Origin of the sequence: Roseateles sp. L2-2 (assembly GCF_050613215.1) — a bacterium.
In the GTDB taxonomy this organism is placed as follows: domain Bacteria; phylum Pseudomonadota; class Gammaproteobacteria; order Burkholderiales; family Burkholderiaceae_C; genus Roseateles; species Roseateles noduli.
The window spans coordinates 5,863,785-6,320,082 of sequence record NZ_CP192509.1 but is presented as its reverse complement, the minus strand read 5'-3'; the positions used below and the strand labels follow the sequence as shown (position 1 = coordinate 6,320,082).

The window sequence follows — 456,298 nt, the reverse complement described above, 5'->3', positions numbered from 1 at the left end:
CAGGTGCCCGGTGCGTTGCCCGATGCACGCACGCCGGCTGACGCGGCTGCGCCGACTCCGTCGATCCCGTCCGAAGCCGCCGCGTCAGCCGTCGTGACCCGGCCCTTGAATCCGACGGCCACCCCGACGCCGCTGCCCTCGACGATCCCGACCACGCCCGCTGTGCCCCTCGCGCCGGGGCATGTCGTCGCGCTGCCGGTCCAGATCCACGACACGGATGCCCCGGGCCCGCTCTGGTTCGCGCTCGACTTCCGGCTGGACCGGGCCGCCGAGGCGCCGTACTGGCTGGTGATCCAGCACCGGCCCGCCGCGACGGTCTATCTGGACGGCCAGTTGATCGCCACCTCCAGTCCCGGCAGCGGCTATGCCGCCGAGGATGAGGACGACCTCGCGCAGCGCGGCCTGCTGCTCGCGGGACGGCGCCTGCAGGTGAGCATCCCGCCGGCCATGCTGCCGGCCGGCGAACATCGGCTCAGCCTGCGTCTGGCGCGTCCGGGGTTCGAAGGCGCCGGCCTGTCCGCACCGCTGCTGGGTCCGTCCGCGCAGATCCGCGCGTTGCAGGAAGGACGTCGCTTCTGGCAGGTGATCCGCGTGACGACGGCGCTCGCCGGCATCGTGATCGGTGCCTTCATGCTGATGGTCTGGCTCGCCCTGCGCCAGGAATGGCTGTACGGCGTCACCGGATTGTTCTGTCTGTGCACAGCGCTGCTGCTGTCGCCCTACCTGCTCAACGGCGCGCTCTTTCCGGCGCCCTGGTGGCGCGTCGCGCTCGATCTGGCCGACGTGCTGTCGAAGGCGGGCCTGCTGTTCCTGGTGGCGCGGCTCTCCGGCATCGGCGCGCGCTGGCCGGAAAAGATGGCCGTCGCCTATCTGGTGCTCGGCACCGTGATCGATGGCGCCGCCGCCTTCCTCGGCTGGAGCTGGACCGACTTCCACCATCCCTGGCCGTGGTGGGCGCTCGGCAGCCGCGCCGTGGTGCTGGGCGCCGCCGCGCTGCTGGCGGCCCGTGCCGCGCTGGCGACGCAGCGGCGTACCCATCTCGTCGCGGCCTGCGCGGTGGCCTTGTCGGCCTGGGTCTGGCTCTACGTGAGCTGGTTCGCACTGGTCCTGACGCGGCAGATGAGCGTGGTCGACATCAACGTCGTCGGTCACGCCGTGCTGATCGCCATCGCGGGCGTAGCCCTGCAGCGGCGCTTCGTCGGTTCGCTGCGCGACGAGGCGATGGCGCGCATCCGGCTCGAACAGGCGCTCGACGCGCGCACCCGCGAGCTGCAGGACCGGTGGGAAGACCTTCAGGACAGCGAGCGCCAGCGCACCGCCGCGCAGGAACGCGAGCGCCTGCTGCAGGAGATGCACGACGGCCTGGGCTCGCAGCTGGTGACCGCGCGGCTGTGCGCGGAACGCGGCGTGTCGCCGCAATCGCTGGTCGGCCAGCTCGACGAATGCATCCGCGAGATGCGGCTGACGGTCGACGCGCTCGCCGTCACGGACGGCGATCTCACGCTGCTGCTGGCCAACCTGCGGCACCGGATGGCGCCGCGGCTGCAGGACGCCGGACTCGAACTCGACTGGCAGCTGACCGACGTGCCGCTGCTGCCGACGCTGCGCGGCACCGGCGGTCGAGAGCTGATCCGCATCGTGCAGGAGGCGCTCAGCAACGTCATCCACCACGCGGGCGCGACGCGGGTCCGCTTCTCGACGCGCGTGGACGAGGCGCGGGGACAGGTCTTGCTGTCCATCGTCGACAACGGCCGCGGGATGGCGGCCGACCTGCGCCAGGGCAACGGCTTGCGCGGCATGCGCCGCCGGGCCGAGCGGATCTGCGCCGACATCGACTGGCGCGCGCCGGAGGAGGCGCCCATCGAGGGCGGCACCGAACTGCTCCTGCGTCTGCCGCTGCGCGTCGGCAATTGAGCCGCTCCGGACACGTTCTGGAGTCATCTCTCCACTTTGTGCGGTCTATCGAATCCCCTGATGGGGCGACTATGGCGATCGGCGAGAATCCGCGCCGTACCTTGGAGACAGAACAATGGAGAAGAACTGGCTGAAGCACTATCCGGCGGGGGTGCCTGCCGAGATCGATGCGGACGTCTATCCCTCGCTCGTCGAGCTGATGGAAGCGGCGTTCAAGCAGTTCCCGGAGCGCCCGGCGTACAAGATGCTGGGCAAGTCGATCAGCTTCGCGCAGATCGACGAGGCCTCGCGCGCGCTGGCCGCGTACCTGCAGGGCCTGGGCCTGGAGAAGGGCGATCGCGTCGCGATCATGATGCCCAACATGCCGCAGTACCCGGTCGCCGTCGCGGCCGTGCTGCGTGCCGGCTATGTCGTGGTGAACGTCAACCCGCTGTACACGCCGCGCGAGCTGGAGCACCAGCTCAAGGACGCCGGCGCGAAGGCGATCGTCATCGTCGAGAACTTCGCCGCCACGCTGCAGCAGGTGCTCGCGAACGTGCCGACCAAGCACATCGTGCTGGCCGCGATGGGCGACATGCTGGGCTTCGCCAAGGGCATGGTCGTCAACTACGTGGTGCGCAAGATCAAGAAGCTGGTGCCCGCCTTCGATCTGCCGTCGGCGGTGCGCTTCAACGACGCGGTCTCCAAGGGCCGCGGCCAGAGCTACAAGCGTCCGACGGTCGGCCCCAACGACATCGCGGTGCTGCAATACACCGGCGGCACGACCGGCGTCTCCAAGGGCGCGGTGCTGCTGCATCGCAACCTGGTGGCCAACACGCTGCAGTGCGAGGCCTGGTACCAGCCCGCGCTGAAGAAGAAGCCCGCCGATGAACAGCTGGTGAGCGTCTGCGCGCTGCCGCTGTATCACATCTTCGGATTCACGACCAACCTGATGCTGTCGATGCGCGTCGGCGGCTGCAACGTGCTGATCCCCAATCCGCGCGATCTGCCGGCGGTGTTCAAGGAACTCAGCCACCACAAGATCCACAGCCTGCCGGCGGTCAACACGCTGTTCATGGCGATGGCCAACCATCCGCAGTTCAACACGGTGGACTGGAGCGGCCTGGTGATCTCGGTGGGCGGCGGCATGGCGGTGCAGCAGGCGACGGCCAAGCTGTGGCTGGAGAAGACCGGCTGCCCGATCGTCGAAGGCTACGGCCTGTCGGAGACGTCGCCGGTCGCGTGCTGCAACCCGACGGACAGCACCGCGTACACCGGCTCGATCGGCCTGCCGCTGTCCGGCACCGAGGTGACGCTGCTGGACGACGACGGCAACGAAGTCCCGTCCGGGTCGAGCGGGGAGATCGCGATCCGCGGTCCGCAGGTGATGGCGGGCTACTGGCAACGGCCGGACGAGACCGCCAAGGTGATGACGGCCGATGGTTACTTCCGCACCGGCGACATCGGCACGGTGGACGAGCGCGGCTTCTTCCGCATCGTCGACCGCAAGAAGGACATGATCCTGGTCAGCGGCTTCAACGTCTATCCGAACGAGATCGAGGACGTGCTGACGCAGATGCCGGGCGTGGCCGAGTGCGCCGCGGTCGGCGTGCCCGACGAGAAGGCCGGCGAGGCGGTGAAGGTCGTGATCGTGCGCCGCAATCCGGCGCTGACCGAAGCCGACGTGAAGGCCTTCTGCGAAGCCAACCTGACCGGCTACAAGCGTCCGCGCATCATCGAGTTCCGGACCGAACTGCCAAAAACGCCGGTTGGCAAGGTGCTGCGTCGTGAATTGCGCGACAAGAAGTAGCAGTCGGTAGCAGTTTTAGGGATTGCACTTGGGCGAAACCCGCCCTTGACGGCCTAAAGTTCGCCCTCCTGAGGAGGAGGCAAGGCCGTGCTCGAAGAACGCTACGAAAAGACAGAGGCCGGGAGGGCGGAGATCAAGTCGCGCGCGCTGGTGCAGGCGCGTGTCGCGCGCAACCTGCTGCTGGTGATCGACGCCAGCAAGTCCGGCGGCGACTGGGTGGGGGTGGTGCAGGGCGCCGCGCCCACGGATCTCGAACTGCTGGTGCAGCATCAACTCGTGAAGGTGACCGCCGGGGCGCCGCTGTCGCGGCCCATGGGCCCGTCGTCGATCGCCACGCCGATGGGATCGGGATCGCCGTCGTCGCGCATGAGCGGGGCGTCGTCCTCGAGGTCCGCGGCATCGCGGCTCGCGGGCGCGCCGACCTCGTCGCTGCCGTTCCAGGAGCTGTACACCGCGCTCAGCACCTTCGCCAAGCAGCAGGGGCTGCTGAAGGGTTACAAGATCGCGCTGGAGGTCGAGCAGTGCGCCGACATGAACCAGCTGCAGACGCTGGCGCTGGACATCATCGACCGCGTGCGCGCCGCCAAGGGCGACGCCGCGGCGCACGAGCTGCGTGCGACACTGGGGTTCAACTGAACCGGACCGCCTGACTTCCTGGAGGCGGTCCTTCCATTGTTGGGAGCCCCTCCATGTCCACGTCCTACCGCGTCGCGGTGCTGGTCGGCAGCCTGCGCAAGGCGTCGTTCAACCGCAAGCTGGCCCTCGCGCTGGCCCACATCGCCCCGGCTGAGCTGAAGCTCGAGATCGTCGAGATCGGCGCGCTGCCTTTCTACAACGAAGACGACGCGGCCGATCCGCCGGCGGCGTGGGTCGACTTCCGCAAGGCGGTGAAGTCCGCCGACGCGGTGCTGTTCGTGAGCCCCGAATACAACCGCTCGATCCCCGGCGCGCTGAAGAACGCGCTGGACGTGGGATCGCGGCCGTACGGCCAGAGCGCCTTCGACGGCAAGCCGGCGGCGGTGATCACGCTGTCGCCGGGCGCGCTGGGCGGCTTCGGCGCGCACCACCACCTGCGCCAGGTGCTGGCCTGCCTGAACACGCCGCTGCTGCCGTCGCCGGAGGTCTACCTCGGCGGCGCAGCCGACATGTTCAAGGACGACGGCAGCTTCGCGAAGCCGGAGACGGAAGCCTTCCTGCGCAAGGTGCTGGCGGCGTTCGCCGCCTGGGTGGGCAAGCACAAGGGGTGAACGTTGGCGGCGAGGTTGTTTGTCGAGCAGCCGCTGGAAGCGGCGGGGCTCGAAGCTGAACTGGCGCTGCCCTCCGGGGCGGCGCGCCATGTGCAGGTGCTGCGGCTGCAGCCGGGGGACGAGGTCACCTTGTTCGACGGCAGCGGGGACGAGTGGACCGCGGCGGTCACGGCGATGGGGCGCAGCGAAGTCCGCGTCGCGCTGAAGGCGCGTCAGGCGGTGGATCGCGAGCTCAAGCGCGCGGTGACGCTGGCCGTCGTGATGCCGGCCAACGACCGGATGGACGGCATCGTCGAGAAGGCCTGCGAGCTCGGCGCGGTGGCGATCCAGCCGCTGATGAGCGAGCGTTCCGTGCTGCGCCTCAACGGCGACCGCGCGGACAAGAAGCGCGCGCACTGGCAAGGCGTCGCGATCGCGGCGGCCGAGCAGTGTGGTCGTTCGAAGCCTCTACAGGTCGCGCCGGTGAAGACGCTGGCGTCCTGGCTCGCCGAGCTGCCCGCCGATGCCGACGAGCAGCGATGGCTGCTGAGCCCGGTGGCTGCGCAGCCGCTGTCGGCGCTGACGCCGTCATCGAGCGATACGCAACGCATCACCGTCCTCAGCGGCCCCGAAGGCGGCCTCAGCGAGGCCGAAGAGCAGTCCGCACGCTCACGCGGATTCAGCGCTGCGAAGCTCGGTCCCAGGATCCTGCGGGCCGACACTGCGCCGCTCGCCGTACTCGGCTGGCTGGCTCTCAGCGAGGTCTGAGGCTTGCTCCTCTGCTTGAATCTTCGCAAGCAGAGGCCCAAACGCTTCCTCAATGGTGAGGTATTGGTCCTTCGGAGTCGCGAGACGTCGCGCGAGTTCTTCATCGAACGCTCTGATCTGGTCTTCGCGCCACGCCTTCAATTCTTCGCTCTTGCGAAGCACCTCCATTCTCGAAGCGTACTTGCCACGCGCCAAGACTGCCGCGACGAGTTCCGCGATGGCGGGCTCCAGGCGCAGCCAGTAGCTTTCTTCCGCGTACTCAAAATCTTCGATTGATTCGCTTGAGGATTCTTTGTCTGTCATGGGATCTCCAGTAGATTGACGTCCATGGCGGAGTGAAGGATTCGGACAACGTCGATACGTCCGAGGTCGTGCTTCAGCCGAAAGAGGATCCGATAGTTGCCATGGAGCCGGCGACGCAGATCGCTATGTCCGAGGAACGGATAGGCATCTGGCATATGCGCCAACGCCTCTGCCTTCGTCAGCAGTTCCTGGACGAAGCTCTCCGCCCTGGGCAGATTGCGCCGCGCGATGTACTCGAAGATGCTCTCTAGATCGTCTTCAGCCTCCGGGAGGAGGTGAACGTACATCAGGGCTCTTGCTTGCGCTTGGGGCGCTTCCCGAGAAGTTCGTCGACGACGTCCCGCATCGGACGACCTCGGTTGTTGTCCGAGTCGTCGATGCCTCGGTCGAGCATCGCGCGAAATGCTGCTTGACGCTCTCGTTGCTGAAGCAGGCGAACGCCTTCCTTCAACACTTCCTGCCGGGATGAATACCGACCGCTATCGATCAACTGCTGCACGTAGGCCTCCAATTCAGGTCCAAGTTCAGCGTGAATCATCTCGGTCATTCCCTCGAAAAGAAATCGCATCGACGGGGGAGGCGTCTCCCCACCAAGGGGGCCCACCTTAGTCGGAGTTACTCGTCGGAGTCAGAGTCCCCTGCGTTCTGCTTGCGAGCCGAGCCGGCGACGAGGTCGAACTTGAAGAGCCGGCATTCGATCGGTCCGTTCCACATCGGGATGCGGCGCGACTCCTTGAGTCGCATCTTGCTGGGCAGCTTCATTTCCGGGCAGAGCAGCCACGCGGTCCATCCCGCCGGATGCTGCGTGTACGCGCGCTTCCAATGCGCGGAGAGACGCGGGAAGAAGTCGTCGCCCGCATCGCGCTCTTCGGACAGCGCACCGCCGTCCATGCGCTGCGTGCCGGCCTTGCCGCGGACCTCGATCCGCTCGCCGTAAGGCGGGTTCAGCATCAGCGTGCCGGCCATGTCGTCCGGCAGCGCAGGGGCTGGACGCTCCAGCGCGTCACCGCCGTTGAACTGGATGTACTGCGCCACGCCGGCGCGCTCCGCATTGCGTCGCGCGAAGTCGACCATCCGGAACGACACGTCGCTCGCGAAGATCGGCACGGCCGACGGACGCTCCGCCGCGCGTGCCTCTTCCTTGATCGCGCGCCAGGCCGGCAGCAGCGACTGGAACGGCTTGAGCTTCTCGAAAGCGAACCGGCGCTGGATGCCCGGCGCGATGTTGCAGGCGATGGTGGCCGCTTCGACCGGAATCGTGCCCGAGCCGCAGCACGGATCGTGCAGCGCGCCGCCGGCCTCGGGCGTACCCTTCCAGCCTGCCGCGGCCAGCATCGCCGCCGCGAGTGTTTCCTTCAGCGGCGCATCGCCCTTGTCCTCGCGCCAGCCGCGCTTGAACAGCGATTCGCCCGAGCTGTCGACGTAGACCGTCGCCAAGTCCTCGGTCAGATGCAGCTGCAGCGGCAGATCGGGCCAGCGCGTGTCGACGCTCGGCCGCTCGCCGTGCGCGTCGCGCAGGATGTCGCAGACGGCGTCCTTCACCCGCAGCGTCGCGAAGTTCAGGCTGTGCAGCGGCGATCGCTGCGCCGTCGTATCGACGCGCAGCGTCTGCTGCGGCGTGATCCAGCGCGTCCAGTCGACGGTGCGGGCGATCGCGTAGATGTCGTCCTCGTGGCGGTACTCCTCGCGGGCGACCTCGATCAGCACGCGCTGCGTGAGCCGGCTGTGCAGGTTCAGGCGCATCACCGCCGCGAGCGTGCCGTACAGGCCGACGCCGCCGCGGAAGGCCTTCGGACCCTGCAGGCAATCCTCCGGGCCGAGGATGTCGCGCACCTCCGCCTCCAGCCAGTCTTCGACGCCGGCGGCGCAGGGCAGGAACAGGTGATAGGCGGAATCGGACATCGTGGGTGCGGCGTGAATCGGGCGCCGCAGCGCCCGGGAGGATCAAGTGGTTGATTGTCCCACCGCCGGCCGCCGGGACTTGGCTGATCGACGGCCGCTGGCCCTCACCCCCGCCCTCTCCCGCAAGCGGGAGAGGGAGTGAGAATGCACCGAGCCATTCGTAGCAGGACCACTGGGGTGGCCCCCTCTCCCGCACTGCGGGAGAGGGCGGGGGTGAGGGCCAGCGGCGGTGGCAGTACGACGGACGTCAGCGCGACTTGCGCAGATTCGCCGGCGCGAGCTTGAGCGCCTCGCGGTACTTCGCGACGGTGCGTCGCGCCACGGTGATGCCCTGCTCGCCGAGCATCGTCGAGAGCTGGCTGTCGGACAGCGGACTCGCGGTGTCTTCGGCGGCGATGAACTGCTTGATCAGCGCACGCACCGCGGTGCTCGACGCATTCCCGCCGGCTTCCGTCGACAAGCTCGACCCGAAGAAGTACTTCAGCTCGAAGGTCCCCCACGGCGTGGCCATGTACTTGGCCGTCGTGACGCGCGAGATCGTCGACTCATGCAACCCCAGCTCATCGGCGATCTCGCGCAGCACGAGCGGCTTCATCGCCAGCTCGCCGTGCGTGAAGAACCCGCGCTGCCGCTCGACGATCGCTTCGCTGACGCGCTGGATCGTGTCGAAGCGCTGCTGGATGTTCTTGATGAACCAGCGCGCCTCCTGCAGCTGTCCGCCCAGCGGCGAGTTGCTGACGCCGCCGCGCGTCGCGCGCAGCGCCTGCGCATACAGATCGTTGATCCGCAGCTTCGGCAGCACATCCGGATTGATGGAGACGCGGAAATTGCGCCCCGCCTTCTGCACGATCACATCGGGGATGACTGGCCGGTTCTCGCTGCGTGCATAGCGGCGCCCGGGCTTGGGCTCCAGCCCGGCGATCAACGACTGCGCGTCGCGCAGCAGCTCCTCGTCCGCGCCGGTCAGCGACATCAGCCGTCGCCAGTCGCGCTTGGCGAGCAGATCCAGATGCCGACGGCAGACGACCACCGCCAGCGCCTGCTCGGGCGAGCGCGGCAGCAGCCGCAGCTGCAGCTCCAGGCACTCGCCGAGATCGCGCGCGCCGACGCCGGCGGGCTCCATCGACTGCAGCCACTTGAGCGCGACCTTGAACCGGTCGACCAGCTCCTCGCGCTGCTCCAGATCGGCCTCTTCGCCGAGGATCGCCGCGACGATGTCTTCCAGCGGATCCTCGAGATACCCGTCCTCGTTGAGCGACTCGATCAGCGCCAGCAGCGCCGCGCGATCGACTGCGCTCAGGTTCATGCCGGGAATCTGTCCGCGCAGCACGTCCTGCAACGACTCATCGGGCGCTTCGGTCTCCGGCCGCTCGTCGTCGTCGCCGGAGGACGACGACGCGCTGCCCGGCGTCTCGCGGATGCCGTCGAAGTCGTCGCGCTCGGTGCCGTTCTCCCAATCGTCGCGCTCGGTGGTGCCGAATTCCTCGGCGCGCATCTCCTCACCGGCCGGCGAGTCCCCGGCGGGCGCGTCCGACTCCGTCTGCGCGACGCGCTCCTCGCGCTCCTCGCGCTCGGTCATGCGTTCCTGCGTCGCCGTGGGCAACGGCGCGTCGAACTCCTCGTCGGTCTCCAGCAGCGGGTTGCTCGCGAGCATCTGCTCCACCTCCTGGTGGAGCTCCAGCGTCGACAACTGCAACAGACGGATGGACTGCTGCAGCTGAGGCGTCAGCGCAAGATGCTGGGACAGGCGAACCTGTAGCGTCGGCCTCATGTCGGCTCCCGGCCCTTACATCTTGAAGTGTTCGCCGAGGTAGACCCTGCGCACGTCCTGATGCTCGACGATGTGCTGGGGCGTGCCTTCGGCGAGCACCGCCCCTTCGCTGATGATGTAGGCGCGGTCGCAGATGCCCAGCGTTTCGCGCACGTTGTGGTCGGTGATGAGCACGCCGATGCCGCGCTGCTTCAGGAAGCGGATGATCCGCTGGATCTCCAGCACCGCGATCGGGTCGACGCCGGCGAAGGGCTCGTCCAGCAGGATGAAGCGTGGCTGCGTGGCCAGCGCACGGGCGATCTCGACGCGGCGGCGCTCGCCGCCGGACAGCGCCGGGGCGGGCGTGTCGCGCAGCTTCTCGATCGACAGTTCGTTGAGCAGCTTGTCCAGCTCCGCGTCGATGCGCGACGAGGGCCAGGACTTGCCCTTGTCGTCCAGCTGCAGCTCCAGCACGGCGCGGATGTTCTCCTCGACGTTGAGCTTGCGGAAAATGGAAGCCTCCTGCGGCAGATAGCTCAGCCCCATGCGCGCGCGCTGGTGGATGGGCATGGTCTGCACGGGCTGGCCGTCGATCTGGATCTCGCCGGCATCGGCGCGCACCAGACCCACGATCATGTAGAAACTGGTCGTCTTGCCGGCGCCGTTCGGGCCGAGCAGACCGATCACCTCGCCGCTGTGCAGGTCGAGGTGGACGTCCTTGACCACCTTCCTGACGCCGTAAGACTTCTGCAGCCCCCAGGCCTGGAGGCGGCTCCGGGAGGGATTCGTGCGGGCTTCCGTCATTGCTGGGGGGACTGGCGAGGCGTCAGGTTGATGCTGGGGCGCAAGGGCAGCGGGGCGCTGCTGGCCGGCGGGGGTTCGCTCGCGGCGTTGCGCGGCATCAGCACGACACGGCCGCGGCCGCTCGGATGCGGAGAACCGGCGCCGGTCTCGACGACCAGGCGCTCGGTGCGGTTGTCGTAGTTCAACGTGGCGCCGGACAAGGCCTGCTTCAGCTGGTCGCCCTGCATCACCCGCGCCTCGGCATTGCCGACCAGGCGGATGGTCTCGGTGCGGGTGTCATATTCGATCTGGTCGGCCCGACCCTCGATGCGCTCGCCCGGATTGTCACGGTCCTGGCGGAAGTGGACCTGCTTGGCCGACGTACCGTTGGCGTACGCCTGGTAGTAGCCGTCGCTGGTCTCCTGCACATCCATCCGATCAGCCCGCAGCTCCATCGAGCCCTTGGTCATGATGACGTTGCCGTTGAACTCGGAACGCTGCTTGACCTTGTCGATCGCACCTTCCCGGTCGAAGACCAGGTTCAGGGGCTTCGCATGGTCATCCTTGGCGGCCTGCGCCCATGGCGCGGCCAGGGCCAGCGCGAGGGCGGTCGACAACAGCAAAGGGCGGCGAAGCGACATGGGAGATCCTGACGGCACAAAACTTGCTGGCCATTCTAGCCATCGCTTGGGGCGGGAGCAGGACCTCGTCCCGCGTGAGCGAGGGGCCTAGTCTTCGCGCTTGTGGAAAGTTCGGTTTTGGTGCACCCGGGGAGGGCGGGGGACCGAGCAAGAGCCACCCGACCGGGGGCCCTTTTCTCCATCTCCCTCCTTTGCTTGCCTCCCGGCAAGCAAATTCCCTCCTTAAGTTCCGAAAAGGGCCCCCAGTCGGGCGGCTCAGGCCACGCTCGCTGCGGGCTCCTGTCCCTGGTACCCGCGCGGGACTGCACCCAGCAGACGCTTCGTGTACTCCTGCTTCGGAGCCGCGAGCAGTGCGCGCGCATCCGCCTGCTCGACGACATCACCGTGCTGCATGACCAGCACCTCGTCAGAGATGAACTTCACCACCGCCAGGTCATGGCTGATGAAGATGTAGCTCAGTCCGAATTCGTCCTGCAGGTCCTTCAACAGGTTGAGCACCTGGGCCTGGACCGAGACGTCCAGCGCCGAAACAGCCTCGTCCAGCACCAGCACCTCCGGCTGCAAGGTCAGGCAACGCGCGATCGCGATGCGCTGACGCTGACCGCCGGAAAACTCGTGCGGATACTTGTGCAACGCCGATTCGTCCAGACCGACCTTCTTCAGCAGCGCGCTGGCCGTGGCGACACGCTCGTCATGGTTCTTGCCGATGCCGTGGATCTCCATGGGCTCCAGCAGCGTCTGCGCGATCGTGAAGCGCGGGTTCAGCGACGCATACGGATTCTGGAAGACGACCTGGATGCGGCGACGCATCTTCTGCCAGTCAGGGCCGTTCATCTTCAGCAGGTCCTGGCCCTCGAAGAGCACCTGGCCGCCGGTGGGTTCGTGCAGCCGCAGCAGCGTGAGACCCATCGTTGTCTTGCCGGAACCAGACTCGCCCACCACGCCCAGCGTGTGGCCCTTGCGCAGCTGGAAGTCGACGCCCTTGACGGCCTTGAACTCGGTCTTGCTGAAGAGACCCGACTTGAAGAAGAAGCTCTTCTTCAGGCCCTTGACCGCGAGGATCACCGGCGCGGCCGGATCCTTGGCCTTGCCCGTGCGGTCGGAGACCGAGCGGCCGGCGATGTGGTCGTCGATGACCATCAGGCGCGCGGGGTTCTCGGTCAGCGAGGGCCGGCAGGCCAGCAGCGCCTTGGTGTAGGCGTCCTGCGGGCGGTGGAAGATGTCGGCCACCGGCGCCTTCTCGCGGATCTCGCCGTGGCGCATGACCACGACCTGGTCGGCGATCTCGCCCACCACGCCGAGGTCGTGCGAGATGAACAGCATGCTCATCTTGTGCGATTCCTTGAGGCGCGCGAGCAGCTCCATGACCTGGCGCTGGATGGTGACGTCCAGCGCGGTGGTCGGCTCGTCGGCGATCAGCAGCTTGGGGCTGCAGGCCAGCGCGACCGCGATCATCACGCGCTGCTGCTGGCCGCCGGACATCTCGTGCGGATAGCTCTTGAGGCGGCGCTTGGGATCGGGGATGCCGACCTCGTTGAGCAGCTCCTCGGCGCGGACCAGCGCCTGGCGCTTGCTCATGCCCAGGTGCTTGATCAGCGGCTCCATGATCTGGTCCGCGACCGGGAACACCGGGTTGAGCGAGCTCATCGGATCCTGGAACACGCAGGCGATCTCGCGCCCGCGCACGGACTGCAGCTCACGCAGCGAGGTCTTCAGCAGGTCGCGGCCCTGGAACAGGATCGCGCCGGTGCGCTCGGCGTTGTCGGGCAGCAGGTTGAGGATGGACATGGCCGTCACGCTCTTGCCCGAGCCGGACTCGCCCACCAGGGCGACCGTGCCGTTCTCCGGGATGTCGAAGCTGACGCCCTTGACGGCCAGCTGGCGCTGCATGACGCCGTCGACCTTGCCCATGCGGAAGGCGACCTTCAGGTCTTGAATGCTCAACAGCATGGCGTTACTCCAGACCGCGCAGTTTGGGATCGAGCGCGTCGCGCAACGCATCCGTGAAGAGGGCGAAGGCCGTGACGAAGACCGCCATGAAGCCGGTCACCGCGGCCAGCTGCCACCAGTAGCCCAGGATGAGCTCGCTCTGCGCCTCGGCCAGCATCGTGCCCCAGGAGACCTGGTCCACGCTGACGCCCAGGCCGAGGTAGGACAGGATGACCTCGCTCTTGATGAAGCCCACCACGTGCAGCGAGAGCTGCACCAGCGCGACGTGCGAGACGTTGGGCAGGATGTGCTTGAACATGCGCGAGCTCTTGCTCGCGCCGATGGCTTCGGCGCTGCGGACGTATTCGCGCACCGAGTGCTTCATGAACTCGGCGCGGACCAGGCGGTAGATGCCGGTCCAGCCCGCCAGGCCCAGGATCATGACCACCGGCAGCACGCCGCGGCCGAAGACGACGGCGAAGGCGAAGATCAGCAGGATGTTGGGCATCGCCGTGAAGACGTTGTAGACCCACTCCAGGAAGTCGCCGACCTTGCCGCCGTAGAAGCCCGAGAGCGCACCCAGCACGGTGCCGATGAGCGTGGCCACCAGCGCGGCCAGCACGCCGACCATGATGGAGATCTCGGCGCCCTTGATGGCCTTGGCCAGCACGTCGCGGCCCAGGCGGTCGCCGCCGAAGGGCAGCGTCTCGGCGCGCGGCGCCTCGTCGGTCTTGTACTGCTTGGCCTTCTCGGTCCACTCGGCGTACTTGGGCGCGAGCGGATCGATGTCGCTCAGGTCGACGTTCGGTCCCTTGGGCTGCACGATGGCGCCGGCGCTCTCCGCCGGCGCGGGACCCATGAAGCTCGGCGGCGCGTTGGGCACGCCGGTCTCCTTCTGCCAGTCGCGGGCCACCAGGCCCAGGCCGGCGGCCAGCACCAGCAGCAGCGACAACGCGACGACGACCATCGCGAACATGCCGAGCTTGTCGGCCTTCAGGCGCCGCCAGGAGGCGTACCAGACGCCGCGCGAGCGCTGCGGCTTCGCGGCCGCGACTTGGTTGGACATCACTGCGCTCATTTGAGGACCACCCGGGGGTCAACCAGCTTGTAGAGGAGGTCGGTGATCAGGTTGACCACCATGGTCAGCGCCGCGATGTAGATCGCGAAGGCCTGGATGACCGGATAGTCGTTGCGGTTGACCGCCAGCAGGATCTCGCGACCCAGGCCCGGGATGGAGAAGAAGACCTCCAGCAGGAAGGAGCCGACGAACACGCCGGGCAGCGCCACGGAGATGTTGGTCATGATGGGGATCATCGCGTTGCGCAGCACGTGCTTGAGCAGGATGGTCTTCTCGGTCAGGCCCTTGGCGCGCGCGGTGCGGACGTACTCATGGCCGATCTCGTCGAGGAAGAAGGTGCGGTACAGCCGCGTGTAGGGCGAGAGCGCGACGGCCACCGCGACCAGCACCGGCAGCGGCGCGTAGGTCGTGAGGTTGGTCCACAGCGAGTCGCTCCAGCCCTGCACCGGGAACCAGCCCAGCCGGAAGGCGAAGAAGTACTGCGCCACGATCACGTAGACCAGCAGCGAGATCGACACCGCGACGGTGGTGAGGATCATGACCGCGCGGTCGGTGAGGCTGCCGCGCATGTAGGCCACCGCCAGCGCGAAGGGGATCGCGAGGATGACTTCGAGCACCAGGATGGGCAGCATCACCGTGAGGGTGGCCGGCATGCGGGTGGCGAAGAGGTTGGCCACGGACTCGTTGGTCGCCCAGCTCTTGCCCCAGTCGAAGGTGACGATCTGCTGCAGGAAGATCAGCAGCTGTTCCCACACCGGCTTGTTCAGCCCGAGCTGGTCGCGGATGGCCTCGATCTGGTCCTGGCTGGCGTTCAGGCCGCCCAGCACTTCGGCGGGATCGCCGCCGAACCATTTGAAGAGGAAGAACACCAGCAGCACGACGCCCAGCAGGGTGGGGATCATTTGCCACAGGCGCCTGATGAGATAGGCCGCCATACGCGCGGGACTCCAAGCAAGCGCCGCCTTGCCCGATGTCGGACCCGGCGACCGATAAAGACAAACCCCGGACGCTTGTGACGGCCGGGGCCTGAGGGTCGAAAACCACGCGCGAGTCTACGTGAGCGTCCGCAGGCCCCGACCCGGCATTTGCCCTGAATCCATCGGAGAAAACTGATGAAGCACCCTCGTGGAAGCAGGTGTGTTCATCCGCAATGCGCCCCTGTCGCCCGCGCGTTCGCGGTCTCGGGGTTGTTGGCATGGCGGGCGCGGACATCGCCCACTAGACTGGCGCGCTTTCGAATTCATGGACGGCTTCCAGATGCGACGCGGCATGGCCGGGACACGATCCCAGGCGCTCTTACTTTCGGCATCCTTCGCGTCATCCCTGGCGATCCTGGCGACGTTCACGGCGATCCCGTCGAGCGCTCAGGCCGCCGGCGATGCGCCCTCCGCCTCGGCACCGGCTCCCTCGGCCGCCGCGCCCAAGGTGCTGCGCTACGCGATCCGCGTCGCGGAGACCGGCTTCGATCCGGTGCAGGTCACCGACCTGTACTCGCGCAACATCACGTCGGCGATCTTCGACGCGCCGCTGCGCTACAGCTACCTGGGCCGTCCCTACCGCCTCGAGCCCAATATCACCGACGGCATGCCCGAGGTCTCCGACGACTTCAAGCGCTTCGTCTTCAAGATCAAGCCCGGCATCTACTTCAACGACGATCCGGCGTTCAAGGGCCAGAAGCGCGAGCTGGTCGCGGACGACCTGGTCTACACGGTCAAGCGGCACTACGACCCGCGCAACAAGAGCGGGCACTTGTATCGCCTCGAAGGCGCGAAGATCCTAGGCCTGTCCGAAGTGCGCGCCGAGTCGCTGAAGAACAAGACGCCGTTCGACTACGCGCGGCCGGTCGACGGCGTGCGCGCGCTGGACCGCTACACGGTCGAGATCCGCGTCGCCAACAGCGATCCGCGCTTCCTGATGCACTTCGCCGATCCCATGGTGGGTCTGATGGCGCGCGAGGTCGTCGAGTTCTACGGCGACCGCATCATGGAGCACCCCGTGGGCACCGGGGCGTGGCGCCTGGCCGAATGGCGCCGCTCTTCGCGCATCGTGCTGGAGAAGAACCCCACCTTCCGCGAGGTGCGCTATCACGAGGAAGTCGGCGCGGATCGTCCGCCCGCCTTGGTGGAAGCGGTCAAGCGCCTGCAGGGCCGCAGGCTGCCGATGGTGGACCGCGTGGAGATCTCCGTGATCGAGGAAAGCCAGCCGCGCTGGCTCGCGTTCCTGCGCAAGGAATTCGACTTCATGGACGAGCTGCCGGAGGACTTCGCGCCGGTGGCGATCCCGCAGAACAAGCTCGCGCCCAACCTGGCCAAGGACGGCATGCGCGCGGTCCGCTACGAGCGCGCCGACATCTCGGCCTCCTACTTCAACATGGAGGACCCGGTCGTCGGTGGCTACACGCCCGAGAAGGTCGCGCTGCGTCGCGCGATCTCGCTGGGTGTGGACGTCGAGCGCCAGGTGCGCCTGCCCCGCAAGGGCCAGGCGATCCCGGCGCAGGGCATCGTCTCGCCCGGCGTGACCGGCTACGACAAGGCCTTCAAGACGGAGATGAGCCAGTACGACCCGGCGCGCGCCAAGGCCCTGCTCGACATGTACGGCTATGTCGACAAGGACGGCGACGGCTGGCGCGACATGCCCGACGGCAGCCCGCTGGTGCTGGAGTACGCGACGCAGCCCGACGGTCGCAACCGCCAGCTGGTCGAGCTCTGGCAGAAGGACATGGACGCGCTCAAGGTCCGCATCAAGTTCCGGATCGCCAAATGGCCCGAGAACCTGAAGGCGGCCAACGCGGGCAAGCTGATGATGTGGGGCATGGGATGGAGCGCCGACATCCCCGACGGCGAGAACTTCCTCGGCCTGGCGTACGGCGGCAGCAAGGGCCAGTCGAACAAGGCCCGCTTCGACCTGCCCGAGTTCAACGCGTTGTACCGCAAGCAGCATTCGATGGCGGACGGCCCCGAACGCAACGCAGTCATCCAGGACGCGCAGCGGCTGCTGACGGCCTACATGCCCTACAAGGTCGAGGTGCACCGGATCTACACCGACATCACCCAGCCCTGGGTGATCGGCTACGACAAGAACCTCTACCAGCGCGATTTCTACACCTTCGTGGACATCGACACCGACGCCTTGGCCAAGGCGCATGTGAAGAAGAACTGACGCCACTCCGCCGCCCCATGACGATGCTCCGCGCCCGACGTTTCCCTTCGATCCTGCGCGGGGCACTCCTCGCGTCCGCGCTGGCGCTGGCCGGCCTGAACGCCGGACATGCGGCGGACGGTGCGAGCGCGCCGGCGTCCGCGTCCGCGTTGGCTTCCGCGCCGGCCTCCGCGTCGACGCCCAAGGTCCTGCGCTACGCGTTCCGTGTCGCGGAGACCGGTTTCGATCCCGCGAAGATCACCGACCTCTACTCGCGGATGATCACGCCGCACATGTTCGAGGGGCTCTACACCTACGACCAGCTCGCGCGTCCGGCGAAGATGAAACCGCTGACGGCCGCGGCGCCGCCGGAGTCCTCGGCTGACTTCAAGACGTGGACGGTGAGGCTGCGTCCGGGCATCCGCTTCGCCGACGATCCGGCGTTCAAGGGCAAGGCGCGCGAGCTGACCGCCGAGGACTACGTCTACTCCTTCAAGCGCTTCGCCGATCCGGCGGTGTCGTCGCCGGCGTGGAGCGAGGTCGAGGAACTCGAGCTGGTCGGTCTCAACGAGTACCACCAGCAGGTCCGCAAGTCCGGCAAGCCTTTCGACTACGACAAGCCCATCGAGGGCCTGCGCGCACTGGACCGCTATACGCTGCAGCTCACGTCGAAGGAGACGCGGCCGCGCCTGATGGAGGTCTTTGCGCAAGGGGACCTGTACGGCGCCGTCGCGCGCGAGGTGATCGAGGCGTATCCGGGCGATTCGATGGCGCATCCGGTGGGCACGGGACCGTTCGTGCTGAAGAACTGGCGCCGCAGCTCGCTGATCGTGCTGGAGCGCAACCCCGTCTACCGCGAGCGCTTCTACGATCAGGAAGTGGACCCCGCGGCGGACGACGCCGAAGGCCAGGCGCTGAAGGCGCGCTTCAAGGGACGTCGCCTGCCGATGATCGACCGCGTCGAGATCGGCATCATCGAGGAGAACCAGCCGCGTTGGCTGTCCTTCCTGAACGGCGAGTACGACTTCATCGAACGCACGCCCGAGGACTTCATCAATCAGGCCATGCCCAACGGGACGATCGCGCCCAACCTGGCCAAGCAGGGCAAGCACGCGTACCGGACGGTCGCGTCGGACGTGCTGTTCACGGTCTTCAACATGGAGGACCCGGTCGTCGGCGGTTACACGCCGGACAGGATCGCGCTGCGCCGCGCGATCGGGCTGGCGATCGATGTCTCGCGCGAGCTGCGATTGGTGCGCCGCGGTCAGGCCATGCTGGCGCAGTCGCTCTACATGCCGGGGACGACGGGCTACGACCCGGACTTCAGGAGCGACATGAGCAGCTTCGACCCGGCGCGCGCGAAGGCGCTCCTCGACCTCTACGGCTACGTCGACAAGGACGGCGACGGCTGGCGCGACAAGCCCGACGGCAGCCCGCTGGTGCTGGAGAGCCTGACCACGCCCGAACAGTTCCAGCGCCAGATCGACGAGATCGTGCAGAAGAACCTGAATGCGATCGGCCTGCGCATCGCCTTCAAGCCGGCGAAGTGGCCCGAGAACCTGAAGTCGCTGCGGGCCGGCAAGTACCAGATCTGGTCCCTGGCGACGTCCGCGTCCAAGCCCGACGGCCAGGACTCGCTGGCGCGGATGTACAGCGGCCAGATCGGCGCGCAGAACTATGCGCGCTTCAGGCTGCCGGCCGTCGACAAGCTCTACGACGAGGCGTCCCACCTGCCCGATGGGCCGGAACGCCTGAAGATCTTCGATGAGACCAAGCGCTACGCGGCGGCCTACATGCCCTACAAGTACCGCGGCCACCGCTTCATCACCGACATCGCCCAGCCGCAGCTGATCGGTTACCGCCGTCCGCAGTTCTGGCAGAACTGGTGGGAGTACGTGGACATCGATCCCGACGCCGCCGCGAAGTTCAAGCACTAGGTCCGACACCGATGCGCGCACGACTCCTCGCTTCCCTTGCCGCGCTCGTCCTGGGCGCGACCACCGTCGCGGCGGTCGCCGCGCCGCCGCCGCAGCCGCAGCCCGCAAAGGTACCGGAGCCTGCCGCGGCGCAGCCTGAGAAGGTGCTGCGCTACGCCTTCCTCGTCGCCGAGACGGGCTTCGATCCGGCGCAGCTGAGCGATCTGTATTCGCGCATCGTCACCGCCCACATCTTCGAGTCGCTCTACAACTACGACTACCTCGCGCGGCCGTTCAAGCTCAAACCCAACACGGCGGCGGAGATGCCGCAGGTCTCGGAGGATTTCCGCACCTGGACCATCAAGATCCGCCCCGGCATCTACTTCGCCGACGATCCGGCGTTCAAGGGCAAGCGGCGCGAGCTGACGGCGCAGGACTATGTCTACAGCCTCAAGCGCTTCTACGACCCGGCGACGAAGGGACCGCTGTATTCGAGCTTCAAGCAGGAGGGCATCCTCGGCCTGGAGGAGCTGCGTGTCGCGTCGCTGGAGACGAAGAAGCCCTTCGACTACGACAAGCCCGTCGAAGGCTTGCGCGCGCTCGACCGCTACACACTGCAGTTCAAGCTGGCGGAGCCGCGGCCGCGCTTCATCTACAACCTCGCCGGCGGCGACACCTACGGCGCGGTGGCGCGCGAGGTCATCGAGGCCTACGCCGGCAAGACGATGGAGCACCCGGTCGGCACGGGGCCGTTCATGCTGGAGCGCTGGCGGCGCGGATCGCTGATCCGGCTGGTGAAGAACCCCGGCTTCCGCGACGTCTTCTACGACGCCCAGCCGGCGCCGGGCGACACGGAAGGCGAGGCGCTGGCGGCCCGCTTCAAGGGCCGCAAGCTGCCGATGGTGGACGCGGTGGAGATCAGCATCATCGAAGCGGGTCAGCCGCGCTGGCTGTCCTACCTGAACCGCGAGTTCGACCTGCTGTACCAGCTGCCGGAGGAGTACGCGGACGTCGCGATCCCGCACGGCAAGCTGGCGCCCAACCTCGACAAGCAGGGGATGAAGCTGTACCGCGTGCTGGCCAGCGACCGCACGATGTACTACTTCAACATGGAAGACCCGACGGTCGGCGGTTACACGCCGGACAAGGTTGCGCTGCGACGCGCGATCGGGCTGGCCACCGATGTGCCGACGGAGATCGTCACCACGCGGCACTATCAGGCGGTGCCGGCGCAGTCCGTCATCGCGCCGGGGACCTGGGGCTACGAGGACGACTACAAGAGCGAGAACAGCGATTACGACCTGGCCCGCGCCAAGGCGCTGCTCGACACCTACGGGTATGTCGACCGGGACGGCGACGGCTGGCGCGACAAGCCCGACGGCAGCCCGCTTGTGCTGGAGGTGGCGTCGACGCCGGACTCGCGTTCCAAGCCCTATGACGAGCTGTGGCAGCGGGACATGAACAAGCTGGGCGTCCGGATGCGCATCCGCATGGCGCAGTGGCCGGAGAACCTGAAGTCGGCGCGCGCTGGGCAACTGATGATCTGGCAGCTGGGCTTCAACAGCTCGACGCCCGATGCGCAGCTGGGGCTGGAGCTGCTGTACGGGCCGGCGGCGGGCGGGCAGAACCTGGGTCGCTTCAAGCTGGAGCGCTACGACGACCTCTACCGCCGCATGATGGTGCTGCCCGACGGCCCGGAGCGCGCGGCCTTGCTGCGCGAGGCGCAGAAGCTGCTGACCGCCTACATGCCGCAGAAGTTCCGCGTGCACCGCATCGTCACCGACATCGCGCAGCCGTGGGTGGTGGGATACCGACGCCCATTCTTCAACCAGATCTTCTGGCCCTACGTCGACATCGAGACGGACAAGCTGCCGAAGCGCTGAGGTCTGCCGCACTGCCACCGCCGCTGGCCCTCACCCCCGCCCTCTCCCGCAAGCGGGAGAGGGAGTGAGAATGCACCGAGACATTCGGAGCCAGAGGAGAAACGCGCCATTCGTAGCAGGAGCACTGGGGTGGCTCCCTCTCCCGCACCGCGGGAGAGGGCGGGGGGTGAGGGCCAGCGGCCGCCGCAGTACGGTATGCCGAGCCCTCCCGATCGAGTCGGTCACGCGCGTGACGGCAAGCCCGTGGGAACTCGGCTACCGTCAGGACTCGACAAGGAGTCCCGCATGCTCCCGACGCCGCAGATCGATCACTACCGCCGTTTCCTGCACGAGCAGCGGGGCCTCGTCTTCGACGACTACGCGTCGCTGTGGGGCTGGTCGGTGACGGAGCTGGACGCGTTCTGGCGCAGCATCTGGGACCACTTCGACCTGCGCTCGGCGACGCCCTTCGACGCCGCGCTCTGCGAGGAACGCATGCCCGGTGCGGTGTGGTTCCGCGGCGCGACCTTGAACATCGCGGCGCAGGCACTGCGGCACGTCGACGCTGCGGAATCCGCCGGCCACCCGGCCATCGTCCATGCGAACGAAGCGATGCTCGCGCGCGGCGAACTCGGCGAGATGCGCTGGCCCGAGCTGCGTCGCCAGGTCGGTGCGCTCGCGGCCTCGATGCACGAGCTCGGCGTGCGGCGCGGCGACCGTGTCGCCGCCTACCTGCCCAACGTACCGGCGACGGCGGTGGCCTTCCTCGCCGTCGCGAGCCTGGGCGCGGTGTGGTCGGTGTGCTCGCCGGACATGGGGCCGGTGGCGGTGCTGGACCGCTTCCGCCAGATCGAGCCCAAGCTGCTGATCGCCGCCGACGGTGTGCGCTACGCCGGACAGGACATCGACCGCATGGCGATGCTCGGGCAATTGCTCGACGAGCTGCCGACCGTGACCGACGTGGTGCTGCTGGGCAACCTGGATCCTCAGGCCGACCCCTCGCCGTTGGCGGCACCTGCTGCGACGACGAAGCGCGGCGCTCACCGCTGGGACACGCTGATCGCCAACACGCGCTCCCACGCGCCCGAGCCGGTGCCGTTCGACCATCCGCTGTGGATCGTCTATTCCAGCGGCACGACGGGTCTGCCCAAGCCCATCGTGCACGGGCACGGCGGCGTGTTGCTGGAGATGCTCAAGGGGTCCATCCACAACAACGTCGGCGCGACCGCGGAGACGGGCGACCGCTTCCACTGGTACAGCTCGACGGGCTGGATCATGTGGAACTGCCAGGTCGGCGCGCTCATGGGCGGCACGACGATCTGCCTGTTCGACGGCAGCCCGGCCGGGCCGAAGGACGCGCCTGACTGGAGCACGCTGTGGCGCTTCGTCGCACTGTCGGGCGCGACCTTCTTCGGTGCTGGCGCGGCGTTCTACGCGAGCTGCCTGAAGGCCGGTGTCGAACCCCTCAAGCACGGCGACCTGAGCCGGCTTCGCGCGATCGGCAGCACGGGCAGTCCGCTGGCGGACGAGAGCTACGACTGGATCTGGGCGAACTGCCCGAAGCCCGACGGCCGTCCGATCTGGATCTGCATCATCAGTGGCGGCACGGACTTCGCCGGGGCCTTCCTCACGGGATTGATCACGGAGCCGCTGGTTCGCGGCCAGATGCAGGTGCGCAGCTTGGGTGCGGCCGTGCACGCGTTCTCGGAGGTGGATGCGGACGGCCAGGGGCGGGCGCTGATCGACGAGGTCGGGGAGCTCGTCTGCACACGGCCGATGCCGTCGATGCCGCTGTATTTCTGGGGCGACCGGGACCACGAGCGCTACCTGTCGAGCTACTTCGACATGTACCGCGGCCCCAACGGCGAAGGCATCTGGCGCCACGGCGACTGGCTGCGCGTCACGCCGTCGGGCGGCGGGATCATCTACGGGCGCTCGGACGCGACGATCAACCGCCATGGAATCCGGATGGGCACGTCGGAGCTGTACCGCGCGGTGGAGACGCATCCCGAGGTGCTGGACAGCCTGGTCGTCGACCTGGAGTACCTCGGGCGCCCGAGTTGCCTGCTGCTGTTCGTGCAGCTGCGGGACGGCCTGCCGCTGGACGAGGCGCTGCAACTGCGCTTGAAGAGCTCGATCAAGAAGGCGCTGTCGGCGCGGCATGTGCCGGACGAGATCCACCAGGTCGAGGCGATCCCGCGCACGCTGTCGGGCAAGAAGATGGAGCTGCCGATCAAGAAGCTGCTGCTCGGCGCCGCGGCGGAGCAGGTGATGAAGCGCGACGCGATGGCGAATGCGGAGGCGGTGGCGTGGTATCAGCGCTTTGCGAGGAATCGGATCTGAAGTGGGGGTGCTCTGCGCGAAGGTCTTTGGGAATCACGGCTTACTCCAAACCGATGCGCTGCTGATCCGTTCTCCTCGTTCATGACGATCGCATCGCTCGATCACGGCGGCAGCCAGTTGCAATTGCTCTGTCAACATGCGGCTCGGCAGATGGTGCTTCACCTTGTAGTCCGCCCATGAGCGATGCTCGCGTTGAATCTCCAACTGAGCTCCGATGCGACGGGAGCACTCTGCCGCTGCCTTGTCACATCGCTCATGTGGATTTTTGAGACGTGCGATCAGGGTTTCGTGGCTGCCGTGAAGACCTTGATCTTCCCCGGCCAGGGGAAGCTTCTTCTCCCAGTCAAAGCAACGGTGGTAGGCGGCGTAATAGGCGCGGCTGATGGCAGCCCTTCGCTTGACTTCGGTCGGACTTGCGGCGAGCTCTTGGGCTAGCTGCAGTAGCTCTTTGCTGTTGATCGGCATGGTTGGCCTGTCGCAGTGGGCAAATATTCCGTCAACGTGTCGGTCCACGCTCCCTGAGGTTCACATAGAACGGAAGGTCGGGCATGTCCTGACTGAGCAGCTTCTCGTGGAAGCGGTCATTCCACGTGTTCGCGTCGGCCTGGTCCAGGTCGAGATGGATCACGTACGAAATCGATGCGACGTTCCGGAAGCGCATGACATGCAGCCAGGGGTTTCCACACAAACGCAGGTCATGCAGTTGGACGAAGTGCGCGGCGGCCTGGAGCTTCGCGGACAACGCCTGCGGGGATACGCCGTGGAAGTCGAGGATGCTTCGGATGTCCTGCAGGGCCTGCGACCAGTCGCGCTCCTCATGGTCCGCCTCCAAGCCGGGTGGAGCCGAGGCGCCGAAGATCGACGGGGGATATCGCAACGCATGCACATACTGCTGCACCGCGCACAAGGGGAAGACCTCGGCACCCTGTTCGATTGCTTGCAGGGTTACTTCCATTGCCATCATCGTTCTCCAACGTTGGGATCTTTCGATCCGGTGCCTGCAGTGTCGGCAGGCGATCCGCTCGTGTCTTTCCTCCAAAGTGCGGACTCGATGGGGGAACTGATTCAGGGAGGTCAGTCCCCCTGTTCATACTGATCACGGCTATTGGCAGAACGCGTTTCGCGAGGACCTGGATCCGACCCGCGGGTAAGCGCCGCTACAGTCGATCTCCTCCCACCTCGACACAGACACCCCGTGACCCTGAAACGCACCTTGATCGTCCTGGCCGTGCTGTCGCTGCTCAGCGGCTGCGTGTCGGGGTACAGCGGGCTCCACCACAAGCGACTGGGCATGATCGAGATCCCGTTGACCTTCGCGTTCATGGCGGTGGTTTACGCCTGGTACCGGCGCGACTCCATCCAGCGGCGCTTCTTCGGCGGCACGATGATGGGCGGCGGCATTCTGGCCGCGACCTTGCTGGTGGTGCCGATCTACCTGTACAGCAGCCGACCGGAGGGCGAACGAGCACGTCCGATCCTGGCCTTCCTGGGCCTGATGCTGCTGTCCATGGTGCTCTCGACCATCGGTGCACTCCCCTTCATGCAATGACGCCGGGTAGGTGATCCTGGGACGTGTCGAAACGGGCGGGCTTCGATCGTCGTGAGGGAGGAGGGATGTTTGCCCTTCGCCTTCCACCTTCCAACTTCCACCGGGAGAGATGCATGACGACACGAGCCAATGACACGGCCGTCGGCCAGCAGGTGCTGGCGTTGCTGGGCGCGTACCAGGCCGCCGCCGCGGCCAAGGATGTGGACGCGCTGCTGGCGCTGTACGCGCCGGACGCGCAGATCTACGACTGCTGGGACCAGTGGTCCTACGACGGCGAGACGCAATGGCGCGGCGCGGTCGAGCGCTGGTTCAAGATGGCGGGCGAGGGTGCCAACCGCGTGGTGTTCGACGATCCCCATATGCACGCCAGTGGCGACATGGCCGCCCTGCACGCGTTCGTTCGCTATGAACTCGTGGTCCACGGCGAAACGAAGTTCACGATGGACAACCGCATCAGCTGGACGCTGCTGCGCCGAGACGGCGTCTGGAAGATCGTCCATGAGCACACGTCCACGCCCTTGGCCGGCGAGGACATGAAGGGTGTGATCAACCGGTCCGCGTAGGCTTCCTCCCGCGTCTGAACGCTGCGCTTCAGCGTTACATGACGCCTTCGCGTCGCTCCCGCGACGCGCCCCCGCTTCCAGGGACGAAGGCCCCGAGGGCAAGTTCCAGGCCCGTCGATGACACCGACCGTTCACCGGTCTGTCACCCCGGCCTCTGAACATCCGCCGCGTCCTCCCGCATCCGCGCACTCAAGACCTGACCCTCCGTCGGATCGACGCGCGGCCGCGGCGCTTCCCGTCCGCCCGACCTCCCTGGAGTCCCCATGCGCAAGCCCTTCGCCCGCACACTGTCCGCCCTCGTCACCCGCGCCTGCCTGCCGCTGGTGCTGGCCGTCGCCGCACCGTTCGCGTCCGCCACCGTCGTCACCTTCGACGACCTGACCGACGACGGCCTGGTCCCCGCCAACTACGCCGGCCTCGACTGGTCCGCCAGCTCCTGGTTCCAGTACGCCGGCGAGCAGGCCCCGTACACGCCGCATTCCGGCGACCGCCGCGCCACGCTCGGCTTCGACGGCGACAGCTCGACCAGCGCCATCGGCTTCCTCACGCCCAGCACCTTCCAGGGCGCCTGGTTCTCCGGCTTCGACGGCGTCAACGTCGCCGTCGACCTGTACTTCGGCGGCGCGCTCGTCGCGTCGGCCTCGCTGCTCAACCTCAGCGACAGCCCCGCATTCCTGGGCAGCGGCTACGCCGGCCTCGTCGACCGCCTCGTGTTCCGCAGCAACGACCCGGCCTTCTTCGTCATGGACGACCTGACCTTCGCCGCCGCCGTGCCGGAACCCGCCTCCGGCGCGCTCGCGCTGGGCGGCCTGGCCGTCGCCGCGCTGGTGATCCGCCGCCGCAAGACGCCGCCGCACGCGAGCGCCGCCACGAACGCCACCGCCACCACCGCCGCCTGAGGAGACCCGCCATGACGCAGCAGCAACCGCCCCGCCGCCAGTTCCTCCGTGCCGTCGCCGGCGCCGCCGGCGCCACCGCCGCGATGACCAGCTTCCCGCCGGCCATCGCCCGCGCGCTGTCCATCAAGGCGGCCGTGCGCACCGGCACGATCCGGGACGTCGAGCACATCGTCGTGCTGACGCAGGAGAACCGTTCCTTCGACCACTACTTCGGCACGATGAACGGCGTGCGCGGCTTCGGCGATCCGTTCCCGGCGCCGGTGGCCGACTCCGCCAACGTGAAGGGCCGCTCGGTCTGGGTCCAGCCCACCGTCAACAACGCCGCGCCCGGCGCGATCGCGCCCTTCCACCTGAACACGGCGCAGAACTTCGCCTTCATGCGCGTCAGCGGCACGCCGCATTCGTGGACCGACGCGCAGGCGGCCTGGGACCACGGCCGCATGAACAACTGGCCCAAGGCCAAGCAGAACCATTCGATGGGCCACTTCAAGGAGCAGGAGCTGCCCCTCCAGTTCGCCCTGGCCAACGCGTTCACGCTGTGCGACGCCTACCACTGCGCGACGCAGACCGGCACCAACACCAACCGCCTGTTCATCTGGACCGGCACCAACGATCCGCTGCGCCTGGGCAACGGCCCGTCCACCGACAACAGCCACGACTGGTTCAACCCGAACCCGCTCGACGACTACACCTGGACCACCTATCCCGAGCGCCTGCAGTCGGCCGGCATCAGCTGGCAGGTCTACCAGAACATGGACGACAACTTCACCGACAACTCGCTGGCCGGGTTCAAGGTGTTCCGCGACGGCTGGTACAACCGCCCGGGCTTCTCGCAGGTGCTGAAGGACCGCGGCATCTCCACGCGCGACCTGGACCTGCTGCGCGACGACGTGCTCAACAACCGCCTGCCGCAGGTGTCGTGGATCGTCGCGACGGCGGAGGGCTCCGAGCATCCGGGGCCGTCCAGCCCCGCGCAGGGCGCCGACTACACGGCCAAGGTGCTGGACGCGCTGACCTCGAATCCCGAGGTGTGGGCCAAGACCGTCCTGTTCATCAACTTCGACGAGAACGACGGCTTCTTCGACCACGTGCCGCCGCCGGCCGCGCCGTCGTATGTGACGTGGAACGCGAACCCGGCGCAGGCGGTGCTCGCCGGCGCGTCGACGGTCGACACGACCGGCGAGTACTGCGAGATCCTCAACGGCGCGTCCGCCACTTATCTGCATCGTCCGTACGGCATGGGCCCGCGTGTGCCGCTGTACATCGTGTCGCCGTGGAGCAAGGGCGGCTGGGTCAACTCGCAGGTGTCGGACCACACGTCGGTGCTGCGCTTCATCGAAGCGCGCTTCGGGGTGAAGGAGACCAACATCGGTCCGTGGCGCCGCGCGGTCGCGGGTGACCTGACCTCGTGCTTCAACTTCGCCGATCCGGAGGACAGCGAGTTCTTCTCGAAGCTGCCCGACACGGTCGCCCTGGCCAACAAGGCGCGGGCACTGCCCTCGACCACGACGCCGCCCGTCCCGGGCTCGCTGCAGCTGCCGTCGCAGGGCGCGGGCGTGCGTCCGGCGCGGGCGCTTCCGTATGACCTGCAGGCCACGTGCGCGGTGACCCCGGGCGCAGGGCCGAATGCGTCGACGATCGCCGTCACGTTCCAGAACACGGGCAGCGCGGCGGCGGTGTTCCATGTCTACGATCGCACCCGCCTGAGCGAGATCCCGCGCCGCTACACGGTGGAGGCGGGCAAGCAGCTCACCGGCAGCTTCGCGCCGCAGAGCGCGGGCGCGTACGACCTGTGGGTGCTGGGTCCCAACGGCTTCCACCGTCACCTCGCCGGCAATGCGCGGCGTGCGGCGGCGGCGGGGCAGCCCAATCCGGACGTCATCGCGAAGTCCGCGCCGGCCACCGGCGAGCTGGTGCTGACGCTGGTCAACACCGGACCGGTCGCGGCGAGCTTCAGCATCGCGCACAACCGGTACCAGGGCACGACGCCGCGCACGGTGAACGTGCCGGCGCGCAGCAGCAGCGAAGTTCGAGTCGGTGTTGCCGTCGCGGCGCATTGGTACGACGTGTCGGTGCGCGTGAGCGGCCAGACCGACTTCCTGCGCCGCTTCGCCGGACACATCGAGACCGGCGCGCCGTCGGTCAGCGATCCGGCGATGGAGGGCGTGGCGAAGGCGGATCAGTACCGCGTGCAGGGCGCGTGAAGGCGCGCTGAGCGCTTCCGTACTGCTACCGTCGCTGGCCCTCACCCCCACCCTCTCCCGCAGTGCGGGAGAGGGGGCCACCCCAGTGCTCCTGAGTCGAATGGCTCGGTGCATTCTCACTCCCTCTCCCGCTTGCGGGAGAGGGCGGGGGTGAGGGCCAGCAGCCGTCGCAGTACACCCGGCGGGAGCGATGCTTGCCCAACCCGGACCTCCCCATGAAATCACGGAGGTCCTCATGTCCGTCATGCGTCTTCGTCTACAACGACAACCGCGTTCCGTTCTCCGTTCCACCCTGGCCGCCGTCGCGGCCGCAGCCGCGTTCTGCGGTGCAGCAGGCAGCGCGCACGCGCAGGCCGGCACCGTGCCGCAGGATGCCGTCGGCTTCACCGAGTACGTCGCCGCGCAGCTCCGCCAGCAACTGGGCGATGCCACCGTCGTCGTCCGCGAGCCCTTGACGCTCGGCGTCGCGGACCAGCGCACGAAGCTCGACAAGCTCTACACGGGCTGCCAGTCCAACCGCGGCAACTGCGCCGACGACGTGAACGTGTTCGTGAAGACGACGACGCAGCAGTTCCGGACCTCGACGATCCCCGCCACGCGCGAGTCGCTGCGGCTGGCCGTGCGCACCGCCGCCTCCGTGCAGCAGGCGCAGCGCGAGGTCGGCGGCGACGCCACCACCTTCCGCCCGCGGCCCTTCATCGGTCCGCTGGTGACGGTGCCGGTGTTCGACACGATGCGCGCATCGCGACTCATCAGCGAGAAGGACTACAAGACGCTGAACCTGTCGGTGGACCAGGTTCGCGAGACCGCGCGCAAGAACACCTACGACGCGATGCCGCAGGTGCTGCAGCACGCCAAGCCGGTGCCGGCGGGCGAGGTCGGCAAGCTCGACGGCCCCGTGCCGCAGCCGAGCCGGCTGGTTTTCATCGACGACTGGAAGCCGCTGGCCGACGCGCAGAAGGGCAAGCTGATCGTCGCCGCGCCGGCCAACGACACGGTGCTCTACGTCAGCGACGACGACGTCTCGACCCTCGACGCGCTGCGCGCGCAGGTGCGCGACCTGATGGGCAAGTCGCCCAACCCGCTGACGGACGTGCTGCTGCGCTGGTCGCCGTCGGGCTGGGTGCCGGTGCAGTGACCGACCGTCAGTGAGAGGCCGTCGATGACAGGCCGTCAGCGTCCGCCGTCCGCGGCGGACGTCGCCTGCCCGTCCCGGAACAGCCGCCGCGCCAGGTGCCAGCCCGCGCGCTGGGCCGCGAGCCACAGACCCAGCGTCAGATAGAACGTGCCGACCATGATCGCGGCGCGCGGCAGGAGACCGATGTCCCCCACCGCGCTCCCCGCGGTGAGGGCAAGCGTGACGGCGCCCAGCGTCAGCCGCATGCCGCAGAGGCTGGACAGCCAGGCCATCAGCGTCGGCAGCCCGACGGTCAGCAACAGCGCAATGGCTTTCCATCCGCCCGCCGGGCGCATGGGCTGCACGCGGAAGGTCGGGTTGGGCACGTACAGACGCAGGCGGTAGACCGAGACGCCGGCAGAGATCCACGCGGCCAGCAGTCCCGCGACGACGGGCATCTTCGTCGTCGTCGCCGACACGATGAACCACCACAGCGCCGCTGCGGTCGAGATCATCGCCGTCGTCCCCTTCAGGCCGAGCAGGAGGCCGACCGCCAGGCACACCAGGGCCAGCACGACCATGGCACCGCCAGACTCCGTCGGGAGTTGCAGGATGAGGCCGGTCACGCCGAAGCTCGCGGCGCCCAGCCAGGGCGACGCCCGGTTCCAGCGTTCCGACCTGAGCTTCCCGGCCAGCAAGTCGGGTCCTTCGCGCAGGAAGTCGAGTGCACGGCCGAGGCCACCCATGAACAGGCAGAAGAGGACCACCCAGAACGGGGCGGAGACGCCGTGGTCGACGCCCTCGATGACACTGCCCGCCAGGACGCCGCCGAGCACGCCGGCCAGCAGCCCGATCAGCACAAGCGCCGCACCGCGCGTCGTCTTGTCCAGTGCCTCGACAGCGACGAGCTCCGTCGCCTGAAGTCCCAGGCGGCGTAGCAACGGCCAGCTCGCCCACTGCAGATGCAGCGGCAGCGTGTGCCCCATCAACAGGGCGCCGATGAAGGCCTTGACCCGGTCTGCCGCACGCGCTGAACCGGATAACTGGGCGATGCGGACCGTCGGCGCGAACTCCTCGAGCGTTCCCGGATCGGTGATCGGCGGCGGATGGCGCTCCAGCACCGCCGCGAGCGCGGCCATGCGCTCGTCGCCCAGCATCCGCTCGATGCGGAAATCCCGCGACCAGTCGAAGTGCTCACGCAGCAGATCGATCAGGTGCGTGGGCAGATGCGCTTCGAGCTGCACCACGAGGTCGGCGAATCGCGCCGAAGCCTCGAGCTGCTGATCCAGCGGCAGATCGCCGAGCCGGCGGCGAAGCGCCGGCAGCGCGGCCTCCAGCTTCGCCGGACCGGACTTGAGCAGGTCGACGAGTTCGTGGCAGAGCGCTTCCGGCGAAGGTCCCGGGGATGGATCCTGGAAGACGGGTCCGGTGGCCGGCGGGTGGGGGACGGGTGCCGGGGCGGGCGAGGCTTCCGGCGCCGACGCAGGCGGGAACGGCGCCGTCGCGGGCCACTCGGCGTCGATCAGGGCGTCGATCCGTTCGGCCAAGGGCGACGGCGCGGTGACCGGGTCGACGACGTTCTGCCGGTCGGACGTCGTTTGAACGGACGTCGTTTGAGCGGGCGCCGGCGTGCCGGGCACCGGCTCGTCGACGACGGCGGACGCTTCGGCCGCGACCTGCGCCGCGATCAGCTCCCGCCGGCGGGCGTGCGCCACGAGCCGGTCATAGGCCTCGCGCAGCGCCTGGTAGGCCTGCGCGTCGTCGTCGGGCCGGGTCTTGCGCAGCGTCTTCGCATAGGCGCGCTTGATCTCGCCCAGGTCGCTGCTGGGCGCGCCCAGCCCCACCGTGACGCAATCGCGGTGCCAGTCCTCGTGCCAAGCCTCCATCGCCGCGTTCCCGGATCAGAAGCGGAAGCCGCCGTCCACGCTGTCCAGCGCCTCGCGCATCTGCTGGCGGGCCTGGCGGATGACGCGCGGGTCCTGGGTGTCGAGCGCCTGTTCGAACTGGCCCAGCCACACCTGGATCGCCACGCGCTGTTCGCCGAGGCGGTCCTCATAGAGCCGCTTGGCGCGCTCGACCAGATAGCGGTTCTCTTCCTCGTCGCGCGGATGGCGCTTGAGCGCGCGCAACTGCTTGAGCGCCTCGGCGACCTGTGTCTCGCTCATCTCGGTGGCCGTGTTGCGGATCAGCAGGCTGGCGGCATGGCCGCCCAGCACGTCGCGCACGTCCGCTTCCAGCAGGCCGTTGGCGTCGTAGGTGAAGCGCACCTCGATCGAGGCCTCGCCGGCCGGCGCCGGCGTCAGCGCGAGCTCCAGCTTGCCCAGATGCAGGTTGTCGCTGCCCACCGGCGATTCGCCCTGGCGGATGTCCAGCTCCACCATCTTCTGCTGGTCGAAGACGCTGTAGTAGCGCTGCACGCGCGACACCGGCACCGGCGTGTTGCGCTCGATGATCGGGCTGAACCGGTCGCCGACGCGCTGCTGACCGACCTGCTGCGAGGTGATCACCCCCAGCGAGAACGGCATCACGTCCGTCAGCACGACCTCGTCGAGCGCCGCGTCGCGCGCCTTCAGCCCGGCCTGCACGGCCGCGCCCTGCGCGATCGCCTGGTCGGGATCGATGGTGCGCAGCGGCAGCCGCTGGAACAGCCGCGTGATCATCTGGCGGATCATCGGCATGCGCGTCGCGCCGCCCACCAGCACGACCTCGTTCAAGGCGGCGGGCGAGAGCTGCGCGTCCTGCAGCGCGCGTTCGATCGGGCGGCGCAGGCGCTGCAGCAGCTCGGCGGTGGCCGATTCGAAATCGGCGCGCGTGATCTCCAGCTCCGCGCGGCGACCGTCCAGCATCAGGCCCATGACGGCGCTCTCGCGCTCGCTGAGGTCGCGCTTGGCCTGCTCGGCGGCGCGCCACCACAGCGCGGGATCCTTCTGCAGCCGCTCGCGCTCGGCCAGCGACAGTGCCCCGCAGCGCTCGATGAACAGCTTGCCCACGGCGTGCGCGAAGTCCTCGCCGCCCAGACGCGTGTCGCCGGCGCTGGCGCGCACCTCGACGACGCCGTCGAAGTACTCCAGCACCGACACGTCGAAGGTGCCGCCGCCCAGGTCGAACACGAGGAAGGTGCTGTTGTCGGGCCGGTCCTGCAGGCCGTAGGCCAGACCGGCGGCGGTGGGCTCGTTGAGCAGCCGCTCGACCTTGAGCCCGGCGAGCTCGCCTGCGGCGCGCGTCGCGCGGCGCTGGGCCTCGTTGAAGTAGGCGGGGACGGTGATGACGGCCTCGGTGACCGGCTCGCCCAGGAAGGCTTCGGCGTCCGCCTTCAGCGACTGCAGCACCAGCGCCGACAGCTCCTCGGCGCGCAGCTGGCGGTCGCCGAGGCGCACGGTGCGGTCAGTGCCCATCATCCGCTTGAAGGCCTGCGCGGTGCGGGCCGGATCGGTGGCGGCGCGTTCGCGCGCGGCCAGGCCGGTGATCAGCTTGCCGGCGTCGTCGATGGCCACCGCGGACGGGGTCGCGAAGTCGCCCAACGCGTTGGGGATCAGCTGCGGGAGGCCGTCGCGGAAGACGGCGATGAGGCTGTTGGTCGTGCCGAGGTCGATGCCGACGATCATGGGATACGGAGGGGTCGGGTGTTGCGCCGCGGCGAGGATATCGCGCCCGTCCCACGATCGCCGGCACGGGATCACACGGGCGTGGCGCCCGCGTTGCGCACCGTCAACAGATCGCCGAGCTGCACGCGACGCAGGAACTCCGAACGGATCCGGTCGGCCACCGCGCTGACGACGTTGCTGCCGTCCTCCGACGGATCGATGTGGACGCGGAACGGGCGCTTGCCGAAGGGCGCGCCGACGACGTCCACGACAGCGCGGGCCACCTCGGTCGGATCCGCGTCGGCGGGTTCGGCGGCGGCCAGGTTGGTCATGATCTCCTGGGCCAGGCCTTGCGTCGGACCGCTGTCATAGGCCGCGACGCGTTCGACGTCGCCCGGCGAGCCCGAGTGCACGAAGTGGTTGGTGCCCTTGGTGAAGGCGCCCGGGACGACGATCGCCGTCTCGATGCCCCAGCGCGCCAGCTCGCCCGCGTAGCTGACGGCGACCGCGTCCATCGCCGCCTTCGCCGCGAAGTAGGGCGCCAGGTAGGGCGGCGTGCCGCCGCGCGTGCTGCTGCTGCCGATCCACAGCAGCAGCCCGCGACCCTGACGGCGCAGCTGCGGCAGCGCCGCGCGGTTGACCCGCTGCGCGCCGATCACGTTGACGTCGTAGAGCTGCGCGTACTGCTCGGGCAGGAAGGCTTCCGCCGGGCCGAAGGCCATGTGGCCGGCGTTGTGCATGACGACGTCGAGCCGGCCCTGCTCGGCCACGATGCGGGCGACGGCGGCGTCGGACGAGTCCTGCGACTGGACGTCGAGTTCCAGCGCGTGCAGCTTCACGCCGTGCTCGCGGGCGTAGGCGTCGACGGCGGCGACCTGCGGCGCGTTGCGGCCCTGCGTGGCGCGCATGCTGGCGTAGACGATGTGGCCGGCGTCGGCCAGCGCGCGGGCGCTCATGGCGCCGAAGCCGCTCGACGCGCCGGTGACGAGGATGACCTGGGACGACGCGGCGGCCGCGGGGGAAGTCTTCGAATCAGTCATGACAGTGCTCCAGGGAAATGGGGATGCGAGGGCTCACGGGACCGGGCCGCGGGGCGGCCGGTCGGGCGCAGCGTTCAGCGCTCAGGGCTCAGGCGAAGCCGCCGTTGGAGCGCAGGACCTGGCTGTTGATCCAGCCGCCGCCGGGGCCGACGAGGAAGGACACGGCGTGGGCGATGTCTTCGGGCGTGCCCAGGCGTTCCAGCGGGGCGATCCTGGCGACGCTGTCGATCTGCTCCTGCGACTTGCCCTTGAAGAAGAGCTCGGTGCCGACGGGTCCCGGGGCGACCGCGTTGACGGTGATCGAGCGGCCGCGCAGCTCGTTGGCCAGCACATGCACCAGGCCTTCGACGCCGGCCTTGGACGCGATGTACGGGCCGTAGTTGGGGAAGGACTTGGCGATCACGCTCGTCGACAACGCCACGATGCGGCCGCCGGCGGCGACCTTCTCGGCGGCGTGCGCCAGCACCAGGAAGGCGCCGCGCAGGTTGGTATCGATGACCTGGTCGAAGGTCTCCAGGCTGGACGGCTTGATCGCGCCCATGGGCATCACGCCGGCGCTGTGCACGACGGCGTCGAGGCGGCCGTGGCGGCGCAGCGTTTCCTCGAACAGCGCGGCGACCTGGCCGGCGTCGGACACGTCGGCCTGCACGGCGGTGGCGCGGCCGCCGGCGGCTTCGATGGCGGCGACGGTCTCCTGGGCCGCGGCGGCGTTGCCGGCGTAGTTGACGACGACGGTGAAGCCGTCGGCGGCGAGTTGCTTGGCGATGGCCTGGCCGATGCCGCGCGAGCCGCCGGTGACGAGGGCGGTTCGGAAACCGCGGTCGGTGGAGGTCGAGATCGGGGTCGAAGAGGAAGAGGAGGAAGGGGTGGTCATGGTTCGCTCCAAGGGGTTGTCGGAAGTCGGGGGGAAGGGGATGAAGGACTTCCGGGTTGCGATGGAACGAATTCTGGTTGTTGATCTGATCCGGAAAAAGGCGTGAGAATTGGCTTGTCAGTTCAACCTGACTCAACAAAAGCCTGCGAGGATGCTGGAATGGACCGATTCGAGACCCTTCAGCTGTTCACCCGGATCGTGGAGCTGCGCAGCTTCACGCAGGCGGCCGCGCACCTGGACATCCCTCGGGCGACGGCCACGCACGCCATCAAGGCGCTGGAGGCGCGGCTGGGCACGCGGCTGCTGGATCGGACCACGCGCGACGTGCGGCCGACGCTGGACGGCCAGGCGTACTACGAGCGCTGCGTGCTGGTGCTCAACGAGCTGGACGATGCCGAGGCCTCGTTGAAGCAGGTGGCGTCGAACCCGCGCGGCGTGCTGCGGGTGGACATGCACGGGGTCCATGCGTCGCAGATCGTTCTGCCGCGCATCGACGAGTTCCGCGAGCGTTTCCCGCAGATCGAGCTGGTGGTCAGCGGCGGCGACCGTCTGGTGGACCTGGTGCGCGAGGGCGTGGACTGCGTGCTGCGCGCGGGCACGCCGCGCGATTCGACGTTGGTGGCCCGCAAGCTGGCGTCGATGCCGCAGGCCATCTGCGCCAGTCCCGAATACCTCGCGCGCGCCGGCACGCCGCGTCATCCGGACGATCTGCCGTGGCACCAGACGGTGCGCTTCTTCGCCAGCGGCGGCGGCGTGGACTACCCGATCGAGCTCACCGTGGACGGGCAGTTGCGGCGCTACGCGCTGCCGGGCTGGATCTCGGTGAACGATGCCCAGAACTACTACGCCTGCGCGCTGCGCGGCTGCGGGCTGATCCAGGTGCCGCGCTACCACCTGGAGCCGGACCTGCAGGCGGGGCGGCTCGTCGAGGTGCTGCCGGAATGGCAGAGCCCGGCGATGACGCTGTCCGTGCTGTATCCGCAGCACCGGCAGCTCTCGCCGCGCGTGCGGGTGTTCGTGGACTGGCTGGCGCAGCTCTACGCGGAGAAGTTCCCGGAGCCGACGGCCGGATCCTGACGTACGCGCGACGACAGTCGGCCCTTGTCAGGGCGGGATACTTGGGGTCATGTCCGGCGATCACCCTGCAGAGAATTCCCCGCCAATGCCCCGCGGCGACGGCGATGCCAACGACCCGCCGGCGCCCGCACACGCCGACCCGGATTTCCTGTCGGCGGTGCGCGACGATCTCGCCGACTGGCGTCAATGGCTGGCCCGCGCCGTGGTCCTCGGCTTCGCCGTGGCGGCGGGACTGGCCGTCGTGGTGTTCACCTGGGTCAGCGAACAGGCGATGGCGGGCTTCACGGCACTGCGCGCGTGGTCCCCGTGGGCGCCGCTGCTCTGGACGCCGGTGTGCACCGCGGGCCTGGTCTGGCTGACCCGACGTTTCGCACCGGGAGCGGCCGGCTCCGGCATCCCGCAGGTCATGGCGGCCCTGTCGCCCAAGGTCGATGCGGCGCGGCAAGGGCTCTTCGTGTCGCTGAAGCTCAGCGCCGCGAAGCTGTTCCTGGTGTCCGGCGGCCTGCTGGGCGGTCTGGCCATCGGACGCGAGGGACCTTCGGTGCAGATCGCCGCGGGCGTCATGCAACATGCGCAGCGCTGGCTGCCCCGGCGTTCGCCGCTCAATCACGACGGACTGCTGGTGGCCGGGGGCGCGGCCGGCATCGCTGCGGCCTTCAACGCGCCGCTGGCCGGGGTGATGTTCGCCATCGAGGAACTCACCCGCAAGATCGAGCAGCGCAGCAGCGGGCTCATCATCGCGGCCATCGTGCTCGCCGGCCTGATCGCGGTGTCGGCCTTCGGCAATGCCAGCTATTTCGGCCGACTGCGGGTGGACCACCTCACCTGGTCGCACCTGCTGCCCGGACTGCTGACAGCGGTCGGGTGCGGGCTGGCGGGCGGCGTCTTCTCGCGGCTGCTGCAACGCAGCCTGCTCGGCGGGACCGACCGCTTCAGCCGGTGGCGAGCGCGGTTCCCGGTGCGCTTCGCCTTCGCCTGCGGCCTGGCGATCGCGGTTCTCGGGCTGGTCAGCCACGGCGCCACCGACGGCAGCGGCTACGACTACACCCGGGGCCTGGTGGAAGGCCACCTCGACCTGCCGGTGCTCTACGTCACCTTGCGCATCGTGGCGACCTGGCTCGCGGTCTGGTCCGGCGCGCCCGGCGGAATCTTCGCGCCCTCGCTGGCGATCGGCGCCGGCATCGGCAGCGACATCGCCCAACTGACCCACACCACCGAGGGCGCCGCGGTGATGATCGCCATCGGCATGACGGCCTTCCTCGCGGCGGTGACGCAGGCGCCGGTGACGTCCTTCATCATCGTCATGGAGATGGTGGACGGCCACTCGATGGTGCTGAGCCTGATGGCGGCCGCGCTGCTCGCCAGTCTGGTGTCGCGCTGGATCAGCGTGCCGATCTACCACCGGCTGGCGCAGGCGCAGCTCGGCAGGCTGCCCGCGGCGGAACACCCCGGAACGCCGGCGCGGCCGGACAACGACGGATCCCGCACTTGACGTCCCGTCGCTTTGTGTATTACTGTACTGATACACGCTGACGATGCCGTCGGCGCCGACAGCCGCCGATGGACGCCGACCTCCTCTTCAGCATCAACCCGGGCTCCGCCGAGCCGATCTACCGCCAGCTGGTGGAGCAGCTGCGCCGCCGCGTGGCCAGCGGGCAGCTGGTGGCGGGGCAGGAGATCCCTTCCGTGCGCGAGCTGGCGCAGGCGCTGGCCGTGAATCCGATGACCGTCTCCAAGGCCTTCGGGCTGATGGAGGCGGAAGGGTTGGTGGAGCGCCGACGCGGCCTGCCGATGGTGGTGGCGGCGCAGCATCAGAAGGCGATGAAGACGCGCGGCCGCGTGGAGCTGCTGCGCCCCGCGCTGGAAAAGGCCGCCGCCGAGGCGCGCCAGCTGGAGCTGCCGCCGGATCAGGTGCTGGCGCTGTTCAAGGCGCTGCTCGAAGACCAGGGAGAGACGCGATGACGCACACGCTGAAGCAGACACTGCACGAGACCCTCGACCACTCGCTGACGATCAGCCCGGCGCAGAGCCGGGCGCTCGCCGATGACGCGCTCGCCGCGCCGCCGGTGCGCGCGAGCGGCCTGCGGGTCGACTTCAAGGGCCAGCCCGGCGTGTTGTCGAACCTGGACTGGATGCTGGCGCCGGGGCAGGTCGTCGGTCTGCTGGGTCGCAACGGCGCCGGCAAGACCACGCTCCTGGAAACGCTGCTGGGTCTGCGCGAGCCGCAGGCCGGCGAGGTGCGGCTCTTCGGTCAGCCCGCGTTGACGCCGGACGACGCGCTGCGTGCACGGCTGGGCTACGTGCCGCAGCAGTCGGCGCTGTTCGAGGACTTCCAGGCCGGCGACCTGCTGCGCTACTTCCGCAGCTTCTATCCGCGCTGGAACGACGCCAAGGTCGACGGCCTGATGTCGCGCTGGGAGATCCCGCGCGACCGCCGCGTCAGCCAGCTCTCGCAGGGGCAGCAGCAGCGCCTGTCGATCATCCGCGCGCTGGCGCACGAGCCCGATCTGCTCGTACTCGACGAGCCCGTCGCCAGCCTGGACGCCGCCGGACGGCGCGACTTCCTGCGTGAGCTCGTCGACCAGGTGCTGGACCGGGGCACGACGGTGCTGTTCTCGACACACATCCTGTCGGATCTGGAACGCGTGGCCTTCAACGTCGCCTTCCTGAGCCGCGGCCGCATCGCGCTGCACGCGCCGCAGGACGCGCTCGCGGAACAGATCCGTCTGCTGTCCGGTCCGGTGGGCCGATTGCAGGCGGCGGTCGACGCGCATGGCGGCCAGGTGCTGGGCCGGCGCGACCTCGGCGAGCAGCCGCGCTGGCTGGTGCGATTCCCCGAAGGACGGCTGCCGCAAGGCGACGCGACGATGCGCTGCGAGGCGCTCAGCCTGGAAGACCTCTTCCTGGAGCTGACGCAATGAACGCCGGCTTGGCGCTGCCGCAGCCGGGCCTGAGCGGACACCTGGCGGTGCTCCGCGCGACAGCCCGTCCCTTGCGCCGCCTCTGGTGGCTGCTGCTGCCGCTCGCGGTGATCACGGCGCTGGGCGCCATGAAGTCCGCTTCGGCGGCTGCCACGGCCTTCTGCATCACGGCCGCGATCGGCCTGCAGTTCGTGTGGTGGCTGTGCGCGGGCTCGCTGAGCAACCAGAACCATCCGGTCAGCGCGCGCCTGGTGCCCGGCCATCTGCGCCAACTGCGGGAAGTCGCCGTCGCCCTGTTCCTGCTGATCGCCCTGGCCACCGGCGGACTCCTCCATGCGGTGTTCGGCCACTTCCCGGGCTTCGTGATGCTCGCGGGCGCGGTGCTCGTCAGCTTCTCGATGGCGCTGCGCTGGCCCATCACCTGGTTCGTGTTCTGGGTCTTTCCATGGATCCCGAGCGCGCTGCTCAAGGACACCGTCGTCTGGCGCGAGACAGCAGCGGTGCTGCGCGACTGGCACCAGCAGCAGCCCGTGACGCAGGCGGCGCTGGCGATGCTCGCGCTGGGCGCGGTCCTCTGGCACCTGTTCCAGGACGGCGGCGCCGGGCACCTGCGCAACTGGCAATCGGCGAAGCAGCTCAGCGACCTGATGTCGATGAAGGGGATCCGAACGGCGCGGACCGGGCGGCCACCGGGGCATCCGGTCCTCTGCTTCCTGTCCAAGCCGTTCACCTGGGGGTTGCCCGTCTGGACCCGGCACCTGATCCGCACCGCGACGCCGACCGCCGACAGCGTCGCGGCGCGGGCGGAGATCGCGGCGATGCGCAACCTGCACTGGGCGGCCACCGTGAGCGTGACCGGGGTCATCTTCCTCGCGCTCCTGGTGGCGGAGCTCGCGGTGCTGTTCTGGCTGCCAGCGGATCGCGCGGCGACGGTGCTGCAGCATGCGCTGCCGGGCACGTCCTTCGGCGTGATGTGCGCGCTGTTCGGGCCGCTGCTCAGCTTCTCTTCGATGCTGCAGCGGACGCGGGCGGAGCAGGCCCTGCTGACGCTCGTGCCGGGCATGCCGCGCGGCGAGGCGATGAACCGCGTGCTCGCGCGGAGGATGCTCACGCAGTTCCTGCTGGTGCTGGGCTTCGGCGCGGCGGTGCTGGCGCTGATGGTGGCGCTCGTGCCCGGCGATTGGCCGGCCGACCAGCCGCTGATGGGCCTTCACTTCGCCGCCATCGCGCTGCCTGCGGGTCTGCTGCTGTGGCGGGACTGGTCGCGCGGACGTCAGCCGGGCGCGATGCAGACGGTGGCGATGATGCTCGGATGGATGCTGGTGGCCGGCGTGAGCATAGTCGCGAACCGGTTCTTCCAGATCATGCCGTGGCACGTCGTCGCCGTGACGGCTCCGCTCACCGCGTTGCTCGCCGTCTGGCGCTGGCGCGCGGTGCGGCGCATGGCGCCGTTCTGGCCGGTCGGCCGGCACGCGGAGGATTGAATCTTCCGACATTGCCGAAGCGGCGTCTTTTGCCACTGTTGCGCAAAGATCTCGCCGAATAAATTCCGTTCCAGAAAGCGGAAGGCCTCCTTTCGGAGGCCTTCACACTCTTTACACTGGGGCTCCCTCACGGGTTGGCTTACCAGCGCGTCGAGAAGAAGTGTACTCCAGTAATGTTCCGGGACAGGGGCGGGATGCATCCTCCAGCCAGCGTATTCGAACAGATCGTTTCCAAGCCACGATTGGACAGCTATCGCAACTACTGGAAAGTGGGCGCGGACGAAGCGGTCGGCCTGTACATGTGGAACGGAGAAGTCTGTGGCGAGCTCGCAAAGCTTCTGTCCTACTTCGAGGTCGCCCTCAGGAACAACATCCATCGCGAGCTCAGTCTCAACACGACTGGAGGTGTTTCAGCGAGCAGCCACTGGTGGGACATGCTTTCGAGCCAGCTGAAATCCGGAACGATGGACAAGGTCACCGAGGTCCGCCAGAAAGCACGTCCGATTTCTCCAAATGCCGATGAGATCGTTTCACGTCTGTCCTTCGGTTTCTGGCCGAACGTGTTGACTTGGGTGGCGCGGCATCGGACCACGCTGATGCCACGAATCCTGCCAGCGCATCCGCTGAGTCAGCCTGGCGCTTCGCTCAACTGGACAAATGCGATCGCCCGTCGGAATGCGCTGACCGAGTTCTTCGAGATCAAGGATCTTCGGAATCGCATTGCGCACCACGAGCCCTTGTGGAAGTTCGCGGCCGTTATGGACACATCGACATCGCCCGCGACCGTCCTCGCACCGGCCTCGGTCGATGAGGCTTCGAGTCTTTCTCGTTTTTCACGTCTGCTCCAGCGCTACGACCTTGCAGTCAATGCGCTGTCCCCCGATCTCTTCGCGCACATCCGTCGTTCGTCCTGGCGAGTCAGGGTGGACTACCTGCTGTCCAAGCGTGGACTGAGTCGCTACAAGAATGGCGCACATGTCGCGGAGCCGAGTGCCATCAGCACACTGGCGCTTCGGCAACAGTTCGCCGCAGTGATCAGGCGAAACCGACCGGTCCGCCTCCTCGACCATGCCGGCGAAGGTCTGTTCATTCCGGTCTAGAGTTTTCTCGACTCAGATCGGCAGCTCGGTGTAATACCGCCCGCCATGAAAGATCAGCGGCTGGGCCTGTTCGGCGCGAGTGCAGGCCTCGACCTCGCCGACGAAGATGACGTGGTCGCCTTCCTCGTACTGGCTGCGGTTCGCGCATTCGAAGACGGCCGCGCAGCCTTCCAGCACCGGCGCGCCGCCGCAACCTTCGCGGAAGCGCACGCCTGCGAAGCGGTCGATGTCGCGCGTGGCGAAGCGCTGCGCCAGGTCCTTCTGGTCGGCCGCCAGGATGTTGATCGCGTAATGCGAGCCGCGGCTGAACACCGGCATCGAGCCGGCCCGGCGCGCCAGGCTCCACAGCACCAGCGGCGGCGACAGCGACACTGAGTTGAACGAGTTGGCCGTCAGGCCGACCAGGGTGCCGTCTTCCGCCCGCGCGGTCACGATGGTGACGCCGGTGGCGAACATGCCGAGCGCCGCGCGGAACTCCTGCGGGGCGAGGGGCGAGGTGGCGCAGGTCGGAGACGGCGTGATCAGTGGCGACTGGGACATGATGACCGGGATTGTCGCCTGCCTAGAATCTCGCCATGGTTGATGCTGATTTCTCCTCCGACGCCGATGTCCACCTGCCTTCGGCGCCCGCCTACGGTTTCGGCCGATGCGACTGCCGTCGTTGCGGCAAGGATGGCGCGCCGCGCCAGCCCGCACGGCGCCTGTTCACCGGCCTGATGGCCGCCGGCGGCGCGCTCGCGCTGACCCCCGCCTGGGCGCAGGACGGGGTCGACGTCGGCAAGCAGAGCGGCTTCACCAAGCTGATCTCGGCCGAGCAGGTCGAGGCCGCCGCCCAGAAGCAGTACGCGCAGATGATGCAGCAGGCCCAGGCGCAGAAGGCGCTGGCGCCGGCCAACCATCCGCAGGTCGTCCGCCTGCGCGCGATCGCGCAGCGCATCATCCCGTTCGCCGGCGCGTGGAACACCCGCGCGCAGCAATGGCGCTGGGAGGTGAACCTGATCGGCAGCAGGGAGCTCAACGCCTTCTGCATGCCGGGCGGCAAGATCGCGTTCTATTACGGGATCCTCCAGCAGCTGCAGCTCAGCGACGACGAGGTCGCGATGATCATGGGCCACGAGATGGCTCACGCGCTGCGCGAACACGCCCGGGAGCGCATGGGCAAGAACATGGCGACCAACGGCGCGATCCAGCTGGGCGCGGCGATCTTCGGCCTGGGCGACCTCGGCCGCGGCGTGGCCAACATCGGCGGGCAGCTGCTGTCGCTGACCTTCAGCCGCGAGGACGAGAGCGAAGCCGACCTGGTCGGCATGGAGCTGGCGGCCCGCGCCGGTTACGACCCTCACGCCGGCGTCACGCTGTGGGAGAAGATGGGGAAGGCGAGCAAGGGCGCGCCGCCGCAGTTCCTGTCCACCCATCCGTCCGGCCCGACGCGGATCCGCGACATCGAGCGCACGCTGCCCCGCGTGCAGAACCTGTACGCCCGCGCGCCCAAGCCTGCGCAGCGCTTCGAGCCGCCGGCGCCGTCCAAGACCTGAGGGACGCCGGCAGGGACTGCGGGCAAGCCCGGGGAGACACGGCGGCGCTTTCGGGGCCTGATGGCTCGAAAGGCCGATGCCGTGGGGCTTCCCTACGGTTAGGTGTTGGCACAGCGATTGCCGACGCCGCCCACGAGGATCACACTGAAACCTCGTCACCTGAGGGTCCACATGCCGGGTCGGGAGCCACCGCACGGCTCGGGTGCATCCCCTGCACCCGAGGAAGGCGTCGCGCACGTCGGGGCGGCGCTCAACTACGTCACCGACGCCGTCATCCTGCTCGAACACGACTGGACCATCCAGTTCGTCAACGTCGCCTTCGAGCGCGCCAGCGGTCGCCAGCGCGAGGCGCTGATCGGCAGGAATTACTGGACCACCCTCTCCGGTGCGATGGGCGAGCGCTTCGACGTCGAGGCGCGATCCGCGATGCAATCGCGCGCCGCGCACATCTACGAGGAATTCAACGCCCGCCTGAGCAAGTGGTTCGAGTGCCGTGCGTTCCCGTGCGAGCACGGCCTGGTGGTGCTGTTCATCGACGTCACGATGCGCAAGGCCGACGAGCTGACGCGGGTCGACTTCGAGGAGAAGCTGGTGCGCATCCAGCGCATGGAGTCGCTGGGCACGCTGGCGGGCGGCGTGGCGCACGATTTCAACAACATCCTGGCGGCGATCCTCGGCCACGCGGGGATGATGCTCGACGAGCTGCCGGCGACCTCGCCGCTGCGCGGGCACATGCAGCAGATCAAGCGGGCGGGGGACCGCGCGCGCGACATCGTGCAGCGCATCCTGGCGTACGCGCGCGGCAGCAGTCATGAGCTGTCCAAGCACAAGCTGCGCCCGCTGGTGGAGGACAGCATCCAGCTGCTGCGCTCCACGCTGCCGGCCTCGGTGCTGCTGACGGTGGACCTGCATGGCGACGATTGCGTCGCCACGGTCGATCCGGCGGAGGTCCAGCAGGTGGTGCTCAACCTCTGCACGAATGCGTGGCAGGCGATGCCGGGCGGGCACGGCCAGCTGCACGTCGCGCTGCGGGCGGTGCACTTCGACGTGCCGCATGCGTTCGCGATCGGGCGCGTGGCGCCGACGCATTACGCGGAGCTCAGCGTCCGCGACGACGGGCACGGCATGGAGGAGGACGTCGCGAAGCGGCTGTTCGAACCCTTCTTCACCACCAAGCCGCGCGGCCAGGGCACGGGCCTGGGGCTGCACATCGTGCACGGCATCGTGCATGCGCACGGCGGCGCGATCGACGTGCAGTCGCGGCCGGGGATGGGCACGGTGTTCTCGGTCTACCTGCCGGTGGTGGGCAGCGACACGGCGACGCTCGACACCGCGGCGCTGACGAAGGTGGCCGACCCCGGACTGGGCGAGCATCTCCTCTACGTCGACGACGATCCGATCGTGCTGATGATGGTGGAGGCCCTGCTGAAGAAGGCCGGCTACGACGTGCGCACCTACGAGGATCCCACCGAGTGCCTCGCCGACATCGAGAACGGCCGGGTGCCGGTGCAGCTGCTGATCACCGACTTCAACATGCCGGGCATGAACGGGCTGGAGCTGGCGGTGGCGGTGCGCGAGACCCTGCCGACGGTGCCGGTGATCGTCACCACGGGCTACATCGGCGACGAGCTGACCGACGCGGCCGACCGCATGGGCGGCGTGGCGGTGCTGCAGAAGGAGCGCAGCTTCGAGGAGCTCGTCGAGCTGGCTGCGCTCGCGCTGCGCGGTTTCCCGGAATCACGCTTCCTGGACACCGGCCTGTCGCCGCTCTGAAGCCGTCGCGCCGTCTTGCTCCCTCTCCCGCTTGCGGGAGAGCCACCGTGTCAAACGCAAGCAGCGGTCGCCCTGACTCCCTCTCCCGCGCTGCGGGAGAGGGCAGGGGTGAGGGCCAGCGGCCGGCGCAGTACGTCAGCCCCAGCGCCCGCCGACGAAGGGATTCGTGCGGCGCTCCTGGCCGAAGCTGCTCTCGGGCCCGTGGCCCGGGACGAACACGGTGTCGTCGCCCATGGGCCAGAGGCGCTCGTTGATGGAGCGGATCAGCGTGGCGTGGTCGCCGCCGGGGAAGTCGGTGCGGCCGATGCTGCCGGCGAAGAGCACGTCGCCGACGAAGCAGCGCTTGGCGCTCTCGGAATGGAAGACCACGTGGCCCGGCGTGTGGCCTGGGCAGTGGCGCACGGTGAGCGTCTCATGGCCGATCTGGACGGTGTCGCCGTCCTCGAGCCAGCGCGTGGGCGTGAACATCTCCGCCGGCGGGAAGCCGAACATCGCGGACTGCTGCGGCAGGCCGGCGATCCAGAACTGGTCGCCCTCATGCGGGCCGATGATGGGCAGGTCGCGCAACCGCGCGAGCTCGCCGGTGCCGCCTGCGTGGTCGATGTGGGCGTGTGTCAGCCAGATCGCCTTGAGCGTGAGACCGAGGCGCTCGACCTCGGCGAGCAGGCGCGGGATCTCGCCGCCCGGGTCGACGATCGCGGCTTCATGCGTGACATCGCACCAGACGATGGAACAGTTCTGGCGGAAGGGTGTGACGGGAACGGTCTGGTCGCGGAGGGGCATGGGATGGGTTGGACGTCGACATCGACGGGTCGACTTCGTTGGAACTACAGCGATCGAGCATGTCCTGGCAGTTCGACGCGCACGCGGGTTCCTTCCCCGGTCCTGGAGTGCACGCTCACGGTGCCCTCATGCGCTTCGACGATGTGCTTGACGATGTACAGGCCCAGACCCACGCTGCGGTGCGTGTTGCTCAGGTCGGCGGACGCCCGGCGCATGGGTTCGAACAGGTGGGGCAGGACCTCGTCGTCGATGGGCGCGCCCTCGTTGTGGATCACGAGCACGGCGCTGCCGTGCGGACCGGCCCCGGTGGTGATGTGGATCTCCGATTCTGCCGGGCTGTAGCTGACCGCGTTGGACAGGAGGTTGCCCACCACCTGCGCCAGACGATCCTGGTCCCATTCGCCCGAGGCGTCGCCGGCGTGAACGACGGAGAAACGTCGCTCCGGATTCGCCACCTCCATCTCCTCGACGACCCGACGCACGATCTCATGCAGGTCCGCAGGGCGACGCCCCAGGTGGATGCCGCCGCCCAGCCGGGTCTGGGTGAAGTCCAGCAGATCGCGAATCATGTCGGCGGCGCGTTGGCCCGAGCTGTGGATGCGCGACACCAGCTTGTTGATGGTGCGTTGATCCAGCTGCTCCCAACGCATCAGCGCCGACGACGCCATGGTGATGACCGAGACGGGGTTGCGCAGGTCGTGGCTGACGATGCCGATCAGCCGCTCGCGGAACTCGGCGGTCTCGTCCAGGCGCGACTTCTCCAGCGCGACCGCCGCCTGGTCCGCCAAGGCCGACAGCAGCCATTCGTCGTCGTCGGGCTGTGATTCGTCGCCCGGCCTGGCCACGGCGAGCAGCCCGGTGACCTCGCCGCCCACCACCAGGGGCACGCCCAGGAAATGCGCCGTTTCCGACGTGCCCAGCATCACCTTGAGCCGCGTGATCAGCGTTTCGTGGAGCGGTTCCTTGAACCCGTCGAGCTGGGCCGTCTCCAGTCCGAACGAGGCTTTCACCACCAGCAGGCCGTCCTCGTCGCGCGTGCCCAGCTTGTTGCGCGCCAGCTCGATCATGCTGTCGGCAACGGCGAATTCCGGATAGGTCGAGATCTGGTCCTCGCTGTACTCGCCCACGAGGAAGGCGGTGGTCTCGTACGCGGTCAGCAGGCCGGCCACCTCGTACAGCATCTTGCGCATCTCCGGCACCGAGGTGGAGAGGTCGTGGATGGCCTTGAACGAGTCGATGACGATGATCTTGGGCCGTTGCTCCGTGATCGCTTCCTTCAGGATCCCCACCAGCGCGCCCACTCCCTGTTCAGCCAGCTCCTGACCGATGGAGTTGTAGTGGATGACGGTGCCGAGCTTGGTCTCGTCGTAGAAGTCGAATTGCTGCAGGTAGCGGACGACCTTGTCCGCGGGCTCCGACAGGGTGGTGAAGAAGAGGATGGAGCGGCCATCGTCCTCGGCGTTGGCGAACATCAGACGTTCGGCGAGGATCGTCTTGCCGCTGCCGGGTTCGCCCATCAGGATGTTGATCGAGTGGGCGGGGAAGCCGCCGAACATGATCGAGTCCAGGTCCGGGTTGCCCGTGGAGAGGCGCGCCAATGGCTGGCTGGCCGAGGAGGAGTCGTCGGCCTCAAGGATGGAACCCATGCTGCGCTAGCCTTTCGACGTCTGTCTTTTCTGGATGAGCGACTTCACGGTGCTGAGCAACCGCTGTTCGGCCAAGGGTTTCATGAGGAAGGCGTCCGCGCCGGCCTCCGCGGCGCGGCTGTTGGCGGCGAGGATGCTGAAGACCAGGACGGTGATGCCCTTGGTGAGCTCGTCGCTCTTGAGTTGGCGGCACAGCGCCAAGCCGTCGAGCTTGGGCACCAGCACTTCGGTGATGACGATGTCGGGCAGTCTTTCGCGCGCCTGCGCCAGCGCCTCCCGGCCATCGACGGCGAAGGCGACCTCGAAGCCCGCCTGCTGGAGGAAGTGGGCTTCCAACTCGCGGATGTGAGGATCCCGCTCCACGACCAGCACCAGCAGGCGCGTGCTCGCGACAGCGTCGCTGCCGTCAGGGCCGGCGGCATGGCCGAGTTCGCGTGGAACCTCGGGGGGCTGCGAAGCGTCGGATCGGTGTTCCGGTTGGGGCATGGAGGATGCAGGTTGGCCAGTTCATGGTACCCCAGCGGTGTTTCAAGCCTTGAACCCGACTCCTGCGATCCCGCCTGCGGCCGGGATCGAACGTCCTCTGCCCCGGATATCGGCGAAGGACCGATGCGTGGTGGACGGTTACGTCAGTTGCAGGGGGGCGTGTGGAATCGGAAGGGGGACCGCCGCATCATCGGGTCCGCCGAAGTTCCACCTCCGCCGAGACCCTTCCCGTGCCCCACACCTTCCGCCCTCTCCGCGCCTGCGTCGTCGTCACCTTGCTGTTCGGCGCTGCCAGCTCCGCCGTGCTCGCCGCCGGCGCCACCACCACCTTCCGCAGTCTCGAAGCCGAGTCCGGCACGCTGGTCAACGGCGCGCGCGTCGTGTCGCTGACGACCGCGCCGACCACCCGCTTCGCCAGCCCCGAGCTCGAAGCCTCAGGCCATGCCTACGTTGCGCTCACCGCCACCGGCCAGGAGGTGTGGTGGACCAACACCACCGGCAAGCCGATCAGCTTCATCAACGTGCGCGCCAGCATCCCGGACGCACCGGCCGGCGGGGGCATCACCGCCACGCTCAACCTCTACGTCAACGGCGTGTTCCGCCAGCGCCTGAACCTGAACTCGCGCCAGAGCTGGATCTACGAGGGCGCCGAATACCAGGCCAGCGACCAGAACCCCGCGAGGGGACGTCCGCGCGCCTTCTACGACGAGGCCTCCGCCTTCGTCGTCGGCGAGCCGATCGGTCCGGGCAGCACCTTCTCGCTCAAGCGCGACGCCGACAACACCGCGGCCTTCTACAACATCGACGTTGTCGACGTGGAGAACCCGCCGCCGCCGCTTCCGCAGCCGGCGAACTCGATCTCCATCACCAGCTGCGGTGCCGTGGCCGACACGGTGCCCACGAACGGCGCCGGCAATCCGCAGGCGCGCGACAGCACCGCCGCCATCCAGAACTGCATCAACCAGGCGCAGGCCCAGCGCAAGACGCTGTGGGTGCCGCCCGGCATCTTCTATCTGAAGGGCAGCGACGGCCTGGTCGGCAACGGCGTGACCATCGAAGGCGCGGGCATGTGGTACAGCACGATCTATCGGGACGTGCCGCTGCCCTACACGCGCGGCGGACTGGGCGCGCTGTTCCAGCTCACCTCCGCGACGGTGCGCAACCTGCACCTCGATTCCAATGCGCGCAGCCGCGAACCCATCGACGGCGCCGGCGGCGCGATGGACATCACCGGCACCAACTGGCTGGCCGAGAAGCTGTGGACGCAGCACGTGCTCTCGGGCTTCTGGGCCTCCGGCACCGGCGGCGTGGTGCGCGACAACCGGCTCACCTCGATCTGGGCGGACGGCTGCAACCTCAACAACGTATCGATGGGCGCCACCATCGGCAACAACCTGACGGCCACCAACAACTTCGTGCGCGGCACCGGCGACGACGCGATGGCGATCAACTCGGTGAACTACAACGACACCGGCAGCGGCCGCGTGTTCTACACGGCGATGTCCAACGCCACGCTGAGCAACAACACGCTGATCGGCGCCTGGAACGGCAAGGGACTGGGCATCTACGGCGGCAGCGGCCACCGCGTGGTCGACAACCACGTTGCGGATACGGCGCGCTACATCGGCCTCGGCCTGGGCCGCTTCGGCGTCAACGGCAGCGACCTGCACAGCACGCGGGTCACCGGCAATCGGGTCGAGCGCGCCGGCGGCAACGGCTTCGACCAGGGGCAACCTGCGCTGCAGATCGGCAACGGCGGCGACGGGCAGAACGTGGGCGTGGTCGACGACATCTACGTGGCCGGCAACACCGTCGTCGGCGCGCTGTACGACGGCATCGGCTTCTCCGCCGCGAGCAACGTGGTGCTCGAGCAGAACACGGTGGTCGCTCCGTGGCGCAACGGCATCGTCGTCCAATCGCCGTTCTACCCGGCACCGAGCGGCAGCGCGCGCATCACCGCGAATGCGGTGCAGGCGCTCGCCAACGGCGCCCAGCCTTTCATCAACAACTCCGGCGGCTTCCGCGCGACGTTGAGCCAGAACAGCTGGCAGCTTGGCCGCAGCGCCAGCGCCTTCCGCGGCCAGGCGGTCTCCCTGCCCGGAACGCTGCAGGCGGCGAACTACGACAACGGCGGCGCGACGCTGGGCTACAGCGTGCTGACGATCAACGGCACGGGCAACAGCTACCGGCCCGATGGCGTGGACCTGGAGCAGACCGCGGATGAAGGCGGCGGCTACAACCTCGGATGGACCGGCAGCGGCCAGTGGTTCCGCTACTCGGTGAATGTGCCGAGCGCGGGCAACTACACGGCCAGCTTCCGCGTGGCCTCGCCGTCGGGCGCGCCGCGCGCGCTCCATCTCGCCGATGCGTCAGGCCGCAGCCTCGCCGGCGACATCGACGTGCCCGCGACCGGCGGCTGGCAGAACTGGACCACCGTCACCGCGACCGTGCGGCTGGCTGCGGGCCCTCAGGTGCTGACGGTGTTCCAGGACGCGCCGGGTTGGAATCTGCATCGGATCACGTTCGCGCCGAGGTGAGCCGCGCGGGGGGCGGGTGTTGCGCTCCGTGGTAAAAATCGATGCTTCTACTCCGGGGTAGTTCAGCGGCAAGAACGCTCGGCTCTGGACCGAGAAGGCGCTGGTTCGAACCCAGCCCCCGGACCCACCCATGGCATCGACTCCTCCTTCCGACCTTCCGCCGCCGGTCATCGGTACCGGCTACGCGGCGAATCAGCTGCAACGCGCACTCGATGCGGTCGCGCGCGGTGAGCCGGCGGCTGAGCGCGTGCGGCGTTGGCGGGATGTCATCGCCGGCATGCTCTCGGGGGACACGGAGGCCGGCTCGCGTCAGCCGGTCGCGCGTTACCCGGACTGGGTCACGCTTGAAGTGGTCACCGGCGGGTTTGCAACGGGAAAGGCGGTCGCCGCCAGTCCGCTGCGACCGCACGAGATCACGCTGCTCCAGGAGCTCGGCCTGTCCGATGCGGAGTCGCCGAGACTTGCCCTCAACCGGTACTTCCTGTCCGACGCGGGTCTGGCTCGGCTCAATGAAGCCCTGTCGTCGCGCCGGTTCGCCATCGAGGTGGCGGAAGAATCGGCGCTCCTCGTCGTCGCCTGGCTTGGCGCGCAAGGGCATGGTCAGATCGCCGCGCGGCTCGTGGCCGACCTGGCGCCCTTCGCGCGGGAGCTGCGCTTCTATCCGAGACTGGATCTGAGCGTCGCGGCGAGCGACGACCGCGTCCATCTCGACACGATCGGCGAGGTGGCGCGAGCCTTGGGTCGGATCGGTCCCAACGCGCAGATCGATGCGCAGCGCGAGGCGATCGAGGTCTGGACGCCGCTGTATGACGCCGTCGTCGGCCTTTTCCTGGAGACGGTCGAAGGCCCGACGCCAATCGCCGCCAAGGATGCGGATGGCCAGTGGCAACGCGGCGAGCGCGGCCAGTTCATCGTGCAAGGCGGATGGCCACTCAAGCAACGGCCCGAGGGCTGGACAACGCGGGCTCGTGAAGTGCTTTCGTCCATCCGCGAATCCCGCAAGTCGCACGGTCGATGCGGTAAGCTGGACCGCGTCAACGAGACGTTCTCGCTGCTCGTGAAGGCGTTGGAGCAGGCCGTCGACGATCCTGATCGGCTGACCGGACGCGAGGTGGGACGGATCCGGCTGGCACTGGCGCGTTACGTGGCCAAGCGCGGTCATCCGGCCTCGGCGACAGCCTCAGAGGCGCGTGATCGGCAGCGGCGCCAGATCGCCGGGAAGACGAACCATGAACTGGCGGTCGAGGTCTCTCGCCGCATGTCGGAGCTTCCGGCGGACGACGGACTCGATGACATCGACGTCGTGCTGCGTCCCTCCGGCTCGGAGCGAGCGCCGCGGGCCGAGGCGTGCATGGAGCGACGCCTGAATCGCTGCCTCAACGACACGCCGAGAGGCCTGATCCGGCGCGGCATCGTGTCTTCCAGCGAGGTGCTGGCGCGGCTGCTTCCGCAGCGCACCAGCCAGCTGCGAGCGGCGAGCTTTGCCGACGGCGCGCTGCGGACCTTGTATGCGTCGACCTATCGAGCGTTCCGCCGCCGTCGCTCCCTGCTGCTGCTCAATCTGCAGAAGCAGGTGCAGATCGAGGACCTGCCCTGGGTGGCCGCCATCGAGCCGATGCGCGCCGTCGACGAGGCGGCCGCGCAGGCGGCGCGTGCCGCGCTCGACGAATTCGCAACCATCGCGATCGAAAGCTTCCCGCAGACGATGCTGCCCAACAAGCTGCTGCAGGAGTTCATGGCGCTGGCCCGCGAAGCCGACCTCAAGTTGCCGTTCACCGAAGAGTTGGCGGCCGACATCTTCATGGGGGCCTTCTCTCCGAAGTTCCTGGATGCCGTGCACATCGCGGGGCATCTCCTGAGCGGATCCTTGTATGCGCGCTACTACCGCGTGGACTATGGCGACGTCCTCCGGCGCGTGCCCCAAGCGTCTGCCCGGCGCGAGTCGCGCGCGCAAGACGCGCTTGCCGTCGTCTGCGCCGAACGGGCCGCGGAGTCGCTGGGCGCATGGCGGCCCGCGAGCAACGGCCGCATCATCGAGGAGCAGCTGATCCTCACGAGCCACAACCTCGCGCTGCTCTTCGAACGGGGCGAGGTGCGCGAACGCTTCAATGGCCGGACCCTGGAACTCGCGCAGTCGTGCTACGACTGGGTGCTCGACCACCTGCAACTGCCGACGGCCGATTGGCGCACGGAGTTGCAGCGCATCAAGAACGCCGCCTATGCGTGGCGGCAGATGGTGTTCTTCCTGTCGATGGATGCGAGCCAGTTGTCGGCGTTCCTGATCGGCGCGAATGAACTGCTTGCTCAACAGCCGCAGGCGTTCGCCGCGAGATTCCGCCCTGCGCTGCGAGGTCTGCAGATGGCCGGCGAGTCTCCCGAGCAATGGCTCGCCAACAAGGGCGAATTGCCATTCCTGGGCTGGCGGGACACGCAGCGTTGGCGGCGGCCCTCCGGCGCAGTCCAGGCCTGAAGACGCTGGCGATCGAATCGCCGTTCAGCAAGCCTACGCAGGGCGCGTGTTCACCGCCAGTTGGTCCGCGAATGCGCGCCGATATGCCGGCCGCGCCTCCCCGCGCGCGACATAGGCCGCCAGCCGCGGAAACTCGTCGAGCAGTCCTGTCGATCGCAACCGCAGCAGCACGTGGACCATCATCAGGTCCCCCGCGCTGAACCCGCCGTCGAGCCACTCCGCGTCGCCGAGCCGATCCGACAACTGCTGCAACCGCGTGCGCACCCGCCCTTCGAGCATCGGCAGCCGGGCCGCATACCAAGGCTGTTCGCGCTCGAACAGCCTTGCCATCGTCAGCTCCAGGATGGGCGGCTCCAAGGTGTTCACCGCGGCGAAGACCCAGCTGACGGCGCGCGCTCGCGCGTCGGCATCGTCGGGCAGCAGGCCCGGATGGCGGCCGCCGATGTGCAGCACGATCGCGCCGGTCTCGAAGAGCGCGAGCCCGTCTTCTTCATAGGTGGGAATCTGCCCGAAAGGATGCAGCGCCAGATGCGCCGGTTCCTTCATGGCCTGGAAGGTGAGGAGCCGGACGTCGTACGCGAGTCCGGCCTCCTCCAGCGCCCAGCGCACGCGCGTGTCGCGCGCCAGGCCCTTGCCGCCGTCGGGGGAACGGTCGAAGGCGGTGATGGTGATCGTCATGATGTCGCTCCTCGCTGGATCAGCGTACACAGGAACGACGAACGACCGCCATCGGATTCGACACGCCCCGACAGGCGTGCCGACGGCTCAAGCGATCAGACCGCTTGCGCCGACTTGCGGCGACGGCTGACGCCGACCGCGACCATCAGGCCCGGTTCGGCCAGCGCGGCCGCTCACCGGACCGGCAACCCTTCCGCCTTCAACGCGGCGCGCACCGCCGGCCGCTGGATCATCCGTTCCATGAATCTCTGGATGGCCGCGTACGGCGACATGTCGATGTTCACGCGCACCGGCCAGCGCAGCACGTTGTACAGGTAGCCGTCGACGACCGAGAACGCCTCGCCGAGCACGTAGTCGTTGCTCGACAGGTGCTGGTCGATGTATGCGAACCGGCTGGCCAGGTTGCCCTCGGCGAAGCGGGTCTTGGACTCGGTATCGACGAAGGGCGAGAACATCACCGCCATGCCCTTGTGCAGATCGGTCGCCACGTAATTCAGCCACTGCATGGCCCGGTAGCGCTCACGCGTCCCGAAGGCGGGCAGGAGATTGAACTCCGGATGCTGGTCTGCAATCCACTGCAGGAGCACCGCGCCCTCCGTGATGACGTCGCCGTCGTCCAACTTCAACGCGGGAATCATCCCCTTCGCGCTGACCTCGAAGTAGTCGCCTTCGACCGTCGTCTTCGTGGCGAAGTCGACCTTCACCAGTTCGAATTCCTGACCAGCCTCTCGCAGCGCGATCTGTGAGGCGAGGGCGCAGGACCCGGGGGAGAAATAGAGCTTCATGGCAATGGACTCGTCAGGGTGAATGAAGGGGAATCACGTGACGGTCAGTCTATGGAGGCGCCTCGACTCGACCAATGGGCGCGAGACGAATTGATCGTTCAGCCGACTGAACAATCGCGCGCGCTGCAACGATGACTTGCAGGCCGCGCCGTATCGGCGATCCAGCGGTTTTCCTACGATTCCGATCGTCAGTTGCCAACCATTCGACTGTCGATTCCGGTCCATCGATCAAGCAATCGATCGATCGATCCATCCATCTTTCAATCAAAGGAAATCCAATGAAAGTCGCCATCTTCATCTTCTCGGACGCCAACGGTGGCGAAGAAGCCCTGGGCCGCCTGTTCAACGGTCTGGCCACGGCCTACGACTTCAAGCAGCGCAACACTGACGTCTCGATCTACTTCCAGGGCACGGGCACCCGTTGGGCCGGCGTCGTGAAGCAGCCGGACCATCCGGTGCACGCCCTGTTCGCCGCCGTCGAGGACAAGGTCGCCGGCGTGTCCTGCGGCTGCGCCGACGTGTTCGGCGCGCGCGACGCGGCGATCAAGAACGGCTTCGACCTGATCTCCGTCAACAAGGTCCCGGGCACCTCCGGCCTGCCGAGCATCGGCGAGCTGATCGCCGACGGCTACACGGTCCTGACCTTCTGATCGGTCCGTGACATGCCGGCGACGTCATCCGCTCACGAGGCCAGCCGCTCCGCGCGCAAGCGCGCCGTCAGCAGGTCGATGAAGTTGCGGAGCTTGGATGACCCGAACCGGCTTTCGCGATGGAGCAGATGGATGGGCACGGTGTCGCCGGCGAAAGCCGTCAACACCGACATGAGCGCGCCGCTCGCCATCTTCTCCCTCACCTGATAGGTCGGCAGATGGACGATGCCCAGACCGAGCTCGGCTGCCGCGATCGCTGCGTCGCTGCCGGTGAAGCCGCACGAGGGCTTCAGCTTGACGGACATCGCCGACTGCCGGACTCCGAATTTCCAGACCATCTGCTGCGACGAAACGTCGATCGCGAGGGTCCGGTGCTTGTGGAGATCCGTGGGATGTTGAGGCACACCGTGACGCGAGAGGTACTCCGGGGAAGCGCAGGCCGTCCTGCCGACCTCGCCCACCTTGATCGCCTTCATGCCGGAATCGGGCAGCTGGCCGATGCGGATCGCGATGTCGAAGCCCTCGTCGATCAGATTGACGGTGCGGTCGACGAAGGTCGCGGACACGGTCATCTCCGGATATCGCCGCAGGTACTCCGCGATGCCGGGCACGATGAACAGTCGTCCGAACACCACCGGCGCCGTCACCCGCAAGGTGCCGCGCGGGACCACGTTCGCGTCGGAGGCGCCGGCTTCGGCCTCGGCGACCAGGCGGAGGATCTCGCGGGCGTCTTCGAGGTAGCGACGGCCGGCCTCGCTCAAGGTGACGCGCCGCGTGTGCCGCACCAGCAGCGCGACGCCGCGGCGGCTCTCCAGCGTCTGGATCGCCCGCGTCACGGCGGTGGCCGACAGGTCCAGCGCCCGGGCCGCACCCGCAAAGCTGAGCCCGTCGCCGACGGCGACGAACACCGTCATCAGGTAGAGGTCGTCCACGGCGGGCTCTCCAGATCTCGTGCGCCCCGCATGACGGCGCCCTTCGTTTCGTTTCCATCCAGGAGCACACCATGAACGCCGCCGGATCCTCCAGCCGTTTCCATGAGGGCGAACTGATCGCCCAGCGCAACGCCAATGAGTCGGACATGGCCGCCCGGAACGGGGCGAACGTGTCGTCGCACATCGTGCGCGGCGCGCTGCCCTTCGTGCGCCAGCAGAAGACCGTGTACATCGGCAGCGTCGACATCGACGGCCGGGTGTGGGCGTCGATCCTGATCGGGGAGCCGGGTTTCCTGAACCCCAGCGACGATGCGACCACCCTGACCATCGATCTCTCGAAAGTCGCGCGTCAACCGCATGACCCGCTGTGGGAGAACCTCCGGCTCGACACCCGGATGGGGTTCCTGCTGCTGGACCTGCAGACCCGCAAGCGCCTGAAGGTCAACGGCGACGCCCACCTCGACGGCGATCGCCTGGTCGTCGACGTCACCGAGTCGGTGCCGATCTGCCCGCGCTACATCCAGCGTCGCACGATCGCGCTGAGCGACCCCGGCAGTCAGGCGATGCCCACGGGCCTGCGGCAGGGCAGCGACATCGGCGACGCGCAGCGCGAGCTGATCGCGCGGGCGGACACCTTCTTCCTCGCCTCGGTCCACGAGACCCACGGCGCGGACGCCTCGCACCGCGGCGGCCCGCCGGGATTCGTGCAGCTCCTGCCCGGCAACGTGCTGCGCATCCCCGACTACAACGGGAACAGCATGTTCAACAGCTTCGGCAACTTCCTGCTGAATCCGCAGGCGGGTCTGGTGTTCCCCGACTACGAGCATCGACGTCTGCTGCAGATGAACGGCACGGTGGCGATGTTCTGGGACCAGCCGGATCCCGACGATCTCACCGGCGGCACGGGACGGTTCTGGGAGTTCACGATCGAACGCTGGATCGAGACCGGGCTGCCCGAAGGGCTCGACACCAGTTTCATCGACGCATCGCCGTTTCTGCCTTGAGGAGTCTGATCCATGTTGTTGCGCGTCACTGAAATCGAAGCGCTGACTTCGTCCATCCGCCGCATTCGATTGGGAAGCGCGGACGGCGCCCCGCTGACCAGCTTCCAGCCCGGCGCCCATGTCGAGATCGGCCTGCCGGTGGGCGATGTCGTCGCCTTCCGCAAGTATTCGTTGATCTCCGACGGCGAGGACGGCTCGCACTACGACATCGCCGTCAAGCGCGCCGAGCACGGACGTGGGGGCTCCGTCTTCATCCATGACGAACTGAACGTCGGCGACGAGCTCGACGTGTCCGCGCCGGTCAACGAATTCAGCATCGCGGCGCAGGGCGCGCACCATGTGCTCATCGCCGGCGGCATCGGCATCACGCCGATGCTGGGGATCGCGTCGCGGTTGAAGCAGTCCGGCGGCTCCTACGAGCTGCATTACTCGGGCCGGACCGCCGACGAGATGGCCTTCCACGACCGCGTGAGGCACGACCACGGCGACCAGGCGCAGCTCTACGTCACGCGCGGCGAAGGCGCCACGCGCCTGGACATCGCCGCGCTGCTGGATCGTCATCAGGCCGATGCCGACACGCACCTGTACGTCTGCGGACCCGCACAGTTGATCGACGCCGTGCGTCTCGCCGCGGAGGCTCGCGGCGTGAACCGTCGTCGGATCCACTTCGAGAGCTTCGGCCCGAGCTGGGACGCGACGGATGGCACCGTCCGCATCGCGATGTCGGAATCCGCGATGGAACTGGAGGTCGCTCCCGGCACGACACTGCTCGATGCGATGGAGGCTGCCGGCGCGTGGATCCCGTCCGACTGCAAGCGCGGCGAATGCGGCGCCTGCATCGCCAGCTACAGCGGCGGTCGGCCCATCCACCGCGACAACTGCCTCACCGAGGAACAGCGCCAGCATTCGATGTGTCCGTGCGTGTCCTGGGCGGCGTCGGACGAGGTGCTGACGCTGCAGCTCTGAGACCGGGTTCAAGCGGCCCCCGACCGCGTCAGGGGCTGCGCAGGATCTTGCGAGAGGTGCCGCACGAGCAGGTCGACGAACGCTCGAACCTTGGCGGACGCGCCGCCGACGCCGCTATGGACCACGTGGATGGGCCACGGCGCTTCTTCATGCTCGGCAAGCACGATCTCCAGCCGGCGCTCCGCCAGCTCCGAGGCGACCTGATAGTGGAACAACCGCGTGATCCCGGCGCCCAACGTAGCGGCGGCGACCGCGGCATCGTTGCTTGTCACGGTCAGCGCGGGGGATACGCGAACGTTCAGAGGTCCTTCCTCGGTGAGGAAGGACCAGTCCGGATCGGGCGACACGTTCTGCGCCGCGATGATCGTGTGACCGGCCAGCTCGGCGGGATGAGCCGGGCGGCCGCGCGCCGCGAGGTAGTCCGGGGAGGCGCAGAGCACCCGGCGCATCGACCCGACAGCCACGGCCGGCGTAACGACGTCGCGCATTTCGCGCACGTCGCGCACGTCGCGCACGCCGTGTGTGCCGCCGATGCGCACGGCGACATCCACACCCTCGTCGACCAGATCCACGACCCGGTCGAGGAAGTAGCCGGACACGGTCATCAGCGGGTACTGGGCGAGGAAATCGGCGATGCACGGCATCACGTGGGAGACGCCGAACATCGCCGGCGCCGTGACGCTCAGGTGGCCGCGCAACACGCTCTGCGTGCCGGCGGCCGACTCGTGCGCCTCGTTGACCTTGGCGAGGATGAGCCGGACATCGTCGAGGTAGCGTTGCCCGACGTCGGTCAGCCTCACGCTGCGTGTCGTCCGCAGCACGAGCTTCACGCCGAGGCGCTCCTCCAGCCCCGCGATGGCCCGCGATATCGTGGCCGGCGAGGTGCCCATGCGCCGCGCCGCGGCGGCGAAGTTCTGCTCTTCGGCGACCGCCACGAAGGCGCTCATGGCATGCATGCGATCCATGGTGGAGGCGTCAGCGGATGGGCGCCTGGCGAGACTGGCCCGACACGCTCCGTGGGAGGAAGTTCTCGAGCGCCAGGTTGAAGCGCTCGGGCGATTCGAGATAGGGCAGGTGGCCGCAGTCTTCGAGCACGACGGACGCGCAGTCGGGGATCAGCGACTGCAGCTCGTCGTGGCAGTACGCCGGCACGAGGCCGTCCTTCCCGCCGCGCAGCAGCAGCGTGGGGCTCCGGACGCCCGTGACTTCGGGGCGCTGGTCGGCGTCCATGATCTGCTGGAACAGCGCGCGGATGAACGCACCGTCGAGGGTCTCCAAGGAACGCATGAATCCGCGATGGATACGGCTGTCCTCGGGGACCGCCATCTGCGTGAGCAGGCGAGTCGCCCAGATGGCTTTTCCCTCGTCGCCGCGCAGCAACAGGTCGTACAGCGCGAAGCGGGCAGCCTCGTCCGCAGGAGACAGATGCAGGAACGCGTTGACCGCGATGGCGGCGCTCACGCGGTCGGGTGATCGGGCGGCGAGCTGGAGTCCGACACGCGCGCCCTTCGAGAGTCCGCACACGGCCAGTCGATCGATGCCGAGGTGATCGATCAGACCTTCGACCACGTCTCCGAAGTCGAGGAAGGGGATGCTCTTGCCTTCCGACTTGCCGTGCCCTGGCAGATCCAGGCAGATCACGCGTCGACGCGATGCGAAGTGCTGGCGCTGATAGGTCCAGTTGAGCGCGTTGCCGCCCAGGCCGTGGAGGAACAGCAGTGCGTCGCCCTCGCCCTCGCCCTCGCCCGCACCGCCGCCTGGGCCGTCATCGGTGAAGTGGATGCGGTGTCCATCGTGTTGGAAAAACATGGCGTCTCCGATGTCAGTGCATCAGCGGGTGTTGGCCCAGGAGCGCGGCGATCCATTCGACGAAGACGCGCACCTTGGCGGACAGGTGGCGGTTCTGCGGATACACCACGTGGACGGGCAGCGGATCGCTCGCCCATTCTTCGAGGATGGGGACGAAGCGCCCCTGCGCGATCATCGGCGCCATCAGGAAATCGGCCATCTGCACGATACCCAGTCCGGCGAGTCCCGCCGCCGTGTAGGCGCCGCTGTCGTTCAGCGCGATGACGCCGGGCAGGGAGATCTGGATGCGCTCGTCGCCCCGCGTGAAATCCCAATCGAACAGCCGGCCGGTGCGCGCGCCGAAGTAGTTCACGCAGCGGTGATGGATCAGCTCATCGGGATGCCCGGGACGTCCGTGGCGTTCGAGGTACTCGGGCGACGCGCAGGTCATGTAGCGCATCAGGCCGATGCGGCGCGCGATCAGGCTGGAGTCGTCGAGGTCCCCGGCGCGCACGGCGCAGTCCACGCCCTCCTCGATGAGGTCCACGGAGCGGTCGCTGCAGCCGAGTTCCAGCCGGATGTCCGGATAGCGCGCGTGGAACGCCGGCAGCGCGGGGATGATCACCTCGCTGGCCAGGCCGGTGGGCGCGTCGATGCGCAGCCGTCCCGACGGACTGCGGCGCGTGCGCGTGAGGGCCTCCTCAGCGTCGCGAACGTCGGCGAGGATGCGCTGGCAGTGCTCGTAGTAGACGGCGCCTTCCGCGGTCACGCTGACCTGCCGGGTCGTCCGGTGCAGCAGCTTGATCGACAGCGCGGACTCCAGCGCCTGGATCAGCGTGGACACGGTGGCCTTGGGCAGCTTCATGTGATCGGCGGCGCGCGTGAAACCGCCGGCATCGACCACCTGGACGAACACCTCCATCGCTTGGAACTTGTTCATGCCGCATCGTCGCGTGCGCCGCCGCGCGAGGGAATGCGCCGGTCGCGAAAGACTCAATTTCCAAATCCGGAAAGATGTGTGGCGGATGCTCCGACGCCGAAAGAGCCCCTCTCCCGCACTGCGGGAGAGGGAGTGATCGAGGGACCGCGCGCGACAGCGCGGCGTTACCGACAAGCGCTATCCGGCGTTGGTCAGACCAGCACGCAGTGCGCCACCGCGCCGAAGTGGCATCCGCTGCCCACCACGACGAACAGGTGCCAGATCCCGTGGGCATGGCGGCTGCAGCGCGGATTGGCGAAGAAGTAGGTCCCGGCGGTGTACGCGCCGGCCCCGGCGACGAACAGCGTGACGCAGGCCGCGGGCAGTTCCTGCAGCGCGGGGATGCAGACCATGGTCGCGAGCCAGCCGAGCGCGAGGTACACCTTGAGCATCGGTCGTTCGATGTCGCCCCACACGGTGCGCCGGATGCCCCACAGCGCAACGAGCCAGACGGTGGCCAAGGCGACCCAGCGCAGCCAGCCGTCGCCGGTGAGGACCGCGAAGGGCGTCATCGTTCCGGCGATCAGCAGGAAGATCGCGCCATGGTCCAGCCGGACCCACAGTCGCTGCTGCCGACCGCGGGTGCTGTGGCAGAGCGTGGAGGCCGCGAACAGTGCAATGAGCGCCGCGCCGAAGACGCAGACGACGGCGACGCGCCGCCCGCTGCCCGTGTCCAACGCCTGAAGCGCCAGCCACGCGACGGCGGGGAGCGCGGCCAGCAGTCCCAGGAAATGGGTGCCGGCGTTCAAGCGTTCGCCTGGGTACATGACCGCTTTCAGCGTCAGGAGGTCACCCAGCGTAGCCAGTTCATGTGACGCCACGTCGGGCGTCACGCCAACTCAATCCCGCAGCGTCTGCGACAGCATCTTTCGTACGCGCTCGAAGCGATCCGGATCGCTGTCCCGCAAGGTCTTCAGATCCTGCGCGACCCGTTCCAACCGATCTTCCGCCCCATTGGCCTTGAGCATCTCGATGTCCTCGCGCAGCTGCGCAAAGCGGGCGAGTGGCCCGTTCGGACCATCGGGGGCGCCTTCCGGATACAACACGTCCATCAGCGCCTGCACCGCGTCGGACAGCCGGCCGAGCTGCCTGCCGTAGCTGTGTTGCGAGACGATGCGCGCCTCGGTCTGCGGAGCGCTCGAATTGAACGCGTTGATGTTGTAGGTGATGGGCTGCGTGAGCTGGCTCGGCGCCAGCGTCAAAGCCCGGAAAGGCCAGCCGATCAGCTGCGAGACATCGAAGGATGGCAACGACGTGGTCATGCGGAACTCCCTGGGTGCGTGGTCACGACGGAGCCTACGGAGATCGTCGCGCGCGCGAATCCCTCATCGAGGGGACGCAGGGCTAAAGTGCCGACGCACACGCCGTCGCCCGATGACGTCGTCCGCCATTGAATACACGGACACCCGCCCATGATCACCTGCCACCTCCGCTACGTCATCGATCCGCTCAAGCTCAAGGAGTTCGAGCATTACGGGAAGCTCTGGATCCCGCTCGTCAGGAAGTTCGGCGGCGTGCACCACGGTTACCTGTTGCCCTCGGAAGGCGCCAACGACATCGCGCTGGCCTCGTTCTCGTTCCCGTCGCTGGCGGCCTACGAGGAGTACCGGATCAAGTCCTTCGACGATCCGGAATGCCAGGCCGCGTTCCGGTACGCCGAAGAGACGCGGTGCATCCTCCGATATGAGCGCACCTTCTTCCGGCCCGTGTTCGAGTAAGTCGGCGGGGCGGGTCCGCCGTCAGGTCGGAATCACGAACGCCCTCAACTCGACCATCAACCCGTCACGGAAGCGCCAGACGTCGGCGTAGGCGTTCTGGACCGGCTGGCCGTCCTCGTCCTTGCTTTCGATCGTCCCGAGCGCAATGACGATGTCCCGCTCCGCCACCAGTTCGGTTACGGTGAAGGTGGGCGCCTCGGCGTAGCCGGTCGACATCCATTGCCGGACGGCGGCCTTGCCGTTCAGCGTGTCTTCACCGACCGTCGTCCAGACGATGTCCTCGGCGCAGTACGCCAGGAATCCCTCGGTATCGCCTCGGGTGATGGCGGCGTTGGCGGCCGTCAAAGCGGCCTTGTTGCGATCGGACATGCAGGCTCCTTGGAGAAGAGGAGCCTCCTCAGGGCAAGCTGCGCGCCGCAGACTCGCAATGCAGGCCCGTCACGCCCAACGCCCGCGCGGCCGCGCAGGCGTTGATCGCGCCGGACACGGTCATCGAGCCCAGCAGCGCCCGTTTCAGTCGCTCGGCATCCGCGCCGGGCACCGCCGCGCGCAGCAGCGCGACCACACCCGTCGCATGCGCCGCCGCGAGCGAGCTGCCGGTGTCGATGTCGTAGCCGCCGCCGGGGACCGTCGTCAGCACCGATCGTCCCGGCGCGGCGAGCCAGCCTTCGGCGCCGGAGAGCTCTCCCGTGCTGGCCACGACCAGCGCGCCGGGCACCTCGCTCGGAAAGCCCTTGCCGAGCCGCCCCGGCGGCGCCGCCGCGACGAGCACCGCGCCGCGCGACTGCGCATGCTGGGCGAGCTTCGACAGCAGCGGGTCGCTCGGACCGCCGAGGCTCAGGTTGATCACGTCCGCGCCGTCGGCGATCGCCGCGCCCAGCGCCTGCGCCAGGGTGAACGAGTTGCAGCGCGCCGGCGCCGGCCCGGCGTCCGCGCCCGCACGCGCGACGTCCGTCCAGCAGGCGCGATAGCTCGTCATCACCGCGCCCGGCGCGACGCCGACGATGCCCTGCCGGTTGTTCACCTTCGCCGCGATGAGGCCCATCACCTCGGTGCCGTGGCGCTCCGGCACCGCGTCGACCTGCGCGCCGCCGCCGGCGACGTAGTCCCGCTGGCCCGAGACCTGTCCGAGCAGATCGGGGTGCCGCGCGTCGACGCCGGTGTCGATCACCGCAACCTTCACGCGTGCCCCGACGCTGACCTGCTGCAGGGCCGCCGTGGACATCTGCTGGAAGCCCTTCTGCAGACCGAAGTAGGGATCGTTGTAGAGGGCTGTCGGGGAAGACGTCCCCGGCGGTGGAGCGAGCGGCGGCGCAGGCGACGGAACGATCGCCGGTGTCGTTGTCGGCGCGGTTCCCGGCGCGGTCGGCGCGGGCGTCGGCGCCTCCAGCGCGGGGCCGCCCAGCGTCTCGAATTCGTTGAGCGGCTGCGCGAGCTTGACGCGTGCATCCTGGCGCAGGCGGGCCAGCACGACGTCGGCGTCATCGCCCTCGCTCAACGCGTAGAGCATGCAGCGCAGGTTCAGCGGCGCGATGGTCCACGCGGCCCGCTCACGGAGCTTGTACTCGCGGGCGAGCGCCTCGGACATCGCCATGGCCCGCGCGCTCCCCGCGTAACCCGCCATCCGGCGGTAGTCGCCGCGCGCCGATCCGCCGGCGCCCGGCAACGGTTCGCCGCGGTCTTCGACGGCCAGGATGATGAGGCGGCCTTCCGGCGTCGCCGACGTTGCCGACGTTGCCGGCGATGCGGCGGGTGCCGTCGGCGTGGTCGACGCGATCGACGACGTCGCGGGCGCGGCCGTTCCCGTGTCTGCCGCGACGGTCTCGGCGCGTGCCGCGAGGCTCAACGCGAGCGCCGCCGTCAAGGCGGCCAAGGTCGAAGCGACAAGACCGAGACCGCGAGCGATCGAAGCAGGCATCGCTCAGCGCCCCGGTGCCGCGGCGCCGACCGGCTCCGCGAGCAGCACGCCCGGTTCCGCGCGCAGCCGCTCCACCATCGCGGGGACGGCCTCCACCGGCGCCGGCTGGAGCGGCGCCAGCAGCAGGCTGCTGGCGTCCTCGTCCGCGCCGACGATCCTCAGGCCGTGGTGCGTCAGCACCTGGCGCAGCCGGCCCATGTCGACGCGCTCCTCAGGCACCAGCCGGACGACCGCGCCGGCGGGCAGCACGGCCGGCTGGCTCAGCGTCACGTAGTCGGCAGGCGGATGGCCGTCGGTCCACAGGCGCAGACCGAGCACGCACATCGCGACCGCCTGCACCGCCACCGCCGCCGTCAGCCAGCGCGTGAGGCGCGAGCCGCCATCGTTGGCCGACGAACCGCGAGCGCCTTCCACCGGCGTCACCGGACCCGCGTCGCGATCGCGCGCCCACAGGCGGTCCAGACCGGCCTGGATGGCGGCCTCGTCGGCGTCTGCAGCGCCCGCCGCGTGCGGCGCATCCTGCATGCCGCGATGGATGTTGCGCTGGAGCTCCAGCTCCTCGCGGCAATGCGCGCAGTGCGGCAGATGCGCCTGCACCAGGCGGCGCTGCTCGGGCGTGGCCGTGCCGGCCACGACCCAGGCGATCGCGTCCCACACCTGGCGGTGCTCGTTGGGTTGGCCCAGGGCCGGATCGCCTGCAGGACTGTCGGGACCCGCGAAGCGGTCGGAGGGAGCATCGTGGGAAGTCATCGGATCGGTCCTTCAGTGCCGCTGGCCGGGGAGATCTCGCCGCCCAGCTCGGGCAGCACGTTGCGCAGCCGCACGCGCGCATGGAACATGCGGGCCTTCACGGTGCCGGTGGCGCAATTCATGATGCGGGCGATGTCCTCGCAGGTCTCGCCCAGGTAGTACGCCAGCTCCAGCGTCACCCGCTGTTCCACCGGCAGCGCGGCCAGGCCCCGCGACACCCAGTCGCGCAGCTCGCGGTCGACGGCCTCGTTGACGCGGGGCTCGGCCATCGCCAGCTCGGTCTCGTTCACCGAGGACGCGTTGATCTCCTGCGCCGTCACGCCGTCGCGCAGCGCCTTCAGCATGCAGCGGTAGGCGATGCCGTGGATCCAGGTCGAGACCCGCGACTCGCCGCGGAAGTTGCCGGCGGTGCGCCACACGATCCACAGGGTGTCGTTGACGACCTCCTCGGCCAGGTCGGGCCGGCCGCAGCTGCGCAGCACGAAGCGCGACAGCCGCGGCTGGCAGTGCCGGTACAGCTGCTCGAAAGCCGACCGGTCGCCGGCCGCGGCGGCCTGCAGCCAGACACGCAGACGCGACTCGGCGGCCGTGTCCGCTTCATTCGGAACAGGTTGAAACATGGGCGACTGATTTCTGCAGAAGTGTCCCTCATGGGTGCCAGAATCGCCGCCGATGGTTGCCGTGCCCCCAAAAAAACTCGACCGGGCCTTCGCCCGAACCCTCGCCCTCCTGGCGTCGGGCCTCGTCGCGTCGGGGGCCGCCAGCGCCCAGAACTGGGGCGGCACGGTGTCGGTCGTGTCGGAGCGCGTGTCGCGCGGTATCAGCCTCAGCGGCGATGAACCGGGCGCCACCGCCGACCTGTACTACCGCGACGACCGCAACTGGAGCCTGGGCCTCGGGCTGGGCTCCATGCACATGCGCAACGGGGCGAAGGCGGAGGCGATCCTCTCCGCGACGCGGTGGTGGCAGATCGACGACAGGCGCGTGGTGACGCTGTCCGGGGCGCATTACGCCTACGCCGGCGGCGGCAACGCGGACCGGCTGCGCTACAGCGAGCTGTCGCTGGGCGGGCTGTGGGACGCGGCGGAATGGGGGCAGTGGGGCGCGACGGTGTCGGTGTCGCCGGACCTGGCGGCGTACTCGTCGTGGGGCTACCTCGGCCATCGCGGCGCGACCATCGCGGAACTGACCTGGCACCGGCGCCTCGTCGACGCGCTGGCGGCCGACGTGGGCTGGGGCATGGTCTCGAACTGGGGCCACGGCAGCGGCTCCTACCGCTTCGCCAACGCTGGGTTGGCGTACACCGTCGGGGACTGGCGCTTCAGCGTGTCGCGGCTCTACAGCTCGCTGCCGCAACGCGGCGACCCGTCGCTGCAGCGCTGGGTCGCCGGGGTGGCCTGGTCGTTCTGAGACCTCGATCGCTGACATCCTCTGACTGCCGAGTCTGCTGGCCCTCACCCCCGCCCTCTCCCGCAAGCGGGAGAGGGAGTGAGAATGCACCGAGCCATCCGCAGCAGGAGCTGGAGCAGGGGCGAGCCATCCCGAGCAGGAGCACTGGGGTGGCCCCCTCTCCCGCACCGCGGGAGAGGGTGGGGGTGAGGGCCAGCGGCCTCACGCAGTCAGCCGGACTGCTGCTCGAGGAACCGCTGCGCATCGAGCGCCGCCATGCAGCCCGTGCCGGCGCTGGTGATCGCCTGCCGATAGACGTGGTCCTGCACGTCACCGGCCGCGAACACGCCCGGCACGCTGGTCATCGTGGCAAACCCCTCCGACCCGCTGCGCGTCAGCACATAGCCGTCGCGCAGCTCGATCTGGCCGCGGAAGATCTCCGTGTTGGGCTTGTGACCGATCGCGATGAAGCAGCCCTGCAGCTTCACATCCGTCGTCGCGCCGTCCTGCGTGCTCCTGATGCGGACGCCGTTCACGCCGCCTGCATCACCGAGTACCTCTTCCAAGGTATGGAACACATGCAGCTCGATCTTGCCCGCCTTGACCTTGTCCATCAGCTTGTCGACCAGGATGGGCTCCGCGCGGAACTTGTCGCGACGATGGATCAGATGCACCTTGCTGGCGATGTTGGACAGGTACAGCGCTTCCTCGACGGCCGTGTTGCCGCCGCCGACCACGCAGACGTCCTGCTCGCGATAGAAGAAGCCGTCGCAGGTGGCGCAGGCGCTGACGCCGCGGCCCATGAAGGCTTCCTCGGACGGCAGTCCCAGGTATTGCGCCGAAGCGCCGGTGGCGAGGACCACCGCGTCCGCCGTGTAGACCGCGCTGTCGCCGGTCAGCGTGAACGGCCGCCTGGAGAAGTCGACGCTGTTGATGTGATCGAACACGATCTCGGTCTGGAAGCGTTCCGCATGCTCCTGGAAGCGCTTCATCAGCTCCGGACCCTGCACGCCCATCACGTCGGCCGGCCAGTTGTCGACCTCGGTGGTGGTCATCAACTGACCCCCTTGCGCGATGCCGGTGACGAGCAGCGGTTTCAGGTTGGCGCGGGCGGCGTAGAGCGCGGCGGTGTAGCCGGCGGGGCCCGAGCCGAGGATCAGCAGGGCGGTGTGGCGTTGGGGGAGGCTCATGTCGGTTCTGCTCGGCGTGTCTTGACGTGGCGGATCACAGCTTGGCGCGGTCCAGGCGCTGGGCGAATTCATCGGCCGGCAGGAAGCCGATCGTGCGCGCGGCGGCGAGTTCCTTCCCCTGCGGATCGAAGAACAGGATCCCCGGCGGGCCGAACAGCTGGAAGCGCTTGAGCAGCGCCTTCGCCTCGGCGCTGTTGGCCGTCACGTCGGCCTGCAGCAGGCGCGCGTTGCGCAGCCGCGTGGCGATGGCGGGGTCGGAGAAGGTGAGGTGCTCCATCTCCTTGCAGGCGACGCACCAGTCGGCGTAGAAGTCCAGCATCACCGGACGGTCCGAGGAGGCGAGCGCCGCGTCCAGCTGCGCCACCGTGGTGATGCGCTCGAACGCGGGCGCCTGGCCGGGACGCGAGGCGGCTTCGGCGCTCGCCATCGGCAGACCGCCGACGGAGGTCCGCGCCAGATGACGCAGCGGCATCAGCACGCTGTCGCCGCCGGAGAGCGCGCCGCCGATCATCGCGGCGGACCACAGCGCAACCAACGCACCGCCTGCCTTGAGGGCGCGGGGCCGTCCGGATTCGAAGGCGCCCAGGCAGATCGCCGCGATCAGCGCGACGGCGCCGATCAGGAACATCAGCGCGCCGGTCGGCAGCACCGGCGAGACCAGCCACAGCGCGACCGCGATCAGCAGCAGGCCGAAGAAGGTCTTCACATGCTCCATCCAGCGGCCCGCGCGCGGCAGCAGCGTGCCGGCGGACAGCCCGAGCAGCAACAGCGGCACGCTCATGCCGCAGGCCAGCGCGAACAGCGCGGAGCCGCCCAGCACCACGTCGCGGGTCTGGCTGATGTAGACGAGCGCGCCGGCCAGCGGCGCCGCGACGCAGGGTCCGACCAGCAGCGCCGACAGCCCGCCCATCAGGAACACGCCGACATGCTTGCCGCCCTTGATCTGGTTGGAGGCGTTGTTGACGCGGTCCTGGATGAAGCCGGGCATCTGGAATTCCCAGACCCCGAACATCGACAGCGCCAGCACCGACAGCAGCAGCGCGAAGCTGCCGAGCACCCAGGGGTTCTGCAGCGCGGCGGCGAAGCCGGAGCCGAGCAGGCCGGCGACGATGCCGGCGGTGGTGTAGACCATCGCCATGCCCAGCGAGTACGCGACGGCGAGCGAGAAGCCGCGCGCCCGCGAGACCGGCGCGCCCTGGCCGACGATGATCGACGACAGGATCGGGAGCATCGGCAGCACGCACGGCGTGAAGGAGAGCAGTAATCCGCCGAGCAGGAACATGCCGACGACGCGCAGCAGGCTGCCGGACTGGAGCGCGGCGGCGCTGCCGTCGACGGGGGCCTGATCGGCGGCGGTCGATGTGGCCGAGGTCGACGGGCCTGTCGCCGACGTCGCGGCGGAGGCTCCCGGAGACGTCGACGCCGTCGGCGCGGCGGGGCTGCCGGAACCCGTCGGCGCGGCGTCCTCGATCGGCGCCGAGAGCGCGTCCGGCTGGGCCTCCCAGCGAGCCTTGAGCAGGCCGTCGCCGCCGCGCTCCAGGTGCACCAGCGCCTGCTGCGGCGGATAGCAGAGCCCGCGATCCGCGCAGCCCTGATAGCGCACGGTCAGCGTCTCGGGCACGGCGCCCTGCGGCAGCGGCTGCACGACGCGGATGGCGTCGGCCCACAGCGTCATGTTCTTGTTGAAATTCGGATCGAAGACCGTCTTGCCGGCCGGCAGTCCCGGCGCGGGCAGCGCGGCGCCGTCGGCTTCGATCGCGAAGCGCTCGCGGTACAGGTGGTAGCCGGCCGCGATGTCGAATTCGACGACCACGTTGCCGGCGACCCCGCCGTCGGCGGGCGCCTGGATGCGGGCCCGGCCCGGGAAGGCCTGGGTGGGCTCCAGGAACGCCGGTTGATCGACCGCCGCGAGGGCGGGCCCGGGGGCGGTGACGGCCAGCGCGAACGCGGCCGCCGCACCGGCGAGGAAGGTGGTGAGCAGTCTCATGGCGAGGTCGGAAGTGGGATCAGTTGTTCGGGGTCGTGCGTGCGGACCTGGCCATCGGCGTCGACGAGCAGGAAACCGACGCCGGGCGTGCTGAGTCGGGAAGGGGCGGGGGCGCCGATCAGCATGGCCATCGTGGCCAGCGCGCCGGCGGCGACGCACAGCGGCGCAACGACGCTGACGGCCTGCCAGTGGCGGACCGGCTGGCCGCTGCGCGGATCGAGGATGTGGCAGCAGCGGCGGCCGTCGCGGGTGATGAAGAAGCGCTCGTAGTCGCCGCTGGTGGCGAGCGCGCCGTAGCGGACGGGGATGCGGGCGCAGACCTCGTCCTCGCGGCGCGGATGCCGGATCGCGAAGACCCAGGGCTGGCCGTCGGGACGCGGGCCGACGACGCGGATGTCGCCGCCGAGGTTGACGAAGCCGTGGCGGATGCCGAGGCCGCGCAGCACGGCGACGGCGCGATCGGCGGCGTACTCCTTGCCGATGCCGCCGAAGTCGATCTCCATGCCGGCCTGCGGCAGCGCGATGGTGCGGCCGTCCCACTGCGCGCGGTGCCAGCCGACGCGCTGGAGCTGCACGGCCAGCGCGTCCCGCGTGGGTTCGCGGCCGGCCTTGAAGTCCCAGATGCGGCGCAGGCAGCCGCTGGTGATGTCGAAGAGGCCGTCGCTCTGCCGGTGCAGCTCGGCGGCGAAGTTCAGCAGCTGCGCCGTCTCGTCGTCGACCGCGACGGCGTTGCGGCCGGCGCGGGCGTTGATCGCGGAGATCACGCTGTCCTCGCGATAGCGCGAGTACTTGCGCTCGATGCGGCGCACCTCGGCCTCGGCCGCCTCACAGGCGTCGGCGGCCGCATCCGGCGCCGCGCCGCCGAGCACGATCTCGTTGGGGGACGCCATCGCGGTGAAGGCATGGCGGTGCACGGACCACATGGGGCGCTCGTCGTCTCGTTGATGGATGGCGTTCGTCGGTCCGGGGCGTCGCCCTGTTCGTCAGAACCTGTGGGAGAGCCCGACCTGCAGCCAGTCGGCCTGGAAGCGGTCCAGCCCCGGCGAGCCGCTGCCGCCCAGTCGCCACGAGGCGCGCTGTTCGTAGTGCTCCAGGCTCAGGTCGGCGGTCCAGTTCGGCGCGATGTCGTAGGCGACCTTCATCCCGACGGTGACGGCGCCGAAGGCGGAGAGACGCTGGTCGGGGGACAGGTATTGCGGCGAGGTCGCCGTGTAGCCGGGCGGCAGCGGTGCGCCGAGGGCGGCGTCGTAGACCGGGTCGTAATAGAACTTCGCCGCGCGCTGCGTCGTGTAGCGCAGCGACGGGGTCAGCGTCCAGCCGCCGGACAGGGGCTGCACCCACGCCGATTCCAGCGTGTTGGCGCGCACGCCGAAGCTGTCGGCGTAGTAGCGCCAGCTGCTGCGCAGCGTGGCCTTCCAGTCGGTGAAATGGTGGTTCCAGCGCGTCATCAGCGTGTACTGCTCGCGCCGGTCGGGACGACGGTCGGGGAACTTGTACGGGTCCGAGTACATGCCGTGACCCCAGTTCGCACCGAGACTGAGCTGGACCAGGTCCACCGCCGTCCAGGCCTGCGTCACGCCGACGGTCAGCTGCGTGGTGTTCCGGCCGCGGCTGAGTGTGGGATCGTCGGAGGAACCGATCCAGTCGTCGCTGAAGGCCGCGCCGATGTTCCAGGTGGTGTTGTTGTCCTCGCTGGAGCGGCGGTAGCCGGCGGAGACGGTGCGCGAGCGGTAGTCGTGTTCGGTCGAGTACGCGGCGCCCAGCGACCAGGCGTCGCGGTCGTTGTAGCGGGTGACCTGGACGTCGCCGGCCTTGCGGGTCTCGTCGAGCCGCGAGGCGCCGGAGACGGCGCTGTGATAGCGCGGCGACGCGCCGGAGACGCTGTCGTTGACGAGCGAGCCTTCGACCGACCAGCGGCCGGCGACCGGCACCATCAGGTAGACCGACGGGGCGGTGACCTTGATCCGGTCGAAGCCGGGCTGGCGGTCGCGGTAGTGCAGCAGCTTGACGGACATCTCCGCCTGTTCGGGCGGTGTCTCGGCGAGGGCCGGGGCCTGCAGGCCGGGCAGCAGCATCGCCGCGGCCAGCACGCCGCCCCAGGTGCTCCGGCTGCCGCCGGCGTTCGCGTTGGTGTCCACGGTCATGTCGGGGGTCAGGTCGTCCTCAGTTGCAGCCACAACCACCTCCTCCGACGCCGTTGCCGCCGGACGCGTTTTCCTTGCTCGTGTAGATGTGCTGCGCGAAGCGGTCGCCGAGGACGTCGCCGCCCATCGTCATCTCGGGACGGGCGAGGGCGCCCTTCTCCCAGGGTTGGGGCGGCTGCATGGCGCAGCCGGAACTCGCGAGCGCGATCAGCGCGCCCACGGCGGCCATCGCGCCGCGCGCACGGCGGCGCGGGAGGGAAACTGCTCTCATCGGGATCTCCTTCAAGACTTCTTCAGCGCAGCGGCGATGCGCGCTTCGAGGTCGGCTTCGTCCTCTTCACGGAAGCCGCTGTGCTGCAGCAGCACGCGACCGTCAGGACCGAGCAGCACCGAACTCGGCATCGCCCGCACACCGACCCGTTTGGCCGAATCGCCCTTCGGATCGAAACCCAGCGAGACGCTGGCCGGCACCTCCTTGAGGAAGGCCATCGCATCCGCGCGGCTCGCGTCCAGATTCACCGCGACGATGCGCAGACCCTGCGGGCCGTACTTCGCCTGCATGCGGTTCATCCACGGGAAAGACTGGCGGCACGGGCCGCACCACGAAGCCCAGAAGTCGACGTAGGTCACCTTGGCCTTGCCGTCGTGCAGCGTCAGCGGCGCGCCGTCTGCGCTCGGGACAGTTGTGACGGGGAGAGGCTGGCCGACCTCGGCCGCTTGCGCATCCGTCGGGGCCGAAGACAGGACCGCCGCAGTCGCGATGGCAGTCAGCGCCAGCGGGGTCGCCTTGACGAAGGCCGAACGGACTGCACGACGCCAAGCGCGGGCACTCCACGACGCAGGGGGCATCCCTCCGGGAACCCCCAGCATCATTCCGGCCCCAGCAGCACCCGCTGCCTGCTCGTTCTTCGATGCGCTCGCGGTCTGCTCGAATGCCTTGGCCACATCGCTCGACAGATGCACGGCACCCTCTTGGCCCCCTCTCCCGCACCGCGGGAGAGGGCGGGGGGTGAGGGCTGGGCTCGTCGCAGTGCGGCGACGCCACAGGATCAACGCAGAGAGCGCTGCCATCACCAGCAGCAACGGATCGGCCGCACCGGTGCCGGAACCGATCGTGCAACCACCGCCGCCGCTGTTCGACGATTCGGTGCTGCGCGGCGCGCCGCGCAGCGCGATGGTCGCCGTGGCCGGCGTCATGTCGCCTTGCACGGTGAGCGTGCCGGTGTCAGTGCCGGTCGGCGCCGAAGCCGCGGTGCCCGCACCCAGCCAGCGCAGCGTGACCTGGCAGTTCGCACCGGGCTGCACGGTGAACGGCGCCGCGCCGCAGGCGTTGGTGCCGCCGGCATCGATCGTGAAGCGGGCACTGTCGACGCTCAGGGCGCTGATGTGCAGGACGCCGGCGCCGCTGTTGGTCAGCGTCAGCGGCCGACCGTTCGTGTCCGTCGGTCCGAAGTCGAGCGAGGTGGCGGACAACTGCAGGGCCGGTTGCGGCGGAGCCGCACCGACGCCGGTCAGCGTCAGCGGGGCGGGCAGCGAGGCGTTGTCGGCGACGACCGCAGCCGTGGCCGCACGCGTGCCGACGCCGCGCGGGCTGAAGCCGATGGCGAGGTCGCAGCTGCCGCCGACCGCGAGCGCGGCACCGGCCGTGCAGGTGGACGTCGTGTCGACGCGGTAGTCGGCGGCGGCATCGCCGGCGAAGGCGAAGCTGCCCAGCGTGGCGGCGACGTCGCCGGTGTTGCTCAGCGTGAAGTGCTTGAGACCGCCGTCGGCGCCCATGGTGACGGTGCCGAAGTCGGCGCTGGTCGCCGCGGTCCAGACCAGGATCGGGGTGTTGGCGAGGACACCGCTGCCGCTCAGCGCGACCGCCTGCGGGGACGCCGCGGCGTTGCTCGTCAGCGCGAGCGTACCGGTCGCTGCGCCCGCGCCGGTGGGCACGAAGCTGACGTTGACGGCACAGGTGCCGCCGGCAGGCACGCCGCCGCTGCAGGTGTCGGTGGTCGAGAACGGGCCGGTGGCGGCGATGCCGCTGAAGGTGAGCGCGGCGTTGCCGGTGTTGGAGACGGTGACGGTCTGCGCGGTGCTGGTCTTGCCGACGGACAGGGCGCCGAAGGTGAGCGCCGTGGTCGACAGCGAGGAGACCGGGGTGGGTTGCGCCTGGCCGGTGCCGGTCATGGCGATGTTGACGTTGGCGGTGGCGTTGTTGGCCGTGGGCGCGATCGCCGCGACGGCCAGCGTGGCGGCGCGGGCACCGGTCGCGGTCGGGGCGAAGGTGGCGGTGACGGTGCAGTTGGCGCCGACAGCCAGTGGCGTGCCGACGGCGCAGCTGCCGCCGCGGGTGAAGTCGCCGGCGTTGGCGCCGGTGATGCCGATGCTGCTGAAGTCCAGGGACGCGGTGCCGGTATTGCTCAGCGTGACGGTGCGCGCGGCGGAGGCGCTGGCCAGGGGCTGGTTGCCGAAGGCGAGGGTGGTGGCGTCGGCGGAGAGCACCGCCGTCAAGGTGACGTTGGCGGTGCCGCTGAGCGCGATGGGAATAGGCGTGGAGATGCCGTTGTGGCTGAGGGTGAGCGCGCCGCTGCGCGCGCCGGCGGCGGTGGGCCGGAAGACGACGCCGACGGTGCAGCTGGTGCCGGCAGGCACGGAGGTGCCGCAGGAGCCACCCTGGACCGCGAAGTCGCCGCTGGCGACCGCGGAGAGGTTGCCGAGCGCGGCGAGGCGGCTGGCGCTGACGGTGAGGGTGGAGACGGCGCTGGTCGCGCCGACGGCGGTCTGCGCGAAGCTGATCGAGGAGGGCGAGTTGCCGAGGTAGGCGGCGATGTTGGCGATGTCGGTGGCGGAGACGGCGCCGCCGACGCCGGCCATCTGCGGGATGGTGTTGATCGCGTTCTGGATCATCGCGGGGTTGTTGCGGCCGCGGTCGACGACGGCCGTGGAGGCCACCGTGTGGCAGGCGGCGCAGACCTGCGAGAAGCGGGCCTGGCCGGCGACGGGGTCGGCGGCGAAGGCGGGACCCGCGAGGACCGCGGCCGTGATCGCAAGGGTCGCGACGATCGCGCCGGGAAGGGCGCTGCGCAAGGGAAGGGTCATGGCGGAAGCCTCGTCAGGATGAAGAGAGAGGGGGTGTGAGCAGCGGAAGCAGCGTCGGCGCCGCGAGCAGCCAGCAGGCGTTGAAGCCGGCGTGCCAGGCGATGCAGCGGGGGAGCGAGCGATGTCGTCGATAGCTGAGACCGATCCACCACGCCGGCCCGGCGGTGGCGAGCGCGAGCAGCATCGAGGGAAGCGCCGGCGCGGGCGTGACGACGGCGAGCACGATGGCGTGCGCGGCGCCGAAGGCGAGCGCGGTGAGCACGACGGCATGGCGCCGCGCGGCGGCGGCGCGCGCGGTCGACAGCCGCTCCTGGAGGCCGAGCCGGAAGAGGATCTCTTCGAAGCAGGGCACGAGCAGGAGCTGCCGGAGAACGACGTCCCAGGGGATCGGGACGGGGAAGAGGAACGGCATGGGCGCGGCGGAATATCACGCAGGGGTTCTGCGTAGGTGCCGGCGCGCGTGAGAAAGGTTGCGAAGGGGCGGGGGCGTTACGAGTTGGTCACAAACGGGAGACGTGGCCGACTCAGAGCAAGGCGGCCAGCAGTCGGCGGTTGTCCGCGCAGGTCGCGCGGAACGCCGCGCTGATGCGCGGATCGGCGGCCGCGGCTTGCCAGAACGCCAGTGCGGCGCCGGCCGCGGCCTCCCAGGCCGTGGCATCGGCCGAGGTCGGACGCGCAGGCACGTAGCGCCTCGTCGGCAGGGTGCCGTCGCGGGCCGGCGCATAGACCATGGGCAGCATGTCGTAGGCCGGTGCGAGTCCGAAGCACGCCGCGCCGTCGCGCTGAACGGGGCGGAACGAGAGGTTGCCGTCGTGCATGTCGTCGTTGGCGATCAGCCGGCCGAAATGCCAGAGGCGTTCGATGAGGGTCAGGTCATGCATGCTGAGCCAGCCACCCTGCACCAGAGGCTTCGCAGCCTCGTGCCAGGGAAGGCCGGCGCTGCCGACGAAGGCCGCGTTCAGCGAGAACCAGGACACCAGCGCCGAGCGCCCCAGTTCGCCGTGGCGGTCGAAGCGCTCCACTTCCAGGAAGGTGCGCCCGCCGTGGAGATGGACGGAGGACGCCGCCGCCGGCACGCGGAGATGCGAGGACAGCGTGCGGCCGGCGAGGTATTCGCAGACCAGCAGGTCGGACCAGCGCTGCGTGGCGGCGGAGCCGTCGGTGCCGGAGAACTTGACGAGCACATGCTGGGACGAGCCGTCGGCCCGCAGGCGGACGGCCGTGAACTTGGGGAACTCGCCGCCCGCCGACGAGCCGGGGATGCCGTCGGAGAGGATGAGGCGTGCCAGCGACGGGTAGGCGTTGGGGACGTCGGCATCGGTGATCCCGGGCGGAATGCGACCGTCGGCCACTCGGCGGAGGTGCTCCTGCCACTGCGCGTGCGCCTGCTCGCCGATCAGCAGATTGCCGGGTGCGTCGCTGCCCAGCAGCGAGATCGCGTGCAGCGCGTCGTCGTCCGACCACGCATTCGGGTCCTCGCCGATCTGCAGCAGCGGGGCGTAGTAATGCGCGAAGTAGCGTCCGAGGAATCCCTGCGGCCGCATGTCCTGCAGCGGATAGGGCAGGCCGTCGAAACGGCCCTCGCGCATGTCGGCGTCGAGCGGCCAGTCGAAGGGCGCCAGGAACTCCACGACGGCGCCCTCGGGATGCAGCAGGTGCATGTCCGCGATCCGGTGCGCCTGACCGTCGAGATCGACGCGGGGAGTCGGCGAACGGCTTGATCGACGGCGTCATGGGGGCCCTCACGGAAGTGGAAGGCAACCATCTTGAAGAGACGTCGACGCCGATGCGATGACTCAAACTCGTCGTCTTTCGAGCAACTCCCACTTGTTTGAGGAGTCGCCATCGCGAGGACGAGTGGGCGGCGGTGTCAGGTGTTGCCGCGCTCGCCGGTCATCCCTGCGGCTTCGTGGAGATCCACGGTCCGCGAGCCGTGGAGGGCATTCACTCCAGGTAGTGCCCCATCCGCTTGCGCTTGGTCTCGAGGTAGCGCTCGTTGTGCGGATTCGCCGCGATGCGCAGCGGCACCAGCGCCTCGACCTCGACGCCGCCCGCCACCAGCGCGTCGCGCTTCTGCGGGTTGTTGGTGATCAGCCGCACGCTCTTCACGCCCAGCAGGCACAGGATGTCGATGGCGTCGGCGTAGTCGCGTTCGTCCTCGGCGTGGCCCAGGCGCAGGTTGGCATCGATGGTGTCGACGCCGGCTTCCTGCAGCGCGTAGGCGCGCAGCTTCTCGACCAGGCCGATGCCGCGCCCCTCATGGCCGCGCATGTAGATGACGATGCCGCCCTCGTCCTTGAGCAGGTCCAGCGCGCCCTGCAGCTGCGGACCGCAGTCGCAGCGCAGCGACTGGAAGACGTCGCCCGTCAGGCATTCGCTGTGAACACGCAGCAGGCCGCCGCGCTCCTGCAGCGGGCCCACCGACAGCACCAGGTGCTCCGAGCCCGTCGCCGGGCTGCGGAAGGCCCGCGCCTGGAAGTCGCCCAGCGTGGACGGCAGGTGCACCACTTCCCACTCGGTCGCCCCTTGCGTCCCCAACGGGATCTTCTCGCAGTGATTCACAGCCATCTCTCCAGCTTCGCCTCGGCGTCCTCGCGGACCGCCGGGTCGTGTCGTTCTTACGGTCGTCCGTCCATGTCGTGCGATGCGCGCCCGTCGAGGCGACGGCGCGCACGTGCAAGTCCAGCAATTTAACCCGTCTCAGGGAAAACGCGCTGTCCCGGGGTGGAGAGCCCTCTCGGTCGCCGGGGCCTGGGCATGCAAAATCGGCCGCACCGACACCGCCCCTGGGACGCCCATGACCGCTCTCCCGCCCGCCGCCGCGCCGGCGCCGGATCCATCGCATCCACCGATGGCGACGCTGCCCACCCCGCGCTTCGACGAATTCCCGCGCTACGAGGCGCTGACGCAACTGCTGTTCAGCTATGCGCAGGCCTGTCCCAACCTGGTGTCGGTGCGCTCGCTCGGCAAGAGCTTCGAGGGCCGCGAGATCTGGGTCCTGATCCTGACCAACACCGCGACCGGCGTCGACGTCGAGAAGCCCGCGTTCTGGGTCGACGGCAACATCCACGCCGCCGAGCTGACCGCCTGCACCACCTGCCTGTACTACCTGCACGAGCTGCTGAGCAAGTACGGCACCGACCCGCAGGTCACGCACCTGCTGGACACGCGCACGATCTACATGGTGCCGCGCCTGAACCCGGACGGCGGCGAGCTGGCGCTGGCGGACCGGCCGCGGCACATCCGCTCGTCGACGCGGCCTTATCCGTTCGACGAGGAGCCGGTGGAAGGCCTCAGCGTCGAGGACATCGACGGCGACGGCCGCATCCTGACGATGCGGGTGGCCGATCCGCACGGCGGCTACAAGAAGCATCCGGACGATCCGCGGCTGATGGTGCCGCGCCAGCCGGGCGAGTTCGGCGGCGAGTACTACCGCCTGATGCCCGAAGGCCTGGTCATCAACCACGACGGCTTCAGCATCAAGGTCAACCGCGACAGCGAAGGCCTGGACCTGAACCGCAACTTCCCCGCCGGCTGGCGGCAGGAGTTCGAGCAGGTGGGCGCCGGTCCGTACCCGACCAGCGAGCCCGAGGTGCGCGCGATGGTGGACTTCATGGTCGGCCACCCCAACATCGGCGCGGCGATCAGCTTCCACACGCACAGCGGCGTGATCCTGCGGCCCTGCGGGACGCGCAGCGACGACGAGATGCCGCCGGAGGACCTCTGGGCCTTCCAACGCTTCTCCAAGCTCGGCGAGCAGCACACCGGCTACCCGGCGGTGAGCATCTGGCACGAGTTCAAGTACCACCCCAAGGAAGTGATCACCGGGACGCAGGACTGGGTGTACGAGCACCTCGGCGCCCTGTTCTGGGTGGTGGAGCTCTGGTCGCCCAACAAGGAGGCGGGCATCACCGGCTACAAGTGGATCGACTGGTTCCGCGACCATCCGGTGGAGGACGACCTCAAGCTGCTGAAGTGGAGCGACGAGCACTGTGGCGGCAAGGCGCACGTCGAGTGGACGTCGTTCATGCACCCGCAGCTGGGGCCGGTGGAGATCGGCGGCTGGGACAAGATGAACTTCTGGCGCAATCCGCCGCCGCATCTGCGCGAGCGTGAGGCGGCCAGGTTCCCGGCATGGATGAACCAGATCGCGCTGAGCCTGCCGAAGCTGGAGCTGCTGCGCACGGAGGTGAGGGCGCTGGGGCCCGATACCTGGCGCGTGCGGATGGCGGTGGGCAACAGCGGCTGGCTGCCGGCGTATGTCACCAAGCAGGCGCTGGCGCGCAAGCAGACTCGCGGCGTGATGTTCGAGATCTTCCTGCCGGTCGATCCGGAGGTCGGGCTGGTCAGCGGCAAGCCGCGCATGGAAGGCCCGCAGCTGGAAGGGCATGCGCCCAAGCAGACGCAGCTGGCGTTCCTGCCGGAACGGGACATCACCGGCGATCGCGCCTACGGCGAGTGGACGGTGAGAGCGCCGAAGGGAACGCGGATCAGCCTGGTCGCGTGGGCGGACCGGGCGGGCACGGTGAGGACCGAAGTCACGCTCGATTGACGCTGGTCGTCCTGCATCGACCGCAGCCCTCACCCCTGCCCTCTCCCGCAAGCGGGAGAGGGGGCAAGAAGAGCGCCGGTCGGACTCCCTCTCCCGCTTGCGGGAGAGGGCGGGGGTGAGGGCCAGCGGCCGTCGCAGTACGTCAGTGCTTCTGCTCGTTCTTGTCCTGCTCGGCGGCGGCGAGGACCGCCTCGCGCCAGAGACGAGCGGGAATGAAGGTCCGCAGCTGTTCCATGGCGCGCTCGATGAGCGCCGGATGCAGCTCATGGCCGACGTTCGGGAGCACGTCCGCCGTGATGTCCGCGCCCAGCGACATCAGCTCGCGCGCCGCGTTCAGCAGCGCGGGGTAGGGCAGCTCGCTGTCATCCTTGCCGTGCAGCAGATGGATGGAGACATCCTTGGGCGCCTGCTGCGGCCAGTAGGCATACGCCCCACCGAACGCAAGCACGCGACCGGCCAGCGCCTCTTCCTGCTGAAGCGCTTCCAGCGCCAGGATCGCGCCCTGCGAGAACCCGCCCAGCGCCACCCGACCCCATTCCAGGTCGAGCTTCTCCGCCCAGCCGCGCACCAGCGCGATCAGCGTCGGCACCGCCTCGGTCAGACGCGCGGCCTTGGCCGCATCGTCGCCCTGTTCCGAGTACCACTGGTAGCCCGAGCCTCCGCCCGGAATCGCATCGAAGGGCTCGAAGCCGTCGAGCAGCACCAGCGCGGCGCGCGGGTACTGGCGATGCAGCGCCTCGGCGAGCGGGCGCATCTGCTCGGCGTCGGCGCCGGCACCGTGCAGCAGCACGAACAGCAGATCGGGAGCTCCGTCCTTGGGGAGCAGCACATGGGCTTGGGTCATGGGGCCCGATTGTCCGTCACGTGTTGTCGATGCGCTCCAGCGCCGCCCGGATATCCGCAGCGTTCGTGGGCCTGACCAGGCGCTCGACCTCCTGCCCGTCGCGCATGAAGATCAAGGTCGGCCAGAGCTTGACCTTGAACGAACGCCCGAGCGGCCGGCCCTTGCCGTCCTCGACCTTGATGTGCTGGACCATCGCGTGCCGGCCGTCGAAGGCCTGCTCCAGCAGCGGCTGCGCGGCCTCGCAGATGGGGCACCACGGCGCGCCGAACTCGAGCAGCAGCGGATGTCCCTTCGACAGCGAATCGACGGCGTCGCGGATGGGCTCGGTCAACGCGTATTGCGGGGTCATCGGCATGGGAACTCTCCTTGATCGATCAGGCACAGCCGCCTGGACGGAACGGCGGGTGCGGAGCGGGTCGGACGAAGCCCGTCACGCCGCCGCGCGGCGCAGGCTCATCTCGAACACCACCCCGTCCGGCACATTGAATGCCCGGATGCTGCCATCCATCTTCGCCAGGTAGGTCTTGGCCACGAAGAGCCCCTGGCCGCGGCGTTCCCCGTTCACCTGCGGGGCGGTATCGGAGACGCCGTACTCGAAGATCTGTTCCAGCATCGCCGCATCGATGTGCGGCCCCTGGTTGCGGATCCGCAGCAGCACGAAACCAGGCTCGCCGGCCTCCAGGGTGATGGCAATGGGCGTGCCTCCGGGCCGGTAGCGGTCGGCGTTGCGCAGCACGTGGGTGACGGCGTCCTCCAGCGCGTAGGCCTCGGCGTACACCGGCTGCGGCTCGGGTAGCGCGGTCTCGAAACTGACGTGGTCGATGCCGGCGTAATGCGCGTTTGCCGCCACCTCGCGGCAGAAGGCCGTCAGGTCCAGCGCCTCCGTGTGCAGGTCCGCCGACGCCAGCGCCTCGCTCGGCGGCGCGCTGCCGTACAGCACCTTCACCGCCTGCTGCATCCGCTGCACGTAGCGGTGGCTGGGGTCGTCGCCCGCGCCGTGCAGCACCATCAGCGACTGCAGCGGCGACATGATCTCGTGCCCGACGGCATGCCACATCTCGCGCTCGCGTTCGGCCCGCAGCTGCTCGCGGCGCAGGCCGTCCTTCACACGGGTGAGCGCGTCGGCCAGGCTGCCGGCGAGGATGCCCAGTTCGTCGCGGCCGCGCAGGTCGGCCACGTCGAGCTCGCCGATGCGCTGCTCCGCCCGGGCGTCCTGCATGTTGTACGAGACCGCGGCCGCGCGTTTGGTCAGCACCGCGATGCCGCGGATCAGGCCGAGCTCCACCATCAGCCACGCGAGCGCGACCGCGGCCAGCATCGCCGCCGCCAGCCACGCCAGCGGACGCGCCTCCAGCGCGAGCTGGCGGTCGAGGCTGCGCAGGTCGCCGCGCAGGTCGAGCCGGTAGCGGCCGCTCGGCGTCGCGACTTCGTCGGACGCCGTCAGCCAGCGGATCTCGGCCGCGTCGGTGTCGGCGCCCACGCCCAGGATCTCGCCTTGCACCGGCAGCAAGCGCATCACGTGGATCAGCCAGGGGAGCGCGCGCTCCGACAGCTCCGGACCGCGACGTTCGGCGATCGTCGTCGACTGCTTGCCCAGACGCTCGATGCGCAGCGTCTCGCCCGGCTGCAGCGACGCGCCGATCCGGTCCAGCGACAGCGCCAGCGATGCGCCCGGTCTGGCGCTGTCGAACAGCGCTGGAGACGTTGCGGGCGCCACGGGAGTTTCTGTCGCTTCGGCGCTCGTCTCCTCGGGTGCGAGCAGCTCCACCCGCACCCGCATCTGGTCGAGGTCGGCCGGCGGCCACACCGGCCGCGCGCGACGGCCGGCATCGTCGAAGAGCGCGTCCTGGAAGGCCTCGACCGGCAGCCGGATCGAATAGAAGGTGCGCCGCGCACAGTCCGGTCCGCTGCTGCCTTCGGCGCAAGGACCTTCGCGCCAGAGCCAGCCGCGGAATTCGCGCATCGGGCGTGACTTGCCGGGCAGCTGAGGACCCGCACCGAGGAAGCCAGTCAGACGACCGCGCTGCGTGCCGTCAGCGGAGGCGGCGCCCTCGAACGGCGCGATCCACGTCTGCGTGCCGCCGCGCAGCTTCAGCGTCACGCGCGCACGGTGCACGCCGCTCAGGTCCAGCGCGCCATGCTCGCGGCCGGCGAGCGGCCCGCTCTCCAGGCTGCCGACCAGGTACAGGAATCCGCCCGCGTAGGCGTTCGCGCCGACGGCGGCGCACAGGCTCGCGCCGTCGGGCCAGCGCAGGCCGCAGCCGGCCATCTCGACGGCGCGCTGCGCCTTGTTCTGGTCGTCGAAGTCGATGGCCGAGAACGGCAGCAGCACCGGCGCCTGACCGTCGCGGTCGCCCGCGCCCATCGTCGGATTGAGCAGCGCCAGCTGCCCGCTCGGATGCCGCAGCTGCAGCACGATCTCCGCCAGCGACTGGCGGAAGCCCTGCGCATAGCGCTGGTACGCGCGCTGCTTCTGGTCGATCAGCACGGTCAGCACCAGGCCGACCGTCGCCAGCGCCAGCAGCAGGAAGGCCAGGTGAACGACCGCGCGCCGGCGGAACGCCGCCAGGCCCAGTCGCGGCACGACCAGCGCGGGCAGCTCGACCGGTCCGAGCTTCATGCGGCGTCCATGTCGTCGGCCCTGTCGATGTTCAACGCGGCCCCGACCACCGGAACCCGCGCATCGGCACGTTCTCGATCGCGTCGAAGGTCGGATCGACTTCCTTCAACGCCTCGCGCAGCGTGGACACGTGCTTGCGGACGTTGTCCCGCGTGCGGCCGCTCTTGACGACGTCGTAGAGCTCCTCGTACGACACCACCTGCGGCGCGCGCTGGTACAGCGTGGCGAGGATGCGCTGCGCCGTCAGCGGCAGGTTGATGCGCTGGCCCTTCCACAGCGGGCTGCGCTGCCAGAGCGGGTCCAGCTGCAGCGACTCCGGCGCGACCGGCACCGGCTCGGCGGCCTCGCGGGCGCGGGCCGCGCGCAGGATGTCGAGGAAGGTGTCGATGAACTCGGCCTCGTCGAAGCTGGTCTTCTGCAGGTAGTCCCAGGCGTCCAGCGCCTTCATGATCCCGCGGTAGATGGCCGCCGGCATCGCCGACACCACCAGCACCGGCGTGCCGGCGTTGAGCTTGTTGATCTCGTTGATCAGCGCGATGCCGGCGTTGCGCTCGCGGCCGAGCTCGATGTCGAGCACCACCATGTCGTAGCGCTCGCGCGCCAGCGCGGCCTCGGCGGCGTCGCGGTCGAACCACTGGTCGACCTGCAGCTCGGGTCGCGCGGCGCGGATCCAGCCGGTGAGCTGCTCGCTGGTGGGGCGGTCGTCCTCGATGACGGCGATCTTGTTGCTGGGGAGGGCCATGGCGCCGGATTATCGGCACCCTCGCGCCCGCCGGCGCGACCGCCCTGTGAGGGTTTCTTCCGGACCGTGAAGGGACCCGCCGAGGACCGCATTGAGGCCTCCGGGCCGTTTCCGGACCATGAGCGTCATCCCAACACCCGAATCACGGGAACCCCGGAGGACCTCATGAACGACCGCCTGCAATCGATCCGCAACGCCGCCGCGCGGCTCAAGGCTCGGCTGCCCGGTTTCTCGCGCCGCAGCCAGGGCGCCGACTTTGGCGGCGAAGGCGCCGGTGCCGGCGGCCTCGGCGTGCCGCTGAAGCGCGCCGGCGCCGGCCTGGTCCGCTGCCTGCCGTGGCTGGCCGGCCTGACGGCCGTGGCCGGCGCGGTGGCGCTGCTGGTGACGCATCCGCCGGTGCACGAAGTGCCGCGCGGCGCCGTCAGCCTGCGTACCAACGTGCTGACCGGCGGCGTGACCGAGGCCCGCTCCGGTTCGATGCTCCAGATCCCCGGCCTGCACGACGTCCGCGACCTGCCGGTGCGCGACCGCAGCTATCACCCGGAGCGCTTCGCCCGCGCCGACGGCGAAGCGCCGCTGCAGTCGCTCGAAGGGCTCTCGCTGGGCCTGGACCTGACGGTGCGCTGGACTGTCGACCCGACGCGCCTAGCGCAGCTCGCCGCCTCGCTGCCCGACGACATCGAGGGCGACGTGATCGCTCCCGCGCTGCAAGGCATCGTCTACCGTCAGATCGCGACGCACACGGTGCGCGAGATCTTCTCGACCCAACGCGGCCCCATCCAGGCCGCGCTGGAGTCGGAGCTGCGTCGCAAGCTGGCGCTGGACGGCATCGTGCTGCGCGGCCTGGAGATCGGCAACGTCGACCTGCCGCAGGAGTACCGCGCCGGTCTGGAGAACCTGCTGTCCGAAGGCCTGGCCAGCGAGAAGATGCGCTACACGCTGGAGCTCAAGGAGAAGCAGGTCAAGCAGACCGAGCTGGAGGCCGCCGCCGAGAAGGTCCGTCGCGAGACCTCCGCGGAAGCCGCGGCGCGCGAGCAGGTCATCGCCGCCAAGGGCCAGGAAGAGGCGATGAAGCACGTGCTGCCGTTCAAGCAGCGCCAGGTCGAGCAGCGTCAGCTGGAAGCCGAGGCCGAGCGCGTCGCTCGCGTCCGCATGGCCGAAGGCAACGCGCAGGCGCGCGGCATCGAAGCGGAAGGCGAGGCCAAGGCGCGCGAGAAGCTGGCCGACGCGGAGGCTTATCGCCAGACGCGCATCGGCAAGGTCGCGGTCGACCAGATGGCCGCCGAAGGCGCGCTGCTGAGCCGCCATCCGCTGCTGATCCAGAAGGCGATGGCCGACAAGCTCTCCGACAAGGTGCAGGTGATCATCGCGCCGCCCCCGTCGGACGGCGGATTCATCGGCAAGACGCTGCTGGGGACGAAGCAGGAAGCGCGTCCGGAAGGTCGTCCGGAAGGCGAAGGCGAGGGAACCTCGCAATGACACGCCACCGCTCCTCCACGTTCCTGATCCCGTCCCTGATGCTGAATCGAAAGGGTTCCGACATGTGCCGCCTGAAGCTTGTGATCGCCGCTGCGATCGCCGCCGTCGTCGTTCAACTGCTGTGTGTCCGCTCGGCCGATGCCGCCTCCCTGGCCGCGACCGACGACGCGGCGCCCAAGCCGCCGATCAAGCGCGTCTCGCCGGACGACGCAGCGCCGCGCACCGCGCTGGTGGTGCAGGACAACGTCGCGATGCGCGCGGCGGCGAAGGACTCGTCGCCGGCGCAGGCGCAGCTCTGGCGCGGCGAGGCGCTGGAGATCCGCGGCGAGCGTCCCGACCACTTCCAGGTCTACGACTACCGCCGCGAACGCGGCGGCTTCGTCCGCAAGACTGCGCTGCTGCCGCTCAACGGCCCGGCCGCGCAGCCCGATGCGCTGCTGGCCGCCCTGCGCGTGGTGCGCCAGCAGCCGGGCTCGGAGTCGCTGGGCCTGGGCCTGGCCGCCGCCTACGTGCAGTCGGCGAGCGCGGCGCAGATGAACGGCGCGGACGGCGCCGAGGCGCTCGACGCGATGGGCACGCTGGCCGAGCGTCTGGCCGATCGCGCATCGCGCGCGCAGTCCCGCCCGGACGGCGCGACCGTCGCGCCGACGGCCGCCGAGACGCAGGTCGCCGCGCAGCTCGATGTCGCCGCGCGCTACGGTCTGCGCTTCCGCACGCTGGAGCGCGAGGCCGGCGCGATGCAGCTCTGCTACGAAGGCGACGCGTTCCGCCGCGTGCTGGCGATGCCGGCCTCGACGCCGGAACAGAAGGCGCGCGCCGCGCTGGCGCTGACGCGCGTCGACTGTCTGGACCCGGTCGCGACGCCGCCGCAGCGCGAGCAGATGGACCAGTGGCGCGCGGACGTGCTCGACAAGGTCGACCTGCGCGATCCGGCGCTGGCGACACATTGGCGCAACCGCGTGCTGATGCGCGAGGCGGGCGTGTGGAGCAGCCTGGCGTTCATCCGCGCGCGCCGCGCAAATGCCGCCGGGGCTGCCAGCGCCACCGGTGCCGCCGCCTCGACCACGGCCCTGCAAGTGGACGCGTCGTCGTCCGCCTCGCGCCGCTCGCTCGAAGCCTTCGCGCGTGTGGTGCCTGCGGAGCTGTCCGACGACGACCAGCCCGCCTACAACGACGCTGCCATGCGCGGCAATGCGATGCGCTGGGCCGCGCTGCCGACGGGCGCGCCGGAACAGATCCTCGGCGCGGTGAAGCTGAACGTCGCCGCCGGCCAACCGGGCGAGACCTGCCTCACGCTCACGATGAACGGCGCGCGGGAAGGGAATCCGCCGCTGCTGCGCCATTGCGCGTGGGGGCTGGTGATGACGGCGTCGGCGCGGATCAACCGCGAGGGCACGGCGATCTCGATCGCGTCGGTGCCGGCGGACGGGTGGCGCGAACTCTGGCTGCTGCGCCGCACGTCGCAGGGCTGGAAGGTGTCGGTGCTGCCGCCGGTGGCCGCGCAGCCAGGCCTCGGCTACGCGGAATTCGCCGGCTGGGTGCCCGGCGGCAAGGAACTGCTGGTCGCGCGCGAGTCCCGCGCCGAAGGCCGCTACAAGCGCAGCTACGAACTGGTCGACCTCGACACGCTGGAGACTAGGCGCCAGGCCGGCGATGTCACGATGCTCGGTGCGTTCCAGCGCTGGCAGGCGGCGGATTGGAAGGGCACCAGCCTGAGCGCAAGGTGAGGGCTGCGCCATTTCGCATGGCGCCGCTGCGAGCTCAGAAGAGGTGCCTTTTTCCCTCGAAAGTGGGCCCTCTTCATACCCCCCGCCGCCCACAACTTTGAGTCATGGCAGAAAGGGATTCGATTTCGAGAATGCGTACATCGCATCGACATGAGGTCGGTGGCAGAAAGGCAGAAACGATGTTGCAGCGAATCGAATTCGAAGACGAGCCCGAGGAGGCCGCGCTGGCGCCAGTGCCGGCGTTCCCTGAGCGCGGACGTCCGGTGTGGGTGTACAGCAAGAGCCAGAAGCCCTACCTCTATCGGCCGTGGGCGAACCCTTGCTCTCCCGGCGAGTGGCCGTACGACCTCCAGGCGCTCCGCGGCACGGAGGACTACGGAGACATCATCGAGTGGTATGCGCAGAGGCATCCGCATCTGCTGCGAGAGGACTTCCAAGTGATTGATCGGGAACTGGCTCGTTGCGCCGGCGACCGTCAGATCAGTGTCCAAGTGAACCGGGATCCCGAGGAGCACAACATGGACTTGCAGTTCACGCTGTTCGGCTATGCGCCGGACGCTGAGTATCCCTATCCCGAGATCGAAGACTTCTATGCACTGTACAAGTCCGTCCCGGCGATCAAACGCCTTTGGCTGGTTGTCTTTGCGCAAGCATGGCCCGGTCGCTTTGAAGACCGGCATCTGGTCAGGTGAGGGCTGAACGATGACGGTATTTGACCCCGATGAAGTCCTCGCCGTCGCGAGGCACCTCTGGACCCGAAATGATGAGGCGAGCAACCGCAGCGCGGTATCACGTGCCTATTACGGAGTGTTCCTGCGAGCTCGCGACCTGGCAGGCATTTCCCAGCGACATCCCAAAGCTCACCAGTGGACTCGGGAGCACTACGAACGTGAAGGCGAATTGGAATTCGCCAAGAGGCTGGGTACCCTGCGCCGCAGCAGGAACCATGCTGACTACTCGACCGAACGGCACATCACGCGGAAGGAGGCGGAGGCTGCCATGAATCTGTCGCAGCAAGTTCGCGCGGAGCTCCGAGTGCTGGCAGGTCGCCGGCAGTACAGGGACAGCAGCAAGGTCTCGGTAGAGAAATCTGACCCGGTCAATCCGCCGTGAGCTTCACCAGCACCTGCCGCAGCCGCTGCGCGTCGATCGGCTTGGTGAGGAACTCGTTCATCCCGGCGGCGAGCGCTTCGTCACGTTCCTGGACCAGCGCCGCTGCCGTCAACGCGATGATCGGCAGCTCCGTCGCGTCGTAGCGCTGGCGCAGTTGCCGTGTGGCCTCGTGGCCGCTCATGACCGGCATCTGCACGTCCATCAGCACCGCGTCGAAAGGCTTGCCCATGCTGGCTGCGGCCGTCACCGCCTCCACCGCCTGGCTGCCGTCGCTGGCCTGCGAGACCTCCGCGCCCCACTGCTCGAGCATGGCCACGGCGATCATCATGTTCACCGGGTTGTCCTCGACCATCAGGATGCGGCGTCCCGCCAGTTCCACGTTGTCCGCAGGCGCGCGGCGCTGCGCGCTCACCGGCGCCGGCGCCGCCGGCAGCGGCAGCTCGGCCCAGAAGGTCGCGCCCGCGCCGGGCTGGCTGTCTACACCCACATCGCCTCCCATCAAGGTCGCCAGCTCGCGGCAGATCGACAGTCCCAGACCCGTGCCGCCGTAGCGGCGCGTGGTCGATTCGTCGGCCTGCGTGAACGGTTGGAAGAGCCGCTCGTGCATCGCCTCCGCGATGCCGGGGCCGGTGTCGCTGACCTCGACGCGCAGGCGCCGCTCGTCCAGCCGGCGCACCCGTACCGCGACGCGGCCCTGCTCGGTGAACTTCAGCGCGTTGCTCAGGTAGTTGCTCAGGATCTGCCGCGTGCGCACCGGATCGCCGATCACCCAGGCCGGCACTGCGTCGTCGACGTCGATGCTGAAACCCAGCCCGCGCGCCTGCGCCAGCGTCAGGTAGCCCATGCGCATCGTCGCCAGCATGTCGCGCAGCGCGAAAGGCACGGTCTCCAGCGTCAGCCGGCCGGCCTCGATCTTGGACAGGTCCAGGATGTCCGACATCAGGCCCGACAGACTCTCCGCGCTGTCCACCATCTGGTCCAGGTAGTGGCTGCGCGTGTCGCCGTTCAGATCCGGCTGCTGCAGCAGCCGCGCCAGGCCGACCAGGCCGTTCAGCGGCGTGCGGATCTCGTGGCTGATGTTGGCCAGGAAGGCGCTCTTGGCGCGGTTGGCGGCCTGCGCCTCGTCCTTGGCCTGCGCGAGCGCGGCCTCGACGCGCCGACGCTCCGTCACGTCTTCCATGATCCAGATCGTGCCGCCGCGGCTGGGGTGGTTCGGGTCCACCGCGCGCGCCAGGATCCGGCACAGGAAGCGGCTGCCGTCGCGGCGTCGCATCAGGCGCTCGACCTCGACCTGCTCGCCGGCCGCCAGGCGCGGACCGAGCTCGTGGCCCACGTCGTCGTAGTCCTCCGCGCTGGGCCACACCACGCTGCCGGCCTGGCCGATCAGCCCGCCCGCAGGCCAGCCGAACATCTCCTCCACCAGCCGGTTCGCCTGCACGAAATGCTGGTCGCGCGTCAGCGCGATGCCGATCGACGCGTTCTCCAGGATCGCCGCATGGACCAGCCGCGTGCGCTCGGTGTCGCTGACGTCGCGGGAGTTGACGACCAGGTAGGACATCCCGTCCATCACGAAGGGCGCGGCCGACAGCAGCATCGGGATCGGCTGCCCGTGCCGGTTGGCGAAGGCCGCCGGCATGTCGCTGACGCGGCCGTGCAGGCGCAGCGCCTCGACCAGCCGCTCGCGGTCGGCGATGTCCTGCCAGATGCCCAGCTCCTCCGAACTGCGCCCCAGCACCTCGTCGGCGGTGTAGCCGCTGACCAGCTCGAAGGTCTTGTTGACCATCACGTAGCGGCCGCTGACGGTCTCGGTCAGCGTGACCACGTCAGGGCTGGTGGCGAACAGGTGCGACAGCAGCGCCTCGGAGCGCCGCAGCGCATCCTGCGCGCGCGAGGTCTCGGTCTGGTCGATGAAGAAGGACAGCGTCGCCGGCCCGGTGGCCGCGTCCACCCGCACGCTGGTGGCCTGCACCAGGCGGCGGCGGCGCGAGAGCGTGCGCAGCCGGAATTCCGTCATCGGCAGCATCGCGCCGACGGGCAGCGCCTCGATCTTGGCCGCGCGTTGGCGGGCGCGTTCCTCGTCGCCGGGTTCGTAATGCGAGAACAGGTCCTGCCCGATCATCGACGAGCGCTGCGTGTAGCCGAACATCGCCATCGCCGCCGGGTTGGCGTCCATCACGCGGCCCCAGCGGTGCAGCACCAGCGGCGACGGCGAGCGGCGGAACAGCTCGCGGTAGCGCGTCTCGGTGGCCACCATGGCCTGCTCGGTCTGGACCTCGTCGGTGACGTCGCGGCCCACGCCCCAGTAGCCGCGGAAATTGCCCTTGGCGTCGAAGCGCGGCTCGCCGCTGATGGACACGTAGTGCAGCGCGCCGTCCTCGGACGTGCGGCGCATCACCAGGCCGCGGAACGGGCGATGGGATTCGAGGTCGGCGCGGTGCGCGTCGAGTTCTTCGTCGGAGAGGCCCAGGTGTTCGATCTCCCACGGCGCGCGGCCCAGGCGTTCGGCCATCGACAGGCCCGAGGAGCCCGGGGTGTGCTCGGTCAGATGCGTGAAGCGGAACTGGCGGTCCATCTCCCAGTACCAGTCCGCCGCCATGTTGAGCAGGTGGCGGAAGCGCGCATGGCGGTCGTTGACTTCCTGCATCGCGCGCCGGATCAGCTTGGCAGTGCCCAGACCGACGACCAGCCCCGAGGTCAGCAGCAGCAGTTGCGTCAGCAGCCGGGCGGTGAGCCCGACCGGCGCGGCGCCGACCTGGATCCAGCCGCTCAGTTCCGCCGAGGCCAGTCCGCCCAGCGCGGCCAGTCCCAGCCCGAACAGCGACAGCCCGGCGCCCAGGCCGATCATGCCGGTGCCCAGCGCGACCATCAGCCCCATGATCCCGAGGCTCGCGGCGTTGAGGCCGAGCTGGCGCGACACCGCCAGCGACAGCGCCGTGGCCATGGCCAGGCACATCAGCGCGACCGCCGCGGCGGGACCGTGGTGGGAGGGAAGACGCCACAGCATCGCCAGGCCGGCGAAGGTGGTCACGAGGGCGAGGACGGGCGGCAGCAGGCCGCCCAGGGGTTCCGTGGCGCCGGCGCTGGCCAGCAGCAGCAGGCCGGCCATGCCGGACAGCAGCACGCACGCGCCCATGAACAGCCGCGCGGCGCGCCATTGCAGCTTCGCGGGCAGGCTGTCGCCGCGCGACAGTTCGTGCCCCACCAGACTGCTCAGATCGTCCTGGGAATCCTTGCTCACTCGACCCCGCCCCAACTCGTTATGGATGGACATGCCCTTTCTCTCCTTGGAAAGGTCTCGGGGCGAGCGGCGTGCCAGATCGGCAGGCGGCGGCCCGAATTGCAACGTCCGGTAACGGAGTCTCGGTGAGCGGAGGGGGTTCTGGTGAGGAGAGGAATCCCCAAACGCGTCCAGTTCGGTGCGCGTCCGGGGTTTCTGCCAATTAGTTGGCGGGCGTCAGCGGCCGGGGATCAGGCGCTCGCCGGGGGACGCAGGGCGTCGCGTGTCGCCAGCGCCACACGGCGCGCGGCGGCGGCGAAGTCCTCGCCGGCGGACGCGTACAACACGGCGCGGGAGGAATTCACGATCACCGTGCCGCCGCCCTGGCGCCAGCCGGCGGAGACCGTGGCCGCCGCGTCGCCGCCCTGGGCGCCGACCCCCGGGATCAGCAGCGGCAGCGTGGGGGCGAGTTCGCGCACGCGCTCGATCTCCTTCGGGTAGGTCGCGCCGACCACCAGGCCCAGCTGGCCGTTGACGTTCCAGTCGCCCTCGGCCAAGGCGGCCAGGTGCTCGAACAGGCGCGGCTGGCCCGGCACGTCGGCCAGGCGCTGCATCTGCCAGTCGTCGCCGCCCGGGTTGGAGGTGCGGCACAGCAGGAAGGCGCCCTTGTCGGCGTAGCGCAGGTAGGGCTCGACGCTGTCGCGGCCCATGAAGGGCGACAGCGTGACGGCGTCGGCCTGGTAGCGCTCGAAGGCCTCGCGGGCGTACTGCTCGGCGGTGGCGCCGATGTCGCCGCGCTTGGCGTCCAGGATCACGGGGACGTGCGGCGCGTTGCGCTTGATGTGGGCCATCAGCTGCTCGAGCTGGTCCTCGGCGCGGTGCGCGGCGAAGTAGGCGATCTGCGGCTTGTACGAACTCACCACGTCCTTGGTGGCGTCGACGATGGCGGCGCAGAAGTCGTAGATCCGGCCGGCGTCGCCCTTCCAGTGGGTCGGGAACTTCGCGGGATCGGGATCCAGCCCGACGCACAGCAGGGAGTCGTTCAGGCGCTCGGCCGCCTGGAGCTTCGACATGAATTTCATGTGCGGTATTGTCCCGCTTTTGCTTGAGATCACATCCGGGGGCGACGTCCCCGGGCGCTGGGAGGCGGGGATGGACGTGTTGAGAACGGCGCGCTTGCGCCTGCGGTGGTTCCGGCAATCGGATGCGGCCTTCGTGCGCGGGCTGCTCAACGAGCCGGCTTGGATCGAGCACATCTACGACGCGCAGGTCCGCACCGACGAGCAGGCCGCGGCCTGGATCCGCGAGCGGCTGGAGGCGCGCTACTGGCTGCTGGGCTACGGGTTCTGGGCCGTCGAGCGGCTGGAGGACGGCGAACTGCTCGGCCTGGCCGGCGTGATCCAGCGCGAGGGGTTGCCGCATCCGGACATCGGCTACGGCTTCCCGGCACGGTTCTGGGGCCACGGCTACGCGCGGGAAGCCGCCGCGGCGACCTTCGACTATTGCCGGGAGGTGCTCGGGCTGCGGCACCTGCTGGGCACCACGGCGCCGGAGAACCATCCGTCGGGACGGGTGCTGCTCGCGATCGGCATGACCGACGAGGGCTTGCAGCAGACCGAGGCGCATGAGGGCGAGTCGCGGGTGTATTCCTGGCATGACCCGGCACCGCCCGGCGACGCCGAAGAGATCGCCGCGCTGCGCCGCCGATGGCACGCCGCGCTGCGCGGACCGGCCCGGGCGGCGCTGATGGCCTGCGTGACGCCGGAGACCGTCGACCGCGTGATGGCCAGCCGCACCGACCTGTCCCCGCAGGCGATGGACCACCTGGCGCAGCGCTGGGCGCCGTTGGCGGACGATCCCACGCTGCGGGCGGTGAGGACGCCCGCGGGCTGGCGGCTGGAAGTGCCGGCGGACCGCTGATCCCCGCACAAGGCCCACGCGCAGGCCGCGCGCGTGCGCAGGCGCGCTTAAGCGTGGCTGAAGTCGGCGGGGCGGGGCCTCGCCTATGCTCGACGCCATGGACATTTCTGCTCAGCCCGCCGCGCGCATCCTGCTCATCGAGGACGACGAACGCCTGGCGCAACTGGTCGCCGACGCGCTCGTCAAGGCGAACTACGCGGTGACCGTCTGCGGCGACGGCCTGGCCGGCGAGGCGCTGATGCGGCAGGAGCCCTTCGAGCTGGTGCTGCTGGACGGCCACCTGCCGGGCAAGGATGGCTTCGACGTGCTGCGCGACACGCGCCGGGATTTCGCCGGCCGCATCGTCATGCTGACCGCGCGCGACGACGACATCGACCAGGTGCTGGGTCTGGAGGGCGGCGCGGACGACTACATCGCCAAGCCGGTGGCGCCGCGGGTGCTGCTGGCACGGCTGAAGGCGCTGCTGCGCCGCGATGCGCTGCCGGCGGCGCACCCGATCGGCGAGGCGCTGCATTTCGGTCCGCTGACGCTGCTGCCGCAGTCGCGCGAGCTGCGCCTGAACGGCGAGCCGGTGGTGCTCACCACCGCCGAGTACGAGCTGTTGAACTTCCTGGCGCATCGCGCGGGGCAGGTCGTCAGCCGCGACGACATCATGCAGGGGCTGCGCGGGCTGGAGTTCGACGGCCTGGACCGCGCGATCGACGCGCGCATCTCGCGGCTGCGCAAGAAGATCGGCGACGACGCGCAGGCGCCGGTGCGGATCAAGACGGTGCGCGGGCAGGGCTACCTCTTCGCGATCGACTGATGGCCGCGATCACGCTGCGCGCCTCGCTGCTGCGGATGGCGCTGGGACTCGGGCTGGCGGTGCTGGCGCTGATCCTGCTCGTCGAGGGACTGGTGCTGATCGGCGCGTCCGAGGTCACCAACGACTACGTCCGCAACTTCATGCGCGGCACGGTGGACCTGCTGGTGCGGGACCTCTCGCCGCTCGATCCGCCGGCGCGGCGCGAGCGCGTGCGCGAGCTCGACGCGCAGTTCGACTATCCGGTGCGGCTGATCCGCACGGACCTCGCACAGCTGAGCGCGGATCAGCGTCGCCGGCTGGAGCGCGGCGAGGTGCTGGTCACCGGCTTCAACCGCCGCATCTACGCGGCGCTGCCGGGCGAGCCGGATCAGTTGCTGCTGCTCGGGCCGCTCGATTCCAAGCGGGCCGGGGAACTGCCGAAGGAACTTGCCGCGCAGTTGGGCGTGGCGGTCGTCATCGCTTTGGCGGTCGCGCTGATCGCGTGGTGGCAGTTGCGACCGTTGTGGCGCGACCTGCGCGGCTTGCAGCGCGCGGCCGAGCGCTTGAGCGCGGGGCGGCTGGACACCGAATTGCCGCCGTTGAAGAGCCGGCTCTTCGCGCCGGTCGCCGCGGCGACGCGCGCGATGCTGGAGCGGCTGGCCGCCGCGATGGCGACGCAGCGTGAGCTGACGGGGGCGGTCTCGCATGAACTGCGCACGCCGCTGGCGCGGCTGCGGTTCGCGGTGGATGCGCTCGTCGACGAGGACGACCGCGATCGTCGCGAGCAGGCGGTGATGGCGTGCGAGCGCGACATCGCGGAGCTCGACGAGCTCATCGACGCGAGCCTGACGCTGGCGCGGCTCGACATGGGCGCGCTGCAGCCGCACGTGATGCAGGGCAACCTCGGCGACATGCTGGCGAAGGAGGCGGCTTCGCTGGCGCCGCTGCTCGACGGCAAGGCGCTCGACACCGACCTGCGGCTGCCCGATGCCTTGCCCTTCGACGAACGGCTGCTGCCTTACGCGATCCGCAACGGACTGCGCAACGCGGCGCGGTATGCGAAGGGCCGCATCCTGCTGTCCGCCTGGGTCGAGGCGGGGCAGCTCTGGCTCGCGATCGACGACGACGGGGAAGGCGTGCCGCCGTCGCTGCGCGAAGCGGCCTTCGAGCCCTTCAAGCGCCTCGAACGCAAGGGACGCGGCACGCGCGGCTTCGGCCTCGGGCTGGCCATCGTGCGACACGTCGCGCATGCGCACGGCGGGCACGCGCGACTGGGCGAAGCGCCGCGCCTCGGCGGCGCGCGACTGCTCCTCTACTGGCCGGCCGAAGCGGCCTGAAGATCCGAGTACTGCCACCGCCGCTGGCCCTCACCCCCGCCCTCTCCCGCAAGCGGGAGAGGGAGTCCTACCGGCTCCACGCGCAACATCGCCTCCTCTTTCCCCCTCTCCCGCTTGCGGGAGAGGGTTGGGGTGAGGGCCAGCGGCCGTTGCAGTGCGCAGTGCGCCCCGCGTGAAGCTTCGTCAAGCACTGCGTGCTTCGCTGTCATCGACCGTCACACAAGCGCTCAACTCGCGCCACAGACGCGGCGGGGTCGAATTCCCAGAATGAGCTCCATGTCGAACGAGCCTGATCACTGACCCAGGCGACCCGGAACGACAGATCGATCAACAGCTCTGAAGGAGTTCCAGATGAACAGCAACAACAACACCCGCACCTCGATCAACGGCAAGAAGGCCGGTCTGCTGGCCGCCGCGGCCGTCGCGCTGACCCTGGGCGTGGGCGTGGCGCACGCCGATCCGGTGACCCCGTATTACATCGGCGGCGACGTCGGCAAGGCGTCGCAGCGTGTGGACGGCAATTCGCAGAAGCGCTCGTCGGACAGCTACAGCATCTTCGGCGGCTACAAGTTCAACGAGAACTTCGCGGCTGAAGTGGGCTACACCGACCTGGGCAAGGTCGACTTCGGCGGCGTGACCGCGAAGAACAAGGTGTACTCGCTGGACGGCATCGCCCGCGCCCCGCTGGGCAAGGGCTTCGGCGTCTACGGCAAGGTCGGCGTGGCCTACGCCCAGCGCGACTTCAGCAACGGCCTGGGCGACAAGGACAAGACCGGCCTGAAGCTGGGTGTCGGCGTCGACTACGCGCTGACCAAGAACGTCTCGCTGCGTGCCGAAGCGACCCGCTTCAACAACATGCCGGATGCCAACGGCTTCAACAAGAAGGACGATCGTCTGAGCATGGGCCTGGCCTACCAGTTCTGATCGACCGACGACGGTTGACCGGTGCCGACTCCCCCCGGCACCGGGCCTGACGGGGGCTGCTCCGAGCGACACCCGAAACCCCGATTCCCCGCCAGGTCCAAGGGCAGTGCAGAGATGCGCTGCCCTTTTTTCATTGGCGCGCAACGAGAAAGGCCCGGCAGAGCCGGGCCTTCGATCGGTGTGACGCCGTCGCGCCGTCGCGGCGGCCATTGCGGCCACGGCGGCCGCTCCGCGACCGTCAGATGCGCTTCGCCAGCGACTCGGCCGTGCCGGTGTAGTTGCCCGGCGTCATCGCCAGCAGGCGCTGCTTCTCGGCGTCGGGCAGCTCCAGGCCCTGGATGAAGGCCTGGATCGACTCGCGCGTGATCGCCTTGCCGCGGGTCAGTTCCTTCAGGCGCTCGTACGGGTTGGGCAGCGCGTAGCGGCGCATCACCGTCTGGATCGGCTCGGCCAGCACTTCCCAGGACGCATCCAGGTCGGCGTCCAGCGCGGCCTGGTTGAGTTCCAGCTTGTCGAGGCCCTTGGTCAGCGAGTCGTAGCCCAGCAGCGCGTAACCCAGCGCGACGCCCATGTTGCGCAGCACCGTCGAGTCCGTCAGGTCACGCTGCCAACGCGAGATCGGCAGCTTCTGGCTCAGGTGCGTCAGCACCGCGCTGGCCAGACCGAAGTTGCCTTCGGCGTTCTCGAAGTCGATCGGGTTGACCTTGTGCGGCATCGTCGACGAGCCGATCTCGCCGGCCTTGGTCTTCTGCTTGAAGTAGCCCAGCGACACATAGCCCCACACGTCGCGCGACCAGTCGACCAGGATGGTGTTGGCGCGCGTCACGGCGTCGAACAGCTCGGCCATGTAGTCGTGCGGCTCGATCTGGATCGTGTACGGGTTGAAGGTCAGGCCCAGCTGTTGCTCGATCACCGACCGGCTGAACGCCTCCCAGTCCTTCTCCGGATAGGCGGACAGGTGCGCGTTGTAGTTGCCCACGGCGCCGTTCATCTTGGCCAGCAGCTTCACCTCGGCGATCACGGTGCGGGCGCGGCGCAGGCGCGCCACGACGTTGGCGATCTCCTTGCCGACCGTCGTCGGGCTGGCGGTCTGGCCGTGCGTGCGGCTCAGCATCGGCGCGGCGGCGTGGGTCTGGGCCATCGCGGTCATCTTCTCGATGACGCGGTCCAGCGCCGGCAGGATCACCTGGTCGCGCGCGGCCTTCAGCATCAGGCCGTGGCTGGTGTTGTTGATGTCCTCGCTGGTGCAGGCGAAGTGCACGAACTCGCCCGCGCCTTCCAGCTCCGCCTTGCCGGCGAACTGCTGCTTGATCCAGTACTCGACCGCCTTGACGTCGTGGTTGGTCGTCTTCTCGATGTCCTTGATCGCCTGGGCGTCGGACTCGGAGAAGTTCGCCACCAGCGCCCGCAGGAACTCGCGCGAGGCCGTCGACAGCGGCTTCAGCTCCGCCAGGTCCGCGTCGGACAGCGCGATGAACCACTCGATCTCCACCTGCACGCGGCGGTGCATCAGGCCGAATTCGGACAGCAGCGGACGCAGCGCGGCCATGCGCGACGCATAACGGCCATCCAGGGGCGACAGGGCGGTGAGGGCGGAGAGATTCATGGCGCGCGGGGCCGGAACCGGCCATTCAGGGGGTGGGACAAACCCGGGGATTCTACAGAGCGGGTCACAATGGCCCCCGCTCCGGCCCGCCACCCCCGAGGGGAGTCGCTCGTCGGGCAAGGAGCAAGGACTTTGAGGGAAGGTTCGAGGGAAGGCATGCAAGAGAGAAGTCAACGCAAGGGCGCCACCTGGATGGCCGCTCAAACGCTCACCAGAACGCTCGCCATGGCCGCGGCCTCCGCCGTCACGATGACCGTGCTGAGCGGCTGCAAGCCGTCCGGCGACGCGCCCCGGCCGCTGGCCCCGGTGGAGGCGGCCTCCGCCAATCCGGCTGTCAGCGCCACGCTGCTCAAGCAGAGCGACGAGGTGCTCGCGCGCTACCGCCAGATGATCGTGCTGATGGACGGCGAAGCCTCGCTCAAGCCCGCCGAGCGCGACGCGGTGCGGTCCGTCGGCATGCTGCTCTTCCACGACATGCAGGAGAGCATCCGGGCGCTGGGCGAGACCGCCGGCAGGAGCACCGACCCCGCCGGCCTCGCCGCGCTGTCGGAGTTGCTGGACCGCGTCGAGCAGGAACCCTCGTGGTTCGACGCCGACCGCCTCGCGTTCAAGGAGTTCCTGTCGCAGCTGTCGCAGCAGTTCTCGACCTCGCAGAGCATCGCCGGCCTGAAGCTGGCCAAGCGCGCCGGCGAGGACCTGAGCGTGCTGGCAGAGATCGAGAACGCCTACGAGCAGGAGCTGCGCGACACCTTCGGCCGCTTCGCGCAACGCGGCATCGTGCCCAAGCGCGAGAAGTGGACCGATTACGTCGCCAAGCTCAAGGGCCTGTACGCGCGCGACCGCATCCTGAAGGACTACGCGACCATCCTGCCGGACCTGCAGGCGCGACCGAGCGTCACGGACGGCCCGGACGACGGAGCGACCGGCGCGCCGGGCACGCCGCCCGCGCAGACATCGCAGACGGCAACGGCCCCGGCCGCGACGCGCGGACCGACCAAGGCGGAGCGCGAATTCTTCGGCCGCCAACTGCCGCCCAAGACGGTGCTGCTGACCTTCGACGACGGCCCGCACCCGCGCTACACCGACGAGATCCTGGAGATCCTCAAGCGCTACCAGGCGCCGGCCGTGTTCTTCGAACTGGGGCGCAACCTCGGCAGCGTCGACGCCAGCGGCAAGGTCAAGCCCGGCCCGGGCAGCGAGGTCGCCAAGCGCGTGCTCGCCGCCGGCCATCCGATCGCCAACCACAGCTTCAGCCACGGCGTGATGTCGAAGTTCGAGCTCGACAAGGTGCGCCAGGAGGCCAGCTCGACCGAAGCGCTGCTCGACGCCGCCGGCCGCGACGGCCAGGCGCTGTTCCGCTTTCCCTACGGCGCGCGCAACGACGCGGCGCTGGGCGCGATCGAGGCGCTCAAGCTGCGCTCGATGATGTGGAACGTCGACTCGCTGGACTGGTCCGATCCGATCCCGAAGTCGATCGCCGCACGCGTGCTGGGCGAGCTCGGCAAGCAGCAGCGCGGCATCGTGCTGTTCCATGACATCCACGCGCGCACCGTCGAGGCGCTGCCGCTGGTGCTCGACCAGCTGAAGGCCGAGGGCTACAGGTTCGCGGCCTGGAAGGACGGCAAGATCGTCGCGGCCGACACGCCGGCCGCCGACGCCGCGCCGCCGGATCTCGCCGGCGCCAACCTCTATCGCGACAGCGTGGCGCTGGTGATCGGCATCGACCAGTACAAGGCCTGGCCGCGGCTGCAGCATGCGGTGCGCGATGCCAAGGCGATCCAGGAGACGCTGCAGACGCAATTCGGCTTCCGGCCGGAGAACGTCACCACGCTGACCGACGGCGACGCGACGCGCGCCAACATCCTGCGCGCGCTCAACGGCATGGCGCGCAAGGGCGGCGACGGCAAGCTCAAGCGCGACGACCGCGTGTTCGTGTTCTTCGCCGGTCACGGCAGCACGCGCAAGCTGCCGAGCGGGCGCGACGTGGGCTACATCATCCCGGTCGACGCCGGCACCGACGACCTGCAGACCGACGCGATCGCGATGCCGCAGCTGCAGGAGCTCAGCGAGGCGCTGCCGGCCAAGCATGCGTTCTTCGTCATCGATGCCTGCTACTCCGGGCTGGGGCTGACGCGCGGCGGCGCGCCGGGCGGCAGCTCGAACTTCGTGCGCGACAACGCGCGCCGGCTGGGCCGTCAGATGATGACGGCCGGCGGCGCCGACCAGCAGGTCGCCGACGACGGTCCGGGCGGGCACTCGGTGTTCACGTGGACGCTGCTGCAGGCGCTGTCCGGCAAGGCAGACCTCAACGGCGACGGGCTCATCACCGCGACCGAGCTGGCGGCCTACGTGGCGCCGGCGGTGTCGGCGATCGCTCACCAGACGCCGGCCTTCGGCAGCCTGCCGGGCAGCGAGGGCGGCGAGTTCATCTTCGAACTTGCCTCCGCGCAGGAGCAGGCGCTCAGCGGCGACAGCAACCAGCTCGACGCGAAGGCCAGCGCGTTGGCGAAGCAGGCGGACGACGCCCGCAACGCGCAACTGCAGCCGGTGGCGCAGGCCTCCGCGCCGACCGGCGCCGCACCCGGTTCGCCCGCGGCCAGCGCGACGTCGGTGCAGGTCACGCTGAAGGGCCTGGACGGCACCGACACGGCGATCGCGACCAGCGCCGCGCCGGCGCCGACCAGCGCGCGCATCGCGGCGCAGCGCGCCAACGACCGCGGTCTGCAGCTCTACAAGGAGCGTCGCTACGACGAGGCCGAGGCCGCGTTCACCGAAGCGCTGAAGCTGCAGCCCAAGTTCGCGCTCGCGGCCAACAACCTGGGCTTCATCTACTACAAGCGCGACAAGCCGGCCGAGGCCGCGCGCTGGTACCGCAAGGCCATCGAGATGGACGGCAGCCGCGCGCTGGCGCACCTGAACCTCGGCGACGCGCTGCTGCGCGCGGGTGACGACACGGGCGCGCAGGCGGCGTACCGGGCCTTCATCGAGCTCTCGCCCAAGCATGCGCGGGCTGCGGAACTCAAGGCCTGGATCGAGCATCCGGACAGCGCGAAGAAGCCGGAACCGCCGCGGTGATCGGGCCTCCCGGCCGCCGCGTCGGCGGCCGGGAGGGCCTGCGGAGTCGTCATCGCGCGAGCGTTGGAAAGCGCCGACGGCGGGCGGGTTGTCCCTGATGTGAGGGGCGTTCCGCCTGCTGCTTAATCCGTCCTTTCCCGATCGGTGGACCCGATCGAATGACCGCTTGGTCGACGACTGATTACCGTTTCGTTCGATGTTTTCCCTGGCTTCCGATGGCGCCGCACCGCGCCTGATCCGTGTGCATCAGATGGATCCCCTCGCCTGGGCGCCGCTGCTCGCGGCCAGCGAGAGCGAGGGGCGGCAGATGCTGCGCCGGCTGATGGACGAATGGCGCAGCGGCGCCAACCGCTACGAGCAGCCCGGCGAATCGCTGTGGGCCTGGCTCGATGCGCATGGACAGGTCATCGCGGTGGGCGGGCTCAACGTCGAGCCGCCGCCCGGACGTCCCGGCACCGGCCGCATGCGCCGCTTCTACGTGCATCCCGACTGGCGCGGCCACGGAATGGCCAAGCGCCTCGTGAACGCCGTCCTCGCCAGCGCGCAGGGGCACTTCAGCCGCCTGCACGTGAACTGCGAAGAAGCGGACTCGGCGACCTTCTGGACCCGCTGCGGCTTCACGCCGGTCGCCGCCAACCTCGATGCCATCGAGCGTCCCGCGCGATACACGCACGTGCGGCTGCTGCCGCAGTTCCAGGCGGCCTGACGCTCACAGGACGACCTGACCGTCGATCACGACGGTGAACTGCACGGCGGGATTGATCTCCTGCAGGCGCGCCCTCAAGCCCTCCTCGCGGCGGATTTCGTCGTCACCGATGAAGACGACGTCCTCGTCATCCAGCCGGATCGTGAGCGTCTTCGCATCGAGAGCTGCTACGGTCTCGCGCGACAGGACCACGAGGTTCTTGTTGCCGTTGTCCAGCCAGAACTGTTCGATGCCCTTGATGCCGCCGGAGAACTGTTTCAGGTCGAGGCCGGTGTCACCGGACACATACAGCGTGTCTTCGCCCGCCAGGCCGTCGATGCGCTTCAGATCCTTCTCGCCGGAGTAGGTGAGCACATCGTCCTTCGCCGTGCCGATCAGGTTCTGCACGGTCGGCGTGCTGTTGTCCTTGGCGAGGTAGACGAGGAATTCGTTGACCATCGCCTGCTGGAAGTCCCCATCGTCTTGTGAGTCTCCGCGGTGAGAGGCGAGCGTCCACGGCGTCGTCGTGAGGAACTGCTTGGGCAGGGTCCCGTCAAAGGCGAATGCGATGCCGTTTCGGAAGACAACCTGCATGGCGTCGGTGCGGTTGAGCGTCTCGGTTCCCTCGTCACTGTTGTCGCTGTGTGCTTCGAAGACCACGTTGTCGGCAACCCCGACAAGAGGTTTGTCGCGATCAGGTCGCGTCACCAAGCGGGCGTCGCCACTGGCGCCATAGACATCGAAAATGACCGAACCGTCTTCATTCGGGTAATGGCTGCTCAATCGACCGTTCCCGCTGTTACCCAGGTTGAACAGAGATCCCCGCTTCCAACCCTCCGACTGCACGTTGGCATAAATCACTGCGCTTTTCCAGGAGTCGCTACTCACGCCAACCGAAGCCATCGAGTCATCGGCCGTGCCATTGCGCCCGGCATTGAAACTGATCGCCGGCGAGCCGTCTGATCTCGTGACGATCTTTCCGCCATGGACGATCACCCCCTGACGCAGCGGGTCGACCGCCTCCATGTGTCGCGAATGTCCCGACTGGTTGTACCAATGCGTCACGTAACCCTTGTCCGACGCTCCTCGTCCGACGAAGTTCAGCAGCGCCTCGCGATCGAGTTGATCGTTGGCATCGAAGCCGATGTCCATCTCCGTGTCATCGGACGAGCGTCGCACGCGAATCGCAGAACCTCCCAGTTCGGCGTTGAGGTCCCGCATGCCGTAGGCCGCTTGCAGGCGCGTGACGTCGACCTCATGGATCGTGCCTATCCCTTCCGCGCGATCCAACTTTCCCCCGATCGGATCGGAGAGCTTGACCAACACCTGCTCGTCGGTTTCCCGCAGGTAATCGCCGTTGACCAGAAGACGGACAAGTTGCTGGGCTTCGCCCGCCTTGAACGACACGGTCCCTGTCTGCACGCCGATCAGATCGTCCGCGGCGACCGTGCTCTTGTCCGCCTGGACAGAGAAACGCACCGAACCCGTCTGGTTCAAGTCTCCCGAGCGTTGAACGAGGAAGACCAGCTCGCGCGCACCGGTCGTGTCCTCGATGACGTGCGCGTTCGACAGGGAGAATCTGGCAGGCTCGGGCCGGACGGGCGTCTCCGGTGTGAGGGGCTCGGTGGGCTTGACCGGAGTCACCGGTGCGATGGGATCGACAGGCTTGACTGGAGTCACCGGTGCGACGGGCTCGACAGGCTTGACCGGAGTCACCGGGGTGGTGGGCTCGGCAGGCTTGACCGGCGTGACTGGTGTGACGGGATCAACGGGCTTGCCGGGAGCTATCGGCGTGATGGGCTCGACAGGTTTGGCGGGAGACAGGGGCTTCGGCGATGGCATCGTCTGTGCCTTGGTGCCCGCGCCGACGGCCACGGTCCCGATCAGACCGACGATCCCCAGCCCGACACCCGCTGCCGACAGCGAAGGCGCCTCGGGCAAGGCAGCCTCGTCCGCCGGCGGCGCGGCGTCGTTGTTCCCTGCGGTGTCGTCGTCCGGCGCCGGATCCTTCGCCCGGGGCTTCACAACCTCGTCGCCGTCGCCGTCTCGGCGGCGGCGTCGTACCGGTGGCGATGCGGAAGCAGACTTCGATTCCAAGGAGCGCATGAACGTGATTCGCAGGAAGTGGATGAACACCCGCCACTGTGCTGGGACATCCGTCCTCGCGAAATTGCCTCGATGCGTCGCCCGGTCTGCATCAGACCTCAATCGTCGTGGTGCGGCAGGTCCTTTGGGTCAGGGGTGTCCTGGTCCTGAACGCCGGGCTCAAGCCGTCTTCGGCGGCCAGTGTTTCGCGCAGACGTCGGCGACCTGCGGCGTCGCCTCGATGCGTTGGAGCAGCGCGAAGAACTCGGGGCGGCTCGCCTCCAGGTGCTTCCGCGAGCCCGACCACTTCGAGACGATCACGGCCATCGCGTCGAGCGCCCCCGGCTTCGCGCCGCTCAGCCACGGCCGACCGGGGAACATGTCCGCGAAGGCCTTCCAGTGCTTGTGCAGCCGCGCCTTGGTGCCGGTGACGATGGCCTCGCGGTCGTCCTGGTCGGTGCGGGTGGAGTAGCGCTCCGGGTAGTCGATGATGCTGATGCAGCTGTAGCAGTTGGCCGCGATGTAGACGAGGCCGCGCAGGATCTGGTCGCGCTGCTGCGCGTCGTCGCCGAGCAGTCCGGCCTCGGCGAAGCGCAGGCCGAGGTGCATCAGGATGGCGCCGCTTTCGGTGAGGACCTCGCCCTCGGGGGTGCGCAGCGTCGGGATCTGCATCAACGGATTGAGCGCGCGCAGCGCGTCCTGCTCCGACGCGTTCTCCCACGAGGACGCATGCACGTTGCGGTACTCCTGACCGCACCAGCGCAGGCCGATCTCGACGATCGCCGAGCCGGAGCCCTGGGTGCCGTAGAGGACGTAGCCGGAAGTGGAGGGGGAGGCGGTCATCACGATCTCCGCGAAGGTGGAGCGGAGAGTGTAGGAGCGCCCGCCGACGGGCATCAACGCTCCTCAGCGTTCGAAGAACCGCATCCGCTCCTCGTCCGCCGGATGCGAGTTGAAGGCGATGCGCAGCAGCGCGTCGGCGCCCGCCTTGGCCTTCTCACCGACATCGCGGCCGAGGCTCTTCGGCTCAGAAGCGCGCTCGGTACGCGTCTGCGCGGAGCGCTTCGATCGCCAGTCGCCGATGCGCTCGAACAGCACCAGCATCGCCCGCGGCGAGCGGCCGCTGTCGATGAGCAGCCGCTTGGCCTGCGCGTCGGCCGCGCGTTCGAAGTCGCGCGAGTAGCTCGCCTGCATCAGCACCGCCGGCGCGCCCGCGAGCAGGCTCGAGAAGTCGCCGATCGCGAAGCCGAGCAGGCCGCCCATCAGGCTGGCCCGCATCGTGAGCCGCAGGCCGTGCTGCTCGCGCACATGGCCCAGCTCATGCGCCAGCACGCCGAGTACCGCGTCGGGTTCGTCGCCCAGCAGCTTGAGCAGCTCGTCGGTGACGACGATGTGCCCGCCCGGCAGCGCGAACGCGTTCGGGCCGAGGCGCTGGCTCGCGTCGCGGAAGTGCAGTTCGTACGTCGTCGCTTCGCCCGGCTGGCTCGCGACCATCGCGGCGAAGCGCTCGCGCCATTGCGCTTGTTCGTGCGCCGGAACCTGGCTCGGCTTGAGCAGCAGGCTGTCGATCTGTTCCATCGCGCCGTCGCCGATCGACTGCTCGATCGATGCGGGCAGGTGCCGCGCGATCACGTCCGCCGCCGCAGGCACGCCCCAGTGCCAGGTCGCGCCGCCGACGGCCACGACCACCGCCAGCGCGACGACCGAATGCTTCCAGCTGGAGAACCAACGCACCGCGAGCCCGCCGCCGAGCCCGCGCCCTTGCGTCGAGGCGTCCGCCCACTCATCCCAATCCGCGGCGTCGCGGGACATCAGCACGCCGCCGTCGGGCAGCTGCGCCTGGCGTTGGCCGTGGCGCGTGCGCTCCGGCCATTGCACCTGACGGATCGGATAGCGGCGCTCGACGCCCGCGAGGTCCTGGTCGTGGACGACCAGCTGCTCGCGCTCCAGCCAGAGCCGGACCGGCCGCGCGCGGGCGCTGCGGCCGTCGAACCAGTCCGCCTGCAGCGTCGCCGGTCCGTCCGCCATCACAGGCCCATGTCGATGCCGAAGAAGTCGCCGGCGAGGTCGCCCGCGGCGTCCTGCGACGCGCTCTCCTGACCGGCCACCCAGGTCTCCGGATCGCCGTCCATCGTCAGGCTCACGGCCTCCAGGCGCAGTCGCGCGGTGTTCACCGCGGCGAACGGCCGGTACAGGCCGAGCGTCACCGCCGTCAGCAGCCAGTTCTTCAGCGTGAGCTTGGCCAGCGCGGCGAAGCGCAGCTGGCTGGTGAACGACAGGTCGTCGGTCGTGGTTCGGTTCCAGAGCAGGTTCTGGAATCGCGCAGTGAAGAACGAGCCCACCACGGTGAAGATCAGCAGGTAGATCAGGCCCATCGACACGAACATCGAGACCATCAGGGCCACCTGGGACTTGCCCAGGAAGACGCTGATGCCCGACATCAGCATCGTCACGATCGTGCCGCCCAGGACCACGAGCAGGCCGATGCCCGCGCCCTTGAGGCACAGCCAGTACACGCTGCCCGCGGTGAGGTTCAGCTCACCCTGCTGGGCCGCGATGCGGTAGCCGTTGTGCTGGTAGCGCTTGATCCCGGTCATGACCCACGGCGCGGCCAGCGCCATCAGCAGCGTCGCGGCGATGACCAGCCACTCGACGGCGCCGAACTGGGGTTTGCCGTTGGCGGACAGGTCGGCGCGACCCGCGATCGCCTGGGCGGCGAGGACGATGCCCGACATCACCCAGATCGGCAGCACCGGCAGGTAGGCGCCCTTGAGCGTGCCGACGAATCCGAATCTCAGCCCGCGCCAGCCGGTGTTGCCCAGCCGGAACTGCATGCCCGCGCGCCACAGCGCCGGCCAGATCGCGGCCATCACGCCGAAGGCCACCAGCCCCGCCAGCGGCGAGAAATGGCCCGCCGCCGAGTACGTGCCCATCAGCACCACCAGCAGCAGGTGGCCGCGGAACATCTTCCACGGATCGCCGTGGAAGGACAGCGCGTGGCCGTCGATCAGCGTGTTGGCGTAGAAGTAGCGGATGCGCCGCGCCTTCGCGAACGGCCAGTACAGGCTGGCCGTGACGATCGTCAACAGCAGGTTGACGATCCAGATCCGGAAGTATTCGCTGCCCGATCCGGTGAACTGGATCTCGAGCTTGCGCTTGCGGTACTCCGACAACGGCCATCCGGTCAAACCGACGGTCGTCGCCCCCTCCTCGTGCTGCGGCATGGATTCCCTCTCTCTGATGCTGTCTTGTCGTTCTTGTGGCCGGTCTCCTGGGGAGCCGGTCCGTCTCATGGGCGCACCGCTTGCCTGATGCGCCTTCGTCGGCCCCTCGACCGCGACCCCGCATTCAGGCGGGGCGGGCGGGAGTGTGCGTCACCGGCCCAAGGGACGGCAATACACCCAAATGAGGGCCGCGCCACTGTCGCGTCCGGGAGTCAGTCTCCAAAGTCGACTCGCTAGAATCCTCCGACACCATGAAGCTCATCGGATCCCTCCCCAGCCCCTACGTCCGCAAGGTCCGCATCGTCATGGCGGAAAAGAAGCTCGACTACCAGTTCGAGCTGGAAGACGTCTGGGGCAGCGACAACATCCTCAAGATCAACCCGCTCGGCAAGGTGCCGTGCCTGGTGATGGAGGGGCAGGATTCGATCACCGGCGCGGTGTTCGATTCGCGCGTCATCGTCGAGTACGTGGACACGCTGTCGCCGGTGGGCCGCCTGATCCCCGAGCGCGGTCGCGAACGCTGCGAGGTGCGCACCTGGGAAGCGCTGGCCGACGGGCTGATCGACGCCTGCGTCGCCGCACGCCTGGAGCACACCTGGTCCGGCCGCGCCCCGGCCGAGCGCAGCGAGGCCTGGGTGGAACGGCAGATGAACAAGGTCCTGGCCTCGCTGCAGGCGATGGCCAACGGGCTGGGCGAGAAGAACTGGTGCTCCGGCAACCACTTCACGCTGGCCGACATCGCGCTGGGCTGCGCGCTGGGCTACCTGGACTTCCGTTTCGCCGAGATCGACTGGCGCGCCGCGCATCCCAACCTCGCGAAGCACTTCGACAAGCTCATGACGCGTCAGAGCTTCCAGGACACGGTGCCGCCCGCGAGCGCCTGATCCGGCGCGGTCCGCGCCATTGGCGCGCGTCAGACACCTTCTCCCCCTGAAGAGCGATTTCCCGGCGGCTGTCCGGCTGACTTCCCGCCGACATTTCCAACTGGGCTCACAATCGTCCGGTCCGGCGGGGATCGGTCCCGATCGCCGCCGTCCTGATATTCCATTGACGGATCCCGGGAGGATTGGATGGGTGTGAAGCGGGTGTTGGCGCCGGTCGGGCGCTTCTTCGGTGGCGTGTGGTGGTTCCTGAACGGCACGCGGCGCGTGGTGTTCACGCTCCTGTTCTGGGTGATCCTGATCGCCCTGATCTGGGCGGCGGTGCACGGCGGCAAGCCCTTGCAGGACAAGACGACGCTGGTGCTGGACATCCGCGGGGATGTCGTCGAGCAGTTCTCCGGCTCGCCGCGCGATCAGGCGATCGCGCAGATCAAGGGCGAGGCGCGGGCCCAGACGCGGCTGCGCGACATCCTGCGCGCGCTGGACGCGGCGGCCAAGGACGACCACATCGTGCAGGTCGTGCTCAACCTGGACCAGTTCGGCGGCGCCACGCCGGCCGCGCTCCATGAGATCGAAGCCGCGCTGACCCGCTTCAAGGCCAGCAAGAAGCCGGTGGTCGCCGCCGGACTGGCCTTCGACCAGCGCTCGTACTACCTCGCGGCGCAGGCCACCGAGGTCTACGTCCACCCGATGGGCGGCGTGATGATCGAAGGCTACGGCCGCTACCGCAACTACTACAAGGACGCGCTGGACCGCGTGGGCATCTCGCCCAACGTGCTGCGCGTGGGGACCTACAAGAACGCCGTCGAGCCCTACTTCGCCAACGGCCCGTCGCCTGCGACGATGGAAGCCGACGCCTATCTGTACGACGAGCTGTGGGCCCGTTACCAGACCGGCGTCGAGACCGCGCGCAAGCTGCCCAAGGGATCCATCCAGCGCGCGATCGACGAGCTGCCGCAGCGCCTGAAGGCCGTGGGCGGCGATCCCGGCAAGTTCGTGCTGGCCGAGAAGCTGGTCGACGGCCTGAAGACCGAGGACGAGGTCGAGGCGCTGCTCGAGAAGCGCGGCGCCAAGGACGAGAAGCGCCTGCGCCAGATCAACCTGGGCGCCTATGTCGCGCAATTGCCGCCCAAGCTGCCCAAGCCCGAAGGGCAGGTCGGTGTGATCGTGGCCGAAGGCGAGATCGTCGACGGCAGCGCCGGGCCGGGCAAGATCGGCGGTGAGTCGATGTCCAAGCTGATCCGTCAGGCGCGCGAGGACGACAAGATCAAGGCCGTCGTGCTGCGCGTGAATTCGCCGGGAGGCAGCGCCTTTGCCTCCGAGCTGGTCAGACGCGAGCTGGAACTGACGCGCGCGGTCGGCAAGCCCGTCGTCGTGTCCATGGGCGGCGTGGCGGCGTCGGGCGGGTACTGGATCTCGATGTCGTCCGACGAGGTGATCGCCGACGCGTCGACGATCACCGGCTCGATCGGCGTGTTCGGCATGCTGCCCACCGGCGAGAAGCTGCTGGACAAGCTGTCCATCCACACCGGCGGCTACGCGACGACCTGGCTGGCCAACGGCTATGACCCGCGGCGTCCGCTGGATCCGCGCATGGCGCAGGTGGTGCAGTCGTCCATCGAGCACATCTACGCCGACTTCACCGGCAAGGCGGCGCAGGCGCGCAAGAAGTCCCCGCAGCAGATCGACGCCGTCGGCCAGGGCCGCGTGTGGACCGGCTCGCAGGCGCTGGAACGCGGGCTGGTCGACCGCAACGGCCTGCTGGCCGACGCGATCGCCAGTGCCGCCAAGCGCGCCAAGCTCGGCGACGATCCGACGGTGCGTTACGTCGAACCCGACCGCAGCACGGTCGATCGTCTGCTGACCAGCATGGGCGACGCGGCGGCGCCGTCGCTGCGCGGCATGGTGATGCACGCGCTGGGCGGCATTCCGGCGGTGCCGGCGCCCTTGCGCGAAGCGCAGGTCGACATCACCTGGCTGGCCGAACAGGCCGAGGCGGGGCCGGCGGGCGCCAAGCCGCCGGTGCGGGCGATCGTCCACTGCCTCTGCACCGCGCCGTAGCTATACTTCCCCCCGATGGCGCCGATTTGTCCGGCTTGCGGGCGCCCAAGAAATGCAGCTAAAGAGGGACACCCGATCCACGGATCGAGACCCGGTGTTCCGCTTCAAGCAGCGGCGCCGGGTTTTGTTTTTTGGGGTGTTCCATGGGATCTGTCGGTGACGTCACACCGCAGCGCTTGTTGTTCGACGAGCCGCTGAACCTGCGCAGCGGCGCCCGGATCGGCGGGTACGAGTTGATGGTCGAGACCTACGGCCGGCTCAACGAGGACAAGTCCAACGCGGTCCTCGTCTGCCACGCGCTGAACGCGAGCCACCATGTGGCCGGCACGCATGCCGGCATCGACAAGAGCGAAGGCTGGTGGGACAACCTGATCGGTCCCGGCAAGCCGCTGGACACGGACCGCTTCTTCGTCATCGGCATCAACAACCTGGGCTCGTGCTTCGGCTCGACGGGGCCGATGCATCTGAACCCGGAGACCGGCCGTGTGTACGGGAAAGACTTCCCCGTCGTCACGGTGCAGGACTGGGTCGACGCGCAGGCGCGCGTGCTGGACCGCTTCGGCATCCAGAAGCTGGCGGCGGTGCTGGGCGGCTCGCTGGGCGGCATGCAGGCGCTGGACTGGTCACTGCGGTATCCGGAGCGCATGCGCCACTGCATCGCGGTGGCGACCGCGCCCAACCTGTCGGCGCAGAACATCGCGTTCAACGAGGTCGCCCGGCGGGCGATCATCACCGACCCGGAATTCCACGACGGCTTCTTCTACGAGCACGGCGTGGTGCCGCGCCGCGGCCTGCGGGTGGCGCGCATGATCGGCCACATCACCTACCTGAGCGACGACGTGATGGAGGAGAAGTTCGGCCGCCAGATGCGCTCGGCGGAGCTGGGGTATTCGACCTCGGACATCGAGTTCCAGATCGAGAGCTACCTGCGCTACCAGGGCGACAAGTTCAGCGAGTACTTCGACGCCAACACCTACCTGCTGATCACGCGGGCGCTGGACTACTTCGACCCGGCGCGCGAGCACGGCGGCGACCTGAGCCGCACCTTCGCCAGCGCGCTGTGCAAGTTCCTGGTGGTGAGCTTCACGACCGATTGGCGCTTCTCGCCGGCGCGCTCGCGCGAGATCGTGAAGGCGCTGCTCGACAACAAGCGCGACGTGTCCTACGCCGAGATCGATGCGCCGCACGGCCACGACGCCTTCCTGCTCGAGGACCCGCGGTATCACGGCGTGCTGCGCGCCTACTTCGACCGCATCGCGAAGGAGCACGAGAAGCCGATGCCGGGTGGTGCGTCCGCGCCGGTCTCCCATCGTCTGCAGGGAGTGTCGGTATGAGCGATCGGGCCGTGATGGACATGATTGCCGAGCTGGTCCCGACCGGCTCGCGCGTGCTCGACCTGGGCTGCGGCACCGGCGAGCTGCTGGCGCACCTGCAGGCGACGAAGGGCTGCACCGGTTACGGCGTCGAGCTGGACGATGCGAACGTGCTCGCCTGCGCGCAGCGCGGTGTGAACGTGATCCAGCTCAACCTCGAAGAGGGTCTGGCGATCTTCGAGGACCAGAGCTTCGACGTCGTGCTGCAGCTGGAGACGCTGCAGAACCTGCGCAACACCGAGGCGATGCTGCGCGAGACCGCGCGCGTCGGCCGCATGGGCGTCGTGAGCTTCCCCAACTTCGCGCATTGGCCCAACCGCCTGCAGGTCCTGTCGGGCCGCATGCCGGTGACGCGCGTGCTGCCGTACCAGTGGTACGACACGCCCAACATCCGCGTCGGCACCTACGCCGACTTCCAGATCCTGGCGCGCAAGTGCGGGCTGCGGGTGCTGGACAGCTTCGGCGTGCAGGGAGGCCGTCAGGTCCGCGTGATGCCGAACCTGATGGCGAGCATGGCGGTGTTCAAGTTCGATCGGGATTGAGCGTCGGCGACCCGCGGCGCGGGCTGCGCGTGGCGTTCAATCCTCGTAGCGTCCCAGCCTCACCATCGTCTGTCCGCTCAGACCGGCGCGGCGCGACGGCATGATCAACACGCACTCGTCGTGCGGCGTGACCCATCGTCGATCGCCGTCCTGGGCCAGCGGCGTGCCGGCGTGCGGGATCACCTTCAGGTGGTGCGTGGGCACGAGGAAGCGGAACTCCGGCGTCACCGCCGTCACGCCCTCGCCGACGCGCACGAGCCGCTGCCGTTCAGGTGCCGGCACGCGCAGCTGGGCATCCGCCCACGCCGCGTCGACCATCTCCAGGTGGCGCAGGAATCGCAACGTCACGTCCAGCGCCATGTCCGCGCTCGCGGGCTCCCAGTGCGAGCCGCATTCGACCAGCACCGCCTGCCGCTCGCTGCGCGGATCGGCGAAACCGCCGCGATCGATGAGCCGCAGGCCTGCTGCATGGCCGGTGTCGACCAGCAGGGTCTCGGGCTGCCCCAGGGCCTTGGCGAGCGGCACGCTCTTGTCCGTCATGCCGCAGATCGTCAGCGCCGGCGCGCCCGCTTCCTGCATCGAGTGCAGGTCCAGCAGCACGTCCGCCGCGTCGACGAAGGGCGCCAGCTCGCGCGCCCGCCGCAGTTCCACCGAGTCGCGCGTGCCGCGCAGCACCGCGTCGTCCCAGATCCGGTTCATGTCCTCGTCGACGCAACGGGACGCAAAGGGTTCAAGCGCATTGAAGCGCCCGAAGGCCTCGACGTTGGCGAAGGCCAGGATCAACCGACCGCGCAGGGGCTTCACGTCCTCGCGCAGGAGCGTGTCCAGCGCGATCGCGCCGCACAGCTCGTTGCCGTGCGTCAGCGCGACCACCATCGCCGTAGGACCCGGCCGGCCGGACTCCAGCACATGCACGAACTCGACATCGGTCCCCGTGCCCCGCCGCCAGCGCTCGATCGCCGGCGGCTGGAGCCGGACTTCCGGGTTGAAGGGCGGGAAGGACTCGAGCAGGGCGGGCGTCATCGTCTTCGCAACGTAGGGTCGAAACGTGGGGGGCGTCCACAACAGGTGGAGGTCGCGGTCGATCCTACACTCCGACCCCATGAAGACTCTCACCGGCCATGACGGCCTCCCGCTGCACTGGCGGGAATGGGGCGCCGACCTGTCGCTCCCCACCCGCGGCACCGTGCTGATCGTCCACGGCCTGGGCGAACACATCGGCCGCTATGAAGCCGTCGCCGGGCGTCTGAACGACTGGGGCTGGCATGTCGCCGGCTTCGACCAGCGCGGGCACGGCGCCTCCGGCGGCCCGCGCGGCGACATCCCGAAACACGACAGCCTGCTGCTGGACCTCGCCGCCACCATCGACTGCCTGCGCGCCGACGACCGCAAGGGGCGGGGACCGCTGATTCTGCTCGGGCACTCGATGGGCGGCGCCGTCGTCGCCCGCTTCGTCGCCGGCGCGCTGGAGAACGCCCCCTGGTCGCGGCCGGTCGACGGCCTGGTGCTGAGCTCCCCGGCGCTCGATCCGGGGCTGTCCGCCCTCCAGCGCGGGCTGCTCGGCGCGACGCTGCCGCTGGTGCCGCACCTGGCCGTGGGCAACGGGCTCGACCCGTCCTGGATCTCGCGCAGCCCGGACGTGGTCCAGGCCTACAAGGACGATCCGCTGGTCCACAACCGCATCACCCCGACACTCGCGAAGATGATCGCCCGCTTCGGCGCCGAGACGCTGCCGCTGGTGCCGCGCTGGACCACGCCGACGCTGCTGATGTGGGCCGGCGCCGACCGCTGCGTCGCGCCCGCCGGCAGCGCGGCCTTCGCCGCCGCCGCAGGCTCCGCGGCAGGCGGGGCGGTGCAGGCCGTGCCCTTCCCGGGCCTGTCGCACGAGATCTTCAACGAACCTGAGCGCGAACAGGTCTTCGCCCGCCTGCGCGCCTGGCTGGGCACACGCTCCTAGAATCAGCCGATCAACTCTCTTTCCCCACGTTCCGCCCGGACCGGCCGCCCCACGCGACCCCGGACCCAGCCAAGGCGGCCCACCGGCCGCGCAGGAGATCCACATGAACGCACGTGATCCGTCGTTGCCGCTGCAGACCGATGAAATCAGCGCCCTGGGCGCCTTCGCCGAGAAGGTCTGGGACCAGGAGATCGTCCCCGCGCTGACCGACTACATCGCCATTCCCGCCAAGAGCCCGATGTTCGACGCCGACTGGCAGGCCAACGGCTACATCGAGCGCGTCGTGCGCGACGCCGCCCAGTGGGTGGAGAGCAAGAAGATCCCCGGCCTGAAGCTGGAGGTCATCCGCCAGGACGGCCGCACGCCGGTCATCTTCTTCGAGCTGCCGTCGACCAAGCCGGAGAGCACCGACACGGTCGTCCTCTACGGCCATCTGGACAAGCAGCCCGAGTTCAACGGCTGGCGCGCCGACCTCGGCCCGTGGACGCCGAAGTACGAGGACGGCAAGCTCTACGGCCGCGGCGGCGCCGACGACGGCTACGCGATCTACGCCTCCATCACCGCGCTGCTGGCGCTGGACCAGCAGGGCATCCCCCGCCCGCGCTGCGTCGGCCTGATCGAGGCCTGCGAGGAGTCGGGCTCCTACGACCTGCCGGCCTACATCGACCTGCTCCGCCCGCGCCTGGGCAACGTGTCGCTGGTGGTCTGCCTGGACTCCGGCGCCGGCGACTACGACCGCCTCTGGATGACCACCTCGCTGCGCGGCATGGTCTCGGGCGTGCTGAAGGTCGAGGTGCTGACCGAAGGCATCCACTCCGGCGACGCGTCGGGCGTGGTGCCCTCGTCCTTCCGCATCCTGCGCCAGGTGCTGGACCGGCTCGAAGATTCCAAGACCGGCCGCCTGCTGCCCGAGTCCTTCCATTGCGACATCCCCGGCGTGCGCTTCGAGCAGGCGCAGGCGACCGCCGCGATCCTGAAGGAAGAGGTCTACAAGCGCCTGCCCTGGGCCTGCGGCGCGGACGGCGCGCCGGTGCTGCCGGTGACCTCCGACCCGGTCGAGGTGCTGCTCAACCGCACCTGGCGGCCGACGCTGTCGGTCACCGGCGTGGACGGCTTCCCCGAACTGAAGAGCGCCGGCAACGTGCTGCGCCCGTACACCGCGTTCAAGCTGTCGCTGCGCCTGCCGCCGCTGATCGACGGCAACGAGGCCGCGCTCAAGCTCAAGGCGCTGCTGGAAGACAACGCGCCGTACAACGCCAAGGTCAGCTTCGTGCCGGACGGTCGCGCCGGCGCCTACGGCGCCACCGGCTGGAACACGCCGGAGCTGTCGCCGTGGCTGAGCCAGGTGCTGGACGACGCCAGCCAGGCCCACTTCGGCCAGCCGGTCGGCTACATCGGCCAGGGCGGCACCATCCCGCTGATGAGCATGCTGCAGAAGGGCTTCCCCGCCGCGCAGATGATGGTCTGCGGCGTGCTAGGCCCCAAGAGCAACGCCCACGGCCCCAACGAGTTCCTGCATGTGCCCTACGGCAAGCGCCTGACCGCCGCGGTGGCGCAGGTGATCGCCGCGCACCCCTGACCGCCGCGGACCCGGTCGGCGGCCATCGGGTCGCCATGGTCCGCTGATCGACGCACAGAGAGGCGGCCCGCGGCGACGCGGCGTCCGCCCGGAGGAGACGGGATGGATCAGGTCAAGGCGATGCGGGTCTTCACCCGCGTGATCGACGAGGGCAGCCTCGCCGCTGCCGCGCGGGCCATGGACCTGGCACCCGCCGTGGTCACGCGGCTGGTCGCGGATCTGGAGGAGCACCTCGGCGCGCGGCTGCTCAACCGCACGACGCGTCGGCTGTCGCTGACCGACGTCGGCGAGGGCTACCTCGAACGCTGCCGCCGCATCCTCAGCGACATCGAGGAGGCGGAGGCGCTGGCCTCCGCCGCGACCAACGAGCCGCGCGGCACGCTGCGCGTGCTGATCCCCCCGGCCATCGCGATCCATCAGCTGGCGCGGCACATGGCGCGCTTCCACGCCATGTACCCGCTGGTCAGCGTCGAGCTGGTCGCGCCCGGCCCCGTGGACACGCTCGACGAGAGCTTCGACATCACCGTCATCTCCACCCGCAGCCCGCTGCAGGGCGACTTCATCGCCCGCAAGCTGGCGCGCACCGAGGTGATCCTGTGCGCCTCGCCCGAGTACCTCGGACGGCGCGGCAAGCCGCAGCATCCCTCCGACCTCAAGCAGCACGACGTCATGCTGCCGCCCATCCACGAGCTGACCCGCGGCGTGACCTTCGAGCGCTGCGGCGCCGACGGCCTCACCACCGAGAGTTTCTTCGCGATCCCCAGCCGGCCGGTGATGACGACCTCCTCGGTCGACACCAAGTACGCCTGCGCGCTGCACGGACTGGGCGTGGCCGGGCTGCCGTCCTTCGTCGTCGGCGACGCGCTGATGGAAGGCGCGCTCGAACGCGTGCTGCCGCAGTGGCGCATCTACAGCTACGCGCTGTGGGCGGCGATGCCCACCCGCAAGTTCGTCCCGGCGCGCACCCGCGCGTTCATGGACTTCCTCGTCGAGATCTTCGGCGGGAAGGACGAGGATCCGTGGCTCACCGCCGCCGGATGCCCGTCGTACCGCGCAGCGCAGGAGTTCCTGGCCGCGCAGGCGGCGCAAGCGGCGAAGGCCGCCGCCACGCCGGCCGAGGGAGACTGATCCGGCGCGACGCGCGGTCGCGCCCGCATCGTCGCTTCAGCGCAGGCTGAACCCGACCTGCGTGTACTGCGGCTGCAGATCTTCGATCAGGCGCAGCAGCGGCGACAGCTCGATGTAGCGCGTCGCCGTCTTCACGACGTAGGCGTAGAAGCGAGGCAGGTCTTCCGCGTAGTGCGGCTTGCCGTCGCGGTGCTTGAGCCGGCAGAAGATGCCCATGATCTTCAGCTGCCGCTGCAGCACGGTCCATTCGAGGCGGCGCCAGAACAGGCCGAAGTCCAGCGCCATCTCGTGCGGGTCCTCGCCGTTCGGGTCCAGGCCGAACAGGCCGGCGCGCCTGGCGCCTTCCCAGTAACGCACCGCCCAGTCGAGCTCCTCGGCTTCTTCCCAGGAGATGAACGCGTCGCGCATCAGCGAGGCGATGTCGTAGGTGATGGGGCCCATCACCGCGTCCTGGAAATCGAGGATGCCGGGCGTGGCGAAGGGGGCGGTGCTGCCGGCCGCCGTCGGGCAGACCATCAGGTTGCGCGGCATGTAGTCGCGGTGCATCGGCACGCGCGGCTGCGCCAGGACGTTGGCCGACAGCAGCGCGACCGTCCGGTCCCAGTAGTCGCGCTGCTTGTCGTTCCAGGTCTTGCCATGGTGGGCCTGGACGCACCAGTCGACGAAGATCTGCAGCTCGCGGTGGACGAAGGCCTCGTCGAACAGCGGGAGCGCACCGTCGGCGCGGGCCGCCTCGCTGGTCTGCCAGCGCAGCAGCGAGGCGGTGGCGTCGCGCATCATCACGCGGGGCACCTCCGTGTCGCCCGCGCGCTGCGCGGCGAGCAGCGCGTCGAGGTAAGGCGCGCTGCCGAGGTCCTCCATCAGCGCGAAGCCCAGCGCCGCGTCGTGCGCGAACATTTTCGGCACATGCAGGCCCCGGTCCGCCATCAGCGCGCCGACCTTGACGAAGCTCGCCACCTGATTGGGCGACGCAGGGTCGTCCATGACGATCAGCGTGCCGCCGTCCGCGGTGGCGATGCGCAGGTAGCGGCGGAAGCCCGCGTCGCTGCTGGCCGCGGCGAGGGTCTCCTCCCGCAGGCCGTGCGTCGCCACCAGCGGCGCCAGCCAGCGATGGAATCGGGCGGCGCGGTCGGCATCGGGCCAGGGCGGGGGCGAGGCGTGCGGAGCGTGCGGGGAGGAGGCGGTCATCGGCGGAGGAAGCAGAAGGGCCGCTGCGCGAGCGGCCCCGGGGTCGGTGACAAGGCGCTCCGGCGGTCCTGCCGGCCGGCGAGCCTCGTGGATAATGATTCTACAAACCCCGGGCAGCGCGGCGCGATCGACGCGCGGCCGCCTGACCTCTGCAAGACGCTGCCCCGCCTGATGCGCCCACCGGTTTCCCGTCCCCGTCCGATCTCGCTGGCCGCCGCGCTGGCGGTCGCGTTGCCTGGTTTCTCAGCTTTCTCCGCGTCGTCCGCCCACGCGCAGGAGTCCGCCGGCCAGCCGCTGATCCTCAAGTCGGTCAAGCAGTTGCACCAGACCAAGCGCAAGGACGCCCGTCCCGCGCTGGCGCTGAGCGCCGACCGCATCACCAGCGACATGGACCAGACCTCCACCGCCGAGGGCGACGTCCAGCTGCGCTACGGCGGCATGCTGCTGAAGTCGAAGTCGCTGCGCTACGACTATCCGCAGGACCTGGCCACCGCCGAAGGCGAGGTCGAGCTCAGCCAGAACGGCGCCGTGCTGCGCGGGCCGAAGCTGGAGCTCTTCGTCGACAAGTTCGAAGGCCAGCTCCAGAGCCCCACCTATTTCTTCGCCGCGACCGGCGGCAGCGGCAGCGCCAAGGCGATCCACTTCCTCGGCGACCAGCGCATGCGCGCCGACGAGGCGACCTACTCGACCTGCCCGGTGTCGGAGAAGGGCGAGCAGGACGCCGCCGACGCCGCTAGCGGCAAGGGCAAGCGCGACTGGGAACTGGTCACCAGCAGCCTGAACCTGGACTTCGACGCCGGCGAGGGCGTGGCCAAGAACGCGGTGGTGCGTTTCCTCGGCGTGCCCATCCTGGCGGCGCCGTCGCTGAGCTTCCCGCTCGGCGACCAGCCCAAGTCCGGCCTGCTGCCGCCCAACGTCAACATCGACAACCGCAGCGGCGTCGAGTACAGCCAGCCCTTCTACTGGAGCATCGCGCCCAACCGCGACGCGACGATCACGCCCTTCGTGATGACGCGCCGGGGCCCCGGCGTCGACACGCAGTTCCGCTACCTGGAGCCGGGCCACCGCGGCCAGATCGACTACGCGCTGCTGCCGCACGACCGGGTCACCGGGATCTCGCGCTGGGACCTGCGGCTGAACGCCGACGGCGACGTGATGCCGAACTGGACCTACAACGTCCACACCGAGCGCGTCTCCGACGACGACTACTGGAAGGACCTGCGCAGCCGCATGCTGTCGCAGACGCCGCGTCTGCTCTCGACGGACCTGCGCACGCAGCGCGACTTCAGCTTCAACTGGGGCGAGATGCAGACCTACGCGCGGGTCCAGAAATGGCAGCCGCTGCAGGTCGCGGAGACCCAGGACCGGTTCGCCTCGCCGTACCAGCGCTCGCCGCAGATCGGCGTGCGGCTGCAGACCGGCGCCGACGAGTCGGTGCTGGCCGGCTACCTGCCGACCGGCCGCCGCGCGCGGCTGGAAGGCGGCCTGGAGGTCGAATACAACCGCTTCGACCTGCCGGGCGGCGCGCTGGACTCGCAGACGCAGACCGGCGAGCGCCTCCACATGCTCGGCCACGTCAGCCTGCCCTTCAGCGGCGCGGCCTGGTGGCTGATCCCCAAGATGTCGATCAACGCGGCGAGCTACAACCTCGACCAGCCGATCGACGTGACGGGCCGCCGCTCGATCGGCCGCACCATCCCGACCTTCAGCGTCGACCACGGCTGGATCCTGGAGCGCAACACCTCGCTCTTCGGCAATGCGATGCGCCAGACGCTGGAGCCGCGCCTGCTGTACGTCAACACGCCGTACCGCGACCAGAGCGCGATGCCCAACTTCGACGCGGCGCCGCGGGACTACAACTTCGATTCGGTCTTCGCGGAGAACCAGTTCTCCGGCGTCGACCGCGTCAACGACGCCAACATGCTGGCCTTCGGCGCGACCACGCGCTGGATCGAGGACGAGCGCGGCGAGGAGCAACTGCGCCTGGGCATGGTCCAGCGCTACCTGTTCCGCAACCAGCAGATCACGCCCGACGGCACGCCGCAGACGCACCGGCTGTCCGACGTGGTGCTGCTGGCCTCGGCGCACTTGAACCAGGCCTGGTGGACGGACAGCACGCTGCAGTTGAACTCCGCCGACGGCAAGGTCGAACGGACCGTGCTGCGGCTGCGGTATTCGCCAGGGCCGTTCCGGACCGTCAGCGCGTCCTACCGCCTCGCCCGCGGGCAGAGCGAGCAGGTCGAGCTGGCCTGGCAATGGCCGCTGTTCGGGCCGGACCGCAAGTCGATCTCCGGCGGTGCAGGCTGCGCCGGCGCCTGGTACGGCGCGGGCCGCCTGCAGTACTCGATGCGCGACAAGCGCTTCACCGATTCCGTGATCGGCGCCGAGTACGACTCGGGCTGCTGGATCCTGCGCGTCGGCGCGGAACGCCAGGCCACCGGCCGCGCGGAAACCAACACCCGACTGATCCTCCAGTTGGAGCTGGTCGGCCTGTCGCCGCTGGGCTCCAATGCGCTGAAGGTGTTGAGAGACAATATCCCCGGTTACCGTTCGCTGAGCTCCGAGCGCTCGGCTTTTGGCACTTATGACTGAACTGCGTTCGATGCGACATCTCAAGCCGGTGGCGGCCACCTTCCTGTCCCTGACCGCCGTCCTGGCCGGCTCGGTTGCCATGGCGCAGACGACGCCCGCTGCCACGCCGGCGGCCGCAGCCTCCGCGCCCGCCGCGGCGGCATCGACGCCGGCGGCCAATCGTCCGGTCGTCGAACAACGGCAGCTCAAGCCGGGCGACTACATCGCGGTCATCGTCAACACCGACATCGTGGCGGCGTCCGAGGTGATCCAGCGCACCGAGCGCGCCCGTGAGGAAGCCCGCCAGCGCGGCCAGACGGTCACCAACGAGCTGCTGCACAAGCAGGCGGTGGACAGCCTGGTCGACGAACGCGTCGTCGTCACCTACGCCCGGGAGAACGGCCCGCGCGTGGACGAGCCGGAGCTGGATCGTGTCGTCGCGAACGTCGCCACCCAGAACAAGCTGACCATGCCCGAGCTGCGCCAGCGCCTGGCCGCCGAGGGCATCGACTTCAAGCGTTTCCGCGAGAACCTGCGCGACCAGATGCTGAGCGAGCGCGTCCGCGAGCGCGAGGTGCAAGGCCGCATCCGCATCACCGACGGCGACATCGACAAGTACCTGGAAGAGCGCCAGGCGGCGCTGCAGGGCCGCGCGCAGCTGAACATCGCGCAGATCCTGGTGCCGGTGCCGGAAGGCGCCGGCCCGACGGTGGTCGCCGAGCGCAAGGCGCGTGCGGACGCCGCGCTGGCCCGCATCAAGGCCGGCGAGGACTTCGCCAAGGTCGCGCGCGAGGTGTCGGAAGACGCGAACAAGAACCGCGGCGGCGAGATCGGCCTGCGCGCCGCGGACAAGCTGCCCGACGTCTTCGTCGACGCGGTCAAGGACCTGAAGAACGGCGAGGTGCGTCCCGAGCCGCTGCGCTCCGAAGCCGGCTTCCACGTGCTGAAGCTGGTCGAGCGCCAGACCGGCAAGGCGTCGATCAACGTGGTCGTGCAGACCCACGCGCGCCACATCCTGCTGCGTCCTTCCGAGCAGCTGAGCCCCGAGCAGGCGACCCGCCGGCTGGTGGAGTTCAAGCGCGCGATCGAGTCCAAGCGCGCCACCTTCGAGCAACTGGCCCGCGCCAACTCGGAAGACGGCAGCGCGCAGGAAGGCGGCGACCTCGGCTGGGTGTCGCCGGGCGGCTTCGTCCCCGAGTTCGAACAGGCCATGGACACGCTGCCGATCAACGGCATCTCGGATCCCGTGCCCTCGCGTTTCGGCATCCACCTGATCCAGGTGATGGAGCGCCGCGACGTGGTGCTCGACACCAAGCAGCTGCGCGAGCAGGCCCGCAATGCGCTGCGCGAGCGCAAGTACGACGACGCCTACAACGACTGGATGAAGGAAATGCGCGCCCGCGCCTTCATCGAGACGCGAGAGTGGCTGGACTGACCGGCCGGGACTGAGTTCATGGGACATGTCGCGCGCAAGCGCTTCGGCCAGCACTTCCTGACCGACAAGGCCATCATCGACGGCATCGTCGACGCGATCGCGCCGGCCGAAGATCAGGCGATGGTCGAGATCGGCCCGGGCCTGGGCGCGATGACGCTGCCGCTGCTGCAGCGCCTGCCGGCGTCGAGCCGGCCATTGACCGTCATCGAGCTCGACCGCGACCTCGCCGCCCGCATGCGCAAGCGCGGCGACGTGACGGTCATCGAGTCCGACGTGCTCAAGGTCGACTTCGCCGCGCTGGCCGCGGAGCGCGGCCGCAAGCTGAAGGTCGTCGGCAACCTGCCGTACAACATCTCCTCGCCCATCCTGTTCCACCTGCTGGGCTTCGTGGACCACGTGGTCGACCAGACCTTCATGCTGCAGAAGGAAGTCGTCGACCGCATGGCCGCCAAGCCGGGCAACAAGGACTTCGGCCGACTGAGCGTCATGCTGCAGTGGCGTTACGACGTCGAGGCGCTGTTCGACGTGCCGCCGGAGGCCTTCGATCCGCCGCCGCGGGTCGATTCGGCGATCGTGCGCATGACGCCGCTGACGGCACCGGCGAAGATCGACGAGGCGCTGCTGAGCGAGCTGGTCGCGTCGGCGTTCTCGCAGCGCCGCAAGCTGCTGCGGCATTCGCTCGGCAAGTGGCTGGAAGCCCGCGGCTTCCAGGGGGAGTTCGACCTGCAACGCCGCGCCGAGGAAGTCCCGGTGGCGGAGTTCGTCGCGCTGGCGCTCGCGGTCCAGGGCTGAGCCAAACAAAAAAGGCCTTCCGTCGCCGGAAGGCCTTTTTCGTCGAACCCGGAGGTCAGTCGTTCGTCACATCGTCAGGCGGCGCTGAGCCACATGGACGTGTCGAAGGCGCTGCACATCATCGGCATGTTCATGCCGAAGTTCGGATTCGGATTCGCCTTGGTGCTCTTGAGCACCGGCTTCACTTCGGGGGCCACTTCGGTCGCCCGCTCCCAGGAACCTTGTTCCTGAGAGCGGGCTACTGAAAAGAATAGAAGCACCGGAATGAGACCTTGCGCTCGGACCAGAAATCGGCCGCCTCGCGGAAGACGTCGAGCAACTGCTCGCGCGCCTCGCGATCGAATTTCGCATGGTCCGGCAACTGGTCCAGCACCACGACGAAACCTGGCTGCGCGCCCGACTTGTGGACCAGATTGGTCATGCAGTCGTACAGCGCTTCCATGTTCTTCCCGAAGTGGGCCGGGAACAGGAAATTGCTGGCAATCAATTCCAGCACGTCCTGTTTGGTCTCCGCTGGAGACAGGTCGGCGTACAGGAAGTGTTGGCCGGCGTCCTGCGCGGCCTGCATCAAGTCCTCGACCCGGTAGGCTCTGATCGCCTGCACGATGTTGGGACGGACTGTCTGCAAAAGCATTGTCGCGTTCCTCCTAGATGGGGGTTCCGAGTTCATGTCCAACCACGCCCGCGGCACCGGACAGAACCCGCTGGGGAGCCTGCAATCGTCGGTGGCGTGGGTGGGGTCAGAGAGGGTTAACCCTGAACTCTGAAACCGAGATGGTACAGAAACGGACCCGAATGCTCAAGCCGGGGGTGACCAGAATGCCCTAAAAAGCGGCACTGTGAGCGTGCGCACACATACGTCGATATCCATGGGAGACATGGTCGTCATCCCGAAGAAATCGACTGGTGAGCCGCTACAAACTTTTTCTATAGGCCGGGCCGCAGGTCGGGTTTAAAGGCCTTCCGGCACCCCTTTCGAGGGGGTCGGAAGGCCTGGAACCGAATATTCTTCGGTCCCGAAACGGGCGGGGGTCAGCGGGCCGCGTTCGCGTCCGCGACGGTCAGGGCCGTCATGTTCACGATGCGGCGCACGGTGGCCGACGGCGTCAGCACGTGGACCGGCTTGGCGGCGCCGAGCAGCACCGGCCCGATCGCGATGCCGCCGCCGGCGGCCGTCTTCAGCAGGTTGTAGCTGATGTTGGCGGCGTCGATGTTCGGCATGACCAGCAGGTTGGCCTCGCCCGTCAGCGTGCTGTTGGAGACCAACTGCTCGCGGTAGTGCGGGTCCAGCGCGGCGTCGCCGTGCATTTCGCCGTCGGCTTCCAGCCAGGGCGCCTGTTCCTTGATCAGGGCCAGCGCGTCGCGCATCTTGACCGCGGACGGGCAGTTGCTCGAACCGAAGTTGCTGTGCGACAGCAGCGCCGCCTTCGGACGCAGACCGAAGCGCATCATCTCCTCGGCCGCCATCTGCGTGATCTCGGCGATCTGCTCGGCGGTCGGGTCGTAGTTGACGTGCGTGTCGACCAGCATGACCTGGCGACCCGGCAGGATCAGGCCGTTCATGCAGGCGAAGGTCTTCACGCCGGGACGCTTGCCGATGACCTGGTCGATGTACTGCAGGTGCATCGCGGTGTTGCTCCAGGTGCCGCAGAGCATCCCGTCCACTTCACCCTTGTGCAGCATCATGGCGCCGATCAGCGTCAGGCGGCGGCGCATCTCGATCTTGGCGAGCTGCTGGGTCACGCCCTTGCGCTCGGTCATCGCGAGGTAGGTCTGCCAGTAGTCGCGGTAGCGCTGGTCGAACTCGGTGTTCACCACCTCGTAGTCGCGACCTTCCTGCAGGCGCAGGCCGAAGCGCTCGCAGCGCTGCGCGATGACCTCCGGACGGCCGATCAGCGTCGGACGGGCGATGCCCTCGTCGATGACGATCTGCACCGCGCGCAGCACCCGTTCCTCTTCGCCTTCCGCGTAGGCCACGCGCTTGTGCTTGGCCTTCTTCGCGATCTGGAAGATCGGCTTCATCGTCGTGCCGGAGGCGTAGACGAAGCTCTGCAGCTTTTCCAGATAGGCCGGCATGTCGGCGATCGGACGCAGCGCCACGCCCGAGGCCTCCGCCGCCAGCGCGACCGCCGGGGCGATCTTCATCATCAGGCGCGGGTCGAAGGGCTTGGGGATCAGGTATTCCGGGCCGAAGCTCAGGTTCGCGCCGGCATAGGCGGCGGCCACGACTTCGCTCTGCTCCGCCTGGGCGAGCTCGGCGATCGCGTGGACGGCGGCGATCTCCATCTCGTCGTTGATCGTCGTCGCGCCGCAGTCCAGCGCGCCGCGGAAGATGTACGGGAAGCACAGGACGTTGTTGACCTGGTTCGGATAGTCCGTCCGGCCCGTGGCCATCAGCGCGTCGCCGCGAATGGCGTGCACGTCCTCCGGCTGGATCTCCGGATTCGGATTGGCCAGCGCGAAGATGATCGGCCGCGCCGCCATCGAGGCGACCATGTCCTGCTTGAGCACGCCGCCCGCCGACAGGCCCAGGAAGATGTCCGCGCCGGCGATCACGTCGCGCAGGCTGCGCTGCTCGGTGGGTTGGGCGTACACGGCCTTGTCCGGGTCCATCAGCTCGGTGCGGCCTTCGTAGACCACGCCGGCCAGGTCGGTCACCCAGATGTTCTTGCGCGGCAGGCCCAGCTTGACCAGCAGGTTCAGGCAGGCGAGGGCGGCGGCGCCGGCGCCCGAGGTCACCAGCTTCACCGACGCGATGTCCTTGCCCGCGACCTTCAGGCCGTTGAGCAGGCCGGCGGCCACCACGATGGCGGTGCCGTGCTGGTCGTCGTGGAAGACGGGGATCTTCATCCGCTTGCGCAGCTCGCGCTCGACGTAGAAGCAGTCCGGCGCCTTGATGTCTTCGAGGTTGATGCCGCCGAAGGTGGGCTCCAGCGCGGCGATCACGTCGACCAGCTTGTCGAGGTCGTGCTTCTCGTCGATCTCCAGGTCGAAGACGTCGATGCCGGCGAACTTCTTGAACAGGACGCCCTTGCCTTCCATCACCGGCTTGGAGGCCAGCGGGCCGATGTCACCCAGGCCCAGCACGGCGGTGCCGTTGGAGATCACGGCGACCAGGTTGCCGCGCGAGGTGTAGCGGAACGCGTTGGCGGGATCGGCGACGATCTCCTCGCACGCGGCGGCCACGCCCGGCGAATAGGCCAGGGCCAGGTCGCGCTGGTTGATCAGCTGCTTGGTGGCCGCGATGGCGATCTTCCCGGGGGTCGGGAACTCGTGGTATTCGAGAGCGGCCTGGCGCAGCTGCGCACGTTTTTCTTCGGACGTGGACATGGGGGACTCTTCTGGTTGAAACCGGTCCGCCGTCGTGGGCCGGGTCGGCGATTGTAGGAGTCCGCCCCGACGGCGGCAGTGCGGACTATGCGTATGCTGCATGTCGGCAGGGCCGCAGGCACATACGCGAAACTGCGCATCGCCACGGGCCCGCGGCGCGCCATACTGCCTGCCCCGCACGCGCGCGAGACGCTCGCCGACGTGCCCGGCAAGCTGCGCGTGGGCGATCCTTTCAAACGCCTTTCACGCCGCGTTCACAGTCCAGCGTTCCCCGTTCCGATCTCCCTTCGATCTCCGCTTGCCTGCTCCGACCATCATGCGGCCCGCCGCCCCTTTCCCCCCGATGGCGCCCGGCACCCGACCGCGGCGCTGGCGGCGTGCGCTGCTCTGGGGAACGCTGGTCGCGCTGCTGCTGATCGCACAGACGCTGCTGCTGTCGCTGACCTTGAGCCATGAGGCGGCCCGCGCCCAGGAGGCGTCCGACCTGGCCGCCGCCGAGGTGACCGCGCGCGCCAAGCAGTTGATCGGCCGCGACCTGCAGGGGCTGCAGGGTCTGATGTGGGCGGAGGACGACGACTGGCGCGGCAACGCCGCCGCGCAGCTGCGCCAGACGCGCGTGCTGCTGCGCATCGAGCTGCGCGATTCGGAGCGCCAGGTGCGCCGCGCCGTCGACACGCCGTACGCGCCGCCGCTGTTCTCGATCCTGTCGCGCGAGCAGCTCCAGATCGAGACCGAACTCGCCTGCATCGCCGCGTTGAGACAGGGCACGCCGCTGTTCTCGCGCTCCTACTTCGTGCCGGGCCCGGGCGGCGACGGCATGGAGGTCGCCGACCTCTGCCTGCCGCGCGTGCGGGCCGGCGAGCCGCGCTCCTACGTCGTCGCGACGATGGGCCTGCGGCCGCTGCTGGAGGAGTCGGTCTCGCAGGACCAGGCGCGGCGCTTCGAGATGTCCTTCGTCGAAGGCGACGGCACGCGCCTGGCGCGCACCGGCCTGACGCGCGGCACCGGCTTCTACCTGTCGGAGCGGCTGCTCGACCTGCCGGGCTTGAGCCTGCAGCTGCGCGTCGACAACGCCACCGGGCGGCCGCAGCTGATCCCCAACCTGGCGACGGCGCTGGTGCTCGGCCTGTCGATGGCGCTCTTCGCGCTGGTCATCATCCTGGCGCGCGACACCCGCAAGCGCGCGCAGGCGGAACACGCGCTGGCGGAGTCCCTCGCATTCCGGCAGGCGATGGAGAACTCGCTGATCACCGGCCTGCGCGCCCGCGACCTGGACGGCAACATCAGCTACGTCAATCCGGCGTTCTGCGCGATGGTCGGCTACCCGGCGGAGGAGGTGGTCGGCACCGGCCGTCCGCCGCACGCACCGCCGTACTGGCCGCCCGAGTTCACCGACGAATACTGGCGCCGCCACCACGACCGCGAAGCGCGCTGGGAAGCAGGCCTGCCGCCGCGCGAGGGCTTCGAGACCGTCTTCGCGCGCAGCACCGGCGAGCGCTTCCCGGTGATGATCTACGAGGCGCCGCTGCTGAACGCTGAAGGCCAGCAGACCGGCTGGATGAGCGCGGTGCTGGACCTGAGCGCGCAGCGCAAGGTGGAGGAGCTGTCGCGCCAGCAGTCCGACCGGCTGCAGGCGACGGCGCGGCTGGCGACGGTGGGCGAGATGGCCTCGCTGCTGAGCCACGAGCTGAACCAGCCGCTGGCGGCGATCGCCAGCTACGCGACGGCCTCGATCAACCTGATGGTGCGCGAGGCCGACGATCCGCAGACGCCGGCGATGGTGCGCCAGGCCGTCACGCGCATCGCCGAACAGGCCGAGCGCGCCGGCCGCGTGATCAAGAGCGTGCACGACTTCGTCCGCCGGCGCGAGGCGGCGCGGGAGTGGGTCAACGTCGAGCAGCTGCTGGAGGCGGTGCTGCCGCTGATCCGGCTGCAGGCGCGCAAGAGCGGCGCGCGCATCGAGATGGACCTGGCCAAGGGCCTGCCGCGCGTGCGCTGCGACCGGACCATGGTCGAGCAGGTGCTGCTGAACCTGACCCGCAATGCGATCCAGGCAATGGACGGCCCGACGCCGCTCGCCGACCGGGCGCTGATCATCCAGGTGAAGCGACTGCAGCCGCGCTGGCTGAGCTTCGCGGTGATCGACCGCGGGCCCGGCATTCCGCAGGAAGTCGCGCGCCAGCTGTTCACGCCGTTCTTCACGACCCGCACCGAAGGCATGGGCCTGGGCCTGAGCCTGTGCCGCACGGTCGTGGAGCAGCACGGCGGCGCGATGGACTTCGAAAGCCGCGTGGCGCCCGCGTCGCCGACCGGGACCGAGTTCCGCTTCAGCCTGCCGTGCGAGGATGCACCTGGTTCGGCGTCGAAAACCGGCGCCGACCGGTTCCCCATCATTGGATCTGGAGAGTCGTCCGCATGAAGCCGCAATCCCTGCCGATGGTCTACCTCGTCGACGACGAGGAAGTGGTGCGCGACGCGCTGGCCTGGCTGCTGCGCTCGCGGCGGCTGCTGTCCGAGGGCTTCGGCAGCGCCGAGGCCTTCGAGTCCATGCTGGACGGCCTGCCGCGCAGCGGGCGTGACTGGCCGTCGGCGCCGAGCTGCCTGCTGCTGGACGTCCGGATGCCCGGCATGAGCGGCCTGGCGCTGTTCGAGCGGCTCATCGAGCGCGGTCTGCTGGACACGCTGCCGGTGATCTTCCTGACCGGCCACGGCGACGTGCCGACGGCGGTCGCGGCGGTGAAGCAAGGCGCCTACGATTTCGTGGAGAAGCCGTTCTCGGACAACGCGCTGGTGGACCGCGTCGAGCACGCGCTCGCGCAGAGCGCGGAGGCGATCGCCGCGCGCGATGCGAAGTCGGCACTCGGGCACCGTGTCGGCGATCTCACCGAGCGCGAGCGCGAGGTGATGCAGCTTGTCGTGCAGGGCCTGCCCAACAAACTGATCGCGGACCAGCTCAACATCAGCGTGCGCACCGTGGAAGTCCATCGCGCCCGGGTGTTCGAGAAGATGGATGTGAAGTCCGCCGTCGAGCTGTCCAACCTGCTGCGCGGCGACAATGCCGCCCATGGGTGATCTTTCTGAAGCATCCGGCGCATCCGCCGGTGCATCTGCCGGCGCATCTGCCGGTGCCTCCGGCGCAGGTGAGCGACGGGACGGGCGTCCGCTGGGCGAGTTCGACCTGATCGACCGGTTCTTCGGCCGCGCGGGTCGCGCCGGCCGGACCGAGGGCGGCGCGGTGACGCTGGGCATCGGCGACGACTGCGCGGTGCTGACGCCGTCCGCGGGCCATCAGTGGCTGGTGACGGCGGACATGCTGGTCGAGGGCCGGCACTTCCTTTCGACGGTGTCGCCGCGACGCCTGGGTCACAAGGCGCTGGCCGTGAGCCTCAGCGACCTCGCCGCGTGCGGCGCGACGCCCAAGGCCTTCTTCCTGTCGCTGGCGCTGCCGCGCGTCGACGAGACCTTCCTGGCGGGATTCGCGCAAGGCTTGTTCGAGCTCGCCGACGCCCACAACATCGTGCTCGCCGGCGGCGACACGACGGCGGGGCCGCTCAACATCAACATCACCGCGATGGGCGAAGTGCCGTCTGGCCAGGCGCTGTTGCGCTCGGGCGCGAAACCGGGCGATGACGTCTGGGTCAGCGGCACGCTCGGTGATGCGCGGCTGGCGCTGGAGGTGTTCCGCGGCACGCTGTCGCTGAGCGGGGCGCAGTTCGACGAAGCCCGCCTGCGGATGGAAATGCCCGAGCCGCGTGTGGCGCTCGGACGCGCGCTGCGCGGCATCGCGACGAGCGCGGTCGACGTTTCCGACGGCTTGGCCGGCGATATCGGGCATGTGCTGAAGCGTTCCAACGTCGGCGCGACCTTGCGACTGGCGGATCTGCCGCGATCAAGCGTGCTGAGCGCGATGCCGGAAGACATCCAGCAGCTGTGCCTGCTGAGCGGTGGCGACGATTACGAACTCGTCTTCACGGCGCCAGAGGCGGCGCGCGAGCGTGTGCTGGAGGCGGGCCACGCGTCGGGCACGCCGGTGTACCGCGTCGGTCGCATCGAGGAACAACCCGGTCTGCGCGTCGTCGACGGCGCGGGCCGCCCGCTGCAGGGTCTGCTGCAGAGTTTCGATCACTTCAAATCATGAGCGCGGTGCGTCCGACTTTCGGCTTCATGGCGAGGCATCCCGCGCACTGGATCGCGATGGGCTTCGGCAGCGGGCTGGCGCCGAAGGCGCCGGGTACCGTGGGCACGCTGTGGGGCTGGGCCGCGTTCGCGATCCTGAACCTGTGGCTGACGCCGCTGATGTGGGGCGTGGTCATCGCCGCGAGCATCCCGATCGGCTGGTGGGCCTCGACGGTCACGGCGAGGCACCTCAAGACCTGCGATCCCGGTTCGGTCGTGTGGGACGAGATCGTCGCGATCTGGATCGTGCTGTGGCTGATCATGCCGGCGGGCTTCTGGTGGCAGCTGGCGGCGTTCGGCGTGTTCCGTTTCTTCGACGCGGCCAAGCCGGGTCCGGTGCGATGGGCCGATGCGCTGTTCAAGATCGAGCCCGGACAGCCGGTGACGGTGTGGCAAGGCTTCGGCATCCTGTTCGACGATCTGGTGGCGGCTGCATGTACGCTTGTGGTGTTGGCCGGCGCGAGGGCCTTGCTGCACTGAAGCGCTGAGGCACCGGCGCCGATCGCATCCATCCACGGATCAGATCATCCAGATCCATCGACGAGGAGATCCCCATGCTGTTTCCCGACGAATCCGAACTGATCGAACGCATCGCCCTGGCGCTGATCCAGCGCAAGGAGCGCATGGGCACTGCGGAGTCCTGCACCGGCGGCCTGATCGCGGCGGCGTGCACGAGCCTGGCGGGTTCGAGCCAGTGGTTCGAGCGCGGCGTGGTGAGCTACACCAACCAGGCGAAGACGGAGCTGCTCGGCGTGCCGGCGGCGCTGATCACGCTGCACGGCGCGGTGAGCGGCGAAGTGGCCGAACAGATGGCGCGTGGCCTGGTGGCGCACGCGCCCATCGACTGGGCAATCGCCGTGACCGGCGTGGCCGGGCCGGGCGGCGGCACCGAGAACAAGCCGGTCGGGACGGTGTGGCTCGCGCTGATGCACGGCCGGCAGCGCGTGCGGGTGTGGAAGGAACACTTCACCGGCGACCGGCATGCCGTGCGCGCGCAGACTGTGCGCGCCGGGCTTGAAGCCTTGTGTGATGCGCTCGAAGACCGAGACTCCTGACCTTCCACGCGGAGCGTTCAGGTAGGCGGGGTGAGCTTTGCCGCGCTTCGCTCCCGTGCGATGGCGAGGTACTTCAGCGGTCCGAAGACAGCCTCGACTGATTCGCCCTCTTCGGTTTCCGCTTCGGCCTCCGGAAGGAGGCGCACGATCATTTCTTGGCGTTCGCCATTGCGCGGTACTTCGCGATCAGGGGGCCGAAGACCTCGTCAACGGTCTTGCCGGCGCCAGCCGCAGCCTGGGCCTTCCCGCGCGTGATGGAGTCATCCAGCTCCTTCAACCTGGCCTCGCGCCAAGCCTGCAGCTCCTCACTGTCGCGCAGCGCCTGCGTGCGCGACGAATACTTTCCGCTCTCGATCAGATTCAGCACGATGGCCTCCAGTTCGGGTCCCAGATCTGCGTGAATCATCTCGGTAGGTCCTGCAAAAGAAAATCGCTTCAGAGGGGGAGATCGCATCCCCAATCAGCGGGAGCAACTTTGAGGGACTGACTCGCACGAGTGAGTGGATCAACCTCGGCCGGCGTTCCCACCAGGCAAGACCTGGCCCTCACAGCCCGGCCAGGATCGTGTTCGCTTGGGCGTCGTCGAGGTCCGGCGGCTCCCAGGTGCGGAGCCAGTCGGCGAACTTCTCGGCCGGCATCGGTCGCGACAGGAAGTAGCCCTGTCCCAGGTCGCAGCCCAGCGTCTGCAGCAGCGTCCATTGCTTGGCTGTCTCCAGCCCTTCGGCGACCACCGTCAGCCCCAGGTTGTGCGCCAGCTCGATGGTCGAGCGCACGATCTTCGCGTCGTCGATGTCGCGCTCCATGTTCATCACGAAGCTGCGATCGATCTTCAACTCGTCCACCGACAGCTGCTTCAGATAGGCCAGCGACGAATAGCCCGTGCCGAAGTCGTCGATCGACAGCTTGAACCCGAGCGCGTGCAACTGCTCCAGCGTCTGCAGCGCGCGTTGGGGGTCATCCATGATCGCGGACTCGGTGATCTCCAGGCACATCGCCGGCGGCGGCACGCCGGCCACCAGGTCCGCGACCTTGATCGGCAGGTCCTGGTCCATCAGGTCGCGCGTCGACAGGTTCACGCTGATCGGCAGCGCCAGACCGTCCCGCTGCAAGCCCATCCACGCCTGCGCCGACGCGTGCAGCACCCACGCGGTGATCTGGCGGATGAAGCCCGTCTGCTCTGCGAAGGGGATGAACTCCATCGGCGGCACCAGGCCGCGCGTCGGATGCTGCCAGCGCACCAGCGCTTCCGCGCCCGCGATCTTCTGGCCGTGCAGGTCCACCTTCGGCTGCAGGAAGAGCCGCAATTCGCCGGCGTCGATCGCGTGCCGCAACTCGCTCAGCAGCGACAGCGATTCCTGGCTCGCGGCATCCATGCTCGGCGCGTAGACCTCGCAACCGCTCTGGCCGCGCTTGGCGGCGTGCATCGCCAGCTCCGCGCGCGCCAGCAGCAGCATCGGATCCCGCCCGTGCTGCGGATACAGCGCCACGCCCATTCCGGCCGACAGGTCCACCGTCTGGTCGTCGATGCTCAGCGCCCGCTCGAAGTCGCGCTGGATGCGCTTGCAGATCGATTCGGCCAGCGTCGCGCCGGCGCCGTCGATCATCAGCAGGAACTCGTCCCCGCCGACCCGCGCGATCAGGCCGACCTCGTCCTTCAGAAGATGCTGCAGCCGGTCCGCCACCGCGCGCAGCAGGCGGTCGCCGAACGGGCGCCCCAGCACGTCGTTGACGTGCTTGAAGCGGTCCAGGTTCAGCATCAGCAGCGAGAAGCGACCGTCGCTCTCCGCCATCCGTCTGGCGAGCGCCTGATGGAACTGCTCCCGGTTCGGCAGGTCCGTCAGCGGGTCCCAGAAGGCAAGCCGGTTGACCTCTTCCTCGCGTGCCCGGATGCCCTGGCGCATGGCCTCGAAGGCTTCGGCCAGATCGCCGATCTCGTCACGGGAAGGGCGCTCCACGGGTTGCGCATAGTCGCCCTGGCCGAGCCGGTGCGCCGCGCTCGCCAGCGCCTTCACCGGCCCGCTGATGCGCCGCGCCGTCAGCACGGCGCCGACGGCGAACAGCAGCACGCCCGCGCCGCTCAGTCCGAGGAGCATCCATTGCAAGCGCCGGTAGGGCGCGAGCGCTTCGTCCACCGAGCGCAGCAGCAGCACGGCCACCGACTTGTCGGTATCGCCCCCGTGCGCGAGCGGCTGCAGGCGGGCCTGGAACAGCTCGTCGTCCAGCGGGATGTGGAAGGTGCGCACCTCGCGATCGGAGGCGCCCAGCGCGGGCAGCGCCTGGACCGCGCGCGCCGTCGCCGCGGGATCGAGCACCGAGGCCAGGACCTGCCACTGCCCCGTCGCCGACTGCGCCAGCAGCACGCCCTGGATGCGCACGATGCGCTTGAGTTCCTGAAGCTGGTCGCTCTTCATCTCGAAGCCGGTGAAGATCCAGCCGCCCAGCCCCGCCGCGCGCATCCGCGCGACCACGACCTGGTAGGCCTTGCCGTCCAGCAGCAGCAACTGACTCTGCGTGCGGCCCTGTTGTTCGCGGGTCACGCCGCGCAGCAGCGGCGTCACCTTGGCCGCGATCGCGTCGGTCGCCGTCACCAGCTTGAAGGAGTCGTCGGCATATCCGATGAACGCGGCATCGCCTCGCTCGCTCAGGTTGGTGAAGACGTCCTGCAGCATCGCGCGCAGTTCCTCGCCCTGGATGCCCGCGGAGACCAGCTGGCGCAGGCCGTAGTCCGACTGCAGCAGGTCGGCCACCAGGCCGCGCTGCTGGTTGTCCTCGTCGATGAGCTGGACGAGGATGCGCTCGCCGGCCTCGAGTTCCTCGGTCACCTGGGCGCGGGCGTTGCGCCCGATGCCCTGGTCGATCAGGGCGAGGTTGAGCAGCTGAACCACCAGCAGCAGCGCCAGGAACAACGCGACGATGCGCCCTTCCAGCCGCCGCAGGTTGAGGAAGTCCGGCCAGCGCATCGCGGCGTCAGTCCTTCAGCTCGACCTTCAGCACGCCCGACGCGCCTGCGCCCACCGCCAGCGGCTGCGCCGTCGGCGCGGCATTGCCCAGGCGCGATGCCCACAGGCGCAGGCGGTGATCGCCTGGCGGGAGGTTCAGCTTGACCTCGCCCTTGGCGTCGGTGATCCCGAACACCGGGGTGTCGACCACCACGATATGGGCGCTCATCCGGTCGTGGATGTTGCAGCCGAGCTGGGCCACGCCCGGCTTGTCGAAGACCACCGGCTCGGAGGGCGTGCCGGAGTACAGCTTGAGTTCGAACTTCTTCGTCGCCGAGAACGAGTAGACGTGATGGCGGACGGTGTCGAAGTTGGGGAAGTTCACCGCCGTGCCGGTCTGCACCACCAGCAGCTGAGGCTGGAACTGGCGGTCGCGCTGGGACATCTCGGCGCTGACGCCGGTGGCCGGTTTCGCCGGCTGGCCTTTCAGCTCGACGGCCACCGCCGCGTTCGGCACCGGCGCGCCGCTGCCGTCACGGACCTGGATCGTCCAGTCCGCCGCACGAGCGGGCATGGCGCCCATCAGCGCCATGGCCGCGGTGGCGGCGGCGATCAGGAAGCAGGCGGAACGGGAGGGGCTCATCAGCGACGCCGGAGGGACGACAAGCGTCAACCATAGCGGGTTTTCTGCGCCGGCGGGCGCAGGGCTTGCTCCAGGAGGAGGGCCAATCGCCCGAGTGCCTCCCAGGGGTCGGTGGGCCATTCCGGATGGCGCAAGCCCTTCACGATGCCGTCGCAGATCTGCGCGGCGACGACCAGGCGCGTGAGCGCCGCGCCGTGCAGCTGCGGCACGATGCGTTCGAAGAGCCGTTCCTTCGGTCCCCAGATGCGGGACTCCCGCAGGGCCATCGGCAGCGGCTTGCCCGCGGCCACCGCGTCGTGGACGCGCTTGAGGCCGCGGATGTCCTCGGCCATGGTCCAGTGCACCAGCACGGCGGCCTCGCCCTCGGCCTTCAGGCCATCGAGCATGCGCAGCACGCGACCGACCTTGCCGCTCAGCAAGGCTTCGCTGAGCTTGAAGACGTCGAAGCGCGCCACGTCCAGCACGGCCGCCTCGATGTGCTGCAGGCTGAGCTCGCCCTTCGGATGCAGCAGCGCGAGCTTCTGCAGCTCCTGGTGCGCGGCGAGCAGGTTGCCCTCCACCCGATCGGCGAAGAATTCGAGCGCCCGCTGGCCGTCGGGACCCGCGGCCACCGGTTGCCCCTGCTGCTGCAGACGCCGGGCGATCCAGGCGGGCAGCTCGCGCCGCTCGACCGGGTCGACCTTCACCGACACGCCGGCGCTGTCCAGCGCCGTGAACCAGGCGCTGCTCAGCTGCGTCTTGTCCAGTCGGGGCAGGGTCACCAGCGTCAGCACGTCCGGGGGCAGACCGTCGACATAACGCTGCAGCGCGTCCGAACCGTCCTTGCCGGGCTTGCCGCCGGGGATGCGGATCTCGATCAGCTGCTTGTCGGCGAACAGGCTCATCGCCTGCGACGCCGCGATCACCGACGCCCAGTCGAAATGCGCGCCGCTGACGATGAAGACCTGCCGCTCGTTGTAGCCCTGCTTGCGCGCCTCGGCGCGCAGGGTGTCGGCGGCCTCCTGCGCGAGCAGGGGCTCGTCGCCGTGCACGACGTACACCGGCTTGAGTCCCTTCGCCAGGTGGCCGGCGAGCGCCTCGCCCTTGATCTGCATGCGCGCGGTCCGTCCGGATCAGTTGGGCAGGTGCACCGCCGCCAGGCGACGCAGCAGCAGGCCGACGGCCTCCACCTGCATGGCCTTCTGCAGCGACAGCTCTTCCTGCTCCTTGGCCAGCGCCGCGCTTTCGCTGTAGTTCATGTCGCGCGTGAGTCGCAGCTCGGTGCGCGGCAGCAGGATGTCGCCGCCCGCCGAGCGGAGCGAGTAATCCAGCGACAACCGCAGTTGCCATTCCGTGATCTGTCCAGCCGCGGTCGTCGCCACCGAGGTCTTGTCGCGGACCTCGCGTTCCGCGTCGATGATCACGTCGGCGCGGTTCGGGTCTTCGACCAGACGCACGGTGCTGCGCTGCACCTGCCGGCGCAGTTCCTGCGCCAGCGGCGAATGGGGAACGAAGCCGGTCAGCGCCAGCGTCTTGAAGTGGTAGACCGGTTCCTTGCGCAGCTCGAAGCCGCAGCCCGACAGCAGGCCTGCGGCTCCCAGTGCGCCCAGGGAAGCGAACGACAGCAGATCGCGGCGCTTCATGTTCAGACCACCACGTTGACGAGACGACCGGGCACGATGACGACCTTCTTGGGCGCCTTGCCTTCCGCGAACTTCTCGAAGTCCGGGCTGGCCAGCGCGATCGCCTCGATCGCCGCCTTGTCGGCCGAGGCCGCGACCTTGATCGCGCCGCGCAGCTTGCCGTTGACCTGCAGCATCAGTTCGATCTGGTCCTGGACCAGGGCCGATTCGTCGACCTGCGGCCAGGCGGCGTCCAGCAGCTCGCCCAGTTCGGCGCCGAAGCCGAGTTCCGTCCACAGCGCGTGCGCGATGTGCGGGCAGGCCGGGTAGATCACGCGCAGCAGCACCGAGAAGCCTTCGCGGACCGCGGCCGACTGGCCTTCGGCCTTGAAGCCTTCCAGCGCGTTCAGCAGCTTCATCGCGCCGGACACCACGGTGTTGTACTGCATGCGCTCGTAGTCGTACGAGACCTGCTTCAGCACCAGGTGGACCTCGCGGCGCAGCGCCTTGCCGTCGTCGCTCAGCGCGGCGAAATCGGCGCCGCCGGTCTTGATCGCGTCGGCGTGTTTGGTGCCGAAGCCCCACACGCGCTTCAGGAAACGGTGCGCGCCTTCGACGCCGGCGTCGTTCCACTCCAGCGTCTGCTCGGGCGGGGACGCGAACATCACGAACAGGCGCGCGGTGTCGGCGCCGTACTGGTCGATCAGGGCCTGCGGGTCGACGCCGTTGTTCTTCGACTTCGACATCGTCGTCATCTCGTACTCGAGCGGCAGGCCGTCGGCCTTCAGCGTGCCGCCGGTCGGCTGGCCGTGCTCGTTGCGGATGACGTCGACCTCGTGTTCCCAGTAGTAGTTCTTGCCGGCGTCCTCCGGCTTGCGGGAGAACGCGCCGTTCAGCACCATGCCTTGCGTCAGCAGGTTGGTGAACGGCTCGCTGAAGCTGATGAGCTTCAGGTCGCGCATCACCTTGGTCCAGAAACGCGCGTACAGCAGGTGCAGGATCGCGTGCTCGATGCCGCCGATGTACTGGTCCATCGGCATCCAGTAGTCGGTGCCGTTCGCGACCATCTGGTCCGGGTTGGTCGCGTCGCAATAACGCATGAAGTACCACGAGCTGTCCACGAAGGTGTCCATCGTGTCCGTCTCGCGCTTGGCCGCGGCGCCGCACTTCGGGCAGCTGCAGTCCAGGAAGTCCGCGCGCTTGTTCAGCGGGTTGCCGCTGCCGTCGGGGATGCAGTCCTCGGGCAGCACGACGGGCAGGTCCTTCTCGGGGACCGGCACCGCGCCGCAGCTGTCGCAATGGATGATGGGGATCGGCGTGCCCCAGTAGCGCTGGCGGCTCACGCCCCAGTCGCGCAGGCGCCAGGTCGTCTTCTTCTCGCCCAGGCCCTTGCCGCCGACCAGCTCGGCCACCTTGTCCACCGCCTGCTTGTGCGTCAGGCCGTCCAGCACGCCGGAGTTGATGCACAGGCCGCGCTGCTTGTCGCCGTACCACTCGGCCCAGGCGTCGGTCGAGTAGGCCTCGTCGCCCACCGCCACGACCTGCTTGATGGCGATGCCGTACTTCTTCGCGAAGGCGAAGTCGCGTTCGTCATGCGCCGGCACGCCCATCACGGCGCCGTCGCCGTAGCTCATCAGCACGTAGTTGCCGACCCAGACCTCGACCTGCTCGCCGGTCAGCGGGTGCGTCACGACGAGGCCGGTCGCCAGGCCCTTCTTGTCCTGCGTGGCCAGCTCGGCTTCGGTGGTGCCGCCCTGCTGGCATTCCTCGATGAACGCGGCCAGCGCGGGGTTGCTCTTCGCGGCGTGCGCGGCGAGCGGATGCTCCGGCGCGACGGCGCAGAAGGTCACGCCCATGACGGTGTCGGCGCGCGTCGTGAAGACGTAGAGCAGACCGCCCTGGATGGGCTGACCGTCCTCGCCCGCGATCGCGTGCGGGAAGGCGAAGCGCACGCCCTCGCTCTTGCCGATCCAGTTCTCCTGCATCAGGCGCACGCGCTCGGGCCAGCCCGACAGGTAGTTCTTGTCCGACGGATCGGCCACCGCGGCCAGCAGTTCCTCGGCGTAGTCGGTGATCTTCAGGTAGTAGCCGGGGATCTCGCGCTTCTCGATCGTCGCGCCCGAGCGCCAGCCCTTGCCGTCGATGACCTGCTCGTTGGCCAGCACGGTCTGGTCGATCGGGTCCCAGTTCACGACCTGCGTGCGGCGCTCGGCGATGCCGGCTTCCAGCATCTTCAGGAACAGCCACTGGTTCCAGCGGTAGTAGTCGGGCTTGCAGGTGGCGATCTCGCGCGACCAGTCGATGGCCAGACCCATGGCCTGCATCTGCGACTTCATGTACGCGATGTTGTCGTAGGTCCAGGCGGCCGGCGGCACCTTGTTCTTCATCGCCGCGTTCTCCGCGGGCAGGCCGAACGCGTCCCAGCCCATGGGCATCAGCACGTTGTAGCCCTTCATGCGCAGCTGACGGGTCAACATGTCGTTGATCGTGTAGTTGCGGACATGGCCCATGTGCAGCTTGCCGCTCGGGTAGGGCAGCATGGAGCAGGCGTAGAACTTCGGCTTGGACGCGTCCTCGACGACGCGGTAGGCGTCGCGGGCGTTCCAGTGATCGCGGGCGGCCTGTTCGACCTCGGAGGGGGCGTATTTCTCGTTCATGGTGGCTCGGGCAACGTAGCCGTCGATTGTAGGAGGCCGCGCGCGGCCGCCCCATCCTCTGTGGGAGGGCCACCTTGCGGGGGTGAGCGCTCAGCGCTTCGGGGGAGTCGTGGCGCCAGTCGCCGCGCCTTTTGGAGGGGCCTTGCCGTCGGCCTTCTCGCCGATTTCGCCGATCTCTCCGGTCTCGGCGACGAACGCGATCCGGTTCAGCCCCGCCTTCTGCGCCCAGCCGATCAGCTGCGCGACCTTGCCGTAGGGCACGGACTGGTCGGCGCTCAGGCGCAGTTCGGCATCGGGCTGGCGCTGCGACAGTTGCGCCAGCCGCTCACGCAGGGCCTTGGCGTCGAGCTTGTCCTCGCCGAGCAGGTACTCGCCCTCGGGCGTGACGACCAGTGCGATGAAGCTGGCGCCCGGCGCGGGCGAGGCTGCATCGCTCTTGGGCAGGTCCAGCTTGAGCGCGCTGCCCATCAGCGGTGCCGAGATGATGAAGATCACCAGCAGCACCAACATGACGTCGATCAGCGGCGTCATGTTGATCTCGCCCATCGGCTTGGGGGCTTCGCGGCGTTCGAGGCGGCCGAACTTCATCGCGTGCGGGTCCGGGCGGTGTCGTGCGGTGAGGGCGGCCGGGGCGCTCAGGCGCCGCCGAGCAGCTCGCGCAGGTCATGCGCGAAGCCTTCGAGTTCCGCCTCGCAGGCGGCGACCCACTTGCCGAACAGGTTGTAGGCCAGCACCGCGGGGATCGCGACGGCCAGGCCGGCGGCGGTCATGATCAGCGCCTCGCCGACGGGGCTGGCGACCTTGTCCAGGCTGAAGTTGCCGGTCGAGGAGATGCTCATCAGCGCGTGGTAGATCCCCCAGACCGTGCCGAACAGGCCCACGAAGGGGGCGGTGGCGCCGATGGTCGCCAGCACGATCTGGCCGCGGCTGAGGCCGTTCAGCACGGCGTGCAGCGCGTCGCGCAGACGGCGCGTCAGTTGCGAGGTCTTCTGTGCCGACGCCGCCAGCGTGCCCGGCGCGCTGTCCTGCATCGCGGCGTCGATCAACGGCAGCATCAGTGCGCCACGGTCAAGGGCCTTCAACTGGTCGCGACCCTGGCCCACCTCGGGCGCCGCCCAGAACACCGGCAGACCGCGGCCGAGATCGGTCCGCGCCCGCGCCAGCGTCCAGCTGCGCCAGAAGATCAGTACCCAGCTGCACACCGACATGGCCAGCAGCAGCAGGGAAACGAAACGGGCGACACCGTCGCCCGCTTGCCAGAGATGGATCAGTTCGGTCATCGCGTCGTGAGTCGGGCGCCGATCAGGGGAATCCGCGGGCTCAGGCGATGCCGAGCACGTCGTTCATGTCGAACAGCCCGGTCTTGCGCTCGCCCAGGAAACGCGCGGCGCGCAGGCTGCCCTGCGCGAAGGTGGCGCGGCTGGAGGCCTTGTGGCTGATCTCGATGCGTTCGCCGATGCCCAGGTACATGACGGTGTGGTCGCCGATCACGTCGCCGCCGCGCACGGTCGCGAAGCCGATCGTCGACGGATCGCGCTCGCCCGTGACGCCTTCGCGGCCGTAGACCGCGCAGGTCTTCAGATCGCGGCCGAGCGCCTCGGCCACGACTTCGCCCATCTTCAGCGCGGTGCCGCTGGGGGCGTCGACCTTGTGGCGGTGGTGGGCCTCGACGATCTCGATGTCGTAGCCCTGCGCGAGCGCCTTCGACGCCTGCTGCAGCAGCTTGAGCACCACGTTCACGCCCACGCTCATGTTGGGCGCCATCATGACGGCGGCGCGTTGGGCGAACTCGCCGATCTTCGCCTTCTCATCGGGGCTGAAGCCGGTGGTGCCGATGACGGTCCGCACGCCCAGTTCCGCGCACAGCTCGAGGTGCGCCATCGTGCCTTCGGGGCGGGTGAAGTCGATCAGCACGTCAGCCTTGGACAGGCCGGCCCGGACGTCGCTGGAGATCGCCACGCCGGTCGTCTGGCCCAGGAAGGCGCCGGCATCCTGGCCGATCGCCGGGCTGCCGTCGCGGTCGAGCGCGGCCGCGAGTTGGAGATCGTCCGCTGCCAGCACCGCCTCGACCAGCATGCGGCCCATGCGGCCGGACGCGCCGGTGATCGCAATCCGCAGTCGGCTCATCGACGGGGCTCCAGCGGCGGGTAGTCGCGCGTCGGGCCGATCGGCTCCGGCGCGGAGGCCGCGGCCGTGCGCACCGGCGGCGGCAGCGCCTTGCGCTCCTCTTCCGTCAGCTCCAGCTTGGGCTCCTTGCCGGACAGCTTCAGCGTGTTGATCGACGCGATGAATTCCTTCTCGGTCGGCAGGTCGTCCGGGGCATCGATCTTGGACAGCTGGTCGCCGTCGAAGGTCAGCAGGATGTGGCGGTTCTGCGGCGCGGCGCCCTGGCGCCGGATCGTGAACACGTAGTCCCAGCGGGACTCATGGAAGACGTCGGTCAGCAGCGGCGAGCCGAGCACGTCGCGCACCTGGGGCCGGGTCATGCCGGGCTTGATCGCGGCGATCTGCTCCTTGGTGACGACGTTGCCCTGGACGATCTCGACGCGGTAGGGCGTGACGAGGCCCAGCACCTTGTCGCCGCTCACGGAGAGCGCGTCGAAGGTGGGCATCTGCGAGCAGCCGCCCAGCGCCAGGAGACCGGCGACGAGGACGGCCGCGGCGGCGCCGGAAGCGGACGGACGTGCAATGCGGGGGATACGGAAATTCAATGACATGGCACGTCTCGGCCGAGGCGCAAAGGCTATGATCGGTCGATTCTAGCGGCTCGCACCCACGCTATTCCGCAGGCGCAAACCCCATGAACCGGTCAGACGAAATCAAGAACAGCGGGCTCAAGGCCACCTTGCCCCGCATCAAGATCCTCGAGATCTTCCAGACGACCCAACAGCGGCACATGACCGCCGAGGACGTTTACAAAGCTTTGCTCGATGAACGCGCGGACATCGGTCTCGCGACGGTCTATCGCGTGCTCACGCAGTTCGAGCAGGCGGGGCTGCTGTCGCGCAACCACTTCGAGTCCGGCAAGGCCGTGTTCGAGCTCAACGAGGGGCATCACCACGATCACCTCGTGTGCCTGACCTGCGGCTTCGTCGAGGAGTTCTACGATCCGCAGATCGAGGAGCGCCAGCACGCGATCGCGCTGGATCGCGGCTTCCAGCTGCAGGAGCATTCGCTCGCGCTGTACGCCAACTGCGTGAAGAAGGACTGCCCGAACAAGGTGGCTCGCTAAGTACACGCGGCCGCTCAGGCGGAACGACAAGGGGCTCCGATGGAGCCCCTTTTGCATGGCCGCACCGATCGATCCGATCGATCCGGTCGGCGGGCTCAGTTCGTGTCGTTGAGGCCCTGCTCGATCGCGCGCTGGTGGCGCTCGACGAACTCGCGGTAGGTGTCGATGCCGCGCAGCTGCAGGATGGTGTTGCGCACGGCGGCTTCGACCAGCACGGCCAGGTTGCGGCCGGCATCCACGGCGATCACGACCTTGCGCACCGGCATGCCCAGCACGTCCTCGTACAGCGGCTCGTAGGGCAGGCGTTCGAAGTCCCGCTCCATGGTTTCCTTGCGGACCAGGTGCACGATCAGCTTGAGCCGCATCTTCCGGCGCACCGCCGTCTCGCCGAAGATCGCCTTGATGTCCAGCAGGCCGATGCCGCGGACCTCGAGCAGGTTCATCAGCAGTTCGGGACAGCGGCCTTCGATCGCCGTCTGCGCGATGCGGAAGAAGTCCACCGCGTCGTCCGCCACCAGGCCGTGGCCGCGGCTGATCAGTTCCAGGCCCAGTTCGCTCTTGCCGAGGCCGGACTCGCCGGTCAGCAGCACGCCCAGGCCGAGGATGTCCATGAACACGCCGTGCCGCGTCGTGCGGTTGGCGCAGACATGCGCGAGGTAGGCGCGCACCAGGTCGATGACGTGGCCCGCGCTTTCGGCGGTCGTGAACAGCGGGATCTCGGCGCGGTCGCACATCGCGACCAGGCGGTCCGGCGGCACCTGGTCGTCGGCGACGATGATCACCGGCGGCTCCAGCGTGACGATGCGCGCGATGCGGCGGTCCAGCACGTCGCCGGAGGCCTGGCTCAGGTAGCCGACCTCGCGCCGGCCCACGATCTGGACGCGGTACGGATGGATGTAGTTCAGGTAGCCGACCAGGTCGGCGGCCGACTGCGCGTCGCGCAAGGCGGCTTCGTCGAAACGGCGCTCAGGATGCGCGTGTCCGGCGATCCACTCCCAACGCAAGGCCTCGCGGTGTTCCTCGAACAACCGGTCCGCGCTGATGGAGGTGGCTTTCAAGTGGGGCGGGCCGTGGTCGTGGCGGTGAGGGATCGGGAGGCTGCGTCGACGCTCAGGCGACCGACTTCAGCGGCTCCCAGTCGGCGATCAGGCGATGCACCGTCGCGGCGTCGGATTCGGTCTTGAGGCGCTCGCGCAGTTCGCGGTCGGACAGCATCTCGGCGATCTCGGAGAGGATCTCGAGGTGTCTCTGCGTCGCCGCCTCGGGCACCAGCAGGAAGATCAGCAGCGTGACCGGCTCGTCGTCCGGCGCGTCGAAGCCGATCGGCTGCTGCACGCGCAGCACGGCGGCCAGCGGATTCTTCAGGCCCTTGATGCGGCCGTGCGGGATCGCGACGCCGTGACCCAGTCCGGTCGATCCCAGGCGTTCACGGGCGAACAGGTTGTCCGTGACCGCGGCGCGGGAAATCGAATGGTTGTTCTCGAAGAGCAGCCCGGCGTGTTCGAAGACCCGCTTTTTGCTGGAAGCGTCCACATCGACCAGCACGTTGCTGGCGGGAAGGATGGCGGCGAGACGGTTCATCGGGCATGTGCCGATCACGACGACCGGCGGGCTGGGGGAGCAGCGCTGCGCACCAGCGGGGCGCAGATTCGAGGGTTGAAGGACAGGATTATAGGAATGCCGCTGCCGGCAGGGGGCCTGACGGATGCGACGGTCCTGTGAAAACGTCGCCCTTGGTGTTGCATTGCAACAATTCTCGGCAAAAAGGCGGCCCGATGGGCCGCCTTGCGGGGAGAACCGCGGGAAATCCCCGAGGTCCGGAGGGGCGCCGGTCGCGCGCTGGTCGCGGCCCGGAGCCCGTCGACGGGTCACCCGGCGCTCAGGTCCATGCGCTTGGCCGATTCATGGTGGTGGTTCTGCACCCGGTCCTTGTGGCGGCAGACCTGCCGGTCCAGCTTGTCCATCAGCTCGTCGATGGCCGCGTACAGGTCCTCGTGCGAGTGTTCGCAGAAGATTTCCCGTCCCTTCACATGCAACGTGACTTCCGCGCGTTGGCGTCGATCCTTCTCCTTCTGCTTCTCCACGGTCAGCAGGACGTTGATGTCCACGACCTGGTCAAAGTGCCGGATCACCCGGCTCAACTTGTTCAGCACGTACTCACGCAGAGCCTGTGTCACTTCGAGATGGTGGCCGCTGATGGTCAGGTTCATAAAGCCTCCTTTCACAAGGGCTTGGTCGGAAACGGTGTCGAGTCGGCGGCGGATGCCGCAGGAAAAAGAGCGGTTCAGGGTCTTGGGGGTAGTGAAGCCTTGAGGGGTGAGGAAATCGATGTGGGTGGAAGGCCACGCCGCCGACGGGGAGTCGGCAGCGTGCGGGAAGCGGATGGAGGGATCAGAGGAAGGTGTCGGAATGAACGGTCCGCGAGGGACCCGGAAGGCCGCGAGGGCCGATGGCATGCGGGTTCTGAGGCGACATCGATGAAGAAGACGAGCCCAGTCTGCTCCCGATCCGGGGCGCGGGCAAGTGATCAAAAGCAAGGTTTGGGGGCGAATATTCCCGCCTTGCGACATGGCGGGGTCCGTGCTCGAATGCTGGATGTTGTGCGGCGGCGCCTCCCAGGCGCGCTTCCTTGCCGCCCCCGAGGACGCGATGTGATAATTCCGCGTCCCGATTACTGGAGTTTCCCTTGGACAGCGACCACCCTCGGTGGCCATCCACTCCAGCGTCAATCCGCCGCAGCCCCTGAGCGTTCCGCGTCACCGCGCCAACGCCGCCGCGACGCTTGTCCGGAGTGAGACGGGCCACCTTCGACCTGCATCTCGCGCGTGCCGCTTCCCGGCGCCGCCCGCTCCCTGACACATCCTGCGCCGCGACGTTCACTAGGGTCCGTCAACGCGCACTCCGGCTTGCGCGTTCGCCAGAGCGCGCCACCGCCGACGAAGGACCTGCATGCTCAATGTTTTCACGCTGGACAACGGCCGCCTCAAGGGAGGCATGGTCCAGGAGGAGATCGCGACCGCCGCCGAACTGCTCGCGCGCACGGACGACGGCCGCGACCCGGTCTGGGTCGACCTGGAGTCGCCCACGCCGGAGGAGAAGGACTGGATCCGGGAGCGCTTCGGCCTGGTGATCCCCGAGGACATCGTCGACGAGGACCTGGAAGAGTCCGCCCGCTTCTACGAGGAAGACAACGGCGAGCTGCACATCCGCTCCGACTTCCTGATCGACGACATGGAGGCGCCGCGCAACGTGCGCGTGGCCTTCATCCTGTTCAACAACGTGCTGTTCTCGGTCCACAACGAGGACCTGCCGGTATTCCGCCTGCTGCGCCTGCGCGCGCGCCGCATCCCCGCGCTGATCGAGGACGCCAAGGACGTGCTGCTCAAGCTCTACGACGCCGATGCGGAGTACTCCGCGGACGTGCTGGAGGGCATCTACGACAACCTGGAGAAGGTCAGCGCCCGCGTGCTGAAGAAGGACGTCAACGACACCGAGGCCGGCGAGGTGCTGGCCGCCATCGCGCGCGAGGAAGACCTGAACGGCCGCATCCGGCGCAATGTGATGGACACGCGCCGCGCGGTCAGCTTCATGATGCGCAGCCGCATGCTGAACGCCGAGCAGTTCGAGGAGTCCCGGCAGATCCTGCGCGACATCGATTCGCTCGACTCGCACACGGCCTTCCTGTTCGACAAGATCAACTTCCTGATGGACGCCACCGTCGGCTTCATCAACATCAACCAGAACAAGATCATCAAGATCTTCTCGGTCGCCAGCGTCGCGCTGCTGCCGCCGACGCTGATCGCCAGCGTCTACGGCATGAACTTCGACGGCATGCCGGAGCTGCACTGGAAGTACGGCTACGTGTTCGCGATCGGGCTGATGATCGCGTCGGTCACCGCGCCCTTCATCTACTTCCGACGCAAGGGCTGGCTGGCCTGAGGCACAAATACAAAGGGCCTCCGCGGATGCGGAAGCCCTGGGTATAAAAGTAGCCTCAAGACGCCCCTGGCCAACGAGGGAGGGAGGGAGGAGGAGGAGAAAGGCCTCGGGATTGCAGCTTCACGAGGAAGCAGGTCTTGCGGCTGAAAGTGGATGCGTTGACTGTACTCCCATCGCTGCCGGGATCGGTGGAAACCCGGAATGCCCTCCCAGACTGCTGCGCCTTCCGGTCGATTTAAGCGTCCTCAAAGGGAGCGCTGTTACGGCCTGATGACACGACGGTCAGTCGTCAGCGATGTGTTGAACGAGCCGTCATGGTGCAGTGCATCTCGGTCGATGTCATCCCACCGATGAACGAATAAGTGAGCAACTGTCACCGGTGTCCCGCCTAGCCGGGACAGTTTTCAGCCTGATGACGACCCCTCGCCACAGGCGCGCCGATTGCCAAATCCCGCGCCTTTCGTTCAGCTTTTACAAGCGAATATGGCGCGGAGAATCAGGTTTTTCAGCTCGGCGCGACGGCACCCTGCTCACTGTGGTTGCGCGACCAGCTTCTCCACGGCCTGGGTGAACTGCGTGCTGTCGGGGCTCACGCCGGACGCGAAGCTCATGACCTGCTTGCCGTCGCGCGAGATCAGGTACTTGTGGAAGTTCCACTTGGGCGACTGGCCCGTGCGCTTGGCCAGGTCGGCGAACAGCGGGTTCAGATCGGCTTTCCCGGCGGCTACGTTGCTCTTGCTGAACATCGGGAACTTCACGTTGAAGGTGTTCTCGCAGAACTCGGCGATTTCCTTGTTGCTGCCGTACTCCTGGTTGCCGAAATCACCGGACGGAAAACCGAGTACCACCAGCCCCTTGTCCGCATATCGCGCCGAGAGGGCTTCGAGCGCCTTGTACTGCGGGGTGTAGCCGCAGAAGCTGGCGGTATTCACCACGAGGACCACCTTGCCCGCATACTGGCAGAGCGCCTGGGGCTTTTCGTCCTGCAGGCGGGGCATCTGCCGGTTCAGCAGTTCGGGGCACGCGGCGCCCGAGGTGGCGGGGGCTGCGGCGGTCTCGGCCGCGGGCGCGGCGTGGGCGGAGGTCGCGGCGAAGGGCGCCGCCAGCGCGAGCAGGAACGCGGCTCGCCGCAGCAAGGAACCGAAGGACGGGGTCATGTCGTTGTCTCCTGGGATCGGTAAATCCGGATGGGTCGAAAGCCGGGCGCTGCGCAAGAAGCGAACGCGGCCTCAGGTTCGTCGGAAGTGCGATTAGGCCAGATCGCCCCACGGGCCGATGGCGTAAGGGAATGTCATGGTGCGACCGGTAGAATCCGCCGCGCTTAACAGGACGCAGACAGATGCTTTATCCCGAACTCTTCAAGCAACTCGAGGCCGTGCGCTGGAACATGGACACGGATATCCCGTGGGACAAGTTCGACGCGTCCAAGCTGACCGACGACCAGGCGCGCACGATCAAGATGAACGCGATCACCGAGTGGTCGGCGCTGCCCGCCACCGAGATGTTCCTGCGCGACAACAAGGACGACAGCGACTTCTCGGCCTTCATGAGCGTCTGGTTCTTCGAGGAGCAGAAGCATTCGCTGGTGTTGATGGAATACCTGCGCCGCTTCCGTCCGGACATGGTGCCGACCGAGGCCGAGTTGCACGAGGTGCGCTTCGAGTTCGATCCGGCCCCGGCGCTGGAAACGCTGATGCTGCACTTCTGCGGCGAGATCCGCCTGAACCACTGGTACCGCCGCGCCGCCGAGTGGCACACCGAGCCGGTCATCAAGGCGATCTACGAGACGCTCTCGCGTGACGAGGCCCGCCACGGCGGCGCCTACCTGCGCTACATGAAGCGCGCGATGACCAAGTTCGGCGACGAGGCCAAGGCGGCCTTCGCCAAGGTCGGCGTGCTGATGGCCAGCGCGCGCCGCACGGCGCAGGCGCTGCATCCGACCAACCTGCACGTGAACGCCAAGCTGTTCCCGCGCGACACCATCCAGAGCCGCCTGCCGGATCCGGAATGGCTGGAGCGCTGGCTGGACAAGCAGATCCAGTTCGACACCGTGTGGGAGAACAAGGTCGTCGAGCGCATCCTGCACAACATGAGCCTGCTGATGGAACGCAGCTTCGCCAGCGTCCAGGAACTGAACCGCTTCCGCAAGGAGCTGACGCAGCGTCTGGCCCAGGCCGCGCAGCAGGCGCAAGGCGGCGACGCCGCGCCGCAGGCGACCTGACCCCCAGGCGCGCTCCGCCCGCAGGAAGGCCCGCATCAGCGGGCCTTTTCCTTTTCGCGGCCACAATGCTTCAATCCTCTTTCATTCTTCCAACGCCATCCGCCGACCGCTCATGAAGTATCTGCACACCATGGTCCGCGTGACCGACCTCGACGCCTCCCTGAACTTCTACCGCGATGCGCTCGGCCTGCAGGAAGTCCGTCGCACCGAGCACGAGGCCGGCCGGTTCACGCTGGTCTACCTCGCCGCGCCAGGCGATGAGGATGCCCAGATCGAACTCACGTTCAACTGGGATCCGGAGGTCTACACGGGCGGTCGCAACTTCGGTCACGTCGCCTATGCGGTGCCGGACATCTATGCGGCCTGCCAGCGACTGATGGACGCCGGCGTGACGATCAACCGCCCGCCGCGCGACGGCCGCATGGCCTTCGTGCGCTCCCCCGACAACATCTCCGTCGAGCTCCTGCAGGACGGTCCGGCGCTGCCGCCGGCCGAGCCCTGGATCTCGATGGCCAACACGGGCGCCTGGTAATGCTTCGAACGCTTGTCCTTCCCCTGCTGCTGGCCGTGCCGCTGGCCTGTGCCGCGCAGGCGCAGGGCAAGCTGCTGCTCACCGGCGGCGTGAGCAGCATCGACGGCGCCGCCGGTGGAGGCCTGACCCCCTGGGCGCTGACCGGCAGTTATGCCACCAGCGGCCAGGTGGGTGCCACGGCCTACTTCACGCGGTTGCCGGTGCAGGACTACAGCCTGACGGGCTACGGGGCCTCCGTGGCCTTCGGCGAGCGTGCCGAGCTCTCGCTCGCGAGGCAGGACTTCAGCGCCGGCGGCACGGGTGCGGCGCTCGGCCTGCCGGGGCTCAAGCTGAAGCAGTCCATCCTCGGCGCGAAGGTGCGCCTGGGCGGCGACGCCGTGCTGGACGCCGATACCTGGATGCCGCAGATCGCGCTGGGCGTCGAATACAAGCACCTCGACGCGGGCGGCCTGGCGCCGACGCTGGGCGCGCTCGGCGCGAGACGCAACGGCGTCGACGTCTATTTGAGCGCCACCAAGCTGTTCCTCGCGCAGAGCACGCTGGTGAACGTGACGCTGCGCGCGACGCGGGCCAACCAGAACGGTCTGCTGGGCTTCGGCGGCACAGCCAGCAGCCGCTATTCGCTGATGCCCGAGATCTCGGTCGCCTACCTGATCAACAAGGAATGGGCGATCGGCGCGGAGTACCGCATGAAGCCCGACAAGCTCAACCCGTCGGCGCTTGGCGACGGGCTGCGGGAGGACGACTGGAAGGACGTGTTCGTCGCCTGGGCGCCGAACAAGCATGTCTCGCTGACGGCGGCGTATGTGGACCTGGGGCGCGTGGTGCCCGGCATCCAGCCGCGGCGCCAGCGCGGGGTCTACGGATCGATCCAGTTCGCGTATTGATGCCCGGCCCGGCGTGGCGCGACGCCATGCCGGGCCGCCACGACGACCAATCTCTCGACGAGGAGTTCCGGATGATGCGATCGGCTCGAAGGGGGTGGATAGCGCACCTGCTGGCGCTGCTGATCGGCACGGGTATGGCTGCCCCTGCGGCCGCGGCAGATGACGCGCTGTACCGCGCGCTCGGCGGCGAAGCGGGCATCGCCCGCATCGTCGACAACATGATCGATCGTGCCTATGCGGACGAGCGCATCAAGAAGAAGTTCGACGGCGTCAATCCGAAGGCGTTGAAGGAATCGATTGGCAAGCAGTTCTGCCAGCTCACCGGCGGGCCCTGTGTCTACGACGGCGAGACGATGGTGAAGTCGCACGCCCACCTCGCGCTCGACAAGGCCGACTTCAACGCATTGGTCGAGGACCTGCAGTTCGCCATGGACGACCAGAAGGTGCCGTTCGCGGTGCAGAACCGCCTGCTCGCACTGCTGGCGCCGATGCATCGGGACATCATCACCCGGTGATGCGATCCCTCGCGGGGCGAGGCTGGCAGGAACGGGATGGAGAGGACGAGTGACTAGGAAACTCCGGCCCTTGGCCGCTACAGGAGTTTCCATGTCTCCCCTGACTTCGACGGCATCCACTCAGACCGATCCTCTGTGGGGCTACTCGGCACAGGATGCCGATGTGCCCGGTACGGGGTTCGCGGCGGTCGATCTCCTGGTGCGCGAGTGGCTGCCTCGGCTCAACAAGGTGGCGAGCGGTCAGCTTGAGGCTCAGGTCGCCGCGATGGAATACTTCCAATCTGGCAAGGAGACGGCGCTCGAGGCCGTCGCCGCTCGACAGGCCGAGCCGGAAGCCGACAGGCGCGCTTCCGAGCCTCTCCCGAGTCTGGCGCAGGCTGCGATCACGCGCGGTGCCGAGGTGAAGTATCTGGTCGTCGTCCGATCGCCGATGGAGTTGGAGTTGGAGTGGTCCACGCAGTTCACGAAAGGAATTCAGAGCCTTCCTTCGGAGCGTGTGCAGCGGATGGTCGAGCCCCAGGGGAGCGCGCCGGAGGACTCGATCGACTGGGGGCGTTTGCTACTGAGACGGAGCGTCACAGATCTGTCGCCGGGGCAAGCCCTGTTCATGACCACGCCAAGCTTCGATGCACTCACGGTGGCGAAACAGGCGAATGGTGATCTGCTGGTCGTAGCGAGCTATCCGCCGATGTCAGGAAACTTGGCGGTGCTGCAGGGTGGGTATGCGCAGAACCGCCTGGATTATGCGATCAACTCGAAGGGCAGCCACATGTTTGCGATGCTCATGCCTGGCACTCGGACAGCCTGACCAGCGCCCCCCGGAAAGCAGAAAGCCCGGCAGAGCCGGGCTTTCTTGAATCTGGTGGCCAAGGGCGGAATCGAACCACCGACACGCGGATTTTCAATCCGCTGCTCTACCAACTGAGCTACTTGGCCGTGAGACTGGGTCTCGCTTCGTTATCCGGGTTCCAGGTCTTGCGACCCGTGCTGAACAACGAAGACAGCGACTATAGCACTAAATTCCGCTGCCGCGCTTGTTTCTCGACAAATCGACGCCCAGCTGCTTGAGCTTGCGATACAGGTGGGTGCGTTCCAGGCCGGTCTTCTCGGCCACGCGGGTCATCGAGCCGTTCTCCTTGGCCAGGTGGAATTCGAAGTAGCTCTTCTCGAACGCGTCGCGCGCCTCGCGCAACGGACGATCCAGCTCGAAGACCTGTTCGGACGCCAGGCCCTGGTGCGGCAGCGGCGTCACCGGCGCCAGGCCGGCTGTCTGCACCGGCAGCGCGCCGCCGGTGGCGATGGGCTGCATCGTCTCCGGACGCGGGTAGCTGTTGCCGATCACCGTGCCGATCACCGGCGCCGCCGGCGGTGCCGGACGCGGCGTGGTCTTCACCAGCGCCTGCTCGACCGCACGCAGCAGCTTCTGCAGCGTGATCGGCTTTTCCAGGAAGGCCATCGCGCCGAACTTGGTCGCCTCGACCGCCGTGTCGATCGTGCCGTGGCCGCTCATCATGATGACCGGCATCGTCAACTGCCCGGTGCTGCCCCATTCCTTGAGCAGCGTGATGCCGTCGACGTCCGGCATCCAGATGTCCAGCAGCACCAGGTCCGGTCGCGAACGCTCGCGGCTCGCCCTCGCCTGCTGGGCGTTCTGGGCGAGTTCGATGGTGTGCCCCTCGTCGGAGAGGATTTCAGACAAGAGGGCCCGGATGCCCAGTTCGTCGTCAACAACAAGAATGGTTGCCATGTATGCCTACTGTTCACGCGGCCGAGGCGCGTCCTGCGCAGGGCTCGGTGCAGTCGCGAGTTTTGAAAATGATAACGAAACTTGTGCGCCGCTCGGCGGTTGATCGGCGCCGCTGGCTGCTGGGAGATTCACCAAGCGGATCCTCGCCCCGTGCTCGTCGGCGATTTTCTTCACCACCGCCAGCCCGAGGCCAGTGCCCTTGGTCTTCGTCGTGACGTAAGGCTCGAAGGCGCGCTTGAGCACGTTCTCGGCAAAACCTGGCCCGTTGTCGACGATCACCAGCCGCAGCGCGCGCAGCTCGCCGGATTCCGTCAACGCCTTCTGGGTCCGCACCGTCACGTGCCCGTCCGGACGATGGCTGACCGCGTCCAGCGCGTTCTGCACGAGGTTGTGGATCACCTGCCTCAGCTGCGGCGCGTCCCCCAGCATCAGCGGCGGATCCGTCGCCAGATCCGCATTCAACTGGCCCGCCTCCTGGGCTTCGGCGTACAGCGTCAGCACTTCGGCGACCAGCCCGTTCAGGTCCAGCGGCGCCAGCTTGGCCGCCGGGAGCCGAGCATAGTCCCGGAATTCATTGACCAGCTGCTTCATCGCCTGGACCTGGTTCACGATGGTGCCCACCGATCGCACCAGCATCGCCTGGTCGTTGCCCTCGAGCTTGGACTCGAGCTTGAACTGCAGCCGCTCCGCCGACAGCTGGATCGGCGTCAGCGGGTTCTTGATCTCGTGCGCGAGCCGTCGCGCGACCTCGCTCCACGCCGCGGAACGCTGCGCCGACACCACCTCGCTGATGTCGTCGAACACCAGCAGCCGCGCGTCCTGCGGCAGCAGCGCGCCGCGCACCAGCAGCGTCAGCGCCGTCTTCTCGTCGAGCTGCAGCTCGAACGACTCCTGCCAGTGCTCGCGCTCGCCGGACTCCGAGCTCTGCAGCTCGAAGCGCTGCCAGATGTCCTTGCTGAAGGCCGCCAGCGCGGGCAGTTCCTCCAGCTCCCGGCCCACGTAGGCCGACAGCGGCAGCTTCAGGATGCGCGTCGCGCCGGGGTTGACGGTCTCGATGTGGCGATCGGCGTCGAACACGATCACGCCGGCCGTCAGGTTGTCGAGGATGGTCTGCACATGCGTGCGTGCGCGCTCCAGCTGCGTCACGCTGTGCTCGACCAGCCCGCGCGCGTCGGCCAGCTGCTGCGTCATGTCCGCGAACGACTGCGTCAGCCCGCCCAGCTCGTCGCGCGTGCGGAACACCGGCTTGGCCTTCAGGTCGCCGGTCGCGACCTCGCGCATGCCTTCGGCCAGCAGCAGCAGCGGCTGCACCAGCTGGTTGGACAGCGCCACCGCCAGCAGCAGCGCCGCGAACACCGCCAGGATCAGCACCAGCGTCAGCGTGTTCAGGTACATGCGCCGCAGGCCGTCGCGCAGCAGCGAGCGCTGCAGGTACTCCTGGTTCGCCGCCGACACGTTCAGCGCGTTGCTGATCACCTTGCCGGAGATCTGCTTGACGACCATCAGGTAGCGGTCGCTGTTGGTCAGTTGCAGCGCGCTGCTCGGCAGCAGCGCCAGCGACCGGATCTTCGCCTCGCCCTGCACCGCGAGCTGCTCGTCCTCCAGGCCTTCGAGCCGCGACGCGATGCCGTTGCTGCGGGCCTGGGAGATCAGCGCCGCGCTCGGACGCGCGGGGATCTCGCTCGACTCGCCGCCGGCGGACAGCACCACCTGGCCGTTGCCCGCCACCAGCGCCACGCTGCGCGCGCCGAGCTGGTCGCGCAGCCGCTCCAGCGCCAGCGGCGCCAGCGCGCCGTCTTCCCAGCGTTCGGCGGCGGCCCGCGTGCGCACGGTCTGTTCAGTCCGGAGGTTCTCCAGCGTGTCCTGGCCCAGCGCCAGGCCCGCTTCCAGCGCGCTCGCGAGCCGCTGGTCGAACAGGCTCTCGATGCTCCGGTTCACGAACTGGAAGGACACCGTGTAGATCAGCAGGCCCGGCACCACGCCGACGATCGCGAAGATGCCGGCGAGCTTGAGCAGCAGCCGGCTGCCGAAGCGGCCGCGTTTCACCCGCAGCGCCAGGCGTGTGCCGGCCACGCCGATGACGATGACCAGCGCGGAGGCGACGGCGACGTTGACCCAGAACAGCCAGACGAAGTGGCGCTCCAGGAAGCCGCGCTGCGCGGTCGTGCTGATGGACAGCAGGAACACCAGCATGCCGATGGCGCCCGCGATCGCGGTCACGGAAATCAACCACGCCAGGCGCGCCGACTTGGTCACGGGTCAGGATCCTTGCTGAATCAGGGGGAATCGGAAGAGCGGCGAAGTCCGTGTGCTCAAGGCTGGGGCCGGTTCGGCGGTGGCGTGGACGGCGCCTCCAGCGTGAGTGTGAGATTGCGGTCGACGCTCAGCGCCCAGCCCTGGCTGCCGCCCAGGCCGATCTGCATCGGACGCGGCAGCTGCGCGGTGTCCAGCTTGTAGCTGAACTCCAGGTAGTAGCGGCCGTCGTCCTCGATGTCCTTGGTCTCGGCGACGCGCCACCCGGACACGCCGCGCAGCGAGGCGATCGCCTCGCCCAGCGTGTCGAAACTCTGGTGCAGCCCGCCGGTGCTCACGCGGTACTGGCGGGTGAGCGGCTGCCAGGTCAGTCTCCAGGTCCGGGTGGCCTGCGCGACGCGGGCGTCGCGCCAGTACCAGCGGTTGCGCAAGACCTGGACCTCGGCCACGAAATACACCGCCACGCCCTTGAGCAGCGCGTCCTCGGCCTGCCGGGGCAGCTCGAAGCGGGTGCTGAAGCTCACCGCCAGGCCGTCCTCGACGCGTTCCGCATTCAGCACCTGCAGCGCCACGCCCTGGGCCAGCGCCCAGCCGTGCAGCGCCAGCAGCGCGCCGACCAGGGTCAGGCGCTGCCACCAGGAACGCAGCGGAAGGGGACGGGACGGCGGAGACACGCGGGCGGATTCAGGGGGGAAGTTCTCGGGTCAGGACTTCTGCAGCAGCGCGTAATAGAAGCCGTCGGTGACGGCCGGCGCGCCGGCGGCGGAGTCCTGCGGACCATTGTCTGCGAGCGGCAGCAGATGCCCGGCCCCCTGGTCGAACTGACGCGACCGCGCATCGCCATGGCGTTGCAAAAACGCGTCGATCTGGTCCTGGCCTTCCGCCTTGAAGACCGAGCACGTCGCGTAAAGCAGCCGGCCGCCGGGCTTGAGCAGCGGCCACAGCGCCTCCAGCAGCTCCGCCTGGATGCGGGCCAGCGACGGGATGTCGTCGGGCCGGCGCAGCCAGCGCACGTCCGGATGCCGGCGCACGATGCCGGAAGCGCTGCACGGCGCGTCCAGCAGGATGGCGTCGAACGGTCGGCCGTCCCACCAGGCGGCGGTGTCGCGGGCGTCGGCGGCGCGCACCGCGCCGTCGAGCTTCAGGCGCTGCAGGTTCTGGCTGACCCGTTCCAACCGCTTGGCGTCGGCGTCCAAAGCCAGCAGATCAAGGCGGTTGCCGGCGAGTTCCTGCAGGTGGGCGGTCTTGCCGCCCGGAGCGGCACAGGCGTCGAGCACGCGGGCGCCGTCGCCCAGCTCCGGCCACGCCTCGCCCGGGGACAGGTCTTGCGGCCGCCGCTGACCCAGCAGCAGGGGCGCGGCCAGTTGGGCGGAGGCGTCCTGGACGGAGGCATGGCCGCCGTCGAAACCGGGCAGGGCCTGGACCGGACGCGGCTCGTCGAGCACGACGGCCTGCGGGAACAGCGCGCCGGCCGCATGTGCGGCGATGCCGGCTTCCTGCAGCCGGGCGAGATAGCCGTCGAGGTCGTCATGCGCCGGATTGACGCGCAGCGTCATTGGCGGCTTCTGCTGGTTGGCTTGGAGCAGGCCTTGCCACTCGGTGGGCCAATCGGTCCGCAGACGGTCCTGCCACCAGCGGGGATGGTTGAAGCGCGCGATCGGGTCCGCTTCCGCGGCGGCGACGAGCGCTTCGCGCTCGCGCAGGAAACGTCGCAGTACCGCGTTGACGAAGCCGGCGCTGTTGGGTGCGCGCTGGCGCACGGCGTGGACGGCCTGATCGACCAGCGTGTGATCGGCATAGGCGGTCTCGCCGGGCCAGAGCAGGGCGAGTGCGGTCACCAGCAGCGCGTCCACACGGGGCGGCGGATTCTTGGGGGCGAGCGCGGCGCGCACGACCTGCGCGGCGCCGAGGCGTCGCAGCACGGTGAAGCTGAGTGCCTGCACGCCGGGGCGGATTTCGGCGGGGCAACGTGCGAGCCACTCGGTCAGCGAGTGGCCGTCGCGCACGGCCTGGACCGCATCCGCGGCACTGGCCAGCAACCGATGGAGCGGCGGCGCGCCGCCGACGGAGGGATTCTTTGGGGAAGGGGGTGCAGACACCGGTGGAGTTTAGTGGTGAAGGCAGCGAGTGCTTGTGGGGCCGGAATGAGGCTGGGGGTTCGCGGACGCGATGCCCCCTGCCTCGTGGAGTGCCCGCGCTTGGCGACCAGCAGTGAAGGGCCTAGCTTTCGCCATCCCATTCGGAAGCCGCGACAATCCGGCCCATGACGAGCACCTTGATCCTGAGCCCCGAAGAACTGGCCGCGCTGCCGGCCTCGGACCGCATCCGTTACCGGTTGGTGAAGGCTGGCAAGCGCCACCATGCCAACGACAACATCGCCGAGTTCATCGAGGCGGGGGAGTTGGACCAGTTGCAGGCCGAGGTGCAGACGCGCATGCAAGCGGTGCTGGAGTCGCTGGTGATCGACACCGACAGTGATCACAACACGCAGGAGACGGCCAAGCGCGTGGCAAAGATGTTCGTGAAGGAGGTCTTTGCGGGCCGCTACGCGCCGCCGCCGCCGGTGACCGAGTTCCCGAACGCCGAGCGTCTGAACGAGTTGATGATCGTCGGGCCTATCACGGTGCGCAGCGCCTGCTCGCACCACCTGTGCCCGATCATCGGCAAGGTGTGGATCGGCCTGCTGCCGAGCGAGCATTCCAACCTGATCGGCCTGTCGAAGTACGTGCGCCTGACCGAGTGGATCATGAGCCGCCCGCAGATCCAGGAAGAGGCGGTCGTGATGCTGGCTGACGAGCTCCAGGATCGCGTCAAGCCGGACGGTCTCGCCATCGTGATGGATGCGGACCATTTCTGCATGCACTGGCGCGGCGTCAAGGACATGGACTCGACGATGACCAACAGCGTCATGCGCGGCTCGTTCCTGAAGGATGCGACGCTGCGCGCGGAGTTCCTCGCGCTGATGAAGAACAAGAAGGGCTGACCGTTCACGCGGTCGATGACAAGGGCCCGCCGAGCGGGCCCTTGGTGCTTCAGCTCAGAGGCTGCGCGCTTCGCTGAAGCCGACGAAGCTCATCAGCACGCGGGTCGGGAACTGCCGGATCGCGGCGTTGTAGGCCTCGACCGACTGGTTGAAGACCTGCCGCGAGAACGCCCGCTGGCGGTCGATCATCTTGAGTTCGTCGACCGCGCCGGCGAGGTCGGGATCGATGCTCAGCTCCGCGTGGTGCTCCACCAGCGACACCATCCGCGTCATCGCGGCGCCGTGCACCGCCGCGGCCACCGCCAGCTGCGCCACCGGGTCCGCCGCGTAGGGCCGCGCGCGCACCGCCTGCGCGGCGGCCTTGGCTTCGACCTGCGCCGCGGCCAGCGCGTCGAGGCTGGCCTGCTCGCTCGGCAGCCGTTCCCGCAGCCGTTCCAGCAGCAGGTCGCCATGCGCGAAGCGGCGCGTCAGCGCGTCGTCCAGCTGCGCGTAGGCCTTGCCGATCTCATTGCGCAGCAGCATCACGCGGTTGTAGGCGCCGATGCTCCAGAACACCAGCACCGCGGCCAGGCCCCACAGCCACCAGTTCAAGTGGAACCCGGTCACGTCGTTCATGGCATCGGCGGCGATCGCGGGGTTCAAGGGCCGACGGCCGGGCCGGCCGTTGTCGTGCTCTTCGTGAGCTGGAACTCGTTCCAGCCCTTGGCGCGCAGCTCGCAGGCCGGGCAGTGGCCGCAGCCCCAGCCCCAGGCGTGCCGGGTCTTGCGCTCGCCCAGGTAGCAGGTGTGGGTGTGCTCGATGATCAGCTCGTTGAAGGCCTCGCCGCCCAGCGACTCCGTCAGCGCCCAGGTCTGCGCCTTGGTCAGGAACATCAGCGGCGTGTCCAGCGTCATCGGCGTGTCCAGCCCCAGGCTCAGCGCGACCTGCAGCGCCTTCAGCGTGTTGTCGCGGCAGTCGGGGTAGCCGGAGAAGTCCGTCTCGCACATGCCGCCCACCAGCACCGACGCGCCGCGCCGGTAGGCCAGCGTCGCGGCGAAGGTCAGGAACAGCAGGTTGCGGCCCGGCACGAAGGTGTTGGGCAGGCCGTTGGCCTGCAGCTCGATCGCGCGTTCCTGCGTCAGCGCCGTGTCGGAGATCTGGCCGAGCAGGCTCAGGTCCAGCAGGTGGTCCTCGCCGAGCTTGGCGGCCCACTGCGGGAACTGCGCGGCGATCTGCCCGCGCACGGTCTGGCGGCAGTCGAGCTCGATGCGGTGGCGCTGGCCGTAGTCGAAGCCCAGGGTCTCGACCTCGGCGAAGCGCTCCAGCGCCCAGGCCAGGCAGGCGGTGGAGTCCTGCCCGCCGGAGAACAGCACCAGCGCCTTGCGGCGCGAAGCGTGGACGGCGGGGATGGTGGCGGTGGCGGCGTCGGACATGGGGAAATGGAGGGGCGCAGGCCGGGGGACCCGCGGTTGACAGGGAATGCGGCAGGCCGGAAGTGTGCCAGCACCGTGATAGCGTCGTCGGCCACTGAGGGTGTGGACATGCAACGGGAGAGGTCGATGAAGCGATTCGGCAACGTCAACACGAGGCGGTCCGCCGCGGTCGCGGTCGTTGTGCTGGGCGCCGCGCTGGGCGGCGTGGGCGCGGCACGCGCGCAGGGCGCCAGCGCGATCAGCCAGGTGCTGCTCTATCCGGGCGGCGCTCAGGTCGAACGCACGCTGACCGCCCCGGCCGGGACCGGCGTGGCGCGGTTCGCCTGCCTGTCGCCCTACCTGGATCGCGATACCTTGCAGGCTGAGGCTGCGCCTGGCGTTTCGCTGGGCGACCTGCAGTTGGAGCTGCTGCCCGTGGAGCAGGTGCCGGAGTGTCAGCGTGTTTCTCCGCGCATCAAGGAACTTGAGCAGCAGCGCACTGCCGTCGATGCGGAGATGGGCGGCGTCGACCTGGCGCTCAAATACCTGCGCAGCGTCACCGATCGCGACGGCAAGCCCGGGGTGGCATTGAACGCCTCGGTCGAGTCGCTGCGGCGCAGCGGCCAGGAACTGCTGACCCGCGAGAAGGCGCTGCAGATGCGCATCGCCGAACTCGATCAGCAACTGCGCATCGCGCGCGCCGCCGAGCCGGCGGTCAGCGGTCGGGTGGGCGTCGTGCAGCTGCGGCTGTCGAGCCCGACCACCGTACCGGTGAAGCTGTCCTACCGCGTGCGCAACAGCGGCTGGACGCCGCAGTATCGCGGTCGGCTCGACACGACGAAGGGCACGCTGACCGTCGAGCGGCTGGCCCGCGTCGCCCAGGGCAGCGGCGAGGACTGGAACGACGTCCGCCTGAGGCTGTCGACCGAGCAGCCGCGGCAGGCGATCGCGCCGCGCGAGCTGCCGATCTGGCGGATCTCGATGGCGCCGCCGCCGACCGTGTCGTCCGCGGACACCCGCCGATACGCCGAGAGCCCGGCGCCCATGATGGCGATGGCCGCCGCGGCACCCATGGTCATGCGGCCCGGCACGGGGCAACAGGAGCTGTCTCCGCCCGTGGTGGTGAACTTCGATGCTTCCGTCTTCCAGGGCGAGTTCGCCGCCGAATACGCACTGCCGCAACCGGTCACGCTGCGAGGCAACGGCCAGGAGCTGTCGCTCACGCTGGGCCAGCAGACGTTGGACGCGCGTCTGATCGCGCGGGTCCAGCCGCAGATCGAGGCGCAGGCCTATCTGTTCGCCGAGGCCAAGCGGCCCGCGGGCGCGTTTCCGAACGGTCCGATGCAGCTGTACCGGGACGGCAGTTTGATCGGCAGCATCCCGTTCCGTCCGAATGACGGCACCGAGTGGACCTTGCCGTTCGGCACCGACGACTGGCTGCGTGTCGACGTCAATCCAGAGCAGCGCGACGGGGCCGACACCGGGCTCATCGCCACGCGACGGGAACGGATCGTCACACGTCAGTGGGCGATCGAGAACCGGCGCACCCGGCCGGTCACGGTGCAGGTGCTGGAAGCGGCGCCGGTCGGCGAACACGCCGACATCCGCGTGCAGACGCAGTTCTCGCCGGCAGTGACGCAGCCGGATTGGGGTAATCGACCCGGCGTGCAGCTGTGGGAACTGCTGTTGGAGCCGGGCAGGACGCAGCGCTTCAGCGCGGTCTACCGCATCAGCGTGCCCAAGGACGCCAACGTGCTGGGCCTGCCCTGAACGGGGCGGCGAGCGGGATCGCGGGGGCTGATCAGCCCCTGATCTCGCCCTGACCCAGGACCACCCACTTCATCGACGTCAGTCCTTCCAGGCCCACCGGGCCGCGCGCGTGGAACTTGTCGGTGGAGATGCCGATCTCGGCGCCCAGGCCGTATTCGAAGCCGTCGGCGAAGCGCGTGCTGGCGTTGACCATCACGCTGGCCGAGTCGACCTCGCGCAGGAAGCGCATCGCGCTGACGTGGTTGGTCGTCAGGATCGCGTCGGTGTGGTGCGAGCCATGCCGGTTGACGTGCGCGATGGCTTCCTCGAGCGAGTCCACCACCTTGATGCTGATGATGGGCGCGAGGTACTCGGTGTCCCAGTCCTCGGGCGTCGCGGGCTTGAGCAGGTCGCGCGGCACGGCTTCCAGCAGCGCCAGCGTGCGTTCGCAGCCGCGCATCTCCACGCCCTTGGCCGCGAACACCATGCCGATGCGGGGCAGGAAATCCGCCGCCTGCTTCGCATGGACCAGCAGCGACTCGGTCGCGTTGCAGGGGCTGTACTTCTGCGTCTTCGCGTTGTCGACGACGGTCACCGCCAGGTCCAGGTCGACTTCGGCGTCGACGTAGCTGTGGCAGTTCCCGTCCAGGTGCTTGATCACCGGCACGCGGGCCTCGCGGCTGATGCGCTCGATCAGGCCCTTGCCGCCGCGCGGGATGATGACGTCGACGTAGGCGGGCATCGCGATCAGCAGGCCCACGGCGGCGCGGTCCGTCGTGTTGATCAGCTGCACCGCGTCGCGCGGCAGGCCGGCTTCCTCGAGGCTGTCCGCCACCAGCGCCGCGAGCGCCAGGTTGCTGTGCAGCGCCTCGGAGCCGCCGCGCAGGATGCAGGCGTTGCCGCTCTTGATCGCCAGCGACGCGGCCTCGATGGTCACGTTGGGGCGGCTCTCGTAGATCATGCCGAACACGCCCAGCGGCACGCGCATCTGGCCGACGCTGATGCCGGTCGGGCGGCGCTTCATGCCGGTGATCTCGCCGATGGGGTCCGGCATGGCGGCGATCTGGTCGCAGCCTTCGGCGACGGTGGCCAGCACCTTAGCGGTCAGGCGCAGCCGGTCGACCATGGGCGCTTCGAGGCCGGACGCGGTGGCCGCGGCGAGGTCACGTTCGTTTTCGGTCGCGAGCGCCGGGCCGGCCTCGCGCAGGCGACGGGCGAGGGCCGTCAAGGCGAGGTTGCGGGCGGCGGTCGGGGCGGCGGCCATCAGCGTCGCGGCCGCGCGGGCCGCCTCGCCGACGCCGGTCATGTAGGCGCTGAGGTCGGTCATAGGTTTTGGATTCTGACTGATGCCCCGCCGTCGCCGCCGCGCCGGGGCCATCGAAAGCCGCAAGGAGAGCCTTCGCGGTCTCGACGAAGAACCATCGCACTGCCACGACCCCGGCCCTCACCCCCACCCTCTCCCGCGGTGCGGGAGAGGGAGTTCGACCGGCTCCCTTCCTGCGCTTCTCCCGCTCGCGTCGGGCACCCTTCTTACTCCCTCTCCCGCTTGCGGGAGAGGGTGGGGGTGAGGGCCAGCGGCCGTGGAAGTGCAGAAGCCCGGGGCTGAGGGTTTGTCCCGGGAACCCGGCACTTGCGGCGGCCCTGCCTGATCTTCTACAGTTGTAGTACGACAGGTGTAGAAATACGGGATCCGATCATGGACGAGTCGATCAACGACGACGGCAGGGGCGACGTGACGCTCAGCGAGCTGCAGCTGGCGCTGATGCGCGTGCTGTGGACGCGCGGGCAGGCCAGCACTGCCGAGGTGGCGGAGGCGCTGCGCGACCAGCAGCGCCCGCTCGCGCACACGACCGTGGCGACCTTGCTGACGCGCCTGGAGAAGCGCGGCCTGATCGCCAGCGAGCGCGACGGCCGCGCGCTGGTCTACCGCGCCGCGGTCAGCGAACCCGAAGTGCAGCGCTCGATGGTGTCGGGTCTGCTGAGCACGCTCTTCGGCGGCAAGCCCGAGGCGTTGCTGAGCCATCTGGTCGCGGAAGGCGAACTCGGCGACGATGACCTCGCCAAGATGCGCGCGCTGCTGAAGAGCAAGGGAGGCCGCCATGATTGAAGCCCTCACCGGCTGGCTGTTGAACTACCTGGTGCACAGCACGGTGCTGCTGGGCGGCGTCTGGACGCTGGAGCGCGCCGGCTGGCTGAAGCAGCCCGCGTGGCGCGAGGCCTTCTGGCGCGCCGCCTTCTTCGGCGCGGTGCTGACTGCGAGCGTGCAGCCGCTGACGCAGGTGACGCGGGTGGCGTTGCCGGATGTCTGGGCGCCGACGCCCACGCCCACGTCGACGCAAGCGCCGTTGCTGGCGCATGAACAGGACCCTGGCGTTGAGGGTGTCTCGAACGTGGGAACGATGACCACGCCGTCGACCGGCGATGGGAACGCAGCGACCTCCGCCGCGTCGCTGACGGTGACGGCGCCGTCGCCCGCGCGCGTGCAGGTCGATCGGGCGGCCGATCGCTTGACGGTGATCGCCGATCACCCAGCCGACCTCTCCGATGACTCGATGCGTCAGCGTCGGGCGCTGCTGCGCGACGGCCTCGCCGCACTGCTGCTCTCCTGGCCGCTGATCGCGCTGTTCGGCATCGGGCTGACGCTGCTGCGCTGGTGGGCCTTGCGCCGCCAGGTGCGCGCGCTGGCGCTCTGCGACGACGTTGAACTCCGCGATGCCGCCGCTGAACTCGCCGCCATTGCCGGCGTGCGCGCGCCGACGCTGCGCGTGAGCCCGCAATGGGCCAGCCCGCTGGTCGCGCCAGGCGCGCAGGTCTGCCTGCCCCAACGCCTGATGCGCACGCTCGACGGTCAGCAGCGCGTCGCGGTTCTCGCGCATGAGATCGCGCACCTCCGCCGTCGTGACCTCGCCTGGCGGCTGGCCGCGCGGCTGGTGTCGCAGCTCGGCTGGCTGCAGCCGCTGAACCGGCTCGCGGTGCGTCGGCTGGACCTGCTCGCCGAACTGGCCTGCGACGCCTGGGCCGCCGCTGAAGCCGGCGCGATGCCGCTGGCCGAGGGCCTCTACGTCTGCGCCCGCGACATGGCCGCCGCGACGGCCGCCGCCGAGCGTCGCCGTGGCGCCCGCCCGATGCCGGTGCTGGCCAGCGCGATGGCCGCCGCCCGCTCGCCGCTGATGGCCCGGATGGATGCGCTGCTCGCAGGCTCGCCGACGGACGGGACCACGCCCGCCCGTCGCCGCCTCGGCCGCGTGCTGATCGCCGGCGGCCTGTGCGCCGTGGCGCTGGCCGTGCCCATGCTGGTCATCGGCAAGGCGCCCCGGCTCAACGTCGACCTGAGCGGCGTCGGCGGCGCGTTCTCTTCGGCCCTCAGCGGCATGAAGGTCACGCGGCAGGTCATGATCAGCAACGGCGTCGAGCGCCGCGTGAACTACTCGGGCGACCTGGAGTTCAACGGCGACGAGACCGACGTCGTCTCGCTCGACGACAAGCTGTCGATCATGGAACGCGCCGACGGTGTCACGCGCCGCCTCGAGATCGCCGCCGACGGCAAGGGCGGGCAGGTGCGCCGCTTCTGGCTGGACGGCGACATGAAGCCGATCGACGCGCCGGCGCAGGCCTGGATCACGGAGCAGATCGAACTGGTCGCGGAAAGCGCCCAGGGCAGCGGACCGCGCGTGGAGCGCCTGCTGCGCAAGGGCGGCGTCGAGGCCGCGCTCGCGGACATCGGCAAGGCGCCGGAGTCGATGGCGCGCCGCAGCCGCATCGAGGCGCTGCTCGACAGCGGCCCGCAGAGCGACGACACCGTGTCGCAGCTGATCGGGCTGTCCGCCCGGATGAAGGACGACTTCCAGCGCCGTACGGCGTTCATCGCGCTGATCCAGCATCGGACGCTGGCGCCCGCGCAACAACGCGAGCTGTTGGAGCAGGTGCCGACCTTCAAGGGCGACTTCGACCGCCGCGAGGTGATGGCGGCGTTGTCGCCGCAACTCGCCAGCGATGCGGGCGTGATGACCGCGTGGCAGCAGGCGGTGCGCGGTTTCGCCGGCGACTTCGACAAGCGCGTCGCGATCGTCGCGTTGATCGACGAGGACCACGAGGCCACGCCGGAGCGCCTGCGCACGGCGATCGCCGCGAGCGGGATGATCAACGGCGACTTCGATCGGCGGACCGTGCTCACGTCGGCGGCCCACCAGATGCGCGGGGAGGCGGCGCCCTTTGCCGCGGCGTATGTGGATGCGGTGCAGGGCATCTCCGGCGACTTCGACCGTCGCACGGCAATGATCGCGTTGATGGACGACACCCGGGTCGACCGCGAAGTCGCCCTGCAGGTGCTGCGGGCCTCGGGCGGCATGAGCGCCGGGTTCGACCGTGCCGAGCTGCTGATCGCGCTGGCGGAACACCTGCCGGCGGACCCGGAGGTGGTGGCGCAGTACCGGCAGGCCGCGCGCGGGCTGAGCACCCACGACCGGGGTCGCGTGGAAGCGGCGATCGACCATCTCACGCCGACCTGAGCACTCCCCGTGCGGCGGTGATGCCGCCTCGGCGCACAATCGCCGCATGGCACTGCACACCTGGACCCTCTATTTCCTGGCCGTGATCGGCCTGTCGCTGACGCCCGGGCCGAACAGCCTGCTCGTGCTCGCGCATGGCGCGGCGCACGGCAGCCGGCGCACGCTGTGGACGATCGCCGGCGGCGCGACCGGCTTCGCCGCGCTGATCGGCCTGTCGATGCTGGGCATCGGTGCGCTGCTGCAGACCACCGCCAGCGCGCTGCTGGTGCTCAAGGTCGTCGGCGGCGCCTACCTGATCTGGCTGGGCATCCAGCTGTGGCGCTCGCCGTCCATCCAGCTGAAGCCGGCGGAAGGCGCTTCCGCGGCGCAGGGACGCGGGCACGTGCTGTTCCGCCAAGGCCTGCTGTCGGCGGTGTCGAATCCCAAGGTGCTGTTGTTCTACGGCGCCTTCCTGCCGCAGTTCATCGATCCGCAGCGCGATCTGCTGGTCCAGTTCGTGTGGCTGGCGGCGACCTTCGTCATCACCGAGGCGATCGTCGAGTTCCTGATCGCGAGCCTGGCCCATCGCGTACGCCCCTGGCTGGAGCGTTCCGGCCGCGGTTTCAACCGTGTCTGCGGCACCTTGTTCGCGATGATGGGCGCCGCGCTGCCGCTGACGCGTTGATCCCCCCGTCGACGCCATGAAAAACGGACGCCGAGGCGTCCGTTCTGCATTGTCGGCAAGTGCGGAACTCCCTCTCCCGCTTGCGGGAGAGGGCAGGGGTGAGGGCCAGCGGCGGTGGTACCGCCCCATCGGGCCCTCAGGGCCTCACGTCTTCACGGCTTCGCGGCCGAAGCCGGCATCGACGGCGCGGTCACGTCGACCGGCGCGCCCTGCAGGTCGCGGATCTCCAGCGGCTTGCGACCGAAGGCTTCCAGCTGCGGCAGCACCTTCGCCTTGTCGCCGACGGCCACGACGATCAGCGCGGCCGGATCGACGTAGGTCTTCGTCGCCTTGTAGGCGCTGCTCGCGTTCACGGCGCCGTACTTGCGCGGCAGCGAGGTGATGCTGTCCGCCGGCGCGCCGACCGCCCACTCGCTGGCGTAGCTCGAGGCCACGACGCGGTTGGTGTCGAACAGCCCCGGCAGCGCCAGCAGCTGCGCGTTGCGCACGCGGTTCAGCTCCTCGGCGCCCATGGGCTTGGCGCGCATGCCGTCGATCTCCTTGAACATGTCGGTCAGCGCCGGGCCGGTGACGTCGGTGCGCACGCTGCCGCGGATGCCGAACAGGCCGCTGTCGCGGTTCATCGTGTAGGCCGAGTAGATGCCGTAGGTGTAGCCCTTGACCTCGCGCAGCTGCGTGTTGATGCGCGACGTGAAGAGACCGCCCATCGCGGCGTTCATGACCTTGATGTCCTCGGCGTCGGGCGTGCCGGCCTTGGGTCCCGGGGCGACGACGTTCAGCGCGGTCTGCGGCGCGTTCGGCTTGTCCACCAGGATCACGCGGGCGGCGACCGGCTTGGGCGCGGCGGCGTTCACCGGCGCGGCCGCCGAGGTCGGGCGCTCCCAGGCGCCGAACAGGCGATCGGCCAGCGACTTCAGCTCATCGACCGAGATGTCGCCGGCGACCACCAGCGCGGCCTGGTCGGGTCGGTAGTGCGTGGACCAGAACTGGCGCAGCGCGGCGGCGTCGGTGGCCTTGATCGAGGCCTCGTCGCCGATGGCGGCCTTGGCCAGCGGATGGCCGTCGCCGTAGATCGCGCGGTTGGCGACGATCGCGGCCACCGCCGGCGCCTGCTCGCGCTGCTGCTGCAGCGCGGCCAGGCGCTGGTTCTGCATGCGCGCGATCTCGGCGGCGTCGAAGGCCGGATGCAGCGTCACGTCCGCCATCAGCGCCAGCGTCTGCGCGAAGTTGCGCTTCAGGCTGCTGGCTTCGATGCGGGCTTCGTCGCGGCCCGCGCCGGTGCTGATCGCCGCGCCCAGCGCGGCCGCCTCGTCGGCGATCTGCTGCGCGGTGCGCGTCTGCGTGCCCTGCTGCAGGATGCCGGCGGTGAAGCTCGACAGGCCCGGACGGTCCGCGGGATTCGCGGTCTGGCCGGCGCGCACGACCAGCGTCGCGCTCACCAGCGGCAGACCCGGGTTGGGCACGTGGATCAGCGTCAGGCCGTTGGCCAGCGTCAGGCGCTTGCCCTCCGGCAGCACCGAGGCCTTGGCCTTGCCGCCCTTGGGCTGCGTCTTGCGCCAGGCGACGTCGGGGTTCATCGACTCGCGCTCGCCCTTGGCGGCCTTCTCCGGCATCGGCGGGGTCGGGACTTCAGGGGCCAGCTTCTGCTCGCCCGGCGTCGCCAGCACGACCACGCGGGCGTTCTTCTTCAGCTGCTGCGCGACGACGTCGCGGATCTTCTCCGGCGTGATCGACTGGTAGCGCGCCAGGTCCTTGCCGATGTAGTTCGGGTCGCCGGCCTGCTGGTTGTAGTAGTTGATCTGGTCCGCCAGGGCCTGGACCTTCTCCAGGCGGGCCAGCGTGCTGGTCTCGATGGCGGCGCGGGCGCGGCCCATCTCTTCAGGCGTGGGCGGATTGACGGACAGCTCCGCGACCGCGTCGTCGACGATCTTCTGGATCTCGTCCAGCGACTTGCCGGGCCGTGCGATCACCTCGACCGAGAACACCGAGCCCAGCGACAGCGAGTACTGCTGCACCTGCACCGACTGCGCCAGCTGCTTGTCGTAGACCAGGGTCTTGTAGAGGCGGCTGGACTTGCCGCCGCCCAGCACGTGGGAAGCGAGGTCCAGCTCCGCGTCGCCGGGCTGGAACACGGCCGGCGTATGCCAGGCGATGTCCAGGCGCGGGAGCTCGATGCGGTCGGTGACCTCGACGCGCTTCTCCTCGGTCAGCTTGGGCTGCGGGACGTTGACCGGCGGCACGGGATCCCCGGCCTTCAGCGGGCCGAAATACTTCTGCACCAGCTGCTTGGCCTGCGCGGGATCGAAGTCGCCGGCCAGCACGAGGGTCGCGTTGTTCGGGCGGTAGTAGCTGCGGGCGAAGGCCTTGACGTCGTTCAGCTTGATCGACTGGATGTCGGCGTGCGAGCCGATCACCGTCGCGCGGTACGGATGGCCTTCGGGATACAGCGCCTGGTACAGCGCTTCCTCGACGATGCCGTAGGGACGGTTCTCGACGGACTGGCGGCGCTCGTTGCGCACGACGTCCTGCTGGTTGGCCAGGGACACCGAATCGACCTCGTCGATCATGTAGCCCAGCATGTCCGACTTCAGCCACAGGCCCAGCTCGAGCTGGTTGGACGGCAGCGTGAAGAAGTAGTTCGTGCGGTCGAAGTCGGTCGAGCCGTTGGAATCGGTGCCGCCGGCCGCGTCGATGATCTTGTCGGCCGAGCCGCGAGGGATGTGGCGGGTGCCGGCGAACATCAGGTGTTCGAACAGATGCGCGAAGCCGGTCTGTCCCGGGGCTTCATTGCGGGGACCGGCGTGCACCCACAGGTTGAAGGCCACCAGCGGCAGGCGGTGGTCCTCGACCAGGATCACCTCGAAGCCGTTGGCCAGCTTCACCTTCTCCAGCTTCACGTTGAGCGTGCCGCCGACGGTGGAGACGGCGCTGGTGCCGGCTGCGGCCGGAGCGGCCAGCGCGGCGGAGGTGACGGTGGTACCGCCGAGGGCGGTCAGGACGGCCAGGGTGATGGCGGCGGGCGCCGCGGGCATGAATCGCATGGTGGGACGCTTCCCTTCAATGTTGGTGCGGGGCTTTTAACCAAAGCGGGCGCCCCTCACAAGTGCCGGAACTCTGAAAGATCAAGGTTCGGCGAGTTGGAACCGACCGGGAGGCCGGATCCACGTCAAGGCCCCATGAACGTCCCGTCAGCGCGGGACATCGTCGAGGTCATTGTCAAAGCGGGCGCAGCATCAGCTGCTGATGGAGCGGCAATGGCACGGCGCCCAGCGCGCGCAGTGTGGCACCGCCGAGGTCGTCCCGCTGCAGCTGCGGCACGCGCAGGCGGCGTTCCGGGTACACGGCGGCGAGGGTCTGGATCAACGTGCGGGCGGTCTGTTCATCGAGCGCGATGAAGCTGTGGACCATCACGGTCTCGTCGGGCAGGCTGAAGACGATCTGGCCCCCGTCGCGCTGCCAGCCGTGATAGTCGACGCCGTGCCGGATCGTGGCGGCGGTCACCTGCAGCGGCAGGTCGGGGATCCTGTGCTCGGCCGCTTCGAGCCAGCCCAGCAGATGCGGCATGTCGATGGCGTGGAGTGAGCCGCCGGTGGACGGTGCGATGGTGCCGGGCTCGGCCACGAAGCCGAAGAGGTCGTGCTGCCTGCGGAAGCCGCGTCCCTCATACAGGCGTCGTGCGCGCTCGTTCTGCGCGAAGACTTCGAGCTCCACGGCCCGCAGCCCGGCGGCGGCCGCGCGGGCGATGAAGTCGTCGAGCAGCGCGGGCGCTGCGCCGGTGCCGCGCGCGGCGGGCACCGCGCCCATGGTCGCGAGACGCCACCGGTTCGAGACAGGCCGCTGCGCGACGAACGCGAACGCCAACGGCGCGCCCGACGCGTCGAGCGCCACGCGCGACAGCGGCAGATCGACGCCCTGCCGCGCGAGGAACATCGGCCACTGCGCAAACGGAATCTGGAATGGACCGATCAGGTAATCGGCGAACGCCGCAGTGAAGGTCGCGTGGAGGATCTCCGGGGCGACTTCGTCGCCGCGGACGAAGGAGAACGGAGAAGCTGCGTTCGCGGAGATCGTCGATGCCGTCATGTCGTCCTTGAGTTCAGAGGCGAAGACCGCAGGGGCGGCGGATTCAGTTGAGCCACGCCGGAATCGCCAGCCAGATCGGCGCTGTCGCCGCGAACAGCAGCGTGCCCAGCACGATGGCGCCGGAGGCTTCGGCTTCCAGGGTGCGATAGCGTTGCGCGAACATCATCGCGTTGGAGCCCGGCGGCAGCGCCGCCATCATGACGATGACGGCGAGCGGCATGCCCGACAGGCCGAAGCCCCAGTGCGCGATGCCCAGCACCAGCGCCGGCAGCACCAGCAGCTTGAGCGCCGCCAGGCCCAGCAGCGTGCGCATCGCGCCGCGCGGCATGCCGTAGTAGGACAGCGACATCCCGATCAGCACCAGGCACAGCGGCACCACCGCGCTGCCCAGCATCTGCAGCACCTCGTCGAGCACTGCCGGCAGCGGGATGCCGGTGGCATGCCACGCGAAGCCGCACAGCACCGGCAGCACCACCGGGTGGATCACGGTGTTGCGCATGGTCGTGAGGATGGTCCGCTTCAGGCTGGCGCCGCCGTTCGTGTGGCGGGCGAGGTCCATCTCGACGAGGACCGTGGCGATGGTCAGCAGCGTCAGCGCGTGCAGGCTCACCACGGTGATGTGGACCGCCAGGCCGCTCTCACCGAACACGCCGGCCACCAGCGGCACGCCGACCTGGAGCGTGTTGCCGAAACTGGCGGTGATGCTGCGCACGGCGGGCGCGGCCGGGTCGTCGGGATGGCGCTTGCGCTCGTACAGATAGACGGCGACCAGCATCAGCACCACGGGCGCGAAGAACGCGGCCACGGTGAGCCAGGGCAGTTCCGAGATCTCCACGCGCGCGGTGGTGCGGAACATCAGCGCGGGCACGAAGAGGTAGAACGCGATGTTCGAGAGGATGCGGGCCGGGTCGTTCTCGCCGCCGGCCTTGCCCAGCCAGCGCATGTGCCCGACGAACCAGCCCATGCCTGCGGCGATGAAGATCGCCAGCAGCTTGTAGAACAGGACGGCAGTCATGGCCGGGAAGTATGCCGTTCCGCCTTCACGCCCTGCGCGTCGGGCGCACAGTGCCTATCAGGACGCCAGCGGCAGTTCCAACGCGAAGCTGAACCGGCTGCCTTCATCGGGCGAGGTCTCGACGGTGATCTCGCCGCCCATGAGTCGCACCAGCTGTTGGCTGATCGCGAGTCCGAGTCCTGTGCCGCCGGTACGGCGCGACTGGTCGGCGACCTGTTCGAACGGCTGGAACAGTCGTTCCATCTGATCCGGCGCCATGCCGATCCCGGTGTCCGAGACGGTGAAGCGCAGCATCAGGCTGCTGGGGCCTTGAGCGACGACGTCGACGGCGAGGCCGATGCGTCCGTGGTCGGTGAACTTCACCGCGTTGGACAGCAGGTTCAGCAGCACCTGCCGCAGCCGCTGCCCGTCGGCGCGCACGCGCGAGGGCAGTTGCGGATCCAGCTGGACGGCGAAGGACAGGCCCTTCTCGGCCGCGCGCGGCCGCATCGATTCGCTGCAGATCTCCAGCAGCGCCCGCAGGTCGAGCGGGCTCAGCTGCAGCGTGAGCTTGCCGGCCTCGATGCTGGCCACGTCCAGCAGATCGGTGATCAGCACCAGCAGGTGCTCGCCCGATTCGCGCATCAGCCGGATGCGATGCTTCTGCGCGTCGTTGAGCGAGCTGTCCATCTGCAGCAGCTGCGCGAAGCCCAGGATCGCGTTCAGCGGTGTGCGGAACTCGTGGCTCATCGTGGCCAGGAAACGGCTCTTGGCCTGGTTCGCGGCCTCGGCGCGCTGCTTGGCCTGCGAGAGTTCGACGGTGCGCTCGGTCACCAGTTCCTCGAGGTGGTCGCGATGCTGCGTGAGTTCCTGCTCCGCCAGACGGCGCAGCGTGATGTCGCTGACCAGGCCCTCGATGCGCGGGGCGCCGTCCAGGACCAGGTGCAGGCTGAGTTCGACCCACAGGTCGCGGCCGTCGCGGGTCGTCACCAGCAGCGGCACCTGCTGCAGCAACCGGTGACGTTCCAGCGCGCGGGCCAGGCGGCGGTACTCGTCGCGCTCGATGCGCACCATGCGCCGCAGGGTCACGCCTTGCGCGTCCTCGGGGCGGCCCAGCCCCAGCATCTGTGCCAGCGCCTTGTTCACGCGCAGCAGCCGGCCGTGGCCGTCGGCCTGGAAAATGCCTTCGGCCGCGTTCTCGAACAGGCTGCGGTAGCGCTGCTCGCTGCTGCGCAGCCCTTCCGCGAAATCGCGCAGCTTGCCGCTCATCGCGTTGAGCTGCTCGGTCAGATCGCCGATCTCGTCGGCATGCTCGGGTTCGATGTGGGCGCCGAGCTCGCCGCTGGCGACGCGCTGCGCCAGGCCGCGCAGGCGCGAGACCGGGCGCTCCACCAGCCGCCGCACCAGCACGTAGCTGGTCAGGGCGATCGCCATCAGCACCGTCGCCAGCAGGCTCGCCACCAGACGGCGCGTCTCGCCCAGCGTCTGGTCGATGAAGCTTCTCGTGTAGACCAGGGTCGCCCGACCCAGCGCCCCCGCCGGGCCTTGCGCGCCGGCGCGGTGGCTCAGTTCGAACTCCAGCGTGATCGGCCGCACCGCCGGCGTCTGGCGCGTACGCTGCAAGGTCTCCAGACCCGGCGCCGCCAGCGTGATCGACTGGACCTCCGGATCCGCCATCACGGCGTCCAGCAATTCCGACAGCGCGGCGCTGTCCAGGTTCCATACAGGTTCCGCGAAGCCCCTGGCCACCAGCTGCGCCATGCGCTGCTGGCGCTCGATCAGCGCCTCGTTGAGTTCGTGCTCGTGACGATCGACCCAGTACAGGCCGATCAAGCCCACCAGCACCGTCGCGCTGAGACTCAGCGCGGCGACCAGCCGCGTCTGGATGCTCAGCGTCGATCGACCCATGACCGCATGCCCTCTCCTGATCCGCAGAATTGTTTGCGGTCGAGTGTCGCGCAAATGCGGGGAACCTCCAGGCATTGAGGCACGAACCGACCCCCTGGATTACACGGGTTGCGAATCGGGGGAGAGCGAAAGGGCCCTCGAGGTCCTCGGGGCCCGGAGTCAGGGGGTGAATTGCGGCGCCAGCCGGGCCTCGCTCCAACGCCACGGGAGCGCCCCGGGGCGGCGCAGACCGGCGGTGATGCGCAGGCGCAACCCGCGCGCTTCCTCGCTCCACAGGACGTCGGCCTCGGCGGCCAGGTGCAGCAGCTCGCCGCTGGCGTAGTCGGGCAGCAGCAGCCCCGCGCGCGGATGGCGCAGGAGGTTGCCCAGGGTCATGAAGAAGCGGTTCCCCGGGAATTCCGGCATCCAGAGCGTGATCCCGCCGTCCAGGCGGTGCTCGACCTGCAGGAATCCCGGCGGTCCGCCGCGGTGCGACACGTCCACGCCCTCCGCGCGCTCGTCACCCGGCACCGGCGCCGAGGCGCTCGCGATGAACAGCGTGTCCGCGCCTTCGATCAGCGCCAGCGCGCGATCGTCGAGCGCCGCGCCCAGCGGCTGCGCCAGCGCGGGCGGGGCGTCGTCCCAGACCTGCGGATCGCGCGCCTGGATGTATTTCGGGCAGTTGCCGAAGCTCTGGACCACCCCGACCGCCAAGCCGTGGTCGGACAGCTCGATCAGCCGGCCGTTCATGCGATTGCGCCGGCGCGTATGCGGTTCGAGCCCCAGCAGCCCGACCGGCCCACCCGGCCCCTGCGCCCGCAGCGCGGCGAGCGCGGGATCCTGGCCGTCCAGCGTCGTGGACACGGCCATCGTCCGCGCATCGGGCGTCGCGACGAAGCCGGCCCGGCCCGCCAGCATCGTCGCCCACGGTTGCCCGGTGGCGTCGATCGCCCCCAGCAGCAGCGTCGGCAGCTTGTTGAACAGCTCCCGATGCTGGTCCGGCATCTGGTCGCGAATCACCTGCGGGCCGATCTCGGCCATGCGCTCACGCATGCCGATGCTCGCCTGCAGCGCTTGCTCCCCGGGGTGCCAGGTCGTGTCCATGGCAACCTCAGAACTTGTCCGGCAGCGGCTTGAAGCGCGGTAGCGCCTCGATGCGCGCCAGCCAGGCGCGCAGCCGCGGATAGTCGGCCAGCGACACACCGCCCAGCGGCGCCTGCGCCGTGTAGCCGTAGAACGCGACATCGGCCAGCGTCGGTCGGCCGGCGACGAGGAAGCCGGTGCGCGAGAGCTGCTCCTCCACCATCGCGAAGAGCCGGTGCCCCAGCGCCAGCGAGGCCGGATCGACCTCCAGCCCGTTCAGCGCGCGGAAGCGCGGCGTCGCCGCGCCCGGTCCGAGCAGGCTCACCGACAGGCTGAACCAGCGCTGCTGCCAGGCGGCTTCGAGGGCGTCGCGCGGCAGCCAGCCGGCGTCGGGGGCGTAGCGCGTCGCGAGGTAGACCAGGATTGCATTGCTCTCCGGCAGCACCACGTCGCCGTCTTCCAGCACCGGGACCTGGCTGAGCGGGTTCAGGGCCACGAAGGCCGGCAGGCGCTGATCGCCGTTGCGCAGGCTGACGTCGACCACTTCGTAGGGCAGGTCGAGCAGGGACAGCAGCAGTTCGACGCGGTGGCAATGGCCGGACGCGGCGACACGATGCAGTCGGAACGGCGCGGACGGGCGGTGGGCGGGGGCGTTCATCGGGGGCTCCGGCGGAGATTCTTGGAAGCCTGTACCGTATCTCTTGCAGCCGCTGGCGAGAATCCTGGTCCGTGATCATTCAGAATTGCAGTCACTGAAATAATGAGGCGCTGCGCTCCTCACGAGCGCGCCGTGATCCATGGACCAGCTCGACCGCCTGCGCTGCTTCGTCGCCGTGGCCGACACACAGAGCTTTGCCGCCGCTGCGCGCCGTCTCGGCTGCTCGGCGCCTGCGGCCACGCGCGCCATCGCGGCGCTGGAGCAGCGGCTGGGCGTCCAGCTGTTCCAGCGCAGCACGCGCTCGGTCCGGCTGACGGAGGCGGGCGAGCGCTTCGTCATCGATTGCCGCCGCATCCTGGGCGACCTGGACGAGTCGGAGGCCGCGGCCGCCGGCGCGCAGGCCGAGCCGACGGGCCTGCTGTCGCTGACGGCGCCCTCGATGTTCGGGCGGCTCCACGTCGCGCCGCTCGCCGCCGAGTTCCTCCAGCGGCATGCACGGATCCGGTTGAAGCTGCTACTCGTCGACCGCGTCGTGTCGCTGCTCGACGAGGCGCAGGATCTGGCCGTGCGCATCGCCCATCTGCCCGACTCCGGCTTGGTCGCCGTCCCGGTAGGCGCGATGCGGCGGGTGATCGTCGGGTCGCCGGACTACCTCGTACGGATGGGAACGCCGCGCACGCCGCGCGACCTGGTCGACCACCGCATCGTCGCCAGCTACTTCGACGGCCAGAGCATGACGCCCTGGCGTTTCCGCGACGGCCCGCAGACCTTGTCGCCGACCTTGATGGTGAATGACAACGCCGCGGGCCTTGCCGCCGCCGTGGCCGGCGTCGGGCTGGCCCGCTGCCAGATCTACCAGGCGGCGGACGCCGTGCGCGACGGCCGGCTGCGGATCGTGCTGGCGGACCACGAACTGCCCGCGGCGCCGGTGCATCTGGTTCACGCTGCCGGGCGACGCGTTCCCGCCTCGCTGCGGCTGCTGCTGGATTTCATGGCGGAACGCTTGCGCACGCAACCGGTCCTGGGCGGCGACACGTTCCTGCGCTGAGACGGCGGCGATGGCGACGCGGACCGAGCGGAGCAGCGCGCGGAGCTGATCGAGTCCGAGGTCGCAGGCCTCGATCGACGCTGCCTCGTGCAAGAGACGCCATTCGCGGTTGAACGCGGCCTCCCCGGTTGCGCGGCCCGTGCGTGGGTTGCGCACGCGGTCGAAGAGTCGATCGCTCTCCAGGGTCAGGTCTTTCTCCATGCGCAGGCGCACGGCGAAGGCGTCGGGCTCCAGTCCGGCCAGGACCTCGACGGCGTTGCACGCGTGCGCATGGTGGTCCAGCGATCGGCGCATCAGCGTCTGGGCGGTGTCATCGAACGGCTCTTCCTGGAGAAGCCTGCTCATGACGGTGTGCAGACGGTGCAAGGGAAGCAGTCGCTCGGGCAACAACGCCCGGAGCTGAGGGTGCTGCAGCCCCAGGGTCTCGCTCAGGGCTTCCAGATCGTCGAGTCGCTGCTTCGCGGAGCGGAATTCAGAGGCCAGGTCGTCCCGGGCCCGGGTGTCCGGCGAGGGCGTCGGGCCGTCGGCGGCGTCGTGGGCGATGGGGCCGGCAAACGGCGCGGCAAACGGCGCGTCAATCGGCGCTGCGATGGAAGCGGCGCTCGCGTTGACGGCCGTGCAGGCAAGGATCCACGACGTCAGCTCGTCGGGGATGGCGGGTACAGGGCTGAAACTCATCACAGGGGTCTCCGGAAGGGGACCCCTGAGTTGTGCCGTCAGCCCTTGGCCGTCGTCTTCTTCGCCGCGACCTTCCGGGCGGCCACCTTCTTCGCCGCCGGCTTGGCGGCGGCTTCGGCGGCCGGTGCTGCGGCCGGTTTGGCCGCCGTCTTTGCCGCTGCCTTGGCCGCAGGCTTGCCAGCGGTCTTCGCGCCCGGTTTCGCGCCCGGTTTCGCGCCCGGCTTGGCGGCACGCGGCTCGAACTCGAACATCACCTTGCCTTCCTTCTTGTCGTAGGCGAGGAAGGCCTTGAACTTGCGGCGGGTCTTGTTGGAGACAAAGTTCTCCAGCAGGTCCGTCTTGCCGGTCGCCAGCAGCTTGGTCATCTGCTCGGCCTCGATGGGCTGCTGCAGGATGATCTTGCCGCTCTTGAAGTCGCAGGTGATCTTGTCGCCGACCGCGTGCTCGCAGACGTAGTTGCTGCCGAAGTCGAAGACGCGGCCGTTGCACTTCGGGCAGTGGCCCAGCGGGGTGTGGCCGCTGAAGTCCACCGGCTCGCCGTTCTCCTCGGCCTTCTTGGCGTCCTCGCCGAAGTCGAACTCCAGCTTCCAGTTGTCGATCTCGGCGTCGAACACCAGCGCCAGCTCGGCCGTGAAGGGCCAGCCGGCCTTGGAGCGGAAGCCCTCCAGCGGACCGACCTTCTTGTCGCGCAGGAAGGTCTCGACCTCGTTCAGCTCGAAGCTGCGGCCGCCCGGGATCTTGGGGATGGAGAAGCCGCACTCGTCGCCGTTGCCGACCTTGCCGGTGCAGGTGAAGCGGCGGTAGTTCTCCTTGACCACGCCGCCGCACTTCGGACACGGCGTCTTCAGCGTCGCGTAGTCGCCGGGGATGGTGTCGCGGTCGTATTCCTTGGCCTTGCGCACGACCTTCTCGGTCATCGCGGCGATCTCGGCCATGAAGGCCTCGCGCTTGAGGCGGCCCTTCTCCATCTCGGACAGCTGGAACTCCCAGTTGCCGGTCAGTTCGGGCTTGGTCAGTTCCTCCACGCCCAGCCCGCGCAGCAGCGTCATCAGCTGGAAGGCCTTGGCCGTCGGGATCATCTCCCGGCCTTCGCGCAGCATGTACTTCTCGGCCAGCAGGCCTTCGATGATGGCCGCGCGCGTGGCCGGCGTGCCCAGGCCCTTCTCGGCCATGGCTTCGCGCAGCTCGTCGTCGTCGACCAGCTTGCCCGCGCCTTCCATCGCCGACAGCAGCGTCGCTTCGGTGTAGCGCGCCGGCGGCTTGGTCACCAGCGCCTTCACGTCGGTGCTTTCGGTGCGCACGACCTCGCCGGCCTTCACCGGCACCAGCATCGCGCCGCTGGTGCCCGGCTCGGCGTTCTCGTCGGTGGCTTCCTTGCCGTAGACGGCCTGCCAGCCCGGCTTCACCAGCACCTTGCCGTTGGTCTGGAAGGCGTACGACTTCTCCGCGGTCTTCACCGTCGAGATACGCGTCGTGACCTGGAACTCGGCCGGCGGGAAGAACACGGCCAGGAAGCGCTTGACGACCATGTCGTAGAGCTTGGCTTCGGCCTCGGTCAGGCTGCTGGGCGCCTGCAGCGTCGGGATGATCGCGAAGTGATCCGACACCTTGGTGTTGTCGAAGACCTTCTTCGTCGGCTTGATGTAGCCCTTGTCCAGGGCGGTGCGCGCGTGCTGCGCCAGCGGCTGCAGCGGGCCGGGCATGTTCGCGCTGGCGATCATGCGCGCCGTGTCCTGGGCGACGATCAGGTAGTCCTCGGGCAGGTAGCGCGAGTCGGTCCGCGGGTAGGTCAGCACCTTGTGCTTCTCATACAGCGCCTGCGCCAGGCCCAGCGTCGTCTTGGCCGAGAAGCCGAAGCGCGAGTTGGCCTCGCGCTGCAGCGTGGTCAGGTCGTACAGGCCCGGGCTGGCGGTGGTGCTGGGCTTGGACTCCTCGGTCACCGTGGCGGGCTGGCCCAGCGCGGCGGCGGCGATCGCATCGGCTTCGGCCTGCGTCCAGACGCGGTCGGCGCGCTGCTCGGGATCGTCGGCGTTTTTCTTGAACGCGGGATCGAACCACTTGCCTTCGTACTGGCCGGCTTCGGCGTCGAAGCTGCCGCGGATTTCCCAGTAATCGCGGTAGACGTGCTTGCGGATCTTCTCCTCGCGCTCGACCACGATGGACAGCGTCGGCGTCTGCACGCGGCCCACGGTGGTGAGGAAGAAGCCGCCGTCGCGCGAGTTGAACGCGGTCATCGCCCGCGTGCCGTTGATGCCCACCAGCCAGTCGGCTTCCGAGCGGCAACGCGCCGCGTCGGCCAGCGGCAGCATCTGCGCGTCGGTGCGCAGGCCCTCGAAGCCGTCGCGGATCGCCTGGGGCGTCATCGACTGCAGCCACAGCCGGCTGACCGGCTTGTTCACCTGCGCCTTGGCCGTGCCGGCGTACTGGACGATGAGGCGGAAGATCAACTCCCCTTCGCGTCCCGCGTCGCACGCGTTGATCAGCGAGGTCACGTCCTTGCGCTTGATCAGCTTGACCAGCGCGTTCAGGCGGCCCTTGCTCTTGTCGATCGGGTTCAGATCGAAGTGGGGCGGGATCACCGGCAGGTGGGCGAAGCTCCACTTGCCGCGCTTGACGTCGAACTCCTCCGGCGCCTTGATCTCCACCAGATGGCCGACGGCCGAGCTGACGACATAGTCGTCGTTCTCGAAATACTCGTCATGCTTCTCGAACTTCCCCGACAGCGCGGTCAGCGCCTTGACGATGTCCTGGGCCACCGACGGCTTTTCCGCGATCACCAATGCCTTGCTCATGCGCTTGCTTCTTTCGTCTTCATTCAGGCGTCCAAGATCTTCATGAACGTCTGCCTACAATCCGGCCTCGCGCGCGCCCACGCACCTACGTACGTGTGTGCACGCGCGCGCACCCATGAATTCAATGTACCGGACTCGCTCCATGCCGCAACCGCGCCCCGCTCAGAGTGTTCCCGCCCCCGACCCGGCTCCGGACCCTGAGGCCGTCGATACCGTCGCCGGGAAGGCCGTCGCGCCTTCGTCCTCCCGGCGAGGCGCCCGGATCCAGGTCCGGGCCTCGGGCGTGCACGGGCGCGGCGTGTACGCGCTGGTGCCGCTGGCGGCGGGCGAGAAACTCATCGAATACAAGGGCGAACGCATCGCGTGGTCCGAGGCGCTGGATCGCCATCCGCACGATCCGTCGCAGCCGGACCATACCTTCTACTTTCACCTTGAGACCGGCGGGGTCATCGACGCGGCGGTGGACGGCAACCAGGCGCGCTGGATCAACCACGCCTGCAGCCCCAACTGCGAGGCGCGCGAGATCGACGGCCGGGTGTTCATCCATGCGTTGACGGACATCTCCCCTGGCGAGGAGCTGTTCTACGACTATGGTCTGGTGATCGACGAGCGCTATACGCCCAAGTTGAAGAAGCGGTTCGAATGCCGGTGCGGCACGCCGGGCTGCCGGGGCACGATGCTGGCGCCCAAGGAAAGAAAGCGCTGAAGCGGTCGCCGGGGGACCCTGTCAGGTCCTACAGCCACCGATTCATGGTGACGATCCCCGGACGGGGACCATCTCCCTCTAGACTCCGGCCATTCACGACCACCGGGCGGCTCGGCCCGGGAAGACCAAAGACGGGATCGCAGGATCACATTCGCGGCGATGCAAGAACATCAGAACTGGGGCGCAGAGGCCCTGTGGCAAGACCTGGAGCCGTTGCTGCCGGGGCTCAGCATCGAGGTGCTGGCGCGGGTCGAATCGACCAACGCCACGCTGATCGAGCGCGTGCGCCGGGACGAGGGCACCGTGGCGGCGGGCCGGGCGGGCGATCGTCCGTACGGGCGGCGCCAGCATGACCTGCACCCGTGCCTGCTGATCGCGGAGCACCAGACCCACGGACGCGGCCGGCAAGGCCGCGCCTGGCACAGCACGGCGGGGGCGTCGCTGACCTTCTCGCTGTCCATGCCGGTGGAAGTGGCGGACTGGTCCGGGCTGTCGCTGGTGGTGGGCGCGGCGATCGCCGAGGCGCTGGATCCCGACGGCAGCCGGCTCGGCCTGAAATGGCCCAACGACCTGTGGCTCGATGAACGCAAGCTCGGCGGCATCCTGATCGAGACGGTGCCGGCCGGCAGCTCGCGCATGGCGGTGGTGGGCGTGGGTCTGAACGTGTCGGACCGCGCCAAGGTCGCGGAGTCGCAGCTCAACACCGGCTTCGCCTGCCTGCAGGAACTGATTCCCGACGTCACGCCGCCGCAGGCGCTGGCGCGGCTGGCGCCGGTGCTGGTGAAGGCGCTGGCGGCGTTCCCGCAGAGCGGCTTCGGCGCCTGGCGCGAGCGCTTCGCGCGCCGCGATCTGCTGCAGGGCAAGGCGATCACGGCCGGGCTCGTCGAAGGCACGGGCGCGGGCGTCAACGAACGCGGTGAACTGCTGATCGACACCCCGCAAGGCCGCCAGACGGTCAGCGGCGGCGAGGTCAGCGTGCGGCTCGGCGGCGCCTCCGCCGGACAGGGATAAGCCACGATGCTGCGCGCTGCGGTCGTCCTGCTCTTCGTCGTCAACGTGCTGGTGTTCGCGTGGAACAAGGGCTGGGTGGCCGGCATGGCGCCCGCCGCGCCGCGGCTGGACCAGCAGATCAACCCGGAGCGGCTGTCGCTGCTCAACCAGAACGCCGTCACGCAGCTCGCGGCACGGTCCTGCCTGGAGCTGGGACCGCTGATCGGCGATGAACTGCTCAAGCGCGCCAACGCGGCGCTGTCGGGCGCCGGGATTCCGTCGTCGTCCATCGAGACCGCGGCGGTCAACAGCGGCGGCGTGTGGGCGCTGGCCACGATCAAGATGCCGAGCAAGGACTTCCGCGAACGCAAGGAAGACACCTACCGCAGCGCCAAGATCGCCTTCGAACCGCTGCAAGGCTTCCCCGACGAACAACCGACGCTGGTGCTCAGCAAGCACGACAGCGAAGCAGCGGCGCAGGCGGCCCTCGACGGGATGACCAAGCGGAACTACAAGGGCCTGCGCGTGATGCGGCTGCAGGAACCGCTGCAGCAGACGACGCTGCGCCTGGCACGCCTGGACGGCGCCCAGTCTGCGAAGCTGAATGCGCTGGCCAATCCGCCGTGGGGCGAGAAGCGCAAGGATTGCTCGGTGGAGGCACCGGTGGCGTCGTCAGCCGCAAGCGCCGCGAACGGATCAGGGTCGGGCGCAAGCCGCTGACCACAAGACCTGACCCCTGCTGACTGCCGAGGACGCTGGCCCTCACCCCCGCCCTCTCCCGCAAGCGGGAGAGGGAGTGAGAATGCACCGAGCCATTCGGAGCGGGAGGAGTGGGCCATTCGGAGCAGGAGCACTGGGGTGGCCCCCTCTCCCGCACTGCGGGAGAGGGTGGGGGTGAGGGCCAGCGGCCGTGGAAGTACAGAAGCGATCTGAGAGACCGCCTACCCACCCCGTTCAGTGCGTTGGCCGCCGAGGCATGGGGCCCCGGAGTCAAGCTCCGAAACCCCACGCCTCACCGTCCCCAACCACTGTCGTACTGCCCCGGTTTTGCCACCGAGGACTTCTTCGATTTCAGGCTCGATTACTTCGAGCGGATCTTGGCGAGACGCGGCTTCGGCCAACGCAGCGCGACGATCGCCATCACCAGACCGGCCAGCCACAGGCCGCTCATTGCGCCACCACCGCCACCACCTCCCGACGACGTGTCGGTCGGCGTGGTGGGCGTCGTGGGCGTCGACGTCGTCGTGACGGCGGTGATGGCCGCATTCGCATCCAACATGCCCGCGCCGCAGGTGCTGGTCGTGCAATTGCACTCCAGCTGCGGCTGCGTGCTGTTCCCCGCCACACACTGCGCGACACCCGCCGCCGCCGCCGGGAAGGCCCGCGCGGACGACTGCAGCGCCGCCTTGATCTGCGTCGGCGTGAGACTCGGGTTGACCGCCAGCATCAGCGCGACCGTGCCGCTGACCAGAGGCGTCGAGAAGCTCGTGCCGGTGCCGGTGTAGTTGAAGGCGTTGCTGTTGGCGACCGGCGTGGTGGTGCCGCTGTTGCTGGTCGACAGGATCGGATACAGACAGGACCCGGTCGAGTTGACGCAGTTGCCGCCCGGCGCGCTGATCGTCACCTGCGGACCGAGGTTGGAGAACCCGACTTTGGTGCCCGCATGACGCAGACCAGCGACAGCGATGACGTTCGCGCAATTGGCCGGCGTGCCGACGGCGATGCCGCCTTCCTTGGTGGGATCGTCGTTCTCGACGCCGTTGCCGGCCGCGACGACGACCGTCGCTCCGGCGTTGTACGCCGCCGTGATCGCGTCCTGGTAGGTCGAGGTGCAGGCCCCGTCGCCGCCCAGGCTCATGTTGATGACCTTGGCGGGATGCGTATTGGTGGGCAGGCCCGGGACGGAGACACCGGCCGCCCAGCGCATGCCGGCGGCGATGTCCGAGGCCCAGCCGCCGCACTTGCCCAGCACGCGCACGGGCAGGATCTTGGCGCCGTAGGCGACGCCGGCCATGCCCTGGCCGTTGTTGGCGATGGCCGCGATCAGGCCTGACACGCGGGTGCCGTGCCAGGAGCTGTTGCTGATGTCGGCGGAGGTGCAGCTGGAGCCGAGCCGGCCGCTGGTGATGTCGGACTGGTCGACCCAGTCACCGGGATCGCTGGGATCGCTGTCGGCGCCGTCGCCGTCATTGGCGGTGGCGATGACGTTGGTGCCGCTGTTGCCGAAGCCGATCATGTCGTAGCCCTGGACGAACTGCCCGGCCAGGTCGGGATGATCCATGCGCGCGCCGGTGTCGAGGACCGCGACGACGACACCCGTGCCGGTGGACTTGTCCCAGGCGGCGGGCGCGTTGATCGACGAGAGCACCGTCGAATCGGGCGCCTTGAGGTACCACTGGCCCGCGGTGACGCCGGCCGAGGCGGCGGTGGTGTACAGCGGGTCGTTGGGCACGGAGAAGTGCTTCCACCAGCGGTCGACTTCGACCGACTCGACGTCGCCGTCGGTGGCCAGCCGCTTGGCGAGTTCCGCGGAGCTCATGCCGGTGGCCGTGTAGACGTGGGTGCGGTTGTCCAGGCTGCGGCGCACCTGGAGGGTGGCGGCATGTCTGAGCCCGAGCGTGGTGCCGCGGATCTGGGCGATGTCCTTGGCTTCGGAGGCGGTGGCGCGCGTGGCGAGCGGCCTGGCCTTGACGGCATCCGCCTGGGCCTTGAAGCGCACGATGACGCGTGCGAAATCGGGCTGCTGATCCGGCTTCAGGGCGGTGCCGGTGACGGCGCCGGCGGTGCCGACCCCGAACAGACCGACGACAGCCAGCGCGGCGGCGAGACGCTTCGGCAAAGACAGCACGGACATGCGGAAACTCCACAAAACTGAGCTAGCCAGTTTATGAGGGAGGCCGCTAAGAAATTGCTAATGGCACGACACATTTGCTGCGAGGCATCACCTCTAAAGGGGGATTCCGCACGCAAACATCGGCCATCAGCGAACAAAGTGGTGACTGATCGTATCCGAGACGGGTTCAGCCGATTGATTCTCGATGTTCGAACGCTGGCGCGAAGCTGGCCATGTCCGCGGTGCTCATGCCCAAGTTGCGCGCCAGATTTCGCCATCCGGTGACTGCATCCTTCACTTCGGAAAGAATGGTTCGGGCAGAAAGAACGCTCAGATTGAACTGACCCGCGACACGCAGAGCCTCGGAGAGCGAAGATCCATCTCCCGAGTCAGGGGACACCCAAGTCTTGAGCGCGCGAGCCTTGTCTGGAAACGGATTGATGTCGAACGCCGGTGCCAGACGCCACTGCCCGTGGGCGACGTGCAGAAAGCCGTGGTTGTTGAGATGGTCGTCGACGTTATTGATGAGTATGTTGAAGACCAATCGCCGCCACAACTCTGCCAGGTCCGATGCGGCGTCAGCACTGTGTTCCCGGATGGACTCGGCGATGTCGGTATAGGCGTATTGCTGTGAGCCGCGAGCCTGCATGAGCGAGCGAGCCGACAGGTACATGAGGCGTTTGCCATCGATGCGATCGAAACGTCGGACCACGGCGACGGCAATGCCCTGGGCATCGACAACGCGGGCAATCGCTGCGTTGATTCCGGCGGCCCGCGCCAGCGCCAATGCCAGCACCTCGCCGTGAACGACCGATCGCGTGTCGGTGACGCTGGCGAACTTGCCGATTGCCAGCGCGCCGTCCTCTTCCATGACGGAGCACTTCGGACGCAACCCGCCGAGCGATGTGCCATTGCCGCGCAGGAAGGCGAGGTCACGCGCCGTTTCCTGATTCAATTCGACAGCACGGGTCGCGCCGACGAGATCAGGCAGGGCAATGAGCGCCGGCGTGTCGCGAGGCGCGCTCGTTCGTTGGAACTCTCCCGCCGAATCTCGCAGGCGCAAGGCTCCCATGCGGCCGAAGTCCGATACCCACTGGAGGTAGTCGAAGTCGGTCAACAGCGCGGGGAGATGGGCGCTGGCGCTGGCGTGTTTTCGCTGATTGGCGTGGTCACGCTTGATGACCATTCGCCCCCATCCATCAGGTTCGATGTCGCTGATGCAGCCGAAGAAGGCCGGAGACCCAGCTTCCTTCGGGGAGTGAAACTGCGGGCCGTTCACCAGCGGCAAGTCTGGCGACAACGCGAAGGCGCCAGGGCGTTCGAGCCAGTCCGCGTGGTACTCGAACCGAGCAGAACGGCGAGTACCACTGGTCTCGAAGCTCAGCTCACCAACTTCGATGCCAGTCTCGCCGAGGCATACCGTGGCGGTCTGCTTGGTCGAGAACTTGGTCCCGGGCTTGTTGCTTGTCCGCGTTGCCATGATCAAGGGCGAGGTTGTTCCGTTGTCCAGGAAATGCGCTCACAAGGCTCCGGACTTGCGGGGCGGGCGGACGCGCACAGGCAATCGCTCCTGATCCAGCAGCAAGCCCGTATCGTCCTTGGCGACATCGAGCAGGTCGTCGAAGGGCGTTCCGCAGCCCAGCGCAAACAGCACCATCGCGATGGCGCTGGCAGAGGTGCCCGGGGCGCCGCGGACCATGCGGCTGTAGAGCGGTCGGGAGATGCCCGCCCGAGAGCAGAGCGCCTCCACGGTGAGTCGGCGCTTCTTCCGCGCGATCTCCACATCGCTGCCGAACTTCTGCAGCGAACGGAGGACCCGCGGAGGAAATCTGACTTCAGCTGAGCTTGCCATAGTGAAACGAATTCGTTCCGGAAATGCGCTTAGTGTAATGAATTCGAATCGAAAAGCCAGTTGCGGACATCTCACGGTCTCCATCCTGGAACGACGGGGATGATTGCCTCTGCGACCGTCGGAAACGAAAAAGCCCCGCCAAGGCGGGGCTTCGAAGGCCGGACGGGCGTCGCTTACTTGGCGACGACCTTGACCATTTCCAGCACCTTGTTCGAGTAGCCCCACTCGTTGTCGTACCAGGACACCAGCTTGACGAAGGTGCCGTCCAGGGCGATGCCGGCGTCGGCGTCGAAGATGGAGGTACGCGGGTCGCCGCGGAAGTCGGTGGCGACGACCTTGTCCTCGGTGTAGCCCAGCACGCCCTTCAGGGCGCCTTCGCTCTGGGCCTTCATTTCGGCGCAGATCTCGGCGTAGGTGGCGTTGTTGTTGAGCTCGACGGTCAGGTCGACGACGGAGACGTCGGAGGTCGGCACGCGGAAGGACATGCCGGTGAGCTTCTTGTTCAGCTCGGGGATCACGACGCCCACGGCCTTGGCGGCGCCGGTGGAGGACGGGATGATGTTCTCGAGGATGCCGCGGCCGCCGCGCCAGTCCTTGTTGGACGGGCCGTCGACGGTCTTCTGCGTGGCGGTGGTGGCGTGCACGGTGGTCATCAGGCCGCGCTTGATGCCCCACTTGTCGTTCAGCACCTTGGCCAGCGGGGCCAGGCAGTTGGTGGTGCAGCTGGCGTTGGAGATGATGGCCTGGCCGGCGTAGGTCTTGTCGTTGACGCCGTAGACGAACATCGGGGTGTCGTCCTTGGACGGGGCCGACATGATGACCTTCTTGGCGCCGGCGGTCAGATGCTTCTCGCCGGTTTCCTTGGTCAGGAACAGGCCGGTGGCTTCGACGACGATGTCGGCGCCGACTTCGTTCCACTTCAGTTCGGCGGGATCCTTGACCTGGGTCAGGCGGATGCGCTGGCCGTTGACGATCAGCGTGTTGCCGTCGACCGCCACGTCGCCGTCGAAGCGGCCGTGGACGCTGTCGTACTTGAGCATGTAGGCCAGGTAATCGGGCTCGAGCAGGTCGTTGATGGCGACGATCTGGATGTCCTTGAAGTTCGCCACGGCGGCGCGGAACACCATGCGGCCGATGCGACCGAACCCGTTGATACCGATCTTGATGGTCATGAGGAAAGTCTCCTGCGAGTGAAATGAATCGATGACGTCATGGGCGCGTCGCCCAGCCAGTGGACGTCGTGCCTCGGAGGTGTTCGGTCCGGCGCCGCGCGGGGCTGCCGCGACAGGTCCGTCCGGCAGCCGGCTGGGTCGCCGGGAACCTTCGATTTGAACAGATAGTCGACGCCCGGCGTTTCGAGCGGGTTACCGGATTACGTCCGCCGGCGTCTCGCGGTTACGGCGAAGGCGCTGCAGGGCGCGCCAGGACGCGTCAGGGCGTTGTGGCACCCGTGGTCGCACCCGTGGTCGCGTCCGCCGTGGCTGCCGGTTGCAGCCGCAGCGTGCCGCAGGCGACGTCGACCTTGACCACCCGCCCGAGCAGCCGTTCGAAGCGCTCCGGCGTGAGGTCCATCTGCAGGCCCGCGAGCCAGCTCAGAAACTCCGCGCGGTTGCGGTCGTGCTCGCCGACCTCGCCGACATGGTTGGCCACGGCGGGTTTGCCGAGCTTCCAGGCGACGGTGAACGGGCAGTGCATCGTGTTGAAGTCGAACTCGACCTGCTGCTGGCGGATGTCCTTGATGTTGGACAGGAACTCGCCGAGCGTGACCTGGTCTTTGAAGACGGATCGCCCCGCATCGTTGCGGCGATAGACCATCTGTTGGAGGAAGCTCACCGGCCGCGCGTCCGGCGCGAGGCAGGGCAGGCGGTACTCGCGGATGCGATCGACGAAGGCGTCCTGCGTGTTGCCGCCGGTGGAGCTGTACAGCACCTCGACCTGCGGCGGCTGGTCCGGCGCGGTGAAGGTCATGCGGGTCAGCACGTTGCTGACGGTCTTGCGATCGAACTTCGAGGCGCCGACCTGGAGCTTCTCGGCGGGCGTGCGCAGGCATTCGCGCATCGCGCGCAGGCGGGCGGGGTCGTCTTCCTCGACGGGGTGGGACCAGCGGATCGGCACGGCTTCCTGCGGGTGGAACAGGAAGGTCTGGACCGCGCGGACCGTCGGTTGACCCGCGGCCTGGCAAGGTAGCCGGTAGGCGGCGACGTGCGCACGCACCGCGTTGACGAGGCGCTCATCGCCGAAGCGGGCAAGAACCTCGACGTCCGGTGCCTTGTCGGGTCCGGAGAAGGCCAGGACCACTCGCACGGTGCCGCCCAGGTTGAGTCGGCGGGGTTCCGCCGGATATTCGAGCGAGGCCGGCGCCTGCAGGCAGCGCAGCGTGCTGGTGGCGGGATCGGCAGGCGCGTCGCTGATGTCGCCTTGCTGGGCGTGAGCGGGGGTACCCGCGAGCAGGGCGGCCAGCAGGCCGAGCGCGCCGAGGGCGGCGGCGAAGGAATGGTGTTTCATGCGCGGGGTCAGGTCTTGGCCTGGAGGTTGAGCTCGCCGCAAGGCACGCGGATCTGGAGGTCCTCGCCGAACAACGCGCGGGCCTGCTTGGGCGACGAGTATTTCAGGTTCTGTCGCGACAGCCAGTCGATGAAGATGGCGCGGTCCGGTTTCTTCTCGCCGTCGGTGACTTCATTGGGCAGGGTGGGGCCGTACATCGTGTAGTTCACGTTGAACGGGCAGGCCATGGTGTTGAAGTCGAAGCGCACGCCCTCGGCATGCGGGTTCTCGGTCATGGCGAGGAAGTCGACCAGGTTCACCTGTTCCACCTTGAGGACCTGGCGCTGCAGGCCGGGCGGGTAGAGCCGGAACATCTGCTGGAGCACCAGCGGCGGATCGTCGGCCTTGCGGCAGGGCATGCGGGAAGCGCGCGCCCAGTCGACGACGGTATCGACGGCCCGCGGCACGGCCTGCTGGTGCAGGACCTTGACCTCCGGGGGCTGTTCGCCGTCACCCGAGAACGTCATCGTGATGACGACGTTGTTGACCTCGCGGCCGACGCTCAATGCGTTGAAGATCATGTCGTGCTTCGGCCGGAGGTAGCAGAGGTCGAGTCGTCCGCGCGGCGTGGTCTCGTCGGGCGCGAGGGGCAGCGGCGCCTTCTGGGTGTTGGAGAACTCGAACTCCTGGACGGCGCTGACGGTGCCGTCGGTCGGCTGCAGGCAGGGCAGGCGGTAGCGGTCCACGTAGCGCGTGACGACGTCGAGCATGTCCTCGCGCAGCGAGTTGGTCAGCAGCTGGACCTCGGGCGCCTGGTCGGGCGCGACGAACTTGAGCTTGACGCGCGCGAAGCCGCCGGTGCGATCGTAGTTTCCGCGCGCGGGGAACTTGGGTTGCTGCTCGGGCCGCTGCAGGCAACTGAGCGATTGCGCCGGCGAAGGCGGACTGACGTCCGTGGCGCCGGCCGCGGCCATCGCACCGCCGGCGATCGCCCACGAGAGAAGCGCGCCGGTGGCGCGCGCGAAGAGATGCCGTGTCATCGTGCTCCCTGGATTCGAGTCTTGTCCCTGACCCGAAGGCGGCTGAGCACGCCGACGGGCGTCGGGCAGTCTATGCGGGGGAGCTGTCGAATCGAGCCCCCCTTCGGAGGGGGAGCGCGGGCAAGCGCTGCGCTTGTCGCCGGCATCGGCGGCATCGAGGCCGCGCGTCCGGACGTGAAAAGAGGTGCACGAGGCACCTCTTCACTTCGTGCTGGAGAAGCCCAGCGCGAATCACGTGCGAAACGTCGCTCAGCCCTTCAGGCGCGCCTTGCCCAGCACCACCTTGACGGTGTCGGCGACGTTCTCAGGCGTGAAGCCGAAGTGCTTGAACAGCACGTTGGCCGGGGCCGATTCGCCGTAGGTGTCCAGGCCGACGACGGCCGAGACGCCGTACTTCCACCACAGGTCGGTCACGCCGGCCTCGATGGCGACGCGCGGCAGGCCTTCCGGCAGCACGCTCTTCTTGTACTTGGCTTCCTGGCGGTCGAAGACGCTCGTGCAAGGCATGGAGACGACGCGCACCGGGATGCCGGCCACGGCCAGCTGCTGCTGGGCGGCGATGGCCAGCTGCACTTCCGAGCCGGTGGCGATCAGCACCGCTTGCGCCTTCTTCTTCAGGCCGACGTCGGCCGGCTCGCTCAGCACGTAGCCGCCGGTGGTGATGGCGTCGACGGCCTCGCCCGACTTCTTCAGGTAGGGCAGGTTCTGGCGGCTCAGCGCCAGCACGCTGGGGCGCTGGCTGTTGGCCAGGGCCAGCGTCCAGGCGACGGCCGTTTCAGCGGTGTCGGCGGGACGCCAGACATCCAGGCCGGGGATCAGTCTCAGGCTGGAGACGTGCTCGACGGACTGGTGGGTCGGGCCGTCTTCGCCCAGGCCGATGGAGTCGTGCGTGAACACGTGGATCACGCGCTGCTTCATCAGCGCGGCCATGCGGATGGCGTTGCGGCTGTAGTCGCTGAAGGTCAGGAAGGTGCCGCCGTAGGGGATGAAACCGCCGTGGAGGGCGACGCCGTTCATGATCGCGGCCATGCCGAACTCACGCACGCCGTAGTTGATGTGGCGGCCGCCGTTGGAGCTGCCGTCCTCTTCCAGGCGGAAGGCGGGCGTGCTCTTGGTGTTGGTCAGGTTGGAGCCGGTCAGGTCGGCCGAGCCGCCCAGCAGCTCGGGCATCGCGGCGGTGAAGGCTTCCAGCGCGATCTGGCTGGCCTTGCGGGAGGCGACGGTCTCGGCCTTCTCGTGCGCGCCGATGACGGCCTGCGCGGCGACGTCGGCGAAGTTGGGCGGCAGCACGCCGGCGATGCGGCGCGAGAACTCGGCGGCCAGTTCCGGGAACTGCGTGGCGTAGGCGTCGAACTTCTCGTCCCAGGCCTTCTCGAAGCCGGTGCCGGCGTCCTTGCCGTCCCAGTCGGCGTAGACCTCGGCGGGCAGCACGAAGGGCTCGTGCGACCAGCCCAGCGCCTCGCGGGTCAGCTTGATCTCCTCGGCGCCGAGCGGTTCGCCGTGGGCCTTGGAGGTGTTGGCGCGGTTCGGGCTGCCCTTGCCGATATGGGTCTTCGCGATGATCAGCGACGGCTTGTCCTTGCTGGTCTTGGCCAGCGCGATGGCGGCGTCGACGGCGTCGACGTCATGGCCGTCGACCGGGCCGACGACGTTCCAGCCGTAGGCGGCGAAGCGCTTGGCGGTGTCGTCGCCGAACCAGGGGCCGACCTGGCCGTCGATGGAGATGCCGTTGTCGTCGTAGATCGCGATCAGCTTGTTCAGCTTCCACGAGCCGGCCAGCGAGCAGGCTTCATGGCTGATGCCTTCCATCAGGCAGCCGTCGCCGAGGAAGGCGTAGGTGTGATGGTCGACGATGGTGTGGCCGTCGCGGTTGAATTCCTTGGCGAGCTGCTTCTCAGCCAGTGCGAAGCCGACGGCGTTGGTGATGCCCTGGCCGAGCGGGCCGGTGGTGGTCTCGACGCCGGGGGTGATGCCGACTTCCGGGTGGCCCGGGGTCTTGGAGTGCATCTGGCGGAAGGCCTTGAGCTCGGCGAGCGGCAGGTCGTAGCCGGTCAGGTGCAGCAGGGCGTAGATCAGCATCGAGCCGTGGCCGTTGGACAGCACGAAGCGGTCGCGGTCGGCCCACTGCGGGTTGGCCGGGTTGTGGCGCAGGTGGCGCTTCCACAGCGCGACGGCGATCTCGGCCATGCCCATGGGGGCGCCCGGGTGGCCGGAGTTGGCCTGCTGGACGGCGTCCATCGCCAGGGCACGGATGGCGTTGGCCATCTGGGTGGTGTTCGGGGTGACGACGGCAGCGCTGGTCTCGGCCATGGTGGTCTCGGGCAGGAGTTGGGGCAAACCCGGCATTCTAGTGAAGCCGCCGGGAAGCGGTTTTCGCGTTCGTGACTCGGGTGGAAAAGTGCGCGGGGAACTGCTGGAGAGGGCCCTCTACACTCGCGGCCTCATTTCCTGGATTGATCGATGCGAGCCATGATCCTCGCGGCCGGGCGCGGCGAGCGCATGCGGCCGCTGACCGACCACACGCCCAAGCCGCTGCTGAAGGTGCGCGGCAAGCCGCTGATCGAGTGGCACATCGACGCCTTCGCGCGCGCTGGCATCCGGGACATCGTGATCAACACGGCGTGGCTGCACGAGCAGTTCGAGGCGACGCTGGGCGACGGCGCGCGATTCGGCGTGACGCTGCATTACAGCCACGAAGGCGAGCGCTACGGCCGCGCGCTGGAGACCGGCGGCGGCATCGCGACGGCACTGGATCTGCTCTGCGCGGACGGCGACGACGCGTTCTGGGCGGTGTCGGCGGACATCTTCATTCCCGATTTCGAGTTCGACGCGGCGAAGGCTGCGGCCTTCGCGGCGAGCCCTCTGCTGGCGCACCTGTGGTTCGTGCCGAAGCAGCCACGGCATCCGACGGGCGACTTCGGCATCGACGCGGAAGGTTACGCAACGATCGATGGTGACCTGGAGGTCTACAGCAACATCGGCCTGTACAAGCGCGCGTTCTTCGACGGCGTGCAGGCGGGACAGCATCAGCGCATCCGCGCGAGCCTCGACCGCGCGATCAACGCGCGGGCGGTGACGGCGGAGCTCTACACGGGCCCATGGGCGAACGTGGGTGCGCCGGAGCAGCTGGAAGAGCTCAACGGGCAAGCCTGAATGCGAGCTGTCCGTTTGAGATCGCAGATCGCGATCTCAAACCCGCGTTGCGTGGCAGATGGACAGATGTTTTGAGATCGCAAGCTGCGATCTCAAACAAGATTGACGACGACCTGACACGACCCGGCACCTCGGTGGGAGACGGATCCTCACGCATCCCCCAAGCAACCCCACGATGGCGGAATCGCCGGAGCACTTTGATTTTTATCAGAGAGTGATTCGTCGACCGGTTGCACGATGCACCCAGGTGCTTCAAACACACCAGCGCTTCAGGCCTCGCGATCAAAGCGAGGCTCTTCCCGTACTCATGGTTTACGGGCGAGATGGGTCATTCCGTGAGGGTGACCACACGACGGAGTGCTGCGTGGTTTGACATCTCGCCCACCCCTTCGATTCGATCGACCGCATGTCGCGACTCGGCAATCGAAGCCGGTGGTTTCCAAAGTTCTTCGGAGTTTTACGAACATGGGAACCCTGCATCAAACGCGTATCAACGAAACGCGCGGCCCGATCCGCGACCGCCGCCCGCTGGCGGACTGCGACCTCGGCTCGCTCATCCGTCTCCAGAACGAGTGGGGCATGAGCGACGCGCAGCTCTTCGGACTGCGCCTCGGGGCCGACGCGGTCTGCCTGCGCACCGACGTGTCCGTCGCCTCGGCCATCGCCAACCTGCGCAACACGCTGGTGTCCGCGGCGGCAACGCTGTCGCTGGTAGAGGACAACTGCGTGGAGGGCGACCCGTCCCGCCACGTGGTGGAGAGCGTGCGCCAGTCTCTGCGCGAAGGCCTCGGAATGCTCGGCATCGTCGGCCGCGCAGTCGACGAGGTCCCCGTTTGAGATCGCCGATTGCGATCTCAAACAGCAGAGCGCCGCTAAAGCAAAGCCGCTTACGCTCATGGGTCAATGACATGGCCCATGAGCGTGGGCGGCTTCGCGTGCGTCCCGGCGCGATGCTGAAACTGCGGCGTCGATCTTTGAGATCGCAGATTGCGATCTCAAACCTCCGTCGCGATGAAAGTGGACTGATGTTTTGAGATCGCAGTTTGCGATCTCAAACGCTGAGACGGTCGGGAGTGCTCGCCCATGAGCCTCGACAAGACTTGACCCCCCCATCATTCCCTCCAATGGTGGAACAGGCCTGAGACTTTGATATGGATCAGAAAGCGATCGCGCCATTGCGAAGAGCATGCGTACTCGTTGTTCCGATCCGGAGAAGTCCCCTTGGAAGTCTTTCACCGCACGCAGCTGGCCGAAGAGCTGGCTACCTACATCCTCGACGACGCAACGTCGTCTTCGAGTTCCTCGCTCTTGCTTGCCGCTCCGCGCGGCACCGGCAAGTCCACGTTTCTTTCCCATGACCTGGCTCCGGCGCTAAGCCGTCGTGGCGCCGTGGTCATTCATGTCGATCTTTGGGAGGCGCTCGGCGAAGAGCCGGGCGAAGTCCTTGCCGCCGAGGTCCGGAGCGCTCTCGGTCGCCACGACGGCGCCTTGATTCGCCTCGCCCGCAGGACGGGTCTCGTCGAGAGGGGGAATGGCGCGTGGCCGCTCGGCCTCCTGCGAGACGACGTTGGCAACATGGTGTCGCTGACGCATGCCCTTGCCGCGCTGTCGGACGAATGCGCGCAGCCCCTGGTCCTGATCGTGGACGAAGCACAGGACATCATCACCACGCAGAACGGGAAGAACATCCTGCGTGCGATCCGGTCCGCGATCGAAGAACTGAACATGGGGTCGCATCACGGCCTCCGCCTCGTGGCCGTCGGCTCGGAGCGCGCCAAGCTCGCGATGCTGGCCCAGGATCTGAAGTCCTCGCTGGACGACGAGAGCGTGAGGGACGTCCCGCTCCTGGGGCGGGAGTTTGTCGAGTGGTTCTGCCACCACGCTCCCGGATCGGTTCGTCTGGACGTTGATCAGGTGGAGGCGTTGTTCCTGCGGTATGGCAGTCGTCCCTCCTGGCTCAGCGCGGGTCTTGATGCCCTCCTGCGCGGGACGAATCGGGACCCCGGCGAAACGATCAACGTGCTGACGAACGCGATGGTCCACCTTGAGCGCGGTGCGGTCCGGAATCTGCTCATCCGCCTCCGCTGGCTCGGTCCGCTGGAGTTCGCGCTCTTGCGTGTCATCGCAGCCCAAGGGTGGGATTGCGCACCGCTCTGGCCCGGCACCATCAAGACGCTTCAGACCGTCCTCGCCGATGACGGCAACCCGGCCACGATGCGCGTCGATGTGGCGCAGGTGGGCGCAGCCTTAGAGACCCTGCGCGAAAGGCGCCTGCTCTGGCGCTCCGTGGAAGGCGTGTACGCTCTGGAAGACATGGCGATGCGCGACAGGCTCAAATACGCCGGGCTGTTATCCGATGCAACCCGGCAGGTGACGCCGCTCTTTGCCGTGACCGACTGACGCCGAGGCCTCCGATGGCGAACTCCACATCGGTCGAACTGGTTGCGGCGGAAAGCATCTCGCTGCGCATTGCTGTCGTCCGCGGGCAGCGCGTGCTCACGGACACCGACCTCGCCGCGCTCTATGGCGTCGAGACAGGGCGCTTGAACGAGGCGGTGAAGCGCAACCTTTCGAGGTTTCCGGAAGACTTCATGTTCACGCTCTCGGCCGAGGAGTTCTCCTCTTTGAGGTCGCAACTTGCGACCTCAAACGATGCGCCGGCGGGCCGCGGAGGTCGTCGCTACGCGCCGCGCGTGTTCACGGAACATGGCGCATTGATGGCCGCGACGATTCTCAGCAGCCCCCGAGCGGTCGAGGTGTCGTTGTACGTCGTCCGCGCATTCATTCGACTGCGGGAACTGGCCGCGTCGCATGCAGACATTGCACATCGTCTTGGTGAACTGGAGGCGCGGACAGAAGCGCTGGCCCAGCATCAAGAGATGTTCAGCCGGCACGCGGACGATCAGTTCAAGCAGGTGTTCGAAGCCTTGAGGGACCTGATGAAGCCTTCAAGTCCGTCGTCGAAACGCCCGATCGGTTTTCTTCCGCCGACCGATGATGCGTAACCGCTCCGGAATGTTTGAGATCGCAGTTTGCGATCTCAAACCCGCGTCACGCAGAAAGTGGACTGATGTTTTGAGATCGCAATCTGCGATCTCAAACGTTCAGGAGGTCCGGTTCACCTCGCCGTCCCCACCGGCCTTCCCGCCCAGCGCTCGCATTGCTGCCGCACCAGCTCGTTCAGCAGCTGCTCCTTCTCCACGACTCCGCGCGCCCACGTCGCGTCGTTGCCCTGCCAGCGCATTTCCTCGCGGACATACCGCAGCGCCGGTTCCGCCTTCAGCGCGACCGCGTGCGGCTCCAGCGCGTGCAGCGTGACGTTCAGGTCCTCGCGCAAGCTGCGGTGCTCGCCGCTCTTCGGATCCACGAAGGTCCCGTCCAGCCCGAAACGGCATGCCTGGAAGCGGTTGAACGTGTAGGGCAGGTAGTCGTCCTCGTGCAGCGCGAACGGCTTGTCGTGCGAGATCCACCGCGCCAGGCACTGGATCAGCGCCGCCAGCGCCGACGCCTTCTCGATCGTCAGCGGCGTGTCGAGCACCCGCACCTCGATCGTCCCGTACTCGGGCTTGGGCCGGATGTCCCAGTAGAAGTCCTTCATGCTCTTCACGACGCCCGTGTGGGTCATCTTTTCGAAGAACACCAGGAAGTCGTCCCAGGTCAGCACGAAGGGCGCGCGTCCCGACAGCGGGAACGCGAACACCGAGTTCAAGCGCGCCGAATGGAAGCCGGTGTCGTTCCCCTGCACGTACGGCGAGGACGCCGACAGCGCGATCAGATGCGGGATGAAGCGCGACAGCCCGTGCAGCAGTCGCAGCGCATGGTCCGGGCCTTCGCAGCCGATGTGCACGTGCTGCCCGAACACCGTGAACTGCTTGCTCAGGTAGCCGTACAGCGACGAGATCTCCTGGAAGCGCGGCTTGTCGAAGATCCGCTGTTTGCTCCAGTGCTGGTACGGGTGCGTGCCGCCGCCCGACAAACCGAGGTTGAGCCGGTCGGCGCTGCGCACCAGCGCATCGCGCGTGACCGTCAACTGCTCCAGCACCTGCTCGTAGTTCGTGCAGACGTTGGTGCAGAGCTCGATCATGCTGTCCGTGATCTCGGGCGTGACGTCGCCCGGCACGGTCTCGCCCTTCATCACCCGCAGCAGATCCTTCGATCCCGGCATCAGGTCGTAGTCGTGGCGGTTGACGATCTGGAGCTCCAGCTCCACGCCCATTGTCAAGGGCTTCGAAATGGCAAATGGTTCGAGGCTCATCGCTTCGCAGCCTCCTTGACTACAGGCGTTTCAGGTTGATGCTCGCCGGCGAGGCGCAGGCCCCATTGCACGGCGATCGGGCCGACCAGCTCCATCAAGGCGATCGTCGACAGGATGACGGGCGCGAGCAGCGCGGCCGTCTGCGGATGGTGCAGCTGCACTTCGCTGAAGAGCACCAGCATCGTGCCGGACACCGGACTCAGGCACACCGCCAGCGCGATGCCCTGGCGGGCGTCGATGCCGCTCAGGCGCGCCATGCCGGTCAGGGCCAGCGCCTTCGCGAACAGGCGCAGCAGCAGCAGCGCCAGCGCCAGCACCGCGCCCATCGCCAGCGCGTCCAGCGTCCACGCGGAACCGACCGCGACGAACAGCATCAGCACCAGCACCCCGCCCGCCGTGCCGAAGTGGCGCGGCCAGACCCACGGGCGTTCGGTCGTGTTGCGCAGGATCATGCCGGCCAGCAGCGGCACCAGCAGCGTCGACAGGTTCAGCACCCGCGCCACGCTCAGCGCCACCAGCACCAGACCCAGCAGCATCAGCACCGAGTTCTCGTTGCGCAGGTCCAGCCGGCGCATCAGGTTCGCGGTAAGCCGCGCCAGGAGCGCGGCCACGATGATCGATCCGATGAAGGCATACAGCGGCTGGGCCACGGCCTCCAGCCAGTCGCCCTTCTGGTCCAGCGCCAGCCAGCCCAGCAGCAGCTTGTGCGCGAGCACGCCGTAGATCGTGTTCAGCGAGGTCAGCGCGAGCATGCGCTCGCTCACCTGGCCGGCGGCGCGCAATTCCGCTCCGACCCGGCCGACCACTGCGGCGCTCGACGCCATCGTCAGCACCGCGCAGCTGAACGCCACCAGCGGACTGACGCCCAGCAGCATCAGACCGACGCCGACGATGGCGAAGGAGGCGACGGCCTCCGCCGCGCTGGCGCCCAGCAGCGCCTTGTTGTTGCGCAGCCAGCGCAGGTTGACGCGCGAGCCCATCTCGAACAGCAGCAGCGCGAGCGCGAGATCGACGACCAGCCGCAAGCGCGCGTCCAGCGCGCCGTTGGCGAAGATGCCGTGACCCAGCGCCGCCAGCACCATGCCGACGACGCTGTACCCGACGACGCGTGGCAGGCCGAGCCGGCGGTTGACGAATTCGCCGAGCACGCCGGCGGCCACCATGGTCAGCGAGGCCCAGAACAGCCAATCGGGCCGAGGCGGCCAGCTGCTGAACTGCAGGAAGTTCGCAAAGTCGTTCATCAAGACGAAGGTTCTCCTCGAATCGTGGACGGCGGCCAGCGCGGGATCCGGTGGGCCGGGGAAGCCCCCAATCATCGGGCCAATCCGGTCGCCGCAATGGCGATGGCGGACAGGTGCTGGCAGCCTTTACTTGTCGGCTTTACCGATTGCCGGTCATCGGCAACCGGGCGGGAGCGTCAATTGCCGTCTCCGCGCCGGTCTTGTCGCACGTGTGGCAATCGGCGGTCCGGGCGATCACCCGCACGCAGGCCGTGCCGCAGGGTCAGGACTTGCCGGCGTCGATCGTCCGCGAGGAGGCGGATCAGGAATCAGGCTTCAGAAGGGGAAGCCGCCGGCGGCGAAGAGCGCACGACCGTCAGGTCGCCGCTCGACAGCCAGTCTGCCATCGTTTCGCGGGAACGCTGGCGCAATGCGCCCTCGAGGTCGGGGACATCGTCCCGCGGCGGGACGCCGATGACACCCTCCCAGCCGTTGCGGCCGCTGCGCTTGACCGCGTAGAGCGCCTCGTCGGCCAGCGCGATCGTCGCGGCCCAGTCCAGCGCCCGCGGGAAGGCCGGCGCCAGCGGGAACGCCGCGAAGCCCACCGAGCAGGTCACGTCCACGGTCCGGCCGTCGCCGAGGTCGAAGGGCGAGCCGCTGACCTGCAGCCGCGCGCGTTCCGCGAGCTCCGCCGCATGGGCCCGCGAGGTGTCGCGCGCGACGATGAGGAACTCCTCGCCGCCCCAGCGCACGAGATAGTCCGCCTCGCGGAACACGGCGGTCAGCCGGTCGCGCATCTGCTGCAGCACCGCGTCGCCGGCCGCGTGGCCGAGACGGTCGTTCAGCGCCTTGAAGTGGTCGAGGTCGAGCAGGAAGAAGATCAGGTCGCCGTCGTCCGGCGACGTCGCGCCGATGTCGTCGCCGTTTCCGTTCGCGCTTCCTTCGCCGCGGGCCTGTTCGTGACGGCGCACCGCGAGCGCCACGTCCGCGTCGACATGCTGCGTCAGGAAGCGGCGGTTCCGAAGTCCGGTGAGCGGATCGGACAGGCTGGATTCCTCCAGCGCCACCGTCTTCGCCTGCAGGTCGAGCGAGAGCCGCTCCAGTTCGGCGGTCCGCGCCCGCACCTTGATCTCCAGCGCCAGCTGCGAACGCCGCAGGTAGGAGGTCCGCAGCGCCACCAGCAGGTAGACCAGCAGGATCAGGGCCGCACCGCCGAGCGTGCGCGCCCACCAGGTCTGCCACCATTCGGGCATCACACGGACGGGGATATCCAGTTCCAGCGGGCTCCACACGCCGTTGCGGTTGGTGCCGCGCACGCGCAGCCGGTACTTGCCCGGATCGAGGTTGGTGTACACGGCCACGCGCAGGTCGGCGCCGGTGCTGATCCAGTCCGGGTCGAAGCCTTCCAGCTGATACGCGTAGCGGTTGCGCTCGGGTTCGCTGAAGTCGAGCGCGGCGAACTCGACGCTGAAACTGCGGTTGTCGGCGCCGATGGTGACGCCGTCCTCGGGCAGCTTGCCGGCCGCGAGGCGCTGGCCGTCGATGCGCAGTTCGGTGGTCACCAGCGGGGGCTTGTAGGCCCAGGCCTCGAAGCGCTCCGGCGTCACCACCAGCACGCCCTTGCTGCCGCCGAACAGCAGCCGGCCGTCGCGCGTCTTCATGTAGGCGCGGAACCAGCCGGTGCCGATGTCGACGCCGTCGGCGTTGGTCAGCTCGTAGTAGTTGTCCTTGGCCGGGTCGTAGACGAAGTTCTGCGACCAGATGCGACCCTCGCCGTCCTCCAGCAGGTTGGCGCCGAAGGCGCGGCCGATCACGCCGTGCTTCTCGCTGATGCGGTCGAACTCCGCGTCACGGCCGTCCCAGCGGGTGAGCAGGTGCAGCCCGGCGGCGGTGTCGATCCACAGCCGCTGCCTGGAATCGACCAGGAGACCGACGATCGAGTGGTGGCTCAGGTCGTGGCCCGGCTGGGCGCGCGCGACGACCAGCTCCGTGCCTCCGGGCGGGAGGCGGTACAGGCCCTTCTCGGTTCCGACCCACAGGCCGCCGTCCTCGGTCTCGGAGATCGCGTTCACGTCGCCGGTCAGCGGCTGGCCGCCTTCCTGCCGGAGCCGCATTGGCGTCACCGGGGCCGCCGCCTGAAGCGCTTGAGCCGCCTGACCTGATTGAGCGCCCTTTCCGCTCTGTCCGCTTTGTCCGCTTTGTCCGGCCGACGAAGTCTGCACGGGCGGTCCTGGCGGCAGGCGGTAGAGCCCGTCCTGCGTGCCGATCCACAGCGTGCCGTCGCGCCCGGCCAGCAGCCGCCGCGCGCGGCCGGTGCCGGCCTGGATGACGCGCAGCAGCTGGCGATCGCGCGTGTACTGATGCAGGCCGCCGTCGCTGCCGAGCCAGACCGTTCCGTCCTTCATCTGGACGAGGCTGGAGATGCGACCGCCCGACAGTCCGCCGCGCTGACCCGGCGCGGGGCGCAGCGTGGCGATCGACCGCAGCTGTTCGTCGAGCACCGTCACGCCGCTCTCGTTGCTGCCCAGCCAGATCTCGCCGGTGTCGAGCTGCACCATCGCACGGGTGCTCGGGTCGATCAGTTGCGCCTGCTTGCCCGGATCGCGGCCACGCACCCAGGTGCTGGTGTTGGCGGGGTTGTGGCGCTGCAGGCCGCCGCCGTAGCCGCCGGTCCAGATCCAGCCGGCGCGGTCGCGCATCAGCGCGCGGACCTCGTTGCCGCCGAGGCTGCCGCGGTTCAGCGGATCGTGTTTCATGGTCCGAAGCAGTTCGCCGGTGGCGACCCCGCGCAGCTCCAGCCCGCCGTTGCGGCCCAGCCAGAGGTGGCGCTCGTCGAGCGCGACGAAGGTGTTGACGGAGCCGTTCACCGCGTCCTCGGCGCGTTCGAGCAACGTGCCTTCGCCGGTCTTCGGATCGACGAGGGCGAGGTCGCCCTGCTGCGTGCCGGCCCAGACGCGGCCGTCCGGCGCGACGAACAGGCTCAGCACGATCCTGCCGGCAAGCCCCGGCTTGCCCGGCGTCGAGAACACCGGTTCGAAGCGGTCCGCGCCGGCGCGCTTGCGCGCCAGGCCCTTCCAGGTGCCGACCCACAGCGAGCCTTCGCGGTCGATGGCCAGCGACTGGACGCGGTCATCGGGCAGGCCGGCGGGCGTCCCTTGCCGGTAATGCTGGAAGCGGCCCTCGACGGGGTCGTAGCGGTCCAGCCCGTGGCCGATGGTGCCGATCCAGAGCTGACCGTCGCGGTCCTCGGCCAGCGCGCGGATCGTGCCGGCGGAGACCGCGCTGCGCGGCAGCTGCGGATTGGCGTCGGAGCGGAACAGCGAGAGCTTCTCGCTTTGCGGGTCGTACGCGGCCAGGCCGTCGGCCTCGGTGCCTATCCACAGGCGGCCGTCGCGCGCGACGAGCAGGGCGCGGATGAAACCGAGGCTGCGGGCCGAGCGCACGCCGTTCTCGATCGGCGCGCCCGGCTGACGGAAGTGGTAGCCGTCGAAGCGCACCAGCCCGGCGCCGGTGCCTATCCACAGGAAACCGGTGCGGTCCTGCGCGATCGCGGAGACGATGTTCAGCGGGACCGGCGCGTCGATGCCGACGGTCTCGAACCGCGGCTCGGCGAGCAGCGAGACTTCAGGCGGCGCGGGATGGTCGGCGTGGTCGGTGCGCCCGGCGGGTGTCTCGTCCGGGAACGCCGCGACGCCGCGCGGCGTGATCGCCATGGCAGAAGCCAAGGTCAGCACGACGGCGGCAAACAGACTCGGCAGCAGGGGAACGGCACGTCGTCGCAGCATCGCGCGGGATGCTAGCCGTCCTCCCGCCCGGAATGCGGCCCTGACGCGACAACCCGGCCCCGCCAATGAGGGGCTTGGCGGGCGGTCTGCGGATAAACCCCGAGGGCTTACTTCGCCAGCGGCAGCGTGATCGCGTCGATGCGCGACAGGATTTCCGGCGTCAACTTCGGCGTGACGGCGAGCGCGCCCAGGTTGTCCTGCAGCTGCGAGAGCCTGCTCGCGCCCAGGATCACCGTCGACACGTGCGGGTTGCGGTTGATCCAAGCGATGGCCAACTGCGCCAGCGTGCAGCCCAGTTCGTCGGCGATCTTGCCGAGTTCGCCGACCGCCGCGTTGCGCTGCGGTTCCTGCAGCTGCTCGCGCAGCCAGGACATGCTCTCCAGCGCGCCGCGGCTGCCTTCCGGGATGCCGTTGCGGTACTTGCCGGTCAGCAGGCCGGAGGCCAGCGGGCTCCACGTCGTCAGGCCCAGGCCGAGGTCCTCGTACAGGCGGGCGTAGTCCTTCTCCACGCGCTGGCGGTGGAACAGGTGGTACTGCGGCTGCTCCATCACCGGTTTGTGCAGGTGGTGGCGCTCGGCGATCTCCCAGGCGGCGCGGATCTCGTCGGCGCTCCACTCGCTGGTGCCCCAGTAGTGCGCCTTGCCCTGCGTGATCATGTCGCTCATCGCGCGCACCGTCTCCTCGATCGGCGTGTTCGGATCGGGACGGTGGCAGTACACGAGGTCGATCTCGTCCAGCCCGAAGCGCTTGAGCGAGCCGTCGATGGCCTGCATCAGGTACTTGCGGTTCAGCGTGTCCTTGTAGTTGACCGTGGTGCCCGACTTGTCGATGCCCCAGTAGAACTTGGTCGACACCACGTAGGTGTGGCGGCCCCAGCCCAGCTGCCTGAAGACCTGGCCCATGATCTCCTCGCTCTTGCCGAGCGCGTAGGCCTCGGCGTTGTCGAAGAAGTTGATGCCGGCGTCGCGGGCCGCGGCCATCAGCTCGACGGCCGAGCCGGTATCGACCTGGTTGTGATACGTCACCCAGGAGCCCAGGGACAGTTCGGACACCTGCAGGCCGCTGCGGCCGAGTCGACGGTATTGCATTCGTTTCTCCTCAAAGGCGCGCAAGCGTAGCGGAGCGCGGCGAGGCTGTCAGACGGCACGTCGAATGCCCCGCCACCACTGTCGTCGTGATGTCACCGTGAAGCTGAACACTGTGCCGCGCACATGCGACTGCACGTGTTTCATCCCCAATTCGCAAGCCGACCGCTCGCCCCACCATGACCAAGAAGCCACTGCTGAACCTGCTCAAGAACGACGATCACGTCGTTCCTGCCGAGTCCATCGACCACACCCGGCGCCATCTGGTGCGCGGCGCGCTGGCGGCAGGCGCCCTGGCCGGACTGCCGCTGGCGGGCTGCGGCAGCGACGACGGCAACGGCGACACGCCGCAGGTCGCGGTCGTCTTCAGCCACGGCGTGGCCAGCGGCGATCCGCTGAGCGACCGCGTGATCCTCTGGACCCGCGTCCTCGCGCAGGACAGCGCCGACGTGCGCGATGTGCCGGTGAGCTGGGAGGTCGCGACCGATGCGAACTTCGCCTCGGTGGTGGCCAAGGGCGACGCGACCGCCCGCGCATCGAGCGACTTCTGCGTGAAGGTCGACGCCACCGGGCTGCAAGCCGGCGTGCGCTACTGGTACCGCTTCAAGGCTTACGCAGCGACCTCGACCGTCGGCCGCGCGAAGACCTTGCCGGTCGCCAACGTGGCTCAGGTGCGTCTGGCGGTGTTCTCGTGCTCGAACTACCCGACCGGCTATTTCAACGTCTATGCCGAGGCGGCCAAGCGCGCCGAGACCGACAGCTACGACGTCGCCGTGCACCTGGGCGACTACATCTACGAATACGGCCCTGGCCAGTACGCGAGCGGGAGCGCGCAGGCGCTGGGCCGCGTGGTCGAGCCGCAGAAGGAGATCGTTGCGCTGGCCGACTACCGCCGCCGCTATGCGCAATACCGCGCCGACGCCGATCTGCAGAAGCTGCACGCCGCGCTGCCGATGATCGCCGTCTGGGACGACCACGAGGTGGCGAACGACGCCTGGAAGGACGGCGCCGAGAACCACCAGCCGGCCACCGAAGGCGACTACGCGGTGCGCCGCGCCGCTGCCGTGCAGGCCTGGCACGAATGGCTGCCGGTGCGCGACGGCAGCGATCCGCTGATCACGTACCGCAGCTTCAACTTCGGCGCGCTGATGTCCCTGCACATGCTGGACACGCGGGTCCTCGCGCGCGACAAGCAGCTCAGCTACAACGACTACCTCACCGCGTCGGGCCTGGACAGCGCGAAGTTCCAGGCCGACATGGCCCGCACCGACCGCTCGTTGATGGGCGCGACGCAGAGCCAGTGGCTGCAGGCGCAGATGCAGGCGTCGACGGCCACCTGGCAGGTGCTGGGGCAGCAGGTGCTGATGGGCCGGATGAACATCCCGGCGCCCATCCTGTTCGAAGTCACCCAGCCGGGCACCGGCGTGTCGGTGTCGCAGTACGCGGCGATCGTGGCCAAGGCGCAGAGCAATCCGGCCAGCTTGACGCCGCAGGAGCAGGCGGTGCTCGCCGCCCCCAGCATTCCCTACAACCTCGACGCGTGGGATGGTTATCCGGTGGCGCGCGAGACGCTGCTGGGCACGGCGCGCCAGCTGGACAAGAACCTGGTGGTGCTGGCCGGCGACACGCACAACGCCTGGGCGAACGATCTGCTGGACGGGGCGAACCGCCAGATCGGCGTGGAGTTCGCGACCTCGTCGGTGACCTCGCCGGGCTTCGAGGAGTACGTGCCGAACGAGAACCCGCAGCAGTTCGCCGGCGCGCTGACGCAGCTGATCGGACCGCTGGTCTATGCGGACACTTCGCGCCGCGGCTACATGACGGTCACCGCGACGGCGACGGAATGCCGCTGCGACTGGATCTACGTCAGCACGATCCTGAACCGCGAATACACGGCGACGGTCGGACAGTCGCTGCGCACGCTGCCCGGCGCGAGCGGCCGCAAGCTGGTGGCGGTCTGACGGTCTGACGGTCTGACGGTCTGACGGTCTGATCGCAGGCCGCCTTCTTGCTCCCTCTCCCGCTTGCGGGAGAGGGCAGGGGTGAGGGCCAGCGGCGGTGGAAGTCCTGAAGCCTTCCCGCTTGGGGGTGAGGGTCGCACGCACGTCTCGGTGCCGAGGAGCCCGGCGCTATAGTCATCTGCAGCCGGCCGCCTGACGCAGCCGGCATCAGTTTCCGGGTCGACGTCATGTCCCAGCCACCAGTCTCCGACGCTACATCCGCCGCCTCGCCGGCCGCCGACGCTTTCGATGCTTCCTTCGACGGCAATGCGCCGCAGCTGCGCCTCGCGGTGATCGGCGCGGGCCCGGCGGGCCTGGCGCTGGCGCTGCTCGCGGCGCGTTACCTGCCGCAGGCGCAGGTGAGCCTCTTCGACGCCCGGCCGCTGGAGCGCGACGTCTCCGGCGATCCGCGCACCATCGCGCTGTCGCTGGGCAGCGTGCAGCTGCTGCAGCGGCTGCGCGTGTGGCCCGCGGCGCAGGCGCAGTCGATCCGCGAAGTCCACGTGAGCCAGGCGCCGCCGACGCTCTCCAGCCCCTGGTTCGGCCCGTCGGGCGAGCCCGAGGTCCACCTCACCGCCGCTGAGCAGTCGGTGCCGCAGCTCGGTGCCGTGCTCGCCTACGGGCAACTCGTGGCCCCCTTGCAGGCCGCCTGGCAGCAGGCGAGCGCACTGGAACCGAAGCGTCTGATCAGCCGCTTCGGCCAGGCCGTGGACGGCATCAAGCAGGACCGCCCCGACGAGGTCGAGATCGACGCCGGCATCGCCGAGCGCTTCGACCTGGCAGTGGTCGCCGAGGGCGGCGTGTTCTCCGACCAGGCACGCAAGGCGCTCGCGCACGACTACAAGCAGAACGCCTGGGTGGGCACGGTCACCTTGTCGCCGGACAGCCCGACGGGCGTGGCCTACGAGCGCTTCACGCGGCGCGGTCCGCTGGCATTGCTGCCGCTGCCCGACCGTGACGGCCAACGTCGCGCCGCGCTGATCTGGTGCCAGCCGCAGGACGAAGACGAGGTCGCCGGCCTGACCGACGCACAGCGGCTGCTGGTGATCCAGCAGCAACTGCCGGACCGCGTCGGCCGGCTGCAGGGCATCGGTCCGCTGAAGTGTTTCCCGCTGGGCCTGAACGCCGAACGCACGCTGGTCGAAGGCCGGCGCATCCGCATCGGTAACGCCGCGCAGACGCTGCATCCGGTGGCTGGGCAGGGCTTGAACCTCGGCCTGCGCGATGCCTTCGCGCTGGTCGAGTCGCTGCGGCGCGATCCGCGCATCGACACCGCGCTGCGGCGCGTCGAGTGGCAGCGCGCGTCGGACCGCTGGGCGACCATCCTCACGACCGACTTCCTCGCGCGCACCTTCGCCTGGCGCTGGCCGGGACTGCCGGCGGCGCGAGGTCTGGGCCTCGCCGCGCTGCAGGCGCTGCCGCCGCTCAAGCGCGCGCTGGCCGGGCAGATGATGTTCGGCCGACGATGAGCCGCGATGCCGCGCAGTTCCGCCGAGCCCTCCTGCCTATCCTCCCGTTGAGCCGCCGCCGATCGCGTCCCTTCCCATGAGCAGTCCCCCGGGCGCGGCGAGTGCCGCCGCCTCTCTCCACGACTACGCCGAACCCGGCACCACCGCCTACCGGCGCATCGCGTTCGCGCTGTTCCTGGCGGGCTTCACGACCTTCTCGCTGCTCTACAGCGTGCAGCCGCTGCTGCCGCTGTTCGCGGCGGAGTTCCACGTCGGCGCGGCGGCCAGCGCGCTGTCCCTCTCGCTGGCGACGGGTGCGCTGGCGTTCGCGATCCTGTGCGCGGGCGCGCTGTCAGAGAGCATGGACCGCAAGCGGCTGATGTTCGCGTCGATGGCGATGGCCGCGGTGCTCAACCTGATCGCGTCGGTGGTGCCGAGCTGGCACGGCATGCTGGTCGCTCGGGCGATCGAGGGCCTGGTGCTAGGCGGCGTGCCGGCCGTCGCGATGGCCTACCTCGCCGAGGAGATCCACCCCAAGGGCCTGGGCCGTGCGATGGGTCAGTACGTCGGCGGCACGGCCTTCGGCGGGATGATGGGCCGCGTCGGCGTGAGCGTGCTGAGCGATGCCTTCGGCTGGCGGCCGGCGCTGTTCATCGTCAGCGTGCTGGGGCTGGCGGCGGCGATCGGTTTCTGGTTCCTGCTGCCGCCGTCCAGGCACTTCGTGCGCCGGACCGGCGTGAAGCTCTCGGAGCACGTGGCCGCGTGGCGCGGACATCTCACGCATCCGATGCTGCCGCTGCTGTTCGCGATGGGCTTCCTGATGATGGGCATGTTCGTCGCGGTCTACAACTACGCCGGCTTCCGGCTGATGCGCGCGCCGTTCTCGCTCAGCCAGAGCGCGATCGGGTTGATCTTCTGCGCCTACCTCTTCGGCATTGCCGCGTCGGCGGCGGCGGGAGGACTGTCCGACCGCTTCGGCCGCGCGCCGGCGCTGCTGTCGGGCATCGCGCTGGCGATCACCGGCGTGCTGCTGACGCTGACCACCTGGCTGCCGGCGGTGATCGTGGGCATCGTGCTGCTGACGATCGGTTTCTTCGTCGCGCACTCGGTGAGCAGCGCCTGGGTCGGCGCGCTCGGCGGCCGCAGCAAGGGGCATGCGGCCTCGCTCTACCTGCTCGCGTACTACATCGGCTCCAGCACCCTCGGCGCGATGGGCGGGTGGTTCTGGGACCACAGCGGGTGGGGCGCGCTGGTGGGATATGCGCTTGCGGTGCTCGCGTGCGCGGCGGCTGCCGCGTGGACCTTGAGGGCGCGCGGAGCCAGCTCGATTCGCTAGCCGCTTTTGGTTCAACTATGGTTGACGCCCGCGAGATATGGCTCGTGATGCGCAATACGAAACGTATTACGAAATAACAAGTTAGCGACTTCTGCCAGTCAATCTCAGCTGATCTTTTGGTTCGCCGTGCCTGGATAACCGGCAATCTGAGCCAAATCGGGCGAGGCTGTAGCGGGTCCCTTTGCGAGCCCATGGAACCACCATTCTCCGAGCATCCTTGAGCGACCGCCGCGTGCGGGACTCGCGGGCAGTGTGTCGAGGCAATCTATCGTTGCGCCGATGCGAGCTTGTCGATCGAGGCAGCTTTAGGTCATTTCCCGCCGCACCCGATTCCGAAGAATCCAGCCTCTCATGATCTCTGAGAGGCTCCATGCAGAACGACGCTGTCCTTGTCGGCTCCACGCCGGCGACCCCCCGCTTCCCCGAAGAAGATCTCCACTTCTCGCTCCCCGCGGACGCGAGGCCGGCCGCTCCCTTTCGCGATGAATTCCTCGATCCCGAGCCTGGACTCTCGCCGATGCGGGCCGGCCGATGCGCCTTCATCCAGGCGCTCGCCCGGCCGCTGGATCGCGCCTTCCTTACCGAGTTCCTCGTCGACTTCACCTGGGCGTCGTCCTTGCTGGAGGGGAGCAGCTACTCGGTCCTCGACACGGCGACCCTGCTCGAATGCGGGGAGCGCAACCCGTCCAAGCCGATGGACGAGGCCGTGCTCGCGCTCAACCATCAGCGCGTCGCGGAGCATCTCTGGTCCCACCGCGAATGGAGCGTCGACAACGTCTGCAGGATGCATGCGCTGCTGACCGACGACCATGGTCTGGCCGAGGTCTGCGACTCCGATCATTTCCTGCCGATCGAGCAGCGCGGCAAGCCGCGCGAGTTCCAGGACATCCGGCTCCGCCAGTCGGCTTACCTGCCGCCCTTTCGTCCGGGCACCGGCCACGCAACCTCGCTGCTGGGCCAGGTGATGGTCATCGCCCGGACGCTGCATCCGGTGCAGGCGGCGTTCTACCTGCTGACCCGCGTGGCCTACATCCAATCCTTCGCCAACGGCAACAAGCGGACCGCGCGCATCGCCGCCAATCTGCCCTTGCTGGAGTCGGGGATGCTGCCGCTGTCCTACGTCGACGTCGACAAGGCCGAGTACCTCCGCGGCATGGTGGCGTTCTACGAGCTCGGCAGCGCCCGAGTCATCGAACGGACCTTCATCCGCGCCTATGCGAAGTCGGTCGTGCGGGCGAGCCAGGTGCCCGACGTCATGCTGGCGCAGGGCTTCGACGCCGACGAGGTCAGCGAGCATCTGGCCGAGTACATCACCTCGGGTCGGCGACCTGCCGACAGGCACGCGGCGGCCTTCCTCGCGTGAGCGCGGTGACGTCCATCGATGCACCGTCCTGGCGCGCCGTGTCCACACGTCCACCTAGCTGACACGACGCTGAACACCCCGATCGGGGTTTCCGAGTAAGTAGTGGCATGCGTGCAATTCGACACGCTTGATGCACCATGTGGCGAGAAGGCTGACGCCCAACGACGGGCCGTTTGTTGTCTGACGGCTTCCTCTTTGGCGGGTTGGCATTCCGACCCCTCATGCACAAAGACCATTCGGAGACAAACATGAAGTTCAGCGCGCGTTGGATCACCGCTACCGCCCTGGCCGCCGCCAGCTTCGCCGCCCTCGCGGCCGACCCGATCAAGATCGGCGTCTCGGGACCTTTCACCGGCGGCTCGTCGTCGATGGGCGTCAGCATGCGCGACGGTGTGCGATTGGCGGCCCAGGAAATCAACAAGAACGGCGGGGTCTTGGGTCGTCAGATCCAGCTCGTCGAACGCGACGACGAAGCCAAGAACGAACGCGGCGTGCAGATCGCCCAGGAGCTGATCAACCGCGAGAAGGTCGCCGCCACCGTCGGCTTCATCAACACCGGTGTTGCCCTGGCCGCGCAGCGCTTCTACCAGGACGCCAAGATCCCGGTGATGAACAACGTGGCCACCGGCTCCGTCATCACCCAGCAGTTCAAGGACGCGCCGGACAACTACGTGTTCCGCAACGCCGCCCACGACAGCATCCAGGCGCCGATGATCGTCGAGGAAGCCGTCACCCGCCGCGGCTTCAAGAAGGTCGCGATCCTGGCCGACTCCACCAACTACGGCCAGCTCGGCCGCGCCGACCTGGAGAAGGCGCTGGAGCTCAAGGGCATCAAGCCGGTCGCCGTCGAGAAGTTCAACATCAAGGACGTCGACATGACGGCCCAGCTGCTCAAGGCCAAGGAAGCCGGCGCCGAGGCCATCCTGACCTACGGCATCGGCCCCGAGCTGGCGCAGATCGCCAACGGCATGACCAAGCTGGGCTGGAAGGTGCCCATGGTCGGCAGCTGGACGCTGTCGATGGCCAACTACATCGACAACGCCGGCCCCGGCGGCGAAGGCGCGCGCATGCCGCAGACCTTCATCCAGGAACCGACCACGCCCAAGCGCCAGGCCTTCATCGTCAACTACCTGAAGACCTTCAACCCGAAGAACAGCCGCATCGACTCGCCGGTGTCGGCCGCGCAGGGCTACGACTCGATCTACCTGCTGGCCGCCGCGATCAAGCAGGCCGGCGGCACCGACGGTCCCAAGGTCAAGGCCGCGCTCGAAGACCTGAAGGCCCCCGTCGAAGGCGTGGTGACGACTTACAACAAGCCGTTCACCAAGACCGACCACGAGGCCATCACCGCCAACATCCCGGTGTTCGGCGAGGTGAAGGGCCAGCGCGTCGTCTACGCCTACGAGGCCGACTTCAAGGCGGCGTCCGAGGTCAAGCTCAAGGACGTCAACGCCAAGGGCGCGATGCCGCAGAAGAAGTGACCTCCGCAGAAACGGCCGCCTCGCGCGGCCGTTTTTCCATCTCCTGAAGTACCGGACTCCGTATGCAGATCCTGACCCAACTGGTGTTCAGCGGCATCGCGCTCGGCATGATCTACGCGGTCATCGCCTTCGGCTACCAGCTGACCTTCTCGACTTCCGACACCCTCAACTTCGGCCAGGGCGACGCGCTGATGCTGGGCGCGCTGGTCGGCCTGACCCTCGTCGGCCACGGCGTCAACTACTGGCTCATGATCCCCATCGTGTGCCTGTTCGGCGCGCTGCAGGGCGCCTTCGTCGAGCGCATCGGCGTGCGACCCGCCATCAAGATCAAGTCGGAGTTCGGCTGGATCATGTCCACGATCGCGCTGGGCATCATCTTCAAGAACGTGGCCGAGAACGTCTGGGGCCGCGACGACCTGAAGTTCCCCTCGCCGCTGCCGGAAGCGCCGATCAAGTTCCTCGGCGCCAACGTGCTGCCGATGGAGATCCTCGTCGTCGGCGGCGCGCTGGCGATGATGCTGGCGGTCGAGCTCTTCAACCGACGCTCCATCTACGGCCGCGCCGTGGTCGCGACCTTCAACGACCGCGACGCCGCCAAGCTGATGGGCATCAACACCGGGCTGGTGATCACCTTCTCATACGCGCTGTCCTCGCTGACGGCCGCCTTCGCCGGCGTGCTGATCGCGCCGCTCACGCTGACCGGCGCCACCATGGGGGCGGTGCTCGGCCTGAAGGCCTTCGCCGTGGCCATCATCGGCGGGCTGACCTCGGGCATGGGCATCATCGTCGGCGGGATCATCCTCGGCATCGCCGAGACGACCACCGGCTTCTACCTCTCCACCGGCTACAAGGACGTGCCGGGACTCGTGCTGCTGCTGATCGTGCTGGCCTTCAAGCCGGCCGGCCTGTTCGGCAAGACCGCGATCAAGAAGGTCTGAGCCCCATGAGTGCCACTGCAAAGATCAATCCGAAGAAACTGGTCGCCGGGGCGATCGCGCTCATCGCGCTGATCGCCTTCCCGCTGGTGTCGGGCAATCCGTACTACATCCATCTGGTCGAGACGATCCTGATCTACGCGATCGTCCTGTTCGGGCTGGACATCGTGGTGGGCTACACCGGTCAGGTGTCGCTCGGCCACGCGGGGCTGTTCGGCGTCGGCGCCTACACGGCCGGCGTGCTGGTCATGAAGTTCGGCCTGCCGATCTACGTGACGCTGCCGGCGGCGATCGCGGTGACGGCGGGCTTCGGCGCGCTGCTGGCGCTGCCCGCGCTGCGCGTGACCGGTCCGTATCTCGCGATGGTGACGCTGGCCTTCGGCACCATCATCCAGATCCTCATCAACGAGATGGACTTCCTGACGCACGGGCCCATGGGCATCACGCTCACCAAGCCGCAGCTGATGGGCCACACGATGACGGAGGACGAGTACTACTGGCTCGTGGTGGCGATGCTGCTCGCGTCGCTGGTGTTCGTGCACCGCGTGCTGCGCTCGCACCTCGGGCGCGCGTTCGAGGCGCTGCGCGGCAGCCCGGTGGCCTCGGACTGCATGGGCGTGTCGGTCTACCGCTACAAGGTCTACGCGTTCGTGATCAGCGCCGGCCTGGCCGGTCTGGCCGGCGCGCTGTACGCCTACTCCGAGCAGTACATCTCGCCCAACACCTACAACTTCGAGCTGACGGTGTTCTTCCTGCTGGCCATCATCATGGGCGGCCGCAAGACCCGCACCGGCGCGCTGCTGGGCGCGGCGATCGTGGTGGTGCTGCCCAAGCTGCTCGACGACCTGGAGCTGTTCCGCTACGTGTCGGTGATCTTCGCGATCCTCGTGACCGCCGTCACCGTGGTGGCCTACCGCCGCGGCAAGGTCGACCTGAAGCAGGCGGCGATCCCGGTGGTCGGCAGCATCGCGCTGGCGGCGCTGTCCTTCGTGCTGCAGTCGATGACCGACTGGCGGCTGTCGATCTTCGGCCTGATCACACTGTTCGTCGTGTACTACCTGCAGGACGGCATCGTCGGTTTCGTGCGCAACGCGCTGCACATCAAGGCCAAGCCGGTGGGCGAGGGCGGTCCGGTCGGTGAGAAGCCGTCCGACGCCATCTCCCGCGCCGCGGGCGCCGGCACGGGCGAGGAGGTGCTGATCGACGCGCGCGGCGTGCTGATGCAGTTCGGCGGCCTGAAGGCGCTGAACAACGTCGACCTGCAGGTGCGGCGCGGCACCATCCACGGCCTGATCGGGCCGAACGGCTCGGGCAAGAGCACGATGATGAACGTGCTCACCGGCATCTACGTGCCGACGGCCGGCGAGCTGAAGTTCCTCGACCGCTCGCTGGTCGGCCGGACCTCGGCGGATATCGCGCTGTCGGGCATCGCGCGGACCTTCCAGAACGTGCAGCTGTTCGGCGAGATGAGCGCGCTGCACAACGTGATGGTGGCGCTGCATCACAGCTTCGGCAGCAACCTGGTGCAGGTGGCGCTGCATTCGTCGCGCTACACCGAGGAGGACGCGAAGGCGCGCGCGCGGGCCCTGAGCCTGCTGGAGTTCGTCGGCCTGGCGGACCTGGCGTTCGAGGAGGCGCGCAACCTGCCGTACGGCAAGCAGCGGCTGCTGGAGATCGCCCGCGCGCTGGCGCTGGATCCGCGGCTGCTGCTGCTGGACGAGCCGGCGGCGGGGCTGACCGCGCCCGACATCAAGGAGCTGATGCGCATCATCGGCAAGATCCGCGACCACGGCATCACGGTGATCCTGATCGAGCACCACATGGACGTGGTGATGGGCATCTGCGACGTGGTGTCGGTGCTGGACTTCGGCCAGAAGATCGCCGAGGGCAAGCCCGCGCAGGTGCAGGCCGATCCGAAGGTGATCGAGGCCTACCTCGGCGGCCAGGCAGCCTGAGCGCGGAATGCAACGGAACGAACTGACATGCTGAAGATCGAACAATTGCATGCCGGCTACGGCAAGGTCGAGGTGCTGCACGGCATCTCGGTGGAGGTGCCCAAGGGCAAGGTGGTGACGTTGATCGGCTCGAACGGCGCCGGCAAGACGACGACGATGCGCGCGGTGTCGGGAATGATCGCGCCGAGCTCGGGCCAGATCACGCTCAACGGCAAGCGCATCGACGGGCTGGAGTCGTATCACATCGCGCGGCTGGGGCTGGCGCATTCGCCGGAAGGGCGCCGCGTCTTCGCGACGATGAGCGTCACCGACAACCTGCGGCTGGGCGCATTCCCGCGCTACACCGGCGCGCGGCCCAAGGGCGACGTGGAAGCCGACCTCGAGAAGGCGATGGAGCTGTTCCCGCGCCTGAAGGAGCGGCGTCAGCAGCTCGCCGGCACCCTGTCCGGCGGCGAGCAGCAGATGCTCGCGATGGCGCGGGCGACGATGCTGAATCCGGAGGTCGTGCTGCTGGACGAGCCGTCGATGGGCCTGGCGCCCATTCTCGTCGACGAGGTGTTCCGCATCATCGCGCGGCTGAAGTCCGAAGGCGTGACCATGCTGCTGGTGGAGCAGTTCGCCGCGGCGGCGCTGGCGGTGGCCGACTACGGCTATGTGCTGGAGAACGGTCGCATCTCGCTGCACGGTCCCGCGGAGAAGCTGCGCACGGATCCGGCGGTGAAGGCGGCGTATCTGGGCGGGGGGCACTGAGGCGGGAGGCGCGGGCGGCGTGATGTGAATCCGTAGCCCGCCTACTTGAACCAGTTGGAATCGCGGCCGCGTCGACCGCGAATGGGCAGGTGTCAGCCGCGACTCGCTTGCATAGAGTGACTGCATCGCCCAGCCGGGCTTCAAGCAGTCGAGGTGGATGCATGACGACGTCCCAACGTGAACCGGATTTTCCGCCGGTCGAGGCCTGGAAGCGCGAGGGCCTCTATCCGTTCTCCCGCGATCCGGAGACGCCGGTCGAGCTGCTCGAGCGCCAGCTCTTCGATCAGGCGGCCTGGCATCTGTCCCGTTTCCACCCGGTGTTCCGGACCCTGGCGCCGGCGGCGATCGCGCTGCAGTTCCGCGTGCTGCGGCAGGCTGTCGAATGCGGCCCGGAAGAGCTCCAGGTCCTGTTGACCGAGGTCCTGAACCTGCCGATCGCGGAGCGCCAGATGCTGGCCGAGCTGCTCAAGGACGTCTCGCTGTCGTCGGTCATCCGGGAGTCCCACGTGGTCACCCAGCGGCTTCAACTGCTCGACGGCCTGGAGACCCTGCTCTTCGACGAGACGCTCCAGCCGCATGTCAAGGAGCGCGGGGAACTGCACCGCATCGTGTCCCGCAATCCCTGGCTGTTCGGCGACGAGTTCGCACTGTCGGTCGACAACCGGTCGCTGACGGAGGTGCTGCGCAAGCATCGCGAACTGCTGGGAACGGACGTCGCCATCGATGAGCCGTTCCAGATGCCGGGCGAGAAGCGCTCGATCATCGACCTCATGTTCTCCCGGGCGACGAGGCGGCATCAGCCATCGACGCTGGAGCACCTCGTGGTGGAGTTGAAGGCGCCGCACATCGCCATCGGGCGCAAGGAGATCAACCAGATCTCCGGCTATGCGCTGGACGTCACGGGCGACGAGCGTTTCCTGTCGGTGAAGGTCAAGTGGTCGTTCTGGCTGGTGGGGCGGGACATCCAGGAAGGTTCGCGGAATCTCGCGAGGCTCCAGGAAGAGCTGCACCTGCGCAGCCCGTTCAACTATTCCGTTCACGTCGTGACCTGGGCGCAGTTGATCGACGAGAACCGAGCCCGCCTGCAGTTCCTCCAGGAAACCCTGGACTACAAGGCCAGCCGGCAGGCGGGCCTGCGGCATCTGCAGCGTCGCTATCCTGACTGCCTGGGCGACGTGGTCCAGCGCGCGCAGGAGCCTCAGGCGACCTATGCGCGCGCCGGATGATCCGAGGCGAAGGGGCGGCAGCGCCACCACCTTCGCTCACGGCCTCAGACGAACATGCCGCCCGACGCCTCCACCCGCTGCGCGTTGATCCAGCCGCTGTCGTCGGACAGCAGCGAGGCGACGACCGGGCCGATGTCGTCCGGCAGGCCGGCGCGGCCGAGTGCCGTCACCGAGGCGATGAAGCCGTTCACTTCCTTGCTGTCGCGCACCGCGCCGCCGCCGAAGTCGGTCTCGATCGCGCCGGGCGCCAGCGTGTTCACGCGGATGCCGCGGGCGCCGAACTCCTTGGCCATGTAGCGCGTCATCACCTCGACGCCGCCCTTCATCGTCGCGTAGGCGCCGTAGCCGGGCACCGTGAAGCGCGCCAGGCCGCTGGACACGTTCAGCACGCTGCCGCCGTCGTTGATCAGCGGCAGCAGCGCCTGGGTCAGGAAGAACGGGCCCTTCAGGTGCACGCGCATCAGTTCGTCGAACTGCGCTTCGGTCGTGTCGGCGACCGGCGTGTGCACGCCCATGCCGGCGTTGTTGACGAGGTGGTCGAAACGTTCGCGCTGCCAGTGCTGCTTCAGCGTCTGCTTCAGCGCCTCGGCGAAGGCGGGGAAGGCGCCGCTGTCGCCGACGTCCAGCTGCAGCGCCGCCGCCTGGCCGCCGAGCGCGCGGATCTCGTCGACGACCGCCTGCGCCTCGCCGGCCTGGCTGCGGTAGGTCACGATGCTGTCGATGCCGCGGCGCGCCAGGTGCACCGCCGCATTGCGGCCCAGGCCGCGGCTGCCGCCGGTGATCAGCGCGATCTTGGTGGTGGAGGAAGTCGTCATGGTCAGCTCCTGTGGGGCTTGTGGATCGGATGCAGGAACTTTATTGATCGACGATTGGCGTATAAACCGCCTAAGTCTGATTTGACCGTTCGTCCAAGGTGAACAAATGAACGTCAACGCCGCCCCGGCCGCGTCGCTTGCCTCGCCGCCTTCTCCGGCGCCCTCCATCGACACCCTCCAGGTCTTCGTCCGCGTGGCGGAGCTGGCCAGCTTCACGCAGGCGGCGCAGAGCCTGGGACTGCCGAAGGCGAGTGCCTCGACGGCCGTCCAGCGGCTGGAGGCCAGCCTGGGCATCCGGCTGTTCCACCGCACGACGCGGCGCGTGCAGCTGACGCAGGACGGTCAGGCCTGCTACGAACGCTGCAAGGACCTGCTGGCCGACCTGGACGACATGCAGACCATGTTCCAGCCGGCGGCCAGCGGACTGCGCGGCCGGCTGCGGGTGGACATGCCGATGCGGGTGGCGCACGACATCGTCGTGCCGCGGCTGCCGGAGTTCCTCGCCGCGCATCCGGGGCTGGAGCTGGAGCTCAGCAGCACCGACCGGCGCGTGGACCTGGTGCGCGAGGGCTTCGACTGCGTGCTGCGCGTCGGGCCGCTCAGCGATTCCAGTCTGGTGGCGCGTCCGCTCGGCGGGATGGAGATGGCCAACCTGGCGAGCGCCGAATACCTCGCGACGTTCGGGACGCCGCAGACGCTGGAGGACCTGTCTCGCCATCGGCTCGTCCAGTACGCGACGACGCTCGGCCAGCGCTGCCCGGGCTTCGAGTGGTGCGACGCCGCCGGCGCGACACGCTTCGAGCCCATGGCCGGCGCGCTGACGGTGAGCGATTCCGGCTCGTACACGGCGGCCTGCCTCGCCGGGCTCGGCATCACGCAGGTCCCGCGCCACGGCTTCGAGACGGAGGTGCTGGACGGCCGCCTCGTCGAGGTGCTGCCGCAGTTCCGGCCCGCGCCGATGCCGGTCCATCTGCTCTACGCGCACCGCCGGCAACTGCCGCGGCGCGTCCAGGCCTTCATGCAATGGCTGGCCGACCTGATGGCGCCCCGCCTGTTGCCGCTATCCTCTGCATCCTCGGCCCCGGCCTCCTGAACCTCGTCGCCCAATTGCGTTCCGACCCCGTCCTGGACCCGCATTCCGCCCTCGCCCAGCAGGCCCGCGCCGCGCTGCAGGCCGGCGACGCCCTCGCTGCGTTGTCGCCCGGCGAGGAGTGGCTGCTGCTCGCGTTGGAAGAGGGCAATGACGCGCAGCGTGCGCAGGCGCTGCTGCACCTGGCGCGCTGCGACCGCGTGCTGCATCGGCCCGGCGAGGCGCGCGCGCGCAGCGAGCTGGCGGCGCGGCTGTTCCGGCAGCAGGGCGACGCGGTCGGCGAGGCCGGCGCGCTGTCGGTGCTGGCGCACAGCGCGTCCACGGCCGGTCACCACGAGGAAGCGATCGAGGCGGCGCTGCTCGGCCTGAGACTGGCGCAATCGCGCGGCGACGGCGCGGCCCTGGTGGTGGCGCTGCAGGACCTGGGCGCCTGCCACGTGTGGGCGCGCAATTTCGACAAGGCGGCGGAAGTGCTGCGACAGGCCGTCGACGCGGCCAATGCAAGCAAGCCACGGCTGTCCCCGCTGATCGCCTGCCTGTGGCTGGCGCTGGGGTCACTGCTGGCCTATGCAGGCGAGCGCGAGCAGCGCGGGCAGCTGCCGCCGCTGGGGCCGTTGGAAGGCCATCTGATCAACGCGCGGCACCTGCTGTCCGAAGGCGATGCCGAGGCGAATTGCTGGTGGACGCTGATGCAGACGATGGCGCAGATCTGGAAGGGCGCCACGGCCTATGCGCAGCCGGAGCTGCAGCAGACGCTGGCGCAGTTGCCGGAGCAGGAGCGCCACTGGTTGGTCGCACTGGCGGGCTGGGTGCAGGCGGAGCTCGCCTGGGCGCGCCGCCTGTGGCCGCAGGCGCGGCGCGCGGCGGCGCAGACGGTGACGGCGGCGGACGCGGTGCAGCACGAGCCGCTGGCGCAACTCGGCGAGCTGATCGCCAGCCAGATCGAGGAACAGCAGGGGCAGCCGCAACGCGCGCTGCAGCGGATGCGCGCGCTGCGCGAGCGCGAGGCGCGCGTGCGCATCGCCAGCCTCGCGAGCCGCGAGGCGACGGTGCAATGGCAGCTCGACGCGCGCCGCAGCGAGCGCGACCGCGCGCAGCTCGCGGACGAGGCGCTGCGGCTGGAGAAGCTGTCGATGGAGGATCCGCTGACGGAACTCGCGAATCGCCGCAGCTTCGAGGATCACGCGCGGGCGCAGCTCGCGGGCAGCGGCGTGGTGAGCCTGGCGCTGATCGACGTCGACCACTTCAAGCAGGTCAACGACCGGCACTCGCACCTGGTCGGCGACCAGGTGCTGAGCGAGATCGCGCGGCTGATGCGACAGCACGTGCGCGAGCACGACGTCGCCGCGCGCCTGGCCGGCGACGAATTCGTGCTGCTGCTGCGCGGCGCGACCGAGGACATCGCGCAGCAGGCCTGCCTCCGGCTCGACGAGGCGGTGCGCAAGCACGACTGGTCGGCGGTCTCGGAGGGCCTGCAGGTGAGCATCAGCATCGGCGCCGCACAGCGCCAGGAAGGCGACACGCTGGAGACGCTGATGGCGCGCAGCGACGCCGCGATGTACGCCGCCAAGCGCGAGCGCAAGAGCGCCGCGATGACAGGCACCTGGCTCACCGACGAGAGCGAAGGCGAGGGCGATTCGCCGGATTGAGCACTCGCTCGCTGGGCCTCAATGCCCCTGCTCCCTCGCCCGCTTGAGCAGCAGTTCCCTTTCGCGCTCGTTGCCGGTCATCGCTGCAGCGCGTTCGAATTCCTCTTTCGCTTCGGCGTTGCGGCCGAGCTTGGACAGCAGGTCCGCGCGCACGCTCGGCAGCCAGTGGTACTGCTTCAGTGCGGGCTCTTCCATCAGGCCGTCGACGATCTCCAGACCGACCGCGGGACCGAAGGCCATGGCCAGCGCCACGGCGCGGTTGAGTTCCACCACCGGCGACGGCTGCCGCAGCGCCAGCGCCTCGTAGAGCGCCGCGATGCGCGGCCAGTCGGTGTCCTCGGCACGACGCGCCCGGGCGTGGCAGGCCGCGATCGCCGCCTGCAGCGCGTACGGCCCCAGGCCGTGCCCATCGTCGAGTTCGGCCGCGAGGCGATCGGCCGCTTCCAGCGCCGTCAGGCCGCGTTCGATCGCCGCCGCATCCCAGGTCGACCGGTCCTGCTCCAGCAGGAGCACCGGCTGGCCTTGGGCATCCACGCGCGCAGCGGCGCGTGAAGACTGCAACTCCATCAGCGCGAGCAGGCCCAGCACCTCGCCTTCGCGCGGCGCCAGCTTCACCAGCATGCGGGCCAGCCGCAGCGCCTCGTCGCACAGGTCCTGGCGGATCCAGCGCTCGCCGCTGGTCGCCGCGTAGCCTTCGTTGAAGATCAGGTAGAGCACCTCCAGCACGGCCGCGAGCCGCTCCGTCAGCGCCTCGCCGCGCGGCAGCTCGAAGGGCACGTTCGCCTCGCCCAGCGTGCGCTTCGCGCGGACCAGCCGCTGTGCCACCGTCGGCTCCGCTTGCAGGTAGGCCCGGGCGATCTCGCCCGTCGTCAGGCCGGCCACCATCTTCAGCGTCAAGGCCACGCGCGCCTCCAGGCTCAGCACCGGATGGCAGGCGCAGAACATCAGCCGCAGCACGTCGTCGCCGATCTCGCGCGCCGCGCGGTCGTCGTCCAGGTGGTCGACGAAGTCCGGCACGATCATCGCCTCGCGCGCGTCGAGTTCATGGCCGAGCTGCTCCAGCTTGTCGCCGCTCAGCTTCACATGGCGCAGCCGGTCCAGCGCGCGGTGCTTGGCCGTGGTCATCAGCCAGGCCGCCGGCTTGTCCGGCAGGCCCTGCCGGGGCCAGGTCTCCAGCGCGGCGACCAGCGCGTCCTGCGCCAGCTCTTCCGCCAGCGGCACGTCGCGGGTCAGCCGCGACAGGGCGCCGATGATCTTGGCGGATTCCTGCCGCCAGACGGTCGTGATCGCGCGATGGGTGTCGTCGTTCATGCGCGCGATCGTACGCGCGCCGGGTGGGCCTCAGGCGCCGGGGAACTGCGTGATGTCCATGTACATCAGCTCCCAGATGTGGCCGTCCGGATCCGCATACGCCTGCGAGTACATGAAGCCCATGTCCTGCGGCGCGCGCGGCACGGTACCGCCGGCGGCCAGCGCCTTGGCGATCAGCTCGTCCACCTGCGCCTTGCTCTCGCAGGACAGGCAGGTCAGCACCTCGGTCGTCGCATGCGCGTCGGAGATCTTGCGCGGCGTGAAGGTCTGGAAGAACTCCTCCACCAGCAGCATCGCGTAGATGTCGTCCGAGATGACCATGGACAAGGCCTGCTCGTTCGAGAACTGCGGATTGAACTCGTAGCCCATCGCGCCGTAGAAGCGCTTGCTGCGCTCCACGTCCTTGACGGGCAGGTTCACGAAGATTTGCTTGTGGCGCATGACGGAGCTCCAGGAGGGGGGTTGGGGGAATGGGATGGGGGTCCACACTCCCACGACGGTCCGGCTCCGCCGATTTCGACAGACCGCTGCACGGTCCTCGAAAAAATCTTGCGGAGCTTCAGGCCTTGGACTCCGCGTAGCACGGCACCAGCGAGCGGACCTCCACCGTGCACCACTCCGTCGCCGGGCATTCGCGGGCGATCGCCAGCGCCTCCTCGCGGGTCTTCACGTTCAGCCAGAAGAAGCCGCCGACCATCTCCTTGGCCTCGGCGAACGGGCCGTCGATCGTGGTCATGCGGCCGTCGCGTTTCGCGACCCGGGTCGATCCGTTGACCGACTGCAGCGACTGCGCCGCGTGCAGCAGGCCCTTGGCCTGGAGCTGGTCGGCGTAGGCGGTCATGCGGTCGTAGGCCTCGCGGCCTTCCTCCGGCGTGCGCGCCTCGCGCTGGCCGACAGGTTCGTTGATCAGCAGGATGTAGCTCATGCGGGTCTCCGTTGAATGCCGGCTATTGGACACCACACGTCCCGGTCGCTGTCAAAGGTCAGGGCATGTTCGGCACATGACCGGCGACGCTCGTCCACGCCCTCCGCCGTCGATCCGCCGGGCCTGCTGTCGATCCGTCGTTTCCCCCGGCCCGGCCCCCGGGACGCCTCCCTACACTGCGCCGCATGACTCCCGCCCCGTCCCGTCCCCTCTGGCGCGATGCCCGCCGGTTGCGCGCCTCCTGGCATGCCTGGCTGAGCAACGACGCCCAGCCCAGCGGCCCCGAATGGCTGCAATGGGTCTGGACGGTCTTCTTCTCGTGCGCGCTGGCCGTCGGCTTCACCGTCCTGGGCTTCCTGCTGAACGCCCGTACCGCCCGCTGGACCGACCCCGCGATCTGGGCCTGGTGGTACTGGAAGAACGTCATCGTCTGCCTGACCATCGGCCTGGTCATCCAGACGCTGTTCACGATCCTCGTGCCGCTCTTCGGCGGTCGCGCTCGTGTCCGCGCCTGGACGAGCTGGAAGCGCACCGTGTTCTTCTCCGGCGTGCCGCTGCTGGGCGTGCTCATCGGCTGGGTGCCGGGCATGTGGATGGCGGGCCTGGCGAACTGGGTCCGGATGGACTGGTCGCAGGGCGGCAAGATCATCGGCATCACCTCGGCGCTGTCCCTGTGCATCACCTTCGTGCTGCACCACTGGTTTGCGTCGAAGAACCGTCAGCTCAATGCCGAGCGGCGCGCCACCGAGGCGCAACTGCGTCTGCTGCAGGGGCAGATCGAACCGCACTTCCTGTTCAACACCCTGGCCAACGTGCATTCGCTGATCGACTACGACGCGCCCAAGGCCAAGGAGATGCTGGGCGCGTTCACCGCCTACCTGCGGGCGTCGCTGGGCGGCCTGCGGCGTGAGACAGGACCGCTGGAGGATGAGCTGTCGCTGGCGACCGCGTACCTGACGGTGCTGCAGACGCGCATGGAGGATCGCCTGCGCTTCGAGATCCAGGCGACGCCCGAGGCGCGCGTCGTGCCGCTGCCGCCGATGCTGCTGCAGCCGCTGGTCGAGAACGCAGTCCATCACGGCCTGGAGCCCAAGATCGAGGGCGGCACCGTGCGCGTCGACGCCGCGTTGGACAAGGGATTCCTCGTGATCGAGGTGCGCGACGACGGCGTCGGTCCCGGCGCCTCGCGCCGCGTCGGCAACGGCATCGCGCTCGCCAACCTGCGCGAACGCCTGATGACGCATTACGGCGACCGCGCGTCGCTGAGCCTCGAACCCACCGAGCCCGGCTGCCGCGTCACGCTGCGCGTGCCGCTCGATGTCTGAACGCGACGACCTCCGACCTCCGACCTCCGACCTCTTCCTCCAGTCAACGACCATGACCGCACCCGCCGCATTCACCGCGCTGATCGCCGACGACGAACCGCACCTCGCCCGCGCCCTCGCGGCGCAGCTGAGCGCCGCGTGGCCGGAACTTGAGATCGTCCACATCGCCCGCAACGGCGTGGAGGCCGCCGAGCAGATCGCCGCGCTGCAGCCGGACCTGGCCTTCCTGGACATCCAGATGCCGGGCCTGACGGGGCTCGAAGTCGCCGAAGGCATCGAGGGCGCGACACGCGTCGTTTTCGTCACCGCCTACGACCAGTACGCGGTGCAGGCCTTCGAGCAGGAGGCGATCGACTACGTGCTCAAGCCGGTCGAGGCGGAACGGCTCGCGCGCACGGTCGACCGGATCCGCCGCGCGCTGGCGAAGCGTGCGTCGAGCGCGGCCGATGGCGACGGACAGGGCGAGGGCGCAGGCGACGAGGTGGACGCGCGGCTGCTCGCCGCGCTGCAGCGGCTGCACGCGCCGGGCGGCACGGCGGCAAGACCGACGGGGCCGCTGCGCTGGGTGCGCGCGACGCAGGGCGACCTGATGCACCAGATCCCCGTCGACGAGGTGCTCTTCTTCCGTGCCGACGACAAGTACACCTGCGTCCAGACCGCGACCACGGAGTACCTCATCCGCACGTCCATCCACGAGCTGGCCGCGCAGCTCGACGGCGAGCGCTTCTGGCAGGTGCACCGCTCGACGATCGTGAACCTGGACCACGTCTCGGGCACACGCCGCGACGAACTGAGCCGATTGTTCGTGCGCGTGCGCGGGCATGCGAGCGAGCTGCCCGTGAGTCGGGCCTACGTGCATCTGTTCAAGGCGATGTGACGCGGCCTGCGACTCGGCTGCCCGCGTCCCGCCGCGTGGCGTCGCATGGCGCCGCGTGCGTCACTTGAAGAACCAGTACCCCACCAGGATCGCGCCGACCAGGCCGACGACGTCGGCCAGCAGCCCGCAGGTCAGCGCGTAGCGGGTCTTCTTGATGTTGACGCTGCCGAAGTAGACGGCCAGCACGTAGAAGGTGGTCTCGGTCGAGCCCTGGATGATGGCGGCGAGCTTGCCCTCGAAGCTGTCGACGCCGTAGGTCTTGAGCACGTCCACCATCAGCCCGCGCGCGCCGCTGCCCGACAGCGTCTTCATCAGCCCGACCGGCAGCGCCGGCACGAAGTCCGTCGGCAGTCCCAGCGCCGCCACGCCGGCGGCGATGCCCCTCACGACGAACTCCATGCAGCCCGTCGTGCGGAACACCGAGATCGCCACCAGGATCGCGATCAGGTAGGGAATGATCTGGACCGCGACGCCGAAGCCTTCCTTGGCGCCTTCGACGAAGGACTCGTAGACGTTGATGCGGCGCCACGCGCCGACGGCGATGAACATCGCGATGATGCTCAGGATCACGCCGCTGCCCAGCAGGCCGATGTACTGCGACATCACCTCCGGCGGGTAGCTGTGCAGCCAGCCGAAGACGGCCGCCATGATCGCGATGAAGCCGCCGACGAAGACCAGCACCGGCGCGCTGAACAGGTTGATGCGCTGCACCCAGGCCACCGCGATCAGCCCCGACATGAAGGAGATGAAGGTCGCCACCAGCGTGGGCAGGAAGATGTCCGCCGCGTTGAAGCCCACCAGGCCCTGGTCCACCGCCATCGCCTGGCGTATCGCGATCACCGAGGTCGGGATCAGTGTGATGCCCGCGGTGTTCAGCACCAGGAACATGATCATCGCGTTGCTGGCGGTGTCCTTCTGCGGGTTGAGTTCCTGCAGCTCCTTCATCGCCTTCAGGCCCAGCGGCGTGGCGGCGTTGTCCAGCCCGAGCATGTTGGCCGAGAAGTTCATGACCATCGAGCCGCCCGCCGGGTGCCCGCGCGGCACCTCCGGGAAGATGCGGCCGAAGAACGGCCCCATCGCGCGCGCGAACAGCTGGATCACGCCGGCGTTCTCGCCCACCTTCATCAGGCCCAGCCACAGGCTCATCACGCCGACCAGGCCCAGCGAGATGTCGAAGCCGGTCTTGGCCGTGTCGAAGATGCCGGTGAGCACCTGCGTGAAGATGGTCAGGTCGCCCTGGACCAGCCGCGCCAGCGCGACCGCGAAGCCGATCAGGAAGAACCCGATCCAGATGAAGTTGAGCACCATGGGGGCGGATTATTCCGGTCCCGCGCCTCCCGGGCCGCGAGGCTGCGGGATTGCGAGCATCACCTTGTGGGGGCAGGTCATAACCGCGATCGCCTCGGCACCCTGAGCTTGCCGTGCGCGTCACGGACGACGCGGGCCCGCACGCGCATGCAACGACCCGGACCGGGAGCGGGACGCCCGATGCGAGTGGCTGCCGGGCCGCGGCAGCCCTCGTCGGGGTCATTGAGCACCAGGCCGCGCTTTCGAAGAATGGCCTCGCCCTTCCGGTCCGGAGGGGTTGGAGTGCTACCGATGACTTGCATCCTGAGTTCCTCTTCCGACACGCGCCCCGGCCCGGCTGCGCGCGTTGCCTGCCGCAACGGCCGACGCTGGCTCGCGGCTGCCGCGCTGAGCGTCCCCGCATGGGCGGCCGCCATGCCGCAGTCCGAGCACCGGATGGCCTCCTGGGCCTTCGGCGTCGAAGACTGTTCCGCGACCCTCATCACTTCGCGCATCGCATTGACGACGAGCCGATGCGCCGATCGGGCGAAGTTCCCGGTCGGTGGCGCCGCGCTGAGCTTCACGCAGCGCCGTACCGGGACGACGTTCCCCGGGCAGGTGGTGATGCACGCCCAGCTGTCGGAGCTGCCGCCCAGCGGCCTGGCGCTGATCGAATTGCGTGCGTCGTCGGACACCGGCACGAAAGGCGCCCCGATAGCGAGCTATGTCCAGGAGGCGGGACTGCTCAAGGATCCGAAACCCGGAGCCACGCGTGAGCAGGGTCGCCGGCTCTATGCCTTTGCCACCTCGCGCGTCGACGGCTACGCCTGGGTCCACGGCGTAGGCGCGCGGGATCGCAGCTTCGACAACCAGCGGTTGCCGCTCACCTATCGATCCCTCGCGCGCCTGAAGTCGACCGAGCGGGGACGCTTCCAGCGTTCGGGCCTCGACGTGCCCTGGGACGACCTGTTGGGGGAGCGGGTGCAACACGCGCTGCGGGGGTGGAACGACCCCTCGGCCGACGCGCTGCTGATCCCCTTGGCCGGAACGATCACGGATGGGATGACCCATCGCCGCCGCCCGCCCCCGATGCCGGGTTGGGGGCAGATGAGCTCGCCGTTCCAGTCCGGCGACGAAGGCAGCGGGCTGCTGGCCACCGCCCGCCCGGCCGGCGATCTGGCGCTGGACGGCAAGCTGGTCGGGCTGACCGGCGGCGATGGCCTGCTGCACATGCGGTTGAGCGCCCACTGGCCCGCGATCTACCGGGCGATGATCGAGCAGGGATGGCGGGAGGATGCGGCCCAGGTGGCCGCGCAGGTGTTGAACCTCAAGGCCTTCGACGAGGCGCGTACCGGCAAGCCTGGGCAGTTCTACGCACTGGCCAATCCGTCGACGAACGACGTCGAATTCTTCCGGCTGCGTCGGGTCGACGCCGACGGCACCTATCCGGCACGACCGTCGCACGGGCAGGGCGACGACTGGTGGGAGTTCCTCGGGACCGATCTTCCGTCCCGCGCGGAGGTGATGGAGAGGCAGGCCAAGGATCGCACGGCCGCGAAGGCGGCGGGCAAGGCCGCCAAGCCTGCCGTCGAGGGTGGGAGGGCGTCATGAACGCGCGCAGCACCGAGGCCGCACGCGGGAGGTCCCGCGCGACGGCGCGTCCGCTCATCGCCGCGCTGTTGCTGGCCTGGGGCACGGGCGCCATCGCCACGCCCCTTGGCGGGGGCGCCTGGCGGACGCCAACCGCCGCGCTGCCCTACTGGCTGCTCGGCGACGAGCGATGTTCGGCCACGCTCATCACCTCCCGCGTGGCAGTGACGACCTACGACTGTCAGGGCGATGTCGGTCGGCAACGGCACACCATGCAGCAACGGTCGACCGGTGAGCACCTGACCGGACGGCTGTTGACCGACCGGCCGCGACGTGGCGTGACCGCCGCAGAGGCGACGAGGCTGTCCGGACGGCCCTTGGCGTTGTTCCTGCTGGATGCGCCGCCCTCCGGCCTGCCGGGTCCGGGCACTTTCGCCACGGGCCCTCTCCCGACCTATCGGGAGGAAGCCGAGCTGGTCCGGGACCGCGCCGTGAATCCGGCCTGGCTCAGCGGCCACGTGCCCTCGCCGTCCATCGGGGCTGACGACGTCGCTCCGCCTCGGGCGACGGAAATGGAGGGCCACTACGTGCGTCCGCCTGCGATGCCCGACCGTCTTGCGACCGCGGAGCGGCGGTTGGTCTACCGTTCGGTCAGCGCCTTGCGGGCGGCGGAGCCCGGGAGATTCGACTTGTCCGGCGATGGGGTCCTGCCCGACGACGGCCCGGGTCCCGATATCCTTGGCCGGCTGCTGCGCTCCAGGATGAATGGGCATGTCGTCCCGGATGCCGTCTTGGACGACCTGGTCCTGACGACCGTGGGCGATGCCGCCGACGGCATCACCCGCCTCTGGAGCGAGACGGCCCGGCAGGCGCTGCTGGACGAGCGGAGATTGAAGCATCCGTTCGGCACCCTCGCGCGCGGCGTGGGCCTGATGGCGTCAAGGGGGACGCTGTCGCGACTGGTCGGCGTCGTCACGGACCCGTCGGGCGTGCACTGGCGGCTGAGCGCGTTCTGGCCGGCCATCTACCGCGCCTTGCTGGATCAAGGCTTGAGGGAGGACGCACGCGCGCTGGCTTCACGGCTGCTCGAGCAGCAATCGCCGTCCTTCGTCGGCAAGGTGAGCTACTACGACAATCCCCACAGCGGGCGGATCGAGTTCTTCCGGCGGGTGGCCGCGAGCGCCGACGGCCATGCGGCGCCCTTTCCCACCGATGGACACGACAACGAGCACTGGGAGTACCTCGGCACGGAACTGCCGGCCAGCCGGGAGGTCCTCGCGCCGCTGCGCGTCTGGCGGGTGGAGGAACTGGACCCGCCGATCGGGAAGCGATACGTCCGCTTCAACGGCATCACGCGGCAGGTGGAGTACTTCCGTCTGAAGGCGCATGACAGGGACGGCCGGGCGCCGGTGTTGCCGTCCGCCGGCGCCAGCGATGCGCATTGGACTTACGAAGGCACGGACCTGAAGGTCCGGAAGAACCCCTTCGCCGATTGGACACCGGCGTCGACTGCCGGCACCATCGTGCCCGCCGCCACGGTCCCGCCGGCTGCTCCGATGGCCCCGCTCAGCCCTCTTCCAGGAACCGGTCCCGCACTTCCAGCACCTGAGGCAGCACGCTGATGAACTGCTCGACCAGCGCCGGATCGAAGTGCCGGCCGGCCTGCGCGCGCAGGTGTTCCACCGCCTGCTCGATCGGCCACGCCGGCTTGTAGGGCCGGATGCTGGTCAGCGCGTCGAAGACGTCGGCGATGGCGACGATGCGGGCTTCCTGCGGAATCGCCTCGCCGGCCAGTCCTTCCGGATAGCCGCTGCCGTCCCACTTCTCGTGGTGACCCAGCGCGACGCGGCGCGCCAGACCCAGCAGCCCGGTGGTCTGGTCGCCGAGGATCTCGGCGCCGATGGCCGGGTGGCGGCGCATCACCGTCCATTCGGCCTCGGTCAGCGGACCCGGCTTCTGCAGGATGGCGTCGGGGATGCCGAGCTTGCCGACGTCGTGCATGGGCGCGGCATGCAGCAGGTCGTCGGCCTCCTGGTCGGTCCAGCCGGCCGCCAGCGCCAGGAGCTGCGCGTAGTGGCTCATGCGCACGACGTGCCAGCCGGTCTCGTTGTCCTTGTACTCGGCCGCGCGGCCCAGCCGCTGCACGATCTGCAGCCGCGTCTCGCGCAGCTCGTCGGCGCGCACCAGCGAGAGGTGGGTACGCACCCGCGCCCGCACGACCGGCGGGCTCACCGGCTTGGCGATGTAGTCGACCGCGCCCGCCTCGAAGCCTTCGGTCTCGTCGCGCGAGTCCGCCAGCGCGGTGACGAAGATCACCGGCGTGCGCCTGGTCGCCGGCTGCGACTTCAGCACCCGGCAGACGTCGAGGCCGGACATGCCCGGCATCATGATGTCGAGCAGGATCAGCTGCGGCGCCTCGGTCTTCGCCAGTTCGAGCGCCTTCTGCCCGTCGCGCGCGAACAGCAGCCGGTAGTCGTCCTGCAGCACATGCCGCAGCACCTGCAGGTTGGCGGGCTCGTCGTCGACGAGCAGCAGCTTGGGGCGGTGGTCGGCGGTCACGGCGTCATCCTCGCGCACCGGAGGCCGCCTGGGAAGCGGTGCTCAGCTGCGTGCGCAGCGACTGCAGCAGCAGCAGTGCCGCGTCGAAATCGAAATCGTCCAGCGCCTGCGCCAGCGGGGCGATGCGGTCGACGCCGAAAGCGGCGCGCAGCGCGGCCAGCGATTCGTCGTCGAGCTCGCTGCGCTTGAGCGCCGCGGCCAGGCGGTCGATCAGCGTCTTCTTTTCGCGCAGGTCCTGCGCCACGGCGACCGCCGTGGCGGACGGCTCCGCCAACGGCATGGACGCGCTCGCCGCGAAGCCGGACGGCGTGCCGTCCAGTTCCGCGACCGCGTCCAGCGTGTCCTGCAGCGCCAGCGCGAGCGTGTCCACCAGCGCCATCAGGTCCTCCTGCTTGCCCAGGCGCAGGGCCGTCTCGACCGGCTGTGCCGCCGCGAGCAGTCCGGGCATCGCCAGGCTGCCCGCCACGCCGCGCCAGCGGTGCACCAGACCGCGCATCTCGATCCATTGCCGGCTGTGCGTCAGCTGATGCAGCCGCGCGACGCCTTCGCGCTGTTCCTCGGCGAAGCGGCGCAGGCCGCGCTGCCACGCGGTGACGCTGCCCCACAGGCGCAGACCCTGCTGCCAGTCCAACGGACCCCTGGCCGCATCGGCGATGCGGGCATCGTTGGCGTGGCGCGTCGCCGGCACCGGACCGGCCGAGGCCGGCGAGCGTCCCGGCGTCAGGCCCAGCACGCGGGCGATCTCGGCGAACAGCCGCGCCGGCTCCACCGGCTTGACCGCGAAGCCGTCCATGCCGGCGGCCAGTGCCGCCTGGCGGTCTTCCTCCAGCACGCTGGCCGTCAGCGCGACGACGGGCGTGTGGCCGCGTCCCTGCGCGTGCTCGAAATTCCGGATCCGGCGTGTCGCGCCCAGGCCGTCCAGCCCCGGCATGTGGACGTCCATCAGGACGGCGTCGAAGCGTTCGTCGGAGAAGGCCTTCAGCGCCTGCAGTCCGTCGGAGGCCAAGGTGACCTGATGCCCCTCGCGGCCGAGGATGATCTGCAGCAGCTCGCCGTTCTGCGCGACGTCGTCGGCCACCAGCAGCCGCAGCGGCGGCAGCGTGACGGCGACCTCGGTCGCGTCGGCTTCGGCGCGCGCGGCGTCGCCCGCGGCCAGCGGCAGCCAGACGTGGAAGGTGCTGCCCTGGTCGACTTCGCTCTCGACGGTGATGCGGCCGCCCATGCGCTCGACCAGCTGGCGCGAGATCGTCGTGCCCAGGCCGGTGCCGCCGAAGCGGCGCGTGGTCGAGGCGTCGGCCTGCGCGAAGGCGTCGAAGATGCGGTCCAGCCGGTCAGCGGCGATGCCGATGCCGGTGTCGATGACGGCCAGATGGATCTGCCCGCCTTCCACGCGCATGCGCAGCGTGACCAGGCCGCGCTCGGTGAACTTGATGGCATTGCCGACCAGGTTCAGCAGCACCTGCTGCACGCGCAGCGGGTCGCCCTTGAAGAAGCGCGGCTCGGCGCTCGGGTAGTCGAGGTACAGCGCCAGGTTCTTGCGCTGGGCCAGCAGCCGCAGTGAGTTCAGCGCCTGCTCGCACACGGTGCGCAGCGAGAAGTCGACGACCTCCAGCTCCATCGCGCCCTTGTCGAGCTTGGCGGTGTCCAGGATGTCGTTGAGCAGCGAGAGCAGCGAGCGCGCCGAGCCCCGCACCGTCGTCAGGTGGCGGCGCTGCGATTCGGTCAGCGTGGTGTCCAGCAGCAGCTCGGTGAAGCCCAGGATGGCGTTCATCGGCGTGCGGATCTCGTGGCTCATGTTGGCCAGGAAGGCGCTCTTGGCGGCGGCGGCGGATTCGGCGCGTTCCTTGGCTTCCTCCAGCTGGCGCTGCAGGCGCTTGGGTTCGGTGATGTCCAGGATCACGCCGTCGATCCACTGCGGCGCGCCGCGCGCGTCGCGCACCGCGCGGCCGCGCTCGGAGACCCAGCGCTCGCCGGCCTCGCGGGTGTGGACGCGGTACTCGATCGAATAGGCCGCGTCGGCGGCGACGGCGGTCTCGACAGCGGCGTTCACGCGCTCCTGGTCATGGCGGTGGATCAGCGCGGCGAAGTGCTGGCGGCCGTCCAGGAAGTCCTGCGCGGTCCAGCCGGTCAGTTCCTCGACGGCGTCGTTGATCAGCAGCATCGACCAGTTCTCGTCCATGCGGCAGCGGAAGGTCACCCCCGGGCTGTTGGCGATGACGGTGCGGTACTTGGTCTCGCTGTCGCGCAGGGCCTGCTCCATCGTGAGCATGCGGCGGCGCTCGTCCATCAGGTCGGTGTTGAGCCGGCGCAGCGCCAGCAGGCCGTTGGCGCCCGCGGTGATCGCGCTGATCGCCAGCGCCATCACCGTCACGGCGAGCGCGAGCCAGCCGGCGTTCTCGATGCTGCTGTTGCAGGGGCCGTCTCCCAGGCCGACGAAGCGCGCCGCGCCCATCGCCGTGTAATGCATGCCGGCGATGGCGCAGCCCATCACGACGCCGCCGAGCGCGATGGCCCAGTGGCGGGGAATCCTGCCGGCCAGGCCGAAGCGGATCCACAGGGCCAGCATCGCCAGCAGCACCGCCACGACGATGGAGGCGCCAAACCAGACCGGGTCGTAGCGCAGGGCGACGGTCATCTCCATCGCCGCCATGCCCATGTAGTGCATCGCGCCGATGCCGGCGCCGACCAGCACGCCGCCGACGATCAGGCGCCAGGTCTCGAGCTGATGACGGGCCAGCAGCGCCAGCGCGACCCAGGAGGCGATCAGCGCCGGCACCATGGACAGCGCGGTGATGTGGGCGTCGAAGGCGATCTGCGCGCAGAGCTGGAAGGCCAGCATGCCGATGAAGTGCATCGACCAGATGCCGCCGCCCAGCGCGAGCGCGCCGGTGGCGAGCATCAGCTGGCGGCGCCAGCCCTTGGCCGGCTTGGCCATGCCCGCGACCTGCAGCGCCAGCGCCGAGGTCAGCGAGGCGACGACCAGCGACAGCAGCACCAGCGGCCAGTCGTACCGGCCGGTGAGCAGCAGCGTCGGGGCGCCGTCTCGGAACAGGAAGAACTGCGGCAGGACCGCGGAGAGTTCGGGCACTGGGAGGGGCAGGTCTTGCACGCGCGCGCGGGCGCAGGACCAGGGCATGGGAGGAGTCCGCCATGGTGCCAAGAAGCGTGGTTCGCCATACGGCACAAATGCGCGGCATCCCGCCCGCAAATGAAAGCGCCCCGCGTGTGCGGGGCGCTGATTGGCGGATATCGCCCAAACCGGCTGATGTCCCAGCCGACCTGGCGGTCGGTTTCGTTCTCAGAACGCGGGAACGACTGCGCCCTTGTACTGGGTCTGGATGAAGCGCTTGACGGCGTCGGACTGCAGCGCGGCGGCCAGCTTCTTCACGGCCGGGGCGTTCTGGTTGTCGTCACGCGTGACCAGCCAGTTGGCGTAGGGGGACTCGCCGCCTTCGATCGCGAGCGCATCCTTGGACGGATTCAGCTTCGCTTCCAGCGCGTAGTTCGTGTTGATCAGCGCCAGGTCGACCTGCGGCAGGATGCGCGGCAGTGTGGCGGCTTCGATCTCGCGGAACTTCAGCTTCTTCGGGTTGTCGGCGATGTCCTTGGTCGTGGACAGGATGTTGGCCTTGTCCTTGAGCTTGATCACGCCGGCCTTGTCCAGCAGCAGCAGCGCGCGGCCGCCGTTGGTCGGGTCGTTGGGGATGGCGACGGTGCCGCCCTCGGGCAGCGCGGCCAGGGTCTTGTGCTTGGTCGAGTAGGCGCCGAAGGGCTCCACGTGCACCGCCGCGACGGCGACCAGGTGCGTGCCCTTGCCCTTGTTGAACTCGTTCAGGTAGGGCTTGTGCTGGAAGAAGTTGGCGTCCAGGCGCTTCTCGGCGACCTGCACGTTGGGCTGGACGTAGTCGGTGAAGACCTTGACCTCCAGCTCCACGCCCTGCTTGGCCAGTTCCGGCTTGACCAGGTTGAGGATCTCGGCGTGCGGCACCGCGGTGGCGGCGACGGTCAGCTTCTCGGCGGCGGCGGTGCCGGCGGCCGCCAGCGACAGGGCCGCGACGGCGGCGGTGAACAGCTTCTTCATGGGGACAAACTCCTCTGAGGGACGGTGCCGGCTGCCTGCTTGGGGCGTCCGGCGATGAAAGGGGGAGGCGGGGTTCAGCGATGGGAGACGCGGGCGACGAGCCAGTCTCCGAACATCTGCAGCAGTTGGACGAGGACGAGCAGCAGCACGACGGTCACGACCATGACCTCGGTCTGGAAGCGCTGGTAGCCGAAGCGGATGGCCAGGTCGCCGAGGCCGCCGCCGCCGATGACGCCGGACATCGCGGTGTAGCCGACCAGCGTGATCGCGGTGACGGTCAGCGCGGAGACGATGCCCGGCAGCGCTTCGGGCAGCAGGCCCTGCCAGACGATCTGGCGGGTGCTGGCGCCCATGGAGAGACCGGCCTCGACGATGCCGCGGTCGACGCCGCGCAGCGCGGTCTCGACGAGGCGTGCCAGGAAGGGCGTCGCGCCGACGACCAGCGGCGGGATCGCGCCGGCCACGCCCAGCGAGGTGCCCGTGACCAGCAGCGTGAACGGGATCAGCACGATCAGCAGGATGACGAAGGGCAGCGAGCGCAGCACGTTCACGACGAGGGACAGCAGCGTGTACACCTTCGGCGAGGCCACCAGCCGGTCGCGGTCGAAGAGGTAGAGCGCGATGCCCAGCGGCAGGCCGAGCAGCGCGGTGAACAGCAGCGAGCCGCCCAGCATCAGCAGCGTGTCGCCGCCGGCGGTGGCGATCTCCGGCCAGTCGATGGCGCGGAGCGTGTCCAGCAGGGAAGGGGTGGCGGCGAGGCTCATGCGCGCAGCTCCTCGACCTGGACGCCGCGGTCGGCCAGCAACTGGCGCGCGGCGGCGCGGTCGCCGCCGCTGACGGCGATCGTCAACTGCCCGTAGGGCTGCTTCTTGATGCGGTCGATGCGGCCGGCCAGGATGCCGAAGTCCAGATTCGCATGGCGGGCGACTTCGCCCAGCAGCGGTTCGTAGGTGCGTTCGCCGAAGAAGGTCAGCCGCCAGAGGCTGCCCGCGACATGCGCGTAGTCGTCGCGCTGCTCGCCTTCGTCGACATGTTCGGAGGCAAGGACGAAGCGCCTGGCCGTGCCCGAACGCGGGTGGAGGAAGACCTGCGCGACCGGGCCCTGCTCGACGATGCGGCCGGCTTCGAGCACCGCGACGCGGTCGCAGACGCGGCGCACCACGTCCATCTCGTGGGTGATGAGGACGATGGTCAGCTTCAGTTCGTCGTTGAGTTCAGCCAGCAGGTCGAGGATCGAGCGCGTGGTCTCAGGGTCGAGCGCGCTGGTGGCCTCGTCGCACAGCAGCACCTGCGGGTCCAGCGCCAGCGCGCGGGCGATGCCGACGCGCTGCTTCTGTCCGCCCGACAACTGCGCGGGGTACTTGTCGGCCTGGTCAGCGAGGCCCACCCGGGCCAGCAGCGCCTGCACGCGCGGGGCGATCCGTGCGGCATCCCAACCGGCGATGCGCAGCGGCCACGCGACGTTCTGCGCCACGGTGCGCGAGCTCAGCAGATTGAAGTGCTGGAAGATCATCGCGATCTTCTGACGGGCGGCGCGCAAGCGGGCGGCGTCCAGCGTCTGCAGGTCCTGGCCGGCGACGACGACCTGGCCACTGTCCGGTCGCTCCAGCAGGTTGATCACCCGCAGCAGGGTGCTCTTGCCAGCCCCCGACGCGCCGATGATCCCGAACACCTCACCCGATTCGATCGTCAGATCCACGCCCTGGAGCGCCGGAACACGGCGACCCTCGACGTCATACGATTTGTGCAAGCTTTGAAGTTCGATCACGGGAAGAAGAAGGACGCTAGCGGCAGGTGACTCCCGTTGCCGTCGTGCGCCTCTTTGGTGCGGAAACCGTGATGCTTAGGGATTACCCGGCGTTTGGCAAGCAATCAATGCTTATATGCATATGCCGGGGTGGGGAATCTGCTGAATTCGAATAACGACAAGCGCGCCTTCTCCACGCCGAACCCCGGTCGGACTCCCTCTCCCGCTTGCGGGAGAGGGTGGGGGTGAGGGCCAGCGGACGTGGCAGTCAACGACATCTCCACCCAGGCAAGGGTCAGTTCTTGCGTGAGGCTGCTGGCCCTCACCCCTGCCCTCTCCCGCAAGCGGGAGAGGGAGCCAGAGAGCGAGGACTGCTTAAGCGGGCAGAGCGAGCGAAGCGAGCTCGCGGACCAGGTCCGCAATGTTGTTGCGCAGCGCGGATTCCGTGGCGATGCGCAGTTGCTCGCTCGGATTCAGGCTGTCGTCGATGCCGGCCTTCTGCGTCGTGCGCAGCGTGCGCTGATAGAGCACCTTGCCGCCGCCGGCGGCCCGCTCCGTCAGCGTGTAGCGGATGGAGAGGGCGACCTCGGGCAGCACCGGCACGTTGGGCTGCGCCAGCGCCAGGACCTCGACCTTCAGCTGGTAGCGGCCCGTGTCGGGCACGTCCGGCATCAACCCCAGGCGCCGGAACGACTCCTGGTAGGTCTGGTTCAGCGTCATCGCATTGATCCGGCTGCCCCACCACATCGAGGTTTCCTGGCCGCCGGTGACCGGCAGCAGGTCGATGTTGCGCCGCAACTGCGGGCTGAGCCACGAGCGCAGCTGCAGCGACTCCATGTCCGTGATCGAGGACTCCAGCGGCCGGGCCGGCGTGCCGCATCCCGCCAGCAGCGCGCAGGCGCACGCCGCGGCGGCCAGCACGGCCAGCGCGGAACGGGAGGAATCGGGACGACGGTCGATCATGCCGGGCATCTTGCCTCCGCCAGCCGGGCATCGATCGCCCGAAGTGGACCGCTTTCGAGGCCCAGTGTTCGGGCCTCGCCGTTCAAGGCTCAGAGCCGCCGATGCTGCAGCGCCGGCAACTGCTCACGCACCTGCGCGATACGCGCGGGGTCGATCTTGGCGACTGCCAGTCCTTCGCCCTCGGGCACGCAGGCCAGCACCTCGCCCCACGGGTCGACGATCATGCTGTGGCCCCAGGTGCGGCGGCCGTTCTCATGCGTGCCGCCTTGCGCGGCCGCGATGACGTAGGCCTGGTTCTCCACCGCGCGGGCGCGCAGCAGCAGCTCCCAGTGGGCCTGACCCGTGGTGAAGGTGAAGGCCGCGGGGACGCTGATGAGGTCGAGCGGGCGTTCGCCGCTGAAGCTCATCGCGCGGTACAGCTCCGGGAAGCGGAGGTCGTAGCAGATGGACAGCCCCACGCGCAGCGCGGGTCCATCGGGGATCGCGGCCTCGACGGTCACCGGCGCTTCGCCGGCCTCCAGCACGCGGGCCTCGTCATAGCGCTCGCGGCCGTTGTCGTAGCAGAAGAGGTGGAGCTTGTCGTAGCGCGCGCTGAGCGAGCCGTCCGGCGCGAAGACGCAGGTGGTGTTGCGCACGCGCTCCGCGGGCTGGGTCGCGCCGTCGATCGCCATCGGCAGGGTGCCGCCGAGGATCCACACGCCGTGCTCGCGCGCGGCGCGGCTGAGCGCGCCCTGGATGGGCGCGTCGAGGTCGCCGTACCGCTCGCCGAAGGGCAGCTTGTCGGTGTCCTTGTGGCCCATCAGGCAGAAGTACTCGGGCAGCGAGACCAGCGCGGCGCCCTGCCGGGCGGCTTCGCCGATCCAGTGGCGGGCGCGTCCGAGGTTCTCTTCCAGCCGGGTGCCGGACACCATCTGGATCGCGGCGACAGTGACCGGCGATCCGGCCTTCGTGGATGACGTGCTCATGGGGCGGACTCTCCTTGCGCGGCGGCCGTGCCGTTGTAGCTGCCCTGCGGCTGGGCCTTGCGCTGCAGCTGCTCGATGCGCGGATCGGACCAGGTGCCGGTGACGCGGAATTCCTCGCTGCTGGCCGCGGCCAGCGGCTTGCGCAGCAGCCACTGGGCCAGGAAGGCGCCCAGCCCGATGGCGGGGTTGACCGCCGCATAGGCGAGGGCGGCGCCGCCGGCGTTGATCTCGGGCAGCACGAGCACGTGCAGGTCCTGGGTCTCGGCGGCCAGGTCGGCGCTGCCTTCCATCAGGACCGCGGCCTGCAGACCCTTCATGCGGAGGTTGTCGCTGCGCGCCACGCCCTTGCCGATCTTGATGTCGCCGGTGACGTTGTCGAAGGCGAAGCCCTCGGAGAACACGTCCCGGAAGTCCAGCACCAGCCGCCGCGGGATGGACTGCAGGCTCAGCACGCCCAGCAGCCGCCCGACGCCGGGCTCGGCCTTGAGGAACTGGCCCTTCTCCATGACGACGCTCAACTGGCCGCTCATGCTGGCGTAGTCCGGCGACAGCGGCGAGCCCTGCCAGGCGACCTGACCGGTGAGTTCGCCCTTGCCGCCGCGCAAGACCTGGCCCTGGCCGAGCCGCTCCAGCAGCTTGCCGGCGTCCACGACGTCCAGCTTCCAGTCGAGTTCGGTGCGGCGCAGCGCCTTGCCCGGCTCGGGCGCCCATTTGCCGGAGGCGCTCAGCGTGGCGTCCGGGCTCTTCAGCACCAGTCGGCCCAGGCGCCAGTCGCGCGCGTCGTTCTGCTGCTGGGCGTCGATCTCGAGACGGCCCAGCCGCTTGCCGCGCAGCTCGAAGTCCTCGACGACGATGTCCAGCGTGGGCACCGACCGCGGCTGCTTGTCGAGCAGCTGCTCGACGCCGTCCACGTCGCTGCGGGGCACGGACAGGCGGGACAGGCGCGCGTAGACGCGGCCCGGCTGGTTGGGTTTCTCGGCGCGGACTTCGATCAGGCCGCTGAGCTGCTGCGCGTCCATCGAGACGCGCCAGCCCGCACCGGCGTCGTGCGAGATGCCGGCGGTGACGCCGTTCAGCGTGCGGCCGGCGACCTGCAGCGTCTGCGCCTTCAAGGTGAGCTGCGACGGCGCGTAGCCGCCCTCGGTCATGCCGTCGGTCGCGCTGTCGAGCGTCGCGCCTTCCTTCGCGCCGGTCAGTCCCGGCAGGGCAGTCTGCCAGGCGTCGGCATTGAACTGGTCGAAGGTGGCGCGGGCGACGACGCCCTGCGCGGGCAGCTCGGGCAGCTTCTCGCGCACGGCGACCGCGCCGCGCAGGACCTTGGCCTCGTGCGTCACGTCGCGCTGGTAGAGCGCCTGCACCGGGCCGGCCTCGACGCGCAGCTCGTCGCGCTGCGTGCCGGCCGGCGCGGCCGTGGCCCGCGTGACGATGCGCAGGGGCCAGGTCTCGTCCGCGGCCTTGCGCATCGGTGCCGGCAGGTTCACCGCGATGCCCTGCATCGGGCTGGCGACGGTGATCTCGGTCTGGCCGCCCTTGACCACGCCGAGCTCGAAACGCACCGAGGTCTGGCCCGTCATCACGGAGGCGACCTGCTGCAGGCCCAGCTCCGGCGCGTTGCGCAGCGCGTCGGCGGTGACCGTGCCCAGCGCGGCGAAGCGCATCGCGCCGTCGGGCTGGCTGCCGCCGTCGAAGGTCGCGTCGCCGCCCAGCACGCGCGCCTGGCCGTTGCGGATCTGCAGGCCCTTCTGGTCGAAGCTCACCAGCGCCTTCGCCTGGCCGAGCATCGGGGTGTCGGGCCGGATGCGCACGTCGTTGCCGGTCAGCGTGACCAGGCCCTTCACCGTCGTGTCGTCGATGTGCATCAACGGCAGGCGCAGGTTGAGCTTCAGCGCCAGCGGGCCGGTGGCGGTCGTGTTGTCCAGCACGTGGCTGGTCAGCGCCGCGACCGGCGAGTTCTTCACGTAGCGCAGGCCGTCGACCAGCGCGCCGCGCGCCTGGCCGTCGATCTCCAGCACCGGGGCATGGTGGTACAGGTCGGCGATCGCGCCCTGGACGTTGAACACCTCGACGCCCATCAGCTTCGTCTTGGCGTTGCGGATGCTCATCGAGGCGCGGTCGAAGATCAGTTCCGCGTCCAGCTGCTCCATCACCGGCCACGGCGACTGGAACGCCGGATGGTCGTCCTCCGCCGGGTGGCTGGGCACGTAGGCGAGCGTCAGGTTGCGGACCTGCCCGGCGACGCGGAACTGGCCCTTGCTGCGCGGGGCATCGAAGGGGAAGTCGAGCAGGTCGCCCTGCAGCCGCACCTGGATCTTCTGGACGGTGCCATCCCGGATCGCGTCGCGGACGTAGCGCCGTGCCTCGTGGCCCATCGAGGCGGGCAGGTAGCGCAGCACGCGCGGCGCCTTGATCTCCTCGATGCGGCCGGTGAGGTCCAGCTTGCCGGCGTCGTGAGGACGCTTGCCTTCGCCGCTCTGCCAGGCGCCGTCGATCTCGGCGCGCAGGTCGTCGTTGGCCAGGCGCACGCCGTTGAACTGCACCGACCAGCGCGTGCGGGGCTCGTCCGGGGCGGAGGCCGCGCTGGCGATCGAGGCCGCCGCGAGCGGGCCGACGGCGGCCGGCTTGGCGGCTGGCGCGACGATGGGAGTGGCGGGCGGCGCGCGTTTGCCGGCCAGGGCCGCCGGCCGTTGCGCCTGCCAGCGAAGGTTCGCCTGGGCCTGCTTCAGCGGCACGGACGGTTCTTCGAAGACGCCGGGCAGGGTGACCTCGCCGTTGTTGATTGCGAGGGTGGCGGTGCCGCCCTGCTCGTTGGCGTCGAACTGCAGGTCGGCGCCGCTCACGCCGGGCCGGCCGGTCGGCGGCGCGGAGCCCGGATCCGCGGGCGGCTCCGGCGTCGCGGCCGTCAGGTGCAGGCCCTGCAGCTGCCCCTTGGCGCGGTAGCTGCGCGGCGCGTCGAGCGGACCGTCCCAGTGGAGCTGCAGCGCATTGAGCAGCCCGGCGGGTTTCATGTCGGCGATCAGCTGGCGTTGCGGCTCGGCCAGCGGCAGCCGGGCGAGGATCTGGGCGCCCAGCGTTAGGTCCAACTGCTGCGCCTGGAAATCGCCCCCGGTCAGCGCGCCGGTCTTGGGATCGCGCTTGACCTCCAGCGCCCAGTCCGAGCGCGGCCAGTCGAGGCCGTCGCCGGCCTGGAAACCGAGCGCCTTGGCCTCCAGCGACAGCGATTGCGGCGTCTGCTTGAGCACCAGCCGGCCGCCGATCTTGGCCAGCGCGAGCTCCGGCAGTCCCGGCGCGACGCGCAGCTTCACGGCGCGCAGGCCCATGTCCAGGGTCAGGCTGCGCGGCTCGCCGCGGTCCACGTCCAGCCAGGCGCGCAGCGCGCCGTCGCCTTCGTTGAGTTCGAAGGGCAGGTCCACATAGCGGCGCAGCTCGCTGACGTCGGTGCGCGGCAGGTGGCCGAAGAGCTGGCCGCTCCAGCGCTGGACCGCGCCCGGCCGGTCGAGCAGCGACTGCGTGAATTCACCGCGCAGCGTGAAGCGCTCGCCCCAGCCGGCCGGCGGCGTGGCGTCCAGCCGCAGCCGGTGGCGGCGCAGGCCGTTGCGCAGCACCAGGTTCAGGTCGAAGAGTTCCAGCGGCGGCGCCGCGCGCAGCTCGTCGACCCAGCGGATGCGGCCGTGCAGGATGACGAACTCGTGCTGCTCGAAGAACCAGTCGGCGGCGTCGTCGGACGCCTGCGTGTCGGACGGACCATCGACGCTGAGCCCGGCGATGAAGACCCGGCCCTTGGCGTCGCGGCGCAGCAGCAGCTCGGGGCTGTCCAGCAGCAGCTGGGAGAAGCGCAGCTCGAAGGCCAGCAGCGAGCGCGGCGACAGCGCGGCGCTGACGCGGGGCAGGTGCAGGGCTTCGTGGCCGGCGGCGTCGACCACCCGGACGTCGCGCAGGTCCAGCTTGGGGATCCAGCCCGAGGAGGTGGCGCTGATGGCGCCGATCTTGACGGGTACCCCCAATGCCTGGGTGGCCTGCTTTTCGAGCTCGGGTCGCCAGTCGTCGATGTGGGGCAGAATCGCCCAGTGCAATGCCAGCCAGGCCGCGATCAGCAGGGAGAAGACCCCTGCCGAAGCCACTCCGAGCCAGAGGGCGCAACGTGCCCACCAGCGTCGTTTCGCGACCGCGGAACCGGAGTCAGGACTGGTGGCGGCGGACGAAGACATGTAAGGGTGGACGGCGGTCGCCGAATCTAGCACAGCCATTCCGGCCATGAGCCAGCGAGAGCATTCTTTACCGATGGATTCAGTTGCCTCGGCAACCTCCGACACGACGGGCGTCCCGACGCCGGTCGCGTCCGCGGACCACAGCCGTTTCGTTCAGCGCATCCGCCGCCGTTATGCGGCTGAATTGTCGTTGCTGCCGCCCGGCCTGCCGGACGACGTCACGATGCGCGCCGTCGTGGACCAGCTCCGGCAAGCCGGACGCCCGCTGCCCGCCGCGCTGCGCGTGATGCGCCAGCTGGTGATGGAGCGGCTGGCCGTGCTCGACGTCGAGCAGGGCGCGCCCATGACCGACGTGACGCAGGCGATGACGCACCTGGCGGAGGTGGCGCTGGACATCGGCGTGATCGCCTGCCGCGCCGAGCTCGACGCCCAGTACGGCGCGCCGCGCGACGCCGTCGGCCAGGACATCGACTTCTGGGTCGTGGGCATGGGCAAGCTCGGCGGGCGCGAGCTCAACGTCTCGTCCGACATCGACCTGATCTATGTCTACGAGGAAGACGGCCAGACCGAGGGCAACGCCGCCGGCGGCCAGAAGATCTCCGCCCACGAATACTTCGCGCAGCTGTCGCGCCGGCTGTCGACGCTGATCGGCGACGTGACCGAGGACGGCCAGGTGTTCCGCGTCGATCTGGCGCTGCGGCCCAACGGCAACTCCGGACCGCCCGCCGTCAGCATGGCGATGCTGGAGGAATACCTGCTCGTGCAGGGCCGCGAATGGGAACGCTTCGCGTGGCTGAAGAGCCGCGTCGTCGCGCCGCGCGAGAGCGTCAGGAACGGCCGCGCGATGCAGCTCCGCAGCCTGGTGACGCCTTTCGTCTACCGGCGCTATCTGGATTACGGCGTCTTCGAGAGCCTGCGCCAGCTGCATCGCAAGATCCGCGACGAGGCCCAGCGCCGGGCCGCCGGCCGGCCGGAGCGCGCCAACGACGTGAAGCTCTCGCGCGGGGGCATCCGCGAGATCGAGTTCATCGTCCAGCTGCTGCAGGTGGTGCGCGGCGGACAGTTCCCCGAGATCCGCACCCGCTCGACGCAGAAGGCGCTGACGCGTCTGGCCGCGCGCGGGCTGATGAAGCCCGAGACCGCCACCGCGCTGGCCAAGGGCTACGACTTCCTGCGCCGCGTCGAGCATCGCATCCAGTACCTGGACGACCAGCAGACGCATTGCCTGCCCGCGGCCGACGAGGACATCGGCTGGATCGCGCGCAGCCTGAACCTGACCTGCAACAGCCACGCCTGTCCGCTGCTGGACAAGCTGATGGAAGTGCGGGAGCTGGTGGCGACCGAATTCGACGCGCTGCTGCATGACGGCGTCGCGCCGGGCGGCAAGGGCAACTGCAAGAACGGCATGTGCGGCGGGCCGCCGCTGCCGATCGACAGCGAGGAGTTCCTCGACAAGCTGCAGCCCGAACTGGCGGCCAACGTGCGCCGCTGGGCGCAGCAGGCGCGGGTGCAGAACCTGCGCGAGGAATCGCGGCTGCGGCTGGCCAAGCTGGTCGGGCGCGCGGCGCTGGCGGTGCGCCAGGGCGAGTGCACGATGGACGCGGCCCAACGCTTCGTCGACTGGATCGAGCCGCTGCTGCGCCGCGAGAGCTACCTCGCCCTGCTGGTCGAGCGGCCCGCCGTGCAGGGCCGGCTGCTGAGCCTGCTGGGGCTGGCGCGCTGGCCGATGCGCTACCTGATGCAGCATCCCGGCGTGATCGACGAACTGGCCGACGCGCGGCTGCTGCACGAGCGCTTCGACGGCCCCGCCTTCATCCAGGATCTGCAGGCGCGTCACGACGCCTGGGCCGAACACGGCGAAGCGAGCGAGGACGCGCTGCTGGACAGCGTGCGCCGCGCGCATCACGCGGAGGTCTTCCGCACGCTGGTGCGGGACGTGGAAGGGCAGATCAGCGTCGAGCAGGTCGCCGACGAGCTGTCGCTGCTCGCCGACGCCACGCTGCACTGCGTGCTCGGCTGGGCCTGGGACCGCCTGAAGCAGAAGCACCGTCCGGCGCCGCGCCTGGCGGTGATCGCCTACGGCAAGCTGGGCGGCAAGGAGCTGGGCTACGGCAGCGACCTGGACCTGGTGTTCCTCTTCGACGACGAGGACGAGAACGCGGCCGAGATCTACGGCGCCTTCATCCGCAAGCTGATCACCTGGCTGACGATACGCACGGCGGCCGGGGAACTCTTCGACATCGACACGGCGCTGCGGCCCAACGGCAACTCGGGGTTGCTGGTGACCTCGCTGTCGTCCTTCGAGAACTACCAGGGCGGGCGCGGCAGCAACACCGCCTGGACCTGGGAACACCAGGCGATCACGCGGGCGCGTTTCTGCGCCGGCGACGCGTCGCTGGCGGAACGTTTCGAGGCCACGCGCCGCGCGGTGCTGACCGCGCCGCGCGATCCGGCGGCGCTGCGCGAGGAAGTCGTCGCGATGCGCGAGAAGCTGCGCGCCGCGCGCGCCGTGCGTGCCGGCTTCTTCGACGTCAAGCACAGCCCGGGCGGCATGGTCGACGCCGAATTCGCGCTGCAGTACCTGATCCTGGCGCACTCCGGCCAGCATCCGGAGCTGCTGGCCAACGCCGGCAACATCGCGCTGCTGCAGCGCGCCGAGTCCTTCGGCCTGCTGCCCGCGGACGTGGGCCGCCAGGCCGCCGACGCCTACCGCGAGCTGCGCCGCGTGCAGCATCGGGCGCGTCTGAACGAGCAGTCGACCTCGCTGGACGGCGAGGCCGCCGAGGCGCTCGCGCCGCAGCGCGACGCGGTGCTGGCGCTCTGGCGGGCCGTCTTCGGCTGAGATCGCGGAGCGGAACCGGATGCCGGGACGCGCGTGGCTCCTCGTCGCGATGGCGCTGGCGATCGGCTCGCTGGTGGCGTGGGTCCAGGCGCCGCCTGTGCAGGCCGCGCTCGAATGGCGACCTGAGCTCGCAGCGCGCGAGCCCTGGCGCGCGATCAGCGCGGCGTGGCTGCATTGGAGCCCTCAGCACCTGATCGCGAACCTCGCCGGCTGCGCCGTGGTCGGCCTGCTCGGCGTGGCCGCGCGCTTGACGGCCCGCGACGCCGTGGCCTGGCTGCTCGCATGGCCGCTCACGCAATTCGGGCTGCTGATCGAGCCTTCCCTGGAACGTTTCGGCGGCGCGTCGGGCGTGCTGCACGCGGGCGTGGCGGTGGCGGCGATCGGGATGATGCGGATGCGGGCCTCTCACGGGCGGGAGCGCGTGATCGGGCTGCTCATCGGCATCGGGCTCATCGTGAAGGTGGCGGCGGAGCGGCCCCTGTCGGCGCCGGCCCTGCGGCACTGGGACGGCTGGAACATCGCGATCGCGCCGCTGGCGCATCTGACGGGGCTGGTCGCCGGCGTGGCAACCGCGCTGCTGTGTGCGCTGGCCGCGCGGGTCTGGGCGCGCCGAGCCAGCGGCCGCACGCACCGCCGGGCATGATCCGGCCCCATGGAACGCAAGCAGCATCTCGACAGCACGGCGGTGGTCATCCTTCTGGGATGCTGCGTGCTGTGGGGCCTGAACCAGGTTGCGGCCAAGGCCGCGCTGACGGAGATCGGTCCGCTGTGGCAGGCCGCACTGCGCTCCGGCCTGGCCGGCGCGCTGGTCTGGGCCTTCGCCGCAGCGCGCGGCATCGCGCTGTTCCGGCGTGACGGCAGTCTGCCGGGCGGCATGCTCGCCGGCCTGCTGTTCGCCGCCGAGTTCGCCTGCATCTTCGTCGGCCTGCAATACACGACGGCGTCGCGGATGGTGGTGTTCCTCTACCTGTCGCCGTTCGTGGTCGCGCTGGGCATGCCCTTGATCTCGCCGGCCGAGCGGCTGACGAAGCGGCAGGCTGCGGGGCTGCTGATCGCCTTCGGCGCGGTGGCGTTCGCGTTCGGCGAGGGACTGCAGGGCACCGGGCAGACGATGCAGTGGCTGGGCGATGCGCTCGGCGTGCTGGCCGCGCTGCTGTGGGGCGGCACGACGCTCGCGATCCGCGCGACGAAGCTCTCATCGGCCAGCGCGGAGAAGACGCTGCTGTATCAGCTGGCGATCTCTGCGATCGCGCTGGCGGCCGGCGCGGCGGCGACCGGCGAAGTCCTGCCGCTCGACTGGTCCTGGCGGCTGCTGGGTCTGTTCGGCTTCCAGGCGGTGATCGTGTCGTTCGTCAGCTACCTGCTGTGGTTCTGGCTGATCCGCCACTACCCGGCGACCAAGCTGTCCAGCTTCACGCTGAGCACGCCGCTGTTCGGGCTCATCGCGGGCGCGTTGCTGCTCGGCGAGCCCATCACCCCGCGCCTGATGCTCGCCCTCGCCGGGCTGGCGGCGGGGATCGTGATGGTGAATCGCTAGACGCCGGTCGACCATTCCTCGATGCCAGGCCAGACGCTGGCACTGAAGCTCTCAACCGCTTCGCCCTCCAACGCTTGTTTGGCCCATCGAACAAGTGGCGAATTTTCGGGAAGTGCGTCGCGTGCGCGCTGTTCTTCCACATAGTCTTGCCAAGTCTTGCTCACAGGCGGATTCAGTCGCGTGCGCAATATGTCTTCGATGCTGTGCTTGCGGTGATTCATCGACAGGTTCTCTTGTTTCAGCTGGATCATGGTTACTCCATCAATCGAAAGATTTGTGCAGGCGCGAGACGTATCGCGTGTTCATTGCCGCGTCGAAGTAATGTTTGCGGCGGATCCAAACCAGGCCCTCCTCCTTGGTGATCGCCGCAACGTCGATCGGTCCTCCGACGGACTCCGAAGAGGAGGTAGCGCGCTCCTTCAGCGATTCGATGCCAAGGAGGGCTTCGACCAGATCAGCCATCTCCGGAACGTCGAGACTTTGAAGAACGCGGAGCAGCGGAGAGCAGTTGTGCTGCCAGTTCATCCGCTTCCAATCGACCATGAAGCGCTGCTGGCAGACGCCTGCTATGGCCCCGGCCAGATCGCGGGGGACATCGATGCCGGATTCGTGAAGACACTGAAAGACGGATTCGAACCCGAGCTTGCTCTGGTCGTCGACGGCCGCCTCAAGTGTGCGGTCGTAGCCATCGATGAAGGCATCAATCATTGACGTACTGGCAAGCGGTTGGATCCTGGCCGCCCCGCCGTGCGTGACCTCGAAGGCGCCTGTCGTGCCATGCAGCAGTTCGTCGCCAACATGACCGAAGACTTCCAGCTGCGTGTAGGCGGGAAAGATCTGTTCCTCGCCGTACCCAACAATCACGAGGCCGGAACCTGGGATCAGCGATTGCGGGGCCGCATACCTGAGCCGATGCCCAAGCTCAGCCAATTCGGCGGCATTCACTGCAGCCAGCGAGGCTACCTTGCTGATTTGGTGTTCTGCGCGCAGCGTCCAGGGAGCAAGATCCCGAAGTACCTGATTCAATGCCGGCGCAGAGAGTGGTTCAACCACGCCCGTCGCATCCAGCAGTTCTCGGATTTGCTTCGTCTGCGACGTCCAGGCCGCGCGTCGTCGATCGATTGGCGCGTCGCGATCAAAGATCGAATCATCAGCACGGCGCGTCATGCGAACGATCTCTTCGATGGCTGCATCGAACTGCCGGCCAGTGCTGTCGTTCCGGACTGATGGTGGAAACAGTTGATTGTTGGCCGTCAGAAACGAGAGGATGGCCGTCGCATAGTCACTGGCACGTCCGAACGTTCGGGCTCCGAGATGGGCGCGAAACAGCTTGATGGCCAGTTCCCACGGAACGCTGTCGATGCTTGCTGAACCGTAGATGGCGACCGCTATCGAGCCTTGCCTCGTCAATTCGAAGATCTTGTTGGCGGACTTCGAAAAGCGGGGGTGATCGCCACCCCATGAACTGGTCATCGCGCTGTCCGCGCCGATCACGGCGGCGCGCTTGTTGAGGATGAGGATCTCACTGGTCATCCGATGTCCCGCTTTCAGAAGAACTGACGTGTCGAGCGCCGTCTGCCTGATGCGGAAGCGATCGATGGAAGCCTGAAATTGTTGGTGACCGTTGCCGTCACTGGCAATTCGCTCATTTCGGTAGGACCGATGCAACTGCATGCAGTCGCTCCCTCCAAATGGGAATGCCAGAGCTGTTGATGTCACCCCTTTGACCCTCGAATGGGGGAAACGCTCGTCGCTTCGCATCGGCATCCGCGGATTCGCCTGTCCGAACGCCTTGACGGCGTCGCAGTCCGACAGTGGCCCCTCGCTGCCGGATGAGGTTCGGGCGCCCGCGTGGCGCGCGGGTTCCGCCTCCTGATGTCGCCGGCGGGCCACGTCTGCCAAGGAGGGCGCCATGTCCAACACGATCCAGAACCGCGCCGTCCCGTCACCCGTCGATACGACGCCTGGCACGCCGACCAGCACGCCGGTGACCACGCCGACCACGACGCCCGCCGGTGGGCAGGGCGGCGCCGCTGCGCAGTTTCCTGGCCTGGCGGCACGACCTGGCCCCGCTGGAGCCGGCGCACCGCCGCGTCGGACCGCCTCCCTGCCGAATCTGCGCACGCAGACGCAGGCTCAGACGCCCCTGTTCGAGCAGTCCCGCCTTCAATCGCCGCCGGCGTCGCCGACACAGGTGCCGCTGCCGGACTCTCCGGTCTCGACGAGTCCACCGTCGTCGCCGCAGTTGAAGCCCACCGAGAACAAGACGCCGGCGAAGGAAGCGTCGGAGACTCCGGAGAAGGCTTCGCCGAAGTTGCCGCCCCTGAGCCTCGACACGCAGCCCCAGTCGACTCAGCCCAGCACCACCGGTCTCTCGTCGCCCCAGCGCCCGGCCGCTGAAGGCAAGGTCCAGACACCGACGACTTCGGCAACGCCGTCGCCCACGACATCGACGAGGCCGTCGCTGAAGCTCAATACCAAGCTGCCCTCGACGCCGTCGACCCCATCGGAAGCCGCAGCATCAGGCAGCAAGCTCCCGGAGACGAAGACCTCCGTCGCCGAGACCAAACCCCAATCGCCGCAAGGCGCCATCCAGGAGACGAAGCTTCCTTCGCCGAAGCCTTCGATCCCGGACACGAAGCGGCCATCGCCGACGGCGTCGACCGCCGAGAGTCGGCCTCAGTCCGCCGTCTCCGAGCGTCCGCCGCAGTCACCGCAATCACCGCAGCTGCCTGAGACTTCGCTCGGCAGGCCTTCGCTGTCGTCCTCGTCGAGGCCATCTTCCAGTTCGTCCTCCAGCGCGTCCGCCTCGCCGGTGACGCCGAATCCGAATCCGAATCCGACGACGCTGGCAGGCAGACTGTCTTCGTCTTCGTCTTCGTCTTCGTCTTCGTCATCCACATCGTCCACACCCGCGCCGGTCACGACGACGACCGTGGCCGCCACGCCCACCGGCGTCCCGCCCGCCAACGTCTCCGGCAAGCAGCTCACCGACGCCTTGCTGGCCACGCTCGGACAGCGCGCGACGACCTACGGCGGCGGCCACGCCATCGCCTGGGCGGTGCAGGCGATCACGCTGATGAGCGCCGGCGCGGCGGGCGCGTCGAAGGAAGCGCTCGGCGTGTCCTCCAGCGTGCTCGGCGGACTGGCCGCCGCGCTGGGCAAGGAGTTCATCGGCGAGCACATGAAGACCAAGCCGTCGCTGGGCGCGACGATCAAGCTGCCGGGCGACACCTTCCTGCAGCGCGAAGGCCCGCGTGTGATGGCCGGCTTCAACGACATGTGGACGGCGATCGCCGGCGGCATGAGCGGCGTGGCCCTGTCGGCCAAGCTGACGCCCGCGATGACCGAGGCCTTCAAGGCCAAGGGCATGCCGGAACCGATGGCCCAGGCCACCGCGATGATGGTCACGGCCGCGGCACAGCGCGCCGTGAGCGCGGGCTTCGACACCGTGTCGGACCTGACCAGCACGGTCATGAAGAGCAAGCTGCCCGGCGCGACCGGCGGCACCGCCGTCAACGACAAGGTGGACTACGCGACCATGAAGGCCGGCATGGCCGCCCGCATGATGATCAACTGGGGCCTGACCCTGCCGGTCGGCATTCCTGTCGGCCTGGGCAAGACGCTGGCGGACGCCAATCCGTTCGCCAAGGCCGCGGCCTCCAGCGCGCCGGCGTGGGCCGGCCTCAACGTCTGGATCAACACCAAGATGAACCTGGCGCCGATGTTCAAGAAGGACGAGCCCGCGGCCGTCACGCCGTCGACGCTCGAAATGGGCCCGATGGGCAACCGCAGCTGAACTTGCGGACCTCGATCAGGGATTGATCAGGGATCGATCAGAAGCCGATCAGAGCTCGATGATCCCGCGCTTCAGCGCGATCGTGACCGCGTGGGTGCGGTCCTTCGCGGCCAGCTTGCCGAGGATGGTCCGCATGTGGACCTTCACCGTCTCCTCAGTCAGCGAGAGATGCTCCGCCACTTCCTTGTTGGCGTGACCCAGCGCCACCAGGCGCAGCACCTGCGTCTCGCGCAGCGACAGCGCCCGGCTGCCGGCGTGCTGCGCGATGGCGGCCTCGATCGCCGGGGGCACCATCATCCGGCCGGCGTGCACGCCGCGGATGGTGTCCAGCAGCTCGGTGCGCATCAGGCCCTTGAGCAGATAGCCCACCGCGCCCGCCTTGATCGCACGCGCCGCCTGGAAGTCGCCGGGGAAGGTCGTCAGGATCACGATGCGCGCCTGGGGGAACTCGCGCCGGATCGAGGTCATCGCCTCGATGCCGTCCATGTCGCGCATGCGCAGGTCCATCAGCGTCACGTCCGGCTGATGCTGGCGGAAGCGCGACAGCGCCTCCAGGCCGGTGGTGGCCTCGGCCACCATGCGCATGTCGGGCTCGGCGTCGATGATCGTCGTGATGCCGCTGCGCATCAGCGCATGGTCGTCGACAGCCATCACGGTGATGGGGGAGGAAATCGGGGCGGAGTCGTTCACGCGCAGGCAGCGATCAGGTCGGGGGCGCCATCCGGTCGGCTCGAACGAACGTCGGGGGACGGACGGCACGGAGGTACGGCACGGAGGTACGGCACGGAGGTACGGCACGAAGAGGCGAAGCGTAGCCGCAGCCGCCGCTCCCGATCACCCCCGGGGGCGATGCCCCTCCCTCGAAAGAGTTAGCGCAGGCGTGTCGCGTCGGCGCCTCGCCCCACCCCCACGGCTCGCCCGCTCACCGCGCCGCTTCTGATAGTGTTCCGGCCCCATGAGCTTGTCCCGCGTGTTGTCCCTTTCTGCCTGTCGTGCGATCGGCGCGGCGCTGCTGATCGCGACGCTGCTGGCGCTCGCCGTTCCGGCCCGGGCGCTGGACCAGTCGCTGGCGTTGAGCCAGTTCCACCATCGCGCCTGGACGGCCGCGGACGGCGTGCCGATGGAGACCTGGACCATGGCGCAGACGCCGGACGGCCTGCTCTGGATGGGCGGTCCGAACGGCCTGACGCGCTTCGACGGCGTGCGTTTCGAGCGCTTCAGCCCGGCGCGGCCGGAGGCCTTCCCCTCCGGCACCGTGGCCAAGGTGCTGGCGACCTCCAACGGCGACCTGTGGGCGGCCTTCTTCCCGCGCGGGCTGGTGCGCATCCGCGGCGAGCAGGTCTGGCGCGTCCCGGCGGCCGAGGCGGTCGCGACCGCCCGCATCCGCTTCATCGCCGAGGATGCCGACGGCGCCGTCTGGGCGGGCGGCGCCACGGAGCTCTTCCGCTTCGACAACGGCCGCTGGGAGCGCATCGGCGCGTCCTGGGGCGTGGAAGGCCGCGCCATCGACGGCGTGGTGGTGGACGGGCGCGGCACGGTCTGGCTGTGCGACAACGACAAGCTGCTCGGCCTGCCGCAGGGCGAGACGCGTTTCCGGGCCGTCGGCGACTGCAAGGAGGCGACCAGCCTGCAGGTGCTGCGCGGCGAGGCCTGGCTGGTCTTCGCCGGCGAGATGCGCAAGGCGCCGGCCTTGTCGAGGCTGCCCATCGCCCGGGATACGCGGTTGTCGACGCGCCGCGGATCGTCGACCGTGGTCGACCGCGACGGCAACCTGTGGACCGTGTTCTGTCCGGCGGGCCTGTGCCGGCGCCGCCTGCCCTGGCCGCTGGAAGGCGACCGCGTGCCGCTGACCGGCGACCACGAGCGCTACGCCGCGCCGGAGGGCCTGTCGGGCGACTTCGGGATGATGATCCTGGAAGACGCCGAAGGCAGTCTGTGGGTGGCGACCAAGACCGGCCTGGACCGCTTCCGGCGCGCGCCGCTGGTGTCGACCCCGATGCCGCGGGCCACCAGCAATTTCGCGCTCGCGCCGGATGCGGACGGCGGCGTGACGGTGGCGGCCTTCTCTCCGGTGGCGTCGACCGTGTGGCACCTGTCGGGCAGTGCGAGCAAGGCCGAGCCGCTGCCCGCGCCCGGGGCGCAGATCACCGCCGCCGGCCGCGACCGGCGGGGGCGGCTCTGGCTGGTCGGGCCGGCCGGGCTCTGGCGCCGGGACGGCGCGCGGTGGGAGGAGATTCCCCGGCCGTCGGGCGTCGGCGAGCGCTGGATCAGCGGCATCGTGCCCTACGGCGACGGCGTGATGGTCGCGTTCCAGCGCGGCGGCGTGCAGACCTGGGAGGACGGACGCTGGCAGCCGCTGGCCCTGCCCGGCGAGACCTCGCCGCTGGAGGCGTCGGTGGCCTGGGCGGACGGGCCGGGCAAGGGGGTCTACTGGTTCGGTCTCAAGGAAGGCCAGGTCTTGCGCTGGAGCGGCGACCGGGTGCGCCGGTTTCCGGTCACACGGCCCGGGAGCATCGGCGAGGTGTTGCACGTCTACGCCGGACGCTCGCGTCCGCTGGTCGCGGGCGAGCGCGGCGTCGCGATCCTGTGGGACGGCCGCTTCGTGCCCCTGGCCGCGGAGGTGCCGGAGGCGCTGGCCGGCGTGTCCGGGATCGCGGAGACGGCGACCGGCGATCTCTGGCTCAACGGGCGCAAGGGGGCGGTCCACGTGCGCCGCGAGGACCTGCGCGCCTACCTCAACGACCCGCTGCAGCCGCTGAAGATCGAGGTGCTGGACACGCTGGACGGTCACCCCGGCGGTGCGACGGCGTTCTGGCCGCAGCCCAGCGTGGTGGAAGGCGAGGACGGACGCCTGTGGTTCGCGGGCACGACGGGCGTGGCCTGGCTGGACCCGGCGCGCTTGCGCGGCACGCCGGTGGCGCCGGTGGTGAGGATCACCGACTTGCGCGCGCATGGCGTCGAGTACGCGCCGGGTGCGCCGGTGACGCTGCCCAAGAACACCGAGATGATGGAGCTGCGCTTCTCCGCCGCCAACCTTGCGATGCCGGAGCGGGTGCGCTTCCGCTACCGGCTGGACGGCATCGACACCCGCTGGCGCGAGGCGGGCGTGCGGCGGGAGACGGGCTACAACAGCCTGGGTCCGGGCAGCTACCGCTTCCACGTGCTGGCGATCAACGGCGACGGCGTCGCGTCGGACGAGGAAGCGATCCAGGACTTCGTCATCCCCGCCGCCTGGTACCAGACGGTGGTCTTCCAGCTGCTGTGCGTGGCCGCGGCGATCGCGCTGATCTGGGCCCTGCACCGGCTGCGGCTGAAGCAGGCGGCCCGGCGCGCGCGCGAGAAGATGCGCACCCGCATGGCCGAGCGCGACCGCATCGCGCGCGAGCTGCACGACACGCTGCTGCAGGGCGTGCAGGGGCTGATCCTGAGATTCGAGGCGCACTCGGCGCAGCTGCCGTCGGAGCACCCGGTGCGGGCGGCGATCGATGCGGACCTGGTGATGGCCGACGACGTGCTGGACGAGAGTCGTCGACGCGTGATGTCGCTGCGCGGCGCGGCGCAGGTGGGGACGAGCCTGCCGCGCGCGCTGGAGGACATCGCGTCGCAGCTGGCGCGCGACTACGACGGCGAGTTCCGGCTCGAGGTCGACGGCCGGGAGCGGCCGTTGCGGCCGGAGGTCCGCGACGAGCTGCGCCTGATCTTCGGCGAGGCCTTGCTGAATGCCTTCCGGCATGCGCGGGCCAACCGGATCACAATGACCTGGCGCTTCGGATGGTGGCGTCTGCGGATCGAGCTTCGGGACGACGGCAGCGGCATGCCGGTGGACCTGGCGGCGACCGGCAAGCACGGGCACATGGGACTCGCCTCGATGCGGGAACGGGCCCAGACGCTGGGCGCGACGCTGAAGATCGAGAGCGCGCCCGAGAAGGGGACGACCGTTTCGTTGACGATGCGGGCGTCCAAGGCGTACGCGCGCTGAGGCCGCGCGCCATCACTCATTTGCAGAAGGATCCACGATGAGTTCAAGACTGTTTGCCCTCGCGACCGCCGCGGCGCTCGTGTCCTCGCTGGCGGTGGCGCAGACGCCTGCCGCCCCTGCCTCGCCGGCCATCGCCGCCGCCGTGGCGGATGCGACGCGTCCGGCCAAGGACGTCCAGCAGGACGCCTCGCGCCGCCCGACGGATCTGGTCGCCTTCTCCAAGGTGAAGCCCGGCGACAAGGTCATCGACGCGGTGCCCGGCGGCGGCTACTGGACGCGGATCTTCTCGACGCTCGTCGGCTCGACGGGCCGGGTCTACGCCTACGTGCCGGCCGAGTTCGCCGTCTTCAAGTCCAACCCGTCGGCGACCGCGCGGGCGATCACGTCGGAGCCCGGTCACGGCAACGTCGAGCAGACGTCCAGTCCGCTGGCGGACCAGCCGCCGGCGAGCATCCACAACACGCTCGACGTCTACTGGACCTTCGAGAACTACCACGACTTCCACGACAGCTTCATGAAGGGCGCTGACGTGAATGCGTACAACAAGGCGGTGTTCAGCCTGCTGAAGCCGGGCGGGTACTACATCGTGGCCGACCATTCCGCGGTGGCGGGGTCAGGTCTGAAGAACACCGAGGACCTGCATCGCATCGACCGCGAGACGGTCAAGGCCGAAGTGCTGAAGGCCGGGTTCGTGCTCGACGGGGAAACCGACGCGCTGGCCAATCCCGCCGACGACCGCACGCTGAAGGTCTTCGATCCGGCGATCCGCGGAAAGACCGACCGCTTCGTGCTGCGCTTCAGGAAGCCGGCGCAGTAATCGCCAGCGCCAACGTCGACGGCGACGTCGACGTCGACGTCGACCTCGACGTCAGCGCGGGCGGGCTCACGGCAGCAACACGATCTTGCCGATGGCTTGACGGCTTTCGAGCACGCGGTGCGCCTGGGCGCCGTCCCGCAGCGCGAAGGTCTGCGAGAGGCGCAGCCTCACGGCGCCTGACCGGATCCAGTCGAACAGTTCCGTCGCGCGGGTCTGGCGCTCCTCGGTGCTCGTGAGCACGTTCCACAGATCGCCGCCGACGAGGGTCAGCGAGCGATCCATCAGCAGCCGGGGATCGACCGGCGCCGGGTCGCCCGCGGCCATGCCGTAGAACACGACCGTGCCGCCGGTCCGCGCGGCGTCCAGGCTGTCGCGCAGCGTGGTGCCGACCGAGTCGTACACCACGTCCGCGCCGCGGCCCTCGGTGAGGGCCTTCACGGCCTCCACCCATCCATCGGTCGCGATCACGGCGTCGGCGCCCGGCCCGCCCACGTCGCGCACGGCTTGCCGCTTGGCGTCGGTCGACGCGATGCCGATGACGCGTGCTCCGAGGTGCCGGAGGATCTGCACGAGCATCAGTCCCACGCCGCCCGCCGCCGCGTGCACGACGGCCCAGTCGCCGGGACGCACCGCGTAGCTGTCGCGGCACAGGTACTGCGCCGTCAGGCCCTGCAGCAGGCAGCCGGCGGCGGTCTCGAACGAGGTGTCGTCCGGCAGCGGAATGAGCCGGCTCACATCGACCGCGCAGAGCTCGGCGTTGGCGAACGGGCTGTCGGCGAAGCCGACGCGCTGACCGGGGCGCAGGCCGCTGCCCTCGGGCGCAGAGACGATCTCGCCCGCGCCCTCGTAGCCCAGGATCCACGGCGGCGAGCCGGCCAGGTGGTAGTTGCCCTTGCGGCGGTAGACGTCCGCGAAGTTCAGGCCGACGGCGCGCATGCGCACCAGCGCCTGCCCGGGACGCGGCACGGGATCGGGCACCGCCTCGTGGCGGAGGACGTCGGCATCGCCGAATTCATGGAAGACCAGTGCGTGCATGGAGCGCTCCTTCAGCGATCTCGTCTTACAACGATCGCGTCAGGCCGCCGTCGACGCGCAGGTTCTGGCCGGTGATGTAGCCGGCGCCGTCGGAGGCCAGGAAGGCGATGGTGGCGGCGATCTCGTCGCTGCGTCCGTAGCGCTGCATCGGTACGCTCTCCCGACGCTCGTCGGTCGCGGGAAGGCTGTCGATCCACCCCGGGAGCACGTTGTTCATGCGGACGTTGTCGGCGGCGTAGGTGTCCGCGAAGATCTTCGTGAAGGCGGACAGGCCCGCGCGGAACACGCCCGAGGTCGGGAACTGACCGGACGGTTCGACGGCCCACGCCGTCGAGATGTTGATGATCACGCCGGACTTCTGCTGCTGCATCGTCGGCACCACGGCGCGGGACGCGCGCACGACGTTGAGCAGGTAGGTGTCCATGCCGCGATGCCAGTCGTCGTCGGAGAGATCGAGCAACGGGCCGCGCGGGCCGTGTCCGGCGCTGTTGACCAGCACGTCGATGCGACCCCAGCGGGCCAGCACCTGATCGACGAGCGCCTTCAGATCGGACTCGGACTGGTTGGAGCCGGTGATCCCGATGCCGCCGAGTTCGCGCCCGAGCGCCTCGCCCTTTCCCGATGAGGAGAGCACGGCGACCCGGAAGCCGTCCGCTGCGAGACGGCGCGCCGCGGCGGCGCCCATGCCGCTGCCGCCCGCGGTGATGAGGGCGACCTTTTCTACTGTCTGACCGGCTGTCTGGTCGGCTGCTGTCTGAGCTGTCATGGCGTTCTTCCTTGGTCGTGCAGTCGTCGTGATTTCGCCGAATGGCGTCTGTTCACGTTCAGCGATACGCTATCAGCGCCACTTCGATCCGGCGAGCCCGCCCGCCTACATTCATCCAGTAGAAAAGCTACAGTCCAGGGCATGAACATCCCGCTGGAAGGCCTGCCGCCGCTGAAGGCGCTCCGCGTCTTCGAAGTCGTGGCGCGTCACCTGAATTTCCGGCTCGCGGCCGAGGAACTCGACGTGACGCAAGGCGCCGTGGCGCAGCAGATCCGGGCGCTGGAGGCCGAGCTGCGCATCAAGCTCTTCGAGCGGCACCCGCGCGGCCTGGCGCCGACGGGCGCCGGCGCCGCCTACGCGCGCCGCGTGCGACTCGCGCTGGAGGAGATCGCCGAGGCCACGCGCCTGCTGCGTCCCGGCGACCGGCACGTCACGATCAGCGTGGCGCCGACGATCGCCACCAAGTGGCTGTTGCCGCGGTTGCCCCGCTTTACCGCGCGTCATCCCGACATCGACCTGCGGGTGCTGGCGACCGAGCGCGTGTCCAGCTTCCATGCGGAGGGCGTCGATCTGTCGATCCGCTGCGGGCGTCCGCCGTTCGGCCCGGGCGTCGAGGCGCGACTGCTGCTCGAAAACAATCTGATCGCGGTGGGGAGTCCCTCGATGCTCGACGGCGCGGCGACCCTGTCACCGAAGCGGCTGGCGAGTCGCCCGCTGATCCACGACGGGCACGACGCGTGGCCGGCCTTCCTCGCGCAACTGGGCGTGGCGTCCTCGCCGGCCAAGGGCCCCCGGTTCAACCAGACAGGACTGGCGATCGACGCGGCGATCGCCGGACAAGGCCTGGCCCTCACCGGGCGGTTCTTCATCGAGGCCGATCTCGCGGCCGGGCGCCTGGTGCAGGTGACGCCGCAGGTGATGCCCCTGGGGCTCGATTACTACCTCGTGTCGCCCCGACGCGGACGCAGCGAAGCGCCGTTGGAAGACGTCGCCGCGTGGCTGGTCGAGGAAGCTGCGAAGTTGGGCGGGTCGACCGAGCGCTGAGCCTTCAGCGCTCCGCTGCTCGTCCGCTCAACCGCCGGCCGCCTTGCGGCTGCGGTGAGCGGCCTGCTTGGCCCGGTTGCCGCACACGGCCATGCTGCACCAGCGGCGATTCCGATGCCGCGTGGTGTCGAGGAAATGCAGCACGCACCCCGGTCCCTCGCACTGCTTCACATCGCTGAAGTCGGCGGCGGTGACGAGCCGGGCGAGTGACTCCGCCACGGGCAGCAGCAGCGCCTGCGGCGAGCGCCACCGGCGCTGCACCACCAGCTCCAGCGCGGACGGCGCGTCCTCTTCCGCAGCCTTGACGCGCGGCACGACCTGAAGGAACGCCTCGTCGCTGGCGAGCAGACTGTTGAGCGGCGCCAGCTCGGCGACGGCCTTCGCCGTCAGCGGCTTGCCGCGGTGCTCACGGACGAATCCACGGAACCACTCGCGCAGCGCCCGTGCCTGGCCGGCGGCTTCATCGAGCTCTTCCCGTTTCGCCGAACGGCGCATGTCCGCCAAGGCCTCCGCGTTCATCAGTCCCGCTGCCTGCAGCCAGGCGAGCAGGTCCTCGCCGTCGGCCAGCCACTCCACTTCCTCGTTCACGGGCACGGCCAGCGTGTTCAGGAAGTCCAGACCGCGCGAGTCGGCCAGAAACATCGGGGAGGGGCGTGCGGGGCTCATGGACATGGGGTTCGACAGCGTGCATTCATGCTAACCGCCAAAAAGCTTGTTGACAAGTTACGCCGTGCGTAGATAACCTTTAAATACGCAATTTGGCGGTTATTGAAGTCTGAGGAGTGACCATGAGTGCGACGACACATCAACGCGTGGACGTGGACGGGCTGGAGGTGTTCTACCGGGAGGCGGGGCCGGCGGACGCGCCGGTGCTCCTGCTGCTGCACGGCTTCCCCAGTTCGAGCCACATGTTCCGGGACTTGATCCCGAAGCTCGCGGACAAGTACCGCGTGATCGCGCCGGACCTGCCGGGCTTCGGCCAGTCGGCGATGCCGTCGCGGACGGCGTTCCGCTACACCTTCGAGCAGCTCGCGCAGGTGATCGGCCGCTTCACCGAGGTGGTGGGGCTGAAGCGATTCGCGATCTACGTCTTCGACTACGGCTCGCCCGTGGGCTTGCGCCTGGCGACCCGTTTCCCGGAGCGCATCACCGCGATCGTGTCGCAGAACGGCAATGCCTATGTCGAAGGCTTGAGCGAGGGGTGGAGTCCGATCCAGAAGTACTGGCGCGAGCCGACGCAGGAGAACCGCGAGGGCATCCGGCAACTGCTCGCCCCCGCGACGACGCAGTGGCAGTACACGCACGGCGTTCCGGATCCCACGCGCGTTTCGCCCGACGGCTACACGCTGGACAACCACTACCTGGCCCGCGAAGGGGCGGACGAGATCCAGCTCGACCTGTTCCTGGACTACGCCACCAACGTGGCGATGTATCCGGAGTTCCAGGCGTACTTCCGCCAGCATCAGCCGCCGCTGCTGGCGGTCTGGGGTCGCAATGATCCGTTCTTCCTGCCCGCCGGCGCGGAAGCGTTCCAGCGCGACAACAAGAACGCGCAGGTCCGCTTCTTCGATACCGGGCACTTCGCGCTGGAGACCCACGCGGACGAGATCGCGACGGTGATGCGCGAGTTCCTGGAAGGGGCGGTCCGATGAGCGCGAAGCAGGCGACCGTCGTGCTGGTGCACGGCGCGTGGGCGGACGGGTCCAGTTGGAGACCGGTCATCCAGCGACTGCAAGGCGCAGGCATCGCCGTCATGGCGATACAGCTGCCGCTGACCTCGCTGCGGGACGACGTGGAGGTGCTGGAGCGCGCACTGGATCGCGTGGACGGCCCGGTGGTGCTCGTGGGGCATGCGTATGGCGGCGCGGTCAACGGCGAGGCGCGCAGCGACAAGGTGCGTGCGCTGGTCCACGTGGCGGCGATCGCGCCTGACGAAGGGGAAACCGTGATGGCGGTGTTCAGCCGCGGTGCGCCTCACCCGATGGCGCCCGCGCTGGCGCCGGACGGCCATGGCGGGATCTGGCTCCCTCACGAGGCGTTTGCCCATGCCGTTGCGCCGGACGCCGCGCCGGAGGTGCAACAGCTGCTGGCGGCGGTGCAACGCCCCATTGCGCTGTCCTGCATCACGACGCCGGTGGGTCGTCCGCGCTGGCACGACCTGCCGAGCTGGTACCTGCTCGCCGAGCACGACCGGATGATCGTGAAGGACAAGCAGGCCTTCATTGCCGAGCGCATGCGCGCCACGGTCATCCGCCGACCGGTCGATCACACGCCCAGCCTGACCGCACCCGATGCGGTCGTCGACGTCATCCAGACCGCGCTTCGCGCCGTCCATTGAATGTCATTTCCCAAGGAGAACCCCATGTCGAAGTCCGTCGCCGTCGTCACCGGCGCCAGTTCCGGAATCGGTCGCGCCACGGCGCTGCGCCTCGCGCGTGAGTTCAAGGTGATCGTGCTGGTCGCGCAGGAGAGCGAAGACCTGCAGAGCGCCGCGCAGGCGGTGCGTGATATCGGAGCGGAGGCTTGGCCCGTCGCGCAGGACCTCAGCCTGGCTGACGCGGCCGAGGCGGTCATCGGAGCAACGCTGACCCGATTCGGCCGGATCGATGCGTTGGTCAACGTGGCCGGCGCCGTGCCCGGGCTGGACGTCTTCGAGATGAGCGACGCCCAGTGGGACAGCGGCCTCGCGCTGAAGTTCCACGGTGCGCGGCGTCTCACGGTGCGCGCCTGGGAGGCGCTGAAAGCTCAGCGGGGATCGGTGGTGTTCATCTCGGGCAATTCGGCCGAGAACCCCAAGGCGGCCCAGGCGGCGGTGGCGTCCATCAACGCCGCCATCGAGGCGCTGGCCAAGGCCTTCTCGGAGCGGGGCGTCGTCGACGGCGTGCAGGTGAACAGCGTGTCGCCCGGCGCGATCATGACGGGCCGGCGTCTCGGCATGCTGGAGAAGGCGGCCGCGGCTCGTGGCATCACGCTGGACGAGATGAAGTCGCTGTTCCTGAAAGGGTCAGGCATTGCCCGCTTCGGCGAGGCGGAGGAGATCGCCGAGCTGATCGCCTTCATCACCTCGCCCGGCGCGCGGTGGATGACGGGGACGGTGCTTCGCATGGATGGCGGGGAGATCAAGTCGGTCTGATCTTGCGGCGGACGCGGTCGCTCCCCGACACTCCGCCGCATGAACGACAAGCTGCTTGCCCTCCGACTGTTCTCGCGCGTGGCGCGCACGGGAAGTTTCTCGGCCGCCGCGCGGGAGCTGGATCTGTCCCAGCCGTCGGTCTCGCGAATCATCGCGGCGCTGGAGCAGGATGTCGGCGCGGCGCTGGTCACGCGCACGACGCGGGCGCTGACGCTGACGGATGCCGGGACGGACTACCTCGCGCGCGTCGAGGCGATCCTGGCGTCGCTCGAAGAGGCCGACCACGTGGCGCGCGGGTCGTTGGAATTGCGAGGTTCCCTGCGCGTCGCCTTGTCCGCGAGCTTCGGCGTGCGCGAGGTCGTTCCCCTGTTGCCCGGCTTCCTGAAACGTCATCCGCTGTTGAACGTCAACCTGCTGATGAACGATCAACGGCAGGACACGCTCAAGGAGGGCGTCGATGTCGCGGTGCGGCTCGGCGACCTGGCGGATTCCAGCGCGACCGCGCGGCTCATCGGCCGCACGCATCGGCTGATCGCGGCGTCGCCGGCCTATCTCAAGGCGAACGGCACACCGAAGGCGCCCGCTGAACTTGCGACCCACACGGCCATCGTCGGCCCCGCGGGGACGAGCGCCGGGGGATGGTTGTTCCACAAGGATGGCCGGGACATGACGATCCGCGTCGACAGCCGGCTGAGCGTGTCCGCCAACGAGGGCGCGGTGGCTGCGGCCGTGGCGGGATTGGGCGTCGTGACGACGTCGCTGTGGGGATGCCGCGCCGAGCTCGCGAGCGGGGCGCTCGTCCAGCTGCTTCCCGACTGGAAGATGAAGGACGTCGAAGTCCACGGCATGTTCACGCCGGGCCGACCGCCGAAGCCGTCGGCCCGGGCCTTCGTCGAGTACCTGATCGCCGAGCTGCCTCGCTGATCAGGCTCGGCGGTCAGGCGCTGATCAGGCGCGTTGGCCGCCGGAGGCCGTGATCCGTTCGCCGGTCACCCAGGCCGAGTCGTCGGAGGCCAGGAACTGCGCCACGCGGGCGATGTCTTCCGGCTGTCCGGGGCGACCGAACGGGATCGTGGCGACGATGGACTTGACGGCCTCTTCCGGCCAGCCGAGGGCGGCGATGCCTTCGGTGATCGTGGCGCCGGGGGCGAGGGTGTTGACGCGGATCTTCTTCGGCGCGAGTTCGATCGAGGTCACGCGGGTGATGGCGTCGACGGCGCTCTTGGACGCCGCGTAGACGGCCGAGTTGGGCATGAAGCCGACGCTGGCGATCGAGCTGATGTTGATGATGCTGCCGCCGTTCGGGCCGAAGTGCTTCGCGGCTTCCTGCGTCGCGGTGATCACGCCCAGCACGTTGGTGTTGAACTCGCGATGGAACTCCTGCTCGGTAGCTTCCTGGACGGGGCCGAAGGCGTAGACGCCGGCGTTGTTCACGAGGATGTCCAGCGTGCCGAAGGCCCGCTTGGACTCTTCGAACAGGCGGCGGATGTCGGCGGTCTTGGAGAAGTCGGCCTGGATCGCGACGGCCTTGCCGCCGGACTGCTTGATCTCGGCGACCACGGCGTCGGCGGCGTCCTTGCTGGTCGAGTAGTTCACGACGACGGCAGCGCCCGCCTTGGCGAACTGCTTGGCGATGCCCGCGCCGATGCCCTTGGAAGCGCCGGTGACGATGGCGACCTTGTTGGTGAGTGTGCTCATGGATTCAATCTCTGGATGACGGCGCCGGGGTGGCGTCGGGATGAACTTTGGGTCATCGTCCAGTGAATGAGTAGGGGTGTGGGCGACTAAGACTTATTCGTCGCAGATGGTAAGTTGACTGCCGCGTCGCCGCCGCGATAGGCACGCTGTTGTCGCTTTCAAATTACCCCGGGCAGAGTCTCGTCGAATGGGCTCAGCGATCCTGTAAGTCGGACTTACAGGTTGCCTCGGACCGACATGTGCCTCGGCGCCATCACGGTCCCGTCTATCCAGGCGGAAGCTGGTGCCGCTAGAACGACAGGGATGTCGATTGCTTACATCCGCCCAGTGCCTGGCCAGCCGACGAAGGTAGCCGGCTAGCTGTCGGGAGCTACGAAAGTGAGACGAGTCCTCTGAATGCATCCAACCTACCAGACCGTAAGCTCAATCGGGCGGTAGGAGAACTGGCGAAGCAACTCTGTGCCCACAGCGCAACGCGTCAAGGATGCGAGGAATTCGAGTTAACCGGCGACACCCTGGGCGCCGGCAAGCGCCCAGGGGAAGGCCGCATTTATCCCACTTGAGCGTAGCCAAATGTATTCTTAATGTGCTGCGCGAAATAACGTCCAACTGAAGAAGCGCTTAACAGTTCATGGAATAGGTGTTCGGGTACATTGTAATATTCATAGATTCCACCCGAGTTGAATTCGACCTCTAAAGTTTGAGTTGTCGGGTCGTAACCAGCCGAGGCCAAGTTCGACGAACTCACGGATGTGCGTTGCATACGATTCCCCCTGTTATGTAATGTCTTGATTGCGCCAAGCTTTGACGAGCTTTGAATAATCTTCCTTCTGTCTAGGGTTGTTCCATCGTTCTCCGATTTTTGGATCCCCACTATTGGGATATTTATCGTCTGGTAAGACGTTGAAGCGACATCTGGTGGGTAACTGTGCAGCTTCTCCCACGATAATTGCCTCCCCTGTTCGCAGAACCGGAAGCGAATCGATAATTCCGGCAAGGCCTTCTGACATTGCCGCTTTAACTATTCCTCGATCTGTTGAGTTGTTGATTCGAAGTGAAATGATCGTGCCGCATTGGGACAAGATTGTTTCGTCGATCTCAGAAGGGCGTTGGCTAACAATCATGGCGCCAACACCGAATTTTCGGCCTTCCTTGGCAATGCGTTGAACCATTTCTTTTGAAAGACCAGTTTCTGCCTTTCCGAGATATCGGTGAGCCTCTTCCAGTACTATCAGAAGCGGGCGTTCGCGCATTCCCTCCGCCGCGCTTCTCCCCCAAATCGCAGCTTCAAAGAGGATATCCAGTACCGAGCCAAGGAGTAGCGTCAATCTGGAGGAGGGCATTCCTGAAAGGTCGAATATGGTGATGGGTTTGTCGTGCCCCAGCCAATCTTCAATCAGGCCATCAAGGTCCCTCTTTATTTTTCCGTCTTTGTCTGGATTCCAATCGCCAGGGTTTAATAAAAACGAGTATTGAGTGTCCAGTAGCCTCGATTTCATCAAATCAAGCTGCTTCTTCATCGATCCGTTCCCGCCCTTTTTCGGCATGGCATTGCCAGATCCCGGTGGGATAAATTTAGGCGCAATGAGCTTCTCGAATGATCCCTCACCATTTTGTGTATATGCGGGAATCGTCATGGCAGCATCGTTAAAGTTGACGCCGTCCTCGTGGCACAGGTCGTACCAAATCTTTTTCAATCGGTACGGTAGTGGAGTGCTGCCCGTGATCTTTTCTTCGTCGACGTTTAAGATACTGTTGAACCCAATACTGGCTTTCTTTTCCTCGACAGTCTTATCCATGAACAGCGACCGTTGCGAGTCGTTTGGGTTGTTGCAGAGGAAGTCAACAAGTTTTTCGGGTGATAGACACCAAAATGGGATGTATAGCTGATTCTCTCCTGACGGTAGTACCGAGAATGTTTTGGCAATGTCTCCAAGCGCGGGCCCATATTCTCCATGGATGTCTATCAAGAGCACTCTTGCGGATGGAAGAACAGAGTCATCAGGTCTGCGCACCATCGAACGCAACAAGCTAGCGGTGCTGGTGGATTTGCCCGAACCCGTCGACCCCAATATCGCAGAATGTCGCGCCACCAGCTTGTCTAGGTCTAAACTAACCTCCGTACCTTCAGAACTAGACAATCGCCCAACTTGAAACTGATTCTTTGAGCGCTTTTGGAATATCGACTTCAGATCACTGTCAACGACGAAATGGACATGATCGCCAATGCTTGGATATTCGCTAATGCCTCGATCAAAGTTTCCGCCAAGGGACTCTCCCACAAGTTCTACCTTGATCCATTTGCGTGCCGAAGCCATGCGCGAGTCTTCATCGAATTTTGATGTTTCGCTGGACTCCGAAATCACACCATAGAGAAGGTTGTAACCCAGAGGGATCTTTACGAAACTGCCCACCTGTCCAATTCGATAGTTGCGCCCTTCGAGCACAATAATTCCAGAATCGACCGACGCAGCAAGTTCGACCGCTACCGAGGCGCTGGATACGGCGCTCACAACGCCAAGAAAGGTTGGTTGAGCACTCATTGGGTTGCCTCCTGAATATCGGGGGCGGTCAGGTCTTGAGCAATCTCACTTCCAGCTGTAGCCAGAAACCTCGCTAGGCGTTTGAAATCTCCGAGCAGGAATTTATTGTCCTTATAATATTCGGAGCGAATTTCATGCCAATTTTTTGTGGGCGGGCTACCAATCTTCCACTTTGCCTCAACCCCATTGATAACAGCTCCGTCCTTGCAGAACACGCTGATGCCTGGGCATTTGAGTGCAAGCTCCTTGGCGGCACTTTCGCCAGTCAGATTATTAAACTGAAACGCAAACAGGGCGGCAGTCGGGTTGGCCATCAAACATTCAAGCAGCCGCGATGAAATGTGCGCATCTGCAAATGAAAATCCGGTGCTCAAAATGAGGCAATCTGGCTCAAGAATAAAATTCTTCAGACGCTCAAAAAGCGAAGAGAATGGTGCGGCCTGCGTTTGGTCGTACTTTATGTGCGATGGATAAACCAAGCTGGCATTTTTGGAGTGAGGGACCCGAAAGACCTCGCCATTGTCATTTGCCTCCCAGCCAATTGAGCCATGGAGTTTCCATAGCCTTACCCAGCGAGCGGGAAGATCATTCTTTGAAATACTCGACGGGTCGAAGAACGCATTTTTCGAGCCGCTGAACCCATCGAAGTATGGGGTTCGCGCACGCTCAAGTGCGTTTTCTAGCAGGAGATCGTAGTTGGTAGTGAAAACTTCGACCGCATGCTTTCGATTGATCCCATTTATCCAGGAGACGAGCTCAGAGTACGGATTTTCACCAATAGGTAGGTCGGCGGAGACGACATCACGAATTGAATTGCAGATCGCCTCGGACAGCGTTGCAAAGTCATTTGCTTTAAAGCCATAGACTGCGCCATCGCCCAGCACTTCTGTAAGCATTCGGACTCTTGAGAGAATTTTTTCAAGATTTGGGTCCGAGAGGGAAGTCTTGATCTGCTCATACACCCCCTTCTGGATTGGGGATAGGGCCTGTAGAACGATGACCTCTAAGCCCGCAATGTTGGGGATCAATGACTTCCACTGCCCATCTGTTCCCACATCGATGCTGACTGGAGCCCCAGCTCCTATCAGAACAGCAATGCGCTTTCGTCCATTGGTGGCGAGTTGACGAAACCCAAACATGTATTGGTCTGGGTTGTGAATGGTGTTTTCCATGTGGGCACTCCCTAGTGCTTGTTGTGCTTTTCCCCCGGCTCTTCAAACAAGTCCGTGCTCTACAGGACCGTTTCGTAACAAGTTGAAAGCGAGTTGTGCGAGCTTGCCTCGACTCTTGCGTCTGATACCTAGGGGATCTCCTAAGGCATTCCGCGCCGCCTAACTGACATTGGGTGGCCCACAACGATGAGTTCGGCGGCGAGCTGCTCTGACCCCGTTGAAATGGCGCTCCCAGCGATTTGCGGACATCCCGCGGGGTAGCGATGGCGGCGTCGCATCGCTGTTGCTGAACGAGGCTTTCTAGGAAATCCAATGACTGGCCCTGGAGCGAGGGACGGCCACCCCTCCGCTTCATCCCCCCTTTTCTGCAGTCTGTCGCCCCCCGCTGGGGGAGCGCGGGGTGGCTTGCTATGGTGTGCTACATCAGCAACACACCGGCGCTTCGGCGCCCCGCGTCATGCACAGCTGGAACGATCAAGCGCCGATCTATCAGCAGCTCGCCGACCGTCTGGCGTCGCAGCTGCTCGACGGCGATCCCCCCGAAGGCGAGGCGCTCCCCTCCGTGCGCACCCTCGCCAGCCAGTACCTCATCAACCCGCTGACCGTCAGCCGCGCGCTGCAGGCCCTCGTGGACGAGGGCCTCGTCGAGAGCCGCCGCGGCGTGGGCATGTACGTCCGCGACGGCGCTCGGATCCGCTTGCTGCACACCGAGCGGGAGCAGTTCCTCCAGGAGGAATGGCCCCGGTTGCGGGAGAAACTTCGCCGCCTGGGCCTCAAGCCCCAGGACCTGAATTGGGAGGACGCATGAAGACGCTCATCGAGGCCAGCCATCTGAGCCTGAACTACGGCCGCAAGGCCGCCCTGCAGGACCTGTCCTTCACCATCCCCGCCGGCCGCGTCGTCGGGCTGCTCGGCCACAACGGCGCCGGCAAGACCACGCTGATGAAGACGCTCGTCGGACTCAAGCGCGCCGAAGGCGAGCTCCGCGTGCTCGGCCTGGATCCCCATGCGGACCGCGCCCAGCTCCTGACCTCCCTCTGCTACATCCCCGACGTCGCCGTGCTGCCGCGATGGGCCAAGGTCTCCGAGCTGATCCGGCTCATGTCCGGCCTGCAGCCCGCCTTCTCCGCCGACCGCGCCCGGCAACTGCTCAAGCGCACCTCGGTCACCGAGAACGACAAGGTCAAGCACCTCTCCAAGGGCATGGTCACCCAGCTGCACCTCGCGCTGATCGCCGCCATCGACGCCAAGCTCATGATCCTCGACGAGCCGACGCTCGGCCTGGACGTGATGTCGCGCAAGAGCTTCTACGAGATGCTCATCGACGAATGGTGCGACGGCGAGCGCTCGGTGCTCATCTCCACCCACCAGGTCGAGGAAGTCGAGACGCTGCTGTCCGACGTGCTCATGCTCGACGAAGGCAAGCTGGTGCTGAACATCTCGCTGGCGGAGATGGACGAGCGCTTCGTCGCGCTGTCCCATGACCCCGACGCCGCCGAGCTGGTCGCCGCCAACCACCCGCTGCTGCGCTACCGCGTGCAGGGCCGGCCCGCCGCGCTGTTCGACGGCGTGCCGCCCGACGCCGTCGCGCATCTGGGCCAGCGCGTGCGACCCAGCCTCGTCGACCTCTTCATGGCGCTGACCCGCAAGCCGGAGCGCCAGGCCACCGAGGCCTGACCGGCCGATCGGACACACCGCGACCTACAGCGACGTACAGCGACCCTCTTCAAAGGATCACCCCATGACGCTCTTCAATACGCTGCTCCTGCGCGAGTGGCTGCAATACAAGCGGGCCTGGATCGGCCTGGTGCTGGCGCCCGTGCTGGTGCTGCTGGCCCTGGTGCCGTTCAGCCAGGTCGACGGCATCGACGTGCCCAGCCCGGAACCGGTCGCATTGATCGCCGGCCTGCTGACCGTCGGCCTGGTGCTGGCGCTCGCGTTGGCCGTCTCGGTCTATCAACTGATGGGCCTGGCCCGGCGCGACCAGCAGGACCGCTCGATCGAGTTCTGGTCCTCGCTGCCCGGCAGCCATGCGGCCAGCATCGGCGCGCCCATCGTCGCCCACGGCATCCTCGTGCCCGTCGTCGCCACGCTGCTGGCGCTGGTCGGCGGCGCGATCGTCGGCTCCGCCATGGCGTTCAAGGAATTCGGCTTCGCCGCACTGCAGCAGACGCAGTGGGCGGCGCTGTTCCAGGCCACCGTCTGGCTCGGCCTGCGCCTGGCCGTCGGGCTGGTGCTCGCAGCGCTGTGGCTGTCGCCCATCGTGCTCGCGCTGATGGCCGCCTCCGCCTGGCTCAAGCGCTGGGGCGCGCCGCTGCTCGTCATCGGCGTCTCGGCCTTCCTCAACATCTACAAGAACGAACCCGCCGCCGAGGCGCTGCGCAGCGCGCTGATCACGCAGGTGGCCGGCGTCGGACGCTCGCTGGTCCAGACAGGGACGAAATTGGTCATCGACTCTGACAAAGAAGGTCACCTCAACCTGCAGGACTTCTTCGACATGCTCTACCGCTTCCCGGATTACGCCCGGGAAGGACTGCCCCAGGTCCTGCAGGCCGCCTGGCATCCGCAGTTCATCGGCGGGCTGATGGTCGCGGGCCTGTGCTTCTGGCTGCTGGTCCTGCAGCGCAAGCGCAGCCTCTGAATGAAAGAAGGCGCTCCCGGGGGAGCGCCCTTCAACTCGTGATCAGGACAAGGATGAGCCGGTGGTCAGGCGGCTCGGCCCCGATCAGGAGGTGGTCAAGCGAGGGGCGTCGCGGAGATCGGCGCCTGCACCTGGCGCAGATCGCCTTCGGCATGATCCAGCCAGGCCATCGCGGCCAGCAGCACGAGAACGCCGACGACCGCGCCTAGCACGGGCAGCAGCAGGCGGCGCCAGCGGTGAGCGGCGATGGGCGGTTGCGAAGGTGGCGCGGCGCCGTGGAGGCGGGCAGGGGCTTTCATGGCGGAACTCCTGTGAGAAGCGAGATCGCGGACGAGATCGCGGGAGATCGCCGCCAGGCTCAGGGCAGCACGGCGCCCAGGCCCCACAGCAGCGTCGGATAGACCGCGCCCCAGGCGACCGCGAGGATCGCGAGGGCCTTCATGCCGATGAAGATCGGCGGGACATGCTTGGAGGTGACGGCAGGCTTCGACATGGTGCGCTCCTTGAGCTGGCAGCTCATGGTTTGCAAACGGCGTGCCAGCTCGGCGCGTTGACGGCCTCGACCGCCTAAAACATGACGTTACTCACGCGCCACGAGGCTGACATGGACCGCTCACGCGTCCATGACGGATCGTGCGACGTCCCCGATGCGCCTCAGGCGCTCCGGTCCACCCGCAGCGCCAGCAGCACCGACGTGTGCGTCTTGATCACACCCTCGATGTCGCCGATCTCGTCGAGCAGCGCATCCAGCCTCGCCGTGCTGTCGGCGCGCAACGTCGCCATGTAGTCGAACTCGCCGCTGACCGACGCCAGCTGCCGCAACTCCGGCAGCCGCGAGAGCAGCTTCACCACCTCGCGCCCCGCGCGCGGCTGCACCGTGATGCCGACGAAAGCCTGCACGCCACGCTCCACCGCCTCGCCGCCCAGACGCACGGTGTAGCCGGCGATCAGGCCGTCCGCCTCCAGCCGCGCCAGCCGCGCCACCACGGTGGTGCGGGCCACGCCCAACTTGCGTGCGAGGTCCGCGGTGCTTTCGCGCGCATTCGCCTGCAGCAGCGCGATCAGCGCGCGATCGGTCTGGTCGCGCAAGGTCGCCGGCGAGACGGCCGGCGATCCGGTCGGCGATTGCGGCGCGGCTGCGGCGGTCGATGCGGGCGAGGTCTTCCTGGCGTTCATGAGCGGGGCCTTCGAAGGGCTGTGACGGAGTTCTCGGGATAAACCCTCGTTTTCGCCGGAATGGCGGATCCGGCTGACGGATCGTCAGTATCGAGGTGTTTTTCGTCGAACTCGTGCTTTCTTTCGTCAGCGCAGGTCGGGACACTGCCCGCATCGCATCTGAAACCTCATCCGCACAGGATCACAAGGAGTACGACATGAAAGTGGCACTGCTGGGCGCCGGACACATCGGCCAGACCATCGCTCGACTGCTGCAGGGCAGCGGCGACTACCAGGTCACCGTGATCGACAAGAACGACACCGCGCTGAAACTGCTGGCCGGCCAGGGTCTGGCGACGAAGACCGTCGACACCGAGGACAAGGCCCAGCTTGCCGCCGCGCTGCGCGGCAACGACGTGGTCGTGAACGCGCTGCCGTACCACCTGGCCATCACCGCCGCGCACATGGCGCTGGAAGCCGGCTGCCACTACTTCGACCTGACCGAGGACGTGGCCGCGACCAAGGAGATCAAGCGCATCGCCGAAGGCGCGAAGACCGCGTTCATGCCGCAGTGCGGCCTGGCCCCCGGCTTCATCGGCATCGTCGCGCACCACCTGGCCAAGAGCTTCGACTCGCTGAGCGACGTGAAGATGCGCGTCGGCGCGCTGCCGGCCTTCCCCACCAACGCGCTGAAGTACAACCTGACCTGGTCCGTCGACGGCCTGATCAACGAGTACTGCCATCCCTGCGAAGCCATCCACGACGGCGCTTCCATCGCCGCGCTGCCGCTGGAAGGCCTGGAGCACTTCTCGCTGGACGGCACGGAGTACGAGGCCTTCAACACCTCCGGCGGCCTGGGCACGCTGTGCGAGACCTGGGAGAACAAGGTCCGCAACCTGGACTACAAGACCGTCCGCTATCCGGGCCACCGCGACCTGATGATGTTCCTGCTGGACGACCTGGCGCTGAAGAACGATCAGGAGAAGCTCAAGGACATCATGCGCAAGAGCATGCCGGCGACCATGCAGGACGTGGTCCTGGTGTTCGTGACCGTCTCGGGCATGAAGAACGGCGTGCTGATGCAGGAAGTCTTCGCCCGCAAGATCTTCGCCGAGCGCGACGGTGCGCAGCCGCTGTCGGCCATCCAGATCACCACCGCCGCCGGCATCTGCGCCGCGGTCGACCTGTTCCGCGAAGGCAAGCTGCCGCAGTCGGGCTTCGTCCGTCAGGAAGAAGTCGCGCTGCCGGACTTCCTCGCGAACCGCTTCGGCAAGGCTTATCAACAGAGCCGCCAAGTGGAATCGATCGGCTGAAGGAGAATCCCGCGATGACTTCCACCACCACCGACCTGCTGGCCGCCCTGGGCGTGCCGGCCGCCGCCGTCACCGGCGGTTCCATGACCGTCCGCAGCCCCATCGACGGCGCCGTGATCGGCGCGGTCCATGAGGCCAAGGCCGCCGACATGACCGCCGCGATCGCCAACGCGCAGCAGGCCTTCCTGGCCTGGCGCACGGTGCCGGCGCCCAAGCGCGGCGAGCTGGTGCGCCTGTTCGGCGAGGAGCTGCGCGCCAACAAGGCGGCACTGGCCCGCCTGGTCTCGCTGGAAGCCGGCAAGGTGACCAGCGAGGGCGAAGGCGAAGTGCAGGAGATGATCGACATCTGCGATTTCGCCGTCGGCCTGTCGCGCCAGCTGCACGGCCTGACGATCGCCAGCGAGCGTCCCGGCCACCGCATGATGGAGCAGTACCTGCCGCTGGGCGTGGTGGGCATCATCTCGGCGTTCAACTTCCCCGTGGCGGTGTGGGCGTGGAACTCGGCGCTCGCGCTGGTCTGCGGCGACACCTGCATCTGGAAGCCCAGCGAGAAGACCCCGCTGACGGCGCTCGCCACGCAGGCGCTGTTCGAGAAGGCGGTCGCCCGCTATGAAGGCGCGCCGAAGTTCCTGTCGCAGGTGCTCATCGGCGGCGCCGGTGTCGGCGAAGCCATGGTCGACGACACGCGCGTCGCGCTGGTCTCCGCGACCGGCTCGACCCGCATGGGTCGTGCGGTCGGCCCGCGCGTCGCGGCGCGCTTCGGCCGTTGCCTGCTGGAGCTGGGCGGCAACAACGCGATCGTCGTCACGCCGAGCGCGGACCTGGACCTCGCCGTGCGCGGCATCCTGTTCGGCGCCTACGGCACGGCCGGCCAGCGTTGCACGACGACGCGCCGCGTGATCGCGCATGAATCGATCCATGACGAGCTCGTCGCCCGCCTGGACCGCGCCCGCGCGCAGCTGAAGATCGGCAGCCCCGTCGAACCCGGCAACCTGATCGGTCCGCTGATCGACAAGGCCGCCTTCGACGCGATGCAAGCGGCCCTGGCCGCCGCGCGCGAGCAGGGCGGCGAGGTCAGCGGCGGCGAACGCGCCCTCGCGTCCCAGTACCCGGAAGCGTTCTACGCGGTGCCGGCGCTGGTCCGCATGCCGGCGCAGTCGGCCATCGTGAAGCACGAGACCTTCGCCCCCATCCTGTACACGCTGAAGTACAAGACGCTGGACGAGGCGATCGCGCTGCAGAACGACGTGCCTCAGGGCCTGTCCTCGGCAATCTTCACCAACGACATCCGCGAGGCCGAGACCTTCGTCAGCGCCAGCGGGTCCGATTGCGGCATCGCCAACGTGAACATCGGCACCTCGGGCGCGGAGATCGGCGGCGCCTTCGGCGGCGAGAAGGAGACCGGCGGCGGCCGCGAATCCGGCTCGGACGCGTGGAAGGCCTACATGCGCCGCACGACCAACACCGTCAACTACTCGCGCGAGCTGCCGCTGGCGCAGGGCGTGAAGTTCGATGTCTGAGCGGACCGCTGAACTGAAGGCGTTGACGGCGCTCAACGCCAAGGTCGCGGCGGCGGTGGACAGCGGGCTGTTCCAGCTGCTGTGCGGCGCGCTCGGCGACGAGGCGGCCCGCGCCGCCTTCGCGCGCGTGCAGGTCGTGCCAGCGCTGCTGCGTCCGGCCGGCGAGCGCGTGTCGCGCGCCGAGATGGCGCAGGCGCTGAACATGGCGCTGTTCCTCGACGTGACCGACCGCGTGCCGATGGCGGCGGCCTATGTCGCCGACCTGCAGCGCGACGGGCAGCAGCTGGTCTTCGACCACGGCGCGCTGCGCACGGTGGCGTGGCCGTCCGGCGCGCTGCCGCCGGGCGAGGCCGCGATCACGCGCGTGTTGAGACCGTTGGGCTTCACGATGGCGGCGACCTATCCGCTGCCGCGTCTGAAGATGACCGGCCGCGCCTGGCGTCACGCCGACTTCCCGGAAGACATCGCCCAGTTCTTCGTGTCGGAACTGCATCCGGAGCGTTTCTCCGGCAGCTTCCAGGGCGCGGTGACGCGGGTGCTGTCGACCTCGCAGGACCCGCTGACGCCGGGCGACCTGGCGCTGCTGGAACACCTGGCGCGCGACGGCGATCTGCCGGCCGCGGCCGCGGCGGCGCTGTTGCCGAAGCTGGTCGGCTGTTTCGCCCGGCAGCATGCGCTGTTCGAGGCCGACGACTACCAGCTCCTGCTCGCCGAATCGGCCGAGATGGCCTGGATCGCGACCGAGGGCAACGCCTTCAACCATGCGACCGACCGTGTCGCCGACATCGAATCCGTCGTCGCGGCGCAGCGTGCGCTCGACCGGCCGGTGAAGGACTCGATCGAGACCTCGGCGACCGGGCGCGTGCGCCAGACCGCGTTCAAGGCGGCGCGCGTGATGCGCGAGTTCCTCGATCGCGGCCAGCGCGTGATGCTCGAAGTGCCGGGCAGCTTCCACGAATTCATCCAGCGCGCGCCGCTCGATGAATCTGGCGCGCTGGACCTGGCCTTCGATGCGGGCAACGCGACCGGCATCTTCAAGATGACGGCCGGCGCCGCCAAGGACGCCGACACCACCGGCGAGGCCGCGGCGTGCTGAGTTTCCAGGCCGGCGGTTTCCTCGCGGAAGCGATCGCCGTCTGCGGCGAAGCCTTCGTGCAGGTGGGCACGGACATCGAGCCGCGCTTCCTGCAACCCGCTCGCTACGCCGCGGGGCGGGCGGCCGCGCTCGTGCGCCCGGGCAGTCGCGATGAAGCAGCACGGGTGCTGGCGCTCGCGGCGGCCAGCGGGCTGCGTGTGGTGGTGCAGGGCGCGCATACCGGCCTGGTCCGCGCGGGCACGCCGGACGACGCGAACGGCGAGGTGCTGCTCAGCACCGAACGGCTGCGCGAGGTCTTCGAACTCGACCTGCTCGACCGCACGCTGCGCGTGTCGTCGGGCTTCCGGCTGTCGGAGATCAACGAGCGGCTGGAGCCGCACGGGCTGTGGTTCCCGGTCGACCTGAGCGCCGATCCGTCGATCGGCGGCATGGTGGCGCACAACACCGGCGGGACGCGGATGCTGCGCTACGGCGACGTGCGCGCCAATACGCTGGCGCTGGAAGTCGTGCTGGCGGAACCGGCGGGTCAGGTCTTGCGCCTGGGGCAGGGACTGCAGAAGGACAACTCGGCGCTGGCGCTGGGGCAGCTCTTCATCGGCTCGTCGGGCAGCCTGGGGCTGGTCAGCGAAGTCACGATCAGGCTCGCGCCCCTGCCGCGTCAGCGGGCCGTGGCGCTGGTGGCGCCGTCGTCTCTGACGGACGTGTTCCCGCTCTACGCCGACGTGATGCAGCGCTGGGGCGGGCTGGTGTCCGCCTTCGAAGGCATCAGCCGGGCAGCGCTGGAAGCCGGCTTGCACGGTCAGGACGTTGCGCGGTGGTTCGAAGGACAACTGCCGGACTACGCGATGCTCATCGAGCTCAGCAGCGAACTGCCCGTGGATCAGCTCGCGCTGACCGGACTGCTGCAGGGCTGGCTAGAAACCGAATTCGAATCCGGACGCGTGCGGGACGCGGTGCTCGACGCCGACGAGGCGATCTGGGGCCTGCGCCATCGCATCAGCGAAGGCCTGCGGGTGCAGGGCAAGGTGATCGGTCTCGATCTCTCGCTGCCGCGCCGGCACTTCATGGCCTTCCGCGAACGCGGTGCGGCCTGGCTGGCGGAGCGTTTCCCGCAGGTGCGGCTGGCCGACTTCGGCCACCTCGGCGACGGCGGGATGCACTTCAACATGGTGTGGCCGGCGACAGCCGGGACGCTGACGTCGGAGCAAGAGCTGACCCTGCGTGAAGGCCTGTACGCGCTGGTCGCGGAGCTCGGCGGATCGATCAGCGCGGAGCACGGCGTCGGGCCTCAACTCCAGGAGGCGTACCGGGCTCACTGGGAGCGGGTGGAGCCGGCGATGCTGGATTGGGCGAGAAGAGTACAGATGTTGTGGGATCCGCACACGCGTCTCGGGAAAGTGAATTGGGGCGGCTGAATCGCTTGCCTGATTCCAAAACCGTGCTAAAGTCCAATTCTTCGCTGCACACAGCAGTCAAACGCAAGAGCGGCGAAGACAAATCCTGAAAGCCCAGGTGGCGGAATTGGTAGACGCACTAGTTTCAGGTACTAGCGGGTAACTCCGTGGAGGTTCGAGTCCTCTCCTGGGCACCAAATCTGAAAAGCCGGCTTCCAGCCGGCTTTTCTCATTGGCGCTCCGGATTCGCACTCTCCCGCAGGGAACGTGTCCGTATGGCAAAGTCGGGCGAGCATTTCGGATCTCTATGCCGCCACGTAAACCCGCCACCATCATCGACGTCGCCCGCGAATCGGGGGTCTCCATCAAGACGGTATCCCGGGTGTTGAACCAGGAGCCGGGGGTCCATGCCGACACCCGTGAGGCGGTGTTGAAGGTCGTTGCCGACCTCAAGTACCGTCCCAAGCAATCGGCTCGCAGCCTCGCCGGCGGGCGGTCTTTCCTGATCGGCCTGCTGTACTACGACCCGTCGGCGGCCTTCGTCGGTGGCGTCCAGCAGGGTGCGACGCTGCGCTGCCGCGAAGCGGGATATCACCTCGTCGTCGAGTCCCTCCACAACGACGCTCCTGACCTCGCCATGCAGGTCGACCGCATGGTCTCCGCGCTGCGACCCGACGGCATGATCCTGACCCCGCCGCTGTGCGACAACCCGCAGGTGCTCTCCGCCTTGCGTGAGGGCCAGACGCCGTGCGTCCTGATCTCCCCGGCCGCCGACGAGCCCGACCACCCGAGCGTCCGCATGGACGACGTGCACGCGGCGGAGGAGATCACCAACCTGCTGATCAGCCTCGGCCACACGCGCATCGCGATCATCAAGGGCGCGAAGGAGCAGGTCGCGTCCAAGCGTCGCTACCAGGGCTACCTGGCCGCGTTGAAGGCGCACAAGCTGCCGCTGGACAAGGACCTGGTGGTGCAGGGCGACTTCACCTTCGACACCGGCGTCGACGCTGCCTATCAACTGCTGAGCCGACGCCAGCGCCCAACCGCGGTCTTCGCGAGCAACGACGACATGGCGCTCGGCGTGCTGGCTGCGGCGCAGCGTCTCGGCCTGGCCGTCCCGGGCGACCTCTCGATCGCCGGCTTCGACGACACGCCCGCTGCCGCGCGCGTGTGGCCGCCGCTGACGACGGTCCGCCAGCCCATGGACGACATGGCGCGTGCCGCCGTCGACCTGCTGATCGGCACGCCGCGCGATGCCGACCCCGAGGTCGGCGCCGAAGAGGCCGCCAAACCCAAGCACCGCGTCCTGCCGCACGAACTGGTCGTGCGTGATTCCACCGCGGTGCTCGGCACCAAGGCTGCGCCGCGCCTCAAGAAGGCCTGAGCGCCTGCTGGCCGGGCTCAGGCGGCGCGCTTGCCTGTCCGTGCGAGGAGTTGCTCGATCAACACCCGATGCGGCGGCAGATCCCTCAACGCATGCGCGCCGAGCTGCGCGATCGTCGCAAACTCCTTCCGGGCCTCCTCGCTGCGCATCAGCGCGGCGGCGCCCGTCCCGAGCTGCGTCTCGAACTCCATCCCGTAGAGCACGTACTGCCAGCTCGCCGGCAGGTACATCTCGACGTCGGTGATGAAGTCCAGGCGCTGCGGCGGCCGGCAGCGCCACATCGCGAGCTTCTCCTTCAGCGTGTCGGTGAACGACGCCGGATCCGCGTTCTCGCGCCAGAACGCCGTGTCCGTGCGCTGTGTCAGTCCGTAGTGCAGCTTGATGAAGTCGACGATGCGCGCGTAGCGCTCCTGCATGAACGCGTTGAAGTGCTTCGCCACCGGTGCCGTGTCGCCGTTGAACGGGAACAGCTGCCCGATCAGGTACGCCGCGGTCTCGATGAGCCCGATCCCCGACGACTCCAGCGGCTCCAGGAAACCGCCTGACAGCCCGACCGCCACGCAGTTCTTCACCCACTGCGTCTCGCGATAGCCGATGTTGAGCGCGAGCTTGCGCGGCGTCAGCGCATCAGACGCCGGGCCGATGTAGCGGCGCAGGGCGCGTTCCGCCTCCGCGTCGTCGCAATGCCGGCTGCTGTACACGTGCCCGATGCCGCGCCGCTCCTGCAGCCCGATGTCCCAGATCCAGCCGTGCTCCTGCGCGCTCGCGATCGTGTACGACGCGATCGGTGCGTCGGGCCGCGCATACGGCACCTGCATCGCCAGCGCGCTGTCGACGAAGAGCACGTCGCGCATCGACTTGAACGGCGAACCGAGCGCCTCGCCGATCAGTCGCGCGCGGAAGCCGCTGCAATCGACATAGAGCCCGGCCGTCAAGGTGCCGGCCTCCTTCGTGTGGACGGCGGCGATCGCGCCCTGTTCATCGAGATCCACGCGATCCACCGTCGCGATCACGCGCTTCACGCCGAGCGCCTGCCCATGCTCCGCGAGCAGCGCCGCGAAGCGTCCCGCATCGAAGTGATACGCGTAGTTCAACGGCCCGAGGAAGTCCCCGTCGCTCGCGCGCTTCGGACCGTGCCGCGCATCCGCCACGGCTTTCTGCAGCGTCACCGCCTCGGCGAATGCGCGTCCCTTGCCGGCGTCGCCCATCAGCCAGTACGGCAGTAGCTCCGGCGCGCCGGGGCGCTGGCTGGGTTGACTGAACGGATGGAAGTAGTGATCCGCGCCTGCGGCCCCCGGCGGCCGCACCCAGTGCTCGAACCGGATGCCCTGCTTGTACGTCGCGGAGCAGGCCTCGAGGAACTCCGCCTCGCCGATGCCGATCGCCGACAGCGTCCCGCGGATCGAAGGGAAGGTGCCTTCGCCCACGCCGATGATGCCGATGTCGCTGGACTCCACCAGCGTGATGCGGACGCCGCCGTGCGCGGTGCCGAGCTGCCGCGCGAGGAACGCGGCGGTCAGCCAGCCGGCCGTGCCGCCGCCAACGATGAGGATGTCCTGGATGGGCTGCATGCGTGTGTCTCCTGCTCGGGTCGGGTCTGTTGTCGCGGCCCGATCTGACGTCGGATCCGGATCCTGCGATCTACGGGTAAATGATAGTGAGCAAAATGACAACGATGTCAATCGAAGCGTTGACAACGTTGTCATGCGTTGCCTACGATGTACTCAAATTACAAGAACAAGACCCGGAACAGAGCTTCGCATCGAGAGCCCACCAGGAGACAACATGACTGACCGCCTCATCCGCCGGCCGCGCCTCGGCCTTTCCACGCCTGTCCAGATCGCGGTGCTCGCGCTGCTGGCCGGCGCCGCCCACGCCCAATCGACCGAAGCCCCCGCGCCGGCGCCGCAGGCTGAAACCGGCACCACCGCCGCCACGTCGTCGACCGACGGCAAGGAGAACAAGGCGCTGCCTCAAGTCGTCGTCACGGCGACCAAACGCGCCACGTCGCTGCAGAAGACCCCGATCGCGGTGACCGCGATCAGCGCGTCGACCATCGACGACGCCCACGTCAAGAGCATGCTCGACGTGTTCAACCTCGTGCCCAGCATGCAGGGCACGGGGCAGGGCGACCACGGCATCGTGAGCATCACGCTGCGCGGCATCGGCAACGACTCCGCCAAGACCGAATACGCCGACCCCGAGGTCGCGCTGTTCGTCGACGGCGTCTTCGCGCCGCGTCCGGAAGGCGCCGCGACCATGCTGTTCGACCTCGACGGCATCGAAGTGCTGCGCGGCCCGCAGGGCACGCTGTGGGGACGCAACTCCACCGTCGGCACCATCAACATGAAGACGGCCAAGCCGGTGCTGAAGGACAACTCCGGCTACGTCGAACTCGGCACCGGCACCTACAACCGCCTGGGCGCCAAGGGCGCGATCAACATCCCGCTGGGCGACACGCTCGCGGCGCGCGTGGCCTTCATCCACGAGCAGCACGACGGCTACGTCGACTACCAGAAGCCGACGCAGTACACGATCGCCCAGCAGCAGGCCGCCTACAACGCGGGCAACACGGCCGGCACCTTCCCGCCGTTCCAGCCGATCAACTACAACCTGTTCACCACCGGCGGACCGAAGTACAACGCGCAGGACCAGACCGCCGCGCGTTTGAGCTTCCTGTGGCAGCCGATCAAGGCATTCCGCTGGGACGTGTCGGTGGAGCAGTTCGCCGACCGCGGCACGCCGGCGATGAGCCTGATGCAGACGCCGCGTGAAGGCCAGAAGTTCTGGTCCGCGCTGATCGACACGGCGCCGTCGCTCAAGCGCGACTCCACCTCGATCCGCAGCCGCGCGGAGTACGACATGGGCGGCATGTCGCTGGCCTACGTCGCGGGCTACACCCACTTCAAGGGATCGGGCACCTACGACCAGGACCTGGGCGTGCAGATGCCGACCAGCTTCACGACGGGCGCCAACCACCAGGAAGACAACACCGTCTGGACCAGCTACCGCAGCCAGAGCCATGAACTGACGCTGCAGAGCACGGCCAAGCAGACCATCGACTGGGTGCTGGGCCTGTACTACGCGGCCGAGGACAACGGCATCCGCTTCGACATCCCGATCATGAACGGGACGCAGCAGGGCACGGTGAGCTGGCAGGGCTCGTTCATCCAGCCCAAGGAGACGGTCGATTCCAAGGCGGCCTTCGGCCAGGCGACCTGGAACCTGACCGACGCCTTCCACGTCACCGGCGGCCTGCGCTACACGCACGACGACCGCAAGAACATCGGCGGCCGCGGCTGGACCTGGAACGGCGACCCCACCGCGCCGCAGATCCCGCTGAACCCGACCATCGATCCGACCGATCCGGCCAACGGCTACGTCGCGGGCAACATCAACGACGCCCATTACAAGGGCAGCAAGACGACCTGGCTGGCGCGCGCCACCTACGACATCGACAAGAGCTCGATGGCCTACGGCAGCGTGTCCACCGGCTACAAGTCCGGCGGCACCGGCGACGGCGGCCTGCCCTACGGCCCGGAGACGCTCACCAACTACGAGGTCGGCTACAAGACCTCGCTGCTGGACGGACGCATGACTTTCAACGTCAGCGCGTACCACATGAAGTTCAAGGACTTCCAGTTCAGCGCGCCGGTGATCGTCAACGGCAACCGCCAGTTCGCCTACTCCAACGCCGAAGGCGCGAAGGTGTCCGGCGTCGAGCTGGAAACGGCCTGGATGATCACCAACGACGACAAGCTGATGCTGTCGGCCTCGTACACCAAGACCAAGCTCGGTCAGCTGGTGGCGGCCTCCAACGACTACCAGCTGCCCGCCTGCACGGAACCGAACCTGACGGGCACCTGCCTGAATGTGACCGGCCACGAGCTGCCGCACGCCCCCAAGGTGGCGATCCAGCTGATGTACGAGCACGTCTTCCCGCTCGCCAACGGCGACCAGGTCGCGCCGCGCATCAGCTACCACTATCAGTCGGCCAACTGGCTGTCGGTCTTCAACCTGGGCGACGGCGACCGTCAGAAGGCGTACTCGACGGCGGACATCAGCGTGCGCTACACGTCGAAGAAGAACTGGTACGTCGACGGCTTCGTGCGCAACGTGTCGGACGAGAAGATCAAGACCAGCGCGGGCAGCGCGGTGAGCTTCGCCAATCCGGTGTGGACCGCGCAGTACGCGGCGCCTCGGACCTTCGGTCTGAACGCGGGCTACAACTTCTGACCGCTGTGCCCGATGTCCACCTGACCCGGCGATCGGCAGCGCGTGCGCTGCTGGTGGCCGGGGCGGCCGCCGCGCTTCCTGGCGCCTTCCCGGCCGCGGCCCAGGTGGCCCCGACGCGCGCACCGACCTCGGTGCTGCGCGTCGCCACATTCCCCGACCTCGACCGCGCCGCGATCGCGGCCGCGCCCCGCTGGCGCGCGCTGCATCCGGAGGTCGAGCTCAAGTTGCTGTCGATGCAATACGCGGATCACCACCTGTCGATGACGACGGCGTTGGCGACGGGCTCCGGCCTGCCCGACGTGATGGCGATCGACCTGCGCTACATCGGCAAGTTCGCCGGTTCGGGCGGCTTCGTCGACCTGAACCAGGCGCCGTTCAACGCCGCCGCGCATGCCGACGACTATGTCCGCTTCGCGATGGCGCAGGGCGTGGGCCCGAACGGCACGCAGGTCGCGATCCCCGCCGACATCGGCCCCGGCACGCTCATCTACCGCAAGGACCTGCTCGACAAGGCTGGCGTCAGCGAGGCGGAGATCACCCGCGATTGGGCCTCGTACCTGGCCGCGGGCGAGCGCATCCGCAAGACCACCGGCGCCTACCTGATGGCCGATGCCGCCGACCTGCGCGACATCGCGCTGCGCCAGGGGCTGCAGGACGGCGAAGGCCTCTACTTCGACGCGGAAGGTCGTGTGCTCGTCGAGTCCGCACGTTTCCGCCATGCCTTCGAACTCGGCCGCGCCGCGCGCCGCGCGGGCCTGGACGCCCGCGCGATCGCGTGGACCAACGACTGGGCGGCCGGCTTCAAGCAGGGCCGCATCGCGACGCAAATGATGGGCGCCTGGCTCGTCGGCCAGCTGCGCAACTGGATCGCGCCGCAGACGACCGGTCTGTGGCGCTCGGCGCCGCTGCCCGGCGGCGTGCAGGCGGCGTATGGCGGATCGTTCTATGCGATCCCGAAGAAGGCCGCCAACAAGACCGCCGCCTGGGATTTCATCCGCCTGATGACGGCCGACGCGCAGGTGCAACTGGAATCGCTCAAGGTGCTGGACAGCTTCCCCGCGATGCGCGCGGTGCTGCGCGATCCGGTGATGGACGAGCCGATCGACTTCCTCGGCGGACAACGCGCGCGCCAGCTGTGGCGCGAGACCGCGTCGCACATTCCTGCGATCCCGGTGAACCGGTTCGACGTGCTCGCCACGACCGTGATCCGCGACGAGTTCGAGCGCGTCATCTCCAAGGGCAAGGCCATCGCCGAAGCGCTGGCCGACGCGCGATACCTCATCGAGCGCCGCGCTCGCCGTCGCTGAGGTCCCACGCATGAACGCGCGCCCCTCCCCCTCGCTCGCCGGCACGCGCCCGTCCCGGCTGCGGTTGCCGGCGCTGCGGTCGCGTCGTCTCGCGCCCTACCTGTTCATCGCGCCGTTCTTCGCTCTGTTCCTGGTGTTCAGCCTGTTCCCGCTGGTCTTCTCGATCTACCTGTCGCTGCAGCAGTGGAATCCGGCCGAGGGCCTGCACACGATGCATTGGGTCGGGCTGGAGAACTACGGCTACGCGCTCACCGACCCGTGGTTCTGGGATGCGCTCTACAACACCGCCTGGTTCGCGCTGGTGGCCGGCGTGCCGCAGCATCTGGTGGCGCTGCCGCTGGCCTTCTTCATCCATCGGCGCTTTAAGCGCGGCCGGGACCTGATCGTCGGCGCGTACTTCGTCCCGTACATCACGTCGAGCGTGGCGATCGCGCTGATCTTCACGACGCTGTACTCGAAGGACTACGGCCTGATCAACGCCGCGCTGGCCGAGCTCACGCGCATTCCGTTCATCGGCAGCCCGCTGGCGTCGTTGACGGCGTTGAAGGACGGCGGCATCGACTGGCTGGGCGACGCCGATGTCACGCGACCCGCCGTGGCCTTCGTCGTGTTCTGGCGCTACCTGGGCTGGAACCTCGTGCTCTATCTGTCGGGCCTGCAGGTCATCGACAAGGACCTCTACGAGGCGGCGACGCTGGACGGCGCCACCGAATGGCAGCAGTTCTGGCACGTCACGCTGCCGCTGCTCAAGCCGATGATGTTCTTCGCGGTGACGCTGACCATCATCGGCAACCTGCAGCTGTTCGAGGAACCCTTCATCCTCGTCGACGGCGAGAAGGGCGTGTCCTCGTCGGTGATGACGACGGCGATCTTCATGTACCGGACGGCGTTCTCGGACGGCGACTTCGGCACCGCATCGGCGATGTCGTGGCTGATGTTCGTGCTCATCGCCGCGCTGACCTGGCTCAACGCGCGGCTGTTCGGCCGCGACCCGCGGGGCGCCCATGGCAAGCGCTGAACGCCCTGCGCGGGTCCGGTCGGCGTGGCCGGCACGACTGCTCGTGGCCGCGGGCGCAGTGTTGCTCGTGGCGCCGCTGTACTTCACCTTCGTGTTCGCGACGCACGGCCGCACGGAGATCTTCGACAACCCGCCGCCGCTGTGGTTCGGCGACGCGGCGGTTTCGAACCTGAGGCTGCTCGAAGAACGCCTGCCGTTCTGGCGCAACCTCGGCATGAGCCTGTACGTGGCCTCGATGACGACGGTGCTCAACCTGCTGCTGTGCTCGCTCGCCGGCTACGCCTTCGCGATCTACGAGTTCCGCTTCAAGGGCACGCTCTTCGCGATCGTGCTCGGTTCGATGATGCTGCCGGCTTTCATGCACATGATCCCGAGCTTCATGGTGATGGACGCGCTGGGCTGGATCGACGAGCCGCGCGCGCTCTACGTGCCGGCGGCGGCGAGCGCGCTGGGCATCTTCCTGATGCGGCAGTACATCGGCTCAGCCATCCCGCCCGACCTGATCGACGCCGCGCGCATCGACGGCTGCGGCGAGCTGCGCATCTTCTGGAGCATCGTGCTGCCGTTGCTGATGCCGGCGTTGGGCACGCTGGGCCTGATCACCTTCATCGCGAGCTGGAACAACTTCGTCGCGCCGCTGGTGGTGATGCGCTCGGCCGAGAACTACACGCTGCCGCTGGCGCTGCGTTCGATGCAGGCGCCCAACAACACCGAATGGGGCGCGCTGATGATCGGCAGCGCCATCGCGATGCTGCCCTTGCTGGTGGCGTACTTCTTCAGCGCCCGGCGGCTGGTCGCCGGGCTCACCTCGGGCGCCGTGCGCGGCTGACCGAACCGACGCCGGAAACGCCATGGCCACGACCGCACCAGCGAACTCTCCTGCGACCTCCGCCTCCGGCGCGATGTCCTCCACCTCTTCGACTCTTTCGATCCCTACGACCACGACTGCCACCACCATGCACGCGAACGACGCCAACCCCGCCGCAGACACCGCCACCTTCCAATCGCTGATCCAGTCGTTGCCCGCAGACTTCCAATGGGGCTCCGCCACCAGCGCCGCGCAGATCGAGGGCGCGGCCCGTGAGGAAGGGAAGGGCGAGTCGATCTGGGACCGCTTCTGCGCCCAGCCCGGCCGCATCAAGGACGCGTCCAACATCGACGTGGCCTGCGATCACTACCGCCGCTATCCGGAGGACGTGAAGCTGATGAAGTGGCTGGGCCTGGACGCCTACCGCTTCTCGTTCTCGTGGCCGCGGGTGCAGCCGCTGGGACGCGGCGCCTGGAACGAGGCCGGCTTCGCGTTCTACGACCGGCTGATCGACGAACTGCTCGCGGCCGGCATCAAGCCCAACGCGACGCTGTACCACTGGGATCTGCCGCAGGCGCTGGACGAGTCGATCGGCGGGCTGCTGTCGCGCGACGTGGTGCCGCTGTTCGCCGACTACGCCGCCGAGATCGCGCGCCGCTTCGGCGACCGCCTGTCGACGATCGCCACGCTGAACGAGCCGTGGTGCTCGGCGACGCTGGGCTACGAGACCGCGCAGTTCGCGCCGGGCCACACCAACCGCGCCGAGGCCTACCAGGTCTCGCACCACCTGCTGATGATGCACGGCGCCGCGATCCAGGCGATGCGCGCGGTGGGCTCGAAGGCGCAGCTCGGCATCGTGCTGAACCACACGCCGTCCTTCCCGGCCGACCCGCTCAGCGAGGACGACCGCCGCGCCGCGCGCATCGACGACGGCACCAACGTGCGCTGGTACATGGATCCGGTGTTCCGCGGCCAGTACCCGGCCGACATCGTCGAGCACCTGGGCGCCGACGCGCCGAAGATCCAGGACGGCGACCTTGCGCTGATCCAGCAGCCTCTGGACTTCCTGGGCATCAACTTCTACACGCGCAGCGTGCTCAACGGGCAGCAGCAGTTCGTGACGCCGCCGGGGGAACTCGGCTTCACCGACATGGGCTGGGAGATCTACCCGCAGGCGCTGACGCAGCATCTGCTGCGCATCACCCGCGAGTACACGCCGCCCCCGATCGTCATCACCGAGAACGGGATGGCGAATGCGGACAGCATCGTCGACGGCCGCGTGCCCGACGCGGCGCGCATCGCCTACCTGCGCGGCCACCTGGAGGCGCTGGCCCAGGCGGTGGCGCTGGGCGCCGACGTCCGCGGCTATTTCTACTGGAGCCTGCTGGACAACTTCGAGTGGAACTCGGGATACCTCAAGCGCTTCGGGCTGTTCCACGTCGACTACGCGTCGCAGGAGCGGCTGGCCAAGGACAGCGCGCACTGGTACCGCGATGCCATTGCGGCGTTCAAGGCCGGTCGTTGAGAGGCGCAGCGCTTGATGCGTTCAAGGGCACGTTGAGCGCGACGCGCTGAACACCGGCCGCGACGACGTCCGCCCTCGGGAGCCGATGGCGGGCTGTGGCAGCATCCGAGGCTTTTGCGGGCAGGCGACCAGCTTGCCCGGCGAAGTCCTGGAGCATCGGTGAAGGAAGAGAAGGCATGAGACAAGGCGCAAAGACGGCGCCGGCGCGTCTGCTGGCGGACGTGGGCGCGACGCACGTGCGTTTCGCCAGCCAGGGCGGCGCGGCGGATCCGCTGGAGCACGTGGCGCGGTATGTCTGCCGGGACTTCGACACGCTCGCGGACGCGATCTTCTATCACTTGCATCGCGAGGGCCTGCGGACGCCGCGCAGCTGCGCGATCGGCATCGCGACGGCGGTCACCGGCGATCACGTGCGGATGACCAACCACCACTGGAGCTTCTCCACGCGGGCGCTGCAATCGGCGCTAGGCGCGGAGCGGTTGCTGGTGATCAACGACTTCACTGCGCTGGCGCTGGCGTTGCCGACGATCGGACCGCAGTCGACGCGCAAGGTCGGCGGCGGCGAAGCCGTCGTCGGCGCGGCGCGAGGCTTGGTCGGCCCCGGCACGGGCCTGGGCGTTTCGGGACTGCTGCCGTCGGAGGACGGGACCTCGATGGTTGCCGTCGGCGGCGAAGGCGGCCATGCGACGCTCTCGTCCTACGAGCCTGAGGAGCGCGTCGTACTCGACCTGCTGCACCGTCGTTTCGGACACGTGTCGGCGGAACGCGCCGTGTCCGGGCCCGGGCTCGAAAACCTCTACACCGCGCTGGCGGAGCTTCGCGGGCTCAAGCTCGCGCCGGGCGAAGGCCGCAGCGCACACGCCATCACCACAGCGGCACTGGCGGGCGAGCAGTTCAGCAGCGACGTCCTGAGCATGTTCTGCGCGCTGCTCGGCGACATTGCCGGCCACGTCGCCCTCACGCTGGGCGCACGCGGCGGGCTCTACATCGGCGGCGGCATCGTGCCCCGCCTCGGCGAGTGGTTCGATCGCAGCCCGTTCCGGACGCGCTTCGAGACCTGCGGTCGTTTGACCTCGTATCTGCGCGCGATTCCGACCTTCGTGGTCCACGAGGCGGACCAGGCCCCGCTGCTCGGCGCCAGCCGGGCGCTGGATCGGGATGGGCTGACGCACTAAGAAAATCGGCCGGGAATCCCGGCCGATCTGCTTGGCGAAGGTCTGATCACCAGATCCGGATGCGGTCCTCGCTGGACTTGAACATCTTGTCGCCCGGCTTGGTCTTGAAGGCCTCATGGAAGCCGTCATGATTGACCGCGGCGCCGTTGGCACGGAACTCCGGCGGCGAGTGCGGATCGATGGTCAGCAGCTGCAGCTTGCGCTCGTCGCGCGCCTTCTCGCGCCAGGCCTGCGACCAGCCCATGAAGAAGCGCTGCTCGCCCGTGTAGCCGTCGATCACCGGTGCCGGCTTGCCGCCCAGCGAGCGCAGATACGCCTTGTAGGCGATCTGCAGGCCGGACAGGTCGGCGATGTTCTCGCCCAGCGTCAGCTTGCCGTTCAGATGCTTGCCGGCGATGGGCTCATAGCCCTCGTACTGGGCGACCAGCTTGTTGCCGATGGCGTCGAAGGCCTTGCGGTCGTCGTCGGTCCACCAGTTGCGCAGCTTGCCGTCGCCGTCGAACTGGCTGCCCTGGTCGTCGAAGCCGTGGCTGATCTCATGCCCGATGACCGCGCCGATGGCGCCGTAGTTCACCGCGTCGTCCGCCTTCGTGTTGTAGAAGGGCGGCTGCAGGATGGCCGCCGGGAAGACGATCTCGTTGAGCGTCGGGTTGTAGTACGCGTTGACCGTCTGCGGCGTCATCAGCCACTCGCGGCGATCGACCGGCTTGCTGGCCTTGGCGGCCTGGCGCTTCCACTCGAAGACCGAGGCGCGCAGGTTGTTGCCCACCGGATCTCCGGCCTTCACTTCCAGCGCGCCGTAGTCACGCCAGACGTCGGGGTAGCCGATCTTCACCATGTACTTGGACAGCTTGTCCTGCGCCTGCGCCTTGGTGGCCGGGGTCATCCAGCTCAGCTTGTCGATGGACTCCTTGTACGAGGCCAGCAGGTTGTTGACCAGCTGCACCATGCGCGCCTTGTCGGCGGCCGGGAAGTGGCGCTTGACGTAGACCTCGCCGACGGCCTCGCCCAGCGCGCCGTTGACGTTGCCCACGGCCTGCTGCCAGCGCGGCAGCTGGCTCTTCGCGCCGGTCAGCGCCGCGCCGTGGAAGGCGAAGTGCGCGTCGCGGTAGACCTTGGGCAGCGTCGAGGCGTTGGCGTCGAGGGTGCGGAAGGTCAGGTAGAGCTTGAGGTCGTCGAGCGAGGCTTCGTTCAGGATCTTGGCGGCGCCGGCCAGGTAGCTGGGCTGCGAGGCCGAGAGCTTGTCCAGGCCCGGCAGCGAGGCGGCGGTGAAGAAGGCGTTCCAGTCGAAGCCCGGCGCCTTCTGCGCCAGCTCGGCCGGCGTCATCGGGTTGTAGGTCTTCTGCGGATCGCGCAGCTCGACCTTGTCCCATTGCACCTGGGCCAGGCGTTCCTCAAGCGCCAGCACGCGCTGCGCGCTGCCGGCCGGATCGGCGATGCCGGCGGCCTTCGCCAGCGTCTGCAGGTAGTCGACGTAGGCGCCGCGGGCCTTGCCCAGGCGCTCGTCGTCCTTCTTCAGGTAGTAGTCGCGGTCGGGCAGGCCCAGGCCGCCCTGCCAGGTCTGCAGGCGGTTGATGGTGGGATCCTGGTAGTCGGCCTCGATGCCCAGCGGCACCGGCAGGTCGACGACGCCGGTCTGCGCGCCCAGCCAGGTGGCCAGCTGCTCGCGCGTCTGGATCGCGGCGATGCTGTCCAGCAGCGGCTTGACCGGGGCCAGGCCGGCCTTGTCGATCGCCGCGGTGTTCATGTAGGCGGCGTAGTAGTCGCCGATCTTCTGCTCGACGGTGCCGCCCTTGGCCTTCTTCTTCGAGAGGTCCTCGATGATGGCGCGCGCGCGCTTGTCGGAGAGGTCCGCCAGCAGGTGGAAGGCGCCGTAGGAGGACTTGTCGGCGGGAATCTCGGTGGTCGAGAGCCAGTGGCCGTTGGCCGCGCGGAAGAGGTCGTCCTGCGGGCGGACCGATTTGTCGTAGCCCTTGAGGTCGAGGCCCGATTGCGGCGGTGCCGCCATCGCGAAGCCGCCCAGCTGCATCAGCAGGGCGAGGGTGGTGAGGCGGAGGGCAGTCTTCATCGCAAGCAGCTCTTGAGCGCGGGCCGGGCCCGACGAGGCCGCCAGCCTATGCCAGAAGACAGGCCCATGACAAAAGGCATGAGCCCGCCTGTGGCGCCCGCCGCACCGGGACTTTCCAGCTTGCCGCGAGGCGGATCAAGTGGCTGGGCAGCGCGTGGCGGTCCTCGCCGGCGCCCCGGCCTTTACCTCCGCTTTACCGGAGGATGCGGGCGACCGCGTGCTCAAGGTGAGCGCCGCGATGACGAGCGCCGCACCGATCCATTCCTGCATCGCCGGATGCTGACCCAGCGCGACGCTCATCAGCAGCGCGGACACCGGCACGCCGTTAAGGAACAGCGTCCCTCGCGACGCTCCCAGCTGCCGTACGCCGAAGTTGAAGGCGACGACCGCCGCGACCGTGGGCACGGCAGCGATATACACGAGGTGCGGCACGACCGGCGTGATGTCGGTCCACGCAGGCGCGGCGACCCAGCCCCCCGCGGTTGCGACGAGCGCGAACGCCACCTGCCACGGCAGCGCCGCGATGGCGGTCAGGCCGGTGTATTCGAGCGGGCTGAGGTCCGGCACCTTCGCCGCGCCGCGCGTGTAGAGCACCCAGCCGACGGTGCCCAGCAGAGTGAGCGCGTCGCCCAGCAGCATGTGCGGCGGACCGTCCGTGCGGCCGAGCACGCCGGAGACGAGGACGACGCCGCTCAGCGCCAGCACCGCCGCACCGGCCACGGCGATCCCCGGCCGCTGGCCGTCGAGCAGCCAGCGCAGCAGGATCGTCGTCATGGGCATCGTGGCCATCAGCACGGCGCCGTGCGAGGGCAGCGAGAGCTTCAGCCCCTCCAGTACCAGGATGCCGAAGAAGCCGTAACCCAGCACGCCGTAGCGCGTCAGCGTGCCCCAATGGGCGCGGAGCTTCGCCCAGGGCCGTTGGCCGAAGAAGACGACCAGCAGCGTCATGCCGACGCCTGCGAGCAGATAACGCAGTGCCGTGAACCAGATCGGGTCGAGGCGGCTCAGTACCGGCTTGCCGACGAGGAACAGGCTGCCCCACGAGACGGCCGCGAACAGCATCGCGACGGTGGCGGCATAGGGATTGGAGAGGCTCATGGCGGCCTTCGCTTTCGCAGGACTTCGATGGAACGGAGTCTGGGCGCCGCCCTTCACGCGGTCCATGCGCATCTTTGGAACAGGCGTTTTGAGAATCTGAACGCCGATCCGACGGCGGCTTGTCAGAATCCGGACCCATGGAGCTGTACCAGCTGAAGAGTTTTCTGGCCGTCGTCGCCGAACGCAACCTGACTCGCGCCGCGGAGAAGGTGTTCACGTCCGTGCCCGCCGTCAGCGCGCAGATCAAGGCGCTGGAGGAGGAACTCGGCGTCCAGCTGTTCGAACGCAGCTCGCGCGGCATGACGCTGACGTCCGCCGGAGAGAAGCTCGCCGAGGAAGCCCGCCGCACCCTCGAGGCCGCACAGCGCCTGCGGCACGCCGCCGCGCAGATCCGCGGCGACGTGCAAGGCGTGCTGCGCATGGGGACGGTCAGCGATCCGATCTCGCTGCGTCTGGGCGATGTGCTGGTGAAGCTGGCGGAGCGGCATCCCGGCATTGGCCTGCAATTGATGCAGCGCCTGTCGCTGCAGAGCGTCGAAGCCCTGCGTCGCGGCGAGGTCGACTGCGCTTACGTCCTCCACGACAACGAGACTGCGGAAGGGCTCATCGTCAATCGGCTGCGGCGGATGGAACTGGCGATCGCGGTGCCGCGCCGCTTCGCCGACCGCGAGTGGCCGGTGTCGCGGGATGCGCTGCTGTCGTTGCCCTGGATCGGCACGCCGGTGGTCTGCGGGCTGCGCGCCGCGGCCGAACGGTTGTTCCAGAGCGCCGGCCGCGAGCCGCCGCACAGCCTGATGGCCGAGACCGAGGCCGCCGTGCGCGGCATGGTGGCGAGCGGCCTCGGGGCCGCGATCCTCCGGCTCGACCAGGCGCAGGCCGCCGTCGACGCCGGGGAACTGCGGATCTGGCCGCACTGGCAGGACGAGACCTGGCTGTGCTGGCTCCAGAAGGAGGGCCCCGAGGAACACGCGCTGACCGCCGTGCGGGAGCTGGTCGAGGAAGTCTGGCGGGACTGAGCCAGCCAAGCGCCGGCCGATCTCCAGACTGAAGGCCGCCGCCGGATTCTTTTTCGACCGACCGGTCGGGCTGCGATACTCCGGCGATCACAACGGAGACTGCATCGTGGAGACCCTGCAGATATCGACCGACGCGCGTGGCGTGGCCCGCGTGACGATGAACCGGCCCGAGGTGTTCAACGCCTTCGACGAGGCGATGATCGCGGCCCTCGACGCCGCCTTCGAGCGGCTCGGCCAGGACCCGGCCGTGCGCATCGTCGTGCTGGAAGGCGCCGGCAAGGCCTTCAGCGCCGGGGCCGATCTCCAATGGATGAAACGCGCGTCCGAGGCGACGCAGGCGTGGAACGTCGAGGACGCGCGCCGCTTCGCCGGCATGCTCGACCGGATCGCGCGCTGCCCGAAACCGACGATCGCCAAGGTCCACGGGGTGGCCCTGGGCGGCGGTGTCGGCCTGACGCTGGCCTGCGACATCGCCGTCGCCGCGGCCGGCGCGCAGTTCGCGGTCAGCGAGGCCCGCTTCGGCATCCTGCCGTCGGTGATCGGCCCTTACGTGATCAACGCGGTCGGGCCCCGCGAGGCCCGTCGGCTCGCGCTGACCGCCAGCCGCATCCCTGCCGCCGAAGCGCTGCGGATCGGCATGCTGCATGAGGTCGTCGAGAGCGACGCGGCCGGTGGCCTCGACGGCGCCGTCGAGCGCTGGATCTCGGAGCTGCTGAAGAACGGTCCGCAGGCGCAGGCGGAGATCAAGACGCTGTTCGCGCAGCTCGAAGTCGGCCCCGTGACCGATGACGTCCGCGAAGTGACTGCGCAGACCATCGCCCGCGTGCGCATGGGCGCGGAGGCGAAGGAGGGCTTCGCCGCCTTCCTCGGCAAGCGGCCTGCGACCTGGGTGCCCAGCGCCGATTGAACCGGCCCGGAACGGCAACGGAAACGATCGCTGGAACGAGCACCGGAACGAACACCGGAATGCGAAGAATACGGAGACAGCAATGACGGAATCGACTGGATCGACGGGATCCTGGCGCGTCGCGACGGCACCAGCCGCGCAGGCGCCGGTGGCGGTGATCGGGGCGGGTGTGATGGGCGCGGGCATCGCGCAGGTGGCGGCGCAGGCCGGCCACCCGGTCCGGCTGATGGACCTGCGCGAGGGCGCCGCAGCTGCGGCGATCGCGCAGATCGGCAAGGCGCTCGACGGTCTGGTGACCAAGGGCCGCATGGAAGCGGCGGAGCGCGAGGCGGTGATGAGCCGGCTCTCGCCGGCCGGCGCGACCGCGGATCTGAAGGACTCGGCGCTGGTGATCGAGGTGATCGTCGAGAAGCTCGAGCCCAAGCAGGCGCTGCTGCGCGAGCTCGACGCGCTGCTGCCGCCCGACGCGCTGATCGCATCCAACACCTCGTCGATCAGCATCACCGCGCTGGCCAACGGCATGGCGACGCCGCGCCGCCTGGTCGGCATGCACTTCTTCAATCCGGTCCCGCTGATGAAGCTGGTGGAGGTCGTCTGGGGCGCGGAGACGGATCCTTCCGCCGCCGAGGCGATCGAGCAGCTGTCGCGTCGCTGGGGCAAGACGCCCGTCCATGCCAGGTCGACGCCGGGCTTCATCGTGAACCGCATCGCCCGGCCGTACTACGCCGAGACGCTCGCGCTGTTGCAGGAGCAGGCCGGCTCACCCGCGCAACTGGACCGCGCGCTGCGCGGCGCCGGCTTCCGCATGGGACCGTGCGAGTTGATGGACCTGATCGGGCACGACACCAACTACCTCGTGACCCAGTCGGTGTTCGAGGCCAACTTCGGCGACAAGCGCTATCAGCCGTCGCTGGTGCAGAAGGCGCTCGTCGACGGCGGGAGACTGGGACGCAAGTCCGGCAAGGGCTTCTATGAGGGCGTGCCGGCCTCCACCTCGACGTCGCCGGCAGAGAGCATCACTGCCTCCGCCGCCGACGCGGACGTCGGGGCGGTCACGCTGGCAGGGCAGGGCGCGCTGGTCGAGCGCCTCGGTGCCTGGATGACGACGCGCGGCGTCGCGTTTGAGCGCGACGCCACGACGGACTGGAACGGCGTCGCCCTCGACGGTCTGCAGTTGCACTTCACGCGCGGGCGTTGCGCCTCGCAACTGGCGCACGAGCGCGGCCAACCCGGATTGGCGGTGATCGACTGGCCGCTGGCGCCGGATCGCGTCGAGGGGCTGGCCATTGCCTTCGCCTCGCGTGTCGATGCCGCGTCGCGGGAACATGCCGAAGTGCTGCTGCGCCGTCTTGGGTGGGAGCCGCTCGTGCTGCGCGACGTGCCGGGTCTTGCCGTCGCCCGCACGATCGCGATGCTGGTCAACGAAGGCGCCGACGCGGTCTGGCAAGGCGTCTGCGACGAGGCCGGCGCCGACACGGCGATGAAGCTCGGCGTGAACTACCCGGCGGGGCCGTTCGAATGGCTCGCGCTGCTCGGCGCACCGGCCGTCGTGGACGCGCTCGACGGTCTTTTCGACGCGTATCGCAGCGAGCGCTACCGCGTCAGCCCGCTCCTGCGGCAGCGCCTCTGGGGTTGAGGCGCACATGAAAAAAGCGACCCGCGGGTCGCTTTTCCGTTGGTGCCGGAGGGCTCCGACACTGTGCGTCCGAAGCCTCAGAGCAGCATGCGCAGGTGCGCTTGCGCCTGCAGCAGCGGGGGCAGGCAGTGCTCGACCATCTGCTCCATGCTCATGCGGGTCGCGTGGACGCTGATGGCCATCGCGGCGACGGTGTCGCCCTTGTAGTTCTTCAGCGGCACGGCCACCGAACGCAGGCCCTGTTCCAGCTCCTGGTCGATCAGCGCGTAGCCCTGGGCGCGGGCCCGGGCGATCTCGATGCGCAGGCGCTCCGGATGCGTGATCGTGTGCGGGGTCAGCGCGGTCAGTTCCTGGCGGGCGATGAAGGCGTCGACTTCCGCCTGCGGTTGCGCGGCCAGCAGCACGCGGCCGTTGCCGGTGCAGTAGGCCGGCACGCGGGTGCCCGGCTGCAGCGTCGGGGACACCACGCGACCGGCGCTCGTCGCCGAGATGCAGATCACGTCGTTGCCGTCCAGCACGCCGGCCGACGAGGCTTCCTTCATCGCGTACGCCAGCTTGTGCAGCTCGGGTTCGATGATGCGCGGCAGGCGGGCGGAGTGCATGTAGCTCTGGCCCAGGCGCAGCACCTTCGGGGTCAGCGCGAACATCTTGCGGTCCTGCGAGACGAAGCCCAGATGGGTCAGCGTCAGCAGGTAGCGGCGGGCGGCCGCGCGGGTCAGGCCGGTGCGGCCGGCGACTTCGCTGATGGTCAGTCTGGGACGTTCCTGATCGAAGGCCTCGATCACGGCCAGACCCTTTTCCAGGCCGGCGACCAGGTCGCGCTTCAGCGGACCGGTACGGACTTCAGCGTCAGGGGCGGGGACGACCGCTTGGATCGCGGTCAGTTCATCATCAAAGGCTCGTGCAGCGGACATGGCGGGGAGGGACGACGTGCGTTTGACGCCCAAATCTGCTGGGCGTAAGCAGGTGATGTCCAAGACTATAGGGACAACCCTGTGAAGAATGTTTGCCAGGGCAAATGTTTTATCCGCAGATCGCCCGCTTGTGCATAAATTTGGTGCATTTTCAGCGCAGAACGCCCCACCGCCTTCGTCGGGCGGTGTGAACGGGCGTTCAGCGGGAAAAAGGTGCGCGAAACCGCGGTGGGTGGTCGCTAAGCAGGCGGTCGATAGTCAGACATCATGCTTGTCACCGCATACCCTACATATATGAGCGGTATGCGCCATCAAACGAGGTCAGTATCACACGCGATGTGCGATTGGCGCCTACGTGGTCCTACGTGCGCCCATGACTATTTCTCTGTCGCCCCCAACTTTTGGCTATAGGTCGCCCAACCCTGGCAGACACGGCCAGCGCTCCCGCGCTGCACCAAAATGAGGTCAGACAACCTGGGCGATTGCTGTAATCCTCAATTCGTCCCAGGCGGAGGGGCGCCGCCATGAACGAGGGACAAGGAGCCGGTCCGTGCCGGCTCCCGGAAAGCTCAGACGCGCTCGACGACGACCGCGATGCCCTGGCCCACGCCGATGCACATCGTGCACAGCGCGTAGCGGCCCTGGGTGCGGTGGAGCTGGTTGATCGCCGTCGTGATCAGCCGGGCACCGCTGGCGCCCAGCGGATGTCCCAGCGCGATCGCCCCGCCGTTGGGGTTCACGCGGGGATCGTCGTCCTGCAGGCCAAGGTCGCGCAGCACCGCCAGGCCTTGGGCCGCGAAGGCTTCATTCAGCTCGATGACGTCCATCTGGTCCAGCGTCAGCCCGACCTGCGCGAGGACCTTGCGCGCCGCCGGCGCGGGGCCGATGCCCATGATGCGCGGCGCGACGCCGGCCGTCGCCATGCCCAGCACGCGCGCCCGCGGGGTCAGGCCGTGCCTGGCGATGGCCGCCTCGCCTGCCATCAGCAGCGCGCAGGCGCCGTCGTTGACGCCGGAGGCGTTGCCGGCGGTCACGCTGCCGTCCGGCCGGACCACGCCCTTGAGCTTGGCGAGCGCCTCCAGGCTGGTCTCGCGCGGATGCTCGTCCTGGCGCACGACGACCGCGTCAACCTTCTTCTGGGGAATGGTCACGGGGCAGATCTCGGCATCGAAGAAGCCGCTGCGCTGTGCGGCCAGCGCCTTGGTCTGGCTGGCCAGCGCCATGCGGTCTTGCGCGTCGCGGGCGATGCCGAAGTCGACGGCGACGTTCTCGGCCGTCTCCGGCATCGCGTCGACGCCGTACTGCGCCTTCATCTTCGGATTGATGAAGCGCCAGCCGATGGTGGTGTCATAGATCGCGTTCGCGCGGGAGAACGCCGACTCCGCCTTGGGCATGACGAAAGGCGCGCGGCTCATGCTCTCGACGCCGCCGGCGATCATCAGCTGCGCCTCGCCGGCGCGGATCGCCCGGGCGGCGCTGCCGACGGCGTCCATGCCGGAGCCGCACAGCCGGTTCAGCGTCACGCCGGGTACGGCGATGGGCAGGCCGGCCAGCAGGGCGGACATGCGCGCCACGTTGCGGTTGTCCTCGCCGGCCTGGTTGGCGCAGCCGTAGAACACGTCGTCCAGCGCTCCCCAGTCGAGCGACGGGTGGCGCGCGATCAGGGCCTGGATGGGCACCGCCCCCAGATCGTCGGCACGGACCGACGACAGCGCGCCCCCGTAACGCCCGAAAGGGGTGCGCTGCGCATCGCAGATGAAGGCGTGCATGAAAAGTCTCCTGTATCTTTATGAGAATGCGAGGTTCGGGGGATCATAGGGGGGCGCAGGAAAAACCTGTGACAAGTTGCACGGTCCCCGCGGGATCATGCGCAACGCCGTACGGTTGACGCGCTTTTGATTTAAGTTGCGCCCCTCCGCAGCCGAAGCTGCTGACGAGGGCGCCCGATCCGGGACGCGGAACTACAAGAATGAAGGACAGATCGGCCGATCCGCTCATCGATGTGAACCAGCTGAAAGTGGGGATGTTCATCCATCTCGACCTCGGCTGGATGTCGCATCCGTTTCCGCTCAGCAGCTTCAAGCTGAGCTCGGAAGAGCAGTTGCTGATCCTGCGCCGCCTGGGGCTGAAGCAGGTGCGCTGGAGTCCGGGCAAGAGCGACCTGCCGCTGGAGGCGACGCCGATGCCGGCGCCGGCCACCGCGGCGGCCGTGGTCGATGACCACCGCAGCGTCGAGGACGAGGTGCGCGAGCGCCATCGCCGCCTGCTGGCCGAACAGCGCGACGCGCTGCTGCTCTGCGAGCGCCAGTACGCCGAGGCCGCCACCGCCCTGCGCGACCTGATGGACCTGGTGCCGCGCGAGCCGACCGACGCGCGCGACCGCTCGTCCGCGCTGTCCCGCGCGCTGCTGGACAAGATGCTGGTCGAGGGCGACATCAACATCCGCCTGCTCAACGAGGGCGCCGGCGACCGGGGCACCGCGCACGCGCTCAACGTCGCGGTGATCGCGATGCTGCTGGGCCGGGCCTTCGGCCTGGGCCGCGACGAGATGCTGGACCTGGGCCAGGGCGCCCTGCTGCACGACATCGGCAAGATGGAGCTGACGGCCCGCTTCCGACATCGCGACGACAGCTTCACCGCCGCCGAGGTGGCCGCCTATCAGCAGCACGTCGCCAAGGGCGTGGTGCTGGGACAGAAGATGGGCGTGGGCGCGGGCCCGCTGCTGATCATCGCTCAGCATCACGAACACGCCGACGGCAGCGGTTTCCCGCAACGCCTGAACGCCGACCGCATGAGCATCGGCGCCCGCATCGTGGCGCTGGTCAACCGCTTCGACGGACTGTGCAACCCGCTGCTCAGCTCCAAGGCGATGACGCCGCACGAGGCCTTGTCGCTGATGTTCGCGCAAGGCCGCAGCCGTTTCGACGCGACCATGCTCAACGCCTTCATCCGGATGATGGGCGTGTATCCGCCGGGCTCCGCGGTGCAACTGACCGACGACCGCTACGCGCTGGTCGTGGCCGTCAACTCATCGCGCCCGCTCAAGCCGCGGGTCATGGTCCACGATCCTCGCGTACCGCGCGACGAGGCGCTGGTGCTGAACCTGGAAGAGCTGCCCGACCTCGGCATCCGCCGCAGCGTCAAGCCGCAGCAGCTGCCGCGCGCCTCGCTGGACTATCTCAGCCCGCGCAGCCGCATCGCCTATTTCTTCGAGTCCGCCGGCCCGACGTCCATGCCGCCCTCGCCCCCCGGGGAGATGGCGGCGTGAACCTTCCGACCCGAGCCGTCGCCGCGACTCCCGCGGCGTTCAATGCCGCGTTCCTGCCGTTGATCGACGGCCTGCAGGAGGCGGTGTGGCTCGTGGACGCGCGCACCCACTGCGTCGTCGCGGTCAACCAGGCCTCGCAGCAGCTGCTCGGACTGCAGGCGAAGGACCTGGTCGGCAGCAGCGTGGAATCGCTGGCGTCGACGCCGGAGGATGCGCTGTTCTGGATGGACGCCGCGATCGGCCGCCGGGAGAGCCTGCACACCGACACGATGATGCGCCACGCCGACGGGCGCATGCTGTGGATCTCCCGTCGCATCAGCCATGTGGCGCAGGCGCAGGGCGACGGCCTGTGGCTGATCGCGATGCGCGACCAGACCCAGCAGCGCCAGCATGACGAGGAGCGCGAGACGCTGCTCGCCGAACTCCGCGCCACGCTCGAATCGACCGCGGACGGCATCCTGGTCACCGACCTCGCCGGCCGGATCCGCAGCTTCAACCAGCGGCTGGCGTCGCTGTGGGGCATTCCCGAAGACCTCCTCAACGACCGCAACGACGACGCCGTGCAGGCGTGGATGCGGCGCAGTGTCGTCGACGGCGCGTCGTATGCGATGCGGCTGGGCGCGATCCAGGAATCGCCGCTGCTGCACACCAGCGACAACCTCAAGCTGATCGACGGCCGCGTCCTCGAACGCGTCTCCCTGCCGCAGTGGAGCCGGGGCCGACCGATCGGCCGCGTGTACTCGTTCCGCGACCTCAGCGAGAAGCTGGCCGCGCACCAGCGTATCGAGGAGCTGTCGCACAACGACATGCTCACCGGGCTGCCGAACCGGCGCGCGCTCATGGAGCGCGTGGACTATGCGCAGGCGATGGCCCGCCGCGAGACGACGCCGTTCGCGCTGCTCAACGTCGACCTCGACCGCTTCAAGCAGATCAACGACACGCTGGGCCACTCGTATGGAGACCGCGTGCTGAAGGAAGTCGCGCTGCGGCTGAAGGAGTCGCTGCGCGAAGTGGACACCGTCGCGCGGCTGGACGGCGACGAATTCGCACTGCTGATCCACCAGGCCGACGCCCGCGGCGCCGAGCACGCGGCGCGGCGCGTCCAGGAGGCCATGTCGCGGCCGTTCTGCTTCGATACGCTGAGCTTCACCGTCACCTGCAGCATCGGCATCGCGCTGTTCCCCGGCGACGGCGCCAGCGCCGAGGAGTTGCTGGCCAGCGCCGAGCGCGCGATGCACTGGGTCAAGGAAAGCGGCCGCAGCGCGTTCCGCTTCCACCAGCCGCGCAAGGACGTGGACCTGCTGTCGCGCATGCGGCTCGACCATGCGATGCGCCAGGCGCTGCAGGAGCACGAGTTCCGGCTGCACTTCCAGCCGCAGGTCTCGCTGGAGACCGGCGAGCTCGTCGGCGCGGAGGCGCTGATCCGCTGGCGCGATCCGCTGCGCGGCGACGTGCCGCCGTCCGAGTTCATCCCCGTGGCCGAGGAGAGCGGCTTCATCGTCGCGATCGGCCAGTGGGTGCTGCAGCAGGCGGTGGCGCAGGCCGCGGCGTGGCTCCAGAAGGGGCTGCGCGTGCCGGTGGCGGTCAACGTGTCGGCCCTGCAGTTCCAGCAGACGCAGTTCGTCGAGCAGGTCGCACAGGCCCTGCGCGCCTACGACCTGCCGCCGTCGCTGCTGGAGCTGGAGCTCACCGAGTCCGTGCTGCTGCGCGACGCCGAGGAGGCGCTGCATCGCATGGAGGCGCTGTCGGAGCTCGGCGTGCTGATGTCGATCGACGATTTCGGCACCGGCTATTCGAGCCTGGGCTATCTGAAGCGCTTCCCTATCCAGCGCCTCAAGATCGACCGCAGCTTCGTGCAGGGACTGCCGGGCGACGCGAGCGACGCCGGCATCGTCAATGCGATCGTGCAGATGGGTCGTGCGCTCAATCTGAAGGTCATCGCCGAGGGCGTCGAGACCGACGCGCAACGCGATTTCCTGGCGCGCTGTGGCTGCCACGAGTACCAGGGCTTCCTGTGCGCACCCGCGCTGGAGACGCGTGCCTTCGAGGAGCGGCAGGCCCAGATCGCCGCGCAGGCGGAGGCCGCCAAGCTGGCGCGCGAGCAGGCCGCAGCGGCGCCGCGCACCGCGCGCGCATCCGTCCACCTGCTTCGCGGGACCTGATCCGCGGCGCGTCCGTCGCGCATCGGGATCGACCCGCAGAACACTCGGGAGCGGGGTCGGGAGACCTCTCCACTGTCTCCCGCGCGAGGGCGGCACAATGCGCCGATGGCCGCCGTCGACGGCCGGGAGACACATGTGCTGTACAAGTTCAAGTCGAAGGCCGGGGCTGACGTCATCATGTTGGCCGCCCATGGCGATCAGGCGCTGCAGGCCCTGGGGCGCGGACCCGCGCCGCAAGGCATCTTCCAGTCGTCCGACCTGGCCGCGTTGATCGCGCACGGCGAGGCGGCGATCGCCGAGGAGCAGCAGGCGCAGGATCGCGCCGCGGAACAGGCGCAGGCCGAAGGCCGCAAGCCGCCGCCCAAGCCCGAGGTCACGCTGCGCCAGCGCCTGTGGCCGCTGCTGGAGCTGATGCGCGCCGCCCAGGGCGCCGGGACCGACGTGGTCTGGGGCGTCTGAGTGGATCCGACGCTGATCCTGGCCATCCGGCATGGCGAGACCGCCTGGAACAGAGAAGGGCGGCTGCAGGGCCATCTGAACCTGCCGCTCAATGCGATGGGCGAGCGCCAGGCCGGGCGGCTCGGCGCGGCAATGGCCGACCACCCGATCGACGCGATTTATTCGAGCGACCTGGACCGCGCAGCGGTGACTGCCCGGCATCTGGCGGAGCCGCATGGACTCGAGGTGCGACTCGACGAACGCCTGCGGGAGCGCGCCTTCGGCGTCCACGAGGGCAAGCTCTGGACGGAGATCGAGACTGGCTTCCCGGAGGACGCCCTACGCTGGCGCCGACGCGACCCGGACTTCGAGCCGCCTGGCGGCGAAAGCCTGACCGCGCTGTATGCGCGCTGCATCGCCGTCGTGTCCGAGCTGGCCGCGGCGCATGCGGGTCAGACGATCGCGATCGTCGCGCACGGCGGGGTGATGGACTGCCTGTACCGCGCCGCCACCCGCATCGACCTGCAGGCGCCGCGCAGCTGGGTCCTGGGCAACACCAGCGTCAACCGGCTGCTGTATTCGCCGCAGGGATTCAGCCTGGTCGGGTGGAACGACGATCAGCATCTGCAAGGCCTGGCGCTGGATGATCCCGGCGTGCCGGGCTTCATCCCCGCAGCGGTCGCGACCGCCAAGGCCTGAGCGCGTGATCGCCGGCTCCCACGAGGGCCGGCGGCCGCCGACATCGACAAGAGCGCCGCATCGAGCGCTCATCGAGGAGACACATGACCGACGCACAGATCATCGTGCTGGCCACGCCGGTGTTCTTCGCCCTGATCGGGCTGGAGTACTGGATCGGGCTGCGCCGCGGCCGCAACACCTACCGCCTCAACGACGCGGTGAGCAGCATCGCGCTGGGCATGCTGAGCCAGGTGGTGGGCGTGCTGACCAAGCTCTTCACGCTGGGCATCTACACCTGGGTCTTCGAGCGCGCGGCGCTGACGCGCCTGGATGCCGGCGCCTGGTGGGTCTGGCTGCTGGGACTGCTGCTCTACGACTTCCTCTATTACTGGCACCACCGCCTCGGTCACACGACCGCGCTGCTGTGGGCCGCGCACGCCGTCCACCACCAGAGCGAGGACTACAACCTCTCCACCGCGCTGCGCCAGACCGGCAGCGGCTGGCTGGTCGGCTGGGTCTTCTACATGCCGATGGCGATCCTCGGCTTCCCGCCGCTGGTCTACGCGGTCGTGGCGCTCATCGACCTGCTGTACCAGTTCTGGGTGCACACGCAGCAGATCGGCAAGCTGGGCTGGTTCGACCGCTGGTTCTGCTCGCCGTCCAACCACCGCGTGCATCACGCCGTCAACGATCCTTATCTTGATCGCAACTACGGCGGAATCCTCGTCATCTGGGACCGGATGTTCGGCAGCTTCCAGGAGGAGCTGGATCGCGAGCCCTGCGTCTACGGGACCCGCGACGCGCTTCGGAGCTGGAACCCGTGGACGGCCAACGTCCAGGTCTACGCCAGACTGCTGTCGAAGATGCGGCGCACGCCGCGCTGGCGCGACAAGCTGCGCCTGTGGTGGGAGCCGGCGCATTGGGAGCCGGGCCTCGGTGCCCGCATAGCGCCCGGATACGACCCGCACACCCGGCCGCTGTTCGACCCGAAGGTCGCCTCCTCGCACGCCTGGGCCGCAGGCGCGATGTTCCTGCTGCTGCTGGTCGCGATCGCGCTCTTCCTCTGGAACGCCCACCGGCTCGGCCCGATCGAGCAGATCGGCGTGCTGGCCGCCCTCCTGGCGGGACAGGTCCTGACGGCCCGTTTGTTATCACCCGCAGACCCTCTGGTTCACCCCTAACGGGGAACTGTTGCAATTTTGCGTCGGGCGTTATGGGTGCGTGCAACGCACTTCTATACTCCGCACACCTTGCAGTAAAGCCATTGAGCCAGACCGGCTGAAACCTCCAACTGGATGAAGGTGGGTATGAAAAAGATTGCATTCGCTGCGGCCATCGCGGCTCTTTCCGCTCCCGTGTTCGCGCAGAGCTCCGTCACGCTCTGGGGCCGGATCAACACCTCGGTGGAAAGCATCAAGACCGGCGACCGCGACCGTGTCGCATCGGTGATCAACAACAACTCCCGCCTGGGTTTCAAGGGCACGGAAGACCTCGGCAGCGGCCTGAAGGCCAGCTTCGCCCTGGAACATGGCCTGAATTCGGACGACGGCCGCCAGACCAACTCGGCGTTCTGGAACCGTGAAGCCAGCGTGCAGCTGGCCGGCGACTTCGGCGCGATCCGTCTGGGCCGCTGGACCCCGGGCTCGTACTACGCCACCGCCGACTACGTGTCGATGCACAACCACGACACCGGCACGTCGGAAGACAAGCTGTACTCGGGCGCCGGTTTCACGCAGACCAACAAGGTCGGCTACTTCACCCCGAACGTCGGCGGCTTCAACGGCGAATTCACGCTGCACGCCGGTGAAGGCGTCGATCCGCGCGGCTACGACGTCGCCCTGAACTACGACCAGGGCCCGATGCACCTGGGCGCTGGCTACAGCAAGCAAGGCTCGGCCAAGCAGTACGCGATCCGCGGCCTGTATGAACTGGGCGCCTTCACCTTCGGCGGCTACGCGCAGCGCGAAGAGTCGGGCACGCCGCAGTCGGCCGGCGCGAAGGATGCGCGCTGGATCGGCCGCGCTGCCGTGATGTACACGATGGGCCAATCGGAATTCCACCTGAACGTCGGTGGCACCAAGGCCGGCGCGTACTCGTTCAACAACGGTCGCAACGGTGGCAAGCAGTACACGCTGGCCTACAACTACAACCTGAGCAAGCGCACCAAGGTGTACGCTTTCTACACGGCTGTGGACGCGAACACGCCGGCCAAGCGCGACGACCTGAACTCGTTCGCCCTGGGCGTCCGCCACAACTTCTGATCTCCGGATCACGAAGCAGAAAGGCGCTCCTCGGAGCGCCTTTTTCATTGCCGTTTCATCGTCCTGTTCATTGCCGTTCCGGAGCGCCGGTCAGCTCGCCTGGCCGGCCCCCGATTACTCCAGGTCGAACAGTTGCCCCGCCTGCTTCGGCGGCGCGACGCCCAGGTGGCGATACGCCGCCAGCGTCGCGATCCGGCCGCGTGGGGTGCGCTGCAGGAAGCCCTGCTGGATCAGATAGGGCTCGATCACATCCTCGATGGTGCCCGGCTCTTCGCCGATCGCTGCAGCGACGTTGTCCAGTCCCACGGGGCCGCCGTCGAAGCGGTGCACCACGGCTTCCAGCAGCTTCCGGTCCATCAGGTCGAAGCCCAGCGGATCGACATCCAGCATCGCCAGCGCCTTCTCCGCGATCGTCCGGGTGATGGTGCCGTCGGCCTTCACGTCGGCGTAGTCGCGCACGCGGCGCAGCAAGCGGTTGGCGATCCGCGGCGTGCCGCGCGACCGGCGCGCGACTTCGAGCGCGCCCTCCGGATCGATGGGTGCGCCGAGCAGCGACGCGGACCGGGTCACGATGCGGCGCAGTTCGTCGGCCGTGTAGAACTCCAGCCGCGCCACGATGCCGAAGCGGTCGCGCAGCGGGTTGGTCAGCATGCCGGCGCGCGTGGTCGCGCCCACCAGCGTGAACGGCTGCAGGTCGAGCTTGATCGAACGGGCCGCCGGGCCTTCGCCGATCATGATGTCGATCTGGTAGTCTTCCAGCGCCGGGTACAGGATTTCCTCGACGACCGGCGACAGCCGGTGGATCTCGTCGATGAACAGCACGTCGTTGCGCTCGAGATTGGTGAGGATGGCGGCCAGGTCCTTGGGCTTCTCCAGCACCGGCCCGCTGGTCTGGCGCAGGTTGACGCCGAGCTCCGCGGCGACGATGTGGCTCAGCGTGGTCTTGCCCAGTCCCGGCGGGCCGAACAGCAGCACGTGGTCGAGCGCCTCGCGCCGCTTCTTGGCGGCGCCGATGAAGATCTCCAGCTGCTCCCGCGCCTTCGCCTGGCCGACGTACTCGTCGAGCAGCTTGGGGCGCAGCGCGCGTTCGATGGCGTCCTCGTTCGGCGACGCGGGCTGGGCGCTGATGAGGCGGGCCTGCTGCGGCGCGGGCGTGAAGTCGTCGGTCTGGATGCTCATGGTCGGAGGGTACGCCGCGCGCGGGGCGTCATGACAGGTGCTTCATCGCCAGCTTGATACCTTCGCTGACGCCGATGTCCGCCGGCAGCGTCTTCAGCGCGGAACCGGCTTCCTTCTCGCTGTATCCGAGCGCTACCAGTGCCTGGAGGATGTCGGCCTGGGCGTCGTTGGCCACGGACACCGGCAGCGACAGGTCGGGGCTCAGCTTGCCCTTGAGTTCCAGCAGCAGACGCTCAGCCGTCTTCTTCCCGATGCCCGGGACCTTCACGAGCCGGCCGGCCTCCTGCTTGGAGACGGCCTGGGCCAGATCCCCGACCGACATGCCCGACAGCAACGACAGCGCCATCTTGGGCCCGACGCCGCTGATCTTGATGAGGAGACGGAAGGTGCTGCGCTCCTCGGCGGTGAGGAAACCGAAGAGCACGTGCGCATCCTCGCGGATGCTCAGGTGCGTCAGCAGCGAGGCGCGCTCGCCCAGGCCCGGCAGGTTGAAGAAGGTGCTCATCGGCACGTCGACTTCGTAGCCGACGCCTTGCACGTCGATGACAACCTGCGGGGGCGATTTTTCCGCGATGACGCCGGTGAGCTTGCCGATCATGGGCGCGGATTATCCGCGTTCGTCGACACTTCGACGGAAATTTGCTGGATGTTTGTCCAGTATTTTCCCGAGGCGGAAAATTCGACGCCGATTGCGCGCCCGGGATCGGGCGCGGGGTGCGCTCAGTTGCGGCCGAACAGGCCCAAGCGCTGCGCTTCCAGCGCGGCCTCGGCGCGCGAGCTCACGTTGAGCTTGCGGTAGATCTGCTTCACGTAGTCGGCGATCGTGTGGCGCGACAGGCCCAGCTGCACGCCGATTTCCGGCAGCGTGAAGCCCTTGGCGACGCGCAGCAGCACTTCCGTCTCGCGGTCAGTCAGGGACACCTCATGCAGCACCTGCGCGGCCTGCGGCCGGCGTTGCGAGGTGAAGTAGGCGATGACCTTGCGCGCGATCGACGGCGACAGCGGCGGCTCGCCCTGGCTGATGCGCTGGAGCTGCTCGACCAGCAGCTCGCGCGATTGTTCCTTCAGCAGATAACCGAAGGCGCCGGCCTGCAGGGCGGGGAAGAGGTGCTCGTCGTCGTCGTGGATGGTGACGATGACCGACTGGACTTCGGGCTGCTTCTCGCGCAGCGCGGAGATCACGTCGACGCCGGAACCGTCCGGCAGGCCCAGGTCCAGCAGCGCCAGCGTGAAGCGCTGCGAGTTGACCTGCTGCAGCGCGTCCTGCACCCGCGAGCACTCGGTGACGACCGCATTGGCGAAGACCTGTTTGACCAGGACCTTGAGCCAGGCACGGATTTCGGGAATGTCTTCGAGGAGCAGGATGTGGTTCATGGCGCGGATTCTTGCTCAGGAAAGCAATGCCGGCAGGGAACCAGCCGGCTTCGCGCAACAGTACGGCTTTCTCGGGGGGCTGACCATCCTGATCAACGCCGGACTGTGGTGCCGGCGGCAATGGATCACGCGGGAACGCGATCAGAGCGTGATCAAAGTGGGATTGTGAGCCGGATGACGGTGCCCCAGCCGGGTCCGGATTCGACCAGGCACTGGCCGTGCATCTGCTTGGCGCGGGCCTTCATGCTGGCCATGCCGTGTCCCTTGTCCAGGCGACCTTCGAGCTCCAGCGGAATGCCCTGGCCGTTGTCCTGGATCACCACGGAGAAGTAGCCGTCCTGCGCCGAGCAGCTGATCACGCAGTGCGTGGCGCCGCTGTGCTTGATGATGTTGCTGACCGATTCGCGCAGGATGCGCGTGGTCTGCACGTAGGCGCGGGCGGGGAAGGTGTGCTCGATGTCCTCAGCGGGCGATTTCCACTCGGCCAGGATGTTGGCCTGCGCCAGGCGGGAGACCACCTCGGCGCGCCAGTCGCCCAGCGCGTCCAGCAGCTGCACCGGCTTGCCGGTCAGGCCGCGCACCGACAGGCGCATTTCTTCGAGCGCCTCGCGCGCGAGCGTCGAGATCCGGTCCGACTCGCTGGTGTGCACGATGGTCAGCAGCTTGGCGCCGAGGTCGTCATGCAGGTCGGCGGCGATGCGCTTGCGCTCGCGTTCGGTGACCTGCTCCAGCTTGGTCTCGGCGACCTGGTCGAAGTGGCGCTCCAGCTCGGCGATGCGCTCCTGCAGGCGCAGCTCGCCCTGCAGGACGGCGAGCTCCGACTGCGTGAGCGCGCGGGCGAACTCGCGCACCCGGTGCAGGCCCAGGCCCAGCAGGCACAAGGGGCCGAGGATGCCGGCGAGGCCGCTGCCCGGCAGGGTCCAGGCCGTGAGCACCGCCAGCACGCCGAAGCCGATCAGCACGCAGCTGAGGACGAAGTCGGATTGCGGATAACGCTCCTCCAGCGTCGGCAGGAACATGTCCTGCCAGAGATGCCAGAGGTGCCAGGCCATCGCGACCAGCAACTGAGCGCCCAGCCACCAGAGCGCGAACGCGGCGATGCGCGTCGCGGGCACAGGCAGCAGCAGCGCCGCGGGGAAGAGCAGCGCCTGGGCCAGCAGCACGCGATGCATGCGGCGGTCGCGCCGACGCAGCCGCCGCATCAGGTAATGGATCGCGCACCAGAGCAGCCAGGGGGCGAGGATCACCGCGATCCCGGTCCGCCACGACGACAGCGGCGCGAGCCCGACCGTCACCACCCATCCCGGCATCAGCACGAGCAGCCAGGCGATGTGGCGCTGCGCGCGGCGTTGCCAGATCAGCAGGCCCAGCACGAAGGCCATCAGCACCAGCGCGGACTGCAGGCCGTAGGCCAGCTGCGGCGCGAGCCGCGTCCACAGCGTGGCGAAGGAGCCGGTGGTGACGCCGTCGGCGCCGGCGACCGCCGCGCCCGCGACCTGCGCGAGGCAGACCGGCACGGCCAATGACAGGATCGCCGCGGCGCCGAACGCCGCGGGCCGGGTGCCTCCCTGCGCCTGCGCGGCATCCCTGAGGCCGGCGGCGTCTCCTTGTTGTTCCGTGATCCGGTGCATGGGGGGCGATTGTGCAGGCGCAACAAGCGCGCGGCGCACCGGCGCGCGACAATACCGCCCTCAACCCCCCTGAATACGGAGCCGTCTCCGCTTTGAACCTGCGCCACGCCTTCACCCCCGCCGACAACCGTCGCCTGTCCCACCTGTGCGGCCCGCTGGACGAGCACCTCCGCCAGATCGAGGCGGCGCTGAGCGTGCGCATCACCCACCGCGCCGAGCACTTCAACGTCGAGGGCGACCGCGCGCCGGCGCAGCGCACGATGGTCCTGCTGGAAGCGCTCTATGCGCGCGCCGACCGGGCGATTCCCGGTGAGACATTGCGGCTGGCGATCGTCGAAGCCGCCAACGACGTGGTCGTCCGGTCGAAAGCGGCCCATGACGGCAACGGGGAGGACCCGGAGGGCGCGGACGGCAACGGCGTCGTGCTGCGTACCCGGCGTGCCGACCTGGCCGGTCGCACGGGCAACCAGCATCTCTATCTGCGCAGCATCCTGTCGCACGACATCAGCTTCGGCATCGGCCCGGCGGGCACGGGCAAGACCTTCCTGGCGGTGGCCTGCGCGGTGGACGCGCTGGAGCGCTCGACGGTGCAGCGCATCATCCTGACGCGTCCGGCCGTCGAGGCCGGCGAGCGCCTCGGTTTCCTGCCCGGCGACCTGACGCAGAAGGTCGACCCGTACCTGCGCCCGCTCTACGACGCGCTGTACGACCTGATGGGTTTCGACCGCGTGACCAAGGCGTTCGAGAAGGGCCAGCTGGAGATCGCGCCGCTGGCCTTCATGCGGGGACGGACCTTGAATCATGCGTTCGTGATCCTCGACGAGGCGCAGAACACGACGCCCGAGCAGATGAAGATGTTCCTGACCCGCATCGGCTTCGGCAGCAAATGCGTGGTGACCGGCGACACGAGCCAGATCGACCTGCCGCGCGGCATGCGCAGCGGGCTGGTCGACGCGGAGCAGGTGCTGGAAGGCGTCGAGGGCATCGCGATCACGCGCTTCACGCGCGAGGACGTCGTGCGCCACCCGCTGGTGGCGCGCATCGTGCAGGCCTACGAGAACCAGACGGAAGCGCTGGCGCTCGAAGAGGCCCGCGCGCAGGAAGAGCACCGCGCCCAGTTCGCCGAAGAGCGCGAGGAACGTCGCCTGCGTGCGCTGCGCCTGCGTGAGGAGGCGATGCGCTTCGATGCGCCGCCGCCCGCGCCGGTGAAGACGCCGGCAACGAAGAAGCCGGCAACGAAGAAGCCAGCCACGAAGAAGCCAGCCACGAAGAAGGCGGCGGCCAAGCCGGTTGCCAAGCCGGTTGCCAAGACGGCCGCCAAGTCCACGCGCAAGGGAGCTGCCCGATGAGCCGCCCGGAACTGAGCCTGTCGCTGCAATTCGCCGATCCGCGCCACAAGGCGCTGCTGCCGCGGCACAAGGTGATCCGCTGGATGCGCGCGGCGCTGGAGCTGCCCGGCGAGATGACCGTCCGCATCGTCGATGCGGAAGAGGGGCAGTCGCTCAACCGCGAGTACCGCTCGAAGGATTACGCCACCAACGTGCTGACCTTCGATTACACGCACGAGCCCGTCGTCGCCGCGGATCTGGTGATCTGCGCCGAGGTGGTCGAGCGCGAGGCGAAGGAGATGGGCCTGGACATCGCGGCGCACTACGCGCACATGCTGGTTCACGGCACGCTGCACGCGCAGGGCTACGACCACGAGGAAGACGACGAGGCCGAGTTCATGGAAGCGCGCGAGACCGAGGTCATGGTCGGGCTCGGCTTCGCCGATCCGTACGCCGCAGCGAAGGCCAAGCCAGCCAAACCCGCCAAGGTCGCGAAGACCGTGGCCAAGGCGAAGCGCTGAGCGCTTCGCCGCCTTCCGCTACTGCTGCGTGCCGAGGTAGCGCTTGCGCCAGAAGAAGGCGCCGAGCAGCAGGGCGGTGACGACCATGACGCCCACGGCGATCCAGAAGCCGGTGGCGCGGTGGATCAGCGGCAGGGTGTCGAAGTTCATGCCGAAGACGCCGGTGATCAGGTTCAGCGGCAGGAAGATGGCCGTGAGCACGGTCAGCGTCCGCATGATGTTGTTGGTGCGTTCGCCGGTGAGCGAGAAGTGCATCTGCACCGAGGTCTCCGCCGAGGTCTCCAGCCGCCGCACGTGGGTCAGCACGCGCTCGACGTGTTCGAGCACGTCGCGCGATCGCACGCGCAGCAGCTCGCGCTCGCGTTCCGCCCGCGCGTCGCCGACGGGCCATTCGCCCAGCGCGTCTATCCATTCCTGGACGGCGCTGCGCTGGTCCTCGCAGAGGTCTTCCAGCCGTGACAGCGTGTCGCGCGCGTGCAGCACCACGGGCCAGTCGCGGAAGTGGCCGCGACGATCCAGCAGCAGGTTCTGCAGCGTCGTCAGCTGACGGGTCAGCAGCCGGCGCAGGTCCAGGTAGCTGTCGACCATGTGGTTGACCATGCGCAGCATCAGCTCGGCCGGACTGTGGGGGAGCCGCGTGCTGCCGCGCAGGTCGCGGCCTTCCTGCTGCGCGCCGAGCTTGCCGGCGAAGTAGTCCCGCAGCGAGCATTCGCCCGGATGCACGGTGATGAGCACGCGGTCGAAGACGGCGAAGCCGACCGGACTGGTGTCGATGGCCTTCAGCGCCTCGTTGACGGCGCCGGCGGTGCGGGGTTCGTCGTCGGACAGGTGCTGCTGGCTGCCGGGCATGGTCGCGAGCCGGCGGAACACCATCAGGTCGTACGCGCTCGTGTAATCGAAGTGCGACGGCAGTTGCGGATTCATCAGATCCGACACATGCAGATCGAGCAGCTGCGCGCCGGTCCAGCGCATCAGCCGCTGCTGCAGCGCGCCGAGCTGGAGCTCGAACTCGCGCCGCGGCAGGCCGATCCACAGGAAGCCGTCGGGCGGGAGCTCGTCGGGCAGCTCCGCGCGCTCCTCATAGAGCGCGTCGCTGAGATGGAAGATGCGCATGCGTGAGGTCGGGCAGCCGGCGTTCCCCGTCGTCGGGGAACTCAGGCGCCGGCGCGGATCAGGCGCGCCGCGTCCATCGCGAAGTAGGTCAGGATGCCGTCGGCGCCGGCGCGCTTGAAGGCGAGCAGCGCCTCCAGCATCACCGCGTCGTGGTCCAGCCAGCCGTTCGCGGCGGCCGCCTTGATCATGGCGTACTCGCCGCTGACCTGGTAGGCGAAGGTCGGCACGCGGAACTCCTGCTTCACGAGCCGCACGATGTCCAGGTAGGGCAGGCCGGGCTTGACCATGACCATGTCGGCGCCTTCGGCCAGATCCAGGCCGACTTCGCGCAAGGCTTCGTCGCTGTTGCCCGGGTCCATCTGGTAGGTCTTCTTGTCCGCCTTGCCGAGGTTGCTGCGCGAGCCCACCGCGTCGCGGAACGGGCCGTAGAAGGCGCTGGCGTACTTGGCGCTGTAGGCCATGATCCGCGTGTGGATGTGGCTGTCCGCCTCCAGCGCGGCGCGGATCGCGCCGATGCGGCCGTCCATCATGTCGCTGGGCGCGACGATGTCCACGCCCGCGCGGGCCTGGACCAGCGCCTGCTGCTTGAGCAGCTCGACGGTGCGGTCGTTGAGGATGTAGCCCTGCTCGTCGAGCACGCCGTCCTGGCCGTGGCTGGTGTACGGATCGAGCGCGACGTCCGTCAGCACGCCGATGCCGGGGACCTTCTCCTTGAGCGCGCGCACGACGCGCGGGATCAGGCCGTCCGGGTTGGTCGCCTCGATGCCGTCGGGTGTCTTCAGCGCCGTGTCGATCGCGGGGAACAGCGCGATCACCGGGATGCCCAGTTCGACGCATTCCTCGGCGACGGGGATCAGCTTGTCCAGGCTCAGCCGGGACACGCCCGGCATCGACGCGATCGGTTCGACGCGGTTCTCGCCCTCATGCACGAACACCGGGAAGATGAAGTCGCTGGCGTGCAGACGATGTTCGCGGACCAGCGCGCGGGTGAAGGCGTCGCGGCGCAGGCGACGGGGACGGCTGGCGGGGTAGGGGGCGGGAAGTTGCATGATTTCCGGGAAGTGCCACCAGGATGAGGGGCCAATTGGTGGAAAGACGAGGATTCCGAAATTCGGCAGATCTGTTAAAGTCGTTCTTGAATGATAGCCGTTCGGCTGTCGTTCCCTGCTTTTCCTCCCTGAGCAGGAGCCTTAGCGTGATGACAGCGATAAGGCTTTCCGACCCCGGCTGTGAAGCCGGGGTTTTTTTTCGCGCCTCCATAATGCCGCGATGCTCTGGATCAAAGCGCTTCACATCATCTTCGTCGCCGCGTGGTTCTCCGGCCTGTTCTACCTGCCGCGGATCTTCGTGAACCTGGCCATGGTGCCGGCCGACAGCCACGCCGAGCGCGAACGGCTGCTGATCATGGCCTTGAAGCTCTACCGCTTCAGCTCGGGACTGATGGTGCTGGCCCTGGCCTTCGGCCTCACGCTGTGGCTGTACTACGGCATCGGCCGCGGCCCCGGCAACGGCTGGATGCACGCCAAGCTCGCGCTGGTCGTGGCGGTCATCGGCTACCACCACGTGTGCCGTGCCTTCCTGCGCAAGTTCGAGATGCTCGCCAACCGGCGCAGCCACAAGTGGTTCCGCGTGTTCAACGAGGTCTCGGTCCTCGTGTTCGCGGCCATCGTGATCCTGGTCGTCGTCAAGCCCTTCTGATCCGGCGATGCATAGGCGCAGTTCCGCCACCTGGCTGGCCCTGTGTTACGCCGTGCTGGTGGTCTACGCCAGCCTCTATCCGTTCTGGCCCTGGCGCATGCCGCCCAGCCTGCCCTGGCCGGGCTTCGTCGGGCTGCCCTGGCCGCGCTACTGGGGCCGGTTCGACATCTGGATCAACGTCGTCGGCTACTGGCCGCTGGGACTGCTGTGCTTCTCGGCGGTGATCCGCGGCAGCGGCAGCCTGCTGCGCGCGCTGCTGCTGACGGTGGTCGGACTGCCGCTGCTGTCGTTCTCGATGGAGACGCTGCAGTACTTCCTCCCCGGCCGCGTCCCGTCGCTGGCGGACTTCCTGCTCAACAGCGCCGGCGCCTGGCTAGGCGGGCTGTGCGCGTGGGCGCTCCTGTGGCTGGGCGGGCTGGCACGCTGGAACGGCTGGCGCGAGCGCTGGTTCGTGCCGCACAGCGCGGGCGCCCTGGCGTTGCTGGCGATGTGGCCGGTGGGACTGCTCTACCCGGCACCGCTGCCGCTGGGCCTGGGCCAGCTGTTCCCGCGTCTGCGCGAATGGGCCGAGCTGGTACTGGAGAACACGCCCTGGGAACTCGTGCCCAAGGAACTGAGCGACGAGCTGCCGCTGCCGCCCGGCCTGGAGGCCATCGCCATTGCGATGGGCGTGCTGGCGCCGTGCCTGCTGGCCTTGTCGGTGGCGCGGCCGGGCAAGCGCCGCGCGCTGCTGGTGCTGGGCGCGATCGCGCTGGGCGTGACCACCACCGCGTGGTCGACGGTGCTGAACTTCGGCCCCGATCACGCCTGGGCCTGGCTGACCTCGACGACCGAACCGGGCCTGATCATCGGCGGCGTGCTGGCGCTGCTAGCGGCCTTCATGTCGCGCCGCGCGAATGCGGCCTGGGGCCTGGTCGTGCTGACCGTGCTGATCGCGCTGATGGCCGAGGCGCCGTCCGATCCCTATCTGCTCGAAAGCCTGCAGTTCTGGGAGCAGGGCCGCTTCGTCAACCTCTACGGGCTGGCGCAATGGGTCGGCTGGCTGTGGCCGTTCGCGGCGCTGGCCTGGCTGCTCTACGGCGTCACGCAGAGCGACCGCCCGGGTGCGCCGTCTGCCGGGGAACGGCCTGCCGATGAGCACTCCGCCGGGCGCTCTGAAGGACAAGCGGATCGTGACGGACCGCACGAACCGCCGCTCGGTGTAAACCCTGAAACTACAATCGACCGATGAGCTCCCCCAGCTACTACCAACGCCACATCTTCTTCTGCCTGAACCAGCGCGAGAACGAGAACGCCTGCCTTCAGCACAACGCGCAGGAGGCCTTCGACCACTGCAAGAAGCGCGTGAAGGCCGAGAAGCTGGCCGGCAAGGGCGGCGTGCGCGTGAACAAGGCGGGCTGCCTGGACCGCTGCGCCGGCGGGCCGGTGGCGGTCGTGTACCCGGACGCGGTCTGGTACTCGTTCGTGGACAACAGCGACATCGACGAGATCGTCGAACGCCACCTCAAGCACGGCGAGGTCGTCGAGCGCCTGGTGCTCGACGATTCGGTCGGCCGCTGATCGGGAGCCCGCGCTCATGAATGCACAGACCCAGCGCCGGCAGATCGCCGGTCCGGCCGGCGAGATCGAATGCGCCGTCGACGAACCCGCGGTCGACGCGGGCCCGCTGCGCGGCGTGGTGGTGATCTGCCATCCGAATCCGACGCAGGGCGGCACGATGGACAACAAGGTGGTGCAGACGATCGCGCGCGCGTTCGTGCACCTGGGCTACCGCGCGGTGCGCTTCAACTTCCGCGGCATCGGCAAGTCGGCCGGCGCCTGGGATGAAGGCCGCGGCGAGGTCGACGACGCGCTGGCCGTGATCGCCGGGTTCCGCGATCCCGCGCAGCCGCTGGCGCTGGCGGGCTTCTCCTTCGGCGGCTTCGTCGCGTCGCAGGCCGCGCTCAAGCTCGAGCAGCCGGCCGAGCGCCTGCTGCTGGTCGGTCCGGCGACGAGCCGATTCGGCGTCGCCACGGTGCCGGCCGATACCGTCGTGATCCACGGCGAACAGGACGATGTGGTGCCCTTGAGCGCCGTCTTCGACTGGGCGCGCCCGCAGGCGCTGCCGGTCATCGTGGTGCCCGGCGTCGGGCACTTCTTCCATGGGCAGTTGCCGCTGCTCAAGACTCTGGTGCTGCGCGGCTGGCATGCCGCCGGCGAAGCGCGCACCTAAGGACTTCTCCCGAATGAAACGATTCCTCGCCTCCCTGGCCCTCGGCGTGGGCCTGTCCAGCTTCGTGATGACGACCGGCGCCTCGGCGCAGGCGCTGACGCCGCCCGAGATCGCGGCGCGCAACTTCGTCCTGCTGGACCTGACGACCAACCAGACGCTCGCCGAGCGCGACGCCGACACGCCGCAGGATCCCGCCTCGCTGACCAAGCTGATGACGGCCTACATCGTGTTCGACGCGCTCAAGGCCAAGCGCCTGACGCTGGAGCAGACGCTGACGGTGTCCAAGCGCGCCTGGGACGAGCGCAAGGGCGACCCGTCGCTGATGTTCATCGACACCACGATGACGCCCAAGGTCGACGAGCTGCTGCGCGGCATGATCATCCAGTCGGGCAACGACGCCTCGGTCGCGCTGGCCGAAGGCGTGGGCGGCACCGTCGAGCAGTTCGTCGCGATGATGAACAGGCAGGCCCAGGCCTGGGGCCTGAAGAACACCTCGTTCAAGAACGTCACCGGCATCACCGAGCCCGGCCACAAGACGAGCGCGCGCGACATCGCGGTCATCTTCTCGCACGTGATCCAGGACTATCCGCAGTACTACGCCGACTACTACTCCAAGCGCGAGTACACCTTCAACAAGATCCGCCAGTCCAACCGCAACATGCTGCTGGGCCGCGATCCGTCGGTGGACGGCGGCAAGACCGGCTACACCGATGCGGCCGGCTACTGCCTGGCGGCCAGCGCGCAGCGCGACGTGCCCAACGGCAAGCGCCGCCTGCTGAGCGTGGTGATGGGTACGGCCTCGAAGGAGGCCCGCGCGACCGAGAGCCAGAAGCTGCTGAACTGGGGCTACTCGGCCTTCGACGCGGTCCGCCTGTTCGAGAAGAACCAGCCGATCACCACCGTCAAGGTCTGGAAGGGCGCCGCGCCGGAAGCCAAGCTGGGCGCGGCCGACGCGGTCTTCGTCGCGGTGCCGCGCGGCGAGGGCGGCAAGCTCAAGACCGACATCCAGCGCACCGACCCGCTGGTCGCGCCGCTGGGCCTGAACCAGCGCGTGGGCACGCTGAAGGTGACGACCTCGGGCGGCGCGCCGGTGGCGGAAGTGCCGCTGGTCGTGCAGCAGGAGGTGCCGCTGGCCGGCATCTTCGGCCGCGCCTGGGACGCGATCCGGCTCTGGATCAAGTAAGCCCGTTCTCACGATCGGCAGGCCGCCCGACAGGCCGACCGGCCAAGGCCCCTCGCTTGCCGGGGTTGGCGGGTCGGGCCGGCGGCGTACAGTCGGTGGCTGCGGCGTGACCACACTGCGGGAGCCACCGATGACCATGCCTTGGGCCGATCTTCCCTGCTACCTGAACGGCCACCTCGGCCGCCTCGGCGACGCCCGGGTGCCGGTGATGGACCGGGGTTTCCTCTTCGGCGACGGCGTGTACGAGTCGATCCCCGTGTATGCCGGCCGGCTGTTCCGCGTCGACGATCACCTGGACCGGCTCGGCCGCAGCCTGAAGGCGCTGCGCATCGAGGATCCCTACGAACGCGAAGCCTGGCTGGACCTGTTCCACGGTCTGGTGGCGCATCTGCCGGACGTCGAGGACCAGGCGATCTACCTGCAGGTCACGCGCGGCGTCGCGGCGCGCGGCCATGCGATGCCCAAGGACCTGGAGCCGACGGTGCTCGCGTACACGCAGCCGCTGCACGGGCTGACGGCGGAGCAGCGTCATCAAGGCCTGAGCTGCGTGACGGCGCGTGATTTCCGCTGGCAGCGCGGCGACATCAAGAGCATCTCGCTGCTGGGCAACGTGCTGGCACGCCAGGCGGCCGCCGATCAGGGCGCCGACGAGACGGTGCTGATCCGCGACGGCTACGTGACCGAGGGCTCCAGCAGCAACGTGTGGATCGTCCGCGACGGTGCGCTGCTGACGCCGCCGCCGGGCGAGGCGCTGCTCGAAGGCATCCGCGTGCGGCTGCTCAAGGAGCTCTGCGAGGAACTCGGCATCGCCTTCAACCAGTGCCCGATCGCGGAGACCGAGCTGAGCACCGCCGACGAGATCCTGCTGACCTCCGCGAGCAAGGAAGTCGCGCCGGTCACCCGGCTCGACCACGAACAGGTCGGTCACGGCGCGCTGCGCGGCAAGCCGGGCCCGGTCTACGCCAGGCTCCACGAGGCCTATCAGCGGGCCAAGGTCTTGCAAAGCCGCTGACCGACTCCATTTGAATTTCCCATCATGACCAGCTTCAACAACGCCCCGATCCCGCCCGAGCAGTCGCTCATCGAATACCCGTCGCAGTTCCCCATCAAGGTGATGGGGGCGCAGGTGGAGGGCTTCGTCGAGGCCATCGTCAGCGTCGCGCGGCAGTTCGATCCGGCCTTCGACGCGGCGACGGTGGAGACCCGCCCGAGCTCGGGCGGCAAGTACCTGGGCGTGACGATCACCGTCACCGCGACCAGCCGCGAGCAGCTCGACGAGCTCTATCGCACGCTGACCACGCACCCGATGGTGAAGGTCGTCCTCTAAGCGCTCAGACGGAGCCGGCGTCGGCCGCAAGCGCCGCGTCGACCGCCTTGAGCTTGTACGGCGCGGCCTCGTCGCCGTTGCGCGCGGCAATGTCGTACCAGTAGCGCGCCAGGCGCAGGTCACGATCGACGCCCAGTCCCGACTCGTACATCGACGCGATCAGGTATTGCGCGCCGACGTCGCCGCCCTTGGCGGCTTCGCGGTACCACTGCGCCGCCTGCGGGAAATCCTTGCCGGCGCCGCGACCCAGGTAGAACGCCGTGGCCACGGCCACCTGCGCATCGACGCTCCCATGTTCCGCCGCCTTCAGGTACCAGGCCTGGGCCTGGACCAGGTCGCGCTTGCCGTCCTCGCCCTGCTCGTGGAACTGACCCAGGGCCAGCTCCGCGCGCACCAGGCCGCGACCGGCCGCGCGGACCAGCAACTGACGGGCGAGCTTGGGATCGGGCTTGGGCACTTCCGCGCGCAGATGCATCATCGCGAGGTTGTAGTCGCCGAGCGCGAGACCCCGCTGCGACAGCGCGCGGAACTGCTTTTCGGCGGCCGGGAGATCGCCGCGTTCGTACGTGGCGAGCGCCTGCTCCAGCGTCACGCCGGCGGCGAAGGCGGGGCTGCCCTGCAGCGCGAGGCAGCAGGCCGCGAGGGCGGCGAGGGCCGTGATGTGACGCGGCATGGCGCGGCTCCTGAATGTCCCGATGCCGACGATGCTAGGGCCATCGCGGCTAGCATGCCGGGATGCTGATCAAGACCCTGGGCCGCGTCGACTATGCGGCCACGCTGGACGCGATGCGCGCCTTCACCGAGACGCGCGGTCCGGACACCCCGGACGAGCTCTGGCTCTGCGAATTCGACCCCGTCTACACCCAAGGCCTGGCCGGCCAGGCCGACAACGTCCTGGACCCGCAAGGCATCCCCGTGGTCCAGACCAACCGCGGCGGGCAGGTGACGTATCACGGCCCCGGGCAGGTGGTCGCCTATCCGCTGGTGGACCTGAAGCGGCTGGGGATCTTCGTCAAGGAATACGTCTTCCGCCTGGAGACGGCCGTGATCCAGACGCTGGAAGGCGTCGGCGTGACGGGCCACCGGGTGGCCGGCGCGCCCGGCATCTACGTGCGGCTGGACGACCCCGGGGCGCATGCCGCCCTGACCGGGCCGGCCGATCCGGCGGATCCGTTCCGGGGGCTGGGCAAGGTGGCGGCGCTGGGCATCAAGATCAGCCGGCATTGCACGTATCACGGCGTCGCGCTGAATGTCGCGATGGACCTGAAGCCCTTCCTGGGCATCCATCCGTGCGGATACGCAGGGCTTCAGACGGTGGACCTCGGTACACTCGGGGTTTTCACGGACTGGGCCACGGTGGCCCAGCGGTTCGGAGCGCGGCTCGCCGCGCAGCTCCAACCCTGAGGCCCGGCACACGGCAACCGAGAGAACGCCTGATGGCAACCGAGAACGTCACCCACGAAGCCAAGAGCGCGTCCGACTACGACGCGACCGCCAAGCAGAAGGCGCAAGCCAAGACGGCGCGGATCCCGATCAAGATCATTCCGGCGGAACAGCTGAAGAAGCCGGACTGGATCCGGGTGAAGGCCGGATCGCCGTCGACGCGCTTCTACGAGATCAAGCAGATCCTGCGCGAGCACAAGCTGCACACGGTCTGCGAGGAGGCGTCCTGCCCCAACATCGGCGAGTGCTTCGGCAAGGGCACGGCGACCTTCATGATCATGGGCGACAAGTGCACGCGGCGCTGCCCGTTCTGCGACGTCGGTCACGGCCGTCCGGATCCGCTGGACGTGGACGAGCCGCTGAACCTGGCCAAGACGATCGCGGCGCTGAAGCTGAACTACGTGGTGATCACCAGCGTGGACCGGGACGACCTGCGCGACGGCGGTGCCGGCCACTTCGCCGAGTGCATCCGCAAGGTGCGCGAGCTGAGCCCGCGCACGCAGATCGAGGTGCTGGTGCCCGACTTCCGCGGCCGCATGGACCGCGCGCTGGACATCCTGAAGGCCGCGCCGCCGGACGTGATGAACCACAACCTGGAGACCGCGCCGCGCCTGTACAAGGAAGCGCGTCCGGGCTCGGACTACCAGTTCAGCCTGAACCTGCTGAAGCGTTTCAAGGAAGCGGTGCCCGGCGTGCCGACCAAGAGCGGCATCATGGTCGGCCTGGGCGAGACCGACGAGGAGATCCTCCAGGTCATGCGCGACATGCGTGAGCACCACATCGACATGCTCACGATCGGGCAATACCTGGCGCCGTCGGGTCACCACCTGCCGGTGCGCCGCTACGTGCACCCGGACACCTTCAAGATGTTCGAGGAAGAGGCCTACAAGATGGGCTTCACGCACGCGGCGGTCGGCGCGATGGTGCGTTCCAGCTACCACGCGGACCAGCAGGCGCATGCCGCGCTGGAGAAGGTGGAAGCGGAGAAGGCCTCGGCGGCTTGATCGCTGGATCGCAGGATCGCCTGATCGATCGACGACACACGGACGGCCCTTCGGGGCCGTTTTGCATGGCGCGTCGTCCAGGGCGCGCAGGACGCTGGGTCAGCGCCGCAGGTGTTCCACGGCGAGATCGATGAATGCGCGCACCTTCCGCGACGCGCGCAGCCCTTGGTGCTGAAGCGCCTGCACGGGCACCGGCGGCGGTGAGTGCTTCGCCAGCACCTCGACCAGCTCGCCTGAAGCGAGTTGGGCTTCGACCATGTACGACAGCACGCGCGTGATCCCGAGCCCGTCGCTCGCGGCGGCGATCGCGTGGTCGTTGCTGTTGGTGGAGAGTCTCGCCCGCACCGGCACGGCGACCGTCGCGGCATCAACGCCTGACCCCGCGCGGAACTTCCATTCCGCGCCCGGCTCCACGCCCAGCGCCGCGACCAGCGTGTGCTTCTCCAGGTCCTTGGGCGACTTCGGCGTGCCGTGCCGCTGGAGGTAGTCCGGCGAGGCGCACGCCACGCGCCGCACCGTCATCAGCGGCGTCGCGTGGAAGGACGCATCGGGCAGGTCGCCGATGCGGATGGCCACGTCCACGTCCTCGTTGAGCAGGTTGACGTTGCGGTCGAGGAAGCGGCATTCGACCTCGGTCTCGGGATACTGCCGCAGGTAGTCCAGCACCACCTCGTTCAGCCGCAGGCGCCCGAACATCACCGACGCGCTGACCACGAGCTTCCCCTTCACCGCGCCGTGCGAGCCGCTCGCCACCTGCTCGATGTCCTGCAGCTCGCCGAGCACCCGCCGGCAGTCCTGCGCGTAGCGCTCGCCGACCTCGGTGACCTTGACGACCCGCGTCGTGCGCACCAGCAGGCGCACGTTCATCGCGGCTTCGAGCTCGCTCACCGCGCGCGTCACGACGGGCGCGGACACGCCCAGCCGCCGCGCCGCCGCGGAGAAGCCGCCGTCCTGAACGACGGCCACGAAGATGGCCATGGCATCGAGCTTGTCCATGTGTGTTGTCCGATCGAGCGAATGTCATTTCCAGGCTGGCCGATTCTCGCTGCGGTCCGCCGCCCGCAGATCGCACACGGTGTCGGTTCCGCGCCGCCTTTGGAGGGAGCTTCCAACAACCACCGATTGATCGCCCGGGGGGCGACTCCTACAGTCCGCTCGTCCGACCGCTCCCCCGGTCGGCGCGCAGGAGCACCTCGATGAATGCATCCCGTTGGGCGGTCCCCGCCTCCTACTTCAGCATGGTGCTGGGCCTGACCGGCCTGGGCAACGGCTGGCGCGTGGCGGCGCGCCTGTGGGGCTTCCCCGCCTGGATCGGCGAGGCCGTCATGGCGGTCGCCGTGACCGTGTGGGCGGTGCTGCTGCTGCGCTTCGCGATCAAGTGGATCGCCGTCCGCGACGCGGCCAAGGCTGAAGCCGCGCATCCGATCCTGTGCTGCTTCATCGCGCTGGTGCCGGTGGCGACGATGCTCGCGGGCATCGGCGTGCTGCCGCATGCGCACGGCGTGGGGACGGCGATCATCCTCGCGGGCGCGACGGCGTCGCTGCTGTTCGGGCTGTGGCGCCACGGCGGCCAGTGGCGAGGCGGCCGGGACGAGAAGACCACCACCACCGTGCTGTACCTGCCCACCGTCGGCGCCAACCTGGTGTCGGCGATCGCGATCTCGGCGCTCGGGTGGCCGACCTGGGGTCAGCTGTTCTTCGGCGCCGGCGTGCTGGCCTGGATCGTCCAGGAATCCATCATCCTGGGCCGCTTCCTGACCGTCGAGCCGCTCCCGCTGGCGCTGCGCCCGACCGTCGGCATCCAGATGGCGCCGCCCGCCGTCTCGCTGCTGGCCTACGCGGCGGTCACCACCGGTCCGCCGGACATCGTCGCCCGCATGCTGCTGGGCTACGCGATCGTGCAGGCGCTGATGGTCCTGCGCCTGATGCCGTGGATCCGCCAGCCGTTCACGCTGTCGTACTGGGCCTTCACCTTCGGCGCGACCGCGATCTCCACCGGCACCATGCGCTTCGCCGAGCGCGGCGACGATCCGGTCTTCACGACGCTCGCGCCGGTGCTCTTCACGATGAGCAACGTCGTCATCATCGGCCTGTCGATCGCGTCGGTGCTGTGGGTGCTGCGTGCGAAACCGGCGCCTGCGCCGGCTGCAGCGGCAGTCGCCGCTCCGGTAGGCCCGGCGCCGACGCGCTGAGCGTCCGTCGCGCTCAGATCACGCGCTCGCCAGCGGCCCTGACACGCTTGCACAGCCCCGTGTAGGGCGCCTCGTCCGTGATCAGGTGGACCGTCGCCGGCCACGCCTGCGCGGCCAGCGTTTCGAGCGCCTCCTGGCGGCGGCTGCCGCGGCTCCAGCGCGTGAAGCGGATCACCACGACCAGCGCGACCGCGTCCGCATCCGCCGGGATCCGGCGGCGCGCGATCCAGGCCTCGACGATGTTCGGCGTCACGGCGGAGAGCTGGTGGCGCAGCGTCGTCAGCGCCTCCGCGGAGAAGCCGCTGGGCATCGCCTCGGCCTTCGCGTCGAGCTGGCCGACCTGCTTGTCGCGCGAGGTTTCCCATTCGGCACGCTGGCGCCAACGCTCCGCGTACTGCTCGGCGCGCGGATCCTTGCGCGGAACGAGGAACTCGTAGGCGCGCTCGCAAGCCGGACGGATCGCATCGCCGTCCAGGCTCATCGCCCGGTCGAGCAGCGCCAGCCCCGATTCGTCGTCCTTGTCGAGGCGCAGCAGGCCCTCCATGTACAGCGCCGTCGCGCGGTCGGGATGCGCCGCGTTGAAGGCGACGATCTGCGGGAGGTGGTCCTCGTCCGGGCGCAGCTGGACATCCAGGCGCAGCAGCTCGAAGGCCTCGTCGACGGTGCGCTCGGGCTGCGCCTGCAGCACGTTCGCGCGCTCGCGCAGCTCCGACCAGTGGCGATGCTGGTCGCGCCAGCCCGGCAGCACGTCGTTGCGCCATTGCTGCTGGATCTCGCGCCGCAGCGTCGATGCCGCGGCACCGAGCCAGACGGTCGCCGCCGAGTTCGATGCCGAGCCCGCGGCCGCAGGGTTCGCCTCACCCGCCGAGAGATCGGGCGGCGGCAGCGTCAACTGCGTGTCGGCAACGCCCAGCGCGCGCAGGCGCTGGCGCAGCGACGGGTGGGTATCGGCCACGCCGGGATCGCGGGCGAGCGCCGCGTCCAGGTCCTTGCTCGACAGCTCGGGCGCCTGCGGCTCGGTCGCGGTGCGCGCCCAGCGTTCGGCGAGGTCCTCGGGCGGGGAGTTCTCCGACCGCGCCGTCTTGAACAGGTCGGTCAGGAAGCGGTCGTAGCTGCCGCCGCTGATGTTCACGCGCTTGAGGGCCGAGGCGGCGGCGGCCGGGCCGACGAGCTCCGCGGCCGCGGCGTCCGCCTGGTACTCGTTGGCGCGCGCCAGCACGAAGGTGTAGGCGTTGAAGTAGGGCGCGTACCAGTCGACCGGCTTGCGCAGCAGGCGGCCGCTCCAGCCGCTCCAGTGCTCGGCGATGGCCTGGATCGTTCCCCACGACAGGCGCAGCCGGTAGATGAAGGCGCCGAAGCGGCCGTGCGAACCGGCGAGATGGCCGTATTCATGCGCGACGACGGCCATCGCCTCGTCGGGCGTGGCCGACTCCAGCAGCGGCAGGCCCAGCAGCAGGTAGTTGCGCGGGAAGCCGATGAGGCCGAACAGCGGCCGCTGCACGACGGCCGCGTTCATCTCGTTGATCAGCAGCACGTGGTGGAAGCGCGGACCGCGCATGCGACGGCGCATGTCGTCGAGCGCGGCGAACAGCGCGGGCGCCTGCTCCTGCGTGACCGGCAGGCCGGTCGGCGCCGGCAGCCGCACGAACAACGCGGAGAACGAGGCCTTCAGCAGGAACCACATCGGGAAGGCCAGCACGATCAGCAGCTTGCCGAGCTTGAGCAGCAGGATCAGCGCGCCGCCGCCGCTGGAGATCATCCACCAGGCCAGACCGGCCAGCACCAGCAGACCCGCGCCCGCGAAGGACAGCAGCACCGCCAGCAGCACGAAACCCGCCAGCGCCAGCAGCGCCACCTTCATCTTGTAGGCCTCGGGGGCCTGTTCGCTCTCCCGCTCCAGGCGGGCCACCATCTGCTCGAAGTCGGCAGTCTTCATCCTCGTTCCTCCCTCGCGCCCTCCGGCGCCGCTCGATTCCGGTCGTCGTTCATGCTTGGCGTCTGTCGCGCCGCGGCCGGATTGTGAAGGCGGAACAGCGGGTCAGCGATCCCCCGCGTTGAGGAGATTCCCGGAGGCCGGACGATCGTCGAAGGGCGCGAACACCTCCGCGACCCAGTCGACGAACAGGCGCAGCTTCGCACTCAGGTGACGCGAGGCCGGATAGACGACGTGCAACGGGTGACGCGGCCGGGTCCAGTCGGTCAGCACCGCGCGCAGCGCGCCGCTCTCCAGGTGCGGCGAGGCCGCGAAGCGGAAGGTCTGGCCCAGGCCGGCGCCGGACAGCAGCGCGCTCAGGTGCGCGGTGCTCTCGTTGACCGCCATCACGGTCTCGCCGGCGATCTGCAGGTGCTCGTCGCCGCGGTGGAACTCCAGCGGAAACGCGCGGCCCGTCAACGACGAGAAGTAGCCCGCGATCGCATGGCCCGGCACGCGGGTCCGGTCCTCGGGGCCGTGGGCGCGGGCGATCAATTCGGAGGGATGCTTCGGGACGCCGCGCGCCTTCAGGTAGACCGGACTCGCGCAGGTGACCCAGTCGAGGTCGGCGATGCGGCGCGCGACCAGCGTGGTGTCCGACAGTTCGCCGCCGCGGATCACGCAGTCGACGCCTTCGCCGATGAGGTCGACGGGTCGGTCGCTGACGCCCAGATCCACATGCAGCTCGGGATGCCGCGCGCGGAAATCGGGCAGGGCGGGAATCAGGATCATGTTCGCGAGCACCGAGCCGATGTCCACGCGCAACCGTCCCCGCGCCTGCGCGCGCGTCTGCGCGGCGAGCTCGTCCATCTCCGCGAGGTCCTCGATCAGTCGCCGTGCGCGCTCGTAGTACGCCGCGCCCTCGGGCGTCACGCTGACGCGCCGCGTCGTGCGCTGCAGCAGCCGCGTGCCGAGGTGACGCTCCAGGTCCTGCACCAGCTTTGTCACGGTGGGACGCGGGATGTTCATCGCGTCCGCGGCCTTCGAGAACGCGCCCGATTCGGCGATGCGCACGAAGACGCGCAAGGCAAGCAACTGGTCCATCGACGGTTCCCTCTCCTGAATCCTTGATTATTCAGCATTGGAAAAAAAGAAGTCGAGTTAGAAAGCTTTATTCGATCAGGACGAATTCTTAAGCTTCGCTCACCTCTTCACCACTTCCTGAACGGAGCGAATCATGAGCAAGCAACTTGAAGGCAAGGTCGCCGTCGTCACCGGCGGCACCACGGGCATCGGCCTGGCGGCCGCGAAGGCCTTCGCGTCGGAAGGCGCCGTCGTCTACATCACCGGCCGGCGCAAGCCCGAGCTGGACGCGGCTGTCGCCGCGATCGGCCCGAACGCGATCGGCGTGCAGGCGGACTCGACGAAGCTGGCCGACCTCGACCGGCTGTACGCCGAGGTCGGCGAGCGCCACGGCCGCCTGGACGTGCTCTACGCCAACGCCGGCGGCGGCACGATGGCCGCGCTCGGCGAGTTGACCGAGCAGCACGTCGACGAGACCTTCGAGCGCAACGTCAAGGGCGTGATCTTCACCGTGCAGAAGGCGCTGCCGCTGCTGGACAAGGCGGCCGCCGGCGCGTCGGTCATCCTCGCCGGATCGACGACGAGCTCGATGGGCACGGCCAACTTCAGCGTCTACAGCGCGACCAAGGCGGCGGTGCGCAACCTGGCGCGCAGCTGGATCCTGGACCTGAAGGGCCGCGCGATCCGCATCAACACGCTGTCCCCCGGCCCGATCCACACGCCGGGCCTGGTGGAACTGGCCGGCCCCGATCCGGCCAATCAGCAAGGCCTGCTGGACTACCTGACCTCGCAGCTGCCGATCGGCCGCATCGGCCAGCCGGAGGACATCGCGAAGGCGGCGGTCTACCTGGCGTCCGACGCCTCGTCCTTCGTCACCGGTATCGAACTGTTCGTCGACGGCGGGATGGTGCAGGCCTGAGGACCGCCGCCCTCAGATCTCCGATTCCCACGGCTTGGACAGCCGCATCGCGCCGTTGATGATCCCCACCATCGAGTAGGTCTGGGGGAAGTTGCCCCAGAGTTCGCCGGTGACGGGATGGGTGTCCTCGGACAGCAGGCCGAGGTGGTTGCGCGAGGCGAGCAGCGCCTCGAACAGCTCCCGGGCCTTCTCATAGCGGCCGATGCGCGCGAGCGCGTCGATGCGCCAGAACGCGCAGATGTTGAACGAGGTCTCGGGCTTGCCGAAGTCGTCGGGCGCCTCGTAGCGGCGCATGTAGGGGCCGTCGCAGAGCGAGGCCTCCAGCGCGTCGACGGTCTTGATGAAGCGCGGGTCCATCGGATCGATGAAGCCGACCTCGGTCATCAGCAGCACGCTGGCGTCGAGGTCCTTCCCGCCGAAGCTCTCGACGAAGGCCTGGCGCTGCTCGCTCCAGGCGTTGTCCAGGATCTTCTGCTTGATCAGCGTGGCGCGTTCCTCCCACAGCGCGGCGCGCTCCGGCAGCTTGAGTTCGCGCGCGATCTTGGCCAGGCGGTCGCAGGCGGCCCAGTTCATCAGCACCGACGAGGTGTGCACGCGCGCCCGCGTGCGCAGCTCCCACATGCTGGCGTCGGGCTTGTCGTGGATGGCGAAGGCCTGCTCGCCGGCGCGCTCCAGCAGCGCGAACTCGTCGATGCCGGCGCGCTGGTGCAGGCGGTGGTCGAAGAAGGACTGCGCCGAGCCGAGCACGATGTTGCCGTAGACGTCGTGCTGGAAATGCTCGTAGGCCTGGTTGCCCGCGCGCACCGGGCCCATGCCGCGGTAGCCGCGCAGGTGCGGGACCATGTACTCGGTGAGCTTGGCTTCCAGCCCGATGCCGTAGAGCGGCTGCACGTGGCCGTCTTTCGACTGGCCGATGATGTTGCGCATCCAGCGCAGGTAGTCCTCCATCGTGCCGGTTTCGGACAGGCTGTTGAGCGCGCGCACGACGAAGAAGGCGTCGCGCAGCCAGCAGTAGCGGTAGTCCCAGTTGCGCTGCGTGTGCGGCGCCTCGGGCACGCTGGTGGTCATCGCGGCGACGATGGCGCCGGTCTCCTCGAACAGGCACATCTTCAGCGTGATGGCGGCGCGGATCACCGCCTCCTGCCATTCGAGCGGGATGGCGAGCCGGCGCGTCCAGTCGCGCCAGTAGCTGATGGTTTTTTCTTCGAGCAGCCGCGCGGTGTCCTCGACGGCGCGGTCCAGCGTCTCGTCGGGGCCGAAGATGAAGCTCATCGGCATGTCGAGCGCGAAGGGCGTCTCTTCCTGCACGTAGGTGAGCGGCGCGTTGGTGGTCAGCCGGATGGTGCCTTCCGGGCTGACGAAGCGCAGGTGGTTGCTGCCGCGGGTGCGGGTCGGGTGGGCGGAGCCCCACTGGATCACGGGTCGCAGGATCACGCGGATGCGCGGATGGCCCTGGATGGGGCGCATGCGGCGCACCAGCATCATGGGGCGGTAGGGCCGGTCGTTGAGGAAGAAGCGCGGCATGAAGTCGGTGACTTCGATCGCGTTGCCGTGCGTGTCGTAGAGGCGGGTGCGCAGCACCGCGGTGCCGTGGTCGTAGGACTGCTCGCTGCGGGAAAAATCTTCCAGTTCGACCTGGAAGGTGCCGTCGGGACCGATGCCGTCCGGCGAGTCGATGAGCGCGTGGAAGACGGGGTCGCCGTCGAAGCGCGGGGCGCAGCACCAGACGACGCGGGCGCGGTCGTCGATCAATGCGCTGACGGCGCAGTTGCCGACGAGGCCGAGTTTCAGAGAGGCTGCATCCATCGTTCCTCCTTCTTCGTCGTTCTTGCGATGTTGCACGGACGGGAACCGGGCAGCGGGCAAGGAACGTTCCTGCGGAGGAGAAACCGCCCGGGCGCGGGCGGTGTGCGATGGCAACAGAGTGTGGGGCGGGTTATGCCGCCAGCCGGAACGTGCTCACCAGCGCCGTGAGCTGCTCGGCCTGCGAGCGCAGGCTGCCCGCCGCCGCGGCCGATTCCTCGACCAGCGCGGCGTTCTGCTGCGTCATCTCGTCCAGGCGCTGCACCGCGACGTTGACCTGCCCGATGCCGTCCTTCTGTTCGGCCGCCGCCGTCGCGATCTCGCCGACGATGTCGGCCACACGGCGCACGCCCTGGACGATCTCGCCCATGGCCAGGCCCGCGTTCTGCGCCAGCCGCGTGCCGGTGTCCACCCGCAGCACGCTCTCGCCGATCAGCGCCTTGATCTCCTTGGCCGCACCCGCCGAGCGCTGCGCCAGCGCGCGCACCTCGCCGGCCACCACCGCGAAGCCGCGACCCTGCTCGCCGGCGCGCGCGGCCTCGACCGCCGCGTTCAACGCCAGGATGTTGGTCTGGAACGCGATGCCGTCGATGACGCCGATGATGTCGTTGATGCGGCGCGAACTCGATTCGATCTGCTGCATCACCGCGACCACCTCGCCGACGACGTCGCCGCCCTTGGAGGCCGACACCCGCGTCGCGCTCACCAGGTCGTTGGCCTGCTGCGCGGAACTCGCCGTGTTGGCGACCGTGCCGGTCAGCTCTTCCATCGAGGAGGCCGTCTCCTGCAGGTTGGAAGCCGTGGCCTCCGTGCGCGCCGACAGGTCCTCGTTGCCGGTCGCGATCTCGCGCGTGGCGACGTTGATCGTCTCCGTGCCGTCCCGGACCTGACGCACCATGCGGCGCAGCGAATCCTGCATCACGCTCAGCTCGCGCAGCAGCACGCCGATCTCGTCGCTGCGGTCGACGACGATGTCCTGGCTCAGGTCGCCGCTGGCGATCGTCTGCGCCACCGTGCCGGCCCGCACCATCGGCGCCCGCACCGAGTGCGTGATGCGCCAGGCGATGAAGATGCCCAGAACCACCGCCAGCGCCGTGAGCGTCAGCATCAGCGTCGCCGCATGCGCGGCCTGCTCGCGCTGCTGCGCGGCGAAGGCGTCGGTGTCTTCCGAGATCAACGACACCAGCTTCTCGACCGAGGCCAGGTAGCTGGCCGCCGCCGGGATCAGCGTCTGATCGACCTGCCGCGCGCCGGCTTCCGGATCGGCCTTGATCGCGGCCATCACGCCCTTGCGGATGTCGACGTAGCGTTGCCGCTCCGCGGCAATCACCGGCAGCTGCGCCTTCTGCTCGGTGTCGTCGATGACCTTGTCGAGCTCGGCCTGCAGCTGGTTGATGCGCTCCGTGGTCTTCGTCATCTCGCCGGACAGGAAGCTGCTGAGCCCCTCATGCCCGCCGGACTTGGCCATCGCCAGCACGCGGTTGAGGTTGAGCTCGGTCGCGGCGCGCCAGTTCGTGGCCATCAGCCGGCGCTGCTCCAGCGTGTGCAGCTCGTCGCTGAGCCGCACCATCTCGCGCAGCTTGAACACGCCCACGCCGGTCATCAGCGCCGCCATCGCGAGTACCGCCGCGAACCCGACTTGCAACAAGGTCGTGATCTTCATCCGGCTCAGTGCCTGCAGCATGGCGTACTCCGATATCGATGGTGCAATCGATTATGGGAGTCGCCCACCCCAGCGACAACAGGCGGGAGAACCCGGGTCCCTCGTCCGAGGGGCCGATGGAATAAGGGAACCCGGGCGATCCGCGACCTATCTCACGACAGGTGCCGGGTCATGCGTGGCGCGGACACCAACACGACACAACCCGCTCCGCACGGCTTCATGCGGCTTCGCTCGGCTTGACGCGGCTTGACACGGCATGACGCAGCGCAACACGGCCCGTCACGCCAACCGGAACACCCGCACCAGTTCCGCGAGCTCCTTGGCCTGCTGCTGCAGGCTGTCGGCGGCTGCGCTGCTTTCCTCGACCAGCGCGGCGTTCTGCTGCGTCACCTGGTCCAGCTGCGTGACCGCATGGCCGATCTGCTGGATGCCGCGCGACTGCTCGCCGCTGGCGGAGGCGATCTCGCCGATGAGCACGCTGACCTGCCGCACCTGATCGACGATGCCCTGCATCGCCGCGCCGGCGTCGTCGGCGAGCCCGGAGCCCGACTGCACCTGCTCGACGCTGCGGCCGATCAGCGCCTTGATCTCGCGCGCGGCCTGCGCCGAACGTTGCGCCAGCGCCCGCACCTCCGAGGCGACGACCGCAAAGCCCTTGCCCTGCTCGCCGGCGCGCGCCGCCTCCACCGCCGCGTTCAGTGCGAGGATGTTGGTCTGGAACGCGATGCTGTCGATGACGCCGATGATGTCGGCGATCTGCTTGGACGAGGTGCTGATGTCCTGCATCGTTCGCACCACCTGCTGGACCACGCCGCCGCCCTGGCCCGCGGCCTCGGCGGCGCGCGTGGCCAGCGCGTCGGCCTGGCCGGCGGTCGAGGCGTTGTTCTGCACGGTGCTCGACAGCTCCTCCATCGACGCCGCCGTCTGCTGCAGGTTGCTGGCCTGTTCCTCGGTGCGCTGGCTCAGGTCCAGGCTGCCGGTGGCGATCTCGCTGGAGCCCGTCGCGATGCTCTCGCTGCTGTTGCGCACGCGGCTGACGATGTCGCGCAGCGAGCCGGCCATCGCGCCCAGCGCCGCGATCAGGCGCGCGGCCTCGTCCTGGCCGGGCGTGGCGTCGCGGCTGCGCAGGTCGCCCTGCGCGACCGCCTCGGCGAAGTGGACCGCCTCCTGCATCGGCGCGGTGATGGAGCGCGTCGTGAACACGCCCGCACCCAGCGCGATGACCACCGCCGCCAGCGCGGCGGCCAGGCTCCAGCCGCGCACCGACGCGGCGGTCGATTCGGCGCTGCGGAAGGACTCCGCGCCGACGCGCACCTGCAGCGCGAGCAGGGCGTCGATCGCGGACTTCGCCTGCGCGCCCAGCGTCACGATGCGATCGCCGTAGATCGTCTGCGCCTTGGCCACGTCGCCGGCCTTCACCGCATCGCGCGCCGCCAGCAGGCCCTGCCGCACGTAGTTGCCGCGGACCTCCGCAAAGGCGTCCGCCAACCGCTTTTCCTCATCGGTGAGGTAGGTGGACATGTAGTCCTTCCACAGCCCGGTGATGGTCGCGATGTTGGTCTGCAGTTGCGTGTCCAGCGTCGAGAGCTGGGCCGGGTCGCGGATCATCTCGGTGACCAGGATGCGGTTGCGCAGCATCAGGCTGTCGATGTCGCCGATCTGCTTGAGCGGAATCGTCCGGTCCTCATAGATCGTCTTGAGGTCCGAGAACACGCGGCCGCTGCCCTGGATGCCCAGCGCCGAGACCCCGAGGATCAGCAGCAGCATCAGCCCGAAGGCCAGCGAGAGGCGCTTGCCGGTGGTGAAACGACGCAGGAAGGTCATGGCGGTCTCCAACGGATCTTGTGAACGACGATGCCAGAGCCGATTGCACGATATGTGCCAGCGGCAGGGAAGCCCCGCACTCCGGTGACGACGATCCGCGTGCGCCGTGATGCGCGTCACGACCGGCCGTCGGGCCGCTCCGCGCCCTCCGCGCTGTTCGCGCTGTTCGCGCCGCCCGCGCCATCCGTTCCCGCCGGCGTCGTCCGGCTGCGCCCGGCGGGGGGCAACGCGGCGAAGGACACGCGCCGGCTCCTCTGCTGCGCGGCCTCCACCTCCACCGGCAGCACGCCCATGCGGTACAGCAGATCGACGTCGGGGAGCGGCAGGCCGGACTCCGCGAACATCCTCAGCGCGCGGTCGAATCCGTACCGGGAGTCCCAGTCCGCGCGCAGGCATTTCGCCGCGTGTCCTCGCGCCGCCTGCTGCTTGTCGATGGCTCGAGGCTTCGCATAGAACGCGTCCGGCCACGCCCAGCGCTGCAGGCGTGCCAAGGTGACCAGCGCCTTCGGCGGGCGGGACGGGCGGAAACTGCCGCGTACCGGACAGGCCACGTCCCATTGATCGATGAACAGACGCGTGATCCGTCCCAGGTCGCCATGGTCCAGCCGCGCCGCGCGGCCGTCGGCGGCCAGGCGACGCAGCAGGTCCTGCGCGGCGATCGCGGCCGGCGCGCTCAGCAGCTCCCGCGGCACCATGCACAGCGCCGCGCGCAGCGTGCGTTGCTCGTCGGCGTCCGGCGCGGCCGCGGGCTTCTTTCCGGCGGGGAGCCGCGCCCGCAGGGCGTCCAAGGTCGGGTTGAGCCGTCGCTGCATCTCGCGGAAGGCGGCCGTCTGCGGCAGCTCCAGTTGACAGTCGTCGTCGCACAGGGCCCTGCGCAGGCTCGCCACGACGGCGAGCCGCGCGTCGGGCGCGTGCTCGGGCGGTTCGGCCGGCACCACGGTGCTGGCACCCGGGGTCGTACGCAGCAGCACGGGCACGTCCCCGGCGTTGCGCAGCGGCGGATGAGGCGACGTGGTCTCGAACAGCCGCAGCGCGGTGTCCGGCGGAATGTGGATCGGCTCGCCCCGCGGGTCGATGCCGGCCGCGCTGAGACATTCCGTTCCGGGCATTTCCCGCAGGAAGCGGTTGACCGTGGCCGCGGCGCAGCCCTCGGGCAGGGCGACCATCGGCGGGTCGCGAGGCGCAGGGGGATGAGGATGGGCCGGCTGCATCAGCCCGCGCAGGAAACCGTCCGGCAACTCGTCGACCATCGCCGCGCCCAGGTCGCGCAGGTCCGCGACCATGGTGCCGGCGCCGGTGAGGCGCTGGCGCAGCGGATCGAGGACCGTGCGGTCGCCGCCGCGGGCGACGGTGGACAAGGTCCTCGCGAGGGTGAAGAGGGGGAGCGGTGGCGGCATGCGGCGGACCTCGACGACGGTCCGCCTGAGTGCCGCGACGGCGCACGCGCGGCGCGCCCGGCGCGCGCTCCCGCAGGCGCTTACATGCTGCGCCGGTACTGCCCGCCCACTTCGAACAGGGCCGCGGTGATCTGTCCGAGCGAGCACACCCGCACCGCGTCCATCAGCACGTCGAAGACGTTGCCGTTGTCGATCACGGCCTGCTGCAGCCGCTTGAGCATGGCCGGCGCCTCGCCCGCATGGCGCGCGTGGAAGTCGGCCAGGCGCGTCAGCTGGCCCTGCTTCTCGTCCTCGGTGGAGCGCGCCAGCTCGATGTGCTCCGGCACCGGGTCGCCGTGCGGGTTGCGGAAGGTGTTCACGCCGATGATGGGGTACTCGCCGGTGTGCTTCAGCATCTCGTAGTGCATCGACTCTTCCTGGATCTTGCTGCGCTGGTAGCCCGTCTCCATCGCGCCCAGGACGCCGCCGCGCTCGGCGATGCGCTCGAACTCGGTCAGCACCGCCTCCTCGACCAGCTCGGTGAGCTCGTCGATGATGAACGCGCCCTGGCTGGGGTTCTCGTTCTTGGCCAGGCCCCACTCGCGGTTGATGACCAGCTGGATCGCCATCGCGCGGCGCACCGATTCCTCGGTCGGCGTGGTGATCGCCTCGTCGTAGGCGTTGGTGTGCAGCGAGTTGCAGTTGTCGTAGATCGCGATCAGCGCCTGCAGCGTGGTGCGGATGTCGTTGAAGGCGATCTCCTGCGCGTGCAGCGAGCGGCCCGAAGTCTGGATGTGGTACTTCAGCTTCTGGCTGCGCTCGTTGGCGCCGTACTTGTCGCGCATCGCCACGGCCCAGATGCGGCGCGCGACGCGGCCCAGCACGGTGTACTCCGGGTCCATGCCGTTGCTGAAGAAGAAGCTCAGGTTGGGCGCGAAGTCGTCGATGTGCATGCCGCGCGCCAGATACGCCTCCACGAAGGTGAAGCCGTTGGACAGCGTGAAGGCCAGCTGCGAGATCGGGTTCGCGCCCGCCTCGGCGATGTGATACCCGCTGATCGACACCGAGTAGAAGTTGCGCACGTCGTGGTTGACGAAGTACTGCGCGATGTCGCCCATCACCTTGAGCGAGAACTCGGTCGAGAAGATGCAGGTGTTCTGGCCCTGGTCCTCCTTGAGGATGTCGGCCTGCACCGTGCCGCGCACGTTGGCCAGCACCCAGGCGCGGATCTTGGCGGCCTCGTCGGCGGTCGGCTCGCGGCCGTTGTCGGCCTTGAACTTCGTCAGCTGCTGGTCGATCGCGGTGTTCATGAACATCGCCAGGATCGAGGGCGCGGGGCCGTTGATCGTCATCGACACGGAGGTCGTCGGGTGGCACAGGTCGAAGCCGTCGTACAGGACCTTCATGTCGTCCAGCGACGCGATGCTGACGCCGGAGTTGCCGACCTTGCCATAGATGTCGGGCCGCGGCGCGGGGTCGGCGCCGTAGAGCGTGACCGAGTCGAAGGCCGTCGACAGCCGCTTGGCCGGCAGGCCTTCGGACACCAGCTTGAAGCGCCGGTTGGTGCGGAAGGCGTCGCCCTCGCCGGCGAACATGCGGGTGGGGTCCTCGCCCTCGCGCTTGAACGCGAACACGCCGGCCGTGTACGGGAAGCTGCCCGGCACGTTCTCCAGCATCAGCCACTTGAGCAGCTCGCCCTGGTCCTCGTACGGCGGCAGCACGACCTTGCGGATGCGCGTGCCCGACAGCGAGGTCGACACCAGCGCGGTGCGGATCTCCTTGTCGCGGATCTTCACGACGTACTCGTCGCCGGCGTAGGCCTGCTGCATGTCGGGCCACTGCGCGAGCAGCTGGCGCGCGTCGGCATCGAGCTTCGCCTGACGCGACGTCGAGAGCGTTTCCAGCGAGGCCAGCGACGCGGCGCGTGTCTGCGCATCCCCGCCGGCTTCGGTGCCGCCCAGCATGGCCGCGCTCGCGGTCAGTTGCTGGATCTCGCGGGCCAGGCGCGCCTGCGCGCGGGCCCGCTTCTTGTACGAGCGCACCGTATCGCCGATCTCGGCGAGGTAGCGCGAACGCGCCGGCGGCACGATGGGCGTCTGGTGGGTGCTGAAGCGCGTGGCGGCGACCGGCAGGCGGCCGTCGCGCAGGACCAGTCCAAGCTCGGCCAGACGCGGCTTCAGCGCCTGGTAGAGCGCGGTGACGCCGTCGTCGTTGAAGCGGCTGGCCATGGTGCCGAACACGGGCATCTCGTCGGCCTTCTTCCCCCAGGCCTCCTTGTTGCGCTGCACCTGCTTGGCGACATCGCGCCACGCATCGGCGGCGCCCTTGCGGTCGAACTTGTTGATGGCGACGAACTCGGCGAAGTCCAGCATGTCGATCTTCTCGAGCTGGCTGGCCGCGCCGAACTCCGGCGTCATCACGTACATCGGCACGTCGACGTGCGGGACGATGGCCGCGTCGCCCTGGCCGATGCCGGAGGTCTCGACGATGACCAGGTCGAAGCCGGCGACCTTGGCCGCGGCGATCACGTCGGGCAGCGCCTGCGAGATCTCGGAGCCGAAGTCGCGCGTCGCCAGCGAGCGCATGTAGACGCGTTGACCCGCGGCCCACGGCGCGATCGCGTTCATGCGGATGCGGTCGCCCAGCAGCGCGCCGCCGCTCTTGCGGCGCGACGGGTCGATGGAGATCACGGCGATGCGCAGCGCGTCGTCCTGGTCCAGGCGCAGGCGGCGGATCAGTTCGTCGGTCAGCGAGGACTTGCCCGCGCCGCCGGTGCCGGTGATGCCCAGCACGGGGGTGCGCAGGCCTGTGGCGGCGTCGCGCAGGGCTTGCGTGAACGCGGCATCGACCCGACCGTTCTCCAGCGCCGTGATCGCCTGCGCGAGCGCGCGCCAGGCGCTTTCCGAATGGCCTTGCAGCGCGGCCACGGCCTTGGGCGCGGCGGCGCTGAGGTCCTGGTCGCAGCGCATGACCATCTCGCCGATCATGCCCATCAGGCCCATGCGCTGGCCGTCCTCGGGGCTGAAGATGCGCACGCCCTGGTCGGCCAGGTCGCGGATCTCCGCCGGCACGATCACGCCGCCGCCGCCGCCGAAGACCTGGATCCTGTCGCCGCCGCGCTGGCGCAGCAGCTCGACCATGTACTTGAAGTATTCGACGTGGCCGCCCTGGTAGGAACTGACCGCGATGCCCTGCGCGTCTTCCTGCAGGGCGGCGGTGACGACCTCGTCCACCGAGCGGTTGTGGCCCAGGTGGATGACCTCCGCGCCCATGCTCTGCAGGATGCGCCGCATGATGTTGATCGCCGCGTCGTGCCCGTCGAACAGGCTGGCGGCGGTCACGAAGCGGACCTTCTGGGTGGGGCGGTACTCGGCCAGGGCCTTGTACTCGGCGGACATCTCGGTCATGACGTGGGTCTCCGGCGTGGGGGCGCGGTCGCCTGCGGCAGGCGAGGGTGGTCCCGCCGCGGCGCCTGTCGTGGGTCGACCCTTCTGGGGATCGATCGTGTGCGCTCGATTCTAGGTGCCGGTTGACGTTTACGTAAACGTGAGAAGCCCGCGCTTATCCGCGCGCGAAGGGCGGGAAATCCCTAGGAGTCCTCAGGACGACGAGGCGCCGCGGCGACGGACCAGCGCCCCGAGCGCGCCCAGGCCGGCCAGCATCAAGGCCCAGGTGCCGGGCTCGGGCACCACGGCGGCGGCGGCGAACGACTGCCGGTAGTCCAGTCCGTTGGCGCCGGTGACGGTGTAGTCCGTGACGACTCCGCCGTCGGCGTTCTGCATGCCGGTGACGCCGTCCCAGTACAGGCTGCGGGACAGGTCGATCCAGGTGGTGGCGCTGGCGTTGAAGGGCGCGTTGCTGTCGTCGCTCACGACGGCGGTGAGGGTGGTGGCCGAGATCGCCAGATCGAGGTGGATGGGCTGGCCGAAGACGAACTGGATCGAGAGATCCTGCATCCCCGAGCCCGTATGAGGCGGTTGGGAGATGCTCGACCCGCCGTTGGAGCGGGTCTCCAGCAGGAAGTACTGCAGATGGACCACGTCGTAGTCGACGGGCCAGGGTGGGCCGCCCGGATCGGGCGGAAAGTTCGGCACGCCGTCGGCCTGGAGGAGGACATCTGCCTGCCACACGGTGTCGGCGGAGTAGCGACCGAATTCGCCGGGCGGTTGGCCGAGATGCCCCGAGCCGGCGGTGACGCCGTCGTAGAAGACGCGGAAGTTCATCCAGCCCAGCGTGCCTGCGGTGCAGGTCGGGCAGCTGACGATCAGCGTGTCGCTCAGTGCGCTGGTCACCGTCGCGCGGACATCGACGCCTTGCAGCGCGGTCTGCGTGGACATCGCGGCATCGGCGCGCAGGGCGGCCTGCAGATGGCCGTTGCTGGCGCTGCTCCAGCCGGTCACGCTTCCGGTGTTGAACAGCGCGCCGTCGCGGAACTCGCCCGATTCGTCGAGCAGCAGGCGTTGCCCCGGCGCGGCCGGCCCGCGTTGCTCGCCGGACCGGAATGGCGTCCCCGAGACGCCCAGCTGGTAGCTGTAGCCGGTGGTGAAGTCCGCGGCCATCGCCGGGGACGGGCCGGACGCGCCGGCGATGAGCGCCGTGGCGATGAGCACGGGCCAGGAACGCAGTGTGGAAGTGGACAGGGTCGGCATGACGGGCTCCTCGATATCGACACTCAAGTGGCCGTGGGATCGCGGCCGCGGCGGGCGAAGGCGGCGAGCAGCGCCACGCCGAGGGCCATCAGCACGACGCTGGCCGGCTCCGGGACGGGCGCGGCGAAGGTGCGCGCGTAGTTGATGCCGGCGCTGTTGAGGGCCGTGTACGACAGGAGCCGCTGACCGTCGCTGCCGATCACGTCGTGCAGGCCATCCCAGTAGAGGTCGTCCATGGAGACGGTCGAGAGCGACTGGGCCAGCGTCAGGCCGTTCGCGCCGGCGGTGGTGTCGACGAAGGCGGACACCGAGGCAGACCAGGTCATCTTGATCGGCACGCCGAACAGGAACCCGAAGCGGAACTCGATCTCCGGGTAGCCGTTGGGTCCCAGCTCGGAGGGCAGTCCGGCGACCAGGGCCTGCGTGCGTTCGACGGACGGGTTGGCGCGGTAGTAGGCGGCGAACTGCTGGCCGGGCAAGGGCGTGTTCGGGACCTCGGGACCTTCCAGGATGAGGTTGGTGTTGAAGTAGCTGCGGATCTCCTGCGACGCGTCCGCAGGCGGCGAGCCCAGGAACCCGCCGTTCGCCACCGTGAGGCCGCCGAGGTGCAGGCGGACGGTCATTTCCCCTCTTGATCCTGTCACGCAGGTGGCGCAGCTCACGATGAAGCTGTCCTGCTGGACGGCGAACGCCGTGCCCCAGCCGCGCACGTGGGCCGCGTCGGTGCCGGAGACGAAACTGCCGGCGTCGGCATACAGGCTCATCCGTCCATAGTCGTTGCTGACGCGGGCGTAGGAGGCGGCGATCCCGAAGCTCGCGTCGTCGTTCCGGCTGAGGCCGGCGCGGCTCTCGGTCGAACCCGGGCCGTAGAAGGTCGGTGGCTCGGGGACGACGATCTGGTTGAGTGCGGTGGCGCTGGTATTCGTGCCGGCGACCATGTACGCCTGCGCGTGGGCCGCCGGGGTCATCGCCAGACCCAGGAGCAGGCCGCCGCACAGAGAGAGTCTGCGATGGACGCGGCGCAGACGCGCCTGCGTCGATTCAATGCGAGGAATCCAGTTCATGTTCGCTCCCACGCGCCCCCGGATGGGGCAGGCGGAGCGAACGTACGCCGTTCGCGCGGAGTGTGCGGCCCCCTGAAACGAGGACCGCAGGCACGTCGCGTGCGGCGTGTCGGGACTGCCGATTGCCGTCGCGAGGGCGGATCACGCACGGCACGGAACTTGCGCCGTCACCGCGGTGAAGTCGCCGCAAGCCCCCGTCGCCAGCCCGCTGTCCGCGCATGCCGGACTGCGCGTGCTGTTGATCGACGACGGCGCGCATCGCGTGGACCTGCTGCGCGATGAACTGGTGCGTCAGGGCTGCGAGGTGGTCGGCGTCATCGAGCAGGCGACGCTGATCCACGACTGCGTGCTGCGCCTGCAGCCGGACGTCGTGATCGTCGACGCCGAGTCGCCGACGCGCGACACGCTGGAGAACCTCGCCACGCTGTCGACGAACATGCCGCGTCCCGTCGTGATCTTCGCGGAGGACGAGGACCGCGCGCCGATGCGCCGCGCCATCCAGGCTGGCGTCAGCGCCTATGTGGTGGCCGGGTTGCAGACGCAACGCCTGGCACCGGTGCTGCACGTGGCGATCGCGCGATTCGAGCAGGATCTGGCGCTGCGCGCTGAACTGAGCCAGGCGCAGGCGCAGCTGGCCTCGCGCAAGCTGGTCGACAAGGCCAAGGGGATCCTGATGCGCGAGCAGGGCCTCGACGAGGACCAGGCCTACCAGCGGCTGCGCAAGCTCGCGATGGACCGCGGCGAGGCGATCGGGCAGGTCGCGCGGCGCGTCATCGACGCGCACGAGCTGCTGCGGGGCTGAACGGCCGGACGCACCGCAACGGCGCATCCGTGCCGCGAGACAGTGCATCGCGACGGACGTCGGCCGTCCCCGTCTGCGTGCTGCGCCCTGGGCCGCATCGCATCGACCCCATGGCACGCTTCCTGCAATGCCCTGCTCGTGCCCTCGCAACGGCGTGAGGGTCACATCGAAAGATTTGGGCAAAGGCGTCCGATCGGTTCCGCTTCGACGAAGCGGGACGGTCGCGACGCCTTTTTGTTTTTCCGCTGGAGTTCTTCGTTGGAGATCGGGATGCAACACGGTTCGAAGGAGGGTCTGATGAGCGCTGAACGTCGCAAGCTGCTCGCCACCGGCGCGGCGCTGGGCGGGCTGGCCGCGCTGCCGGGCGGCGGCGCGTACGCGGCCGGCTCCGACAAGCCGGAGAAGGAGGAAGTGCGCATCGGCTTCATCCCGCTGACCGACTGCGCGTCGGTGGTGATGGCCGCCGCGCTCGGCTTCGACAGGAAGTACGGCATCAAGATCATCCCCACCAAGGAAGCCTCCTGGGCCGGCGTGCGCGACAAGCTCGTCAACGGCGAGCTCGACATGGCGCACGTGCTCTACGGCCTGATCTACGGCGTGCAGCTCGGCGTGGCCGGTCCGAAGAAGGACATGGCCGTGCTGATGACCCTCAACAACAACGGCCAGGCGATCACGCTGTCCAAGAAGCTGGCCGAGGCGGGCGCGGTGGACGCGGCTTCGCTGGCCCGGGTGATGAAGAAGGACAAGCGCGACTACACCTTCGCGCAGACCTTCCCGACGGGCACGCACGCGATGTGGCTCTACTACTGGCTGGCCGCCGCGGGCGTGAACCCGATGAAGGACGCCAAGGTCATCACCGTGCCGCCACCCCAGATGGTGGCCAACATGCGCGTGGGCAACATGGACGGCTTCTGCGTCGGCGAGCCCTGGAACCACCGCGCCATCATCGACGGCATCGGCATCACCGCGGCCACCACGCAGGACATCTGGAAGGACCATCCGGAGAAGGTGCTCGGCACCACCGGCGACTTCGTCAAGAAGTACCCCAACACCGCGCGTGCCGTGATCATGGCCGTGCTCGAAGCCGGCCGCTGGATCGACGCCAGCCTGTCCAACAAGCAGAAGATGGCCGAGACCATCGCCGACAAGGCCTACGTCAACACCAGCGTCGACGCCATCAACCAGCGCATCCTGGGCCGCTATCAGAACGGCCTGGGCAAGACCTGGGACGACCCCAACTACATGAAGTTCTTCAACGACGGCCAGGTCAACTTCCCCTGGCTGTCCGACGGCATGTGGTTCCTGACCCAGCACAAGCGCTGGGGCCTGATCAAGGAGCACCCGGACTACCTCGGCGTCGCGCGCCAGGTGAATCAGATCGAGCTCTACAAGCAGGCGGCGTCGGCGCTCGGCGTCTCCGTGCCGAAGGAGACGATGCGCTCGGCGAAGCTGTTCGACGGCGTCGTCTGGGACGCGAAGGATCCTGCGAAGTACGCGGACTCCTTCAAGGTCCGCGCCTGACGAGATCTCTCCCAGTTCCCTTCTGGTCGATGCAGGAGTCCGCCATGGTCAGTGCCGTCTTCCATTCCTCCGACGACGCGTCGGGCGACGCGATGAGCGTCTCCGTCGCCACGCCTTTGCCGCTGGCGCGCGACGCGGCCAACGAGCCGGTCGCCACGCCGGCACCCGTCGCGCGGCCGCCGCGCGCCGGCGTCGACTGGCGCGCCGTGTGGATGCGCGTGCTGCCGCCGGTGTGCGGCCTGGGCCTGCTGTGGCTGGTCTGGTACGTTGCCACACTGAAGGGCGGCGAGTTCCCCACGCCGGGCGCGACCTGGGATGCCGCGGTCAAGTTGTTCGCCGATCCGTTCTATCGCAACGGGCCCAACGACCAGGGCATCGGCTGGAACATCCTGAACTCGCTGCAGCGGGTGGCGCTGGGCTTCGGCCTCGCGGCGGCGGTGGGCATCCCGCTGGGCTTCATCATCGGCCGCTTCGAATTCGCGAGCCGCATGCTGTCGCCGCTGATCAGCCTGCTCAAGCCGGTGTCGCCGCTGGCGTGGCTGCCCATCGGCCTGCTGGTGTTCAAGAGCGCCAACCCGGCGGCGATCTGGACCATCTTCATCTGCTCGATCTGGCCGATGGTCGTCAACACCGCGGTCGGCGTGCAGCGCGTGCCGCAGGACTACCTCAACGTCGCGCGCGTGCTGCGCCTCTCCGAGTGGAAGCTGGTGACGCGCATCCTCTTCCCCGCCGTGCTGCCCTACATGCTGACCGGTGTGCGCCTGTCTGTCGGCACCGCCTGGCTGGTGATCGTCGCGGCCGAGATGCTGACCGGCGGCGTCGGCATCGGCTTCTGGGTCTGGGACGAGTGGAACAACCTCAACGTGCAGCACATCCTCATCGCGATCTTCGTGATCGGGATCGTGGGGCTGATGCTGGAGTGGCTGCTGATGGCGCTGGCCAAGCGCTTCTCTTTCGATGACTAGGACCACCCCCTACCGGCTTCGCCGGCCCCCTCAAGGGGGCGAGCCCGGTGGCCTGGCAAAGCCAGCGCCACGGGCTCCGCTAGAAATGTCGGCCCATTCCTGGGCCTCCTGATTCAAGGAGATTCTCATGAGCACTCCCTTCATCCGCGTGCAGCAGGCCGAGATGGTCTTCGCGAGCCGCAAGGGCCGGTTCCACGCGCTGCGCGAGATCGACCTCGACATCGCCAAGGGCGAGTTCGTGACGCTGATCGGCCATTCGGGCTGCGGCAAGTCGACGCTCCTGAACCTGATCGCCGGGCTGCTGCGACCCACCGACGGCGGCCTGCTCTGCGACGGTCGCGAGATCGCCGGACCGGGGCCGGAGCGCGCGGTGGTGTTCCAGAACCACTCGCTGCTGCCGTGGCTGACCTGCTTCGACAACGTGCTGCTGGCGGTGGAATCGGTGTTCGGCGGGCGTGAGCTGCGGCCTCGTCTGATGGCGCGGACCGAGGAGGCCCTGCACCTCGTCGGCATGAGCCATGCGATGTTCAAGCGGCCGCATGAGATTTCCGGCGGCATGAAGCAGCGCGTCGGCATCGCGCGGGCACTGGCGATGGAGCCCAAGGTGCTGCTGATGGACGAGCCCTTCGGCGCGCTGGATGCGCTGACGCGGGCGCATCTGCAGGACGAGCTGCTGAAGATCGTCGCGGCGACGCACAGCACGGTGGTCATGGTCACGCACGACGTGGACGAGGCGGTGCTGCTGTCCGACCGCATCGTGATGATGACCAACGGCCCGGCGGCCACGATCGGCGAGATCCTGCCCGTCACGCTGGCGCGCCCACGCGACCGCGTCGCGCTGGCCGAGGATCCGACCTACGTGCATGCGCGCAAGGCGGTGATCGACTTCCTCTACACGCGGCATCGACACGTGGAGCCGCGTGCCGCTTGACTGCTTGAGGCAGCTGGCCCTCACCCCCGCCCTCTCCCGCAAGCGGGAGAGGGAGTGAGAACGCACTGAGCCATTCTGAGCAGGAGCACTGGGGTGGCTCCCTCTCCCGCACCGCGGGAGAGGGTGGGGGTGAGGGCCAGCGGCCGTGGAAGTGCGGAAGCCCTCAACCCAGGATGATCTGCAGACTCTGTTGGTAATGCACCGTGAGCAGTTCCAGCCGATCGAGCATCACCTCGCTGCTCCGCGCCAGTCCTTCGGCCGCTTCGCGGCCATGGGCGTCGCGCACGCTGCGCATCAGCCGCAGCCATTCGGCGCCGACCTCGGCGAGCAGCGCGCGGATCGCGTCGCTCGACAGCGGGGAGGACTCCAGCTCCGCCAGTCCCGCGGCGAAGCGATCGAGGCTGTCGAGCAGCTCGGCCGGCGTGCGGCCCGGCAGGAGGTCGACGAGCAACGCCTCCTTCGCCAGTTGCTGGCTCAGCATGCGCTGCCGTCCGCAGACGTTGACGACGTGCAGCGGCTTGCCGCCGCCTGAGGCGGCGAGCGCCGTCGCCAGCGCGTCGGAGTGCGTCAGCAGATCCTGCGCGGCCGCATCGGCGGCGGCGAGCGCTTCGGTCGCGGGCTTGCCGACCAGCAAGGGCTCCAGCCGATGCCAGGCGTCGATCACGGGATCGACGAGCTGGACCGGTGCACCGGTCGACGGCGGCAGGCCTGTCACCAGCGCGGGTAGCCGCGCCAGGTTGGCGTTCACACGGACGCAGGACTCATCCTGCAACGCTTTTGCGCGTTTGACCTCGATGCCCGCGGCGCGCTGTGCCATCAGCTTCACCAGCCGCTGGCTGAGCATGCGCTGCTGGCCCGCGAGGTTCACCGCTTCGGCCAGTTGCGCCGACTGCACGACCGACCGCGCCACCTCACCCAACCGCAGGTGCGCGTGCATGGCCGCCTCGCGAAGCAGGCGGAAGGCGCCGTCTTCATCGAGATCGCGGGCCGACATCAGCAGTCCCTTCGCGCGATCGGTCCACTTGCGGTCGTCCAGTTGGGCCCGCAGCGCCGAGAAGCGGTTGAATGAGCCGATGGCCCAGCGCAGCTGGCGACGTAGCGTCGCGGGTTCGGGCATCGATTCGAGCAGCACCTGCACGCCGAGCGCCATCGCGCGCTGCTGGAAGTCGGCGGGCAGGCGGTCGACGTGCGGCGCCACGCAGACGCCCGGCAGGTTCAACGAGGCCGCTTCGAGCGCGTCCAGCCAATCGGAGGCGTTCGCAAGCGATGCGTCGCCGAGGTCGAGCACGAACGCCTCGACGTCCCGTTCCTGTGCGGTGTGCACCAAGCTGTCGCGTTCCGGGTGGTGCACGGCCGCCGCAATCCAGTGCGTGGCGGGGTTGCCGGCCAGCGCATCGGCGCCTAGCAGGAGCACCCGAAGCGGCAATTTCGCGTCGTCGTCGGGATTGGAACCGGGCGGTGCTTGGTGTTCGGACATGGCCTCGGGCAGGTTCTGGAACCAGGGCGTGACAGAGGAGGAATGCAGCCAGCGACGGAGGTGCGTCGCAACGCCGACGAAGCGCCGCAGCATAAGCCTGCGGCGCTCCGGTGTTGAAGAAATCCCGAGCGTGACGCTCGCTGGCATGCGACTTGCGAAGTCTCCGGCGTGGCGCAACGACGCGCCGCACCCTCGCGGGGCTCCGGCTCCGCGGTCTTCGCGCCGGATCGTTCGCGATCCGATGCCTCATCCGTCAGAAGGCCTCGCCGAGCCCCGTGCTCGACGCGGCCTTTTTTCGTTTCCAGCCACCCACAGCGAACCCGCCATGTTCCGCACCTTCCTGCGCTCCGGCCACGCCCCGACTCTCGGCGCGGCGTTCCTGTACTTCGCCTGCTCCTGCTGCATCTGGGTGCTCAACGGCGCGCTCGCGCCCTTCATCAGCGAGGCCTACCAGCTCACCGCCGCGCAGAAGGGGCTGATGCTGTCCATCCCCATCATGGCCGGCGCGCTGATGCGTTTCCCGCTGGGCGTGCTGTCGCAGTACATCGGGCGCAAGAACGCGACGTTGGTGGAGATGGCGCTGATCGCCGTCGCCATGAGCTACGGCTACTTCCAGGTCGAGAGCTACGGCGACCTGCTCGCGATGGGCGTGCTGCTGGGCATCGCCGGCGCGAGCTTCGGCGTGGCGATGTCGCTGGGCTCGGGCTGGTACCCGCCGAAGTACAAGGGCCTGGCGATGGGCCTGGTCGGCGCGGGCAACGTGGGCACGGCGGTGTCGGTGCTGGTCGCCCCGCCGCTGGCGCAGTGGCTGGGCTGGCAGAGCGTCTACGCGATCGCCGCCGCCGCGATCGCGGTGCCGATGCTCGTGATGGTGGTCTTCGCGAAGGAGCCGCCCGACGTCGACGACCACGCCGGTCTGCGCGATCACGTCGCCTGCCTGTTCGAGAAGGACGGCTGGGCCTTCAGCCTGCTGTACGCGGTGACCTTCGGCGGCTTCATCGGCCTCACGACCTTCCTGCCCACCTACTACCACGACCAGTTCGGCGTCTCCAAGGTGGCGGCCGGTCAACTGACGATGCTCGCGGCCTTCATGGGCGCGGCGGTGCGCGTCGCCGGCGGCGCGCTCTCGGACCGCTGGGGCGGCATCAACGCGCTGACGGTGGTGCTGGCCGTGGTGACGTTGTCGCTGATGCTGGTCGGACTCGCTGACGGCTCGCTGGTGCTGACGACGGTGCTGCTGGTCGTTTGCTTCGGCGCGCTGGGCGCGGGCAACGGCGCGTTGTTCCAGCTTGTGCCGCTGCGCTGGCCCGCAGCCACCGCGGTGGCCGGTTCGATGATCGGCGAGATCGGCGCCCTCGGCGGCGGCGCGGTCCCCAACCTGATGGGCCTGTCCAAGCAGTGGGCCGGCACCTACGCGTGGGGCTTCGCGGCCTTCGCCGTGTTCTCGCTCGCGATGCTCGGCCTGCTGCGCGTGATGCAGGCCCGCTGGACCCGCACCTGGGTCGGCGCCGGCGGCCGCGCGCATCCCTCCGAGTCCACCACCACTCCAACCCCTGCTACCGCTGCCACCGCCGCGCGGGCACCCCTCTCACTCCCTCTCCCGCTTGCGGGAGAGGGCAGGGGTGAGGGCCGGGCTCTTCCGAACGCCACCTTCCGCATGGAGCGCTCCGCATGAACGCCACCACCGAACTCGCGCCTCTGAATTCCCCCGCCGGAGCTCCCGCCATGAAGAAGATGAAGCTTGTGATGATCGGCAACGGCATGGCCGGCGTGCGCACGCTGGAGGAGTTGCTGAAGATCTCCCCCGATCTTTACGACATCACCGTCTTCGGTGCCGAATCGCATCCCAACTACAACCGCATCCTGCTGAGCCCGGTGCTGGCCGGCGAGCAGACGCTGGACGAGATCATCCTGAATCCGCTGTCCTGGTACGAGGACAACGGCATCACGCTGCACCTGGGCAAGACGGTGAAGACCATCGACCGCATCAAGCGCAAGGTGGTCGCGGACGACGGCACCGAGGCCGAGTACGACCGGCTGCTGATCGCCACCGGCTCGAATCCCTTCATCCTGCCGGTGCCCGGCAAGGACCTCGACGGCGTGATCGGCTATCGCGACATCACCGACACCAACACCATGATCGAGGCGGCGACCAAGTACCGCCACGCCGTGGTCATCGGCGGCGGCCTGCTCGGCCTGGAAGCGGCGAACGGACTGATGCTGCGCGGCATGCAGGTCACGGTGATCCACATCGCCGGCTGGCTGATGGAGCGCCAGCTCGACGACCAGGCCGGCGACCTGCTGCGCAAGTCGCTGCAGGAGCGCGGCCTGCGCTTCCGCATGGGCGCGCAGACGGAGGCGCTGATCGGCGACAAGGACGGCCGCGTGATGGCGGTGCGCTTCAAGGACGGCGAAGAGATCCCCGCCGACCTCGTCGTGATGGCCGCCGGCATCCGCCCCAACACCGCGCTCGCCGAGAGCGCCGGCATCCACTGCCATCGCGGCATTGTCGTCACCGACACGCTGCAGACGGTCACCGACCCGCGCGTCTACGCCGTCGGCGAATGCGCCGCGCACCGCGGCATCGCCTACGGCCTGGTCGCGCCGCTGTTCGAGCAGGGCAAGGTCTGCGCGAACCACCTGGCGCAGTTCGGCATCGGCCGCTACCTCGGCAGCCAGACCAGCACCAAGCTGAAGGTGACCGGCATCGACCTGTTCTCCGCCGGCGACTTCATGGGCGGCGAGGGCACCGAGGAGATCGTGATGAGCGATCCCTTCGCCGGCGTCTACAAGAAGCTCGTGATCAAGGAGGACCAGCTCGTCGGCGCCTGCCTGTACGGCGACACCGTCGACGGCAGCTGGTATTTCAAGCTGCTGCGCGAGGGCCGCAAGATCGGCGACATCCGCGACAAGCTGATGTTCGGCGAGAGCAACATCGGCGACGTCGGCCACCAGGGCCACAACAAGGCCGCGGCGATGGCCGACAGCGACGAGGTCTGCGGCTGCAACGGCGTCACCAAGGGCGCCGTGTGCAAGGCGATCAAGGAGAAGGGCCTGTTCACGCTGGAGGAGGTGCGCAAGCACACCAAGGCCAGCGCGAGCTGCGGGTCCTGCACCGGCCTGGTCGAGCAGCTGCTGATGTTCACCGCCGGCGGCGACTACTCCTCGGCGCCGAAGAAGAAGGCGATCTGCGGCTGCACCGACCTGAGCCACCAGGAGGTGCGCGACGCCATCTTCAAGGACCATCTGATCAAGCTGGGCGACGTCTACGCGCGCCTGAACTGGAAGACGCCCGACGGCTGCGCGACCTGCCGGCCGGCGCTCAACTACTACCTGCTGTCGTCGTGGCCCAAGGAGGCCGTGGACGATCCGCAGTCGCGCTACATCAACGAGCGCAGTCACGCGAATATCCAGAAGGACGGGACCTACTCGGTGATCCCGCGGATGTGGGGCGGGGAGACAACCGCCGATGAGCTGCGTCGGATCGCCGACGCCGTCGACAAGTACAAGATCCCGACCGTCAAGGTGACGGGCGGCCAGCGCATCGACCTGCTGGGCGTCCGCAAAGAGGATCTGGTCGACGTCTGGCGCGACATCGGGATGCCCAGCGGACACGCCTACGCGAAGGCGCTGCGCACGGTGAAGACCTGCGTCGGCTCCGAGTGGTGCCGCATGGGCACGCAGGACAGCACGCAGATGGGCAAGGACCTGGAGCGCGCGATGTGGCGGATGTATGCGCCGCACAAGGTGAAGTTCGCCGTCAGCGGCTGCCCGCGCAACTGCGCCGAGGCCGGCATCAAGGACGTCGGCATCATCGGCGTGGACTCGGGCTGGGAGATGTACGTCGCGGGCAACGGCGGCATCAAGACGGAGGTGGCGCACTTCCTCGTCAAGCTCAAGACCTCGGAGGAGGTCATGGAATACACCGGCGCGTTCATGCAGCTCTATCGCAAGGAGGGCTGGTACCTCGAGCGCACCGTGCACTACGTGAGCCGTGTGGGCCTGGACCACGTGAAGCGCCGCATCCTCGATGACCACGAGGGGCGCAAGGCGCTGTGGGCCGAACTGCAGTTCGCGCTCGACGGCGAGCCGGATCCGTGGTTCGAGTTCGCGAAGGCGCAGGTCGACGTGCGGCAGTTCGAGCCGGTCGCCACCGTCCAAGTCATCGCCGACGCCCCCTCTGGCGCCATCGGTCAAACCACCGTTCAAGCGTGAGGAGCACCCCATGACGAACTGGATCTCCGTCTGCACCGTGGCCGACATCCCCGTGCTGGGCTCGCGACGCGTCGCCCGTGCGAAGGGACCGCAGGTGGCGCTGTTCCGCACCGCCGATGACCGCGTCCATGCGCTGCTCGATCGCTGTCCTCACAAGGCGGGTCCGCTCAGCCAGGGCATCGTGTTCGGCAACGCGGTCGCATGCCCGCTGCACAACTGGACCATCGCGCTGGAGAACGGCTGCGCCCGCGAGCCCGATGAGGGCCGCACCCCGGTGTTCCAGGTGAAGGTCGAGGACGGCGTCGTGCTGCTCGACCGCGATGAACTCGACACCGTCGGGATCGATCTGCCGGCGGTGAAGGCCGGTCCCTGCACGCGCGTGGCCTGCTGAGCAGCGCCGACGTGGTCGCCGAGCCGCTGTCATCGATGAACCCGGATATCCGCACCACGCCCATCACGCGCACCACGCGCTCGACCTGCCCGTACTGCGGCGTGGGCTGCGGCGTGCTGATCGATGTGGCCGGCGAAGGCGCGCAGGCGGAGATCGTCGGTGTGCGCGGCGATCCCGACCATCCGGCCAACTTCGGTCGGCTTTGCACCAAGGGATCGACCCTGCACCTGACCGCGACGCCGGTGGTGCGCGCGCAGCAGCGGCTGCTGCAGCCGGCGTGGCGGGAGACGCGCGATGCGCCGCTCCAGCCCATGGCGTGGGACACGACGACGCAGCGCCTCGCCGACCGGTTGCTGGCGATCCGCGCCGAGCACGGTCCCGATGCGATCGGGTTCTACATCTCGGGGCAGTTGCTGACCGAGGACTACCACGCGTTCAACAAGCTGGCGCGCGGGCTGATCGGCACCAACAACATCGACAGCAACTCACGCCTGTGCATGAGCTCGGCGGTCGTGGGCTACAAGCAGTCGCTGGGCGCGGATGCGCCGCCGACCTGCTACGAGGACCTGGAACAGACCGACTGTCTGTTCATCGCCGGCGCCAACACCGCGTGGGCGCATCCGATCCTGTTCCGCCGCATCGAGGCGGCTCGCGCCGCGCGGCCGGGGATGAAGATCATCGTGGTCGATCCCCGTCGCACCGAGACGGCCGAGTTTGCCGACCTGCATCTGGCCTTGAAGCCCGGCAGCGACGTCGCGCTGTTCCACGGCATGCTGCATGCGGCGATCTGGGAAGGCTGGATCGATGCCGCGTTCATCGCGCAGCACACGAGCGGCTTCGACGCGCTGAAGGCGCTGGTGCGCACGATGACGCCGGCTGAATCGGCGCGACTGACCGGGTTGAAGGAAGCGGACATCCTGCAGGCGGCGCAATGGTTCGCGCAGTCGCCGTCGGCCTTGTCGCTGTATTGCATGGGGCTGAACCAGAGCAGCAGCGGCGCGGCGAAGAACACGGCGCTGATCAACCTGCATCTCGCGACGGGGCAGATCGGTCGCGCTGGCGCGGGGCCGTTCTCGCTGACGGGCCAACCCAATGCCATGGGTGGCCGCGAGAGCGGCGGCATGGCCACGTTGCTGCCCGGCCATCGTGACCCGGGCAACGCGGCGCATCGCGCGGAGATCGCTGCCATCTGGGGCGTGCAAGCGTTGCCGGAGCGGCCGGGCAAGACGGCGGTCGAGCTGTTCCAGGCGGCCGCGCGCGGCGAGGTGAAGGCGCTGTGGATCGCCTGCACGAACCCGGCGCAGTCGATGCCTGATCAGGCCTTGGTGCGTGCGGCGCTGGAGCGTTGTGAGCTGGTGATCCTCCAGGAGGCCTTCGCGGGCACGGCGACGGCGGCGTTCGCCGACGTGGTGCTGCCGGCGGCGACCTGGGCGGAGAAGGAAGGCACCGTCACCAACAGCGAGCGGCGCATCAGCCGCGTGCGCGCGGCATTGCCGCCGGCCGGCGAGTCCCGGGCGGACTGGCGCATCGTGCGCGACGTGGCGCATCGCATCGAAGCGGCGCTTCGGCCGATGGAACCGTCGCTCTTCGCGTGGGATCGCGAGGAACAAGTCTGGCTGGAGCATCGCGAGGCCACGCTCGGCCGGGATCTGGACATCGGCGGCCTGAGCTATCCGATGCTGGAGGAGGCGCCGCGGCAGTGGCCATGGCCCGCCGGCGCGAGCCAGGCCAAGGCGAGGCTCTACGAGGATGGCGAGTTCGCTCATGCGGATGGGCGGGCCCGCTTCATGACGAAGCCTTTCGCGTCGACCGCGGAGGTGCAGGACGCGAAGTTTCCGCTGGCGCTGAATACCGGCCGCCTGCGCGACCAGTGGCACGGCATGAGCCGCAGCGGCACCGTCGCGAAGCTCTTCGCCGGCGAGCCGGGGCCGGCGGTGACCCTGCATCCGCAGGACATGGACCGTCGAGGACTGAAGGCGGGGTCGCTGGTCCGTGTGCGTTCGCGGCGCGGTGAGGTGATCGTGCCGCTGCGCGCGGACGACAGCGTCGGCGCGCAGCAGGCCTGGCTGCCGATGCACTGGGGCAGCGAGTTCCTCGGCGGGCGCGGCCTGTCGGGCATCAACGCGCTGACGCAGCCTGCCTACTGCCCGGACTCGCGGCAGCCGGAACTGAAGTTCACCGCCGTGGCCGTCGAAGCCGTCGACCTGCCGTGGCGGATCTTCGGTGCCGCGTGGATCGCGCCCGGCGAAGGCGCAGCATTGCGGAGCCAACTCCGCGCGTTGATGGCGGAGGCGGACTACGCCTGCTGCCTGCCGGGGCCGGCGCAGGAGACATTGGAAGGGTGGAGTCTGGAACTGGCGTTTGCGGAGCCGCCGCCGGCGCCCGTCGTGCAGGCGCTGGCGGCGGTGCTCCAGCTCAATGGCGTCGGCGTGTTGCGTTATGCCGATGGACGTCGCGGACGCAGTCGCTCCTTGCGACTCGACGGCGAAGGCGCGGCGGCGAGGCTGCAAGCCTTGATGCGCGTCGGCGAGGGCAGCGAGGCCGAGTGGCTCGATGCGCTCTGGCGCGAGCGCGCACCGGTCGCCCCGTTCGGACGCCGCCTGCTTGCACCCGACGCGGAGCAGCCCGCGACAACGTCCAGTCCGCAGATCTGCAACTGCTTCAACGTGCGCGAGGACGCGATCGCTGCGTGCCTCCGCCGCCAGCCGGATGGCGCGCCCGAGGCTCGCCTCGCCGCACTGCAAGGCGAACTGCGCTGCGGCACGCAGTGCGGCTCCTGCCTGCCGGCACTGAGGCGCCTCGTGCACACCTCGGCGCCGAAGAAATCGTCTGTCTCGCATGAACTGAAGGAACCGACATGAGCCCGCTCGACGCCAGCCCAATCGCCAGCCAGACTGCCCGCCCGCTGTCTGTGTCCCTCGTCGGCGCGGGGCCGGGCGATCCGGAGCTGCTCACGGTCAAGGCGCTGAAGCGTCTGCAGCAGGCGGAGGTCGTGCTGACGGACGACCTCGTCGACACGCGCGTGCTGGCCTGCCTGCCGGCGACCGCGCGCGTGCTGCGCGTGGGCAAGCGCGGCGGCTGCGTGTCGACGGAGCAGCGCTTCATCCACGAGCTGATGATTCGAGAAGCCAGGTCCGGCGCACGCGTCGTCCGGCTCAAGGGCGGCGATCCGTTCGTGTTCGGTCGCGGCGGCGAGGAGGTCGACGCGCTGCGCGAGGCCGGGATCGAGGTCGAGGTGATCAATGGGCTGTCCGCAGGCCTCGCGGCGCCGGCGTCGGTCGGCGTGCCGGTGACGGACCGGCGCTGCACGCCGGGCGTGGCCTTCGTGACCGGCCACAACGGCGAGCACGGCATCGCGCCGGATTGGGAGGCGCTGGCGCGCAGCCGGCTCACCCTCGTCGTCTACATGGGGCTGACGCGGGCCGCGGTGATCGCGCAGTCGTTGCAGGACGGCGGACTGGCCGCGGAGACGCCGGCGGTCATCGTGAGCGCGGCCCACACGCCGCGTCAGCGCGAGTGCTTCACGACGCTCGCGGACCTGCCCGCCGCGATCGAGCGCGAAGGACTGCCGAGCCCGGCGCTGCTGGTCATCGGCGAGGTGGTGGCGTTGTCACCGCAATGGCGGGCGGATGTGGGTCTCGATGCGGCGATGAGCGCGAAGCCCGTGGCGACCGGGAAGGTCGACGTGCCGACGATGGCCGATGATCTCGAGGACTCACGCGTCGCGGCGCGCTTCCAGGCTGCGTAGTCTGAGCATGATCAGCATGCCGACGGTGAGCACGGCGGCAGTCAACCACAACGATGCGCGGTAGCTGCCGCTGGCTTGCGCCATCGCGCCGGCGAGCGCGGGCGCTGTGACTTGCGCGACGCCGTAGCTCAGCGTGAGGCGCGCCATCGCTTTGCCCGGATTGCCGGGCGAGCGCCGCCCCACGAGCGCGAGAGTGAGGCTCACGAGGCCGATGAAGGTCGCGCCGTAGAGCAGGGCGCCGGTGAGCGCGGCGGCGAGGCTCCCTGACAGCATCGGCAGCACGACGGAAACGATCTGCAGCGCGAAGGCGGCGAGCAACGCGTTGAGGTCGCCGAAGCGGCGCGCGACGCGATCCCACAGGAACACGGCCGGGGTGGCCGAGAGACCGACGAGCAGCCAGGCCCACGGCCCCTGGCCGTGGAGCAACGGCTGGCGCTCGACGATGGTGACGATGAAGGTGGCGCTGATGACGAAGCCCCAGCCGGCGCAGAAGTAGCCGGCGATCATCCAGCGCATCCATCGGGTGCTGGGCGCGCCGGCGCCGAGCGCGGCGGTGGCGGGCGGCGGCACCGGTGGACGCCACCACCACGTGATCGCGAGCAGCGGGACGCCGATGACGACGAAACCCCACCAGTGTCCGGCCCAGTCAAGCGCGAGCCGGTCCATCGCCATCGCGCCGATGGCGGAGACGACGATGCCCAGGCCGAGTCCCATGAAGTGGACGCCGAGTTCCGGACGTCTGCCCGCACGCATCAGGAAGCCCAGCACGAGGCCGGAGCCGAGCAGCATGCCGGCGGCGCCGCTGAGTCCGCCGAGGTAGCGCGAGACGGCCCACAGCGCGAGGTTGGGCGCGAGCGGCATCATCGCGGTGGCAATGAGCCCGAGCAGCATGCCCCAGAAGTAGAGCCGCGATCGCCAGCGCGGATCGTCGATGAGCGCGGCGAGGAGGGCCCCGCTCATGTAGCCGGCGTAGTTGACGGCGGCGAGCGTGCCGCCCATCGCGTCGCCGAGCCCGGCTTGATGCTGCATCAGCGGCAGCACCGGTGTGTAGGCGAAGCGCGCCAGGCCGATGCTCAGGATCAGGCCGGCGATGCCGCCGGCGGAGACTTGCCAGGGATGGAGCGAGTCGGCGCTGCGCATCGCTCAGGCGGCCAGCGCGTCGATTTCCTCTACCAATTGATCACCGTGCGCCTGCAGGATGACCTCGATGTCGTACTGCGCCTGGAGGTTGAGCCAGAACCGCGGATCCACGCCGAAAGCGAGTCCGAGTCGGACCGCGGTGTCGGCCGAGATCGAGCGTTCGCCTGCACAGATTTCATCGATGCGACGCTGCCGCACGCCGAGCGCCTTGGCGACGCGATAGCGGGTGAGGCCAAGCGGTTCAATGAACTCGGACGAAAGAAGGATTCCTGGATGGACCGGGTCGAGCCGGCGCCCGGTCGCAATGTCGTTGTAGTCGATGCGATCCAGCCGGCTGCGTGGAATGTTCATGAAATCGCTCCTTCAATGCTCGCGAAAGCGGCGAGGGATATCGCGTCGTTCGTGGATGACCCGCACCACATGCACTGCATTCTGGCGGTCGAGATAGAAGACCAAGTGGGGGAACTTCGTCAGCCGCCACGTGCGCATGTCGGTGACCTGCAAGAGAGGGCGATATCGCGGAGAACCAGTTCCCGGCGCGCGCGAAATGTGTCGAAGGGCGCGCGTCACCTCCGAATGAAGTGCTTCGACAGGAAGCGTCCCCCCTTCGTCCTGGTAGTACCGGCGGATCTCATCGAGATCGCGGGCCGCTCGGGGGAGAAGAAACAGGCGCTTTCCGATCATTGCCCGGACTCCCACTTCTTGGCTTCCTCGTCGAGGATCTTGCCGAGATCGAGGTAGCCGGACATATCGAGTTCCACTGGCTTTCCGGAGCGGATGCCTTCCAGAATCATGTCGCGCATGTACTTGCGATCGCGCTCCTTGTCGATGAGGTCGAGCAGGTATTCCGTCGTCGACTCGAACCCTTCGCGTTGCGACTCCTCCTGAACGAACTGCTCCTGTTCGGCGGAGAGAGTCAGGGTGCGGGTGTGCATGAAGGGAACCGAGTTGAGGGGAAGGGAAGAGAGCGTACGCGGGTGATACTGACCGTGAGACATCGGGGGCTCTTGGAGTGACGAAGGCGGTCAGCCTACGCTCGGGCAGGACGTCCAAAATCCATTCCCAAAGCAAAACGACCTCTATTCAAGAGGTCGTTGCGCTAGATCAAAAAGTTTCCCAATCGCCGTCGGGTGCCGCTGTTGCGCTGGGGCCCGATGGGGTTGGCGCCGCCGGTTTTGGTGTATGTGTCACGGCAGACGCTTTCGGCGCCGGCGCCTTGGCGACAGGTCTTGCCACCGGCTTGGTCGTGGTCGCCTTGGTGGTGGTCTTCGAAACCAGCGGCTTGGCCATCGGGGTCTTCGCCGCGACCGGCGTTGCCGCAGGGCGAGGCGCCGCAGCCGGCTTCGCGACCGGCGCGGACGCACGTGCGATCGGCGCGGGTGCCGCGACGACGTTCATCGCATCACCCGGCTTCGGCTTGGGATCGCTGACCTTGAAGTGCCCCACCAGCGCGGTGAGCTTGCGCGCCTGCTCACTGAGCGACTCGGCGGCCGCCGCGGATTCCTCGACCAGCGCGGCGTTCTGCTGCGTCATCTGGTCCAACTGCGCCACCGACCCGTTGACCGTGCCGATGCCCTGGCTCTGCTCCACCGTGCTCGCGCTGATCTCGCCGATGATGTCCGACACGCGCTGCACGCTGGCGACGATCTCGTTCATCGTCGCGCCGGCGTCGCGCACCTGCTGCGAGCCGACTTCCACCTTGGTCACGCTGTCGCCGATCAGCGCCTTGATCTCGCGCGCCGCGCCGGCGCTGCGCTGCGCCAGCGCCCGCACCTCGGACGCCACCACCGCGAAGCCCTTGCCGTGCTCGCCCGCACGCGCCGCCTCGACCGCGGCGTTCAGCGCCAGGATGTTGGTCTGGAACGCGATCCCGTCGATGGTCCCGATGATGTCGTTGATCTTCTTGGCCGACGCATCGATCTGCGCCATCGTGCCCACCACGTCGCCCACCGCCGCGCCGCCGCGCCCGGCCACCTCGGCCGCGCTGCCGGCCAGCTGGTTGGCGGTGCGCGCGCTCTCCGCGCTCTGCTGCACGGTGCCGGTCAGCTGCGACAGCGACGAGGCCGCCTGCTGCAGGTTGGACGCCGTCTGCTCGGTGCGCTGGCTCAGGTCCTGGTTGCCGCTGGCGATCTCCTGGCTCGCGGTCTGCATGCCGTCGGCGGTCGCGCGCACCTCGCGGATGACCTTGCGCAGCGCACTCTTCATCGCCGCCAGCGCGCGTTGCACGTCGCCGATCTCGTCCTCGCGGTACTCGCGCTCGACGTGGAACAGGTCGCCCTCGCCGATGCGCTCGGCTTCTGCCATCAGCGACTTCAGCGGCGCGGAGATGGTCCGCACGAAATAGGCCGTGGCCAGCGCCAGCAGGCCGACGATCACCGTCATCAGCGCCGCCACGCCCCACACGGTGCGCATGCGCTCGGCGCCGGCGGCCTCGCGCAGCGCCGCGGAGCGCTTCTGCTGCAGCACGACGAAGTCCTGCTGCGCGGCCAGGTACTGCTCGATCGCGGGCACGACCTTCTGCTTGAGCGCCTGGTGCGAGCCGTCGTTGTCGCCGCCGGCCTTGAGCTTGTTGGCCTCGTTGCGCACGGCGATGTAGGCCTGGCGCCGCTCGGCGATCTTCGCCATCGCGGCCTTGTCCTCGTCGCCTTCGGCCAGGCCTTCGAGCTGCTTCTGGATGTCGTTGATCGATTCGCTGGTGCGGGCGATGTCGCCCTTCATCGAGTCCGCGACGGCGTTGTCGTTCGCCGCGAGGCCGGCCTGCACGCGACTCGCGTTGGCCTCGGTCAGGCCGCGCCAGCGCAGCGCGAGCTCGAAGCGCTGCTGCTGCTTCTCCTGTGTCACCTGGGCGACTTCCAGCAGGGCGCGCGTCCGGGAGGCGGCTCCCAGCGACATGACCACCGTCACGACGGACATGACGGCGACGGGGATCCACAGTCGCGTGGCGATGGAGAACTTCATCGGTCCTGAGCCTTGTTGTTGTGTCGACGGCGTCGCCCCGGGGTGGTGCGACCGGCCTCGATTCAATCCTAAATCGGCCGTCCGGTGCACCGGCTTGAGGACAAACACTGCTAACCTGCCGCCCTGTCCCTCACGGCACTGACATTTCCCAAGTACTCCACACTTGCTGGCATCTCCTCCCATGAGCTTCCTGGCCATCGACATCGGCAACACCCGCCTCAAGTGGGCGCTTTATGCCGGCCCCCAACCGGGCAGCCCGATGCTGGCGCACGGTGCGCAGTTCCTGGAGAACATCGAGACGCTGGCCGAGGGCGACTGGGCCAAGCTGCCCGCGGCGCCGGGCAGCATGCTCGGCAGCAACGTCGCCGGCGACGCGATGCGGCATCGCGTCGAGGAGCAGATGGAGGAGATCTGGGACATCGAGCCGCGCTGGGTCGCCTCGTCGGCGCAGGCGGGCGGCGTGACCAACGGGTACGACCATCCGGGTCGGCTGGGCGCGGACCGCTTCGTCGCGCTCATCGGCGCGCGGCATCACGTGCTGGCGCGCGGGCGCGGGCAGGCGCCCAAGCCGGCGCTGGTGGTGATGGTGGGCACGGCGGTCACGGTCGATGCGCTCGATGCGGACGGACGTTTCCTCGGCGGGTTGATCCTGCCGGGTCACGGGATCATGCTGCGCTCGCTGGAAGGCGGCACCGCCGGTCTGCGCGTGCCGACCGGCGAGGTGCGCGAGTTTCCGACCAACACCTCGGACGCGCTCACCAGCGGCGGCAACTACGCGATCACCGGCGCGATCGAGCGCATGCACCGCCACATCCTCAAGCGCTGCGGCCAGGCACCGGTCACGCTGATGACCGGCGGCGCGGGCTGGAAGGTCTCGCCCGCGCTGGACATCCCGCACGAGCTGATCGACTCGCTGATCTTCGACGGGCTGCTGGCGCTGCAGGCGCATCGGCTGGCGCTCTGAGCGCGCCTATTCTGCCGATTGCGCCGATTTCGTCGATCGGGCCGAACGGGCCGGACGGCCCGGACACCGCGGCGGTCACACGTCGACCTTGAACCCCAGGTCGATCTCCGACGCCGGCACGCCGCCGCGCAGGCCCCAGTTCTCGCGCGCGACTTCGTTGAGCGTGATCGTGACGTGGTCGGCGGGAATGTCGAGCGCACCGAGGCGTTCGACGATGCCGCGATAGAGGCGGCGCTTCGCCTCGATGGTCCGTCCGGCGAAGCCGGTCACCGTGACCAGCGTGTAGCACTCGGGCCGGGACAGACGCGGCGGGTAGATGAACCGGTGCGGCTCGTACGCAATGAGGCGCACGCAGCGGTCTTCCGCCGGGATCTTGAAGCCCTCGACCAGCGCCGCCTGCACGGCTTCGATCAACTGGACTTCCTGTTCCTGCGAATAGGCGCGACGGACTTCGATGAGGGTGCTCGGCATGGGCGTGGCGGTGGAGGGCGACGGGGCCCCCAGCTTATCGCGACCCATGCGGAGGGAGACGTGGAAGTGCGGCATGACGGGATCGGTGTCCACTCGTTGAGGAGACGCCAGTCTCGTCAGGCCCTTCGAGGGCAGCATGAGCCCGCGGTGAGGTCGGTGTGAAGTGGCCGCCGACGATCAGCGGCCCACGACCTGCTTGCTGTGGAAGTCGACCGGCACCGAGGTGTGTTGATGCACGACGCGCCAGGTGCCGCCGTCGTTGCGCAGGAGCACCGTGAGGCGGTTCTCGGTCGCGCGCAGCGGCTGGCCGTCGGCGTCGAGTGCCGCGAATTCCAGCGTCGCCGAACCGCCGGCCACCTGCGTGTCGTGCCAGGCCTTGACGTCCTTGGCCGTGACGTGGACGCGGACATCCTGGATGCCCTCGAACCAGGCGGCGATCATCCCGCCCCAGTCGGCGCGGCCGGCGTATTCCCAGCGGTTCCAGCTGTCGAAGACCTGGACGTCGTCGGCGTACAGGTCCAGGAAACGTCGCAGATCGCGGTCGAAGACGGCGGCGGCGTAGTCGCGGAGGAAGGTCTGAACGGGATCGTCGGTCATCGCGTGCTCCTGGCATTCATCGAGGGTAGATGACGGACGACGAACGAGGGCAGCGGATTTCGACAGGCCCGCGCGTCCGGGTCACAGCGCCTGCTGCTGATGCCGCGCCCACTCCCGCTTCCACGACACGACGTTGTACAGCAGCACGGAGGCCGACGTCGCCCAGAACATGCCGAGCCAGATGCCGAATACCTTCAGCGTGAAGGCCATGTCCCCGTCGCAGCGGCCGGCGGCGTTGCAGGGCGAGGGGACGTAGACGTCGATGAGCAGGGCGGTGGAGACGTTCCACACCAGCAGCCCGATGAGCACGGAAGCGAGAAAGCGGTTCATGGCGGGACGGGTCCTTTCCTGAGGTGAAGGACCCAGTCTCGCCATGCGGGTGGAGCTCAGGATGAGCCCTGTGTGAACTCAGAGTGAAGTCGGGAAGTCCGTCGACATCGCGAGCTCGCGCCACCGGGCGAGTTCACCGGCGACGAACGCGTTCTTCTGCTCGATCGCCGCGACCGTGTCGGAGCCGAACGGCATGCGAAGCGGCGGAACCTCCGCGTCGACGACCTGCAGCAGCGCCTTCGCCAGACGCGCCGGATCGCCCGGCTGCTGGTGGTTGAGCTCCGCGGCGATGCGCCGCACCGTGCCGACCGGCGTGTCGGCGTAGTCGGGGATGGTCGTCGGGAGGGTCGTCAGCGAGCCGCCGTCGAGGAAGTCGGTGCGGAAGTAGCCGGGCTCGACGATGGTCACGTGGATGCCCAGCGGCCTGACTTCTTCGGCGAGCGCCTCGCTGATGCCTTCGACCGCGAACTTGGTGGAGGCGTACACGCCGAAGCCTGCCGCGCTGCGGTAGCCGCCGATCGACGAGATGTTGATCACATGACCCGCACGCTGCTTGCGCAGCTGCGGCAGCACGGCGCGCGTGACCGCCAGCAGGCCGAAGACGTTGGTGCGGTAGACCGACTCGACGGCCGCGGCGCTTGTCTCCTCGATCGCGCCGAGCACGCCGAAGCCCGCGTTGTTGACGACCACGTCGATGCGGCCGAAGCGCTTGACCGCCTGCTCGACGGCGGCGCGGGCCTGCGCTTCGTCGGTGACGTCGAGGTTGGCCGCGAGCAGCCGGGGATGGTCGCCGAACGTATCGACGATGGCGCGGGCGTTGCGCGCCGTGGCGACGACGTTGTCGCCGCGCTCCAGCGCTTCCTTGACGAACAGCGTGCCGAAGCCGCGCGAGGCGCCGGTGATGAACCAGGTCTTCATGGGGAACTCCTTGTGGGGAATGAGGGGGAGGGCAGTGGGAGGGCCGAGGGAGGCTGGGGGAACTCAGTTCGCCGCGACCGGGTTCTGCCGCCAGAACTCGTCGAAGGCGATGCTGTCGAAGAAGGCCGTGACGCGGACGACCTTGGCGTCGCGCATCGTCAGCATCCAGACATAGCTGTTCGCGTAGGGCTTGCCGGCGTTGGTCGTGCCGGCGGCGGAGAAATGCGCGACGACGGTGTCGCCGTCCGCATAGACCGCGTGGATGGTGCGCGGCCGGAAACGGTCCTGCGATTGCGCGAAGCGCGCGCCGAACGGACCGAGCACGTTGCGGTTGAGTTCGTCGCGACTGCGCGTGGTGCCGGCGACCAGCGAGTTGCCGGTGATGGTCCATTCGATGTCGTCGGCGAGCATGGGCTGCAGCGCGCCGTAGTCGCCGCCCATCCAGCGGCGCAGCATGCTGTCGACGGCGGCCTTGTTGGCGGCGGTTTCGGCGCTGGCGCCGCTTCCGGCGTTCGAGGCCTGCGCCTTGGCCTGGGCGGCGGCGGTCGCGGCGCGGGCCGCGGGAATCGCCATCGCGAGCGACGCGATCACGGCGCCCGTCATCACGGCGGAAACAAGTCGGGTGCTGGACATGGTGCGGTTCCTTTGCTGGTCGTGTCACCGCGCCTGGTCGATGTGCGGCGCGGTGTGGAGCGAACTCTAGGAACCGGCGATTGATGCGTCTATGCTCAGGAATTGAAACGAGCTAGTGGGGAATATTCATGAATGAGTGCGCGGGGCCCTTCAATGACTGAGCGTCCCAGCCTGGCGGAGCTGACCGCCTTCCTGGCGATCGTGCGGCACCAGTCCTTCCGCGCGGCGGCGGACGAACTGGGGATGTCGCCGTCCAGCCTGAGCCATCTGGTGCGGGGGCTGGAGGAGCGGCTGGGCGTCCGGCTCTTCAACCGCACGACGCGCAGCGTGGCGCCGACCGACGCCGGTCAGCAGCTCGCGCGCGATGTCGGACCGATCCTGGCGGAGCTGGACAACGCGCTCGGCGACCTGGGCTCGCTGAGCGGGCGCACGTCGGGGCGGCTGAGGATCAACGTCTCGGAGATCGCGGCGGGCGAGTTGATGCAGGACATCGTGCCCGCATTCGTCGAACGCCATCCGGACGTGCAACTGGACCTGGTCACCGAGGGCAAGCTCGTCGACATCGTCGCCGAGGGCTTCGACGCGGGCGTGCGGCTCGGCGAGGCGCTGCCGCAGGACATGGTGGCCGTGCCCTTCGGCGGCGACGTGCGCTTCATCGTGGTGGCGTCGCCGGACTACCTCGCGCGGCACGGCACGCCGCGCACGCCGGATGCGCTCGCCGATCACCGCTGCATCCGCTTCCGGTTGCCCAGCGGCAAGATGTACCGCTGGGAGTTCGAGCGCCAGCGGCAATCGCTGAAGGTCGACGTGCCGGGGTCGCTGACGCTCGATCACATCGGGCTGATGGTCGACGCCGCGGCGAAGGGCATGGGCCTCGCCTATGTCTGGTCCACGAAGGCCGAGGCGGAGATCGCCTCGGGGCGCCTGGTCACCGTGCTCGACGACTGGACGCCGCCGATTCCCGGCCATCACCTCTACTACCCGAGCAGCCGCCTGATGCCCGCGGCGCTGCGCGCCTTCATCGAGGTGATCCGGGAGGTGGAGGCGCAGCGCGCGCCGGCGAAGGCGCGGGTGACGGCGACGTCGGCGTTGGGGAAGGTGAAATCCAAACCGCAGCCCAAGGCCAAGCTGCGGCTCAAGCCGGCGTCATGACCCCGACCGGCACGGCGCCTGGCCGGCTGCTCAAGCCTTTTCCCAGCACTCTCGCAGCACGTCGCGGAACAGCTCGGACAGCAAGGGCTCGACTTCCGGGCGATCGTTGATCGGCAGCTCCAAGGCTTCGATCCTGTCCAGCTCGCGCTCGATGAAACGCTGGATGGGCACGACTTGTGCGGACAGGCCGAACTCCGGCGTGTTCCTCTTGAGTTCGACGAGATCGTGGATGGCCGCGAGCACCTCCGGGGCGTCATCGATCGTCTGCAGCAGGCGGTGGAACTCGATGGGGGCGGGTTGCCTTTCGCGTTCGAGCCACCGGACCGCGAGCAGCGGGCGCAGCACGTAGAAGTACTTCTTGAGCTTGACCTCGTCAGCCTGCAGATGCGACCGGAAAGTCGTCTTGGCCATGCTGCGGTAGTGATGGATCCCGCGCACGATCGAATACACGACAGGCAACAGCTCCCGCGCCCGGGCATGGAAACTGGTGCTGCTCTCGTAGACGATCGGCGACTGGATCCATTCGACGAAGCCGGGATTGGAACTCCGGAAGAGACGCAGCGCCTTGCGCAGGTCCCAGCCGTTGATGTCCATGTCGTCGACGATCGGGTACTCGATGACGTCGCGCTGTTCTTCCAGGCCGATCGAGAGGTACCACTCGGTCCGGTTCGCGTAGATGAAGCGCGCGTCGAAGTCGCTGTCGGGCGACGCGAAGCCCCAGGCGCGGCTGCCGGATTCGACGGCGAGCAGCACGCGCACCCGGTGCTCGGATTCGGCGGTCCGGAGTCGCGCGTGGATCTCCGCGCGGGCGGGCTCGGGGATGACGGAGATGTCGGTGGAGGGAAGGGCGCTCATGGCGCCATTCTGACCCCTTGGCTCAAAGAATGAATCTGCTCAGATCCTCATCCTGCGCCAGCGCGCCCAGCTTCTCGTCGACCTGCGCGCCGTTGATCGTCACCGTCTTGCCGGCGTGCTTGTGCGCGTCGAAGCTGATGTCGTCCAGCAGCCGCTCCAGCACCGTCGCCAGCCGGCGTGCGCCGATGTTCTCGGTGCGCTCATTGACCTCGTAGGCGATCTGCGCCAGACGGCGGATGCCGTCGGCGCTGAGCTCCAGCGTCAGGCCTTCCGTCGCCAGCAAGGCCTGGTACTGCTTCACCAGGCTCGCATGGGTGCTCGACAGGATGGCCTCGAAGTCGCCCACCGACAGCGACTTCAGCTCCACCCGGATCGGGAAGCGGCCCTGCAGCTCGGGGATCAGGTCGCTGGGCTTGCTCAGGTGGAACGCGCCCGAGGCGATGAACAGGATGTGATCCGTCTTCACCATCCCGTACTTCGTGTTCACCGTCGTGCCTTCGACCAGCGGCAGCAGGTCGCGCTGCACGCCCTGGCGCGACACGTCCGCGCCGCCGCTGTGCTCGCTGCGCGTCGCGACCTTGTCGATCTCGTCGATGAAGACGATGCCGTTGTCCTGCGCCAGCGCCAGCGCCGCCGTCTTGATCTCGTCCTCGTTGACCAGCTTGCCGGCCTCTTCCTCGACCAGCAGCTTGCGCGCCTCCGCGATCTTGACCTTGCGCGTGGTCTTCTTCTCCTGCCCCATCTGCGAGAACAGGCCCTTGAGCTGCTCGGCCATCTCCTCCATACCCTGCGGCCCGAGGATCTCCATCGAGGGCTTGGCCTCGGTCAGCGCGATCTCGATCTCCTTGTCGTCCATCGTGCCCTCGCGCAGGCGCTTGCGCATGACCTGGCGCGCGGTGTTGTCCGCGCCGCCGGTCTCCGTCGCCGCCGGCGCGAAACCGGTCGAGGACCGCGGCGGCGGCACCAGAACGTCCAGGATGCGCTCCTCGGCCGCGTCCTCGGCCCGCGCGCGCTGGAAGCGCATCTGGCGCTCACGCTCCTGCTTGACGGCGATGTCGACCAGGTCGCGCACGATGCTGTCCACGTCCTTGCCGACGTAGCCGACCTCGGTGAACTTCGTCGCCTCGACCTTGATGAAGGGCGCATCGGCCAGCTTGGCCAGGCGGCGCGCGATCTCGGTCTTGCCGACGCCCGTCGGACCGATCATGAGGATGTTCTTCGGCGTGATCTCGCCGCGCAACTTCTCGTCGACCTGCTGGCGCCGCCAGCGGTTGCGCAACGCGATCGCGACGGCGCGTTTGGCATCGGCCTGGCCGACGATGTGCCGGTCGAGTTCGGAGACGATTTCCTGCGGGGTCATGCTGCTGCTCATTGGAGCCCCTCGTTCGATGGGTACATCGACCGATCCCCCGAGGGGATGGCCACTTGCTTGGGACGGCCCGGCGCTGCGTGGCTGAATGGGAGCCCCTCGTTCGATGGGTACATCGACCGATCCCCCGAGGGGATGGCCACTTGCTTGGGACGGCCCGGCGCTGCGTGGCTGTTCATTCGAGGACCTCGATCGTGTGGTTGCCGTTGGTGTAGATGCAGATCTCGCCGGCGATGACCAGCGACTGCTTGACGATGTCCACCGCGCTCAGCTCGCTGTGGTTCAGCAGCGCCTTGGCCGCCGCCTGCGCGTAGGCGCCGCCGCTGCCGATGGCGACGATGCCCTGCTCGGGCTCCAGCACGTCGCCGTTGCCGGTGATGATCAGCGACGAGGTGCGATCGGCCACCGCCAGCATCGCCTCCAGCCGCCGCAGCACGCGGTCGGTGCGCCAGTCGCGCGTCAGGTCGACGGCGGCGCGCACGAGGTTGCCCTCGTACTTCTCCAGCTTGGCCTCGAAGCGCTCGAACAGCGTGAACGCGTCCGCCGTCGCGCCGGCGAAGCCCGCCAGCACCTGGTTCTTGTGGAGCTTGCGCACCTTGCGCGCCGTCGACTTGACGACGATGGTGCCCAGCGTCACCTGGCCGTCGCCGCCGATCGCGACCTGGTTGCCGCGGCGCACGCTGACGATGGTGGTGCCGTGGTACGGCGGCAGCGGGGAGGAGTGGTCTTGAGACATGAGGATTCCGACCTGTGAGGCGACGTCGACAAAGGCTGGACGTCGGGTGTCATGACAGTCTCACGTGGGTTCCCTGGCGGGAATCACAAGGTGAGGGGACGGTGAGGAAAAGCCTGCGGCGTCGCGTGTGCGAATGCCGGTTGCGGATGTCGATGTGGATGTCGATGTTGGGGTCGATGATCGGACATCTGAAAGCGCAACGGGGCCAGAGGCCCCGTTGCTGCGTCGGTTGAACGTGCAGGTCGATGCTGCCGACGGCGTCAGACGTGCCGGACCTTGACCCGGGCGTGTTCGTTGATGCCCATCGCGCCGAAGAACAGCGCCACCAGCCGGTGCGCATCGGTGAACAGCACCGAGCGGTTCTCGCTGCGGCGCGCCAGCACCCAGTTCAGCAGGTCGCCCGCGGCCATGAAGTCCAGGCGGATCAGCTTGGGGCAGGCGATGGTCACCAGCGAGGCGCCGCCCAGCTGCTCGGTCATCAACGCCAGCGTCTCGCTGATGTCGCCGCTGAGCTGGCCGGACAGTTCCATCAGGGCCGCCGTGTTGACCGCGTCGGTCATCGTCGATTCCAGGAACGCGATGCCGGTGTCCATCGCCGCCGGCTGGATGGACGACGGGGAGCTGGTCGACAGCGCATTGCCGCTGATGCGGACGTGGCACAGCGCCTTCTCCCAGCTGGGCGGGGAGACCTCGTAGGTCACGCAGTAGTCGATCGCGACCTCGTCGAACTGGTCCGGGCGGTTGGCCAGGCGCAGCGCTTCCAGGCGCAGCATCCAGAGGATGGGGTCCGCGTCGCGGCTGCCCACCGGCGCCTGCTCGCGCAGCACCTGGAAGAAGTGGTCACCCGACAGCCAGCGCAGGTCCAGCGACTGCTGCGCCCAGGCGCGGAACAGGTCGCGCAGCTTGGCGCAGGCCTCGATGTCGATCTGGCGCAGCGGCGCCCAGTCGATCACCCACGGCATCGGCAGGTTCTCGCAGCGCGTGCGCATCTGCGTCACGGCCTCGACGTCCAGGTACTCCGGCGTCGTCCAGGACACGCTGCTCGCGCGGCCGCGCGGGGCGCGTTCCGCCTGCACGGCTTCCGCCACCAGCTTAGGCAGCGAGAACCATTGCGGCGACGACAGCCCGAACTGCTGCGCGTAGTCGTTGGCCAGATGTTCGAACTTGCCCTGCTGGCCGGTCGCCCGGTACAGGTCGAACAGCACCAGCCAGGTCTCGGCGTGCTGGTGACGCGCGCCGCCCTGGCGGGTCAGGTCGATCAGGCTGCGTTCGCAGTGCTCGTAGTCGGCGTTGGCGAAGGCGATGACCGCCTCGTCCAGCTCGGCGTCGTGGACGACCTCGCTGACTTCGACCTGCGGATCCGCGACGCGGAAGCTCAGCGTCGGGATCTCCTTCTTCAGCTCGGGGATCGGCGCCGGCGCGCCGGCCGGTGTCGGCGGCGCCATGCCGCCGCCCATCGAGGCCGCGGCGGGCGCGGGCGACAGGTCCAGCCGTTCGATCTCCGCCGGCGGGGCGTAGTCGGAGACCCGCGCGCCGACCTGGCCGATCTGGTCCGCCGGCTGCGTCGCCGCGAAGTTGACCGGGCGGGTGCTGGTCTCGAAGAACCCGGGCGGATGCTGGCTCTGGACCTGCGTCGGGACGAAGCCCTCGCCGACCATCTGCTGCTCGATCTGGTCGATCTTGGCCTTCACCGTGCCGTCGTCGCGCCGCACGCCCTGGATCTCGCTGATGCGGCCCAGTTCGTCGATGCCCGAGGTCGCGTGGCCGCCCAGGGCGGCCAGCTGCTCGGGGGTCAGGCCTTCACGGCGGATCTTGCGCAGCATGTCGAGCTCGCGCTTGCGCACGAAGTCGTTGCGGCGCTTGCGCTCCACCATCGCCCGCAGCTCGGCCTTGGCGGCGTCGGCCTCGGGGTCGTCCTGGCGCGAGTTGATCTCCGCCCAGTCGGTCGTCGGATTGGCGACGAAACGCGCCACCTTGCGGAAGAAGCTCTCGCCTTCTTTGGTGCCGTCTTTGGGGTCGGACATGCTCACGCGGACCTTGCTTATCGCAGTAGTGGCAGTGGTGCTGGCGGTGGTACTGGCGGTACTTCCCGATTCTGGGGGATGCGGGCGACTCAGTCGCCGAACATCTTCTGCTTGAGCTCGCGGCGCTGTTGCGCTTCGAGCGACAGCGTCGCCGTCGGGCGGGCGATCAGCCGGCCCAGGCCGATCGGCTCGCCGGTCTCGTCGCAGTAGCCGTACTCGCCGCTGTCCAGGCGCTGCAGCGACTGCATGATCTTCTTCAGCAGCTTGCGCTCGCGGTCGCGGGTGCGCAGCTCCAGGGCGTGTTCTTCCTCGATCGTGGCGCGGTCGGCCGGATCGGGGACGATGGAGGTGTCTTCGCGCAGGTGCTCGGTGGTTTCACCGGCGTTCGACAGGATGTCTTCCTTCAGCTGCGTCAGCTTGGCGCGGAAGAAGTCGACCTGCTTGTCGTTCATGTATTCGGTGTCGGGCATCGCGAGCACTTCGGCATCGGACAGTTCGGCACCGGCCTTGGTTTTCCAGGCAGAGGAGAGTTTGGGATCGGCTTTCACGGCAGGTCGGCTGTTCTGGTTCGTTGATGTCGGGGTCGAGGGCCGGACGGGGCTGTCCAGCAGTGAGACCGTGCTGTCGGGCGCGTCCGCGTCGGCGGACTTGCCTTCCGCGGCGGCCTTCGACGCCTTGGCTGGCGTCTTGGTCGCTGCGGTCTTGGAGGCCGGGGTCTTGCTCACGTTCACTCTCCTAGCGGCTCTTTATACCTGCTCGACATGAGAAGCCGGGGCTTCCCGCCGGTGGCGCAGGGGCCTGGTTCGGGCGCGGCGGATTGTAGCCACCTCCGCCGCCGCGCCAGCGATGGCTGTGAACCATCATTCAGTGTGGCACTAAGCCAGACAGCCTTCCAGCCCCTGCATGAGGATGTCCTTCGGCAAATCGATACCGATGAACACCATCTTGCTGACCTTCTTTTCATCCGGCAGCCACTTGGGACCGAGATCCGAACCCATCAGCTGGTGCACGCCCTGGAAGATGACCTTCTTGTCGGTGCCGTTCATGTTCAGCACGCCCTTGTAGCGCAGCATCTTCGGACCGTACACCTGCACGATCGCGCCCAGGAAGTCCTCCAGCTTGGCCGGATTGAACGGCCGCTCCGAGCGGAAGACGAAGGACTTGACGTCGTCGTCGTGGTGATGGTGGTGCGGGTGGTTGCAGGCTTCGCCCGGGGCGTGGTCGTGGCCTTCATGGCCGTGATCGTGCCCGTGCGCATGGTCGTGGTCGTGGTCGTCCACGGACAGGAACTCCGGATCGATCTCCAGCTTGGCGTTCAGGTTGAAGCCGCGCAGGTCGAAGACGTCCTTGATCGGCACCTCGCCGAAGTGCACCTTGGACAGCGGCGCGCGCGGGTTCATGTGCTTGAGGCGGTGCGACAGCGCCTCCACCGACGCGGCGTCGACCAGGTCGGTCTTGCTCAGGAAGATCTGGTCGGCGAAGCCCACCTGGCGGCGCGCTTCCTGGCGCGTGTCGAGCTGGTCGTTGGCGTGCTTGACGTCGACCAGCGTCAGGATCGAGTCCAGCAGGAAGGTCTCCGCGATCTCGTCGTCCATGAAGAAGGTCTGCGCGACCGGGCCGGGATCGGCCAGGCCGGTGGTCTCGATGACGACGCGCTCGAAGTCCAGCTCGCCCTTGCGCCGTTTCGCGGCCAGATCGGCCAGCGTGGTGCGCAGATCCTCGCGGATGGTGCAGCAGACGCAGCCGTTGCTCAGCTGGATGATCTGCTCCTGGGTCTCGCTGACGAGGATGTCGTTGTCGATGTTCTCCTCGCCGAACTCGTTCTCGATCACGGCGATCTTCTGGCCGTGCGCCTCGGTCAGCACGCGCTTGAGCAGCGTGGTCTTGCCCGAGCCCAGGAAGCCCGTGAGGATGGTGGCGGGGATCAGGCCCGTGGCGGGACTGGCGACGGAAGCTTGCGCGGCGGCGGTATCAGGGACGGACGACATGGTGAAGACCAATCTGTAAGGGAAGCCTGGGCCCGCTAACTGAGGGCGGATGACTGTGTTTCAAGCGAATGTCAATGTCAATCGGTTATTCTGGCGCCTCATCAACGACCGGCACACACCCCAGTGTCTGAACCCCAGCCTAGTCGGCCCGCCAAACATGGCGGGCGTGGCAACGACCAGCGCGGTCTCATCGACCGCGTGCTCGAATTCCTGCACCCCGGCCCCGACTCGACCAGCGAGCTGATCGAGAACTTCGCCGAAGCGGAGGAGCGCGATCTGATCGCGCCCGAATCGCGCCAGATGCTCGAGGGCGTCCTGCGGATGGCCGAACTCAGCGCCGGCGACGTGATGGTCGCCGCGCCGCGGATGGACCTGCTGGACATCCAGTGGACCCCGGACGACCTGCTGGCCAACGTCATCGACACCGGCCACTCGCGCTTCCCGGTGTACGACGGCCAGCGCGACAACATCATCGGCATCCTGCTGGCCAAGGACCTGCTCAAGCTCCAGCGCGCGCCGGAACTGAACCTGCGCGCCCTCCTGCGCCCGGCAGTTTTCGTGCCCGAGAGCAAGGGCCTGAACGAGCTGCTGCGCGATTTCCGTTCCAACCGCAACCACCTGGCCATCGTCATCGACGAATTCGGCAACACGGCGGGGCTGATCACCATCGAGGACGTGCTCGAGGAGATCGTGGGCGAGATCGAGGACGAATTCGACGTCGGCGACGGCGACGCCGGGATCTACACGCTGGCCGACGGCAGCTACCGCGTCGCCGGCGATGCGCATGTGGCCGCGGTCAACGAGTCCTTCGGGCTGTCGTTGTCGGTGGCGGAGTTCGACACCATCGGCGGCCTGGTCGCGCATGAGCACGGCCGCGTGCCGCGCCGCGGCGAGACGGTCGAGGTGGCCGGCCTGCGCTTCTCGGTGATGATCAACCGCGGCGGCGCCGTGCGCTGGTTCAAGGTGACCCGCGCGCCGGCCTCCGAAGCCGACGACCACAGCGGCTGATGCGACCAGGGGTTTCCTGGCGGGGCCGTCCCGCCCTGGCGCTGGCACTGGCGTTCTTGGCGGGCGTTCTGCAGACGGCCTCGTTCTCGCCCAGTCCGGCCTGGTGGCTGCAGCCGCTCGCGCTCGCCTGGCTGATCCGGGCCTGCGACGGGCAGCGGCCGCGTCGCGCCGCGCTGACCGGCGCGCTGTTCGGCGTGGGCTGGCTGGCCTCCGGGCTGTGGTGGCTCTACATCAGCATGCACGACTTCGGGCACCTGCCCGCGGCCGTGTCCGCACTCGCGGTGCTGGCCCTGGCGCTGTTCCTCTCGATCTACTACGCCGCCGGCATGGGACTGGCCGCGCGCTGGTCGGCCGGCGCCGCGCCGTGGCGACGGGCGCTGGCCTTCGCCGCGCTGTGGCTGGGGGCGGAGCTCGCCCGCGCCACCATCCTCACCGGCTTCCCGTGGATCGCCAGCGGCTACGCGCATGCGCAGGGCCCGCTGGCCGCGTTCGCCCCCTACATCGGCGTCTACGGCATCACCGCGCTGGCCGCGCTCGTGGCGGCGGCGCTGGCGCTGCGGCGCTGGGCGCTGCTGGGGACGCTCGTCGCGGGCATCGTCGCGGGGCAGTTCCTGCCGCAGGACTTCACCCGGTCCACCGGCACGCTGACCGTGTCGCTGGTGCAGCCCAACATCCCGCAGGACCAGAAGTTCGATCGCGAGCGCTTCGACCAGAACCTGGACCAGCTGATCGCGCTGATCCGGACGGCGCGGGGTCAGGTCGTGATCACGCCCGAGTCGGTGCTGCCGGTGCCGCTGGCCTTCCTCGACGACGAACACGTCGAGCGCCTGCGCCACGACGCCGAGACCCGGCCGCTGCTGCTCGGCACCTTCCTGGGCAACACGACGGACGGCTTCGTCAACTCGCTGGTGGGCATCGGTTTCGCGCAGCGCTACGACTACGGCAAGCGTCACCTGCTGCCCTTCGGCGAGTTCATCCCGCCGGGCTTCCACTGGTTCGTCAAGGCGATGAACATTCCCCTGGACGACCAGGCCAGCGGCCAGCACGAGCGCGCGCTGCCCTTCGCGGGCCAGCGACTGCGGCCGCTGATCTGCTACGAGGATCTGTTCGGCGAGGATGTCGTCGCCAGTGCGCTCGACGGCGGCGATCCCGCCGCGACGGTGTTCGTCAACGTCAGCAACCTGGCGTGGTTCGGACCGCGCATGGTGCAGGACCAGCATTTGCAGTTCTCGCAGATGCGGGCGCTGGAGTTCCAGCGGCCGATCGTGCGCGCCACCAACACCGGCGCCACGGCGCACGTGGACCACCGCGGCCGCGTGCTGGAGCGGCTGCCGCCGGAACAGGCCGGCGTGCTGGAAGTGAGCGTCGACGGACGCAGCGGTGTCACGCCGTACGCGCGCTGGTTGTCGACGCTCGGCCTGTGGCCGTTGTGGGCGCTGGCCGCGCTCGGCGTGCTGCCGGTGCTGGTCCGCCGACGTCAGGGCGCTTCGCGCTTCGCGTGAAACGTTGCCCTCGAAGCGCTTCGCCTGACCGGGCGTGCCCTCGCGACGCGACGCCTGTGCGCGCCTCGGGGCGCACATAGAATCGGTCGGTTTTCCCCAACGCGCCGCCGACGGCCCGACGTCCCTATGCTGACTTTCCAGCAACTGATCCTCCGCCTGCAGGAGTACTGGTCCCAGCAGGGCTGCGCCCTGCTGCAGCCCTACGACATGGAAGTCGGCGCGGGCACCAGTCACACCGCGACCTTCCTGCGCGCACTCGGTCCCGAGCCCTGGAAGGCCGCCTACGTCCAGCCCAGCCGCCGCCCCAAGGACGGCCGCTACGGCGAGAACCCGAACCGCCTGCAGCACTATTACCAGTTCCAGGTCGTGCTCAAGCCCGCGCCGGCCAACATCCTGGAGCTCTACCTGGGCTCGCTGGAGGCGCTCGGCTTCGACCTGAAGAAGAACGACGTCCGCTTCGTCGAGGACGACTGGGAGAACCCCACCCTCGGCTGCTGGGGCCTGGGCTGGGAGGTCTGGCTCAACGGCATGGAGGTGACGCAGTTCACCTACTTCCAGCAGGTCGGCGGCATCGACTGCAAGCCCATCACGGGCGAGATCACCTACGGCCTCGAGCGCCTGGCGATGTACCTGCAGGGCAAGGAGTCCGTGTACGACCTGGTCTACACCGACGGCCTGACCTATGGCGACGTGTTCCACCAGAACGAGGTCGAGCAGTCGACCTACAACTTCGAGCACAGCGACGTCGACTTCCTGCTGAACGCCTTCGGCGCGTACGAGCGCAAGTCCAAGGACCTGATGGACGCGCACCTGGCGCTGCCCGCCTACGAGCAATTGCTCAAGGCCGGCCACACCTTCAACCTGCTGGACGCGCGCGGCGCGATCAGCGTGACCGAGCGCGCCGCCTACATCGGCCGCATCCGCAACCTCGCGCGCGCCGTGGCGCAGAGCTATCTGGACAGCCGCGCGCGGCTGGGCTTCCCGATGGCGCCCAAGGACTGGGCGGACGAGGTGATCGCGCAGATCGAGAAGAAGAGCGCCGAGGCGGCCGCCAAGGCTGACAAGGCTTCTGAAAAGAAGACCGCCGCCTGAGACGACGAGGAACACCCCAGCATGACCACGAAGAACCTGCTCGTCGAACTGTTTGTCGAGGAACTGCCGCCCAAGGCGCTGAAGAAGCTGGGCGAGGCGTTCTCGTCCGTGTTGGCCGACTCGCTGAAGGCGCAGGGCCTGGCCGAGGCCGGCGCCGCGGTGACCGCGTTCGCCACGCCGCGCCGCCTGGCCGTGCACCTGACCGGCGTCGGCGCCAAGGCCGCGGACCGCGCCGTGCAGCAGAAGCTGATGCCGGTCGCCGTCGCGCTGGACGCGTCGGGCAACGCGACGCCCGCGTTGCTGAAGAAGCTGGCCTCGGTCGGCGCGGACGCCTCGGTCGTTCCCAGCCTGAAGCGCGCGCCGGACGGCAAGGCCGAGGCGCTGTTCCTGGACACCGTCGTCGCCGGCGTCACGCTGAAGGACGGCCTGCAGAAGGCGCTGGACGAAGCGCTGGCCAAGCTGCCGATCCCCAAGGTCATGACCTATCAGCTGGCCGACGGCTGGAGCGACGTCAAGTTCGTCCGCCCGGCCCACGGCCTGATCGCGCTGCATGGCGATGAGCTGATCGACGTCGCCGCACTGGGTCTGACGTCCGGCCGCACGACGCGCGGTCACCGCTTCGAGACGACCGTCGCCTCGATCGAGATCAAGAGCGCCGACACCTACGAGCAGCAGCTGCGCGAGGAAGGCCGCGTGATCGCGTCCTTCGAGCAGCGCCGCAACGAGATCGTGCGCCAGCTGCAGGCGCAGGCCGAGCCGCTGGGCCTGACGCCGATCGACGCGCCCGAGCTGCTGGACGAAGTGACCGCGCTGGTCGAGCTGCCCAACGTGCTCTCGTGCCAGTTCGAGCCTGAATTCCTGGCCGTGCCGCAGGAGTGCCTCATCCTCACGATGAAGGCCAACCAGAAGTACTTCCCGCTGCTGGACGGCCACGGCAAGCTGACCCACCGTTTCCTGGTCGTCAGCAACGTGCATCCGGACGACGCCTCCAAGGTCGTCGAAGGCAATGAGCGCGTCGTGCGCCCGCGCCTGGCCGATGCGAAGTTCTTCTTCGACCAGGACCGCAAGAAGACGCTGGCCTCGCGCGTCGAGGGCCTGGGCAAGGTCGTGTACCACGGCAAGCTCGGCAGCCAGGGTGACCGCGCCGAGCGCGTCCGCGCGATCGCGCACACCATCGTCAACCAGCTGCGCATGGCCCAGCACCCGTACACGGCGGAGGCCAAGGACGAGTTCGACATGCTCGACAGCAAGGTCAAGGAAGCCGCGCTGCTGGCCAAGACCGACCTGCTGACCGACATGGTCGGCGAGTTCCCCGAGCTGCAGGGCATCATGGGCGGCTACTACGCGCGCCATGAAGGCCTGCGCGACGGCGTCGCCAAGGCCATCGAGGACCACTACAAGCCGCGCTTCGCCGGCGATGCGCTGCCGCGCAACCACACCGGCACCGTCGTCGCGCTGGCCGACAAGCTGGAGACGCTGGTGGGCCTGTTCGGCATCGGCCAGTTGCCCACCGGCGACAAGGACCCGTTCGCGCTGCGCCGCCATGCGCTGGGCGTGATCCGCATCCTGGTCGAGAACCACATGCACCTGTCGCTGCCCGAGTTGATCGAGGGCGCGCTGCCCGCGTTCGGCGAGCTGATCCAGGATCCGAGCGAGCCGCTGCTGGGCTTCTTCGCCGACCGCCTGGCGGTCAGCCTGCGCGACCAGGGCTACAGCGCCCAGGAAGTCGATGCCGTGCTGGCACTGAACCCGGCGCGGCTGGGCGACGTGCCCAAGCGCCTGGGCGCGGTGCGCGCCTTCGCGGCGCTGCCGGAATCGGCCTCGCTGGCCGCGGCCAACAAGCGCGTGGGCAACATCCTCAAGAAGGTCGAGGGCGAGCTCCCGACCGAGGTGAAGCCCGCACTGCTGACCGAAGCCGCCGAGAAGGCCCTGGCCGACGCGCTGGCCGGCGTGAAGCCGCAGGCCGACGCGCTGTTCGAGCAGCACGACTACGCCGGTTCGCTGAAGGCGCTGGCCGCGCTGAAGGCGCCGGTCGACGCTTTCTTCGACGACGTGATGGTCAACGCCGAGGACCCCGCGCTGCGCGCCAATCGCCAGGCGCTGCTCAAACAGCTGCACGAGGCGATGAACCGCGTCGCCGACCTGTCGCGCCTGGCCGTCTGACCCGCCCTCGTCCAAGCGCAGTCCACTGGAGAACCCGATGCCTACCCGGTCCGACCATCCGCACGGCATGAAACTGGTGATCCTGGGCCGCGACGGCACGATCAACCGCTACCGCGACGACCACGTGAAGTCGCCCGAGGAACTCGAGCCGCTGCCCGGCGCGCTCGAGGCCGTCGCGCGGCTCAACCACGCCGGCTGGCACACCGTCATGGCGACCAACCAGCCGGGCATCGGCCGCGGGCTGATCGACATGGCCTCGCTGAACGCGGTCCATCTGCGGCTCAACCAGCTGCTGGCGGAGAAGGGCGGCCGGCTCGACGCCGCGTTCTTCTGCCCGCATGCGCCGGAAGACAACTGCAACTGCCGCAAGCCGCTGCCGGGCCTGATCGAACAGATCGGCGAGCGCTTCGGCGTCGACCTGAAGAACGTCCACATGGTCGGCGCCAGCGTGCGCGACCTGCAGACGGCGCACAACGCCGGCTGCGTGCCGCACCTGGTGCGCGGCGACCGGCTGTCCGGCGTCGACGAGGCGCAGTTGCAGGAGCAGATCGCGCTCGTGCCCGGCTCGCGCGTGCACCAGGACCTGGCGGCCTTCGCCGAAACCCTCATCCACGCGGAACGCCGCGCCCGCGCCGAAGCGCGGGGCGAATCCGCCGAACCCGATACCGCTCCTGGAGAACTGGGCTGATGCTCATTGCGCTGCGTTCCATCCTTTTCGTCGTCTACCTGATCGTCACGGTCATTCCGTGGGGCAGCGCGGTGGTGCTCTGCTCGCTGTTCCTGAACAGCACCCAGCTCTACTGGATGTGCGCCAACTGGCTGCGCATCGCGATCTGGGGCGCCAAGCTCATCTGCGGCGTGCACTGGCGCGTGCGCGGCATGGAGCACCTGCCCACCGATCCGAAGCAGTCGGTCATCCTGCTGTCCAAGCACCAGTCGACCTGGGAGACCTTCGCCTACCCGATGCTGATGCCGCGTCCGCTGGCCTACGTGTTCAAGCGCGAGCTGATCTACATCCCGTTCTTCGGCTGGTCGATGGCGCGGCTGGACATGATCCACATCGACCGCAGCAAGCGCAGCGAGGCCTGGAACAAGGTGGCCGCGCAGGGCAAGCGCATCGCGGCGCTGGGCAACTGGATCATCATGTTCCCGGAAGGCACGCGCGTGGCGCGCGGCAAGGCCGGCGACTACAAGACCGGCGGCTCGCGCCTGGCGGTCGAGACCGGCGTGCCGGTGGTGCCCATCGCGATGAACTCCGCCAGCTGCTGGCCGCGCAAGAGCTTCCTGTTGAGACCCGGCACCATCGACGTGTCCATCGGCCCCATGATCCCCAGCACCGGTCGCGCGCCGGCCGAGCTGATGAAGGAAGTGCAGGCCTGGATCGAGACCGAGATGCGGGTGCTGGACCCGGCGGCCTATCCGGCCGCCGCGTCGGGCAGCCTGCCTGAAGCGCCGACCGAAGCGCCGACCGAAGCGCCGCCCGCGCCCCCGGCTCCTCCTGCGCCGCCGCCCGCGCCGGCGGCGGTCTGATTACACTCGCTGTCCATGCTGCCTCCCAAGCTGCGGGGACTGGGCGCGCTGCTGAACAGCTTCACGCAGTTGTCGCTGTTCGACAGCGAGCCCCAGCCCCAGCCCGTCCACCCGACGACGTCTCCGCTGCCTCCGCCGGAGCCGCTGGCGCCGACGCCGCGATCCCGCGGCGACGCCGGCGCCTCCACGCGTCAGGTCTTGCTCCAGGGGCAGTCCATTCCCTATGAGCTCAAGCGCGCGCGGCGCCGCAGCATCGGCTTCACCGTCAGCGAGGACGGCCTGCGCGTGTCTGCGCCCAAGTGGGTGCCGCTGGGCGACATCGACAAGGCGCTGCAGCAGAAGGGCGAATGGATCCTGCGCAAGCTCGTCGAGCAGCGCGAACGCGCGCGGCGCACGCAGGCGGCCCGCGTCCATTGGGGCGACGGCTGCAGCCTGCCGTACCTGGGCGAACCGCTGATCGTCGTGCTCGACCCGTCGTTGACGGGCGCACGGCTCGACGAAGGCCAGGCCGACCCGCAGCCGACGCTGGCCACGGTGCCGCGCCGCATGCTCTACCTCGGCCTGCCGCAAGACGCGACCCCCGACCAGATCCGCGACACCGTGCAGGCCTGGCTGCAGCGCCAGGCCCGGCAGCGCTTCGAACTGCGCTGCCGGCACTTCGCCGGCCCGCTGGGCGTCACGATGACGGGGCTGCGACTCTCCTCCGCGCAGACGCGCTGGGGCAGCGCCAGCGCCGACGGCATGATCCGGCTCAACTGGCGCTTGATCCACTTCTCGCCGGCGCTGATCGACTACGTCGTCGCGCATGAGCTTGCTCATCTCAAGGAGATGAACCACAGCCCGCGTTTCTGGGCCGTGGTGAAGTCCGTGTTCCCCGAATACGAACTGGCGCGCGATCGGCTCAAGCAGGCGGTGCTGCCGCTGATGGACGAGGCGTAGGCGTACTGCGCCGACCCTCACCCCCACCCTCTCCCGCAGTGCGGGAGAGGGGGCCACACCAGCGCCCCTCTTACTCCCTCTCCCGCACTGCGGGAGAGGGCAGGGGTGAGGGTCGGGTCAGTGGCAGAGCCTCTTGAAGAAGCGGGCTCCCCCTTCAGGGGGGCTTGTAGCTAATTTGGGTGTGGCGACACACTAGGGATTGCTGTCATCACTCGCATCTGAGTCAGAACCTCCTCCCGCGTTCCGCTCGTGGCGGCGCTCAGGGTTCCCCGGCCGACAGGCCGCGTCAGGACAACCCGCGCTCAGAGCCGACAAGCTGATGCATAAAAAGGCGCAGCGCCGCCGTCCCGTGATCGGGGCGGCGGCGACTGTCTTTCTGGGGTTCGTTTTTTCCTGCTTCAGGCGGAGATCACGCCGAGAAGCGATGGATGCCGTCCTCGTCCAGCGAGCGACGCAGCTGTCCGCCCAGCCACAGCCGGTTCAGGTGAGCCACCGCCTCGCCCATCGCGAAGGTCGTCTGGTGCAGGTCCAGCGGGCGGCGGAACATCATCGGCAGCAGCTCCGCCGCATGGCAGGGCTTGGCGGTGCAGGCTTCCAGCACTTCCGCCAGGCGCTCGCGATGGTGCTCTTCCAGCTGATCGATGCGCGAATGCAGTCCGCGGAAAGGCTTGCCGTGCGCCGGCAGCACCAGCGTGTCGGCCGGCAGCGCGGTCAGCCGAGCGATCGAATCCAGGTAGAGCTGCAGCGGATCCGCTTCCGGCTCCACGTCGAGCACCGAGATGTTGGTCGAGATCCGCGGCAGCATCATGTCGCCGGAGATCATCACGCCCATGGACTCGCTGAAGAGGCTGATGTGTTCCGGCGCATGGCCGTAGCCCACGAGACAGCGCCAGTCGTGGTCGCCGATGCGCACCGTCATGCCGTCCATCAGCCGGCGGAACGCGGCCGGGATCGCCGGCACCATGCTCGGGTAGTAGCTGGCGCGACCGCGGATCTTCTCCAGCGCCGCGGGATCGCTCAGCCCATGGCTGCCGAAGAAGGCCGCCGCCGCTTCACCGCCCAGACCGACCGTCGACGAGGACGCCACCCGCGCCAGCTGGTAATCGGTCGCGCTGATCCACAGCCGGCACTGCCAGCGCTCCGTCAGCCAGTGCCCCAGTCCGAGGTGATCGGGATGGAAGTGCGTGACGATCACGCGCAGGACCGGCAGCCCGTCCAGGCGTTCGGCGAACACGCGCTCCCAGTTCGCTTTCGTCGTGTCGTTGTGGATCCCGCAATCGACGATGGTCCAGCCCTCGCGGCCGTCCAACGTGTCGCGCAGCAGCCAGAGGTTGATGTGGTCCAGCGCGAAGGGCAGCCCCATCCGCACCCAGCGCACGCCGGGCACCAGGTCCAGCGCTTCGCCGGGGCCCGGCAGCGTGTCGCCCAGGGGGTAGGAGAGTTCCGATTCGCGAGGATTGGCCATGGCTTTAGACTTACGTTTACGTCAACGTCATTTGCCAGTGTAGCCATGAGCCCCTCTCCCCGCCCGACCCCGGCCGACGACCTGTCCGAGGACGCGCTGCCCGAGGCCGGCGACGACGCGGGCCCGTTGTTCACGATCACCGAGCTGGCGGCCGAGTTCGACATCACCCCCCGCGCCATCCGTTTCTACGAGGACATGGGCCTGCTGACGCCGGCTCGCGCCGGTCGCAACCGCGTCTACACGCAACGGGACCGCACACGGCTGAAGCTGACGCTGCGCGGCAAGCGGCTGGGCCTGTCGCTGCAGGAGATCAAGCAGCTCGTGGACATGTATGACAGCCAGTCGGACACGGTCCCGCAGGCGCGCGCCTTCCTCGACGTCCTCCAGCAGCATCGCCGCCAGCTCCAGCAGCAGCTGAACGACATCGAGATCACCTTGGAAGAGATCGCCTTGCACGAGGAACGCTGCCACGTGCTGCTGTCGGAAGCAGGCCAGTCGGCCGATTGATCGCGCCCATGAACGGCTTGCACCTCACCGCCGACCTTGCCGGCTGCGTCAACAGCGGACTGCTGATTGACGGGCCAGGTCTTGCCCGGTCGGTCCGAGCGGCCGCCGAAGAAGCGGGCCTGACCGTCGTCGGCGAGCACTGGCACCGTTTCCCTGACGCCGCCGACGGCCAGCCTGGCGGCATCACCGGCATGCTGTTGCTGGCCGAATCCCATGTCGCGCTGCACACCTGGCCGGAGATCGCCTCGGTGACGCTGGACGTCTACGTCTGCAATTACGAGGGCGACAACTCGGAAAAGGCGCGCGCGCTGATGGCGGCGCTGGTGGCGCTGTTCCAGCCGGCTGACGCCCGGCATCACGCGCTCGTCCGAGGGCGGCTGGGCGCCGAAGTGCTTTAGTAGACTCTCGCCCGGGCCGCCTAGAGCCCGGGAGTCGAGGGATTGATCGAGAGCACGACCGAGCTGACGCTGGTGCCCAAGGCACCGCGGGAGGCGCCAACCCCGTCCGCGCCTGTGCGCGGCGCGGTGTCGGCGTCGCCTGCGCCTGCGCCTGCGCGGCCGGCGGTCCGGCCGTCGGGGGCGTCGTCCGCGCTGGGCGGGCTGGCGGTCCAGCGGCACGCCCAGCGGCTGGAGTTCACCGGCGCCGGTGCCGACTACTTCCGCATCTGGATCATCAACCTGCTGCTGACGCTGGCGACGCTGGGTGTCTATTCCGCCTGGGCGAAGCGGCGCAAGGCCCGGTGGTTCGCGCGACACACGCTGCTGGCCGGCGAGCCTTTCGATTTCCATGGCGACCCGCGCCGCATCCTCGTCGGCCGCGTGCTGGCGGTGGTGCTGCTGGTGGCCTACCTCCACGTGTTCGACGGCGCCGCGGTGGTGGGCCTGGCCACGCTGGGCGCGCTCTACGCGATCGGACCGCTGCTGTTCGGCAGCGTCCATCGCTTCAAGCTGGCCAACACCAGCTGGCGCGGCATGCGCTTCGGTTTCGAGGCGGATGCCGTCACCGTCTACGCGTCCTGCATGCCGATGCTGGTGGCGTGGACGCTGGTGTCGGTCATCGGCGGGCTGGGGCTCGGCCCTCTCGTCGACGGCCTGGCGGGTGTCGCACTCGTGCTGCTGCTGCCGCTCGCGCACGGCCGGCTCAAGCGCTTCCAGCATGCGCATGCCCGCTACGGCGCGCTGGCCTTCGACTTCAAGCTGTCCCTGGACGCGTTCTACGGCCTGTACCTGCGTCTGGCCGCCGCGCTGATCGTCGCCGGCGCGGTGGCGGGCCTGCTCGGCGTGGGACTGTCGATGGGACTGAAGCAGGTGATGGGCGCGGAGGTCCCGTGGCTCGCGACCTTCCTGCCGCTCGGGGCCCTCGGCGTGGTCGGCGTCATCGCCTGGCCGGTCTACGTCGCGCGACTGCAGCACCTGGTCTGGCACAGCACCCGGCTGGGCGACGGGATTGAGTTCGCGTATGAGCTTCCCGTGGTTCCCCTGTTCAAGACGCTGCTGGTCGGTGGCCTGCTGACCTTGCTGACGCTGGGCCTGTACTGGCCGTTCCTCGTTGTGCGCCTGGCCAAGCTGCGCATCGAAGGCCTGACGGTGCTGTCCGACATGCCCATCGATGCGGTCCTCGTGCGGGCGCCTCAACGTCGTGGTCCTGGTCCTGGTCGCGGTCCCGGTCGCGGCGCGGCCGGCGACGGCGCCGCCGGGGCCTTCGGCCTCGACATCGGCTGGTGAAGGCAAAACCCGGCATGAGACCGCAGATCCACACCGCCACCGCCCGCTGGTTCGACGGCGCCGAGAACCGGCCGCAGGAAGTGCGCGTGCGCCTGGGCCGGAACCACCTCGAATTCATGCCGTGGCCGCCGCGCGGGCAGTCGGCCTCGTCGATGCCGCCGTCGGAGGCGGAACTGGCCGCGTCGCGGCCGTCGATGCCCGGCCTGCGCCGCTACACCCGCAAGGCCCTGCAGGTCGGCGAATGGTGGCGCGGTCGACCCACGCCCGTCGGCCTGCCGGACGGCGGCACGATCTGGCTCCCGGCGGACAGCGCCATGGGCCGGGTGCTGGGCGGACAGTCGCTGATGGCGCAGACCGCCGGCAGCTGGAGTCTGGCCGTGTGCGCGCTGGTGGCGCTGATGGCGCTGGTCCTGTGGTTCGACCGCCAGGGCGCGAGCCTGCTGGCGCGCGCCGCGCTGCCGCTGATCCCGACGCAGCTCGACGACGCCGTCGGCAAGCGGGTCGAGCAGCAGCTCGAGTCCACGTGGCTGAGACCCTCCCGGGTGCCGGCGCAACGCCAGCAGGCGATACGCGCGCGTTTCGCCGAGGTCGCCGGACGGGTGTTCCCGGGAATGATGTTGAACGTCCGATTCGCGCGCCAGGGCGACCTGCCCGGATTCAACGCGATGGCGCTGCCCAACGGCACGATCTTCGCCTTCGACGGTCTGGTCGAGGCGCTCAGCGACGACGAGCTGGTCGCCGTGCTCGGCCACGAGGCCGGCCATGTGAAGCACCGGCATGCCATGCGCCATCTGGTGCAGGGGGCCGGGCTGCTGTCGGTGGCGGGCGTGGTGCTGGGCGACTTCCAGTCGGTCGCGGCAGGGGCGTTGCCCATGGCCCAGACGCTGGGTTACTCGCGCGACGCGGAGCGCGACTCCGACGCCGAGGCGCAGCGCCTGATCCTGCGCGAACATCTGCCCAACGAAACGCTGGTCGGGGCATGGCTCAAGGTGCTGGAGGCGCGGCGGCGGGACGGCCGCGTCGACACCGGCACCCCGTGGCTCTCGACGCATCCGCCGATCGGCGAGCGCATCGAGAGCGCGCGGCAGGCCGCGCAGAACGCGGAACCGCAGCCCTGAGTCGACGCCTTACCTGGCGCTCGAGGTGGGTGCGGCGGGCGTGGCGGTCGACGATTCCTGGCCCTTGGCCACGGCGGTCTCGGGCGTCGCCGGCTTGAACTGACCCATCACGTCGCGTTTGCCACGCTCAAGGTAAGGCACGGGTTGGTCCATCCACGCCGGGCGCGGGCTGCCGAGCAGGTAGTGGTCGAAGAACTCGGCCATGTGCACGGTGAAGTGCTTCATGTTGTCGCGCTCGCGCAGACCGTGCTTCTCGCCGTTGTAGTTGAACCAGTACGCCTCCTTGCCGAGGCGGCGCAGCGCGGTGAAGAACTCGATGCCCTGGTACCAGGGCACGGCATCGTCCTCGTCGTTGTGGATGGTCAGGTAGGGCGTGGTGACCTTGTCGACGCGGAAGATCGGCGAGTTCTCCAGGTACAGGTCCGGACGCTCCCAGGGCGTGGCGCCGATGCGGCTCTGGCCGTGCTCGTACTGGAACGCGCGGCTGATGCCGGCGCCCCAGCGGATGCCGCCGTAGCCGCTGACCATGTTGGCCATCGACGCGCCGGCCTCCGCCGCGCGGAACTGGTTGGTGTGCGTGATCAGGTAGTTGATCTGGTACGCGCCCCAGCTGTGACCCTGGATGCCGACGCGCTTCGGATCGACGTAGCCCTTGGCGATCTGCTGGCGGATCGCCGGCAGCACCGTGTTCATCGCGCTCTTGCCCGGATGACCGGTCGTGTAGACGATGTCCGGGCGCAGCACGAGGTAGCCGTTGCTGACGTAGCGCGTGACGTTGATGTTCTGCGCCGGCGCCGGCGGGATGTAGCGGTACCGGTTGTCGGTCATCTTCTCGTAGATGTAGACCATCATCGGGTACTGCTTCTTCGGGTCGAAGTCCGCCGGCTTGGCGAGCAGCGCCCGCAGCTTCTTCCCGTCGGCGGCGGTGTACTCGACCAGTTCCTGCGTGCCCCAGGCGTAGCGCGACTGCTGCGGATTGGCGGCGCTGATCTGCTGCGGCTGCTGGAACGCGAGCGTGGAGGTCCACAGGTCCGGGAACTGCGTGAAGGTCTGCTGCGTGAAGACGATGCGGTCCGCATCCTTGGCCTTGATCAGGCCCCCGATCATGCGGTCGTCCTGGATCAGGGTCTTGGGCGCACCCCCGGTCGCATCGACGCGGAAGTAGCCGCTGGCGCGCGTGATGTCGTGCGTGCCGGCCAGCGTCAGCGCGTCGGCGGGCAGCGGCTTCTTGTCGGCGTCCTCGGGATCCAGCGGCACGACGCGCAGCTGCACCTGCTGCTTGCGGCCCCAGCCCTGCGTGAGGTTGCGCGACTGGCCGGTGGCCGGCTGCACGGCCCAGAGGTCGAACTTGTCGTAGACGACGACGCTGTCGTCGTCGGCAGTCCAGCCGGCGCTGCCGTAGGGGGAGGGCAGGTCGGGGACGTCGCGGTCGTCGTTGTCGAAGCGCGACTTGATCTTGCCGGTCAGGTCGACGGCGGCGGCGGTGTCGGTGCGCCAGGCCATCCAGCGCGCGGTCGGCGCGTCGAAGCCCAGCACGTAGCGGCCAGCCGGCGACAGCGTCGGCGCGTGACGCAGCTTGCGCGCGAGCGGTCTGGCCGCGCCGGTGTTGAGGTCGACGGCGTAGGCATCCATGTAGGCGCCTTCCCAGGACATCAGCTGGCGGTAGGGCAGTTCGCTCAGGCCGAGCGCGACGGCGGCGTTCTCGTTGACCTGGATCGTGGGGAGCTCCTTCGTCCCGAGCTGGACGAAACGCGCCGCGTCGACGTCGGTGCCGAGGTGCACGACCGCGCGGTAGTTGCGCGCGCGTTCGCGCTCGGCCTTGGCCTTCTGCGCGGATTGAAGCTCCGGATCCTTCCAGTGCCAGAGGTCGACCTTCATCGGCTCGGGCGCATCCTTGGGCTCCGGCGCGGGGAGTTCGGCGGTGCCGAGGAACAGGCGCTGGCCGTCCTTGCTGAAGGCGAGTGCGGCGTGCTCGCTCGGCGTCCAGCCGGCGGGCATGCCGGCGGTCTCGCCGCTGACCAGCACCGAGGCGCGCTCCTGGCCGGCCTTCCACAGGAAGAGCTTGAACGGGGTCGGATCGGGCTTGTCGGCCTTCTCGTCCTTCTTCTCTTCCCTCTTGTCGTCGGCCTTCTTCGCCTTCTCGGCGACCTTGGTCTCCGCGATGTGGTCGCGGTTGCTGACGAAGGCCAGGCGGCGGCCGGCCTCGTCGAAACGCAGCTGCTTGTAGCTGCCGGCGCCGGACATCACCGCGCGCGCCTGAGTCGGCGAGGCCGGGTCGATGACGTAGACGCCTTCGCGGGCGGTTTCGTCGGTGGCAGGTTTTGCCTCGGCGACGGTGGCGGCGGCGTCCGAAGCGCCGGAAGCGCCAGGAACACCCGAAGCGGCGGTGGCGGATGAAGGCACCGCTGCCGGCGCGGCCGGCTTGGCCGCGTCCTTCTTCGCCGGCTCCTTGACGGAGACCACGTAGGCCAGCAGCGTGCCGGCGTTGTTCCAGGCGAAGTCGGACGCGTCCTTGAAGGTGTTGCGTTGCTTCGTCTCGGCGTCGATCAGCAGCAGGTCGTTGCCGGGGGCCTTCTTCGCGGAGGGGCCGCCGCCTTCAGCGGGCGCTTCCTGGTCGGAGAGGGTGTCGACATCGCGGAGATCGCCATCGCTGTCGACATCCGCCTTCGCGGCCGACGGCTTCGTGTCCTTGGCGTCCTTGGCGTCTTTCTTGGCCGGCGCCTCCATCAGCAGCGCCAGATGCTGCCCGCCGTCCTTGCCCCAGGCGAAGCGCTTCACGCGCTCGACGACGTCGACCTTGCCGGTGGCGAGATCCATCCACGCCGCGCCGGCCTTGGGCGCGTCGTCGCCCTTCTTCTTGTCCTTCTTGGCCTTGTCGAGATCGACGCGCGTCGGCTGCACGGCGAAGGCGACGAAGCGTCCGTCGGCGCTGAACTGCGGCGAGGTGCCGCGCGGCGCGCGGTACTCGCGGCCGTCGGCGACGTGGCGCACGACGAGTTCTCCGTCGGCCTCCTGCGCGACCAGCGCGTAGGCGATCCATTGGCCGTCGCGGCTCAGCTGCGTGTGCTGGATGCTGCGCCAGGTGGCATAGACGTCGTGCGTGATCGGCAGCCTGGCGGCGACGGGCTGGCCGACGGCGGCTGCTGCGGCGGCGACCGGCGTGGCGGACTGCGGCGGTGTGGCCGCGGCCAGCGGCGCGAGCGGCAGCAGGGCGAGCGACAGCGCGGGGAGCGAGGACAGGAAGGACCGGGTGGACATAGTCGGAGGAAGGAGTCGGGAAAGGGGCGGGAAGGCGGGGGAGCCGAGATCGGAGGAGGCAGCGGCTCAGCCGCCCGCCGCGTCTGCCGCGGTCAGCGTCTTCACGAGCCAGGCCTGCAGGGCCTGGATCTCGTCCATGGCGACCTCGTGGGCCATCGGGTACTCATGCCACTCGACCTCATAGTCGAGCCGGCGCAGCTCGGCCAGCGACGCATGCGCCCGGGCGGGCACGACGACGCCGTCGTTGCTGCCGTGCGCCAGGAAGATCGGGGTGTGCGCGTTGGCGGCGTTGCGTTCCGCCTCGGTCGTGCCGAGGACCGGCAGATAGCCGGACAGGCCGACCAGCCCCGCGAGCCGCTTCGGATACCGCAGTCCGGTCATCAGCGTCATCGCGCAGCCTTGCGAAAAGCCCATCAGCACGACGCGCTCCGGCGGGATGCCGAACTCGCTCTCCTCACGGGCGATCAGGTCCTCGACCAGGCGCTGCGACACGCGCAGGCCGTCGGCGTCCTCGCGCTGGCTGAGGTCGCCATGGCGGATGTCGTACCAGGCGCGCATGCGCATGCCGCCGTTGATGGTCACGGGGATCTGGGGCGCGCTGGGCAGCACGACGCGCAGGCCGCCCAGCGCCAGCACCGGCGACAGGTCCAGGGCCTGGACCACGGGCACGAAGTCGTTGCCGTCGGCGCCCAGGCCGTGCAGCACCAGCAGGCTGAAGCGGGGCGCCTCGCGCGTCTGCAGTTCGATGGTTTCGAGGATCATGGACGGGAATGCTAGTCCGGCGCGCGGCGCCGGACCTGGGTGGAAACGCCCTGTCGCGGCTCATCCGCTCCGCATCGCGCCCAGATGCAGCCGGTCGCACGCGGCTCGCGGCGTGAGGCGCCGATGCGTAGTCTTCAACCCATCGCATCCACCGATGCACCACTCTCCCGGAAAGGAGCCCACCATGTCCGACAGCGAAGAACTCAACCGCCTGGCCGATCTGCATCAACGCGGCATCCTCAGCGACGAGGAGTTCGCGAAGGCCAAGGAACGCGTGCTGAACGCCAGCGCCCGGTCGTCGAGCTCGACCTCCTACGCCTACGCCACGCCGCACGGCAACAGCAGCGGTGCGCCGGTGGTGAACGCCATCAACACCTTCCGCCGCAGCCGCGACGACCGCTGGATAGGCGGCGTGTGCGGCGGACTCGCCCGGCTCAGCGGCCTGGCGGCGTGGTTCTGGCGCATCGTGTTCGTCGCGCTCACGACCTGCGCCGGCGGTGGCGTGCTGCTGTACCTGCTGCTGTGGATCTTTGTGCCGTTGGAGGAGTGAAGCAGTTGGCGACAGCCGCCTCTCGACGGCTGTTTCCTATTTTTTGATATTTTCGAGTTTGATATGATGAGCGCTCCCTGGCATTCCGACGGAGACCACTGATGCCTCGCGCTCACCACACTGTTGCCAAGGCCGCCGCCGTCGCGAGGTACGTGTCCCACCTTGCGGATCCGCTGAACCCCATCGCCGAGCAGGTGGGGAAGGTGGTGGCTGCCGAAGTGAAGAGCTTCGTGTGTCCGCCGACCAAGGTCGGCAGGAACGCCTCCGCGGGTGCTTCTGAAACCAGTTCGGTCGATCTGGAGGCCTACATCACGGTGCTTGTCGCCAAGGCCCTGGACCGGTCCCTGAGCGCCCGGACCGCGGAAGGCAAGGCACTGCGGATGGCGCTGATCGCCAAGTTGGCGAACGCCGAGGCCGATGAAGGCGCCGTGTCGGAGGCAAGACCGGCGGTGGCGGACGGACTGCTCACCACGGCGCAGGCGGCGTCGAAGCTCGAAGTCAGCCGACCCCACGTGTCCATGCTCTGCGATCAAGGCAAGCTGGGCGAGGTCGTCATGACAGAAGGAGGGCATCGCCGCATCCGGGCTTCGGCGGTGCAGGCCTACCTGGAGGATCGGACCAGGCAGTTCGACGGAGCCAAATCCCCTCGTGAGGCGGGCATGGAAGCTGGGTTGTACGACGTCCCGGAAGGGCACTTCAAGAACGTCGTCCGAGAGAGCGCAGGCGCTTCCAAGTCAATGAAGGCCGCCACCAAAGCAGGTCGCAAGATTCGTCCGTGAACCGCAGCGACACGTTCGTCGTCCTGGATACCTGCGTGCAACTCAGGCTGCGGCTGAGCGACGTCCTCATGGACATGCGGGCGGAGGGCCTGTTCTCGGCGCACTGGACGGCAAACATCGATGACGAGTACCTCCGCAACATGGTGAAGGTCTACGGCATCGATCGAACGAAGGCGGCGGGTCGCCTTCGCGCCATGAAGGTTCGCTGTCCGGAGTGGGAGGTATTCATGTCGAGCGCCGACTTCGAAGCCGTGCCGAAGCAGGTCGACGCGAAAGATCGACACGTGGCAGCGGCAGCTCTGGCACTTCGGCATGCGGCTGACCGAGATACCGAAGGAGATGAGAGCCCCGTGTACGACGTCATCCTGCTGACGGACAACATCAAGGATTTCGCTGTGACGCAGATGAAGCGTCTGGGTGTCAGGGTGCTGCGTCCCGGCGAGTTCCTGGATGAGGTCTTCGACGCACATCCCGAGGCGATGTCTCGCGCAGTGTCTCAAGCCGTCAAGGAGCTCAAGAAACCGCCCTACACGCTGGCGGAACTGCTCGATGTGCTCCGTCAGGCTGGAGCGAAGCGTCTGGTGGCCGGCATGGACAAGACGCGTTCGAGGTGAAGCCCGCCTCCGGATGAGCGTCGTGAAGGGGCCAGCTAGACATGGCCTTTCAACACATACGCGGAGGCGAGCCAACGGCGCTCGACCTCCGCGTTCTTCATTCGAGCCTCCAGCAAGCGCCACGGACAGTCGAGCCCGTCCATGCGCACGATCGAATGCATCGCCGCCCCGAGCACGAACAGGTTGCTCATCGGCATCCACGGCGGCGCCCAGGCCAGGCCCGCCGCCACGATGCGCGCGCCGGGCTTGAGGGCGGCGAAGGCGCGCTGCAACCCCTCTTCGCTCTGCAGCACGTCGTGCGTGAAGAAGAAGATCGCCGCGTCAGCGCGGCGCGTGCCGAGCACGGAGGCGTAGTCCGCGTCTTCCGCGGCGACACCGAGGTAGTCGATCGGCGTGGGAAGGTGATCCACCCGCGCGCGTTGCTTGGCCTGACGCATCATCGTGTCGCAGGGCTCGACGGCGACGATCCGGCCGGTACGGCCGACGGCGGCGCTCAGGCCGGGCAGGCTCAGCCCGGTGCCCGCACCGATGTCGAGCACGGTCTGCCCCGGCTGCAGGTCGAGCAGGGCGATCGCCTCGCGACGCAGCGGCGCCACCGGCATCAACTCGTAGTCGTAGACCGGCGCACGCCGCGCGTAGAGCGCGTTGGCGGCTTGCCGACCGGGACTGGGGTCTGGCGTGTTCATGGACTCCCTTGTGCTGCCGGGCCAGCTTCGCGTGGCGCGGAGGCCGGTGTCAAGCAAGAAAAACGGAGCGTCACGGAACCGTCATGCGGGACCGAAAGAATCGCGTCCCTATGTGCGTCCAACTCACCACAGGTACGCGGCTTGCCCGTCGTGCCGCCCGCTCGATCGCCGTGCTCTGCGCCGCCGTCGTCCTTCCTCTGGCCGCCTTTGTGGCGCACGCCGAGTCCGCGCCGCTCGCGACGGCGACCGATGCGACGTCCGACCTGAAGTTCTCCCAGTTCTTCAAGTCGCCGATCGGTCCGGCCGGGCTGGAGTTGTCCGACGCGCTGCGCGCCGCCGACGGTCGCCCGGTGCGCCTGGTCGGCTACATGGTCGCGCAGGAGCAGGCCAGGCCCGGTCGCTTCTGGCTCACGCCGCGCCCGGTGCGCATGAGCGAACACGCCGACGGCGAGGCGGACGACCTGCCCGCGGCGGCCGTGACGGTGTTGCTCGATCCGTCGCAACAGGAACGCCTGGTCGCCCATCGCGACGGGCTGGTGGTGCTCACCGGCACGCTGTCCATCGGCCGCGTCGAAGACGAGTCCGGCCGGGTCTCCTGGATCCGCCTGCAGCTGCCGCCCGGCGCGCTCGAAGCGCAGTCGGCGTCCGCCTCCGCCCAGCCCGACAGCCGCGGCCATCGTCATTGACCTGTTCCTGACCGCAGCCCGCGCGGTTCCCGATTTCCCCGACTCGAGTCCTCCACGATGAAACACCTGCCTTCCCTGCTCGCCGGCGCCTGCGCGCTGCTGGCCTTGAGTGCCGCCCAGGCCGCGCCGACCGTGACGCGACTGACGCCGCCGAGCGAGCGTTTCTCCACCGGCCAGCCGGAGCCCGTGATCGCGCGCTTCCTGCCCGGTCAGCGCTTCGACCTGCAGGCGACGATCAAGCCGGACGCCGGCCAGCGCATCACGGCCGCGCGCTTCGTGATCGACGGCAAGCCGGTCGACGCGACGGTCGCGCTGCGCGACTGCGCCACCGGCTGCGTGAAGGGCGTGAGCGCGGAGACCGCGATCGCCACGATCCGCGCGGTGAGCTTGGAGAAGGCCGGCCGCCACGAGTTCAGCGTCGAGGCCACGCAGTCGGATGGCCAGAAGGTTGCCGCCACCGGCAACTTCGATGTCGTGCCGTTCACCGCGGCCATGGGCCCGAAGGTCAAGAACATCATCATCCTGCTGGGTGACGGCATGGGCGCGGCGCAACGAACGGCGGCCCGCATCGTCAAGGGCGGCTATGCGCAGGGCAAGGTGATCAACCCGCTGGCGATGGACACTTTCCCGGCGACGGGCATGGTCAAGACGGCGTCCTTGAACTCGGTGGTGACGGACTCGTCGCCGGGCATGACGTCCTACGTCTCGGGCAACAAGAACAACAACAATGAAGAAGGCGTGTTCCCCGACGACACGATCGAGCCCTTCGACAACCCGCGCATCGAATACCTGTCCGAGTACCTGCACCGCACGCAGGGCAAGGCGCTGGGCATCGTGACGACGGCAGATGTGTTCGACGCGACGCCGGCCGGCAACGCGGTGCACACGAGCAACCGCGGCGCGGGCACCGGCATCGTGGACCAGTTCTTCGATGACCGCTCGCGCACGGGGCTGACCGTGCTGCTGGGCGGAGGCCGCAAGTGGTTCCTCCCGGCGGGCACGGCGGGCTCGGAGCGCGCCGACGGCAACGACTACGCGTTCTCAGCGACCGATCCCCACACCTCGGAGATCGTCAAGCGCTGGGGCGCCGCGCCGGGCGCGAAGGACAAGGGCCGCGACCTGATCCAGGAATTCCAGGGCGCGGGCTACCGCTACGCGCCGACGAAGACGGCACTCGAAGCCGCCACGGCGGGCGCGGGCGCCGACAAGCTGCTCGGCCTGTTCGCGTTCTCCAACATGAACGTGGCGCTGGACAAGATCGACGGCCGACGCGGCGCGAAGAAGGGCCTGGCGGGCGGCAGCGTGGTCGACGACTACGGCTTCCCCGACCAGCCGATGCTCGACGAGATGGCCAAGGCCGCGATCGCGACACTGAAGAAGCAGCAGAAGGGCTTCGTGCTGATGATCGAGGGGGCGTCGATCGACAAGCAGGCGCACAACATGGACAGCGAGCGCTGGATGCTGGACACGATCGAGTTCGATCGGGCGGTGCAGGTCGCGCAGGATTTCGCGCGCGAGAACGGCGACACGCTGGTCATCGTGACGGCGGACCACGAGTGCTCGGGCGCGGCGCTGATCGGCGGCTCGATGCTGACAGACCAGGCGCTGCTGGACGCGGCGACGAAGAAGGGCGCGGCCAACCTGCGCGACAAGGTCGTCGGCGTGTACGAGAAGGCGGGCTTCCCGCGCTATCGCATCGCTGCGGACGGCTACCCGGAAGCGACCGACATCGACTATCGCCTGCTGGTGGGATACGGTGCGAACGCGGACCGCTACGAAGACTGGCGCACGAACGCGACGCCGCTGCGGGATTCGCAGCAGCCAATGGCCAAGTCCGAACCGCTGAAGTGGTACCCGGCCAACGCCGCCGAGCGCGACGACGCGACGGGCGAGTTCCTGGTCACGGGCCAGGTGCCCGGCGAGCAGGCGGTGCACACGGCGACGGACATCCCGCTGTCGGCCTTCGGCCCGGGCGCGCTGGCGTTCACCGGCGTCATCGACAACACGGACGTGTTCTTCAAGCTCGCGCAGGCGGCGGTGAAGGGTGCGACCGCACCGGCCGATGCGACCGGCGCGAAGCGGCCGGCGAAGGTGGCGAAGAAGTAAACGTCACTGCTGCGCAATGACTTCGATCGAGGGGCCTGCGGGCCCCTCGTCGTTTCTGCAACAGCCTCGACTGCTTCGATGAACCTGTCGGCGCTTGGACGCAGAATGCGTCTTGCCCTGGTGGCCTTCTCAATCTTCCAGCCCTAACGGGACTCATCTGGAAAACCGCTCGTTGTGGCCTTCGGAAGCCCAGGCGTATCGATTGGGCTTCTATCGTTCGTGGCCTGCACGTCGTGACGACGTCGTCGCGTCCGTTGCGCCTATTGCAGCAATGCGGAAAGTCGCGCTAAGGCGTCGTCGATCACTTCGGCCGGCGCCTGCTCGATGCGTCGTGCTTTGCGCGCGTCGAGGTCCAGCATTCTGATCTTGTTGACCAGGGCCGCACCTTGGGTCTTGCATCCTGTGCCGGTCAGCGTGACCGCGAACCCCGCATGGCGAGCGAAGTCGCCTCCCTGGGTGATGGGCGCCACCAACGCGTCTCCGAGCGCGTTGAATGCCTTGGGAGTGAGCACGAGGGCGGGGCGAGTCCCGCGCTGCTCGTGCCCCAGGACGGGATCTAGCGGCACCGCGACGATGTCCCCTCGGTCAAAGACTTTCCTCACCACACTTCACCGCCTTCCGGCTTCATGCTGTCCCAGGCCGCCATATCTGCCGGCGCCGGCGCGGAAAGATCGCACTGGGCAATCATCTCGGCCAGCGTGTACTTGCGCTTGGGCGTCAGGACGATGCGGCGGTCGGACGTGGTCTCCAGCGTCAGCGCGTGGCCGGCGGTCAAGCCCAGGTTGCGGAGCACGGTCGGGGGGAGGATCAACGCGGTACTGTTTCCCATTTTCTTCAACACCACTTCCATGGTCGCGCTCTCCGTCTGCAGGTTGCCCTGAATTCTAGGAAGTCGCGTGATCGGTGTAAAACAAAGTTGTACGTTCAATGCAACGCCGGGCGGTCCCTCGGGAGGCCGTTGCAGTGGAGGAGCAGTCGGACCGCCCAGCGCGCATCGAACGAGCCCTCATCTTGCGCACGACTGTCGTCGTTAGGAATCACGCGAAAGTAGGATCGAAGAGGGGTGCTGAGAATCCCGAAAAAGTAGGAAGTCAGGGGGAGGCAAGGTCGCTCTCTTCGACTCCTCGCCGCCAAAGGAACATGCAGACTCGTTTCCGGGATTGGGCTCCTGGATGACGGCGAGGCAGTTCGCGATCTTCGAGATCTATTTCCACCTGGGAGAGGCCGCGCTTTCGGAGGTCCGACGCGTGGCGTTCGGCGCCTACGACTGGACACAGGGCAATGCGCTGGAGATCCTGTGCCGCTTCGCAGCGTCCGGTCTGGAGCGCGACGCGATCCTGAAGGAGATTCGAGAAGAGTCTCCAAACTTCCGCGAGGAGGCCACGATCTACGCCATGGGACCGCTGATGGCGGAGAAGGAGTACACACCCGCCCTGGAAGAGATCATCGTCTTCCTTCGCGACGAGGCCGGCTTCGACTGGGCCTATGAGGAAGTCATGGCGCAGCAGGTGCGCGCCGCGGCTCCGAAACCACCAAAGCAGGCCACGCAGGCGCCCATGGCATCTGGCCCGACCGCGGTGAGTGTCGGCGGGCGATCGAAGCCGTGGTGGAAGTTCTGGTGAAGGCGGCGCTGGCCGAAGTGGCCTGCGAAGGTGGCGAAGCGGTCACCGGACTCCGATCCCCGTGCCTCGCAAAAGCCGCTGTCATCGGCGGCCTTTTCCGTTGAGGGCAGATCCTGCGAGCAACACTGATCGGGCTCCCCGGTTTCATGAGGAGCTCTCATGCGTTCTATCGTCCTTTCCTCCGTGCTCGTGCTCGCTGGTGTCTGGTCCGGTGCGGCCGTCGCAACATCGCCCCCGAACACGACGTCGAGCACGGCCTCGACGTCTCCCCCTGCGGCCGGTGCGCCGGGTGAATGGAAGCCGTGGTGGGGCGGCTGGGTACGGCTGGAAGCCGACCGCAATCTGAGTTGCCTCAGCCCCGACGGGCAGAACTGCTTCTGGCGCGGCGAAGTCGTCGATCCGCAAGCCGATGACGCGGCGACACGGCATCCGCTGGTGTGCGGAGCCGCTCACCAGGAGAAGTGGGGCATCAACGGGTACAACGACGACAACAAGGACCATGGCGAATTTCATTGGTGCCGGTCCGCGTATGCGACGCTGTTTGCGAAGTGGGTGAACTACGCCGGGCTGGGGGTGAAGAAATGGCTGGCCGAGACGCCGGCCGGCGATGTCATGTGCCACTCGACGGACGGCAGGACCTGCTCGGAGGCCGCCGAGGGCGCGACCGCACCGCCCGAGGCGCGGGAGATCCATCCGCTTGTCTGCGGCGCGCATTACCGCCGGATCTTCGACAAGGAGAGCTACGACGAGCCCGGCCACTGGTGCCGCACGCCCAGGATCGACGAAGACTTCGGCATTCGCCTCGCCCAGGGGGAATCCTGGGAACCGGTGATCGGCAACGGATGGGGGGCCGTGATCGAGCCCGCATTCCTCGTGCGGATCAACCTGCCTGAGGGCCGGTCGTTGGCATTGCGAACGGTCGCGGAGCTCAAGAACGAAGTCGTCTACAAGAAGCAGGTCCTGAAGGAGGCCGCCTTCGGCTTCGAGTTCGGGCGGCAGGTCGGCTTCCACCTCCAGGATTCCGGCGTCGTGGCTCAGAACGCGATCTGGCGGACGCCGCTGGTCAGTCATGGAAAGATCATGGCGGCCATGACGGTGACGAAGAACGGCAATGCCTGTTTCTTCGTGGCTCCTGACAGTGCGGAGCGCGACACGCCCTTCTTCGCCAAGCAGCATTTCATCGGCAGTACCGTGGGCATCAGGGACGACAACGGCCAACCGATCAGCTTCGTCCGCAGTCCCGGTTTCACCCCCACACAATGGGGAACTTCGCCCTCCGACTGGCGCGCCGACCCGGGCGCGGGACTCGTCATCGATCAGGTCGTGGCGCTCTATGACCGGTACGTGCCGGACGAACGCCGTCCGGGCAAACGTCGTTTCATCACCTATGCCGACCCCTGCGACAAGGCGGATGCCCTGACCACCGCCTGGTGAGGCCACCGGCGCTTCGCCTCACCGCAACCGCCCATTCGCCACCATCTCCTCCGCCGCCCGCACCAGGCACATGGCCGACGCGCCGGCGGCCATGCCGGCGCGCCACTGGCGTTCCTCCAGCACGCCGCCGATGCCGACCACCGGCGCACCGGCCATGCGTGACCACCATCGCAGTTGCGCCAGTCCTTGCGAGAGCCATGGCATGTCCTTGGTGGTCGTCGGCCACAGCGGGCCGCAGGCGATGTAGTCCGGCGCCAGGCCGCGCGCGCGGGCGAGTTCCCACAAGCTGTGGCTCGACAGCCCGAGGCGAACGCCGTGCCGGGCGCGGCGCTGCTGCAGGTCCTCGCGGTCCTCGACGCTCAGGGCCGACCAGTCCTCCTGGCCGAGGTGCAACGCGCGTGCGCCTTCTTCGAGCGCCAGGCGCCAGTGGTCGTTGATCCACAAGGTCGCCGAGCGGCCGGCCATGTCGCGCACCGCCTCGCGGATCGCCGCGCGCAGCGCGTCTTCGTCGATCGCCGGGCCGCGCTTGATGCGCAGCTGCAGGTGGGTGAAGTGGCCGCTGAGCGCGAGCGCGGTCACGCGCTCGGGACGATCCGTGATCGCATACAGACCAGTGGCGAACGGCGCTGCGCGGCGCGACGCCGGCCAGAGCACCTCGCGCCACCGCGTCAGCGTCGCGCGGTCCGGCGAGGTCTCGTCGTCGAAGCTCATCACCGGCATCGCACCGGCGTCATCGACGAAGTGCCGGTCCGGTCGCAGAGGGCCCGCGCCGGCGCCCGCCGCGTGGCCGTCGCGTAGCGCGCACCAGGTGAGCATCTTCGCGAGGATCACCGCGTCCGGCACCGCGAAGCCGCGCGCGAGCGCCGCGGCCGCCGCGGTCGCGAAGGTGCAGCCGCTGCCGTGGTGATGCGGCGCGGCGCCGTCGCGGCCGGACAGCCGCGGCAGGGCGATCCATCCGGTCGCCATCGGACTGTCCAGCCAATCCATCGAGAGCCCGTCCACCTGCGCCGCATCGTCGCCGCCGGTGATGCAGACGGCGCGCGCACCCATGCCGCGCAGCATCGCGGCCAGCTCCGGCACCGGCAACTGGCCCGAGGCGACGCCGAGCAGCCGCTCCGCCTCGCGCCGGTTCGGGGTGATCAGCGTCGATCGCGGGATGAGCTGATGGCGGTAGGCGCCGAGCAGCGCGTCGTCGCAGAACGCCGCGCCGCCCGCGCTCGCGCCGAGCACTGGATCGACGACCAGCGGCGCGTCGCCGATCTGCGCGAGCAGCGCGTCGACCGTCGCCGCGCTCGCGAGCAGGCCCGTCTTGACGATGCGCGGGGGCAGGTCTTGTCTCAGCGCACTCAGTTGCGCGCGCACCTGGCTGGCCGGCAGGGGGAACACCGCGTTCACGCCCATCGAGTGCTGTGCCGTCACGGCCGCGACGATCGGGCACAGGTGCACGCCCATCGCCGCCGCCGCGCGCGTGTCCGCGCTCAAGCCCGCGCCGCCGCCGCTGTCGGTGCCGGCGACGCTCCAGACGATGGGCGGCGACGGGTCGTCGGTCCACGGCGTCAGCGTCAGGAGGTCCGGGTCGACCGGTGCGGCCCAGGGCGAGGGCAGGCTCGGATGGGGCACCAGCGGCGACGGCAAGGCCGCCCCGGCGGATTCGCGCCGATCGGGGCTGCCGATGCGATCGGTCCGCTCCCCGTGTGCGCTGCGTTCGCTCTCGTCGTTCATGCGTCCCCCAGCAGGAAGGCGTGGCCGCTGACCGGCGTGCTCGCGACCGCGAAAGCCTGCGGCGCCATCAAGCCGGCATGGAAGGCGCGCCGCCCCGCGCGCACTGCGTCGCCGAATGCGCCGGCCATCGCCACCGGATCGCCGGCCTGCGCCACCGCGCTGTTCAGCAGCACGGCGTCGAAGCCGAGTTCCATCGCCCGCGCCGCCTGCGACGGCGCGCCCAGGCCCGCGTCGATCACCAGCACCGTGTCGGGCAGGCGCTCGCGCAGCGTGCGCAGCCCGTGCAGGTTCAGCAGCCCCTGGCCCGAGCCGATCGGCGCGCCCCAGGGCATCAGCAGCGGACAACCGGCGTCCAGCAGCCGCCGGCCGAGGATCAGGTCCTCCGTGCAGTAGGGGAAGACGACGAAGCCCTCGCGCACGAGTTCCGTCGCCGCCGCGACCAGCTCGAAGGGATCGGGCTGCAGCGTGTGGTCGTCGCCGATCACTTCGAGCTTGATCCAGGCGGTGCCGTAGAGCTCGCGCGCCATGTGGGCGAGCTGCACCGCCTCGCGCGCGCTGCGGCAGCCGGCGGTGTTGGGCAGCAGCCGGGCGCCCTGCTCGCGCCCGACGGCGAGCGCCTGCGCCAGCGCGCCGTTGTCGCCCGCCTGCAGCGTGCGCTTGAGGCCGACGGTCAGCAGCTGCGTGCCGGACGCGCGGATCGCGTCGCACAGCGTCGCGGGGCTGGGATACCCGGCCGTGCCGAGGAAGAAGCGGCTGTCGAGCGCGACGCCGTCGATCAGCAGCGGATCGGTCGCCTTCGGCACGATCGCTGGTCGATCGGCGGATGGCGGAGTGGCGGTGAGCGGCATGTCAGCCTCCGACGATCGGTTGGAAGAAGAGCACGACGTCGCCGTCGTTGAGCGTCGTGCCGGCGCGTGCGTCGCGCGCGACGAAGCGGCCGTTCAGCGCGGTGGCCACCGCGGCGGCCTCGCGCCGTTCGAGTTCGAGCAGCTGCGCCAGCGTCGCGCCGGCGGGCATCGCCACGGCGCGGTCGTCGAGCCGCACGGTGATCGGGGGGAGGGCGGTCATGGGGAGGTCTCCAGGAGAGGGGCGGCGGGTCCGGCCGGTCCGGCCTGTCCGGCCAGTCGGGCCATGTCGAGCAGCCGCTCGACCAGCGCCGGCGCGAGCAGCCAGCCGTGGCGGTACAGGCCGTTGAGCCGCAGCAGGCCGGGCTCGTGATGCGTGAAGGGCAGGTTGTCGGGCAGCGCCGGCCGGAGATGCCGGTCGAGCCGCACGATGCGCGCCTCCGACAGCGCCGGCAGCACGCTCTGCGCCGCCGCCATCAACTCGACGGCGGAGCGCAGCGAGACCGGGCTGCGGTCTTCGCTCTCGATCTCGCTGGCGCCGACGACGATCTCTTCGTCGGAACGCGGCACGAGGTAGACGCGATGCCGCGGATGCAGCAGCCGGACGGGGCGGCGCAGACCGTGCCCCGGCAGGGACAGCGTGACGATCTCGCCGCGCACGCCGCGCAGCGGCAGCGGCGGCCGCGCGCCCAGCCCGCGGGCATCGATCGCCCAGTCGCCGTGCCAGTGCCCGCCGTCAGCGAAGTGCAGTGCGCCGGGCAACACCTGGTCGACGGGACGCGACCAGTGCCAGCGCGCCGCGGCAGCCGTCGCGCCGGCGTGCAGCGCGGTCATCGCGGGCCCCGGCGCGATGAGACCTTCCCGCGGCAGCAGCCAGCCGCGCAGGCCCGGCGCCAGCATCGGCTCCAACGCGCGCAGCGCGTCGGCATCGAGCGGCTCCGCGCCCGGCATGCGCATCAGCGCGCGCTGCGCCGCGCCCAGGTCCGCACGATGTGACAGCAGCAGACTGCCCTCGATGCGCAGCGGCACGGTGCCCGGTGCCGGACTCGATCCCGAGGACGACGTCGAGACCGGGTTCGAGTCCGGTGCCGGTCCGGACAACGAGGCCACGATGTCGGGCCACAAGGCCAGCGACCGCCAGCCCAGCGCGGCGATCTCCGCGCCGCCCTGTTCCTGCTCGGCGAGCGGACTGAGCATGCCGGCGGCGCTGAACGCCGCCGCGCCTTGCGCGTCGAACGCGGGCTCTGGACCGGGCGACGCGTCGAAGACCTCGACGCGATGCCCGGCCCGCGCGAGCGTCCACGCGAGCAGCCGCCCGGCGAGCCCCGCCCCGGCGATGGCGATCGTGGCCATCGCGCTCAGGCCTGGCGGATCGGGATGTAGAGCTCGCCGCCGCCGGCCAGGAATTCGGCGCTCTTCTCGCGCATGCCGGCTTCGGCCGTGAGGCCTTCGCTGCCGCCCTCACCGCCGCCCTCACCGCCGCCGTTGGCGGCCAACTGCGCGCTGTACTCCCGCACGTCCTGCGTGATCTTCATCGAGCAGAACTTCGGTCCGCACATCGAGCAGAAGTGCGCCACCTTCGCGCTGTCCTTGGGCAGCGTCTCGTCGTGGAACTCGCGCGCCGTCTCGGGATCGAGGCCGAGGTTGAACTGGTCCTCCCAGCGGAACTCGAAGCGCGCCTTGGACAGCGCATCGTCGCGCGCCCGGGCCGCCGGATGGCCCTTGGCGATGTCGGCCGCGTGCGCCGCGATCTTGTAGGCCATCAGGCCCTGCTTGACGTCGTCGCGGTCGGGCAGCCCCAGGTGTTCCTTGGGCGTCACGTAGCACAGCATCGCGCAGCCGAACCAGCCGATCATCGCGGCGCCGATGCCGCTGGTGATGTGGTCGTAGCCCGGCGCGATGTCCGTCGTCAACGGGCCCAGCGTGTAGAACGGCGCCTCGTCGCAGTGCTTGAGCTGCTCGGTCATGTTGGCCTGGATCATGTGCATGGGCACATGACCCGGGCCTTCGATCATGGTCTGCACGTCGTGCTTCCACGCGATCTTGGTCAGCTCGCCCAGCGTGCGCAGCTCGGCGAACTGGGCCTCGTCGTTGGCGTCCGCCAGCGAGCCCGGCCGCAGCCCGTCGCCCAGCGAGAAGCTCACGTCGTACGCCTTCATGATCTCGCAGATCTCCTCGAAGTGCGTGTAGAGGAAGTTCTCGCGATGGTGCGCGATGCACCACTTCGCCAGGATGGAGCCGCCGCGCGACACGATGCCGGTGCGGCGCTTGACCGTCATCGGCACGAAGGGCAGCCGCACGCCGGCGTGGATGGTGAAGTAGTCGACGCCCTGTTCGGCCTGCTCGATCAGCGTGTCGCGGAACAGCGCCCAGGTCAGGTCCTCGGCCACGCCGCCGACCTTCTCCAGCGCCTGGTAGATCGGCACGGTGCCGATGGGCACGGGGCTGTTGCGCAGGATCCAGTCGCGCGTCGTGTGGATGTTGCGGCCGGTGGACAGGTCCATCACCGTGTCCGCGCCCCAGCGCGTGGCCCACACGAGCTTCTCGACCTCCTCCTCGATGCCCGAACTCACGGCGGAGTTGCCGATGTTGGCGTTGACCTTGACCAGGAAGTTGCGGCCGATCGCCATCGGCTCGACTTCCGGGTGGTTGATGTTGGCCGGGATGATGGCGCGGCCGCGGGCGATCTCGTCGCGCACGAACTCGGGCGTGATGATCCCGGGGATCTGCGCGCCCAGGCCCTGGCCGCGCAGACGCTGTTCGCGCTCGGCGTCGGACAGATACTCGTGCATCCACGCGCGGCGGCCGTTCTCGCGGATCGCGACGTACTCCATCTCGGCGGTGACGATGCCGCGGCGCGCGTAGTGCATCTGCGTCACGTTGGCGCCGGACTTCGCGCGGCGCGGCGGGCGCGTCAGCGCGGCGCTCTGTGCGCGCAGCGCGTCCTGCTGCGCGGCCTCGCGCAGGCCGTCGTCGAACAGCTTTATCGGCCGGCCGGTGTAGGGCTCGGTGTCGCCGCGCGACTCGACCCAGGCGGCGCGCGTGGCCGGCAGGCCGCGTCGCACGTCGGTGGCGACGGCCGGATCGGTGTACGGGCCGGAGGTGTCGTAGACCGCGAGGCGTTCGCCGTTGGTGAGTGCGATCTCGCGCAGCGGCACGCGCAGCTGCGGATGCAGCACGCCGTGCTCATGCGTCTTGGTCGAGGCGGGCAGCGGGGCGCGGCTGGCGGCGAGGCGCTCGTGGAAGGTGGCGTCGGCGGGGGTCAGGTCGTTCATCGGGGTCTCCGGTTGGGCGCCGGAGGCTGAATCGACGGGAACGGGCGGGCGTTCGGAACAGACCCCTTCCTGGGCAGGGGGCGCACGGGGCGGTGGGGGACCGCGTGGCATCGGTGCGGGCCGGGGAGGCACGCGTTCTCGCCGAGGTGCGCCTGGAAGGGCGGGCTCTTCTTACGCCGGTACGAACCGGATCAAGTTCAGCGGGTCCACGGCTTCATCGCCATGTCTCAGCCCGTGTCGTCGATGCGCAAAGCGCGTCGGCGACCCAGGGCTCCCCGGAGCAGGCGCGCAGTATAGGCCGCGCAACACCCGGCCCGGGCGGGACGTGAATTCTTGGACGCAACCTCGATGTCAAGGACCTTCCGAGGTGCTGTTACAACCTGATTCCGGGGAAACACCGGGGAGCGTCACGCGGGTGACTTCTTACACTGCGGCGCTCATGCCGGGGCGCGAAGAAACCGATTTCAACAGCAGCAGACAAGACCGGCGTTCTCTCCAGAAGAGAGCAACCAAGCGCAACGAGAGGGTGGAGTGATGAGCAGTCGACGTCTCCTGAGCGTCCCGCACCGCGGCCTGGCGGTGTGTCAGGTCTTGACCTTGGTGACCCTGGTGTTGGCCTTGCCCCTGACCGCGAGCGTCGCGCAAGCGCAGACCGCGCCGGCGGCGGCCACGTCCGCCGCGGCGGTCGACCCCAAGGCCGCGGATGCCAAGGCGGCGCCGCTGAGCGATGTCGAGCGCGCCAAGCGCGACGCCGACAAGGTGTTCCAGTGGATCAAGTTCCACGCCGAGAAGGGCGAGAAGAAGCCCGCGCACGAAACCAAGGCCGAGGCGCCCAAGCCGGTCGCCAAGCCGGTGGCCGTCGCCGCGCCCGCCCCCGCGCCGGTGGCGCGCCGGCAGGAACCCGACGTCGCCGCCGAGCGTGCGCTCGCGGCCCGCGCGACGCAGGAGAGCGCGGCGGTGCCGGTCGTTGCCTCGCCATCGCCTGCGCCCGCCGCGATCGGTCAATCGAGCGCCCAGACCATCGCGCCGCCGTCGTCCGTGCCGCAGCCGATGTCCGAAGCGCCGGCGCCGCAGGTCGTGTCGATGGCCGCGCCGTCGACCGCCGCGCCGGCCGGCAAGGCGCCCGAGCCCGAACCCGACGACGAACCCGTGCCGCTGAAGCTGCTGCGCAAGGTCGATCCGGAGTACCCGCGCGCCCTGCTGGCGCAACAGCGCGCCGGCTCGGTGCTGGTGCAGTTCACCGTCCGTCCGGACGGCTCGGTCGACGCGGCGCAGGCGCTGCGTTCGCCGGACCGCAAGCTCAGCACGGCGGCGGTCAACGCGGTCAAGCAATGGCGTTTCGGGCCGATCCCGGCGCCGCGCCAGGTCAGCGTGGAGATCGGGTTCCAGGTCGACTGACCTGCGCGCACCCGAACGCGTCCACCTCGACGGTTCTTGCGGCGCACCGACCTCCGGGCTCGGTGCTGCCGGGCGACGACAACCTGGGGCCTTCCATTCCGCCGAACCGCGGCGGCGCAGTTCGAACTGAAGTGGTTTCCACTCTTCAGGCGAATCTGATGGACAACTTCTCTTGTCGATATGACGTTCCGGCGTCGACGACGTCGATCCGGGGCAGCGTCGACGAGTACGCGCGGACCATGGCGGACATGACGGACCGGATCCGCGCGGCCAAGGCGCGGACGCTCATTCCCGGGCCGACCGTGACCGCGTACGAGTTCCAGCGCGGGCCGGGGTTCGCTGCGGCCCGCGAAGCGCTCTACGACAACCTGCTGTTGCTGACGGACCTTCTGATGCTCCTGGCAGAGGGCCGCGACAAGGTGATCCGGGTGAGCGACGCCATCGGTGCCATGGCCCGCTCCTTGTCTACGCACGGTGGACCGTTGATGCAGGAGGAGTTCGAGCTGTACCGCGAGGGCCAGGTCGATCTGCTGGCGCTGTGCAAGGCGCTGCACCAGGATCCTCGGCAGGACACCGCGGTCGCGGCCTGCAACGAACTGGGTCTGGCGTTCGACGGTACGGGCGTATTGAGCGTCGGCGCCGCTGGTGCGATCGCCGGCGCATGGACGGCCGCACAGGCCGAGACCCGTGCCGCCACAGTCCGCGTGACCCCGGAGTCGCGACTGAAAGAAGAGGTCCGGCGGCTTCTGGCGTTGGCCGGCCAGCATCGCCTCGACGCCGAGCTTGCGGCGGTGGCCCTCTATGACCGCTTCCTGTGCGCAGAGCCGACGCGCGGCCAGCACGACCCTGTCGGCAATATGCACTGCTTCGGACTGGATGCGTTGAGCCGACTGCTCGATCGCGCGCAGTGTCCGGGCGTCGATGCCGCAGAAGCAAGGAAGGCATTGAAGGAACTGCTCCTCGGCCTGAACCGGGGGAAGGATGCGGCGAGCGTCATCCTGACGATCCTTCATGGCCGTCTTCTTCCGGCAACCCGGGGGACACCCACGTGCGACGAGGCGCACCGCATCCGCGGTGCCGTTGTGGATGAGGCCGTCCGTGAAGGCGGTGCCGGGTTGCTGGAGAACTTGGCGCCGGAAGCGCGCGAGGAGAGGCTGCGGATGCAAGCCATGGCCGTGAAGGACCTGCTGGGCATCGATTACATCGCGGCAGGGGACGAGGGGCCTGAGGACGCGGGGCTGTTCGACACCTCCGCGGTCCATCTGAAGACGCTGTTGCAGGCGTGCGACCGCGCCGTGGCGCGAGCTCACATCCCGTACATCGCCGCCTGATCGAAGGGCGTGAGCGCCGCGGCCATCGCGTCCAGGAACAGCCGCGTGCGCAGCGGCATCAGGCGACGCTGCGGGAACACCGCCCAGCACGTCGACGGCTCCGCGCACCAGGCCGGCAGCACGCGCAGCAGCTCGCCGCGATCGACGAAGGCCTGCGCGTACTGGTTGCCGACCCAGGTGATGCCCAGGCCCGCGCGGGCCATCTGCAGCAGCATGTCCGGCGCGTTGACCAGCGTGCGGCTGTCGGGCACGCCGACCCATTCGATGCGCTCGTCCGCCTGGGCGTCGACGTTGCCGAACAGCCGCCACGGCAGCGGCTCGCCGGCGCGGCTCAGGATCATCAGGCCGTGCATGCTCAGCAGTCCTTCGGGCAATTGCGGCTCGCCGTGTCGCTCCAGGTATTGCGGTGAGGCATACAAGCCGCTGCTGAACATCGCCAGTCGCCGCGCCGCGAGTTGGCTGTCCGGCGGCAACTGGCCCATGCGCACCGCGATGTCGAAGCCCTCGGCGATCAGGTCCACGCGCCGCGGCGACAGGTCCAGCTCCAGCTGCACCTCCGGATAGTCGCCGACGAAGCGGCTCAGCATCGGCGTCAGCATCTGGTTGGCGAAGTCCGCCGGCATCGACACCCGCAGCCGCCCCGTCGGCCGCTGCTGCCGATGCAGCGCCAGGGCCAGCGCGCCGTCGACCTCGCCCGCGAGCACCCGCGCGTGCTCCAGCACGCCCTGGCCGAACTCGGTCAGCGTCAGCCGCCGCGTGCTGCGCTGGAGCAGCTTCTCGCCGAGCCGCTCCTCCAGTGCCGCGATCCGCCGCGACACGGTGGACTTCGGCAATTGCAGCCGCTCCGCCGCGCGGCTGAAGCTGCCGCTTTCGATCACGCGGGCAAAGACCAGCAGGTCATCGGCATCGAGGCTCATGGACGGGGCGCTCCCGGGGTAGGGAGGGATTGTTCGTTGAATGGAACAATCTTATCCAGTACGGCGTCTTCCGGTGCTGAGGGGCGATCAATACAGTTCATTCCATCCCATCACACCCGGCTAATCCAGCCGAAACGCCCCGGAGAACCGCACCATGAACATCCTCCAGATCAACTCCAGCGCCCGCCGTCTGCATGAGGGCCAAGGCTCGGTCTCGACCCTGCTGGCCAATGAAGTCGTCGCCGAGCTGGTCGCCCGCAACGCCGGCGCCACGACCGTGGTGCACGATCTGGCGGTGCGTCCGCTGCCCGCCATGGACGAAGCGACGCTGGGCGCGCTGTTCACGCCCGCCGACGCCCGCACCCAGGCCCAGGCCGACCGCGTGGCCTTCAACGACCAGCTGATCGCCGAACTGAAGGCCGCCGACGTCATCGTGCTGACCGCGCCGATGATCAACTTCGGCGTGACCTCGCAGCTGAAGAACTGGATCGACTCGGTGGCCCGCGCCGGCGCGACCTTCAAGTACGGCGCCAACGGCCCCGAAGGCCTGGTCACCGGCAAGCAGGTCATCGTCGTCAGCACCCGCGGCGGCGTCTATCGCGGCCAGCCGGCCGACAACATCGTGCCCTACCTGCAGCTGACGCTGGGCTTCCTCGGCATGACCGACGTGAAGTTCGTGCTGGCCGAAGGCCTCAACATGGGCGAGGAAGCCGCGGCCAAGGGCCTGGCCACCGCCCGCGAGGAAATCGCCGCGCTGTTCGGCGAAACGCAACCGGCCTGATCGCCGGTCGGCGCCGCCGGCCCGATCGACCGCGCGCGCCCTCCACGGGGCATGGGGGCTCCCTCCTGGACCCCCAAGCCCCATGCCGGGCCGGCAGCATCCGCTGACGGCCGGCACAGACATCGATCGACATCTCGACATCGCGACATTTCGGAAAGGAATCCATCATGACCGCCGCCACCCCTGTCACCTCTCTTCGGACGCCCCGCCAGGTCGAGCGCCTGGTGCAGGGCAGGGCCACCAGCGACGGCGCGGGCGTCAAGCTGACGCGCGTGCTGACGCAGGATCTGCAGCGGCGTCTGGATCCCTTCCTGATGCTGGATGCGTTCGGCACGGACAACGCCGACGACTACATCGCCGGCTTCCCCGACCATCCGCACCGCGGCTTCGAGACCGTGACCTACATGCTCGAGGGACAGATGCGCCATCGCGACTCGGCGGGCCATGAAGGCCTGCTCGGTCCCGGCGGCGTGCAATGGATGACCGCCGGCCGCGGCGTGATCCATTCGGAGCTGCCCGAACAGCAGGAAGGCCGCATGGAAGGCTTCCAGCTGTGGCTGAACCTGCCCGGCCGCGACAAGATGCGCGACCCCTGGTACCGCGACATCGCCAGCGCCGAGATCCCGGAACTGACGCTGCCGGGTGCGACGGTGCGCGTGATCGCCGGCGAGAGCCACGGCGTGAGCGGCGCGGTGCAGCGCGATGCGACGCAGCCGATCTACCTGGACGTGCATCTGGAACCCGGCGCGACGTTCGAACAGGCGATCCCGTCGACGCACAACGCGTTCCTGTACGTGTATCGGGGCGCGCTGCGCTTCGACACCGGCTGCCTGGTCCCGAGCGGCCGCATGGCGATCCTCGCCAACACGGCCGGGGCGGACGGTGCGCGATTGACGGCGTCCGACGAGGGCGCCCGCGCGATCCTGATCGCCGGGCAGCCGCTGGGCGAGCCGATCGCGCAGTACGGGCCCTTCGTGATGAACACCGAGGGCGAACTGCTGCAGGCGGTGCGGGACTTCCAGGCCGGCAAGTTCGCCTGAGTCCGTCCGTGTTCGTCCGGCGCCGACGACGGTCCGCGGACCGTCCGCAGCGCCACAAGGCCGTCACCGATTCCCCGGAATCGTTGACGGCCTTGACCCGTTCGCACCGATGGGCGCCATGGGGCAGTCGCGGCGGCGGCGTCACCAAGCGGGCTTCGCGATCCCGTGCCGCCGCATGCTGCCCTTCCGTTCCACCCCGCCCTTCCTCGACCACAGCCTGGACCCGGACTTCGGCTTCAGCGCGGACATCGATCCGCCGCCGGCCGGCGGCCGGCGCCGCGCGTCGGACGGCGCCGGGGCGACCGGGCAAGTCCCGACCCTGCAGGAGGCCTGCGACGCGATCGCGGAGGCCGTGGTCGTCCTGCGCGCGCCTGCGGCCGCCAGGGCGCTCGTCGGCCTGGCGCGGCGCGTCGAGGACGCCGCGGATCCGTTGTCGGATGTGGCCCGTCGCGGCTACCTGCTCGGGGAGGGGGCCGGCCGGCTCCAGGCGATGGCGCGTCTGGCCGTGGACGAGCGCATCGCGCCGGATCTCCGGCGCGAGCAGCTGGCGCAGGCCGGCCAGGCCGTCGAGCTCTGCCTGAACGGCCTGGCGATCGAGTGGGACAAGGTCGTGCATCGCCTGAGCTGCGCGGCCGGCGGCGTCACGCAGGCGGCGGCGCTGCGCCGCGCGGAGCTCGTCCGCCAGACGCTGATGGCGGTGGCGCGGACCACGCTCGGACGCGATCCGGCCGAGGGCGGACGGACGCTGACCCGTTTCGAGTCGCACTACGTCGCCGGCCTCGGGCGCCGGCTGCACCTGCCCGAGGCGCTGGCGCTGCCGCCGGATCCCTTCCTCGATGCCGACGCGATCGACGCCGCCGTGGTCGAGCGTGCGCGACGGGCCCTGCAGACCCGGGTCACGCCGGCGGCTGTGGTGTGGTCGATGGCGCAGGAGGCGATCGAGGAGCTGCGTCATCAACTGGTCGAGTCGGGGGCGGATCCCGCGCGGCTGGAGTGTCTGACGCCGGTGCAGGCGGACGTCCAGGAAGCGGGCATCGCCGCGATCGAGCGGCGCCTGGGGCCGGTGGACCGCTGGACGCTGTTCCGCCAGGAGGACGACACGGCGCCGGTCCAACTGCAGGCGGATCCCACCTGCCTGGCCGTGCAGGGGCTGCTCAATCTGATGGCCGAGGGGGCCGTGCCGGTCGCGGAGATCGGTATGCGCCGGCGGCTGTGGCGGGAGGGCGAGCCCCAGCGGCTGCGCCATCTGACCGACGGTCTGTGGTGGATGCAGGCCGGAACGGATCCGCGCTTCGACGCGGGCATGAGCACGCCGGTGGGCCCGCGCGAGTTGCAGGCGCTGGATCGCCTGCCGCTGCTCGTCTTCACGGACGCCGAGTGCGCGGCGCTGGCGCGATCTGCGGTCCTCGCCGGATCCCCGCGCGCGTTGCAGGGGCTGTCGCCGCGCTGGTTGGCGGACCCTGCGCTCGCCGCGCGCTGGTGGCAGCGCCTGGGACCGGGCCGCTGCCGGAAGTGGCTCCACGCCCAATACCTCCATGCCCTGCCGTCGGACACGCGGCATGCGCTGATCCGGGCGGCGGACGAGGCGGGTCATCCGTCGGCCTTCGAGCGTCTGAGGCCGGTCGGTCCGGACGCCACGGCGCGGGCCTGGCGCGCGTGCGACGGGGTGGACGCGGTGATGGTCGCGGTCCGCGGCGGCGACGATGCGCGGCTGCATTGCTGGATGTCGCTGCTCCGGACCGCGGCGCCGGCGCTGAGCGGGCCGGAACGGGGTCAGGCCTTGACGGCGCGCGACGATCAGGGGCGCGCGGCGCTGGCCCATGCGATGTCGCGCGTCGACGGCGAGGCGGCGGTGGGCGAGTTGACGTCGGGGATCCAGGCCATGCGAGCCGCCGGGCTGCCGCTGGAGCCCGACGTCGTCGACCTGCTGGGCGGCGGCGGCCGGATCTGGCCGACGGGCGTGGCCACGGCGCTGGCCGTGGGCGGTGCGCAGTCCATCAGCACCTTCATCGACGCGGCGGAGGCCGCCCTCGGCAAGCCGTCGTTCTGGTTCCGGCAACCCTTGCGCGACCTGCGTCGTCTCGTGTTGAGCGCCAACTCCGTGCAGGACGCGCACCGGCTGGACGGCTTTGCGCTGGCCATGAAGCGCAACCATGCCGAGGCCGTCGGGGTCTGGATGAACTTCCTGCTGCGTCTGCGCCGTCGTGGTGTCCTGGATGCCCAGGACTTCGTCGACGCCGCCGGCGTGCCGCGCGACGACGGGCGCTGCGTCTATCACGCGGCCATGGCGGCCGGATCGGCGCAGGCTGCCGCGACCTATCGGGGTGTGCTCCGCACCGCACGCAAGGACGGCTTGCTCCCGCGCGAATCCGTGTCGCGACTGCTCCTGGGCGACGGCGATGGCGCACATGCGCCGTCGCTGGCGGCCGCGGCCGGCCATGTGGCGGCCTTGCGCGAGCACCTGGAGGCGGAGAAGGCCGTCCTCGGGTTATCGAAAAGCTGGACCCAGAGCCTCGTGGATATCCAGCGCTGGGCCCGGCAGGGCGGTCATGCCGCGATCGGCGCCGCCATGCTGAACGGACAGGTCGAGGCCGTGCGCGTGCTCACCGCTCATGCCGGCGGGCTGTTGCGCGATCAATGGAAAGGCGTGCTGTTCCCGTCGTTCCAGGGGCGCCCGGGGCACGTCTCGGCATTGTGCGTGGCCGTGACGGCCGGACGGCTCGACGTCATCGACGTCTGGTTCGACGCGCTCACGACGCTCGTCGCGGAAGGGCGCGTCCGTCACCGGGACATGCTGACCCTGCTGTCCGGGCGCAGGGGCAAGAAGCCGGGGCTCTTCGATGCCGAGGCCCTGTGGGCACCGACGCCGGTGCTGGACCATCTCCTGGCGTGCGTCGTCGACAGCGCGCTCAAGGCGAGATGGCGCTCGTCCCACGTCGTGCGACTGCTGGGTGCCGGCGCGGGGCAGCACCCAGTGCTGGTCGCAGCGCTGGCGCAGGGGCATGCCGATGCGGTGAGGGTGATAGGCGCCAGCCTCCTGCGCCTGCACGCCCAGGGGACGCTCGACGGCCGCGACCTCCGCCGGTTGCTGTCGCTGAAGGACGCACGCCGGCGGATCGGCATGGATGCGGTGGAGGCGGCGATGGCCGCATACCGCGCACCGGACCCGCGCGCGGTGTCTGCCTATGCCGCGCTGATCCTCGAGGCCGAAGCGCGCGGTCTGTTGCGCGCGAAGCACATCGCCCGTTGGACGACGCGTCGGTGAGCGGTCAGCGCGGCGTCTTGAGCGGCGGCACCACCGGCGCCAGCAGGCGCGGGCCGTCGAAACCGCGGACCTCGCCGAAGCGGCCGCCGTCCTCGCGGCTGTTCCATTCCTCGGCGTAGACCTGCATCTCCTCGCGGGTGCGGCCGACGAAGTTCCAGAACAGCAGCACCGGCTCGCCGAACGGCGGGCCGCCCAGCAGCAGCGCGCGGCTCTTGCCGCCGCCCGACAGCAGCTTCAGCGACTGCGCGCCCGGCGCGATGTAGAGCAGCTCGCCGGGCTTGCTGGCGCCGGTGGACTCTCCGTCGAGCGTTGCCGACAGCTCGCCTTCGAGCACCATCAGGCCGTACTCGTGCTCGGGGTCCAGCGGGATCGACGCCTCGGCCGCGCGCGTCGCGCTCAGGTCCACGCCCAGCAGCGGCGTGTGGCTGGGCACCGGCGAGCGATGGCCGCCGAACTCGCCCACCAGCAGCATCGTGTCGAAGCCGCCCGTCGCGAACGACGGCAGTTCGGGGAAGTGCTCGAACGCCGGCTCGCGATGACGCACCGTGTCGGGCAGCGCGATCCACAGCTGGGCCAGCTGCAGGCGGTCGGACTGCGACTCCTCCGTGTGGCTGATGCCCCGGCCCGCGGTCATCAGGTTCACCTGGCCGGGTCGCAGCATCTGCTCGGAGCCCAGGCTGTCGCGATGCAGCACCTCGCCCTCGATCATCCAGCTGAAGGTCTGCAGGCCGGTGTGCGGATGCGGGCCCACGCGCATCCGGTTGTCCGGCGTCAGGTCGGCCGGGCCGGCGTGATCGAGGAAACACCAGGCCGCGATCATGCGGCGCTTCGGTGTCGGCACCGCGCGCCGGATCGTCAGGCCGCCGACGTTGCCGAGGTGCGCGGCGATGCGTTCCCAGCGCGCCGGGACCGGATCGGTGGGCAGACCGGCGGAGGCCTGTCCGGAGGGGCTGGAAGGATCGGAGGGCGCGGTCATGGGGTGGCTCCTTGTGCGAGGTCGTCGAGGATGGGGCAATCGGGGCGGTCGTCGCCGTGGCAGCAGTCCGCGAGCTCGGCCAGCGCGCGGCGCATCGCCTGCATCTCGGCCAGGCGGCGGTCCAGGTCGGCGATGTGCGTCTGCGCGATGCGCTTGACCTGGCCGCTGGCGCGGCGGCGGTTCTGCCAGAGCTTCACCAGCTCGGCGATCTCCGCCATCGAGAAGCCCAGATCGCGCGCGCGGCGGATGAAGCGCAGCGTGTGCACCTCCTTCTCGCCGTAGAGCCGGTAGCCCGACTCCGTGCGGGCGACCGGCGGCAGCAGCCCCAGCGATTCGTAGTGGCGCAGCATCTTCGGCGACACGCCGGAGCGCTCGGCCGCCTGGCCGATGGTCAGCGGCGGGGTCAGCGGTGAGGTCATCGTGCGGATCCCTTCCAGCGCTTGAGCAGCAGCGCGTTGCCCAGCACCGACACGCTGGACAGCGCCATCGCCGCGCCGGCGATCACCGGGCTCAGCAGCCCCAGCGCCGCCAGCGGCACGCCCAGCAGGTTGTAGATGAAGGCCCAGAACAGGTTCTGGCGGATCTTGGCGACCGTCGCGCGGGACAACGCGATCGCTTCGGCCACGAGTCGAGGATCGCCGCGCATCAGCGTGATGCCGGCCGCCTCCATCGCCACGTCCGTGCCGCCGCCCATCGCCAGGCCCACGTCCGCGGCGGCCAGCGCCGGCGCGTCGTTGATGCCGTCGCCCACCATCGCCACGTGCGTGCCGTCGGCGCGCAGTCCGGCCACGATGCGGGCCTTGTCCTCGGGCAGCAGCTCGGCGCGCACCTCGTCCAGTCCCAGCGCATCGCCAGTGGCCTTCGCGGCGGCCGCGTTGTCGCCGCTGAGCATCAGCGTACGCAGGCCCAGTGCCTTCAGATCGGCGATCGCCGCGGCCGACGAAGCCTTGGCGCGGTCGCCGAAAGCGAGCATCGCCAGCAGCACCGGCGCGCCCGGTCCGTCGGCGGCGGCGAGCCACGACAGCGTGCGCCCCTGAGCGAGCGCCGAATCGGCCTGTGCCTGGAGCGGCGACAGGTCGACGCCGAGCTCCGCCATCCAGCGGCCGCTGCCCAGCATCAGCGCGCGGGCCTGGACGCGGCCTTCGATGCCGCGGCCTGCGACTGCGCGCACCGACGCGGCCGGCGCCGTCGTCAGCGCGCGCTCGAACGCGGCGTCGCGCACCGCGCGGGCCAGCGGGTGCTCGCTCCCCATCTGCAGCGCCGCCGCGAGGCCCAGCGCGTCCGCCTCGCCGACACCAGTCGCCGCGACGAAGTCCGTCAGCCGCGGCTTGCCTTCCGTCAGCGTCCCGGTCTTGTCGAACACGACCAGCTCGACGCGACGCGCCTGCTCCAGCGCCTCGGCGTCCTTGATCAGCAGGCCGCGGCGCGCGGCGACGCCGGTGCCGACCATGATCGCCGCCGGCGTCGCCAGACCCAGCGCGCACGGGCAGGCGATCACCAGCACGGCGACGGCGTGGATCAGCGCGCGTTCCCAGTCGCCGGTGGAGAACCCCCACGCCAGCAGCGTCACCGCCGCGATGACCAGCACCGCCGGCACGAACACCGCGCTGACCTGGTCGACCAGCCGCTGGATGGGCGCCTTGTGCGCCTGCGCGGACTCCACCAGACGCACGATCCGCGACAGCGTCGATTCCGCGCCCAGCGCCGTGACCTCCACCAGCAGCCGGCCGTCGCCGTTGACCGCGCCGCCGACGACGCGGTCGCCTTCGGCCTTGTCCACCGGCAGGCTCTCGCCGCTGATCAGCGACTCGTCGACCGCGCTGCGGCCCTCGCGGATGCGGCCGTCGGCGGGGATGCGCTCGCCGGGACGGACCACCATCAGATCCTTCAGGCGCAGTTGCGCGAGCGGGACGTCCACCTCCATCCCGAGTTCGGCGGGGCCGCGGCGCACGCGGGCGAATTCGGGGCGGAGCTGCTTCAGCGCGGCGATCGCGCTCAGCGTCTGGCGTTTCGCGCGGCCTTCCAGCCACTTGCCCAGCAGCACCAGCGTGATGACGGCGGCGGCCGATTCGAAGTACAGCGCCGGGCTCATCGGTCCTTGCCGCAGCAGTTCGTAGACGCTCAGGCCGTAGGCGGCGCTGGTGCCCAGGGCGACGAGCAGGTCCATGTTGCCGCTGCGGTCCTTCAGCGCGGCCCAGCCGGCGCGGAAGAAGCGGGCGCCCAGCCAGAACTGCACGGGGGTGGCCAGCGCGAGCTGCCACCAGCCGGACAGCATCCAGTGCGCGCCCCAGGCCATGGCGATCATGGGTGCGATGAGCGGCAGCGTCAGCAGGGCGGCGGTCAGCACGGGCCAGCCGGTGGCGGTCCAGGGCGGTGGCGTTGCTGGGGTGTCGTCGTCGGCGACGATCGGGTGGGCTTCGTAGCCGGCCTTGGTGATGGCGGCGACGAGTGCGGCAACGAGCGCGTCGGCGGCGATGCCGGCGGGTGCGCGCACGGTGGCGCTTTCGGTGGCGAGATTGACTTCGGCGCTTTCCACGCCGGGCACCTTGCGCAGGGCGCGTTCGACGCGGTTGACGCAGCTGGCGCAGGTCATGCCGGACACGGCGAGCTGGAGCTCGTGGGCGGTGCTTCCTGCGGCGGTGATGGGAGGGGTGGTGGCGGTATTCATGGCGTCAGTCTCAAGCTTGCCATGATGGGAAGGTCAAGGCCATGCCCCGGATGGGAGATTTCGCGAAGGCCGAGGCCCGAGGCGCTCGGTGGTTCGGTCGGAGGGATCCGGTGCCGGCCGACCGATTTGCGGAACATGTGCAGCGTATGAGGGCGGCCGGCACCGGATCCCGCAGACTTGCTCGGTCGTCGAACGCTTGACCTTCCCATGGTGGCAAGGTTTACGCTTCGTCCTGTTGATTGACCGGAAGGACTCCGACATGCATGAATTCAAGCTTCCCGACATGAGCTGCGGTCACTGCCGCGCGGCGGTGACCGAGGCGGTCAAGGAGGTCGACGAGCACGCTGAGGTGAACGTCGACCTGGCGCAGAAGACGGTGACGGTGGCGAGCGGGCTGAGCCGCGAGCAACTGGCGGGTGTGCTCAGCGAGGCCGGCTACCCGCCGGCCTCGTGAGCGGAGAGCAGGCGTTCAGGCCTGCTTGAGCGCTTCGCTGTCGAACGGCAGCTGGCGCAGGCGCTTGCCGGTGGCAGCGAAGATCGCGTTGGCCACGGCGGGTGCGATCGGCGGCGTGCCGGGTTCGCCGATGCCGCCGGGGGGCTCGTTGCTCTGCACGATGTGCACGTCGACCTTGGGCATCTCGTTCAGGCGCAGCACGGGGTAGTCGTGGAAATTGCTCTGTTCGACCTTCCCGTCCTTGAAGGTGATGCGTCCGTACAGCGCCGCTGACAGTCCGTAGACCACTGCGCCTTCGATCTGGCGGGAGATGGTCTGCGGGTTGACGGTCTGCCCGCAGTCGACGGCCGCGGTCACGCGGTGGACGGTGATGCCGCCGTCCTTGGCCACGGACACCTCGGCCACTTCCGCGACCCAGGTGCCGAAGCTTTCCGCCACGGCGATGCCGCGATGGCGGCCCTTGGGCAGCGGGCGGCTCCATCCGGCCTTCTCGGCCGCGAGCAGCAGCACGCCGCGCGCGCGCGGGTGCTTCTCCAACAACGACAGGCGGTACTTGAGCGGATCGATCTTCGCCGCATGCGCCAGCTCGTCGATGAAGCTCTCGATGAAGAACGCGTTCTGCGAGTGGCCCACCGAACGCCAGAACCACACCTGCGGGCCCGGTTCCGCGCGGCCGTAGGCGATGCGCTGGTGCGGGATCTCGTAGGGGTGGTCCGCGAGTCCTTCGACGGCCATCGAATCGACGCCGTTCTCCGGGATCTTCATGAAGCCCGACGCGGCCATGATGGACGGGCTGGCCACGTCCGCGCGCAGCATCAGCGGCTGGCCCTTGTCGTCGAGGCCTGCCTCGAAGCGCACGCGCGACGTCGGCCGGTAGTAGCCGGCGGCCATGTCATCTTCGCGGGCGTAGATCAGCTTGACCGGACTGCCGCTCAGCTTGGACAGCAGCGTCGCGTCGATGGTGAAGTCCGGCGCGAAGCGGCGCCCGAAGCCGCCGCCCAGCAGCATCGTGTGGACCTTCACCTTGGCCGGCGTGACCTGCGCCACCTGCGACAGGATGCCCTGCGCCGGGCCCTGGCTCTGCGTGCCGGCCCAGATGGTGACCTCGTCGCCCTTGACCCAGGCCAGGCAGTTCAGCGGCTCCATCGCGGCGTGCGCGAGGTAGGGCACGTCGTACTGCGCCGTCAGGTTGCGCGCGGCGTTGGCGCTGCCGTCCTTGACGTTGCCCACGTCGCGCGCGATCGCCGTGGCGTTCTGCAGGCCTTCGTCGAGCGAGGCGGACACCTTGTCCGAGGACAGGTCGGCGTGCGCGCCCAGGTCCCACTCGATGCCGAGCGCGTCCCGGCCCTGCCGGGCGGCCCAGTAGCCGTCCGCCAGCACCGCCACCCCCGACGGGATCGCGATGACCTTGCGCACGCCCTTGATGGCCTTGGCCTTGCCTTCGTCGAAGGCCTTGGGCCTGGCGCCGGCGATAGGCGCGCGCGCCATCACCGCGACCAGCAGGCCGTCCACGTGCGCGTCGATGCCGAACTTGGCCGTGCCGTTGATCTTGGAGGCGCTGTCCAGACGGCGCGTCGGCTTGCCCATGATGCGGAAGTCCTTGCGGTCCTTCAGCGTCGGCTTCTCCGGCACCGGCTGCTTCGCGGCGGCGCCGACCAGGGAGCCGTACGTCGCCTTGCGGCCGTTCGGACCGATCACCTGGCCGCGCTCGGTGCGCAGCGTCGAGGCATCGACCTTCCACTGCTGCGCCGCCGCGGCGACCAGCATCTGACGCGCCGCGGCGCCGGCCTGGCGCACCGGGGTCCAGTGCGCGCGCACCGTCGTGCTGCCGCCGGTGGCCTGCATGCCGAACATCGGGTTGTTGTAGGCCGCGTCCGCCGGGGCCTGCTCGACGGAGACCAGCGCCCAGTCGGCGTCCAGCTCCTCGGCCACCATCATCGGGATCGCGGTCAGCACGCCCTGGCCCATCTCGGCCGAGCCGCAGACGACGGTGACCTTGTTGTCCGGCGTGATGCGCAGCCAGGCGTTGGGCGCGAAGGTGTTGGAAGCGGTGCCCGCCGTCGTCTGCGCAAGCGCCGCGCGGCCGGCGGCCAGCGGCAGGGCGAAGGACACAGTCAGCGCCGCGCCGCTCTTGAGCAGCGAGCGGCGGCTGGGGGAGGCGGAGGCGGTAGAGGCGGCGGCCGATGCCGCGGACATCGCGTCCTTGTCGAAGGCCATCATGATCAGCCTCCCTTCGCCAGCGTGGCCGAGGCGTCGTGGATCGCCGCCCGGATCTGGTTGTAGGTGCCGCAGCGGCACACGTTGCCGCTCATCGCGCCGTCGATGTCGGCGTCGCTCGGCTTCTTCTTGCCGGCCAGCAGCGCGCAGGCGCTCATGATCTGGCCGCTCTGGCAGTAGCCGCACTGCGGCACGTCGATCTTCAGCCATGCGTGCTGCACCGCGCGGCCGGCGGGCGTCGCACCGACGCCTTCGATCGTGGTGATCTTCTTGCCGGCGGCCGACTCCAGCGGCGTCTGGCACGAGCGCACGGGCTGACCGTCCAGGTGCACGGTGCAGGCGCCGCACAGCGCCATGCCGCAGCCGAACTTGGTGCCGGTCAGTTGCAGGTCTTCCCGCAGCGCCCACAGCAGGGGCATCTGCGGATCGGCATCGAGCGTCACCGCCTTGCCGTTCACGGTCATCGAAATGGACATGGGGGTTCCTCCTGGGGACGCCTGGGCGGATCCGCCGCGCCCGATCGCCCAGAAAAGGGGTCGGGTCTTGCGGCGGGGGTGCGCAAGCGTATCCCTTTCGAACTTTTCGCGTGCGGTGCCAGGTCATGACCCACCCGTCGCGGGTGACCCGGAAGGGTTAACTCGTAGAGGACAGGAAGAAGAGGGCGCCCCTCGCACCCGAATGGTGCCGATTTGCAAGCAGAGGGTTTTCCCTCCCTGGCACCGATGTCATCGCCCATTTCCGGGCCTGCTTCGCCCGCTTTTGCAGCAATCGGGCGTAAGGCGCCCTCGAATGCGAAGAGTGAATGCTACGAAGTGAACGATTGTTGCTGTTTTGCAATGGATGACGACGGACATGGGGCGGGGCGCTCCACAGAATCCGCCCCCTCGTGCCCATCGGGAAACCCCCAGGGCACGACCCGGCACCGACCCGGCTGCCGGTCCCCTCGGCCGATGCGATCCATCCGGCCCTTCATCAATTCGCAAGTGGAAGTATGAGAAAAGACAAACAGCTCTCCCTGTCCCTGAGCGCCGCCGCGGCGCTGCTGTGCTGCGTTCAAGTCGCGCAAGCCCAGGCCCAGGACACGACCCAGCTTCAGCGCGTCGAGGTGACCGGTTCCAACATCAAGCGTCTGGCGTCCGAAACCGCCTCGCCGGTGCAGGTCTACAACCGTGAAGAGATCCGCCGCACCGGCGCCAACACCGTGCGCCAGGTGCTGGACACGCTGACCTCGACCTCGAGCAGCGAGATCAAGGACGACGGCAACACCTCCAGCTTCGCCTCGGGCGCCTCGGGCGTGTCCATGCGCGGTCTGGGCAAGGGCGCCACGCTGGTGCTGCTGAACGGCCGCCGCGTCGCCAACTTCGGCCTGGCCGACGGCGCCAAGGACACCTTCGTCAACGTCGACTCGATCCCGGCGGACGCGGTCGAACGCGTGGAAATCCTCAAGGACGGCGCCTCCGCCATCTACGGCTCCGACGCGATGGCCGGCGTGATCAACATCATCACGCGCCGCTCGTACAACGGCGTCGGCGCCTCCGTCAGCACCACCTTCAACGAGCATCCGGCCGTCGGCGCGCAGCGCCAGGCCAGCCTGGTGGCCGGCTTCGGCGATCTGGACAAGGACCGCTTCAACGTCTTCGCCAACATCGAGGCCTACAAGCGCGACGGCTACACCGTCGCCGACGTGAAGGACGACTATCCGGCGTGGCACAAGGGCTTCTTCCTGTCGACCTTCGGCGACAAGAGCCTGAATTCCTACCCCGGCAACCTGCGCGTGGGCACGAACCGCGTGCCGGTGACCGGCTGCACGACGCTGAACGCGGCGGGCCAGTGCGTGACCGACCTGAACGGCCTGAATCCGGTGTCCGATCCGGCCAAGCGCGTGAACCTGTTCAGCGCCGGCCGCCTCAAGGTCACGGAAGACATCCAGGCCTTCGCCGAGGTGTCCTACTCGAAGACGACCACCGAGTACCTGACCGTGCCGATGGCCATCGGCGCCGGCGCCACCTCGCGCTGGTACGACGGCTTCAACAAGGTCGCGCAGTCGGTGCCGCATCCGGTGCTGTCGGCCACGAACCCGGCCAACCCGACCGGTTCGCCGGTGGGCATCGACTACCGTTTCATGGACGATCCCAACCTGTTCAACTATGACGGCACCGGCAAGCAGTACCGCGTGCTGACCGGCGTGCAGGGCACCTTCCGCGAGATGGACTGGGAAGTCTCTGTCGGCCGCAACGCCGCCGAGGCGGACAAGCTGGCCCGCTGGGGCTCGCGCGACCTGTTCACGGCCGTCGAGTCGGGCGAGTACAAGATCGGCGGCGGCAACAGCCGCGAACTGCTGGAACGCCTGTTCCCGATCAACGGCTCCCAGGGCAAGAACCACCAGACCTGGGTGGACGCCAAGCTGAGCGGCGAACTGCTGCAGCTGCCGGGCGGCCCGCTGGCCTTCGCGGTCGGCGCGGAGCATCGCCAGGAAGGCGTGCGCATCAAGTCCACGGACAACGTCCTGAAGGCGCAGATCGTGGGTCGCGGTTCGGTGCTGATCGACGGCGAGCGCAACCTCGAGGCCGCCTTCATCGAGCTGAACGCCCCGGTGCTGAAGAAGCTGGAGCTCAACGGCGCGCTGCGCTTCGACAAGGCCTCGGGCTTCGACGGCCGCGTGTCGCCCAAGCTCGGCGTGCGCTACGAAGTGCTGCCGCAGCTGCTGCTGCGCGGCACGGTGGCGGGCGGTTTCCGCGCGCCCAACATCCCCGAGACCCTGGGTCAGGTCGGCGTGACCGGCTTCTACAACCAGATGGTGGATCCGAAGCGCTGCGCCACCGCCACGGCGATCAACGACATCCTCAAGAACGGCACCGCCGCCGACAAGTCGGACGCCGCGCTGGCCCTGGCCAGCGGCTGCCGCGCGTCGCTGCCGGTGATGATCTCGGCCAATCCCAACCTCAAGCCGGAGACCTCCAAGAGCGTGACGCTGGGCTTCGTGTTCGAGCCGTCCAAGAACGCCTCGATCGCCGTCGACTACTTCAGCATCGAGCGCAAGAACGAGATCAACTCGCGGGATCCCGACTATGTGCTGGCGCGTGAAGGCCAGGCCGGCTACGAGTCGGTGATCAGCCGCGGTGCGCTGACCGCGCAGGAACTGGCCTGGGCGGCGCGCGCCAGCCAAGTGTCGGGCCAGTCGCTGACCTGGGGCGCGGGCCAGATCACTTCGCTGCTGCTGCAGTACGAGAACTTCGGCAAGACCGAGACCTCGGGCGTGGACATCGACCTGAAGGGCCGCGTCGCGGCGGGATCGTTCGGCACGCTGAACCTGGGCGTGGCGGCGACCTATGCGCTGACCTACAAGGCCTGGGACATCGACGCGAACAAGTGGCGACCCAACCAGGTCGGCATGTACGAGAACCCGCGTCTGAAGGCCGTGTTCTCGGCCGCCTGGAACAAGGGCGACTGGACCACCGGCGTGCGCTTCAACTACACGTCGCGCACCTCGCTGAACCGCAGCGAGGCCGACCTCGACACCTGGGGCGAGGCCGCCTGCCAGAGCAGCCTGAAGCCGGGCTCGCTGCCCTGCTACATCGACGAGGACATCCGCACCGACTTCAGCCTGGGCTACACCGGCATCAAGAACCTGCGCCTGTCGCTGAACATCAACAACCTGATGGGCGACGAGCGTCCGGTCAACCTGCGCGACGGCTACCGCATCCGTCCGCGCAGCTACAAGGTGGGCGCGTCCTACGACTTCTGATCGCTGCCGCGATCGCCTCGAAGCCCGGCCTCGGCCGGGCTTTTTTTCGTCCGTTCTTTCCGCCGTTGGTCGTCGTTCGGCTCCCCTCGGGCATGTCGGAATGGACACAAGGCGACTCGAAAAACCTGTCTTTCGACATCGGAGATGCCTTGGTCATGTCAATGACCCGGCATATCCGTGTGATTTGCGCCCGCATTTGAGGGGGTTTTTGGGGAGAGGGTTCACCCTGCTTTGGCCCATGACTTTCGGGTTTCTTCTTATAGGTCTGTCGCTCTTTTGCTGCGCGATGTAGCAAATGTTTAAGTCAGTGAACCACACGTTTGCGCTACTGAAAAAATCAGCTCACGCACCGCACCGGGCACATCGACCTGGGTGCGCTCTGCAACCGTTCGGGAAACAGCGCCATCACCGGGTGCGACCCCACTTCAGAAGAGGACCGCAATGTCTCGTCAACTTACCCACAGGGCGCTGGTACTCACCAGCATCGCGATCGCCAGCACGCTGGCCTGCGGCATCGCCGCCGCGCAGGAATCGCAACAACTGGAGCGCGTGGAAGTCACCGGCTCCAACATCCGCCGCACGGCGGCCGAAGGCACCTCGCCGATCGACCGGATCACCGCCGCGGAAATCCGCGCCAGCGGTGCGAAGACCGCGCTGGAACTGATGAAGATGGTGCCCGCGGTGGGCACCGACGGCTTCAACGACACCCCGACGCAGAACGGCTTCTCGCGCGGCGTCGCGACCGTCTCGCTGCGCGGCCTGAGCTCGACCTCGACGCTGATCCTGCTGAACGGCCGCCGCATCGTGCCGGCCGCCTACGCGAACCCGAACAACGGCACGTCGACGCTGTACGACCTGAACTCGATCCCGGCTTCGTCGATCGAACGCGTTGAAATCTTCAAGGACGGCGCGTCCGCGGTGTACGGCTCCGACGCGGTCGGCGGCGTCATCAACTTCATCACCAAGCAGGACTTCCAGGGCGCGCAGATGGGCGCCACGGTCGGCGCCAACGACGACGGCGAGTTCTCGCGCCAGACGGTCAACGGCAGCTTCGGCATCGGCGACTTCGCCAAGGACGGCTTCAACGTCCTGATCGGCGCGGACCTGACCCACCGCGGCCGCACGATGACCCGCGACGTCAAGGACATCCACGCCGACGACTACCGCGCGATCAACCTGCGTCTGAACCCGTTCGGCTCGAGCGTGTCCAACCAGGCCTTCTTCACGAAGGAATCGGCGCCCAACAGCCTGAACTTCCCGCAGAACACGGCCGCGTCCGTGGTCGTCAATCAGAAGAACTGCGATGCGTCGCGCCTGCTCACCGGCAGCGCCGTGCACGGCATCAGCACGCTGCCGCTGCTGGGCCGCCAGTTCTGCAACTTCAACCTCGACGACTTCAACGAGGCGCAGAACAAGGGCACCGACCTCAGCCTGATCAGCCGCGGTACCTTCCGCGTCACCAACGACATCACCGCCTTCGCCGAAGCGGGCTACTCGCGCGTCGAACGCGACTACCTGTCGGCCCCCCGCACCATCAGCGGCCTGAGCCCGACCAGCAACTTCGTGCTGGGCGGCGGCACCGTGCCCACGTACCAGGCGATCCTGCCGGTCGGCCATCCGGACAACCCGTTCAACAACGACGCCGTCCCGGGCCGCGCCGCGGTGCAGTACCGCTTCGAGAACGCCGCCGGCGGCACCAACCTGGTCAACCAGCAGTACCGCGCGCTGGCCGGCGTGAAGGGCTCGTTCGGTGCCTGGGACTGGGAAACCGCCCTGCTGTGGAACAAGGCCAAGCGCGACGAGACCACCAACGGCTTCCTGAACCTGGACGTGCTGCGCACGCTGCTGACCGGCCGCACCATCGCGGACGTGGCGGCCGACCCCAACCTGTCGCCGGCACTGACCAACAAGGCCGATTCGACGATCAAGCAGTGGGACGCCAAGGTCTCGACCGAATTCGGCTCGCTGCCGGGCGGCGCGATCGGCATGGCGACCGGCGTCGAACTGCGTCGTGAGTCCATCGGCATCGATCCGGATCCGCTGAACGCCGCGGGCAAGATCCTGGGCCTGGCCAACACGGCCGTCGAAGGCGGCCGCAACGTCAAGTCGGCCTTCATCGAATTCCGTACGCCCTGGTTCAAGTCCTTCGAAATGGACTTCGCCGGTCGCTACGACAAGTACGACAAGATGAAGGGCAACTTCGTGCCCAAGGTCGGCGCGAAGTGGACGGTCATCCCGACCCTGTCGTTCCGCGGCACGTACTCCGAAGGCTTCCGCGCTCCGGCGGTGTCGCAGGTCAGCGCCGGCGGCGCGCAGTTCTTCGTGAACGGCCTGATCGACCCGGTGCGTTGCGAGGAAGACGGCGTGACGCCCAAGCCCGGCGCGGCGGCTTCGGACTGCTCGAAGAGCGTGTCCGGTACCGGCGGCGCGAACCCGGCGCTCAAGCCTGAGAAGTCCAAGAGCCACTCGCTGGGCATCGTGTTCTCGCCCAGCAAGCACCTGGACTTCGTGATCGACTACTTCAACATCAAGAAGAAGGACGAAGTGGCGCTGGGTTCGGCGCAGGACGTGATCGACCATCCGGAACGTTACGCCCCGACCGCGCTGATCCGTGACACCAACCCGGCGCTGCTGCTCAACGGCGTGGCCGGCACGGGCCCGCTGCTGGTGGTCGCCACGCCGTGGACCAACCAGGGTTCGACGGAAGTGTCGGGCGTCGACTTCGAGGTCAAGACCAACCTGAACCTGAAGGAAGGCGTCCGCTGGACCAACCAGCTGCGCGGCACGTACATGACCAAGTACAGCCGTGTCGAAGTCCCGGGCTACGACGACAACAACCTGGTGGGCACCAACGGCGGCCTGTACGACTGGGCGACCTCGGCCGGCGACATCCCGCGCCTGAAGTTCCGCGCCACCTCGACGCTGGACATCGACAGCAAGCACTCGATCATGGGTGCGATGAACTGGATCAGCGGCGTGTCCTTCCTGCGTCACATGGACAGCTCGTCGAACCCGGCGATCATCTACAACGGCACGACCTGCCATTGGGGTGGCCCGAGCTCGGATCCGCGCATCACCGGCCGCACCACGCTGGGCGTGGCGCCGACGGCGACCAACGGCCGCGACCTGTACATCAACCGCTACCCGAACTGCGCGGTGGGCAAGTGGATGACCTTCGACGTGGCCTACACGTACACGGGCTTCAAGGATCTGGCGCTGACGCTGAACATCCAGAACATCGCCGACGAGAAGGCGCCGTACTACCCGACGACCAACAACAGCGCGACGGCCATCCCGGGCTGGAACGCCGGCATGCACAGCGGTACCGGCCGCTACTGGACGCTGAACGCCAGCTACAGCTTCAAGTGATCGAGGCCGGCTCCGGCCGGTTCGAACACCTGACCGAAAGGGACCGCAAGGTCCCTTTTTTTTCGTCTGTGCCTGCCGCTGCGGCTCAAGACCGCCGTTTCTTCTTCACGGGCAGCGGCGCGCGCACGCGGGCCTGGTCCCTGGAGTGCTCGAACCGCGCGGCCAGCGCGTCGATGAACAGCCGCGTGCGCGCCGGCAGCAGGCGGCGCGACGGGAACACGAGCTGCAGCGGGCCGACCTCGCCGGCCCATTCGGGCAGGACCTCGACGAGGCGGCCGTCGTCGAGTTCGTCGACCACGTCCCACACCGCGCGGCGGACCAGGCCCAGGCCCGCCAGCGCCCAGTCGTGCGCCTGCTCGCCGTTGTCGGTGACGAGCCGGCCTTGCACGGTGACCGTGCGCGGCGATGCCGATATCGAAGCATCGGCGGGCATGAACAGCCAGTCCGACTGGCGGGTGGCGATGCGCTCCTGGAGGATGCAGTCGTGGTCGACGAGGTCCTCGAGCGCGCGCGGCGTGCCGCGCCGGCGCAGGTAGTCCGGCGTTGCGCAGAGCACGCGCCGGTTGGGGCCGAGACGGCGGGCGACCAGCCGCGAATCCGCCGGACCGCCGATGCGCACGGCGCAGTCGAAGCCTTCCTCGATCAGGTCGACGAGCGCGTCGGACAGCGAGACCTGCACGGTGACGTCGGGGTGCTCGCGCATGAACTCGGCGGCGAGCGGTCCGACGCAGCGGCGACCCAGCGCGACGGTCGAGGTGACGCGCAGCAGCCCGCGCGCCTGCTGGCGACCTTGCGTGAGTTCGGCCTCGGCGTCGTCGATGTCGGCGAGGATGGTCTGGCAGCGTTCGAGGTAGATCGCGCCCTCGTCGGTCAGCGCGAGGCGCCGTGAGCTGCGCTGCAGCAGCCGCACGCCGAGCCGCGCTTCCAGCCGCGCCAGCCGCTTGCTGCCGACGGCGGGGGAGAAGCCCAGTTCCCGTCCCGCGGCGGACAGGCTGCCCGTCGCGACGGCGCGCACGAACAGGCGCATGTCGTCGAGTTCATTCATTCCGGATCTCCGTTGGCGATCGCATCATGCGGGCGCCATCTATTCCATTCTGGAACAGATGCTTATCCCTTCTGATGGATTCCCATCCGGGGAGCGACAGATCACAGTGCGGACCATTGAATCAACGTTGGAGTCTTCCGTGACCTCCCTCTCCACCACCCTGGACGATGCCGGCGCCAAACCGGCCGCGCGCGGCTTCCCGTTGCCGATCCTCGCGCTGGCGCTCGCGGCCTTCGCGATCGGCACGACCGAGTTCGTGATCATGGGTCTGCTGCCGGCGATGGCGCAGGACCTGGCGGTGAGCCTGCCGCGTGCGGGCCTGCTGGTGACCGGTTATGCGCTGGGCGTGGCGCTGGGCGCGCCGCCGCTGGCGGCGCTGAGCGCGGGCTGGCCGCGCAAGCGGGCGCTGCTGGTGCTGATCGCGCTGTTCATCGCGGGCAACGTGCTGTCCGCGATCGGCGGCGGCTACTGGACGGTGATGGCGGGTCGCATCGTCGCGGCGCTGGCGCACGGCTCCTTCTTCGGGATCGGTGCGGTGCTCGCGAGCGAACTGGTCGCGCCCGACCGCAAGGCCGGCGCCATTGCGCTGATGTTCACTGGCCTCACGCTGGCCAACGTGCTGGGCGTGCCCCTGGGCAACCTGATCGGCCAGGAATGGGGCTGGCGCGCGAGCTTCGGCGCGGTCGCCGGATTGGGCATCGTGGCGGCGATCGCGCTGGTCGCGCTGCTGCCGAAGACGAAGGACGCCGACACCGCCGCGCAAGCGGGCAACGACTGGTCGGTGCTCAAGCGCCCGCAGGTGCTGATCGCGCTGGCGCTGACGGCGGTCGGCTTCGGCGGCATCTTCACCGCGTTCACCTTCATCGCGCCGATGCTGTCGGAGGTCACCGGTCTGTCGACGGGCTGGATCACGGGCGTGCTGTTCCTGTTCGGCCTGGGGCTGACGATCGGCAACACGGTGGGCGGCAAGCTGGCGGACTGGAAGCTGATGCCGTCGCTGATGGGCGTGCTGGTCGCGCTGGCGATCGTGCAGGCGCTGCTGGCGGTGGTGCTCGACTGGCAATGGCCGACGATCGTGACCGTCTTCGTCTGGGGCATGGCCGCCTTCGCGACGGTGCCGGGACTGCAGATGCGCATGATGCAGCAGGCGCCCGATGCGCCGGCGCTGGTGTCGACGCTCAACATCGCGGCGTTCAACCTGGGCAACGCGGGCGGCGCGTGGCTGGGCGGGTGGATGCTGACGCACGGGGCTTCGCTGCGCTCGCTGCCGGTGGCGGGGGCAGGGCTTGCGGTGGTCGGGCTCGGCCTCGCTGTGCTCAGCGTCGTCATCGAACGACGCGCCCGCTGACTTCAGCGACGGCTGCAATGAGGAAGGGCGACCGCATGCGGTCGCCCTTTCGCTGGGAATCAGCTTGCCAGTGCAGAGGCTGACGGGTCCGGCCAGTTCTGACGCGTGTGAACGAGGTCCAGCACTTCGATGGCTTCGGGCGTCACGCGATACGGTACGAAGTAGTTGGGGGTGACGACGATCTCCCGGATCCCTTCCACTCGCGACGAGGCGCGATAGAGCATCGGGAACGACAAGGCCAACCGCAGCTTCTTGACGATCTGCCGGCCGAACTCTTCTGAGGCCAGTTGATTGTGTCGGGCCATTTCCTCGAGGATCAGATCGATGCGGAGCAGGGCGCGGGGGCGACATTCAATCGTTTTGGGATTGAGCATGGCGGCTCCTCATGTCCAGGAACTTGCGTTCCATCCAGTCGACGAAGTCATCGAAAGGAATGTTCGGGCGGGGGTCTTCGATCGAGAGGCGGATCTGCTCCTGATACCAGCAGTCCCAGGCTTCCTGATCAAAGTTGTCCTCGCCGATGCGCGGCGCGTATTGACCGGGGACGGAGGGTGGAGGGATATGCAGCGGCGCATGGCCAGTGCCCAGCAGCCCTTGAGCTGCTGGATCGATGTCGTGGTTCACGTTGTCGGTCTCCATGGAATGACTCGAAAGTCGGAGTCGTCATCGTTCCCGAACAGGGGTCGTCGAGCTATGACCTCAACTGCTGATCTTTTGACCTTCCCAGGTCTTGCGCGCCGGGGCGCGATGCGCTGAGGGTCAGGACTTGCCGTCGACGGCGTCAATGCCGCCGTCCAGTGCTTCCGCCACGCGGGCCTTCAGTCGACGAAGGGCCTTGAGTTCCTGGTCCGGCGCCTGTAGCGCCGGCCACAGCAGCGCGACCAGATCGCGCGCCGCCGCGTCCACCTGGATCTGCCGGCCGGCGATGATCACTTCCCACAGCATGTGCTCCATCGGCCCGAAGACCAGCGAGCGCAGCAGCCGCAGCGGGATGTCCTGCCGCACCTCGCCTTGCGCCTGGCCGCGCGCCAGCAGGTCCATGAGCGGCGCCGTGTAGCGCCGCTGCAGATCGACGAAGGCCGCGCCGAAGTCCTGGCCCTGGCTCTCACCGCGCGCCACCGGCGCCTCGCGCTTGCGGCCTTCCGACAGCACCAGCTCGCACAGCCCCGTGCCCTGGATCAGGAACAGCCGCAGGTGGGTGTGGACCACGAACTCCAACTGGTCCCGGATCGGCCGCTCGCGAGGCAGGCCCGATTCGATCGCCTCGATGATCTCGTCGTACCAGTCGCCGATCACCCGCATGCAGAGCTCGCGCTTGCCGCGGAAGTAGGTGAAGACCGTCGCCTCGGAGATCCCCAGCCGCTGCGCGATCTCGGTCGTCGTCGCGCGCTCGTAGCCGCGCTCGGCGAACACCGCCCGGCTCGCGCGCAGGATGTCCTTCACCCGCTGCTCGGCCTTCGCGCCCACCGGCGAGCGCCGCTGCGCGGGCAGGGCGGCTGCAGAGGGCGGATCGAGTCGGACGTCGAGGGAGGGATCCACTCGGGACAGCGGGGCGGGGCTCATGAGGAGCGCATTTTCCGGGTTTATTGAGCCGGGCTCAAGTCGGTGCGTTGGCGGCTGCAGTCCGGCTTGGAATCGTTCGCCATCTGGCTTATGCTTCGCGCCTTGCGTCACTCCGGCGATCCCGGAATCGCGCCTTCAGCCAGCGCTCCCCGTACCGAATTGAGCGCGGCTCATAAGACGGACGACCACCGTCCCCAGACCGGAGACCCAGACCCATGCCCCAGCTGCCCACCAAGCTCAACGCCCGCTCGGCCGACTTCAAGGCCAACGCGGACGCGATGCGCGGCCTGATCGACGACCTCAACGCCCGGCTGGCGAAGATCGCCGAGGGCGGCGGCGAGGCCGCGCGCGCCAAGCACGTCGGGCGCGGCAAGCTGCTGCCTCGGGACCGCGTGGAGATGCTGCTCGACCCCGGCACGCCCTTCCTGGAACTGGCGCCGCTGGCGGGCCTGGACATGTATGACAACGCCGCCCCGGGCGGCGGCGTGATCGCGGGCATCGGCCGGGTGTCCGGCGTCGAGTGCGTGATCGTCTGCAACGATGCCACCGTCAAGGGCGGCACCTACTACCCGATCACCGTCAAGAAGCACCTGCGCGCGCAGGAGATCGCCGACCAGAACCGCCTGCCCTGCATCTACCTGGTCGACAGCGGCGGCGCCAACCTGCCCAACCAGGACGAGGTCTTCCCGGACCGCGACCACTTCGGCCGCATCTTCTTCAACCAGGCCAACCTCTCCGCCAAGGGCATCCCGCAGATCGCCGTGGTGATGGGGTCCTGCACCGCCGGCGGCGCCTACGTGCCGGCGATGAGCGACGAGACCGTCATCGTCAAGAACCAGGGCACCATCTTCCTGGGCGGCCCGCCGCTGGTGAAGGCCGCCACCGGCGAGGTCGTCAGCGCCGAGGACCTGGGCGGCGGCGACGTGCACACGCGCCTGTCCGGCGTGGCCGACCACCTGGCCGAGAACGACACCCACGCGCTGGCGATCGCGCGCCAGTCCGTGGCGCGGCTGAACTGGCGCAAGCAGGGCGAGCTGCTGACGCAGACGCCGCAGGCGCCGGCCTACGACCCCGCCGAACTGCACGGCGTGATCCCCACCGACACCCGCAAGCCCTTCGACGTGCGCGAGGTCATCGCCCGCATCGTCGACGCCAGCGCCTTCGACGAATTCAAGGCCCGCTACGGCAACACGCTGGTCTGCGGCTTCGCCCACATCGAGGGCATGCCCGTGGGCATCGTCGCCAACAACGGCATCCTCTTCGCGGAGAGCGCCAACAAGGGCGCGCATTTCATCGAGCTCTGCTGCCAGCGCAAGATCCCGCTGGTGTTCCTGCAGAACATCACCGGCTTCATGGTCGGCCGCAAGTACGAGAACGAAGGCATCGCCCGCGCCGGCGCCAAGATGGTGACGGCGGTCGCGTGCGCGCAGGTGCCCAAGTTCACCGTGATCATCGGCGGCAGCTTCGGCGCCGGGAACTACGGCATGTGCGGCCGCGCCTACTCGCCGCGTTTCCTGTGGATGTGGCCGAACGCCCGCATCTCGGTCATGGGCGGCGAGCAGGCCGCGTCGGTGCTGGCGACGGTCAAGCGCGACGGCATCGAGGGCAAGGGCGGCCAGTGGTCCGCGGACGAGGAAGAAGCCTTCAAGGCGCCGATCCGCCAGCAGTACGAGGACCAGGGCCATCCGTACTACGCCAGCGCCCGCCTGTGGGACGACGGCGTCATCGATCCCGCCGACACGCGCCGCGTGCTGGCGCTGGGCCTGTCCGCCGCGCTGAACGCCGAGATCCCCGAGACGAAGTTCGGCGTGTTCCGGATGTAAGGTGCCGACCTCTTCCTGAACGCCTTCCAACGATGAACGACCTGACCCTGCGTCCGCTGAGCCCCGAGGATTCCATCGAGGCCCTGACCGCGCTGCTGCACGTGGCCTACGCGTCGCTGGCGGCGCAGGGCTGGAACTTCACGGCCGTCGACCAGAGCGTCCAGACGACGCGCGAGCGCGTGGCGTCCGGCCAGGCCTTCGTCGCGCTGAACGCGGACGGCGCGCTGGTGGGCACGGTCACGGTGGCGCCGCCCAAGCGGCCCGACGGTCGTTACCTCGGCGATCCCGTGCCCGAGTGCTACACGCAGGCCGACACGGCGATCCTGGCCCAGCTGGCGGTGCATCCGTCGTGCCGGGGGCAGGGCGTCGGCGAGCGTCTGATGGACGTCGCGGAAGCCTGGGCGCGCGCGCAAGGCTATGCGCATGTGGCGCTGGACACGGCCGTGCCTGCCGAGGCGCTGCGCCGCCGCTACGAGCGCCGCGGCTACGCGCTGATCGGCGACGTGCAATGGGCCGGCAAGACCTATCGCAGCGTGCTGATGCGCAAGGCGCTGGGCGGCGATGGAGCCGTGGCATGAGGCTGACATCGATGCCTCGCATCGCGAGCCGCCTGCGAGTCGGTTGGCTGGCTGCCGTCGTCGGCGCGAGCATCCCGGCCTTTGCCGCCGGCGTCGCGCCCATCGTGCAGACATCGGCCCCGACCGCCCCCGCGCCCGAGCGCCTGGCAACCGACATCCGCGAATCCGTCATCCGCGTCCAGGCGATCGTCGAGGACCACCGCGGGCAGACGCTGATCGGGGACCTCGTGGTAACGACCTACCGGCCGCCCGGTCCGGGGCCGTTCCCGCTGGTCGTGCTGAACCACGGCCGTCCCGCCGCTTCCGAACAGGAGCGCGCCGCCGTCAAGCGACAGCGCCTCGAAAGCGCCTCGCGCTTCTTCGTCCGCAAGGGCTTCGCGGTGGCCGTGCCGACCCGGCTGGGGTACGGCGACACGGCCGCGAAGGGCGACCCCGATTCCAGCGTGCGCTGCGACGTGCCCCAGTACAAGGTGGCCGCCAAGGCGCTGGCCACGCAGGTCGCCGCGGTCGTGCGCTTCATGCAGTCGTCCGTCGACATCGACGCGCAGCGCGTCGTGGTGATGGGCCAGTCGGTCGGCGGCTTCGCGGCGATGGCGGCGACCGGCGAGCGCATCCCGGGGCTGGTCGCGGCGATCGACTTCGCCGGCGGCTACGGGCCCGGCCCCGGCGCGAACGCCGGCGAGCCGTGCCGTCCGGAAGAACTTGCCAACCGCTTCCACGACTTCGGTCGCCGCGCGTCCCACGGTCGCGAGGCGGTACCGACCTTGTGGGTGTTCACCGGGAACGACCAGTTCATCGCCGCCAAGTACCAGGAGCGCTGGGCCCAGGCCTACCGCGACGGCGGCGGCCGGGCGCAGACGCACCTGATGCCGGCCTTCGGCGAGGAAGGCCACCTGCTGTTCGCGCGCGGCAACGACCTCTGGCAGCCGATCGTCGACGAGTTCCTGCAGCCGCTCGGCTTCCCGATTCCCGGCGCCCTGCCGATGCCGCAGGGCGGCGCCGTCTCGATCGACGACACCTCGGCGCTGCCGTCCGACGGGCGCGTGATCAACGGCTATCGCAAGTTCCTGGCGGCGAAGGAGCCGCGCGCCTTCGCCACCAACGGCCGCCATTGGGGACTCGCCACGGGCGACGACGCGCAGTCCCATGCGCTCGCGCTGTGCGACCAGCTCACCGACGGCGAGGAGCGCTGCCGCCTCTACGCCGTCAACCGGACCGTCGTCTGGAGCCACCCATGACCTCGACCATGACCAAGAACGAATTCACCCCCACCACGCTGCGCGTCGAGCGTTCCGGCCCGAACGACGCGGTCGCCCGCGTCACGCTGAACCGCCCCGACGTCCGCAACGCCTTCAACGACACGGTCATCGGTGAACTCACCGCGGTGTTCGAGTCGCTCGGGGCCGATCCGTCGCTGCGCGCGATCGTCCTGGCCGCCGAGGGCAAGGCCTTCTGCGCCGGCGCCGACCTGAACTGGATGAAGGCGATGGCCGGCTACAGCTGGGACGAGAACCACGCCGACGCCGGCCGCCTCGCCCACATGCTGTGGACGCTCTACAGCTGCCCGGTGCCGGTGATCGCGCGCGTGCAGGGCGATGTCTACGCCGGCGGCGTCGGGCTGGTATCGGTGTGCGACATCGTCGTCGCGGCCGAGTCCGCCGGCTTCTGCCTGTCCGAGGCCAAGCTCGGCCTGCTGCCCGCCACCATCGGGCCCTACGTCGTGCGCGCGCTGGGCGAGCAGGCCTCGCGCCGCTACTTCGTGACGGCGGAGCGCTTCTCCGCGGCCGAGGCGCATCGCCTGGGCCTGGTCCACGAACTGGCCGCCGACCCCGAGGCGCTGGACGCGAAGGTCGACGCGCTCGTCGCCTCGCTGCTGGCCAACGGCCCGGCGGCGGTGCGGGGGTGCAAGCGCCTGGTCCAGGACGTGGCCCACGCGCCCATCACGGCGACGCTGCGCGACGACACCGCGCGCCGCATCGCCGACATCCGCGCCAGCGCCGAAGGGCGCGAGGGCGTGCAGAGTTTCCTGTCGAAAGGCAAGCCCTCCTGGCTGGCCTGAAAGTTCTCCTGAATGTCTGAAGCAGTACGACAAGATTGGCAACGCCGCAGCCTCGCGGCGGTCTGGCACCCGTGCACGCAGATGGCGCGCGCGCAGGACGTGCCGCCGCTGCCCATCGCCCGGGGTGACGGCCCCTGGCTGTTCGATCACGAGGGTCGGCGTTATTTCGACGCCAACAGCTCCTGGTGGGTCAACCTGTTCGGCCATGCCGACCGGGGCCTGAACGACGCGATCAAGCATCAGCTCGACACGCTGCCGCACGTGATGCTGGCCGGCTGCACGCACGAGCCGGCGGTGCGACTGGCCGAGCGCCTGTCCGCGCGCACCGGCGGCGCGCTGGGCCACCTGTTCTTCGGCAGCGATGGGGCCTCGGCGGTCGAGATCGCGTTGAAGCAGAGCTTCCATTCCTGGCGCAATCGCGGTCTGACGGACAAGCGGGAGTTCGTCTGTCTGAAGAACGGCTATCACGGCGAGACCATCGGCGCGCTGGCCGTCACGGACGTGGCAATCTTCCGCGACGCCTACGACCCGCTGCTGATGCGCAGCCACATCGTGACGTCGCCGGATCAGCGGCTGGGCAACGAGGCGCAGGCGATCGACGAGATGCGCGCGCTGCTCGCGGACCGTCACGACCACATCGCCGCCGTCATCGTCGAGCCGCTGGTGCAGGGCGCCGCGGGCATGTCGATGTATGCGACCAGCTACCTGAAGGCGCTGCGTGCGTTGTGCACCGAGTTCAAGGTGCATCTGATCGCGGACGAGATCGCCGTCGGCTGCGGCCGCACCGGCACCTTCTTCGCGTGGGAGCAGACAGCGCCTGCGACGAAGGCGGACTGGCCCGACTTCGTGCTGCTCTCCAAGGGCATCACCGGCGGCACGATGCCGCTGTCGCTCGTGCTGACGACCGACGACGTCTACGAGGCCTTCTGGTCGCAGGACGTGACGCGCGGTTTCCTGCACTCGCACAGCTACACGGGCAATCCGCTGGCGTGTGCGGCGGCGAACGCGGTGCTGGATCGTTTCGACGCGGGCCAACTGGAACGCAACCAGCAGCAGGCGGCATGGCTCACCGAAGCTTTCGCGCCGCTGGCCGACTATCCTCGCGTGACGCACCTGCGCCAGCGCGGAATGATCCTGGCCTTCGACATCAACCCGAAGACGACGGCACCGGTCGAGCGCTTCTCCGAGAAATTCCATCTCGCGGCACGCCGGCATGAGCTGCTGATCCGACCGATCGGCCAGACCGTTTACCTGATGCCGCCGTACCTGATCGACGAAGCAGCCGCGAAGTTCCTCGCGAACGCCGTGGTCGCAACGCTGGAGGAGGTGCTCCATGCTGCTTGATCACCTGCAAGCCAAGCTGGACGCGATCCGCGCCCAGGACCTGACGCGCTTCACCCGCATCGCCGAGACCGGCACCGCGCCGCGCCAGACGGTGCGCGGCGCCGACGGATTCGCGCGCGAGCTGACGATGTTCTGCAGCAACGACTACCTCGGCCTGGCCGCGCATCCGGCGGTAGCCGACGCGCTGATCGAAGGCGCGCACGTCTACGGCGGCGGCTCCGGCGCGTCGCCGCTGGTGAGCGGCCATTCGCGCGCGCACCACGACGTGGAAGCGCTGCTGGGCCGCTGGTTCGAGCCGCACATCCCCAGCGCCAAGGCGATCGGCTTCTGCACCGGCTACATGGCCAACCTGGCCGTGGTGACCGCGCTCGGCGATGCCGACGCGGAGATCTTCAGCGAGACGCTGAACCACGCCTCGCTCATCGACGGCACGCGGCTGGCGAAGGCCAAGGTCTCGCGCTACGCGCATTGCGATGTCGAGGACCTGCGCACGCAGCTCGCGGCCAGTTCGGCGCGCGTGAAGCTGATCGTCACCGACGCCGTCTTCAGCATGGACGGCGACATCGCACCGCTGCCGGCGCTGCTGGCCGCGGCCGAGGAATTCGACGCCTGGCTGATCGTCGACGACGCGCACGGGCTGGGCGTGCTCGGCGAGAACGGCGTCGGCTCGCTGGAGCACTTCCAGCTGCGCAGCGAGCGGCTGATCCTCGTCGGCACGCTGGGCAAGGCGGCGGGACTCGCCGGGGCCTTCGTCGTCGCGCATTCGACGATCACCGACTTCCTGCTGCAGGCGGCGCGCAACTACATCTTCTCGACGGCCTCGCCGCCGGCGGTGGAACACGCGCTGCTGACCAGCCTGGCGCTGATCCGCGGCGACGTCGGCCGCGCGCGCCGCGCGTCGCTGCGGGCGCTGCAGGCGCGCTTGCGCGACGGCATCGTCGCCATGCTCGATCGCCATCCGACGCTGAGCTGGAAACTCGCCGACTCGCAGACGCCGATCCAGCCGCTGATCGTCGGCGGCAACGCCGAGGTGATGGCGCTCGCCGCCGCGCTGGAGCGCGAAGGCCTGCGGGTGCCCGGCATCCGCCCGCCAACGGTGCCCAAGGGCGAAGCGCGGCTGCGCATCACGCTGTGCGCGACGCACACCGATGCGGATGTCGATCGCCTCGTCGCGGCGCTGGAGGCCTGCGCATGAGCACGTTGCATCCGCTCCACGGCTTCTTCATCACCGGCACCGACACCGAGATCGGCAAGACCTGCATCACCGCCGGCCTGACGCGTGCGTTCGACGGCCTGGGCCGCTACGTGACGCCGATCAAGTCGCTGGCCGCGGGCCAGACCCAGAACGCCGACGGCGTCTGGGTCAACGAGGACGTCGCCCAGTTGCACGCCGCGCAGACGCAGGGCATGACGATGGACGAGGTCGGCCCGCTGCAGTTCCGCGAGCCCTGCGCGCCGCACATCGCCGCGAAGCTCGAAGGCCGCGCCATCGATCGCACCGCGCTGCTGGCCGCCATCCGGCGATCGGCCTCCAAGGGCGACTTCGCGCTGATCGAAGGCGTCGGCGGCTTCCGCGTGCCGCTCACCGACGACTGGGACACCGCCGACCTGGCCGTCGACCTGGCGATGCCGGTGGTGCTCGTCGTCGGCCTGAGGCTGGGCTGCATCAACCACGCGCTGCTGACGGCCGAGGCCGTCCTCGCGCGCGGCCTGCGCCTGGCCGGCTGGGTCGCCAACACCGCCGACCCCCATCAACCCCATGTGGCGGACAATCTGGCCGCCTTGCACGCCCGGCTCGACCAGGGCCTGGGCGTGCCGTGCTGGGGCCATGTGCCCCGGCTCCCCGATCCCTCTCCCGCGGCCGTGGCCGCGCACCTGCAGCAGCCGCTGCTGTTGAACGCATTGAAAGCATGACGATGAAGCAGACCGTCAACCAGATCCAGACGCTGACGCCCACCACCGACGAGCAACGTCGCAACGCCAAGCCCTGGACCGTCAACGAGATCGCCGCGCTGTTCGAGCTGCCGTTCAACGACCTGCTGTTCCGCGCGCAGCAGGTGCATCGCGAGCATTTCGATCCGAACGCGGTGCAGCTGTCCACGCTGCTGTCCATCAAGACCGGCGGCTGCGAGGAGGACTGCAAGTACTGCCCGCAGTCGGCCCACTTCGACACCGGCCTGAAGGCCGAGAAGCTGATCCCGCTGCAGGAGGTGATGGAAGCCGCCCGCGCCGCCAAGGCCAACGGCGCGACCCGCTTCTGCATGGGCGCCGCCTGGCGCTCGCCGAAGGAGCGCCACCTGGAGGCCATCGGCGAGATGATCTCCGAGGTCAAGGCCATGGGCCTGGAGACCTGCCTGACTGCCGGCATGCTGGGCGACGGCCAGGCCGAGCAGCTGCGCGAGGCGGGGCTGGACTACTACAACCACAACCTCGACACCTCGCCGGAGTTCTACGGCCAGATCATCACGACGCGCACCTACCAGGACCGCCTGGACACGCTGGAGCGCGTGCGCGGCGTCGGCCTGAAGGTGTGCTCGGGCGGCATCGTCGGGATGGGCGAGACCCGCCGCCAGCGCGCCGGCCTGATCGCGCAACTGGCCAACCTGGATCCGTATCCGGAGTCGGTGCCCATCAACAACCTGGTGCAGGTCGAAGGCACGCCGCTGGCGGGCACCGAGGCGCTGGATCCGTTCGAGTTCATCCGCACGATCGCGGTGGCCCGCATCACGATGCCGCGCGCGATGGTCCGCCTGTCCGCCGGTCGCGAGGAGATGCCCGAGACCATGCAGTCGCTGTGCTTCCTGGCCGGCGCGAACAGCATGTTCTACGGCGACAAGCTGCTGACCACCAGCAACCCGCAGGCCGAGAAGGACCGGAAGCTGATCGACCGCCTCGGCATGCATTGCGCGACGGAAGCCGAGCTGAGCGCCGACACCGTGCCCGGCTGCGCGCCGGTGGGCGAGGACGCCGCGGCGTCCTGCGGCCATCGCCATTGATCTGAACCGACCTGACGAGCACGGCGGCAACGACTGCCGTGCCGCGTCGGACGACGGCGAAGCGCCGGCGTCCAGACGCACCCGGCGCGAAGCGGTCACGAGCCGCGACGCGCCGAGGACCCGAAACATGAGGAGACACCCGTGTTCAAGAAGATCCTGATCGCCAACCGCGGCGAAATCGCCTGCCGCGTCGCCGCCACGGCGCGCCGTCTCGGCGTGAAGACCGTCGCCGTCTATTCCGACGCGGACGCCGATGCGCGTCACGTCCAGGCCTGCGACGAGGCCGTGCGCATCGGCGGCCCCGCGCCGCGCGACAGCTACCTGCAGTGGCAGCGCATCCTCGATGCCGCCAAGGCCACGGGCGCGCAGGCCGTGCATCCGGGCTACGGCTTCCTCAGCGAGAACGAGGAGTTCGCGCAGGCCTGCGCGGATGCGGGGCTCGTGTTCATCGGCCCGCCGCCGTCGGCGATCCAGGCGATGGGTCTGAAGGCTGAATCCAAGCGCCTGATGGAGCTGGCCGGCGTGCCGCTGGTGCCGGGCTATCACGGCGCGGATCAGGATCCGGCGCTGCTGCGTCGAGAAGCCAATCGCATCGGCTTCCCGGTGCTGATCAAGGCCAGCGCGGGCGGCGGCGGCAAGGGCATGCGGGCGGTCCACGCGGACGAGGAATTCGACGCCGCGCTCGCGTCGTGCAAGCGCGAGGCGATCAACAGCTTCGGCGACGACGCGGTGCTGATCGAACGCTACGTGCAACGCCCGCGTCACATCGAGATCCAGGTCTTCGGCGACAGCCACGGCGATTGCGTCTACCTGTTCGAGCGCGACTGCTCGGTGCAGCGTCGGCATCAGAAGGTGCTGGAGGAAGCGCCGGCGCCCGGCATGACGGCGGAGCGCCGCGCCGAGATGGGTGCTGCCGCGGTCTCGGCCGCGAAGGCGGTCGGTTACCAGGGCGCGGGGACCGTCGAGTTCATCGCCGAACAGGACGGCCGCTTCTACTTCATGGAGATGAACACGCGGCTGCAGGTCGAGCATCCGGTGACGGAGGCGATCACCGGGCAGGATCTCGTCGAATGGCAACTGCGCGTGGCGGCCGGCGAGCCGCTGCCGCTGAAGCAGGACCAGCTGCGCATGCACGGCCACGCGATCGAGGCCCGCATCTGCGCCGAGAACCCCGAGGGCGGTTTCCTGCCCGCGACCGGCACGCTGTCGGTGGCGCGCTGGCCGGCGCATGAGGCGTTCCAGCGGGCGGGCGTGCGCATCGATTCGGGCGTGGGCGAGGGTGACGCGATCAGCCCGTTCTACGACTCGATGATCGCCAAGCTGATCGTCTGGGGCGAGACGCGCGAGCAGGCGCTGGCGCTGCTGGACGCGTCGCTGCGCGACACGCACATCGTCGGCCTGCACACCAACGTCGCGTTCCTGCGCCGCTGCGCGGCGACGGCGTCGTTCACCAACGCCGATCTGGACACCGCGCTGATCGAGCGCGAGAAGGCCGTGCTGTTCGGCCAGCCGGGCCTGCCGCTGGCGGACGCCGCGGCGGCTGTCGTGGCGCACACGCTGGCGGAAGAGGCGCTGACCGAATCCACCGATCCGTGGAGCCGCCGCGACGGATGGCGGATGTTCGGCGCGGCGCAGCGCCGCTTCGAGCTGGACGTCGACGGCGAGCATCACCAGGTGCTGCTGGCGCGTCACCATCACGGCAGCCTGTCGCTGAACGTCGGCGGCGAGTCGATCGTGCTGGCGGTGCGTTCGAAGGGGCCGGAGCAGCATGAGCTCTACCTGGGCGAGCGTCGCGTCACTGTCTCGACCTACAAGGTGGGCGAGCAGGTCGCGGTGTTCGGCGCGCACGGCTCGGCGTTGGTGACCGAGGTCGACGTCATCGCCCACGCGGGTCAGGGTCAATCGGAAGCCGGTCGGCTGACCGCGCCGATGCCCGGCAAGCTGGTGGCTTTCCTGGCGCAACCCGGCGACGCGATCACCAAGGGCCAGCCGCTGGCGGTGATGGAAGCGATGAAGATGGAACACACGATCACCGCGCCGCGCGACGGCGTGGTGGCGGAGTTGCTGTTCGCGATCGGCGACCAGGTCGGCGACGGCGCCGAGCTGCTCCGGCTGCAGTCGTGAGGCCGTTGGCCCTCACCCCCGCCCTCTCCCGCAAGCGGGAGAGGGAGTAAGCCAGACAGTCAGCCAGAGGATCAAGCCATGACGACATTGCCTACCCGCGTCACCCTCGTGGACGTCGGCCCGCGCGACGGCCTGCAGAACGAGAAGGAGAACGTCGGCACGGCCGACAAGGCCCGGCTCGTTTCGCTGCTGCAGGACGCCGGTCTGAAGGAGATCGAGGTCACCAGCTTCGTCTCGCCGAAGTGGGTGCCGCAGATGGCGGACAACACGGCGGTGATGGCGGCGATCGAGCGCCGGCCCGGCGTGCGGCACAGCGTGCTGGTGCCCAACATGAAGGGCCTGGAAGGCGCGCTGCCGACGAAGCCCGACGAGATCGTCGTCTTCGCGGCGGCGTCGGAGGCCTTCTCGCAGAAGAACATCAACTGCTCGATCGCCGAGAGCATCGAGCGTTTCGCGCCCGTGGTGGCTGCGGCGCACGAGGCCGGCATCAAGGTGCGCGGCGCGCTGTCGTGTTCCGTCGGATGCCCGTACCAGGGCGATGTCTCGGCGGATGAGGTCGAACGCGTCGTCCAGCTGATGAAGGCCATCGGCGTGGACCACCTCGGCGTTGCCGACACGATCGGCGTCGGCACGCCGCGCAAGGTGCAGGCCGCGATGGAGCGGGCGTTGAAGCACTACCCGCTGGTCGAGGTCAGCGGTCATTTCCACGACACCTACGGCCAGGCGCTGACCAACATCTACGCCTGTCTGGAGATGGGCATCCACACCTTCGACGCGAGCGTCGCCGGCCTCGGCGGCTGCCCGTACGCGAAGGGCGCGACCGGCAACGTCGCGACCGAGGACGTGGTGTTCCTGCTGAACGGCCTGGGCATCGAGACCGGCATCGACATCGACAGGCTGGTCGACGCCGGCGCGTTCATCTCCGGCGTGCTGGGCCGCCCGCCCGTCTCGCGCGTGGGGAAGGCGATCCTGGCGAAGCGCAAGGGGTGAGCCGACGGGAGCGCGCGGCGCGATGCCGGGCTCCCCGCCGACCAGGAACGTTCAACCCCTGATCCGTTCCACGAACCACCACAGGTGCCCGCCGAGGTCGAGCACGCCGTAGCTCTTGTCGGCCCAGTACTCGGGGCCGTAGTCCTCGATCTTCGGTTCGTAGACGATGGTGGCGCCCGCCGCGCGCGAGCGCTCGCAGTGCGCGGCGGCGTCGTCGACATACACCATCAGGCTCTGCGTGTTGGCGCCGCCCACGCCCTTGGGGCTGCGCAGCGGGATGCCGAAGCGCTGCGAGCGCTCCCCCTCGCCGCCTTCGCTGACCATGATCAGCGCCTCGCCGTAGGTGAGCTGGCTGTGCACGACCGAACCGTCGTCGCCGTCCACCCGCAGCTGCACCTCGAACCCGAAGGCCTTGCACAACCACGGGATCGCCTCGGCGGCGCTGTCGTAGAACACGGCGCTGGACAGACGCGGCCAGCCGGCAGGCGTGGGTTTCATCGCAACTCCTGAGCATCGGTTTCGGGACCAGGCGAAGCTTCAGCATAGGCGATCAACCCGCCCGGAGTCATGCGATCCCGAGCTGGCGCGCATGACGAGTGCATCTCGAACCATCCGTTCGACCCGCCAACCAAGCGCCTTTCCACGTTCGAAAGGCGTTTCGATGAAAGTCTCCCTGCGACAGATCGACGGTCCGTGGTCGGCGGGTTTCGTGCTCGACAAGCAGATGCTCTGCAGCGTCTATCTGGGGAATGACAGCGAGGGCCGCCCGAGGTTCGACCACACCCGCACCGACGCCGGCGAGGCGCTGTTCCAGCTGAAACACCGCGGCGACAAGTCGCAGGCCGAGCCGCTCGCCCGCGCGGTGCGCAACTTCATCCTGCCGCGCCTCGGGCCGATCGGCTTCATCGTGCCGATGCCGCCGTCGCGCGTGCGTCCATGGCAGCCGATGTCGCTGGTCGCGCGCGAGCTGGCGCTGCAGCTGCGTGTGCCCGTGTTCGAGCGGCTGCTGCTCAAGACGCCCCTGTCGCGCCCGTTGAAGGACTTCCCGACGCGCGAGGAAAGACTGCTGGCCCTGACCCACGCCTTCTCGCTGCACGACGAGATCCGCAACCAGGGACTGTGGAACGCCCTGCTGATCGACGACGTCGTCGACAGCGGCACCACCATGGAGGCGGCCAGCCTGCTGCTGCGCAAGTACCGCAAGATCGATCAGCTGTTCGTGGCCGCGCTGACCTGGGCATGAGGACGGTGAATCACGACCTTCAGCCGGCGGTCAGCGTCTGCGCCACGCTGTCGCGAAACTTCGTCGCGCGCTCCGCGTCGGATTCGGCCTCGATGCGCTCGCAGCAGAGGTCGACCCATTCCAGGAAGCGGCTTTCGGTATCGGCCTGTCGGGCCAGATCCCGCAGTTCGCCCTCGCGGCCGGCCAGCATGCGGGTGACGAGGTCCAGACCGAAGAACTTCGCCGACACGAGCCGGCGCGCCCGATCCTGTGCGGCGCGCGCCAGCGCGGCGGCTTCGCGCACCTCGGCTTCGTCGATGACGTCGAGGCCGGTGACGATGGGAACTGCCGGAACCGCCGGAACAGCGGGAGCGGCGGTGGACGTGGGAGCGGCTGGAGCAGCGGGACGCTTGGCGGCCGCCGGCGGCGGCACGACGATGACCGGCACTTCGACCAGCCCCTGGTCGACCAGGCGCGTCAGGCCGTCGTCGCCCAGGCCCAGGCCGCGGCCGAGCTGGCGCAGCTCCTCCGCGTTGCGCTTGCCGTCGACGGTGATCAGCAGCGCGCGCAGCGCGGGCGGCAGCCGGCGTTGTCCCGGCGCGAGCATCTCGCGCGCCAGCTCGGTCTTGCGGGGAGGTGTTACGGATGCTTGCATGGCGGGCGCATCTTGCAAAGCCCGCATGCACGCTTGATGACAGCGAGCCATAGGCCTCCCACGCTTGTGCATTGCCGCATGGGCCGCCGATGCCTAGGATCAACTCTTTCCGGCTCCAGAACCGGTACGACCCCACCGAGGAGGAACTCCCATGGACAAGTTGGTGATCGTTCATCGCGGCGCGCTGCGCGCCAAGTACGGCGCCGCGGCGCTCGCGAAGATCGATGCGGCGTTGAAGGCGCTGGCCGCCGCCGACAAGCGGCGCGGCGTCGACACGCTCGTGGTGGCGGTGGACCTGGCGTCGACGATGAAGCCCTACGGCGTCGCTCCCGTGCCGGCGCGGCCGGACGCCAAGTCGCTCAAGGGCGCCATCGACGCGCTGGCCCATGCGCGCCTGCCGCACTACTTCGTGCTGATCGGCGGGCCCGACGTGATGCCGATGGTCCCGCTGAAGAATCCGGCGCACGGCGGCGAGCTCGGTGACTCGGACAAGCTGGTCCCCAGCGACCTGCCGTATGCGTGCGAGGCCGCCTACTCGACCGACCCGAACCGTTTCCTCGGACCGACGCGCGTCGTCGGCCGGCTCCCGGATCTGGCCGGCGCCTCCAAACCCGACCTGCTGCTCCAGCTGATCCGCGCCGCCGCCCGCCACAAGGGCCTGCCGCGCGACGCCTTCGCCGACAGCTTCGGCTTGTCGGCCGAGGTCTGGCAGGCGTCGACGCGACTCAGCCTCACCAACACCTTCGGCAACGCCGACCGCCTGCACCTCTCGCCGCCCGGCGGCCCGAAGTGGGCCAAGGCGGACCTCGCGCCGCGGATGCACTTCATCAACTGCCACGGTGCCGAGGATGCACCCGAGTACTACGGCCAGCACGGCGAGGACTTCCCGGTGGCCATGCGTTCGGCACTGCTGCGCGACCGCGTCACCGCGGGCACCGTCGTGGCCGCCGAGTGCTGCTACGGCGCGCAGCTCTTCGACCCGGCGCAGGCGGACGGCGACTGGCCCATGGCGCTGCGCTACCTGGCCGACGGCGCCTGCGGCTTCCTCGGCAGCACGACCGTCGCCTACGGCCCCAGCGACGGCAACGGCTCGGCCGACCTGATCTGCCAGTATTTCCTGCAACGCGTGCTGGCCGGCGCCTCGCTCGGCCGGGCGCTGCTCGAAGCCCGTCAGAAGTTCGCCGGCGAGCGCACCCACCTGGATCCGATGGACCTCAAGACGCTCGGCCAGTTCTACCTGCTGGGCGACCCGTCGCTGCAGCCGGTGGCGGGATCGGGTCATGCACTGTCGCGCACCAAGGCATTCCGGAAAGCCTTCGCCGCCGTGGAGGACCGCGGCGTGCGCGGCCTGCGGCGCGAGCGCCTGGAGCGCGAAGGCCGCAACCTGGCGCGGTCCTTGCCCCGACTGCTGCCCACGGAGACGGCGCCCGCCAAGGCGGTGGTCGACGCCGTGCGGCCGATGCTCAAGGAGTCCGGCATCGACCCCGACCACTGCACGCCCATCAGCTACCGCATCGCGGGTGCGCCGGGCCAGCGCACGATCCATGTCTACAAGGGCTGGGTCGATCGCCGGCTGCTGGCGCTGATCGCGACCGAACAGGACGGCCGCCTCCTGCACGTGAGACGCATGCATGCCCGCTGACCTCGACGGACCTGACGCCGCCGGCCCCGCTGAACGCTTGCGCGGCCGCCTCTGCCGCGAGCGCGTCGACGCCGGCAGCAAGAGCGAGCGTCTGGCGCTGCTGCTCGCCGTGGCCGGGGGCGAGCGCCTCGTGCTGCGCCGCGCCGGCGCCAACCCGTTCCGCGATCCGGAGCTGGAGGCGCTGGAGGGTCAGGTCTTGATCGTCGAAGGCGAACGCCGCGAGCGCTATTTCCTGGTGCAGCACTACGCCGTTTGCGACGACGATGACGGCTCGCCCGGATGAGTCTTCCTCCGACGCTGGCCCGCCCCGGGAACGAAATCTGCCGGACAGGCGGGCATGGCCCCCTCGCATAGTCGCTGCCAACGGCCCGATGGGTAGCTCGGCAAACCCGCGTGCCGCGGTCGGACTCCCGTCAGGGCGACTTGCCGAGCACTGCTCGACAGACGTACAACCGGACTCCGGCCCGCGCCTATGCGCTTTCTGATCCCACAAACCGACCAAAAGGAGTAACGCTCATGGCCAAGACCTCTCCCTCCGACCGCCTGCTGAACGACCTGAACCAGGTGGTGAGCGATGCCGAATCGCTGCTGCGCGCCACGGCGGACCAGACCAGCGCCGGTGCTTCCGAACTGCGCGCCCGTGTCCAGTCGACGCTGGATCGCGCCAAGTCCAGCCTGAGCGACTTCCAGTCCGCCGCGGTCGATCGCGCGAAGGCCGCCGGCAAGGCGACCGACGACTACGTGCATGACAACCCGTGGCAATCCGTCGGCGTCGCGGCCGGCGTCGGCCTGCTGATCGGGCTGCTGCTGACCCGCCGCTGATCTGCGGCTGACCGGGAAGGTGATCGGCGACGGCGCTCGCGCCGCCGTCGATCAGCGACAGCAGTCGTTCAACGACCGCTGTTGACCGGCGCGGCGCAGGGCGCTGCCAGCACCGTCTGGGCGACCGCCTGCGGCGGATTCGTCTCCCAGGCCTTGGGCGCCGCCAGCCAGCGGTCCAGTTCGTCCGCCGGCATCGGCTTGGCGAACAGCCAGCCCTGGCCTTCATGGCAACCCAGCGCCAGCAGGTGCTGGCGTTGTTCCTCGGTCTCGATGCCCTCGGCGACGACCCGCATGCCGAGGCTGCACCCCAGGTTCACCACCATCTGCGCAATCGTCGCGCCCGCGGCGGAGCTCTGCGCCTCGCGCACGAAGGCGCGGTCGATCTTGAGCCGTTCGACATCCAGCCGACGCAGCTGGCTCAACGATGAGAAGCCGGTGCCGAAGTCGTCGATCGCCACCGAGGCGCCGGTCCCGCGGATCTCCGCGAGCACCCGCAGCACGGCTGAGACCTCTTCCATCGCCATCGATTCGGTGATCTCCAGCTCCAGCGCCGAACCGGGCACGTCGGCATCGGCCAGCGCGCGGCGGACCGTGTCGATGAAGGCCGGATGGCGGAACTGCGCCAGAGAGATGTTCACCGCGACGCGGAAGTCCGAATAGCCGCCGTCGCGCAACTGACGCACCTGCCGACAGGCGGTCCTCAGCACGAATTCGCCGATCGGGACGATCAGTCCGGATTGCTCCGCCAGCGGGATGAACTGGTCGGGCGGCACGAACTTGCCTTCATCGGTGCGCCAGCGCAGCAGCGCCTCGGCGCCGATGACGCGGTGCGTGGCCAGCTCGACCTGCGGCTGGTAGACGACGAACAGCCGACGCTCCTCGAAGCTGGCGCGCAGGCCCTTGAGCAGCTTGAAGCGCTCGCGCGCGTCGACGCCCATTTCCGGCGAGAAGTACTGCGACGCGCCGCGGTTACCCGCCTTGGCGCGCTTGAGCGCGATCTGCGCGTCCAGCAGCAGCTCCGACCCCAGCGCGCGCGACTGCGCCAGCCGCACGAGGCCGGTGGTGGCCGACAGCTGCAGCCGCTCGCCGGCGACGGTGAAGGGGTCCTCGAAGGCCGTGCCGATGCGATGGCCGTTGACCATGTCGTCCGGCCCCAGCAGGCCGAAGGCGTTCGACGAGATCCGCGCCATCGCGGTGTTGAATCCGAGCCGCTGCGCCAGCCGCTGCGATACCGCCTGCAGCACCTGGTCGCCGAAGCGATGGCCGAAGGCGTCGTTGACGTCGGCGAAGTCGTCCAGGTCGATCAGCGCGAGCGTGATGCCTTCGGGCGACTTGAGGTTGTGCTCCAGCAGCTCGATGAAGCGGGTCCGGTTCGGCAACTGCAGCAGCGGGTCGTTGTAGGCCTGGTCGGTCAGCTGCGTGTACAGCATGACGTTCTCGAAACCGACGGCGATGTTGGAGCAGAACGCGCGCAGCAGCTGGCGGTCGAGTTCGTCGAGCTCGCGCTGGACTTCGACCAGCGCCGCCATCGCGCGACCGCTGGGCAGTCCGAAGAACAGGACGGTGCAGCCGTCCTCGTACAGGTTGTGGCCCGCCGACAGGCAGCGCGAGAGCAGTTCGCGGATCTTGCCGGCCGGCACCGCGTGCAGCGGGCGGTTGATCAGCGAGCTGTACTGGCCGGCGGCAGCGATCACGCGGGCGTCGCCGCTGGTATCGCCGCTGTTGTGGTTGGGGGCCTGCACGCAGACCAGGCCCTCGGGCAGCGTGCCCAGCAGCGCGCACAGCTGCGTGACCACGCCTTCGGCGAAACGATGCAGCCCGTGCTGGCGGCCGAGCTCGGTGCTGGCCTCCACGATCATCTCCAGGCCCTGGCGGTTCGCCTCCAGCGCGCGGATCTGCCGGTACGACCGGATCGCGGCGGTCAGCACCGTGTAGAGCCGGGTGCGGGTCAGCTCCGACTTGGTCTTGTAGTCGTTGATGTCGTAGGCCTGGACCGTCTCGATCTCCGGCGCATAACCCGGCTGGCCGGTGCGCAGCACGATGCGCACGGCGCGCTGGCGCAGTTCCTCGCGGATGTGGCGCACCAGCTGCAGGCCGGCGTCGTCGGACTCCATGACGACGTCCAGCAGCACGACGGCGATGTCGGGTTCGTGGCCCAGCAGCGAGCGGGCCTCGGCGGCGGACTTGGCGTGGAGGAAGGCCAGCGGCTGGCCTTCGACCTGCAGCCCCTGCATGGCGAGCTCGGTCGCCTTGTGGACGTCGGTGTCGTCGTCGACGATCAGCACCCGCCAGGGCCTGGGCGCTTCCAGGGGCTCGTCGGACGCGTGCTCGTGGTCGTCCAGGAACTGCAGCAGGTCGTCGTCTTCGACGACGGCGGAGTGCGGCGTGTGCTGGCGATCAGGCATTGAATGAACCTTGTCAGGCCGGCGGCGCGGGGTCCGCGCAACCAGGCGTTACCGCACTGTAGCCCAAGGCCTGTGGCGGAATCGGACAAAGAACGCCCTCGTTTCCCCCGATTCAGTGATAGCTTTCGCACACCGAGGGGACGGACACAGAGGAGAAACAATCGATGGAATCACGCGATCCGGGGCTGACGGAACGGCTGCGGCGGGTGGCTGACCGGGCGCTCGAACTGGCCCGCGTGCGGCTGGAATTGCTGGGCGTGGAACTGCAGTCGGAACTGCTGCGGTTGTTCGGCGCGCTGACCGCGCTGCTGCTGGCCTTGCTGCTGGGCGTGGCGGCACTGCTGATGCTGGTGTTCGCTGCGCTGCTGTGGGTGCCCGACGTGTGGCGCGCCCCGGTAGGCGCAGGCTTGGGCGCCGCGTTCCTGATCGGCGCCGCGGGATGCTGGTTCTGGGCGAAGCAGCAACTCGCGACGGGCAAGCCGTTCGCGGCAAGCGTCGCGGAACTGGCGCGCGACCGGCGGGCGCTGGAGCCCGAGGACGGCGCGGAAGCGACCGGCGGCCAGGGAGCGCGACGGTGATGTGGGGCGACGCGCGTCAGCGGCTCCAGCTGCGGCAGCTCGAACTGCAACTGCGCAGCGCCGAGTTGCGGCTCGGCCTGCGAGACGACGTGCAGGGGCTCGAAGGCCCGATGCGATGGGCCGAGCGGGGGCATTCCCTCTACCGCCTGGCCGGCAGCCTCCCGCGCCTGTGGCGGACCCTGGCGGCGATGGCCGCGGCGGGCGGTCTGGCGGGACTCATCCGGGCGTTCCGCCGGCACGAGCCCGAGGCCGCCGACAGTTCGCCGGGTCGGATCGCCCGCCTCTGGGCCTGGATCAGCCTGGGATGGAAGGTCTGGCAGTGGGTGAAGCCGGCGGCTCCACCCGCCGACGATCAGCGCTGACCGCGCTTGGAGGCCGGCTTGATCGCCGGCTTGATTGCCGGTTTGCCCGCCGATCTGATCGCTGGCTGCGACGCCGGCTTCCCGCCCTGCAGCGGCTTGCCCCGCGGCGCCGGCTTCGCGCCGGTCGCCCGCGGCGGCAGGCCGGTGTGCTGGGTCAGGATCTGACCTGAACGCGGCTTGTTCGGCGCGACCTTCTCGCCGGCCTGCGTCGAGTTCTTGCGGCGCGCCGACTCGTAGGCGCCGTCGGTGGTCGGCTGGAAGGTCGGGATCAGGTGGTTCTTCCCGTTGCCGATCAGGTCCGCGCGGCCCATGTCCTTGAGCGCCTCGCGCAGCAGCGGCCAGTTGTTGGGGTCGTGGTAGCGCAGGAAGGCCTTGTGCAGGCGCCGACGGCGCTCGCCCTTGACGATGTCGACCGGCTCGCTGTCGCGGGTCACTTTCTTCAGCGGATTCTTGCCCGAGTGGTACATCGCCGTGGCGGTGGCCATCGGGCTCGGGTAGAAGGTCTGCACCTGGTCCGCGCGGAAGCCGTTGCGCTTGAGCCAGAGGGCGAGGTTCATCATGTCCTCGTCGGCCGTGCCCGGGTGCGCCGCGATGAAGTAGGGGATCAGGAACTGCTTCTTGCCCGCGGCCGCGCTGGCCTGCTCGAACAGCTGCTTGAAGCGGTCGTAGGTGCCGATGCCCGGCTTCATCATCTTCGAGAGCGGTCCGCCCTCGGTGTGCTCCGGCGCGATCTTCAGGTAGCCGCCCACGTGGTGGGTCACCAGTTCCTGGATGTACTCCGGGGACTCGATCGCCAGGTCGTAGCGCAGACCCGAGCCGATCAGGATCTTCTTGACGCCGCGCAGCGCGCGGGCGCGCCGGTACAGCTTGATCAGCGGACCGTGGTCGGTGTGCAGGTTCGGGCAGATGCCCGGATAGACGCAGCTCGGCTTGCGGCAGGCGGCCTCGATCTCGGGGCTCTTGCAGCCGATGTGCCACATGTTGGCGGTGGGGCCGCCCAGGTCCGAGATGATCCCGGTGAAGCCCTTGACCTTGTCGCGGATGTCCTCGATCTCGCGGATGACCGAGTCCTCGCTGCGGCTCTGGATCACGCGGCCCTCGTGCTCGGTGATCGAGCAGAAGGTGCAGCCGCCGAAGCAGCCGCGCATGATGTTCACCGAGAAGCGGATCATTTCCCACGCCGGGATCTTGGTGGCGTGGTCGTGGCTGCCGTTCTCGTCGGCGTAGACCGGGTGCGGGCTGCGGGCGTAGGGCAGGTCGAAGACATGGTCCATCTCGACCGTCGTCAGCGGGATGGGCGGCGGGTTCAGCCACACGTCGCGATCGACGCCGCCCGACGAATGCCGCTGCACCAGCGCGCGCGCGTTGCCGGGGTTGGTCTCCAGGTGCAGCACGCGGTTGGCGTGGGCGTAGAGCACCGGATCACTCTTGACCTGCTCGTAGGCCGGCAGGCGGATCACGGTGCGCTCGCGCGGCGTGACCAGCGCGCGGCCGTCGGTCTTGGACAGCGTCTGGCGGATGATCTTGATCGGCTTGATCTCGGGCATGCCCGGCTGCGCCGCGGCACCCGCCGGAGTGCCGGGCGAACCCGCAGCACCCGGCATGGCCGCGGCCTGCGCCTGTTCCTGCTGCTTCGAGCAATCGGTGCCCTGGTCGGCGGCCGCTTCCTCGGTGGTCATGTACGGGCTGAGCAGCGCGTCGATCTTGCCGGGGGCGTCGACGTCGGTCGAGTCGATCTCGAACCAGCCGTCCAGCGCGGCGTCGTCCGGCTTGCGCATGAAGGCGGTGCCGCGCACGTCGGTGATGGACTCGATCGGCTTCTTCTGCGACAGGCGGTGCGCGATCTCGATGATGGCGCGCTCGGCGTTGCCGTAGACCAGCAGGTCGGCCTTGGAGTCCACCAGGATGGAGCGCCGGACCTTGTCCTGCCAGTAGTCGTAATGGGCGATGCGGCGCAGCGAGGCCTCGATGCCGCCGATGATCACGGGGACGTCCTTGAACGCCTCCTTGCAGCGCTGCGTGTAGACCAGCGTCGCACGGTCGGGACGCTTGCCGGCGCCGCCGCCGGGCGTGTAGACGTCGTCCGAGCGGATCTTCCGGTCCGCCGTGTAATGGTTGATCATCGAATCCATGTTCCCGGCCGCCACGCCGAAGAACAGGTTGGGCTTGCCCAGGGCGCGGAACGCGTCCGGAGAGTTCCAATCGGGCTGCGCGATGATCCCCACGCGGAAGCCCTGTGCCTCCAGCGTCCGCCCGATGACCGCCATGCCGAAGCTCGGATGGTCCACATAGGCGTCGCCGCTGACGATGATGATGTCGCAGCTGTCCCAGCCCAGTTGCGTCATCTCCTCCCGCGACATCGGCAGGAAGGGGGCGGGACCGAAGCGCTTCGCCCAGAACGGGCGGTACGAGGTCAGCGCCTTCTGGCCGGTCTTCTTCAGATCGGACAGCGGACGGGTGGGCGGGGGTGCGATGGACACGGCGGCGGCTCGGGCGTGGGCAACCGGGTATTGTCGCCGCACCCTGGGGTTCACCCCGAGGCACCCTGCATAAATACAGGGCTTTCCAACGGAAAGGCGTTTATTCCCGAGGATCGGAGGGAACCGAGGCGTCTTCCGGGGCCCTTTCAGCCGTGTGGGCGGCCTCGCAGACCGGCTGCCGGCCCAGCGCGCCGCGCTCCGCGGCGGTCAGCGGCGGGAAGCGGTTCGGCACCACCACCGTCAGCGAGGAGAGGTAATGCTCCAGCCGCGCCTGACCGACCACGATCAGGTCGAAGGCCTCCGGATCCAGGATCCAGTGATGCAGCAGACCGCCGATCAGCGCCATCAAGCCGATGGCGGCCTGATGGGCGTCGACGTCGGGCGGCAACTGGCCGAGCGCCTTGGCGCGCTCGAAGGCCTCGCGGTTGTGGTCGGTCCACTCCCGGTGGGCGGCGACCTTGCGGCCGCGGATCGACGCCATCTCGCCGACGAACTCGACGCGCAGGTTGGCGATTTCGAACGCGCGACGCGTGCGGGCATTGAACGCCGCGCAGTGCATGACGTTCATCAATCTCAGGCGCAGATCGTCCAATGGCCGGTCCGGCCCGGGCGACACCGAGGGCTCGAAGTCCTCCTCCAGCGGCATGGTGGCGCGTTCCATCATCGCGTTGAAGAGCTGGACCTTGTCCTCGAAGTGCCAGTACACGGCGCCCCGGGTCACGCCGGCGGCCTGCGCGATGTCCTGCAGCGAGGTGCGGGAGACACCGCGCTCATGGAACAGCTGTTCCGCGGCATCCAGCAGACGGGCGCGGGTTTCCTGGGCTTCCTGTTTGGTTCGACGAGCCATGGTGCGATTGTAGAAGCACATGGCGGAAACATACATGCGTGAATGTATGTATATACTGCGCCACTTTGGTCGAACCGTACCGATGCCGTACGTCGTGACGGTAGGGCCGCGGTTTGCCCCGTCCGCCCGGCCGTTCAAGCCGGGCCGACCCCCCTGGATCTGCGAATCTGCACTTCGAATCTGTACTGCGAGAGGAATCCCATCGTGATGTCTACCCCTCTGACAAAAGCAACGCCGGGGTCGGAGCGCCCGAGCCTGAAGGCCGGCGCGCGCATGCTTTACCTGCTGCCGCTGGTGATCTCGATCGCGGCGGTGCTGGCCGCCTGCGGCAAGGAAGAGAAGGCGGCGGGCGCGCCGGGCGGCGGCATGCCGCCGGCCAACGTCGGCGTCGTGACGGTGGGTCAGCAGGCGGTCGCGCTGCAGACGGAACTGCCGGGCCGGGTCGAGGCGCTGCGCACCGCGCAGGTCCGCGCCCGCGTCAACGGCGTGATCCTGAAGCGCCTGTTCACCGAAGGCTCCGAAGTGAAGGCCGGCCAGGCGCTGTTCCTGATCGATCCGGCGCCGTACCAGGCCCAGCTCGACAGCGCCAACGCCAACGTCGCCAAGGCGCAGGCCAATGAGGCCCAGGCCTCGGCGCAGGCCGCGCGCAACAAGCCGCTGGCCGACGCGAAGGCGATCAGCCAGCAGGAGTACATCACCTCGGTCGCGACCGCCAAGGCCGCCGCGGCCGACGTGGCCGCCGCCAAGGCCGCCGCCGTGCAGGCCAAGCTGAGCCTGGACTACGCCCATGTCTACGCCCCGATCGCCGGCCGCATCGGCCGCGCGCTGGTGACCGAAGGCGCGCTGGTCGGTGCGTCGGACGCCACGCAGCTGGCGTTGATCCAGCAGGTCAACAGCGTCTACGTGAACTTCACGCAGTCCGCCAACGAGGTGCAGGCCATGCGCCGCGCGCTGGCCGCGGGCCAGCTGCGCAGCGCCGGCGCCAATGCCGCGCAGGTAGAGATCGTCGGCGACGACGGCGTCGTGCTGCCGCGCACCGGCAAGCTGCTGTTCACGGACCTGACGGTCGATCCGACCTCGGGTCAGGTCACGCTGCGCGCCGAAGTGCCCAACCCGGACAGCGCGCTGCTGCCCGGTCAGTATGTGCGCGTGCGCGTCGCGCAGGCGGAACTGCCGTCGGCCATCCTGCTGCCGCAGCAGGCGGTGACGCGCGGCTCGACCGGCGACACGGTGCTGGTGGTCGGTCCCGACAACAAGCCCGCGCCGCGCAAGGTCAAGATCGGCAACGCGATCGGCAACCAGTGGGTGGTGCTCGACGGCCTGAAGGCCGGCGAGAAGGTCATCGCCGACGGCTTCCAGAAGATGTTCGTGCCGGGCGCGCCGGTCAATCCGGTGCCGTTCAACCCGGCCAGCGCCGCCTCCGGTGCGGCGTCCGGCGCTGCCGCTGCGCCCGCCGCCTCCGCGGCGAGCCGCTGAGCGCCTGACGCTCAGGAAGGATCCAAGACATGGCACGTTTCTTCATTGATCGCCCCATCTTCGCGTGGGTGATCGCCTTGTTCATCCTGGTCTTCGGCGGGGTGGCGATCACCCAGCTGCCGGTGGCGCAGTACCCGACCGTGGCGCCGCCTTCGCTGGTGATCTCGGTGGCCTATCCCGGCGCCTCGGCCAAGACGCTGGACGAGGCGGTCGTCTCCGTCATCGAGCAGGAGCTCAACGGCGCGCCCGGCCTGGCCTACATGGAATCGATCAGCCAGGCCAACGGCACCGGCTCGATCACGGTGACCTTCGAATCGGGCACCAACATCGACCTGGCGCAGGTCGAGATCCAGAACCGCCTCTCGCGCGCCACGCCGCGCCTGCCGGCGGCGGTCACGCAGCAGGGCGTGCGCGTCGACAAGTCGCGCTCCAACTTCCTGCTGTTCGTGACGATGGCGTCCAAGGACGGCTCGATGGACCCGATCGCGCTGGGCGACTACGCCGCCCGCAACATCGTCCCTGAAATCCAGCGCATCCCCGGCGTCGGCCAGGCGCAGCTGTTCGGTTCCGAGCGCGCGATGCGCATCTGGCTGGATCCGGCCAAGATGCAGTCGTACAACCTCAGCCCCGCCGAGGTGAGCGCGGCGGTCGGCGCGCAGAACGCGCTGGTGCCTGCCGGCGTGCTGGGCGACCGCCCGAACACGACCAGCCAGACCATGTCCGCGACCATCGTGGTCAAGGGCCAGCTCGAGGACAAGGCGCAGTTCGAGAAAATCGTGCTGCGCGCCAACACCGACGGTTCCAAGGTGCTGCTGAAGGACGTCGCCCGCATCGAGCTGGGCGGCCAGAGCTACGCCACCTACACGCGGCTGAACGGCCAGCCGTCCACCGGCATCGGTGTGCAGCTGTCGCCGACCGGCAATGCGCTGGGCACCGCCAACGCGATCAAGCAGCGCATGGAGGAGCTGAAGAAGTTCTTCCCCGCCGGCGTGGTCTACACGGTCCCGTACGACTCGTCGAAGTTCGTGAAGATCTCGATCTCCCAGGTGGTCGAGACGCTGATCGAGGCGATCGTGCTGGTGTTCCTGGTGATGTACCTGTTCCTGCAGGACTGGCGCTACACGCTGATCCCGACGCTGGTGGTGCCGGTGGCGCTGCTGGGGACCTTCGGGATCATGCTGGCGCTGGGCTTCTCGATCAACGTGCTGACGCTGTTCGGCATGGTGCTGGCGATCGGCATCCTGGTCGACGATGCGATCGTGGTCGTCGAGAACGTCGAGCGCATCATGAGCGAGGAGGGCCTCAGTCCCCGTGAAGCGACCAAGAAGGCGATGGGCCAGATCTCGGGCGCCATCATCGGCATCACCACGGTGCTGATCGCGGTGTTCGTGCCGATGGCCTTCTTCTCGGGCTCGGTGGGCAACATCTACCGCCAGTTCTCGCTGGCGATGGTGGCCTCGATGGCGCTGTCGGCGCTGATGGCGCTGTCGCTGACGCCGGCGCTGTGCGCGACGCTGCTCAAGCCGGTCGAGGCCGGTCACCACCACGAGAAGCGCGGCTTCTTCGGCTGGTTCAACCGCGGCTTCTCGCGCACCGCCAAGGGCTACGAAGGCTGGGTGTCCAAGCTGCTCAAGCGCAGCGGCAGCATGATGGTGGCCTTCGCCGCGATCGTGGCCGTCGTGGGCTGGCTGTACATCCGCATGCCGACGTCCTTCCTGCCCAACGAAGACCAGGGCTACCTGATCGTCAACGTGCAGCTGCCGCCGGGCGCGACGTCCAACCGGACCGAGCAGGCCGTCGCCGCGGTCGAGAACTTCCTGCACAAGCAGCCGGAAGTGGCCGACACCATCGGCGTGATCGGCTTCTCCTTCTCGGGCCAGGGTCAGAACGCCGCGCTGGTGTTCGTGCCGCTGAAGCCCTGGGAGGAGCGCGGCGGCAAGGAGCACAGCGCGCAGGCGCTGGCCGGCCGCGTGATGGGCGCGATGATGGTGGGCGTGCGTGACGCGTTCATCTTCCCGCTGTCGCCGCCCCCGATCCCGGAACTGGGCACGGCCACCGGCTTCGCGCTGCGCCTGCAGGACCGCGGCGGCCTCGGCCACGAGGCGCTGCTGCAGGCCCGCAACCAGCTGATGGGCATGGCGCAGAAGAGCAAGATCATCACCGGCATGCGTCCGGACGGTCTGGAAGACGCGCCGCAGCTGCAGATCGACATCGACCGCGAGAAGGCGCAGGCGCTGGGCGTCGGCTACGACACCATCGCGCGCACGCTGGGCATCCAGCTGGGCTCGACCTACGTCAACGACTTCCCAAGCAGCGGCCGCATGCAGCGCGTCGTGGTGCAGGCCGACGCGCCCAAGCGCATGACGCCGGAAGACATCCTGTCCATCAACGTCACGAACGCACAGGGCGCCAACGTGCCGCTGTCGGCCTTCGCGTCCAGCCACTGGATCACCGGCCAGATGCAGGCCACCCGCTACAACGGCTATCCGGCGATGCGCCTGGCCGGCGACGCGGCGCCGGGGGCCTCGACGGGCCAGGCGATGAAGGAGCTGGAGACCATGATCCAGCAGCTCCCGCCGGGCATCGGCTACGAGTGGACCAGCCTGTCCCGCGAGGAGAAGCTGTCCGGCTCGCAGGCGGGCATCCTGCTGGCGTTCTCGCTGCTGGCGGTGTTCCTCTGCCTGGCCGCGTTGTACGAGAGCTGGTCCATCCCGCTGTCGGTGCTGCTGGTGGTGCCGCTGGGCCTGCTGGGCGCGCTGGCCGGGGCGACGCTGCGCGGCATGCCCAACGACGTGTACTTCAAGGTCGGCCTGATCACCATCATCGGCCTGTCGGCGAAGAACGCGATCCTGATCATCGAGTTCGCCAAGGACCTGCAGGCGCAGGGCAAGGGGCTGGTCGAGTCGGTGCTGGAGGCGGCGCACCTGCGCTTCCGTCCCATCATCATGACCTCGATGGCCTTCATCCTGGGCGTGACGCCGCTGTTCTTCGCCAGCGGCGCGGGCTCGGCGAGCCAGCGCGCGATCGGCACCGGCGTGCTGTCGGGCATGGTCACCGCGACCTTGCTGGCGGTGATCTTCGTGCCGGTGTTCTTCCTGGTCGTGCGCCGCTTCTTCAAGGGCAGCGAGCGCCAGAACAAGCTCTACGCCCACGAACTGGACGGACCGGATCCGACCAAGGCCATCGCGGCCGCCAAGAACGCGGACGGAGTCTGAAGATGATGACAAGCAAACTTTCCGTGCTGGCCGCGGCGGCCGCGACCGTGGCGCTGCTGACCGGCTGCGTGAACCTCGCGCCGGATCACAAGCGTCCGGATGCGCCGGTGGCGCCGCAGTGGCCGCAAGGCCCGGGCGCCGAGGCGGCCGACGCCAAGGCGGCGACCGAGCTGCAATGGCAGCAGTTCTTCCGCGACGAGCGGCTCAAGCAGCTGATCGACCTCGCGCTGAAGAACAACCGCGACCTGCGCATCGCGTTGCTGAACGTCGACGTCGCGCGGGCGCAGGCCAACGTCACGGCGGCGAGCCGCTGGCCGACGGTCAACGCGGGCTTCTCGGCCTCGCGCGGACCGCAGACCACGTCCAACGGCGACAGCCGCATCGTCAACGCCTACCAGGCGGGCCTGCAGATCACCTCGTACGAGATCGACCTGTTCAGCCGCGTCAAGAACCAGAGCGCCGCGTCCTTCGCGCAGTACCTGGCGACGGGCGAGGCGGCGCGCTCGGCGCAGATCAGCCTGGTGGCCGGCGTCGCGTCGGCCTACCTGGCGGTCCAGGCCGACGACGAGCTGCTGGCGCTCACGCGCCAGACGCTGGCCACCCGCGAGGACAGCCTCAAGCTGATGCAGCTGAAGTTCGACAACGGCGCCGCGTCCAACCTGGACCTGAGCACCTCGAAGTCGTCGTACGAAGCCGCGCGCGCCACGCTGGCGCAGGCCGAACGCACGCGCCAGCAGGACCTCAACACGCTGACGCTGCTGGTGGGGCAGGGCGTGCCGGACTCGCTGCCGCAGTCCCGGCCGTTGAGCGACCAGACCATGGGCGCACTGCTGGCGGGCATGCCGTCGCAGGTCCTGGTGGGTCGGCCCGACGTGGTCCAGGCCGAGCAGCAGCTGGTGGCGGCCGAGGCCAACATCGGCGTCGCGCGGGCGGCGTACTTCCCGAGCATCACGCTCACGAGCAGCGTGGGCACGGCGAGCAGCGCGCTGCGCGACCTGTTCAGCCAGAGCGCGTGGAGCATCGCCGGTTCGGCGCTGATGCCGATCTTCGATGCGGGGCGCGTGCGCAACAACGTCGACGCGGCCAAGGCCAACCGCGAGATCGCGGTCGCCCAGTACGAGAAGGTCGTGCAGACGGCGTTCAAGGAAGTGGCGGACGCCCTGGCCGGACGCGCCACGCTCGACGAGCAGCTGCGCGCGCAGGATGCGCAGGCCGCTGCGGAAGCGACGCGGCTGGAGTTGGTCGACCTGAGCTTCCGCAACGGTGCGGCCTCGAGCCTGGACCTGCTGGATGCGCAACGCGCGACCTTCGCGGCGCAACAGGCGGCGCTGCAGGTGCGCCTTGCGCAGCTGCAGAACCAGGTGCAGCTCTACAAGGTGCTGGGCGGCGGCGTCGACGCCCCGCGCAATCCGTCCTGATCGTCAAGGCATGAACGCCAACGGCGCCCGCTCACGCGAGGCGCCGTTTTTTCTGAGTGCAGCGGCCGCTGGCCCTCACCCCCGCCCTCTCCCGCAGTGCGGGAGAGGGAGTCCGACCGGCTCCCCTCGCAGCGCTGGTTCCTCTTGCTCCCTCTCCCGCTTGCGGGAGAGGGCAGGGGTGAGGGCCAGCGGCCGTCGATCAGCGCAAGCGCTTGATCAGGCTCGACGTATCGAAGCGGTTCCCGCCCATCTCCTGCACGTCCGCGTAGAACTGGTCGACCAGCGCCGTCAGCGGCAAGCGTGCACCGTTACGGCGCGCTTCGTCGAGCACCAGTCCGAGGTCCTTGCGCATCCAGTCCACGGCGAAGCCGAAGTCGAACTTGTCTTCAACCATGGTCTTGCCGCGGTTGTCCATCTGCCAGCTCTGCGCGGCGCCCTTGCCGATCACGTCGAGCACCAGCGGCATCGGCAGGCCGCTCTTCTGACCGAAGGCGATGGCTTCCGACAGTCCCTGGACGATGCCGGCGATGCAGATCTGGTTGACCATCTTGGCGAGCTGACCGGCGCCGGCCTCGCCCACGCGGGTGACTGCCTTGGCGAAGTGGATGGCGTAGGGGCGGACCTTGTCGAAGATGGCTTCTTCGCCGCCGCACATGACCGTGAGTGCGCCGTTGACCGCGCCAGCTTGACCGCCAGAGACAGGCGCATCGATGAAGTGGAGGCCGAGCTTCTGCGCCTCGGCCGCGAGTTCGCGGGCGACCTCGGCGGAGGCGGTCGTGTGGTCGACGAAGACCGCGCCCGGCTTCATGCCGGCGAAGGCGCCGTCGGCGCCCAGCACGACCGAGCGCAGGTCGGCGTCGTTGCCGACGCAGCAGAAGACGATGTCCGCGTCCTTGGCCGCTTCACGCGGCGTCGCGGCGGATTGGCCGCCGAACTCGGAGGTCCAGGCCTGGGCCTTCGCGGGCGACCGGTTGTAGACGGTGACCTGCTGGCCGGCCTTGGCCAGATGGCCCGCCATCGGGAAGCCCATCACGCCGAGTCCCAGGAAGGACACGCGGAGGGACGGAGTCGATTCGTAGGAACGCTGGCCGATGCTGCTCATGGAAGGACCTGTCGTGGGGTGATTGAGTACCCGACGATTGTGGCCCCTCCGCAGGTTCGCCCTGTGCGCGCCGCGTCACCGCGGCGCTGCGGATCAGACGATCGTGAGGTGCTCAGTACCCGACGACAAGTCGCCGCTACGAGCCCGTTCGCTGTTGAGCTTGATCTGCAGGCGCAGGTCGTTGACCGAGTCGGCGTTGCGCAGCGCGTCCTCGTAGGTCACCTTGCCCATCTCGTAGAGGTCGAACAGCGCCTGGTCGAAGGTCTGCATGCCGAGCTCGCGCGAGCGCTTCATGATCTCCTTGATCTCGCCCACCTCGCCCTTGAAGATCAGGTCGCTGATCAGCGGCGTGTTCAGCAGGATCTCGACCGCCGCGATCCGGCCCTTGCCTTCCTGGCGCGGCAGCAGCCGCTGTGACACCAGCGCCTTCAGGTTGAGCGACAGGTCCATCAGCAGCTGTGCGCGCCGCTCTTCCGGGAAGAAGTTGATGATCCGGTCCAGCGCCTGGTTGGCGCTGTTGGCGTGCAGCGTGGCCATGCACAGGTGACCCGTTTCGGCGAAGGCCACCGCGTGTTCCATGGTCTCACGGTCGCGGATTTCGCCCATCAGGATCACGTCCGGCGCCTGGCGCAGCGTGTTCTTCAGCGCCTGCTCCCAGCCTTCGGTGTCCAGACCGACCTCGCGCTGGCTGACGATGCAGTTCTTGTGCGGGTGCACGAACTCGACCGGATCCTCGATCGTGATGATGTGGCCGTAGGTCGTCTGGTTGCGGTGGTCCACCATCGCCGCCAGCGAGGTGCTCTTGCCGGAACCCGTCGCGCCCACCAGGATCACCAGGCCGCGCTTGGTCTGCACCACGTCCTTGAGGATGTGCGGCAGCTCCAGCGACTCGACCGTCGGCAGCGTCTGCGGGATGGTCCGCAGCACCAGCGCCACGTGGCCCTGCTGGATGTAGGCGTTGACCCGGAAGCGCCCGATGCCCTGCGGCGAGATCGCGAAGTTGCACTCCTTGGTGCGCTCGAAATCAGCCGCCTGCTTGTCGTTCATGATGGCCCGCGCCAGCTGCAGCGTGTGCTGGCCGGTCAGCGGCTGCGGCGACACCTTGGTCACCTTGCCGTCGACCTTCACCGCCGGCGGGAACTCCGCCGTCAGGAAGAGGTCGGAGCCCTTGCGCGACACCATCAGGCGAAGCAGGTCGTTGATGAACTTGGTGGCCTGATCGCGTTCCATGGCGGCGTCCTGTCCTGTGTGCCGGGGACGCGGCGGTCACCGCCCGTCCCCGATCGTTCTGTCGTTGTGGTGGGGGCCGGTCCGCTCAGCCGGGGAAGTTCTCGGGCATCTTGGCCTTGGCGCGTGCCTCGGCCGGCGAGATGATGTTGCGGCGGACCAGGTCGGTGAGGTTCTGGTCCAGCGTCTGCATGCCCAGGTTGTTGCCGGTCTGGATCGACGAGTACATCTGCGCGACCTTGTTCTCCCGGATCAGGTTCCGGATCGCGGAGGTACCCAGCATGATCTCGTGCGCGGCGACCCGGCCGTTGCCGTCCTTGGTCTTGCACAGCGTCTGCGAGATCACCGCCTGCAGCGATTCCGACAGCATGGCGCGGACCATGTCCTTCTCCGCCGCGGGGAACACGTCGACGATCCGGTCGACCGTCTTGGCCGCCGAGGAGGTGTGCAGCGTGCCGAAGACCAGGTGGCCCGTTTCCGCCGCGGTCAGCGCCAGGCGGATGGTCTCCAGGTCCCGCATTTCGCCGACCAGGATGCAGTCCGGGTCTTCGCGCAGCGCCGAGCGCAGCGCGTTGGAGAAGCTCATCGTCTGCGGACCCACTTCGCGCTGGTTGACCAGGCACTTCTTGGATTCGTGGACGAACTCGATCGGGTCCTCGACGGTCAGGATGTGGCCGTACTCGTTCTCGTTGAGGTGGTTGACCATCGCGGCCAGCGTCGTGCTCTTGCCCGAGCCCGTGGGGCCGGTCACCAGGACCATGCCGCGCGGCTTCATCGCCAGCTCGGTGAACACCTTGGGGCAGTTCAGCTGCTCCAGCGTCAGGATCTTGCTCGGAATGGTCCGGAACACCGCCCCCGCGCCGCGGTTGTGGTTGAACGCGTTGACGCGGAAACGCGCCAGGCCCTGGATCTCGAACGAGAAGTCGACTTCCAGCGTCTCCTCGTAGGACTTGCGCTGGGCGTCGCTCATGATGTCGTAGACCATGTCGTGCACCTGGCGGTGCTCGAGGGCTTCGACGTTGATGCGGCGCACGTCGCCATGGACGCGGATCATGGGGGGCAGTCCGGCGGACAAGTGAAGGTCGGAGGCCTTGTTCTTGACCGAGAATGCCAGCAGTTGGGTGATGTCCATGGGATGAGGAAAAGCGTGGGCGATTATGGCGACGATCTCCGAGAACATACAACAGCTCCATGGCCGCATTGAGAGGGCTTGCCAGCAGGCGTCGCGGCCTGTCGACAGCGTCGCGCTGCTGGTGGTAACAAAGACTTTCCCGGCTTCGGATGTGAGAGAGGCCTTTGCGGCGGGCGAGCGCCGCTTCGGGGAGAACTACGTCCAGGAGGGCGTGGACAAGGTCGAGGCGCTGGCCGATCTGCGCGCGCAGGTCGAATGGCACTTGATCGGTCCGCTGCAGAGCAACAAGACCCGCGTCGTGGCCGAGCGCTTC

The 456,298-nt window shown here is 68.8% G+C and carries 388 protein-coding genes, 3 tRNA genes, 1 pseudogene and 1 riboswitch (2 of these 393 only partly in view); of the genes and pseudogenes, 198 read left to right on the top strand and 194 right to left on the bottom strand.

From position 1 onward, the window contains the following. The 5 genes from ACQZ13_RS28120 to ACQZ13_RS28100 all read left to right on the top strand — a co-directional run. Positions 1-1,914, top strand: the 3' portion of a protein-coding gene (locus ACQZ13_RS28120) for an ATP-binding protein (protein WP_431049116.1). It extends 204 nt beyond the left edge of the window; only the last 1,914 of its 2,118 coding nucleotides appear in the window; its start codon lies off the left edge, out of view; its stop codon occupies positions 1,912-1,914. A 115-nt stretch (positions 1,915-2,029) separates the two neighbouring features. Next, positions 2,030-3,703, top strand: a complete 1,674-nt coding sequence (locus ACQZ13_RS28115; RefSeq protein ID WP_431049115.1) for a long-chain-fatty-acid--CoA ligase — start codon at positions 2,030-2,032, stop codon at positions 3,701-3,703. Positions 3,704-3,790: 87 nt separating this feature from the next. Beyond that, the gene (locus tag ACQZ13_RS28110; RefSeq protein ID WP_431049114.1) at positions 3,791-4,339 is read left to right on the top strand and encodes a hypothetical protein; all 549 of its coding nucleotides are present in this window, start codon (positions 3,791-3,793) and stop codon (positions 4,337-4,339) included. A 53-nt stretch (positions 4,340-4,392) separates the two neighbouring features. Then, positions 4,393-4,950 (top strand): NADPH-dependent FMN reductase, encoded by a 558-nt coding sequence (locus tag ACQZ13_RS28105; protein WP_431049113.1) that lies wholly within the window; start codon positions 4,393-4,395, stop codon positions 4,948-4,950. Positions 4,951-4,953: 3 nt separating this feature from the next. Beyond that, positions 4,954-5,697 (top strand): 16S rRNA (uracil(1498)-N(3))-methyltransferase, encoded by a 744-nt coding sequence (locus ACQZ13_RS28100; protein WP_431049112.1) that lies wholly within the window; start codon positions 4,954-4,956, stop codon positions 5,695-5,697. Here the strand turns inward: ACQZ13_RS28100 and ACQZ13_RS28095 are convergent. From ACQZ13_RS28095 to ACQZ13_RS28050, 10 genes are all read right to left on the bottom strand, one after another. After that, positions 5,599-6,000, bottom strand: coding sequence for a hypothetical protein (locus ACQZ13_RS28095; protein WP_431049111.1), 402 nt, complete (start codon positions 5,998-6,000; stop codon positions 5,599-5,601). The two genes, ACQZ13_RS28100 and ACQZ13_RS28095, sit on opposite strands and share 99 nt — an antisense overlap. Further along, complete coding sequence (locus ACQZ13_RS28090) at positions 5,997-6,287, bottom strand: type II toxin-antitoxin system RelE/ParE family toxin (protein ID WP_431049110.1); 291 nt, start codon at positions 6,285-6,287, stop codon at positions 5,997-5,999. The genes ACQZ13_RS28095 and ACQZ13_RS28090 overlap by 4 nt, the downstream gene beginning before the upstream one ends. After that, on the bottom strand, positions 6,287-6,568 hold the full coding sequence (locus ACQZ13_RS28085; protein ID WP_431049109.1) for a type II toxin-antitoxin system ParD family antitoxin: 282 nt from the start codon (positions 6,566-6,568) through the stop codon (positions 6,287-6,289). The genes ACQZ13_RS28090 and ACQZ13_RS28085 overlap by 1 nt, the downstream gene beginning before the upstream one ends. Positions 6,569-6,615: 47 nt before the next feature. Then, positions 6,616-7,902 carry a THUMP domain-containing class I SAM-dependent RNA methyltransferase gene (locus ACQZ13_RS28080; protein ID WP_431049108.1) on the bottom strand — a complete coding sequence of 429 codons (1,287 nt, stop codon included), beginning with the start codon at positions 7,900-7,902 and terminating at the stop codon, positions 6,616-6,618. A 247-nt stretch (positions 7,903-8,149) separates the two neighbouring features. Beyond that, positions 8,150-9,673 (bottom strand): RNA polymerase factor sigma-54, encoded by a 1,524-nt coding sequence (locus ACQZ13_RS28075; protein ID WP_431049107.1) that lies wholly within the window; start codon positions 9,671-9,673, stop codon positions 8,150-8,152. Between the two features lie 15 nt (positions 9,674-9,688). Continuing rightward, a complete protein-coding gene (gene lptB / locus ACQZ13_RS28070; protein WP_088408594.1) occupies positions 9,689-10,456 on the bottom strand; it encodes an LPS export ABC transporter ATP-binding protein in 768 nt (255 codons plus the stop codon). Then, positions 10,453-11,076, bottom strand: a complete 624-nt coding sequence (lptA, locus tag ACQZ13_RS28065; protein ID WP_088408593.1) for a lipopolysaccharide transport periplasmic protein LptA — start codon at positions 11,074-11,076, stop codon at positions 10,453-10,455. The genes lptB and lptA overlap by 4 nt, the downstream gene beginning before the upstream one ends. Positions 11,077-11,331: 255 nt before the next feature. Continuing rightward, complete coding sequence (locus ACQZ13_RS28060; protein WP_431049106.1) at positions 11,332-13,026, bottom strand: ABC transporter ATP-binding protein; 1,695 nt, start codon at positions 13,024-13,026, stop codon at positions 11,332-11,334. A gap of 4 nt (positions 13,027-13,030) precedes the next feature. Beyond that, positions 13,031-14,071, bottom strand: a complete 1,041-nt coding sequence (locus ACQZ13_RS28055; protein ID WP_431049105.1) for an ABC transporter permease — start codon at positions 14,069-14,071, stop codon at positions 13,031-13,033. A gap of 8 nt (positions 14,072-14,079) precedes the next feature. Continuing rightward, positions 14,080-15,018 (bottom strand): ABC transporter permease, encoded by a 939-nt coding sequence (locus tag ACQZ13_RS28050; RefSeq protein ID WP_088408590.1) that lies wholly within the window; start codon positions 15,016-15,018, stop codon positions 14,080-14,082. Between the two features lie 307 nt (positions 15,019-15,325). Between ACQZ13_RS28050 and ACQZ13_RS28045 the strand changes: the two genes are divergently transcribed. The 4 genes from ACQZ13_RS28045 (at position 15,326) to ACQZ13_RS28030 (ending at position 23,342) form a co-directional block, all read left to right on the top strand. Then, the gene (locus ACQZ13_RS28045; protein WP_431049104.1) at positions 15,326-17,242 is read left to right on the top strand and encodes an ABC transporter substrate-binding protein; all 1,917 of its coding nucleotides are present in this window, start codon (positions 15,326-15,328) and stop codon (positions 17,240-17,242) included. A 17-nt stretch (positions 17,243-17,259) separates the two neighbouring features. Further along, positions 17,260-19,158, top strand: coding sequence for an ABC transporter substrate-binding protein (locus tag ACQZ13_RS28040; RefSeq protein WP_431049103.1), 1,899 nt, complete (start codon positions 17,260-17,262; stop codon positions 19,156-19,158). Between the two features lie 11 nt (positions 19,159-19,169). Next, positions 19,170-21,020: an ABC transporter substrate-binding protein gene (locus ACQZ13_RS28035; RefSeq protein ID WP_431049102.1), complete on the top strand. Its 1,851-nt coding sequence runs from the start codon at positions 19,170-19,172 to the stop codon at positions 21,018-21,020. Positions 21,021-21,305: 285 nt separating this feature from the next. Continuing rightward, the gene (locus tag ACQZ13_RS28030) at positions 21,306-23,342 is read left to right on the top strand and encodes an acetoacetate--CoA ligase (RefSeq protein ID WP_431049101.1); all 2,037 of its coding nucleotides are present in this window, start codon (positions 21,306-21,308) and stop codon (positions 23,340-23,342) included. A gap of 33 nt (positions 23,343-23,375) precedes the next feature. Here the strand turns inward: ACQZ13_RS28030 and ACQZ13_RS28025 are convergent, their stop codons facing one another. Together ACQZ13_RS28025 and ACQZ13_RS28020 are read right to left on the bottom strand one after the other, a co-directional pair. After that, on the bottom strand, positions 23,376-23,807 hold the full coding sequence (locus ACQZ13_RS28025; RefSeq protein WP_431049100.1) for a hypothetical protein: 432 nt from the start codon (positions 23,805-23,807) through the stop codon (positions 23,376-23,378). A 31-nt stretch (positions 23,808-23,838) separates the two neighbouring features. Then, positions 23,839-24,303, bottom strand: coding sequence for a hypothetical protein (locus tag ACQZ13_RS28020; RefSeq protein ID WP_431049099.1), 465 nt, complete (start codon positions 24,301-24,303; stop codon positions 23,839-23,841). A 234-nt stretch (positions 24,304-24,537) separates the two neighbouring features. Here ACQZ13_RS28020 and ACQZ13_RS28015 point away from each other — a divergent pair, with 234 nt between their 5' ends. The 5 genes from ACQZ13_RS28015 to ACQZ13_RS27995 all read left to right on the top strand — a co-directional run bounded on the left by ACQZ13_RS28015 (position 24,538) and on the right by ACQZ13_RS27995 (position 29,695). Further along, positions 24,538-24,891, top strand: coding sequence for a hypothetical protein (locus ACQZ13_RS28015; RefSeq protein WP_431049098.1), 354 nt, complete (start codon positions 24,538-24,540; stop codon positions 24,889-24,891). A gap of 113 nt (positions 24,892-25,004) precedes the next feature. Further along, positions 25,005-25,454, top strand: a complete 450-nt coding sequence (locus tag ACQZ13_RS28010; RefSeq protein WP_431049097.1) for a YybH family protein — start codon at positions 25,005-25,007, stop codon at positions 25,452-25,454. 263 nt (positions 25,455-25,717) lie between these two features. Then, the gene (locus ACQZ13_RS28005; protein ID WP_431049096.1) at positions 25,718-26,353 is read left to right on the top strand and encodes a PEP-CTERM sorting domain-containing protein; all 636 of its coding nucleotides are present in this window, start codon (positions 25,718-25,720) and stop codon (positions 26,351-26,353) included. Positions 26,354-26,364: 11 nt separating this feature from the next. Then, entirely contained in the window at positions 26,365-28,557 is a 2,193-nt protein-coding gene (locus tag ACQZ13_RS28000) for a phosphocholine-specific phospholipase C (protein WP_431049095.1), read from the top strand. Positions 28,558-28,792: 235 nt separating this feature from the next. After that, complete coding sequence (locus tag ACQZ13_RS27995) at positions 28,793-29,695, top strand: hypothetical protein (RefSeq protein WP_431049094.1); 903 nt, start codon at positions 28,793-28,795, stop codon at positions 29,693-29,695. Between the two features lie 35 nt (positions 29,696-29,730). On the opposite strand, the gene ACQZ13_RS27990 is transcribed toward ACQZ13_RS27995, so the two are convergent. The 4 genes from ACQZ13_RS27990 to ACQZ13_RS27975 form a co-directional block, all read right to left on the bottom strand. After that, complete coding sequence (locus tag ACQZ13_RS27990) at positions 29,731-31,560, bottom strand: hypothetical protein (protein ID WP_431049093.1); 1,830 nt, start codon at positions 31,558-31,560, stop codon at positions 29,731-29,733. Positions 31,561-31,575: 15 nt separating this feature from the next. After that, complete coding sequence (locus ACQZ13_RS27985) at positions 31,576-33,279, bottom strand: Hsp70 family protein (RefSeq protein ID WP_431049092.1); 1,704 nt, start codon at positions 33,277-33,279, stop codon at positions 31,576-31,578. 71 nt (positions 33,280-33,350) lie between these two features. After that, positions 33,351-34,298 carry an SDR family NAD(P)-dependent oxidoreductase gene (locus tag ACQZ13_RS27980; RefSeq protein ID WP_431049091.1) on the bottom strand — a complete coding sequence of 316 codons (948 nt, stop codon included), beginning with the start codon at positions 34,296-34,298 and terminating at the stop codon, positions 33,351-33,353. Between the two features lie 88 nt (positions 34,299-34,386). Continuing rightward, positions 34,387-35,172, bottom strand: a complete 786-nt coding sequence (locus tag ACQZ13_RS27975) for an SDR family oxidoreductase (protein ID WP_431049089.1) — start codon at positions 35,170-35,172, stop codon at positions 34,387-34,389. 159 nt (positions 35,173-35,331) lie between these two features. Here ACQZ13_RS27975 and ACQZ13_RS27970 point away from each other — a divergent pair, with 159 nt between their 5' ends. From ACQZ13_RS27970 to ACQZ13_RS27945, 6 genes are all read left to right on the top strand, one after another. Beyond that, the gene (locus ACQZ13_RS27970; RefSeq protein WP_431049088.1) at positions 35,332-36,249 is read left to right on the top strand and encodes a LysR family transcriptional regulator; all 918 of its coding nucleotides are present in this window, start codon (positions 35,332-35,334) and stop codon (positions 36,247-36,249) included. A gap of 85 nt (positions 36,250-36,334) precedes the next feature. Continuing rightward, the gene (locus ACQZ13_RS27965) at positions 36,335-37,741 is read left to right on the top strand and encodes a chloride channel protein (RefSeq protein ID WP_431049087.1); all 1,407 of its coding nucleotides are present in this window, start codon (positions 36,335-36,337) and stop codon (positions 37,739-37,741) included. A 68-nt stretch (positions 37,742-37,809) separates the two neighbouring features. Further along, the gene (locus ACQZ13_RS27960) at positions 37,810-38,211 is read left to right on the top strand and encodes a GntR family transcriptional regulator (RefSeq protein ID WP_431049086.1); all 402 of its coding nucleotides are present in this window, start codon (positions 37,810-37,812) and stop codon (positions 38,209-38,211) included. Continuing rightward, a complete protein-coding gene (locus ACQZ13_RS27955) occupies positions 38,208-39,170 on the top strand; it encodes an ABC transporter ATP-binding protein (RefSeq protein ID WP_431049085.1) in 963 nt (320 codons plus the stop codon). The genes ACQZ13_RS27960 and ACQZ13_RS27955 overlap by 4 nt, the downstream gene beginning before the upstream one ends. Continuing rightward, the gene (locus ACQZ13_RS27950; protein WP_431049084.1) at positions 39,167-40,654 is read left to right on the top strand and encodes a hypothetical protein; all 1,488 of its coding nucleotides are present in this window, start codon (positions 39,167-39,169) and stop codon (positions 40,652-40,654) included. Before ACQZ13_RS27955 ends, ACQZ13_RS27950 begins: the two co-directional genes overlap by 4 nt. Positions 40,655-40,848: 194 nt before the next feature. Beyond that, positions 40,849-41,754, top strand: coding sequence for a hypothetical protein (locus ACQZ13_RS27945; RefSeq protein ID WP_431049083.1), 906 nt, complete (start codon positions 40,849-40,851; stop codon positions 41,752-41,754). Between the two features lie 12 nt (positions 41,755-41,766). On the opposite strand, the gene ACQZ13_RS27940 is transcribed toward ACQZ13_RS27945, so the two are convergent. Next, the gene (locus ACQZ13_RS27940; RefSeq protein ID WP_431049082.1) at positions 41,767-42,294 is read right to left on the bottom strand and encodes a flavin reductase family protein; all 528 of its coding nucleotides are present in this window, start codon (positions 42,292-42,294) and stop codon (positions 41,767-41,769) included. Positions 42,295-42,329: 35 nt separating this feature from the next. Here ACQZ13_RS27940 and ACQZ13_RS27935 point away from each other — a divergent pair, with 35 nt between their 5' ends. Further along, positions 42,330-43,289, top strand: coding sequence for a M48 family metallopeptidase (locus ACQZ13_RS27935; RefSeq protein WP_431049081.1), 960 nt, complete (start codon positions 42,330-42,332; stop codon positions 43,287-43,289). 171 nt (positions 43,290-43,460) lie between these two features. Further along, the gene (locus ACQZ13_RS27930; protein ID WP_431049080.1) at positions 43,461-45,062 is read left to right on the top strand and encodes a hybrid sensor histidine kinase/response regulator; all 1,602 of its coding nucleotides are present in this window, start codon (positions 43,461-43,463) and stop codon (positions 45,060-45,062) included. A 135-nt stretch (positions 45,063-45,197) separates the two neighbouring features. Here the strand turns inward: ACQZ13_RS27930 and ACQZ13_RS27925 are convergent, their stop codons facing one another. The 3 genes from ACQZ13_RS27925 to ACQZ13_RS27915 are packed head-to-tail and all read right to left on the bottom strand — an operon-like array spanning position 45,198 to position 47,977. Continuing rightward, positions 45,198-45,845, bottom strand: a complete 648-nt coding sequence (locus ACQZ13_RS27925; protein WP_431049079.1) for an MBL fold metallo-hydrolase — start codon at positions 45,843-45,845, stop codon at positions 45,198-45,200. 44 nt (positions 45,846-45,889) lie between these two features. Beyond that, on the bottom strand, positions 45,890-47,491 hold the full coding sequence (locus ACQZ13_RS27920; protein ID WP_431049078.1) for an ATP-binding protein: 1,602 nt from the start codon (positions 47,489-47,491) through the stop codon (positions 45,890-45,892). Between the two features lie 6 nt (positions 47,492-47,497). Continuing rightward, positions 47,498-47,977 carry a response regulator gene (locus tag ACQZ13_RS27915; protein ID WP_431049077.1) on the bottom strand — a complete coding sequence of 160 codons (480 nt, stop codon included), beginning with the start codon at positions 47,975-47,977 and terminating at the stop codon, positions 47,498-47,500. Between the two features lie 230 nt (positions 47,978-48,207). Between ACQZ13_RS27915 and ACQZ13_RS27910 the strand changes: the two genes are divergently transcribed. The 3 genes from ACQZ13_RS27910 to ACQZ13_RS27900 all read left to right on the top strand — a co-directional run bounded on the left by ACQZ13_RS27910 (position 48,208) and on the right by ACQZ13_RS27900 (position 52,984). Next, positions 48,208-50,514: a carbohydrate-binding protein gene (locus ACQZ13_RS27910; protein ID WP_431049076.1), complete on the top strand. Its 2,307-nt coding sequence runs from the start codon at positions 48,208-48,210 to the stop codon at positions 50,512-50,514. A 51-nt stretch (positions 50,515-50,565) separates the two neighbouring features. Beyond that, positions 50,566-50,641, top strand: a tRNA-Gln gene (locus ACQZ13_RS27905). Between the two features lie 3 nt (positions 50,642-50,644). Further along, complete coding sequence (locus ACQZ13_RS27900) at positions 50,645-52,984, top strand: hypothetical protein (RefSeq protein WP_431049075.1); 2,340 nt, start codon at positions 50,645-50,647, stop codon at positions 52,982-52,984. Between the two features lie 33 nt (positions 52,985-53,017). Here the strand turns inward: ACQZ13_RS27900 and ACQZ13_RS27895 are convergent, their stop codons facing one another. Continuing rightward, positions 53,018-53,662, bottom strand: a complete 645-nt coding sequence (locus tag ACQZ13_RS27895; protein ID WP_431049074.1) for a glutathione S-transferase family protein — start codon at positions 53,660-53,662, stop codon at positions 53,018-53,020. Between the two features lie 173 nt (positions 53,663-53,835). After that, positions 53,836-54,447 carry a glutathione transferase GstA gene (gene gstA / locus ACQZ13_RS27890; protein WP_431049073.1) on the bottom strand — a complete coding sequence of 204 codons (612 nt, stop codon included), beginning with the start codon at positions 54,445-54,447 and terminating at the stop codon, positions 53,836-53,838. 278 nt (positions 54,448-54,725) lie between these two features. On the opposite strand from gstA, the gene ACQZ13_RS27885 reads away from it, so the two are divergent. Continuing rightward, positions 54,726-55,097: a DsrE family protein gene (locus tag ACQZ13_RS27885; RefSeq protein WP_431049072.1), complete on the top strand. Its 372-nt coding sequence runs from the start codon at positions 54,726-54,728 to the stop codon at positions 55,095-55,097. Positions 55,098-55,129: 32 nt separating this feature from the next. Here the strand turns inward: ACQZ13_RS27885 and ACQZ13_RS27880 are convergent, their stop codons facing one another. Continuing rightward, positions 55,130-56,029, bottom strand: coding sequence for a LysR family transcriptional regulator (locus ACQZ13_RS27880; RefSeq protein ID WP_431049071.1), 900 nt, complete (start codon positions 56,027-56,029; stop codon positions 55,130-55,132). A 71-nt stretch (positions 56,030-56,100) separates the two neighbouring features. Here ACQZ13_RS27880 and ACQZ13_RS27875 point away from each other — a divergent pair, with 71 nt between their 5' ends. Both ACQZ13_RS27875 and ACQZ13_RS27870 read left to right on the top strand, forming a co-directional pair. Then, entirely contained in the window at positions 56,101-57,033 is a 933-nt protein-coding gene (locus ACQZ13_RS27875) for a pyridoxamine 5'-phosphate oxidase family protein (RefSeq protein WP_431049070.1), read from the top strand. A 12-nt stretch (positions 57,034-57,045) separates the two neighbouring features. Further along, entirely contained in the window at positions 57,046-57,999 is a 954-nt protein-coding gene (locus ACQZ13_RS27870) for a PDR/VanB family oxidoreductase (RefSeq protein ID WP_431049069.1), read from the top strand. Positions 58,000-58,007: 8 nt separating this feature from the next. Here the strand turns inward: ACQZ13_RS27870 and ACQZ13_RS27865 are convergent, their stop codons facing one another. The 5 genes from ACQZ13_RS27865 to ACQZ13_RS27845 form a co-directional block, all read right to left on the bottom strand. Further along, complete coding sequence (locus tag ACQZ13_RS27865; RefSeq protein WP_431049067.1) at positions 58,008-58,964, bottom strand: LysR family transcriptional regulator; 957 nt, start codon at positions 58,962-58,964, stop codon at positions 58,008-58,010. Between the two features lie 10 nt (positions 58,965-58,974). Beyond that, complete coding sequence (locus ACQZ13_RS27860) at positions 58,975-59,808, bottom strand: alpha/beta fold hydrolase (protein ID WP_431049066.1); 834 nt, start codon at positions 59,806-59,808, stop codon at positions 58,975-58,977. 13 nt (positions 59,809-59,821) lie between these two features. Next, positions 59,822-60,727, bottom strand: a complete 906-nt coding sequence (locus tag ACQZ13_RS27855) for a LysR family transcriptional regulator (protein WP_431049065.1) — start codon at positions 60,725-60,727, stop codon at positions 59,822-59,824. 191 nt (positions 60,728-60,918) lie between these two features. After that, entirely contained in the window at positions 60,919-61,533 is a 615-nt protein-coding gene (trhA, locus tag ACQZ13_RS27850; RefSeq protein ID WP_088408559.1) for a PAQR family membrane homeostasis protein TrhA, read from the bottom strand. 72 nt (positions 61,534-61,605) lie between these two features. Continuing rightward, positions 61,606-62,028: a hypothetical protein gene (locus ACQZ13_RS27845; RefSeq protein ID WP_088408558.1), complete on the bottom strand. Its 423-nt coding sequence runs from the start codon at positions 62,026-62,028 to the stop codon at positions 61,606-61,608. Between the two features lie 150 nt (positions 62,029-62,178). Between ACQZ13_RS27845 and ACQZ13_RS27840 the strand changes: the two genes are divergently transcribed. Next, complete coding sequence (locus ACQZ13_RS27840; protein ID WP_088408557.1) at positions 62,179-62,484, top strand: NIPSNAP family protein; 306 nt, start codon at positions 62,179-62,181, stop codon at positions 62,482-62,484. 21 nt (positions 62,485-62,505) lie between these two features. Here ACQZ13_RS27840 and ACQZ13_RS27835 read toward each other — a convergent pair whose 3' ends face one another. From ACQZ13_RS27835 to ACQZ13_RS27820, 4 genes are read right to left on the bottom strand one after another with little or no spacing between them, the layout of a single operon-like run. Next, positions 62,506-62,853: a nuclear transport factor 2 family protein gene (locus tag ACQZ13_RS27835; protein WP_088408556.1), complete on the bottom strand. Its 348-nt coding sequence runs from the start codon at positions 62,851-62,853 to the stop codon at positions 62,506-62,508. 28 nt (positions 62,854-62,881) lie between these two features. Next, positions 62,882-64,402, bottom strand: coding sequence for a S8 family peptidase (locus tag ACQZ13_RS27830; RefSeq protein WP_431049064.1), 1,521 nt, complete (start codon positions 64,400-64,402; stop codon positions 62,882-62,884). Positions 64,403-64,405: 3 nt separating this feature from the next. Continuing rightward, entirely contained in the window at positions 64,406-65,152 is a 747-nt protein-coding gene (locus tag ACQZ13_RS27825; RefSeq protein ID WP_431049063.1) for a zf-HC2 domain-containing protein, read from the bottom strand. Then, positions 65,149-65,772 (bottom strand): RNA polymerase sigma factor, encoded by a 624-nt coding sequence (locus tag ACQZ13_RS27820; RefSeq protein WP_431049062.1) that lies wholly within the window; start codon positions 65,770-65,772, stop codon positions 65,149-65,151. Before ACQZ13_RS27820 ends, ACQZ13_RS27825 begins: the two co-directional genes overlap by 4 nt. Before the next feature lie 52 nt (positions 65,773-65,824). Here ACQZ13_RS27820 and ACQZ13_RS27815 point away from each other — a divergent pair, with 52 nt between their 5' ends. Beyond that, positions 65,825-66,562 (top strand): hypothetical protein, encoded by a 738-nt coding sequence (locus ACQZ13_RS27815; RefSeq protein WP_431049061.1) that lies wholly within the window; start codon positions 65,825-65,827, stop codon positions 66,560-66,562. A gap of 209 nt (positions 66,563-66,771) precedes the next feature. Here ACQZ13_RS27815 and trxB read toward each other — a convergent pair whose 3' ends face one another. The 9 genes from trxB to ribA form a co-directional block, all read right to left on the bottom strand. Beyond that, positions 66,772-67,731 (bottom strand): thioredoxin-disulfide reductase, encoded by a 960-nt coding sequence (gene trxB, locus ACQZ13_RS27810; protein ID WP_431049060.1) that lies wholly within the window; start codon positions 67,729-67,731, stop codon positions 66,772-66,774. Between the two features lie 34 nt (positions 67,732-67,765). Continuing rightward, positions 67,766-69,718 carry a protein-disulfide reductase DsbD gene (gene dsbD / locus ACQZ13_RS27805; RefSeq protein WP_431049059.1) on the bottom strand — a complete coding sequence of 651 codons (1,953 nt, stop codon included), beginning with the start codon at positions 69,716-69,718 and terminating at the stop codon, positions 67,766-67,768. Next, a complete protein-coding gene (locus ACQZ13_RS27800) occupies positions 69,715-70,641 on the bottom strand; it encodes an FAD:protein FMN transferase (RefSeq protein WP_431049058.1) in 927 nt (308 codons plus the stop codon). The genes dsbD and ACQZ13_RS27800 overlap by 4 nt, the downstream gene beginning before the upstream one ends. A gap of 60 nt (positions 70,642-70,701) precedes the next feature. Continuing rightward, positions 70,702-71,895, bottom strand: a complete 1,194-nt coding sequence (locus tag ACQZ13_RS27795; protein ID WP_431049057.1) for a DUF3570 domain-containing protein — start codon at positions 71,893-71,895, stop codon at positions 70,702-70,704. Next, positions 71,882-72,133, bottom strand: a complete 252-nt coding sequence (locus tag ACQZ13_RS27790) for a DUF4266 domain-containing protein (RefSeq protein WP_431049056.1) — start codon at positions 72,131-72,133, stop codon at positions 71,882-71,884. The genes ACQZ13_RS27795 and ACQZ13_RS27790 overlap by 14 nt, the downstream gene beginning before the upstream one ends. Before the next feature lie 11 nt (positions 72,134-72,144). Next, positions 72,145-74,946 carry a choice-of-anchor D domain-containing protein gene (locus ACQZ13_RS27785; RefSeq protein WP_431049055.1) on the bottom strand — a complete coding sequence of 934 codons (2,802 nt, stop codon included), beginning with the start codon at positions 74,944-74,946 and terminating at the stop codon, positions 72,145-72,147. Between the two features lie 13 nt (positions 74,947-74,959). Beyond that, positions 74,960-75,358, bottom strand: coding sequence for a CPBP family glutamic-type intramembrane protease (locus tag ACQZ13_RS27780; RefSeq protein WP_431049054.1), 399 nt, complete (start codon positions 75,356-75,358; stop codon positions 74,960-74,962). Positions 75,359-75,470: 112 nt separating this feature from the next. Continuing rightward, the gene (gene yjjJ, locus ACQZ13_RS27775) at positions 75,471-76,616 is read right to left on the bottom strand and encodes a type II toxin-antitoxin system HipA family toxin YjjJ (protein ID WP_431053416.1); all 1,146 of its coding nucleotides are present in this window, start codon (positions 76,614-76,616) and stop codon (positions 75,471-75,473) included. Positions 76,617-76,890: 274 nt separating this feature from the next. Beyond that, complete coding sequence (gene ribA, locus ACQZ13_RS27770) at positions 76,891-77,514, bottom strand: GTP cyclohydrolase II (RefSeq protein WP_088408543.1); 624 nt, start codon at positions 77,512-77,514, stop codon at positions 76,891-76,893. Positions 77,515-77,743: 229 nt separating this feature from the next. On the opposite strand from ribA, the gene ACQZ13_RS27765 reads away from it, so the two are divergent. After that, positions 77,744-79,498: a M14 family metallopeptidase gene (locus ACQZ13_RS27765; protein ID WP_431049053.1), complete on the top strand. Its 1,755-nt coding sequence runs from the start codon at positions 77,744-77,746 to the stop codon at positions 79,496-79,498. A gap of 142 nt (positions 79,499-79,640) precedes the next feature. On the opposite strand, the gene ypfH is transcribed toward ACQZ13_RS27765, so the two are convergent. The 4 genes from ypfH to ACQZ13_RS27745 all read right to left on the bottom strand — a co-directional run bounded on the left by ypfH (position 79,641) and on the right by ACQZ13_RS27745 (position 83,704). After that, complete coding sequence (ypfH, locus tag ACQZ13_RS27760) at positions 79,641-80,342, bottom strand: esterase (RefSeq protein WP_431049052.1); 702 nt, start codon at positions 80,340-80,342, stop codon at positions 79,641-79,643. A gap of 16 nt (positions 80,343-80,358) precedes the next feature. Continuing rightward, positions 80,359-80,697 (bottom strand): thioredoxin family protein, encoded by a 339-nt coding sequence (locus ACQZ13_RS27755; protein ID WP_431049051.1) that lies wholly within the window; start codon positions 80,695-80,697, stop codon positions 80,359-80,361. Between the two features lie 75 nt (positions 80,698-80,772). Next, entirely contained in the window at positions 80,773-82,962 is a 2,190-nt protein-coding gene (locus ACQZ13_RS27750; RefSeq protein WP_431049050.1) for an ATP-binding protein, read from the bottom strand. Between the two features lie 31 nt (positions 82,963-82,993). After that, complete coding sequence (locus ACQZ13_RS27745; RefSeq protein ID WP_431049049.1) at positions 82,994-83,704, bottom strand: response regulator; 711 nt, start codon at positions 83,702-83,704, stop codon at positions 82,994-82,996. Between the two features lie 165 nt (positions 83,705-83,869). On the opposite strand from ACQZ13_RS27745, the gene ACQZ13_RS27740 reads away from it, so the two are divergent. The 4 genes from ACQZ13_RS27740 to ACQZ13_RS27725 all read left to right on the top strand — a co-directional run bounded on the left by ACQZ13_RS27740 (position 83,870) and on the right by ACQZ13_RS27725 (position 88,023). Continuing rightward, positions 83,870-85,183, top strand: a complete 1,314-nt coding sequence (locus tag ACQZ13_RS27740; protein WP_431049048.1) for an SPFH domain-containing protein — start codon at positions 83,870-83,872, stop codon at positions 85,181-85,183. 38 nt (positions 85,184-85,221) lie between these two features. Further along, positions 85,222-86,910, top strand: a complete 1,689-nt coding sequence (locus ACQZ13_RS27735; protein ID WP_431049047.1) for a hypothetical protein — start codon at positions 85,222-85,224, stop codon at positions 86,908-86,910. 179 nt (positions 86,911-87,089) lie between these two features. Continuing rightward, a complete protein-coding gene (locus ACQZ13_RS27730; protein WP_431049046.1) occupies positions 87,090-87,602 on the top strand; it encodes a hypothetical protein in 513 nt (170 codons plus the stop codon). 10 nt (positions 87,603-87,612) lie between these two features. Then, on the top strand, positions 87,613-88,023 hold the full coding sequence (locus ACQZ13_RS27725) for a hypothetical protein (RefSeq protein WP_431049045.1): 411 nt from the start codon (positions 87,613-87,615) through the stop codon (positions 88,021-88,023). Here the strand turns inward: ACQZ13_RS27725 and ACQZ13_RS27720 are convergent. Both ACQZ13_RS27720 and pyrF read right to left on the bottom strand, forming a co-directional pair. Continuing rightward, positions 88,010-91,294, bottom strand: coding sequence for a PAS domain S-box protein (locus ACQZ13_RS27720; protein WP_431049044.1), 3,285 nt, complete (start codon positions 91,292-91,294; stop codon positions 88,010-88,012). The genes ACQZ13_RS27725 and ACQZ13_RS27720 overlap by 14 nt on opposite strands. Positions 91,295-91,491: 197 nt before the next feature. After that, complete coding sequence (gene pyrF / locus ACQZ13_RS27715; RefSeq protein WP_088407539.1) at positions 91,492-92,322, bottom strand: orotidine-5'-phosphate decarboxylase; 831 nt, start codon at positions 92,320-92,322, stop codon at positions 91,492-91,494. 70 nt (positions 92,323-92,392) lie between these two features. Between pyrF and ACQZ13_RS27710 the strand changes: the two genes are divergently transcribed. The 4 genes from ACQZ13_RS27710 to ACQZ13_RS27695 all read left to right on the top strand — a co-directional run bounded on the left by ACQZ13_RS27710 (position 92,393) and on the right by ACQZ13_RS27695 (position 96,205). Then, positions 92,393-93,160 carry a GNAT family N-acetyltransferase gene (locus tag ACQZ13_RS27710; RefSeq protein ID WP_431049043.1) on the top strand — a complete coding sequence of 256 codons (768 nt, stop codon included), beginning with the start codon at positions 92,393-92,395 and terminating at the stop codon, positions 93,158-93,160. Positions 93,161-93,257: 97 nt separating this feature from the next. Next, positions 93,258-93,965 carry a winged helix-turn-helix domain-containing protein gene (locus ACQZ13_RS27705; RefSeq protein WP_431049042.1) on the top strand — a complete coding sequence of 236 codons (708 nt, stop codon included), beginning with the start codon at positions 93,258-93,260 and terminating at the stop codon, positions 93,963-93,965. Next, positions 93,965-95,281, top strand: a complete 1,317-nt coding sequence (locus ACQZ13_RS27700; protein WP_431049041.1) for an ATP-binding protein — start codon at positions 93,965-93,967, stop codon at positions 95,279-95,281. The genes ACQZ13_RS27705 and ACQZ13_RS27700 overlap by 1 nt, the downstream gene beginning before the upstream one ends. A 351-nt stretch (positions 95,282-95,632) precedes the next feature. Beyond that, positions 95,633-96,205 (top strand): outer membrane beta-barrel protein, encoded by a 573-nt coding sequence (locus ACQZ13_RS27695; RefSeq protein ID WP_431049039.1) that lies wholly within the window; start codon positions 95,633-95,635, stop codon positions 96,203-96,205. Positions 96,206-96,443: 238 nt separating this feature from the next. On the opposite strand, the gene purB is transcribed toward ACQZ13_RS27695, so the two are convergent. Continuing rightward, positions 96,444-97,811: an adenylosuccinate lyase gene (gene purB / locus ACQZ13_RS27690; RefSeq protein ID WP_431049037.1), complete on the bottom strand. Its 1,368-nt coding sequence runs from the start codon at positions 97,809-97,811 to the stop codon at positions 96,444-96,446. Between the two features lie 156 nt (positions 97,812-97,967). On the opposite strand from purB, the gene ACQZ13_RS27685 reads away from it, so the two are divergent. Both ACQZ13_RS27685 and ACQZ13_RS27680 read left to right on the top strand, forming a co-directional pair. After that, positions 97,968-100,886, top strand: a complete 2,919-nt coding sequence (locus ACQZ13_RS27685) for a polysaccharide deacetylase family protein (RefSeq protein ID WP_431049036.1) — start codon at positions 97,968-97,970, stop codon at positions 100,884-100,886. 196 nt (positions 100,887-101,082) lie between these two features. Next, complete coding sequence (locus ACQZ13_RS27680) at positions 101,083-101,592, top strand: GNAT family N-acetyltransferase (RefSeq protein ID WP_431049035.1); 510 nt, start codon at positions 101,083-101,085, stop codon at positions 101,590-101,592. Positions 101,593-101,595: 3 nt separating this feature from the next. On the opposite strand, the gene ACQZ13_RS27675 is transcribed toward ACQZ13_RS27680, so the two are convergent. The 4 genes from ACQZ13_RS27675 to ACQZ13_RS27660 all read right to left on the bottom strand — a co-directional run bounded on the left by ACQZ13_RS27675 (position 101,596) and on the right by ACQZ13_RS27660 (position 106,880). Then, a complete protein-coding gene (locus ACQZ13_RS27675) occupies positions 101,596-103,707 on the bottom strand; it encodes a Calx-beta domain-containing protein (RefSeq protein WP_431049034.1) in 2,112 nt (703 codons plus the stop codon). A gap of 129 nt (positions 103,708-103,836) precedes the next feature. Beyond that, positions 103,837-104,499, bottom strand: a complete 663-nt coding sequence (locus tag ACQZ13_RS27670) for a glutathione S-transferase family protein (RefSeq protein ID WP_431049033.1) — start codon at positions 104,497-104,499, stop codon at positions 103,837-103,839. Between the two features lie 63 nt (positions 104,500-104,562). Then, on the bottom strand, positions 104,563-105,684 hold the full coding sequence (locus ACQZ13_RS27665; protein WP_431049032.1) for a M48 family metallopeptidase: 1,122 nt from the start codon (positions 105,682-105,684) through the stop codon (positions 104,563-104,565). Further along, complete coding sequence (locus ACQZ13_RS27660; protein ID WP_431049031.1) at positions 105,684-106,880, bottom strand: YjgN family protein; 1,197 nt, start codon at positions 106,878-106,880, stop codon at positions 105,684-105,686. Before ACQZ13_RS27660 ends, ACQZ13_RS27665 begins: the two co-directional genes overlap by 1 nt. Before the next feature lie 251 nt (positions 106,881-107,131). On the opposite strand from ACQZ13_RS27660, the gene ACQZ13_RS27655 reads away from it, so the two are divergent. From ACQZ13_RS27655 to metW, 4 genes are all read left to right on the top strand, one after another. Next, on the top strand, positions 107,132-107,764 hold the full coding sequence (locus ACQZ13_RS27655) for a glutathione S-transferase family protein (RefSeq protein WP_431049030.1): 633 nt from the start codon (positions 107,132-107,134) through the stop codon (positions 107,762-107,764). A 192-nt stretch (positions 107,765-107,956) separates the two neighbouring features. Further along, entirely contained in the window at positions 107,957-109,822 is a 1,866-nt protein-coding gene (gene sppA, locus ACQZ13_RS27650; RefSeq protein WP_431049029.1) for a signal peptide peptidase SppA, read from the top strand. 143 nt (positions 109,823-109,965) lie between these two features. Then, the gene (metX, locus tag ACQZ13_RS27645) at positions 109,966-111,156 is read left to right on the top strand and encodes a homoserine O-succinyltransferase MetX (protein WP_431049028.1); all 1,191 of its coding nucleotides are present in this window, start codon (positions 109,966-109,968) and stop codon (positions 111,154-111,156) included. Then, positions 111,153-111,737, top strand: coding sequence for a methionine biosynthesis protein MetW (gene metW, locus ACQZ13_RS27640; RefSeq protein WP_431049027.1), 585 nt, complete (start codon positions 111,153-111,155; stop codon positions 111,735-111,737). Before metX ends, metW begins: the two co-directional genes overlap by 4 nt. Before the next feature lie 36 nt (positions 111,738-111,773). On the opposite strand, the gene ACQZ13_RS27635 is transcribed toward metW, so the two are convergent. Further along, positions 111,774-112,760 carry a succinylglutamate desuccinylase gene (locus ACQZ13_RS27635; protein ID WP_431049026.1) on the bottom strand — a complete coding sequence of 329 codons (987 nt, stop codon included), beginning with the start codon at positions 112,758-112,760 and terminating at the stop codon, positions 111,774-111,776. Between the two features lie 79 nt (positions 112,761-112,839). On the opposite strand from ACQZ13_RS27635, the gene ACQZ13_RS27630 reads away from it, so the two are divergent. The 3 genes from ACQZ13_RS27630 (at position 112,840) to ACQZ13_RS27620 (ending at position 116,401) form a co-directional block, all read left to right on the top strand. Continuing rightward, positions 112,840-113,694: a lysophospholipase gene (locus ACQZ13_RS27630; protein WP_431049025.1), complete on the top strand. Its 855-nt coding sequence runs from the start codon at positions 112,840-112,842 to the stop codon at positions 113,692-113,694. A gap of 103 nt (positions 113,695-113,797) precedes the next feature. Next, a complete protein-coding gene (locus ACQZ13_RS27625) occupies positions 113,798-115,273 on the top strand; it encodes a M20 family metallopeptidase (protein ID WP_431049024.1) in 1,476 nt (491 codons plus the stop codon). A gap of 102 nt (positions 115,274-115,375) precedes the next feature. Next, complete coding sequence (locus tag ACQZ13_RS27620; protein ID WP_431049023.1) at positions 115,376-116,401, top strand: LysR family transcriptional regulator; 1,026 nt, start codon at positions 115,376-115,378, stop codon at positions 116,399-116,401. A gap of 36 nt (positions 116,402-116,437) precedes the next feature. Here ACQZ13_RS27620 and ACQZ13_RS27615 read toward each other — a convergent pair whose 3' ends face one another. Then, positions 116,438-117,589: an aminoglycoside phosphotransferase family protein gene (locus ACQZ13_RS27615; RefSeq protein WP_431049022.1), complete on the bottom strand. Its 1,152-nt coding sequence runs from the start codon at positions 117,587-117,589 to the stop codon at positions 116,438-116,440. Positions 117,590-117,676: 87 nt separating this feature from the next. Here ACQZ13_RS27615 and ACQZ13_RS27610 point away from each other — a divergent pair, with 87 nt between their 5' ends. The 3 genes from ACQZ13_RS27610 to rsmA are packed head-to-tail and all read left to right on the top strand — an operon-like array spanning position 117,677 to position 122,387. Further along, complete coding sequence (locus ACQZ13_RS27610; protein ID WP_431049020.1) at positions 117,677-120,181, top strand: LPS-assembly protein LptD; 2,505 nt, start codon at positions 117,677-117,679, stop codon at positions 120,179-120,181. A gap of 10 nt (positions 120,182-120,191) precedes the next feature. Next, positions 120,192-121,595 (top strand): peptidylprolyl isomerase, encoded by a 1,404-nt coding sequence (locus ACQZ13_RS27605; protein ID WP_431049019.1) that lies wholly within the window; start codon positions 120,192-120,194, stop codon positions 121,593-121,595. 18 nt (positions 121,596-121,613) lie between these two features. Continuing rightward, positions 121,614-122,387, top strand: coding sequence for a 16S rRNA (adenine(1518)-N(6)/adenine(1519)-N(6))-dimethyltransferase RsmA (gene rsmA / locus ACQZ13_RS27600; RefSeq protein ID WP_431049018.1), 774 nt, complete (start codon positions 121,614-121,616; stop codon positions 122,385-122,387). Positions 122,388-122,461: 74 nt separating this feature from the next. On the opposite strand, the gene ACQZ13_RS27595 is transcribed toward rsmA, so the two are convergent. From ACQZ13_RS27595 to ACQZ13_RS27585, 3 genes are all read right to left on the bottom strand, one after another. Continuing rightward, the gene (locus tag ACQZ13_RS27595; protein ID WP_255362631.1) at positions 122,462-122,584 is read right to left on the bottom strand and encodes a hypothetical protein; all 123 of its coding nucleotides are present in this window, start codon (positions 122,582-122,584) and stop codon (positions 122,462-122,464) included. A gap of 41 nt (positions 122,585-122,625) precedes the next feature. Then, on the bottom strand, positions 122,626-123,021 hold the full coding sequence (locus ACQZ13_RS27590) for a barstar family protein (protein WP_431049017.1): 396 nt from the start codon (positions 123,019-123,021) through the stop codon (positions 122,626-122,628). Between the two features lie 398 nt (positions 123,022-123,419). After that, complete coding sequence (locus ACQZ13_RS27585) at positions 123,420-125,717, bottom strand: NADP-dependent malic enzyme (protein WP_088407562.1); 2,298 nt, start codon at positions 125,715-125,717, stop codon at positions 123,420-123,422. 298 nt (positions 125,718-126,015) lie between these two features. Between ACQZ13_RS27585 and ACQZ13_RS27580 the strand changes: the two genes are divergently transcribed. The 5 genes from ACQZ13_RS27580 (at position 126,016) to ACQZ13_RS27560 (ending at position 130,948) form a co-directional block, all read left to right on the top strand. Further along, complete coding sequence (locus ACQZ13_RS27580) at positions 126,016-128,136, top strand: two-component system sensor histidine kinase NtrB (RefSeq protein ID WP_431049016.1); 2,121 nt, start codon at positions 126,016-126,018, stop codon at positions 128,134-128,136. Then, positions 128,133-128,789 (top strand): response regulator transcription factor, encoded by a 657-nt coding sequence (locus ACQZ13_RS27575; protein WP_088407563.1) that lies wholly within the window; start codon positions 128,133-128,135, stop codon positions 128,787-128,789. The genes ACQZ13_RS27580 and ACQZ13_RS27575 overlap by 4 nt, the downstream gene beginning before the upstream one ends. 91 nt (positions 128,790-128,880) lie before the next feature. After that, positions 128,881-129,855 (top strand): thiamine-phosphate kinase, encoded by a 975-nt coding sequence (gene thiL / locus ACQZ13_RS27570; RefSeq protein ID WP_431053414.1) that lies wholly within the window; start codon positions 128,881-128,883, stop codon positions 129,853-129,855. After that, positions 129,852-130,373 carry a phosphatidylglycerophosphatase A family protein gene (locus tag ACQZ13_RS27565; protein WP_088407565.1) on the top strand — a complete coding sequence of 174 codons (522 nt, stop codon included), beginning with the start codon at positions 129,852-129,854 and terminating at the stop codon, positions 130,371-130,373. The genes thiL and ACQZ13_RS27565 overlap by 4 nt, the downstream gene beginning before the upstream one ends. A gap of 74 nt (positions 130,374-130,447) precedes the next feature. Beyond that, the gene (locus tag ACQZ13_RS27560) at positions 130,448-130,948 is read left to right on the top strand and encodes a CinA family protein (RefSeq protein WP_067281115.1); all 501 of its coding nucleotides are present in this window, start codon (positions 130,448-130,450) and stop codon (positions 130,946-130,948) included. Between the two features lie 148 nt (positions 130,949-131,096). On the opposite strand, the gene ACQZ13_RS27555 is transcribed toward ACQZ13_RS27560, so the two are convergent. The 10 genes from ACQZ13_RS27555 to ACQZ13_RS27510 form a co-directional block, all read right to left on the bottom strand. Next, entirely contained in the window at positions 131,097-131,315 is a 219-nt protein-coding gene (locus ACQZ13_RS27555; protein ID WP_431049015.1) for a hypothetical protein, read from the bottom strand. Between the two features lie 178 nt (positions 131,316-131,493). Next, complete coding sequence (locus ACQZ13_RS27550) at positions 131,494-133,908, bottom strand: putative bifunctional diguanylate cyclase/phosphodiesterase (protein WP_431049014.1); 2,415 nt, start codon at positions 133,906-133,908, stop codon at positions 131,494-131,496. A gap of 7 nt (positions 133,909-133,915) precedes the next feature. Further along, a complete protein-coding gene (locus ACQZ13_RS27545; protein ID WP_431049013.1) occupies positions 133,916-134,530 on the bottom strand; it encodes a methylamine utilization protein in 615 nt (204 codons plus the stop codon). Positions 134,531-134,556: 26 nt separating this feature from the next. After that, positions 134,557-135,624: a DNA polymerase III subunit delta gene (gene holA, locus ACQZ13_RS27540; protein ID WP_431049012.1), complete on the bottom strand. Its 1,068-nt coding sequence runs from the start codon at positions 135,622-135,624 to the stop codon at positions 134,557-134,559. An 18-nt stretch (positions 135,625-135,642) separates the two neighbouring features. Continuing rightward, on the bottom strand, positions 135,643-136,152 hold the full coding sequence (lptE, locus tag ACQZ13_RS27535; protein ID WP_431049011.1) for an LPS assembly lipoprotein LptE: 510 nt from the start codon (positions 136,150-136,152) through the stop codon (positions 135,643-135,645). A gap of 2 nt (positions 136,153-136,154) precedes the next feature. Beyond that, positions 136,155-138,788 carry a leucine--tRNA ligase gene (gene leuS, locus ACQZ13_RS27530; RefSeq protein ID WP_431049010.1) on the bottom strand — a complete coding sequence of 878 codons (2,634 nt, stop codon included), beginning with the start codon at positions 138,786-138,788 and terminating at the stop codon, positions 136,155-136,157. Positions 138,789-138,878: 90 nt separating this feature from the next. Continuing rightward, on the bottom strand, positions 138,879-139,376 hold the full coding sequence (locus ACQZ13_RS27525; RefSeq protein WP_431049009.1) for an ExbD/TolR family protein: 498 nt from the start codon (positions 139,374-139,376) through the stop codon (positions 138,879-138,881). A gap of 47 nt (positions 139,377-139,423) precedes the next feature. Next, on the bottom strand, positions 139,424-140,068 hold the full coding sequence (locus ACQZ13_RS27520) for a MotA/TolQ/ExbB proton channel family protein (RefSeq protein WP_431049008.1): 645 nt from the start codon (positions 140,066-140,068) through the stop codon (positions 139,424-139,426). A gap of 40 nt (positions 140,069-140,108) precedes the next feature. Further along, positions 140,109-140,915, bottom strand: coding sequence for a 4-hydroxy-tetrahydrodipicolinate reductase (gene dapB / locus ACQZ13_RS27515; protein WP_431049007.1), 807 nt, complete (start codon positions 140,913-140,915; stop codon positions 140,109-140,111). Then, entirely contained in the window at positions 140,912-141,505 is a 594-nt protein-coding gene (locus tag ACQZ13_RS27510; RefSeq protein WP_431049006.1) for an outer membrane protein assembly factor BamE, read from the bottom strand. The genes dapB and ACQZ13_RS27510 overlap by 4 nt, the downstream gene beginning before the upstream one ends. Before the next feature lie 83 nt (positions 141,506-141,588). Between ACQZ13_RS27510 and fur the strand changes: the two genes are divergently transcribed. Beyond that, positions 141,589-142,020 carry a ferric iron uptake transcriptional regulator gene (gene fur / locus ACQZ13_RS27505; RefSeq protein ID WP_067281134.1) on the top strand — a complete coding sequence of 144 codons (432 nt, stop codon included), beginning with the start codon at positions 141,589-141,591 and terminating at the stop codon, positions 142,018-142,020. A 95-nt stretch (positions 142,021-142,115) separates the two neighbouring features. Here fur and hprK read toward each other — a convergent pair whose 3' ends face one another. The 3 genes from hprK to hpf all read right to left on the bottom strand — a co-directional run bounded on the left by hprK (position 142,116) and on the right by hpf (position 144,230). Then, positions 142,116-143,078: an HPr(Ser) kinase/phosphatase gene (gene hprK, locus ACQZ13_RS27500; protein WP_067281136.1), complete on the bottom strand. Its 963-nt coding sequence runs from the start codon at positions 143,076-143,078 to the stop codon at positions 142,116-142,118. Between the two features lie 52 nt (positions 143,079-143,130). Then, positions 143,131-143,601 carry a PTS IIA-like nitrogen regulatory protein PtsN gene (gene ptsN, locus ACQZ13_RS27495; protein WP_088407577.1) on the bottom strand — a complete coding sequence of 157 codons (471 nt, stop codon included), beginning with the start codon at positions 143,599-143,601 and terminating at the stop codon, positions 143,131-143,133. Between the two features lie 287 nt (positions 143,602-143,888). Continuing rightward, on the bottom strand, positions 143,889-144,230 hold the full coding sequence (hpf, locus tag ACQZ13_RS27490; RefSeq protein WP_067281141.1) for a ribosome hibernation-promoting factor, HPF/YfiA family: 342 nt from the start codon (positions 144,228-144,230) through the stop codon (positions 143,889-143,891). A 739-nt stretch (positions 144,231-144,969) separates the two neighbouring features. Here hpf and corA point away from each other — a divergent pair. Further along, entirely contained in the window at positions 144,970-145,959 is a 990-nt protein-coding gene (corA, locus tag ACQZ13_RS27485) for a magnesium/cobalt transporter CorA (protein WP_421036845.1), read from the top strand. A gap of 530 nt (positions 145,960-146,489) precedes the next feature. On the opposite strand, the gene ACQZ13_RS27480 is transcribed toward corA, so the two are convergent. Then, positions 146,490-147,116, bottom strand: coding sequence for a glutathione peroxidase (locus ACQZ13_RS27480; protein WP_088407579.1), 627 nt, complete (start codon positions 147,114-147,116; stop codon positions 146,490-146,492). Between the two features lie 182 nt (positions 147,117-147,298). Here ACQZ13_RS27480 and ACQZ13_RS27475 point away from each other — a divergent pair, with 182 nt between their 5' ends. The 5 genes from ACQZ13_RS27475 to ACQZ13_RS27455 all read left to right on the top strand — a co-directional run bounded on the left by ACQZ13_RS27475 (position 147,299) and on the right by ACQZ13_RS27455 (position 150,922). Further along, a complete protein-coding gene (locus ACQZ13_RS27475) occupies positions 147,299-148,180 on the top strand; it encodes a ferritin-like domain-containing protein (protein ID WP_331615247.1) in 882 nt (293 codons plus the stop codon). A gap of 112 nt (positions 148,181-148,292) precedes the next feature. Continuing rightward, entirely contained in the window at positions 148,293-148,712 is a 420-nt protein-coding gene (locus ACQZ13_RS27470) for a VOC family protein (protein WP_088407581.1), read from the top strand. Beyond that, positions 148,712-149,599: a DUF3034 family protein gene (locus ACQZ13_RS27465; RefSeq protein ID WP_431049005.1), complete on the top strand. Its 888-nt coding sequence runs from the start codon at positions 148,712-148,714 to the stop codon at positions 149,597-149,599. The genes ACQZ13_RS27470 and ACQZ13_RS27465 overlap by 1 nt, the downstream gene beginning before the upstream one ends. Then, the gene (locus ACQZ13_RS27460) at positions 149,599-150,114 is read left to right on the top strand and encodes a group I truncated hemoglobin (RefSeq protein ID WP_431049004.1); all 516 of its coding nucleotides are present in this window, start codon (positions 149,599-149,601) and stop codon (positions 150,112-150,114) included. Before ACQZ13_RS27465 ends, ACQZ13_RS27460 begins: the two co-directional genes overlap by 1 nt. 91 nt (positions 150,115-150,205) lie before the next feature. Beyond that, on the top strand, positions 150,206-150,922 hold the full coding sequence (locus ACQZ13_RS27455; RefSeq protein ID WP_431049003.1) for a hypothetical protein: 717 nt from the start codon (positions 150,206-150,208) through the stop codon (positions 150,920-150,922). 52 nt (positions 150,923-150,974) lie between these two features. Here the strand turns inward: ACQZ13_RS27455 and ACQZ13_RS27450 are convergent. The 5 genes from ACQZ13_RS27450 to rsmB form a co-directional block, all read right to left on the bottom strand. After that, positions 150,975-151,050, bottom strand: a tRNA-Phe gene (locus tag ACQZ13_RS27450). 79 nt (positions 151,051-151,129) lie between these two features. Further along, on the bottom strand, positions 151,130-151,861 hold the full coding sequence (locus ACQZ13_RS27445; protein WP_431049002.1) for a response regulator: 732 nt from the start codon (positions 151,859-151,861) through the stop codon (positions 151,130-151,132). A gap of 6 nt (positions 151,862-151,867) precedes the next feature. Next, on the bottom strand, positions 151,868-154,117 hold the full coding sequence (locus ACQZ13_RS27440) for an ATP-binding protein (protein ID WP_431049001.1): 2,250 nt from the start codon (positions 154,115-154,117) through the stop codon (positions 151,868-151,870). A gap of 56 nt (positions 154,118-154,173) precedes the next feature. Further along, the gene (locus ACQZ13_RS27435; RefSeq protein ID WP_431049000.1) at positions 154,174-154,788 is read right to left on the bottom strand and encodes a DUF4390 domain-containing protein; all 615 of its coding nucleotides are present in this window, start codon (positions 154,786-154,788) and stop codon (positions 154,174-154,176) included. Positions 154,789-154,818: 30 nt separating this feature from the next. Continuing rightward, positions 154,819-156,213: a 16S rRNA (cytosine(967)-C(5))-methyltransferase RsmB gene (gene rsmB, locus ACQZ13_RS27430; RefSeq protein ID WP_431048999.1), complete on the bottom strand. Its 1,395-nt coding sequence runs from the start codon at positions 156,211-156,213 to the stop codon at positions 154,819-154,821. Positions 156,214-156,377: 164 nt separating this feature from the next. Here rsmB and folE point away from each other — a divergent pair, with 164 nt between their 5' ends. Then, entirely contained in the window at positions 156,378-157,097 is a 720-nt protein-coding gene (gene folE / locus ACQZ13_RS27425; protein ID WP_431048998.1) for a GTP cyclohydrolase I, read from the top strand. Between the two features lie 54 nt (positions 157,098-157,151). On the opposite strand, the gene ACQZ13_RS27420 is transcribed toward folE, so the two are convergent. Together ACQZ13_RS27420 and queC are read right to left on the bottom strand one after the other, a co-directional pair. Next, positions 157,152-157,712, bottom strand: coding sequence for a LemA family protein (locus tag ACQZ13_RS27420; protein ID WP_431048997.1), 561 nt, complete (start codon positions 157,710-157,712; stop codon positions 157,152-157,154). Positions 157,713-157,735: 23 nt separating this feature from the next. Next, the gene (gene queC / locus ACQZ13_RS27415) at positions 157,736-158,509 is read right to left on the bottom strand and encodes a 7-cyano-7-deazaguanine synthase QueC (RefSeq protein WP_431048996.1); all 774 of its coding nucleotides are present in this window, start codon (positions 158,507-158,509) and stop codon (positions 157,736-157,738) included. Between the two features lie 126 nt (positions 158,510-158,635). Here queC and ACQZ13_RS27410 point away from each other — a divergent pair, with 126 nt between their 5' ends. Beyond that, positions 158,636-160,258, top strand: coding sequence for a DUF4139 domain-containing protein (locus ACQZ13_RS27410; protein ID WP_431048994.1), 1,623 nt, complete (start codon positions 158,636-158,638; stop codon positions 160,256-160,258). A 31-nt stretch (positions 160,259-160,289) separates the two neighbouring features. On the opposite strand, the gene ACQZ13_RS27405 is transcribed toward ACQZ13_RS27410, so the two are convergent. Continuing rightward, on the bottom strand, positions 160,290-161,564 hold the full coding sequence (locus ACQZ13_RS27405; RefSeq protein ID WP_431048993.1) for a glutamate-5-semialdehyde dehydrogenase: 1,275 nt from the start codon (positions 161,562-161,564) through the stop codon (positions 160,290-160,292). 369 nt (positions 161,565-161,933) lie between these two features. On the opposite strand from ACQZ13_RS27405, the gene ACQZ13_RS27400 reads away from it, so the two are divergent. The 3 genes from ACQZ13_RS27400 to ACQZ13_RS27390 are packed head-to-tail and all read left to right on the top strand — an operon-like array spanning position 161,934 to position 165,409. Beyond that, positions 161,934-162,344 (top strand): BlaI/MecI/CopY family transcriptional regulator, encoded by a 411-nt coding sequence (locus tag ACQZ13_RS27400; protein ID WP_431048992.1) that lies wholly within the window; start codon positions 161,934-161,936, stop codon positions 162,342-162,344. Then, a complete protein-coding gene (locus ACQZ13_RS27395) occupies positions 162,337-164,745 on the top strand; it encodes a M56 family metallopeptidase (protein ID WP_431048991.1) in 2,409 nt (802 codons plus the stop codon). Before ACQZ13_RS27400 ends, ACQZ13_RS27395 begins: the two co-directional genes overlap by 8 nt. Before the next feature lie 46 nt (positions 164,746-164,791). Further along, complete coding sequence (locus ACQZ13_RS27390; RefSeq protein WP_431048990.1) at positions 164,792-165,409, top strand: LysE family translocator; 618 nt, start codon at positions 164,792-164,794, stop codon at positions 165,407-165,409. 152 nt (positions 165,410-165,561) lie between these two features. On the opposite strand, the gene ACQZ13_RS27385 is transcribed toward ACQZ13_RS27390, so the two are convergent. The 6 genes from ACQZ13_RS27385 to ACQZ13_RS27360 form a co-directional block, all read right to left on the bottom strand. After that, positions 165,562-168,450, bottom strand: a complete 2,889-nt coding sequence (locus tag ACQZ13_RS27385) for a M16 family metallopeptidase (protein WP_431048989.1) — start codon at positions 168,448-168,450, stop codon at positions 165,562-165,564. A gap of 175 nt (positions 168,451-168,625) precedes the next feature. Then, on the bottom strand, positions 168,626-169,492 hold the full coding sequence (locus ACQZ13_RS27380) for a GNAT family N-acetyltransferase (protein ID WP_431048988.1): 867 nt from the start codon (positions 169,490-169,492) through the stop codon (positions 168,626-168,628). A 43-nt stretch (positions 169,493-169,535) separates the two neighbouring features. Then, on the bottom strand, positions 169,536-170,507 hold the full coding sequence (locus ACQZ13_RS27375) for an AEC family transporter (RefSeq protein WP_431048987.1): 972 nt from the start codon (positions 170,505-170,507) through the stop codon (positions 169,536-169,538). A 57-nt stretch (positions 170,508-170,564) separates the two neighbouring features. Then, on the bottom strand, positions 170,565-172,394 hold the full coding sequence (locus ACQZ13_RS27370) for an ATP-binding protein (RefSeq protein WP_431048986.1): 1,830 nt from the start codon (positions 172,392-172,394) through the stop codon (positions 170,565-170,567). A 159-nt stretch (positions 172,395-172,553) separates the two neighbouring features. Continuing rightward, entirely contained in the window at positions 172,554-173,477 is a 924-nt protein-coding gene (locus ACQZ13_RS27365) for a pyridoxamine 5'-phosphate oxidase family protein (RefSeq protein WP_431048985.1), read from the bottom strand. A 7-nt stretch (positions 173,478-173,484) separates the two neighbouring features. Further along, complete coding sequence (locus ACQZ13_RS27360) at positions 173,485-174,114, bottom strand: glutathione S-transferase family protein (RefSeq protein ID WP_431048984.1); 630 nt, start codon at positions 174,112-174,114, stop codon at positions 173,485-173,487. 139 nt (positions 174,115-174,253) lie between these two features. On the opposite strand from ACQZ13_RS27360, the gene ACQZ13_RS27355 reads away from it, so the two are divergent. Continuing rightward, the gene (locus ACQZ13_RS27355; protein ID WP_431048983.1) at positions 174,254-175,162 is read left to right on the top strand and encodes a LysR substrate-binding domain-containing protein; all 909 of its coding nucleotides are present in this window, start codon (positions 174,254-174,256) and stop codon (positions 175,160-175,162) included. A gap of 716 nt (positions 175,163-175,878) precedes the next feature. On the opposite strand, the gene ACQZ13_RS27350 is transcribed toward ACQZ13_RS27355, so the two are convergent. Beyond that, on the bottom strand, positions 175,879-178,632 hold the full coding sequence (locus ACQZ13_RS27350; RefSeq protein ID WP_431048982.1) for a DNA topoisomerase III: 2,754 nt from the start codon (positions 178,630-178,632) through the stop codon (positions 175,879-175,881). A 142-nt stretch (positions 178,633-178,774) separates the two neighbouring features. On the opposite strand from ACQZ13_RS27350, the gene ACQZ13_RS27345 reads away from it, so the two are divergent. The 3 genes from ACQZ13_RS27345 (at position 178,775) to ACQZ13_RS27335 (ending at position 181,048) form a co-directional block, all read left to right on the top strand. Then, on the top strand, positions 178,775-179,338 hold the full coding sequence (locus tag ACQZ13_RS27345; RefSeq protein ID WP_431048981.1) for an SET domain-containing protein: 564 nt from the start codon (positions 178,775-178,777) through the stop codon (positions 179,336-179,338). 159 nt (positions 179,339-179,497) lie between these two features. Then, positions 179,498-180,349, top strand: coding sequence for a biotin--[acetyl-CoA-carboxylase] ligase (locus ACQZ13_RS27340; protein WP_431048980.1), 852 nt, complete (start codon positions 179,498-179,500; stop codon positions 180,347-180,349). Positions 180,350-180,355: 6 nt separating this feature from the next. Further along, entirely contained in the window at positions 180,356-181,048 is a 693-nt protein-coding gene (locus ACQZ13_RS27335; protein ID WP_431048979.1) for a hypothetical protein, read from the top strand. 361 nt (positions 181,049-181,409) lie between these two features. Here the strand turns inward: ACQZ13_RS27335 and ACQZ13_RS27330 are convergent, their stop codons facing one another. The 7 genes from ACQZ13_RS27330 to tkt form a co-directional block, all read right to left on the bottom strand. After that, complete coding sequence (locus tag ACQZ13_RS27330; RefSeq protein WP_431048978.1) at positions 181,410-183,182, bottom strand: S8 family peptidase; 1,773 nt, start codon at positions 183,180-183,182, stop codon at positions 181,410-181,412. A gap of 166 nt (positions 183,183-183,348) precedes the next feature. Next, the gene (locus ACQZ13_RS27325; protein WP_431053411.1) at positions 183,349-184,641 is read right to left on the bottom strand and encodes a type II toxin-antitoxin system HipA family toxin; all 1,293 of its coding nucleotides are present in this window, start codon (positions 184,639-184,641) and stop codon (positions 183,349-183,351) included. Positions 184,642-184,680: 39 nt separating this feature from the next. Continuing rightward, positions 184,681-185,088 carry a helix-turn-helix domain-containing protein gene (locus ACQZ13_RS27320; RefSeq protein WP_431048977.1) on the bottom strand — a complete coding sequence of 136 codons (408 nt, stop codon included), beginning with the start codon at positions 185,086-185,088 and terminating at the stop codon, positions 184,681-184,683. Positions 185,089-185,186: 98 nt separating this feature from the next. Further along, complete coding sequence (gap, locus tag ACQZ13_RS27315; protein WP_067281231.1) at positions 185,187-186,185, bottom strand: type I glyceraldehyde-3-phosphate dehydrogenase; 999 nt, start codon at positions 186,183-186,185, stop codon at positions 185,187-185,189. Between the two features lie 259 nt (positions 186,186-186,444). Beyond that, complete coding sequence (locus ACQZ13_RS27310) at positions 186,445-187,518, bottom strand: hypothetical protein (protein WP_431048976.1); 1,074 nt, start codon at positions 187,516-187,518, stop codon at positions 186,445-186,447. 8 nt (positions 187,519-187,526) lie between these two features. Continuing rightward, positions 187,527-188,537, bottom strand: a complete 1,011-nt coding sequence (locus ACQZ13_RS27305; RefSeq protein ID WP_431048975.1) for a hypothetical protein — start codon at positions 188,535-188,537, stop codon at positions 187,527-187,529. A gap of 249 nt (positions 188,538-188,786) precedes the next feature. Further along, on the bottom strand, positions 188,787-190,883 hold the full coding sequence (gene tkt, locus ACQZ13_RS27300; RefSeq protein WP_431048974.1) for a transketolase: 2,097 nt from the start codon (positions 190,881-190,883) through the stop codon (positions 188,787-188,789). A 114-nt stretch (positions 190,884-190,997) separates the two neighbouring features. Here tkt and murU point away from each other — a divergent pair, with 114 nt between their 5' ends. From murU to ACQZ13_RS27280, 4 genes are all read left to right on the top strand, one after another. Continuing rightward, a complete protein-coding gene (gene murU / locus ACQZ13_RS27295; protein ID WP_431048973.1) occupies positions 190,998-191,690 on the top strand; it encodes an N-acetylmuramate alpha-1-phosphate uridylyltransferase MurU in 693 nt (230 codons plus the stop codon). Positions 191,691-192,155: 465 nt separating this feature from the next. Next, positions 192,156-192,527 (top strand): hypothetical protein, encoded by a 372-nt coding sequence (locus tag ACQZ13_RS27290; RefSeq protein WP_421036806.1) that lies wholly within the window; start codon positions 192,156-192,158, stop codon positions 192,525-192,527. 384 nt (positions 192,528-192,911) lie between these two features. Continuing rightward, positions 192,912-194,090 (top strand): AAA family ATPase, encoded by a 1,179-nt coding sequence (locus tag ACQZ13_RS27285; protein WP_431048972.1) that lies wholly within the window; start codon positions 192,912-192,914, stop codon positions 194,088-194,090. Between the two features lie 14 nt (positions 194,091-194,104). Continuing rightward, the gene (locus ACQZ13_RS27280; RefSeq protein WP_431048971.1) at positions 194,105-194,695 is read left to right on the top strand and encodes an ORF6N domain-containing protein; all 591 of its coding nucleotides are present in this window, start codon (positions 194,105-194,107) and stop codon (positions 194,693-194,695) included. Between the two features lie 113 nt (positions 194,696-194,808). On the opposite strand, the gene ACQZ13_RS27275 is transcribed toward ACQZ13_RS27280, so the two are convergent. The 4 genes from ACQZ13_RS27275 to ACQZ13_RS27260 all read right to left on the bottom strand — a co-directional run bounded on the left by ACQZ13_RS27275 (position 194,809) and on the right by ACQZ13_RS27260 (position 202,038). Then, positions 194,809-195,945, bottom strand: coding sequence for a YbdK family carboxylate-amine ligase (locus ACQZ13_RS27275; protein ID WP_431048970.1), 1,137 nt, complete (start codon positions 195,943-195,945; stop codon positions 194,809-194,811). Next, complete coding sequence (locus tag ACQZ13_RS27270; protein WP_431048969.1) at positions 195,942-197,186, bottom strand: cation:proton antiporter; 1,245 nt, start codon at positions 197,184-197,186, stop codon at positions 195,942-195,944. Before ACQZ13_RS27270 ends, ACQZ13_RS27275 begins: the two co-directional genes overlap by 4 nt. A 308-nt stretch (positions 197,187-197,494) precedes the next feature. Further along, positions 197,495-200,950: a two-component regulator propeller domain-containing protein gene (locus tag ACQZ13_RS27265; protein ID WP_431048968.1), complete on the bottom strand. Its 3,456-nt coding sequence runs from the start codon at positions 200,948-200,950 to the stop codon at positions 197,495-197,497. A gap of 107 nt (positions 200,951-201,057) precedes the next feature. Further along, complete coding sequence (locus ACQZ13_RS27260; protein WP_431048967.1) at positions 201,058-202,038, bottom strand: potassium channel beta subunit family protein; 981 nt, start codon at positions 202,036-202,038, stop codon at positions 201,058-201,060. 176 nt (positions 202,039-202,214) lie between these two features. Between ACQZ13_RS27260 and ACQZ13_RS27255 the strand changes: the two genes are divergently transcribed. The 9 genes from ACQZ13_RS27255 (at position 202,215) to ACQZ13_RS27215 (ending at position 214,529) form a co-directional block, all read left to right on the top strand. Beyond that, the gene (locus ACQZ13_RS27255) at positions 202,215-203,996 is read left to right on the top strand and encodes an alkaline phosphatase D family protein (RefSeq protein ID WP_431048966.1); all 1,782 of its coding nucleotides are present in this window, start codon (positions 202,215-202,217) and stop codon (positions 203,994-203,996) included. A gap of 227 nt (positions 203,997-204,223) precedes the next feature. Further along, positions 204,224-205,504 carry an FAD-dependent monooxygenase gene (locus ACQZ13_RS27250; protein ID WP_431048965.1) on the top strand — a complete coding sequence of 427 codons (1,281 nt, stop codon included), beginning with the start codon at positions 204,224-204,226 and terminating at the stop codon, positions 205,502-205,504. 76 nt (positions 205,505-205,580) lie between these two features. Continuing rightward, complete coding sequence (locus tag ACQZ13_RS27245) at positions 205,581-206,819, top strand: MFS transporter (RefSeq protein ID WP_431048964.1); 1,239 nt, start codon at positions 205,581-205,583, stop codon at positions 206,817-206,819. Positions 206,820-207,336: 517 nt separating this feature from the next. Then, positions 207,337-208,182, top strand: coding sequence for a Fic family protein (locus ACQZ13_RS27240; RefSeq protein ID WP_431048963.1), 846 nt, complete (start codon positions 207,337-207,339; stop codon positions 208,180-208,182). Between the two features lie 248 nt (positions 208,183-208,430). After that, complete coding sequence (locus ACQZ13_RS27235; RefSeq protein WP_431048962.1) at positions 208,431-209,663, top strand: ABC transporter substrate-binding protein; 1,233 nt, start codon at positions 208,431-208,433, stop codon at positions 209,661-209,663. Between the two features lie 62 nt (positions 209,664-209,725). Beyond that, entirely contained in the window at positions 209,726-210,601 is an 876-nt protein-coding gene (locus ACQZ13_RS27230; RefSeq protein WP_331616895.1) for a branched-chain amino acid ABC transporter permease, read from the top strand. A 5-nt stretch (positions 210,602-210,606) separates the two neighbouring features. Next, entirely contained in the window at positions 210,607-212,553 is a 1,947-nt protein-coding gene (locus tag ACQZ13_RS27225; protein WP_431048961.1) for an ABC transporter permease subunit, read from the top strand. A gap of 27 nt (positions 212,554-212,580) precedes the next feature. Then, complete coding sequence (locus tag ACQZ13_RS27220) at positions 212,581-213,303, top strand: ABC transporter ATP-binding protein (protein WP_431048960.1); 723 nt, start codon at positions 212,581-212,583, stop codon at positions 213,301-213,303. A gap of 161 nt (positions 213,304-213,464) precedes the next feature. Further along, positions 213,465-214,529, top strand: a complete 1,065-nt coding sequence (locus ACQZ13_RS27215; protein WP_431048959.1) for a histidine kinase — start codon at positions 213,465-213,467, stop codon at positions 214,527-214,529. A gap of 44 nt (positions 214,530-214,573) precedes the next feature. Here ACQZ13_RS27215 and ACQZ13_RS27210 read toward each other — a convergent pair whose 3' ends face one another. Continuing rightward, the gene (locus ACQZ13_RS27210; protein ID WP_431048958.1) at positions 214,574-215,344 is read right to left on the bottom strand and encodes an SDR family NAD(P)-dependent oxidoreductase; all 771 of its coding nucleotides are present in this window, start codon (positions 215,342-215,344) and stop codon (positions 214,574-214,576) included. Between the two features lie 106 nt (positions 215,345-215,450). Here ACQZ13_RS27210 and ACQZ13_RS27205 point away from each other — a divergent pair, with 106 nt between their 5' ends. Both ACQZ13_RS27205 and ACQZ13_RS27200 read left to right on the top strand, forming a co-directional pair. Then, positions 215,451-216,437, top strand: coding sequence for a LysR family transcriptional regulator (locus ACQZ13_RS27205; protein WP_431048957.1), 987 nt, complete (start codon positions 215,451-215,453; stop codon positions 216,435-216,437). A gap of 14 nt (positions 216,438-216,451) precedes the next feature. Then, positions 216,452-218,083, top strand: coding sequence for a GGDEF domain-containing protein (locus tag ACQZ13_RS27200; RefSeq protein WP_431048956.1), 1,632 nt, complete (start codon positions 216,452-216,454; stop codon positions 218,081-218,083). 18 nt (positions 218,084-218,101) lie between these two features. Here ACQZ13_RS27200 and ACQZ13_RS27195 read toward each other — a convergent pair whose 3' ends face one another. The 3 genes from ACQZ13_RS27195 to ACQZ13_RS27185 form a co-directional block, all read right to left on the bottom strand. Next, on the bottom strand, positions 218,102-219,394 hold the full coding sequence (locus ACQZ13_RS27195) for an RNA polymerase sigma factor (RefSeq protein ID WP_431048955.1): 1,293 nt from the start codon (positions 219,392-219,394) through the stop codon (positions 218,102-218,104). Positions 219,395-219,424: 30 nt separating this feature from the next. Continuing rightward, on the bottom strand, positions 219,425-219,835 hold the full coding sequence (locus tag ACQZ13_RS27190) for a VOC family protein (RefSeq protein WP_088407636.1): 411 nt from the start codon (positions 219,833-219,835) through the stop codon (positions 219,425-219,427). 118 nt (positions 219,836-219,953) lie between these two features. After that, a complete protein-coding gene (locus ACQZ13_RS27185) occupies positions 219,954-220,319 on the bottom strand; it encodes a YciI family protein (protein ID WP_431048954.1) in 366 nt (121 codons plus the stop codon). Positions 220,320-220,504: 185 nt separating this feature from the next. Here ACQZ13_RS27185 and ACQZ13_RS27180 point away from each other — a divergent pair, with 185 nt between their 5' ends. Both ACQZ13_RS27180 and ACQZ13_RS27175 read left to right on the top strand, forming a co-directional pair. Continuing rightward, positions 220,505-221,644, top strand: a complete 1,140-nt coding sequence (locus tag ACQZ13_RS27180; protein ID WP_431048953.1) for a sensor histidine kinase — start codon at positions 220,505-220,507, stop codon at positions 221,642-221,644. A gap of 52 nt (positions 221,645-221,696) precedes the next feature. Further along, entirely contained in the window at positions 221,697-222,521 is an 825-nt protein-coding gene (locus ACQZ13_RS27175; RefSeq protein ID WP_431048952.1) for a LytR/AlgR family response regulator transcription factor, read from the top strand. Positions 222,522-222,581: 60 nt separating this feature from the next. On the opposite strand, the gene ACQZ13_RS27170 is transcribed toward ACQZ13_RS27175, so the two are convergent. Beyond that, positions 222,582-223,829, bottom strand: a complete 1,248-nt coding sequence (locus ACQZ13_RS27170) for a nucleoside recognition domain-containing protein (protein WP_431048950.1) — start codon at positions 223,827-223,829, stop codon at positions 222,582-222,584. Between the two features lie 414 nt (positions 223,830-224,243). Between ACQZ13_RS27170 and ACQZ13_RS27165 the strand changes: the two genes are divergently transcribed. Beyond that, on the top strand, positions 224,244-225,419 hold the full coding sequence (locus tag ACQZ13_RS27165; protein WP_431048949.1) for a hypothetical protein: 1,176 nt from the start codon (positions 224,244-224,246) through the stop codon (positions 225,417-225,419). Then, on the top strand, positions 225,416-227,020 hold the full coding sequence (locus tag ACQZ13_RS27160) for a hypothetical protein (RefSeq protein WP_431048948.1): 1,605 nt from the start codon (positions 225,416-225,418) through the stop codon (positions 227,018-227,020). Before ACQZ13_RS27165 ends, ACQZ13_RS27160 begins: the two co-directional genes overlap by 4 nt. Here ACQZ13_RS27160 and ACQZ13_RS27155 read toward each other — a convergent pair. The 8 genes from ACQZ13_RS27155 to ACQZ13_RS27120 all read right to left on the bottom strand — a co-directional run bounded on the left by ACQZ13_RS27155 (position 226,965) and on the right by ACQZ13_RS27120 (position 239,831). Then, positions 226,965-227,957, bottom strand: a complete 993-nt coding sequence (locus ACQZ13_RS27155; RefSeq protein WP_431048947.1) for an HD-GYP domain-containing protein — start codon at positions 227,955-227,957, stop codon at positions 226,965-226,967. The genes ACQZ13_RS27160 and ACQZ13_RS27155 overlap by 56 nt on opposite strands. Before the next feature lie 4 nt (positions 227,958-227,961). Beyond that, positions 227,962-231,093 carry an MHYT domain-containing protein gene (locus ACQZ13_RS27150; protein WP_431048946.1) on the bottom strand — a complete coding sequence of 1,044 codons (3,132 nt, stop codon included), beginning with the start codon at positions 231,091-231,093 and terminating at the stop codon, positions 227,962-227,964. 162 nt (positions 231,094-231,255) lie between these two features. After that, positions 231,256-232,038 (bottom strand): MetQ/NlpA family ABC transporter substrate-binding protein, encoded by a 783-nt coding sequence (locus ACQZ13_RS27145; RefSeq protein WP_431048944.1) that lies wholly within the window; start codon positions 232,036-232,038, stop codon positions 231,256-231,258. A 74-nt stretch (positions 232,039-232,112) separates the two neighbouring features. Next, on the bottom strand, positions 232,113-232,802 hold the full coding sequence (locus ACQZ13_RS27140) for a methionine ABC transporter permease (RefSeq protein WP_431048943.1): 690 nt from the start codon (positions 232,800-232,802) through the stop codon (positions 232,113-232,115). Further along, positions 232,799-233,806: a methionine ABC transporter ATP-binding protein gene (locus tag ACQZ13_RS27135; RefSeq protein ID WP_431048942.1), complete on the bottom strand. Its 1,008-nt coding sequence runs from the start codon at positions 233,804-233,806 to the stop codon at positions 232,799-232,801. Before ACQZ13_RS27135 ends, ACQZ13_RS27140 begins: the two co-directional genes overlap by 4 nt. Positions 233,807-234,160: 354 nt before the next feature. Further along, positions 234,161-234,748, bottom strand: coding sequence for a hypothetical protein (locus ACQZ13_RS27130; protein WP_431048941.1), 588 nt, complete (start codon positions 234,746-234,748; stop codon positions 234,161-234,163). 89 nt (positions 234,749-234,837) lie between these two features. After that, positions 234,838-235,713: a carbon-nitrogen hydrolase family protein gene (locus ACQZ13_RS27125; RefSeq protein WP_431048940.1), complete on the bottom strand. Its 876-nt coding sequence runs from the start codon at positions 235,711-235,713 to the stop codon at positions 234,838-234,840. Next, positions 235,710-239,831: a YhdP family protein gene (locus tag ACQZ13_RS27120; protein ID WP_431048939.1), complete on the bottom strand. Its 4,122-nt coding sequence runs from the start codon at positions 239,829-239,831 to the stop codon at positions 235,710-235,712. Before ACQZ13_RS27120 ends, ACQZ13_RS27125 begins: the two co-directional genes overlap by 4 nt. Before the next feature lie 160 nt (positions 239,832-239,991). Between ACQZ13_RS27120 and glnE the strand changes: the two genes are divergently transcribed. The 3 genes from glnE to ACQZ13_RS27105 are packed head-to-tail and all read left to right on the top strand — an operon-like array spanning position 239,992 to position 244,297. After that, positions 239,992-242,760 carry a bifunctional [glutamate--ammonia ligase]-adenylyl-L-tyrosine phosphorylase/[glutamate--ammonia-ligase] adenylyltransferase gene (gene glnE, locus ACQZ13_RS27115; RefSeq protein WP_431048938.1) on the top strand — a complete coding sequence of 923 codons (2,769 nt, stop codon included), beginning with the start codon at positions 239,992-239,994 and terminating at the stop codon, positions 242,758-242,760. A 19-nt stretch (positions 242,761-242,779) separates the two neighbouring features. After that, complete coding sequence (rrtA, locus tag ACQZ13_RS27110) at positions 242,780-243,403, top strand: rhombosortase (RefSeq protein ID WP_431048937.1); 624 nt, start codon at positions 242,780-242,782, stop codon at positions 243,401-243,403. Between the two features lie 9 nt (positions 243,404-243,412). Next, a complete protein-coding gene (locus tag ACQZ13_RS27105; RefSeq protein ID WP_431048936.1) occupies positions 243,413-244,297 on the top strand; it encodes a DMT family transporter in 885 nt (294 codons plus the stop codon). Here ACQZ13_RS27105 and ACQZ13_RS27100 read toward each other — a convergent pair. The 5 genes from ACQZ13_RS27100 to ACQZ13_RS27080 form a co-directional block, all read right to left on the bottom strand. After that, the gene (locus ACQZ13_RS27100; RefSeq protein ID WP_431048935.1) at positions 244,294-244,548 is read right to left on the bottom strand and encodes a hypothetical protein; all 255 of its coding nucleotides are present in this window, start codon (positions 244,546-244,548) and stop codon (positions 244,294-244,296) included. The genes ACQZ13_RS27105 and ACQZ13_RS27100 overlap by 4 nt on opposite strands. Positions 244,549-244,558: 10 nt before the next feature. Continuing rightward, on the bottom strand, positions 244,559-246,301 hold the full coding sequence (locus ACQZ13_RS27095; RefSeq protein ID WP_431048934.1) for a hypothetical protein: 1,743 nt from the start codon (positions 246,299-246,301) through the stop codon (positions 244,559-244,561). A 162-nt stretch (positions 246,302-246,463) separates the two neighbouring features. Continuing rightward, positions 246,464-246,634 (bottom strand): hypothetical protein, encoded by a 171-nt coding sequence (locus tag ACQZ13_RS27090; RefSeq protein WP_431048933.1) that lies wholly within the window; start codon positions 246,632-246,634, stop codon positions 246,464-246,466. 15 nt (positions 246,635-246,649) lie between these two features. Further along, positions 246,650-246,934: a hypothetical protein gene (locus ACQZ13_RS27085; protein ID WP_431048932.1), complete on the bottom strand. Its 285-nt coding sequence runs from the start codon at positions 246,932-246,934 to the stop codon at positions 246,650-246,652. Between the two features lie 42 nt (positions 246,935-246,976). Beyond that, positions 246,977-247,243, bottom strand: coding sequence for a hypothetical protein (locus ACQZ13_RS27080; RefSeq protein ID WP_431048931.1), 267 nt, complete (start codon positions 247,241-247,243; stop codon positions 246,977-246,979). Between ACQZ13_RS27080 and ACQZ13_RS27075 the strand changes: the two genes are divergently transcribed. Further along, positions 247,233-248,096 (top strand): hypothetical protein, encoded by an 864-nt coding sequence (locus ACQZ13_RS27075; RefSeq protein ID WP_431048930.1) that lies wholly within the window; start codon positions 247,233-247,235, stop codon positions 248,094-248,096. The genes ACQZ13_RS27080 and ACQZ13_RS27075 overlap by 11 nt on opposite strands. A gap of 48 nt (positions 248,097-248,144) precedes the next feature. Here ACQZ13_RS27075 and ACQZ13_RS27070 read toward each other — a convergent pair whose 3' ends face one another. Continuing rightward, a complete protein-coding gene (locus ACQZ13_RS27070) occupies positions 248,145-248,786 on the bottom strand; it encodes a response regulator (RefSeq protein WP_431048929.1) in 642 nt (213 codons plus the stop codon). 280 nt (positions 248,787-249,066) lie between these two features. Between ACQZ13_RS27070 and ACQZ13_RS27065 the strand changes: the two genes are divergently transcribed. Beyond that, entirely contained in the window at positions 249,067-252,075 is a 3,009-nt protein-coding gene (locus tag ACQZ13_RS27065) for a sensor histidine kinase (protein ID WP_431048928.1), read from the top strand. A gap of 37 nt (positions 252,076-252,112) precedes the next feature. Next, positions 252,113-252,892, top strand: a complete 780-nt coding sequence (locus ACQZ13_RS27060) for a class I SAM-dependent methyltransferase (RefSeq protein ID WP_431048927.1) — start codon at positions 252,113-252,115, stop codon at positions 252,890-252,892. A gap of 66 nt (positions 252,893-252,958) precedes the next feature. Here ACQZ13_RS27060 and ACQZ13_RS27055 read toward each other — a convergent pair whose 3' ends face one another. After that, on the bottom strand, positions 252,959-253,927 hold the full coding sequence (locus ACQZ13_RS27055) for a quinone oxidoreductase family protein (protein WP_431048926.1): 969 nt from the start codon (positions 253,925-253,927) through the stop codon (positions 252,959-252,961). Between the two features lie 25 nt (positions 253,928-253,952). Further along, positions 253,953-254,693 (bottom strand): SDR family oxidoreductase, encoded by a 741-nt coding sequence (locus ACQZ13_RS27050; RefSeq protein WP_431048925.1) that lies wholly within the window; start codon positions 254,691-254,693, stop codon positions 253,953-253,955. A gap of 141 nt (positions 254,694-254,834) precedes the next feature. Between ACQZ13_RS27050 and ACQZ13_RS27045 the strand changes: the two genes are divergently transcribed. Next, positions 254,835-255,737 (top strand): LysR substrate-binding domain-containing protein, encoded by a 903-nt coding sequence (locus ACQZ13_RS27045; RefSeq protein WP_431048924.1) that lies wholly within the window; start codon positions 254,835-254,837, stop codon positions 255,735-255,737. A 27-nt stretch (positions 255,738-255,764) separates the two neighbouring features. On the opposite strand, the gene ACQZ13_RS27040 is transcribed toward ACQZ13_RS27045, so the two are convergent. After that, positions 255,765-256,403 carry a CGNR zinc finger domain-containing protein gene (locus ACQZ13_RS27040; RefSeq protein WP_431048923.1) on the bottom strand — a complete coding sequence of 213 codons (639 nt, stop codon included), beginning with the start codon at positions 256,401-256,403 and terminating at the stop codon, positions 255,765-255,767. Positions 256,404-256,525: 122 nt separating this feature from the next. Here ACQZ13_RS27040 and ACQZ13_RS27035 point away from each other — a divergent pair, with 122 nt between their 5' ends. The 4 genes from ACQZ13_RS27035 to ACQZ13_RS27020 are packed head-to-tail and all read left to right on the top strand — an operon-like array spanning position 256,526 to position 259,794. Beyond that, positions 256,526-257,389: an alpha/beta fold hydrolase gene (locus tag ACQZ13_RS27035; RefSeq protein ID WP_431048922.1), complete on the top strand. Its 864-nt coding sequence runs from the start codon at positions 256,526-256,528 to the stop codon at positions 257,387-257,389. Continuing rightward, on the top strand, positions 257,386-258,075 hold the full coding sequence (locus ACQZ13_RS27030) for an alpha/beta fold hydrolase (protein WP_431048921.1): 690 nt from the start codon (positions 257,386-257,388) through the stop codon (positions 258,073-258,075). Before ACQZ13_RS27035 ends, ACQZ13_RS27030 begins: the two co-directional genes overlap by 4 nt. 24 nt (positions 258,076-258,099) lie before the next feature. Next, positions 258,100-258,870, top strand: a complete 771-nt coding sequence (locus tag ACQZ13_RS27025; RefSeq protein WP_431048920.1) for an SDR family oxidoreductase — start codon at positions 258,100-258,102, stop codon at positions 258,868-258,870. A gap of 39 nt (positions 258,871-258,909) precedes the next feature. Continuing rightward, positions 258,910-259,794, top strand: coding sequence for a LysR family transcriptional regulator (locus ACQZ13_RS27020; RefSeq protein WP_431048919.1), 885 nt, complete (start codon positions 258,910-258,912; stop codon positions 259,792-259,794). Between the two features lie 24 nt (positions 259,795-259,818). Here ACQZ13_RS27020 and ACQZ13_RS27015 read toward each other — a convergent pair whose 3' ends face one another. The 4 genes from ACQZ13_RS27015 to ACQZ13_RS27000 form a co-directional block, all read right to left on the bottom strand. Beyond that, positions 259,819-260,568, bottom strand: coding sequence for a glucose 1-dehydrogenase (locus ACQZ13_RS27015; protein ID WP_431048918.1), 750 nt, complete (start codon positions 260,566-260,568; stop codon positions 259,819-259,821). 550 nt (positions 260,569-261,118) lie between these two features. Then, positions 261,119-261,331, bottom strand: coding sequence for a KTSC domain-containing protein (locus ACQZ13_RS27010; protein WP_431048917.1), 213 nt, complete (start codon positions 261,329-261,331; stop codon positions 261,119-261,121). 13 nt (positions 261,332-261,344) lie between these two features. Continuing rightward, on the bottom strand, positions 261,345-263,111 hold the full coding sequence (locus ACQZ13_RS27005; RefSeq protein ID WP_431048916.1) for an ATP-binding protein: 1,767 nt from the start codon (positions 263,109-263,111) through the stop codon (positions 261,345-261,347). Further along, on the bottom strand, positions 263,108-264,283 hold the full coding sequence (locus tag ACQZ13_RS27000) for an SIR2 family protein (RefSeq protein ID WP_431048915.1): 1,176 nt from the start codon (positions 264,281-264,283) through the stop codon (positions 263,108-263,110). The genes ACQZ13_RS27005 and ACQZ13_RS27000 overlap by 4 nt, the downstream gene beginning before the upstream one ends. A 457-nt stretch (positions 264,284-264,740) precedes the next feature. On the opposite strand from ACQZ13_RS27000, the gene ACQZ13_RS26995 reads away from it, so the two are divergent. The 3 genes from ACQZ13_RS26995 (at position 264,741) to ACQZ13_RS26985 (ending at position 266,924) form a co-directional block, all read left to right on the top strand. After that, the gene (locus tag ACQZ13_RS26995; protein WP_088407671.1) at positions 264,741-265,091 is read left to right on the top strand and encodes a GntR family transcriptional regulator; all 351 of its coding nucleotides are present in this window, start codon (positions 264,741-264,743) and stop codon (positions 265,089-265,091) included. Next, positions 265,088-265,960 (top strand): ABC transporter ATP-binding protein, encoded by an 873-nt coding sequence (locus ACQZ13_RS26990; RefSeq protein ID WP_431048914.1) that lies wholly within the window; start codon positions 265,088-265,090, stop codon positions 265,958-265,960. The genes ACQZ13_RS26995 and ACQZ13_RS26990 overlap by 4 nt, the downstream gene beginning before the upstream one ends. A 64-nt stretch (positions 265,961-266,024) precedes the next feature. Beyond that, positions 266,025-266,924 carry a hypothetical protein gene (locus ACQZ13_RS26985; RefSeq protein ID WP_431048913.1) on the top strand — a complete coding sequence of 300 codons (900 nt, stop codon included), beginning with the start codon at positions 266,025-266,027 and terminating at the stop codon, positions 266,922-266,924. 95 nt (positions 266,925-267,019) lie between these two features. Here ACQZ13_RS26985 and ACQZ13_RS26980 read toward each other — a convergent pair whose 3' ends face one another. The 3 genes from ACQZ13_RS26980 to ACQZ13_RS26970 all read right to left on the bottom strand — a co-directional run bounded on the left by ACQZ13_RS26980 (position 267,020) and on the right by ACQZ13_RS26970 (position 268,100). Then, positions 267,020-267,223: a hypothetical protein gene (locus tag ACQZ13_RS26980; RefSeq protein ID WP_431048912.1), complete on the bottom strand. Its 204-nt coding sequence runs from the start codon at positions 267,221-267,223 to the stop codon at positions 267,020-267,022. Positions 267,224-267,282: 59 nt separating this feature from the next. Continuing rightward, complete coding sequence (locus ACQZ13_RS26975; RefSeq protein ID WP_431048911.1) at positions 267,283-267,417, bottom strand: hypothetical protein; 135 nt, start codon at positions 267,415-267,417, stop codon at positions 267,283-267,285. Positions 267,418-267,578: 161 nt separating this feature from the next. Then, on the bottom strand, positions 267,579-268,100 hold the full coding sequence (locus ACQZ13_RS26970) for an Lrp/AsnC family transcriptional regulator (RefSeq protein ID WP_431048910.1): 522 nt from the start codon (positions 268,098-268,100) through the stop codon (positions 267,579-267,581). Positions 268,101-268,297: 197 nt separating this feature from the next. On the opposite strand from ACQZ13_RS26970, the gene ACQZ13_RS26965 reads away from it, so the two are divergent. The 6 genes from ACQZ13_RS26965 to ACQZ13_RS26940 all read left to right on the top strand — a co-directional run bounded on the left by ACQZ13_RS26965 (position 268,298) and on the right by ACQZ13_RS26940 (position 274,786). Beyond that, entirely contained in the window at positions 268,298-269,392 is a 1,095-nt protein-coding gene (locus tag ACQZ13_RS26965) for a saccharopine dehydrogenase family protein (protein WP_331614989.1), read from the top strand. A 14-nt stretch (positions 269,393-269,406) separates the two neighbouring features. Beyond that, positions 269,407-270,912: an L-piperidine-6-carboxylate dehydrogenase gene (amaB, locus tag ACQZ13_RS26960; protein ID WP_431048909.1), complete on the top strand. Its 1,506-nt coding sequence runs from the start codon at positions 269,407-269,409 to the stop codon at positions 270,910-270,912. Between the two features lie 184 nt (positions 270,913-271,096). Next, on the top strand, positions 271,097-272,008 hold the full coding sequence (locus ACQZ13_RS26955) for a 2-oxoadipate dioxygenase/decarboxylase family protein (RefSeq protein ID WP_431053409.1): 912 nt from the start codon (positions 271,097-271,099) through the stop codon (positions 272,006-272,008). After that, positions 272,002-273,423 (top strand): FAD-binding oxidoreductase, encoded by a 1,422-nt coding sequence (locus ACQZ13_RS26950; protein WP_431048908.1) that lies wholly within the window; start codon positions 272,002-272,004, stop codon positions 273,421-273,423. The genes ACQZ13_RS26955 and ACQZ13_RS26950 overlap by 7 nt, the downstream gene beginning before the upstream one ends. A 91-nt stretch (positions 273,424-273,514) precedes the next feature. Further along, positions 273,515-273,599, top strand: a tRNA-Leu gene (locus ACQZ13_RS26945). 110 nt (positions 273,600-273,709) lie between these two features. Continuing rightward, a complete protein-coding gene (locus ACQZ13_RS26940; RefSeq protein ID WP_431048907.1) occupies positions 273,710-274,786 on the top strand; it encodes a LacI family DNA-binding transcriptional regulator in 1,077 nt (358 codons plus the stop codon). Positions 274,787-274,803: 17 nt separating this feature from the next. Here ACQZ13_RS26940 and ACQZ13_RS26935 read toward each other — a convergent pair whose 3' ends face one another. Further along, positions 274,804-276,357, bottom strand: coding sequence for a tryptophan halogenase family protein (locus tag ACQZ13_RS26935; RefSeq protein WP_431048906.1), 1,554 nt, complete (start codon positions 276,355-276,357; stop codon positions 274,804-274,806). A gap of 214 nt (positions 276,358-276,571) precedes the next feature. Between ACQZ13_RS26935 and ACQZ13_RS26930 the strand changes: the two genes are divergently transcribed. The 6 genes from ACQZ13_RS26930 (at position 276,572) to glk (ending at position 284,855) form a co-directional block, all read left to right on the top strand. Continuing rightward, the gene (locus ACQZ13_RS26930) at positions 276,572-279,022 is read left to right on the top strand and encodes a TonB-dependent receptor (protein ID WP_431048905.1); all 2,451 of its coding nucleotides are present in this window, start codon (positions 276,572-276,574) and stop codon (positions 279,020-279,022) included. A 5-nt stretch (positions 279,023-279,027) separates the two neighbouring features. Beyond that, positions 279,028-280,329: an ABC transporter substrate-binding protein gene (locus ACQZ13_RS26925; RefSeq protein WP_431048904.1), complete on the top strand. Its 1,302-nt coding sequence runs from the start codon at positions 279,028-279,030 to the stop codon at positions 280,327-280,329. Between the two features lie 10 nt (positions 280,330-280,339). Beyond that, positions 280,340-281,347 (top strand): carbohydrate ABC transporter permease, encoded by a 1,008-nt coding sequence (locus ACQZ13_RS26920; RefSeq protein WP_431048903.1) that lies wholly within the window; start codon positions 280,340-280,342, stop codon positions 281,345-281,347. A 43-nt stretch (positions 281,348-281,390) separates the two neighbouring features. Next, positions 281,391-282,176 carry a carbohydrate ABC transporter permease gene (locus tag ACQZ13_RS26915; RefSeq protein ID WP_431048902.1) on the top strand — a complete coding sequence of 262 codons (786 nt, stop codon included), beginning with the start codon at positions 281,391-281,393 and terminating at the stop codon, positions 282,174-282,176. A gap of 127 nt (positions 282,177-282,303) precedes the next feature. Further along, positions 282,304-283,680: a GH1 family beta-glucosidase gene (locus ACQZ13_RS26910; RefSeq protein ID WP_431048901.1), complete on the top strand. Its 1,377-nt coding sequence runs from the start codon at positions 282,304-282,306 to the stop codon at positions 283,678-283,680. Between the two features lie 176 nt (positions 283,681-283,856). Beyond that, a complete protein-coding gene (glk, locus tag ACQZ13_RS26905; protein WP_431048900.1) occupies positions 283,857-284,855 on the top strand; it encodes a glucokinase in 999 nt (332 codons plus the stop codon). Between the two features lie 46 nt (positions 284,856-284,901). On the opposite strand, the gene ACQZ13_RS26900 is transcribed toward glk, so the two are convergent. Together ACQZ13_RS26900 and ACQZ13_RS26895 are read right to left on the bottom strand one after the other, a co-directional pair. Next, entirely contained in the window at positions 284,902-286,923 is a 2,022-nt protein-coding gene (locus ACQZ13_RS26900; protein ID WP_431048899.1) for a M13 family metallopeptidase, read from the bottom strand. A 135-nt stretch (positions 286,924-287,058) separates the two neighbouring features. Continuing rightward, positions 287,059-288,021 carry a DMT family transporter gene (locus ACQZ13_RS26895; RefSeq protein ID WP_431048898.1) on the bottom strand — a complete coding sequence of 321 codons (963 nt, stop codon included), beginning with the start codon at positions 288,019-288,021 and terminating at the stop codon, positions 287,059-287,061. A gap of 137 nt (positions 288,022-288,158) precedes the next feature. Between ACQZ13_RS26895 and ACQZ13_RS26890 the strand changes: the two genes are divergently transcribed. The 3 genes from ACQZ13_RS26890 (at position 288,159) to ACQZ13_RS26880 (ending at position 291,580) form a co-directional block, all read left to right on the top strand. Then, entirely contained in the window at positions 288,159-289,037 is an 879-nt protein-coding gene (locus ACQZ13_RS26890; RefSeq protein ID WP_088407690.1) for a LysR family transcriptional regulator, read from the top strand. Positions 289,038-289,143: 106 nt separating this feature from the next. Next, a complete protein-coding gene (locus ACQZ13_RS26885) occupies positions 289,144-289,944 on the top strand; it encodes an enoyl-CoA hydratase-related protein (protein WP_431048897.1) in 801 nt (266 codons plus the stop codon). Between the two features lie 82 nt (positions 289,945-290,026). Then, positions 290,027-291,580: a 3-hydroxyacyl-CoA dehydrogenase gene (locus ACQZ13_RS26880; protein ID WP_431048896.1), complete on the top strand. Its 1,554-nt coding sequence runs from the start codon at positions 290,027-290,029 to the stop codon at positions 291,578-291,580. Between the two features lie 77 nt (positions 291,581-291,657). Here the strand turns inward: ACQZ13_RS26880 and ACQZ13_RS26875 are convergent, their stop codons facing one another. Next, a complete protein-coding gene (locus tag ACQZ13_RS26875) occupies positions 291,658-292,494 on the bottom strand; it encodes an IclR family transcriptional regulator domain-containing protein (RefSeq protein WP_088407692.1) in 837 nt (278 codons plus the stop codon). A gap of 569 nt (positions 292,495-293,063) precedes the next feature. Further along, complete coding sequence (gene pcaF / locus ACQZ13_RS26870) at positions 293,064-294,263, bottom strand: 3-oxoadipyl-CoA thiolase (RefSeq protein ID WP_431048895.1); 1,200 nt, start codon at positions 294,261-294,263, stop codon at positions 293,064-293,066. Between the two features lie 200 nt (positions 294,264-294,463). Between pcaF and ACQZ13_RS26865 the strand changes: the two genes are divergently transcribed. From ACQZ13_RS26865 to ACQZ13_RS26840, 6 genes are all read left to right on the top strand, one after another. Then, complete coding sequence (locus tag ACQZ13_RS26865) at positions 294,464-295,762, top strand: HD-GYP domain-containing protein (RefSeq protein WP_431048894.1); 1,299 nt, start codon at positions 294,464-294,466, stop codon at positions 295,760-295,762. Beyond that, on the top strand, positions 295,759-297,924 hold the full coding sequence (locus ACQZ13_RS26860; RefSeq protein WP_431048893.1) for a putative bifunctional diguanylate cyclase/phosphodiesterase: 2,166 nt from the start codon (positions 295,759-295,761) through the stop codon (positions 297,922-297,924). Before ACQZ13_RS26865 ends, ACQZ13_RS26860 begins: the two co-directional genes overlap by 4 nt. 105 nt (positions 297,925-298,029) lie before the next feature. After that, positions 298,030-298,383: a DUF1840 domain-containing protein gene (locus ACQZ13_RS26855; RefSeq protein WP_431048892.1), complete on the top strand. Its 354-nt coding sequence runs from the start codon at positions 298,030-298,032 to the stop codon at positions 298,381-298,383. Continuing rightward, entirely contained in the window at positions 298,384-299,061 is a 678-nt protein-coding gene (locus ACQZ13_RS26850) for a histidine phosphatase family protein (protein WP_431048891.1), read from the top strand. A gap of 83 nt (positions 299,062-299,144) precedes the next feature. Then, entirely contained in the window at positions 299,145-300,221 is a 1,077-nt protein-coding gene (locus ACQZ13_RS26845; protein ID WP_431048890.1) for a sterol desaturase family protein, read from the top strand. 126 nt (positions 300,222-300,347) lie between these two features. Then, positions 300,348-301,301 carry a porin gene (locus ACQZ13_RS26840; protein WP_431048889.1) on the top strand — a complete coding sequence of 318 codons (954 nt, stop codon included), beginning with the start codon at positions 300,348-300,350 and terminating at the stop codon, positions 301,299-301,301. Between the two features lie 114 nt (positions 301,302-301,415). Here ACQZ13_RS26840 and ruvB read toward each other — a convergent pair whose 3' ends face one another. The 3 genes from ruvB to ACQZ13_RS26825 all read right to left on the bottom strand — a co-directional run bounded on the left by ruvB (position 301,416) and on the right by ACQZ13_RS26825 (position 303,854). Beyond that, a complete protein-coding gene (gene ruvB, locus ACQZ13_RS26835) occupies positions 301,416-302,480 on the bottom strand; it encodes a Holliday junction branch migration DNA helicase RuvB (protein WP_088407699.1) in 1,065 nt (354 codons plus the stop codon). Positions 302,481-302,508: 28 nt separating this feature from the next. Next, positions 302,509-303,078: a Holliday junction branch migration protein RuvA gene (gene ruvA / locus ACQZ13_RS26830; protein ID WP_431048888.1), complete on the bottom strand. Its 570-nt coding sequence runs from the start codon at positions 303,076-303,078 to the stop codon at positions 302,509-302,511. Positions 303,079-303,200: 122 nt separating this feature from the next. Further along, a complete protein-coding gene (locus tag ACQZ13_RS26825) occupies positions 303,201-303,854 on the bottom strand; it encodes a response regulator (RefSeq protein ID WP_067069232.1) in 654 nt (217 codons plus the stop codon). On the opposite strand from ACQZ13_RS26825, the gene ACQZ13_RS26820 reads away from it, so the two are divergent. Beyond that, positions 303,853-304,023 (top strand): hypothetical protein, encoded by a 171-nt coding sequence (locus tag ACQZ13_RS26820; RefSeq protein WP_431048887.1) that lies wholly within the window; start codon positions 303,853-303,855, stop codon positions 304,021-304,023. The two genes, ACQZ13_RS26825 and ACQZ13_RS26820, sit on opposite strands and share 2 nt — an antisense overlap. Here ACQZ13_RS26820 and ACQZ13_RS26815 read toward each other — a convergent pair. Then, positions 304,007-305,485, bottom strand: a complete 1,479-nt coding sequence (locus ACQZ13_RS26815; protein WP_431048886.1) for a sensor histidine kinase — start codon at positions 305,483-305,485, stop codon at positions 304,007-304,009. The genes ACQZ13_RS26820 and ACQZ13_RS26815 overlap by 17 nt on opposite strands. Positions 305,486-305,577: 92 nt before the next feature. On the opposite strand from ACQZ13_RS26815, the pseudogene ACQZ13_RS26810 reads away from it, so the two are divergent. Next, positions 305,578-306,549 (top strand): annotated as a pseudogene (locus ACQZ13_RS26810) (PhoH family protein); the annotation flags it as partial. 281 nt (positions 306,550-306,830) lie between these two features. Further along, the gene (ybeY, locus tag ACQZ13_RS26805) at positions 306,831-307,334 is read left to right on the top strand and encodes an rRNA maturation RNase YbeY (protein ID WP_431048885.1); all 504 of its coding nucleotides are present in this window, start codon (positions 306,831-306,833) and stop codon (positions 307,332-307,334) included. An 18-nt stretch (positions 307,335-307,352) separates the two neighbouring features. Here ybeY and ACQZ13_RS26800 read toward each other — a convergent pair whose 3' ends face one another. Continuing rightward, positions 307,353-308,447, bottom strand: coding sequence for a magnesium transporter CorA family protein (locus tag ACQZ13_RS26800; protein ID WP_431048884.1), 1,095 nt, complete (start codon positions 308,445-308,447; stop codon positions 307,353-307,355). Between the two features lie 41 nt (positions 308,448-308,488). Further along, a complete protein-coding gene (gene hemB / locus ACQZ13_RS26795) occupies positions 308,489-309,496 on the bottom strand; it encodes a porphobilinogen synthase (RefSeq protein WP_088407704.1) in 1,008 nt (335 codons plus the stop codon). 220 nt (positions 309,497-309,716) lie between these two features. On the opposite strand from hemB, the gene ACQZ13_RS26790 reads away from it, so the two are divergent. The 7 genes from ACQZ13_RS26790 to ACQZ13_RS26760 all read left to right on the top strand — a co-directional run bounded on the left by ACQZ13_RS26790 (position 309,717) and on the right by ACQZ13_RS26760 (position 314,867). Further along, positions 309,717-310,145 carry a CopD family protein gene (locus ACQZ13_RS26790; protein WP_088407705.1) on the top strand — a complete coding sequence of 143 codons (429 nt, stop codon included), beginning with the start codon at positions 309,717-309,719 and terminating at the stop codon, positions 310,143-310,145. 7 nt (positions 310,146-310,152) lie between these two features. After that, positions 310,153-311,376, top strand: coding sequence for a VanZ family protein (locus ACQZ13_RS26785; protein ID WP_431048883.1), 1,224 nt, complete (start codon positions 310,153-310,155; stop codon positions 311,374-311,376). Beyond that, the gene (locus tag ACQZ13_RS26780) at positions 311,373-311,705 is read left to right on the top strand and encodes a (2Fe-2S) ferredoxin domain-containing protein (RefSeq protein WP_088407707.1); all 333 of its coding nucleotides are present in this window, start codon (positions 311,373-311,375) and stop codon (positions 311,703-311,705) included. The genes ACQZ13_RS26785 and ACQZ13_RS26780 overlap by 4 nt, the downstream gene beginning before the upstream one ends. Positions 311,706-311,721: 16 nt before the next feature. Further along, complete coding sequence (locus tag ACQZ13_RS26775; protein WP_431048882.1) at positions 311,722-312,357, top strand: alpha/beta hydrolase; 636 nt, start codon at positions 311,722-311,724, stop codon at positions 312,355-312,357. Positions 312,358-312,370: 13 nt separating this feature from the next. Beyond that, positions 312,371-313,540 (top strand): D-alanyl-D-alanine carboxypeptidase family protein, encoded by a 1,170-nt coding sequence (locus ACQZ13_RS26770; RefSeq protein ID WP_431048881.1) that lies wholly within the window; start codon positions 312,371-312,373, stop codon positions 313,538-313,540. A 130-nt stretch (positions 313,541-313,670) separates the two neighbouring features. Next, complete coding sequence (locus ACQZ13_RS26765) at positions 313,671-314,552, top strand: D-amino acid aminotransferase (protein WP_431048880.1); 882 nt, start codon at positions 313,671-313,673, stop codon at positions 314,550-314,552. A 24-nt stretch (positions 314,553-314,576) separates the two neighbouring features. Then, positions 314,577-314,867: a DUF493 family protein gene (locus tag ACQZ13_RS26760; protein ID WP_431048879.1), complete on the top strand. Its 291-nt coding sequence runs from the start codon at positions 314,577-314,579 to the stop codon at positions 314,865-314,867. A gap of 4 nt (positions 314,868-314,871) precedes the next feature. On the opposite strand, the gene ACQZ13_RS26755 is transcribed toward ACQZ13_RS26760, so the two are convergent. Beyond that, positions 314,872-315,540 (bottom strand): tetratricopeptide repeat protein, encoded by a 669-nt coding sequence (locus tag ACQZ13_RS26755; RefSeq protein ID WP_431048878.1) that lies wholly within the window; start codon positions 315,538-315,540, stop codon positions 314,872-314,874. A gap of 62 nt (positions 315,541-315,602) precedes the next feature. Between ACQZ13_RS26755 and lipB the strand changes: the two genes are divergently transcribed. Both lipB and lipA read left to right on the top strand, forming a co-directional pair. Continuing rightward, positions 315,603-316,271, top strand: a complete 669-nt coding sequence (lipB, locus tag ACQZ13_RS26750) for a lipoyl(octanoyl) transferase LipB (protein WP_431048877.1) — start codon at positions 315,603-315,605, stop codon at positions 316,269-316,271. 32 nt (positions 316,272-316,303) lie between these two features. Beyond that, on the top strand, positions 316,304-317,314 hold the full coding sequence (gene lipA / locus ACQZ13_RS26745) for a lipoyl synthase (protein WP_431048876.1): 1,011 nt from the start codon (positions 316,304-316,306) through the stop codon (positions 317,312-317,314). Between the two features lie 99 nt (positions 317,315-317,413). Here the strand turns inward: lipA and ACQZ13_RS26740 are convergent, their stop codons facing one another. Continuing rightward, positions 317,414-318,310 carry a LysR family transcriptional regulator gene (locus tag ACQZ13_RS26740; protein WP_431048875.1) on the bottom strand — a complete coding sequence of 299 codons (897 nt, stop codon included), beginning with the start codon at positions 318,308-318,310 and terminating at the stop codon, positions 317,414-317,416. Positions 318,311-318,510: 200 nt separating this feature from the next. Between ACQZ13_RS26740 and tehA the strand changes: the two genes are divergently transcribed. After that, complete coding sequence (gene tehA, locus ACQZ13_RS26735) at positions 318,511-319,506, top strand: dicarboxylate transporter/tellurite-resistance protein TehA (RefSeq protein WP_431048874.1); 996 nt, start codon at positions 318,511-318,513, stop codon at positions 319,504-319,506. A gap of 13 nt (positions 319,507-319,519) precedes the next feature. On the opposite strand, the gene ACQZ13_RS26730 is transcribed toward tehA, so the two are convergent. Then, positions 319,520-321,442, bottom strand: coding sequence for a M48 family metalloprotease (locus ACQZ13_RS26730; protein WP_431048873.1), 1,923 nt, complete (start codon positions 321,440-321,442; stop codon positions 319,520-319,522). Between the two features lie 102 nt (positions 321,443-321,544). Continuing rightward, positions 321,545-322,522, bottom strand: coding sequence for a LysR substrate-binding domain-containing protein (locus ACQZ13_RS26725; RefSeq protein ID WP_431048872.1), 978 nt, complete (start codon positions 322,520-322,522; stop codon positions 321,545-321,547). 133 nt (positions 322,523-322,655) lie between these two features. Between ACQZ13_RS26725 and ACQZ13_RS26720 the strand changes: the two genes are divergently transcribed. Then, positions 322,656-323,420 (top strand): SDR family NAD(P)-dependent oxidoreductase, encoded by a 765-nt coding sequence (locus tag ACQZ13_RS26720; RefSeq protein ID WP_431048871.1) that lies wholly within the window; start codon positions 322,656-322,658, stop codon positions 323,418-323,420. 12 nt (positions 323,421-323,432) lie between these two features. Here the strand turns inward: ACQZ13_RS26720 and ACQZ13_RS26715 are convergent, their stop codons facing one another. From ACQZ13_RS26715 to ACQZ13_RS26685, 7 genes are all read right to left on the bottom strand, one after another. After that, positions 323,433-325,226, bottom strand: a complete 1,794-nt coding sequence (locus tag ACQZ13_RS26715; protein WP_431048870.1) for a glycoside hydrolase family 15 protein — start codon at positions 325,224-325,226, stop codon at positions 323,433-323,435. Positions 325,227-325,356: 130 nt separating this feature from the next. After that, on the bottom strand, positions 325,357-326,907 hold the full coding sequence (locus ACQZ13_RS26710) for a methyl-accepting chemotaxis protein (protein ID WP_431048869.1): 1,551 nt from the start codon (positions 326,905-326,907) through the stop codon (positions 325,357-325,359). Positions 326,908-327,165: 258 nt separating this feature from the next. Next, positions 327,166-328,710 carry a methyl-accepting chemotaxis protein gene (locus ACQZ13_RS26705; protein WP_431048868.1) on the bottom strand — a complete coding sequence of 515 codons (1,545 nt, stop codon included), beginning with the start codon at positions 328,708-328,710 and terminating at the stop codon, positions 327,166-327,168. A gap of 116 nt (positions 328,711-328,826) precedes the next feature. Further along, on the bottom strand, positions 328,827-330,107 hold the full coding sequence (locus ACQZ13_RS26700) for a hypothetical protein (RefSeq protein WP_431048867.1): 1,281 nt from the start codon (positions 330,105-330,107) through the stop codon (positions 328,827-328,829). 80 nt (positions 330,108-330,187) lie between these two features. Beyond that, a complete protein-coding gene (gene icmF, locus ACQZ13_RS26695; protein WP_431048866.1) occupies positions 330,188-333,493 on the bottom strand; it encodes a fused isobutyryl-CoA mutase/GTPase IcmF in 3,306 nt (1,101 codons plus the stop codon). Positions 333,494-333,685: 192 nt separating this feature from the next. After that, positions 333,686-334,735, bottom strand: a complete 1,050-nt coding sequence (locus ACQZ13_RS26690; RefSeq protein WP_431048865.1) for a PEPxxWA-CTERM sorting domain-containing protein — start codon at positions 334,733-334,735, stop codon at positions 333,686-333,688. A gap of 23 nt (positions 334,736-334,758) precedes the next feature. Next, positions 334,759-335,799 (bottom strand): PEP-CTERM sorting domain-containing protein, encoded by a 1,041-nt coding sequence (locus tag ACQZ13_RS26685; RefSeq protein WP_431048864.1) that lies wholly within the window; start codon positions 335,797-335,799, stop codon positions 334,759-334,761. A 175-nt stretch (positions 335,800-335,974) separates the two neighbouring features. Between ACQZ13_RS26685 and ACQZ13_RS26680 the strand changes: the two genes are divergently transcribed. The 4 genes from ACQZ13_RS26680 (at position 335,975) to ACQZ13_RS26665 (ending at position 340,018) form a co-directional block, all read left to right on the top strand. After that, positions 335,975-336,601, top strand: coding sequence for an ANTAR domain-containing response regulator (locus ACQZ13_RS26680; RefSeq protein WP_431048863.1), 627 nt, complete (start codon positions 335,975-335,977; stop codon positions 336,599-336,601). A 297-nt stretch (positions 336,602-336,898) separates the two neighbouring features. Beyond that, entirely contained in the window at positions 336,899-338,122 is a 1,224-nt protein-coding gene (locus tag ACQZ13_RS26675) for a CmpA/NrtA family ABC transporter substrate-binding protein (protein ID WP_431048862.1), read from the top strand. A 44-nt stretch (positions 338,123-338,166) separates the two neighbouring features. Next, on the top strand, positions 338,167-339,087 hold the full coding sequence (gene ntrB, locus ACQZ13_RS26670) for a nitrate ABC transporter permease (RefSeq protein ID WP_431048861.1): 921 nt from the start codon (positions 338,167-338,169) through the stop codon (positions 339,085-339,087). A gap of 127 nt (positions 339,088-339,214) precedes the next feature. Beyond that, complete coding sequence (locus ACQZ13_RS26665; RefSeq protein ID WP_431048860.1) at positions 339,215-340,018, top strand: ABC transporter ATP-binding protein; 804 nt, start codon at positions 339,215-339,217, stop codon at positions 340,016-340,018. Positions 340,019-340,181: 163 nt separating this feature from the next. Here the strand turns inward: ACQZ13_RS26665 and ACQZ13_RS26660 are convergent, their stop codons facing one another. After that, positions 340,182-341,495: a type IV pili methyl-accepting chemotaxis transducer N-terminal domain-containing protein gene (locus ACQZ13_RS26660; protein WP_431048859.1), complete on the bottom strand. Its 1,314-nt coding sequence runs from the start codon at positions 341,493-341,495 to the stop codon at positions 340,182-340,184. A 325-nt stretch (positions 341,496-341,820) separates the two neighbouring features. On the opposite strand from ACQZ13_RS26660, the gene ACQZ13_RS26655 reads away from it, so the two are divergent. The 5 genes from ACQZ13_RS26655 to cobA are packed head-to-tail and all read left to right on the top strand — an operon-like array spanning position 341,821 to position 349,849. Next, complete coding sequence (locus ACQZ13_RS26655; protein WP_431048858.1) at positions 341,821-343,170, top strand: MFS transporter; 1,350 nt, start codon at positions 341,821-341,823, stop codon at positions 343,168-343,170. A 50-nt stretch (positions 343,171-343,220) separates the two neighbouring features. Further along, positions 343,221-345,710 carry a nitrite reductase large subunit NirB gene (gene nirB / locus ACQZ13_RS26650; RefSeq protein WP_431053407.1) on the top strand — a complete coding sequence of 830 codons (2,490 nt, stop codon included), beginning with the start codon at positions 343,221-343,223 and terminating at the stop codon, positions 345,708-345,710. Between the two features lie 10 nt (positions 345,711-345,720). Continuing rightward, complete coding sequence (nirD, locus tag ACQZ13_RS26645; RefSeq protein WP_431048857.1) at positions 345,721-346,101, top strand: nitrite reductase small subunit NirD; 381 nt, start codon at positions 345,721-345,723, stop codon at positions 346,099-346,101. Between the two features lie 35 nt (positions 346,102-346,136). After that, positions 346,137-348,962, top strand: coding sequence for a molybdopterin-dependent oxidoreductase (locus ACQZ13_RS26640; RefSeq protein WP_431048856.1), 2,826 nt, complete (start codon positions 346,137-346,139; stop codon positions 348,960-348,962). After that, positions 348,959-349,849: a uroporphyrinogen-III C-methyltransferase gene (gene cobA, locus ACQZ13_RS26635; protein ID WP_431048855.1), complete on the top strand. Its 891-nt coding sequence runs from the start codon at positions 348,959-348,961 to the stop codon at positions 349,847-349,849. The genes ACQZ13_RS26640 and cobA overlap by 4 nt, the downstream gene beginning before the upstream one ends. On the opposite strand, the gene ACQZ13_RS26630 is transcribed toward cobA, so the two are convergent. The 5 genes from ACQZ13_RS26630 to ACQZ13_RS26610 form a co-directional block, all read right to left on the bottom strand. Beyond that, complete coding sequence (locus tag ACQZ13_RS26630) at positions 349,817-350,989, bottom strand: YbfB/YjiJ family MFS transporter (protein ID WP_431048854.1); 1,173 nt, start codon at positions 350,987-350,989, stop codon at positions 349,817-349,819. The two genes, cobA and ACQZ13_RS26630, sit on opposite strands and share 33 nt — an antisense overlap. Before the next feature lie 3 nt (positions 350,990-350,992). Then, entirely contained in the window at positions 350,993-351,340 is a 348-nt protein-coding gene (locus ACQZ13_RS26625; protein WP_431048853.1) for a HigA family addiction module antitoxin, read from the bottom strand. Between the two features lie 12 nt (positions 351,341-351,352). Further along, positions 351,353-351,673: a type II toxin-antitoxin system RelE/ParE family toxin gene (locus ACQZ13_RS26620; RefSeq protein ID WP_431048851.1), complete on the bottom strand. Its 321-nt coding sequence runs from the start codon at positions 351,671-351,673 to the stop codon at positions 351,353-351,355. Continuing rightward, entirely contained in the window at positions 351,670-351,924 is a 255-nt protein-coding gene (locus ACQZ13_RS26615) for a hypothetical protein (protein WP_431048850.1), read from the bottom strand. Before ACQZ13_RS26615 ends, ACQZ13_RS26620 begins: the two co-directional genes overlap by 4 nt. Before the next feature lie 169 nt (positions 351,925-352,093). Continuing rightward, positions 352,094-353,947: a methyl-accepting chemotaxis protein gene (locus ACQZ13_RS26610; RefSeq protein WP_431048849.1), complete on the bottom strand. Its 1,854-nt coding sequence runs from the start codon at positions 353,945-353,947 to the stop codon at positions 352,094-352,096. A 181-nt stretch (positions 353,948-354,128) separates the two neighbouring features. On the opposite strand from ACQZ13_RS26610, the gene ACQZ13_RS26605 reads away from it, so the two are divergent. Further along, a complete protein-coding gene (locus ACQZ13_RS26605) occupies positions 354,129-354,911 on the top strand; it encodes a type III pantothenate kinase (protein ID WP_431048848.1) in 783 nt (260 codons plus the stop codon). Positions 354,912-354,986: 75 nt separating this feature from the next. Here ACQZ13_RS26605 and ACQZ13_RS26600 read toward each other — a convergent pair whose 3' ends face one another. The 5 genes from ACQZ13_RS26600 to ACQZ13_RS26580 all read right to left on the bottom strand — a co-directional run bounded on the left by ACQZ13_RS26600 (position 354,987) and on the right by ACQZ13_RS26580 (position 357,860). Continuing rightward, positions 354,987-355,382 carry a tautomerase family protein gene (locus ACQZ13_RS26600; RefSeq protein ID WP_431048847.1) on the bottom strand — a complete coding sequence of 132 codons (396 nt, stop codon included), beginning with the start codon at positions 355,380-355,382 and terminating at the stop codon, positions 354,987-354,989. Between the two features lie 177 nt (positions 355,383-355,559). Next, complete coding sequence (locus ACQZ13_RS26595; RefSeq protein ID WP_431048846.1) at positions 355,560-355,979, bottom strand: YybH family protein; 420 nt, start codon at positions 355,977-355,979, stop codon at positions 355,560-355,562. A gap of 81 nt (positions 355,980-356,060) precedes the next feature. Beyond that, positions 356,061-356,309, bottom strand: coding sequence for a hypothetical protein (locus ACQZ13_RS26590; RefSeq protein WP_431048845.1), 249 nt, complete (start codon positions 356,307-356,309; stop codon positions 356,061-356,063). Between the two features lie 78 nt (positions 356,310-356,387). After that, a complete protein-coding gene (locus tag ACQZ13_RS26585) occupies positions 356,388-357,227 on the bottom strand; it encodes an oxidoreductase (RefSeq protein WP_431048844.1) in 840 nt (279 codons plus the stop codon). Between the two features lie 63 nt (positions 357,228-357,290). Beyond that, positions 357,291-357,860, bottom strand: a complete 570-nt coding sequence (locus ACQZ13_RS26580; RefSeq protein WP_431048843.1) for a nuclear transport factor 2 family protein — start codon at positions 357,858-357,860, stop codon at positions 357,291-357,293. Between the two features lie 153 nt (positions 357,861-358,013). On the opposite strand from ACQZ13_RS26580, the gene ACQZ13_RS26575 reads away from it, so the two are divergent. After that, the gene (locus tag ACQZ13_RS26575) at positions 358,014-359,012 is read left to right on the top strand and encodes a LysR family transcriptional regulator (RefSeq protein WP_431048842.1); all 999 of its coding nucleotides are present in this window, start codon (positions 358,014-358,016) and stop codon (positions 359,010-359,012) included. Between the two features lie 30 nt (positions 359,013-359,042). Here ACQZ13_RS26575 and ACQZ13_RS26570 read toward each other — a convergent pair whose 3' ends face one another. The 6 genes from ACQZ13_RS26570 to ACQZ13_RS26545 form a co-directional block, all read right to left on the bottom strand. Next, entirely contained in the window at positions 359,043-359,867 is an 825-nt protein-coding gene (locus tag ACQZ13_RS26570) for a nucleotidyltransferase domain-containing protein (protein WP_431048841.1), read from the bottom strand. A gap of 22 nt (positions 359,868-359,889) precedes the next feature. Further along, on the bottom strand, positions 359,890-361,227 hold the full coding sequence (gene hslU / locus ACQZ13_RS26565; RefSeq protein ID WP_431048840.1) for an ATP-dependent protease ATPase subunit HslU: 1,338 nt from the start codon (positions 361,225-361,227) through the stop codon (positions 359,890-359,892). Positions 361,228-361,411: 184 nt separating this feature from the next. Next, positions 361,412-361,948, bottom strand: a complete 537-nt coding sequence (gene hslV / locus ACQZ13_RS26560) for an ATP-dependent protease subunit HslV (protein WP_431053405.1) — start codon at positions 361,946-361,948, stop codon at positions 361,412-361,414. A gap of 284 nt (positions 361,949-362,232) precedes the next feature. Continuing rightward, a complete protein-coding gene (locus ACQZ13_RS26555) occupies positions 362,233-363,996 on the bottom strand; it encodes a hypothetical protein (RefSeq protein ID WP_431048839.1) in 1,764 nt (587 codons plus the stop codon). A gap of 89 nt (positions 363,997-364,085) precedes the next feature. Next, the gene (gene dksA, locus ACQZ13_RS26550; protein ID WP_431048838.1) at positions 364,086-364,721 is read right to left on the bottom strand and encodes an RNA polymerase-binding protein DksA; all 636 of its coding nucleotides are present in this window, start codon (positions 364,719-364,721) and stop codon (positions 364,086-364,088) included. A 150-nt stretch (positions 364,722-364,871) separates the two neighbouring features. Beyond that, positions 364,872-365,984 carry a CobW family GTP-binding protein gene (locus tag ACQZ13_RS26545; protein WP_431048837.1) on the bottom strand — a complete coding sequence of 371 codons (1,113 nt, stop codon included), beginning with the start codon at positions 365,982-365,984 and terminating at the stop codon, positions 364,872-364,874. 123 nt (positions 365,985-366,107) lie between these two features. On the opposite strand from ACQZ13_RS26545, the gene ACQZ13_RS26540 reads away from it, so the two are divergent. The 7 genes from ACQZ13_RS26540 to ACQZ13_RS26510 all read left to right on the top strand — a co-directional run bounded on the left by ACQZ13_RS26540 (position 366,108) and on the right by ACQZ13_RS26510 (position 374,218). Continuing rightward, a complete protein-coding gene (locus ACQZ13_RS26540) occupies positions 366,108-366,992 on the top strand; it encodes an HlyC/CorC family transporter (protein ID WP_431048835.1) in 885 nt (294 codons plus the stop codon). Further along, complete coding sequence (gene lnt / locus ACQZ13_RS26535; RefSeq protein WP_431048834.1) at positions 366,992-368,494, top strand: apolipoprotein N-acyltransferase; 1,503 nt, start codon at positions 366,992-366,994, stop codon at positions 368,492-368,494. Before ACQZ13_RS26540 ends, lnt begins: the two co-directional genes overlap by 1 nt. 126 nt (positions 368,495-368,620) lie before the next feature. Beyond that, positions 368,621-369,586 carry a glycine--tRNA ligase subunit alpha gene (gene glyQ, locus ACQZ13_RS26530; RefSeq protein WP_088404700.1) on the top strand — a complete coding sequence of 322 codons (966 nt, stop codon included), beginning with the start codon at positions 368,621-368,623 and terminating at the stop codon, positions 369,584-369,586. Positions 369,587-369,607: 21 nt separating this feature from the next. Then, positions 369,608-371,749, top strand: coding sequence for a glycine--tRNA ligase subunit beta (glyS, locus tag ACQZ13_RS26525; protein ID WP_431048833.1), 2,142 nt, complete (start codon positions 369,608-369,610; stop codon positions 371,747-371,749). Positions 371,750-371,786: 37 nt separating this feature from the next. Beyond that, positions 371,787-372,437 (top strand): D-glycero-beta-D-manno-heptose 1,7-bisphosphate 7-phosphatase, encoded by a 651-nt coding sequence (gene gmhB / locus ACQZ13_RS26520; RefSeq protein WP_431048832.1) that lies wholly within the window; start codon positions 371,787-371,789, stop codon positions 372,435-372,437. Beyond that, entirely contained in the window at positions 372,437-373,279 is an 843-nt protein-coding gene (locus ACQZ13_RS26515; protein WP_431048831.1) for a lysophospholipid acyltransferase family protein, read from the top strand. The genes gmhB and ACQZ13_RS26515 overlap by 1 nt, the downstream gene beginning before the upstream one ends. Positions 373,280-373,294: 15 nt before the next feature. Further along, positions 373,295-374,218, top strand: coding sequence for a M48 family metallopeptidase (locus tag ACQZ13_RS26510; protein WP_431048830.1), 924 nt, complete (start codon positions 373,295-373,297; stop codon positions 374,216-374,218). 409 nt (positions 374,219-374,627) lie between these two features. Here ACQZ13_RS26510 and ACQZ13_RS26505 read toward each other — a convergent pair whose 3' ends face one another. After that, the gene (locus ACQZ13_RS26505) at positions 374,628-375,683 is read right to left on the bottom strand and encodes an MBL fold metallo-hydrolase (protein WP_431048829.1); all 1,056 of its coding nucleotides are present in this window, start codon (positions 375,681-375,683) and stop codon (positions 374,628-374,630) included. A 45-nt stretch (positions 375,684-375,728) separates the two neighbouring features. Between ACQZ13_RS26505 and ACQZ13_RS26500 the strand changes: the two genes are divergently transcribed. The 4 genes from ACQZ13_RS26500 to ACQZ13_RS26485 are packed head-to-tail and all read left to right on the top strand — an operon-like array spanning position 375,729 to position 379,032. Then, positions 375,729-376,190 carry a MerR family transcriptional regulator gene (locus tag ACQZ13_RS26500; protein WP_431048828.1) on the top strand — a complete coding sequence of 154 codons (462 nt, stop codon included), beginning with the start codon at positions 375,729-375,731 and terminating at the stop codon, positions 376,188-376,190. A gap of 8 nt (positions 376,191-376,198) precedes the next feature. Continuing rightward, a complete protein-coding gene (locus ACQZ13_RS26495; RefSeq protein ID WP_431048827.1) occupies positions 376,199-376,588 on the top strand; it encodes an S-adenosylmethionine decarboxylase family protein in 390 nt (129 codons plus the stop codon). 42 nt (positions 376,589-376,630) lie between these two features. Continuing rightward, complete coding sequence (locus ACQZ13_RS26490; protein ID WP_431048825.1) at positions 376,631-377,914, top strand: YjgN family protein; 1,284 nt, start codon at positions 376,631-376,633, stop codon at positions 377,912-377,914. A gap of 14 nt (positions 377,915-377,928) precedes the next feature. Then, positions 377,929-379,032, top strand: a complete 1,104-nt coding sequence (locus ACQZ13_RS26485; protein WP_431048824.1) for a M48 family metallopeptidase — start codon at positions 377,929-377,931, stop codon at positions 379,030-379,032. A 9-nt stretch (positions 379,033-379,041) separates the two neighbouring features. Here the strand turns inward: ACQZ13_RS26485 and ACQZ13_RS26480 are convergent, their stop codons facing one another. Together ACQZ13_RS26480 and ACQZ13_RS26475 are read right to left on the bottom strand one after the other, a co-directional pair. Continuing rightward, positions 379,042-382,290 carry a prolyl oligopeptidase family serine peptidase gene (locus ACQZ13_RS26480; RefSeq protein ID WP_431048823.1) on the bottom strand — a complete coding sequence of 1,083 codons (3,249 nt, stop codon included), beginning with the start codon at positions 382,288-382,290 and terminating at the stop codon, positions 379,042-379,044. Positions 382,291-382,356: 66 nt separating this feature from the next. Next, positions 382,357-383,052 carry an alpha/beta hydrolase gene (locus ACQZ13_RS26475; RefSeq protein WP_431048822.1) on the bottom strand — a complete coding sequence of 232 codons (696 nt, stop codon included), beginning with the start codon at positions 383,050-383,052 and terminating at the stop codon, positions 382,357-382,359. A gap of 184 nt (positions 383,053-383,236) precedes the next feature. Between ACQZ13_RS26475 and ACQZ13_RS26470 the strand changes: the two genes are divergently transcribed. The 3 genes from ACQZ13_RS26470 to ACQZ13_RS26460 all read left to right on the top strand — a co-directional run bounded on the left by ACQZ13_RS26470 (position 383,237) and on the right by ACQZ13_RS26460 (position 384,995). Continuing rightward, positions 383,237-383,602, top strand: a complete 366-nt coding sequence (locus tag ACQZ13_RS26470; protein WP_431048821.1) for a PspC domain-containing protein — start codon at positions 383,237-383,239, stop codon at positions 383,600-383,602. Between the two features lie 101 nt (positions 383,603-383,703). After that, complete coding sequence (locus ACQZ13_RS26465; protein ID WP_431048820.1) at positions 383,704-384,381, top strand: helix-turn-helix domain-containing protein; 678 nt, start codon at positions 383,704-383,706, stop codon at positions 384,379-384,381. After that, positions 384,378-384,995, top strand: a complete 618-nt coding sequence (locus ACQZ13_RS26460) for a hypothetical protein (RefSeq protein WP_431048819.1) — start codon at positions 384,378-384,380, stop codon at positions 384,993-384,995. The genes ACQZ13_RS26465 and ACQZ13_RS26460 overlap by 4 nt, the downstream gene beginning before the upstream one ends. Before the next feature lie 35 nt (positions 384,996-385,030). Here the strand turns inward: ACQZ13_RS26460 and ACQZ13_RS26455 are convergent, their stop codons facing one another. Next, entirely contained in the window at positions 385,031-385,681 is a 651-nt protein-coding gene (locus tag ACQZ13_RS26455; RefSeq protein WP_431048818.1) for a class I SAM-dependent methyltransferase, read from the bottom strand. Positions 385,682-385,791: 110 nt separating this feature from the next. On the opposite strand from ACQZ13_RS26455, the gene ACQZ13_RS26450 reads away from it, so the two are divergent. Then, the gene (locus ACQZ13_RS26450; RefSeq protein ID WP_431048817.1) at positions 385,792-386,367 is read left to right on the top strand and encodes a hypothetical protein; all 576 of its coding nucleotides are present in this window, start codon (positions 385,792-385,794) and stop codon (positions 386,365-386,367) included. Positions 386,368-386,424: 57 nt separating this feature from the next. Beyond that, positions 386,425-388,473, top strand: a complete 2,049-nt coding sequence (locus tag ACQZ13_RS26445; protein WP_431048816.1) for an alkaline phosphatase — start codon at positions 386,425-386,427, stop codon at positions 388,471-388,473. Between the two features lie 260 nt (positions 388,474-388,733). Here ACQZ13_RS26445 and ACQZ13_RS26440 read toward each other — a convergent pair whose 3' ends face one another. Together ACQZ13_RS26440 and ACQZ13_RS26435 are read right to left on the bottom strand one after the other, a co-directional pair. After that, complete coding sequence (locus ACQZ13_RS26440; RefSeq protein ID WP_431048815.1) at positions 388,734-389,078, bottom strand: type II toxin-antitoxin system ChpB family toxin; 345 nt, start codon at positions 389,076-389,078, stop codon at positions 388,734-388,736. Then, a complete protein-coding gene (locus tag ACQZ13_RS26435) occupies positions 389,072-389,323 on the bottom strand; it encodes an AbrB/MazE/SpoVT family DNA-binding domain-containing protein (RefSeq protein WP_431048814.1) in 252 nt (83 codons plus the stop codon). The genes ACQZ13_RS26440 and ACQZ13_RS26435 overlap by 7 nt, the downstream gene beginning before the upstream one ends. 322 nt (positions 389,324-389,645) lie before the next feature. Between ACQZ13_RS26435 and ACQZ13_RS26430 the strand changes: the two genes are divergently transcribed. Then, entirely contained in the window at positions 389,646-390,095 is a 450-nt protein-coding gene (locus ACQZ13_RS26430; protein WP_431048813.1) for a hypothetical protein, read from the top strand. Positions 390,096-390,254: 159 nt separating this feature from the next. Beyond that, on the top strand, positions 390,255-391,529 hold the full coding sequence (locus ACQZ13_RS26425; protein ID WP_431048812.1) for a hypothetical protein: 1,275 nt from the start codon (positions 390,255-390,257) through the stop codon (positions 391,527-391,529). An 18-nt stretch (positions 391,530-391,547) separates the two neighbouring features. Here the strand turns inward: ACQZ13_RS26425 and ACQZ13_RS26420 are convergent, their stop codons facing one another. The 5 genes from ACQZ13_RS26420 to thiC are packed head-to-tail and all read right to left on the bottom strand — an operon-like array spanning position 391,548 to position 397,371. Beyond that, positions 391,548-393,251: a bifunctional hydroxymethylpyrimidine kinase/phosphomethylpyrimidine kinase gene (locus ACQZ13_RS26420; protein WP_431048811.1), complete on the bottom strand. Its 1,704-nt coding sequence runs from the start codon at positions 393,249-393,251 to the stop codon at positions 391,548-391,550. Continuing rightward, positions 393,248-394,099, bottom strand: coding sequence for a thiazole synthase (locus ACQZ13_RS26415; RefSeq protein ID WP_431048810.1), 852 nt, complete (start codon positions 394,097-394,099; stop codon positions 393,248-393,250). Before ACQZ13_RS26415 ends, ACQZ13_RS26420 begins: the two co-directional genes overlap by 4 nt. Before the next feature lies 1 nt (position 394,100). Continuing rightward, entirely contained in the window at positions 394,101-394,319 is a 219-nt protein-coding gene (gene thiS, locus ACQZ13_RS26410) for a sulfur carrier protein ThiS (RefSeq protein WP_431048809.1), read from the bottom strand. Beyond that, positions 394,316-395,449: an FAD-dependent oxidoreductase gene (locus ACQZ13_RS26405; protein WP_431048808.1), complete on the bottom strand. Its 1,134-nt coding sequence runs from the start codon at positions 395,447-395,449 to the stop codon at positions 394,316-394,318. The genes thiS and ACQZ13_RS26405 overlap by 4 nt, the downstream gene beginning before the upstream one ends. 5 nt (positions 395,450-395,454) lie before the next feature. Beyond that, positions 395,455-397,371 carry a phosphomethylpyrimidine synthase ThiC gene (gene thiC / locus ACQZ13_RS26400; protein WP_431048807.1) on the bottom strand — a complete coding sequence of 639 codons (1,917 nt, stop codon included), beginning with the start codon at positions 397,369-397,371 and terminating at the stop codon, positions 395,455-395,457. 151 nt (positions 397,372-397,522) lie between these two features. Continuing rightward, positions 397,523-397,659: riboswitch (TPP riboswitch) on the bottom strand. Between the two features lie 246 nt (positions 397,660-397,905). On the opposite strand from thiC, the gene ACQZ13_RS26395 reads away from it, so the two are divergent. Further along, a complete protein-coding gene (locus ACQZ13_RS26395) occupies positions 397,906-398,769 on the top strand; it encodes an energy transducer TonB (protein WP_431048806.1) in 864 nt (287 codons plus the stop codon). 158 nt (positions 398,770-398,927) lie between these two features. Beyond that, positions 398,928-400,100, top strand: coding sequence for a hypothetical protein (locus ACQZ13_RS26390; protein WP_431048805.1), 1,173 nt, complete (start codon positions 398,928-398,930; stop codon positions 400,098-400,100). On the opposite strand, the gene ACQZ13_RS26385 is transcribed toward ACQZ13_RS26390, so the two are convergent. After that, a complete protein-coding gene (locus ACQZ13_RS26385; RefSeq protein ID WP_421035098.1) occupies positions 400,076-401,017 on the bottom strand; it encodes a LysR family transcriptional regulator in 942 nt (313 codons plus the stop codon). The two genes, ACQZ13_RS26390 and ACQZ13_RS26385, sit on opposite strands and share 25 nt — an antisense overlap. A gap of 154 nt (positions 401,018-401,171) precedes the next feature. Between ACQZ13_RS26385 and ACQZ13_RS26380 the strand changes: the two genes are divergently transcribed. From ACQZ13_RS26380 to ACQZ13_RS26370, 3 genes are all read left to right on the top strand, one after another. Beyond that, positions 401,172-401,798, top strand: coding sequence for an FMN-dependent NADH-azoreductase (locus ACQZ13_RS26380; protein WP_431048803.1), 627 nt, complete (start codon positions 401,172-401,174; stop codon positions 401,796-401,798). Positions 401,799-401,965: 167 nt separating this feature from the next. Beyond that, positions 401,966-402,838: a pirin family protein gene (locus ACQZ13_RS26375; protein ID WP_431048802.1), complete on the top strand. Its 873-nt coding sequence runs from the start codon at positions 401,966-401,968 to the stop codon at positions 402,836-402,838. A 175-nt stretch (positions 402,839-403,013) separates the two neighbouring features. Continuing rightward, a complete protein-coding gene (locus tag ACQZ13_RS26370) occupies positions 403,014-406,103 on the top strand; it encodes a hypothetical protein (RefSeq protein WP_431048801.1) in 3,090 nt (1,029 codons plus the stop codon). A 4-nt stretch (positions 406,104-406,107) separates the two neighbouring features. Here the strand turns inward: ACQZ13_RS26370 and ACQZ13_RS26365 are convergent, their stop codons facing one another. The 3 genes from ACQZ13_RS26365 to ACQZ13_RS26355 are packed head-to-tail and all read right to left on the bottom strand — an operon-like array spanning position 406,108 to position 409,747. Next, positions 406,108-407,079: a pirin family protein gene (locus tag ACQZ13_RS26365; RefSeq protein WP_431048800.1), complete on the bottom strand. Its 972-nt coding sequence runs from the start codon at positions 407,077-407,079 to the stop codon at positions 406,108-406,110. After that, positions 407,076-407,498 carry a Cu(I)-responsive transcriptional regulator gene (cueR, locus tag ACQZ13_RS26360; RefSeq protein WP_431048799.1) on the bottom strand — a complete coding sequence of 141 codons (423 nt, stop codon included), beginning with the start codon at positions 407,496-407,498 and terminating at the stop codon, positions 407,076-407,078. Before cueR ends, ACQZ13_RS26365 begins: the two co-directional genes overlap by 4 nt. Further along, positions 407,495-409,747, bottom strand: a complete 2,253-nt coding sequence (locus ACQZ13_RS26355) for a heavy metal translocating P-type ATPase (RefSeq protein ID WP_431048798.1) — start codon at positions 409,745-409,747, stop codon at positions 407,495-407,497. Before ACQZ13_RS26355 ends, cueR begins: the two co-directional genes overlap by 4 nt. 259 nt (positions 409,748-410,006) lie before the next feature. Here ACQZ13_RS26355 and ACQZ13_RS26350 point away from each other — a divergent pair, with 259 nt between their 5' ends. After that, on the top strand, positions 410,007-410,201 hold the full coding sequence (locus ACQZ13_RS26350; RefSeq protein ID WP_431048797.1) for a heavy-metal-associated domain-containing protein: 195 nt from the start codon (positions 410,007-410,009) through the stop codon (positions 410,199-410,201). A gap of 15 nt (positions 410,202-410,216) precedes the next feature. Here the strand turns inward: ACQZ13_RS26350 and ACQZ13_RS26345 are convergent, their stop codons facing one another. Both ACQZ13_RS26345 and ACQZ13_RS26340 read right to left on the bottom strand, forming a co-directional pair. Further along, on the bottom strand, positions 410,217-412,421 hold the full coding sequence (locus tag ACQZ13_RS26345) for a molybdopterin cofactor-binding domain-containing protein (protein WP_431048796.1): 2,205 nt from the start codon (positions 412,419-412,421) through the stop codon (positions 410,217-410,219). 2 nt (positions 412,422-412,423) lie between these two features. Then, complete coding sequence (locus ACQZ13_RS26340) at positions 412,424-412,894, bottom strand: (2Fe-2S)-binding protein (RefSeq protein WP_431048795.1); 471 nt, start codon at positions 412,892-412,894, stop codon at positions 412,424-412,426. Between the two features lie 515 nt (positions 412,895-413,409). Here ACQZ13_RS26340 and ACQZ13_RS26335 point away from each other — a divergent pair. Together ACQZ13_RS26335 and ACQZ13_RS26330 are read left to right on the top strand one after the other, a co-directional pair. Continuing rightward, the gene (locus ACQZ13_RS26335) at positions 413,410-416,163 is read left to right on the top strand and encodes a TonB-dependent receptor plug domain-containing protein (protein WP_088407806.1); all 2,754 of its coding nucleotides are present in this window, start codon (positions 413,410-413,412) and stop codon (positions 416,161-416,163) included. A gap of 441 nt (positions 416,164-416,604) precedes the next feature. Further along, entirely contained in the window at positions 416,605-419,532 is a 2,928-nt protein-coding gene (locus ACQZ13_RS26330; RefSeq protein ID WP_431048794.1) for a TonB-dependent receptor plug domain-containing protein, read from the top strand. An 85-nt stretch (positions 419,533-419,617) separates the two neighbouring features. Here the strand turns inward: ACQZ13_RS26330 and ACQZ13_RS26325 are convergent, their stop codons facing one another. Then, positions 419,618-420,577, bottom strand: coding sequence for a LysR family transcriptional regulator (locus ACQZ13_RS26325; protein WP_431048793.1), 960 nt, complete (start codon positions 420,575-420,577; stop codon positions 419,618-419,620). Between the two features lie 139 nt (positions 420,578-420,716). Between ACQZ13_RS26325 and ACQZ13_RS26320 the strand changes: the two genes are divergently transcribed. Further along, on the top strand, positions 420,717-421,925 hold the full coding sequence (locus ACQZ13_RS26320) for an MFS transporter (protein WP_431048792.1): 1,209 nt from the start codon (positions 420,717-420,719) through the stop codon (positions 421,923-421,925). A 59-nt stretch (positions 421,926-421,984) separates the two neighbouring features. On the opposite strand, the gene ACQZ13_RS26315 is transcribed toward ACQZ13_RS26320, so the two are convergent. The 3 genes from ACQZ13_RS26315 to ACQZ13_RS26305 form a co-directional block, all read right to left on the bottom strand. Then, positions 421,985-422,299, bottom strand: a complete 315-nt coding sequence (locus ACQZ13_RS26315) for a type II toxin-antitoxin system RelE/ParE family toxin (RefSeq protein WP_431048791.1) — start codon at positions 422,297-422,299, stop codon at positions 421,985-421,987. Further along, positions 422,277-422,564 (bottom strand): hypothetical protein, encoded by a 288-nt coding sequence (locus tag ACQZ13_RS26310; protein ID WP_431048790.1) that lies wholly within the window; start codon positions 422,562-422,564, stop codon positions 422,277-422,279. The genes ACQZ13_RS26315 and ACQZ13_RS26310 overlap by 23 nt, the downstream gene beginning before the upstream one ends. 120 nt (positions 422,565-422,684) lie before the next feature. After that, a complete protein-coding gene (locus ACQZ13_RS26305; protein ID WP_431048789.1) occupies positions 422,685-423,488 on the bottom strand; it encodes a TetR/AcrR family transcriptional regulator in 804 nt (267 codons plus the stop codon). A gap of 215 nt (positions 423,489-423,703) precedes the next feature. Between ACQZ13_RS26305 and ACQZ13_RS26300 the strand changes: the two genes are divergently transcribed. From ACQZ13_RS26300 to ACQZ13_RS26255, 10 genes are all read left to right on the top strand, one after another. Further along, entirely contained in the window at positions 423,704-425,311 is a 1,608-nt protein-coding gene (locus tag ACQZ13_RS26300) for a carboxyl transferase domain-containing protein (RefSeq protein WP_431048788.1), read from the top strand. 32 nt (positions 425,312-425,343) lie between these two features. Continuing rightward, complete coding sequence (locus ACQZ13_RS26295) at positions 425,344-425,889, top strand: GNAT family N-acetyltransferase (RefSeq protein ID WP_431048787.1); 546 nt, start codon at positions 425,344-425,346, stop codon at positions 425,887-425,889. Then, the gene (locus tag ACQZ13_RS26290; protein ID WP_431048786.1) at positions 425,886-427,127 is read left to right on the top strand and encodes an alpha/beta hydrolase family protein; all 1,242 of its coding nucleotides are present in this window, start codon (positions 425,886-425,888) and stop codon (positions 427,125-427,127) included. The genes ACQZ13_RS26295 and ACQZ13_RS26290 overlap by 4 nt, the downstream gene beginning before the upstream one ends. A gap of 8 nt (positions 427,128-427,135) precedes the next feature. Then, positions 427,136-427,948: an enoyl-CoA hydratase/isomerase family protein gene (locus tag ACQZ13_RS26285; protein ID WP_431053403.1), complete on the top strand. Its 813-nt coding sequence runs from the start codon at positions 427,136-427,138 to the stop codon at positions 427,946-427,948. Positions 427,949-427,960: 12 nt separating this feature from the next. Further along, a complete protein-coding gene (gene bioA, locus ACQZ13_RS26280; RefSeq protein WP_431048785.1) occupies positions 427,961-429,292 on the top strand; it encodes an adenosylmethionine--8-amino-7-oxononanoate transaminase in 1,332 nt (443 codons plus the stop codon). After that, positions 429,282-430,487, top strand: coding sequence for an 8-amino-7-oxononanoate synthase (gene bioF / locus ACQZ13_RS26275; protein ID WP_431048784.1), 1,206 nt, complete (start codon positions 429,282-429,284; stop codon positions 430,485-430,487). Before bioA ends, bioF begins: the two co-directional genes overlap by 11 nt. Beyond that, positions 430,484-431,206 (top strand): dethiobiotin synthase, encoded by a 723-nt coding sequence (gene bioD, locus ACQZ13_RS26270; protein WP_431048783.1) that lies wholly within the window; start codon positions 430,484-430,486, stop codon positions 431,204-431,206. The genes bioF and bioD overlap by 4 nt, the downstream gene beginning before the upstream one ends. Then, entirely contained in the window at positions 431,203-432,288 is a 1,086-nt protein-coding gene (gene bioB, locus ACQZ13_RS26265; protein ID WP_431048782.1) for a biotin synthase BioB, read from the top strand. The genes bioD and bioB overlap by 4 nt, the downstream gene beginning before the upstream one ends. A 141-nt stretch (positions 432,289-432,429) precedes the next feature. Then, positions 432,430-434,412: an acetyl/propionyl/methylcrotonyl-CoA carboxylase subunit alpha gene (locus ACQZ13_RS26260; RefSeq protein WP_431048781.1), complete on the top strand. Its 1,983-nt coding sequence runs from the start codon at positions 432,430-432,432 to the stop codon at positions 434,410-434,412. Positions 434,413-434,490: 78 nt separating this feature from the next. After that, positions 434,491-435,402, top strand: coding sequence for a hydroxymethylglutaryl-CoA lyase (locus ACQZ13_RS26255; protein ID WP_431048780.1), 912 nt, complete (start codon positions 434,491-434,493; stop codon positions 435,400-435,402). Between the two features lie 51 nt (positions 435,403-435,453). Here ACQZ13_RS26255 and ACQZ13_RS26250 read toward each other — a convergent pair whose 3' ends face one another. After that, entirely contained in the window at positions 435,454-435,900 is a 447-nt protein-coding gene (locus tag ACQZ13_RS26250; RefSeq protein ID WP_088407822.1) for a VOC family protein, read from the bottom strand. 163 nt (positions 435,901-436,063) lie between these two features. Here ACQZ13_RS26250 and ACQZ13_RS26245 point away from each other — a divergent pair, with 163 nt between their 5' ends. Next, positions 436,064-436,645 carry a ComF family protein gene (locus ACQZ13_RS26245; RefSeq protein ID WP_431048779.1) on the top strand — a complete coding sequence of 194 codons (582 nt, stop codon included), beginning with the start codon at positions 436,064-436,066 and terminating at the stop codon, positions 436,643-436,645. A 19-nt stretch (positions 436,646-436,664) separates the two neighbouring features. On the opposite strand, the gene ACQZ13_RS26240 is transcribed toward ACQZ13_RS26245, so the two are convergent. Then, positions 436,665-437,279 carry a hypothetical protein gene (locus ACQZ13_RS26240; RefSeq protein WP_431048778.1) on the bottom strand — a complete coding sequence of 205 codons (615 nt, stop codon included), beginning with the start codon at positions 437,277-437,279 and terminating at the stop codon, positions 436,665-436,667. A gap of 151 nt (positions 437,280-437,430) precedes the next feature. Between ACQZ13_RS26240 and ACQZ13_RS26235 the strand changes: the two genes are divergently transcribed. The 3 genes from ACQZ13_RS26235 to ACQZ13_RS26225 all read left to right on the top strand — a co-directional run bounded on the left by ACQZ13_RS26235 (position 437,431) and on the right by ACQZ13_RS26225 (position 439,743). Then, positions 437,431-438,921: a hypothetical protein gene (locus ACQZ13_RS26235; RefSeq protein ID WP_431048777.1), complete on the top strand. Its 1,491-nt coding sequence runs from the start codon at positions 437,431-437,433 to the stop codon at positions 438,919-438,921. Then, complete coding sequence (locus tag ACQZ13_RS26230; RefSeq protein WP_431048776.1) at positions 438,911-439,204, top strand: hypothetical protein; 294 nt, start codon at positions 438,911-438,913, stop codon at positions 439,202-439,204. The genes ACQZ13_RS26235 and ACQZ13_RS26230 overlap by 11 nt, the downstream gene beginning before the upstream one ends. Positions 439,205-439,437: 233 nt before the next feature. Beyond that, positions 439,438-439,743, top strand: coding sequence for a DUF883 family protein (locus ACQZ13_RS26225; RefSeq protein WP_431048775.1), 306 nt, complete (start codon positions 439,438-439,440; stop codon positions 439,741-439,743). 68 nt (positions 439,744-439,811) lie between these two features. On the opposite strand, the gene ACQZ13_RS26220 is transcribed toward ACQZ13_RS26225, so the two are convergent. Then, positions 439,812-442,148 carry an EAL domain-containing protein gene (locus tag ACQZ13_RS26220; RefSeq protein ID WP_431048774.1) on the bottom strand — a complete coding sequence of 779 codons (2,337 nt, stop codon included), beginning with the start codon at positions 442,146-442,148 and terminating at the stop codon, positions 439,812-439,814. A gap of 164 nt (positions 442,149-442,312) precedes the next feature. Here ACQZ13_RS26220 and ACQZ13_RS26215 point away from each other — a divergent pair, with 164 nt between their 5' ends. Continuing rightward, positions 442,313-442,726 (top strand): phage holin family protein, encoded by a 414-nt coding sequence (locus ACQZ13_RS26215; protein ID WP_431048773.1) that lies wholly within the window; start codon positions 442,313-442,315, stop codon positions 442,724-442,726. Continuing rightward, on the top strand, positions 442,726-443,088 hold the full coding sequence (locus tag ACQZ13_RS26210; protein ID WP_431048772.1) for a hypothetical protein: 363 nt from the start codon (positions 442,726-442,728) through the stop codon (positions 443,086-443,088). Before ACQZ13_RS26215 ends, ACQZ13_RS26210 begins: the two co-directional genes overlap by 1 nt. Here the strand turns inward: ACQZ13_RS26210 and ACQZ13_RS26205 are convergent. Together ACQZ13_RS26205 and ACQZ13_RS26200 are read right to left on the bottom strand one after the other, a co-directional pair. Next, positions 443,079-445,568 carry a YgiQ family radical SAM protein gene (locus ACQZ13_RS26205; protein WP_431048771.1) on the bottom strand — a complete coding sequence of 830 codons (2,490 nt, stop codon included), beginning with the start codon at positions 445,566-445,568 and terminating at the stop codon, positions 443,079-443,081. The two genes, ACQZ13_RS26210 and ACQZ13_RS26205, sit on opposite strands and share 10 nt — an antisense overlap. Positions 445,569-445,668: 100 nt before the next feature. Next, positions 445,669-446,415 (bottom strand): TetR family transcriptional regulator, encoded by a 747-nt coding sequence (locus ACQZ13_RS26200; RefSeq protein WP_431048770.1) that lies wholly within the window; start codon positions 446,413-446,415, stop codon positions 445,669-445,671. A gap of 207 nt (positions 446,416-446,622) precedes the next feature. On the opposite strand from ACQZ13_RS26200, the gene ACQZ13_RS26195 reads away from it, so the two are divergent. Genes ACQZ13_RS26195 through ACQZ13_RS26185 form a run of 3 tightly spaced genes read left to right on the top strand, consistent with a single transcriptional unit; the run spans position 446,623 to position 452,524 of the window. Beyond that, the gene (locus ACQZ13_RS26195; protein WP_431048769.1) at positions 446,623-447,891 is read left to right on the top strand and encodes an efflux RND transporter periplasmic adaptor subunit; all 1,269 of its coding nucleotides are present in this window, start codon (positions 446,623-446,625) and stop codon (positions 447,889-447,891) included. Positions 447,892-447,920: 29 nt separating this feature from the next. Continuing rightward, positions 447,921-451,106: an efflux RND transporter permease subunit gene (locus tag ACQZ13_RS26190; protein ID WP_431048768.1), complete on the top strand. Its 3,186-nt coding sequence runs from the start codon at positions 447,921-447,923 to the stop codon at positions 451,104-451,106. A gap of 5 nt (positions 451,107-451,111) precedes the next feature. Next, a complete protein-coding gene (locus tag ACQZ13_RS26185) occupies positions 451,112-452,524 on the top strand; it encodes an efflux transporter outer membrane subunit (RefSeq protein WP_431048767.1) in 1,413 nt (470 codons plus the stop codon). A gap of 199 nt (positions 452,525-452,723) precedes the next feature. Here the strand turns inward: ACQZ13_RS26185 and ACQZ13_RS26180 are convergent, their stop codons facing one another. The 3 genes from ACQZ13_RS26180 to ACQZ13_RS26170 form a co-directional block, all read right to left on the bottom strand. After that, positions 452,724-453,626: an NAD(P)-dependent oxidoreductase gene (locus ACQZ13_RS26180; RefSeq protein ID WP_431048766.1), complete on the bottom strand. Its 903-nt coding sequence runs from the start codon at positions 453,624-453,626 to the stop codon at positions 452,724-452,726. 93 nt (positions 453,627-453,719) lie between these two features. Further along, positions 453,720-454,856, bottom strand: coding sequence for a PilT/PilU family type 4a pilus ATPase (locus tag ACQZ13_RS26175; RefSeq protein ID WP_088407837.1), 1,137 nt, complete (start codon positions 454,854-454,856; stop codon positions 453,720-453,722). Between the two features lie 85 nt (positions 454,857-454,941). Further along, positions 454,942-455,985 carry a type IV pilus twitching motility protein PilT gene (locus ACQZ13_RS26170; RefSeq protein ID WP_088407838.1) on the bottom strand — a complete coding sequence of 348 codons (1,044 nt, stop codon included), beginning with the start codon at positions 455,983-455,985 and terminating at the stop codon, positions 454,942-454,944. A gap of 25 nt (positions 455,986-456,010) precedes the next feature. Here ACQZ13_RS26170 and ACQZ13_RS26165 point away from each other — a divergent pair, with 25 nt between their 5' ends. After that, positions 456,011-456,298: the 5' end (the start) of a YggS family pyridoxal phosphate-dependent enzyme gene (locus tag ACQZ13_RS26165; protein WP_431048765.1), read on the top strand. 444 nt of this gene lie beyond the right edge of the window; 288 of the gene's 732 nt are visible here — the first part of the coding sequence; it begins with the start codon at positions 456,011-456,013; the stop codon falls past the right edge of the window.

Bases quoted from the DNA above. Each gene is read 5' to 3' on its own strand.
- dsbD (WP_431049059.1), bottom strand. From the start codon at position 69,718: ATGAGACTGCTCACCACCTTCCTCGCCGGTGCGGCGGCCGCGTTCGCG.
- ACQZ13_RS27000 (WP_431048915.1), bottom strand. From the start codon at position 264,283: ATGGAAAACACCATTCACAACCCAGACCAATACATGTTTGGGTTTCGT.
- ACQZ13_RS26450 (WP_431048817.1), top strand. From the start codon at position 385,792: ATGTGCGTCCAACTCACCACAGGTACGCGGCTTGCCCGTCGTGCCGCC.
- ACQZ13_RS28020 (WP_431049099.1), bottom strand. From the start codon at position 24,303: ATGGCAATGGAAGTAACCCTGCAAGCAATCGAACAGGGTGCCGAGGTC.
- ACQZ13_RS27680 (WP_431049035.1), top strand. From the start codon at position 101,083: ATGTTTTCCCTGGCTTCCGATGGCGCCGCACCGCGCCTGATCCGTGTG.
- ACQZ13_RS26310 (WP_431048790.1), bottom strand. From the start codon at position 422,564: ATGGAGACCGACAACGTGAACCACGACATCGATCCAGCAGCTCAAGGG.
- ACQZ13_RS26665 (WP_431048860.1), top strand. From the start codon at position 339,215: ATGAGCACTCCCTTCATCCGCGTGCAGCAGGCCGAGATGGTCTTCGCG.
- ACQZ13_RS27765 (WP_431049053.1), top strand. From the start codon at position 77,744: ATGACCGCTCTCCCGCCCGCCGCCGCGCCGGCGCCGGATCCATCGCAT.
- nirD (WP_431048857.1), top strand. From the start codon at position 345,721: ATGACGAACTGGATCTCCGTCTGCACCGTGGCCGACATCCCCGTGCTG.
- ACQZ13_RS26475 (WP_431048822.1), bottom strand. From the start codon at position 383,052: ATGATCCTCGAAACCATCGAACTGCAGACGCGCGAGGCGCCCCGCTTC.
- ACQZ13_RS27180 (WP_431048953.1), top strand. From the start codon at position 220,505: ATGACTCCCGCCCCGTCCCGTCCCCTCTGGCGCGATGCCCGCCGGTTG.
- ACQZ13_RS26840 (WP_431048889.1), top strand. From the start codon at position 300,348: ATGAAAAAGATTGCATTCGCTGCGGCCATCGCGGCTCTTTCCGCTCCC.
- bioA (WP_431048785.1), top strand. From the start codon at position 427,961: ATGTCTGAAGCAGTACGACAAGATTGGCAACGCCGCAGCCTCGCGGCG.
- ACQZ13_RS27735 (WP_431049047.1), top strand. From the start codon at position 85,222: ATGCTGAATCGAAAGGGTTCCGACATGTGCCGCCTGAAGCTTGTGATC.
- ACQZ13_RS27215 (WP_431048959.1), top strand. From the start codon at position 213,465: ATGACGACGTCCCAACGTGAACCGGATTTTCCGCCGGTCGAGGCCTGG.
- ACQZ13_RS26715 (WP_431048870.1), bottom strand. From the start codon at position 325,226: ATGGATGCAGCCTCTCTGAAACTCGGCCTCGTCGGCAACTGCGCCGTC.
- ACQZ13_RS27980 (WP_431049091.1), bottom strand. From the start codon at position 34,298: ATGACTGATTCGAAGACTTCCCCCGCGGCCGCCGCGTCGTCCCAGGTC.
- ACQZ13_RS26775 (WP_431048882.1), top strand. From the start codon at position 311,722: ATGAATGCACAGACCCAGCGCCGGCAGATCGCCGGTCCGGCCGGCGAG.
- ACQZ13_RS27390 (WP_431048990.1), top strand. From the start codon at position 164,792: ATGGCACTGCACACCTGGACCCTCTATTTCCTGGCCGTGATCGGCCTG.
- hslU (WP_431048840.1), bottom strand. From the start codon at position 361,227: ATGACCCCGCAGGAAATCGTCTCCGAACTCGACCGGCACATCGTCGGC.
- ACQZ13_RS27045 (WP_431048924.1), top strand. From the start codon at position 254,835: ATGAACATCCCGCTGGAAGGCCTGCCGCCGCTGAAGGCGCTCCGCGTC.
- ACQZ13_RS26675 (WP_431048862.1), top strand. From the start codon at position 336,899: ATGAGCGCTGAACGTCGCAAGCTGCTCGCCACCGGCGCGGCGCTGGGC.
- ACQZ13_RS28030 (WP_431049101.1), top strand. From the start codon at position 21,306: ATGCTCCCGACGCCGCAGATCGATCACTACCGCCGTTTCCTGCACGAG.
- ACQZ13_RS27475 (WP_331615247.1), top strand. From the start codon at position 147,299: ATGCTTTATCCCGAACTCTTCAAGCAACTCGAGGCCGTGCGCTGGAAC.
- ACQZ13_RS27565 (WP_088407565.1), top strand. From the start codon at position 129,852: ATGAGCGCGGTGCGTCCGACTTTCGGCTTCATGGCGAGGCATCCCGCG.
- ybeY (WP_431048885.1), top strand. From the start codon at position 306,831: ATGAGCCGCCCGGAACTGAGCCTGTCGCTGCAATTCGCCGATCCGCGC.
- gstA (WP_431049073.1), bottom strand. From the start codon at position 54,447: ATGAAGCTCTATTTCTCCCCCGGGTCCTGCGCCCTCGCCTCACAGATC.
- ACQZ13_RS27545 (WP_431049013.1), bottom strand. From the start codon at position 134,530: ATGAGCCCCTCCCGTTCCGCCTGCTTCCTGATCGCCGCCGCCACCGCG.
- ACQZ13_RS26385 (WP_421035098.1), bottom strand. From the start codon at position 401,017: ATGAGCCTCGATGCCGATGACCTGCTGGTCTTTGCCCGCGTGATCGAA.
- ACQZ13_RS26610 (WP_431048849.1), bottom strand. From the start codon at position 353,947: ATGAAGTTCTCCATCGCCACGCGACTGTGGATCCCCGTCGCCGTCATG.
- ACQZ13_RS27895 (WP_431049074.1), bottom strand. From the start codon at position 53,662: ATGACGATCACCATCACCGCCTTCGACCGTTCCCCCGACGGCGGCAAG.
- ACQZ13_RS27185 (WP_431048954.1), bottom strand. From the start codon at position 220,319: ATGAGCTACATCCTGCTGATCAACGAACCTGTCGGCCAGCGCGAGGCG.
- ACQZ13_RS27975 (WP_431049089.1), bottom strand. From the start codon at position 35,172: ATGACCACCCCTTCCTCCTCTTCCTCTTCGACCCCGATCTCGACCTCC.
- ACQZ13_RS27050 (WP_431048925.1), bottom strand. From the start codon at position 254,693: ATGACAGCTCAGACAGCAGCCGACCAGACAGCCGGTCAGACAGTAGAA.
- ACQZ13_RS26215 (WP_431048773.1), top strand. From the start codon at position 442,313: ATGGAATCACGCGATCCGGGGCTGACGGAACGGCTGCGGCGGGTGGCT.
- ACQZ13_RS26760 (WP_431048879.1), top strand. From the start codon at position 314,577: ATGACCAGCTTCAACAACGCCCCGATCCCGCCCGAGCAGTCGCTCATC.
- ACQZ13_RS26470 (WP_431048821.1), top strand. From the start codon at position 383,237: ATGTCCGACAGCGAAGAACTCAACCGCCTGGCCGATCTGCATCAACGC.
- ACQZ13_RS27240 (WP_431048963.1), top strand. From the start codon at position 207,337: ATGCGGGCCGGCCGATGCGCCTTCATCCAGGCGCTCGCCCGGCCGCTG.
- ACQZ13_RS28090 (WP_431049110.1), bottom strand. From the start codon at position 6,287: ATGTACGTTCACCTCCTCCCGGAGGCTGAAGACGATCTAGAGAGCATC.
- ACQZ13_RS26845 (WP_431048890.1), top strand. From the start codon at position 299,145: ATGACCGACGCACAGATCATCGTGCTGGCCACGCCGGTGTTCTTCGCC.
- ACQZ13_RS27130 (WP_431048941.1), bottom strand. From the start codon at position 234,748: ATGATCGACCGTCGTCCCGATTCCTCCCGTTCCGCGCTGGCCGTGCTG.
- ACQZ13_RS27205 (WP_431048957.1), top strand. From the start codon at position 215,451: ATGAACGTCAACGCCGCCCCGGCCGCGTCGCTTGCCTCGCCGCCTTCT.
- ACQZ13_RS27930 (WP_431049080.1), top strand. From the start codon at position 43,461: ATGCCGGGTCGGGAGCCACCGCACGGCTCGGGTGCATCCCCTGCACCC.
- ACQZ13_RS27280 (WP_431048971.1), top strand. From the start codon at position 194,105: ATGGCGAACTCCACATCGGTCGAACTGGTTGCGGCGGAAAGCATCTCG.
- ACQZ13_RS27145 (WP_431048944.1), bottom strand. From the start codon at position 232,038: ATGAAGAAGCTGTTCACCGCCGCCGTCGCGGCCCTGTCGCTGGCGGCC.
- ACQZ13_RS26575 (WP_431048842.1), top strand. From the start codon at position 358,014: ATGACTGAGCGTCCCAGCCTGGCGGAGCTGACCGCCTTCCTGGCGATC.
- ACQZ13_RS26345 (WP_431048796.1), bottom strand. From the start codon at position 412,421: ATGATGGCCTTCGACAAGGACGCGATGTCCGCGGCATCGGCCGCCGCC.
- ACQZ13_RS27755 (WP_431049051.1), bottom strand. From the start codon at position 80,697: ATGCCGATGACCCCGCAATACGCGTTGACCGAGCCCATCCGCGACGCC.
- ACQZ13_RS26615 (WP_431048850.1), bottom strand. From the start codon at position 351,924: ATGCACACCCGCACCCTGACTCTCTCCGCCGAACAGGAGCAGTTCGTT.
- ACQZ13_RS27330 (WP_431048978.1), bottom strand. From the start codon at position 183,182: ATGTCCGTGCTGTCTTTGCCGAAGCGTCTCGCCGCCGCGCTGGCTGTC.
- ACQZ13_RS27790 (WP_431049056.1), bottom strand. From the start codon at position 72,133: ATGAGAGCAGTTTCCCTCCCGCGCCGCCGTGCGCGCGGCGCGATGGCC.
- rrtA (WP_431048937.1), top strand. From the start codon at position 242,780: ATGCCGGGACGCGCGTGGCTCCTCGTCGCGATGGCGCTGGCGATCGGC.
- holA (WP_431049012.1), bottom strand. From the start codon at position 135,624: ATGCAGATCAAGGGCGAGGCGCTCGCCGGCCACCTGGCGAAGGGACTC.
- ACQZ13_RS26185 (WP_431048767.1), top strand. From the start codon at position 451,112: ATGACAAGCAAACTTTCCGTGCTGGCCGCGGCGGCCGCGACCGTGGCG.
- ACQZ13_RS27305 (WP_431048975.1), bottom strand. From the start codon at position 188,537: ATGACACGGCATCTCTTCGCGCGCGCCACCGGCGCGCTTCTCTCGTGG.
- ACQZ13_RS26990 (WP_431048914.1), top strand. From the start codon at position 265,088: ATGAAGACGCTCATCGAGGCCAGCCATCTGAGCCTGAACTACGGCCGC.
- ACQZ13_RS27405 (WP_431048993.1), bottom strand. From the start codon at position 161,564: ATGACCGACCTCAGCGCCTACATGACCGGCGTCGGCGAGGCGGCCCGC.
- ACQZ13_RS26430 (WP_431048813.1), top strand. From the start codon at position 389,646: ATGACGGCGAGGCAGTTCGCGATCTTCGAGATCTATTTCCACCTGGGA.
- ACQZ13_RS28005 (WP_431049096.1), top strand. From the start codon at position 25,718: ATGCGCAAGCCCTTCGCCCGCACACTGTCCGCCCTCGTCACCCGCGCC.
- ACQZ13_RS28050 (WP_088408590.1), bottom strand. From the start codon at position 15,018: ATGGCGGCCTATCTCATCAGGCGCCTGTGGCAAATGATCCCCACCCTG.
- ACQZ13_RS27960 (WP_431049086.1), top strand. From the start codon at position 37,810: ATGGACGCCGACCTCCTCTTCAGCATCAACCCGGGCTCCGCCGAGCCG.
- ACQZ13_RS27170 (WP_431048950.1), bottom strand. From the start codon at position 223,829: ATGGTGCTCAACTTCATCTGGATCGGGTTCTTCCTGATCGGCTTCGCG.
- ACQZ13_RS26995 (WP_088407671.1), top strand. From the start codon at position 264,741: ATGCACAGCTGGAACGATCAAGCGCCGATCTATCAGCAGCTCGCCGAC.
- ACQZ13_RS27060 (WP_431048927.1), top strand. From the start codon at position 252,113: ATGAGTTCAAGACTGTTTGCCCTCGCGACCGCCGCGGCGCTCGTGTCC.
- ACQZ13_RS27635 (WP_431049026.1), bottom strand. From the start codon at position 112,760: ATGACGCCCGCCCTGCTCGAGTCCTTCCCGCCCTTCAACCCGGAAGTC.
- ACQZ13_RS27395 (WP_431048991.1), top strand. From the start codon at position 162,337: ATGATTGAAGCCCTCACCGGCTGGCTGTTGAACTACCTGGTGCACAGC.
- ACQZ13_RS26825 (WP_067069232.1), bottom strand. From the start codon at position 303,854: ATGAACCACATCCTGCTCCTCGAAGACATTCCCGAAATCCGTGCCTGG.
- ACQZ13_RS27925 (WP_431049079.1), bottom strand. From the start codon at position 45,845: ATGCCCCTCCGCGACCAGACCGTTCCCGTCACACCCTTCCGCCAGAAC.
- ACQZ13_RS27655 (WP_431049030.1), top strand. From the start codon at position 107,132: ATGAAGCTCATCGGATCCCTCCCCAGCCCCTACGTCCGCAAGGTCCGC.
- ACQZ13_RS28025 (WP_431049100.1), bottom strand. From the start codon at position 23,807: ATGCCGATCAACAGCAAAGAGCTACTGCAGCTAGCCCAAGAGCTCGCC.
- ACQZ13_RS26180 (WP_431048766.1), bottom strand. From the start codon at position 453,626: ATGAGCAGCATCGGCCAGCGTTCCTACGAATCGACTCCGTCCCTCCGC.
- ACQZ13_RS26820 (WP_431048887.1), top strand. From the start codon at position 303,853: ATGGCGCGGATTCTTGCTCAGGAAAGCAATGCCGGCAGGGAACCAGCC.
- ACQZ13_RS27520 (WP_431049008.1), bottom strand. From the start codon at position 140,068: ATGACCGAACTGATCCATCTCTGGCAAGCGGGCGACGGTGTCGCCCGT.
- ACQZ13_RS26300 (WP_431048788.1), top strand. From the start codon at position 423,704: ATGCCCCAGCTGCCCACCAAGCTCAACGCCCGCTCGGCCGACTTCAAG.
- ACQZ13_RS28040 (WP_431049103.1), top strand. From the start codon at position 17,260: ATGACGATGCTCCGCGCCCGACGTTTCCCTTCGATCCTGCGCGGGGCA.
- ACQZ13_RS26305 (WP_431048789.1), bottom strand. From the start codon at position 423,488: ATGAGCCCCGCCCCGCTGTCCCGAGTGGATCCCTCCCTCGACGTCCGA.
- ACQZ13_RS27585 (WP_088407562.1), bottom strand. From the start codon at position 125,717: ATGTCCACGTCCGAAGAAAAACGTGCGCAGCTGCGCCAGGCCGCTCTC.
- ACQZ13_RS26940 (WP_431048907.1), top strand. From the start codon at position 273,710: ATGCCGCCACGTAAACCCGCCACCATCATCGACGTCGCCCGCGAATCG.
- ACQZ13_RS27560 (WP_067281115.1), top strand. From the start codon at position 130,448: ATGCTGTTTCCCGACGAATCCGAACTGATCGAACGCATCGCCCTGGCG.
- ACQZ13_RS27830 (WP_431049064.1), bottom strand. From the start codon at position 64,402: ATGCCTGCTTCGATCGCTCGCGGTCTCGGTCTTGTCGCTTCGACCTTG.
- ACQZ13_RS27175 (WP_431048952.1), top strand. From the start codon at position 221,697: ATGACCGCACCCGCCGCATTCACCGCGCTGATCGCCGACGACGAACCG.
- ACQZ13_RS27750 (WP_431049050.1), bottom strand. From the start codon at position 82,962: ATGAAGCTCGGACCGGTCGAGCTGCCCGCGCTGGTCGTGCCGCGACTG.
- ACQZ13_RS26250 (WP_088407822.1), bottom strand. From the start codon at position 435,900: ATGAAACCCACGCCTGCCGGCTGGCCGCGTCTGTCCAGCGCCGTGTTC.
- ACQZ13_RS26685 (WP_431048864.1), bottom strand. From the start codon at position 335,799: ATGAACTGGATTCCTCGCATTGAATCGACGCAGGCGCGTCTGCGCCGC.
- thiS (WP_431048809.1), bottom strand. From the start codon at position 394,319: ATGACCGCCCTCCCCCCGATCACCGTGCGGCTCGACGACCGCGCCGTG.
- ACQZ13_RS27020 (WP_431048919.1), top strand. From the start codon at position 258,910: ATGAACGACAAGCTGCTTGCCCTCCGACTGTTCTCGCGCGTGGCGCGC.
- ACQZ13_RS26865 (WP_431048894.1), top strand. From the start codon at position 294,464: ATGAAGGACAGATCGGCCGATCCGCTCATCGATGTGAACCAGCTGAAA.
- ACQZ13_RS26580 (WP_431048843.1), bottom strand. From the start codon at position 357,860: ATGTCCAGCACCCGACTTGTTTCCGCCGTGATGACGGGCGCCGTGATC.
- pyrF (WP_088407539.1), bottom strand. From the start codon at position 92,322: ATGAAATTCATGTCGAAGCTCCAGGCGGCCGAGCGCCTGAACGACTCC.
- ACQZ13_RS28060 (WP_431049106.1), bottom strand. From the start codon at position 13,026: ATGCTGTTGAGCATTCAAGACCTGAAGGTCGCCTTCCGCATGGGCAAG.
- ACQZ13_RS26730 (WP_431048873.1), bottom strand. From the start codon at position 321,442: ATGAAGACTGCCGACTTCGAGCAGATGGTGGCCCGCCTGGAGCGGGAG.
- ACQZ13_RS27140 (WP_431048943.1), bottom strand. From the start codon at position 232,802: ATGAGCCTCGCCGCCACCCCTTCCCTGCTGGACACGCTCCGCGCCATC.
- ACQZ13_RS27590 (WP_431049017.1), bottom strand. From the start codon at position 123,021: ATGCTTTTGCAGACAGTCCGTCCCAACATCGTGCAGGCGATCAGAGCC.
- ACQZ13_RS26380 (WP_431048803.1), top strand. From the start codon at position 401,172: ATGAACATCCTCCAGATCAACTCCAGCGCCCGCCGTCTGCATGAGGGC.
- ACQZ13_RS26225 (WP_431048775.1), top strand. From the start codon at position 439,438: ATGGCCAAGACCTCTCCCTCCGACCGCCTGCTGAACGACCTGAACCAG.
- cobA (WP_431048855.1), top strand. From the start codon at position 348,959: ATGAGCCCGCTCGACGCCAGCCCAATCGCCAGCCAGACTGCCCGCCCG.
- trxB (WP_431049060.1), bottom strand. From the start codon at position 67,731: ATGAGCCTCCCCCAACGCCACACCGCCCTGCTGATCCTCGGCTCGGGC.
- ACQZ13_RS26630 (WP_431048854.1), bottom strand. From the start codon at position 350,989: ATGCGCAGCGCCGACTCGCTCCATCCCTGGCAAGTCTCCGCCGGCGGC.
- ACQZ13_RS27740 (WP_431049048.1), top strand. From the start codon at position 83,870: ATGAACGACCGCCTGCAATCGATCCGCAACGCCGCCGCGCGGCTCAAG.
- ACQZ13_RS26600 (WP_431048847.1), bottom strand. From the start codon at position 355,382: ATGCCGAGCACCCTCATCGAAGTCCGTCGCGCCTATTCGCAGGAACAG.
- ACQZ13_RS27255 (WP_431048966.1), top strand. From the start codon at position 202,215: ATGACCAAGAAGCCACTGCTGAACCTGCTCAAGAACGACGATCACGTC.
- ACQZ13_RS27480 (WP_088407579.1), bottom strand. From the start codon at position 147,116: ATGACCCCGTCCTTCGGTTCCTTGCTGCGGCGAGCCGCGTTCCTGCTC.
- ACQZ13_RS26405 (WP_431048808.1), bottom strand. From the start codon at position 395,449: ATGGCCACGATCGCCATCGCCGGGGCGGGGCTCGCCGGGCGGCTGCTC.
- ACQZ13_RS28115 (WP_431049115.1), top strand. From the start codon at position 2,030: ATGGAGAAGAACTGGCTGAAGCACTATCCGGCGGGGGTGCCTGCCGAG.
- ACQZ13_RS26500 (WP_431048828.1), top strand. From the start codon at position 375,729: ATGAGCCCCTCTCCCCGCCCGACCCCGGCCGACGACCTGTCCGAGGAC.
- ACQZ13_RS27730 (WP_431049046.1), top strand. From the start codon at position 87,090: ATGTTGCAGCGAATCGAATTCGAAGACGAGCCCGAGGAGGCCGCGCTG.
- ACQZ13_RS26880 (WP_431048896.1), top strand. From the start codon at position 290,027: ATGACGGAATCGACTGGATCGACGGGATCCTGGCGCGTCGCGACGGCA.
- ACQZ13_RS26340 (WP_431048795.1), bottom strand. From the start codon at position 412,894: ATGTCCATTTCGATGACCGTGAACGGCAAGGCGGTGACGCTCGATGCC.
- ACQZ13_RS27665 (WP_431049032.1), bottom strand. From the start codon at position 105,684: ATGGCGGACGGACCGGCGACGCTGCAGGCGGACTGGTTCGACGGCCGC.
- hemB (WP_088407704.1), bottom strand. From the start codon at position 309,496: ATGCAACTTCCCGCCCCCTACCCCGCCAGCCGTCCCCGTCGCCTGCGC.
- ACQZ13_RS26660 (WP_431048859.1), bottom strand. From the start codon at position 341,495: ATGTCCGAACACCAAGCACCGCCCGGTTCCAATCCCGACGACGACGCG.
- ACQZ13_RS27875 (WP_431049070.1), top strand. From the start codon at position 56,101: ATGAACGCCGCCGGATCCTCCAGCCGTTTCCATGAGGGCGAACTGATC.
- ACQZ13_RS26200 (WP_431048770.1), bottom strand. From the start codon at position 446,415: ATGGCTCGTCGAACCAAACAGGAAGCCCAGGAAACCCGCGCCCGTCTG.
- ACQZ13_RS26985 (WP_431048913.1), top strand. From the start codon at position 266,025: ATGACGCTCTTCAATACGCTGCTCCTGCGCGAGTGGCTGCAATACAAG.
- ACQZ13_RS27995 (WP_431049094.1), top strand. From the start codon at position 28,793: ATGTCCGTCATGCGTCTTCGTCTACAACGACAACCGCGTTCCGTTCTC.
- ACQZ13_RS27445 (WP_431049002.1), bottom strand. From the start codon at position 151,861: ATGGCAACCATTCTTGTTGTTGACGACGAACTGGGCATCCGGGCCCTC.
- ACQZ13_RS27195 (WP_431048955.1), bottom strand. From the start codon at position 219,394: ATGAACGACGACACCCATCGCGCGATCACGACCGTCTGGCGGCAGGAA.
- ACQZ13_RS26465 (WP_431048820.1), top strand. From the start codon at position 383,704: ATGCCTCGCGCTCACCACACTGTTGCCAAGGCCGCCGCCGTCGCGAGG.
- ACQZ13_RS27745 (WP_431049049.1), bottom strand. From the start codon at position 83,704: ATGGCCCTCCCCAGCAACAAGATCGCCGTCATCGAGGACGACCGCCCC.
- glk (WP_431048900.1), top strand. From the start codon at position 283,857: ATGAGACAAGGCGCAAAGACGGCGCCGGCGCGTCTGCTGGCGGACGTG.
- ACQZ13_RS26935 (WP_431048906.1), bottom strand. From the start codon at position 276,357: ATGCAGCCCATCCAGGACATCCTCATCGTTGGCGGCGGCACGGCCGGC.
- ACQZ13_RS26955 (WP_431053409.1), top strand. From the start codon at position 271,097: ATGGCGCAGGCGCTGAACATGGCGCTGTTCCTCGACGTGACCGACCGC.
- ACQZ13_RS27935 (WP_431049081.1), top strand. From the start codon at position 42,330: ATGGTTGATGCTGATTTCTCCTCCGACGCCGATGTCCACCTGCCTTCG.
- ACQZ13_RS27945 (WP_431049083.1), top strand. From the start codon at position 40,849: ATGCATCCTCCAGCCAGCGTATTCGAACAGATCGTTTCCAAGCCACGA.
- ACQZ13_RS27150 (WP_431048946.1), bottom strand. From the start codon at position 231,093: ATGCCCTGGTCCTGCGCCCGCGCGCGCGTGCAAGACCTGCCCCTCCCA.
- ACQZ13_RS26355 (WP_431048798.1), bottom strand. From the start codon at position 409,747: ATGAATACCGCCACCACCCCTCCCATCACCGCCGCAGGAAGCACCGCC.
- ACQZ13_RS27165 (WP_431048949.1), top strand. From the start codon at position 224,244: ATGCCGCAGTCCGAGCACCGGATGGCCTCCTGGGCCTTCGGCGTCGAA.
- ACQZ13_RS26605 (WP_431048848.1), top strand. From the start codon at position 354,129: ATGAGCTTCCTGGCCATCGACATCGGCAACACCCGCCTCAAGTGGGCG.
- ACQZ13_RS27350 (WP_431048982.1), bottom strand. From the start codon at position 178,632: ATGAGCAAGGCATTGGTGATCGCGGAAAAGCCGTCGGTGGCCCAGGAC.
- ACQZ13_RS27915 (WP_431049077.1), bottom strand. From the start codon at position 47,977: ATGCCCCAACCGGAACACCGATCCGACGCTTCGCAGCCCCCCGAGGTT.
- ACQZ13_RS27510 (WP_431049006.1), bottom strand. From the start codon at position 141,505: ATGTCATTGAATTTCCGTATCCCCCGCATTGCACGTCCGTCCGCTTCC.
- thiC (WP_431048807.1), bottom strand. From the start codon at position 397,371: ATGAACGACCTGACCCCCGCCGACGCCACCTTCCACGAGCGCCTCGCC.
- ACQZ13_RS26770 (WP_431048881.1), top strand. From the start codon at position 312,371: ATGAAACGATTCCTCGCCTCCCTGGCCCTCGGCGTGGGCCTGTCCAGC.
- ACQZ13_RS27800 (WP_431049058.1), bottom strand. From the start codon at position 70,641: ATGTGGTCCGTGCACCGCCATGCCTTCACCGCGATGGCGTCCCCCAAC.
- ACQZ13_RS26740 (WP_431048875.1), bottom strand. From the start codon at position 318,310: ATGGACAAGCTCGATGCCATGGCCATCTTCGTGGCCGTCGTTCAGGAC.
- ACQZ13_RS26890 (WP_088407690.1), top strand. From the start codon at position 288,159: ATGGAGCTGTACCAGCTGAAGAGTTTTCTGGCCGTCGTCGCCGAACGC.
- ACQZ13_RS27100 (WP_431048935.1), bottom strand. From the start codon at position 244,548: ATGATCCAGCTGAAACAAGAGAACCTGTCGATGAATCACCGCAAGCAC.
- ACQZ13_RS27220 (WP_431048960.1), top strand. From the start codon at position 212,581: ATGCTGAAGATCGAACAATTGCATGCCGGCTACGGCAAGGTCGAGGTG.
- ACQZ13_RS26700 (WP_431048867.1), bottom strand. From the start codon at position 330,107: ATGCCGCCACCGCTCCCCCTCTTCACCCTCGCGAGGACCTTGTCCACC.
- ACQZ13_RS27840 (WP_088408557.1), top strand. From the start codon at position 62,179: ATGATCACCTGCCACCTCCGCTACGTCATCGATCCGCTCAAGCTCAAG.
- ACQZ13_RS28075 (WP_431049107.1), bottom strand. From the start codon at position 9,673: ATGAGGCCGACGCTACAGGTTCGCCTGTCCCAGCATCTTGCGCTGACG.
- ACQZ13_RS26900 (WP_431048899.1), bottom strand. From the start codon at position 286,923: ATGAAGACTGCCCTCCGCCTCACCACCCTCGCCCTGCTGATGCAGCTG.
- ACQZ13_RS26620 (WP_431048851.1), bottom strand. From the start codon at position 351,673: ATGATCGGAAAGCGCCTGTTTCTTCTCCCCCGAGCGGCCCGCGATCTC.
- ribA (WP_088408543.1), bottom strand. From the start codon at position 77,514: ATGGCTGTGAATCACTGCGAGAAGATCCCGTTGGGGACGCAAGGGGCG.
- ACQZ13_RS27375 (WP_431048987.1), bottom strand. From the start codon at position 170,507: ATGACTGCCGTCCTGTTCTACAAGCTGCTGGCGATCTTCATCGCCGCA.
- ACQZ13_RS27465 (WP_431049005.1), top strand. From the start codon at position 148,712: ATGCTTCGAACGCTTGTCCTTCCCCTGCTGCTGGCCGTGCCGCTGGCC.
- ACQZ13_RS26755 (WP_431048878.1), bottom strand. From the start codon at position 315,540: ATGCCGCGTCACATCACGGCCCTCGCCGCCCTCGCGGCCTGCTGCCTC.
- lptE (WP_431049011.1), bottom strand. From the start codon at position 136,152: ATGAAGCGCCGCGATCTGCTGTCGTTCGCTTCCCTGGGCGCACTGGGA.
- ACQZ13_RS27845 (WP_088408558.1), bottom strand. From the start codon at position 62,028: ATGACCACGTCGTTGCCATCCTTCGATGTCTCGCAGCTGATCGGCTGG.
- ACQZ13_RS27950 (WP_431049084.1), top strand. From the start codon at position 39,167: ATGAACGCCGGCTTGGCGCTGCCGCAGCCGGGCCTGAGCGGACACCTG.
- ACQZ13_RS27630 (WP_431049025.1), top strand. From the start codon at position 112,840: ATGAAGACTCTCACCGGCCATGACGGCCTCCCGCTGCACTGGCGGGAA.
- ACQZ13_RS26420 (WP_431048811.1), bottom strand. From the start codon at position 393,251: ATGAACGACGAGAGCGAACGCAGCGCACACGGGGAGCGGACCGATCGC.
- gmhB (WP_431048832.1), top strand. From the start codon at position 371,787: ATGCCTACCCGGTCCGACCATCCGCACGGCATGAAACTGGTGATCCTG.
- ACQZ13_RS27860 (WP_431049066.1), bottom strand. From the start codon at position 59,808: ATGTTTTTCCAACACGATGGACACCGCATCCACTTCACCGATGACGGC.
- ACQZ13_RS27010 (WP_431048917.1), bottom strand. From the start codon at position 261,331: ATGCAACGCACATCCGTGAGTTCGTCGAACTTGGCCTCGGCTGGTTAC.
- ACQZ13_RS27920 (WP_431049078.1), bottom strand. From the start codon at position 47,491: ATGGGTTCCATCCTTGAGGCCGACGACTCCTCCTCGGCCAGCCAGCCA.
- ACQZ13_RS27550 (WP_431049014.1), bottom strand. From the start codon at position 133,908: ATGCGCTGGCCGGACTTCCTCAACCTGCGGCGGCTGGAAGGGCGCATC.
- ACQZ13_RS28105 (WP_431049113.1), top strand. From the start codon at position 4,393: ATGTCCACGTCCTACCGCGTCGCGGTGCTGGTCGGCAGCCTGCGCAAG.
- ACQZ13_RS26350 (WP_431048797.1), top strand. From the start codon at position 410,007: ATGCATGAATTCAAGCTTCCCGACATGAGCTGCGGTCACTGCCGCGCG.
- ACQZ13_RS26230 (WP_431048776.1), top strand. From the start codon at position 438,911: ATGCCCGCTGACCTCGACGGACCTGACGCCGCCGGCCCCGCTGAACGC.
- ACQZ13_RS27865 (WP_431049067.1), bottom strand. From the start codon at position 58,964: ATGGATCGCATGCATGCCATGAGCGCCTTCGTGGCGGTCGCCGAAGAG.
- ACQZ13_RS27525 (WP_431049009.1), bottom strand. From the start codon at position 139,376: ATGAAGTTCGGCCGCCTCGAACGCCGCGAAGCCCCCAAGCCGATGGGC.
- ACQZ13_RS26910 (WP_431048901.1), top strand. From the start codon at position 282,304: ATGCACGCGAACGACGCCAACCCCGCCGCAGACACCGCCACCTTCCAA.
- ACQZ13_RS27670 (WP_431049033.1), bottom strand. From the start codon at position 104,499: ATGACCGCCTCCCCCTCCACTTCCGGCTACGTCCTCTACGGCACCCAG.
- gap (WP_067281231.1), bottom strand. From the start codon at position 186,185: ATGACCATCAAGATCGGTATCAACGGGTTCGGTCGCATCGGCCGCATG.
- ACQZ13_RS27720 (WP_431049044.1), bottom strand. From the start codon at position 91,294: ATGTCCATCCATAACGAGTTGGGGCGGGGTCGAGTGAGCAAGGATTCC.
- ACQZ13_RS26395 (WP_431048806.1), top strand. From the start codon at position 397,906: ATGAGCAGTCGACGTCTCCTGAGCGTCCCGCACCGCGGCCTGGCGGTG.
- ruvA (WP_431048888.1), bottom strand. From the start codon at position 303,078: ATGATCGGCAAGCTCACCGGCGTCATCGCGGAAAAATCGCCCCCGCAG.
- pcaF (WP_431048895.1), bottom strand. From the start codon at position 294,263: ATGCACGCCTTCATCTGCGATGCGCAGCGCACCCCTTTCGGGCGTTAC.
- ACQZ13_RS27660 (WP_431049031.1), bottom strand. From the start codon at position 106,880: ATGCCGCAGCACGAGGAGGGGGCGACGACCGTCGGTTTGACCGGATGG.
- ACQZ13_RS26220 (WP_431048774.1), bottom strand. From the start codon at position 442,148: ATGCCTGATCGCCAGCACACGCCGCACTCCGCCGTCGTCGAAGACGAC.
- ACQZ13_RS27620 (WP_431049023.1), top strand. From the start codon at position 115,376: ATGGATCAGGTCAAGGCGATGCGGGTCTTCACCCGCGTGATCGACGAG.
- ACQZ13_RS27410 (WP_431048994.1), top strand. From the start codon at position 158,636: ATGAAGCGATTCGGCAACGTCAACACGAGGCGGTCCGCCGCGGTCGCG.
- lipB (WP_431048877.1), top strand. From the start codon at position 315,603: ATGCTGATCAAGACCCTGGGCCGCGTCGACTATGCGGCCACGCTGGAC.
- metX (WP_431049028.1), top strand. From the start codon at position 109,966: ATGGGATCTGTCGGTGACGTCACACCGCAGCGCTTGTTGTTCGACGAG.
- ACQZ13_RS26175 (WP_088407837.1), bottom strand. From the start codon at position 454,856: ATGGAACGCGATCAGGCCACCAAGTTCATCAACGACCTGCTTCGCCTG.
- ACQZ13_RS26390 (WP_431048805.1), top strand. From the start codon at position 398,928: ATGGACAACTTCTCTTGTCGATATGACGTTCCGGCGTCGACGACGTCG.
- ACQZ13_RS26800 (WP_431048884.1), bottom strand. From the start codon at position 308,447: ATGCGCATCTTCCATCTCAGCGACGCGCTCTATGAGGAGCGCGCGGAG.
- purB (WP_431049037.1), bottom strand. From the start codon at position 97,811: ATGAATCTCTCCGCCCTCACCGCCCTGTCGCCCCTGGATGGCCGTTAT.
- ACQZ13_RS27695 (WP_431049039.1), top strand. From the start codon at position 95,633: ATGAACAGCAACAACAACACCCGCACCTCGATCAACGGCAAGAAGGCC.
- ACQZ13_RS27785 (WP_431049055.1), bottom strand. From the start codon at position 74,946: ATGACCCTTCCCTTGCGCAGCGCCCTTCCCGGCGCGATCGTCGCGACC.
- ACQZ13_RS26425 (WP_431048812.1), top strand. From the start codon at position 390,255: ATGCGTTCTATCGTCCTTTCCTCCGTGCTCGTGCTCGCTGGTGTCTGG.
- ACQZ13_RS26285 (WP_431053403.1), top strand. From the start codon at position 427,136: ATGACCAAGAACGAATTCACCCCCACCACGCTGCGCGTCGAGCGTTCC.
- ACQZ13_RS26330 (WP_431048794.1), top strand. From the start codon at position 416,605: ATGTCTCGTCAACTTACCCACAGGGCGCTGGTACTCACCAGCATCGCG.
- queC (WP_431048996.1), bottom strand. From the start codon at position 158,509: ATGTCCGACGCCGCCACCGCCACCATCCCCGCCGTCCACGCTTCGCGC.
- ACQZ13_RS27290 (WP_421036806.1), top strand. From the start codon at position 192,156: ATGGGAACCCTGCATCAAACGCGTATCAACGAAACGCGCGGCCCGATC.
- ACQZ13_RS27340 (WP_431048980.1), top strand. From the start codon at position 179,498: ATGCAAGAACATCAGAACTGGGGCGCAGAGGCCCTGTGGCAAGACCTG.
- ACQZ13_RS27885 (WP_431049072.1), top strand. From the start codon at position 54,726: ATGAAAGTCGCCATCTTCATCTTCTCGGACGCCAACGGTGGCGAAGAA.
- ACQZ13_RS28080 (WP_431049108.1), bottom strand. From the start codon at position 7,902: ATGTCCGATTCCGCCTATCACCTGTTCCTGCCCTGCGCCGCCGGCGTC.
- ACQZ13_RS26640 (WP_431048856.1), top strand. From the start codon at position 346,137: ATGAACCCGGATATCCGCACCACGCCCATCACGCGCACCACGCGCTCG.
- ACQZ13_RS27780 (WP_431049054.1), bottom strand. From the start codon at position 75,358: ATGCCGTTCCTCTTCCCCGTCCCGATCCCCTGGGACGTCGTTCTCCGG.
- cueR (WP_431048799.1), bottom strand. From the start codon at position 407,498: ATGACCTCACCGCTGACCCCGCCGCTGACCATCGGCCAGGCGGCCGAG.
- ACQZ13_RS26210 (WP_431048772.1), top strand. From the start codon at position 442,726: ATGTGGGGCGACGCGCGTCAGCGGCTCCAGCTGCGGCAGCTCGAACTG.
- ACQZ13_RS27605 (WP_431049019.1), top strand. From the start codon at position 120,192: ATGCGACATCTCAAGCCGGTGGCGGCCACCTTCCTGTCCCTGACCGCC.
- lptB (WP_088408594.1), bottom strand. From the start codon at position 10,456: ATGACGGAAGCCCGCACGAATCCCTCCCGGAGCCGCCTCCAGGCCTGG.
- ACQZ13_RS26195 (WP_431048769.1), top strand. From the start codon at position 446,623: ATGTCTACCCCTCTGACAAAAGCAACGCCGGGGTCGGAGCGCCCGAGC.
- ACQZ13_RS27210 (WP_431048958.1), bottom strand. From the start codon at position 215,344: ATGACGACTTCCTCCACCACCAAGATCGCGCTGATCACCGGCGGCAGC.
- ACQZ13_RS26965 (WP_331614989.1), top strand. From the start codon at position 268,298: ATGAAAGTGGCACTGCTGGGCGCCGGACACATCGGCCAGACCATCGCT.
- ACQZ13_RS28010 (WP_431049097.1), top strand. From the start codon at position 25,005: ATGACGACACGAGCCAATGACACGGCCGTCGGCCAGCAGGTGCTGGCG.
- glyQ (WP_088404700.1), top strand. From the start codon at position 368,621: ATGCTGACTTTCCAGCAACTGATCCTCCGCCTGCAGGAGTACTGGTCC.
- lipA (WP_431048876.1), top strand. From the start codon at position 316,304: ATGGCAACCGAGAACGTCACCCACGAAGCCAAGAGCGCGTCCGACTAC.
- ACQZ13_RS26190 (WP_431048768.1), top strand. From the start codon at position 447,921: ATGGCACGTTTCTTCATTGATCGCCCCATCTTCGCGTGGGTGATCGCC.
- ACQZ13_RS27235 (WP_431048962.1), top strand. From the start codon at position 208,431: ATGAAGTTCAGCGCGCGTTGGATCACCGCTACCGCCCTGGCCGCCGCC.
- ACQZ13_RS27955 (WP_431049085.1), top strand. From the start codon at position 38,208: ATGACGCACACGCTGAAGCAGACACTGCACGAGACCCTCGACCACTCG.
- ACQZ13_RS27265 (WP_431048968.1), bottom strand. From the start codon at position 200,950: ATGCTGCGACGACGTGCCGTTCCCCTGCTGCCGAGTCTGTTTGCCGCC.
- ACQZ13_RS27460 (WP_431049004.1), top strand. From the start codon at position 149,599: ATGCCCGGCCCGGCGTGGCGCGACGCCATGCCGGGCCGCCACGACGAC.
- ACQZ13_RS27725 (WP_431049045.1), top strand. From the start codon at position 87,613: ATGACGGTATTTGACCCCGATGAAGTCCTCGCCGTCGCGAGGCACCTC.
- ACQZ13_RS27355 (WP_431048983.1), top strand. From the start codon at position 174,254: ATGGACCAGCTCGACCGCCTGCGCTGCTTCGTCGCCGTGGCCGACACA.
- ACQZ13_RS27250 (WP_431048965.1), top strand. From the start codon at position 204,224: ATGTCCCAGCCACCAGTCTCCGACGCTACATCCGCCGCCTCGCCGGCC.
- ACQZ13_RS26930 (WP_431048905.1), top strand. From the start codon at position 276,572: ATGACTGACCGCCTCATCCGCCGGCCGCGCCTCGGCCTTTCCACGCCT.
- amaB (WP_431048909.1), top strand. From the start codon at position 269,407: ATGACTTCCACCACCACCGACCTGCTGGCCGCCCTGGGCGTGCCGGCC.
- tehA (WP_431048874.1), top strand. From the start codon at position 318,511: ATGAATGCATCCCGTTGGGCGGTCCCCGCCTCCTACTTCAGCATGGTG.
- ACQZ13_RS26455 (WP_431048818.1), bottom strand. From the start codon at position 385,681: ATGAACACGCCAGACCCCAGTCCCGGTCGGCAAGCCGCCAACGCGCTC.
- ACQZ13_RS27990 (WP_431049093.1), bottom strand. From the start codon at position 31,560: ATGGAGGCTTGGCACGAGGACTGGCACCGCGATTGCGTCACGGTGGGG.
- ACQZ13_RS26895 (WP_431048898.1), bottom strand. From the start codon at position 288,021: ATGAGCCTCTCCAATCCCTATGCCGCCACCGTCGCGATGCTGTTCGCG.
- ACQZ13_RS27160 (WP_431048948.1), top strand. From the start codon at position 225,416: ATGAACGCGCGCAGCACCGAGGCCGCACGCGGGAGGTCCCGCGCGACG.
- ACQZ13_RS26235 (WP_431048777.1), top strand. From the start codon at position 437,431: ATGGACAAGTTGGTGATCGTTCATCGCGGCGCGCTGCGCGCCAAGTAC.
- ACQZ13_RS26655 (WP_431048858.1), top strand. From the start codon at position 341,821: ATGTTCCGCACCTTCCTGCGCTCCGGCCACGCCCCGACTCTCGGCGCG.
- ACQZ13_RS26785 (WP_431048883.1), top strand. From the start codon at position 310,153: ATGCATAGGCGCAGTTCCGCCACCTGGCTGGCCCTGTGTTACGCCGTG.
- ACQZ13_RS27700 (WP_431049041.1), top strand. From the start codon at position 93,965: ATGGCCGCGATCACGCTGCGCGCCTCGCTGCTGCGGATGGCGCTGGGA.
- ACQZ13_RS28000 (WP_431049095.1), top strand. From the start codon at position 26,365: ATGACGCAGCAGCAACCGCCCCGCCGCCAGTTCCTCCGTGCCGTCGCC.
- ACQZ13_RS28055 (WP_431049105.1), bottom strand. From the start codon at position 14,071: ATGTCCAACCAAGTCGCGGCCGCGAAGCCGCAGCGCTCGCGCGGCGTC.
- glyS (WP_431048833.1), top strand. From the start codon at position 369,608: ATGACCACGAAGAACCTGCTCGTCGAACTGTTTGTCGAGGAACTGCCG.
- corA (WP_421036845.1), top strand. From the start codon at position 144,970: ATGCTCAATGTTTTCACGCTGGACAACGGCCGCCTCAAGGGAGGCATG.
- ACQZ13_RS27705 (WP_431049042.1), top strand. From the start codon at position 93,258: ATGGACATTTCTGCTCAGCCCGCCGCGCGCATCCTGCTCATCGAGGAC.
- ACQZ13_RS26920 (WP_431048903.1), top strand. From the start codon at position 280,340: ATGAACGCGCGCCCCTCCCCCTCGCTCGCCGGCACGCGCCCGTCCCGG.
- hpf (WP_067281141.1), bottom strand. From the start codon at position 144,230: ATGAACCTGACCATCAGCGGCCACCATCTCGAAGTGACACAGGCTCTG.
- trhA (WP_088408559.1), bottom strand. From the start codon at position 61,533: ATGTACCCAGGCGAACGCTTGAACGCCGGCACCCATTTCCTGGGACTG.
- ACQZ13_RS28085 (WP_431049109.1), bottom strand. From the start codon at position 6,568: ATGCGATTTCTTTTCGAGGGAATGACCGAGATGATTCACGCTGAACTT.
- ACQZ13_RS27470 (WP_088407581.1), top strand. From the start codon at position 148,293: ATGAAGTATCTGCACACCATGGTCCGCGTGACCGACCTCGACGCCTCC.
- ACQZ13_RS27365 (WP_431048985.1), bottom strand. From the start codon at position 173,477: ATGGACACGACCTGGCACCCCGGGGAGCAAGCGCTGCAGGCGAGCATC.
- ACQZ13_RS27825 (WP_431049063.1), bottom strand. From the start codon at position 65,152: ATGACTTCCCACGATGCTCCCTCCGACCGCTTCGCGGGTCCCGACAGT.
- dapB (WP_431049007.1), bottom strand. From the start codon at position 140,915: ATGAGCCGACTGCGGATTGCGATCACCGGCGCGTCCGGCCGCATGGGC.
- ACQZ13_RS27040 (WP_431048923.1), bottom strand. From the start codon at position 256,403: ATGAGCCCCGCACGCCCCTCCCCGATGTTTCTGGCCGACTCGCGCGGT.
- ACQZ13_RS27335 (WP_431048979.1), top strand. From the start codon at position 180,356: ATGCTGCGCGCTGCGGTCGTCCTGCTCTTCGTCGTCAACGTGCTGGTG.
- ACQZ13_RS26980 (WP_431048912.1), bottom strand. From the start codon at position 267,223: ATGAAAGCCCCTGCCCGCCTCCACGGCGCCGCGCCACCTTCGCAACCG.
- ACQZ13_RS26290 (WP_431048786.1), top strand. From the start codon at position 425,886: ATGAGGCTGACATCGATGCCTCGCATCGCGAGCCGCCTGCGAGTCGGT.
- ACQZ13_RS26485 (WP_431048824.1), top strand. From the start codon at position 377,929: ATGAGACCGCAGATCCACACCGCCACCGCCCGCTGGTTCGACGGCGCC.
- ACQZ13_RS27015 (WP_431048918.1), bottom strand. From the start codon at position 260,568: ATGAGCACACTCACCAACAAGGTCGCCATCGTCACCGGCGCTTCCAAG.
- ACQZ13_RS26780 (WP_088407707.1), top strand. From the start codon at position 311,373: ATGAGCTCCCCCAGCTACTACCAACGCCACATCTTCTTCTGCCTGAAC.
- ACQZ13_RS28095 (WP_431049111.1), bottom strand. From the start codon at position 6,000: ATGACAGACAAAGAATCCTCAAGCGAATCAATCGAAGATTTTGAGTAC.
- ACQZ13_RS27455 (WP_431049003.1), top strand. From the start codon at position 150,206: ATGTCTCCCCTGACTTCGACGGCATCCACTCAGACCGATCCTCTGTGG.
- lnt (WP_431048834.1), top strand. From the start codon at position 366,992: ATGCGACCAGGGGTTTCCTGGCGGGGCCGTCCCGCCCTGGCGCTGGCA.
- ACQZ13_RS26585 (WP_431048844.1), bottom strand. From the start codon at position 357,227: ATGAAGACCTGGTTCATCACCGGCGCCTCGCGCGGCTTCGGCACGCTG.
- ACQZ13_RS26705 (WP_431048868.1), bottom strand. From the start codon at position 328,710: ATGACCTTCCTGCGTCGTTTCACCACCGGCAAGCGCCTCTCGCTGGCC.
- ACQZ13_RS26375 (WP_431048802.1), top strand. From the start codon at position 401,966: ATGACCGCCGCCACCCCTGTCACCTCTCTTCGGACGCCCCGCCAGGTC.
- ACQZ13_RS28045 (WP_431049104.1), top strand. From the start codon at position 15,326: ATGGACGGCTTCCAGATGCGACGCGGCATGGCCGGGACACGATCCCAG.
- fur (WP_067281134.1), top strand. From the start codon at position 141,589: ATGAACCGGTCAGACGAAATCAAGAACAGCGGGCTCAAGGCCACCTTG.
- ACQZ13_RS27105 (WP_431048936.1), top strand. From the start codon at position 243,413: ATGGAACGCAAGCAGCATCTCGACAGCACGGCGGTGGTCATCCTTCTG.
- ACQZ13_RS27260 (WP_431048967.1), bottom strand. From the start codon at position 202,038: ATGCAATACCGTCGACTCGGCCGCAGCGGCCTGCAGGTGTCCGAACTG.
- ACQZ13_RS26725 (WP_431048872.1), bottom strand. From the start codon at position 322,522: ATGGACCAGTTGCTTGCCTTGCGCGTCTTCGTGCGCATCGCCGAATCG.
- ACQZ13_RS26625 (WP_431048853.1), bottom strand. From the start codon at position 351,340: ATGAACATTCCACGCAGCCGGCTGGATCGCATCGACTACAACGACATT.
- ACQZ13_RS26370 (WP_431048801.1), top strand. From the start codon at position 403,014: ATGCTGCCCTTCCGTTCCACCCCGCCCTTCCTCGACCACAGCCTGGAC.
- ACQZ13_RS26545 (WP_431048837.1), bottom strand. From the start codon at position 365,984: ATGTCGTCCGTCCCTGATACCGCCGCCGCGCAAGCTTCCGTCGCCAGT.
- ACQZ13_RS27835 (WP_088408556.1), bottom strand. From the start codon at position 62,853: ATGTCCGATCGCAACAAGGCCGCTTTGACGGCCGCCAACGCCGCCATC.
- ACQZ13_RS26435 (WP_431048814.1), bottom strand. From the start codon at position 389,323: ATGGAAGTGGTGTTGAAGAAAATGGGAAACAGTACCGCGTTGATCCTC.
- ptsN (WP_088407577.1), bottom strand. From the start codon at position 143,601: ATGAACCGTCTCGCCGCCATCCTTCCCGCCAGCAACGTGCTGGTCGAT.
- ntrB (WP_431048861.1), top strand. From the start codon at position 338,167: ATGGTCAGTGCCGTCTTCCATTCCTCCGACGACGCGTCGGGCGACGCG.
- ACQZ13_RS27370 (WP_431048986.1), bottom strand. From the start codon at position 172,394: ATGGGTCGATCGACGCTGAGCATCCAGACGCGGCTGGTCGCCGCGCTG.
- ACQZ13_RS28035 (WP_431049102.1), top strand. From the start codon at position 19,170: ATGCGCGCACGACTCCTCGCTTCCCTTGCCGCGCTCGTCCTGGGCGCG.
- folE (WP_431048998.1), top strand. From the start codon at position 156,378: ATGACGAGCACCTTGATCCTGAGCCCCGAAGAACTGGCCGCGCTGCCG.
- ACQZ13_RS26170 (WP_088407838.1), bottom strand. From the start codon at position 455,985: ATGGACATCACCCAACTGCTGGCATTCTCGGTCAAGAACAAGGCCTCC.
- ACQZ13_RS27625 (WP_431049024.1), top strand. From the start codon at position 113,798: ATGAACGCACGTGATCCGTCGTTGCCGCTGCAGACCGATGAAATCAGC.
- ACQZ13_RS26315 (WP_431048791.1), bottom strand. From the start codon at position 422,299: ATGCTCAATCCCAAAACGATTGAATGTCGCCCCCGCGCCCTGCTCCGC.
- rsmA (WP_431049018.1), top strand. From the start codon at position 121,614: ATGGGACATGTCGCGCGCAAGCGCTTCGGCCAGCACTTCCTGACCGAC.
- ACQZ13_RS26875 (WP_088407692.1), bottom strand. From the start codon at position 292,494: ATGTCCGCTGCACGAGCCTTTGATGATGAACTGACCGCGATCCAAGCG.
- nirB (WP_431053407.1), top strand. From the start codon at position 343,221: ATGAAGAAGATGAAGCTTGTGATGATCGGCAACGGCATGGCCGGCGTG.
- ACQZ13_RS27855 (WP_431049065.1), bottom strand. From the start codon at position 60,727: ATGAACAAGTTCCAAGCGATGGAGGTGTTCGTCCAGGTGGTCGATGCC.
- ACQZ13_RS27985 (WP_431049092.1), bottom strand. From the start codon at position 33,279: ATGATCGTCGGCATCGACCTCGGCACGACCAACAGCCTCATCGCCGTC.
- ACQZ13_RS27710 (WP_431049043.1), top strand. From the start codon at position 92,393: ATGGACGTGTTGAGAACGGCGCGCTTGCGCCTGCGGTGGTTCCGGCAA.
- lptA (WP_088408593.1), bottom strand. From the start codon at position 11,076: ATGTCGCTTCGCCGCCCTTTGCTGTTGTCGACCGCCCTCGCGCTGGCC.
- ACQZ13_RS27870 (WP_431049069.1), top strand. From the start codon at position 57,046: ATGTTGTTGCGCGTCACTGAAATCGAAGCGCTGACTTCGTCCATCCGC.
- ACQZ13_RS26710 (WP_431048869.1), bottom strand. From the start codon at position 326,907: ATGCTGCAGGCACTGAGCCGGATGAAGATCACGACCTTGTTGCAAGTC.
- ACQZ13_RS27385 (WP_431048989.1), bottom strand. From the start codon at position 168,450: ATGCGATTCATGCCCGCGGCGCCCGCCGCCATCACCCTGGCCGTCCTG.
- ACQZ13_RS27275 (WP_431048970.1), bottom strand. From the start codon at position 195,945: ATGAGCCTCGAACCATTTGCCATTTCGAAGCCCTTGACAATGGGCGTG.
- ACQZ13_RS26970 (WP_431048910.1), bottom strand. From the start codon at position 268,100: ATGAACGCCAGGAAGACCTCGCCCGCATCGACCGCCGCAGCCGCGCCG.
- ACQZ13_RS26570 (WP_431048841.1), bottom strand. From the start codon at position 359,867: ATGAGCGCCCTTCCCTCCACCGACATCTCCGTCATCCCCGAGCCCGCC.
- ACQZ13_RS27225 (WP_431048961.1), top strand. From the start codon at position 210,607: ATGAGTGCCACTGCAAAGATCAATCCGAAGAAACTGGTCGCCGGGGCG.
- ACQZ13_RS27360 (WP_431048984.1), bottom strand. From the start codon at position 174,114: ATGAACGCCCCCGCCCACCGCCCGTCCGCGCCGTTCCGACTGCATCGT.
- ACQZ13_RS26510 (WP_431048830.1), top strand. From the start codon at position 373,295: ATGCTGCCTCCCAAGCTGCGGGGACTGGGCGCGCTGCTGAACAGCTTC.
- ACQZ13_RS26790 (WP_088407705.1), top strand. From the start codon at position 309,717: ATGCTCTGGATCAAAGCGCTTCACATCATCTTCGTCGCCGCGTGGTTC.
- ACQZ13_RS26335 (WP_088407806.1), top strand. From the start codon at position 413,410: ATGAGAAAAGACAAACAGCTCTCCCTGTCCCTGAGCGCCGCCGCGGCG.
- ACQZ13_RS26325 (WP_431048793.1), bottom strand. From the start codon at position 420,577: ATGAATGAACTCGACGACATGCGCCTGTTCGTGCGCGCCGTCGCGACG.
- ACQZ13_RS27965 (WP_431049087.1), top strand. From the start codon at position 36,335: ATGCCCCGCGGCGACGGCGATGCCAACGACCCGCCGGCGCCCGCACAC.
- ACQZ13_RS26295 (WP_431048787.1), top strand. From the start codon at position 425,344: ATGAACGACCTGACCCTGCGTCCGCTGAGCCCCGAGGATTCCATCGAG.
- glnE (WP_431048938.1), top strand. From the start codon at position 239,992: ATGGATTCAGTTGCCTCGGCAACCTCCGACACGACGGGCGTCCCGACG.
- ACQZ13_RS27685 (WP_431049036.1), top strand. From the start codon at position 97,968: ATGCAAGAGAGAAGTCAACGCAAGGGCGCCACCTGGATGGCCGCTCAA.
- ypfH (WP_431049052.1), bottom strand. From the start codon at position 80,342: ATGACCCAAGCCCATGTGCTGCTCCCCAAGGACGGAGCTCCCGATCTG.
- ACQZ13_RS26765 (WP_431048880.1), top strand. From the start codon at position 313,671: ATGACCATGCCTTGGGCCGATCTTCCCTGCTACCTGAACGGCCACCTC.
- ACQZ13_RS27230 (WP_331616895.1), top strand. From the start codon at position 209,726: ATGCAGATCCTGACCCAACTGGTGTTCAGCGGCATCGCGCTCGGCATG.
- ACQZ13_RS27190 (WP_088407636.1), bottom strand. From the start codon at position 219,835: ATGCGCCACAAGCAAATCTTCGTGAACCTGCCCGTCAAGGACGTGGAG.
- metW (WP_431049027.1), top strand. From the start codon at position 111,153: ATGAGCGATCGGGCCGTGATGGACATGATTGCCGAGCTGGTCCCGACC.
- ACQZ13_RS27420 (WP_431048997.1), bottom strand. From the start codon at position 157,712: ATGAACGACGTGACCGGGTTCCACTTGAACTGGTGGCTGTGGGGCCTG.
- ACQZ13_RS26590 (WP_431048845.1), bottom strand. From the start codon at position 356,309: ATGAACCGCTTTCTCGCTTCCGTGCTCATCGGGCTGCTGGTGTGGAAC.
- ACQZ13_RS27400 (WP_431048992.1), top strand. From the start codon at position 161,934: ATGGACGAGTCGATCAACGACGACGGCAGGGGCGACGTGACGCTCAGC.
- ACQZ13_RS27820 (WP_431049062.1), bottom strand. From the start codon at position 65,772: ATGTTTCAACCTGTTCCGAATGAAGCGGACACGGCCGCCGAGTCGCGT.
- ACQZ13_RS27325 (WP_431053411.1), bottom strand. From the start codon at position 184,641: ATGGCAACGCGGACAAGCAACAAGCCCGGGACCAAGTTCTCGACCAAG.
- ACQZ13_RS27125 (WP_431048940.1), bottom strand. From the start codon at position 235,713: ATGAGCACGTCATCCACGAAGGCCGGATCGCCGGTCACTGTCGCCGCG.
- tkt (WP_431048974.1), bottom strand. From the start codon at position 190,883: ATGCCGGGTTTGCCCCAACTCCTGCCCGAGACCACCATGGCCGAGACC.
- ACQZ13_RS26975 (WP_431048911.1), bottom strand. From the start codon at position 267,417: ATGTCGAAGCCTGCCGTCACCTCCAAGCATGTCCCGCCGATCTTCATC.
- ACQZ13_RS27310 (WP_431048976.1), bottom strand. From the start codon at position 187,518: ATGAAACACCATTCCTTCGCCGCCGCCCTCGGCGCGCTCGGCCTGCTG.
- ACQZ13_RS26240 (WP_431048778.1), bottom strand. From the start codon at position 437,279: ATGCAAGCATCCGTAACACCTCCCCGCAAGACCGAGCTGGCGCGCGAG.
- ACQZ13_RS26245 (WP_431048779.1), top strand. From the start codon at position 436,064: ATGAAAGTCTCCCTGCGACAGATCGACGGTCCGTGGTCGGCGGGTTTC.
- ACQZ13_RS26690 (WP_431048865.1), bottom strand. From the start codon at position 334,735: ATGCCGACCCTGTCCACTTCCACACTGCGTTCCTGGCCCGTGCTCATC.
- ACQZ13_RS27815 (WP_431049061.1), top strand. From the start codon at position 65,825: ATGGTTGCCGTGCCCCCAAAAAAACTCGACCGGGCCTTCGCCCGAACC.
- ACQZ13_RS27270 (WP_431048969.1), bottom strand. From the start codon at position 197,186: ATGAACGACTTTGCGAACTTCCTGCAGTTCAGCAGCTGGCCGCCTCGG.
- ACQZ13_RS27380 (WP_431048988.1), bottom strand. From the start codon at position 169,492: ATGACGGCATCGACGATCTCCGCGAACGCAGCTTCTCCGTTCTCCTTC.
- ACQZ13_RS27030 (WP_431048921.1), top strand. From the start codon at position 257,386: ATGAGCGCGAAGCAGGCGACCGTCGTGCTGGTGCACGGCGCGTGGGCG.
- ACQZ13_RS27005 (WP_431048916.1), bottom strand. From the start codon at position 263,111: ATGAGTGCTCAACCAACCTTTCTTGGCGTTGTGAGCGCCGTATCCAGC.
- ACQZ13_RS27900 (WP_431049075.1), top strand. From the start codon at position 50,645: ATGGCATCGACTCCTCCTTCCGACCTTCCGCCGCCGGTCATCGGTACC.
- ACQZ13_RS26720 (WP_431048871.1), top strand. From the start codon at position 322,656: ATGAGCAAGCAACTTGAAGGCAAGGTCGCCGTCGTCACCGGCGGCACC.
- ACQZ13_RS26515 (WP_431048831.1), top strand. From the start codon at position 372,437: ATGCTCATTGCGCTGCGTTCCATCCTTTTCGTCGTCTACCTGATCGTC.
- ruvB (WP_088407699.1), bottom strand. From the start codon at position 302,480: ATGAGCATCCAGACCGACGACTTCACGCCCGCGCCGCAGCAGGCCCGC.
- ACQZ13_RS27615 (WP_431049022.1), bottom strand. From the start codon at position 117,589: ATGACCGCCTCCTCCCCGCACGCTCCGCACGCCTCGCCCCCGCCCTGG.
- ACQZ13_RS26255 (WP_431048780.1), top strand. From the start codon at position 434,491: ATGACGACATTGCCTACCCGCGTCACCCTCGTGGACGTCGGCCCGCGC.
- ACQZ13_RS27245 (WP_431048964.1), top strand. From the start codon at position 205,581: ATGAGCAGTCCCCCGGGCGCGGCGAGTGCCGCCGCCTCTCTCCACGAC.
- ACQZ13_RS27345 (WP_431048981.1), top strand. From the start codon at position 178,775: ATGCCGCAACCGCGCCCCGCTCAGAGTGTTCCCGCCCCCGACCCGGCT.
- ACQZ13_RS26505 (WP_431048829.1), bottom strand. From the start codon at position 375,683: ATGGCCAATCCTCGCGAATCGGAACTCTCCTACCCCCTGGGCGACACG.
- ACQZ13_RS26595 (WP_431048846.1), bottom strand. From the start codon at position 355,979: ATGACCGACGATCCCGTTCAGACCTTCCTCCGCGACTACGCCGCCGCC.
- ACQZ13_RS27575 (WP_088407563.1), top strand. From the start codon at position 128,133: ATGAAGCCGCAATCCCTGCCGATGGTCTACCTCGTCGACGACGAGGAA.
- ACQZ13_RS27055 (WP_431048926.1), bottom strand. From the start codon at position 253,927: ATGCACGCACTGGTCTTCCATGAATTCGGCGATGCCGACGTCCTCCGC.
- bioF (WP_431048784.1), top strand. From the start codon at position 429,282: ATGCTGCTTGATCACCTGCAAGCCAAGCTGGACGCGATCCGCGCCCAG.
- ACQZ13_RS26815 (WP_431048886.1), bottom strand. From the start codon at position 305,485: ATGCACCGGATCACGGAACAACAAGGAGACGCCGCCGGCCTCAGGGAT.
- murU (WP_431048973.1), top strand. From the start codon at position 190,998: ATGCGAGCCATGATCCTCGCGGCCGGGCGCGGCGAGCGCATGCGGCCG.
- bioB (WP_431048782.1), top strand. From the start codon at position 431,203: ATGACGATGAAGCAGACCGTCAACCAGATCCAGACGCTGACGCCCACC.
- ACQZ13_RS27940 (WP_431049082.1), bottom strand. From the start codon at position 42,294: ATGTCCCAGTCGCCACTGATCACGCCGTCTCCGACCTGCGCCACCTCG.
- leuS (WP_431049010.1), bottom strand. From the start codon at position 138,788: ATGAACGAGAAATACGCCCCCTCCGAGGTCGAACAGGCCGCCCGCGAT.
- ACQZ13_RS27025 (WP_431048920.1), top strand. From the start codon at position 258,100: ATGTCGAAGTCCGTCGCCGTCGTCACCGGCGCCAGTTCCGGAATCGGT.
- ACQZ13_RS27035 (WP_431048922.1), top strand. From the start codon at position 256,526: ATGAGTGCGACGACACATCAACGCGTGGACGTGGACGGGCTGGAGGTG.
- ACQZ13_RS26365 (WP_431048800.1), bottom strand. From the start codon at position 407,079: ATGACCGCGCCCTCCGATCCTTCCAGCCCCTCCGGACAGGCCTCCGCC.
- ACQZ13_RS26445 (WP_431048816.1), top strand. From the start codon at position 386,425: ATGAAACACCTGCCTTCCCTGCTCGCCGGCGCCTGCGCGCTGCTGGCC.
- ACQZ13_RS26480 (WP_431048823.1), bottom strand. From the start codon at position 382,290: ATGTCCACCCGGTCCTTCCTGTCCTCGCTCCCCGCGCTGTCGCTCGCC.
- ACQZ13_RS26555 (WP_431048839.1), bottom strand. From the start codon at position 363,996: ATGTCCGACCCCAAAGACGGCACCAAAGAAGGCGAGAGCTTCTTCCGC.
- ACQZ13_RS26415 (WP_431048810.1), bottom strand. From the start codon at position 394,099: ATGCCGCTCACCGCCACTCCGCCATCCGCCGATCGACCAGCGATCGTG.
- icmF (WP_431048866.1), bottom strand. From the start codon at position 333,493: ATGACCGAGATGTCCGCCGAGTACAAGGCCCTGGCCGAGTACCGCCCC.
- ACQZ13_RS27970 (WP_431049088.1), top strand. From the start codon at position 35,332: ATGGACCGATTCGAGACCCTTCAGCTGTTCACCCGGATCGTGGAGCTG.
- ACQZ13_RS26495 (WP_431048827.1), top strand. From the start codon at position 376,199: ATGAACGGCTTGCACCTCACCGCCGACCTTGCCGGCTGCGTCAACAGC.
- bioD (WP_431048783.1), top strand. From the start codon at position 430,484: ATGAGCACGTTGCATCCGCTCCACGGCTTCTTCATCACCGGCACCGAC.
- ACQZ13_RS26855 (WP_431048892.1), top strand. From the start codon at position 298,030: ATGGCCGCCGTCGACGGCCGGGAGACACATGTGCTGTACAAGTTCAAG.